Source organism: Aquimarina ulvae, assembly GCF_053613295.3.
The window spans coordinates 288,358-743,642 of the sequence record NZ_JBSIBP030000002.1 but is presented as its reverse complement, the minus strand read 5'-3'; the positions used below and the strand labels follow the sequence as shown (position 1 = coordinate 743,642).

General features: G+C 33.9%; 394 protein-coding genes, 4 tRNA genes and 1 riboswitch (1 of these 399 running past the window's edge). Of the genes, 194 read left to right on the top strand and 204 right to left on the bottom strand.

Going from position 1 to position 455,285, the window contains the following annotated elements; genetic code table 11:
* The 8 genes from ACWGOQ_RS06830 to ACWGOQ_RS06795 form a co-directional block, all read right to left on the bottom strand.
* Positions 1–1,967: PorP/SprF family type IX secretion system membrane protein (locus ACWGOQ_RS06830; protein ID WP_458202505.1), on the bottom strand; the 1,967-nt coding region annotated here is incomplete at its 3' end.
* A 3-nt stretch (positions 1,968–1,970) separates the two neighbouring features.
* Complete coding sequence (locus ACWGOQ_RS06825; RefSeq protein WP_452055878.1) at positions 1,971–4,013, bottom strand: T9SS type B sorting domain-containing protein; 2,043 nt, start codon at positions 4,011–4,013, stop codon at positions 1,971–1,973.
* A gap of 713 nt (positions 4,014–4,726) precedes the next feature.
* Positions 4,727–5,254 (bottom strand): OmpH/Skp family outer membrane protein, encoded by a 528-nt coding sequence (locus ACWGOQ_RS06820; RefSeq protein WP_452055879.1) that lies wholly within the window; start codon positions 5,252–5,254, stop codon positions 4,727–4,729.
* Positions 5,255–5,485: 231 nt separating this feature from the next.
* Entirely contained in the window at positions 5,486–6,334 is an 849-nt protein-coding gene (locus ACWGOQ_RS06815) for a class I SAM-dependent methyltransferase (protein WP_452055880.1), read from the bottom strand.
* A gap of 433 nt (positions 6,335–6,767) precedes the next feature.
* Positions 6,768–7,178 carry a hypothetical protein gene (locus tag ACWGOQ_RS06810; protein WP_452055881.1) on the bottom strand — a complete coding sequence of 137 codons (411 nt, stop codon included), beginning with the start codon at positions 7,176–7,178 and terminating at the stop codon, positions 6,768–6,770.
* Positions 7,179–7,246: 68 nt separating this feature from the next.
* Complete coding sequence (gene mnmG / locus ACWGOQ_RS06805) at positions 7,247–9,118, bottom strand: tRNA uridine-5-carboxymethylaminomethyl(34) synthesis enzyme MnmG (protein ID WP_452055882.1); 1,872 nt, start codon at positions 9,116–9,118, stop codon at positions 7,247–7,249.
* Between the two features lie 78 nt (positions 9,119–9,196).
* Positions 9,197–9,619 (bottom strand): rRNA maturation RNase YbeY, encoded by a 423-nt coding sequence (gene ybeY / locus ACWGOQ_RS06800; protein ID WP_452055883.1) that lies wholly within the window; start codon positions 9,617–9,619, stop codon positions 9,197–9,199.
* Positions 9,612–12,986, bottom strand: coding sequence for a DUF4175 family protein (locus tag ACWGOQ_RS06795; protein WP_452055884.1), 3,375 nt, complete (start codon positions 12,984–12,986; stop codon positions 9,612–9,614). The genes ybeY and ACWGOQ_RS06795 overlap by 8 nt, the downstream gene beginning before the upstream one ends.
* 101 nt (positions 12,987–13,087) lie before the next feature.
* Between ACWGOQ_RS06795 and ACWGOQ_RS06790 the strand changes: the two genes are divergently transcribed.
* The 5 genes from ACWGOQ_RS06790 to ACWGOQ_RS06770 all read left to right on the top strand — a co-directional run bounded on the left by ACWGOQ_RS06790 (position 13,088) and on the right by ACWGOQ_RS06770 (position 17,861).
* A complete protein-coding gene (locus ACWGOQ_RS06790) occupies positions 13,088–14,128 on the top strand; it encodes an alkane 1-monooxygenase (RefSeq protein WP_452055885.1) in 1,041 nt (346 codons plus the stop codon).
* 109 nt (positions 14,129–14,237) lie between these two features.
* On the top strand, positions 14,238–15,749 hold the full coding sequence (gene gltX, locus ACWGOQ_RS06785; protein WP_452055886.1) for a glutamate--tRNA ligase: 1,512 nt from the start codon (positions 14,238–14,240) through the stop codon (positions 15,747–15,749).
* A gap of 126 nt (positions 15,750–15,875) precedes the next feature.
* Entirely contained in the window at positions 15,876–16,010 is a 135-nt protein-coding gene (locus ACWGOQ_RS06780; protein WP_452055887.1) for a hypothetical protein, read from the top strand.
* Positions 16,011–16,119: 109 nt separating this feature from the next.
* A complete protein-coding gene (locus ACWGOQ_RS06775; RefSeq protein WP_452055888.1) occupies positions 16,120–17,064 on the top strand; it encodes an SPFH domain-containing protein in 945 nt (314 codons plus the stop codon).
* A 287-nt stretch (positions 17,065–17,351) separates the two neighbouring features.
* Complete coding sequence (locus ACWGOQ_RS06770; protein ID WP_452055889.1) at positions 17,352–17,861, top strand: hypothetical protein; 510 nt, start codon at positions 17,352–17,354, stop codon at positions 17,859–17,861.
* Positions 17,862–17,913: 52 nt separating this feature from the next.
* On the opposite strand, the gene ACWGOQ_RS06765 is transcribed toward ACWGOQ_RS06770, so the two are convergent.
* Positions 17,914–19,959, bottom strand: coding sequence for a glutamine--tRNA ligase/YqeY domain fusion protein (locus ACWGOQ_RS06765; RefSeq protein ID WP_452055890.1), 2,046 nt, complete (start codon positions 19,957–19,959; stop codon positions 17,914–17,916).
* A gap of 152 nt (positions 19,960–20,111) precedes the next feature.
* Between ACWGOQ_RS06765 and folB the strand changes: the two genes are divergently transcribed.
* Positions 20,112–20,468: a dihydroneopterin aldolase gene (folB, locus tag ACWGOQ_RS06760; protein ID WP_452055891.1), complete on the top strand. Its 357-nt coding sequence runs from the start codon at positions 20,112–20,114 to the stop codon at positions 20,466–20,468.
* A gap of 54 nt (positions 20,469–20,522) precedes the next feature.
* A tRNA-Cys gene (locus ACWGOQ_RS06755) sits at positions 20,523–20,593 on the top strand.
* A gap of 32 nt (positions 20,594–20,625) precedes the next feature.
* On the opposite strand, the gene ACWGOQ_RS06750 is transcribed toward ACWGOQ_RS06755, so the two are convergent.
* The 3 genes from ACWGOQ_RS06750 to rnr all read right to left on the bottom strand — a co-directional run bounded on the left by ACWGOQ_RS06750 (position 20,626) and on the right by rnr (position 24,300).
* A complete protein-coding gene (locus tag ACWGOQ_RS06750; protein ID WP_452055892.1) occupies positions 20,626–21,321 on the bottom strand; it encodes a LysE family translocator in 696 nt (231 codons plus the stop codon).
* Positions 21,322–21,361: 40 nt separating this feature from the next.
* Positions 21,362–22,036, bottom strand: coding sequence for a head GIN domain-containing protein (locus ACWGOQ_RS06745; RefSeq protein WP_452055893.1), 675 nt, complete (start codon positions 22,034–22,036; stop codon positions 21,362–21,364).
* 65 nt (positions 22,037–22,101) lie between these two features.
* The gene (gene rnr, locus ACWGOQ_RS06740) at positions 22,102–24,300 is read right to left on the bottom strand and encodes a ribonuclease R (protein ID WP_452055894.1); all 2,199 of its coding nucleotides are present in this window, start codon (positions 24,298–24,300) and stop codon (positions 22,102–22,104) included.
* Between the two features lie 476 nt (positions 24,301–24,776).
* On the opposite strand from rnr, the gene ACWGOQ_RS06735 reads away from it, so the two are divergent.
* The 4 genes from ACWGOQ_RS06735 (at position 24,777) to ACWGOQ_RS06720 (ending at position 27,397) form a co-directional block, all read left to right on the top strand.
* The gene (locus ACWGOQ_RS06735; RefSeq protein WP_452055895.1) at positions 24,777–25,016 is read left to right on the top strand and encodes a DUF2007 domain-containing protein; all 240 of its coding nucleotides are present in this window, start codon (positions 24,777–24,779) and stop codon (positions 25,014–25,016) included.
* Positions 25,017–25,579: 563 nt separating this feature from the next.
* Entirely contained in the window at positions 25,580–26,011 is a 432-nt protein-coding gene (gene rpiB, locus ACWGOQ_RS06730; RefSeq protein WP_452055896.1) for a ribose 5-phosphate isomerase B, read from the top strand.
* A gap of 12 nt (positions 26,012–26,023) precedes the next feature.
* Positions 26,024–26,947 carry a cation diffusion facilitator family transporter gene (locus ACWGOQ_RS06725; protein WP_452055897.1) on the top strand — a complete coding sequence of 308 codons (924 nt, stop codon included), beginning with the start codon at positions 26,024–26,026 and terminating at the stop codon, positions 26,945–26,947.
* 3 nt (positions 26,948–26,950) lie between these two features.
* Positions 26,951–27,397 (top strand): GNAT family N-acetyltransferase, encoded by a 447-nt coding sequence (locus tag ACWGOQ_RS06720; protein WP_452055898.1) that lies wholly within the window; start codon positions 26,951–26,953, stop codon positions 27,395–27,397.
* A gap of 45 nt (positions 27,398–27,442) precedes the next feature.
* On the opposite strand, the gene ACWGOQ_RS06715 is transcribed toward ACWGOQ_RS06720, so the two are convergent.
* From ACWGOQ_RS06715 to ACWGOQ_RS06680, 8 genes are all read right to left on the bottom strand, one after another.
* Positions 27,443–29,065 (bottom strand): S41 family peptidase, encoded by a 1,623-nt coding sequence (locus ACWGOQ_RS06715; RefSeq protein WP_452055899.1) that lies wholly within the window; start codon positions 29,063–29,065, stop codon positions 27,443–27,445.
* Between the two features lie 44 nt (positions 29,066–29,109).
* The gene (gene rnpA / locus ACWGOQ_RS06710) at positions 29,110–29,490 is read right to left on the bottom strand and encodes a ribonuclease P protein component (RefSeq protein ID WP_452055900.1); all 381 of its coding nucleotides are present in this window, start codon (positions 29,488–29,490) and stop codon (positions 29,110–29,112) included.
* Positions 29,491–29,595: 105 nt separating this feature from the next.
* Positions 29,596–32,286: a T9SS type A sorting domain-containing protein gene (locus ACWGOQ_RS06705; protein ID WP_452055901.1), complete on the bottom strand. Its 2,691-nt coding sequence runs from the start codon at positions 32,284–32,286 to the stop codon at positions 29,596–29,598.
* Positions 32,287–32,566: 280 nt separating this feature from the next.
* Positions 32,567–34,396 carry a M1 family metallopeptidase gene (locus tag ACWGOQ_RS06700; RefSeq protein ID WP_452056475.1) on the bottom strand — a complete coding sequence of 610 codons (1,830 nt, stop codon included), beginning with the start codon at positions 34,394–34,396 and terminating at the stop codon, positions 32,567–32,569.
* Positions 34,397–34,410: 14 nt separating this feature from the next.
* A complete protein-coding gene (locus ACWGOQ_RS06695; protein WP_452055902.1) occupies positions 34,411–36,114 on the bottom strand; it encodes a S8 family peptidase in 1,704 nt (567 codons plus the stop codon).
* Positions 36,098–36,958, bottom strand: a complete 861-nt coding sequence (locus ACWGOQ_RS06690) for an MBL fold metallo-hydrolase (protein ID WP_452055903.1) — start codon at positions 36,956–36,958, stop codon at positions 36,098–36,100. Before ACWGOQ_RS06690 ends, ACWGOQ_RS06695 begins: the two co-directional genes overlap by 17 nt.
* 134 nt (positions 36,959–37,092) lie before the next feature.
* On the bottom strand, positions 37,093–39,351 hold the full coding sequence (locus ACWGOQ_RS06685; protein ID WP_452055904.1) for a SulP family inorganic anion transporter: 2,259 nt from the start codon (positions 39,349–39,351) through the stop codon (positions 37,093–37,095).
* Positions 39,352–40,209 (bottom strand): universal stress protein, encoded by an 858-nt coding sequence (locus ACWGOQ_RS06680; protein WP_452055905.1) that lies wholly within the window; start codon positions 40,207–40,209, stop codon positions 39,352–39,354.
* A gap of 130 nt (positions 40,210–40,339) precedes the next feature.
* On the opposite strand from ACWGOQ_RS06680, the gene ACWGOQ_RS06675 reads away from it, so the two are divergent.
* Together ACWGOQ_RS06675 and ACWGOQ_RS06670 are read left to right on the top strand one after the other, a co-directional pair.
* Positions 40,340–42,175 carry a cation:proton antiporter gene (locus tag ACWGOQ_RS06675; RefSeq protein WP_452056476.1) on the top strand — a complete coding sequence of 612 codons (1,836 nt, stop codon included), beginning with the start codon at positions 40,340–40,342 and terminating at the stop codon, positions 42,173–42,175.
* 118 nt (positions 42,176–42,293) lie between these two features.
* The gene (locus ACWGOQ_RS06670; RefSeq protein WP_452055906.1) at positions 42,294–42,563 is read left to right on the top strand and encodes a hypothetical protein; all 270 of its coding nucleotides are present in this window, start codon (positions 42,294–42,296) and stop codon (positions 42,561–42,563) included.
* Between the two features lie 60 nt (positions 42,564–42,623).
* On the opposite strand, the gene ACWGOQ_RS06665 is transcribed toward ACWGOQ_RS06670, so the two are convergent.
* Positions 42,624–43,679, bottom strand: coding sequence for an endonuclease/exonuclease/phosphatase family protein (locus ACWGOQ_RS06665; RefSeq protein WP_452055907.1), 1,056 nt, complete (start codon positions 43,677–43,679; stop codon positions 42,624–42,626).
* A gap of 125 nt (positions 43,680–43,804) precedes the next feature.
* Between ACWGOQ_RS06665 and ACWGOQ_RS06660 the strand changes: the two genes are divergently transcribed.
* Both ACWGOQ_RS06660 and ACWGOQ_RS06655 read left to right on the top strand, forming a co-directional pair.
* Positions 43,805–46,756 carry a carboxypeptidase-like regulatory domain-containing protein gene (locus ACWGOQ_RS06660; RefSeq protein WP_452055908.1) on the top strand — a complete coding sequence of 984 codons (2,952 nt, stop codon included), beginning with the start codon at positions 43,805–43,807 and terminating at the stop codon, positions 46,754–46,756.
* 29 nt (positions 46,757–46,785) lie between these two features.
* Positions 46,786–48,192 (top strand): DUF5689 domain-containing protein, encoded by a 1,407-nt coding sequence (locus tag ACWGOQ_RS06655; RefSeq protein WP_452055909.1) that lies wholly within the window; start codon positions 46,786–46,788, stop codon positions 48,190–48,192.
* A gap of 78 nt (positions 48,193–48,270) precedes the next feature.
* Here ACWGOQ_RS06655 and ACWGOQ_RS06650 read toward each other — a convergent pair whose 3' ends face one another.
* From ACWGOQ_RS06650 to ACWGOQ_RS06625, 6 genes are all read right to left on the bottom strand, one after another.
* Positions 48,271–48,657, bottom strand: coding sequence for a hypothetical protein (locus tag ACWGOQ_RS06650; RefSeq protein ID WP_452055910.1), 387 nt, complete (start codon positions 48,655–48,657; stop codon positions 48,271–48,273).
* A gap of 9 nt (positions 48,658–48,666) precedes the next feature.
* A complete protein-coding gene (locus ACWGOQ_RS06645) occupies positions 48,667–53,718 on the bottom strand; it encodes a DUF6443 domain-containing protein (protein ID WP_452055911.1) in 5,052 nt (1,683 codons plus the stop codon).
* Positions 53,719–53,728: 10 nt separating this feature from the next.
* Positions 53,729–56,938 (bottom strand): hypothetical protein, encoded by a 3,210-nt coding sequence (locus tag ACWGOQ_RS06640; protein WP_452055912.1) that lies wholly within the window; start codon positions 56,936–56,938, stop codon positions 53,729–53,731.
* Positions 56,939–57,363: 425 nt separating this feature from the next.
* Positions 57,364–58,083, bottom strand: coding sequence for a hypothetical protein (locus tag ACWGOQ_RS06635; RefSeq protein ID WP_452055913.1), 720 nt, complete (start codon positions 58,081–58,083; stop codon positions 57,364–57,366).
* 621 nt (positions 58,084–58,704) lie between these two features.
* A complete protein-coding gene (locus tag ACWGOQ_RS06630) occupies positions 58,705–59,199 on the bottom strand; it encodes a hypothetical protein (protein WP_452055914.1) in 495 nt (164 codons plus the stop codon).
* Between the two features lie 487 nt (positions 59,200–59,686).
* Entirely contained in the window at positions 59,687–60,670 is a 984-nt protein-coding gene (locus tag ACWGOQ_RS06625) for an endonuclease/exonuclease/phosphatase family protein (RefSeq protein WP_452055915.1), read from the bottom strand.
* A 222-nt stretch (positions 60,671–60,892) separates the two neighbouring features.
* On the opposite strand from ACWGOQ_RS06625, the gene hflX reads away from it, so the two are divergent.
* From hflX to ACWGOQ_RS06605, 4 genes are all read left to right on the top strand, one after another.
* The gene (hflX, locus tag ACWGOQ_RS06620; RefSeq protein ID WP_452055916.1) at positions 60,893–62,101 is read left to right on the top strand and encodes a GTPase HflX; all 1,209 of its coding nucleotides are present in this window, start codon (positions 60,893–60,895) and stop codon (positions 62,099–62,101) included.
* A 217-nt stretch (positions 62,102–62,318) separates the two neighbouring features.
* A complete protein-coding gene (locus ACWGOQ_RS06615; RefSeq protein ID WP_452055917.1) occupies positions 62,319–63,926 on the top strand; it encodes a vitamin K epoxide reductase family protein in 1,608 nt (535 codons plus the stop codon).
* A 36-nt stretch (positions 63,927–63,962) separates the two neighbouring features.
* Complete coding sequence (locus ACWGOQ_RS06610; protein WP_452055918.1) at positions 63,963–64,196, top strand: hypothetical protein; 234 nt, start codon at positions 63,963–63,965, stop codon at positions 64,194–64,196.
* 93 nt (positions 64,197–64,289) lie between these two features.
* Positions 64,290–65,648, top strand: coding sequence for a TlpA family protein disulfide reductase (locus tag ACWGOQ_RS06605; protein WP_452055919.1), 1,359 nt, complete (start codon positions 64,290–64,292; stop codon positions 65,646–65,648).
* 62 nt (positions 65,649–65,710) lie between these two features.
* Here ACWGOQ_RS06605 and ACWGOQ_RS06600 read toward each other — a convergent pair whose 3' ends face one another.
* Positions 65,711–66,736: a DUF3078 domain-containing protein gene (locus ACWGOQ_RS06600; RefSeq protein ID WP_452055920.1), complete on the bottom strand. Its 1,026-nt coding sequence runs from the start codon at positions 66,734–66,736 to the stop codon at positions 65,711–65,713.
* Between the two features lie 166 nt (positions 66,737–66,902).
* On the opposite strand from ACWGOQ_RS06600, the gene ACWGOQ_RS06595 reads away from it, so the two are divergent.
* Positions 66,903–67,334, top strand: a complete 432-nt coding sequence (locus ACWGOQ_RS06595; RefSeq protein ID WP_452055921.1) for a GNAT family N-acetyltransferase — start codon at positions 66,903–66,905, stop codon at positions 67,332–67,334.
* A gap of 62 nt (positions 67,335–67,396) precedes the next feature.
* Here the strand turns inward: ACWGOQ_RS06595 and ACWGOQ_RS06590 are convergent, their stop codons facing one another.
* The 5 genes from ACWGOQ_RS06590 to ACWGOQ_RS06570 form a co-directional block, all read right to left on the bottom strand.
* Positions 67,397–68,344, bottom strand: coding sequence for a DUF3078 domain-containing protein (locus ACWGOQ_RS06590; protein WP_452055922.1), 948 nt, complete (start codon positions 68,342–68,344; stop codon positions 67,397–67,399).
* A 174-nt stretch (positions 68,345–68,518) separates the two neighbouring features.
* The gene (locus ACWGOQ_RS06585) at positions 68,519–69,028 is read right to left on the bottom strand and encodes a DUF2480 family protein (protein WP_452055923.1); all 510 of its coding nucleotides are present in this window, start codon (positions 69,026–69,028) and stop codon (positions 68,519–68,521) included.
* Positions 69,029–69,095: 67 nt separating this feature from the next.
* Entirely contained in the window at positions 69,096–69,422 is a 327-nt protein-coding gene (locus tag ACWGOQ_RS06580) for a DUF59 domain-containing protein (protein ID WP_452055924.1), read from the bottom strand.
* 46 nt (positions 69,423–69,468) lie between these two features.
* Positions 69,469–69,891, bottom strand: a complete 423-nt coding sequence (locus ACWGOQ_RS06575; RefSeq protein ID WP_452055925.1) for a SufE family protein — start codon at positions 69,889–69,891, stop codon at positions 69,469–69,471.
* A gap of 94 nt (positions 69,892–69,985) precedes the next feature.
* Positions 69,986–71,200, bottom strand: a complete 1,215-nt coding sequence (locus ACWGOQ_RS06570; protein ID WP_452055926.1) for an aminotransferase class V-fold PLP-dependent enzyme — start codon at positions 71,198–71,200, stop codon at positions 69,986–69,988.
* Between the two features lie 79 nt (positions 71,201–71,279).
* Here ACWGOQ_RS06570 and ACWGOQ_RS06565 point away from each other — a divergent pair, with 79 nt between their 5' ends.
* The gene (locus tag ACWGOQ_RS06565; RefSeq protein ID WP_452055927.1) at positions 71,280–72,632 is read left to right on the top strand and encodes a serine hydrolase domain-containing protein; all 1,353 of its coding nucleotides are present in this window, start codon (positions 71,280–71,282) and stop codon (positions 72,630–72,632) included.
* Positions 72,633–72,681: 49 nt separating this feature from the next.
* On the opposite strand, the gene sufD is transcribed toward ACWGOQ_RS06565, so the two are convergent.
* The 11 genes from sufD to ACWGOQ_RS06510 form a co-directional block, all read right to left on the bottom strand.
* Complete coding sequence (sufD, locus tag ACWGOQ_RS06560) at positions 72,682–73,995, bottom strand: Fe-S cluster assembly protein SufD (protein ID WP_452055928.1); 1,314 nt, start codon at positions 73,993–73,995, stop codon at positions 72,682–72,684.
* A 2-nt stretch (positions 73,996–73,997) separates the two neighbouring features.
* Positions 73,998–74,750, bottom strand: a complete 753-nt coding sequence (sufC, locus tag ACWGOQ_RS06555; protein ID WP_452055929.1) for a Fe-S cluster assembly ATPase SufC — start codon at positions 74,748–74,750, stop codon at positions 73,998–74,000.
* A 31-nt stretch (positions 74,751–74,781) separates the two neighbouring features.
* Positions 74,782–75,192: a hypothetical protein gene (locus ACWGOQ_RS06550; protein ID WP_452055930.1), complete on the bottom strand. Its 411-nt coding sequence runs from the start codon at positions 75,190–75,192 to the stop codon at positions 74,782–74,784.
* A gap of 1 nt (position 75,193) precedes the next feature.
* Positions 75,194–76,072: an N-acyl homoserine lactonase family protein gene (locus ACWGOQ_RS06545; RefSeq protein WP_452055931.1), complete on the bottom strand. Its 879-nt coding sequence runs from the start codon at positions 76,070–76,072 to the stop codon at positions 75,194–75,196.
* Between the two features lie 39 nt (positions 76,073–76,111).
* Complete coding sequence (gene sufB / locus ACWGOQ_RS06540; protein WP_452055932.1) at positions 76,112–77,557, bottom strand: Fe-S cluster assembly protein SufB; 1,446 nt, start codon at positions 77,555–77,557, stop codon at positions 76,112–76,114.
* A 44-nt stretch (positions 77,558–77,601) separates the two neighbouring features.
* On the bottom strand, positions 77,602–77,931 hold the full coding sequence (locus ACWGOQ_RS06535; RefSeq protein WP_452055933.1) for a HesB/IscA family protein: 330 nt from the start codon (positions 77,929–77,931) through the stop codon (positions 77,602–77,604).
* Between the two features lie 133 nt (positions 77,932–78,064).
* Positions 78,065–79,117 (bottom strand): cytochrome-c peroxidase, encoded by a 1,053-nt coding sequence (locus ACWGOQ_RS06530; RefSeq protein ID WP_452055934.1) that lies wholly within the window; start codon positions 79,115–79,117, stop codon positions 78,065–78,067.
* Positions 79,118–79,873, bottom strand: a complete 756-nt coding sequence (locus tag ACWGOQ_RS06525) for an MbnP family protein (RefSeq protein ID WP_452055935.1) — start codon at positions 79,871–79,873, stop codon at positions 79,118–79,120.
* Position 79,874: 1 nt separating this feature from the next.
* A complete protein-coding gene (locus ACWGOQ_RS06520; protein WP_452055936.1) occupies positions 79,875–81,242 on the bottom strand; it encodes a hypothetical protein in 1,368 nt (455 codons plus the stop codon).
* A gap of 3 nt (positions 81,243–81,245) precedes the next feature.
* The gene (locus tag ACWGOQ_RS06515; protein WP_452055937.1) at positions 81,246–82,670 is read right to left on the bottom strand and encodes a choice-of-anchor B family protein; all 1,425 of its coding nucleotides are present in this window, start codon (positions 82,668–82,670) and stop codon (positions 81,246–81,248) included.
* Between the two features lie 67 nt (positions 82,671–82,737).
* Positions 82,738–83,958 (bottom strand): choice-of-anchor B family protein, encoded by a 1,221-nt coding sequence (locus ACWGOQ_RS06510; protein WP_452055938.1) that lies wholly within the window; start codon positions 83,956–83,958, stop codon positions 82,738–82,740.
* A 530-nt stretch (positions 83,959–84,488) separates the two neighbouring features.
* Between ACWGOQ_RS06510 and thiL the strand changes: the two genes are divergently transcribed.
* Positions 84,489–85,535 (top strand): thiamine-phosphate kinase, encoded by a 1,047-nt coding sequence (gene thiL, locus ACWGOQ_RS06505; protein WP_452055939.1) that lies wholly within the window; start codon positions 84,489–84,491, stop codon positions 85,533–85,535.
* 1 nt (position 85,536) lies between these two features.
* On the opposite strand, the gene ACWGOQ_RS06500 is transcribed toward thiL, so the two are convergent.
* Both ACWGOQ_RS06500 and ACWGOQ_RS06495 read right to left on the bottom strand, forming a co-directional pair.
* On the bottom strand, positions 85,537–85,806 hold the full coding sequence (locus ACWGOQ_RS06500) for a DUF1660 family phage protein (protein ID WP_452055940.1): 270 nt from the start codon (positions 85,804–85,806) through the stop codon (positions 85,537–85,539).
* Between the two features lie 214 nt (positions 85,807–86,020).
* The gene (locus tag ACWGOQ_RS06495) at positions 86,021–86,800 is read right to left on the bottom strand and encodes an alpha/beta fold hydrolase (protein ID WP_452055941.1); all 780 of its coding nucleotides are present in this window, start codon (positions 86,798–86,800) and stop codon (positions 86,021–86,023) included.
* 62 nt (positions 86,801–86,862) lie between these two features.
* On the opposite strand from ACWGOQ_RS06495, the gene brnQ reads away from it, so the two are divergent.
* Positions 86,863–88,140 (top strand): branched-chain amino acid transport system II carrier protein, encoded by a 1,278-nt coding sequence (brnQ, locus tag ACWGOQ_RS06490; RefSeq protein WP_452055942.1) that lies wholly within the window; start codon positions 86,863–86,865, stop codon positions 88,138–88,140.
* 124 nt (positions 88,141–88,264) lie between these two features.
* Positions 88,265–89,605: a cytochrome-c peroxidase gene (locus tag ACWGOQ_RS06485; protein WP_452055943.1), complete on the top strand. Its 1,341-nt coding sequence runs from the start codon at positions 88,265–88,267 to the stop codon at positions 89,603–89,605.
* On the opposite strand, the gene ACWGOQ_RS06480 is transcribed toward ACWGOQ_RS06485, so the two are convergent.
* Complete coding sequence (locus ACWGOQ_RS06480; RefSeq protein ID WP_452055944.1) at positions 89,602–89,985, bottom strand: VOC family protein; 384 nt, start codon at positions 89,983–89,985, stop codon at positions 89,602–89,604. The two genes, ACWGOQ_RS06485 and ACWGOQ_RS06480, sit on opposite strands and share 4 nt — an antisense overlap.
* 52 nt (positions 89,986–90,037) lie before the next feature.
* Positions 90,038–91,357 carry an aminopeptidase P N-terminal domain-containing protein gene (locus ACWGOQ_RS06475; RefSeq protein ID WP_452055945.1) on the bottom strand — a complete coding sequence of 440 codons (1,320 nt, stop codon included), beginning with the start codon at positions 91,355–91,357 and terminating at the stop codon, positions 90,038–90,040.
* A gap of 135 nt (positions 91,358–91,492) precedes the next feature.
* Between ACWGOQ_RS06475 and ACWGOQ_RS06470 the strand changes: the two genes are divergently transcribed.
* The 5 genes from ACWGOQ_RS06470 to ACWGOQ_RS06450 all read left to right on the top strand — a co-directional run bounded on the left by ACWGOQ_RS06470 (position 91,493) and on the right by ACWGOQ_RS06450 (position 98,851).
* Positions 91,493–94,345: a WD40/YVTN/BNR-like repeat-containing protein gene (locus tag ACWGOQ_RS06470; RefSeq protein ID WP_452055946.1), complete on the top strand. Its 2,853-nt coding sequence runs from the start codon at positions 91,493–91,495 to the stop codon at positions 94,343–94,345.
* A gap of 103 nt (positions 94,346–94,448) precedes the next feature.
* Positions 94,449–96,128, top strand: coding sequence for a helix-turn-helix domain-containing protein (locus tag ACWGOQ_RS06465; RefSeq protein WP_452055947.1), 1,680 nt, complete (start codon positions 94,449–94,451; stop codon positions 96,126–96,128).
* A 104-nt stretch (positions 96,129–96,232) separates the two neighbouring features.
* Complete coding sequence (locus ACWGOQ_RS06460; RefSeq protein ID WP_452055948.1) at positions 96,233–96,778, top strand: hypothetical protein; 546 nt, start codon at positions 96,233–96,235, stop codon at positions 96,776–96,778.
* Positions 96,779–96,960: 182 nt separating this feature from the next.
* Positions 96,961–97,356: a DUF2721 domain-containing protein gene (locus ACWGOQ_RS06455; RefSeq protein ID WP_452055949.1), complete on the top strand. Its 396-nt coding sequence runs from the start codon at positions 96,961–96,963 to the stop codon at positions 97,354–97,356.
* Between the two features lie 43 nt (positions 97,357–97,399).
* On the top strand, positions 97,400–98,851 hold the full coding sequence (locus ACWGOQ_RS06450) for an ATP-binding protein (RefSeq protein WP_452055950.1): 1,452 nt from the start codon (positions 97,400–97,402) through the stop codon (positions 98,849–98,851).
* 395 nt (positions 98,852–99,246) lie between these two features.
* Here ACWGOQ_RS06450 and pyk read toward each other — a convergent pair whose 3' ends face one another.
* The 5 genes from pyk to ACWGOQ_RS06425 all read right to left on the bottom strand — a co-directional run bounded on the left by pyk (position 99,247) and on the right by ACWGOQ_RS06425 (position 103,605).
* Positions 99,247–100,674 (bottom strand): pyruvate kinase, encoded by a 1,428-nt coding sequence (gene pyk / locus ACWGOQ_RS06445; protein WP_452055951.1) that lies wholly within the window; start codon positions 100,672–100,674, stop codon positions 99,247–99,249.
* The gene (locus ACWGOQ_RS06440) at positions 100,674–101,162 is read right to left on the bottom strand and encodes an IPExxxVDY family protein (RefSeq protein ID WP_452055952.1); all 489 of its coding nucleotides are present in this window, start codon (positions 101,160–101,162) and stop codon (positions 100,674–100,676) included. The genes pyk and ACWGOQ_RS06440 overlap by 1 nt, the downstream gene beginning before the upstream one ends.
* A gap of 198 nt (positions 101,163–101,360) precedes the next feature.
* Positions 101,361–102,098, bottom strand: a complete 738-nt coding sequence (gene rnc / locus ACWGOQ_RS06435) for a ribonuclease III (protein ID WP_452055953.1) — start codon at positions 102,096–102,098, stop codon at positions 101,361–101,363.
* 2 nt (positions 102,099–102,100) lie between these two features.
* Positions 102,101–103,354 carry a beta-ketoacyl-ACP synthase II gene (gene fabF / locus ACWGOQ_RS06430; RefSeq protein ID WP_452055954.1) on the bottom strand — a complete coding sequence of 418 codons (1,254 nt, stop codon included), beginning with the start codon at positions 103,352–103,354 and terminating at the stop codon, positions 102,101–102,103.
* Positions 103,355–103,371: 17 nt separating this feature from the next.
* Positions 103,372–103,605: an acyl carrier protein gene (locus tag ACWGOQ_RS06425; protein ID WP_027394586.1), complete on the bottom strand. Its 234-nt coding sequence runs from the start codon at positions 103,603–103,605 to the stop codon at positions 103,372–103,374.
* Between the two features lie 178 nt (positions 103,606–103,783).
* Between ACWGOQ_RS06425 and purN the strand changes: the two genes are divergently transcribed.
* The 4 genes from purN to ACWGOQ_RS06405 all read left to right on the top strand — a co-directional run bounded on the left by purN (position 103,784) and on the right by ACWGOQ_RS06405 (position 108,265).
* Positions 103,784–104,362, top strand: coding sequence for a phosphoribosylglycinamide formyltransferase (gene purN, locus ACWGOQ_RS06420; protein WP_452055955.1), 579 nt, complete (start codon positions 103,784–103,786; stop codon positions 104,360–104,362).
* 269 nt (positions 104,363–104,631) lie between these two features.
* Entirely contained in the window at positions 104,632–105,267 is a 636-nt protein-coding gene (locus tag ACWGOQ_RS06415) for a ribonuclease H1 domain-containing protein (RefSeq protein ID WP_452055956.1), read from the top strand.
* 69 nt (positions 105,268–105,336) lie between these two features.
* The gene (locus tag ACWGOQ_RS06410; protein WP_452055957.1) at positions 105,337–106,266 is read left to right on the top strand and encodes a PfkB family carbohydrate kinase; all 930 of its coding nucleotides are present in this window, start codon (positions 105,337–105,339) and stop codon (positions 106,264–106,266) included.
* Between the two features lie 100 nt (positions 106,267–106,366).
* Positions 106,367–108,265: an amidophosphoribosyltransferase gene (locus ACWGOQ_RS06405; RefSeq protein WP_452055958.1), complete on the top strand. Its 1,899-nt coding sequence runs from the start codon at positions 106,367–106,369 to the stop codon at positions 108,263–108,265.
* A gap of 267 nt (positions 108,266–108,532) precedes the next feature.
* On the opposite strand, the gene ACWGOQ_RS06400 is transcribed toward ACWGOQ_RS06405, so the two are convergent.
* Entirely contained in the window at positions 108,533–109,141 is a 609-nt protein-coding gene (locus ACWGOQ_RS06400) for a superoxide dismutase (protein WP_452055959.1), read from the bottom strand.
* A 200-nt stretch (positions 109,142–109,341) separates the two neighbouring features.
* On the opposite strand from ACWGOQ_RS06400, the gene ACWGOQ_RS06395 reads away from it, so the two are divergent.
* The 10 genes from ACWGOQ_RS06395 to ACWGOQ_RS06350 all read left to right on the top strand — a co-directional run bounded on the left by ACWGOQ_RS06395 (position 109,342) and on the right by ACWGOQ_RS06350 (position 126,070).
* Positions 109,342–112,494 carry a UvrD-helicase domain-containing protein gene (locus ACWGOQ_RS06395; RefSeq protein ID WP_452055960.1) on the top strand — a complete coding sequence of 1,051 codons (3,153 nt, stop codon included), beginning with the start codon at positions 109,342–109,344 and terminating at the stop codon, positions 112,492–112,494.
* 285 nt (positions 112,495–112,779) lie between these two features.
* On the top strand, positions 112,780–114,174 hold the full coding sequence (locus ACWGOQ_RS06390; protein WP_452055961.1) for an OmpA family protein: 1,395 nt from the start codon (positions 112,780–112,782) through the stop codon (positions 114,172–114,174).
* Positions 114,175–114,244: 70 nt separating this feature from the next.
* Positions 114,245–116,980 carry a PD-(D/E)XK nuclease family protein gene (locus tag ACWGOQ_RS06385; RefSeq protein ID WP_452055962.1) on the top strand — a complete coding sequence of 912 codons (2,736 nt, stop codon included), beginning with the start codon at positions 114,245–114,247 and terminating at the stop codon, positions 116,978–116,980.
* Between the two features lies 1 nt (position 116,981).
* Entirely contained in the window at positions 116,982–117,830 is an 849-nt protein-coding gene (locus ACWGOQ_RS06380) for an alpha/beta hydrolase family protein (RefSeq protein ID WP_452055963.1), read from the top strand.
* A 57-nt stretch (positions 117,831–117,887) separates the two neighbouring features.
* Positions 117,888–118,172, top strand: a complete 285-nt coding sequence (locus ACWGOQ_RS06375) for a hypothetical protein (RefSeq protein ID WP_452055964.1) — start codon at positions 117,888–117,890, stop codon at positions 118,170–118,172.
* 75 nt (positions 118,173–118,247) lie between these two features.
* Positions 118,248–120,647: a TonB-dependent receptor gene (locus tag ACWGOQ_RS06370; protein ID WP_452055965.1), complete on the top strand. Its 2,400-nt coding sequence runs from the start codon at positions 118,248–118,250 to the stop codon at positions 120,645–120,647.
* A 4-nt stretch (positions 120,648–120,651) separates the two neighbouring features.
* On the top strand, positions 120,652–121,194 hold the full coding sequence (locus ACWGOQ_RS06365; protein ID WP_452055966.1) for a type 1 periplasmic binding fold superfamily protein: 543 nt from the start codon (positions 120,652–120,654) through the stop codon (positions 121,192–121,194).
* 964 nt (positions 121,195–122,158) lie between these two features.
* Positions 122,159–123,652, top strand: coding sequence for a xylulokinase (locus ACWGOQ_RS06360; RefSeq protein ID WP_452055967.1), 1,494 nt, complete (start codon positions 122,159–122,161; stop codon positions 123,650–123,652).
* Positions 123,649–124,974: a xylose isomerase gene (gene xylA, locus ACWGOQ_RS06355; RefSeq protein WP_452055968.1), complete on the top strand. Its 1,326-nt coding sequence runs from the start codon at positions 123,649–123,651 to the stop codon at positions 124,972–124,974. Before ACWGOQ_RS06360 ends, xylA begins: the two co-directional genes overlap by 4 nt.
* Before the next feature lie 76 nt (positions 124,975–125,050).
* Positions 125,051–126,070 carry an aldose epimerase family protein gene (locus tag ACWGOQ_RS06350; RefSeq protein WP_452055969.1) on the top strand — a complete coding sequence of 340 codons (1,020 nt, stop codon included), beginning with the start codon at positions 125,051–125,053 and terminating at the stop codon, positions 126,068–126,070.
* Between the two features lie 37 nt (positions 126,071–126,107).
* Here the strand turns inward: ACWGOQ_RS06350 and ACWGOQ_RS06345 are convergent, their stop codons facing one another.
* Positions 126,108–127,139 (bottom strand): LacI family DNA-binding transcriptional regulator, encoded by a 1,032-nt coding sequence (locus ACWGOQ_RS06345; RefSeq protein WP_452055970.1) that lies wholly within the window; start codon positions 127,137–127,139, stop codon positions 126,108–126,110.
* A 534-nt stretch (positions 127,140–127,673) separates the two neighbouring features.
* On the opposite strand from ACWGOQ_RS06345, the gene ACWGOQ_RS06340 reads away from it, so the two are divergent.
* The 9 genes from ACWGOQ_RS06340 to ACWGOQ_RS06300 all read left to right on the top strand — a co-directional run bounded on the left by ACWGOQ_RS06340 (position 127,674) and on the right by ACWGOQ_RS06300 (position 146,386).
* Positions 127,674–128,396, top strand: a complete 723-nt coding sequence (locus tag ACWGOQ_RS06340) for a glycoside hydrolase family 11 protein (protein WP_452055971.1) — start codon at positions 127,674–127,676, stop codon at positions 128,394–128,396.
* Positions 128,397–128,447: 51 nt separating this feature from the next.
* A complete protein-coding gene (locus tag ACWGOQ_RS06335) occupies positions 128,448–129,365 on the top strand; it encodes a formylglycine-generating enzyme family protein (RefSeq protein WP_452055972.1) in 918 nt (305 codons plus the stop codon).
* A 375-nt stretch (positions 129,366–129,740) separates the two neighbouring features.
* On the top strand, positions 129,741–131,357 hold the full coding sequence (locus ACWGOQ_RS06330; protein WP_452055973.1) for a sodium:solute symporter: 1,617 nt from the start codon (positions 129,741–129,743) through the stop codon (positions 131,355–131,357).
* 108 nt (positions 131,358–131,465) lie between these two features.
* Positions 131,466–135,626 (top strand): hybrid sensor histidine kinase/response regulator transcription factor, encoded by a 4,161-nt coding sequence (locus ACWGOQ_RS06325; protein ID WP_452055974.1) that lies wholly within the window; start codon positions 131,466–131,468, stop codon positions 135,624–135,626.
* 552 nt (positions 135,627–136,178) lie between these two features.
* On the top strand, positions 136,179–138,848 hold the full coding sequence (locus tag ACWGOQ_RS06320; RefSeq protein ID WP_452055975.1) for a glycoside hydrolase family 3 protein: 2,670 nt from the start codon (positions 136,179–136,181) through the stop codon (positions 138,846–138,848).
* 145 nt (positions 138,849–138,993) lie between these two features.
* Positions 138,994–142,131, top strand: a complete 3,138-nt coding sequence (locus ACWGOQ_RS06315; RefSeq protein ID WP_452055976.1) for a SusC/RagA family TonB-linked outer membrane protein — start codon at positions 138,994–138,996, stop codon at positions 142,129–142,131.
* A 29-nt stretch (positions 142,132–142,160) separates the two neighbouring features.
* Entirely contained in the window at positions 142,161–143,714 is a 1,554-nt protein-coding gene (locus ACWGOQ_RS06310) for a RagB/SusD family nutrient uptake outer membrane protein (RefSeq protein WP_452055977.1), read from the top strand.
* 11 nt (positions 143,715–143,725) lie between these two features.
* On the top strand, positions 143,726–144,904 hold the full coding sequence (locus ACWGOQ_RS06305; protein WP_452055978.1) for a hypothetical protein: 1,179 nt from the start codon (positions 143,726–143,728) through the stop codon (positions 144,902–144,904).
* 96 nt (positions 144,905–145,000) lie between these two features.
* Positions 145,001–146,386, top strand: a complete 1,386-nt coding sequence (locus ACWGOQ_RS06300) for an endo-1,4-beta-xylanase (RefSeq protein WP_452055979.1) — start codon at positions 145,001–145,003, stop codon at positions 146,384–146,386.
* Positions 146,387–146,528: 142 nt separating this feature from the next.
* Here the strand turns inward: ACWGOQ_RS06300 and ACWGOQ_RS06295 are convergent.
* A tRNA-OTHER gene (locus ACWGOQ_RS06295) sits at positions 146,529–146,590 on the bottom strand.
* A gap of 122 nt (positions 146,591–146,712) precedes the next feature.
* On the opposite strand from ACWGOQ_RS06295, the gene ACWGOQ_RS06290 reads away from it, so the two are divergent.
* Positions 146,713–147,984, top strand: coding sequence for a tyrosine-type recombinase/integrase (locus ACWGOQ_RS06290; protein ID WP_452055980.1), 1,272 nt, complete (start codon positions 146,713–146,715; stop codon positions 147,982–147,984).
* Between the two features lie 275 nt (positions 147,985–148,259).
* On the opposite strand, the gene ACWGOQ_RS06285 is transcribed toward ACWGOQ_RS06290, so the two are convergent.
* The gene (locus ACWGOQ_RS06285; protein ID WP_452055981.1) at positions 148,260–149,024 is read right to left on the bottom strand and encodes a peroxiredoxin family protein; all 765 of its coding nucleotides are present in this window, start codon (positions 149,022–149,024) and stop codon (positions 148,260–148,262) included.
* A gap of 208 nt (positions 149,025–149,232) precedes the next feature.
* Here ACWGOQ_RS06285 and ACWGOQ_RS06280 point away from each other — a divergent pair, with 208 nt between their 5' ends.
* A complete protein-coding gene (locus tag ACWGOQ_RS06280) occupies positions 149,233–150,372 on the top strand; it encodes a TlpA family protein disulfide reductase (RefSeq protein ID WP_452055982.1) in 1,140 nt (379 codons plus the stop codon).
* Positions 150,373–150,434: 62 nt separating this feature from the next.
* Here the strand turns inward: ACWGOQ_RS06280 and ACWGOQ_RS06275 are convergent, their stop codons facing one another.
* From ACWGOQ_RS06275 to ACWGOQ_RS06215, 13 genes are all read right to left on the bottom strand, one after another.
* Positions 150,435–150,674, bottom strand: a complete 240-nt coding sequence (locus ACWGOQ_RS06275; protein WP_452055983.1) for a hypothetical protein — start codon at positions 150,672–150,674, stop codon at positions 150,435–150,437.
* A 117-nt stretch (positions 150,675–150,791) separates the two neighbouring features.
* Positions 150,792–151,028, bottom strand: coding sequence for a hypothetical protein (locus tag ACWGOQ_RS06270; protein ID WP_452055984.1), 237 nt, complete (start codon positions 151,026–151,028; stop codon positions 150,792–150,794).
* 37 nt (positions 151,029–151,065) lie between these two features.
* Positions 151,066–152,541 carry a TolC family protein gene (locus tag ACWGOQ_RS06265; protein ID WP_452055985.1) on the bottom strand — a complete coding sequence of 492 codons (1,476 nt, stop codon included), beginning with the start codon at positions 152,539–152,541 and terminating at the stop codon, positions 151,066–151,068.
* Positions 152,535–155,555, bottom strand: a complete 3,021-nt coding sequence (locus ACWGOQ_RS06260) for an efflux RND transporter permease subunit (RefSeq protein WP_452055986.1) — start codon at positions 155,553–155,555, stop codon at positions 152,535–152,537. The genes ACWGOQ_RS06265 and ACWGOQ_RS06260 overlap by 7 nt, the downstream gene beginning before the upstream one ends.
* A complete protein-coding gene (locus tag ACWGOQ_RS06255) occupies positions 155,536–158,619 on the bottom strand; it encodes an efflux RND transporter permease subunit (protein ID WP_452055987.1) in 3,084 nt (1,027 codons plus the stop codon). Before ACWGOQ_RS06255 ends, ACWGOQ_RS06260 begins: the two co-directional genes overlap by 20 nt.
* Entirely contained in the window at positions 158,612–159,679 is a 1,068-nt protein-coding gene (locus ACWGOQ_RS06250; RefSeq protein ID WP_452055988.1) for an efflux RND transporter periplasmic adaptor subunit, read from the bottom strand. The genes ACWGOQ_RS06255 and ACWGOQ_RS06250 overlap by 8 nt, the downstream gene beginning before the upstream one ends.
* A 6-nt stretch (positions 159,680–159,685) precedes the next feature.
* A complete protein-coding gene (locus tag ACWGOQ_RS06245) occupies positions 159,686–160,171 on the bottom strand; it encodes a hypothetical protein (protein WP_452055989.1) in 486 nt (161 codons plus the stop codon).
* A 5-nt stretch (positions 160,172–160,176) separates the two neighbouring features.
* Positions 160,177–161,244 (bottom strand): BF3164 family lipoprotein, encoded by a 1,068-nt coding sequence (locus ACWGOQ_RS06240; RefSeq protein ID WP_452055990.1) that lies wholly within the window; start codon positions 161,242–161,244, stop codon positions 160,177–160,179.
* A gap of 48 nt (positions 161,245–161,292) precedes the next feature.
* On the bottom strand, positions 161,293–161,502 hold the full coding sequence (locus ACWGOQ_RS06235) for a hypothetical protein (RefSeq protein WP_452055991.1): 210 nt from the start codon (positions 161,500–161,502) through the stop codon (positions 161,293–161,295).
* A gap of 37 nt (positions 161,503–161,539) precedes the next feature.
* Complete coding sequence (locus ACWGOQ_RS06230; RefSeq protein WP_452055992.1) at positions 161,540–161,758, bottom strand: hypothetical protein; 219 nt, start codon at positions 161,756–161,758, stop codon at positions 161,540–161,542.
* A 47-nt stretch (positions 161,759–161,805) separates the two neighbouring features.
* On the bottom strand, positions 161,806–162,633 hold the full coding sequence (lepB, locus tag ACWGOQ_RS06225; RefSeq protein ID WP_452055993.1) for a signal peptidase I: 828 nt from the start codon (positions 162,631–162,633) through the stop codon (positions 161,806–161,808).
* 82 nt (positions 162,634–162,715) lie between these two features.
* Positions 162,716–163,201: a hypothetical protein gene (locus tag ACWGOQ_RS06220; RefSeq protein ID WP_452055994.1), complete on the bottom strand. Its 486-nt coding sequence runs from the start codon at positions 163,199–163,201 to the stop codon at positions 162,716–162,718.
* Between the two features lie 130 nt (positions 163,202–163,331).
* Entirely contained in the window at positions 163,332–163,898 is a 567-nt protein-coding gene (locus ACWGOQ_RS06215) for an RNA polymerase sigma factor (RefSeq protein ID WP_452055995.1), read from the bottom strand.
* 450 nt (positions 163,899–164,348) lie between these two features.
* On the opposite strand from ACWGOQ_RS06215, the gene ACWGOQ_RS06210 reads away from it, so the two are divergent.
* From ACWGOQ_RS06210 to ACWGOQ_RS06200, 3 genes are all read left to right on the top strand, one after another.
* A complete protein-coding gene (locus tag ACWGOQ_RS06210; protein ID WP_452055996.1) occupies positions 164,349–166,058 on the top strand; it encodes a helix-turn-helix domain-containing protein in 1,710 nt (569 codons plus the stop codon).
* Positions 166,059–166,171: 113 nt separating this feature from the next.
* A complete protein-coding gene (locus tag ACWGOQ_RS06205; protein WP_452055997.1) occupies positions 166,172–166,357 on the top strand; it encodes a class I lanthipeptide in 186 nt (61 codons plus the stop codon).
* A gap of 46 nt (positions 166,358–166,403) precedes the next feature.
* The gene (locus ACWGOQ_RS06200; RefSeq protein ID WP_452055998.1) at positions 166,404–168,590 is read left to right on the top strand and encodes a prolyl oligopeptidase family serine peptidase; all 2,187 of its coding nucleotides are present in this window, start codon (positions 166,404–166,406) and stop codon (positions 168,588–168,590) included.
* Between the two features lie 20 nt (positions 168,591–168,610).
* Here the strand turns inward: ACWGOQ_RS06200 and ACWGOQ_RS06195 are convergent, their stop codons facing one another.
* A complete protein-coding gene (locus ACWGOQ_RS06195; RefSeq protein WP_452055999.1) occupies positions 168,611–169,822 on the bottom strand; it encodes a lanthionine synthetase C family protein in 1,212 nt (403 codons plus the stop codon).
* A gap of 689 nt (positions 169,823–170,511) precedes the next feature.
* On the opposite strand from ACWGOQ_RS06195, the gene ACWGOQ_RS06190 reads away from it, so the two are divergent.
* The gene (locus tag ACWGOQ_RS06190; protein ID WP_452056000.1) at positions 170,512–171,672 is read left to right on the top strand and encodes a redoxin domain-containing protein; all 1,161 of its coding nucleotides are present in this window, start codon (positions 170,512–170,514) and stop codon (positions 171,670–171,672) included.
* A gap of 223 nt (positions 171,673–171,895) precedes the next feature.
* Positions 171,896–172,528: an outer membrane beta-barrel protein gene (locus ACWGOQ_RS06185; RefSeq protein ID WP_452056001.1), complete on the top strand. Its 633-nt coding sequence runs from the start codon at positions 171,896–171,898 to the stop codon at positions 172,526–172,528.
* Between the two features lie 247 nt (positions 172,529–172,775).
* On the opposite strand, the gene ACWGOQ_RS06180 is transcribed toward ACWGOQ_RS06185, so the two are convergent.
* From ACWGOQ_RS06180 to ACWGOQ_RS06150, 7 genes are all read right to left on the bottom strand, one after another.
* Positions 172,776–173,021, bottom strand: coding sequence for a hypothetical protein (locus ACWGOQ_RS06180; RefSeq protein WP_452056002.1), 246 nt, complete (start codon positions 173,019–173,021; stop codon positions 172,776–172,778).
* Between the two features lie 200 nt (positions 173,022–173,221).
* Positions 173,222–173,578, bottom strand: a complete 357-nt coding sequence (locus ACWGOQ_RS06175) for a hypothetical protein (protein WP_452056003.1) — start codon at positions 173,576–173,578, stop codon at positions 173,222–173,224.
* Positions 173,579–173,874: 296 nt separating this feature from the next.
* Positions 173,875–175,989, bottom strand: a complete 2,115-nt coding sequence (locus ACWGOQ_RS06170) for a toprim domain-containing protein (protein ID WP_452056004.1) — start codon at positions 175,987–175,989, stop codon at positions 173,875–173,877.
* Between the two features lie 214 nt (positions 175,990–176,203).
* Positions 176,204–176,329, bottom strand: a complete 126-nt coding sequence (locus ACWGOQ_RS06165) for a hypothetical protein (RefSeq protein WP_452056005.1) — start codon at positions 176,327–176,329, stop codon at positions 176,204–176,206.
* Positions 176,330–176,339: 10 nt separating this feature from the next.
* Positions 176,340–176,585 carry a helix-turn-helix transcriptional regulator gene (locus ACWGOQ_RS06160; RefSeq protein WP_452056006.1) on the bottom strand — a complete coding sequence of 82 codons (246 nt, stop codon included), beginning with the start codon at positions 176,583–176,585 and terminating at the stop codon, positions 176,340–176,342.
* Complete coding sequence (locus ACWGOQ_RS06155) at positions 176,582–176,926, bottom strand: helix-turn-helix domain-containing protein (RefSeq protein ID WP_452056007.1); 345 nt, start codon at positions 176,924–176,926, stop codon at positions 176,582–176,584. The genes ACWGOQ_RS06160 and ACWGOQ_RS06155 overlap by 4 nt, the downstream gene beginning before the upstream one ends.
* A 243-nt stretch (positions 176,927–177,169) precedes the next feature.
* The gene (locus ACWGOQ_RS06150; protein ID WP_452056008.1) at positions 177,170–178,162 is read right to left on the bottom strand and encodes a hypothetical protein; all 993 of its coding nucleotides are present in this window, start codon (positions 178,160–178,162) and stop codon (positions 177,170–177,172) included.
* Between the two features lie 248 nt (positions 178,163–178,410).
* Between ACWGOQ_RS06150 and ACWGOQ_RS06145 the strand changes: the two genes are divergently transcribed.
* The 4 genes from ACWGOQ_RS06145 (at position 178,411) to ACWGOQ_RS06130 (ending at position 180,363) form a co-directional block, all read left to right on the top strand.
* Complete coding sequence (locus ACWGOQ_RS06145; RefSeq protein WP_452056009.1) at positions 178,411–178,755, top strand: 3'-5' exonuclease; 345 nt, start codon at positions 178,411–178,413, stop codon at positions 178,753–178,755.
* Between the two features lie 27 nt (positions 178,756–178,782).
* Positions 178,783–178,980: a hypothetical protein gene (locus ACWGOQ_RS06140; protein WP_452056010.1), complete on the top strand. Its 198-nt coding sequence runs from the start codon at positions 178,783–178,785 to the stop codon at positions 178,978–178,980.
* 19 nt (positions 178,981–178,999) lie between these two features.
* Positions 179,000–179,335, top strand: a complete 336-nt coding sequence (locus ACWGOQ_RS06135) for a DUF3024 domain-containing protein (protein ID WP_452056011.1) — start codon at positions 179,000–179,002, stop codon at positions 179,333–179,335.
* Between the two features lie 218 nt (positions 179,336–179,553).
* A complete protein-coding gene (locus ACWGOQ_RS06130) occupies positions 179,554–180,363 on the top strand; it encodes an endonuclease/exonuclease/phosphatase family protein (RefSeq protein ID WP_452056012.1) in 810 nt (269 codons plus the stop codon).
* Here ACWGOQ_RS06130 and ACWGOQ_RS06125 read toward each other — a convergent pair whose 3' ends face one another.
* The 16 genes from ACWGOQ_RS06125 to ACWGOQ_RS06050 form a co-directional block, all read right to left on the bottom strand.
* Entirely contained in the window at positions 180,364–181,182 is an 819-nt protein-coding gene (locus ACWGOQ_RS06125) for a hypothetical protein (protein WP_452056013.1), read from the bottom strand. It lies immediately after the preceding gene.
* A 6-nt stretch (positions 181,183–181,188) separates the two neighbouring features.
* On the bottom strand, positions 181,189–182,733 hold the full coding sequence (locus ACWGOQ_RS06120) for a hypothetical protein (protein WP_452056014.1): 1,545 nt from the start codon (positions 182,731–182,733) through the stop codon (positions 181,189–181,191).
* 2 nt (positions 182,734–182,735) lie between these two features.
* Complete coding sequence (locus tag ACWGOQ_RS06115) at positions 182,736–186,299, bottom strand: hypothetical protein (protein ID WP_452056015.1); 3,564 nt, start codon at positions 186,297–186,299, stop codon at positions 182,736–182,738.
* A 14-nt stretch (positions 186,300–186,313) separates the two neighbouring features.
* The gene (locus tag ACWGOQ_RS06110; protein WP_452056016.1) at positions 186,314–187,849 is read right to left on the bottom strand and encodes a hypothetical protein; all 1,536 of its coding nucleotides are present in this window, start codon (positions 187,847–187,849) and stop codon (positions 186,314–186,316) included.
* Positions 187,850–187,853: 4 nt separating this feature from the next.
* On the bottom strand, positions 187,854–188,243 hold the full coding sequence (locus ACWGOQ_RS06105) for a hypothetical protein (protein ID WP_452056017.1): 390 nt from the start codon (positions 188,241–188,243) through the stop codon (positions 187,854–187,856).
* 5 nt (positions 188,244–188,248) lie between these two features.
* Entirely contained in the window at positions 188,249–189,556 is a 1,308-nt protein-coding gene (locus tag ACWGOQ_RS06100) for a hypothetical protein (RefSeq protein ID WP_452056018.1), read from the bottom strand.
* Positions 189,549–189,842, bottom strand: coding sequence for a membrane protein insertion efficiency factor YidD (yidD, locus tag ACWGOQ_RS06095; RefSeq protein WP_452056019.1), 294 nt, complete (start codon positions 189,840–189,842; stop codon positions 189,549–189,551). Before yidD ends, ACWGOQ_RS06100 begins: the two co-directional genes overlap by 8 nt.
* The gene (locus ACWGOQ_RS06090; protein ID WP_452056020.1) at positions 189,842–190,078 is read right to left on the bottom strand and encodes a hypothetical protein; all 237 of its coding nucleotides are present in this window, start codon (positions 190,076–190,078) and stop codon (positions 189,842–189,844) included. Before ACWGOQ_RS06090 ends, yidD begins: the two co-directional genes overlap by 1 nt.
* A gap of 122 nt (positions 190,079–190,200) precedes the next feature.
* Positions 190,201–190,419 (bottom strand): hypothetical protein, encoded by a 219-nt coding sequence (locus ACWGOQ_RS06085; protein ID WP_452056021.1) that lies wholly within the window; start codon positions 190,417–190,419, stop codon positions 190,201–190,203.
* A gap of 7 nt (positions 190,420–190,426) precedes the next feature.
* On the bottom strand, positions 190,427–191,557 hold the full coding sequence (locus ACWGOQ_RS06080) for a hypothetical protein (RefSeq protein ID WP_452056022.1): 1,131 nt from the start codon (positions 191,555–191,557) through the stop codon (positions 190,427–190,429).
* 13 nt (positions 191,558–191,570) lie between these two features.
* Complete coding sequence (locus ACWGOQ_RS06075; RefSeq protein ID WP_452056023.1) at positions 191,571–192,623, bottom strand: tetratricopeptide repeat protein; 1,053 nt, start codon at positions 192,621–192,623, stop codon at positions 191,571–191,573.
* 3 nt (positions 192,624–192,626) lie between these two features.
* Positions 192,627–193,184, bottom strand: a complete 558-nt coding sequence (locus tag ACWGOQ_RS06070) for a hypothetical protein (RefSeq protein ID WP_452056024.1) — start codon at positions 193,182–193,184, stop codon at positions 192,627–192,629.
* Between the two features lie 66 nt (positions 193,185–193,250).
* Positions 193,251–193,406: a YegP family protein gene (locus ACWGOQ_RS06065; protein WP_452056025.1), complete on the bottom strand. Its 156-nt coding sequence runs from the start codon at positions 193,404–193,406 to the stop codon at positions 193,251–193,253.
* Between the two features lie 243 nt (positions 193,407–193,649).
* Positions 193,650–194,318: a DNA-binding response regulator gene (locus ACWGOQ_RS06060; protein WP_452056026.1), complete on the bottom strand. Its 669-nt coding sequence runs from the start codon at positions 194,316–194,318 to the stop codon at positions 193,650–193,652.
* A 14-nt stretch (positions 194,319–194,332) separates the two neighbouring features.
* A complete protein-coding gene (locus tag ACWGOQ_RS06055; RefSeq protein WP_452056027.1) occupies positions 194,333–196,222 on the bottom strand; it encodes a tetratricopeptide repeat-containing sensor histidine kinase in 1,890 nt (629 codons plus the stop codon).
* Positions 196,223–196,344: 122 nt separating this feature from the next.
* Complete coding sequence (locus ACWGOQ_RS06050) at positions 196,345–196,500, bottom strand: hypothetical protein (protein WP_452056028.1); 156 nt, start codon at positions 196,498–196,500, stop codon at positions 196,345–196,347.
* Between the two features lie 372 nt (positions 196,501–196,872).
* On the opposite strand from ACWGOQ_RS06050, the gene ACWGOQ_RS06045 reads away from it, so the two are divergent.
* The gene (locus tag ACWGOQ_RS06045; protein WP_452056029.1) at positions 196,873–197,655 is read left to right on the top strand and encodes a hypothetical protein; all 783 of its coding nucleotides are present in this window, start codon (positions 196,873–196,875) and stop codon (positions 197,653–197,655) included.
* A 103-nt stretch (positions 197,656–197,758) separates the two neighbouring features.
* Here the strand turns inward: ACWGOQ_RS06045 and ACWGOQ_RS06040 are convergent.
* Positions 197,759–197,832, bottom strand: a tRNA-Ala gene (locus ACWGOQ_RS06040).
* Between the two features lie 11 nt (positions 197,833–197,843).
* Complete coding sequence (locus ACWGOQ_RS06035; protein ID WP_452056030.1) at positions 197,844–198,644, bottom strand: universal stress protein; 801 nt, start codon at positions 198,642–198,644, stop codon at positions 197,844–197,846.
* A 189-nt stretch (positions 198,645–198,833) separates the two neighbouring features.
* On the opposite strand from ACWGOQ_RS06035, the gene ACWGOQ_RS06030 reads away from it, so the two are divergent.
* The 5 genes from ACWGOQ_RS06030 to ACWGOQ_RS06010 all read left to right on the top strand — a co-directional run bounded on the left by ACWGOQ_RS06030 (position 198,834) and on the right by ACWGOQ_RS06010 (position 203,040).
* Entirely contained in the window at positions 198,834–199,334 is a 501-nt protein-coding gene (locus ACWGOQ_RS06030) for a GNAT family N-acetyltransferase (protein WP_452056031.1), read from the top strand.
* Complete coding sequence (locus ACWGOQ_RS06025) at positions 199,331–200,662, top strand: MATE family efflux transporter (RefSeq protein WP_452056032.1); 1,332 nt, start codon at positions 199,331–199,333, stop codon at positions 200,660–200,662. The genes ACWGOQ_RS06030 and ACWGOQ_RS06025 overlap by 4 nt, the downstream gene beginning before the upstream one ends.
* 213 nt (positions 200,663–200,875) lie before the next feature.
* Positions 200,876–201,643 (top strand): enoyl-CoA hydratase/isomerase family protein, encoded by a 768-nt coding sequence (locus tag ACWGOQ_RS06020; RefSeq protein WP_452056033.1) that lies wholly within the window; start codon positions 200,876–200,878, stop codon positions 201,641–201,643.
* A gap of 138 nt (positions 201,644–201,781) precedes the next feature.
* The gene (locus ACWGOQ_RS06015) at positions 201,782–202,234 is read left to right on the top strand and encodes a 6-pyruvoyl trahydropterin synthase family protein (protein ID WP_452056034.1); all 453 of its coding nucleotides are present in this window, start codon (positions 201,782–201,784) and stop codon (positions 202,232–202,234) included.
* Positions 202,235–202,278: 44 nt separating this feature from the next.
* Positions 202,279–203,040: a UDP-2,3-diacylglucosamine diphosphatase gene (locus tag ACWGOQ_RS06010; protein WP_452056477.1), complete on the top strand. Its 762-nt coding sequence runs from the start codon at positions 202,279–202,281 to the stop codon at positions 203,038–203,040.
* A 54-nt stretch (positions 203,041–203,094) separates the two neighbouring features.
* Here the strand turns inward: ACWGOQ_RS06010 and ACWGOQ_RS06005 are convergent, their stop codons facing one another.
* The 4 genes from ACWGOQ_RS06005 to ACWGOQ_RS05990 form a co-directional block, all read right to left on the bottom strand.
* Positions 203,095–204,633, bottom strand: coding sequence for an Ig-like domain-containing protein (locus ACWGOQ_RS06005; protein ID WP_452056035.1), 1,539 nt, complete (start codon positions 204,631–204,633; stop codon positions 203,095–203,097).
* Between the two features lie 207 nt (positions 204,634–204,840).
* Complete coding sequence (locus ACWGOQ_RS06000; protein ID WP_452056036.1) at positions 204,841–205,818, bottom strand: ABC transporter ATP-binding protein; 978 nt, start codon at positions 205,816–205,818, stop codon at positions 204,841–204,843.
* An 81-nt stretch (positions 205,819–205,899) separates the two neighbouring features.
* A complete protein-coding gene (locus tag ACWGOQ_RS05995) occupies positions 205,900–208,068 on the bottom strand; it encodes a prolyl oligopeptidase family serine peptidase (RefSeq protein ID WP_452056037.1) in 2,169 nt (722 codons plus the stop codon).
* A gap of 468 nt (positions 208,069–208,536) precedes the next feature.
* Positions 208,537–208,692 carry a hypothetical protein gene (locus ACWGOQ_RS05990; protein WP_452056038.1) on the bottom strand — a complete coding sequence of 52 codons (156 nt, stop codon included), beginning with the start codon at positions 208,690–208,692 and terminating at the stop codon, positions 208,537–208,539.
* 140 nt (positions 208,693–208,832) lie between these two features.
* Here ACWGOQ_RS05990 and ACWGOQ_RS05985 point away from each other — a divergent pair, with 140 nt between their 5' ends.
* Positions 208,833–211,379, top strand: a complete 2,547-nt coding sequence (locus ACWGOQ_RS05985) for a M14 family zinc carboxypeptidase (RefSeq protein WP_452056039.1) — start codon at positions 208,833–208,835, stop codon at positions 211,377–211,379.
* 76 nt (positions 211,380–211,455) lie between these two features.
* Here ACWGOQ_RS05985 and ACWGOQ_RS05980 read toward each other — a convergent pair whose 3' ends face one another.
* From ACWGOQ_RS05980 to ACWGOQ_RS05965, 4 genes are all read right to left on the bottom strand, one after another.
* Positions 211,456–212,448, bottom strand: a complete 993-nt coding sequence (locus ACWGOQ_RS05980; RefSeq protein WP_452056040.1) for an aspartate-semialdehyde dehydrogenase — start codon at positions 212,446–212,448, stop codon at positions 211,456–211,458.
* Between the two features lie 223 nt (positions 212,449–212,671).
* Entirely contained in the window at positions 212,672–213,091 is a 420-nt protein-coding gene (gene mscL / locus ACWGOQ_RS05975) for a large-conductance mechanosensitive channel protein MscL (RefSeq protein ID WP_452056041.1), read from the bottom strand.
* A gap of 100 nt (positions 213,092–213,191) precedes the next feature.
* A complete protein-coding gene (gene alr, locus ACWGOQ_RS05970) occupies positions 213,192–214,304 on the bottom strand; it encodes an alanine racemase (RefSeq protein ID WP_452056042.1) in 1,113 nt (370 codons plus the stop codon).
* The gene (locus ACWGOQ_RS05965; protein ID WP_452056043.1) at positions 214,297–214,944 is read right to left on the bottom strand and encodes a thymidine kinase; all 648 of its coding nucleotides are present in this window, start codon (positions 214,942–214,944) and stop codon (positions 214,297–214,299) included. The genes alr and ACWGOQ_RS05965 overlap by 8 nt, the downstream gene beginning before the upstream one ends.
* Positions 214,945–215,113: 169 nt before the next feature.
* Between ACWGOQ_RS05965 and ACWGOQ_RS05960 the strand changes: the two genes are divergently transcribed.
* The 4 genes from ACWGOQ_RS05960 to ACWGOQ_RS05945 are packed head-to-tail and all read left to right on the top strand — an operon-like array spanning position 215,114 to position 217,581.
* Positions 215,114–215,914, top strand: coding sequence for a DUF8457 domain-containing protein (locus ACWGOQ_RS05960; RefSeq protein ID WP_452056044.1), 801 nt, complete (start codon positions 215,114–215,116; stop codon positions 215,912–215,914).
* Between the two features lie 59 nt (positions 215,915–215,973).
* Entirely contained in the window at positions 215,974–216,321 is a 348-nt protein-coding gene (locus ACWGOQ_RS05955; RefSeq protein ID WP_452056045.1) for a DoxX family protein, read from the top strand.
* A 3-nt stretch (positions 216,322–216,324) separates the two neighbouring features.
* Entirely contained in the window at positions 216,325–216,996 is a 672-nt protein-coding gene (gene rsmI, locus ACWGOQ_RS05950) for a 16S rRNA (cytidine(1402)-2'-O)-methyltransferase (protein WP_452056046.1), read from the top strand.
* 6 nt (positions 216,997–217,002) lie between these two features.
* Positions 217,003–217,581, top strand: coding sequence for a uracil-DNA glycosylase family protein (locus tag ACWGOQ_RS05945; RefSeq protein ID WP_452056047.1), 579 nt, complete (start codon positions 217,003–217,005; stop codon positions 217,579–217,581).
* Here the strand turns inward: ACWGOQ_RS05945 and ACWGOQ_RS05940 are convergent.
* A complete protein-coding gene (locus ACWGOQ_RS05940) occupies positions 217,543–217,929 on the bottom strand; it encodes a hypothetical protein (RefSeq protein WP_452056048.1) in 387 nt (128 codons plus the stop codon). The two genes, ACWGOQ_RS05945 and ACWGOQ_RS05940, sit on opposite strands and share 39 nt — an antisense overlap.
* A gap of 36 nt (positions 217,930–217,965) precedes the next feature.
* On the opposite strand from ACWGOQ_RS05940, the gene ACWGOQ_RS05935 reads away from it, so the two are divergent.
* From ACWGOQ_RS05935 to ACWGOQ_RS05915, 5 genes are all read left to right on the top strand, one after another.
* Entirely contained in the window at positions 217,966–218,700 is a 735-nt protein-coding gene (locus ACWGOQ_RS05935) for a M50 family metallopeptidase (RefSeq protein WP_458202511.1), read from the top strand.
* A 287-nt stretch (positions 218,701–218,987) separates the two neighbouring features.
* The gene (locus tag ACWGOQ_RS05930; protein ID WP_452056049.1) at positions 218,988–219,770 is read left to right on the top strand and encodes a hypothetical protein; all 783 of its coding nucleotides are present in this window, start codon (positions 218,988–218,990) and stop codon (positions 219,768–219,770) included.
* 19 nt (positions 219,771–219,789) lie between these two features.
* Positions 219,790–220,440 carry a hypothetical protein gene (locus ACWGOQ_RS05925; RefSeq protein WP_452056050.1) on the top strand — a complete coding sequence of 217 codons (651 nt, stop codon included), beginning with the start codon at positions 219,790–219,792 and terminating at the stop codon, positions 220,438–220,440.
* The gene (locus ACWGOQ_RS05920; RefSeq protein ID WP_452056051.1) at positions 220,416–221,198 is read left to right on the top strand and encodes a sensor histidine kinase; all 783 of its coding nucleotides are present in this window, start codon (positions 220,416–220,418) and stop codon (positions 221,196–221,198) included. Before ACWGOQ_RS05925 ends, ACWGOQ_RS05920 begins: the two co-directional genes overlap by 25 nt.
* Positions 221,199–221,225: 27 nt before the next feature.
* Positions 221,226–221,879, top strand: coding sequence for a response regulator (locus tag ACWGOQ_RS05915; RefSeq protein ID WP_452056052.1), 654 nt, complete (start codon positions 221,226–221,228; stop codon positions 221,877–221,879).
* A gap of 111 nt (positions 221,880–221,990) precedes the next feature.
* Here ACWGOQ_RS05915 and ACWGOQ_RS05910 read toward each other — a convergent pair whose 3' ends face one another.
* A complete protein-coding gene (locus tag ACWGOQ_RS05910) occupies positions 221,991–222,581 on the bottom strand; it encodes a carboxymuconolactone decarboxylase family protein (protein ID WP_452056053.1) in 591 nt (196 codons plus the stop codon).
* 131 nt (positions 222,582–222,712) lie between these two features.
* On the opposite strand from ACWGOQ_RS05910, the gene recJ reads away from it, so the two are divergent.
* Together recJ and ACWGOQ_RS05900 are read left to right on the top strand one after the other, a co-directional pair.
* Positions 222,713–224,398 carry a single-stranded-DNA-specific exonuclease RecJ gene (recJ, locus tag ACWGOQ_RS05905; protein ID WP_452056054.1) on the top strand — a complete coding sequence of 562 codons (1,686 nt, stop codon included), beginning with the start codon at positions 222,713–222,715 and terminating at the stop codon, positions 224,396–224,398.
* Between the two features lie 60 nt (positions 224,399–224,458).
* Positions 224,459–224,812, top strand: a complete 354-nt coding sequence (locus tag ACWGOQ_RS05900; RefSeq protein WP_452056055.1) for a hypothetical protein — start codon at positions 224,459–224,461, stop codon at positions 224,810–224,812.
* Positions 224,813–224,816: 4 nt separating this feature from the next.
* Here the strand turns inward: ACWGOQ_RS05900 and ACWGOQ_RS05895 are convergent, their stop codons facing one another.
* The 10 genes from ACWGOQ_RS05895 to pdxA all read right to left on the bottom strand — a co-directional run bounded on the left by ACWGOQ_RS05895 (position 224,817) and on the right by pdxA (position 233,608).
* Entirely contained in the window at positions 224,817–225,749 is a 933-nt protein-coding gene (locus ACWGOQ_RS05895; protein WP_452056056.1) for an alpha/beta fold hydrolase, read from the bottom strand.
* 174 nt (positions 225,750–225,923) lie between these two features.
* Entirely contained in the window at positions 225,924–226,376 is a 453-nt protein-coding gene (locus tag ACWGOQ_RS05890; protein WP_452056057.1) for a GreA/GreB family elongation factor, read from the bottom strand.
* Positions 226,377–226,460: 84 nt separating this feature from the next.
* The gene (gene mtgA / locus ACWGOQ_RS05885) at positions 226,461–227,135 is read right to left on the bottom strand and encodes a monofunctional biosynthetic peptidoglycan transglycosylase (protein ID WP_452056058.1); all 675 of its coding nucleotides are present in this window, start codon (positions 227,133–227,135) and stop codon (positions 226,461–226,463) included.
* Positions 227,136–227,151: 16 nt separating this feature from the next.
* Positions 227,152–228,264, bottom strand: coding sequence for an NAD(P)/FAD-dependent oxidoreductase (locus tag ACWGOQ_RS05880; protein ID WP_452056479.1), 1,113 nt, complete (start codon positions 228,262–228,264; stop codon positions 227,152–227,154).
* A 52-nt stretch (positions 228,265–228,316) separates the two neighbouring features.
* A complete protein-coding gene (gene accC, locus ACWGOQ_RS05875) occupies positions 228,317–229,669 on the bottom strand; it encodes an acetyl-CoA carboxylase biotin carboxylase subunit (RefSeq protein WP_452056059.1) in 1,353 nt (450 codons plus the stop codon).
* A 90-nt stretch (positions 229,670–229,759) separates the two neighbouring features.
* Positions 229,760–230,248, bottom strand: coding sequence for an acetyl-CoA carboxylase biotin carboxyl carrier protein (accB, locus tag ACWGOQ_RS05870; protein ID WP_452056060.1), 489 nt, complete (start codon positions 230,246–230,248; stop codon positions 229,760–229,762).
* A gap of 28 nt (positions 230,249–230,276) precedes the next feature.
* Entirely contained in the window at positions 230,277–231,272 is a 996-nt protein-coding gene (locus ACWGOQ_RS05865; RefSeq protein ID WP_452056061.1) for a beta-ketoacyl-ACP synthase III, read from the bottom strand.
* Between the two features lie 260 nt (positions 231,273–231,532).
* The gene (rpmF, locus tag ACWGOQ_RS05860; protein WP_027394691.1) at positions 231,533–231,730 is read right to left on the bottom strand and encodes a 50S ribosomal protein L32; all 198 of its coding nucleotides are present in this window, start codon (positions 231,728–231,730) and stop codon (positions 231,533–231,535) included.
* 10 nt (positions 231,731–231,740) lie between these two features.
* Positions 231,741–232,280, bottom strand: coding sequence for a YceD family protein (locus ACWGOQ_RS05855; RefSeq protein ID WP_452056062.1), 540 nt, complete (start codon positions 232,278–232,280; stop codon positions 231,741–231,743).
* A 254-nt stretch (positions 232,281–232,534) separates the two neighbouring features.
* A complete protein-coding gene (pdxA, locus tag ACWGOQ_RS05850; protein ID WP_452056063.1) occupies positions 232,535–233,608 on the bottom strand; it encodes a 4-hydroxythreonine-4-phosphate dehydrogenase PdxA in 1,074 nt (357 codons plus the stop codon).
* Between the two features lie 85 nt (positions 233,609–233,693).
* On the opposite strand from pdxA, the gene ACWGOQ_RS05845 reads away from it, so the two are divergent.
* Entirely contained in the window at positions 233,694–234,281 is a 588-nt protein-coding gene (locus ACWGOQ_RS05845) for a riboflavin synthase (RefSeq protein ID WP_452056064.1), read from the top strand.
* Between the two features lie 16 nt (positions 234,282–234,297).
* Here the strand turns inward: ACWGOQ_RS05845 and ACWGOQ_RS05840 are convergent, their stop codons facing one another.
* Positions 234,298–234,471 carry a hypothetical protein gene (locus tag ACWGOQ_RS05840; protein WP_452056065.1) on the bottom strand — a complete coding sequence of 58 codons (174 nt, stop codon included), beginning with the start codon at positions 234,469–234,471 and terminating at the stop codon, positions 234,298–234,300.
* 508 nt (positions 234,472–234,979) lie between these two features.
* On the opposite strand from ACWGOQ_RS05840, the gene ACWGOQ_RS05835 reads away from it, so the two are divergent.
* The gene (locus ACWGOQ_RS05835) at positions 234,980–236,014 is read left to right on the top strand and encodes a zinc-binding metallopeptidase family protein (RefSeq protein ID WP_452056066.1); all 1,035 of its coding nucleotides are present in this window, start codon (positions 234,980–234,982) and stop codon (positions 236,012–236,014) included.
* Between the two features lie 237 nt (positions 236,015–236,251).
* Here the strand turns inward: ACWGOQ_RS05835 and ACWGOQ_RS05830 are convergent, their stop codons facing one another.
* A complete protein-coding gene (locus ACWGOQ_RS05830) occupies positions 236,252–236,377 on the bottom strand; it encodes a T9SS type A sorting domain-containing protein (protein WP_452056480.1) in 126 nt (41 codons plus the stop codon).
* A gap of 221 nt (positions 236,378–236,598) precedes the next feature.
* Between ACWGOQ_RS05830 and ACWGOQ_RS05825 the strand changes: the two genes are divergently transcribed.
* A complete protein-coding gene (locus ACWGOQ_RS05825) occupies positions 236,599–237,114 on the top strand; it encodes a LytR/AlgR family response regulator transcription factor (protein ID WP_452056067.1) in 516 nt (171 codons plus the stop codon).
* Between the two features lie 60 nt (positions 237,115–237,174).
* Here the strand turns inward: ACWGOQ_RS05825 and ACWGOQ_RS05820 are convergent.
* Both ACWGOQ_RS05820 and mce read right to left on the bottom strand, forming a co-directional pair.
* Positions 237,175–237,248 (bottom strand) — tRNA-Ile (locus ACWGOQ_RS05820).
* 56 nt (positions 237,249–237,304) lie between these two features.
* Positions 237,305–237,706 carry a methylmalonyl-CoA epimerase gene (gene mce / locus ACWGOQ_RS05815; RefSeq protein WP_452056481.1) on the bottom strand — a complete coding sequence of 134 codons (402 nt, stop codon included), beginning with the start codon at positions 237,704–237,706 and terminating at the stop codon, positions 237,305–237,307.
* 202 nt (positions 237,707–237,908) lie between these two features.
* Between mce and rbfA the strand changes: the two genes are divergently transcribed.
* Both rbfA and ACWGOQ_RS05805 read left to right on the top strand, forming a co-directional pair.
* The gene (gene rbfA, locus ACWGOQ_RS05810) at positions 237,909–238,301 is read left to right on the top strand and encodes a 30S ribosome-binding factor RbfA (RefSeq protein ID WP_452056068.1); all 393 of its coding nucleotides are present in this window, start codon (positions 237,909–237,911) and stop codon (positions 238,299–238,301) included.
* Between the two features lie 99 nt (positions 238,302–238,400).
* Positions 238,401–239,609 (top strand): ABC transporter permease, encoded by a 1,209-nt coding sequence (locus tag ACWGOQ_RS05805; RefSeq protein WP_452056069.1) that lies wholly within the window; start codon positions 238,401–238,403, stop codon positions 239,607–239,609.
* 11 nt (positions 239,610–239,620) lie between these two features.
* Here ACWGOQ_RS05805 and dusB read toward each other — a convergent pair whose 3' ends face one another.
* The gene (dusB, locus tag ACWGOQ_RS05800; protein ID WP_452056070.1) at positions 239,621–240,613 is read right to left on the bottom strand and encodes a tRNA dihydrouridine synthase DusB; all 993 of its coding nucleotides are present in this window, start codon (positions 240,611–240,613) and stop codon (positions 239,621–239,623) included.
* Between the two features lie 296 nt (positions 240,614–240,909).
* On the opposite strand from dusB, the gene lepA reads away from it, so the two are divergent.
* Positions 240,910–242,706: a translation elongation factor 4 gene (lepA, locus tag ACWGOQ_RS05795; protein ID WP_452056071.1), complete on the top strand. Its 1,797-nt coding sequence runs from the start codon at positions 240,910–240,912 to the stop codon at positions 242,704–242,706.
* 320 nt (positions 242,707–243,026) lie between these two features.
* Here the strand turns inward: lepA and ACWGOQ_RS05790 are convergent, their stop codons facing one another.
* On the bottom strand, positions 243,027–243,845 hold the full coding sequence (locus ACWGOQ_RS05790; RefSeq protein ID WP_452056072.1) for an HAD family hydrolase: 819 nt from the start codon (positions 243,843–243,845) through the stop codon (positions 243,027–243,029).
* Between the two features lie 185 nt (positions 243,846–244,030).
* Here ACWGOQ_RS05790 and ACWGOQ_RS05785 point away from each other — a divergent pair, with 185 nt between their 5' ends.
* Entirely contained in the window at positions 244,031–244,453 is a 423-nt protein-coding gene (locus ACWGOQ_RS05785) for a secondary thiamine-phosphate synthase enzyme YjbQ (protein ID WP_452056073.1), read from the top strand.
* Here the strand turns inward: ACWGOQ_RS05785 and ACWGOQ_RS05780 are convergent.
* From ACWGOQ_RS05780 to uvrC, 10 genes are all read right to left on the bottom strand, one after another.
* Positions 244,450–244,890 (bottom strand): hypothetical protein, encoded by a 441-nt coding sequence (locus ACWGOQ_RS05780; protein WP_452056074.1) that lies wholly within the window; start codon positions 244,888–244,890, stop codon positions 244,450–244,452. The two genes, ACWGOQ_RS05785 and ACWGOQ_RS05780, sit on opposite strands and share 4 nt — an antisense overlap.
* A gap of 198 nt (positions 244,891–245,088) precedes the next feature.
* Positions 245,089–248,340 (bottom strand): TonB-dependent receptor, encoded by a 3,252-nt coding sequence (locus tag ACWGOQ_RS05775; RefSeq protein WP_452056075.1) that lies wholly within the window; start codon positions 248,338–248,340, stop codon positions 245,089–245,091.
* Positions 248,341–248,515: 175 nt separating this feature from the next.
* Entirely contained in the window at positions 248,516–250,153 is a 1,638-nt protein-coding gene (gene pgi / locus ACWGOQ_RS05770) for a glucose-6-phosphate isomerase (RefSeq protein ID WP_452056076.1), read from the bottom strand.
* Between the two features lie 4 nt (positions 250,154–250,157).
* Positions 250,158–251,414 (bottom strand): M23 family metallopeptidase, encoded by a 1,257-nt coding sequence (locus tag ACWGOQ_RS05765; RefSeq protein ID WP_452056077.1) that lies wholly within the window; start codon positions 251,412–251,414, stop codon positions 250,158–250,160.
* A 6-nt stretch (positions 251,415–251,420) separates the two neighbouring features.
* Positions 251,421–252,386, bottom strand: a complete 966-nt coding sequence (locus tag ACWGOQ_RS05760; RefSeq protein ID WP_452056078.1) for a tryptophan 2,3-dioxygenase family protein — start codon at positions 252,384–252,386, stop codon at positions 251,421–251,423.
* Positions 252,386–253,162 carry a DUF3108 domain-containing protein gene (locus ACWGOQ_RS05755; RefSeq protein ID WP_452056079.1) on the bottom strand — a complete coding sequence of 259 codons (777 nt, stop codon included), beginning with the start codon at positions 253,160–253,162 and terminating at the stop codon, positions 252,386–252,388. The genes ACWGOQ_RS05760 and ACWGOQ_RS05755 overlap by 1 nt, the downstream gene beginning before the upstream one ends.
* Positions 253,163–253,561: 399 nt before the next feature.
* Entirely contained in the window at positions 253,562–254,701 is a 1,140-nt protein-coding gene (gene hppD / locus ACWGOQ_RS05750) for a 4-hydroxyphenylpyruvate dioxygenase (protein ID WP_452056080.1), read from the bottom strand.
* A gap of 179 nt (positions 254,702–254,880) precedes the next feature.
* Positions 254,881–256,038 (bottom strand): homogentisate 1,2-dioxygenase, encoded by a 1,158-nt coding sequence (locus ACWGOQ_RS05745; protein ID WP_452056081.1) that lies wholly within the window; start codon positions 256,036–256,038, stop codon positions 254,881–254,883.
* Positions 256,039–256,217: 179 nt separating this feature from the next.
* A complete protein-coding gene (locus ACWGOQ_RS05740) occupies positions 256,218–258,503 on the bottom strand; it encodes a patatin-like phospholipase family protein (RefSeq protein WP_452056082.1) in 2,286 nt (761 codons plus the stop codon).
* A 7-nt stretch (positions 258,504–258,510) separates the two neighbouring features.
* Positions 258,511–260,310 carry an excinuclease ABC subunit UvrC gene (gene uvrC, locus ACWGOQ_RS05735; RefSeq protein WP_452056083.1) on the bottom strand — a complete coding sequence of 600 codons (1,800 nt, stop codon included), beginning with the start codon at positions 260,308–260,310 and terminating at the stop codon, positions 258,511–258,513.
* Positions 260,311–260,473: 163 nt separating this feature from the next.
* On the opposite strand from uvrC, the gene ACWGOQ_RS05730 reads away from it, so the two are divergent.
* The 5 genes from ACWGOQ_RS05730 to ACWGOQ_RS05710 all read left to right on the top strand — a co-directional run bounded on the left by ACWGOQ_RS05730 (position 260,474) and on the right by ACWGOQ_RS05710 (position 263,795).
* On the top strand, positions 260,474–260,902 hold the full coding sequence (locus ACWGOQ_RS05730) for an ATP-dependent zinc protease family protein (protein ID WP_452056084.1): 429 nt from the start codon (positions 260,474–260,476) through the stop codon (positions 260,900–260,902).
* Positions 260,902–261,774, top strand: coding sequence for a 30S ribosomal protein S6--L-glutamate ligase (gene rimK / locus ACWGOQ_RS05725; RefSeq protein ID WP_452056085.1), 873 nt, complete (start codon positions 260,902–260,904; stop codon positions 261,772–261,774). The genes ACWGOQ_RS05730 and rimK overlap by 1 nt, the downstream gene beginning before the upstream one ends.
* A 5-nt stretch (positions 261,775–261,779) precedes the next feature.
* Positions 261,780–262,766, top strand: a complete 987-nt coding sequence (locus ACWGOQ_RS05720) for a succinylglutamate desuccinylase/aspartoacylase family protein (RefSeq protein ID WP_452056086.1) — start codon at positions 261,780–261,782, stop codon at positions 262,764–262,766.
* A complete protein-coding gene (locus tag ACWGOQ_RS05715) occupies positions 262,753–263,328 on the top strand; it encodes a 5-formyltetrahydrofolate cyclo-ligase (protein ID WP_452056087.1) in 576 nt (191 codons plus the stop codon). The genes ACWGOQ_RS05720 and ACWGOQ_RS05715 overlap by 14 nt, the downstream gene beginning before the upstream one ends.
* Positions 263,329–263,393: 65 nt before the next feature.
* Positions 263,394–263,795 carry a response regulator gene (locus ACWGOQ_RS05710; RefSeq protein ID WP_452056088.1) on the top strand — a complete coding sequence of 134 codons (402 nt, stop codon included), beginning with the start codon at positions 263,394–263,396 and terminating at the stop codon, positions 263,793–263,795.
* Between the two features lie 5 nt (positions 263,796–263,800).
* Here the strand turns inward: ACWGOQ_RS05710 and ACWGOQ_RS05705 are convergent, their stop codons facing one another.
* The 8 genes from ACWGOQ_RS05705 to ileS form a co-directional block, all read right to left on the bottom strand.
* Positions 263,801–264,409: a lipoprotein signal peptidase gene (locus tag ACWGOQ_RS05705; RefSeq protein ID WP_452056089.1), complete on the bottom strand. Its 609-nt coding sequence runs from the start codon at positions 264,407–264,409 to the stop codon at positions 263,801–263,803.
* 42 nt (positions 264,410–264,451) lie between these two features.
* Positions 264,452–265,072 (bottom strand): DUF4097 family beta strand repeat-containing protein, encoded by a 621-nt coding sequence (locus ACWGOQ_RS05700; RefSeq protein ID WP_452056090.1) that lies wholly within the window; start codon positions 265,070–265,072, stop codon positions 264,452–264,454.
* A 69-nt stretch (positions 265,073–265,141) separates the two neighbouring features.
* Entirely contained in the window at positions 265,142–265,855 is a 714-nt protein-coding gene (locus ACWGOQ_RS05695) for a DUF4097 family beta strand repeat-containing protein (protein WP_452056091.1), read from the bottom strand.
* A 32-nt stretch (positions 265,856–265,887) separates the two neighbouring features.
* Positions 265,888–266,646, bottom strand: a complete 759-nt coding sequence (locus ACWGOQ_RS05690) for a DUF4097 family beta strand repeat-containing protein (protein WP_452056092.1) — start codon at positions 266,644–266,646, stop codon at positions 265,888–265,890.
* A 29-nt stretch (positions 266,647–266,675) separates the two neighbouring features.
* On the bottom strand, positions 266,676–267,467 hold the full coding sequence (locus tag ACWGOQ_RS05685) for a HEAT repeat domain-containing protein (protein WP_452056093.1): 792 nt from the start codon (positions 267,465–267,467) through the stop codon (positions 266,676–266,678).
* 4 nt (positions 267,468–267,471) lie between these two features.
* Positions 267,472–268,005, bottom strand: a complete 534-nt coding sequence (locus ACWGOQ_RS05680) for an RNA polymerase sigma factor (RefSeq protein WP_452056094.1) — start codon at positions 268,003–268,005, stop codon at positions 267,472–267,474.
* A 254-nt stretch (positions 268,006–268,259) separates the two neighbouring features.
* A complete protein-coding gene (locus ACWGOQ_RS05675) occupies positions 268,260–268,643 on the bottom strand; it encodes a TraR/DksA family transcriptional regulator (protein WP_452056095.1) in 384 nt (127 codons plus the stop codon).
* Between the two features lie 6 nt (positions 268,644–268,649).
* Positions 268,650–272,054, bottom strand: a complete 3,405-nt coding sequence (gene ileS / locus ACWGOQ_RS05670; protein WP_452056096.1) for an isoleucine--tRNA ligase — start codon at positions 272,052–272,054, stop codon at positions 268,650–268,652.
* Positions 272,055–272,203: 149 nt separating this feature from the next.
* Here ileS and ACWGOQ_RS05665 point away from each other — a divergent pair, with 149 nt between their 5' ends.
* Entirely contained in the window at positions 272,204–272,992 is a 789-nt protein-coding gene (locus tag ACWGOQ_RS05665) for a nitrilase family protein (protein ID WP_452056097.1), read from the top strand.
* Here the strand turns inward: ACWGOQ_RS05665 and ACWGOQ_RS05660 are convergent.
* Both ACWGOQ_RS05660 and ACWGOQ_RS05655 read right to left on the bottom strand, forming a co-directional pair.
* The gene (locus ACWGOQ_RS05660) at positions 272,979–274,592 is read right to left on the bottom strand and encodes an Ig-like domain-containing protein (RefSeq protein WP_452056098.1); all 1,614 of its coding nucleotides are present in this window, start codon (positions 274,590–274,592) and stop codon (positions 272,979–272,981) included. The two genes, ACWGOQ_RS05665 and ACWGOQ_RS05660, sit on opposite strands and share 14 nt — an antisense overlap.
* Positions 274,593–274,650: 58 nt before the next feature.
* Entirely contained in the window at positions 274,651–275,331 is a 681-nt protein-coding gene (locus tag ACWGOQ_RS05655; protein ID WP_452056099.1) for a ComF family protein, read from the bottom strand.
* A gap of 78 nt (positions 275,332–275,409) precedes the next feature.
* Between ACWGOQ_RS05655 and ACWGOQ_RS05650 the strand changes: the two genes are divergently transcribed.
* Together ACWGOQ_RS05650 and ACWGOQ_RS05645 are read left to right on the top strand one after the other, a co-directional pair.
* Positions 275,410–276,291: a DUF8428 domain-containing protein gene (locus ACWGOQ_RS05650; RefSeq protein WP_452056100.1), complete on the top strand. Its 882-nt coding sequence runs from the start codon at positions 275,410–275,412 to the stop codon at positions 276,289–276,291.
* 141 nt (positions 276,292–276,432) lie between these two features.
* Complete coding sequence (locus ACWGOQ_RS05645) at positions 276,433–277,968, top strand: glycine--tRNA ligase (protein WP_452056101.1); 1,536 nt, start codon at positions 276,433–276,435, stop codon at positions 277,966–277,968.
* 73 nt (positions 277,969–278,041) lie between these two features.
* Here the strand turns inward: ACWGOQ_RS05645 and ACWGOQ_RS05640 are convergent, their stop codons facing one another.
* A complete protein-coding gene (locus ACWGOQ_RS05640) occupies positions 278,042–280,966 on the bottom strand; it encodes a proprotein convertase P-domain-containing protein (RefSeq protein WP_452056102.1) in 2,925 nt (974 codons plus the stop codon).
* Between the two features lie 284 nt (positions 280,967–281,250).
* Between ACWGOQ_RS05640 and ACWGOQ_RS05635 the strand changes: the two genes are divergently transcribed.
* Positions 281,251–284,241, top strand: a complete 2,991-nt coding sequence (locus tag ACWGOQ_RS05635) for a GEVED domain-containing protein (protein ID WP_452056103.1) — start codon at positions 281,251–281,253, stop codon at positions 284,239–284,241.
* Here ACWGOQ_RS05635 and ACWGOQ_RS05630 read toward each other — a convergent pair.
* Both ACWGOQ_RS05630 and ACWGOQ_RS05625 read right to left on the bottom strand, forming a co-directional pair.
* Positions 284,238–284,606, bottom strand: a complete 369-nt coding sequence (locus tag ACWGOQ_RS05630; RefSeq protein ID WP_452056104.1) for a hypothetical protein — start codon at positions 284,604–284,606, stop codon at positions 284,238–284,240. The two genes, ACWGOQ_RS05635 and ACWGOQ_RS05630, sit on opposite strands and share 4 nt — an antisense overlap.
* Before the next feature lie 48 nt (positions 284,607–284,654).
* Positions 284,655–288,071: a DUF8818 domain-containing protein gene (locus ACWGOQ_RS05625; RefSeq protein ID WP_452056105.1), complete on the bottom strand. Its 3,417-nt coding sequence runs from the start codon at positions 288,069–288,071 to the stop codon at positions 284,655–284,657.
* 323 nt (positions 288,072–288,394) lie between these two features.
* Here ACWGOQ_RS05625 and ACWGOQ_RS05620 point away from each other — a divergent pair, with 323 nt between their 5' ends.
* The 4 genes from ACWGOQ_RS05620 (at position 288,395) to ACWGOQ_RS05605 (ending at position 294,082) form a co-directional block, all read left to right on the top strand.
* Positions 288,395–288,820, top strand: coding sequence for a cytochrome c oxidase assembly factor Coa1 family protein (locus ACWGOQ_RS05620; protein WP_452056106.1), 426 nt, complete (start codon positions 288,395–288,397; stop codon positions 288,818–288,820).
* Between the two features lie 141 nt (positions 288,821–288,961).
* Positions 288,962–292,135, top strand: coding sequence for a CHAT domain-containing protein (locus ACWGOQ_RS05615; RefSeq protein WP_452056107.1), 3,174 nt, complete (start codon positions 288,962–288,964; stop codon positions 292,133–292,135).
* A gap of 103 nt (positions 292,136–292,238) precedes the next feature.
* Positions 292,239–293,003, top strand: a complete 765-nt coding sequence (locus ACWGOQ_RS05610; protein WP_452056108.1) for an exodeoxyribonuclease III — start codon at positions 292,239–292,241, stop codon at positions 293,001–293,003.
* 119 nt (positions 293,004–293,122) lie between these two features.
* Entirely contained in the window at positions 293,123–294,082 is a 960-nt protein-coding gene (locus ACWGOQ_RS05605; RefSeq protein WP_452056109.1) for an OmpA/MotB family protein, read from the top strand.
* 72 nt (positions 294,083–294,154) lie between these two features.
* Here ACWGOQ_RS05605 and ACWGOQ_RS05600 read toward each other — a convergent pair whose 3' ends face one another.
* Entirely contained in the window at positions 294,155–294,559 is a 405-nt protein-coding gene (locus tag ACWGOQ_RS05600; RefSeq protein WP_452056110.1) for a hypothetical protein, read from the bottom strand.
* A gap of 282 nt (positions 294,560–294,841) precedes the next feature.
* Here ACWGOQ_RS05600 and ACWGOQ_RS05595 point away from each other — a divergent pair, with 282 nt between their 5' ends.
* Positions 294,842–295,363: a hypothetical protein gene (locus tag ACWGOQ_RS05595; protein ID WP_452056111.1), complete on the top strand. Its 522-nt coding sequence runs from the start codon at positions 294,842–294,844 to the stop codon at positions 295,361–295,363.
* Between the two features lie 153 nt (positions 295,364–295,516).
* Positions 295,517–295,813 carry a hypothetical protein gene (locus ACWGOQ_RS05590; RefSeq protein ID WP_452056112.1) on the top strand — a complete coding sequence of 99 codons (297 nt, stop codon included), beginning with the start codon at positions 295,517–295,519 and terminating at the stop codon, positions 295,811–295,813.
* A 544-nt stretch (positions 295,814–296,357) separates the two neighbouring features.
* Here ACWGOQ_RS05590 and ACWGOQ_RS05585 read toward each other — a convergent pair.
* Positions 296,358–296,576 (bottom strand): hypothetical protein, encoded by a 219-nt coding sequence (locus tag ACWGOQ_RS05585; protein ID WP_452056113.1) that lies wholly within the window; start codon positions 296,574–296,576, stop codon positions 296,358–296,360.
* A 558-nt stretch (positions 296,577–297,134) separates the two neighbouring features.
* Between ACWGOQ_RS05585 and ACWGOQ_RS05580 the strand changes: the two genes are divergently transcribed.
* Positions 297,135–298,166: an aldo/keto reductase gene (locus tag ACWGOQ_RS05580; RefSeq protein ID WP_452056114.1), complete on the top strand. Its 1,032-nt coding sequence runs from the start codon at positions 297,135–297,137 to the stop codon at positions 298,164–298,166.
* Positions 298,167–298,169: 3 nt separating this feature from the next.
* Here the strand turns inward: ACWGOQ_RS05580 and radA are convergent, their stop codons facing one another.
* The 5 genes from radA to panC all read right to left on the bottom strand — a co-directional run bounded on the left by radA (position 298,170) and on the right by panC (position 303,116).
* Positions 298,170–299,537 carry a DNA repair protein RadA gene (gene radA / locus ACWGOQ_RS05575; protein WP_452056115.1) on the bottom strand — a complete coding sequence of 456 codons (1,368 nt, stop codon included), beginning with the start codon at positions 299,535–299,537 and terminating at the stop codon, positions 298,170–298,172.
* A gap of 120 nt (positions 299,538–299,657) precedes the next feature.
* Positions 299,658–300,806: an alpha/beta hydrolase gene (locus tag ACWGOQ_RS05570; protein WP_452056116.1), complete on the bottom strand. Its 1,149-nt coding sequence runs from the start codon at positions 300,804–300,806 to the stop codon at positions 299,658–299,660.
* 109 nt (positions 300,807–300,915) lie between these two features.
* Positions 300,916–301,893 carry a lysylphosphatidylglycerol synthase transmembrane domain-containing protein gene (locus ACWGOQ_RS05565; protein WP_452056117.1) on the bottom strand — a complete coding sequence of 326 codons (978 nt, stop codon included), beginning with the start codon at positions 301,891–301,893 and terminating at the stop codon, positions 300,916–300,918.
* Between the two features lie 4 nt (positions 301,894–301,897).
* Complete coding sequence (gene panD / locus ACWGOQ_RS05560) at positions 301,898–302,248, bottom strand: aspartate 1-decarboxylase (RefSeq protein ID WP_378179547.1); 351 nt, start codon at positions 302,246–302,248, stop codon at positions 301,898–301,900.
* A 19-nt stretch (positions 302,249–302,267) separates the two neighbouring features.
* Positions 302,268–303,116 carry a pantoate--beta-alanine ligase gene (panC, locus tag ACWGOQ_RS05555; RefSeq protein ID WP_452056118.1) on the bottom strand — a complete coding sequence of 283 codons (849 nt, stop codon included), beginning with the start codon at positions 303,114–303,116 and terminating at the stop codon, positions 302,268–302,270.
* Positions 303,117–303,224: 108 nt separating this feature from the next.
* Here panC and ACWGOQ_RS05550 point away from each other — a divergent pair, with 108 nt between their 5' ends.
* The 6 genes from ACWGOQ_RS05550 (at position 303,225) to ACWGOQ_RS05525 (ending at position 315,630) form a co-directional block, all read left to right on the top strand.
* Positions 303,225–304,034, top strand: coding sequence for a glycogen/starch synthase (locus tag ACWGOQ_RS05550; protein WP_452056119.1), 810 nt, complete (start codon positions 303,225–303,227; stop codon positions 304,032–304,034).
* 14 nt (positions 304,035–304,048) lie between these two features.
* Entirely contained in the window at positions 304,049–305,788 is a 1,740-nt protein-coding gene (gene bamH / locus ACWGOQ_RS05545) for a BamH family beta-barrel-assembly machinery protein (RefSeq protein ID WP_452056120.1), read from the top strand.
* Between the two features lie 18 nt (positions 305,789–305,806).
* Positions 305,807–307,654, top strand: coding sequence for a glutamine--fructose-6-phosphate transaminase (isomerizing) (gene glmS, locus ACWGOQ_RS05540; protein ID WP_452056121.1), 1,848 nt, complete (start codon positions 305,807–305,809; stop codon positions 307,652–307,654).
* Positions 307,655–308,192: 538 nt separating this feature from the next.
* Positions 308,193–310,868 (top strand): TonB-dependent receptor, encoded by a 2,676-nt coding sequence (locus ACWGOQ_RS05535; RefSeq protein WP_452056122.1) that lies wholly within the window; start codon positions 308,193–308,195, stop codon positions 310,866–310,868.
* Positions 310,869–311,188: 320 nt separating this feature from the next.
* Positions 311,189–313,969 (top strand): TonB-dependent receptor, encoded by a 2,781-nt coding sequence (locus tag ACWGOQ_RS05530; RefSeq protein ID WP_452056123.1) that lies wholly within the window; start codon positions 311,189–311,191, stop codon positions 313,967–313,969.
* Between the two features lie 20 nt (positions 313,970–313,989).
* A complete protein-coding gene (locus ACWGOQ_RS05525) occupies positions 313,990–315,630 on the top strand; it encodes an SGNH/GDSL hydrolase family protein (RefSeq protein WP_452056124.1) in 1,641 nt (546 codons plus the stop codon).
* A 355-nt stretch (positions 315,631–315,985) separates the two neighbouring features.
* Here the strand turns inward: ACWGOQ_RS05525 and ACWGOQ_RS05520 are convergent, their stop codons facing one another.
* On the bottom strand, positions 315,986–316,357 hold the full coding sequence (locus ACWGOQ_RS05520) for a sterol desaturase family protein (protein WP_452056125.1): 372 nt from the start codon (positions 316,355–316,357) through the stop codon (positions 315,986–315,988).
* Positions 316,358–316,510: 153 nt separating this feature from the next.
* Complete coding sequence (locus ACWGOQ_RS05515; protein WP_452056126.1) at positions 316,511–316,831, bottom strand: sterol desaturase family protein; 321 nt, start codon at positions 316,829–316,831, stop codon at positions 316,511–316,513.
* On the opposite strand from ACWGOQ_RS05515, the gene ACWGOQ_RS05510 reads away from it, so the two are divergent.
* The 3 genes from ACWGOQ_RS05510 to ACWGOQ_RS05500 all read left to right on the top strand — a co-directional run bounded on the left by ACWGOQ_RS05510 (position 316,812) and on the right by ACWGOQ_RS05500 (position 319,074).
* Positions 316,812–317,171: a hypothetical protein gene (locus ACWGOQ_RS05510; protein ID WP_452056127.1), complete on the top strand. Its 360-nt coding sequence runs from the start codon at positions 316,812–316,814 to the stop codon at positions 317,169–317,171. The two genes, ACWGOQ_RS05515 and ACWGOQ_RS05510, sit on opposite strands and share 20 nt — an antisense overlap.
* Positions 317,172–317,196: 25 nt before the next feature.
* Positions 317,197–318,705: a F0F1 ATP synthase subunit beta gene (gene atpD / locus ACWGOQ_RS05505; RefSeq protein ID WP_452056128.1), complete on the top strand. Its 1,509-nt coding sequence runs from the start codon at positions 317,197–317,199 to the stop codon at positions 318,703–318,705.
* Positions 318,706–318,798: 93 nt separating this feature from the next.
* Positions 318,799–319,074, top strand: a complete 276-nt coding sequence (locus ACWGOQ_RS05500) for a F0F1 ATP synthase subunit delta/epsilon (RefSeq protein ID WP_452056129.1) — start codon at positions 318,799–318,801, stop codon at positions 319,072–319,074.
* Positions 319,075–319,279: 205 nt separating this feature from the next.
* Here ACWGOQ_RS05500 and ACWGOQ_RS05495 read toward each other — a convergent pair whose 3' ends face one another.
* Positions 319,280–319,828 carry a GNAT family N-acetyltransferase gene (locus ACWGOQ_RS05495; protein ID WP_452056130.1) on the bottom strand — a complete coding sequence of 183 codons (549 nt, stop codon included), beginning with the start codon at positions 319,826–319,828 and terminating at the stop codon, positions 319,280–319,282.
* Positions 319,829–319,894: 66 nt separating this feature from the next.
* Between ACWGOQ_RS05495 and ACWGOQ_RS05490 the strand changes: the two genes are divergently transcribed.
* Both ACWGOQ_RS05490 and ACWGOQ_RS05485 read left to right on the top strand, forming a co-directional pair.
* The gene (locus ACWGOQ_RS05490) at positions 319,895–321,235 is read left to right on the top strand and encodes a DEAD/DEAH box helicase (protein WP_452056131.1); all 1,341 of its coding nucleotides are present in this window, start codon (positions 319,895–319,897) and stop codon (positions 321,233–321,235) included.
* Positions 321,236–321,353: 118 nt separating this feature from the next.
* Complete coding sequence (locus ACWGOQ_RS05485) at positions 321,354–321,803, top strand: KTSC domain-containing protein (RefSeq protein ID WP_452056132.1); 450 nt, start codon at positions 321,354–321,356, stop codon at positions 321,801–321,803.
* A gap of 84 nt (positions 321,804–321,887) precedes the next feature.
* Here ACWGOQ_RS05485 and ACWGOQ_RS05480 read toward each other — a convergent pair whose 3' ends face one another.
* The 4 genes from ACWGOQ_RS05480 to ACWGOQ_RS05465 all read right to left on the bottom strand — a co-directional run bounded on the left by ACWGOQ_RS05480 (position 321,888) and on the right by ACWGOQ_RS05465 (position 324,547).
* Entirely contained in the window at positions 321,888–323,201 is a 1,314-nt protein-coding gene (locus tag ACWGOQ_RS05480) for a metallophosphoesterase (protein ID WP_452056133.1), read from the bottom strand.
* A 105-nt stretch (positions 323,202–323,306) separates the two neighbouring features.
* Entirely contained in the window at positions 323,307–323,513 is a 207-nt protein-coding gene (locus ACWGOQ_RS05475; RefSeq protein ID WP_452056134.1) for a helix-turn-helix domain-containing protein, read from the bottom strand.
* Between the two features lie 2 nt (positions 323,514–323,515).
* A complete protein-coding gene (locus tag ACWGOQ_RS05470; protein ID WP_452056135.1) occupies positions 323,516–324,034 on the bottom strand; it encodes a DUF2975 domain-containing protein in 519 nt (172 codons plus the stop codon).
* A 3-nt stretch (positions 324,035–324,037) separates the two neighbouring features.
* Positions 324,038–324,547, bottom strand: coding sequence for a hypothetical protein (locus tag ACWGOQ_RS05465; RefSeq protein ID WP_452056136.1), 510 nt, complete (start codon positions 324,545–324,547; stop codon positions 324,038–324,040).
* Positions 324,548–324,694: 147 nt separating this feature from the next.
* Between ACWGOQ_RS05465 and ACWGOQ_RS05460 the strand changes: the two genes are divergently transcribed.
* From ACWGOQ_RS05460 to bioA, 5 genes are all read left to right on the top strand, one after another.
* Positions 324,695–325,858, top strand: coding sequence for an aminotransferase class I/II-fold pyridoxal phosphate-dependent enzyme (locus tag ACWGOQ_RS05460; protein WP_452056482.1), 1,164 nt, complete (start codon positions 324,695–324,697; stop codon positions 325,856–325,858).
* A 280-nt stretch (positions 325,859–326,138) separates the two neighbouring features.
* Positions 326,139–326,678 carry a LytTR family DNA-binding domain-containing protein gene (locus tag ACWGOQ_RS05455; protein ID WP_458202434.1) on the top strand — a complete coding sequence of 180 codons (540 nt, stop codon included), beginning with the start codon at positions 326,139–326,141 and terminating at the stop codon, positions 326,676–326,678.
* 104 nt (positions 326,679–326,782) lie between these two features.
* Positions 326,783–327,760, top strand: a complete 978-nt coding sequence (locus ACWGOQ_RS05450) for a S41 family peptidase (protein ID WP_452056138.1) — start codon at positions 326,783–326,785, stop codon at positions 327,758–327,760.
* 66 nt (positions 327,761–327,826) lie between these two features.
* Positions 327,827–328,435, top strand: coding sequence for a dethiobiotin synthase (gene bioD, locus ACWGOQ_RS05445; protein WP_452056139.1), 609 nt, complete (start codon positions 327,827–327,829; stop codon positions 328,433–328,435).
* Positions 328,436–328,440: 5 nt separating this feature from the next.
* Positions 328,441–329,706: an adenosylmethionine--8-amino-7-oxononanoate transaminase gene (gene bioA / locus ACWGOQ_RS05440; RefSeq protein WP_452056140.1), complete on the top strand. Its 1,266-nt coding sequence runs from the start codon at positions 328,441–328,443 to the stop codon at positions 329,704–329,706.
* Between the two features lie 8 nt (positions 329,707–329,714).
* Here the strand turns inward: bioA and ACWGOQ_RS05435 are convergent, their stop codons facing one another.
* Complete coding sequence (locus tag ACWGOQ_RS05435; protein ID WP_452056141.1) at positions 329,715–330,152, bottom strand: cytochrome c oxidase assembly factor Coa1 family protein; 438 nt, start codon at positions 330,150–330,152, stop codon at positions 329,715–329,717.
* 143 nt (positions 330,153–330,295) lie between these two features.
* Here ACWGOQ_RS05435 and ACWGOQ_RS05430 point away from each other — a divergent pair, with 143 nt between their 5' ends.
* From ACWGOQ_RS05430 to ACWGOQ_RS05420, 3 genes are all read left to right on the top strand, one after another.
* On the top strand, positions 330,296–331,462 hold the full coding sequence (locus ACWGOQ_RS05430) for a beta-ketoacyl synthase N-terminal-like domain-containing protein (RefSeq protein WP_452056142.1): 1,167 nt from the start codon (positions 330,296–330,298) through the stop codon (positions 331,460–331,462).
* 107 nt (positions 331,463–331,569) lie between these two features.
* A complete protein-coding gene (bioB, locus tag ACWGOQ_RS05425) occupies positions 331,570–332,673 on the top strand; it encodes a biotin synthase BioB (RefSeq protein ID WP_452056143.1) in 1,104 nt (367 codons plus the stop codon).
* 38 nt (positions 332,674–332,711) lie between these two features.
* On the top strand, positions 332,712–333,578 hold the full coding sequence (locus ACWGOQ_RS05420) for a cupin-like domain-containing protein (RefSeq protein ID WP_452056144.1): 867 nt from the start codon (positions 332,712–332,714) through the stop codon (positions 333,576–333,578).
* A gap of 481 nt (positions 333,579–334,059) precedes the next feature.
* On the opposite strand, the gene ACWGOQ_RS05415 is transcribed toward ACWGOQ_RS05420, so the two are convergent.
* From ACWGOQ_RS05415 to ACWGOQ_RS05405, 3 genes are all read right to left on the bottom strand, one after another.
* Positions 334,060–334,536, bottom strand: coding sequence for a regulatory protein RecX (locus ACWGOQ_RS05415; RefSeq protein ID WP_452056146.1), 477 nt, complete (start codon positions 334,534–334,536; stop codon positions 334,060–334,062).
* A 57-nt stretch (positions 334,537–334,593) separates the two neighbouring features.
* On the bottom strand, positions 334,594–336,132 hold the full coding sequence (locus ACWGOQ_RS05410; protein ID WP_452056147.1) for an Rne/Rng family ribonuclease: 1,539 nt from the start codon (positions 336,130–336,132) through the stop codon (positions 334,594–334,596).
* A gap of 287 nt (positions 336,133–336,419) precedes the next feature.
* The gene (locus tag ACWGOQ_RS05405; RefSeq protein WP_024768281.1) at positions 336,420–336,710 is read right to left on the bottom strand and encodes an HU family DNA-binding protein; all 291 of its coding nucleotides are present in this window, start codon (positions 336,708–336,710) and stop codon (positions 336,420–336,422) included.
* A 131-nt stretch (positions 336,711–336,841) separates the two neighbouring features.
* On the opposite strand from ACWGOQ_RS05405, the gene mutY reads away from it, so the two are divergent.
* The 5 genes from mutY (at position 336,842) to ACWGOQ_RS05380 (ending at position 341,279) form a co-directional block, all read left to right on the top strand.
* A complete protein-coding gene (gene mutY, locus ACWGOQ_RS05400; RefSeq protein ID WP_452056148.1) occupies positions 336,842–337,894 on the top strand; it encodes an A/G-specific adenine glycosylase in 1,053 nt (350 codons plus the stop codon).
* 43 nt (positions 337,895–337,937) lie between these two features.
* Complete coding sequence (locus ACWGOQ_RS05395; RefSeq protein WP_452056149.1) at positions 337,938–338,399, top strand: single-stranded DNA-binding protein; 462 nt, start codon at positions 337,938–337,940, stop codon at positions 338,397–338,399.
* A 24-nt stretch (positions 338,400–338,423) separates the two neighbouring features.
* Complete coding sequence (locus ACWGOQ_RS05390; RefSeq protein WP_452056150.1) at positions 338,424–339,764, top strand: gliding motility-associated protein GldE; 1,341 nt, start codon at positions 338,424–338,426, stop codon at positions 339,762–339,764.
* Positions 339,745–340,320 carry a gliding motility lipoprotein GldD gene (gene gldD, locus ACWGOQ_RS05385; RefSeq protein ID WP_452056151.1) on the top strand — a complete coding sequence of 192 codons (576 nt, stop codon included), beginning with the start codon at positions 339,745–339,747 and terminating at the stop codon, positions 340,318–340,320. Before ACWGOQ_RS05390 ends, gldD begins: the two co-directional genes overlap by 20 nt.
* Before the next feature lie 83 nt (positions 340,321–340,403).
* A complete protein-coding gene (locus ACWGOQ_RS05380) occupies positions 340,404–341,279 on the top strand; it encodes a DMT family transporter (protein WP_452056152.1) in 876 nt (291 codons plus the stop codon).
* A 49-nt stretch (positions 341,280–341,328) separates the two neighbouring features.
* On the opposite strand, the gene ACWGOQ_RS05375 is transcribed toward ACWGOQ_RS05380, so the two are convergent.
* Positions 341,329–343,395, bottom strand: coding sequence for a M16 family metallopeptidase (locus ACWGOQ_RS05375; RefSeq protein ID WP_452056153.1), 2,067 nt, complete (start codon positions 343,393–343,395; stop codon positions 341,329–341,331).
* Positions 343,396–343,412: 17 nt separating this feature from the next.
* Complete coding sequence (locus ACWGOQ_RS05370; RefSeq protein ID WP_452056154.1) at positions 343,413–344,738, bottom strand: M16 family metallopeptidase; 1,326 nt, start codon at positions 344,736–344,738, stop codon at positions 343,413–343,415.
* A 170-nt stretch (positions 344,739–344,908) separates the two neighbouring features.
* On the opposite strand from ACWGOQ_RS05370, the gene ACWGOQ_RS05365 reads away from it, so the two are divergent.
* From ACWGOQ_RS05365 to ACWGOQ_RS05335, 7 genes are all read left to right on the top strand, one after another.
* Positions 344,909–345,382, top strand: coding sequence for a DUF4199 domain-containing protein (locus tag ACWGOQ_RS05365; RefSeq protein WP_452056155.1), 474 nt, complete (start codon positions 344,909–344,911; stop codon positions 345,380–345,382).
* A gap of 96 nt (positions 345,383–345,478) precedes the next feature.
* Positions 345,479–346,216, top strand: coding sequence for a 50S ribosomal protein L21 (gene rplU / locus ACWGOQ_RS05360; protein WP_452056156.1), 738 nt, complete (start codon positions 345,479–345,481; stop codon positions 346,214–346,216).
* A gap of 35 nt (positions 346,217–346,251) precedes the next feature.
* Entirely contained in the window at positions 346,252–346,512 is a 261-nt protein-coding gene (gene rpmA, locus ACWGOQ_RS05355) for a 50S ribosomal protein L27 (protein ID WP_452056157.1), read from the top strand.
* A 96-nt stretch (positions 346,513–346,608) separates the two neighbouring features.
* Positions 346,609–346,944, top strand: a complete 336-nt coding sequence (locus ACWGOQ_RS05350; RefSeq protein WP_452056158.1) for a hypothetical protein — start codon at positions 346,609–346,611, stop codon at positions 346,942–346,944.
* A 108-nt stretch (positions 346,945–347,052) separates the two neighbouring features.
* Positions 347,053–348,642, top strand: coding sequence for a tetratricopeptide repeat protein (locus ACWGOQ_RS05345; protein WP_452056159.1), 1,590 nt, complete (start codon positions 347,053–347,055; stop codon positions 348,640–348,642).
* A gap of 176 nt (positions 348,643–348,818) precedes the next feature.
* Complete coding sequence (locus ACWGOQ_RS05340; protein ID WP_452056160.1) at positions 348,819–351,686, top strand: TonB-dependent receptor; 2,868 nt, start codon at positions 348,819–348,821, stop codon at positions 351,684–351,686.
* 17 nt (positions 351,687–351,703) lie between these two features.
* Positions 351,704–352,714 carry a phytase gene (locus ACWGOQ_RS05335; protein ID WP_452056161.1) on the top strand — a complete coding sequence of 337 codons (1,011 nt, stop codon included), beginning with the start codon at positions 351,704–351,706 and terminating at the stop codon, positions 352,712–352,714.
* Positions 352,715–352,832: 118 nt separating this feature from the next.
* Here the strand turns inward: ACWGOQ_RS05335 and ahcY are convergent, their stop codons facing one another.
* A complete protein-coding gene (ahcY, locus tag ACWGOQ_RS05330; RefSeq protein WP_452056162.1) occupies positions 352,833–354,149 on the bottom strand; it encodes an adenosylhomocysteinase in 1,317 nt (438 codons plus the stop codon).
* A gap of 138 nt (positions 354,150–354,287) precedes the next feature.
* On the opposite strand from ahcY, the gene ACWGOQ_RS05325 reads away from it, so the two are divergent.
* From ACWGOQ_RS05325 to ACWGOQ_RS05290, 8 genes are all read left to right on the top strand, one after another.
* Entirely contained in the window at positions 354,288–354,920 is a 633-nt protein-coding gene (locus ACWGOQ_RS05325) for a 4'-phosphopantetheinyl transferase family protein (RefSeq protein ID WP_452056163.1), read from the top strand.
* 33 nt (positions 354,921–354,953) lie between these two features.
* Complete coding sequence (locus tag ACWGOQ_RS05320) at positions 354,954–355,214, top strand: thiamine-binding protein (RefSeq protein WP_452056164.1); 261 nt, start codon at positions 354,954–354,956, stop codon at positions 355,212–355,214.
* Positions 355,198–355,830 (top strand): nicotinamide riboside transporter PnuC, encoded by a 633-nt coding sequence (gene pnuC / locus ACWGOQ_RS05315; protein WP_452056165.1) that lies wholly within the window; start codon positions 355,198–355,200, stop codon positions 355,828–355,830. Before ACWGOQ_RS05320 ends, pnuC begins: the two co-directional genes overlap by 17 nt.
* Positions 355,791–356,354, top strand: coding sequence for an ATP/GTP-binding protein (locus ACWGOQ_RS05310; RefSeq protein WP_452056166.1), 564 nt, complete (start codon positions 355,791–355,793; stop codon positions 356,352–356,354). Before pnuC ends, ACWGOQ_RS05310 begins: the two co-directional genes overlap by 40 nt.
* Position 356,355: 1 nt before the next feature.
* Positions 356,356–357,921 (top strand): DUF4301 family protein, encoded by a 1,566-nt coding sequence (locus ACWGOQ_RS05305; protein WP_452056167.1) that lies wholly within the window; start codon positions 356,356–356,358, stop codon positions 357,919–357,921.
* A complete protein-coding gene (arfB, locus tag ACWGOQ_RS05300; protein WP_452056168.1) occupies positions 357,918–358,319 on the top strand; it encodes an alternative ribosome rescue aminoacyl-tRNA hydrolase ArfB in 402 nt (133 codons plus the stop codon). The genes ACWGOQ_RS05305 and arfB overlap by 4 nt, the downstream gene beginning before the upstream one ends.
* Positions 358,320–358,566: 247 nt before the next feature.
* Entirely contained in the window at positions 358,567–358,896 is a 330-nt protein-coding gene (locus ACWGOQ_RS05295) for a hypothetical protein (protein ID WP_452056169.1), read from the top strand.
* A gap of 184 nt (positions 358,897–359,080) precedes the next feature.
* Positions 359,081–360,433: a sigma-54-dependent transcriptional regulator gene (locus ACWGOQ_RS05290; RefSeq protein WP_452056170.1), complete on the top strand. Its 1,353-nt coding sequence runs from the start codon at positions 359,081–359,083 to the stop codon at positions 360,431–360,433.
* Here the strand turns inward: ACWGOQ_RS05290 and ACWGOQ_RS05285 are convergent.
* Positions 360,430–362,862, bottom strand: coding sequence for a hybrid sensor histidine kinase/response regulator (locus ACWGOQ_RS05285; RefSeq protein ID WP_452056171.1), 2,433 nt, complete (start codon positions 362,860–362,862; stop codon positions 360,430–360,432). The genes ACWGOQ_RS05290 and ACWGOQ_RS05285 overlap by 4 nt on opposite strands.
* A 325-nt stretch (positions 362,863–363,187) precedes the next feature.
* Between ACWGOQ_RS05285 and ACWGOQ_RS05280 the strand changes: the two genes are divergently transcribed.
* The 10 genes from ACWGOQ_RS05280 to moeB all read left to right on the top strand — a co-directional run bounded on the left by ACWGOQ_RS05280 (position 363,188) and on the right by moeB (position 374,229).
* On the top strand, positions 363,188–365,377 hold the full coding sequence (locus tag ACWGOQ_RS05280) for a TonB-dependent receptor (protein ID WP_452056172.1): 2,190 nt from the start codon (positions 363,188–363,190) through the stop codon (positions 365,375–365,377).
* Between the two features lie 179 nt (positions 365,378–365,556).
* A complete protein-coding gene (locus ACWGOQ_RS05275) occupies positions 365,557–366,807 on the top strand; it encodes a C10 family peptidase (protein WP_452056173.1) in 1,251 nt (416 codons plus the stop codon).
* Positions 366,808–366,877: 70 nt separating this feature from the next.
* Positions 366,878–366,975, top strand: a riboswitch (TPP riboswitch).
* A gap of 79 nt (positions 366,976–367,054) precedes the next feature.
* Positions 367,055–367,255 (top strand): sulfur carrier protein ThiS, encoded by a 201-nt coding sequence (gene thiS, locus ACWGOQ_RS05270; protein ID WP_108804857.1) that lies wholly within the window; start codon positions 367,055–367,057, stop codon positions 367,253–367,255.
* 45 nt (positions 367,256–367,300) lie between these two features.
* Positions 367,301–369,160 carry a phosphomethylpyrimidine synthase ThiC gene (thiC, locus tag ACWGOQ_RS05265; RefSeq protein WP_452056174.1) on the top strand — a complete coding sequence of 620 codons (1,860 nt, stop codon included), beginning with the start codon at positions 367,301–367,303 and terminating at the stop codon, positions 369,158–369,160.
* A 76-nt stretch (positions 369,161–369,236) separates the two neighbouring features.
* Complete coding sequence (locus tag ACWGOQ_RS05260; protein ID WP_452056175.1) at positions 369,237–369,845, top strand: thiamine phosphate synthase; 609 nt, start codon at positions 369,237–369,239, stop codon at positions 369,843–369,845.
* 7 nt (positions 369,846–369,852) lie between these two features.
* A complete protein-coding gene (locus ACWGOQ_RS05255; protein ID WP_452056176.1) occupies positions 369,853–370,608 on the top strand; it encodes a hydroxymethylpyrimidine/phosphomethylpyrimidine kinase in 756 nt (251 codons plus the stop codon).
* A gap of 11 nt (positions 370,609–370,619) precedes the next feature.
* Entirely contained in the window at positions 370,620–371,252 is a 633-nt protein-coding gene (locus tag ACWGOQ_RS05250; protein ID WP_452056177.1) for a thiamine phosphate synthase, read from the top strand.
* Positions 371,253–371,259: 7 nt separating this feature from the next.
* Positions 371,260–372,030: a thiazole synthase gene (locus ACWGOQ_RS05245; RefSeq protein ID WP_452056178.1), complete on the top strand. Its 771-nt coding sequence runs from the start codon at positions 371,260–371,262 to the stop codon at positions 372,028–372,030.
* Positions 372,023–373,135, top strand: a complete 1,113-nt coding sequence (thiH, locus tag ACWGOQ_RS05240) for a 2-iminoacetate synthase ThiH (RefSeq protein ID WP_452056179.1) — start codon at positions 372,023–372,025, stop codon at positions 373,133–373,135. The genes ACWGOQ_RS05245 and thiH overlap by 8 nt, the downstream gene beginning before the upstream one ends.
* Positions 373,136–373,167: 32 nt before the next feature.
* Positions 373,168–374,229: a molybdopterin-synthase adenylyltransferase MoeB gene (gene moeB / locus ACWGOQ_RS05235; protein WP_452056180.1), complete on the top strand. Its 1,062-nt coding sequence runs from the start codon at positions 373,168–373,170 to the stop codon at positions 374,227–374,229.
* Here moeB and ACWGOQ_RS05230 read toward each other — a convergent pair.
* Positions 374,226–374,660, bottom strand: a complete 435-nt coding sequence (locus tag ACWGOQ_RS05230; protein ID WP_452056181.1) for a hypothetical protein — start codon at positions 374,658–374,660, stop codon at positions 374,226–374,228. The two genes, moeB and ACWGOQ_RS05230, sit on opposite strands and share 4 nt — an antisense overlap.
* A 168-nt stretch (positions 374,661–374,828) precedes the next feature.
* On the opposite strand from ACWGOQ_RS05230, the gene greA reads away from it, so the two are divergent.
* From greA to ACWGOQ_RS05215, 3 genes are all read left to right on the top strand, one after another.
* Positions 374,829–375,305, top strand: a complete 477-nt coding sequence (greA, locus tag ACWGOQ_RS05225) for a transcription elongation factor GreA (RefSeq protein ID WP_452056182.1) — start codon at positions 374,829–374,831, stop codon at positions 375,303–375,305.
* A 118-nt stretch (positions 375,306–375,423) separates the two neighbouring features.
* Positions 375,424–375,813 carry an HIT family protein gene (locus ACWGOQ_RS05220; RefSeq protein WP_452056183.1) on the top strand — a complete coding sequence of 130 codons (390 nt, stop codon included), beginning with the start codon at positions 375,424–375,426 and terminating at the stop codon, positions 375,811–375,813.
* A gap of 2 nt (positions 375,814–375,815) precedes the next feature.
* Complete coding sequence (locus ACWGOQ_RS05215; protein WP_452056184.1) at positions 375,816–376,232, top strand: acyl-CoA thioesterase; 417 nt, start codon at positions 375,816–375,818, stop codon at positions 376,230–376,232.
* Positions 376,233–376,239: 7 nt separating this feature from the next.
* Here the strand turns inward: ACWGOQ_RS05215 and ACWGOQ_RS05210 are convergent, their stop codons facing one another.
* Complete coding sequence (locus ACWGOQ_RS05210) at positions 376,240–376,599, bottom strand: hypothetical protein (RefSeq protein ID WP_452056185.1); 360 nt, start codon at positions 376,597–376,599, stop codon at positions 376,240–376,242.
* A 37-nt stretch (positions 376,600–376,636) separates the two neighbouring features.
* Positions 376,637–377,851 (bottom strand): sensor histidine kinase, encoded by a 1,215-nt coding sequence (locus ACWGOQ_RS05205; protein WP_452056186.1) that lies wholly within the window; start codon positions 377,849–377,851, stop codon positions 376,637–376,639.
* A 138-nt stretch (positions 377,852–377,989) separates the two neighbouring features.
* On the opposite strand from ACWGOQ_RS05205, the gene ACWGOQ_RS05200 reads away from it, so the two are divergent.
* The 4 genes from ACWGOQ_RS05200 (at position 377,990) to upp (ending at position 380,823) form a co-directional block, all read left to right on the top strand.
* Entirely contained in the window at positions 377,990–378,865 is an 876-nt protein-coding gene (locus ACWGOQ_RS05200) for a flavin reductase family protein (RefSeq protein ID WP_452056187.1), read from the top strand.
* 8 nt (positions 378,866–378,873) lie between these two features.
* Positions 378,874–379,248, top strand: coding sequence for a DUF3127 domain-containing protein (locus ACWGOQ_RS05195; protein WP_452056188.1), 375 nt, complete (start codon positions 378,874–378,876; stop codon positions 379,246–379,248).
* Between the two features lie 256 nt (positions 379,249–379,504).
* A complete protein-coding gene (gene aat, locus ACWGOQ_RS05190; protein WP_452056483.1) occupies positions 379,505–380,143 on the top strand; it encodes a leucyl/phenylalanyl-tRNA--protein transferase in 639 nt (212 codons plus the stop codon).
* Between the two features lie 26 nt (positions 380,144–380,169).
* The gene (gene upp, locus ACWGOQ_RS05185) at positions 380,170–380,823 is read left to right on the top strand and encodes a uracil phosphoribosyltransferase (RefSeq protein WP_452056189.1); all 654 of its coding nucleotides are present in this window, start codon (positions 380,170–380,172) and stop codon (positions 380,821–380,823) included.
* 10 nt (positions 380,824–380,833) lie between these two features.
* On the opposite strand, the gene ACWGOQ_RS05180 is transcribed toward upp, so the two are convergent.
* From ACWGOQ_RS05180 to ACWGOQ_RS05170, 3 genes are read right to left on the bottom strand one after another with little or no spacing between them, the layout of a single operon-like run.
* Entirely contained in the window at positions 380,834–381,052 is a 219-nt protein-coding gene (locus tag ACWGOQ_RS05180) for an ACT domain-containing protein (RefSeq protein ID WP_452056190.1), read from the bottom strand.
* 15 nt (positions 381,053–381,067) lie between these two features.
* Entirely contained in the window at positions 381,068–381,238 is a 171-nt protein-coding gene (locus tag ACWGOQ_RS05175; RefSeq protein ID WP_452056191.1) for an ACT domain-containing protein, read from the bottom strand.
* 2 nt (positions 381,239–381,240) lie between these two features.
* Positions 381,241–381,804, bottom strand: a complete 564-nt coding sequence (locus tag ACWGOQ_RS05170; RefSeq protein WP_452056192.1) for a DNA-3-methyladenine glycosylase I — start codon at positions 381,802–381,804, stop codon at positions 381,241–381,243.
* 63 nt (positions 381,805–381,867) lie between these two features.
* Between ACWGOQ_RS05170 and ACWGOQ_RS05165 the strand changes: the two genes are divergently transcribed.
* Positions 381,868–382,533: a thioredoxin family protein gene (locus tag ACWGOQ_RS05165; protein ID WP_458202417.1), complete on the top strand. Its 666-nt coding sequence runs from the start codon at positions 381,868–381,870 to the stop codon at positions 382,531–382,533.
* Here ACWGOQ_RS05165 and ACWGOQ_RS05160 read toward each other — a convergent pair.
* From ACWGOQ_RS05160 to ACWGOQ_RS05135, 6 genes are all read right to left on the bottom strand, one after another.
* On the bottom strand, positions 382,517–383,224 hold the full coding sequence (locus tag ACWGOQ_RS05160) for a hypothetical protein (protein WP_452056194.1): 708 nt from the start codon (positions 383,222–383,224) through the stop codon (positions 382,517–382,519). The genes ACWGOQ_RS05165 and ACWGOQ_RS05160 overlap by 17 nt on opposite strands.
* Positions 383,225–383,257: 33 nt before the next feature.
* A complete protein-coding gene (truB, locus tag ACWGOQ_RS05155; RefSeq protein ID WP_452056195.1) occupies positions 383,258–383,965 on the bottom strand; it encodes a tRNA pseudouridine(55) synthase TruB in 708 nt (235 codons plus the stop codon).
* Between the two features lie 9 nt (positions 383,966–383,974).
* Entirely contained in the window at positions 383,975–384,769 is a 795-nt protein-coding gene (locus tag ACWGOQ_RS05150; RefSeq protein ID WP_452056196.1) for an undecaprenyl-diphosphate phosphatase, read from the bottom strand.
* Between the two features lie 59 nt (positions 384,770–384,828).
* Positions 384,829–385,095 (bottom strand): DUF3098 domain-containing protein, encoded by a 267-nt coding sequence (locus tag ACWGOQ_RS05145; RefSeq protein ID WP_452056197.1) that lies wholly within the window; start codon positions 385,093–385,095, stop codon positions 384,829–384,831.
* 85 nt (positions 385,096–385,180) lie between these two features.
* Positions 385,181–385,576: a hypothetical protein gene (locus ACWGOQ_RS05140; RefSeq protein WP_452056198.1), complete on the bottom strand. Its 396-nt coding sequence runs from the start codon at positions 385,574–385,576 to the stop codon at positions 385,181–385,183.
* A 9-nt stretch (positions 385,577–385,585) separates the two neighbouring features.
* On the bottom strand, positions 385,586–386,464 hold the full coding sequence (locus ACWGOQ_RS05135; RefSeq protein ID WP_452056199.1) for a cell division protein FtsX: 879 nt from the start codon (positions 386,462–386,464) through the stop codon (positions 385,586–385,588).
* Positions 386,465–387,110: 646 nt separating this feature from the next.
* Here ACWGOQ_RS05135 and ACWGOQ_RS05130 point away from each other — a divergent pair.
* The 6 genes from ACWGOQ_RS05130 to ACWGOQ_RS05105 all read left to right on the top strand — a co-directional run bounded on the left by ACWGOQ_RS05130 (position 387,111) and on the right by ACWGOQ_RS05105 (position 394,888).
* Positions 387,111–388,043 (top strand): ketopantoate reductase family protein, encoded by a 933-nt coding sequence (locus tag ACWGOQ_RS05130; protein WP_452056200.1) that lies wholly within the window; start codon positions 387,111–387,113, stop codon positions 388,041–388,043.
* A 58-nt stretch (positions 388,044–388,101) separates the two neighbouring features.
* Complete coding sequence (gene leuS / locus ACWGOQ_RS05125; RefSeq protein ID WP_452056201.1) at positions 388,102–390,915, top strand: leucine--tRNA ligase; 2,814 nt, start codon at positions 388,102–388,104, stop codon at positions 390,913–390,915.
* 168 nt (positions 390,916–391,083) lie between these two features.
* Positions 391,084–391,344 carry an SWEET family sugar transporter gene (locus ACWGOQ_RS05120; RefSeq protein ID WP_452056202.1) on the top strand — a complete coding sequence of 87 codons (261 nt, stop codon included), beginning with the start codon at positions 391,084–391,086 and terminating at the stop codon, positions 391,342–391,344.
* A 133-nt stretch (positions 391,345–391,477) separates the two neighbouring features.
* Positions 391,478–392,593 carry an alanine dehydrogenase gene (gene ald / locus ACWGOQ_RS05115; protein ID WP_452056203.1) on the top strand — a complete coding sequence of 372 codons (1,116 nt, stop codon included), beginning with the start codon at positions 391,478–391,480 and terminating at the stop codon, positions 392,591–392,593.
* A gap of 106 nt (positions 392,594–392,699) precedes the next feature.
* Complete coding sequence (locus tag ACWGOQ_RS05110) at positions 392,700–393,392, top strand: zinc metallopeptidase (RefSeq protein ID WP_452056204.1); 693 nt, start codon at positions 392,700–392,702, stop codon at positions 393,390–393,392.
* Positions 393,393–393,469: 77 nt separating this feature from the next.
* Complete coding sequence (locus ACWGOQ_RS05105) at positions 393,470–394,888, top strand: FAD-dependent oxidoreductase (protein WP_452056205.1); 1,419 nt, start codon at positions 393,470–393,472, stop codon at positions 394,886–394,888.
* A gap of 95 nt (positions 394,889–394,983) precedes the next feature.
* Here ACWGOQ_RS05105 and ACWGOQ_RS05100 read toward each other — a convergent pair whose 3' ends face one another.
* Positions 394,984–395,454 (bottom strand): Lrp/AsnC ligand binding domain-containing protein, encoded by a 471-nt coding sequence (locus tag ACWGOQ_RS05100; protein ID WP_452056206.1) that lies wholly within the window; start codon positions 395,452–395,454, stop codon positions 394,984–394,986.
* Positions 395,455–395,523: 69 nt separating this feature from the next.
* Positions 395,524–396,894, bottom strand: coding sequence for a saccharopine dehydrogenase family protein (locus ACWGOQ_RS05095; protein WP_452056207.1), 1,371 nt, complete (start codon positions 396,892–396,894; stop codon positions 395,524–395,526).
* Positions 396,895–397,047: 153 nt separating this feature from the next.
* On the opposite strand from ACWGOQ_RS05095, the gene ACWGOQ_RS05090 reads away from it, so the two are divergent.
* Both ACWGOQ_RS05090 and pckA read left to right on the top strand, forming a co-directional pair.
* The gene (locus ACWGOQ_RS05090) at positions 397,048–397,431 is read left to right on the top strand and encodes a DUF423 domain-containing protein (protein WP_452056208.1); all 384 of its coding nucleotides are present in this window, start codon (positions 397,048–397,050) and stop codon (positions 397,429–397,431) included.
* A gap of 68 nt (positions 397,432–397,499) precedes the next feature.
* A complete protein-coding gene (gene pckA / locus ACWGOQ_RS05085; protein WP_452056209.1) occupies positions 397,500–399,116 on the top strand; it encodes a phosphoenolpyruvate carboxykinase (ATP) in 1,617 nt (538 codons plus the stop codon).
* Positions 399,117–399,216: 100 nt separating this feature from the next.
* On the opposite strand, the gene ACWGOQ_RS05080 is transcribed toward pckA, so the two are convergent.
* Both ACWGOQ_RS05080 and ACWGOQ_RS05075 read right to left on the bottom strand, forming a co-directional pair.
* Complete coding sequence (locus ACWGOQ_RS05080) at positions 399,217–399,963, bottom strand: uroporphyrinogen-III synthase (protein ID WP_452056210.1); 747 nt, start codon at positions 399,961–399,963, stop codon at positions 399,217–399,219.
* A gap of 32 nt (positions 399,964–399,995) precedes the next feature.
* Complete coding sequence (locus ACWGOQ_RS05075; RefSeq protein WP_452056211.1) at positions 399,996–400,649, bottom strand: DUF4271 domain-containing protein; 654 nt, start codon at positions 400,647–400,649, stop codon at positions 399,996–399,998.
* A gap of 174 nt (positions 400,650–400,823) precedes the next feature.
* On the opposite strand from ACWGOQ_RS05075, the gene ACWGOQ_RS05070 reads away from it, so the two are divergent.
* From ACWGOQ_RS05070 to ACWGOQ_RS05060, 3 genes are read left to right on the top strand one after another with little or no spacing between them, the layout of a single operon-like run.
* Entirely contained in the window at positions 400,824–401,555 is a 732-nt protein-coding gene (locus ACWGOQ_RS05070; protein ID WP_452056212.1) for a polyprenol monophosphomannose synthase, read from the top strand.
* Entirely contained in the window at positions 401,552–402,898 is a 1,347-nt protein-coding gene (locus ACWGOQ_RS05065) for a dihydroorotase (RefSeq protein WP_452056213.1), read from the top strand. Before ACWGOQ_RS05070 ends, ACWGOQ_RS05065 begins: the two co-directional genes overlap by 4 nt.
* Positions 402,895–403,437: a DUF4296 domain-containing protein gene (locus tag ACWGOQ_RS05060; protein WP_452056214.1), complete on the top strand. Its 543-nt coding sequence runs from the start codon at positions 402,895–402,897 to the stop codon at positions 403,435–403,437. Before ACWGOQ_RS05065 ends, ACWGOQ_RS05060 begins: the two co-directional genes overlap by 4 nt.
* Here the strand turns inward: ACWGOQ_RS05060 and ACWGOQ_RS05055 are convergent.
* Entirely contained in the window at positions 403,406–404,416 is a 1,011-nt protein-coding gene (locus tag ACWGOQ_RS05055; protein ID WP_452056215.1) for an NAD-dependent epimerase/dehydratase family protein, read from the bottom strand. The two genes, ACWGOQ_RS05060 and ACWGOQ_RS05055, sit on opposite strands and share 32 nt — an antisense overlap.
* A gap of 260 nt (positions 404,417–404,676) precedes the next feature.
* On the opposite strand from ACWGOQ_RS05055, the gene tyrS reads away from it, so the two are divergent.
* Positions 404,677–405,972, top strand: coding sequence for a tyrosine--tRNA ligase (tyrS, locus tag ACWGOQ_RS05050; RefSeq protein WP_452056216.1), 1,296 nt, complete (start codon positions 404,677–404,679; stop codon positions 405,970–405,972).
* 86 nt (positions 405,973–406,058) lie between these two features.
* Here tyrS and ACWGOQ_RS05045 read toward each other — a convergent pair whose 3' ends face one another.
* The 4 genes from ACWGOQ_RS05045 to ACWGOQ_RS05030 form a co-directional block, all read right to left on the bottom strand.
* Positions 406,059–406,910 carry a M12 family metallopeptidase gene (locus ACWGOQ_RS05045; RefSeq protein ID WP_452056217.1) on the bottom strand — a complete coding sequence of 284 codons (852 nt, stop codon included), beginning with the start codon at positions 406,908–406,910 and terminating at the stop codon, positions 406,059–406,061.
* Between the two features lie 213 nt (positions 406,911–407,123).
* Positions 407,124–407,573 (bottom strand): YHS domain-containing (seleno)protein, encoded by a 450-nt coding sequence (locus tag ACWGOQ_RS05040; protein ID WP_452056218.1) that lies wholly within the window; start codon positions 407,571–407,573, stop codon positions 407,124–407,126.
* Between the two features lie 166 nt (positions 407,574–407,739).
* Positions 407,740–408,720, bottom strand: a complete 981-nt coding sequence (locus tag ACWGOQ_RS05035) for a LuxE/PaaK family acyltransferase (protein WP_452056219.1) — start codon at positions 408,718–408,720, stop codon at positions 407,740–407,742.
* Between the two features lie 163 nt (positions 408,721–408,883).
* Entirely contained in the window at positions 408,884–409,216 is a 333-nt protein-coding gene (locus tag ACWGOQ_RS05030; RefSeq protein ID WP_452056220.1) for a T9SS type A sorting domain-containing protein, read from the bottom strand.
* Between the two features lie 308 nt (positions 409,217–409,524).
* On the opposite strand from ACWGOQ_RS05030, the gene ACWGOQ_RS05025 reads away from it, so the two are divergent.
* Entirely contained in the window at positions 409,525–410,931 is a 1,407-nt protein-coding gene (locus tag ACWGOQ_RS05025; RefSeq protein WP_452056221.1) for an MATE family efflux transporter, read from the top strand.
* Between the two features lie 59 nt (positions 410,932–410,990).
* On the opposite strand, the gene ACWGOQ_RS05020 is transcribed toward ACWGOQ_RS05025, so the two are convergent.
* The 6 genes from ACWGOQ_RS05020 to ACWGOQ_RS04995 all read right to left on the bottom strand — a co-directional run bounded on the left by ACWGOQ_RS05020 (position 410,991) and on the right by ACWGOQ_RS04995 (position 423,392).
* The gene (locus tag ACWGOQ_RS05020; RefSeq protein WP_452056222.1) at positions 410,991–412,595 is read right to left on the bottom strand and encodes a thrombospondin type 3 repeat-containing protein; all 1,605 of its coding nucleotides are present in this window, start codon (positions 412,593–412,595) and stop codon (positions 410,991–410,993) included.
* A gap of 188 nt (positions 412,596–412,783) precedes the next feature.
* The gene (locus ACWGOQ_RS05015; protein WP_458202407.1) at positions 412,784–414,703 is read right to left on the bottom strand and encodes a beta strand repeat-containing protein; all 1,920 of its coding nucleotides are present in this window, start codon (positions 414,701–414,703) and stop codon (positions 412,784–412,786) included.
* Between the two features lie 23 nt (positions 414,704–414,726).
* Positions 414,727–417,576 (bottom strand): TonB-dependent receptor, encoded by a 2,850-nt coding sequence (locus ACWGOQ_RS05010; RefSeq protein ID WP_452056224.1) that lies wholly within the window; start codon positions 417,574–417,576, stop codon positions 414,727–414,729.
* A 1,014-nt stretch (positions 417,577–418,590) separates the two neighbouring features.
* Positions 418,591–419,754, bottom strand: a complete 1,164-nt coding sequence (locus ACWGOQ_RS05005; protein WP_452056225.1) for a beta-helix domain-containing protein — start codon at positions 419,752–419,754, stop codon at positions 418,591–418,593.
* Between the two features lie 44 nt (positions 419,755–419,798).
* A complete protein-coding gene (locus ACWGOQ_RS05000; protein ID WP_452056226.1) occupies positions 419,799–422,654 on the bottom strand; it encodes a TonB-dependent receptor in 2,856 nt (951 codons plus the stop codon).
* 375 nt (positions 422,655–423,029) lie between these two features.
* On the bottom strand, positions 423,030–423,392 hold the full coding sequence (locus tag ACWGOQ_RS04995) for a toxin-antitoxin system YwqK family antitoxin (protein WP_452056227.1): 363 nt from the start codon (positions 423,390–423,392) through the stop codon (positions 423,030–423,032).
* Positions 423,393–423,918: 526 nt separating this feature from the next.
* Between ACWGOQ_RS04995 and ACWGOQ_RS04990 the strand changes: the two genes are divergently transcribed.
* From ACWGOQ_RS04990 to ACWGOQ_RS04980, 3 genes are all read left to right on the top strand, one after another.
* Positions 423,919–426,306 (top strand): inorganic phosphate transporter, encoded by a 2,388-nt coding sequence (locus tag ACWGOQ_RS04990; RefSeq protein WP_452056228.1) that lies wholly within the window; start codon positions 423,919–423,921, stop codon positions 426,304–426,306.
* Between the two features lie 140 nt (positions 426,307–426,446).
* Complete coding sequence (locus tag ACWGOQ_RS04985) at positions 426,447–427,130, top strand: response regulator transcription factor (protein ID WP_452056229.1); 684 nt, start codon at positions 426,447–426,449, stop codon at positions 427,128–427,130.
* Positions 427,130–428,209, top strand: coding sequence for a sensor histidine kinase (locus ACWGOQ_RS04980; RefSeq protein WP_452056230.1), 1,080 nt, complete (start codon positions 427,130–427,132; stop codon positions 428,207–428,209). The genes ACWGOQ_RS04985 and ACWGOQ_RS04980 overlap by 1 nt, the downstream gene beginning before the upstream one ends.
* On the opposite strand, the gene ACWGOQ_RS04975 is transcribed toward ACWGOQ_RS04980, so the two are convergent.
* Positions 428,147–429,202: a glycosyltransferase gene (locus ACWGOQ_RS04975; protein ID WP_452056231.1), complete on the bottom strand. Its 1,056-nt coding sequence runs from the start codon at positions 429,200–429,202 to the stop codon at positions 428,147–428,149. The two genes, ACWGOQ_RS04980 and ACWGOQ_RS04975, sit on opposite strands and share 63 nt — an antisense overlap.
* A gap of 336 nt (positions 429,203–429,538) precedes the next feature.
* Between ACWGOQ_RS04975 and trmB the strand changes: the two genes are divergently transcribed.
* The 6 genes from trmB (at position 429,539) to ACWGOQ_RS04945 (ending at position 433,415) form a co-directional block, all read left to right on the top strand.
* Positions 429,539–430,213, top strand: coding sequence for a tRNA (guanosine(46)-N7)-methyltransferase TrmB (gene trmB, locus ACWGOQ_RS04970; protein WP_452056232.1), 675 nt, complete (start codon positions 429,539–429,541; stop codon positions 430,211–430,213).
* A 13-nt stretch (positions 430,214–430,226) separates the two neighbouring features.
* Positions 430,227–430,862, top strand: coding sequence for a LysE family translocator (locus tag ACWGOQ_RS04965; protein ID WP_452056233.1), 636 nt, complete (start codon positions 430,227–430,229; stop codon positions 430,860–430,862).
* Positions 430,852–431,208: an MGMT family protein gene (locus tag ACWGOQ_RS04960; RefSeq protein ID WP_452056234.1), complete on the top strand. Its 357-nt coding sequence runs from the start codon at positions 430,852–430,854 to the stop codon at positions 431,206–431,208. The genes ACWGOQ_RS04965 and ACWGOQ_RS04960 overlap by 11 nt, the downstream gene beginning before the upstream one ends.
* 171 nt (positions 431,209–431,379) lie before the next feature.
* Positions 431,380–432,522 (top strand): Mrp/NBP35 family ATP-binding protein, encoded by a 1,143-nt coding sequence (locus ACWGOQ_RS04955; RefSeq protein WP_452056235.1) that lies wholly within the window; start codon positions 431,380–431,382, stop codon positions 432,520–432,522.
* A gap of 3 nt (positions 432,523–432,525) precedes the next feature.
* Positions 432,526–432,765, top strand: coding sequence for a NifU family protein (locus tag ACWGOQ_RS04950; protein WP_452056236.1), 240 nt, complete (start codon positions 432,526–432,528; stop codon positions 432,763–432,765).
* A 92-nt stretch (positions 432,766–432,857) separates the two neighbouring features.
* Complete coding sequence (locus ACWGOQ_RS04945) at positions 432,858–433,415, top strand: hypothetical protein (RefSeq protein ID WP_452056237.1); 558 nt, start codon at positions 432,858–432,860, stop codon at positions 433,413–433,415.
* On the opposite strand, the gene ACWGOQ_RS04940 is transcribed toward ACWGOQ_RS04945, so the two are convergent.
* The 9 genes from ACWGOQ_RS04940 to ACWGOQ_RS04900 all read right to left on the bottom strand — a co-directional run bounded on the left by ACWGOQ_RS04940 (position 433,416) and on the right by ACWGOQ_RS04900 (position 445,037).
* Complete coding sequence (locus ACWGOQ_RS04940) at positions 433,416–434,540, bottom strand: acyltransferase family protein (protein WP_452056238.1); 1,125 nt, start codon at positions 434,538–434,540, stop codon at positions 433,416–433,418.
* Between the two features lie 110 nt (positions 434,541–434,650).
* Positions 434,651–435,829 carry a helix-turn-helix domain-containing protein gene (locus ACWGOQ_RS04935; RefSeq protein ID WP_452056239.1) on the bottom strand — a complete coding sequence of 393 codons (1,179 nt, stop codon included), beginning with the start codon at positions 435,827–435,829 and terminating at the stop codon, positions 434,651–434,653.
* Between the two features lie 12 nt (positions 435,830–435,841).
* Positions 435,842–436,738: a metallophosphoesterase family protein gene (locus tag ACWGOQ_RS04930; protein WP_452056240.1), complete on the bottom strand. Its 897-nt coding sequence runs from the start codon at positions 436,736–436,738 to the stop codon at positions 435,842–435,844.
* A 66-nt stretch (positions 436,739–436,804) separates the two neighbouring features.
* Complete coding sequence (locus tag ACWGOQ_RS04925) at positions 436,805–437,239, bottom strand: hypothetical protein (RefSeq protein WP_452056241.1); 435 nt, start codon at positions 437,237–437,239, stop codon at positions 436,805–436,807.
* A gap of 92 nt (positions 437,240–437,331) precedes the next feature.
* Entirely contained in the window at positions 437,332–438,948 is a 1,617-nt protein-coding gene (locus tag ACWGOQ_RS04920; protein WP_452056242.1) for a hypothetical protein, read from the bottom strand.
* 17 nt (positions 438,949–438,965) lie between these two features.
* The gene (locus ACWGOQ_RS04915; RefSeq protein WP_452056243.1) at positions 438,966–440,117 is read right to left on the bottom strand and encodes an NAD(P)/FAD-dependent oxidoreductase; all 1,152 of its coding nucleotides are present in this window, start codon (positions 440,115–440,117) and stop codon (positions 438,966–438,968) included.
* Positions 440,114–440,560, bottom strand: a complete 447-nt coding sequence (locus ACWGOQ_RS04910) for a hypothetical protein (RefSeq protein WP_452056244.1) — start codon at positions 440,558–440,560, stop codon at positions 440,114–440,116. The genes ACWGOQ_RS04915 and ACWGOQ_RS04910 overlap by 4 nt, the downstream gene beginning before the upstream one ends.
* Positions 440,557–442,770 (bottom strand): LodA/GoxA family CTQ-dependent oxidase, encoded by a 2,214-nt coding sequence (locus ACWGOQ_RS04905; RefSeq protein ID WP_452056245.1) that lies wholly within the window; start codon positions 442,768–442,770, stop codon positions 440,557–440,559. Before ACWGOQ_RS04905 ends, ACWGOQ_RS04910 begins: the two co-directional genes overlap by 4 nt.
* Before the next feature lie 14 nt (positions 442,771–442,784).
* A complete protein-coding gene (locus ACWGOQ_RS04900; RefSeq protein WP_452056246.1) occupies positions 442,785–445,037 on the bottom strand; it encodes a tyrosinase family protein in 2,253 nt (750 codons plus the stop codon).
* A gap of 255 nt (positions 445,038–445,292) precedes the next feature.
* Here ACWGOQ_RS04900 and ACWGOQ_RS04895 point away from each other — a divergent pair, with 255 nt between their 5' ends.
* The 11 genes from ACWGOQ_RS04895 to vgrG form a co-directional block, all read left to right on the top strand.
* Positions 445,293–447,131, top strand: coding sequence for an FAD-dependent oxidoreductase (locus tag ACWGOQ_RS04895; protein WP_452056247.1), 1,839 nt, complete (start codon positions 445,293–445,295; stop codon positions 447,129–447,131).
* A gap of 49 nt (positions 447,132–447,180) precedes the next feature.
* On the top strand, positions 447,181–448,194 hold the full coding sequence (locus ACWGOQ_RS04890) for a heme-binding protein (protein WP_452056248.1): 1,014 nt from the start codon (positions 447,181–447,183) through the stop codon (positions 448,192–448,194).
* Between the two features lie 445 nt (positions 448,195–448,639).
* Positions 448,640–449,218 (top strand): contractile injection system cap protein, encoded by a 579-nt coding sequence (locus ACWGOQ_RS04885; protein WP_518515939.1) that lies wholly within the window; start codon positions 448,640–448,642, stop codon positions 449,216–449,218.
* Positions 449,219–449,307: 89 nt separating this feature from the next.
* Positions 449,308–450,084: a hypothetical protein gene (locus ACWGOQ_RS04880; protein ID WP_452056250.1), complete on the top strand. Its 777-nt coding sequence runs from the start codon at positions 449,308–449,310 to the stop codon at positions 450,082–450,084.
* Positions 450,085–450,159: 75 nt separating this feature from the next.
* Positions 450,160–451,806 carry a contractile injection system sheath protein gene (locus tag ACWGOQ_RS04875; RefSeq protein WP_452056251.1) on the top strand — a complete coding sequence of 549 codons (1,647 nt, stop codon included), beginning with the start codon at positions 450,160–450,162 and terminating at the stop codon, positions 451,804–451,806.
* Between the two features lie 97 nt (positions 451,807–451,903).
* Positions 451,904–452,377: a phage tail protein gene (locus ACWGOQ_RS04870; RefSeq protein WP_452056252.1), complete on the top strand. Its 474-nt coding sequence runs from the start codon at positions 451,904–451,906 to the stop codon at positions 452,375–452,377.
* 68 nt (positions 452,378–452,445) lie between these two features.
* Positions 452,446–452,895 carry a phage tail protein gene (locus ACWGOQ_RS04865; protein WP_452056253.1) on the top strand — a complete coding sequence of 150 codons (450 nt, stop codon included), beginning with the start codon at positions 452,446–452,448 and terminating at the stop codon, positions 452,893–452,895.
* Between the two features lie 9 nt (positions 452,896–452,904).
* On the top strand, positions 452,905–453,402 hold the full coding sequence (locus tag ACWGOQ_RS04860; RefSeq protein WP_452056254.1) for a phage tail protein: 498 nt from the start codon (positions 452,905–452,907) through the stop codon (positions 453,400–453,402).
* A 2-nt stretch (positions 453,403–453,404) separates the two neighbouring features.
* Positions 453,405–453,554, top strand: coding sequence for a DUF5908 family protein (locus ACWGOQ_RS04855; RefSeq protein WP_452056255.1), 150 nt, complete (start codon positions 453,405–453,407; stop codon positions 453,552–453,554).
* 2 nt (positions 453,555–453,556) lie between these two features.
* Positions 453,557–454,258, top strand: coding sequence for a CIS tube protein (locus ACWGOQ_RS04850; RefSeq protein WP_452056256.1), 702 nt, complete (start codon positions 453,557–453,559; stop codon positions 454,256–454,258).
* Between the two features lie 4 nt (positions 454,259–454,262).
* Positions 454,263–455,285, top strand: partial view of a type VI secretion system tip protein VgrG gene (vgrG, locus tag ACWGOQ_RS04845; protein ID WP_452056257.1) — the 5' portion only. Its footprint extends 627 nt past the window's final position; the window shows 1,023 of its 1,650 coding nt (coding positions 1–1,023); its start codon is at positions 454,263–454,265; its stop codon lies beyond the right edge, outside the window.

Genomic DNA, 455,285 nt, shown 5'->3' with positions numbered 1-455,285 from the left:
TCCGCTTCCTGACGTAATCTTTCTTCTTCTGCTAATCTTGCCGCCTCGGCTTCCTCAGCTAATCTGGCTGCTTCCGCTTCCTGACGTAATCTTTCTTCTTCTGCTAATCTTGCCGCCTCGGCTTCCTCAGCTAATCTGGCTGCTTCCGCCTCCTGACGTAATCTTTCTTCTTCTGCCAATCTTGCCGCCTCTGCTTCTTCTGCTAATCTGGCTGCTTCGGCTTCCTGACGTAATCTCTCTTCTTCTGCTAATCTGGCTGCCTCTGCTTCTTCGTCTTTTTGTACTGCAACCTCTCTTTCCAGCGTTTTCTGAGACTCTTCTATTCTCCTTTGCTCAGCCATTTCTAGCTCTAATTTCTTCTGAGCTGCTAATCGCTCTTCTTCCTCTTTTTGCTGTGCTATTTCCAGCTCCAGTTTCTTTTGGGCAGCTAATCTTTCTTCTTCTTCTCTAGCAGCTTCGGCTTGTTCCTTAGCTTCTTCTGCAGCAGCTATTTGTTGTCTCTCTGTTTCAGCTTCTGCTTCCGCTAGTCTAATCGCTTCTTCGGCTTGTCTTTTTTCTTCTGCCTCTGCCTCTGCTGCAGCTTCCTGCCTTTCAGCTTCTGCTTCTCTAGCGGCTTCTTCTGCAGCTATTCTAGCTTCTTCAGCTTGAGTTCCAGCGGCTTCTTCTGCATTTTTCTGTTCTTGCATTTCTAATGCCAGCCTTTTCTCTGCAGCCAAACGTTCTTCTTCTGCCTTTTGTTCTGACATTTCCAGCTCCAATTTCTTCTGAGCTGCAAGTTCTTCTCTTTGCTTATTAAGAAGTTTTACTTCTTCTTCACGCTGCAAAGCTAGTTGTCTTGCTTTTCTTGCCTCTTCTTCCTTCGCTTCCTGAATAGATCTTTCGAGTTTATTCATGGATCTTTGAGCTTCAGTTAATGAATCTCCTCTAGAATTTTGTAACTCTCTAATCAGTTTATTTTGATCTAAAATCTCTTTCTTTAATCTTCTTATTTCAGAATCTCTTTGTAATGAGCTTTTAGATGAGAAATTTCTTCTTTTTCTTCTCTCTTCTTTAGCGAAATTAAAAGCCAAACCAAATTCGTGCGTTGCACCAAACTCTGCGATGTTAGCATTTCCACCAATGCCGGGTTCTACAGTATAACCTATAGAAACCATTTTTGTAATATTTGCTCCAATACCTATAGAACCACCATAAAAACTATTATAGCCCAATTGTGCCCATCCGTATTTTGGAATTTCGAATAAAACATTTCCTCCGTATCTAAGGTCTTGCTCTCCTGGTTTAGAGGCATATACCATTCCACGTAATTCATTTTCTACTCTTCTCCAATCCAGTTCGGTTGTATACATTACATGTCCCGAATACTCAAAATTATCTGTTAGCAACTCGCTTGCTGTAAGATTATAGGTCACCAAATTCCCTACAGAGACACCAACGTCAAAATTCCCATAATTAAAATTTACACCAGGGCGAAGTAAAAAAACAGAACTGTTCTCATAATTATTGATAACATCATCATTTACTTGTGCTTCGTCCAGGTTACTTTTTAAAGCACTTTGCGAATAACTTAAATTCACTCCAAAAGTGAAATTCATGTCTCTATCCAGTTCTAGGTTGTACGCATAATTAGCTGTGGCACCAAAGAACCTGAAAATACCAACGTTTTGCTGAAATAGTCCGACACCAATTCCCGTTTTCTCTTCGAACCTCGCTGAATAACTAAGAAAATATGTCTGCGAATTATCACTAAAACTAGCTCTTGGATTTCTATTATATATATTTAAGGAGTTTTTATTTTCCCGAACTAAAGAAAAAGTAGGATTAAACAAAAACCGGTTGTATTTAAGAGAATTATGTAATGGAATGTCTGATGGTAATATCCCTGATGTATTAGATGATCCATCTTGCCCACTAACAAAGTGCAGGCAAAAAATGAATGTGGATATAGAAAGTACTTTTTTGATCATAAATTATCTCATTACTGTAATTGTCCCTTTTTTTACAACGGTATCATTTCTGGATATTATATAATAATAAACCAGCTCATTTGCTTGTGTTGCCGAATTTGAGGGCCAATCTGCATTGTAGCCTCCATTTTTCTGGAAATCCAATTTTCCATTTGAAGAATAAATACTAACCGCTACATCATTTTCACTAAATGAACTTGGTAACACCCAAGCATCATTGGCTTGGTTTCCGCCTGGGGTAATAACGTTTGGTATTAATTCTGATTGTGCATCAGGTCCTCCCACCCGAGCTATCAATGTATCTGTTGTACATAAAGAAGTGCTTATTCTTGCAAAATAATCCCCTTCTTCAGTAACGGTTAACATATTGGTAGTTTCTCCATCTATAAGAACTTCTTCTCCATTCTGAATCACATACCATTCGTAAGTGAAATTACTATTTTGCGGTGCCGTTAGTACTACCGATGCTCCAGCTTCTAAAACGGGTGGTGTAATATCTAATACGATATCCCCCGATAAGAAATCTATTGGTAAGTTATTGGAAACTGTATCGGGTAATCCTCCGGGTCTAAAAACAGCTCTTAGCTCGAAGCTACCTCCACTGTCTGAACGACTCACATCAAACGACAAAGAAGTCTCACCTGTGGAGACTCCATCTTGAAACCATTCAAAATCGAAAAAATCAAACTGTTCGGTTGTCAACGGAACCCTTTCCCCGGTCGACGTTATACCAACCATTTCTGTCAATGCTATGGTAATTGGATCCTGTTCACAATCGACGACATCTTGTGCCGCTATGATGATATCAAATCTTTCTGCTGCCGAAATATTGGTTTCTGTAACTAAAAATGAACTACAAGGGTCATTAGCCTCAATCTCTACACTATAAACTCCTACTCCGTTCGCGGGTACTGGAAACGTTAAGGTAGAACTTGTGGTCACTCCCTGAGTTAGCACACTTGTATCACGTATAAATCTAAATATACTTCCTATTGGGGCATCTGTTTCTACTACCAACGTTAATACCTGTGTGGGTAATAATATTAAACTTTCTGGAAGTGGAAGTGTAATACTAGAACCTTCATTGGTAACGGTTACCGGATCAGTTAGTAACGTACAATCATCACTAAGTTCTATTTGTAAAGTATATTCTCCACCGAAATCGTTATCAGGTAAAATTATGGTTGGCGAAATCTCTCCAGCTAATTCTTCTCCGTCTTTGAACCATTGGTAATCATAAGAAAAATCAATAGTACTTGCTCTCAATTCTTTAAACTCATCTGGACAAAAAGAAAAATCGGGGGCGTCTGTAACAATTGAAAAATTGTCAACATTTTCCAATATAGCATCCACGGCATTGGATCTATTACTTGGGTTAAAAAAGTTATTACATAAACCCAGTGGTACTCTTGCGATATATCTTCCTTCTTCTGTTACTAAAAGCGTCGGACTCGTTTCTCCTGGAATAATCGCTCCATCCTTTAACCACTGCCATCTAAAATTATTAACATCTAAAAAATTATCGTTTTCGTCTCTAACCTGTACAGCAATTTCTCTAGCAAACGAGACCACATTACAAAATATTAAATCATCTCTACCGTTAAGAATTATTTCTAAATTATCATCGTAAAAGTGAAAAGGAATGGGTTCCGAAATATCGCTAATAATAGAAGCTTCAGAAGCCCGTACCCGCACTCTATAATCGTCGCTGTTAGCATCCATAGGAACCGAAATACCGGTAAAATTGATATTTGATGTTGCAGCAGTACCATTATTGGGTCCTAATACCCTTCCTAATTCTGTTATATCTGCTTGGTTCGCAAAGCTTCCAGTAGGATCTGATAATTCTAAAATAAATTCGTTGCTTGTGGGTAGTGCGTTACCAGGAGACAACTCTGCTGTAAAATCGAAACTATTTGTCAATGTTCCGCAAGCTTGTGGTGCCGAAATAAGAGAAGGTGAACCAATATTACGTTGCGCCTGGGCAGCTTGAAATCCAAGTACCAGAACTATCGTGACGATTGCGAGGTTAAGTCTTTTCTTCATGGTTATCACATCAGTTAAATTTGTGTGAAAATATGCACCATCAATCAAGCGATTTGGGGCGCTTGTTAATAATGTTGTTAATATAAATATTGTAAAGTGATAAAATTATGAATTAAAAATTTATAACAAACCAAATTTTCGATTTTTTTTGTAATAATATTCTTACCTAATATTGAAGAGTATGATTACGCCTACACAAACAGCTGCTTAGGGAGGCTCAATACCTCGTTAAGCACCTATAAATCATAAACTTATAAGTCCATTTCATGTATATAAAAACGCTGAAAAGAAGGTAATTTTTTGCTCAAATTTTTATACTAAACCTAATAAAATTTATCAAAAACCAAAAAAAAACATAATTTTATAGTATTTTGCTCGTAAAATTAAGATGAGAAAAAGGCAGCTTTTGCCGATTAAGTGTACTTTTTTTATTTATATTTTTCCGTTTTTATCTTCCTTTTCTATACTACTATGAACCATCAAATTAGGTGTGGTAATTTTCACTATTATTTAAAAATTTAGTCGACTACTTTTTTAACTGTTTACTGTTTACAAAATCTATTTATTATACTCAAAATAGCAAGCTACTATTTGCTATTGCAAACTGCTGATTATCAGAGTTATTTAGGGAAAATTCCCTTTACGTATTAATTAAAAAATCCATCAACTTTTTGTCGATGGATCTTTTATCATCAATTATATCAAAAAGACATTTATTTTTTATCTTCAGATGTCTTTTCTCCATTCAATTCGGTAATTATTTTATCTGTTAAATCGAGTTCTTCTTTAGCATAAAATATATTTTTCACTTCAGTTTGCCCGTAGATATAAGTATATCCATTTTCTTTACCATAATCCTTTATAAAATCTTCTACTTTGGCAACAATAGAATCAATTTCTTCCTGACTTCCTTGCTGAATTTCTTGCATTCTGGATTGTTGTTCCCTTTGCAATGTCTGTTGCTTTACTAATAATTCTTGCTCTTTCTTTTCTCTATTGGTTTTAGACATGGACTTCATGATGTTCTGGTATCCCTGAACTTCAATTTGAAATTGCTTTGCCTTTTCTTCCAATTCTGCTCTAACTTCGTTATTCTTTTTTGTCCATTTTTCTTTGGCTGTTTTCATTTCGTTAAAATCAGATACTACTTTCGTGTTATTTACATAACCCGTTTTTTCAACCTGTTGGTTACAAGAAGTCAATCCAATTAAAGCAATTGCAATCCAAATATATTTTCTCATTATTCTAAAATTTAGTTCTGCGCAAAAATATCAAAGTTCATTTGATGTTATACACTTAAGCTTATCAAATTCTTACATCATAAGAAAAAACGATCGTTTTATAAAATTATATTACTAAAAGCTATTAAAAATAGCTTTAATTAAGCTCTTTTAAAAGATTTTTATACAAAAGCTATGGAGCAATATGCCTAAACCTTTTAAAAGCTATGAAAACAGTCTCAAAACAAGAATTTATTCATTTTTTAATATATATATGTGAGAAGAATACTGTTTTGATCTTTTTGCTTTTATATTTGAAATTAAACCTATCCAAAACGCTTTAACAAAATTCATCTTTCCACTTTTATATTTTTCGGACAAAAGCGAAACATAAAACGAATCAAATAATAACGGGACGGTCTTTTGTAATTGTATTTTTTCTTTCTCAAAAAGTGTTTTTATAGCATTCTGAGAAAAATGCCATAAATGTCTAGGCACATCATAAGCAGCCCAACAGGATTTATAATAATTAGCATCGTACGATTTGAAATTAGGAACTGCAACGATCAAATAGCCTGTAGGTTTAAGCAGTCGCTTAATTTCCTTAATCTGTTCTTTTAAGTCTGGGACATGCTCTAATACGTGCCACATTGTAATTATATCAAAATTATTGCTAACTAAATTGGTCGTATGGGTACGCAACTCGATTCCTTTATTTTCGGCTAATGATCTAGCTTGTTTGTTAGGTTCAACACCAGAAACCTCCCAATTTTTTTTTACTGCTTCTACCAAAAAATCACCTGTTCCTGCTCCAATATCCAACAAGTTACCTGTTCCGCCATGTAGCTCTGATATAAGTTTTACTTTTTTGTTTAATGAATATCTTTTTACTTTATGATACAATTTCTCGAAAAGACTTCGTTTACCATCAGTATGAGAGATATAATCTTCACTTTCGTAGTACCTTTCTAAACTTTTATCATCGGGTTTAGGTGTTGTTATCAAGAAATCCAGATCATTATCCTTGTACAATACAAATTTTTCACCCGATACGGAATGATCCTTACACTCTAAGTAAAAATCTAATTGTTCTTTATTCATTGTTGTTTTTAAAAAACATTAATAAATCATTATCCTTTCGTTTCATTAGTCTCACCAAACAGCAGTGTCTTATTTGTAATGAAGAATAAAGGTTTTCTATCATAGTCATTTTCTTCTTCAGGATTAAAGCACTTTTCGAAAAGACACTCAATGTCAATCCTCTATTTCAGGAATTGCTCTTTTTACGTTCATTAATACTGAATCTATATACTAATTTTAATAGTTGCTTATTTCTATAAAAAAATAACAACTACCTCATTAAACCACCATACATCAAAATCTGATATTCTCTATCATAAGTAAACTAATCGCTATATTTACAAAGATTACTATTTGTTTAAAGAATTGACTGAACTAAAAAAAACATTTACTTATACTTCATTTCAAAACACGCCGCTTTCACAATATCCAAACATAATTGTTCCACGTGGAACTATGGTTTTGTTGCGTCATAAACTTCCAAACCCAAAAGATCACTTAGTGCTTTAGCTTTTTTCCTTGCCATATTATCACTATTGGTTTTATACAAAGTTACTTTTCTATTATTTGTAAAAAACCGAACCACTACCTTGTCGTGTCTTTCTTTAGTTCCCAAAGCACTAACAGTACTCCAATCGTTATTCAAACTAAAAGAACTTGAAAAAATCGAAATATAATCTGGAAATTCTAAATTTAGCTCAGTCTTATATACAACCAAACCAAAAATTGAATACAATTTTTCATTATTAAAATCTTGTTTAATTTTATAAGACACCGAAAAACCAAACACCAGCAAAGAGCCTAGCAAAAAGAGTATTCGGGTGTATATCGGTTCTGGTCCAAAAAACAACATAACAACTGACAAACACAATATTATAGTTGTTATTATTTTAGCTTTAAGCGCTCTTTCCTGTTTACAAATTACACACTTCATTATCTACCCATATACACCAATAAAACCGAAATATCGCTCGGTGTAACGCCACTGATCCTTGATGCCTGAGAAATGGTTGCCGGTTTAATTTTTGTCATTTTTTCACAAGCTTCATAAGAAAGAGATTTAAGTTTCGTGTAATCAAAATCTTTTGGAATTTTAACATTCTCTAATCGATTCAATTTGTCCGCATTATTTTTTTCTTTTTCGATATACCCCGCATACTTTACTTGTATTTCTGTTTGCTCTAAAACTTCTTTATCTAATTCATTCTGGTTTATATAAGCAGAAACCTTTTCGAATTGCTTCATGTCCTCTAACGTAATTTGAGGTCGAGCGAACAATTTAAACATTTTACCACTTTGATTTATTGGAGCGGACTTCTTATCTTCTAAAACAGGATTTGCCTCGCGAGGAGTAACACTCGTTTCTCTAAAAAAGTCCACAAATGCATTTGATTTCTTTTTCTTGTTTTCCATTCTTTTCATCCTGTCATCGGATGCCAATCCAATCTTATGTGCCATAGGTGTTAATCTAAAATCAGCGTTATCTTGTCTCAACAATGTTCTATATTCTGCTCTGGATGTAAACATGCGATACGGTTCTTCGGTTCCTTTTGTAATTAAGTCATCTATCAAAACACCTATATATCCTTCACTCCTTTTAATTGTAAATGATTCTTTTTCTTTAACTTTTAACGCTGCATTGATACCCGCCATTAATCCTTGCGATGCTGCTTCTTCATAACCTGTGGTGCCATTAATTTGTCCGGCAAAAAACAGACCTGAAACTAGTTTTGTTTCTAGTGTATGTATTAATTGTGTTGGTGGAAAATAATCATATTCTATTGCATAACCCGGTCTAAAAAACTTTACATTTTCGAAGCCTATCACTGATCTCAATGCTTTAAACTGAACATCTTCAGGTAGTGAAGTTGAGAATCCATTAACATACACCTCTACAGTATTCCAGCCTTCTGGTTCTATAAACATTTGGTGTCTTTCTTTATCTGCAAACCTATTTATCTTATCCTCTATAGAAGGGCAATACCTCGGTCCAACACTTTTAATTCTTCCATTAAACATTGGGGAACGATCAAAACCTTCTCGCAATAACTCGTGTACTTCTGAAGAAGTATAGGTCATATGACATGACCTTTGTTTAGTTAATGGTTTAGACAAATTAGTATAGCTAAATTTTTCTGGAATTTCATCACCGGGCTGCTCTATCATTTTTGTATAATCCAAAGACCTACCATCAACCCTTGGAGGGGTTCCTGTTTTCATTCTTCCCGAATCAAAACCCAAATCAACCAATTGTTCCGTAATTCCGGTAGCAGCTCTTTCTCCTGCTCTTCCGCCTCCAAATTGCTTTTCCCCTATATGAATTAAACCATTCAGAAACGTTCCGTTTGTGAGCACAACCGTCTTTGCTTTTACTTCAATTCCTAACGAAGTTCGAACTCCTCTTATTTTATCATTTTCTACAATCAAACCACTTACCATCTCCTGATAAAAATCCAAGTTTGGTGTTTGTTCTAACAATAACCTCCACTCTTCTGCAAAACGCATTCGATCACTCTGAACTCTGGGACTCCACATTGCAGGTCCTTTTGATTTATTAAGCATCTTAAACTGTATAGCAGTTCTATCACTTACAATTCCGCTATAACCTCCTAGCGCATCTATTTCTCGAACTATTTGTCCTTTTGCTATACCTCCCATTGCAGGATTACAACTCATTTGCGCTATATTCTGCAAATTCATTGTTATTAATAATGTGCTGCAGCCTAAATTAGCGGCTGACGCCGCTGCTTCGCTACCAGCGTGACCAGCGCCCACTACTATAACATCATACTCTTTATCAAACATATTCTATTTTCATTTGTTCCACGTGGAACATAAGTATTCCTAAATAATTTGTTCCACGTGGAACAAATGATAGAAAAACTAGCGATGTTCCACGTGGAACATCGCTAGTTTTTCTTCTTCCTTTTGTCTCATTACTAAAATCTCGTGCTCTGTTTTATCCTTATACCCACAAAGATGTAGAACTCCATGAACTACCACCCGTCTTAATTCTTGCTCTGTAGAAACTTTATACTTTACCGAGTTTTCAATAACTCTGTCTATAGAAATAAAAATATCACCGTGCAACTCATTCCCTAGACTATTATCAAAACTAATAATATCTGTGTATGTGTCGTGATTCAAAAAATTTCTGTTGATCTTTAGCAAATAGTCATCGTTACAAAATATAAAATTCAGCGTGCCCTCTTTCTTTTCTTCAGACAATATCACCTTTGTAATCCAGCCAGAAATTGTACTTTCTATAATATCAGTATCGACATTTTCATAAAAAAAATTAATCATAACCCTTCTTAAAATATTCCTGAACCTTGCGTTTGTAATTTTGCCGCAAAGGTAATACTTGTCTGTTTAATATTTCAGTAGTATTAAAATATTGTTTTGCATTCTTTAACTGTATACTATTATTATTATAAAGCATATTGTTGCTTTTGCTTTCTCTTTTTTCCTCTTCTCCTTGTTCGATAGATGCATCCTCTATTTTTAAGAGTTCATGCTTTAAATTAAGCATCTTACTTAAGGTTCTTTCATTAAATCCTTTTTCCAATAATTCCTGCTCCACCTGCTCCATTCTTCTCAATAAGTCACTGCCAATTTTATTGCCTTTTCCTTGTTCTTTTAATCTTTCTTGCAATGCATTTCTCAACTGTTGCTGTTGCTTATAAATTTCATACAACTCACCATTAGTATTCTCCTCCTGTGTACTAGATTCTTCTTTACCGTCCTTGGTGCCTTTTCCATCCTTTCCATTCCTATTACCACTTTGTCCTTTACCTTCCTTTTCGTCCTTGCCACTCTCACCACCTTTTTCTCCTTTACCTTCTTCACCTTTCTCGCCACTTTTCTCGCCTTTTCCTTTTTCTGTTCCTTCTTTCATCTTTTCATTCAGTTCTCCTTGTTTCTTAATAATATCTGGCAACTGAAAACCACGCGATTTACCACTACCTTTTCCTTTTCCAGACGCCATGCTGTTCTGCATCTGATCAAGTTCCTTGCTTAAAAAGTAGGCCAAATCATTCGATCCTGTTACTACATATTGTTGATTTGCGATACCCTGAATTGACTGATTTTGGGCTAACCTATCTAATGATTTATCAATATTAAATTCGATATCCGTAAGCTTCCCTGTAACCACATCTGATATTTTGGGTGTTCGTAAAGCTAATGCATACAAACTATCATCAATATGAATAAAATTTTCTCTTAATACACTTTGCTTTTTTAATTTACTTGAATAGGTTGGGTTGTCTATACCTATTCCCTTAAAGCCTTTCATCAAGTCCTCTTGTGAGATCGAAAAATCAACAAGATTATCCAAAATCTGTCGTAGCATCTCCATATCTTCCTGCTGTTGTTCGCCTCCGCCCATTTGCATTTGCATTTGCATTTCATCACTCATTTTTTTCATTTTTTGAGCTGCACTTTTTTGATTTTTCTTTGCACCAGCTTTATCATTCTTTTCTAATTTATCGCTAGCTTCCTGCTGTTCTTTTTCTATGTCAGCTTCGTCCTTTTTGCTTTGATCTAGATTCATAGGTTTTTTCAAATCCTCATTATCTTTTCTAAGTTCTTCCATTTCTTTTTGAAAACTCTCAAACTTTTCATTGAGCTTATCTTGTTCTTCTTTTGTGTTTTCAGGTTCTTCCTTCTCAGATATTTGATCCTGTTGTTTCGACAATTCTTCCAATTTACTAGCTAACTTCTCGTGCTTTTCTATAACATAATATCTTTTAGTAAGCTCCAATAATTGCTCTAAATTTCGTTTGGAGTTCTTGTTTTCTTTAGCTAATTCCTCAAGTTTCTCAGTTAATTCTTCCTTCTGGATTCTTTCTGATAACTTTTCAATCTCCTCTAACAGCTTCTCGTTCTTCTTTAGCCTTTCCTCATTTCTTTCTAACATTTCCTTCAGAGCATCCTTAAATGGTTCTTCCTCCTTTTTCTTATCAGACTTCTTTAAACTTTCTTTTAATTGTTTAGAGAAATTCTGCATTATCTTTTCCTGCTCCTTCTGCCTCTTTAGATAATCCTCTAACTTCTTTTTATCATTATAGTCCAACTGCCTTTTTTCTTTTTGCAACTTACTCAATGATTTTAAATCCTTTTCTTGCGCCTTAAATTTTTCTAACGATTTATTTAAACCAGAAATTGTTTCACTTTGTTCCTGTAACCTTTTCTCCTCTTGCTCTTTTGATGTTAATTTTCTAAAACTGAAAACCTGACTCTTCGTACTTTTATTTCCATGAATAGCGTCATTATCGAAAACTTCAAAATAAAAATCATAATTTACGCCTTCCTCCAATAACAGATCACCCGGAAAAACATGCACAAACTCATCGAAAACGGTTGGACTTACTTGTAGATTGTTGAAATTTTTTGCCTCTTCAGATTCTTTATTATAATATACCAATCGTAATTTACTTAAACCATAATCGTCACTAACTCTTCCATAAAAATACAGTGTGCTATTGTCTATACTATCTTTTTGAGAACTTAAATTGAGTTCTGGATATTGATCCTTCATCACATTAATATTAAATGATAAATTATCATAGTCACGAACATTATCATTGGATGTTTTGATCTCATAATCCAAATCAGTATACAAACTATTCTCATAAGAAAAACTGGAAGAAATTTTTTCAAAAGTTGCTATAGAGTCTTTCATCACCATTGTAACTTTTTCTGTGTTTCTAGTCTTCACATTCCAGGTTACTTTAGTCCCTTCCGGAATTATGGCATTGCCAGAACTTTTTAACACTTCATCCTTTTTATTAGTATATGCAGGATAATCCAACGCCATAACAAAATTTAATAATACCGGAACAGATACAACATCTAATGTATATTCAGCAGAACTTACTTCATTAGAAGATAATATAAAATCCAAAGATTCTTTAGGCTGTACGAATACATGTTCAAACTCTCCTACTCCAACATTCTTTAGAAAATAAGTTTCGTTATCATAATTAACGGTAACATTTTCGGGAATCACTTTACCAACAGTTTTAACCTGTAATACATAATCATTACCTTCCAAAGCCTTAAGACTTTCGTTAATTACAAAGAACTGAAATGGTGCAGGCGGTTCATATGCTGTTTCATAATTAACAACTCGATCATAACTCTCTGAAAACCAGTTGCTTTTACCAAATAAACTTATTAACAAAAAAACAATAGGAATTATTGCATATGTAAGATACTTGCTGTTTTTTTTAAAGTCAACTGCTAGCTTAAAAGGAATTGGCTTCAACTGCGCTGACTTCTGTTCAATACCCGCTAATAACAATGACGAGGATCGATCGCCATTGCTAAGTTGTAATAGATTCAATAACTTATCGTTCACGTCAGGGAAGTGATTTCCTATAATTTTTGAAGCGCCTACATAATCAATTCCCTTCGTTAACTTGAATAACTTTGAGATAGGAAACGCAATAAACTTTATAAATAAAGCTATTTCAACAAACACAAACATCCAGAACAACAAGGTTCTCCATGTGCTATTTAACCACAAGAAATACTCTATTAATAATGTAATTAAAAAATAAAAAACTCCAATAGACAGAAAAAGGATAGTTCCTTTTATCAACTCATTAATATAGTATTTTCTAATAAATTGTTCTAACTTATTCTTTATGAACTCAAAATTATCCATTTTCTCACACTTTCTTTTTCGGTAATTTATAAAACTACAACTTTATTTCTTATAGAATTGTTATATTTATTATAATTCAAACCCCTAGCTATTAACTTATTATGAAAGATTTAAAATATATCTCCGCATATTCTATTCCTATTGTCGCCTTTTTAAGTATTTGGTTGCAAGATATATATACGTATTTGACTCCTGTTTATGTGTTTGGCCTTATACCAATTATCGAGGTGTTCACTCCTTCTTCCGAAGAAAATCTAGATGATAGCATCAGATTATCTAAATCCAGGAAAAAATTATTCGATTGGCTTCTATACGCTAATCTCCCTATTATCTATTGTATTCTTTTCTATGCTCTGCATACTGTAACTACTGTTTCTTTAGAAACCTACGAACTAGTTGGTATTATCATATCTACAGGGATTGTTCTTGGTGCAAATGGTATCAATGTTGGTCACGAACTAGGTCATCGTTTTTCTAAAGAACGATTCATCGCAAAAGCTTTGTTGCTTCCCTCACTATATATGCATTTCTATGTGGAACACAATTTTGGCCACCACCTTAAAGCTGCTACCAAAGAGGATCCTGCAACTGCAACATACAACCAGCCACTTTATTTTTTTTGGTTCACCTCAGTTATTGGACAATATACTAGTGCTTGGAAAATTCAAATTCGATTGTTAAAACAAAACAAACAATCTTTTTTCTCTATAAAGAATGACATGTTCTGGTATCTTATCATTACTGCTATGTATCTAATAATTATCTTTTCTATCTTTAGTTTTATAGGATTACTAGTTGCTGTATGTTGTGGTATCATTGGTTTCTTATTATTAGAAACGATCAACTACATAGAACACTATGGTTTGCGAAGAAAAACAAATAATTCTGGCCGATATGAAAGAGTTCGAGAAATACATTCCTGGAATTCTAATCATTTATTAGGACGTATTTTACTTTTTGAATTAACAAGACATAGTGATCATCATTATAAAGCTTCAAAAAAATATCAGCTTCTTGATCATCATAATCAAAGTCCCCAACTTCCTTTTGGGTATCCAACTTCTATGGTTTTATCCTTACTTCCTCCTCTTTGGTTTATCTTAATGAATAAAAGAGTTCCAAACGAGATGAAGCCAAACTAATCCTTTTCAATTGTTTTAATAAATAAAAACAATTGTTTTATATCACTTATTTTAGATTGTATCTTTGTTGTTGCTTTTGTACACCTTTTTTAGGTTAAAAAATAACATCATGACAAAAAACACAAGGGTACGCTTTGCCCCCAGTCCTACGGGACCTCTTCATATAGGTGGTGTCAGAACCGCTTTATTTAATTATCTATTTACTAAAAAAAATCAAGGGTCCTTTGTTCTTAGAATAGAAGATACCGATGAGAAAAGGTTTGTACCAGGTGCTGAAGATTATATTATAGAAGCACTAAATTGGTGCCATATTCCATATGATGAAGGCCCCGGAAAGGATGGTGGTTTTGGGCCCTATCGACAGAGTGAACGAAAACATCTTTATAAACAATATGCTGATATATTACTAGAAAATGGTCATGCTTACTACGCTTTTGATACGTCTGAAGAACTTGATACACATAGAAAAGACCATGAGGCTCAAGGAAAAACATTCATCTATAATTGGCATAATAGAAATAAACTTGTTAATTCGTTATCGCTAACAACAGAAGAAGTACAGCAAAAAATTAACTCTGGTGAGCCGTATGTTATTCGGTTTAAATCTCCTACAGACGAAACTTTACATCTTACTGATGAAATTCGTGGGAATATTAAAATAGATACCAATATATTAGACGATAAAATCCTATTTAAAAGTGATGGGATGCCAACATATCATTTAGCTAATATTGTTGATGACCATTTAATGGAAATTACACACGTTATTCGTGGAGAAGAATGGTTACCGTCACTTGCATTGCATATTTTACTTTATCGAAGTTTTGGTTGGGATGCACCAAGTTTTTCACATTTACCTTTAATTTTAAAACCTAATGGAAAGGGAAAGTTAGGAAAAAGGGATGGTGTAGACGGAGGTTTTCCAGTATTCCCTTTGGCGTGGACAGATCCTAAAACTCAAGAAATTGCGTCAGGATATCGTGAAGATGGATATCTTCCTGAAGCAGTTATCAATATGCTTGCTTTTCTGGGTTGGAACCCTGGAACTGAACAGGAACTATTTACATTAAAAGAATTAATAAAAGAATTTGACCTTAGCGGAGTTCATAAGGCCGGCGCCAAGTTTGACCCTAATAAATCGAAATGGTTTCAGCAGCAATACTTCCAAAAAACAAATGATTCCGTACACGTGGAACAACTGAAAACGATACTTTCTGATAAGAATATTGTTACAACATTTGACCTTATTGACATTGTTCATTTAATTAAAGAAAGAGCCATATTTTCAAAAGACTTATGGAATCTTAGTTCTTTTTTGTTTATAGCTCCTTCACAATACGACGAAAAAGCAACCAAGAAAGCCTGGAAAGAAAATACGCCAAACTTAATGCACGAATTGACTAGAATTATTAATGATATTACTGACTTCTCTTCAGACAATGTTTCTTCCATTATAAAAAGTTGGATCACATCTAAAGAAATTGGGTTTGGTAAAATCATGATGCCTCTTCGTATTGCACTAGTAGGATCGCTACAAGGCCCTGATCTTTTTAAAATAGCATCTATAATAGGTAAACAAGAAACTATTAAAAGGATTGAATCTGCTATAGAGAAATTATAATAACATTTGTTATATTTTAATAAAACCCATTATCTAAAGTAGGATAATGGGTTTTTGGTTTTTGCAAGATGTAACATTTTGATATACTTATATACTTTTATGGTAACTCTATAACATATATCAACTATGGGAAAACAATATAAAGTGCTTAAACGATCCAATTTATGGTCTACTGAAAAACTAAGAAAAGAAGTAGAAGAAACTTTAAATAAAGCCTCTCAGGATGGATGGGAAATTATTTCTGTTGCATTTGGAACCTAGAGTAGTTCAGGCACCTCTACTGCCGTGATAACTATTGCTAAATAAAGTGATTGAATCACATTTTATATTTACTTTTAATACAGAACTATAAACCTTTTAATTTACTGTCATGAATTATTACATCATACCATTGGTCATCCTAGGATTCTTCCTATTTATAAAATTTTTCTTTGTTGTTAAACAACAAACATCCGCAATTATTGAAAGATTCGGAAAATTTCATAGTATTCGTAACTCAGGATTACAAATGAAAATTCCTATAATTGATAATATAGCAGGTCGTATCAACCTTAAAATTCAACAGCTTGATGTTCTTGTGGAAACCAAAACAAAAGATGATGTTTTTGTCCGTCTTAAAATTTCTGTACAATTTCAGGTTATTAAAGAAAAGGTATACGATGCCTTTTATAAACTAGAAAACCCACACGATCAGATTACTTCGTATGTATTTGATGTAGTTCGTGCAGAAGTTCCTAAAATGAAACTTGATGATGTTTTCGAAAGAAAAGATGATATTGCTATTGCTGTAAAACAAGAATTAAACGAAGCAATGATCAATTATGGATATGATATTATCAAAACATTAGTTACTGATATTGATCCAGATCTACAGGTTAAAGAAGCCATGAACAGAATTAATGCAGCCGAACGAGAAAAAGTTGCTGCTGAATATGAAGCTGAAGCTGAACGTATTAAAATTGTTGCTAAAGCTCGTGCAGAAGCAGAAAGCAAACGGTTACAAGGACAAGGTATAGCGGATCAAAGAAGAGAAATTGCAAGAGGACTCGAAGAGAGTGTTGATGTATTAAATAATGTGGGTATCAATTCTCAGGAAGCTTCTGCCCTTATTGTAGTTACCCAACATTATGATACGTTACAATCTATAGGTGAAGAAACCAATAGCAATTTGATATTATTACCTAATTCGCCACAGGCGGGTAGCGATATGTTAAATAATATGATTGCTTCCTTTACTGCTTCTAACCAGATTGGAGAGGAAATGAAACGGCAAAATGCTAAAAAAGGCTTGGGTAAGAAAAAACCTGAAGCATAAGAATATCTTATAAAAAACATCAACCCGATCATATATTCTGATCGGGTTATTTTTTTACTCATTTTTAGAAAACCTATCTCTACAATTTATTAATTTTGCTTCATATTTAAAATAATACGTTTTAAGGGCTTTTGTGTAATTGACACATAAAATGATATTATGCAACTTTTATCATCTCTTAGCGTCTTTAATATGAACCTAATTATAATAAACAAAAACAATACTAATAATAAAATTATAGTTATTCTTTATTGATTAAAAAAAGAGTAACTTTGACGAAAATGAAAATGAAAAATTACCTACTTATATTCTTACTTGTTTCCGGAAGTGTTTTTTCACAAAACATCAATAAGTTAGAAAAACAAGCGTTAAGAGATGCAAAAATAGTTTCAGAAGCTTCACTTGAGAAAGATGTAACTACGCTTTTAGAATATACACACCCAAAAATTACCAAAAAATATGGCGAACAACAACTAAGAAATGATATTGATCAGGTTTTCAAAACTATGACAGCTCAGAAAATAAAAATTGTGAGTTCAGAAATAGATGAATTAACCGATATAAAAAAAGAAAAAAGAGAATATCGTTGTTTGGTAAAAAATACTATAAAAATGGATTTTAATGGACGTTATGTAACATTAAAAAGCTCGTTATTTGGATTTTATGACAAAAAGGAAGAAAAATGGTATTTTGTTGAATCCAATAAACTACTATCGGATGAGGAAACCATGAAAATATTTAAAAATTTCGAAACCGAAATTGAAATTCCTCAGGATAAGCAAATAGCTAATAATTAATAAAAAAGGGAGATAAAATAATTATCTCCCTTTTTTATATCATTAGTTACCTTTACAAGTTGTATTTAGTAGCAATTATTTCTGATTCCTTACTCAATAATTCATTCGTATCTTCTTTTCCTTTTAGAATAAAATCTTTTGCCAATTGATCAGGTTTACTATTTTTAGTTTCTAAAACTGTCGCTAGTGCAATAGTAGTAACAATGCGCGTTCCTATTTTTTTTGCTGCTGTTCCATATAGCGGAACTAACTCCTCGATCTCTATCTTTTTTGCAGCTTCTATAAGCCTCTTTTTAAGAACTTCTCTCTTATCTTCTGGTAGATTAGTATATTTTTTTCCTGCCCTCTTAATTTCTTCAATTGGTGCTATCTCTCCTTGTTTATTATTCTGTGGTTTATTGACTGTTTGTTTATTCGTTGAAGGTTTAACTTTAGCCCAAGTATCACGAAGACCAACAGTTCTATTAAATACCAACGCTTGTGGGGTACTATCGGGATCCACATTAAAATATCCTAGTCTTTGAAATTGAAATTGATCCAATGGATTTGCCTTTTTAAGTCCAGGTTCTACATATCCGGTAATCACTTTTAAAGAATCGGGATTTAGAAATTCCATAAAATCCTTTTCCTTATGACTATCCGGAGCTTCATCACTAAATAGACGATCATACAATCTTATTTCTGCTGGGATTGCATGAGGTATAGAAACCCAATGCAAAGTACCCTTTACATTACGTTTAGATTCTTCGGTCCCACTTCCAGATTTACTCTTAGGATCATAGGTACAATGTATCTCTGTGATGTTTCCTTTATCATCTTTTACAACACTTTCTCCTTTGATGATGTATGCATTTTTGAGACGAACTTCTTTCCCTAATGTGAGCCTAAAATACTTACGGCTTGCTTCTTCTTTAAAATCTTCTTGTTCTATATATAATTCTCTAGAAAAAGGTAGTTCTCTGGAGCCTGCTTTTTCATCTTCCGGATTATTTTCTGATTCTAACCATTCTTCTTTTTTATCAGGATAGTTAGTAATCACCAGTTTTACAGGGTTTATTACCGCCATTACTCTAGGAGCTGTTTTATTAAGATCTTCTCGAACACAAAACTCTAGTAATGAAACGTCAATAACATTTTCTCTTTTTGCTACACCTACCGTTTCTACGAACTTTCTTATCGAAGCTGGAGTATATCCTCTTCTTCGTAACCCAGAGATAGTAGGCATTCTTGGATCATCCCAACCATTCACTACTCCTTCATTCACCAATCTGAGTAACTTACGCTTACTCATTATGGTATAACTTAGATTGAGGCGTGCAAATTCTCTTTGTTTAGGTCGAATGTGATTACTACTACAAATTTGATCTAAAAACCAATCATATAGCTTTCTGTGCGGTTTAAATTCTAACGAACATAAAGAATGTGAAATATTCTCAATATAATCACTTTCTCCATGTGTCCAATCATACATAGGGTATATACACCATTCATCACCCGTTCTATGGTGCGACTTCTTTAATATTCTGTACATTAACGGATCACGCATCAACATATTTGGATCAGTCATATCTATTTTCGCTCTTACTACGTGTTCACCCTCATCAAATTCGCCAGTTTTCATGCGTTGAAACAGCTTTAAATTTTCTTCTACCGATCTATCCCTATAAGGGCTATTCATTCCTGGCTCTGTAGTTGTTCCTTTTTGTGCTGCAATCTCTTCAGAAGATTGGCTATCTACATATGCTTTTCCCTCTTTTATCAGCGCTACAGTCCAATCATATAATTGCTGGAAATAATCAGAAGAGTAGCACTCTTGATCCCATTGATATCCTAACCACGAAATATCTTTTTTAATAGCATCCACATACTCTTGCTCTTCTTTTGCAGGGTTTGTATCATCAAAACGCAAATTAACCGGAGCATCATACGTGAGTCCAAGCCCAAAACTGATTCCAATTGCTTTGGTATGCCCAATATGCAAATACCCATTAGGTTCTGGAGGAAACCGAAAACGTAAATCCTTAGGATCCATTCCATCTGCAAGGTCTTCTTCTACAATATGCTCTAAAAAGTTGAGTGATTTTTTTTCTTCTGTCATCGATTAAAAATAAAACACAAAATTACCTAATATTTCCAATGATACACAACAATTATATGATTACTGTTTGATTACCCAGATACCTCTTTATAAAACGGTCGTTTTCATTTGCTATCCTATCGAAGATTCTAGTACCTTTGTAAAAAAATTCAGTGGGATTAATTACGCTTAAAAACATCAAGGTATATGCTTATCATGGATGTCTTATAGAAGAAAAAAAAATAGGTTCTGATTACCGTATAGATTTAAAAATAAAAGCAGATCTTAACACGTCTGCTCAAACGGATCGTCTTTCGGATACTGTTGATTATGTACATCTAAACCATATTGTTAAAGAAGAGATGGCTATTCCTTCAAAATTATTGGAACATGCTGCAGAACGAATTTTAACTCGTATATTAGAGGAGTTGCCTTTGGTAGCAAAAGCAACGGTAGATGTTTCTAAAATTAATCCTCCTATAGGAGGAAATGTACAAATGGTTACTATTACCAGGAGTAAAAAAAGATAAATAAATCTGAAGTAATCATAAATTTTTTTACATTTGCCCTCAAAGACAAAAAAGGGTGTCGTGGCCGAGTGGCTAGGCAGTGGTCTGCAACACCATCTACAGCGGTTCGAATCCGCTCGACACCTCAAAAAAATCCTGTAATTTTTTACAGGATTTTTTATTTAAAACCAGTATCAGGTGTTATTTTTTCAATTTTATCCTGAATTTTCTTTTCCATAGTATCAGGAAGAACGCCTTTCAAAATTAAAAATATCCCAAAAACTATCATAATCATACTAATAGTCCTTTTAATTATATAGGTACGTTTGGGGGTAAGTTTTCTTTTCAACCGTTTAGCCAAAAGCATCTTTAGAACATCTACAAACAGATATGTACCAAGAACCATGGCGAAAAACAAAATAATTCTATTGGTATCCATATCCATTTGCGGTCCTGCGACCACAATTATTCCAATCCAGAAAGCCAAGACACCAATATTTATGAAGTTTAATATAAAGCCTTTAAAAAAAAGTACAAAATAGTTATGCTTATTAATAATTTCTACAGAAGTGTCTCTAAGTTTATTGTAATTTTTTCTTTCCTTGATAAAGGAAATAGTACCATACGTAGCTAATAACATCCCACCAAAAATAAATAAGGCAGGGTCATCTTTTATTTTTTCTAAAATTTTATTGGTACTAAAATATGCAATTAGGATAAATACAACATCTGCGAAAATGACTCCAAGATCTACCGCTAGCGCTGCCCTAAATCCTTTTATAGCAGCAGTTTCTAACAGAACAAAAAATACGGGTCCTATTAAAAAGGCTAATATAAATCCTAAAAATATAGCAGCTTGTGCGTCTTGAAACATAAAGTATAAGCGTATTTCTTACAAAGTTAGAAAATACTACTTAGTTTACCTCTATAATTTTACCACCAAAAACTTTTTTTCCATCGACTTCTTTTGGATTTCCAAAAATTCGTATGGTACCACCAGCTGCTGTATTTGCTTTGACGTAATCACTCGCATACACATTTGCTCGTCCTCCAGCACTAATTTTAACCTCAGTTCGTTTCGTCTTTAAGTCTTCAGAAATATACTGTCCTCCAGCTTTGACTGTTACTTCTTGCTCATCTGCTATCCCTTCGAGATGCAACTCGCCTCCAGTTACTGCTCTTGCTAATAATTTATCTGTTTCGATTTCTGCATAAATGTCTCCACCTTCTTGTGCTCTTATATCCAAATCAGTTGCTTTTATAACTCCTTTTACCATAATCTTAGCTCCTTCATTAACGTCTAACTTAGAAATATCAGTATAATATACCGTTACCTTGGTGTCATTATCTTCCCAGGTATTACTTAAAGACATTTTGATTTTAAGAACATTGTCTTTCGTAACCACATCCACTTCCTTTCTACTAATACCCGAAATTTCTACTTTGTTTTCCGATCCTTCAATAAGTTTTACTTCTATTTTATCAAAAACTTTAAGCTCATCAAAATCTCCAACATCCTTTGTAATAACTTTTTGTGCGTTTAATACAGCTACAACAAAAAATAACGAGAGAACTATTACTTTTTTCATTGCTTTTACATTTAAAATTAATTTGTATTCGATTTACTTTTTAAAGTAACGATATAGTTTATCGTTTATTCTACGGCTTCTTTACTTCCCAATAAGGTAAAATCTAAATGTCTTTTTATTAGATCTGCATTCTTTACTTTTACATATACTTCATCTCCTAACTGATATACTTTTTTAGAACGCTGTCCTATAACTGCATATTCGTCCTGATCAAAAATGTAATGATCATCACTTATATCTTTAAGACGTATCATTCCTTCACATTTATTACTAATAATTTCTACGTATAATCCCCATTCAGTTACGCTAGAAATTACTCCTAAGAATTCTTCGTCTTTATGATCTTTCATGAATTTTATCTGCATATATTTTATAGAATCCCTCTCAGCACTTGCGGCAAGGTTTTCCATAGAACTACTATGATTACATCGTTCTTCATATTCTTCTTCAGAAGCAGACTTACCATTATCTATGTAATGTTGCAACAAACGATGTGCCATAACATCCGGATAACGTCTTATTGGTGATGTAAAATGAGAATAATAATCAAATGCTAGTCCATAATGGCCAATGTTATGTGTCGTATACTCAGCTTTACTCATACTTCGTATTGCCAGTGTATCTACCAGATTCTGTTCTTTTTTTCCTTGAACATCTTTTAATAATCCATTGAGTGAATTGGTTGTAGTTTTACGATCCCGTAAATCCAATTTATAACCAAACCGACCAATTACATTTTGCAAAGCAGCAAGTTTTTCATCGTTAGGTTCATCATGAACCCTATACACAAATGTTTTCTTTGGATTTTGCTTTCCTATAAATTCTGCTACCTTTTTATTGGCAAGTAACATAAATTCCTCAATAAGCTTATTCGCGTCCTTAGAAGTCTTAAAAAACACTCCTACAGGATTACTTTCTTCATTTAAATTAAATTTTACTTCTACTTTATCAAAAGAAATTGCTCCATGTTTCATTCGTTTAGCTCTCATTATCTTAGCTAACTCGTTTAATTTGAGTACTGCATCAGCTATTTTCTGATCCACCTTATACTGTTTTCCAGTCAGAGAAATATCTTTTGGAATTACATTCTCGTTAGTTTCAATAATGTGTTGTGCTTCTTCATATGCAAAACGAGCGTCAGAATAGGTGACCGTTCTACCAAACCATTGTTTCTTTATTTCGGCTTTGTTGTTTAATTCAAAAACAGTAGAAAAAGTATATTTTTCTTCATTAGGTCTTAATGAACAAGCATTATTTGATAACACTTCTGGAAGCATTGGTACTACTCTATCCACCAGATAAACAGAGGTAGCTCTTTCATAAGCTTCATCGTCTAAAACAGTTCCAGGCTCAACATAATGGGATACATCGGCAATATGTATTCCTATTTCGTAGTTTCCATTCTCTAAAACTTTAAATGATAAGGCATCATCAAAATCCTTAGCATCTTTTGGATCAATTGTAAAGGTCAACGTTTTGCGCATATCTCTTCGTTTTTTGATCTCGGATTCCTGTATAGAAGTATCCAATTCATTAGCAAAAGTCTCTACCTCACTAGGAAACTCATAAGGTAGACCATACTGCGCCAATATCGAATGAATTTCTGTATTGTGTTCTCCTGGTTTACCAAGTACTTTTACCACTTTACCAAATGGGGAATCCGCTTTTTCCGGCCAATCCTCTAACTTAACCAATACTTTATCTCCATCTTCAGCATTGTTTATTTTATTCTTCGGAACAAAAATATCAGTGTACATTTTACCATCTTGCATGGCAACAAATGCATAATTTTTTTGTATTTCAATAATCCCTACAAACTCATCTTTTTTTCTAGCGATAATTCTAGAGATTTCTCCTTCGCTCTTTCCTCTGCGTTTTCTTTTATACACATACACCTCTACTTCATCCCCATTTAAAGCTTTGTTCAAATTGTTATTTGGTATAAAAATATCATCTTCCAGATCCTTAACTATAACATATCCGGTTCCTTTAGATGTAATATCCAAGATCCCCGAATATGTATTCAAATTTGGTACAATTTTAAACTTCCCTCTATCAATCTCTTCTATTTGCTTTTTTGCAGCAAGTTGTGCTAATTTCTTTATAATCTGATTTCTACTGCTTGCATCGTCTACTCCAAACTTTGCAGCAATTTGTCTATAATTAAAAGTGTTATTAGGTTCTGATTTAAGTATTTTAAGTATTCCTTGGGTTATATTTTCTATTTTAGGGGACTTTTTTCCTCTTCTTCTTTTTCTTTTCATTAATGTTTTTTAAGTAATACAATATAAAATTACGGCTTATCTTTTAACATCAGTGGTTTTCTATATAAACTTTTATTAAATATTGAATTTTATTCTTATTTATAGTTAAAAAAATATGTCATCTGTAAATCAGATACTTACAAATAACTATTATTAACAAATCTTCTTTTTTTTCTTAAAATTTACTTAATTTTAAAATACGAAGATCGTCTTTCGTTCGTTTGGTATTAAGTATATGAATTACAAAATCAAAAAAATCCATAAGATTATATTCCTATTTATACTAATATTTTTAGTAGGTATATATTACTCTACACTTTTTATAGGAAATACAATGGATCAGAAAACAGACACTAATAGGAAATCAGAAATAAATGGAACTATTAATTCTGATAAGGAAGCTACTCAAATTAATTAATTCAATTTTTTAGATAATTTGTATATTTAGATAATCATCTATTATCTGGATTATTTCTATGAAAGATTTTATTACAATCGCAACCTTTACCTATCCAAACGATTATGCAATATTACGACTTCTTTTGGAAAGAGAAGGTATTTCTTATTTTTTTGAGAATGAGACTATGATTGGGGTCTTTCCTTTTTACTCAAATGCTCTGGGAGGAATCAACCTGAAAGTTCACCGAAAGGATCTTATAAGAGCCCAACAAATCATAGATGATCTAAATGCTAATTCACATCTAAGAATTATATAATCGCACGCTAATAGTTTTCAACATTTATTATAAATATCATTTTTCTTTTTCTAAATTTTAAAAATAAAATGATGATTATGATGTAGTGTTGATAGCGGTATAACTTAAGTAAATTTTATTTGTTTATTAACTTAGGTTGACTTTTTAGATATATATGAACAAGATATTAATAGTGTAAATACTTGAAAATCTTATATAAGATAAATTTAGTTAACAGTTGTTCATAGTTTATAAACACATATTTTTATTAATAGTTTTACGGTAAAACCATAGTTGATAACAAGTGTTAAATTTTTTAAAACTTATCTAAAGAAACTCATTAAAAAATTTTGATTTTTAAGTAATAGTTGAGTATGGAAATTATAATTAATAACTCCAAAAAAAGTTACTCAATTTTAAGAACTATTTATCGACATCCAATGTTAACAGAAGGTAAGGTGTTATTAACATTAAATTTACTTTAGTTAATTTATAATTTTTTTGAAGTCTACCTTTTCTTATTAAAGTATCTTTGTGATTAGCAAATAAATAGAATATTTAACTAATACAAAAATTAGAAAGTTGTGAAAATAGCTATTGGAAATGATCACGCAGGAACCGAATACAAATTTGGAATAATAAGTTACTTAAAATCTGAAGGTATATCGGTAGTAAATTATGGTACTGATGAAAATAGTAGTGTAGATTATCCAGACTTTGTTCATCCGGTAGCAAATGAGGTAGATACCCAAGTTGTTGATTTTGGAATTTTGATTTGCGGTAGTGGAAATGGTGTTTCTATGACCGCAAATAAATATAAAAACGTAAGAGCTGGATTATGTTGGACAAAAGAAATAACTGAATTGACAAGACAACATAATAACGCAAACATCATTTGTATTCCCGCAAGGTTTACTTCTTTACCTCAAGCTATTGAGATGGTTAAAATTTTTATAAATACAAAATTTGAGGGTGGAAGACATCAAAACAGGGTAAATAAGATTTCTATGTGTTAAGCAAAAAGAGAGATGGTAAAAAGTCACGCTCATAACCACCACCCTTCACATTCGCATCCAAAATTAAGAGGACGTAATTTATTAATTTCTATTCTATTAAATATTGTAATTACCGTTGCACAGGTTATAGGTGGATTGGTTTCAGGAAGCCTTTCGTTATTATCTGACGCTCTTCATAATTTTAGCGATGTGCTTTCATTAATAGTTAGTTTTTTTGCAAACAGACTTGCAAAAAAAGAAGCGTCTATTCAAAGAACTTTTGGATTTAAGCGGGCAGAAATAATGGCTGCTTTTGTAAATTCGGCTACTTTGATTGTCGTTGCAGTTTTTTTAATTATTGAAGCAATAGAACGTTTACAAAATCCACAAGAAATTACAACTCAGACAGTAATAATATTATCTTCTGTAGCTATTGTAGGTAATGGTATAAGTGTTTTACTACTAAAAAAAGATAGTAAAGTAAACATGAATATGAGGTCTGCATATTTGCATCTTATTACCGATATGATGGCGTCTATTGCAGTTTTATTGGGCGGTATATTAATGAAGTTTTATAAAATGTTTTGGATAGATAGTGTACTGACATTTATCATTGCTTTTTATTTGGTTTTTGTTGGATATGATTTATTAAAATCATCATTTAAAATATTAATGTTATTCACTCCTGAAAATATTGCTGTAAAAGAGATTGTAAGCGTTGTAAATAATTTGCAAGAAGTCAAGAGTATCCATCACATTCATGTATGGCAACTTAATGAAGAGGAAACCCATTTAGAAGCACATATTGATTTTAATGATGATATCCCAGTGTCTAGATTTGGAGAAATACTTCAGGTTGTCGAAGAGATATTATATGAAAGGTTTGGTATAAATCATGTTACTTTGCAACCGGAGTATAACAAAAATGATAGTAAAGATATTATTGTGCAAGACTAATATATGGATATTGAATTTAAGATTAAGTGTTTTAATGAATTAGAGTTAATAGAGCTATATAAAATTTTACGCCTACGAGCAGAAGTGTTTGTAGTAGAACAGGATTGTATTTTTCAGGATATAGACGATAAGGATCAAAAAGCATTACATGTAATAGGACATAAAAATAACGAAATCGTAGCGTATACAAGAATATTTAATACGGGTGATTATTTTAAAAAAGCAAGCATTGGCAGGGTAGTAGTATCAAAAGATCAAAGAAAATATGGTTATGGACACGATTTGATAACAAAAAGTGTTGAAGCAATAAAAGATCATTTTGGAACAGATCAGATCAAAATATCAGCTCAATGTTATTTAAAAAGATTCTACGAAAAACATAATTTTAAGCAAACAGGAGATGAATATTTAGAAGATGGTATTCCACATATTTCAATGATTAGAATATAAAAAAACCAGCACTTAGCTGGTTTTAATACTATATCAAGTTTTACGTTATTTTAAAATCTTTTCGTACTTAGTTTTATTTCCTAAGACTTCTTTACTCTTCGCTATTTCTGGATTATGTTCTATATAATAATCATAAAGCCCTTCTCTATAAGCATAACGTTTTACGATTTCATCTGTAAGCAAATTTGCTATTTCTGTTTTATATGTATCCAATCCCTTTTCTTTTGATGTTTTGATAGATGCTAGTAATGCATTGTAACTTTCAGAAATATCTTTATCCAGTTTATCTCTTTTGGCTACTTCTAATGATTTTTTAAGAGATTTTTCAGTTGCAGTTTCGTAATCAAAACCACTTTGTCTTACGAAGTTTTTAAAATCCTCATAATCGTTATTCGTTAACTTAAAATTAGAAATATCATCAATTTCGTGCGAATAATAATATTTTGTTCCGTAATCAAATATTGCATCTGACTGAAGAAGTGAGGTTGTAATATTACTAAATTTTGATGTTTCTAGTTCTATATCGGGCTGAATACCACCACCATCATACACAGTTCTTCCATTTTTTGTTTTAAAAGCTTTAAAATCTCTTTCGTTTATACGAACTGCCTTATTATTTTCGTCACGATTCCAATAATCCAAAGCCTGAATACATCGTCCACTAGGTGTGTAATAGCGCGATATGGTTATTTTTAATTGTGTCCCGTAAGTTAACTTCTTTGGTCTTTGCACTAATCCTTTGCCAAAACTTCTAGCACCGATAACGACACCGCGATCCAAATCCTGAATACTTCCGGCAACGATCTCGCTAGCCGAAGCGCTTCGGCCGTTTACCAATACGACTAATGGTATTTCTATATCAATAGGAGTTTTTTTCGTCGAGTATTCTTTATTATATTTTTTTACCACGGATTTTGTGGTGGTAATTAACTCTCCCTTCGGAACAAATATGTTGGTTACGTTTATGGCTTCACTTAGTAAACCTCCTGGATTTCCCCTAAGATCTAAAATAATTTTATCTGCGCCTTTGGTTTTTAGGTCTTTTAAGGCAACAATGGTTTCTGAAGATGCTTTATTATTAAATTTTGATAGTACAATATATCCTGTGTTATCATCTAATAAAGTAAAAAATGGAACAGCTTTTACTTCTATTTCTTCTCTAGTCAACGTAGTGGTTTTTGTTTGGTTTTGCCTTTTGTAAGTGATTTCTACTTCGGTTCCACTAGCCCCTTTAAGAAGTTCTCCTGCGTCTTCTTCAAAATCTGATACTACTACATTTCCAATCTGAATAATTTCGTCTCCAGCTTTCAAACCAGCCTTATCTGCTGGATAATCTTTATAAGGTTCTATAATAATAATTTTGTCTTTAACTGTCTTAACAGAAGCTCCAATACCTGTGTATTCTCCTGCATTTCTAATTTTAGAAGCTTCTACATCTTGTTCGTTCCAATATTTTGTATAAGGATCTAAATCATCTAACATGGCCTTGATTGCAGTGTCCATAAGTTCTGCAGGATTTGTCTCATCCACATAGTTCATGTTTAACTCTTTAAACATGGTCGTAAAAATTTCAATTTGTTTGGCAATTTCGAAAAAATCTGATTTAAAACTTACTGTTGATAACAGTACAATAACTGCAAAGGCAGGATAAAGGATTTTCTTTTTCATACGTTTTATCTTTTTCATATTCATCAACAACTAGCACCCTAAGATTAAGGTCTTTTAATTTCTTTGGTTATAAACTTTTGTATTATTTCTTTTATTTTTGCTTCGCTTAATTTATAATCAGGCATTTCTTTTCCTGTGAATAAAAACATAAAATCAAAGTGATAAGTAGTGTTGTTAACCACAAGATACTTATTTTTTCTATAACATTCACGCAACAAACGTTTTATACGATTTCTATCTACGGCTTTTTTAAAGTTACGTTTACTTACTGATACTGCTACGCGAATTGAACCATCTTTTTCTAATGTTGATTTTCGGTAGATTAGGCGTATTGGATGTTTGGCAATAGACTTTCCTTCAGAAAAAAGAAGCTCGATTTCCTTTTTCTTTTTTAATTTTTCTTCTTTACCAAAAGTAGCGCTCATATTTGCATAAAAGTAGTGATAAGATTTGAAAAGAATATTTCTAAAAGATAAAAACCGTTATTAGAATTTCCAATAACGGTTTTAAATCATAAACTTGAAGGTTCACTATTTTTTGTTAAAAATAATTGCTTTTTTGGTTGAAGCAGAACTTAACTCTAAAATATAATTTCCTTGTGATAAGTTACTTACATTAACTTGTTTGTTGCCATTAAGAACACCTTGTTTTAATTGTTTTCCATCTATACTATAGATATTATAATCAAGATCACCCACTACAAAAGAGTCTTCAACAACAACGTTAATAATATCAATTGCAGGAATCGGCCAAGCCACAAAACTAGATTCTATAGTGTTAAATTCTTCTACGGAAAGGGTAGCTTCTATAGTGGCTTCGTACATTCCATTACCGTGAGTCCCTACTAAAAGTTTAGTATTAGAAGGTTTATATACTAAATCACTTACTACAGCAAAACCAATCTGATTGGGAGCTTCTATTTCCCAATTTTCATTAACTGGATTTAGAGAGCTATATAATCCTCTAGCTGTACCTACAAAATATCTTGTTTCATTATCTACTTCTGTAATAGCAGCAGATCGTATAGAGAATGCATCTAAGTTTCTTTCCGCTATAGTCCAAGTAGGAGAATTAGAAGTAGCATTTGTAGTTATATAAATATTTGTAATACCATAGTTGGAATAGGTTACCATAACGATATCTCTATTTGTTGGGTGAATCGCGATTCCGGATACAGTTCCGTCAATCCTACCCGGAGGAGTTATTTCTATGGCAGAAGATACTGCTGTAGCATTTTGTGGATCATCCAACCTAAATAAAGAACCTTGGTTTCCACCAATTAGTAAGTAGCTCGTTGAGGTTTCATAAGCACCCCAAGATGCACTCATATGCCTAATTTCTTCTCCAAATAATAAGCTACCTAGATTTGTCCAGGTAGAAGAGGTAACAGCACTGGATTCATTGGTTCTATATAATATATTTCTTCCAGCGTAATATAATGCATTATTATTGCTTTCGTCTAAGTAAAAATAGGTAACAAATCTACTATTAGATCCATCAGGAGTAATTTCTCCACCGTTAGGACAATCTCTAAAAATCGGTCCATTTTGAAAACCTAAAAAGAAAGGCACACAAGAATCGTCTCTGGATATAGCTACTGCAACACCATCTCCTCCTGCTTGTGTAGACATCGTGGTAAGGTCAGGACTAGTTGCAAACCCACCAGCTGTTGTTCCGTTATCTTGTGCTCCACCAATTACAATGTTAGAACTAGCTTCAGGATCCGTTGCTACATGATAATATTGATATGTTTGATAATTATTATTTAAGCTGGTCCACGCAATCACTGATGTAGTAGGATCTGTTTTATGGATACCTCCATCAGTTCCACTAAACAATATATTAGGATTATTTGGATCAAATTCTAGCGAATGAATATCTGGGTGATGCTGATCTCCGTCGATACCTAAGTCATATAAAGCATAACTTTGATTATTTCTGTAGCCACCGATTCTAGTAAAAGTTGGATCCGTTGTAATATCTTCTATTTTGTAAGCATTAGTTCCCCCAATTAACACGAAGTTTTCATTATCTGGTTTTACGCTTACTACAAGATCGTAACCTCCTTGTACTGCGATAGGGTCATTACCAGATAAGTCTCCTCCAGGCTCATCAGGCATTTTTATTGTTCTGTTTATCCAAGCATCGGAGCTATCATTCCATTGCCATAATCCCGCTTCAAAAACCCCTGTATTAGTAGTAAAAAAAGCATATAAAATATTTTCGTTTGAGGGCGCTACAGCGATTACCATTCTTCCACTGGCTTCAAAACCAGGAGAAGTGTTAGAGCCAATTCTTGTGTACGCGTCAGTTCCGTTATCCGATCGCCATACACCTCCAGTAGCAGAAGAAGCGCCGGAAAATGCAGCATATACAATACCTGTACTTGTAATTGCTAAATCAGAAAAGAAGTTTCCACCAGAATCCAGCTCAACAGTCCAAGTATTGCCATCAAATCTTCTAATGGCACCTCCTGCTCCTGCGTAAAGGTCTCCAGTAATAGGGTGGACAGCTATTTTGTACATGAAATCAAATGGAGAATCATTTTGCTCCTGCGTAGAGGCTGTACTCGGTAACTGACTCCAAGTTAAACCACTATCTGTAGATTGCCATATTCCTTGACCTAAAAAAGTAGCCCCAGCAGCAGAGGCCGAGTTACCTTGACTTTCACCGGTTCCATAATACCAAACATTTTCAAAACCAGTCCTTGGGTCTTGAGCTATGGTAGTTACATTATGAATTTCATCATTAGCAGAAACTTTGGTCCAACTTGCTCCACCATCCGTAGTTCTAAACACTCCACTACTTACACCTCCTGCAATTATAGTATTGCTGGTAGCGTCACTTCTATCAATTACTAAAGAACGTGTTCTACCACCTAAATTCGAAGGTCCTCTGGAGATATAAGTTGCGTTGCTAGCGGACTTAGAATTTTTTTTCTGAATCATTAGATCAGTAGACTGAATTATTTCTTTTTGTTTTTCTTCTACTGGAATTTTTCCTGTTTTCGGATTTACCTGAAGATTGAATTCGTGTTTCCATCTTTCTTCAGCAAAGCGACGACGATCCTCAAGTGTCTTTCCCTTCTTCTTTTCTTCCTTTTTTAAAGGAACAAATTCTTTCTTAGATTGATTTTTGTTAGTTTCTTTATTATCAACACAAGAAACAAAAACAAAAATAACAACCAAAGAAATGGATACTAGTAATTTTATCTTTTTCATATATAAAGGTTTAATTAAGCTTACTTTTTTTTAGATTCTGAATAATTCTTTTAGTAAGAATATATCATAATATTATATGTATTAATATAAGGATATAACAAATTACTCGTTGAAAACCCTAAAAAATTTGTAATAATATATTTTTGTTGCGAAAATAAACACTTTTTTCTCAAAGTAGAAAAGATCTTGTAAATTAACAATTAAGAAGTTAGCTTGGTATCAAAAAAAACCAGAAAAAATTTTTTCTGGTTTTTGGATTGTTATATAAGAGAACAAGATATTATTGAGAGAAACTATTATTAGCACTATTTACGTCTGCCATTTTGTTATATTTATCAATCTGGATAGATTTTATTTTTGATTTTGGGTTAGAGATATCCAAGGTATATGTAGGATGAGTCCAAGGCCAATCGGATAAAATCGTTCTATTAATCTCAGGAAAAGGATTTTCTTTTTCTTTTCTCATCATTCGTAGCGGAATGTAAAAAGATTCTTGAGTACCATCAGTATATTCAATATATAAGTCTATGGGCATAGGCATCAACCCTATACGCTCTATTAAGATTGACGTTTTCTTTCCGTTTTCTTTCACTTCTTTAATACTATAATCAATTGTGTTGGTGGTTTGAGTCCAATCTGTCAAATACCAGTCGAGTTGCATTCCGGATACTTTTTCTGCTACACGTTTGAAGTCATTAGGAGTAGGGTGCTTAAATTTCCATTCATCAAAATACTTTTGAATAGTTTTTGACAAGTTATCTTCTCCTATAATATATCCAAGTTGCGCCATAAAAACAGCTCCTTTAGCATATGCAGAGGCTCCATAAGCTCCATTTCTGCTATATCGATCCGCGTGAGTAGATTGAGGTTGTTCGATTCCAGAAGTTGCCAATTGAAGATATCCCTGATACATTCCTGCTAAAGGGTTGGATTTGTTTTGTTCCATCACTTCATCCATGGCCAATGTCGAAATATAACTGGTAAAACCTTCATCCATCCACTCGTGTTTAGCCTCATTAGTAGCCAATATATGTTGAAACCAAGCATGTGCCATTTCGTGTGCTGTTACTCCTACAAGGCTTCCAAAATTTCTTCCGCCAGTAATTAACGTACACATGGCATACTCCATTCCACCATCTCCTCCTTGTATAATAGAGTACTGGTCATATGGGTATTTTCCGATAGCAGAACTAAAATACTTCATTAGTTCGACAGACTTAGGCTGTAGCTTTTTCCAATTTTCTATGTATTCTTCTTTATTTTTATATAAAAAATGAAGCGTTGGTCCATCAGGAACCCGAACGACATCGTGCAAATATTCGGGGTCAGCAGCCCAGGTAAAATCGTGTACATTAGGTGCTATAAAATGCCACGAAAGTTTTTTACCTTTTTGATTAACTTTTGTACCGGGCTTTTCATATCCATATCCTATTTCCTGTGGATTTTGAAGGTATCCTGATCCACCAAGAATATATGTTTTATCAATGTTTATTGTTACATCAAAATTACCCCAGACACCGTGAAATTCGCGAGCAATATATGGATCAGCATGCCAACCTTCAAAATCATATTCGGCTATTTTTGGATACCATTGGGTCATAGACAAGGCTACATCTTCTTTACTATTGCGTCCAGAACGACGAATTTGATTAGGGACTTGTCCTTCAAAATCCATGGAAAACGTAACTTTTTCACCTGGTGCAATTGGGGTGTTCAATGTCACCTCTAAAACAGTACCAGCTACTTCATACTGCACGATTTCTCCATTTTTTTTAAAAGAAGAAACCTTTAAGTATCCTATTTCTTCAGGAGTAAGTTTACTTATTCGATCCATTACTCTTGGATCAGGATCAGCGATATTTCTAGAACGAACATCCATTTCACTACCTGGTTGAAATGCGTTAAAATATAAATGATAAAAAACCTGAAATAACGAATCGGGAGAATTGTTTGTGTATACTAATTCTTGTTTTCCTGTGTATTGAAAATTTTTAACATTCATATCCACGCTCATTTTATAATCAACGTGTTGTTGCCAGTAATTTGTATTATTTTGTGCCGAAACACCTAGAACGGATAGTAAGAACCCAAAAGAGATTATTTTAAACATCATATTCATTTCTTTTATTTAGATAATTTATCGGCTAAAATGAAGGCGTTATATAGATTTACCATTTTACCAGATTTAGATAATTCAGTAAATTTATTAGATATAGTGCCGTCTCCACCAACCACAACTGAAGTACTAGTACGTAAACCACTATCCATTAACAACTGTTTTACTTGTGAGGCTTTTAATTTAGGGTAATAAGATCGAATAATAGCAGCAACACCAGCAACTGCAGGAGCAGCCATAGATGTTCCCTGAAGATACTCATAGGAATTTGAAGGGGTAGTAGCCCATATTTTTACACCAGGAGCAAAAACATCTACATTTCTTTTTCCATAATTAGAAAAATTGGCAACAAGATTTGCGCCGTATTCATAGTTTAAAGCACCAATAGTAATGAAATTGTCAGAAATTTCAGAAGAATTATCTGTTTGATCATTAGGGTATACTGCTTTTTGATCTAAATCAATTCCTTCATTTCCTGCAGCATTTACAATTAACACATCTTTTTCTCCGGCATATTTTATGGCTTCTTGTACCCATTCTGGATGTGTAGAATAATATTTACCAAAACTAGTATTGATCACTTTAGCTCCATTATCTACTGCATATCGAATAGCCAATGCAATGTCTTTATCATATTCATCACCATTAGGAACAGCTCTAATTGCCATTATTTCTACATTTTTAGCAACACCATTAACTCCTTTTCCATTATTTCGCTCCGCCGCAATAATTCCTGCTACGTGAGTTCCGTGTTTAATTCCTTCTTTTTCGGGATTAGGTCCCATTACATTATTGTTTCCATAATTGGTATCCGTAAGATCGTCTACATTATCTCCAACTTTTGATCTTCCATCAAAATCAAGATTAAGATGATAGTTTAATTGTTCTGTATAATGATTAACACCTTCTTTTACATTTTTTAGTAAATCTGGGATAGTTTCGTCTTTTTCTAAAAACCCAAACATTTGAGAAAGAACAGCCACATACTGCTGCATTTCAGGCGTTTCCGCTTTTACAGAAAGTAATTCTTGTTGAGAATAATCTTCTTTTCCTACTGCATCGGAAACCTTTTTGTGTGAGATTTGAACTTGTTGCAATATTTGTTCATATCTGTTTTTATTACCTAAAGCTTCTTGATATTCTTTTTCATATTCTGCCTTTGCTTCAATATATGTTTGATATTCATTTTTATCAGTAGGATCTATTGAAGCAATATTTTTACCTTCATATTTTGCCTTTAGTTTTTTTACAATTCTGGTGTATTCCAGGTTTTCATTTTCAGAATCACCTAGAAAATTCCATCCATGGATATCATCGACATATCCATTTTGATCATCGTCTTTTCCATTGTTCTTGATTTCTTTAGTATTGGTCCAAATAACTTCATCCAGATCTTCGTGTTCTATATCCACACCGCTATCAATAACACCAACAATAACAGTCTGTCCTTTTTTTGTTTTGATTAAATCAGTATAGGCTCGATTAACACTCATTCCTGGAATTGTATCCGTTGTTAAATCAGCAGCATTCCAATTTTTTAGTTGAGCTTCAGTTAGTAAAACATTTTTAAGTGGAATTGTATCAATATTTTCTATTGGAGTAGAAACTATCGTGGGCGCTCCACAACTACTCAACAGAATTGATGAGGTAATTGAAGCGATAAGTAATTTATTAGACTTGGGAATCATAGCATTCTTAATTAAATATTTCATTGCAAGTAAAAGTTTCTTTGTATCGTACACCTTTCTCAGTTTGTTGTACCGTTATAATTTCATTATGTGCATCGTGTTCCATAAACAAATACCAATTATTTATAGCAGCATTTTCTAAAAACAATTTTTTTTCTGGTAAAGTTAAAAGAGGTCTCGTGTCATACCCCATGACATAAGGTAAGGGAATATGGCCAGCAGTAGGCAATAGATCTGCCATAAACACGATCGTTTTTTCTTTATATTTTATATGAGGGATCATTTGTTTTTCTGTGTGACCGTCCACAAAAAGTACGCCAAACCCTAATTCGGAACTTTTTAGGTAAGGTTCTCCAGCTCTTGTAATAAAGTTAAGATGACCACTTTCCTGAATGGGTAGAATATTTTCTTTTAAGAAAGATGCTTTTTCTCTTGGATTTGGTTCAGTAGCCCATTTCCAATGGTTTTCATTACTCCAAACCTTTGCTTCTTTGAATGCAAGTTCATATCCAGTTTTGTTTTGATTCCATTGGACAACACCGCCACAATGATCAAAATGTAAATGGGTAACAAAAACATCAGTAATATCATCTTTATGAAAGCCTTTTTCTTTTAGAGATTTATCTAAATTATCATCTCCCCAAAGGGAGTAATACCCAAAGAACTTATCTGATTGTTTGTTTCCCATTCCTGTATCAATAAGAATTAATCTGTCTCCATCCTCTATCAACAGGCATCGAGCTGCAATATCAATCAGGTTATTAGCATCTGCAGGATTTGTTTTATTCCATAATACTTTTGGAACGACACCAAACATGGCCCCACCATCAAGTTTAAAGTTTCCTGCTTTTACCGCGTGTAATTTCATGTGTTAATAATATTATTTTAGATGTCACATGGAACTCTCCAAGTAATTATTTTTGACGCATATCAAAAGTTTTCTATTGGTTCGTTTCATAAATAGGTATAAAAATCTTTGCAAAATAGAAAAAATGAGAAGGATCAGGATTTCTTTTGTAGACTTTTTAACAATATTTCATCATATTTGATTTGAGAGATCATTTTCTCTAATCGTATTCCATAATCCAGTAATGCCTTAATTTCTTTAACACTGGCAACACGTTCTTTTCTCATTAACAATAATGTTTGACCATTAGATTCTATATGATAATAAGGATTGCTTTCAAAAAACAATACCAATTTATCAGTAAAAAATAATTTAATTTGTTCAACGTCTTCTCCTAACAGAAAAAAACGTTTAGAAAAATCAGGATGTTCTTCAATCCAAATATCTTTAAATCCAGCAATTTTATATATAAATTCGACAAAACCTTCACGGTCCAAGGTAAATACGGGAATTTTATTTTTAAGATGGATGGTTAAAATAGTAGTTCGAATATCTTTTCTGGCGATAAATTCACCTTCAGAAAATTCGACATCCAAAATTTCAACAGAAGAATCATTGTTAAATATGTTATTATAAACATGCCTTACTTTTTTAATTTTGAAAAACAGAAAATCATTTAAAAAAGTAACATCTGGTTGTTTTTTTGGACTATAACTCCAAGAGAAATCATCTGCTATTTTTTGTAAGTCTTCTTGTCTTTTGGTAAGATTAACTCCAATTTTAAATTTTTTGGAAAAAGAGACAAGACTTCTTACTGCTAGCGGATGTTGTGAAGCTGTACCGTGCTTATCAAGACCTGTAATTTCAAAAGACCCTCCTTTTCTCAGAAAGGTTTCCTGATAAACAAAAAGACTTTCTTGAACCGTATAATCAACAAAGTCGCAATAAGAAAAATCTACTACTACATTGTTATCTTCAGGAATTGAATCTAAGTTTCTTTTTAGTTTATAATAGTTAAGAAAATTAGAAAAATTCTTTACACTTACAAAATAAGTTCCGTTAACCTCTTCTTTAAACATTAGGACATTGGGCTTAAACAGGTTTCTGGCAAAAAGCATCACGCTTTTATTAAGGATGAAATGAATAATCAAAGTAGTTAGAATTCCAATAAAAATACCGCTAATTAAATTTGTAGTAATTGTACCCAAAATAGTGGCAGAAAAAATGATAAACTGTTCTTTACCAATTTTTGCTGCATCTTTTAGGTTTCTTGGTGCAGCAAGCTTATATCCTGTAAACACTAAAATTGCTGCCAATGCGGTAAGCGGAATTCTACTTAACTGATCCTGAAACAATACAACAAATAATATTAAGAATATAGAATGAAAAAAGTTGGCAGATTTATTGCTTCCCCCGTTATTTACATTTACAGAACTTCTGGCAATCACTGTTACAACATTTAAGCCGCCCAAAAATCCGCTTACAATAGAAGCAATACCTAATGCGGTGAGATCTTTGTTTGCATTAGACCTTCTTTTCTCTGGATCAAGTTTGTCTACAGCTTTAATACTTAATAGAGATTCAATACTGGAAATTAACGTAATGGCTATGACAACCCCAATAAATTTAAGTTGAAATACAGCTGAAAAATCTGGTGAAGGAAAACTAGAAAATACTTTATCTGGAATTTGGACAAGAAGTGAATCGTGAATAGGATATGTTTCGGAGGAAAAAAACTCATAGTAATAACTTAAACCAATTACTAACAAAACAATCCACATAGGTGCGGGAATTAACTGAAGGTATTTGTTGCGAATTTTTCCATAAAAAATCATAATCAGCAAACTAATTATACCGACAGAAGCGGCAATGACGAGATGATAATATGCTGGAGAAAACAACTGAACAATACTGTTTGGAATATCTAAAAGAAGAGAAATGGTATCCCCTTTTACACCCGTATTTGCCAGCATTACGTGAAATTGTTTTGCAAAAATACTAATACCAATGGCTGCTAACATTCCTTGAATCGCGGAAGAAGGAAAAAAATCGCTCAATATTCCTAAGCGAAACAATCCAATAAGGATCATTAAAACACCAGCGCAAATGATTGCCGCAAGTGTACAAAGATACCCTTGATACACATCTCCATTGGCTAGCGTGGTTATAGCTCCTAATAATACCACCACCAATCCATTACCAGGACCAGCTATAGTAACATTAGAACCACCAAAAACAGATACAATAATCCCTCCTACAATTGCTGCAATTACTCCAGATATCGGGGGTGCTTCTGACGCTAACGCTAGCCCAAGTCCAAGAGGTAGTGCAATTAACGAAACCACAAAACCAGAAAAAATATTTTTTGGTAAGCTGGATAAAAACCCAGATGCACCAGTTTTAATGCTTTTCATTTATCTAATAATTAACACATCAGTTGGCAGTTCTGCTAAAATATGTTCCAAGTCGTGAGGAAAAATTCGATCTAAGAATGTTGTTTTTTCAGGAGCATTCATGATGAGTAAGTCGGCGGCTTTAACACGAGCATAGTGACCAATAGAATATCCTCTTTTTCCAAATATAGGTTGGGTTTTTATATGGATGCCATATTTAAAACCTTGAGGAACTTCATCAAGAATATCCCGAACCCTAAGTTGCTCTTTTTTTGTAATTTGTTCTTTTCTTTTGGTTGCTTTTAGCAGTGATTTATCATCTTCTACTACTACTTGTACTTCTTGCTCAGAAATTTCTTCCACAATAGTAAGTTGCTGAGCTCCAAGATTTTGAGCAACTTCAAAGGCCGCTAAAATAGTTTGTTTTGTTTTTTCGTCCTTTAATCCATTGACGACTATATGATGACAAGGTCTAAGGTCTTCTGTGGGTTTTACAAGAAGTAAAACAGAACAATGGGCGTTTCGCGTAATTTTTCTAGCGATGGAGCCTATGTAAAACCTTAAAAAGCCTTCTCTAGGTGTTGCTCCGAGCATAAGTAAATCTGCATTGTTTTCTTTGGCTGTTTTTATAATAACATTTACTGGATTTCCTTCTCGCCAGATGATTTTTACTTTTTCTGTATCCTCAGAAAAGCCTGATATTAACTCGTCAATAACCCTTTTTTTTTCTTTTGTTTGTGCCCCAACGTGTACAAGAATCAAATTAGAATCAAAGAAGTCTACCACTCTCATGGCTTCATATACATTGTTCTTCAGATTGGGAGAAAAAGCTACTCCAATGAGTATGGTTTTAAATTTATGATCTAAAGGTCCGTTCAATATAATTTGGTCTAAAATAAATAGGAGCAGAATATAATGTTAATTATTGAAAGTATAAAATGGACAAATAGATATATATTAATAAAAAAATTCCGATATTTTGCTGCTCTTAGACAATTACATAAATAATATGGTAGAATTAGCAGGTATTATAATTTTAGGAATTTTAGCTCAATGGGTAGCCTGGAAGTTTAAGATCCCAGCAATTTTGCCTCTTATTCTAATAGGACTCTTAGTGGGGCCTATAGCCACTTTATATACAGTAGACGGGACCAAATTAATTCAACCGATATATAATGGAGAAGAAGGGTTGTTTCCAGGAGAGAGTCTGTTTTATTTTGTTTCTCTGGCGATCAGTGTTATTTTGTTTGAAGGAGGTTTGACATTAAGAAAGGAAGAAATTCTTAATGTGGGTCCGGTAATTCTAAAGTTAATCACGGTGGCAGTGTTGGTTACATTTTTTGGAGCTGGCTTTGCTGCGCATTTTATTTTTGGTCTTAGTTGGCCGATTTCATTTTTATTCTCTTCACTCATTATTGTGACGGGACCCACAGTGATTACACCAATTCTAAGAAATATACCATTAAAAAAAGACATTTCTGCAGTACTAAAATGGGAAGGAATTCTTATTGACCCAATAGGCGCTTTAGTAGCTGTTTTAGTTTTTGAATTTATTAGTGTTGGAGAGGAACAGGCTTTTACCAAAACAGCTTTTATAGAATTTGGTAAAATAGTTTTATTTGGTTTTACTTTTGGTTTTGCTTTTGCTCATGCGTTGGCTTTTGCTATTAAGAAAAAAATAATCCCTCATTATTTACTCAACGTTTTTACATTAGCAACCGTCTTAGGCGTATTTGTACTTTCAGATGTTTTTGCACATGAATCAGGCTTACTATCGGTGGTAGTAATGGGAATGGTATTAGGCAACACTAAACTACCCAATATTGATGAGTTATTGTATTTTAAAGAGTCGCTAAGTGTCCTTTTAATATCCATATTATTTATTCTCTTAGCTGCTAATATCAATATTTCAGAATTAGAGTTGATTTACAATTGGAATTCATTGTTATTATTTGCGGCAGTAGTATTTCTTATTAGACCTTTAGGAGTATTTATTAGCTCGTACAAGTCCGGGTTAACGTTGGCAGAAAAATCATTCATTAGTTGGGTTGGTCCAAGAGGTATTGTAGCGGCGGGAATTGCATCCTTATTTGGTTTAAAACTTGCTAAGAACGGAGAACCGGGTGCAGAATATATTACTCCACTTGTATTTATGATTGTTTTGGGGACTGTACTCCTTAATGCTACTACCGCTAGGTTTTTTGCTAAGACGGTAGGAGTTTTTTTAACGAGATCAGAAGGAATATTAATTGTTGGTGCTTCAAAAATTTCTAGATTAATTGCTACTTACTTAAAAGAAAACAATCGCCATGTTGTTCTTATTGATAGTAATAAAAATAATATAAAGATCGCCAAAAATCTAGGATTAGAAGGGTTAGTAGGAAACATTTATAATGAAAAAATAAAAGATAATATAGAATTAAATGATGTTGGTTTTTTAATGGCACTTACAGGTAATAGTGATATTAACAAGTACGCAATTAATAAATTTAGAGATCAGTTTGGAGAAAATGGTTCTTTTAGATTAGTGAGCATAGAAGAAATGAATGATCCAAAAAACAATCCACACGAAGGATTATTTTCTCATACAGATGGATTTAATAAATTGATTGATCTTGCAGAGAAATATCCAGTGATCAATGAAATTAAAGTAAATAATAAAGAGCATTACATATCATTGATTAAGATCACCAAAAAGGATCAGGAAATAGTGCCACTATTTATCAAAGACCCCGAAAAAGGAATCAGAATAATATCCGCTTTTAGTGAAAAAGTTGAGAATATTAAAGAGGATAGTGTGCTGGCTTATTTGGGCAAACCAATTGATGTGGAAGAAGTAAGTTAAATACGACAAAAACACCCTTTTGCTCGTTAAACAACACAAAATTAACAAAACTTTTTGTTAATCATAAACTAATCGTCTATATTGGTCTTCTGAAAAATTTTAATTTAAAACCCAAATTATGAAAAAACTTATCTTTGTTGCCGTCTTCGCTATGACTTTTGGATTTACTTCTTGTGGAGAGGACGATGTTATTGATTTTGCGTGTGATACTGTTAGAGATGAATTAAGAGAAAGTGTACAAGTTTTTATTGATGATTATAATGCAGACGCTACTGTTTCAAATTGTGAAGCAGCTAGAGATGCCATAGAATCGTACAAAAGCAATGAGTGTGGAGACAGTGCTTTTGATTCTATATTAGCGGATCTTGATTGTTCTTCTGCAGGATAATAACTTGTCCTACTTAAAATAAATACAATTAAAAAGTGATCAATTCGATCACTTTTTTTGTTAATTTGCTTCTTTAATAAGATAAACATATACTGGAAAATGGTCACTATATCCTCCGGTATAAGCACCATTAGCAAAGCTCCGGTAAGGATACCCCTTATACCGGCCACGCGGATTAGCCAGATAGTTTTTATTATAAACACCAGCTTTATAATATTTGTATGAACTATAATCTTTATTAAGTAAAGCCTTAGAGACTATTATTTGATCAAAAAGATTCCAGCTATCTCTCCAGGCAAGAGAACCAATTCCTTTTTTGGACATATTATACATGGGATTATACAACCCTTTCAACTTAACATCTTTTTTCTCTGGTTTTGCTCCTAAGACTTTTTTTACACTATCATTATCGGGATCATCATTAAGGTCTCCCATTGTAATTATCTTGGCGTAGGGATCAATAGCAAACAGAGAATCTATGATTTTCTTATTTAAAGCCGCCGCCTTTTCTCGTTTATGACGACTGCGAGCTTCGCCACCACTTCTTGATGGCCAGTGATTTACGATTACATGAATCAAATCACCATCAAGGTAACCACTAACTAATAATTGATCTCTAGTGTAGACGCGTTTTTCGGTATCACCATTATTATATATTAATAACTCGTGAACACTTGTATTTACAGGTCTAAACAATGATTTTTGATATAATAGGGCAACATCGATACCTCTACGGTCAGGAGAATCAAATTGCACAATACCGTAATCTTTTGGTAAGAGAGCAGGTTCATTAGCAAGATCCTCTAGCACTTTTCTGTTTTCTATCTCTGCAACCCCAAGAAGTGCAGGGGCATTTTTTGTCACATCAGCGCCGATTTCAGCAATAACCTTCGCCATATTTTTTAATTTGTCCTTATATATTTCTTCTGTCCAATGGTCTTTTCCGTTTGGTGTGCGATCATCATCATAGGTAACAGGGTCATTCTCAGTATCAAAAAGATTTTCGAGGTTGTAGAATGCGACCGTATTGACTTTATATGTTTTCTTTTCTTGCGAAAAAACAATAAGAATAGGGCTTAACATAAAAGCTATAGCAAGTAAATATTTTGAGTTCATTATATAATTGATTATTAACTTATTGTAAATTGTATTCCAAACTTTGGGCCAAAATTAGCTTTTCTATTTAAAACATGTACTTTTGCGCCGCAGAAATGTTAATTATTTAACTAAAACAACAATTAATGAAAGTGTCACAACTCAAAAAGAATCTATTCTTTTTAATGATTTTTTTAAGTTCTGTTGCTACGTCTTATGCTCAGCAAACAGGATTAAAGGGTAAAATTGTTGACGCATCTACCAATGAAAATTTACCACAAGTATTAATTACGATCGAGGGAACCAGAGTTTCTGCGACAACAAATGCTTTGGGAGAATTTGATTTTGGAGGTGTACAACTACCATTAGGAGAACAAATTGCAGTAATGTCTAAAGAAGGATACATTACCAAACGTTTTCCTGTTATTATTAATGAAGGAAGTATTTTAGATCTAAAAACAATAGATCTAGATTATGACGTAAATCAGGAGCAGATCCAGATAGGAACGATCAGCCTTACAGACAATGAGCTTGATGATGGCGATGATGATGCCTCAGCGAATGTATCTGGTCTATTACAAGCATCAAGAGACGTATTTCTTAGTGCAGCAGCATTTGATTTTAGTGCTACATTTTTTCGACCAAGAGGTCTTGGAAATGAGAATGCAAAAGTTTTGATTAACGGAATTGAAATGAACAAACTCAATGATGGAAGACCTCAATGGGGTAATTGGGGAGGCTTGAATGATGTACAACGCAACCAAGAGTTTTCTATCGGAATTTCGGCAAACGATTATACTTTTGGAGACCTAGCGGGATCAACTAACATTATTATGAGAGCTTCTCAATATCGTCAAGGAGGACGATTATCATATGCCGCTTCAAACAGAAGTTATACTGGCAGGATAATGGGTAGTTATAGCTCTGGTTTAATGAGTAATGGATGGGCCTATACGGTTTCATTAGCCCGTAGAATGGGTGAAGAAGGATATATTGATGGAACTTTATACGATGCTAATTCAATTTTTGCAGCTGTAGAAAAGAAAATCAATGATAAGCATAGTGTAAATATTACTAGTTTTTATACACCAAACAGAAGAGGAAGATCTACCGCTATCACAGAGGAAGCCTTTAACCTAAAAGGAAGACAATATAATCCTAACTGGGGATATTTTGACGGAGAAAAGAAAAACTCCAGAATCCGTAAGATTGAAGAGCCAGTTTTTATGCTAAATCACTACTGGAACATCACAGATAAAACTACGTTAAATACGAATGTAGGATATCAAACAGGTAAAATAGGAAACAGTCGTATAGATAATGGTGGTACTGAATTAGTTAATTTTAACGGACAAGAATCATATCAAGGTGGTGGAGCCAGTAGAGATACAAATCCAATACACCCAAGTTATTTACCTAGTTCTTTTTTGGACAACCCTAATCCTACACCTCTGGATTATCAAAATGCATTTTTAGCGCAACAAGAGTTTATAAGAGATGGTCAATTAAATTGGGATCAATTAATTCAAACCAACCAACTAAATGCTCAACAAGGTATTAATGCTACGTATATTTTGTATGAAGATAGGATTGATGATACACAATGGAGCTTTAATTCAATTCTAAACAGTCAGGTATCAGATAATATTACAATAAATGGTGTCGTTAATTACAGAACCTTAAAAAGTGAAAACTTTGCTGAGGTAACAGATTTATTAGGAGGTAGCGGTTTTTTAGATGTGGATCTATTTGGAGCACAACAAGATAATGACGTTCCAGAAGGAGAAAGGCTAACGGCAGAGCAGTTGGCAGACAGAGCACAAAGTGATTTGCGTAACCGAAACAGAGTTGTAGGTGTTGGTGATCGTTATGATTACAATTATGAAATTGATGCGGATGTAATAAGTGGATTTGCTCAGGCACAGTTCAAATATAACAGGGTAGATTTCTTTGTAGGAGCGAATGTTTCGCAAACAACCTACCAAAGAACAGGTTTGTTCGAAAACGGATATTTTCCTGGAGAAGGGCGTCTAGGTTCGTTTGGCAAAAGTGACAAATTAGAATTTACCAATTATGGAGCTAAAGGTGGATTTACTTATAAAATAAACGGGCGTAACTTAATTGATGTTCACGGTACATACTTTACCAAAGCTCCGACAATCCGTAATTCTTTTGCAAATTCTAGGCAAAATAACAGAACGATTGCTCAGTTAATAGAGGCAGAACCAACAATCGCTGGATCTCAAGAAAGCGAAAAAGTTCAATCCGTTGATGCTAGCTATATTATAAGGTCTCCAAAATTAAAAGCAAGACTAACCGGATACTATACCAAAATTGAAGATGCTACAGAATTATCGTTCTTTTTTACACAAGCAATTTCGGGATCTGATGTTGGGTTTGTTCAGGAAATTCTAACAGGAGTAGATAAACAACACTTAGGAGCAGAATTAGGTATTGAATATCAGATTACGCCTACTATCAAACTAAAAGGTGCTGCTGCTATCGGTCAATTTACCTACGCTAATAATCCCGATTTGTTTGTAGCAAGTACAAGTAGTGACTTTTTAGAAGAGGCTACCGGAGATTTAGATCGGGTTAAATACTTTGGCAAATCTTCCTTGAAAGATTATCGTATTGCAGGAGGGCCACAAAATACTGCACAATTAGGATTTGAGTATAGAGACCCAAATTTCTGGTGGTTTGGTACTACAGCGAATTACTTCTCTAATGCGTATATTGATGTAAGTCCTTTTGCAAGATCATCAAACTTTGGTGAGGACGCAGATGGATTGCCATTTAATGATTATGATGAAAATATTGCCAGAGAATTATTAAGACAAGAACAGTTTGATGATTATATATTAGTAAATGCAGTAGGAGGTAAGTCCTGGAGAGTTAAAGATTATTACATTGGATTCTTTGCTACAATAAACAACATTTTTGACAAGCAATATAGAACCGGTGGATTTGAACAAGCCAGAAACGCAAATTACCGATTAGCGCTAGAAGAATCACAAAGAGAAACCCCTGTTTTTGGTCCAAGGTATTTTTATGGATTTGGTACTTCATACTACCTTAATGTATACGTAAGATTTTAATGATGAACACAACAAAAAAAAAGTATAAAATGAATTCAATTAATTTAAAAAAACTAATAAACGTTTTGGTTTTGGCAGTAACGGTTACTGCATGTGTACAAGACGATGATTTTAAAACTCCGGCACTGGTTATTGAAGAGCCTACTTTTTCTCAGGATAGCCAATTTTTACAAGTTGGAAATGTCCTTGATAATTTGGCTCAGGCACAAAATGGCGATGACGAAGTAACGGTAACTTTTGAAGTAGAAAATCAGTTTTTAGAAGGTTATGTGGTATCCACTGATAAAGCGGGTAACTTTTTTGAAGAATTAGTGATACAGGACAAACCAGAAAATCCAACAGCAGGAATTAGGATTCTTATTGATGTAAACCCATTATTTACCACTTACGAGTTTGGAAGAAAAGTATATATAAAATTAGAAGGATTATCTGTAGGTACAGAAAACGGAGTTCCTACTTTAGGAGTGCTTGCTACAGATGAAGTAGATCAGATCCCTTCATTTTCTCAGGAAGATATCATTATACGATCGTCTGAAGTTGCTACCATCACTCCGTTAGAAATTACTTTCGAGGATTTTTCTGATGAGTTAACCAATTTATTTGTTAAGATTAACAATGTACAGTTTAATAGAAATGATGTACTTAGTCAAAACCCATTAACTTTTGCCGGAGAGCCAAGTGATGATTTTGATGGAGAAAGAAATTTAGAAAGTTGTGATAGTGGTGCAACAGCTATTTTAAGCACCAGTACCTTTGCTGATTTTAAATCATTATTATTACCCACACAGCAAGGAAGTTTTGAAGGTGTGTTAACCAAAAACTTTTTTGGAGATACTTTTAATTTAGTATTGAATGATGTAACCGGTTTGGCATTTGACAATGAAAACCGTTGTGATCCTAATGTATTCGAATGTGACGGAACTAGTGGAGGAGCAAATGTATTATTCGAACAAGATTTTACAGGATTAAGTATCAGTGACCTAGAAAACGCCGGATGGTTAAATGTAAACACTACTGGCGGAAGCCTAGAATATGTTATTGGAAGTTTTAGCGGAGATCAGTATGCGCAGATTTCTGGATTTAATTCTGGAGAAAACCCGTTCGAGGTTTGGTTAGTAACTCCAGAGATTGATTTAACAGCTTCTACAGCAGAAGAATTATCTTTTGATATTCAGGCCAACTTTGATAATGGTAATATTTTAACACCTTTTATTACAGATAATTTTACAGGTGATATAACCACTACAGAGTGGACACAGTTGGATATCACCATTCCAACTGGACCAGATGACACATTTGGAAGTTTTGAAGCTGTGGGACCGGTAAATATTTCTTGTATTGAGGGTAATGTACGTATTGCATTCCGTTATGCAGGAGCTGATCCAGGACCAACTACACGATATCACATAGATAATATAGAGATTTCAGGAAATTAAAGATTTTTGTACACTATGTTAAAAAATGCCTCCAAATAGATTTAGAGGCATTTTTTCTGTTGTAATTGTTAAAATCTACTACATTGTTAAAATAATATTATCATAGTTGAGTAAAGGGTTATGTAATCTACTTTCATCCGCATCCCATATAGATTGACCTATTATACAACCAGCAGCAATTATATGGTATTTTTCATTTATTTTAAATAATTTAGAGTCCTTTTTGAAAAAATCAGGAAACTTTACTGGAAAATTATCTACTATTTTATGTATTTCCATATATTTAAAATCTATCGGAAGATTTATATAATCCACACCCCAAAATTCAATATCTAATGTAACATTAGGGTTATATTTTTCATCATAAAACACATCGGAATATTGTTTTTCTGATCTAATTAACAAAGAACTATGACTAACAGAATATTCCCAAAGTCTAAATGATCTACGATTTTGATATTTCATATAGGTGTTTTAAAAAGGTCTAGGTATACCAGTTATTTCTCCAAATCGATAAAAAGTTGTTCTACTAAGTATTTCGGAATTGTTTAAAACTGTATGTAATTCCCAGTTTGTTATGTTTCTATAACCAATAGGTCCGCCAGGTTTGAATTTAGAGAATTGTAACATTGACATACCATCTAGATTAAAGTGTATATTGTTTGCCGGATTGTGAAGAGCAGCACTAATCTTATCAACTTGAAACCCTGTACTAAAGTCTCTATAAGTAAGGAACCCTTTACTCTCTGCAAAACTAAACAAATTTTTTCCTAATCCGAAAGCAATGTTATTTGAGGGAACAGTGTTAGCTGCTTGAACTGTAGTATTTGCACCTAGTATAGATTTATATATAGAATAGGCGCTAGTTCCTAGTTTTGAAAGATTTACAGAAGTACCCGCTCCAGGACCAGCGACAGCGGCGAAAGGCATTGTTAATGATCCACCAACACCGTAAGCTGTTGTGTTCATCCAAAAGTTAGCCGTACCATTTTCATCAAAGGTAGTCCAACCTCCTGAGAAATTTTCATTAAACCCTGTTGCATCTATCGTATTTAGATCGTTCTTTAAAGCGACTGGAACGTACGAATTTCCCCATCGCTGAGTATACTGAGAAAACACCTGGTCATAGTCTCCATAAAAATCAAAATCCTCTTTATACGTTGTAAGATCACCATAATAATCTGATGCCATTCCATACTGAACGTTTCTCTTACTATTTATAATAAGCCACCCCAAGTCCTCTACCTGATCATCTGGAACATTAAAATAATCACCACAACACCTTTCACTATCAGCCCCTCTTGGGTCTGCATAAAAGATGGGGTTACCATCAAAGGCATTGTATGGCGACATAGTATAATGGGTAACAGGATCAACACCCGTCCATCTTGCAATAAGCGGATCATATTGACGAAAATCCATTTCGTAAAGATTCAATCCCAGATTTTCGTTTAATTCTGTACCATTAAACCTATAATTTAAAGCAGGGTTCGTACTCGTGATTAAGTTATTATATCCTTTGTGTTTGGTGCCGTATGGGTAGTAATTATTTTCCTCAAGAATTTCGTTTGCATAATCACCATCACCATCAATATCAACATTGTTTCTTAAAAGATCAATTTTACCATCCCTGTCTTTATCAGAATATGAAATTCTTAAATTACCAAGATGATCTTTTAATTGGTATATATAATCAAATCTAATATCTCCATTTGGAAGAAATGTAGGTTCAATATATCCTTCAGGATGCTTAAGAAATTTTAATTGATCTGAAGATCCAGTCTTTTCATAAATATAGTTGCCTGCATAGTCAGTGTAAGTGGTAATATCCATATATGGTGGCGAGTCTGTTTCATGGATTGTAAACTCTTTTCTGATCTTTTCACCTATGGCGGAATATGTATAAACTATCTCTCCTTCTTCTGTTTCTATAACCATTGGAAGGTTTAGATGATTGTATGTAATATTTACGATTCCTTTGTTTTTGTCCAAGGTTAAATTACCATTGTCGTCATAAGAATAATCATTGCCAATCTTATTTCCATCAACAAAGTTTTCTAAACCTATGGTTCCTGATCTCTCGTCTGTGACAGATTGTAATTGATTACCACTGTATTTATATAAAAGCACATCTATGCTGGTAATATAATTCGTGTTCGTCGGATTTAGCCCGTTTCTATATAGTTTCTCTATATTTCCATTGCGATCATATTTAGAGTACGTATAATATTTGTTATTGAAACTACCGTTTTCTGCATAGAATGCTCTTTCTAATCTATTTAGAGCATCATATCGATAGGTGTACTCTCTTTGAACATTTGATTCGTTGTTTGTTTTCCAATATACATGACTAATATTACCATTATATAATGGTGTATTGTAAAGTGTAGAGGAAGTAGGCCCTTGAGGATTTTCATAATTGAGACCAAGTGTAAAAAGATCATTTCCTATATCGTTCGGATTATTAATACCTTTTAGCCAACCTCTTACATTAAAACTATAGTCAATTTTTTGTAATGGATTTGTTGCCGAATTCCCAACATCTTTACCTATTAATTGCCCAAGATCATTGTATCTATTATTTACAATCATCTCTTCAGAACCGTTATTTATTTTTTGTTTTAGTGTTAATAATCTGCCTTGATCATCATAACTAAAAGTATCTAAAGTTATTATGGTAACACCATCCTTTATATGTTGAGATTGAGATTTTAAGACCTTACCTGTAAAATCCAATTTATTGAGAACCCAATCTTCTGTGCCTAGATAATCATTTTTAGAATATGTTTCCCAAGGCCTTCCTTTATCATCATAATAAATAGCATTTGTAATCCATTTATTAGTGTTTAATACTTTTACCTGAGAAACTGTTGGTAGATCATTAACCTGTGACGAGGCTGTCATACCTTCCCATGTACCGGATACGTTTGCCGGGTTGAAAGATATTATATTTCCTACCTCGTAGTCTTCATAATAATTAATGGTGAGAACTTCTAGATTTTCAATTGGAAAAACACGATTAGAGTAATACAGGGACTTTAGATCTATTTGCTGTGGGGATTGTGTTCTGCGTTCGTAAAGATAAGAAGAGCTATCTACCTCATTTTGTTTTTCCTTTCTTGTTCCCAATGAATTGTATATACCGGTATAAGAAACCCTCCCAAAAGTATCATATTTTGTAAACAACCATTGGTTTAGGGATCGTTGATTTGCATCTTGTGTGAGAACAGGTCTATCTAATTTATCATACACAATATACTCCCAGCCTTTACCAGGAGTCTTTTTTTCTATTAATCTATTTCTGTAATCATACTTGTATTGATATGCTAGTTTATCTAAACTTTCTTGACTAATAATAGAAAGACTTGATAAATAGTCAGATAAGTCAAAATCTAATTGAGCCTCAATTTCTTCAAAAGGCTCATCATTTAAAGGTTCAATATACAATGCGTTACTATCTGTATATAATTCGGCAAGAACATCACCAGAATCTGGATGATAAATAAAACCTAAATCTATATCAGGAAGAGGAGGATCAAAATCTAACTTTGTGACTAATCCAGCTTTTATTGTAACTGGTTGATTAAGATATGCCATAATTTCAACAGAAAGTGTTGGCGCATTTGACACATATGTATTAATGTTTATTTCAGTTTCTCCTTCGTAATTTCCATAAAATAGAGAATTTATATTCTCATAATAATAATTTTGATTCATCCAGGTTTGCTGGCCTAAAGGTTCATATGTGTTTAGTTTAGGGGGAATAACAAAAATAAGGTTGCCAATATTATTGTAAACGTAGTAAGTGTCAAGCCATTTTCCGTAATAAAATTTCCTTTGTAGAATTAGTTTCCCATCGTGATCTTTAAACTCTTCGGTAGTATTGTCTTTTGGATATCTTTGATCAGGTTTCCAATTTTCATTTTTAATAACTGTTTTATATAAAGTGTTTTCGGCGTGTAATCCTTTATCTAGTAATTTTGGTTGCCCTTCACTATTTAAAGTTGCAGAAAAATGTCTTACATAATCCCCGGTATGATTGAATTTGTACTCAGATTTAACAGTGTGGTCGGTATCTGTTTCTGGATTAACCTTCCAAATATCTCCAGGAGATCCTCTATCAAGAACTCTGTTAAGTGGAGAAGATTCTGTAATGACTTCAGAATATGGATTGGTAGTATTTTCATATACAGGTATATTGTAATAATTTAATGTGTTGGCTTGACTATTACTATCAAACTGACCATTTGTGTTTACATTTGTATAAGGCAAATAGGACTTGGTCTTTTCTCCATTACCATCATATTCAAAATGTCTTATGATGTCTTTTCCATTAGGAGATGCATTAATAATAGAAGCTTGTTTTGTTCTACCTATACCATCGGCATAGGTGATTTGTTCAATAACATCATTTGGTTGAGACATAGTCAAATGATTAATTTTTGATGGCTTTTGATATATTCTTTGGTAGCTGTAATTTTGATTATCATTGTTAAAATCATATGTAATTACAGGACAACCGTTATCTCTGGTACCAGCTTCTGTGGGACAATCATCAAAGTAACAGTTTGTTACATAACCCGTTGGCTCATAACACGATTCAATTATGGTGTCAGGATCACCAAAACCATCATTATCTTGATCAGCATACCAGGTAATTGGGATTAAGTTAACCATAGGATTACCGTCATTACAATCATTCGGGTTTAACACATATCCTGATTGGCGCTCACAAGATTCAATATAATCGTTTGGATCCCCATAATCATCACCATCTAGGTCTCTATACCATCTTACTTCGGAAGTAGTAACTTCTGCGTGGAAATCATTACAATCTTCATTGTTATTTACATTTACACCTGCAGAATGAGGAGAAACGTAAACTGGAGGACAACCCGTTAGATGTACTTGAGAGCGAAAATAATCTGTGCTACCAAAACCATCTCCATCCCAGTCAGCATAATAAATCTCTGTGCCGGATGGAGTATTAGCATCGGTATCATCACAATCAAAACCAAAGTTATTAGTTACCCATTTAACTCCTCCATATTCATAACTTCTTTTATAGTTCTTTTTTTCATGAATGGTTCCGTAGACATCCGATACGTTTACAAACTGATCGTTGCTGACTATGCCTGTTTCATAACGAGTATTGATAAGGCCAAAGGAAGTGTAAGTACGGTATAGATAAATATAATTTTCCTTATTACCATATCCATCATTATCTTTATCCTCATAATACTTATCAAAATAGTAAGTAATAGTAGCAGTACCAGGAACAGTCCATTGTCGTGTAATTTTCCAACTACCACTGCCAGCTTTTTTCCATTTAAAATAATCTCGTCTGTTTTCTTGAATACCTAACTGATTTAAATACCAAGAAGCATCGCCACTTTCCATATCATATATAGCCTCAACTACATCAAAGAATTCAGCACGTTCTTTAGGGTTTCCGGTATAATGTCCTTGGGATAATGCATTTACCCCCCATAGGAGTAATATCCCAACTATAATTTTTTTTAGCATTTTGTTTTTTTTAGTTGGTTGTATTTACTTTTGCAAGATTGTTTCTGTTTTCTATAAGAACGTTGCGATCTTTATCTAAAAGGAATGTGGCCCTTCCGAAAATGTCGTATTCGATTCTTTCCCCATCATACCTGTTGTTTAAATTAGAAGTTTGCCCAATTAAAGGTTTTAGTGTGAGGGTTTGTATAGAAGAGTTAACAGGCTGAACTCTTATTTCATCAATATATAATGCTTCTTGAGGCTTTGTTATTAAGATATTCCCTCCTGGATGGACGTAGCTATTAAAGCTCCATTTGTCATCTATATAAGTCCAATAAGAAACTTTATAATTCGCATCAAAATCTCCTAAGGAAATATTAGTGCCATCAAAAACATAATCACCAGAAAAAGCATCATCAAAATAAACGACATTGGTTTCTGAGGGGTTTTCAAAACTTTTCTTAACGAAAAAGTTAGTAGATTCTCCTTCAAAAACAAGATTGGTATTTAAAATGGCATCTATATATAATCCATTATATTCTTCTCCTCTTTGATAAATTTGTTGTAGTCCACTTCTGGAGTTCTTTTTTGATAGCAGTTTTCCATTGTCGTCATAAAGAAATTCAACAAAATCTTGAGCCAATGAAATAAGATTTCCATCTATATCGTAAGATGATGATATAAAGTTTTGTTCACTATAAGGCAAATCGGTTTGTTGATTATTCAATACTTTACCAATTCTATATGGTTTACCATCTAGTAAATATTCCATGTTAGTAGATGATCTTAAAATCCAACTGTAATTATTATATAACCAATCATTAGTTTCAATTTTTGGGTTCTTTCTCACCACTAGAAACTGTTTATCGACAGAGATATTAGGATACTCGGATAAATATTTATATTCAACCTTGTTTTTTACTTCTCCGTTAAAGTAATGTGTTAGTGCTTTAATTTTCCCATAATCAACAGGTTGGTTATTCGAATTGTTTTCATTTAAATAGGCAATAGAAGTTTTGTTTGTTGAAATAGAATTATTATTAAAATATTCTTTTATTTCGGTGTTTCTCAATACACTTTCAATTTTATAGACAGGAGCTTCTTCAAGGTTATACCTGAAAACGGCATCGTCATCAATATCTACGTAATGAAAATTGTCAAATTGAAATAGGGAAATTTGGTCTGTTAGAATTGTTTCATATTCATATGTGACTTCTTTTTTCTTATTATTATCCTTATCTAGATATTCTGTTTTTTGAAGACGTTTCCCAATATTTGAAAACTCTAATGAAGGTTTATAATATCTAATCATGGAACCTTTTTCATATTGATTATTCAACACATTTTTTCTTCTGGTTGTTATTTTGCTGTAGAACATTCCTTTTTCAAGTTGATCTAAATTTTGCAATTGAAAGTTAAGAATATAATCTTCAGCTAAAGAAGTATTAGATTTAAGGCCATAAGGAATATTTGATACTGTGTAGGCTGTTAAATATGGGTAATTCTGTTCGTCCATTGCAGGGTCTCTTTTCGTAAAATAAGTCTGCCAAGGATTCATCTGAAGATTATGTTCATAATAACCTTCTTTATAGGTGTCATTTGGGATTTCTCCCGAAGCTATTGGAGTTTCATCGTAGACAGGTAAGCCAAATCCTATTGGCTCTTCATAGACAAAGTCTGTAACTCCTAATAGATCACCAGTTTTATCATAAGTACTTATTTCTTTGATGATTAATCCACCATAGTACATAGTGTTGTAGGAGTTCTCTTGATAGGTGTATTCTTTTTTTCCACCAGAAGGAGTTGTTATGGTTTTTAACATGCCTTTAATCATTCGGTTTTCATTCGGAAGTTTTTCGGCAATTGCGGGATTAATGTAAATTGGGGTTATATTAATTTCAGAATTGTTAGTGGCTTCGTTCGGATAACCAAAAACATCTTGAGCCATACTTACTGCGTTTACTATTCCTGTTGGGTTATAATAGTAATCAAACTTTCGGTATACCTCGAAATTTTTATGGTTTTTAGCGTATTTTAATATAGACTTAATTTTTAACTGTCCTTCATACAAATTTTGATCTTGAGTTTGTTCGGTATAATTAAATTTATAACCAGAGATATAATTTCCCCTATGATCAAAAATTTTTATTTCATCAATCAGATTTATTTTTTGATACATGTATTCATTCAGGTTAATTCCTTGAATTGGAGATTGAATAATATCGTGAAAAGAATTGTTGTAGTATTTTTCTAGGAATGAAAACTCAATAGTTTCGTAAGGGGTGATTATTTTTTTTATATCCTTTCCTGAAACATCTTGAACAGATATTTGGGATTCGTATCTTGAAGTAACTATTGGATCATTAGTAGTTGGATATGTTCTAGGGTCTTCGTTGGTTTGTACTCGTGTTGCTTTTCCGTGGAGAACATATTTATTTAATGGGGTTTCTAAATATTCATAATTAATGAAATCGGTATTGAAATCAGTTTCAATTCTATGGATATAATAATTTTGGATTCCAAATGAATCTATATAGGTTGCTCTTTTTCGTTCCAGATCCCAAGCAGATCTTCGTTTAATTCCCTTTCTAAATAAGTAGTTAATTCCTTTATTGTCATTAATGGAGATATCAAAATCGTCTGTAGATGTATAACCTCCTTGCTCGTACTGACCAAAACCAACCTGTTTTAATTTTTCAAAATTAGTTGAAATATTAATGTTGCTATTACTCTGGTTTAGAATAAAGGGTTCTTGATAACCATTAACTAGAGTACGATTGTATAAATACTCAAGATTAAATCCATTATTAATTCTTACCGAAAAAATATCTGGAGTAGCATCAATAGATTCATAAAGAACTTTGCCAATATGACTAGGATATAGATTTGGAACCAACTCGTCATAACGATCGTGGAAAAACCAGCCATTTGGAGATTCGTCTGGGATATGATTAACAGTCTTTTGTACTTCTCCTCCAAAATTAAGTTTCCATCCGTAACCAACGTTTGAGGGAACATCCGACACCAACATTCCTTTGCTATTATAGGATAAGGTAATTGGGATAGAAACACCTTCAATATTAACTCTATGCAGCGGTATTGAAATGCTTTCATTAGCCCCTAATTCTAGACCATAGGATACGCCACGGTCAACATCGGGATTTTCATTTTGTTGGGCAAAATTAATACTCCAGCAGAATAGAGAAACTAATAGTAAATGTTTAACTGATTTGTTTTTCATAAATAAGAATTAATTGGTTATCTAAAAGTTATAAATTTCAAGATGTATATTATTAAGTGTCATAATATGCCAAGTTGTTACCTCGAATTTTATGTTTTTTTAGTTTCTAATTGATTGTCTATTGATATTGCGATCAATTCCAAGGCAAAAATAAATAGAGTAAATAGAGAAAACTATTAGGATAAGGCTTTATTCCCATAGTTGCAGTAGTTTTGAAGTTTCGAAACCGTAGGACCGGTTAATATTTCTTGTATTGAGGGTAATGTACGTATTGCATTCCGTTATGCAGGATCTGATCCAGGACCAACTACACGATATCACATAGATAATATAGAGATTTCAGGAAATTAAGAGTTACTGACATATTAAAGAGTAAAACTCCCTGAATAATTTTCTTCAGGGAGTTTTTTTATGAATAGCTTCTGTTAGTTACTGAAATTCACAGTATATGCTGAGCTTCTTTTTGATTTTACTCTAAAACGGAATTGGTAGTTGGTATTTGCTGTAAGAGAATAGCTATTACCATTTGCTAGAAACCTCCATTCAGAAACATGAATTGCCCATCCGCTTGTACTGTATGCTTTACGCTTTAATCCAAAATACACTCTTCTTAAAGAAGAATGTCTATCTATAGTAGCAATCGTTTGACCAATTCCACTATAATGTGTCCAGTATGACCAGCTTTTTGCAATATTTTCTGGGTGATAAAAACTTACACTATAGTTTACATTAGGATTGGTTTTAGTTACTGATACCATTTTAAAAGCGATACCCGCTCCAGCATCGTCTTTTGCGTCAAAATCAGTCATTTCTTCTTTTTGTTCTAAAGAAACATCACTATCATCTTTAATGTTTTGACGAATTAAGCCTTCACTTAAGGTTTCACCTTTAAGAGTTTCTACTAGTTTAAAATGTTCGCTTGTATAGCTAGCTACTGCAGCTTCAGAGTTAGAATAAACACGCATAATAGCTTCACTTCCTCCATCAGAAGTTATCTTAACATCTTTATGAAAATCATATAAATTTTTTTCTAAATCTACTGATTCTATAACAGCTTCTTCTGCGATCTCATTAGATTCATCCTTATCACAGGATGCAAAGAATAATAAACTGAGAATTGGTAATACATAAAATGACTTTTTCATTTGTTTGGTTTTTAAGAATAATTAAATTGATATGTTTAGTTTTTGGATATTAATGTATCCTGATTTTCACTGTGTAGTATAGTTAGATTATACACGAAGAAACTATTTTTGGCGCCAGTTTTGTTTCTAATCCAATAGATGGTTGATCTTTATAATCAGTCTTATCATACGAGTGAAGTTAGAACTATAAGAGCATCCTTATAAATTCTGAATCAAAAGTAGGATAGGGCTTACAATTTACAAAAGAGGAAAATTTTTTTGCGGAAATTTCCGCAAAACAAAAGTCTGAAAAACAGAAGGTTAACGTTTTATTAAGGGTTTATTGTCAAGGTAAAACGGGTTATAACCCCCATGTTTCTGTAGTGGAATCCCTATATAAGAAAAAGGGATTTAGTGGGGCTTTTTCTATGGTAAGCACGTATTTACTTTAAAAGTGAAGTGTCTAATTATGTTTTAGATAAACATATAGCGGAAAGTGGTCATTATATCCTCCTTTATATTTTCTTCAGGTCTAAGTGCTAAACGAGTTTCTTTAGACACTAACTTAGGTTGGCATACTAAAAAAACATCTTATATAAGCAAAAAGAGACCGCCAATTAAGACAGTCTCTTTTTATCTAATTTATCCTGGAATAACAAAATTCACATTCACTACTTTTAGTCTAGAGTAGCTAGTAAATGTATTTTTATTATATATTTCGTAACGAACTCTCCATCTAGTTGTACTAGCGTTGTATTTCGCAGGAAATTTTACGGTTACTGAATTCGAAGTAATATCAAAACTTGCTTCATGTTGCCAAGCAGTGCCAGCTATGAATGGATTGTCAACTTCAAAATGGATTCGATACCCTCTCAATGAAGCTGGTATAGCATTCAACTGTGCCTGAGTTGGGTGATACGTATATTTCACATTTGTTAGTGGTGCTGTATTGATAGATCCATACAATCCAGGAGGAATCGCCCAAACAAGATTTTTACCTTCGGTGATTTCTATTATTTCGATTTGGCTTTCATCTAATTCTTGATAATCACCAAGAATTTCATCAGATTCATCGTTATTACAAGACGCGAATAGTAAGAGTCCAATAATCGGTAATACATAAAATAATCTTTTCATTTTAATTTAGTTTTAAGAATAATTCATCCTATTCATTTTTATACAGACCATAGGTAATAATCTGTTTTTTTAGATACCTATATGCGCATGTAATCAAGTAGCATAGAAACCTATATTGTTGGCGCCGTTTTGTTTCTAGCCAAATAGATGACTGATTTTTTACGTGCATTGTGAGGTTCTAAATTTTTACAGTACAAAACTAAATTGTGAAAGAAAAAGCAATGTCCGAAAAGTTTGAATTTCAATATTTCTGGACAATATTTGGGTGATTTACCTTTATTTGTTGAGTTAAATACCTGTGTTTAGAATAGGAAATAGTTATTATAGAGTTCCTACAATAGGGTTCGGTTGAGTTTTTGTATGGACTGCATTCTTTTTTTGGCAAGATGTATGAAGGTTTTGCCAAAGACACTTCAGTTTCCGCGTGACATAGAAGATGTATTTTTTCTTAATGTAACGATATTCTCCCTCTTAGGGAACAAAATATCTAAGCTTTTTGCACATTACGTTTTAGTAGTACATACACAGGAAAGTGGTCACTATATCCCCCTTTATATTTTCTTCCTGCATAGGTTCTAAAAGGAGTTCCTTTGTATCTGCCTTTGTAGATTTTTAAAAAACTATCATCAAAAATACTTGCCTCAGAAAAACTATGAGCTCCTTTTTCGTATTTATGAAAGTTATTGCTAAAAATTATCTGATCAAATAAATTCCATTGACTTTTATAGGTAAGTGTTCCCTGATAGCGTGTATGTAATCTTTCCATTGGATTATAAAAATCATGTAATATCAGGTGTTGTTTTACACTCTCGCTATTTGGATCATCATTAAAATCACCCATAACAATGATTTTTGCATTAGGATCTTTTTCGGTAATCCGGTTTATGATTTCTCGATTTTTGTCAGCTGCAGCGACACGTTTGTACGATGTTAGTGCTGCACCATCTCTACGAGAAGGCCAATGGTTTACTAATATGTGGATTTCCTCTGTATGCAGGTTTCCGGTCACCCACAAAATATCACGAGTAAAGTCTCTTTCACCGTATTCATTATGAACCAAAACCTGGACACTTTCAGAGCTTGTTACTACAAAACTATCTTTTTGATATAACAGGCCAACATCTATTCCACGTTCATCAGGAGATTCGTGGTGTACGACTCCATAGTTTTTATTTATTAAATGTTTGGTACGCACCAAATCTTCTAAAACTGCTTTATTTTCTACTTCAGCAACGCCTAAAATCACAGGAGCCTTTCCTGTTTTAGCAAAACCTATATTAGAAATTGCCGTTCCTAATTTGAATATCTTTTTTGCATATCGTTTTTTATTCCATCGCTTTTCTGAATCTGGTAAAAAATCATTATCCAATGTGTTGGGATCGTCCGTGGTGTCAAATAGATTTTCTAGGTTGTAAAAAGCAATCGTATGTAGATTAGTATGTTTCTTTTTAAAATAAAACTTTGACGACATCCAATAAAAATTTAGTGTAAATAGCTAATGTACAAATTCAAATGCATACAATATTGTACCTTTGTAGACTAATAAGTGAAACAATATTTTGAGAAGCCTAATTGGGTCATTAAAATGTATTTTTAAGTTTATTTCGCTTTGTGGAGGAGGTTAATTTTTGTTAAAATTATTTTGATAGAAATAGTGTAGTTTTATAATTCAAGTTTGAAGAAGGAATAGCATATGTTAGAAAAGGAAGAAACAATATACGAAAAAGCAATTTTAATAGGGATTATTACCAAAAATCAGGATGAAGATAAATTGACTGAGTTTTTGGACGAACTAGAATTTCTTACCTATACCGCAGGAGGTGAAGTAGTGAAGCGTTTTAGTCAGAAGATGGAGGTCCCTAATTCTAAAACGTTTATAGGATCTGGTAAGATGGAAGAGGTCTTGGCATATGTAGAACAACACGACATAGGAACGGTTGTTTTTGATGATGAACTTACACCAGCTCAGCAACGTAATATCGAACGAATCTTAAAGGCAAAAATTGTTGATAGAACGAATTTAATTCTCGATATTTTTGCACAGCGGGCTCAGACCAGTTATGCAAGAACACAGGTAGAATTGGCTCAATATCAATATTTATTGCCACGATTAACAGGATTATGGACGCATTTAGAGCGCCAGCGAGGTGGTATAGGTATGCGTGGTCCTGGTGAAACAGAGATAGAAACTGACCGTCGTATCGTTAGAGATCGCATTTCTTTGTTGAAGAAAAAACTACTTACTATTGATAAACAAATGGCAACACAGCGAGGTAATCGAGGAAAACTGGTACGAGTTGCGTTGGTTGGATACACGAATGTAGGTAAATCTACATTGATGAATGTCATTGCTAAAAGTGATGTCTTTGCAGAGAATAAACTTTTTGCAACCTTAGATACTACTGTGAGAAAAGTTGTCATCGGCAATCTCCCTTTTTTGTTAAGTGATACTGTTGGATTTATAAGAAAATTACCTACGCAGTTGGTAGAAAGTTTTAAAAGTACGCTGGATGAGGTACGAGAAGCGGACTTATTACTTCACGTAGTAGACATTTCTCACCCCCAGTTTGAAGATCATATTGATTCTGTAAGCAAAATTCTTAATGAAATAGACAGTGCAGATAAACCTACTATTATGGTTTTTAATAAAATTGATGCATATGCGCACGAAACCATTGATGAAGATGATCTAACTACCGAAAAAACAAAGGCACATTATACACTTGATGAGTGGAAAAAAACCTGGATGAGCAAAATAGGGAATAATGCGTTGTTTATATCTGCGATTAATAAAGAAAATATGGATACGTTTAGAAAAAGAGTATATCAGGAAGTAAGAGATATCCATGTTACCCGGTTTCCGTATAATAACTTTTTATATCCTGAATTTATAGAAGAATAACGTAAGTTATGCGTTCTAGGTTTCCTTCATAAACTTTTGTTAAACAGGTTGGAAAATTAACCTCCCACAAAAATTTTTTCTCTTATTAATATTCTTAAAAAAGATTACTTATTCCCTGTTAAATCTTAAATAAGAATAAAAAAAAGTAGTGTATTGAGGGTAATATATGGTATTTCTATGACACTATTAAATACCAACGAGGGAAAATCACATTTTTATGTCACCGTTTTTTGTACCATCACCTCAGGATAATTGCGCTGCTGCGACAACAAAGTTTTTAAAGCTATTAAAAGTTAAGGTTTCTAATAATACCGTAAAACGTGTGATATTGGAACACCCTAATCATCCATCTTTATTATCTATATCAGATGCTTTGGAGCGTTGGCATATGAATGTCTTAGCAGCTACAATTACGTATGACCAATTGATAAAAGCCAAAACAGCTTGCATAGCCCAAATAAAAAAGGATAACGAAGATTATTTTATAACTATTAAAAGTTGTAGTCCAACTGAAATACAGTATTATAATGAGCTACAAGAGTTTGTAAAACAATCTAAAGATGATTTTATAAAAATCTGGACAGGAGTTACCCTATTTGCTGAAACTACAGAGGCTTCAGGAGAGGAAACATATCAACAAAAAGCAAGAATTAGAAATAGCAACATAGTACTAGCGATACTATCCAGTATAGCAATTCTTGTATGGATTGTTACATCAATTATAACCATACCGGATATCCAACATAGTATTACAGCTTTTTCGTTTGTAGTAATAAGTATGCTCGGCCTTTTTGTTAGCATATTTTTACTTTGGTATGAAGTAGATGCGTACAATCCAATACTACAACAATTATGTACGACAGGAAAGAAAGTAAATTGTGGCGCTGTATTAAATGCTAAGGAGTCAAAAGTACTATTTGGTCTTTTTAATTGGAGTGAAATAGGTTTTGCTTATTTTGTTACGTCTCTTTTTTTATCACTTATTTTGGGTAAAGAGGGAGACACTATAATTTTTTTAGGGAACCTTAGCCTACTATCGATTCCAATAATTTTAGCTTCGTTTTATTATCAAGTTGTAAAGATTAAACAATTTTGTTTGATGTGCCTTATTGTGCAAATACTTTTAATTACTAATGTTAGTATTACATTGGTAACAGGGTATCATGGTTATGGTATTTCAGTAGAACCCTTAGCTGTGTTTATAGGCTTTTTTTGCATTTCCTTATGGTTCTGGAGGATGGCACGCCCTATACTTCTCAATGCTAAGCAAAAAATAAATACACAAAGAAATTTTAATAAACTAAAAAACAATCCTAATGTATTCTTAGGACTATTACAGGGGTCAAAAAAAATGACTTACAATTCTGGAGGTCTTGGTATAACTGTGGGAGATGATAAGGCTCCTTACAAAGTGACCAAGGTTTGTAACCCTTATTGTCCGCCTTGTGCGGCAGCACATCCGATTTTAGAAGGGTTGGTACATAGAGGTTTGGTACAGTTACAGGTAATTTTTACATCTAGTCCTGATATCGATAATAAAAGAGCATTGCCTACCAGGCATTTAATGGCACTAGCAGCAAAAAATGATAAAATCTTAATCCATAAAGCATTGGATGATTGGTACCTGGCAAAAGAAAAAAATTATAAATCATATGCACAGCAGTATCCATTAAATGGAGGGATTGCAGCGCAAACTGATGCGATCAAAGCCATGCGCGATTGGTGCGATCAAGAACATGTTACACATACCCCAACCATTTACATCAATAATCATATATTACCAAAAGAGTATACAGTAGATGATTTAATTGATGTATTGGTGTAACAAGTAAATTAATGTTTAACTTTAAATTTTTTAACAATGAATGTAAATTTTTTTAATGCCCTAAAAGAAGGGAATGTGGAATTGACAAAAGATCAATTAAAACAGATTCACGGAGGTGATGGAATTGTTCCGGTTGCTGGAGTAGCTATTACTTGTGGTGATGGTAATGTCTATACTTGTACCGGTACTGACTGTACAGGGACAGATAATGTAGGTTGTTCTTGTGATAATGGAACTGACAGTGTTTCTTGTAAAGATCATCAAAATTAAAATACAGGAATTGTTTTCTGTTTAAACTAAACCTTTACAACGCTACTATGTTATAAAGGTTTAGTAAATTTTTAAGCCTCTAAAAATTAGTTTATGAATTTAAAATTATGTTTTTGTATTTCTTTTATTCTGATTATGTTGTTATCCTGCAATAAAGAAAGCAAAGTAGATTTAAGGCAGATAGAAGTTGATTTGGTTAAACAATCAAGCCAAGGGCCTTTTCCAACTATGACATCGGGGTTCGAAATGGTGGATACGATTCCTTCTAATATGAAAGGTATTCCAAAGTTAGACAGTTTATCTATTCAAAGCATAAGGAGAACAAGTGAAAAAAAGTTGAAAAAATTGTTGAATGATGGTAAAATCGATACTTTAACTTTTAAAGAGATTAATATAGAGTGGTATGCATTGTCGGCGATCAAAGAAGATAAGCAGATTATAATATTGGATGAAAACAGGAATCTTGATTTTAGTGATGACAAGAAGTATATTATAAATAAAAAAATAAGGGAGACTCTAAGTAAAGATGAAAAGCTCAAGGATTCCTTTCCTTTAATTATCTTGCCTTATAAACGATATCTAAATGGAAAAATTTTGGATGCAGATCTTAGAACAAAAATTTTACCACACAAAAATTTTTTTTATCTAAGTAAAACTAATCCAAGTACAAAGGAATTGACTTACCTTGATTTATTATTAGTGTCTAATAGGAGGGAACATTGGTTGGGCAACTTTCAGTTAGATAATATAAAATACAAAACAGCCATTTCTGACCATTGGAATGATTTTCAGGTTGTCTTTAGAGAACAAGGCAAACCGTTTTACTCCCGTAGAAATCAAGATGAGCAGTATGAAGAGTTTAAAGAAGGAGATACAGTACAATTAGGCACACATTTTATTAAAATAGACAGTGTAGGAGCAGACTTAGAGAAGCTATATTTACAAAAATTAAACATTACTTCTTTACCACATGGGTATAAAGAAGGTCATACGTTACGAGACTATGCATTTACAGATATAGAGGGTAATACCAAACGCATTTCTCATTTATTAAGGAATAAAGATCTTTTACTGATAGATTTTTGGGGCACTTGGTGCGCTCCTTGTTTAAAATTAACCCCTGATTTAAAACAACTTCATAAAGACTATCCAGATGTGGCGATTCTGGGTGTAGATTTTGATTTTGAAAAAGAGCCTGGTGTGGAATACATCAAAGAAAAAGAGCTGGATTGGACCCATATGTACGTAGAGCGTGTAAGAAATGATAGTTTATTGCATAGCAAGATTGTAAGCAAACTAAGAGTAGATAACTACCCTACCTTTATGCTGATTGATAAAGATCTAAAGATTGTATATCGTGGTATTGGTAAAAAAGGATTAACAAGGGTAAAAGAGTTTATAGATACTATCAATGCGTTGAAAGCGCAAAAAAGAAAAAAGCTCAATCCATAATATGAAATTGTGATGCTTACGCAGATTGGTAAGTGTAGCAATTGAGGAGGGGGAGTTTTATCCTAAAACTCATAATTAAGTCCTAATCCAAGAACTTCTCGGATCTGAAAACCACTGGTGGCATTATCATCATAAATTGCTTGAAAGACAAAATTTCCAGAGATGTACTTGTTTACAATTAGATTTAAGTTTAGGGTATAATCAATATCTACATTATAAGGGTCTTCGATATAGTTAGAGTAGAGGTTAAGGATGTTTTCCATCGTAATGTTTTTAATAATCTCAAACTTTGCATAGGCTGCTATAGATCCACCAAATTCGAATCGAGAACTTTCACCGGCATCCAGACCAAAATAATCCCCGTCTACATACTCCGGACCAGATGTAAATTTATCATTTACAAAAATCATTCGGGAGGTAACAGGCGCGATATTGACATTAAAGTCATCACTTTTTTTCCAAAGTAATCCGGGTCCTATTTGTATAAAAGCCGGAGAGAAGAAACGAGTTTCTTCGGTACGGATCGTTTCTTCAGTGTCCGGATCATTACTAAAACGGTACCCCTTAGCAAACTGAGACCGAAAATTTATAAATAAAGAATAATTCCATCGGCTTTCTCTGATCCTTTGTCCCAATCTTGAGTTAATTTCTATTCTATCATTGGTTTTTCGAGCAAAATCTTCTCCTTTCAAAAATGTGACCCCATAATCTGCTAAAACCCTGTTATCCCAAGTAAGACTATTCTTTTTATAATTGAATTCATAATTTAGTGATGTATTACTGGCAACATTAGAAGTACCACCACCTTGCCAGTCATTATTAAAAGCAGATTGATTGAAGTAAAACGCAAATTTTCCAACAGACCTCCATCCAACATGTGGTTTTTTTACTGGTTTTGGATTTAGTTTTTTTAATAAACCTTTTAAAACAATTACATTTAATTCTTTAGGAGTAAATTGTAGTAAACTATCTAAAGATCTTGTTAGACGAACTTGTATAGAATCTAATTGTTTTACTTTTTTCTTTTCCTGACCGATAATCTCGGACATAGAAATGAGTAAAAAAAGAAATAAAACAATCTTTCGCATGGGGTATAGTATTGATTTGGGCACAAATATACTTTATGAATATATTTTATTCAAAATGATTCGAACTTGAACTAAAAATTATGTCGTAGTGAGTAATTTTGGTACTAAAAGAACTTTTGTTTGTTTAAAATAGTATATCAAAAGATGAAATAATACCAAAAATAAGATGGATATAGCATTGGTCAAAGCAAAATATGAGGATATAGCATTTTTAGTAAAACTAAGAAAACTAACAATGGTTGAACATCTTGAAAAAGCAGGATTGCATTTTTCTGATGACCAACACATGTCTAGAGTAAAGATTCATTTTGATAATTCATATATAATACAACACAAAAAAAAGCAAGTAGGGGTATTGAAATATATCGAAACCAGTGGTGTAATTGACATACTTCAACTTCAGATATTACCGAAGTATCAGGGAAAAGGAATGGGTAAACATGTCCTTAATCACATGATAAAATTATCTGAAGATTTCAATAAAAAACTGACACTCAAAGTACTAAAAGAAAATCCCGCCAGATATTTATATAAAAGAAATGGTTTTACAGTTGTTGATGAGGATGAGCACGAGTTTTATATGGAATTTGAAAAATGATAGAATAAAAAAGATCAGCCGGAATTTATCCGGCTGATCTTTTTTATAAAAATAGTTTCTCTTTAGAATGAATAGCTCAATCCAAGATTCCAGAAACACTGTAGTTCATTGTCCGTATTTTCTAACGTTGGTGTTACCGTTGGAGGAGGAACTGCAATAGCAGCTTGGCCTAAAGCATAGTTAAATGCTTCTTGCTTATTACTTCTAAGACCAAAATCAAATCCTACACCAATAGCTTTCCATAAGGTATAAGAAAAAGAATTGGTCCAAGTCCAGTTAGAGTAATCTGCATCTTCATAACTATAGAAAGCAGATAAGTTTGTTTTGAAATTGATAGCTCCAATTTTACGGGTATAATCTGCCACAATTTTTGCACCTAAAGAGGATTCATATTCTGCAGCACCTTTACTAAATACAAAATTATAGTTAAGGGGGTGCACAACAACAATAAGATTTTTGATAGGGGTCCAGGTAACACCTACACCCAGATCTAAGTATCCTGGATCATTGAAATTGTTTAATATCGTTGTTCTATATTCCCCTAAGGTAGAAACGGCTAATGTTTTTGTTAGTTTATAACCAAATAAGGAAGAAACATTAAAGACATCTGTAGCCTCTCTAAAACCGTCATCATCTGTTGGATCATCTCTATCATCTAATTTTACCCAAGCAAGATTGATGTTTGCACTGTTTCTCCAGAAATATTTGTCTTGTAGCAGGTTGGCATACCCATTAATAGTAATACCAATGGTTCCGGCATCATTATTAGGGATGCCTTGGGCAAACCAATTGTTGAATCCAGAGATGCTTCCTCCAATGGTACCAAAAGCACCGATTTTCCATCCTGGTAACGCATCTATTTGAGATTGAATAGCATTAGCTCTTCCTTGTATTGCTGCAATAGAGTCTTTTTTTTCAGATAGTTTTGCTTTTAATTCTTCTTCAGTTTGTGCAATACTAAATTGAAAGCAAGCTAATAGAAGAGCACATGTGAATACGATTTTTTTCATAATTAGTAGTTTAAGTAGTTTTTTGTTTTGTACAACTACATTTACAAAAACAAGTTCATGATTTATGTAAAATTTTGCGTTGGCAAATATACTTGAAGTAACGTTTTTCAGCGTAAAACGATGTAATTGCAAAGAAGATTTTCGATAAAAAACAGCTTTAAGGGATGAAATGAGCTATTTTCGTTTAAATAGAGGTACTGAAGAGCAGGCTTCTCCATACATGATACTTTTAGCAACAGGTTGTAATTTTTGAATCAGTTCAATATATGCATTTTCAGGAACCGGTTTTTTAGTACAACCTTTGATGATTAAAAGCTTATCCTGATATTCAGAAACATCTAATTTGTTGATAATCTTTGTGTATAGGATGGTTTCTAACTCTTTTAAAGAACCAACAACTACTTTCTTGGCAAAAGGTATTAACGTACTGGTCAGTAATAAATATGCCCATCCCGGAATGATGGCATCGGTCGAGCAATGTAATGCAACATATTTATCTTGATATTGACTCCAATTGTGGTTAGATACACTTTTTCTAAAATCTTTTTCGCGCAGCATGAAACCCTCATAAAGCCAGTCTTTTATATCAAATAGCACACGCTCTCCTACAGGATAATGATCTTCTAGATCGAATGTGATCAGCTTTGTGTTATTTGTGACTCTATTGATAATTTCTTCTTCCATGGATGAGATAAAATTTAATTAAATTTCTGTGTTTTTCTGGCTCCGATCCGGGATACAGCACCACCATTTATAGCATGCCTAATTCCAGTTTAGCTTCTTCGCTCATAAGATCCTGTGTCCAGGTAGGTTCAAAGGTTAGTTCGAGTTCTACATCGTTTACTTCATCCAAGGATTTCACTTTTTCTTTCACTTCTTCAGGTAATGATTCTGCAACCGGACAATTAGGCGAGGTAAGGGTCATCAGGATTTTTACATCATAATCCTCATTAACAAATACATCATATATTAATCCTAGTTCGTAAATATCAACCGGAATTTCGGGGTCATAAATTGTTTTAAGTACTCTTACGATTTTTTCACCAAGTTCTGTAGTGTCTATATCAATCTCGTTCATAGTATATTTTTGGTTATCTATCAATTCTAAAAAAATGAAAGATAAATTAATTTAGTTGTGTTTGGTATGCGATTGCATACATTTTTAATTGTTTGATCATACTCACCAATCCATTAGCTCTGGTTGGAGATAAATGTTCTTTTAAACCTATTTCATCAATAAAACCAGTATTAGCCTCCATAATATCTTTTGGGTGTTGACCAGAAAAGACTCTGATAAGAATTGCGATAATACCTTTGGTAATAATAGCATCACTATCTGCAGTAAATTCAATCTTATCATCTTTCATCTCTGCATGTACCCATACTTTACTCTGACAGCCTTTGATGATGTTTTCATCAATTTTGTATTTCTCCTCAATTAACGGAAGTGATTTTCCAAGATCTATCATATACTCATAGCGCTGCATCCAGTCTTCAAACATGCTAAACTCATCAACAATCTCTTCCTGAATTTCTTGTATCGACATATACTAATAATTTTTGACAAAAGTACGACATGAATCTTTGCTATTCAATACTTTCTGTCAATGATAAGATAGTATTAACTAATGACTTGGAGTTTTAACTCAACATCATTTTTGCCTTTTTCACTGCTTCTACTAAAATATCAATCTCTTCTTTCGTATTGTAAAAAGAAAAAGAGGCACGAATCGTTCCTGGTATTTTATAAAAATCCATGATTGGTTGTGCACAATGATGGCCTGTGCGAACTGCTACTCCCAATTTATCTACGATAGAACCAACATCATATGGATGAATATCGGCGATGTTAAAGGATATCACAGACGTTTTATTTTTAGAAGTTCCATAGATTCTTAAACCTTCTATTTCTAAAAGCTTTTTAGTTCCATAGTCCAACAATTCATTTTCATATTCGGCGATGTTATCAAAGCCAATACTATTCATATAGTCCAGAGCAACTCCAAAGGCGATACCACCACAAATATTAGGTGTTCCGGCTTCAAATTTATGAGGAAGGCCTGCATAAGTAGTTTTTTCGAAAGTTACCTGATCAATCATTTCTCCGCCACCTTGATAGGGAGGTAGTTTGTTTAACCATTCCTCTTTTCCATACAATAAACCTACACCTGTAGGTCCACAAAGTTTATGCGCAGAAGCAACATAAAAATCCACATCGAGATCCTGTACATCGGGCTTGATGTGGGGACACGATTGTGCACCATCAATGAGCACAGCAGCTCCTACCTTATGTGCTTTTTGTATTATTTCGTCGATAGGATTAATAGTCCCTAAAGCATTAGAGATATGATTGGTAAAAACCAGTTTTGTTTTGTTAGAAAGTAATTGATCATAGACATCCATTAAGAGTTCTCCTTCTTCATTCATTGGAATGACTTTAAGAATAGCTTCTGTTCTTTCACAGAGCATTTGCCAGGGAACAATGTTAGAGTGATGTTCTAAAGCAGAAACGATGATTTCATCTCCTTTGGCAAGTAAATTAGTAAAACCAGTTGCTACAATATTGATGCTGTGTGTTGTTCCGGAGGTTAATATGATTTCATGCGTGTGTTTGGCATGAAAATGTTGTTGTACTTTTTTACGGGCAATTTCATACGCATCTGTAGCTTCTTGTGATAATGTATGTACACCACGGTGGATATTAGCGTTATAATTGCTATAATAATCTACGATCGCATCAATAACTACCTGAGGCGTTTGGGAGGTGGCTGCATTATCAAAATATACTAAAGGTTTTCCGTTTACTTCTCTCTTCAAAATTGGAAAATCTTCTCGTATCTTTTGTACATCTATCATATCAATTTCTTTCTGCAAAAATAGGAACAATTTCTAAGCGATATTGGTTATTTTTAAAAAGGATTTAACAGTTTGTGTTATGAGGCGATTAAAAAAGATTTTAGGATATGGATTTATAGGAATAGTTGGACTTGTTCTGATTACTGCTTTTTGGAATTATCCAAAACTGACAATACTCTCTGGGTATTCGGCCAAGAATATGGCTTCATCTGTTTTTATAGGAAAGCGTAGTGTAGAATTTACGGACAGATATGATAATAATTTTGCTCCGGTTCATTTGGCGGACGATGAGGTAAACATGAGCGAAAAATCAGTAGTGACTTCAGTTTTCGGATTGAATGAAAGAAAAGCGATCTATAGAGAAGGGCTGGGTAGTGTATTGATCAATGATGAGTTTGATCAAGAAGCAACGTACCTGAAACCAAACAGGAAAAAAATCAAATCAAAACTACCTTTTCCTTATGGAGATTTACCTCAAAAAGACACCGTGTTTACTACTATTGATTATGATCAAATAAATAATACGGTTACTGCTGTTTTTGACAAAGAAGGAGAAAACATTAAAAAAACAAGAGCAGTGCTAGTGATTCATAAGGATAAAATTATCGCAGAAAAATACTCAGAAGGTTTGGATGAAAACTCAGTTTTATTAGGATGGTCCATGACTAAAAGTATTTTGGCAACAAACTATGGAGTATTACAAAAACAAGGTAAGATCAATATTAATGATAAAGCACCAATTAAGGAATGGCAAAGTGATGAAAGAAAGGAAATAACTATTCACAATTTATTACAGATGAATTGTGGCTTGGCCTGGGATGAGGATTATGGATCTATTTCGGATGCTACAAAGATGCTTTACATAGATGAAGATATGACCAAGCCCCAGATTGATAAAGAAGCCATTCATAAACCAAATGAATATTGGTATTATTCTTCAGGTGTTTCTAATTTGCTATCTGGAATTTTAAGACAGCAATTTGAGAGCTATCAGGAGTATCTTGATTTTCCGTATCGTGAGTTTATTGACAAAATAGGGATGCATTCTATGCTGATCGAGACGGACATGGCCGGTAATTATGTAGGGTCTTCTTATGCCTGGGCAACAACAAGGGATTGGGCTAAGTTCGGATTGTTATATTTACATCAAGGCGCTTGGAATGGAGAACAGATTTTTCAAGAAGAATGGGTAGATTATGTTACGACCCCAAGTCCAACCTCGGAAGGGGACTATGGAGGTCACTTTTGGCTTAATGCAGGAGGGTTTTATCCAGATGCTCCCAGAGATATGTATTCTGCCAATGGTTTTCAGGGACAACGGGTATTTATAATTCCTTCTAAAGATCTGGTGATTGTACGTTTTGGACTAATCGGAGATGCTGGTGTGGATTTTAATGCTTTTCTCAGAGATATTACTGAAGCTATAGAATAAATTAACAGTCCTATCAGGTTTTCAAAACCTGATAGGACTAATATTTTAATTATAAATCAAATCCAATACTTACGTTCAACTTGTTGGCAATCAACTTATTAATTCGTTGTTTTAGTTGAGGTAACTTCACACTTTCTAACACATTATTAGCAAAAGCATACATTAATAACGCTCTTGCTTCTTTTTCTCCAATTCCTCTGGATTTCATATAAAATAAAGCTTGCTCATCCAGTTGACCTATCGTACAACCATGAGAACATTTTACATCGTCTGCAAAAATCTCTAATTGGGGTTTAGAATTAATGGTGGCTTTATCACTTAATAAAATATTATTATTGGATTGAAAAGCATTGGTTTTCTGCGCTTCTTTGTTTACAATAATTTTACCATTAAATACACCTGTTGCTCTTTCATCAAAAATACCTTTGTAGTCCTGATGGCTTTCACAGTTAGGTTCGGTATGGTGTACCAACGTATTATGATCTACATGTTGTTTACCTTCTATAATAGTAACTCCGTTAAGGATAGAGTCAATACCTTCACCTTTTTGATAGAAATTTAAGTTATTTCTGGTCAGGTTTCCTCCAAAAGCAAATGTATGTACAGATGCTACACTTTGTGCCTGTTGTTGAATATAGGTATTATCTATTAACGATGCATTTTCATTGTCATTCTGAATTTTATAATAATCAACAAATGCTCTTTTATCTACAAAAATTTCGGTAACTGAATTTGTTAAAACCGGGTTCTCTGTTAAACTTTGGTGACGCTCTATGATTTGTACATGAGAATTCTCTTCTACTACAATAAGATTACGAGGCTGTAACATTTGCGTTAATTCTTTTCCAGTAGAAAAATGAATGATTTGTATTGGCTTATCGGCCATTTTATTCTTAGGAATATAGATGTAGGCTCCTTCTCTAGAAAAAGCAGTGTTTAATGAAGTTAAACCGTCCTGTGGAGCAACTTTATTAAAATAATTATCGATAATAGGTTTGTACTTATCATAATTCAGTGCTGATGACATCAGACAAACGTCGATTTTGTCATGCGTGGTTTGTGATAAATGAGAGGAGTATACGCCGTCTATGAATACAATTTTATAAGTATCCAGATCATGAAGAAAATACTTTTTCACGTCTTTAAATTCAAGTGCATTTTCTTCTTTAGAAAAAACACTGTAATCCTGCTTTAGTATTGCATTCAGCGAAGTATATTTCCAGGCTTCTTCTTTTTTGGTTGGAAACCCCTTTTCTTCAAAGACTTTTATAGCCTGACTTCTGATATCGTGCACAGAAGTATCTACATCTACGGTATCTTCAAAAGCCAGAAAAGAAGACACTAATTTTTCTTTCAGCTCCATAACTATGCGTTTATCTCTTCTTTAATCCAATCGTATCCTTTTTCCTCTAATTCCTGAGCTAGTTCTTTAGTTCCAGATTTCACAATTTTACCATCATACAAAACGTGTACAAAATCCGGTACGATATAATCCAGTAATCTTTGATAGTGAGTGATTACAATAATAGCATTATTTGCACCTTTCAGTTTATTTACTCCATTAGCCACGATACGTAATGCATCGATATCTAAGCCAGAATCTGTTTCATCCAGGATAGCCAGTTTCGGTTCCATCATTGCCATCTGAAATATTTCATTACGTTTTTTCTCACCACCAGAAAATCCTTGATTGAGCGAACGGGATAAAAACTTACGATCTATATCCAATAACTCAGATTTTTCACGGATTTTCTTTAACATATCCTTTGCTGGCATTTCTTCTAACCCTTGTGCTTTCCTAGTTTCATTAATTGCCGTTTTCATGAAATTTGTGACGGATACGCCAGGAATTTCTACCGGATATTGAAATGAAAGAAAAACCCCTTTGTGGGCACGTTCTTCTGCTGCTAGTTCCTCTATATCTTCTCCATTTAAAAGAATAGTACCTTTTGTAACTTCATATTCTTCTTTTCCCGCTACAATATTGGCTAATGTACTTTTTCCTGCACCATTAGGACCCATTATCGCGTGAACTTCTCCTGCTTTTACATTTAAGGTAAGACCTTTTAAAATTTCCTTATTGTCAACGCTAGCGTGTAAATCCTTAATTTCTAACATCTTATGTTTTTATATCTTTTTTAAATAAACTTTAGTGATTGTGACCTTCGTGTCCAGACTCACTTGATTGTTGTTCTGTATCCGAAGATTTTATTTTCGTTGGCAACTCTGAAGTTGGTTTACTCACACCAACAATTTCTTTTATTTCTACAATTTCAGGCCAACCTTCTTCTGTATTAGGTTTTACGACACCGTTAACTACTACGGGCACCATATCGTATTCCTCTCGTTGCAACGGTTTTATTTTTTTTGCTAATTCTTGAGCCATATCATCTACAACGACACCATAAATAAAATCTTTACCTTTTAGTACACCAGCGTTATCAATTAGTATATATTCCCCACGAATTAGAGTAGATTCGATATCAGATGATTTTTTCGAATCATTTTTACAGGAATTTATAAATAGGCTAAGTGTAAGTATTATAAAAAAATTCTTCATGTTAATTTAAAAATTTAGGTGATTTGGGCATATTAGAAAAATCAGATAATTCATGTTGTATATAAACCTTTGCATTCATTTCTTTAGCAAATTGTTCAAATGCTTTCATGCTTTGTTCTGACATCGGGATATCGTGATTAAATTGCGGGACAATTTGATCTTTTCTGTTTTTAGAGAAATGATACATATCACCGGATAATAATGTTGGACCATTATTGATAAGGTCCAAAAATAGAACTTGATGACCTGGTGTATGACCAGGAAGCGATTTAATAACTACAGAACCATCACCAAACACATCGTGATCTCCAGTTAATTTTTTAACATTTGTAAGTTTATTAAATGAATCTGGTGCATAAAAGCTATTTGTTTTAATCTCTTCTCCTTGCGCGTAATCGTATTCTGGAGTTTGAACTAACCAAAGAGCATCAGAAAAGTTGTTGGCTGCTCCAGTGTGATCAAAATGAATATGCGAAAAAGCAATATAATCTACATCTTTTTTAGACAGACCAATAGAGTTTAATTGGCTGGCAATTGAATCTTTTCTAGCTATTGTGAATGCTCCATCTGGTGTTGTATAGTTGGGATTACCGACTAGACCTTCTGGCAATCCAGTATCCCACAATAAAGTCCCTTTTGGGTGTTGTACCACATAAAAAGCATTTGCTAATTGTAAAGAATCGCCTTTGTAAGTGTCGCCTTGTGCAAAAAGATTAAGATTATTTGCACCAATAGTACCGCCATCAAAAGTATATAACTTAACTTCAGGTTTGATTACAGCTTCAATTTCTGGCGACTCTTCAGTAACCTCTTGCTTTTTTGTTTCTTTGCAAGCGACAAATAGCGTAGCAACAGTTATGCAGAAAATTAATTTTTTCATTAAATTTTAATGTTTTGAGTGTTTGTATTTATCACAAATTTATCCTACAGAACCTTCTAAAGAAATTTCCAAAAGCTTTTGTGCTTCAACTGCAAATTCCATGGGAAGTTTATTCAATACTTCTTTACTGAAACCGTTTACAATTAGGGCGATCGCTTTTTCAGTATCAATTCCTCTTTGGTTACAGTAAAAAATTTGATCCTCACCAATTTTGCTGGTAGTAGCTTCGTGCTCTATTTGAGCTGTTTTATTTTTTGCTTCAATATATGGAAATGTATGTGCCCCACATTCATTGCCCATAAGTAGCGAATCACATTGAGAAAAATTACGGGCATTGGCGGCTCTACTATTAATCTGTACTAAACCACGGTAACTATTTTGAGATTTTCCGGCAGAAATACCTTTGGATATAATGGTACTTTTTGTGTTTTTTCCTAGATGGATCATTTTTGTTCCAGTATCTGCTTGCTGAAAGTTATTAGTAACTGCTATGGAGTAAAACTCACCTACAGAATTGTCTCCTTTAAGCACGCAAGAAGGATATTTCCAAGTAACTGCAGATCCTGTTTCTACCTGAGTCCAAGAAATTTTTGCATTTGTTTCACAAATACCCCGTTTGGTTACAAAATTATAAACGCCTCCTTTTCCTTCGGCATTACCAGGGTACCAATTCTGTACAGTAGAATATTTTATTTCTGCATTGTCTAACGCTATTAGCTCTACAACTGCAGCGTGTAATTGATTTTCATCTCTTGAAGGAGCAGTACACCCTTCTAAATAACTGACATAGCTTCCTTCTTCAGCGACTACCAAAGTTCGTTCGAACTGACCTGTTCCTGCTTGATTAATCCTAAAATAAGTAGATAATTCCATAGGACATCTCACTCCCTTAGGGATATAGCAAAAGGAACCATCACTAAATACGGCAGAATTTAATGCCGCATAGAAATTGTCTTTTTGCGGAACAACGGATCCAATATGTTTTTTTACCAGTTCGGGATGCTTTTGTATAGCCTCAGAAATAGAACAGAATATGATTCCTTTTTCTGCAAGTGTATCTTTAAAAGTAGTTGCTACAGAAACAGAGTCCATAACAATATCTACTGCAACACCTGCTAATTTCTTTTGCTCATCTATAGAGATACCTAATCTTTTGAAGGTGTCCAGCAATTCTGGGTCTACCTCATCAAGGCTGTCATATTTTGGCTTTTTGTTAGGAGCAGAGTAATAAGAAATATCTTGGAAATTAGGTTTTTCGTAATGAACGTTAGCCCATTCTGGCTCTACCATCCGTTCCCAAGCTCTGAATGCCTCAAGTCTCCAATCTGTCATCCATTCTGGCTCATTTTTTTTATTAGAAATCGCGCGAACTATATTTTCATTTAAACCAACAGGAAACGTATCAGATTCTATATCAGTATAAAATCCATATTCATATTCTTTGGTTTCTAATTCTTTTTTTAAGTCGTCTTCAGTATATGCCATCTTGTTAAATCCTAAATTAAATTTGAGGATCTTGTTTTAAATTTTTATAGGGAAAAACTTTCTCCGCATCCGCATGTTCTATTTGCGTTGGGGTTATTAAAAACGAAACCTGTTCCGTTTAATCCTCCAGAATATTCTAGAGTAGTGCCGATAAGGTATAAAAAGCTTTTTTTATCAACAATTATTTTTACACCATTATCTTCAAAAACTTTATCTCCTTCTTCTTGATTTTTATCAAATTTTAAGTCATATGACAAACCGGAACAACCGCCACTTTTTACTCCAACACGAACGTAGTCTGAAGAAGTGTCATAACCATCATCACTCATTAATTCTATGACTTTCTTTTTAGCCGTATCTGATACTTTAATCATACTATTATAAAATAGATTAATTCTAAATTGAATGCAAATATACTACATATGTAGGTTTTATTTACATAACCTAACATTTATCTAACATATATTGTAATAGACTTTGTCTATAACAAATAGAGTAAAAGAATTTTTAAAACTCAGCAAAACGAGTGTCATTTACAAAGTCGTCATCTGTAAGTGTTTTTAAAAAGGAGATTATCTGTTGTTTTTCTTCCTCGGTCATAGGAACTCCAACTACGGTTCCATCAGAATTTTTAAAAATAGGATCTAAAGTTTCAGAATCAACAATGCCATCACTGTAATGATCCAAGACATCTTGTAAGGTTTTTAATCTTCCGTCATGCATATACGGAAAGGTAAGCTCAATATTCCTAAGGTTAGGTACCTTAAATTTGTAGAGGTCAGCAGCCAAACCAGTTACCCGGTTGCGACCAATATCGTTATATTGAGGGTCTATTGGCAATCCATTATTGCGGTAGGATTGGTCAGTAAACAACGTTCCCGAATGACACGAAGCACACCTGGACTTAAATAGTTCAAATCCTGCCGCTTCATCCGGGGTAAAAACGGACCCCTCATTTCTTTCTATTTTATCATATTTAGAGTTTGATGAGATCATCATTATCGTAAATTGTGCTAATGCTTTGAGGATATTTTCTGAGTTGATTTTTTGATCCTCAAACGCTTCGGCAAAAAGCGTTACGTATGCAGGTTGTTCTTCAAGTTTTTTAATAATGTTTCCAAAAGACTCATTCATCTCTACTTCTGCGGTGATCGGTATGATCGGTTGTAAATCTAGATGTATCGCGGCACCATCCCAGGTAAACTCATTCATAAATGCCAGATTGTGCAAGGGCTGGGCGTTTCTTGTGCCTAGTGCACCGTTTACTCCATGGCTTACAATATGTGTATGATGCGTAAAAGCAAAATCCTGAATATGGCAGAATCCGCATGAAATAACACCATCAGAAGACAAGCGACCATCATAAAACAGTTTTTTGCCGAGCTCAAACCCTTTTTCTGTAGGTGGATTAAGAGTTACATTATAAGTTGGTTCTGGAAAATTAGATGGAATTGTAAATTCTAATGCTGGATTTTGATCAATAGGTATATAGTCTTCTTTATCAGAATCACAAGAAACTCCGAAAAGAATTAATACTATGCAGCAAAGATTTCTTATCATTTAGTCTGAAGTTGTTATAGTAAACATGGTTTGTACGTTATTTGCAATTTTTTCAGAATCCGGATCCACTTGTATATCACTTTTATCCTCTAAAGAATGTGTATAAGTACTGCTGTCAAATATTTTAGCGACATCAGCTTCGATTGATAAATCAGATGTAGTTCCATTACCAATTGCAACCATATCAGTCAGGTTTAATGTAATTTCTTTATAATTATCTAAAACTGTTCCGTGACTTCCAATATGTAAAATAAAATCGCCCATTGTCCCTCCTTGAGGACTAAAAGAGCCTTCGAACTTAAGAAACTTATATCCTGCAGACCAAGACCAAAGCATGTTATTTTCTTCGGCAGTAGGAATGAAGTTGGCAATCCCATTTAGCGGGTAGTTTGATTGATCCACACCAAACCCAAATTTAATTTTGGTGTATACACCTGCTTCAATATCATTTAAGATGATTAGTTTACTGGAGGAAACCTCTTCATTAATTAAAAAATAACTATCCTCAACCGGGTATTTGAATTCTTCTCCATTTTCTTTTACTAAAACAATATTACTAATGATGTACTTTAATTCGGAAATTATATAATTTTCATTACTTAAATTAGTGTAAGACTCAGTATTTAAACTAATAAGTTCAGTACCGACTTTATTCGTGAAATCGATATTTAAGGTTCCGAATTGAGGAGTTGGATCATCATCTTTACATGATAGAATAGCTATTGAAACAAATAGTATTAGTGTTAGTTTCTTCATTTTATTTATATTTTATAAGTATCGCGTCTTTACCGCCTTGATTATTAGAAACATCGAAATCACTACTTTCAGCACTTCCTGCAATTATGATCTTTTTGTCTAGAGTTTCTATACAACCTACGGCAAACTCTTCTGCACTTCCTCCTATTGTTGATTTCCAAGTCACATCTCCAGTACTGTCAATTATAATATTCCAGATATCACTTTGACCTTGATTTTCATTTATATCACCATTGTTACTTCTGGAGTTACCCGTAATAATAAAACCGCCTTCTTGTCTCTTTTGAATTCCCCGACCGGTATCGAACTCAGTTCCACCAATTGATTTTTCCCAAATCAGATTACCATTTCCATCGATTTGTATCATCCAGAGATCGGCATTGCCTTTGGACTCTGAGATATCACCATCACTACTTCTGGAATCCCCGACAATAACGTATGTGCCATCTCCCGATTTGGCAATAGCATATGCAACATCAATTTCAGAACCTCCATAAGTTTTTTCCCAGACTTTGGTTCCTTCTGCGTTCACTTTAACTACCCAAAAATCATAACTTCCGTTGTTATTAGAGACATCAAAATCATCACTTTCTGAGGATCCAATCATTAAAAAGCCGTGGTCATTGGTTTGTATTGCATCATAACTTCTATCATTATTGCTTCCGCCAAAATAGCGCCTCCATTCGTTATCCCCCGTTGCGTCTAATTTGATACCCCAGAATTCTCCAACTCCATGTTTTTGAAAAGTTGTTTTATTATCATTGCCCTCTCCATTACTGGCTGAGACATCCAGGAAACCTGTAATAAAATATCCGTTATCATGGGTTTGAACTATTGAAAAAGCGCGATCAATCCCTGGAAACCCAAATGATTTTTCCCATTGGATATCACCCATACTATTGATTTTTAGAATCCAATAATCTTGAAGACCTTCATTGGTGGTAACATCTCCATCGTTACTTCTACTATATCCTACCAAAGCATAACCACCATCATTGGTTTTGATTATTTTTTGACCTCTATCATCTCCAGTACCACCGTATGTATTACTCCAGATAACATTTCCTTCTTTAGATATTTTTAGAGCCCAATAATCACTATCGGTTGCGGTTTTATCAGTGATATCACCATCAGTGCTCTGGGTGTAACCAAAAACAACATAACTACCATCTTCAGACTCGATAACAGATAATGCTTCATCTTCACCACTTCCACCAAAGGTTTTAACCCATTCTATCTCACCAAGAAAACCCTGAGTTGGAGTTGGATTGACTAGTTCGACAGAAGGATCATCACTAGAACATGCTACCAAAGAAAGTAGCATCAAATTAGTAATGAAAACCAGAAAGGGATTGTGTCTATTATTCATATATTAATTAATAATTAGCTTTTTAGTTGAATCATTTATTCTCACTAAGTATATTCCTGGAGCATAATTAAGAGAAAGTTCGATATTTTGCGAATTGTTAAATTCTGTAATTTCCTGCATCTTTTTCCCTAGAACATTAAATATTTCTATTTTTTCCAAATTAGATGCATTCGCACCGTCAATTGTAATTATAGATTTTGTTGGGTTTGGATACATAGTAAACTCTGATTTTTGTGTAAAATCATTTATGCTCAAAGTATTACTTCTCCTAACGAGCAAAAACCCTCTTTCGATATCACTGATTACAATGTTCCCGCTATTAAAATAGGGATACACGTTCCAGGAACCATTAAATCCAGCGTTGTCATTAGAAGGATAGCTATCAAACGAACCAATCTCAGTTATATTTTTATTTGCAATATCAGAAATGTCAATGACACGTAAACCAGCTCTGTAGTTAGCAAGATAAAATTTATTTCCTTTTACATATCCATTATGATCTATTGCTGGTGTGGGGCCGTTATAAGACATGTGAATTTTTGGGTCATCTAAATCTTCAAAATCAAAAATGATCGTTCTGGTATTAAACCCAACATTGCTCTCATCAAACTCGTCACCTAATAAAAAATAACGGTGATCTTCTGTAAACCACCCTTGATGAGTGTATCCGATATTAGAATATCCAATGGTTGATAAAGTAACTGGATTGTCTTTATTTGTAATGTCAGCAATAACGACTTCTAGTTGATTGCTTCCTATAAGAATTTCTTTTCCCACGTGTTCTGTGTCAGGACCATTGTATGTAATAACTTGTGCATCGTGAGAATAAGGGTCTCCACCAGAGGATACAAAGCCACCAGCGGCTACAGGGTTTTTAGGGTCTTGTATGTTTATAAAATGAGGTCCCCCACTAAAAGTGGATGTTCCAACCGCATAGGCAAAGCCAGTATCTTCATTAATGACAATATTATGTGCATTACCAAAACCAGTATAACGTTCATCTGCAGTAAATGTTTCCGGAGTGTTAGTTACATTTCTTAATCTGGTTAAGTCAAACACTTGCATTCCGTGACTAGATGCCTCACTTACAATAAAGGCATGGTTTTGATATGTTTTTATGTCTCTCCACGAACTATTGGATGTAGCTGTTGGTAGTTTTCCTAAATATATAGGGTTTAAGGGGTCAGAAACATCAATAAAAGCGGTTCCGTTATTTAGCCCAATAATTGCATACTCTTTTCCATCAGAAGGATCAGTCCAACCCCAACTATCATTGCCCGAATTGCCTGCCATGGTAGATAATGAAATCTGAGCCATCAGATCGTAATCATTACAAGGAAAGGATCCGGCCATTCCATTTTCACATATAGTTTGAGAATGAACCCCATAGGATAGCAGCATTAGGTTTAATAAAAATAGTTTTTTCATGTTGTATTTAGGTTTTAATAGTAAAATGACGTTAAATTATGTTTAGTTGTTGTATTTTTAGTATGAACTAGTTTTGTTCGGAGGTCTCTTTAACTAATATAAACCCCGAGTTCATATCACTTATAACAATGTTACCACTTTCAAAATAAGGATAGACATTCCAGGCACCATTAAAACCTACTCCATTACTAGATGGAAAAGTGTCAAAAAAACCAATTTCGTTCATAGATTGTGATTCAATATCTGAAATATCAATGATTCTGATTCCAGCTCTATAATTAGCTAAATAAAATTTATTACCTCTTACATAACCATTGTGGTCAATCGCCGCAGTAGGGCCAATATAGTCCATATGAAATGTAGGGTTGTCAAGGTCTTCAAAATCAAACACAATCGTTCTTGTATTGAAGCCGACTCTTTGTTCATCAAGTTCATCGCCTAATAAGAAAAATCGCTGATCTTCCGTAAACCAGCCTTGGTGGGTATACCCTACATTGGCATAACTAATTGTAGAGATCGTCTTGGGATCATTCTTATCAGTTATATCCGCAATAACAATTTCTATTTGGTTACTGCCTATTAAAATCTCTTTTCCTATGTAATCAGCATCTGGACCACTATACGTTATAACTTGAGCATCGTGACTATACGCGTCTCCACCATTAGAAACAAAACCTCCAGCCGCTATTGGATTCGTTGGGTCCAGTATATTTATAAAATGTGGACCACCGCCAAAAGTAGATGTACCCACAGCATATGCAAAACCGGTATTTTTATTAATGACAATATTGTGTGCATTTCCAAAACCAGTATATGTAGTATTTGCTGTAAAATTTTGTGGCGGATTGGTTACACTTCTTAATGTTGTTAAATCAAAAACCTGCATTCCGTGACCTGGTGCTTCACTAACAATAAAAGCATGATTTTGATATACTTTGGCATCACGCCAGGAACTGCTCTCTGTGGCAGTAGGCAATTTTCCTAAGTATATTGGAACTTCAGGATTAGAAATATCTATAAAAGCAGTACCATTATTAAGGCACATAATGGCATATTCTTTACCATCAATGGGATCTGTCCATCCCCAGCTATCACTCCCTCTAGAAGCTTCCATTACAGAAAGAGATATTGACGAGATAAAATTAACTCCACAATTAGGATAAATTCCCCCTGAAATTTGGGCAGAGCAACTTATAGGGTTGTCGTTGTTATTTTCATTATCACTGCTACAATTAAGAAATAACAAAATGTACAAAACATATATTATACTGCTTAGGTACCTATTCATATTTTAAAATACTAGTTTCTATTAACTGGTTGCAGGATGCATATATATAACAAGTAAGTACAAAAATACCCTACAAATCTTAGGAATGGAAGGTAGTAAAAAAAAGTATGTTCAACTTGTAATGAGGTCACAAAAACTTCTTAGGTTTTATAAACATTGAAGAAGTTAGAGGAAATTTTAATATGACATTAGGCGTATATACGGAATTTGATGAAAACGGAGATCTTAACCTATTTATAAATTGAGTAATCATACATCGTGTATATAAGGCAGAAAGAAGAACCCCGTTGGGTAAATATATTGTTCCCGGAAAACATAATTAATAATCGCAATGGCTATATATTGGTTACTGTGGCAGAAAGGAGTCATAAGTTAACGAAAATTTCAGGCATTTTATTTTTAGAGGAAGCAGTTATAAATGATTCGACTGCGGTAAATTATCACCGAAAATGTGTTTAAAATAAACAAATTACTCTTGGATTTTTGGGATTTTTATGGAATGGATTCAGCATGTTCGCTACCTTTGCAATATGATTGAAGATAAAAATACATCAAAGACATCCTTATCAGAATTAGGAGAGTTTGGTTTGATAGAGCACTTAAGTAAAAATTTTGAAATCAAACAAGAATCTACCATTCGTGGTATTGGAGACGATGCGGCAGTTTTGGGTTTTAAAAATAAAAAATGTGTATTGACTACAGATTTGCTAATTGAAGGAGTACATTTTGATTTATCTTATGTACCGCTGAAGCATTTGGGTTATAAAGCAGTAATAGTAAACCTTTCTGATGTGTATGCAATGAATGCCACTGCTTCGCAGATCACAGTCTCTATTGCTGTATCCAACAGGTTTCCTTTAGAAGCATTGGAAGAATTATATGCCGGAATTCAAACAGCAACTAAAATATATAACATAGACCTAGTTGGAGGTGATACCACTTCTTCTACAACCGGATTAATGATTAGCATAACAGCTGTGGGTTTTGCAGACGAAGAAAGTTTAGTATATCGTGATGGTGCTAGAGAAAATGATCTGTTGGTAGTTACTGGCGATGTGGGAGCCGCTTATTTAGGGCTTCAGATATTAGAAAGAGAAAAACAAGTATATAAAGCAAATCCTAATTTGCAACCAGATCTAGATCAATATTCATATTTGATAGAAAGACAACTAAAACCTGAAGCCAGAAGAGATATTCCTCAACTACTTAAAGCGTTGGGGGTAAAACCAACCAGTATGATAGATATTAGTGATGGGTTATCTTCTGAAGTTATTCATTTATGTAAAAAATCTAAAGTTGGAGTAAACTTGTATGAAGAAAAGATACCTTTGGATCCTTCAGTTATTTCTACTTGTGAGGAATTTAAATTAAATAGCACTACTGTGGCTCTTAGCGGAGGAGAAGATTACGAATTATTGTTTACGATTAAACAGGAAGATTTCCCAAAGATCAAAGCAAATCCAAATCTTACGGTAATTGGTCATATGACCGATGAGAAAAGTGGAATTGGATTAGTAACTAGGGCAAACGAAAAAATAGAACTTATTGCACAAGGTTGGAATCCAATTAAAGAATAATTTACGAGGCAGCCTGAAAATTAATTTCTCTTTTCTTTCTAGCAATTTTCTTGGCGTGTACAGAAGCTAATGCATCATTAATTTCTTTAAGTTTTGGCGTCATCACTTCTAATCTGCCTCTACTATTGGTTGTGGCTTGTTCTCTACAATGTGAGCACGTGTATTCTTTAATATGGTGTGTCACTTGTTTAGAGATAACATAATCATGACCAAATAAAGAGCAGTAAATTCTAGAAATGGAAAATGACGAATGTGGGGTATATTTCTTCATTCTTGAGGGGTTAAAAGTTCATTATCAATACAATAATAAGATTTTTTTAGTTAGTAACACTAGTTTGTAAGAAAAAATTTTAAAAAAACTTCAATAATCGCTTGCAAATGTTATTTCACACTATTTTTGACTATAAAAAAAGCACTTAATCGATTAAATTAATTGTAGATAATGGTTTCGTATATCTGCCTAGATTGTTATAAAGTAGAAAAAATTACGCAGATGCAAGAAAACGATCTAGCAACTTTAGAAGCTCGTTAAAATTTTCTATATAAGACATATGACCCCCATTAAATGAGATTAAATCTGTTCTACATTTTTTAGATTCATCAATGCTCTGTTGGTATGGTAGTACCGGGTCCTTTTCTCCAGCAAAAATTATTTTTGGGTTTTTAAATTGTAATAAAACCGAAGCGCGATTCTTTCTGATTTTCATACCTTCCAGAGCAGCAATGATTCCTTGCAGCGGAGTTTTGGAAGCTTGAATTTTTATGGACTTGATTTGATCACAAAATTTTGAACGGTTTTCTTCAGCAAACAGATTAGCAATAGCCATACTAGTGTAAGCGTTGGGGTTTTTCTTAACAATATCGATTGCTCTGCTTCTATTTCTCTTTCTTTCTTGACTATCTGCAAACGAACTGGAATTGAGCAACACGAGTCCAGAAACTCCTTCAGGAAACAAGTCTAGATATGCTAAAGAAACGTACCCACCCATAGAATGACCAATAAATACAGCGTCATCAATTTTGATGTTCTCCAAAACGGCTTTAACTGCGGCTGCCATATCTTCCATTCTATGGATATAACCAATACAATCTGTTTTTCCGTGTCCTAGCAAATCAATAGTAATACAGGTGTACATCTTAGAAAAATGAGAAACGATCTCATCCCACATTCTTGAGTTTTCGAGAAAACCGTGTAAAAAAATCAAAGGTGTACCTTTTCCGAAGGTGTTGTAATGAATTTGAATGCCTTTGTATGCTAATGTCATTTTGAAATTTTATATTTCAGCTTTTTTATCAATAATCGTTTAAGCGATATAAACCTAACCAAATGCGATTTAATAAAGAAACTTTTGTCACAGGATTTGCTTTGTTCTCAATGTTTTTTGGTGCAGGTAATTTGATCTTACCCCCTAACCTTGGCTTCAAAGCTGGCGAGATGTGGTTCTGGGTTGCTGTTGGTTTTGTTATCTCCGCTGTCGTGCTTCCGTTGCTTGGGATTTTTGCACACGCTCGATTGCAAGGAACTATGATGGATTTCGGAAAGAAAGTGTCTCCTTCATTTAGCCTCGTTTATTGTCTGATCGTATATGCAATTTCAATTGCACTGCCATCACCAAGAACAGCTTCAGTAACCCATGAGATAGCGATCCAACCTTTTTTTGGGACTGGTTCTCTATTGACAAGCGGAGTATACTTTAGTTTCGTATTGTTTTTTGTGCTGAACAGGTCAAAAATCTTGAATATTATAGGAAAGTTTCTTACACCGATAATCATTATGGTAATTCTTAGCATTATATGTATAGGAATTTTTTCTACTCATTTTCCAATGAAAGCCTCGGATTTTGAAATACCTATGATAGCAGGTCTTTTGGAAGGGTATCAAACATTTGATGCTATCGGCGCGGTGGTTGTAGGAGGAGTGATAATTATTTCTCTTCGATTAAAAGACAAGAAAACCTTCATAGAAAATCGAGAGTTAATTCGTAATTCTGGTATTATTGCAGGAATAGGACTATTTATCGTGTATACAGGATTGATATATAATGGAGCCTTGTTTAATGGTGATTTTGAAAGTGACATAAGCAGAACAGCATTATTATCAGGCATAAGTTTAAGAACCTTAGGAAACATTGGAAACGTTTTTTTAAGTGTTTTAGTTTCTTTAGCGTGCTTTACCACCGCTGTTGGAATTGTAACAGGAACTTCAGATTTTATAAAAGGTTTATTCAGAGAGTCTCAGAAAGCATATATCCTTACAGCGATTGTAGGGTGTATCCTTGGCGTTGTCATGGGTCAATTGGATGTACATGATATTATTGTGGTAGCCGTTCCTGCTTTAATGTTTATTTACCCAATTACTATTATATTGATACTATTAAATGTACTACCAGAAAAGTTCATTTCTTCTTCCGTGTTCAGAACTGTTGTAATCGTAACAGTTCTATTTAGTTTTCCAGATTTCATGACATCTATCGGTTTTCGGGACGAAGTACAGCCGTTGCTGGAATTTATTCCTCTTGGCCAATATAGTTTAGCTTGGTTGTTACCCGCTTTTTTTAGTTTTGTTATTAGTAACATTTTTATCAAATTAACAATTAGAAAGTAATGATGTGTTATTTTTAAAAAGTAAATAACATACGGCATTGCCTTTTTTGTTAAATTCGCATGCTTTAACGTTTTATTATGAATGTTAGCATAAGAATTTTTAATAAAGGGGAAAACATATATCGATGAAAAAACTTACCATTATAGCAGCTACTGCTTTATTAATACTTTCGTGTACAAAGGATGATTACATTCCAATTACGTCCAATTTGGATTTTGAATTGCTGAGTGCACTAGATGATGCATCTAACGGAGAAGGGGCAGCATTCTTCATATTACCTGAGAGTGACGACTATGCAAGTATTCCACAAGATCCATTAAACCCTATAACAACGGAAAAAGTTGCTCTAGGAAAACTATTATTACATGAGACCGCTACAGGAGGAAGCCCAAAAATTTCAGAAATGAAAGAAACTTATTCCTGTGCATCTTGTCATCAAGCTGCGGCTGGTTTTGGTGCTGGATTACGACAAGGAGTCGGTGAGTGTGGAGTTGGTTTCGGAATAAGAGGAGAAGAAAGGGTTGTTAACTCTGAAGTTCCTAGAGACTCTGTAGACGTACAACCTGTAAAATCACCGACGTTATTAAACGTAGCTTATCAGGATGTGATGCTTTGGAATGGACAATTTGGAGGAACAGGTACGAATGCAGGAACGGAAGCTAGTTGGACAAATATTCAGGAAAACTTTTTAGGGTTTCAAGGGATCGAAGTACAAGCTATCAAGGGTCAGAAAGTACATAGATTACTAATAGATGCTGAGTTTGTAAATACTTTTGGGTACAAAACTCTTTTTGATGCAGCGTTTCCTGATGTAGCAGAAAACGAAAGATATACAAAAGATAATGCAGCTTTAGCTATTGCGGCTTATGAGAGAACGTTGTTAGCTAATAGATCTCCTTGGCAAGACTGGTTAAAAGGTAATAATAGCGCATTAAGCGACTCAGAGAAAAAAGGGGCGATTGCTTTTTTTGGAAAAGGAAAATGTTATGAGTGTCATACAGGACCTGCTTTAAACGATAAAGAATTCCATTCTTTTGGAATGGGAGATTTTGATGATACTAATGAGGCTATGCTTTTGTCAGATGTTAACATGCAAAACGTAAAAAGAGGAAGAGGTGGTTTTACCAATAATCCTGATGATGATTTTAAATTTAAGACACCAACATTATATAACGTAGTAGACAATGGATTTTATGGTCACGGAGGAACTTTTACTTCGGTAAAAGATGTAATATCCTATAAAAATCAGGGAGTTCCACAAAATACTGAAGCAACTGCAGCAAACTTAGCGCCTCAATTTGGAACGATAAATCTTACAGAAGAAGAAATTGATAATATGACTTCTTTTATAGAGAATAGCTTACGAGATCCTGAATTGAACAGGTACGTACCTGGATCTATTAATTCAGGAAATTGTTTTCCTAACAATGATAACATATCCAGAGAAGACTTGGGATGCGATTAATTTAAGGTAGCTATCCACCAGGTATTGCCGTAAGGATCTTTAAAACCAGCTCCGCGAGCACCGTAATCCTCTTCCATGGGTTGCATTAGGGATGTAGCCCCTGCATCAATTGCATTATAGTAGGTTTGGTCTGTATCTTTTACATATACGTACATCGATGTATGTTGAGCTGGATACGTTATAGAAGCTTCTGTGATCATAATAGTAGTGTCTCCTATTACCACTTCAGAATGTTCGATTTTATAAGCAGTATCTACTTTACGGATCATTTCCTGAGCATTGAATATTTTCCTGATGAATTCAATAAAATCATCAGCATTTTTAATAACCAGATAAGGCATTGCCTGCTGATGACCTGCTGTAATTTTCATTCGTTGCATAGATATTCTTTAACGGTTTGACATGCAACGAGAAAACCGTTATAAATATTCTCTAATTTTTCAAAAAAAGATCATAAAATGACCTGTTCATCAATTCTTCAATTTCTTCAACTTCAATAGGAATACTAGCCATTAAGTTAAAAGGCTCTCCTTTTTCTTGTATCACTACATCATCTTCCAATCTTATTCCAAATCCTTCATCAGGAATATAGATCCCAGGTTCTACAGTGAAAACCATATTTGCCTGCATCGGTTCTGTAAGTATTCCATAATCGTGCGTATCCAACCCTATATGATGAGAAGTACCATGCATAAAATATTTTTTATAAGCCGGCCAATCCGGATCCTCTTTCTGCACATCAGCTTTGTCAATTAGTCCAAGCCCTAATAATTCTGAAGTCATCATTTTGCCAACTTCTACGTGATAATCAGCCCATATAGTCCCTGGTACTAACATTTTAGTAGCTTCATTTTTCACTCGCAACACAGCATTATAAACAGCTCTTTGACGATCAGTAAATTTACCAGATACAGGAATAGTACGGCTTAAATCACTAGAATAATTGGCATACTCTGCCGCAACATCCATAAGTATCAATTCCCCTTTTTTACACTGTTGGTTGTTTTCTACATAATGCAATACATTGGCATTATTACCACTTGCGATAATTGGCGTATAGGCAAAACCTTTGGATCGGTTATTGATAAATTCATGCAATAGCTCGGCTTCAATATTATACTCCCAAACACCTGGTTTTACAAAACCAAGAAGTCTTCTGAATCCTTTTTCAGTAATATTGCAAGCAGTTTGCATCAGGTCTAATTCTATTGGATCTTTTATAGAGCGTAATCGTTGTAGAATAGGGTTGCTCTTAGCTACTGTGTGAGCAGGGTATTTAGCTTTCCACCATTTTGTAAAGCGGTCTTCTCTGGTCTCTGTTTCGTTATTTGCTCTGTAATGTTCATTGGTATTTACATATACTGTATCACATTGTGTCATAATCTCGAAGAAAACTTTTTCAAAATCTTGTAACCAATATACTGTTTTTATTCCTGCGGTTTCAAAAGCTTTTTCTTTGGTAAGTTTCTCGCCTTCCCAAACTGCAATATGTTCGTTAGTTTCTTTCAAAAATAAAATTTCACGATGTTTTTCTTTTGGTGCGTCTGGAAACAAGACCAAAACACTCTCTTCTTGATCAACACCACTTAGATAAAAAATGTCCCTGTGTTGTTCAAAAGGCATGGAACTGTCAGCACTAATAGGATAGATATCATTACTATTAAAAACGGCAATACTTCTTGGCTTCATCATAGCCATAAAATTTTTTCTGTTTTTTATGAAGAGATTTTTATCTATTTCGTGATATTTCATGTGTTTTAATGTTTTAGGTGTGTATTTTGGATTTCAAAAATACTAAAGCAAAAAGGATGTATTGTTAAACAATAACTAAAAATTTTGACACTATTTTAGCATTATATACTTTCAGCCAACTAAATTACCATCGTTATGAAAACATACCTATCAACTTTTTTATTAACACTCATTAGTATTTCTATTTTTTCGCAACGCCCGGCAACATCGGCTGAAGAAATTCAGAAAGGATTATTACAGAAAACACAACTCGAAAAATCATCTTTGGTAAAAAACGTTCCTTTTGAGAATATTGGCCCTTCTGTAATGAGTGGAAGGGTTGTAGATGTGGATGTAAATCCTGAAAATACAACAGAATTTTATGTTGCCTATGCTTCTGGTGGACTATGGTATACTGTAAATAACGGAACAACATTTGATCCGGTTCTGGATAATGCTGAAACGATTAATGTAGGAGATATCGCCGTAGATTGGAAAAATGGTACGATCTGGGTTGGTACAGGAGAAAATAATTCATCCAGATCGTCGTATGCAGGTATTGGAATTCTAAAATCCAGTGATAAAGGTAAAACCTGGAAGAATGTAGGGTTGGTCGACTCCCATCATATTGGCAGAATTATCATAAACCCCAATAATCCAAAAGAGGTAGTGGTAGGTGTCACCGGCCATTTGTATTCTAATAATCAAGAAAGAGGAGTATATAAAACAACGGATGGAGGAACTACCTGGGACAAAACACTATTTATTAATAATGAGACAGGCGTTATCGATGTAGCGTATGCACCAGATAATTTTGATATAATGTATGCTGCAGCGTGGGATAAAGACCGCAAGGCTTGGAATTTTGAAGGGAACGGAGATGGCTCAGGAATTTATAAAAGTATTGATGCAGGTAACACGTGGAATAAAATTTCATTAGAAGGGAGCGGTTTTCCTATAGGAAATGGAGTAGGACGAATTGGACTGGCGGTTTTTGATGAAAATACTATTTATGCTGTTCATGATAGTCAATATAGAAGAGATGAAAGCAAAAAAACAGAAAAAAGATCAGGGCTCTCCAAGGAGGATTTTAAAACAATGTCTGTGGATGCATTTCTAAATCTCGAAGACAAAAAATTGAATCGTTATTTAAAAACTAATGGGTTCCAAGAAAAATATCGCGCAGAAAATGTCAAGCAAATGGTTCGTAGCGGTTCAGTAAAACCAATTGATCTGGCAAAATATTTAGAAGATGCAAACGCTGCCCTTTTTGACACTCCCGTCGTTGGAGCTGAGGTATACCGAAGTGATGATGGCGGGGTCACTTGGAAAAAAACACACAAAGAATATCTGGATGACATCTTTTACAGCTATGGATATTATTTTGCTCAGATACAGGTGAACCCTACTAATAAAGATCATATTTATATCTCTGGGGTGCCTATTCTTAAATCAAAAGATGGAGGAAAAACCTTTAAGAGTATTAGTGCAGAAAATGTACATGCAGATCATCATGCACTTTGGATCAACCCTAAAAATCCAAACCACTTAATAAATGGAAATGATGGCGGGGTGAATATTTCGTATGACGATGGAGAACATTGGATCAAAGCCAACCAACCTAGTGTCGGTCAATTTTATGCAATCAATGTAGATTATGAGAAACCGTATAATGTTTATGGGGGATTGCAAGATAATGGTGTATGGGTTGGAGCTGTAAACGCAAAAGAAAATGCTTCTTGGCACCAAAGCGGTCATTATCCTTGGAAGAGTATTATGGGAGGAGATGGCATGCAAGTACAGATCGATAATCGGGATCATAATATCGTGTATACTGGATTCCAATTTGGTAATTATTATAGATTAAATCGGGCTACCGATGAACAGACGTATATTCAACCAAAACATGAATTGGGTGAATCTCCATACAGGTTCAATTGGCAGACCCCGATCTTATTGTCACCTCACAATCAGGATATTTTGTATTTAGGAGGCAATAAATTAATGCGATCTATGGATCAAGGAGTCCAATGGACTGCAATTTCAGGTGATTTAACTAATGGAGGAAAAAAAGGGAATGTAGCATATGGAACATTGTCGTCTATTTCTGAATCCGTATTTCAGTTTGGTCTACTATACACTGGTAGTGATGATGGTCTGGTATATGTTTCTAAAAATGCAGGAGGAAATTGGATAAAAATTTCGGATGATTTACCAAAAGATTTATGGGTGTCTAGAGTCATAGCTTCTACGCATAAAAAAGAGAGAGTTTATGTGAGTTTGAATGGATATCGATGGGATGATTTTACCCCATACATTTATAGGAGTGAGGATTATGGGCAAACCTGGAAAAATATAGGAAAAAATTTACCGATATCACCGGTCAATGTAATTAAAGAAGATCCTGAAAATGAAAATGTACTGTATGTAGGGTCAGATAATGGTGCCTATGTTTCATTGGATGGAGGAAGTACCTGGCAAGTATTTTCTAAAGGAATACCAAATGTTGCTGTTCATGATATCGTAGTGCATCCAGAAGCCAATGATCTCTTACTGGGAACTCATGGAAGGAGTATTTACAAAACGAATATCGAACCACTACAAAAATTAGACAGCGAGATAATTGCCTCTGGTTTATATGTATATCCAATGAAAGCCAGAAAAGCCTCTCCACGTTGGGGAAGTTCTTGGAGTAAATGGTTAGACCCGTACGAGCCCTCTACTACTATTAAATTTTATGCGAACAACGCGGGAGCGGTAACTGTAAAGATTACAACAGAAAGCGGGAAAACACTTCAGGAGTTTTCTGTTAATTCTGATAAAGGATTGAATTATACTACATATGACCTGACGATTTCTGACAAAGGAAGAAAAGCATTGTTAAAAGAGTTTCCAGATGAAGACGTTTCAAAAAAGAAAAATGATAAATATTACCTTCCTGTTGGAACCTACGAAGTGACCATTTCTGATGGAAAACAAATCGAAAAAATTCCTTTTGAAGTAAAATAAAACATAAATCCAACTTTATTGCGTTTAGGATATATTTACATAATTATATAAAGACAATCAATCTTTTTATGTTACTTTATATAAAAGTTTATTAACCAACGTAATGAAAGTTAACCCCTATAACACGGTGATCTTTTTAGGATGCCTGACGCTTGTTGTCGTTGCATTATGGAAGCTCATTGTATACTGGAAAAAAGATAGCACCTATCGTTTTCTATATGGATTCTTAATTTCTTCTAATCTTGTTATTATACAGGTATTATTAATGGATTTTGGTTTCCACAAACAGCATTCCTGGATACTTGCTTTCTTTATTCCGTTTCAATATCTATCTCCCGTATATTTTACCGCATTTATTTGTTACTATTTAAAAAAAGAAGAACTGTATGTACAGAATCGAAACTATTTGTTTATTCCATTTATTGGTTTTTTTGTGCTGTATACCCTACTTAAAATCAATGTTTTTTTTGATTATGCTTGGATTTCGAAAGAAGTTTTTACAATATTCCATACAGAAGTCGACGAGAATTCTGCGTTGACATTTAATATTATTATAAGTGTTTGGAATCTTATGATTATTCATAAGTATGAAAATACAATTGGTCGATTATCTTATAATCAGGTGAAGAAAAAAACACAATGGATTAAGACTATCGTTGTTGTTTTTGTTGCGTTTAACGTAGTTTGGTTATTGACCATTGTTTTATTCTTTATAAGAAAAGATATTAACGGTCATTTCCCATATTATCCATATTGGATTTTATATTTACTTTTTTATTATTCATTTTTATACTTAGGTTCAAAACACCTTAATGAGGTTTCTGAACGAAAAGAATCCGAAGAAGCAGCGGTTCAAAAAGCTATAGAGAATTTCAGAATGTCCGGACTGAATCATATGTTTTCTGAAGAAGAGTTAGAATTAATTCATTATGATAAGCCATCACAGATTACAGGCATACTTAGCTATTTTTCAACCTCCCTATTCGATAAAAATAAGCTTGAAGATGTATTGTGGGATATTGTAGAGAATTGTATAGCCTATTTACAATTAGAAGACTGTATAATTTATATTATTGATGAATCAAAAAAGACACTTGTTCAAAAAGCTGCATTTGGCAATAAAAACCAGGGTGAACGAAGTATACTTAGTCCTATAGAAATTTCTATTGGGGAAGGAATAGTAGGACAAGTTGCTCAATCTGGAGAATACGAGTGTGTATACAATGTTACATATGACCAACGGTATGTAGTAGATGATATTAGTAGAAAATCTGAATTGGCAGTCCCAATTATAGTAGAAGGTAAGGTTGTAGGAGTTTTGGATTCTGAACATTCTCAAGAAGGGTTTTTTGATGAACACCATATTTTATTATTTCAACTTATTGCAAAACTTACAGCAAAGAAACTAGCCCAGATTAATATTAAAAACACTACGAATATTACCAATGATAATTTATATTTTAAGGAGCTTCATTTTTTGATGAAAGAAGCTAAAATTTACAGAGATTCAAGTTTGGGATTGGAGAGTATATCCAAAATGCTAAAAATTAGTAGTAACTATTTATCACAGATGGTAAATAAATCAAGCGGAACTAATTTCTCGGATTATGTAAATAACTTTCGAGTAGAAGATGCTAAATCCAAACTCAAAAACCCAGAGTTTGCAAACTACACTGTGTTGGCTATTGGTTTAGAATCTGGTTTTAATTCTAAGTCTACTTTTTACAGCGCTTTTAAAAAACACACCGGTATTTCACCAAAAGAATATAGGGAAACACCTTAAAAAAAGTCCGAATTCTTTGAAATTCAAGTTTTTCGGACATTCTTACTGTTCCTTGTTATTAGGTTTGTTGCATTAATTTTTTAAATCGCAAAAAAATGAACGCAATGACAAATTTAGCAAGGCTTATTACAGTAGTAGTATTATCTACATTCATATTTTCCTGTGAAGGAGAAGATGGTGCGGTAGGACCGCAAGGAGAACAGGGCGAACAAGGACCTCAAGGAGATCCGGGAACAGCCAATGTAATATATTCTGATTGGTTTGCTAATGAATTCAGTAATGATATTATACCAACATCTAGTTCTTTCACGATCCCAGCACCCGAACTAACCAACAATATTATTAATGAAGGAGTAATACTTGTTTATGGTAGAAGAGTTGAGGCAGATTTAAGTAACCGTACATATCAACTGCCAATTGTTTTTGGAGCTTCCAGACAACAATCCTATTATTATAGTGTTTTGAATGATAGTGAAGAAATTAGAATAACCGTAGTAGCAAATGAACAAGGAGAAAGTGTTGGAAATGGTACGTTTTTTAACCAATATAAATACGTAATCATTCCAGGAGGACAAGCTGCGGGAATAACGGCATTGGATTTAAAGCACATGACATATGAAGAAATAGCAGAATTATTCAACATAAAATAAATTTTTCTGTAAACAGTTAATTAGAAAAGAACTAAAATAATTTAGAGACAAATCAAATGATGTAAGAGATATAGAATAGGTTCTCCAAAGTCAATTTACTTATAAAGTCTTTGTACACGTTTTGCTTGTACAAAGACTTTTTTAATTTTTTAAGTTACCTTACGTGCATTAAAATTGCTGTTATGACACTTACTATGAGTATTCCCGCATTGCTTTTTCCGGCAATATCATTGACAATGTTGGCCTATAACGCGAGATATTTAGCGATAGCAGCTCTAATACGGCAGCTATATAAAGAGTATTTGAATATACCATCAAAAAGTACCGTTTTGCAGATCAAAAACCTAAGAAAGCGATTATGGTTAATAAGAAACATGCAAGCTATAGCTATAGTAAGCTTTCTTACCAGTGTAATCACGATGTTTTTGTTATATGTTGAAAAAAATAATCTGGCAAACCTGATATTCGGTATAAGCTTATTTGCCCTAATGATTTCGCTTCTTTTATCATTTATTGAGGTTCAGATCTCTACCAAAGCACTTTCTATAAGATTAGACACAATAGAAGAAAATAATTAGAAATTCTTATATTGGTAGAATCATGTATTTCAACCAACGTTAAATGCTTAAAAATGAACTTTTTAATAATGTTCTGCAAGACTTCAATACGGGGTATTGGCAGTTACATAATGATCCCTACAAAGAGTATTGGTCAGATAAGTTCTATGAAATGCTAGGATATGTAAAAGGAGATGTTTCATCTAATTTTGACTATTTTATATCGCAACTTCTTCATAAAGAAGATCTAGCTGTTTTTAGTGATAATTTTCTTAATTATCGAATCAACAATATAAACTTTAAACAACACATTAAGATACTAAATAAAAATGGAAAGTATCAATTATATAGATGTGCAACGAATGATGAATTACCAGTAAATATTAAGGCAGGAATACGTTTTCTGTTTTTCTTTAAAATAAAACGGAGACCAGATCAGACAATAAGGAAAGATAATTTCTATTACAAAGAGACAGCTCAGATGACTTCAACTGGCAGCTGGTATGTAGATTTTCAAAAAAAAGAAAGTTATTGGGATTTTGAAACATATAGAATACTAGAATACCCAGAAGATTATAAACCGTCACTAAAAGACTCCGCAAATTATTATACGGAAGACAGCAGACAGTTAGCAGCGGATTGTTTTTTTAATTGCGCTATGATGGGAACGCCTTTTAATACAGAAATAAAAATGGTAACTGCCAACCATAGAAAATTCTGGGCAAGAGCTATAGGAAAGCCAGTATTTAATGAGAATAATGATATTATAGGGATTCGTGGTGTTTTTCAGGATATCGATGATATAAAAAGTAAAGAAATCAGATTACAAAAATCGGTAGATATCATTGCCGCTCAGAATTCAAGGCTTTTTAATTTCGCGCACATTGTATCTCATAATCTTAGATCACATACCAGTAACCTATCTTTATTAGTTCAACTTATAGAAGATGTTAATGACCCAAAGGAAAAAGAAGAGTTGATCAAAGAAGTGAAGACAATTTCTGTAAACCTAAACACCACCATAGAACACCTTAATGAAGTTGTGACCATACAGACCAATAATAAGCAAGAAAAAACACCAGTAAAATTTAAAGATGCTTTAAATCTGGTAATTAATGGAATTAGTCATATGGTCAGTAATAGTAATTGCCAAATACGTTCTGATTTTAAAGAGGTCGAAGAGATCCATTACATACCTGCTTATTTGGAGAGTATTATGCTTAATTTAATTACCAATGCAATTAAGTATAAACATCCAGACAGAGATCCTATTATTACTCTACAAACGTATGTAGAAAAAGGGAATATATTTTTAAAAGTTTCAGACAACGGAAGAGGAATAGATTTGACCCTTTTTAAAGATAAAGTGTTCGGAATGTATAAGACCTTTCATTATAATAAAGATGCAGTAGGTATTGGGTTATTTTTAACAAAAAATCAGGTTGAATCTTTGAGCGGCAGTATTTCTGTAGCGAGTAAAGTAGGTGTAGGAACTACGTTTACTATTGAATTCTAAACAGTATTCAAACTTATAACAACATTCTTAAAAAAGAAAAAAAACACCTAATTGAGGATGATAATTGCACGTTTAATTTTTGGTTTAGCAAATCATTGAGGCTAAAAAAATGTTATATGGACTTATAAGTTTTTTAAATAATTAAACCCGCATTCTACATTAGAAAATCTATTAGATCTGTGAGCCACTTCAAATACAGATGTCTCACTTCTTTTTTATTTCACCTTAGCGGTGCTACGCTAAAATCAAGAAAAAGCCACTATTTATTGGGTCTCAAAACTTCATTACGAAGTTCCAAAGCATAATCCGCGTTTAATGAATGAGTATAAATTAAATAGACCATACATGAAAGTGCGGTCTATTTAGTTTATAATTGATAAGATAGGTAAGTGCGATTACGTTTGTGATACTCTTAGCGTGTTTACCATTCCTTTTTCTGTTACAGGCATAGCGGCAAGATTTATTAGCATATCACCTTTTTCAACAAAACCACGTTCTAAAGCTAAATTATTAACATCTTCTACAGTTTGATCCGTACTTACATATTTGTCATAATAAAACGCCTTAACTCCCCAAAGAAGACTAAGTTGAGATAATATACGTTTATTACCCGTAAAAACTAAAATATGTGCTCCTGGCCTCCAGGCAGATATCTGAAAAGCCGTATACCCACTATTCGTTAGTGTACAGATAGCTTTAGCATTGATGTCGTTGGCCATATGGGCTGCGTGATAACAAATTGATTTTGTAATAAATCGATTGGTTCTAATATGAGGAGGATTTTGAGGAACTTGTATCAGATCAGAACTCTCTACACTATTAATAATTTTAGTCATAGTTTCAATAACCTGTACAGGGTATTTACCTACCGAGGTTTCTCCTGATAGCATAACAGCATCAGCACCATCCATTACAGAATTGGCTACATCATTAACTTCAGCACGGGTAGGAGTTAAACTGTCGATCATTGTTTCCATCATTTGTGTAGCTATGATGACAGGTATTCTGGCCGTTTTTGCTTTTAAAACCAGTTTCTTTTGGATCAGCGGAACTTCCTGAGCTGGAATTTCAACGCCTAGATCTCCTCTGGCAACCATTAAACCATCACAATAAGCTACAATCTTATCGATGTTTTCTACACCTTCAGGTTTTTCTATTTTTGCAACAATAGGGATTTTATATTCACTATGCTCCTTAATCAAATCCTGTAATTTTATGAGGTCTTGTGCGTGACGAACAAAAGACAATGCAATCCAATCTACCTCTAGGCTACAAGCAAAAATTGCATCTTTTATATCTTTTTCTGTAAGTGCAGGTAAGGAAATATTAGTATTTGGAAGGTTGACCCCTTTTTTTGACCTTAACGGACCCCCTTGGATAACCTTAGCCTTAACAGTATCTTTATTATTAGTTGAAACTACTTCAAAAATTAATTTACCATCATCCAGTAAAATTCGTTCTCCAGACGTTACATCTTTAGGAAAACTAGCGTAGTTCATATAAACGCTTTCTGCAGTACCTTCAAAAGGCTTACCGGTAACAAAATTAATAAAATCACCATCATTAACGATAATATCACCTTTCATTACACCAACTCTTAGTTTAGGACCTTGCAAATCCGCTAAAATAGAAGCATTGTAACTATATGTGTCGCTTAAATCACGTATCATTTTTACACGCTCCTTTACATCTTCATAATCAGCATGAGAAAAGTTTATTCTAAAGACATTCACACCTGCATCTAGCATTTTTTTCAACACTTCTTTTGTACTGGTAGCAGGACCAAGCGTTGCCACTATTTTAGTTTTTTTAGTTTTGGGCATTATTCAAATATTAAATTATTTTTTGATTTTAGTTGCGTATAATCCACAACATAAGCTGTTATGATTTGCGGAATAGTAAGCAACTTAGCTGTTAGTGATTTACTGGAGAACTGAGAAGTTTCGGCTTCTATTTTCAAAAAGTAATCCACATTTCTTAATTCTGGAATTAGATGTTTTGTAACATAATTATCTTCTGACTCCGATGCAAATAAATCTGCGACAGCCGCTGTTTGGATTTTTGTCCTATACTTATTTCCCAGAAGACTATAGGTGTTATATTCGAAATGATCCTGATACTGAAACAGCGGAAAATTTGCCGAATATGAATCATATTCAAATTTTACATCGTTCTTTTTTCTAAAAAGTCTAAGATTAATATATTTATTTAATGCAAAAGCTAATCGATAGGAAGCTAACGAACAATGAATGGCAATTAGATCATAATCATCATCCATAATAGTATCTAAAACTAACCTTTGGATCGCCATTAGAAATTATATTTTTCCAGAATTATTGAGAAATATACAAATAAAATCTCCGTGGGACTTTAATTAAACACAAAGATATTATACGAAAACGATTGAGTTAGTATCTTTTAGTTTAACCAGCGTAAAACTGAAGGTAGAATGATAATTTTACAGTCTATTAACACCTTTTAAGGGCAGAATTAAAATAATTATGCAGATTTATGGGAAATTAATTTTTGACTGGAATGCGAAATAAGCTCTTTTCGATGCTTTTTCTTCGGCTTTTTTCTTTGATGTAGCCCTAGCTTTTGCCACTACTTTTTCATCAATCCAAAGTTTTACAGCAAAATGTTTCATTTCATCTTTTCCAGTATCTTCATAGATTTCGTAGTTAAAGTCTTTTTTTACTTTTTGACACCATTCTATCAATAAACTTTTGTAACTAATAATCTGCCCTTCTAGACTGTCTATGTCTACGTATGGATTGATAACCGCTTCATGGATAAAACGTTCACAGTAGACAAATCCTCTATCGAGATAAATGGCACCGATTAAAGCCTCAAAAAGATTTCCGTGAATATTTATTCCAAACTGAGATTTTGGGATGTTGGTACGAACCAGATCAATTAACTTTAGATCTTTCCCTAGCTCATTCAAGTGCTTTCTACTAACTACTTTAGCTCGCATTTTTGTTAAATACCCTTCATTACCTTCAGGCACTTCTTTAAATAGGTGAGCAGCAATAACACTACTTAACATAGCATCCCCAAGAAACTCCAGTCTTTCGTAATTAACTGCGTTCCCTTTTTTATCTTTTAAGTTTAGCGATCGGTGTGTAAAGGCTTTTTCGTAAGGAGTAATGCTTTTGGGTTTAAACCCTAGAATATTTTGAATTTTGGAAAAAAAATTCCCGTTCTTTTCAGAGCGGGAATTTAATATGTTGCGAATAACACTCATTATTATTCGTCTAGTTTCTTAAATAACACACAAGCATTATGACCTCCGAAGCCAAATGTATTACTCATTGCGTAAGTAATCTCACGCTTTTGAGCTTTGTTTAAAGTTAAATTTAACGAAGAATCTATGTTTTCATCCACAGTAGTGTGGTTGATTGTTGGAGGAACTAAACTATTTTGCATCGCTAATATAGAAGCTATCGCTTCAATAGCTCCTGCAGCGCCTAGCAAGTGTCCTGTCATAGATTTTGTTGAATTTATGTTGATGTTAGGTGCGTGGTCGCCAAAAACCTTAGTAATTGCTTTCAGTTCTGCAACATCTCCTAATGGAGTGGATGTTCCATGAGTGTTTATAGCGTCTACTTGTTCTGGTTGTACACCTGCATCTTTTAAACAGTTAAGCATTACACGTTCTACTCCAATCCCATCTGGATGAGGTGCTGTCATATGATAAGCATCACTAGACATTCCTCCACCTACAACCTCTGCGTAGATTTTAGCACCACGTGCCTTAGCATGTTCATATTCTTCGAGAATAAGTGCTCCGCCACCTTCTCCTAATACAAATCCATCTCTGGTTGCATCAAAAGGTCTGGAAGCAGATTCTGGACTTTCATTTCTTGTAGACAGCGCATGCATAGCATTAAACCCACCCATACCCGCAATAGTAACAGCTGCTTCACTCCCTCCAGTAACTATGATATCACAATGACCTAAACGAATATAGTTTAGAGCATCAATCATAGAATTGGCAGAAGAAGCACATGCTGAAACTGTGGTATAATTAGGTCCCATAAAACCGTTTCTTATAGAAATATGTCCGGGCGCAATATCGGCGATCATTTTCGGGATAAAGAAAGGATTGAAACGCGGTGTTCCATTTCCATTGGCATAACCAATTACTTCCTCCTGAAAAGTTTCTAAACCACCAATACCGGCACCCCAGATCACACCAACTCTAAATTTATCTACCTTCTCAAGGTCGAATCCAGCATCCTTAATTGCTTCTTCTGAAGAAACAATAGCATACTGCGCAAATTTATCAAGTTTACGCGCTTCTTTTCTATCAAAAAAGTCTTCTGGGTTATAATTTTTGACTTCGCAAGCAAATTTAGTCTTGAAATGTTCGGTATCAAAATAAGTAATGGGAGCACAACCGCTCTTTCCATTGGCTAATCCATCCCAATATTCAGAAATATTGCTACCGATGGGCGTCAATGCCCCTAGTCCTGTGACTACAACTCGCTTAAGATTCATATTGTGTTGTGAAGTTATTACTTTGCGTCTTCAATATAAGATATTGCTTGACCAACTGTTGCAATGTTTTCAGCTTGATCATCTGGAATCTGAATATCGAATTCTTTTTCGAATTCCATAATCAATTCTACAGTGTCTAACGAATCAGCGCCAAGGTCATTTGTGAAGCTAGCTTCAGTTACAACCTCATTTTCGTCTACTCCTAATTTGTCAACGATTATCGCTTTTACTCTTGATGCAATGTCTGACATAATGTTTAATTTTAATTTTTTAATTAGGTCGCAAAAATAAAAAACTTTATTTTAAAACCCCACAATCCTCTAAAAATGTATTCGTATTTTATCAAATATATGGAAGTATTGGCTTTTTGCGACCTAAAAATGGATAATTATTATTTTTTTTGTGCTCTCTAAATTAACAACTCTATCTATGAAACGTATCATAATTTTTGCTTCCGGTTCCGGTACCAACGCCGAAAACATAATAAAGTACTTTCAAGAACGAAAAAATGCAGAGGTGACACATGTGTTCTCTAATAACCTGCGTGCCAAAGTTTTAAAACGGGCGCACGATCTGAAGGTAAAGGCTTTACACTTTGATAAAGAATCTTTTTATGGTTCTAATGAGGTATTGAATATTCTCAAAGATGCACAACCAGATATTATTGTATTGGCTGGATTCTTGTGGATTTTCCCCAAAAAGATCATTGATGTTTTTCCTAATAAAGTAATTAATATCCATCCTGCATTACTTCCAAAATATGGAGGAAAAGGTATGTATGGAAGCCATGTTCACGAAGCAATAATAAGGAATAAGGAAAAAGAAAGCGGTATTACCATCCATTATGTGAATGAACATTATGATGAAGGTGCGATTATATTTCAGGCAAAGACACCAGTTGGTAGTGATGATTCTGCAGAAGACGTAGCAAAAGCCATCCATGTGTTAGAATATAAGCACTTTCCTGCCGTTATTGAAAAGGCTTTAGGACTGAAGAATGAAGTTTGAGGTAGTGTTTTAATAAGTGAGCGATGCCTTAAAAGGATTTTTTAGGGTGTTCGAGCGGGCTATTTGCTATATCTTTTTTAATGCCCTTTGAGAACCATTTGACCAGCTCATTATAACATCTAAAGGCACTAAATAAAAAGGATGCCGCTTCATGCTGTGCATTCACGACTTCTTAAAACAACTGAAATCAATGAGTAATCCCTAACGCAAAAAAGCATAGGATGATCCGTATTTTTAACAAAAAAACTAAAAAGATCAACTAAAAAGGCATGGCAAAAAAAGAAAAATTTTATGTTGTCTGGGATGGTCACAGACCAGGAATTTATACCAAATGGGAGGATTGTAAAGCAGCTGTAAAAGGATATCCAAATGCAAAATACAAATCATTCGGGTCTTTTGATGTAGCGAAAAAGGCGTACAACGGAGATTATGAAGATTATAAAGGGAGGAGTAAACCAAAATCTTCTCTTACTGCTAAACAATTAGAAAAAATAGGCGAACCTAACCTGTACTCAATTGCAGTAGATGCTGCTTCTAGCGGAAACCCAGGCAAGATGGAATATAGAGGAGTAGATACCCAAACAGAAAAACAACTTTTTCATCAAGGCCCTTTCCTGCAAGGGACAAATAATATTGGTGAGTTTTTGGCTTTAGTTCACGGATTGGCATATTTAAAAAAGAAGGGTAGCGATCGAATTTTATATACGGATTCTAGGATTGCTATGGGTTGGGTACAAAAGAAAACATGTAAGACAAAATTACCACGTAATTCAAAGAATAAGGAAATGTTTGATCTTGTAGATAGGGCAATCATTTGGCTAGAGGAAAACAAATACACTACCAAAATAGTCAAATGGGAAACCAAAGCCTGGGGTGAAATTCCAGCAGATTTTGGTAGAAAGTAAGGTTTAAATTAATCTACTCACTACTCAAAAGTAAAACGTATATTTGCAAAAAAATTTATAAGCTATTTTATGAGCAAACTATTGATTGTAGGTTCCGTTGCTTTTGATGCTATCGAGACACCTTTTGGCAAAACAGATAAGATTTTAGGCGGGGCGGCTCCGTATATTGCACTATCTGCTTCAAACTTCAATATTTCGTCTGCAATTGTTTCCGTGGTTGGAGAAGATTTTCCTAAAGATTATTTTAAAACATTAGAAGAAAAAGATATTGATACCTCTGCAATAAAAATTGTAAAAGGAGGAAAAACTTTTTTCTGGAAGGGCAAATACCATAATGATTTAAATTCTAGAGACACGTTAGAAACACAGCTTAATGTACTTGCGGATTTTCAACCTGTAGTTCCTGATAATTATAAGGATGCCGAAATTGTGGTGTTAGGTAACTTAAACCCTTTAGTACAACTTAGCGTTCTTGAACAGTTCAATGTAAAGCCAAAATTAGCAATACTGGATACAATGAACTTTTGGATGGAAGATGCTTTTATAGATGATTTGCACAAGGTCATTGCCAAAGTAGATGTTATTACGATAAATGATGAAGAGGCAAGACAATTAAGTGGAGAATATTCACTGGTAAAAGCTGCTAGAGCTATTGAGAAAATGGGTCCAAAATACGTGGTCATTAAAAAAGGAGAACACGGCGCGTTATTATTTCATAACGGTCAAATTTTCTTTGCCCCGGCATTGCCACTAGAAGAGGTATTTGATCCTACTGGAGCTGGAGACACCTTTGCAGGAGGTTTTGCCGGATATTTAACAAAGAGCGGAGACCTTTCTTTTGAAAACATGAAAATAGCGATCATTCACGCTTCTAATTTAGCTTCTTTTTGTGTAGAGAAATTTGGAACAGAAAGAATGGAAAATCTAAATCGGGATGAAGTTCAGAAACGACTTCAGCAGTTTAAAGAGCTAACACAATTCGAAATAGAATTAACTTAATATAAATATTTAGCCCTGCTCATTTTGTGTTAGGGCTTTTTTAATTAGTTATTAAATATTAGACCTACTATACAACACAACAATAGAATTTTGGAATACAATGAGTGATGCCTTAAAACATGAATGCGGAATAGCATTTATAAGACTACTAAAACCATTAGAGTATTATAAAGAGAAATACGGAAGTGCATTTTATGGAGTAAATAAGATGTATTTAATGATGGAAAAGCAGCATAATCGTGGACAAGACGGAGCTGGGTTTGCCAGTATTAAACTAGACACACCACCGGGAGAAAGATATATCAGCAGAGTCCGGTCCAGCGAATCTCAGCCTATTCAGCATATTTTTTCTCAAATTAATGATAGGATTAATAAAGAGCTCATAGAACATCCGGAGTATGCATATGATGTTGATTTACAGAAAGAAAAAATCCCTTACATAGGAGAAGTCCTTTTGGGACATGTTCGTTATGGTACTTTTGGTAAAAATAGCGTAGAAAGTGTACATCCGTTTTTAAGACAAAATAATTGGATGCATCGTAATTTGATAGTAGCAGGTAATTTTAACATGACCAATAACGATGTGCTTTTTGACAACTTAGTGCGTCTGGGACAGCACCCCAAGGATCACGTGGATACAGTTACTGTAATGGAAAAAATAGGTCATTTTTTAGATTCTGAAGTGGCTAAGTTGTATAAAAAGCTTAAGAAAGAAGGGTATAGTAAAGTAGATGCATCTCCTCAAATTGTAGAAAGACTAAATGTGGCCAAAATTCTTAGGAAATCTTCAAAAGATTGGGACGGTGGATATGCAATGGCAGGCATGCTGGGACATGGAGACGCTTTTGTTCTTAGAGATCCTGCAGGAATAAGACCAGCATATTATTATCAGGATGACGAAGTAGTTGTCGTAGCTTCAGAAAGACCAGTAATACAAACAGTGTTTAATGTTCCTTTTGATCAAGTAATCGAATTGGAGCCAGGAAAAGCTATTATAGTCAAAAAGGATGGAAACACGTCGATCAATAGGATTATAGAACCATTAGAGAGAAAAGCCTGCTCTTTTGAACGTATTTATTTTTCTAGGGGGAGCGATGCAGAAATCTACGAAGAGAGAAAAAATCTTGGTAAATTACTCATGCCACAGGTACTAAAAGAAATTGACCACGATACGGTAAATACTGTTTTTTCTTTTATACCAAATACTGCTGAAACTTCTTTTTACGGAATGGTGGAGGCAGCACAGGATGAACTAAACAAACAAAAAAATGAAACCATACTTTCTGAGAAAGACTCATTAACTGATGAGCGATTAACAGAAATACTTTCCGTTAGATTAAGAACCGAAAAATTAGCTATTAAAGATGCAAAATTGCGCACCTTTATAACTGAGGATAGTAGCAGGGATGACTTGGTAGCACACGTATATGATGTTACTTATGGAGTGGTAAAGTCCAAAGATAATTTGGTTATTATAGACGATAGTATAGTAAGAGGTACTACTTTGAAGAAAAGTATTATAAAAATGCTTGATAGATTAAAACCAAAAAAGATCATTGTTGTTTCTTCGGCACCTCAAATCAGATATCCTGATTGTTATGGGATTGACATGGCAAGACTAGAAGGGCTTATTGCTTTTAAGGCATCCCTAGAACTGCTAAAAGAAAATGGAAACTACGATTTAGTAGAGCAGGTGTATGAGAAGTGCAAAGCACAAGAGGACCTGGCGGATGAGGAGGTTCAGAATTTTGTTAAAGAAATATATAAAGGTTTCACGGATCAGGAAATAAGCGATAAAATAGCAGAGTTGTTAAGTGATAATACAGTGAATGCCGAAATAAAAATCATTTACCAAACTGTTGATAATCTACACGTTGCTTGCCCTAAAAATTTAGGAGATTGGTATTTTACTGGAGATTATCCTACTGCAGGTGGAAACAGAGTCGTAAACAAGGCTTTTATAAATTTTTTCGAAGGAAAAGATGAGCGTGCATACTAAAAGATAAAACATTGTGCTGTTAAAATCGGTTAATTTGTGTATTTCAACAATTATTTTAGCTTTTCATCTAAAACATTTTTTCACAATGAAATAACGCTTTATATTAGCAGAGCCATAGCATAAGTAGGTTAAGTTCATGGTAGATTTGGGGCAAAAAAAGGTGGACTTTCCACCTTTTTTTATTTTTAGGACATTTTGTGAATATATATAAAAAAAGAAGATTGTCTCTCGAGAGACAATCTTCTTTTTTATAAGTTATATAAAATATTATTTTCCTTGTGCATATCTTTTGGAAACCTCATTCCAGTCAATTACATTAAAAAATGCAGTAATATAATCAGGACGACGGTTTTGATAATTAAGGTAATATGCATGTTCCCATACATCTAAACCTAAGATAGGCGTTCCACCACAACCAACACCTGGCATCAGCGGGTTATCTTGATTTGGTGTAGCGCATACTTCAACCTTACCTCCTTCATGAACACATAACCAAGCCCATCCCGAACCAAATTGTGTTGCTGCAGCTTTAGAAAAAGCCTCCTTAAATGCATCATATGAACCAAAAGTATCATTGATCGCACTTGCAAGGTCACCAGAAGGAGCACCGCCTCCATCAGGAGACATAACTTCCCAGAACAAACCATGGTTATAATATCCTCCTCCATTATTTCTAACAGCACTATTGGACTTATCTAGATTAATAAGTATATTTTCTATAGTTTTGCCTTCTAGATCAGTTCCAGAAATAGCCGCATTTAATTTACTTGTATATCCAGCATGATGTTTATCATGATGAATTTCCATGGTACGTGCGTCTATATTAGGTTCTAATGCATCAAAGGCATAGTTTAATTTTGGTAATTCAAATGACATAATCTTTTTTTTTTAGTTAATAAGAAAAAAATGAAACCAAATTTAGGAATAAGAGCGATGAATAAAAATTAATATTTGTTATAAATTAATTAAATTAAAATTTTCGAAACTCTTTTGGCGTTACTGTGCATTCAATTTATTTTTAGTAGTTATTCTTACCAGAAAACTGCTTTTTTTGATACTTTAGTAAAAAAACAGACTTGAATTCTCAATCCCCATTTACCATTTATAATGCAGCAGCAGGAGCAGGAAAGACCTATACGCTTGTTAAGACGTATTTAATAGCTCTTCTAACCGGAGAGTACAGGGATGCTTATAAGAATATTTTAGCTATTACCTTCACTAACAAAGCAGTTGCAGAGATGAAGACGAGAGTTTTAGAAAACCTCGTTGGGATAAGTAATAAAGAACCCTCAGCAAAACATACCCTTTTGCTAAATGATATTGTTCAGGAAACTGAACTAGAAGAGCATATCATACAACAGAAGGCTGATAACATTCTTAAAAATATTCTTCATAATTATGCGGCTTTTGATATAGTTACCATAGATACTTTTACACATAGAATCATCCGAACGTTTGCGCGCGATTTAGGAATTCCGATGAACTTCGAAATTGAAATGGATACCGAATCCTTAATTGAAGAATCTGTAGACGCGGTAATAGCTAAGGTCGGAGAAGACGATGAACTCACCAGAACAATTATTGATTTTGCTCTAAGCAAATTAGAAGATGACAAGAGTTGGGATATCACAGTAGAACTAAACAAAATAGCTAGGCTTCTATTTAGTGAAAATGATCGGGTACATTTGGATAATCTTTCGAATAAAACAGCATTGAATTTTAAAGCTTTTAAAAATGAATTACAATCTAAAATAAAGAATAATAAAGAAAACATTCAGAAGCTTGCAAATGATTTTTTTGAATTGATTAAAAGTAATGGAATTGCAAACAATGAATTTAAAGGAAGTTACATACCCAAATATTTCATGAAGCTTCAATCAGGGGATTTGAAAGTTAATTTCGAAAAAACCCAATGGATGCAGAATATTAAGCAGACTGATTTCTACAATAAGACTTTAGCAGAGAGTAAAAAAGGCATCATCGATACTATTCGACCATCAATAGAACAAATGTTTTTGGAAACTAAACAGCAAATACTAGATTCGAAATTATTTGAAAACATCATCAAAAATCTTATTCCTCTTTCTGTTCTGAATGTTATAAATAAGGAACTTCAGTCTATCAAAAAAGAAAGAAGTATTCTTTTGATTTCGGAATTCAATAAAATTATCAGCGATGCAATTCAGGATCAACCGGCCCCTTTTATATATGAGCGATTAGGAGAACGATATAGAGATTATTTTATTGATGAGTTTCAGGATACTTCAGAATTGCAATGGAAGAATATTATTCCTCTGATCGAAAATGCACTTACTTCAGAGACTTTGTCAGGTAAACAGGGACAATTAACTATTGTAGGAGATGCCAAACAAGCAATTTATCGATGGCGGGGAGGAAAGGCAGAACAATTTATGAATCTTTGTTTAAACCAGAACCCCTTTCCGGTGGAAAAACAGGTACTTAATTTACCTAAGAATTATAGAAGTCATCACGAGATCGTTAAGTTTAATAATGACCTGTTTACTTTCTTATCGAATGACTTTAGTAACGACACGCATAAGAAATTATATTTATTAGGTAATAACCAGGAATACAATGATAAGAAAAACGGGTATGTAAACATCTCTTTTATAACTTCTAAAAACGTAGCTGAAGAAAATGAAATATACCCCGAAAAAGTATATGAATATATCTTAGAACTTAAAGAAAAGGGATATCTCCTAAATGAGATATGTGTCCTTACCAGAAAACGAAAAGAGGGGACAGTAATAGCAGATTTCTTAACAGAAAAGGGTCTGCCTATAATTTCTTCGGAGACCTTATTACTTAAAAACGACCCTAAAGTTCGTTTTATAGTAAATATGCTTACTTGGTTTGTATATCCAGATGAACTTTTAGCCAAAACGAATGTTCTACATTTTATAACAGAACAATTTTCTATACCAGACACACACGATTTCCTGAACAAGCTTGTATTTGCAGACAAGAAGTTATTTTGTGAAGCAGTTCAATCGTTAGGGATCGATTTTAGTTTTAGTAGATTAGAAGTAAAACCACTTTATGAAGGAGTAGAGTATATTATTAATAGTTTTAACTTAGCAGCAACAGGGCCAGCATATATACAATTTCTTTTGGATGTTGTATTTGGGTATACACAGAAGCATGCAGAAGGTATGATTGGTTTTTTGTCCTATTGGAAGCATAAACAAGATAAGCTAAGTATTATTGCCCCTGAAGGAGAAGAGGCAATTCAGATCATGACGATACACAAGTCCAAAGGTTTAGAATTTCCATGCGTAATTTATCCATACGCAAACATGGACATATACAGAGAAATAGAACCAAAAACTTGGTTGCCTGTATCCAAAGAAGATTTTAGTGGTTTTGGTGAAGTGTTTGTTAATTACAATAAGGAGCTTTCGAATTATGGAGTGCGAGCAGAAAATATTGTACTAGACCGGCAATCACAATTAGAGTTGGATGCTTTTAATCTTTTGTATGTGGCCTTAACCAGAGCTGAAGAACAGCTTTATATTATTTCTAAAGCAGAATTAAATAGTAAAGGAGAGAGCAATTCAAATAAATTTTCAGGTAAGCTTATTAATTATCTAAAACATACAGGAGCTTGGGGTAGTCAACAGTTGACCTATGATTTTGGTAAGCCCGAAAAACCATATAAAGAAATTGAAAAGACTGATTCTGAAATAAAAAACTTTATACTTAAAAAATTTGAAGGGACTCGAGAGCAATGTAAAGTGCAGATTGTTACAAACTCAGGAAAACTGTGGGATACATCCCAGGCAGCCGCAATAGAAAAAGGTAATCTCATACATGAATTGATGTCCACTATCTATACACATAAGGATCTGCCCAAAGTTATAGAAAATGCCTTCGAAACGGGTAAGATTAGTCTTTTGGGCAAAAAATTACTGAATGCTGAACTAGAAAAAATAGTTAATCACCCAGAACTCTCAAGATATTTTTCTGAAGATAATGAAGTGCTAAACGAAAGAGATATTATGTCAAATGGAAGACTATATAGACCAGATCGGGTGGTTATTGACTCCAAAAGATTAGCAACCATAATCGACTATAAAACAGGGGAGCACAACGCCTCACATGTTAATCAAATAGAGGAATATAGTGAACTTCTTAAGATGATAGGATACAAGGTTCATAATAAAATATTAGTATACCTTAACGAAGAACTCACTTTAAAATACATATAAATAAGAACTATTTTCGTAATTACTAGTAGAAATTTACTGATAAAAAATATTTTTATCTTATAATTGTACCGTAATTAAAGAAATTACATTTGTAGATTTCTTTTTAGTACGTCATTTTTTTTCGCATTTGAGGGGGGCTTAAAGACTTAAAATAGGGTTTTAAAAACTTCGCAAAGGTCGATATACACTGGCCTATTAAGAAAAATTTATTAGTTTTGTCTTTGACAGTAATTTTTAACATATTACATTTGCTCTAATTAACACTTAAAAATTAAATTATTGAATATGAAACATCTTAGCAGATTTTTAGTGGCTTCGTTATTAGTACTTGGGTTTAGTACTGCGAATGCACAGGATGAAAATAACCCTTGGGCAGTATCGATTGGCGTTAATGCTGTTGATATTTTTCCTACCGGAGGAGATTTACCCATTCAAGGAGAAATCTTTGACGAATTTTTTAACGCTAGTGACCACTGGAACATTCTTCCATCTGTATCTAAATTATCAGTTGGTAGATATATAGGAGACGGCTTTACGTTTACTGTTGCAGGTACAGTAAATAAAATAGACAAGTTAGGAGAGACTCCTGATGGAACTCAAGTTACAGCTGACGACCTTTCTTACTATGCAGCAGATGCAAGAGTTAGCTATAGTCTTAAGAATGTTTTAAAAACTAAATGGTTTGACCCTTACTTAGGAATAGGTGGTGGATACACTTGGGTTGATGAGATTGGTGCTGGTACATTAAATGGATCTTTAGGGTTTAACTTCTGGTTAACTGAAAATTTAGCATTGAACGTACAATCTACGTATAAGCACGTATTTGAAGACTACGAAGCAAGTAACTACCCTCCAACTCATTTCCAACATTCTGCTGGAATTACTTTTGCTTTCGGAGGTAAAGATACAGACGGAGACGGAGTATTTGACAAAGACGATGAGTGTATCGACGTTCCTGGCTTAGCCGAATTTAATGGATGTCCTGATACAGACGGTGATGGAATAACAGATGCTAAAGATGACTGTCCTGATACTCCAGGTACTGCTGAGTTTAATGGATGTGCTGATACAGACGGTGACGGAATCCCAGATCCTAAAGATGAGTGTCCTACGGTTGCTGGTTTAGCAAATTTAAATGGATGTCCTGATGCTGATGGTGATGGAATCACTGATGCTAAAGACGGTTGTCCAAATGAGGCTGGTCCTGCTGCTAACAATGGATGTCCTTACCAAGATAAAGATGGTGACGGAGTATTAGATAAAGATGATAACTGTCCTGATGTTGCTGGTACTGTTGCTAACAACGGTTGTCCTGAAGTAACTGAAGAAATCCAAAAAACTTTAAATGAGTATGCTGCTCAAGTATTGTTTGATTCAGGTAAATCAACAATTAAAGCACAGTCTTCTAAAGTATTGAGTGATATTATTGCTATACTAAAAGAATATCCTACTGCTAAATTTACAGTAGAAGGGCATACTGATAGTCAAGGTTCTGCTAAATTGAACCAGAGACTTTCTGATTCTAGAGCTAATGCAGTTAAAAATTACTTAACTGAAAATGGGATAGATCAGTTTAGATTATCTGCAGTTGGTTACGGAGAAGATAGACCAATCGCTTCTAACAAAACTAGAGCTGGTAGAGCACAAAACAGACGTGTAGAAATTAACTTAGTGAAGTAATAAGTAGTCACTAAATTATAAACATAAATAAAACGTCCCGATTATTCGGGACGTTTTTTATTTTTAATGAGTGGATAGTTTTTTAAAAGAAGTTATATCAGAAGTAGAGAAGAAGGATCACCATATTAGTGAGCTTATCTTTATACTTCCTAGTAAAAGAGCGGGACTTTTTCTTAAAAGGGAGTTATTACTTAGGTATGCTAACCAAACCTTACTGGCGCCTATCATTCTAAGTATTGAAGAGTTTATTACACAATTGTCTGGATTACGGCAAATTGATACGGTGCAAACGCTATTTGAATTTTATGAGACTTATCTAAATACACATACCAACCTAGAAAAAGAAAACCTGGAAACATTTAGTAGTTGGGCACAGACACTCATCTATGACTTTAATGAAATTGATCGATATTGCATCGATAACGAAAGCTTTTTTTCATATCTGTCTGGGATACAAGATATAAATCATTGGTACCTCCAAAAGGAAAAGACAGCGTTAATACAAAGGTATATCAGCTTTTGGAACAACCTTGCCGATTACTATAAGAATTTTAAAAATAAGCTTTTAGAGAAGGAGATAGGTTATCAAGGATTATTATATAGAAAAGCTTCAGAAAATGTTTCTGACTATGTCGAAAAAAATACCAAGAAGCATATATTTGTCGGTTTCAATGCGCTTAATAACGCAGAACAAGTTATTTTTCAGTCATTGCTAGATGCAAATATGGCCGAAGTATACTGGGATGCAGATATATTTTTCTTAGAAAATAAATATCACGAAGCTTCTTTGTTTTTAAGAAGTTATAAAACGCAATGGAACTACTATAAAAAACATCAATTCGAATGGATAAAAGATAATTTTTCTTCTCCTAAGGGTATAAAACTAATAGGTGTTCCTAAAAACATTGGACAGGCAAAACTAGCAGGTCAAATACTTAAATCTATTCCTTCAGAGAATATAGAGAACACTGCATTGGTGCTGGCAGACGAATCGTTATTGTTACCAGTTTTAAATTCATTGCCAGAGTCTGTTGGTTCGTTAAATATTACCATGGGATTACCACTTAAGGATGTTCCTGTAACATCTTTTTTCGAACTGCTGTTTTCATTACAAAAAATCAAACACCCCAAAGGACTGTACTATAAGTCAGTTCTAGAGATATTAAACAGTCAACCAGCGCATTGGCTGTTAGGTTCTTTGGCGAATAAATTAATTGCAAAAATTTCGAGAGAAAACCTGATTTTTATTTCTTTAGAAAAATTGTGGAGTGAAATAAACCACCCAAAGAAGGACGTATTGAAAATTTTATTTTCACCTTGGACTAAAGCTTCTAATGCCATTGAACAATGCAAGAAAATTGTACAGCTATTAAAAGAGAGTTTAGATACCAAAAAAAACTCTTTAGAATTAGAATATGTATATCATTTTCATTTGATTTTTAATAAATTATCGACACTTAGTAATGCGTATCAACACCTCACTACAATCGCTTCTTTATATCACCTTTATAAAGATATGATAGGTACAGAAACATTAGATTTTATAGGAGAACCTTTTAGAGGACTGCAATTGATGGGTATGTTAGAATCGCGATGTTTAGATTTTGAAACTGTTATTATTACTTCAGTTAATGAAGGTATATTACCAGCAGGAAAAAGCATGAATTCATTTATACCATATGATCTTAAGAGAGCCTACAATCTCCCTACATACAAGGAAAAAGACGCGATTTACACATATCATTTTTATCGTTTAATTCAGAGAGCAAAGAATGTATATTTACTATATAACTCCGAAGATGATGGAGTAGGTGGTGGTGAGAAAAGTAGATTTTTACATCAGCTAGAAATTGACAAAGTACCCACACATCAGTTGTCTAAATATATAATGTCTTCTGAAATACCAAGGTTAGAAAGTTTACCGCTAGTCATTAAAAAAGATGAGACTATACTCAAAAAAATTAGAGAATTAGCCAGTCATGGTCTATCCCCTTCTGCATTAACTTCCTATATCAGAAATCCGGTGGACTTTTATTACAAATATATCCTGGGGATCAGAGAAACTGATCAGGTAGAAGAAACTATTGCTGCCAACACCTTAGGCACTGTAATTCATAATACACTTGAGAATTTATATAAACCTTTAGAAAATAAATTCGTGTCGATAGCGGATATTGATAAAATGAGTTCCCAAATCAATATGGAAATCAAATACCATTTCCAGAAAGAGTATTCGAAATTAGATATTACTCAAGGTAAAAATCTGCTTATTTTTGAGGTAGCCAAACGATATATCTATAATTTTTTAAAAGCCGAAAAGAAGTTGCTTGCGTCCGGATCAAAATTAAAAATTATAGCTATAGAGAGTAACCTAACAACCGAATTAAAGATTCCCGCACTTGGTTTCCCTGTTTATATAAAAGGAAAAGTAGATCGAATTGATGAACTGGATGGACAGCTTCGGATTATAGATTACAAAACAGGTAAAGTAAATAAAAATGATGTGATACTAACAGATTGGGATGTAATCACAGAAGATTATAAATATAGTAAAGCCATTCAGGTGTTAGCGTATGCATATATGCACTATAATGAAGAGCCAGTAGGTAGCTCTTTTCAGGCAGGAATCATCTCCTTTAAAAATCTTAGAGAGGGATTTCTGAAATTTGGAACTAAAGCTTCTATAAGAGGGAAAGTTGATTACGAAATAACTCCGGAAGTATTTGACGAATATTTAATCCAACTTAAGAAACTAATTACCGAAATTTATACCTTAGAGATTCCTTTTACAGAAAAAGAAGTGTAGTATGATTATAAAGAAAAAAAATGAAGTATTAAAAGGAAAACACGGGAGACCAATTTTAACAGACCTTTTTTATGATGATCAACAGAAGCAGCAACCGGTAGCTATCTTTTGCCACGGTTATAAAGGGTTTAAAGATTGGGGAGCATGGGATTTGGTTGCAAAAGCATTTGCAGAAGCTGGGTTTTTCTTTGTGAAGTTTAATTTTTCTCATAATGGAGGAACCATAGAACAACCTATAGATTTCCCGAATTTAGAAGCCTTTGGTCGTAATAATTACATGATAGAATTAGATGATCTGGAATCTGTTTTAGATTGGATTACGGCTGCTGATTTCGAAGATAAACAAGTGATAAATCAAGATAATCTAACACTCATAGGACATTCTCGTGCAGGAGGAATTACCACCATAAAAACGTCAGAAGATAGTAGAATCAAAAAGTTAATTACTTGGGCAGGAGTTTCAGATTATGAAAGTAGATTTCCAAAAGGAACGGCGTTGCAAACTTGGAAAGATAAAGGAATATATTATGTAGAAAATGGTAGAACTAAACAACAAATGCCGCACGAGTTTCAGTTTTATACATCATTTATAGAGAACAAAGAAAGACTAACCATTTCTAAAGCTGTAAAGAAAATTGAAGTTCCTCATTTAATTATTCACGGAGCAGACGATCCTACAGTTGATGCTAAAGAGGCTGAAAATCTTCATAAATGGAATCCAAAAAGTAAGCTGTACTTAGTAAAGGGTGCGAATCACGTGTTTGGAGCAAAACATCCCTGGAAACAAAAAGAAATGCCCAAAGATTTAGCAACAATCACTGAAAAATCCATAGCGTTTGCAATACTTTAACACACTTTAGTTGTTTAATTATTAAGGATTTTGATTTTTTTTTGTTTATTTGTTATCATGAAGTTTAATAAACATATCGTTGCTTCTATATTTCTGATACTATTCAGCTTTATACAATTAGCAGATCTACATGTGGTAGGTCATGATGCTAACGATATAGATTGTAAGATATGTAAGCTAGCTTCAGAAAACCTGGATGATGATTTTGTTTCCGTAGATTCTATAGAAATACCAAAAGAGATTATTATTCCTGTCGATCTTGTTCGGATCAATACTTTCGATACTTATTTTGATAAGCATGAACGTTATTCTTTTCTCAATAAAGCACCACCTGTAGTTTAAACGATTATCTAATCAGATATTTTTACCAGTTTTATTATTGCTAATCAGCAATAACGACCCTTTTTTATTTTTAGAATGAAACGAAACACATTATGTATTGTGTTTCTTCTAGCAGTTAGTTATTTACTGGCTCAGGATTGTGATAAAACACTTTCTGGTCGTGTCATTGATTTTCACGATGGAGTGCCTCTAGAAGGAGCAACAATTACTTTTAATAGTACGACGATTAAATCAAATAGCAACGGAATGTATAAAATCACGGGGCTTTGTGCTACTTCTTATGCCTTTACGATATCACATGAGGATTGTAACTCTCAGGTGGTTACTATCAATGTGGGTGAGGTTTTGAAGAAAGACTTTTATTTAGAACATCACTTTACCAATTTGGAAGAAGTAGATATAGCTACTTCTCCAGAAAAGAAAACTACAAATAGCCAAACTGAAGATAGACTGAGTAGAAAACAATTGGATCAGTATAGTAGTTTGTCGATTGGTGATGCATTACAAGAAATATCAGGTGTCAACAGTTTAAGCTCTGGTAATACTATCGTAAAACCGGTCATACAAGGGCTTCATAGCAGCCGGATTATTATGATTAATAATGGAGTTCGTCAGGAAGATCAGGAATGGGGAGAAGAACACTCGCCAAATCTGGATATTAATGCATTCAATACGCTTAATGTTATAAAAGGTGCAGGCGCATTACAATATGGTGGAAATGCAATAGGAGGTGTTATCATTGCAGAAAATAAATTGACGACGCTACGAGATACAATCTTTGGAAAAGCACAAGTCGCTCTAAGTAGTAATGGAAGAGGAGGTGGAATGAATTCTACACTTAATCTGGGTTTTGAAGATGGATGGGGAGCCAAATTTCAGGGTACGCTCAAACACTTTGGCGATAGTGAAGCTCCAGATTATGTATTAAGCAATACTGGACATAGAGAGCAAAGTTTTTCTACTGGATTTGGTTATACAAGCTTTACGTATGGTTTTGAAGGATATTATAGTTTTTATAATGCTACACAAGGTATTCTAAGATCATCACATATTGGAAACGTTGGAGATTTGGTAAGAGCTACTAATAGTTCTGAACCATTAATTATAAACGATTTTACTTATGATATTAATGCTCCAAAACAAGAGACGCAACATCATTTAGCGAAATTGAAAGGATATAATAGATTTAAACATCTAGGTAAATTGAATGTTCAATATTCTTTTCAATATAATAATAGGAAAGAATTTGATATAAGAAGAGGTGACGATCGAGACAAGGCGAGCTTAGACTTAGAGTTAGTAACACACAGTTTAGAAAGTAATTTTTTATTTGACTCTAATGATAATTTTACAAAGAATATTGGGTTTCAGTATACGCACCAGATTAATACACCTAATCCCGAAACAGGTATCCGAAGATTGATACCAGACTACAATAAAACTTCAGCAGGATTTTTTGCCATTACCAAATTTAAAATTTTAGAAAATCTGACTGCAGATGCAGGAGTACGATATGATTTTGTAAATATTGACGCTAAGAAATTTTATAGAAAAGATTTTTGGGATGAACGTGGATATAATACTGAGTTTGCAGGTCTTATTATTGAAGACGAAGGTGATCAATGGTTAACTAACCCTAATTTTGATTATCATAGTGTTTCTGCATCAGCAGGAATTAATTATTCTTATAATGATGGAAATGCTCTTCTAGCGAATGTTTCTTTTGCTAATAGGGCTCCAAATCCTGTGGAGTTATTTAGTGATGGATTGCACCATAGTGCCGCTATCATAGAATTAGGGGATTTACGTTTTGATCAGGAAAAAGCTTTAAAATTTTCTGTGAGTAGTACACACCAAGACTTATTTGGAATAGGTAGCGTAATCATATCTCCTTACCTAAGTAAAATACAAGATTTTATACTATTAGAACCCACAGGTTTAGAATTTACAATAAGAGGATCTTTCCCTGTTTGGGAATACAAACAAACGAACGCTTTACTCTATGGAGTAGATATAGATTATCAGATAGACATTACAGATAATTTTAGATTCAATACGGCATTCTCCTATATATATGGCCAGGATACTGTAGCGGATGAACCACTAATCAATATGCCAGCTCCTAATTTTAGATCAGAATTAATGTACGAAAAGGAGTATTGGAATATTAAACTAAGAAATACATCGGTTTTGGAACAAACCAGATTCCCTGATAACAATTTTGATACAGACTTTATTGAAAATGGAGTAGAACAAACTGCTTTGGTGGATGTTTCTACGCCACCTTCTGGATATAGTATTTTTGATATATCAGGAGCATATATGTTTGACATATGGAATCCAAAAGATCTAACAGTCGGCTTGAGCATTACTAATATGTTAAATACAAATTATAGAGATTACTTAAATAGACAACGGTACTATGCAGATAATGTTGGTAGGAACTTTACACTTAACTTAAATTTTAAATTTTAAAACAATGAGAACAGCAATTAGCAAATTAACAGTATTATTTTTATTCGCTATCGGATTATCGGCTTGCAGTAGTGATGACGATAATCCAACGGTGATTAATGAAGAAGAAACCATTACAACGGTAAGGTTAACGGTTTTAGAGTCAGGTGCTACAACTCCAGAAGTATATACCTGGACAGAAAGTGATCAGGAGGCAATTATGCTATCCGCAAATACCTCTTACAATTTTAAAATACAGTTTCTTGACGAATCAGATCCTAATGATATAGAAGACATTACTGCAGAAGTAATTGCAGAAAGAGATGAGCATTTTGTTTTTTACGAAACGACAGTTAGCGGTTTAACATTTACCAATGCATCTGATGATACCATAGATTCTGATAATATCGGAATTAATATTTCCACAGACTGGTCATCTTCAGGCACTACGGCAGGAATCTTAACAGCCTTTTTAATTCACGAACCTACAAGCAAAACAGGAGATTCTAGAGATGATTTCGGTGGAGAAACTGATATTGAAGTAACTTTCAGTGTGACTGTACAGTAAAACACCGTAACTAAAAATATAACAGTAAGTTGGGTTTGTTTATATAAACAAACATTTTTTTCAGGACAAGGCTCTTGAGAAGTAGTTACCTCAGGAGTCTTGTTTTTTAATTGTAAAAAATTAAAATCAGTAAAATTGAAACAATTTAAATTATAGTATAATAATAAGTTGAGTTTGTGTATTTTATTATTAGTACCGATTTGTTTCAATCAAACCCTTGAGGTATTTACCTTGAGGGTTGTTTTTTACTATTAGATTTTAACCATAATATTAATAATTAGGCACGAACTTTGATTAATTCTTATTAGATAATTATGCTCTTATTTATTTTTTGGATAAAAACAACTAATAATATGGTAACAAATTACTGAGAAAAGACACTAATATATAGTAAACACTGATTTCTAGTGATTTAATCTCAACAATTTTAATGAGATATTATGGCATCGTTAAATGTATATTACCACTCAAAATTGATAATGAAATTTGAAGATTAGACCTTATATTCGCGGCGTAAAAACCTAATCAAAAAAAACAGCAAAATTGAAACAATCATAATTATGTATAAGTTGAGTTTGTGTTAAATATTATAATTTAGTTTCAATTCAGACCCTCAGGAGTAGTTAACCTGAGGGTTGTTTTTTTTAGCCTGTTTCTTCATTACGTCATAAATCCTTTTTCGAATTTAATATATCCGTTAAAAAGATGTCTTAACATAGACTATGACTAACTTTTCGTTTTTAAATGGTAAATTTAAATCAGAAATGATACAATATTCGTTTAATTGCCAAATACCCTATCTACTTCATAATACTATTTTTAAAACTATGGTATAGTAGATTGGATTTTTATCATAGCAACTTTTACGAAAACTTATCATATAGTTTTCGTTCATATACAATGCAAATTGATTGTAACCACAATAGTTTTTATGATTTTTATGGCCGAATAACTAAAGTACTACATGTATTATATAGGTTTTGACATAGGAAGTTCATCTGTGAAAGCAGCATTAATCAATGCTGAAAGTGGTAAAAGTATTGCTTCAATACATGAACCAAAAAAAGAGATGGAAATTATCTCGGTAAATAAAGATTGGGCAGAACAGAACCCGGATTTCTGGTGGGATAATGTTTGTATAGCCAGTAAACGATTGTTAAGAGAAAATGCTGTTTCTCCAGACTCAATTCTGGGGATAGGAATATCATATCAAATGCATGGTCTTGTTTTGGTAGATATCAATGGAAATATATTAAGAAATGCAATTATTTGGTGCGATAGCAGAGCAGTCAGTATCGGAAACAAGGCCTTTAAAGAATTAGGAGAAGAAAAGTGTAAGAACCATCTTCTTAACTCTCCTGCAAATTTTACAGCCTCCAAATTAAAGTGGGTAAGGGATAATGAACCAGATATCTACAGTAAGATTCATAAATTTATGTTGCCAGGGGATTATATTGCTTATAAGTTTTCTGGTAGTATCAATACAACGAAATCAGGATTGTCTGAAGGGATTTTATGGGATTATAAAAAACAAGAACCTGCCACATGGGTATTAGAACATTATGATATCGATACAAGCCTTATTCCAAATATCGTTGACACCTTTTCTAACCAAGGAGAACTTCATGGGAAAGGAGCTGAAGAAAGTGGTTTAAAAATAGGAACTCCTATTTTTTATCGGTCAGGAGATCAGCCGAATAATGCACTCTCATTAAATGTCTTTAATCCTGGAGAAGTCGCACTAACAGGCGGTACTTCTGGTGTAATTTATGCAGTAACGGATAATCTATCCGGAAAAGAACCAGTGAAGTATAATAACTTTGTTCACGTTAATTATAGCAAAGAAAAACCAATAATCGGCAAACTATTATGTATTAATGGATCTGGTATTCAGTATCGATGGTTAAAAGACAACCTTACTTCAGAAATGAATTCGTATGAAGCAATGAATACCCTTGCTTCAAAAGTTCCGGTAGGGGCGAACGACCTACAAGTAATACCGTTTGGTAATGGCGCCGAGAGAATGTTTGAAAATAAAACAATCGGAACTCAAATATGTAATATCAACTTAAACAAACATACCCAATCTCACATATATAGAGCAGCCCTAGAGGGAATCGCATTTTCCTTTGTATACGGTATGGAGATATTAAAAAAAAACGGCGCAAACATACAAGTGTTAAGAGCTGGGAACGACAATTTATTCCGATCCGAACTATTTTCTAGTACTATATCTACACTAATTGATCAGGAAATTGAAATCTATAATACCACCGGTGCGGTTGGGGCGGCAAGAGCTGCAGGATGGACACAAGGTAGGTTTAAGGATATTGGACGAATGATAATGGAAAATGATAAAGTGATGACATATAATCCACTACCAAATAAGGATGACTACAAGAAGGCATATCAAAAGTGGAAAAACGAACTTAATAGAATTTTAATAGATAAAAAATGATGGTACTAGGAAACCAAGAATACTTTAAAGGAATAGGTAAAATTAAATTTGAAGGTAAAAAGTCGGACAACCCGTTAGCTTTTAAATATTATGATCCAGAAAAGCTTGTTGCCGGAAAAACGTTAAGAGAGCATTTTAAATTTGCTATTGCATATTGGCATACCTTCTGCGGTCAAGGTGCTGATCCGTTTGGTTGGGGAACCCAAAACTTTGCCTGGGACAAATCTTCAGATCCAATTCAGGCAGCCAAAGATAAAGCAGACGCAGCATTCGAGTTTATTAGCAAAATGGGGTTTGATTACTTCTGTTTTCATGATTTTGACCTAGTACAAGAAGGACCAACACTATTAGAGTCAGAGAAAAGGTTAGCAACAATTGTCGATTATGTAAAAGACAAAAAAAAGGAATCTGGAATTAAGTTGTTATGGGGGACCTCAAATTGCTTCTCTAATCCAAGATATATGAATGGTGCTGCTACCAACCCTGATTTTAATGTGTTAGCCAGAGCAGGGGCACAAGTTAAATTAGCACTAGATGCTACGATGGCACTAGATGGAGAAAATTACGTGTTTTGGGGCGGTCGAGAAGGGTATATGTCATTGCTTAACACGGATATGAAGAGAGAATTAAATCATTTGGCTCAGTTTTTAACAATGGCTAGAGATTATGCAAGAACACAAGGGTTTAAAGGAACATTTTTTATAGAACCGAAACCAATGGAACCCACAAAGCATCAGTATGATTTTGATACGGCTACTGCTATAGGATTTTTACGAGAATATGGTTTGGAAAAAGATTTTAAAATCAATATTGAAGTAAATCACGCAACACTAGCACAGCATACATTTCAGCATGAATTAGAGGTGGCTGCAGGCGCCGGAATGTTAGGAAGTATAGATGCAAATAGAGGAGATTATCAAAATGGATGGGATACAGATCAATTTCCTAATAATATTTTAGAAGTCACAGAAGCCATGTTAGTTTTTCTTAACGCAGGAGGGCTTCAGGGAGGAGGCGTTAATTTTGATGCAAAAATAAGAAGAAATTCTACCGACATAGAAGATGTGTTTTTAGCTCATATCGGAGGTGCAGATGTTTTTGCAAGGGCTTTAATAACAGCGGATAAAATTATTACATCATCTCCATATAAGATGTTGAGAAAAGATAGATATAGCTCATTTGATAAAGGAAAAGGGAAAGAATTTGAAAATGGAGCATTACAATTAAAAGACTTATACGAAATAGCATCAGAAAACGGTGAGCTTTCCTTGCAAAGTGGAAAACAGGAGTTATTTGAGAATATTGTTAACCAATATATTTAATCGCCTTACAGATCATTCTAGCACGATCAAATAACACGGTTTTCAAAAATACTATTTGTGATAAAAAACACCCAAAATGATTGATAAATATGAACATACCGATTGTGTTGCTGTTGTGCTTAGAAATTATAAGGGGACTACATTAACAGTAACCAATTTTGGAGCATCTGTCGTAAGCTTGGAGATGCTTGATAAAAGAGGAGCATTTGTTAATGTTATAGTTGGTTTGGATACTATTGAAACATATAGAGAAATCGCATATCATCCAAGTGCCAAATTCTTGGGTGCTTCGATAGGAAGATACGCAGGTAGGATTAGTAAAGGAAGCTTTGATCTCAATGATCAAAATTATCCGGTGTATCAAAAAAACGGAGTTCATTTACACGGGGGATTAGAAGGATTTGATAAAAAAATTTGGAGAGTTGACTCTATTAATGAAGACACAAATACTGTTGTTTTTTCGTATAACAGCAAGCATAAGGAAGAAGGGTATCCAGGAAATTTAGAAGTAAAAGCGATTTATGAGTTGTCGGAAGACAATGCCCTAACAATTACCTACAAAGCTATTTCAGATCAAAACACCTTTGTTAATCTTACCAATCACAGTTATTTCAACCTTAATGGTTCTGGCAGTATTTTGGATCATAAATTATTCTTGGATTGCTCAGGATATTTAGAAGTTGATACGAAAAAATTACCGACAGGAAAGATAAATTCAGTGACAGCAACCGCATATGATTTCTTAAACTCTAAAAGTTTACAATCTTTATCAAGCTTTGGTCTTATAGACGATACGCTAATTTATAATACTAAAAATGGAAAGGCCGTGGATAGTATCAGAGCTAAACTAGTGGCGCCAACTAGTGGTTTACAGATGGAAATAAAAACAAATCAACCTGCAGTAGTCATATATACTCCAGAATATTTCCCAAACTGGGGTTTTAAAAATCAGGTTAGATATGATCGTTTTCCTGGTATTTGTTTTGAAAACCAGAATTACCCCGACGCGCCTCATCATAATCATTTTCCGCCTTCTTTACTAAAAGCAGGAGGAGCATATGAGAATAAAAGTGTTTTTCAGTTTTCAACTATTTAAAAATTGGTAAAATTATAACCCCCTTTCTCCTGCCCTACTATTGAAGACGCCTTGTAGATTCTCTTTCAATCAGGTTCGTTTTTATTACTTTAGTCGTATAAGAGGTTTCTATGTTTTCATGTTCAATCTTATCAATTAGAATTTTTGCTGCAGCTTCTCCCATATATATACTATGTTGACTTACTGTAGTAATAGAAGGTGTTACATGACGAGGAAGGACACCATTAGTGAAGCCTATTATAGAAACATCCTGTGGTACCCGATACCCTTTAGATAAAACCAATTTTAAGGTGCTGATAGCAGAATCTTCTTCAAGACATAATATAGCATCAACTTTTTTTGTATCGAGCACTATTTTTAGCAAAGTATTGATGTCATTAAATTCATCTACCTTCAGTATCAAGTCTTCGTCAATTAATATACCCGCTTCTGTTAGGGCTTTTTTATAACCTTTTAGCCTTAATTTGCCTACACTAAGTTGATGTATGTTAGAAACAATAGCAATATTTTTACAACCTGTTTTAATGAAATAATTGATGGCATTAAATGCACCTTCCTCGTCATTTACAATAACTTTATCACATTCTATCTCATCAGTAATCCTGTCAATCATAATGATTGGAATACCTTGACTGATAGCGTTCTGAAAATGACTAAAATCTTTTTTAATTTGTGTCTCTTCAGCAATTGATAAAATGAATCCATCTAAATCAGCATTTTTTAGCAGTTCCATGGCAGTTACTTCTTTTTCACGAGATTCATTAGATATACACGTTATAATGTTATATCCTTTTTCTGTTGCTATCTTTTCGATACCAACAAAAACCTTGGTAAAGAAATGATTAAGCATATTGGGAATAATAACTCCTATCGTTTTGGTGTTTTTATGTTTTTGGTTCGAATAAACACTATGATGAGACTTATATTGGAGTTCTTTAGCATATTCCTGAATCATAGATTTGGTGCTTTTGCTAATTTCATAACTATCATTAAGCGCTTTCGAAACAGTCGCAATGGAAACATTGAATTTTTTTGCAATGTCTTTTAATGTTATTTTCTTTTTTTTCATACCAAGTAGTAAAGACAGTTTTGATTAAATAAAAATTAATCTCGCCGTATTTTGAGAAATAAAAATTTTGTATGCGGTTTTAATGAGTTATTTGTAAAAAACAAGTAAATATATCTTCCTTGTAAAGTAATCTTAATATTTTAATCTGCAAGGCCATAAAATTCTAATTGCAACAAAATTTGTAAAGATTGCTTCAAATATTTTAGCACTGATTTTTTTTGAGATAGCAAGGAATAGATGTGTACCTCATTTTCCTAAGATTATTCTAAAAGAATAAGATTCTTAAAAAGAAGAACATTTAAAAACTGCATAACATCACAAATACTTTGCTGATTTTTAGTCAGTTATATACCTACGAAACTTTTCGTAGAATCTTACTTAAAAAGCTTAAAATTAACGACTGTTTTGTTTTAGAGTTATAATTTTGAGCTTAACACAAATTTTTAACATAATTTATTGAGTATTCATAATCAAATATTATTGTTAATAATTGACAATGAATTTTGGAATTATTCTAACTAAACACACGTAATTATGAGAACATTAGTAAGCATTTCAGTATTTTGTTTATTTTTATTTACAAGCTGCTCCGATGATCTGAATTCTGACAATCTTCCACAAACGTTAGAGCTCGAACAAAAATCAATAGATAGTAACGGTTATATTAGTGACAACCGAACCGATGGAACGAACAAGAGTTATTTTTGGACCATTTATAAAGAAGGAGGATGGGGTAAATTGACATTTCCTTATGCTAACCAATATGGCGGTAACTTCGAGATCGAATACAAAAACAACAAAGATATTGTTGGCGGTAAGGGATGGTCAACGGGAAATGGAAGAAGAATAAACTACAACATCGGATTGCTTCAGGGGTCTTATAATTTTGTGGGTGTATATGGTTGGACAAGAACGCCTCTTATAGAATATTATGTGGTAGAAAGAGGGAGTATTACTGGTCAAAATCAAAATAATGATTATAGGGTTAACGGAAAGAATTACAAATTTAAAAAACAATTGAGATCTAACGCCCCTTCTATTTTAGGTACTAGAACATTTTACCAGTACATCAGTGAACATGGCAATGCTTCAACCGGTTCTAATCAACAAATTTATATGCAGGCACATATTAATCATTGGAATAAGTATGGAGGACATAGACCTGAATGGAATAATCTAAGAAATTTTGATTATCAGGTTTTCGGTATTGAATCCTATACCGGTAATTGGGGAAAAATGAATGCAACTGTATGGTAAATGATATAGACAGAACAAATACTTATAAGGCCGAATTAATGTATCGGCCTTATGTTTTTACTGAATTTATTGAGCATTGCAGATCGTGGATCGAAAGGAGCATTAAATTTTGATTTAGTAATGAAAAGAATGTTGTTTTATATTTTTTCTGGATTCTTAATTATTTGTTACTCCTGTGCTAAAGAAGAAACGAAAAAAGTTATCAATGATAATCTAGTACTCATCAAAGGAGGAACTTTTGTAAATAAGCAATCCAAACTATATGGGAAAAATGCTTATGTAAAGGATTTTTATATAGCTAAAAATGAAGTTACGCAGAAACAATGGGTACGGATTATGGGAAGTAATCCATCCAGATTTAAAGGGGATAATTTACCCGTTGAGATGGTAAGCTGGTATGATTGCGTAGAGTTTTGTATCAAAAAAAGCATCAAAGATGGTTTGATACCGTATTATAAAATGTATAAAGATTCTATCGATGAGTTTAATAATGCTGAGTTTGATAGTATCAAATGGCTAGTTATGAGAAATCCCAAAGCAAATGGCTATCGTTTACCCACAGAGATCGAATGGGAGTATGTGGCAGGAGGTGGTCAGTCAAGCAATAGTCATTCTTATAGCGGAAGTAATACTATTGATGAAATAGCTTGGTACTGGAGAAATAGTGGAGATACTATTTTAAAGGAGCGATGGGATTATAGTCTCTTAGAAAAAAATAAATGTAGAACAAACTCCGTATGTACTAAAAAACCCAATGAACTTGGTATATATGATCTCACAGGAAATGTTAGAGAGTGGTGTGATGATTGGTATGAAGATGAAGGGATACCTCGTGGACATTTTCGTTCACAAAGAGGTGGTGGATGGATAGGTCTCGAAATATATTGTAAAAATAATGATAGAGCTTATTTTGAAGCTAGCGGTGTTGGTCCTGATCAAGGGTTTCGTATTTGCCGAAACAAAAGTTAATTTCCTAATTGCTAGTCAGTAGTAAATAAAGATAAAATAATAAGTTCTATGCGACTGCTTTACCACTATATAACTAAGTTATACAACACAAAGAAAATACTTTTGTTATTAAAGAGCTAGCCTTCATTATGCATCAAAATTTATAGGATTCGCTTCAAATTTTCCATTTAATTGAGGCACCAGGTAATAGTTTTGATTTTAATAAAATTTTAAGTAAAAATAAAGCAATTTGTTAAACTGTATTTAAGAAAATTATTGATCATACAACGGGCAATTCGAATGGTCTAATACAAGTTGATAAAAAAGTAGTCATTTAGCATCAGATAATCGGAAGTAAAGAATTAACGCGAATCATATAAATAACCAAAGCAATTTATGGAATCAGTCTTAGAACAATTAGATTGGGTAGTACTAGGTGTTTACTTTTTAGCACTTATTGGAGTAGCAGTATGGGTAATTTTACAAAAAAATAAAGATACAGCAGATTATTTTTTAGCAGGGCGTAATGTAGGCTGGTTTGTTATAGGAGCATCTATATTTGCATCTAATATAGGATCCGAGCATGTAGTAGGATTGGCAGGTACCGGAGCAGAATCAGGAATGCCCATGGCTCATTATGAATTACACGCTTGGATTGTATTGTTGTTAGGGTGGTTGTTTTTGCCATTTTATATGAGAAGTAAGGTGTTTACGATGCCAGAGTTTTTAGAAAAAAGATTTGACAGCAAATCACGATGGTTTTTATCTGTTTTCTCATTGGCGGGATATGTTATCACAAAGGTTTCTGTAACGATATACGCAGGAGGGATTGTTGTTTCAGAATTATTGGGCATACCTTTTTGGTATGGGGCTATAGGGATTGTTATTTTTACTGGGGCATATACCATTGTAGGTGGTATGAAGGCCGTGATCTATACAGAAACTTTGCAGACGGTTGTATTGATTTTGGGGTCTATCATTATTACGTATCTAGGTTTGCAAGAAGTAGGTGGTTGGGAAAACTTAAAGGCTACGGCAGGATCTGATCATTTTAATATGTGGAGACCAATGTCTGACCCAGAGTTTCCTTGGACAGGTTTACTGTTTGGCGGAACTATCGTTGGTGTCTGGTATTGGTGTACGGATCAGTATATTGTTCAGCGCACATTAGCAGCAAACAATATAAAAATAGGAAGACGTGGAGCTATTTTTGGAGCATACCTTAAGATATTACCAATTTTTATTTTTTTGATCCCAGGGATTATAGCTTTTGCTTTAGCAAAACAAGGAGTTTTGTCTTATGAGAAAGCAGATGAGGTATTTCCTGTTTTAGTAAAGACGTTATTGCCAACAGGGCTTAAAGGATTAGTCGCGGGTGGTCTAATGGCTGCATTAATGAGCTCCTTGGCATCCGTGTTTAATTCTTGTTCAACCATATTTACGATAGATATATATAAAAAATTAAAACCAAACACACCAGAAAAAAAATTGTTAAATATTGGTAGAGTAGCAACAGCACTAGTGGTTGTTTTAGGAATCATATGGATTCCTATAATGGATAAAATAGGAGGAGGAGTTTTATATAAATATTTGCAAAGTGTGCAATCATACATAGCACCCCCAATTACAGCTGTGTTTATTTTAGGAATCATTTGGAAAAGAGTAAACTCAAAAGCAGCAATCGTCACATTGTTTTCTGGTCTCTTGGTAGCGGCATTAAGAATAACCTCAGAAATCACAAAAGATAGTTTAACAGGTTTTGCTTATGAGTTTGCAACCATCAACTTTGCCCATATGGCTATCTTTATGTTTGTATTTTCTGTGATTGTTTGTGTGGTTACTAGTTTGGTTACCACAGCACCAGATTATGCCACAATCAAAGGTCTCGCATTTGGAACATTATCATTAGAACAAAAACAAGAAACGAAGAACAGTTATACACTAATTGACATTGTTTTATCAGTATTATTAGTGATCGTTGTGGTTATTGTCTTAACATATTTTACAGGGTGATAGTGTGCTAGTGTAAATCTTGCTTCTTATATTTATAGGGTTAATGAGGGTCAGTGGACCGTAACTAAAGATACTGCCTTTTATTATTAAGTAAAGGAATAAAAGCTTATGAATATAAAAAAAGTTATAGCATGCATGCTGTTCTGCTGCTATTATTTAAGCCATCTTTGGACACAAGAGATGACTAATGATTTCAATTTTGTAAATATAGAAGATGGTATTTCTAAAATAGCTGTTCCAGTAATTATTCAGGATCACGATGGTTTTATTTGGATAGGAACTAATGGAGCAGGTTTACATAGGTACGACGGAATTGAATATAAATCGTATAAGCATATATTAAGAGACACTACTTCATTAAGCAGTAGCTCTGTTTTCTGCTCATTTCTTGATAAAAAGAATAGACTTTGGGTTGGTACAGAAAATGGACTCGACCTTTATGATCGAGAATTGGATCGATTTAAAAGAATTGATATTGTTTCTCAACTAAAACACTATGATCAACCAGATATTACCGTAAATAGTATCATCGAGGATGGCACTGGAGATATTTTTATCGGCACATACGGAATAGGTCTTCTTAAGGTAGATTCAGAAACCTACAGTATAGAAGAGATCACTAATGTCGATACTAATGGTAACCGAACTTCGATAGATGTCCTCGATCTAAAATTAAACTCTGAAGGAAGAATATATGCAGCAACCAACTATGGGTTGAAAATATATGACCCTAATACAAATATATTAAGTCCTGCAGTTTTTGCAACAGAAAAAGGCCTGCAATCAGTACATACGCCAATTATAACTTTATTGATTGATAATAATAATAGTTTGTGGTTAGGAAGTACATCCAATGGAATATATAAAATTGACAAAGAAGTTAATGAAACCTTCAGTATTCAAAACTTTCCATTCACAACCAAGAGAATCTTTTCAATGATTTCTAATGCAGATGGATCTATACTCTTCGGTACAGAAAATGATGGTTTGTTTCATATTAAAGCAAATGGCGAACTTATAAAAAATTATCTTTTTGATAAAAACAATAAAAAAAGTATTCGATCAAATTCCATATGGTCTCTGTTTATGGATGATAATGAAAGGATATGGATAGGGTATTATAATAAAGGTATAGCGGTTTACGATAAGTTATATGATAAATTTAAAAATATTGAAAGTCTGGCCAGTAACCCCAATTCTTTAGAAGCAGGTTCTGTTACCGGCATTGTCCAAGATAAATCAGGCTTATTGTGGATTAGTACTGACGGAGGCGGAATAGATGTCTATGATCCGAACAATCATAAATTTATTCATATTAATAAAAAGAATACTAAAGATTTTTCAAATCTTACAGCATACGATATTCAAACGATTTTTATAGACAGCAAGGAAAACATTTGGGCCGGAAGCTGGAATGGTGGTGTTTTTTTGCTGAAAAAGGGAACAAAAAGATTCATTAATTATACGATAGAAAATACTGATGGTGAATTAGCTTCAAATAGTATATCAAGTTTTGCAGAGGATGCTGATGGTACTATTTGGATAGGGACATTTTTTAGCGGAGTCGTATCATATAATCCGTCAAAAGATAAATTTACTCACCATAAGTCCGAAGAGTTTTCTAGATTCAGCATTCATAACAGCGATGTCAGAAAGATTTTAATAGATTCTGAGAATAACCTATGGATAGGTTCTGCCAATGGATTGTATAAAGTAAGTAAGAAGAATAATGGTCAATTCTCTGTCATATTATTGAGAGAGAAAATGAACAGTATATATCAGAACCAAACCAATACAAATCATATACTTTCGATCTACGAAAGTGCAGATAAATCTATCTGGATTGGTACAAAAGGCGGAGGCTTATGTAGATACAATCCAGATACCTATAGCTTTGTTTGGTTCAATGAACTATATGAATTAGAAGATGTAAATGTATCAGCAATTATTGAAGACGAATCTCATAATATTTGGACAAGTGGGAATGCGGGGATTCATAAATTGGATCTTAAAAAAGGAATGGTCAAGGACTATAATATGAATGACGGCTTATTGTCAAATGACTTTAATTTTAATGCGGTATTTCGAGATAAAAAAGGAACGATATATTTCGGCAACTATGAAGGGATAGATTATTTTAACCCAAAAAATATAAAGACAAATAATAGCGCTACTAACTTATATCTGAGTGACTTTAAGTTGTTTAACAAAAAGGTATACCCCAATGAAGAAGGATCTCCTTTAAATAAAGTTATCTCAGAAACGGATAGTATTTCTTTGAATAATGAACAAACGGTCTTTACAATTGAATATACAGGTATCAATTATACCCGTCCAGAAAAAAATCAGTATGCCTATTATTTAGAAGGGTTAGAAGACTCTTGGAATTACGTAGAAAATACAAGAAGCGCCACTTACACCAATCTGGATCCCGGAAACTATACGTTTAAATTAAAAGTAGCCAATAATGATAGTAAATGGAACGAGACACCACTACATCTGCATATAAAAATTTTACCGCCCTGGTGGAAAACTAATTGGGCAATACTATCCTATGTTTTATTGTTTCTACTCGGTATTTATCTTCTAAACAAAATAACACAAAGTAGAATTAAAGAAAAACAACTAATAAAGTACGAAAGAGAACAAAGAACTCAAGAAGAAGCACTTCATAATAAAAAACTCCAGTTTTTTACCAACATATCTCATGAATTTAGAACTCCACTAACACTGATTATTAATCCTCTTGAAGACATACTGAAGAATGAGGGGTTAAACTTGCCAAAGGAAGTACACGAAAAACATTTAGTAATTCATAAAAATACCGATAGACTCTACAGGTTAATTAATGAGTTAATGGATTATAGAAAGCTTGAACTTAATAAATTAAATGTAAAAGTCAGAGAACTTGATATTGTCACCTTTGTTCGGGATGTAGTCAGCCATTTTATTCTGGAGGCTTCCAATAAAAAAATAGACCTTACAATAAACCATGATATTCCCGAACTAAAGGTATGGGTGGATATCGGGATGTTGGAGAAAATTATTTTTAATTTATTGTCCAATGCATTTAAAGTTACCCCCGAAGGAGGAAAAATTACCATTTCAATAAAAAAAGCCAAACAATCTCTTATCGAAGGTAAAAATGCTTTGTCTGAATCCTTTGAGATTAGTGTTTCTGATACAGGTCCTGGTCTTATGAAAGAACAATTGGATAAGATTTTTGAGCGATTTTATCAAGTAGACAATCTGAATAAGTGGTACTATGGCGGAACAGGAATCGGTTTGGAAGTTGTGAGAAGTTTTGTAGAACTACACCAAGGAAAAGTAAAAGTTGATAGCGTAGTTGATAAAGGCACAACATTTTCAGTGATATTACCATTGGGGAACGAACATTTTACCGAAAATGAGATTATGGTAAACAATAAAGACTCAGACATCCTTTTGAAAACAAAGTTTATAGGAAATGTTCACAATCAAAGTCTGGAAGATCAAATTGAAGAGGAACATAAAACCAATAGGTTATTAATTGTTGAAGACAATACAGAGTTACGAAACTATTTAAAAAAGGAATTAAGTAATAATTACAAAGTTTTTGAAGCCAAAAATGGTAGCGAAGGTCTTGAATTTGCCAAAAAAGAAGTGCCGGATATCATTATTACTGATGTAATGATGCCGGAAATGGATGGTTTTGAATTCTGCTCCAAGATTAAAAACGATATAAAAACTAGTCACATTCCAATTTTAATGCTTACTGCAAAAACGATGGCAGACGATCGAATAAAGGGAATCGAATCTGGAGCAGATGTGTATCTAAATAAGCCTTTTGATATGAGAGTGTTAAAATCCTATTTAACACAGATGCTTACCATAAGACAAATAGTATTCAATAAATATTTCAGTGATATTAGCGATGCGCGAATCAATGAGAATAATACATCGCTGGATAAAGAATTTATCCAAAAAGTACTGAATCATATTTATGAGAATTTGAGCGATCCAGATTTAAGTGTCGAATCATTATCCTCAGAACTACATCTTAGCAGAAGTCAATTTTATAGAAAAATAAAGACACTTACAGGACAAACAGCCAATCAATTCTTGAGGAACATAAGGTTGCAAAAAGCGAAAGAAATTTTAGAAACCGGAGCTACCAATATTAGTGAAGTCTGTTATAAGGTTGGGTTTTCTTCTCCATCCTATTTTACAAAGTGTTTTAAAACAAATTTTGGGATATTACCCACAGAGGTAACTACCAATGACTTTTAAGGTTTTTCATAAGCGAATTTTGAAGTGAGTTGAGTTTCCATAGTAGAATGAATTTTTACGCATTAATTTAACTTTCTAATGGCAAGTTGAAGATTACTTTATACCGCCAACAAATCTTTGTAACAACCGAAATACAATCAAGTAGTGAATAAGGTTGTGTATGTTTACTAAATTAAGACATTTTCAATTTACCATAGCAATAATTGCAGAAGTACTTGTAAAAGAAATCATTATATGCAAATATCATAATTGTATCATTTAATAGTCAAATTCGACTACCATTATTGTCGCTTCGACTGCCTAATATGTTGCAAAACCCCCGTATTTAGAGCCTATGCAACAAATATTCTATTATCTGCTTCATTCGTTGCATTCTTTTTTTAACCCTTCACATAAATTGTTAAAAAATTGTGAATTATCAATACGATATGAAAAAGCAATATTCAAAAATAAAGATTTTGGGAGAGCTATTTTTAATTATAATAGTACTTGGATTATTTGTTTTTATAATCGATTTGATATCATAAAAAGAACCTGCCTTAACTTATAATAATGATAAGAAAAGAATATATAAAATCAATAAAAAAACTTTTTAGAGTTAACCATTTCATAATCATTTCAATTATTCTACAATTAAATATTGGATGTACAAAAAAAAATGAAACTCCATATAAATTTAAGAATCCAGAACTGACCATTAGTGAGAGAACAAAGGATTTGATAAGTCATATGACACTTTCCGAAAAGGTATCACAAATGCGATATGATGCACCGGCAATTGAACGTTTAGGAATTCCAGCTTACAATTGGTGGAATGAATGCCTACATGGTGTAGCAAGAGCAGGAGAAGCTACTGTATTTCCGCAGGCTATTGGAATGGGTGCCACTTGGAATGCGCCATTATTATTTGATGTGGGGACAGTAATCTCTGATGAAGCAAGAGCAAAGCATCATCGTTTTATTAAGGAAAATAAAAGAGGAATATACCAGGGGCTCACTTTTTGGACTCCTAATATCAATATTTTTAGAGATCCCAGATGGGGAAGAGGTCAGGAAACGTACGGCGAAGATCCATATCTAACAGGAAGAATGGGAGTCAATTTTATAAAAGGATTACAAGGAGATGACCCTAAATATCTGAAAGTGGTTGCTACGGCGAAGCATTTTGCAGTACATAGCGGACCAGAAAAATCAAGACACGAAGACAATTATCACACATCAGATAAAGACTTAAGAGAGACATATTTACCAGCGTTTGAAGCTGCCATTAAAGAAGCTAATGTGCAATCTGTGATGTGTGCATACAATCGATATAGAGATGAAGCTTGTTGTGGAAGTAATTTATTGCTAAATAATATACTTCGAAAAGAGTGGGGGTTTGATGGTTATGTGGTTTCGGATTGTTGGGCAATCAACGATTTTTGGGAACCAAATAAGCATGAATTAGTCGAAACCCCTGCTGAGGCTTCAGCTTTGGCAGTCGATAGAGGTACTGATCTAAATTGTGGAGATGTTTTTGATCCAAATCTTAGTGATGCTGTTCTTAAAGGATTAGTAGATGAAGCCAAAGTTGATCAGGCATTATCCAGATTGATGGAAGCTAGATTTAAACTGGGTATGTTTGATCCTGAAGAAATGGTATCCTGGTCTAAAATACCATATGATGTCGTATGTAGCGACAAACATTATAAGTTATCTGAGAAAACAGCCAGAGAATCTATGGTTTTGTTAAAGAATGAAGGCAAGTTACTTCCTTTAAAAAAAGACTTGAAATCTATTGCAGTGATAGGGCCTAATGCAAATGCAAAACAGGTTTTATTAGGAAATTATCATGGAACTCCGCTTAATAATAGTACACCGCTAAAAGCAATCAAAGAAAAATTACCAAATACCAAAATACATTATGCTAAAGGGAGTCATATAGCAAAAGGATGGCCCTTATTACAGCCAATACCCGCTTCTGTATTGCGAAATGGGGATCAGATAGGTTTAAAAGGGGAATATTTTGATAATAAAGAGTGGAAAGGGGCACCAAAAGTAACCAGAATTGATAGTGTGGTTGATTTTATATGGGTTTCTAAAATGCCATTCAAAAATGCTACTTCAGATAATTTTTCCGTTAAGTGGATCGGAAAAATCGTTCCAGAAGAAAGTGGAGCTTATCGTATTGGTTTACGAGCTAGCAGTGCAGGTAAACTTTATGTAAATGATTCTCTAAGAGTAGATTTTAAGGATGATCATGAACCAAAAATGAAATACCTGGATATGGCGCTGGAAGCAGGAAAACCATATGACATCAAAATAAAGTATTACAACTATCACACGGATCCACAGGCACAGCTGCTATGGTCAAAACTAGATGAAGATCTTTTATCACCCGCAATAGAAGCTGCTAAAAATTCAGAAATAGTAGTCCTTTGTTTAGGATTATCACCTGATATCGAAGGAGAAGAAATGCCAGTGGTTTTAGAAGGTTTTGATAAAGGTGATCGATCAGAAATCTCTTTACCGCAATCTCAGCTTACCTTACTAAAAGAAATACACGCTACAGGGAAACCAATAGTGTTGGTATTAATGAACGGAAGTGCCCTTGCTATTAATTGGGCAGATGATAACGTTCCTGCAATTCTTGAAGCCTGGTATCCTGGAGAGTTTGGAGGAAGAGCAATTGCCGATGTCCTGTTTGGAGATTATAATCCGGCTGGTAGATTGCCTGTTACATTTTATAAGTCTGTCGAAGATCTTCCAGAATTTAAATCCTATGATATGACGAATCGAACGTATAAATATTTTAAAGGAGAGCCGTTGTATCAATTTGGACACGGATTATCATATACCAGCTTTACCTATTCGGATCTCGAAATACCAGCATCTACAAAAATAAATGAAAATATTCCCATCTCAGTGCAAATTACTAATACCGGAGATGTTAAAGGAGATGAGGTTGTTCAACTTTATCTGGCCCATAATAAAAAACAAAATGAAGATAACCCCAGACACTCCTTAATTGGGTTTAAAAGAATCAATCTGGAAGTTGGAGAAACAAAAATAGTAAGCTTTACAGTGACGCCAAAGCAATATGCTGTAATTAATTCAGATGGAGAAGAACAAACCAGACCAGGAGAAGTCCAACTGTATGTAGGAGGGAAACAACCCAATCAAAAAGAAGGAATACATACTGGTGTTGAACAAATTTTAACTAAAACGATTACACTTAATTAATTGAATAAAATGATAAAAAAAAAGAAGCTTTAACTAATCAATATATCTAAATAGTTGTTGTAAGGGACAAACAAGGGATACTAACAAAAGGAAAACAAAGTTGCTATAGGCACTTTTTAACTAAACTACATAAAAACAATGTCATATGATAAGACTTAAACTCGCAATTATTGCATTTATTTTAATTGGGACACAGCATGTTTTTTCGCAAGAAAATAACGTAATTGGAACAGTCACAGACAATACTGGTTTACCGCTGCCTGGTGTAACAGTATTAGTAAAAGGCACAACAAATGGTGCTTTAACAGATTTTGATGGAAACTACATATTAGAAGGAGTAACGAAAGGAAACATTTTGGTATTTTCTTATGTTGGAATGCAAACTGTAGAAAAAATTGTTGATGGATCAGAGCGGATAGACGTTACGCTGATTCAGGAAGCGACAGATTTAGAACAGGTTGTGGTTATTGGATATGGACAAAGCAGAAAAAAAGATCTTACATCCGCTATATCAACAATCAGTGCGGATGTTTTAGAAAAACAAACCGTTACTAATATTGATCAGGGAATTCAGGGATTAGTATCAGGGGTTACCGTAACCAGAAGTTCTGGTAGACCAGGTGGGGCAGTATCGGTAAGGATACGTGGAACTACTTCGGTTACAGGGTCTAATGAACCATTGTATATCATAGATGGAGTAAATGTTCAAAATTCAGAAAGTGATTCTTTTAATTTTTCACGGTTCGGAGGAACCGGTGGACAAACTGCAATAAGCCCTCTTTCTGCGCTAAATCCTAATGACATAGAATCTATAACAATTCTAAAAGACGCCTCTGCAGCTGCTATTTATGGTGCACAATCGTCTAATGGAGTGGTATTGATTACCACAAAAAGAGGAAAAGCCGGGAAGGCCCAAATAAGCTATGAAACGTATGGAGGGATACAAACGGCACCTAAACACTTGGATATGATGAATCTCAGGGAGTTTGCGGCATATTCTAATGAAGTTAGGCAAAGTCCATCAACTAATTTACCTCCGGCTCCTCAGTTTGAAAATCCAAGCATTTTAGGGGAAGGTACAGATTGGCAAAGAGCTATTTTTAGAGCTGCACCTATCCAAAATCATCAATTATCAATTTCTGGAGGAAAAGAAAGCACTAAATTTTATGCTTCAGCCAATTATTTTGAACAGGAAGGGATTGTCATTAATTCTGGTCTAAGAAGATATGGGTTACGACTAAATCTCGATCATCAATACAATGATTGGATTAAATTTGGGCATAATATCAATATGAGTAGTTCGCTAGAAGAAATAGGTTTAAACGATTCTCGTAATGGAACTATTACAACTGCATTAAGGCAAACCCCAGATGTACCTGTTCGAAACCCGGATGGAACTTTTGGGTCTCCTCAAAATAATTTGGGAAATACAGGAGCACTTAATCCGGTGGCCGCTTCAGAAATAAGAAACAGCACGTTAGAACGGTTTAAAGTAAATGGGAATGTTTATCTAGATATAAAATTAGCAAACAACCTTAAGTTTAGATCGGATCTTGGGTATGATTATAATACCGCTAAGACAGAAAGTTTTTTTCCAACATTTGATTTTGGATCAATTTCGAATAATCTAAATTCTGCTTTTAAAGGTGCGAATGAGGGTTTATATTACCTATTCAAAAATTATTTGACATATAACCCACAGTTCGGAAATCATGGACTCGATATTTTATTAGGTAGTGAAGCACAAAGAGTAAAATTTCAGGGATTATCAGGACAGCGATCTAATTTTCCAAGTAATGATATTCCCGGTTTAAATACGGGTGATGCAGAAACATCGCTATCAGAATCTTTTGAAGGAGCACAGTCACTTCTCTCATATTTTGGTAGAATTAATTATAACTATGATTCTAAATATTTGTTTTCTGCTTCCCTAAGATATGATGGTTCTTCTAAGTTTGGACCTAACAATAGATGGGGACTATTTCCTTCGGTCTCTGCTGCTTGGGTAGTTAGTGACGAACCATTTATGGAAGGAATTTCAAGTGCTTGGAGTTATTTTAAGATTCGAGCAGGGTACGGTACCAGTGGAAACCAAGACATTAATAATTTTTTGTATTTGAGTTTTCTTAGAAATCAAAATACAGCGCTGGGGAGCGGATTTAGTTTAGCCAATTTTAATAACCCCAATGTTGCTTGGGAATCACTAATCTCTCCTAACTTAGGAGTTGAACTAGGTTTCATCGACAACAGTATTAGACTGGACGTTGATGTTTATAGAAAAACATCCAAAGATTTCTTAGCAACCAGACCTGTACCAGGGTTTTTAGGAAGCTTAAATACATTATCCTTTATTGGAGTAAATGCTCCTGTAGAAAACTTTGGTGAAATGATCAATGATGGTATTGATGTTACCTTAAATACCAAAAATATAACCAATCAAAAGTTTAGCTGGGATACGAATATTGTATTTAGTTTGTATCGCAATGAAATCACTGAATTATCTGGTGAAAATGATGCTATTATCGGTACCTTAAGAGATGAGGAAGTTATTGCAGATTTAACAAGGTCAGAAGTGGGTCAACCAATAGGGATGTTCTATGGTTTTGTAACAGATGATTTATTTAGAACTCAAGAAGAACTAGATAACGGTGTGATCCCTTCAGAAAGTTCGCGTGATGAAGCCACCGGTACTTGGATTGGTGATGTTCGATTCAGAGATCTTAACGGTGATGGAACCATAGATGATAACGATAGAACGTTTATCGGAAATCCCCATCCAGACTTTACCTATAGTATAACTAACAATTTCCGATACGGAATGTTTGATTTGTCTATATTTCTTCAGGGATCTTACGGTAACGACATTTATAACTACACTAGAACGTATATTGAAGGTGTAAATCGTTTCAATTCTAATCAGGCAACCTCTGTAATCGATCGATTCAGCGCTTCAAATACTGATGGAAGTTTACCAAGATATTCTGACGGTGACAAAAATGGGAACAACAGAGTGTCTGATAGATTTATAGAAGATGGATCATACCTAAGAATACAGAGTATTACTTTTGGATGTACATTGCCCAAAGATACATTTGGTAAAACAAAAATCTTTGATCAGATTAGAGTGTACACTACTATTCAAAATTTATACACCTTTACGAATTACTCCGGTTATGATCCTGAAGTAGGATCATTGAATCAAAGTGCTATCTTTAAAGGAATAGATTTTGGTAGATATCCCGTTCCGAGAACAATGAGTCTTGGACTAAATGTTCAGTTTTAATAAATGAAAAAGAAAATATTATGTTTGGTATGAAAAATAAAAAGAAATTTTTTACGTATGTTGTTATATTGATCTTTCTCTCATCTTGTGGTGATGATTTTTTAGAAATTGATGTTGTAGATTCTATTACAGAAGATAATTTTTATCAAACCGACGATCAATTATTAGCAGGAGCAAATTCCTTATACGGACAATCCTTTTTTACAACGAATGATAAGTTTATGTACTCTTTGGATATGCTGGCGGGTAATTCGATAGGTTTCGAAGGAGATGCTCCCTATAGATTATTCTCGGTAGGAGTTAATAATGGCGCACTTTTGGAAGGATGGGAAGGTTTTTATAAAGGGATAGCTGATGCTAATCAATTACTAAAGGTCTTGAGAGGGGAGTTAAACCCAGAAATCTCTGAGGAAGTCAAAAATCAGGTAGAAGGTGAAGCGCGATTTGTACGGGCTTTTTCGTATTACTATTTGGTAAGATTATGGGGCGAAGTTCCGGTGATTGATGAGATAACTTCGGATACTTCTACATCATATCCTCTCAACACGGTTTCCAGCATCTATGCTTTTATAGAAGATGATTTACTTAAAGCAGCAGAATTATTGCCAGTAGGAACTTCAGGGGGAATAAGAATAGGTAAAACAGCAGCTTGGTCGTATTTGGCAGAAATGTACTTAACTCTTAGGGATTATGAGAAATCCATAGAGTATGCAGAAATGGTGATCAATAGTGGATTACATAATTTACAACCTAATTATCAGGATCAGTTTATTAATCCATCGGCAAGTGTAAACAGCGAAGGTATTTATAGATGGGTTTGGACCGCTATTAATGGATTATGGGGTATACAAAACACCAATCAAGCCTATTTGATTGCTAATGATGATGTGATTGGTAATGACGGTTCATTTGGCTCCGTGGCACCAAGTATTGATTTATATCAGGCATTTGATAAAATTACACAGCCTGGAGAAGAAGATTTACGTAGAAAATGGATTATCTGTGAACCTGGAAGAGAATATCCTGAATTGTTAACTGCTGAAGGTGGATGGACATTCCCAGAGAATGGCGATCAATCTTCAACACTGTTACGATATAGAAAATATGTCGTAGGATCCTTGAATGAATATCCGAATGTGTTTTTTATGAGAACTGAGATGAGCACACAATTGATGCGTTATGCAGATGTACTGATGATTTATGCAGAAGCTATTTTGGGTGATGCGGATAATACAGGTGATGTAAGAGCTCTGGATGCTTTTAATCAAATTCGAAGAAGAGCAGGACTTTCTGATAAAACATTATTAACCAGAGAGGCCCTGATGGACGAAAGAAGAATCGAGTTTGCATTTGAAGCAGGAAAATATTGGCTTGACTTAGTGAGAATGGAGGACAGAGAGATGGCAAAAGCAATTATCAGAAGTCAGGATAGAGGTACTGTAAACACCTTAGTGCCATTTAATGTTACATCATTTTTTATAGAAAATGTTGATGATAATGGTTTTACCTTACCAATTCCATCAGCCGAATTATCATTTATAGATACTACAAATCCTGCGGTGGATTATGTAATTAATAATTAAAATATTTAAAGATGAAAAATGAATTAGTTAATATGAACAAGAAGTTCTTTCTACTGTTCTTGATGATGGGGCTGTTCTTATGTTTATCTTCTTGTGAAGAAAATGAAAATGAAGGAGGAACTTTTGGCACTCCAACTATTGTAAATATCCTTTCTTTAGGGGATGAATCTACAATCAATTCGGGACTTCCGGATGAATTGGTGAGAGTAGAAGGAACTGGTCTCGGAGATATGAAAGAAATTGTTTTTGATGGAACAGTAAATACCTTTTTCAACTCTGCATTAAACTCTAACGTAGCATTATTTTTTAATGTTCCTTTTGACGCAGATCAAGGAAGTCGGTTTGGAAATCAGACGGTAACATTTACCAACTTGTATGGAGAAACAGTATCCACAGAATTCGAAATCGTACAACCTGAGCCAACATTAACGGTTGAAGGTACTTTTTCTCCTCCAAAAGGAGAGGCAGGAATTGAGATTAGAGCATTTGGAAACTGGTTTTTTAATGTAGAAGATGTGTTGATTGATGGAGAATCCGTTGGTGATTTTAGAGTGGTTTCTCCGCAAGAATTGATTTTTACATTTCCAGAAGGTAGAACAGAGACGACAGAATTTACCGTAGTTACTTCTGCCGGAATGGTGTCTAAAGACTTGCCTATTGAAGGTGGTTTTGTTGAATATCTACTTACAGATTTTGATGGTAACGGCGCTATTCCGGGTAATTGGACTAATTATGGGGATAGTAAATTTCGAATTGCCAATGGACTTGGTACAGATGGAACGTTGGGAGCAGAAATCATTTGGGATGACACAGGCACAGACAATTTTACAGGATGTACTAGTGAGCAGGATTTTGCTCCGGTGACAACAGGTACGGATGCAGAAAACGCCTTTTTATTAATTGACATTAATGCTGATGATTTTCCAGGAACTGTATTAGAATTTGTAATAACTGATGCTACATCGAATACTTGGCTTGTGAAACCACCTTTATCAGGAACAGGATGGCAAACGGTTGAAATCAAAATCTCGGATTTTGGATTCGGTTTCGATCCAAATAATCAGGGTAATGGAGATCCTAACCCTTCGACAATAACAAAAGTAAACGTTCAAATTAGCCAAGAAGGAGGAAACGCTCCTATACCATCTGGTTACAGATTTGATAATTTAAGGCTAAGAGTCTTAGAATAATATAAATATAACATTTATATAAAAAACTAAGGAGGAACTGATTCAAGTAAATGTTTGGGTAGATCCTCCTTGTTTTATCTTGATTAAAAAAAAATTATGAAAAGGAAAAAAAATTATAAATCGGTATTATATACCATATTTTGTCTTGCTATAGCGGTAGTTATATCCTCCTGCTCCAGCGATGATGGTGGAAATGATAATTCACGACTAATAGCTCCGGTAGCTCAAGAAGCCACTGATATTTCGCTGACAAGCTTTAAAGCAAACTGGAATAACGTATTCCTTTCTGAAGGGTATCAGTTAGATGTTTCTACTGATGCGGGATTTACTTCTTTTGTAGATGGTTATGAAGATTTAGCCATCAATCAATTATCTCAGGTGGTATCTGGATTGGTACAAAACACTAATTATTATTACAGAGTGCGGGCTGTTGTAAACGGTGCGGTCTCAGAAAATTCTAATACCATTTCTGTAGAAACCAGTACAGAGTTCCCTGATGATACAACGCTTAAAAGCGCCACTGAAAATAATTTTTTCGTTGGCGTAGCAGTATCCGCAACACGAACGGGATTACCTTCTTACGATGAAATATATACCAGAGAGTTCAGCAGTATCACTGCAGAAAACGATATGAAAATGGCCTCTATTTTTACAGGTATAGATAATACGGGTGCAATTATATATGATTGGAGTAAAGTAGATGAATTGGTTGCATATGCAGAATCAAATAATCTTAATGTACACGGGCACACGCTTATTTGGCACCGAAGTCTTCCACAAGCATTAGAAAATTTTAGTGGCACAGATCAAGAATTCGAAGATTTAATAGAACAATATATTACAGATGTATTGACAAGATATCAAGGTAAAATTAATTCTTGGGATGTTGTTAATGAAGCTATTGATGATGACCCAAATATTCAATGGAGGAATACCATTTTCTTGCAGCGAATGGGAGACGACTATGTAGAAAAATGTTTTGCTTTTGCAAGAGCCATTGATCCCGATGTAAAGTTGTTTTATAATGATTACAATATGACATTTGATGCTACAAAGAGAGGAAAAGTTTTGACCATGGTAGACGATTTGCTTTCCAAAAATCTTATTGATGGTGTGGGTTATCAAATGCATATAGATTATAACTTTCCTACGATACAACAGATACAGGATGCAACTGATGAATTGGTGGAAAAAGATGTGTTGGTACATTTTGCTGAGTTGGATGTAAAGGTAAATGCAGCAAATGATTTAACTGAATTTACCGAAGAAAGAGCAATAGCTCAAGCACAGAGAGTAAGAGAAGTAGTTGAAATCTTTAATGCAATTCCACAAAGTAAAAAGTATGCCATAACAATTTGGGGATTAAAAGATAATGATACCTGGTTAATTCCTGAAAATAATGGTAGACCAGAGTGGCCTCTATTATTTGATGCTTCTTTTAACAAAAAACCTGCTTATCAAGGGTTTTTACAGGGGTTGTAGTTAGAGAGTTGTACTCCATAAAGACAATCTCTATTACAATTAATTATGTGAAGAAATAGTGACATAAAAAGCAGCGATTTAAAACTATAATCGTTAAATCAAAAAAAGTTATGGATGTATTTCCATAACTTTTTTTAATGAGTGGAGAAGATGGGACTCGAACCCACGACCTCTTGACTGCCAGTCAAATTTTTACATTTTTACATAATAGGTTAAAGTTATGTAAAACCTTGTTAATAGAGAGTTTCTTGATAAAATAGTTAGTTTTAATTTTTTATCCTGTATTCATATTTTGTAGTTTTGTATGCAAATCGTATGCACATTGTATGCACAAGAATGAGATTATGACAATGGAATATTCTATATCAATATACTTAGATAAAAGAAGAGCTAAAACTAATGGGAAATATCCAGTAAGATTAAGAGTCTTTACACCCAATCCAAGAAAGCAAAAGCTATATCCTACTGTTTTTGATTTTACCGAAAAGGAATTTGAAAGTATATGGGTAGACAAAAGCTCGAAAAAAGGGTATGGAGAAACGAGATTACAAATTCAGACTGTTGAAAATAAAGCAAATAAGGTAGCAAGTGAAATTACCCCTTTTACCTTTTCACAATTCGAGAAGAAGCTTTTTAGAAAGAAAAATGAAGGAATCAAGGTAGGTTACCATTATAAACAAATAATATCTGAATATACTAAACAGAATAGAATTTCTACTGCCAATTCATACGCATATAGTGAAAAAGCGATACAAGCATTTGTAAATGAGCAAACGAATAAGAGCTATAGCAACCTTACGCTTATAGATATCGATAAAAATTGGTTGCAAGATTTTGAAACATATATGCGTGACAAGGGTCGTTCTATTACGACGGTAGGAATTTATCTAAGACCATTGCGTGCTATTTTTAATAAAGCAATAGAAGAAGATGAAATAGAAAGAGAATATTACCCATTTGGAAAAAGGAAATATCAGATTCCATCGTCTAAGAAAGTGAAAAAAGCTCTAAGTCTACAACAGATGAAAAAGTTATTTGATACGGTTCCTGAAAATAAGGAGCAGGAAAAAGCAAAAGACTTTTGGTTTTTTTCCTACAATTGTAATGGTATGAATATTAAAGATATTTGTCAATTGCAGTATCAAGATGTTACGGATAACAAAATCATTTTTTATAGAGCTAAAACGCTTTTTACTTCTAAAACGGATCTGAAACCAATAACTGTTTACATAAACAATTATGTGAAATACATTATAGAAAAATACGGAAATTCTAAAGGACCTAAGGAAAATTATGTTTTTCCGATTTTAAATCCAGATTTCACGATACAACAGAAGCAGAGGGCAATTAAAAACTTTACAAAATTTATTAATCAGCATCTCAAAAAATTATGTAAAGCGAATGAACTTCCCGAAGAAATTTCTACCTATTGGGCACGACATAGTTTTGCTACCTTATCAGTTAGAAAAGGAGCAAGTATGGAATTTATACAAGAAAGTTTAGGGCATAAAGATATGGCGACCACCCAAGCTTATTTTGCCGGATTTGATGATGATACTAAGAAAGAGTTTTCAGAAGGATTAATGGATTTCGATTGATCCCCTAAAATGCAGAAAAAACAAATCAGTCTTCAGGTTTTATAAAAAAAAAAGTGTACTCGATTTTTTGTAAAAATAACTTCAAACCTAGAAGGATTCTTACTTCTTATTTCTTCATATGTTAGTTTTGGTTTAGGTGCTTGTTCCACTATTAACACGGGAGAATTAATGATAACAGCCCATAAGAATACCCATACGAAGAATTGAAACTTCTCTTTGTATTTAATTATTATCTTAATCATCCTATTAATTGTTGTGAAGCAATAAAGATTATACTATAATAATTCCTCAATTTTTGTTTTCATAAGCTCGTAAATGTCGTCACGACCTCCAATTTTATTAAGTGATATTTTACCTTTTTTGTCAATAATTATATTGGTAGGAAATCCTTTGACTCCAAAATCATTTACTAATTTATTTACGGATATATGGTGGTAGGAGAATTGATTCTTTTTCAAGAATTTTTGAAGTTTTTCTTCAGAATCAGTGGCAAACCCTAGAAATATAACTTCATCATCTTTAAAAGTATCTACTAGCTTATTTAAGTCAGGTATTTCCTTTCTGCAAGGTGGACAGTTGATAAACCAAAAATTAATCACTATCACTTTTCCAAGGAGATCTTTAGAATTATAGGAATTTCCATTAATATCGGTTACTTCAAATTCTGGAGCTAGTTCTCCAATATCAATAGGTTGTTTTGATATTCTCTGGTTTAGTTTACGGTTTTGATCACCTTGGGATTCTAGTACCACCGCTTTAACCTGATCCTTTGCATTCGCAAAAAATACTTGGTGATAAGTACTGGTTTGTACCTTTTCATTAAACTGCGCTGTGGTTAATTTTGTTCCATCTTTAAGAAAAAATAAAGGAGTTGTTTCTTTTTCCCATTTGATAGGGCTTAATCGTACCATATCTTCAGTAGATAACTTGGTTAATCCTTTTAATTCTTTATTTAAAACTTCATCATATTCATTTGAATGCTCTTTACAAGAAATAAAGAGTACTATGGATAAAGATAAGAGTATATATAGTCGTTTCATGAACACATTTTTAGGTTGAATAAATTCAGTTTTTTATGGTAAAAGTATGTATTTGGACAATTGTTCTATAGACTAGTGTTGCTATGGAGCATATTGTTACCTCTTTGATTATTTTTTCTTGTATACTTTCTATTATAATTAAAAGAAATCTAAACCTAATCATAGAATAATCAATAAAAAAAATATATTTACAATAAAAACTCTTAAAATGAATACTAGTCATAAAAAAAGTCTTTTACCTGGATGCTTTTTTTTCATTATTGTCTTTATTTTCTACTCTTGTAAAGAAGACAAGAATGATGATCTCAATTATATCTTGAGTCAATATAAAGAAGCCTCGGATAACATATCAAAAATATCCTATACTATAAAAAGATTAGATTCTTTTGCACAAGGAGGAGTCTGGGATCTTGAAGGATATACATTGATAGAGCGGAAACAAAATGATCCTGTCCTGGGGTACCATTTTTATGGACATAACCAAACCTTTAAATTTAAGAATCTTTATGATGGAAAAGATGCATATAGGATAGATGATAATGAGAATACTTTATTATCCATATTTACTAATTCTAGTATTCTTAGTGAGCCAGGAGGACAAATGGTTTCTAAGTATTTATTTTCTTTAGATACGGTTTACAAATCTATTAGGTTACTTAAGGATAAGGATCATTATAAGGTACGGTATGATTATGAAATTGATCCGGAAGAAAATCAAGAAAATGCATATCACTACAATATTATTTATTTGGATAAACAAACTTTTTTACCTAAAAAAGTGACCAGACATTATACTCAACTAGGAAACAAAGCAAATCATAGAATTGAGTTATCTGGTATTAAAATAAATGAGGAAGTAACAGACAATATTATCGAACGTAAGAGAGAATTAACTAATTATAAATATATTGGAAGAGAGGAAGGAACAAAAACTTTTAAATATTTAAATAAACAATTGCCGAAAATTACACTTACTGAATTGTTTGATATGGAAACTTCTTATACTGTTGAAGTAGGGAATAAATTGATTTTATTAGATTTTTGGGAAATCTGGTGTAGTGCCTGTATAAAATCTTTTCCTACTATGGAAGAATTGAATCAAAAATATAAGAATCAGGTAGAAATTATCGGTATCCTATCTGAAGATAAGGAAAAAGCAAAACAGATTATTAAAAAGAAACAGGTTACTTATTTAAACTTATTAGGAGAAGATATTCTTGATACATTTGAAATTACTGCATTGCCTACCTACTTATTAATTGATAAAAAAGGAGTAGTAAGACACAACTATTTTGGGATGGATAAAGAAAAATTAGTAAACGATATTGAAACTTTGTTAAAAGAGTAAATGGGCATACAAACAACTATTAGTTTTTATATACCCATTCACAAATTTGCATTCGATAGATTCTATATATTATGATCATTATTTGGTGTGTCCGAATCGTCAGGAGTATCATCGCTGGAAACTTTAACCATTTTCATATTTGGAAAGTCTCCACTTCCATGATTACAGATATGACCTAGTGCTTTTATGCAGTAATAGGTCCCTCCTGCCTTGACAGTATTAATAGAGTTACTAGTAAAAGTGGTGATTGATGCGATTCCTAAAGACAGGAGCAGAATTCTGGTAATTAACTTATTTTTCATGATGTATAAAATTTATTTGAATTACTATTGTTGTTGTAAACCATTATTTAGACAATCAAATTTCAATGTTATGTTTTGAATCTGATTGATTGAAGGATTAGCTTGTAAATGATTTTATCAGATTTGATTTCCGCCTTCATTAGGTTTATCAATCGGAGTATCATCATCGGAAACCATTATAAGCTTCATATTCGGATAAGAACTACCTTTATAATGACAGATAGAATTAGCTGCCGGTACACAGGCATATGTGCCACCTGCAGAAACAGTATTTAAGGAAATACTAGAAAGGTTAATAATAGAAATGACTCCTAAAGATAGGAACAGAACTTTGATAATTAACTTGTTTTTCATAATTACATTAGTTTAAAGATTAATACTTAATTTTCATTTATAATTCTACATTTCTCCCTCTGGAGAAATCGTATAAGGTCAACTTTCTTATTTCGTAAAATAATTCCCAATATTCACGCAATGCCCTATAATAATTTGAGTTTGCACTATCTTTTTCCTTTTGAGCTATATTGAGGTCAGTGATAGAAACTTTTCCAATAGCAAATCTTCTTTTGGAAACACTATATCTTCTTTTAGAAATCTCTAGTGCTTTTTTAGAAACTCTAAGGGATATTTCTAATTGCTGCCAGGCCATATACTTTACGCTTAACTCTCTTTTTGCTGCATTTAGCTCTTGAGCATTCGTGCTTTTTATAAGTTCTAGATTTGCTAGTGCTATTTTCTTTTGTGAGTTCCGCTTACCCCAGGAAAATATAGGAGCAGAAAAATTTAGTGTGAATGTTTGTTGATCTAACAGATTGGTATAAGCGGTGCCTAAACGATTATTTTGATTTGTAAGCCCAAAATTTCCATTCAGACCAATTTTAATACCATCTCTTTTAGTTTTAGCTACTTCATTTTTAGCCTCCAGTACTTTTCTTTTATTTCGTATAATCAAGACCGTATTCTCTAGCGCTTTGTCAAACAATTTGCTAGAGTCTATTGCTATAAAATGTACCTCTTTGGGAATGATAAGCTTGATATTAGTAGTTTTATCACCTATTAATTCTAAAAAAGATTCTTTTGTTAGTTTTAGTTGATTTTTAGCATTGATTACTTCTTTTTCTGCATTGAGTAAACCCAATTCTGATTGTAATAAGTCATTTTCATACAATTTTCCGATTTTAAACCTACCCTTTGATATTTTATAAATTGTATCTTGACTTTTAGCATTTTGTAATGCATTCTGGTATTTTTTTTCTGCTTCTAGAAAGTCAAAAAATCTGCTGGTTGTATTCAGCGCAATCCCTTCTATGTTCTCTATTAAATCTCGTTTACTTTCTTCATAAACTAATGGCTGAATTTTCTTTTCCCATTTTAACGGATTATAGAATATGGATTCTTGAAAATAACTTATGGAAAATGGATTGGTAGAATATGTAGTCAGGTTTTCATCAGAAAAAATATCTATTCTATTTACAGATGATGAAATACTAAAAGTTCCTCCGGTCAAATAAACCCGTTGGGAAATATCAACAGATAAAGATGAAAATGCCTGATTCTGACTTACGAATAAATCAGTCCCGTCATCGCTGGTAATTCTGCTAATCGTTTTGTTGTAACTAGGTAGAATACCGCTTACGTTAATTTCTGGATAAAAGTTAGATTGAAATGATTTGTAAGTCCATAATCCAACATCAGAACTGTTTTTAGCAGTTTTATATTCTAATGAATTAGATTTAGATAATTCAATAGCCTCTTCTAAAGAAAGATATTTGTATATGTTTTCCTGAGCTGTAACAGAATTACTAAAATATACCAATAGAATCAAGAATATGGATACGACATTTATATAAGATTTTAGAGTCAGCATTTTATTTTTTTTCTTTTTGTAATTAGTACGTTATCTTGTTTGAACAGGGAGAGACTGTTTATTTTCCAATATAATAGAGGTATTAAAAATAGACTGACCAATGTTCCAATAAACAAACTACCTATTAATGAGATAGCTAATGGTTTTTGGATACTTGATCCTAAGTCCGTATTGAATAACAGAGGAATAGTAGCTAGCATGGTGGTTAAACTTGTCATGATTATAGCGTTTAATCTTTTCTCGCCAGAAATTCTAATAACATTTAATATATCTATGGTTGGATTCTTTTTTATCTTATTCATAGTATCAATTTTGATAATAGAATCATTAATGACAATCCCTAAAGAGACAATAATGCCAATACCTGACATCACATTTAAGGAATATCCAAAAATGAATAGCGCTAATACGGAGCCAGCCATACTTATAGGTAGTTCGATCAAAATAATTAGAGGTAGCAGCAAAGAGTTAAATTGAACCGATAGCATAAAATAGAGTAGTATTAATTCTATAATGATGATGTAGGTAAAATCATTAATAAATTTTCTGTCCTCAAAATACTTCCCCTCGATACTGTTTGTTTGATCAGAAAGTTTATTGTTATAATATTCGATTACAGTATCTTCCTTTTTGGACTCAATATCCAATGGGATATAATCACCTTGCATGTCAGTATAAAGAAGTTTGTCCCGATCGGTTTTAAATACTGATACTAGAGAACTAAGAGGAATCTTTTCTTTATTCTCTGTGTAAATGGAAGTTCGGTTCAGAATATCATAGAGATTGTTATGTTGTTGTTTTAGATAAATAGGAAATATGTCTCCCTCATTCTTGAGATTATCGATTTTGGTTTTTCCAAACAGGAAGCTTAATTGATTACATAAGGATTCTTTGGTCAGTCCATAATTTATCAATTTGGTATGATGTATCGTTAATTGATATACTTGTTCTTTAACCGGGGGAGATACCTTGATTTCGGAAAATTGTTTTTTTATTGTATCAATAATGGGATCCACTTTTTTGTATTCATATACTTTGATAAAGAGGTTGGATAATCTTGACTGAAAAACTTTATCAAAAAGGTTTTCTAAGGGCTTTATGGTATAGTCAAAGTTTGAATAGCTTTCCTGAAACAAGGTTGCTATTTCACGTTCAATAACCTTTATTGCTATTTCACTGGTTGATTCAATAATGTATCTGGTTTTTCCTTTTTCAAATTGATGACTCAATGATGATGAAAATCCTTGGTTTTCGATGTAATAATTGATTGAGTTTAGGTTGTTGATTTTTTTTAATTCGGAATATAATTCACTGCTGTTGACAACCAACTGATCTTTTGTAAGATACTGACCCCAATCCACTTCTAAATCCAATTCGTTATAAGATATATCAGGAAACTTTTCAATCTTTAGGAAATTAATCAATAAAAAAGAAGCTAAAGTAAATAAGGTTATAGAGAAGAATACGACTCTTTTTTTTGTCAATAAAAAATCAAATATATTGTGGTACAATACGTATAACGGACCTTGTACGTAGTTGGCTTTTGTAATGTTTACTACTTTATACAATGTAGGGAGGATAATGATTGTAATTAAGTAGGAGACAGAGAGTCCTATGATTAAGGCCATAGCTTGATCATAAAAAAGTACGCCAGCGATCCCCTTAATAAAGATTAAAGGGATAAAAATAATACAAGTTGTTAATAGAGATGTTAATAAAGGTTTTATAATATCATTGGTACCTTTAACGCAAGATTGGATTAATGTAGATCCTTCTTCCCTATATTGAGAGATATTATCAATCAGAATTATGGAATTATCAATCATTAATCCAACTCCAATAATTAAGCCTGATAATGAAATGATGTTTATGGAAATCCCTAAAATTTTAATAAACAAAAAGCTTATTACTACAGAAGAAGGAATTACGATACTAATAATAAGCGATAACTTTAGATTCTTAATAAAAAGATATACTAAAACCCCTGCTAACAATAGCCCCAATAAAAGACTTTCAAAGAGATTTCTAATGGAACTTTCTAAAATCCCAGTTTGATCCTGACTTATCTGAAAACTAAATTCTGGATACTCGTCTTGGATAGCAGATAAAGTGTTATATACATCTTCTTTTAAATCTTTTATCTTTGATTTTTCATTTTTGATGATAGCCATAGAAATCCCTTGGATTCCATCCTGAACAAACCAACCATTATCTGTACGTATCTCTTCCTGAACGTTAGCAATGTCTTTCAATTTAATATAGTTCCCTTCTAGGTTTATGGGAAGGTTTTTTATCTGCTCAGTAGTAGATAAACTTTCATTTAAGTGTACTTTATATAGATATGATTTATCGCGTACCTCTAGGCTTTTACCAATAATATTATTATTTCTGATCAAGTCTTTTATGGATGCATAAGAGATATTGTAAGATTTTAATTTAGAGTCTTCTATTGCAATAACAACTCTTTTAGACAGATATCCTGTTACATCAACATAAGAAACTCCCTCTAAGCTTTCTAGCCTCTTTTTACAAATAGATTTGATGAAATTAGTATACGTTATATTTTGAGAATCCTTAGTATAAGGGTATGGTGAATTGATAAAAAACACAGGAATTTCAGATGGGCTAAATTTTAAGATTTTAGGCCTTTGGATGTTTCGGGGTAATCTGGAGAGCAATTTTTCAATCCGTTCTGTAATCTCTAAATATGCTATGTTTACATCGGTTCCCTCAATAAGTTCGATATATATAGTGCTTTCTCCATTTTTTGTTTCGGCATAAATATCTTTGATATTATTGATCAGTCCAAGTTCTCTAATACCAGGTTTAATGACGGTATTTTTTAGTTGTTCTGATTCTAAATTAGGTTGTTCAAACTTTATTTCTATTCTGGGGATATCAATGTGTGGTAATAGCGATACCGGAATTTCATTAAGACTAATCAACCCCAAACCTATACATGCCACAAAAGACATGATAACGGCTATTTTTCTTTTAATTAGAAATGCTATCATAGTTGTGCTTTAATTTAAGGGTTAGTGGGAAAAAGAATAGTAGTGTAATCAGAGAAAATAACATTCCTCCAATAGTACCATAAGCAAAAGATGTCCAAAAAAAGCGTTCACTGTCAAATAGAATAAAGGGTATGAGCCCAACTACAGTAGAGATGATGGTTAAGACTATAGCATCAATTTTAGAAACAAATGCTTTTAAATAGTTGTTAAGTAATCGTTGCCCATTATCAATTTTTTTGTATTCACTGTATACGTAGATCATAGCATTGGCTGATAGTCCACTGATCAAAAAGAAAGAGGCTACTCCACCAATATCAAAGGGCACATCTAGTAGAGGGTAGGTAATAAATATTCCTATAAATGATATGGGTATTGTAGCTACTATTTTAAAGGCAGCACTAAGTGATTCGAATAGGATTGAGCAGATGAAAAAATTTACCAACAATACCACGAAAAGAAAAAGAAAAAGATGATTAGTTTTTATATAATTTCTTGACCTGTCGAAGCTTGATGAAATTTTGAAACCTATAGGAAGGTTTTTTTTGACTTCATTAACGACATTGCCAATAAATTTTTTACTTTGGATTGAATTCCCTTTATAAGAAAAATTGAGGTATAATTGGTATAGTTTGTTTTTCCTCACAATGGTTTTATCTAGATATCGCTCTTTGATATCGAAATAACCTTGAAAACTTGTCCCTAAAGAATCAATAGTAAAGTATCTGGAATGAATACTACTAATATCTGCTAGTTTAGATGTTGTTTTGGCAGAAAGTTGGGCATCTAAAGAATTGATTATAGCATACTCTTTGCCGACAAATCTTTCAAGACTTTTGAAGTAATTATTTAGTGATATGTCGTTACGATATGTTGCTTTTCGCTTTATTTCATATTCCTTGAGTTTTTTAAACTCAATTTGCGGGTTACTACTAGCTTCAACATAACTTACTCTTTTATTTTTATATAAGTGTTTTTCAGTAATATTATCGGCTAGTTTATAGAGAGAATTTATATTGTACCCTTTCAATTTGACATACCCATCCGATGTTTCAGATGCGGAATTTCCGAAGGCATTTCCAATGCCATAAACAGAAATTTTCATGCCATCAATGTGTAGTGATAATGCTTCAATATTTCTTTTAATATGATCTAACAGATGAAAGTCTTGATTCTTTTTGAAAAAGACTTCAATCAAAATATCTAAATCATTATTTCTATTGACCTTATAATAATTGATGGCTTCTTGAGTGTCAAGAAATTTAGTAAAACGCTTCACAGACGCAGTGAGTCCGTCAATATTGCTCTTTAAGTCTTGGTGAAGTTTGATATTAAGGTGCGAATCATTACTGTTATACTCAAAATTGAGTAGCTGTTTTTTGTTTTCAATAAAGTATGTCAGTGAACCTCCTAAAACTGGTTTTATATAATTATTGAACGTTTTATTCTGATAAAATGAGGAATCGTTTTCATTGCTTTTTTTATCGGTATGATTATCCATTTTTATTAAAAACATTGGAAAACCAAATAGTAAAATAAATAGTGTTAGTATACCATATTTGTTTTTTAAAGATTTAAATAGAACTTTTTTGTATACATTAAAAAGAATGGATTTAACTTTAGGAAAGTAGCTCTTATTATTAGGTGTAATTTTAAATTGGAGGATCAAGCTAGGAACTAATAGAAATGATACTGCTATGGAAATCAATAAATTAATAATTAAAACCCCTGAAAAATCTTTTAATGTTGTAGAAAGGTCTTTTCTAATCAATAATATTGCAGCTAATACACCTATTGTGGTCATGGTAGCTGCTAAGACTGGTACTATAATTTCCTTATCAACTTTTCCTTTAGACCAGAAGTGACTCATTATAATGATAATGTTATCGGTAATAAGCCCAAAGCAAATAGCTATAGAAGCAATGGAATATAGATTTAGGTTAATATCGAATAGAAAATAAAATAATTGGGCGATCACTATATTGGTTAAAATACAGCATATGATCATTATAAGAAGTTTCCAACTTCTTTTTGAACAGAAAATCACAATTATCAATACCAAAAATGATAAGAGAGCTCTAACAATAACATTATTTATCTCATTTCTAATATTCTTTACAGTGTTTTTGGTTATTAAGTATGCTAGTTCTGAGGGTGGTTCTATTGCTTTCAAGGTTTTAAAAATGTTTTTCTCAACAGTAATTTGATTAGCATTGTTCTTTAATACGATATCAAGAACCGTAGTTGGAAAGTCATTAATTTTAAAAGAATGTGTAGTAACCTTCTCTTCGTTTAGTACCGCAATATCTTTTAAGAAGATTTTTTGTTTATTATGGTGTATATAGTAGGTATTGAAAAATTGCGGAATACTATCTTTTGAGAAAGTAGATATATTAATTATCTTTTGGATAGGCTCATTTTTTAGGTCTATTGCGATGGATTCATTATTAAGATCATTACGCATGTAATGGTTTAGTTTTTCAGGGTCTATACCAATTTTTTGTAATGTTTCGGAATTATAAAACATCACATATTTTTTCTTGTTACTCTCCTTTTTATGTATTTTTTGAATCTCTGGAATCCTTGAAAGCTCTGGAAGAATGGTGTTTTCTATATATTTGGTGGTATTAAATTTTTTATTTTGGTTATAAAATCCAATTTGTATCAGGTTATTTTGTTCTTGGAAATCAGAAAAGGATATTTCGGGATATGGAATTTCTTTAGGTAGTTTGTCATAAATTGCACGAAGTCTTGAAAACACCTCTATTTTTAATTGTTTAAAATCAATGTTGTTATCAAATACTAAGGTTACATTTCCTTTTCCAGTTGATGAATGAGAGGTTATGTGCTCTATGTTTTTGATAGTGGATAAACTATTTTCAATTTTGCTGGTTACTTCATTTTCTAAGATCTGACTACCATAATTGGGATAGATAAAATCTATCGTACAATTCTTTGAGGAAGCATCGGTTTTAAATTGGATACTTAATTTTGGAGTCAAAAACAGCCCAAGAAGCACAAAAAATGCAAAAGCTATTATTATAGAAAAATGGTGCTTCTTAATCATTTTCAGAAAGGTATACTTTGCTATGATGTGCTAAATTATGATTGCCCATATAGATAATTCTTTGATCTATAGTTAGCCCTTGATTAATTATAATTTCATTCCTGTTCTCTTCTCCTACAATAACATCATTCCAGACTGCGCTTCCATTCTCATAGGTAAAAACTACTTTTTTACCATCTCGATAGACTAGAGCGGATTTTGGAATACTGATCTTATTAGTGAGCGGTTTCTTTATTACAACTTGTACATTCATACCATCTAATAGAGTACTTGACGGGTTTTCTACAATTCCTTTTACTTTTATAAAACCGTCTTTATTTATTTGGGCATTTATTTCTACTATTTTTCCATCAAATATTTTGTTGAAAGTACCTCCTATTGAAATGGCTATGAGCTGGTTTTTTTCGATAAAAGAATACTGTTCTTCTAGCACAGAAAATTGAATTTCCATCATGGAATCATCAATTATCGTACAGAATACTTTTGTATTGTCAGAAACATTCATGACTTTATGATCTAGGTTTACAACTACACCTTTAATAGGAGATTTGAGTATGGTTTCATCCAAATTCATTTTTGCATCCTTAAGATTAGCTGTGGCGGTAAAATACCCACTACGATCCTTTGCCATTTTTAGAATGTCCTTTGGAATTTTAGATTCATTATCTAGAGAATATCCAAAACCAAGAAGAATATCTTCTGTATCTATTAAGGAACGACTTAATGCTTCCCGGTTTCTCTGTATTGTATTGTGATTAGCATTGTTTTTCTGAGAAGCTATGATATTTCCGTTTAGAACTTTATCGCCATTAGAAACATTGATTTTATTGACAACGCTATTAAACTTAAAGACTAGATTGACTTTCTTCTGAGCTTGTAATTTACCCGTTGTGATAATCTCTTTTGTAAACATTCCTTTTGTAGGATAGGTTGTTTTGACCAATACAGAGTCGATATGTATTTGATTATTTTGAAAAGAATCTTTCTGAGAAGAAAAGTCAACCTCATTTTTACAAGAAACTATTACACTAAAAAACAATATCAGATACAGTATTCTCATATGTATTTATAGTTTTAGTGATTTAATCATACTTTCCATTTCATTAACATCATCTGGATTTCCATATTTCAAAATGTTATGACTGTTGTCTGTGATAAAAAGGTAATAGCTTGAGAACTCATTGTTTAGCTTGTAAAACATCTCTTTTTTATCATAAAAGATGCTGAATTTCTTCTCTCCGAATGCTTCTTCAACAGCAAAATCAATATACCCTTTGTTGAATGCAGATAGGATAAAGGTTATTCTATATTCTTTTTTCAGGTTAGAACTAAATTCGCTTACTTTTTTGAGCTTATCTATACAAGATCCACAATTGGCGTCAAGACTTACATATATATTATGTTGAGCATTTTTCTGCTTTGTAGAGGCGTGGTATATTTCTAGATTTTCAGGAATGTGCAACAATCGCTTTTTAGATGGTTCCTCCTGCTTACTACAGGATAAGAAAAGTAGAGTACAGATTACGAAGACTATGTTGAATGGCTTTCTCATACTTTTTATATAGTAAACTTTACAAGATCTGAGTCACCATTTTCATCTACTGAAATTGCATAAAATTTATCATCAATTATAGAGTAATGAATTAAAGCAATCTCTGTATCAAAAATTACTTTTTTGATAGGGTTTCCATCTAGATCAAATACATACATATATTTAGAAGAATAACTTTCCCATTTATCTATTTTTCCAGAAAAGATTGCACACAGGTATTTATCTGATGCAGCGATGTCCAAAAATGTTCGTTCATTATTTCCCGTATCTATATACATCGGAAATCCATCAGAGGTTTCAATATCAAAGTTCGGCAGTTTAAAGTCTCCAAATTTTATAAACTTTAGGATGTTTCCATCTATGTCATAAATTTCAATTAATCTTATGTTCGTATTGGCAACAAAAATTTTGGTTTTATTAGCATCAAAAGTTGCATTAGCGTCAAAGATTTGTGTCATTGCTTCCGAAGGGTAATTTTCTTCAAATCGTATAGGGTAGAGGGTGGTTTTAGTTGTTTGGATACTATTTTTATAGGTATTGAAAAACATTCTACTATCTTTACTTCTATTTGATAATCCTACAAAAGTTTCATTGTTTAAAAATTCTAATTCATATACAGAATTCACTCTTTCTTTAAGAAAATACTCTTTTGGTACTGCTTTTCTTCCTAAAGTTTTAATACTATCAATATCGTATTCTAGCATTTTTTGTAGAGTCAAGCCTAAGGCATATGCTTTACCATTATTAATACCTGTTTGCCATGCATTTAATATCTGCCCTTTTCCTTTACCCGGCGTTCCTATTTCTCCAATTAGGTTCAAAGAAGGAAGCTCAAAGAGATAAAAAAGGGTAGAATCTTTTCTTGCTTCATTAGCAATAAGATATTTACCTTGGATTTGAAGATCTAGTGGTACCCTAAATAGTGTATCTAAATTTGATTTTTCAACCTTGATTTCTTCTGTGGTTGTAAAATCTTTGTCCTGAACAATTGACATATTTTTGGTGATAAAATCTTGCTCTTTTTTACAAGATGCACATAGTATAATTGCTGATAATATGAATAGTTTTTTCATTGGTGTTTTATTTTAAAAAGGAATGGAAATATTTACGATTGTTAATAATTAGATTTGTTGCCCGCCGTCAGGTGTGTCATCTGGTGTGTCATCTGGCGCTGGCACCCATTTTTTATGATGTATATACGTAGAATTTAATTGGCATCTCCACATAAATAATTGTTGGCAATATGCTCCAGTCTGAGCTTTTACCTCTTTAATTTTAATTTCCTCACTTGAAGCAACTGACAATACTCCGAAAACCATGGCAATTGCCATTAGTATTAATTTATTTTTCATGATTTGTTTTTTTAAATTATTCAATATTTCCATCCGGAACATCTCCTACTACATCAGAGTTTCCACTTCCATCTCTAACTGTTTTGTATCCGGGGAGATCTTTATCTCCTTTTTGACAAATACAAGTGCTACATTTTGTATTACAAGGTTTCGTTTTTGCACTTACATCTGAAATTCCGTAAATCGAAACAGCTACTAGCATACCTAAAGCTGCTGTAAAAATTCTTTTTTTCATGTTTTTAAAAGTTTAATTTGTAAATATTCCATTCCTAGTTTTTATTTTTATAAGATTAAGATTGTTTTGCCTATGATGTTGAATTCGGGAATAAAGCCTTTTGCCCTTGAATCTGCAGAATTGTTAATGTTGTCACCTAAGACGTAGTAATAGTTTTCTTTGAAGGTATATCGGTTAACCCTTTTTCCTTTTTCAAAAACTTCTCCGTCAACATTTATAAAGTTTCTCTTTTCATAATCGTTAATGATCCTTTTGTAGAGATTAAAATTGGCAGTTGTAAGCTCTATGGTAACTCCTCTTTTTGGGATAAATATGTTTTGCTCAGATAGCTTCGTGTTTAAGAAGGAAATATCTTCAGGATATATGGAAACCACTTTACTATCTTTAGCATCAGTTGTCAACAACTGTATTAACTGTTCATCTTTTGAAAAAGCTTTTGATACGTAGTTTTTGTTTCTTAAATGAGATGGAGCATATACTATGTTATTAACACTAATGTTAGAATCAGTGATTTTTAAGGAATCTCCAGGTACAGCAATAATACGTTTGATCATTAGCTCTGGTAAGTAGAGTGGATTATTAAAAACCACTATTTCATTTCTTTTGAATCCTTTATTGACAGCTAATAATCTTTTAAAAGAATCAAAACTATTACTGTAATTTCTATCAAATAATTTTGAAAGAAATGGGTTTAAAGATTTGTTAGATTTAGTATAGAATAAGGTTCCTTTTGATAGTTTGTCTATTACAACAATATCTCCAACTTCTAAAGTCTCATTCATGGAGTTTGATGAAACCCGATATACATCTATTACAAAAATTTTCAATAGAAAGACTAGCGTTACTGGAATGAGTAAGTACCAAATTGATCTCACAGAAATATTTTTTAAACTTTTCATAATCTATAGTAATCTTTGTTTCTTATATGTCTTGTCGATTAATTAGAGGTTTTGTCTTTTAAAAATCGAGTATCAATAGTTTTCTGGTAACAGGATCTTTTTTTAAAGCAGAATTTTTTTGAAGAAATATTTTTATATCTTCTTCCTTTAGCGTGTTTTCAAGTTGCTGTAAAAGATTTTTCTTGTTAAGCCTAAGAAGTTCTAATGGCGCATGTTTTGTTTTGAAATAATGACTATTAACGAGGTTCCATTTTCCAACTCCGGATTTTATCTCCTTATATATGTGAATCCAATCATTATAGCCAATACATTCGCAAAAATTACCGTTAGGCAAAATGGTAAAATGCCAGGGGTCTATATCTTTGTTGGTGTGAAAATCAGCATTAATAATGGAAGTAATCTCTTCTTTAGTAATGGGGCTTTTTGCATAAAATAGTAAGACCTCTATTTTATGTAGTAGATCAAGAATATCAATCTTGTTCATTCCTTCAAATTGACACATCACTTTATGAAGTAGTTTGTGTTCTTTTTTTATAATATTCATTTTTTATCTTATTGTTTGCAACGTAAAGCCTATCCTGGTTTTATGATTTAATATGATTTTGCCTACCTATTCAACCAACCAATCCCCAAGAATAGGCTACGTTGCTATCAACACCAACTCACACATTATATCAAATAGCATATTCCTTGTATTCAGGATCTTGCAGGATCATCTGTATTAGTTTGTTTTTGGAAATGCATTTCTTTTTTCTAGTGTAACCTTCGCTATATCCAGTAATTGTGGAAATTTCTCGCATACTTTTTCCTTCAAAGAATAATTGAAGTATATTTCTGTTTTTATTGTTAAGATTATGCAAGTGCTTGTAAAATAATGCTGCTTGATCTTCTTCTGTTATAGTATCTATTACAGATTGGGTATCATCCTCTTTTTTCACGATTAAACTATCGTCGTATAAAACTTTATACTGTCTACGTTGTTGATTACGCCATTTGTTTTTACAGACTCCTATAAAATAACTATGTATGGATAGGTCAATTTGCAATGAACCACTACGCAATTTATTATAGACTAGTATTAATGAGTCTTGAAATATATCTTCGATATCTTCTCCAGCCCCTCCATTTTGTACTATATACTTTCGTACAAATGGTAGATTCCTTTTGTAAAATGCTTTAAGTATAGCATAGTCCCCTGTAATAATTCCATCAATGACTTCTTGATTCTTTTTAGTTTTCATGTGTTTGTTGTATTTCCCCTTTACTTTTAGAATTGAGTAGTTATTACTTTGCGTATCGAATTTCTCACCTACTCAAAAAATTTCCTGTTATTTAGTTTGATAATCCCATTACGGAATTCTGTAAACCTTGTATTGGTTTTTACTGTAGTTTTGTTACTGATCAGATTTTGGAACTACGTTTTTGATTGAGGCAAATATATAGGGGAGAAATGCGTTAGTGCAAGGGGGGGTAGTCGTAATTCTAGAATATCGAGGTCTTAATTCAAGAATTAAGACAAGGGTAAAATCGTCTTAAAAAATTGATTACTAGATAATTGAAACCATAAGTAATACAAAGAAAATATTAAAAGTATATTTGCTTTGTTTGAATAACAAAACATTGTTGTCTCTTTTAAAACTAATAATGAAATAACTATTATTATAATCTTTTATTAAGAAAAAGAATAATATATGAATTTACGAAAGCGATGTTATATTATGGTATTTTCATTTATTGTAGCGCAATTGGTATATGGTCAAGAACAAATATTAATAAATAAAGATTCATTAGCTCAACAAAATATCGATGAACTTTATAGTGGTTTCGATAGCAATTTTCATTCCGATAAGAAAACAGCAAAAATTTATGCTGAATTTCTTTTGCAAAAACTAAAAGAAACCAAAAGTGTTACCAAAATAGCCAGTGGATATCGAATAATGTCTAGTCTATATCTTGATGATTTTGAAATGCAAATCGCTTATCTTGATAGTGCAATATCATACGGTAAAAAATCAAAATATAAATATTATCCAACTAAGTTTTATCTTCGTAAAGGAGCACTTTGTGCCGATAAAGGTTTCTTTAACAAAGCCATGAATAGTTATTTGAAAGGGTTAGAGTTTGCTCAAAAGAAAAACGATCAAGAAAATGAATTTGCTTTTACTCATAATATAGCTCTATTAAAAAGGAAACTTGGCAAGTATAAAGAAGCTAAATACCTCTTTAAAAAGTGCCTAAAATTTGAAGAATTAAAGGTAGAAAAATCAAAAAAAGATTCATTAAGTTATTTAGTTACCCTTGCCGATTTGATAACGACTTATTTAAGGAATAAGGAGATCGATTCAGCATATATTTATAATGCTGAAGGAATGAAAATTTCCAAAAACATCTACATAGAAAATCTTTTTAAATTAAACGAAGGTATTATTAAGTATCATCAAAAAAAATACACCAATTCTATCTCTGAGATTGAAAAAGTTTTGTCAAAAAATAATAAATATTATTTTTCGAATTACAATGTAATAGACGCTTATTATGCATTAGGAAAATCATATGAAGCGACCAAAAAAGAAGAAAAAGCTATTTTTTATTTTAAAAGGATAGACTCTCTGGTTCTGGAAACAAATTATCTGATTCCAGAAATTAGACCTGCATATAATGCGTTAATTAAACATTATAAGTCCATAGAGAATAAAAATAATCAACTACATTATATTAATAGGCTTTTATACAACGATAGTATTCTCAATCATAACTATAGGGAACTCAATGACAAGATGATCAAAGGTTTTGATACTCCAATTTTGCTATCAGAAAAAGAAAAACTGATTGGAGAGCTAGAAATTAAAAATAGTCGTTCAAATTATAGTCTCATTATTGCCCTCTTAGTTATTTTTCTCATCACAATATCGTTAATCTTTAATTATAAAAGGCACAAAAGATATAAGTTCAGATTTGAAGAATTGATGAAAAACACCCAAGAAAAGACAGCTCCCGTTAATTCACCAACAATTCAGGCTACCTCTATTGGAATTGCAGATAATATCGTAGAAAAAATTCTAAATGGCCTACAAGATTTTGAGAAAAATAATGGTTTTACCAATTCAGTCATTACTTCTGCTGTTTTAGCAAAAAAACTCAATACGAATACCAAATATTTAACTCAAGTAATTAAACATCATAAGCAGAAAAAATTTTCACCATATATCAATGATTTAAGAGTAAACTATATTATTGATCAATTAAAGAAAGATCAAAAACTACAACAATATACAATTAAAGCTTTGGCAGAAGAGGCTGGGTTTAATTCCGCAGAAGTTTTTTCTAAGTACTTTTTTAAAAAAACGGGAATTTATCCTTCGTATTTTGTAAAAAAAATTCAATCATCTGATTTTCAATAATTTATTGTATTTTTTTGTTGTCTTAATTCTAGAATTAAGAGTTATTTAGCAATTAATTATAGTTTAGTTTAACATATATTTGTAGAAAAGAAGATTAACTTAACATTTTAAAAATGAAGAAAACAAAAAAATTATCGCTAAGTAAAATTACTGTTAGTAGGTTAACAAGAAATGAAAAAAGTTCTATTTATGGAGGTACAATAGATAAAGGCTGTGGTACCAAGAGTATACCCGGAAAGCCAATTTGTCCAGACTCGGATGGTTGTGCTGAAACTATTGAAGGACCACAATGTAATTAACTATTATAATTTAATATTCATTTATTAATTTAACATCATTTTTATTTTGAAAAATTCAGTTTCTATAATTAAGACGGGAATGGTTATCATTATGTTTATTTCATGTAAAGCAAAAAAATATGAATATGAAGTAGATTTAATAAATTCAGTTTCAGTTGTTGATTCTTATCACGGTCAGAAAATTGAAGATTCATATAGAAACATTGAGGATCTGGAGGATTCTACTGTGGTTGATTGGCTACGAAAGCAAGGGGATTTTGCATATAACATTTTAAAAAAAATACCGGCAAGACAGTCATTAATAGATAAACAATCATCCTATGAATGGGAAGATGAATTCTCTTATAGGTCTGTAGTTTATTCAGAGAACGGTAAGTTTTTTTTTAAAAGAAAAAAAATAGGTGAAGAAAATTATAAACTATACTACAAAAGTAGTTTGGAAGCTGAAGAGATTTCGCTATATGATCCAAAGGCTTTTAAAGATGGTTCTTATAGAATTAGTTTTCTTAAACCAGATTCCAGAGGTAATAATATTGCAATAGGTTTGTCTAAGAGAGGAGAGCAAACTTCAAGTATAATAACACTGAATGTTGAAACAAAAGAAGTATCTCCAAGAACTCTTACAAATTGTGTGATTGATTTTGCAGGTATTTATTGGTTGTCCGATAATTCCGGTTTTATTTACTTATATAGTAGTAATAATGATGTTAAAAGTGATAAATTCTCTATGGAAATGCAATCTGTTTTATATAAGTTAGGGAGTGATCCAAATAAACAAGTAGATATATTTTCCAAAAAAAACAATCCAGAACTTAACTTACAATCGGAAGACTTCCCAATTGTTTATAATTGGGGGACTCATGATGGCTATTTATTCGCAGTAGTAGGTGGAGCAGATTCTTTTTACGATGTTTATTATAAAAAAGAATCTGATATACTTTTAAAAAATAGCCCTTGGCTTCCTCTTTACAAGAAAAGTGATAAAATAAAAAGTTTTCGTGTAGACAATAAAGATAACCTAATCTATTTATCTGCCAAGAATTCATCTTACCATCAAATACTGAAAACTCCAATGTCTAAACTTGATTTTGACAACCCAGAAATTCTAGTTCCTGAAAATAGCGGTTATGTTATAACGAAGTTTCATATTACTAAGGATGGTATATATTATACAACTAAAAAAAATGGTGTTGAAGCAAAATTATACCATCTCGAAAAAGATAAACAAAAGGAAATAAAACTTCCAAAATCGATGGGACAAATGAACATTCAATCGCAAAGTATTGAACAGGATTTTTTAAAAATTAGTGCTAGAGGTTATCTCACTCCAATTACACATTATTTATATGATTTAGCAACTCACGAATTTGCTGTAGAACCTATTAAACCAATAAAGGAATATCCAGAGTTTAATGAATTAGTAGTGGAACATATGGAAATACCTTCCCATGATGGGGAATTAGTTCCTATTTCAATAATACGAAATAAGAATAATATTATTAATGGTGAAGTTCCAACATTATTAATGGGTTATGGTGCTTATGGAGGAGCTGGAAGTACTTCTTTCAGTCCTAGCTTACTAACCTGGGTTACCGAAGGAGGAATTCTTGTTTTTTCTCACGTGCGTGGCGGAGGGGAAAAAGGTGAGGCTTGGCATCAAGCTGGTTTTAAGACTACCAAGCCCAATACCTGGAGGGATATGATTGCTACAACAGAATATATGATCAACAAAGGGTATACCAATCCAAAGAAAACTGCAATTTGGGGAACCAGTGCAGGAGGAATATGTGCAGGCAGAGCGATGACAGAAAGACCGGATTTGTACCAAGCTGTGATTTTAACATCCCCTGCTCTAAATATGTTACGCAGCGAAGTACAACCAAACGGAAAGAATAGTATTAAGGAATTTGGAACCGTAGCTATTAAAGAAGAGTTTGAGGCATTATTAGAAATGGACTCTTATCATCATCTCGAAAAAGGAGTGGGATATCCAGCAACTTTTGTAACTGGAGGCATGAAAGATGGAAGAGTGGCTATATGGGATCCTGCTAAATTTGTTGCAAAACTACAGGCTTATAACAAAAATGACGTTCCAACTCTATTTGGAGTAAAATTTAACGAAGGACACGCAGCAACTGGAGCAACTAAAATGGAAATTTATGAGTTATACTCAAATGCCTTTTCCTTCGCTTTATGGCAAATGGGATTTGAAAAGTATCAACCAAATTTTTAGAAGTTATAAATTTAGGTTATTCAACTAATCAATAATGCTTCATTCCATTTAGAGTAATGATTTTCTATATAATTAATGATTGCTAGCCCAATACCAGAAATACCTCCCAAAAACTTTTGATTAGATTTCCACGAGTAGTCATCAAGTTCCTTGTATCCGGCATAACCGTCTTTATGTGTGGCTAAATCCAATGAGACATTAGCCCAATATTCAATGCTATTTTTAAATATGAGGTTTTTGGTTTGATTGTAAATTTGGTTATAGAGATTTAAAACACCATAAGCACCATGGCAAAGTCCTGCATCCAATATACGGGTTTCTTCAATGTCTTTTCTTAGAGTAGTTTTAATTAACACTTCAATCGCCTCATTGATCAAAAAAATGTCTTTAAGAGATTGCCCAGATTTTAGTATAGAAAGACCGATACCTAAATCACCATAACACCAAGCCAACCGGGAGTTAGATGAATCAAATCTTCCTTCAATAACCCAATTAGGAAATGATGAGGTTAATTCTGTATTCTTATGCTTGCAATTCAAGATATAGTTGCAAGCAGGCTTTAATAGGTTTTTGATTTTATCAGAAAAACTAGGATTTATTACCAATCTTGAGAGGAAATTGATAATACTTGGTATCCCATGAGCTAATCCAAGGTTGTAACCTTCTGCGATATATTCACCTGATACAATTTTAGATTTCCATCTTACTGTATCATCTTCAACTATTACTGTTTCAGAAATGGCATTAATTAAAACCATAAGATACATTTCATATCTGTTTTTTAAATCACTAGATGTAACATTTTGAAACCTTTTAAAGTAGTATAAACCTATTCCAATAGCTCCGTGCATAAAATCAAAATTATTATCCATAATAAAAGCTTTCATCTTGCCGAACAGATATTTATCTACATCTTCTGTAATAATATCTTCTTCAAGCTCTATGAATTTTTCTTCTTTTAATAATTCTAATACCCAACAAGCGCCTGCAATACCATTACAAAATGTGGGATATGTATATCCTTTCTCAATACGATTAAATGCCTCAGAGATTATCTCAGCTCCTTTTTCTCTATGTCTATCATCATCTTTATAGTTTGCATAATAAAAATGAAACATTGCATTACCAGAGATCCCGCTTAAAGCTCCAATTTCTTTATTATCATCTTTGTGATATAATAAGAAATCGGCTATTTCTTCCAGCTTATTTTCTAAGCGCTTTTTTTGATCCATGTACCTTTTTTATCAAGATTTTAAGCAATATAATAAACAGGTGTTATATTTAGCTCTTAATTTTTGAATTAAGAATGAGATTGTAAAAAATATTTTTTACACATAGTAATTATGGTGATAAAGATGATTAATCGATGTGATATGTTCATCTAATTTTTTGGCTAATTACTCAAGCTTAAAAGGAAAAAGATACGTTTGTTTTTTTTTAGAGATTAAGTTTGTTTACACAAAGGTGTTAATTAAGGTAATCTGAAAAATTAGGGCTTTATAAATTTTAGATAAAGCATCTGCTTCCATGCTGATAGAGACAAAAAAATAATTTGAATTATTAATATTACCAAGTATTATAAAAAAACACCCATAAATAAGGTAACATTTTGAATAATAGCAACACTTATCTATAGGAAGGATATTAATTGTAGTACTAAAACTAAAAAAAGATGAGCGAATATTGGAAAAAAAGAGTAAGGATAGGAAGCATTTGGGGAGCAAGTGTTGCAGTGCTATCATCCATATTCGAACTTTTCGGGCATAAGAGTTTTAGTGATATATTTTTGACTTACAGTTTTTTAATTAAGCTTTTAATTTTTATCACTTTTGGGGTGACACTTTTCGCATATGGCTTCACCATTAATAAAAAGAAATGATTCAGGGTTTTTACAATCCTTGATAGTATACTCACAACATCTATGAAACAATTCAAAAATATTTTAGTAGTACTATTCTTAAGTTCTTTTTTGTTTTCCTGTAATCAGGAAGATGAAAAGGCTATAATAGCAAAGGTAGATACAGCTTTAAACGAGCTAGATAGTATCGAATATGATATAACGATTCAAGCTTTTGCGAATCAAAAGGAAAAGTTTAAGGATAGATCTAGTTGGCATTTTGATTTTACTAAAGGTGATGATGTGCAGGATATTAAATTCTATGCATTTTCTAAAGAAGGTGAATATATTTTTAATGGTGATAGCACTTTTATTGCTCAACCTAAGATAGAAACAATTATGTTAAGAGGTGCAGAAGAAACATGTGTCCCATTACAATTATCTTTATATCCTTACAAGAAATTACTAAGTAAAATAATTGATGACCCTGATATTTCTATTTATAAAGAAGAGGATACAGTTATCAATAGTATTGATTATTATACGATACAATTAAATTTTAAAGAAAAAGAAATTGGAGATGATTGTCAAATTAATAAAGTGGAGGGTAAACAGGCTTTTTACAAGTTAATCATCGATAAAAAAACATATGTACCCAAGCAAATTATCTTGCCAAAGTTTAAGGAAGAAACCACATATCTGACATTTGATAATTTTAGGAAGGTGGATCAAAAAAGTGAAGCTTTTTGGGATGGAAAAGAACTTCCAAAAGAGTATATAAGAATGGATTCAAAAACCTTTGGAGAAAGACGTTTAAAACAATTAAATTCTTATGTAGGGAAAAAGATGGCTTCCTGGGAGTTACCCGAACTAAAAACCCAAAATAAAGTGAATCCTGCCCAGTTAAAAGGAGAAATTGTACTGTTGGATTTTTGGTTCCCTAATTGTCCACCTTGTGTAGAAAGTCAACCAGTACTAAATGAAATCTACGCGAAATATAAGAACAAAGGTTTGAAATTATATGCTGCTGAATTCACCAATGAAAAAAGAGAAGACCTGATCAACTATGTGGAGAAACAAAAAATAACATATCCTATTTTATATAATGCTAAAGTGATTGCTTCTACCTATAAAATTACTGCTGCTCCAACTGTGATAATCATTAATAAAAATGGGATCGTTATCTATGCCAAACCAGGTTTTAATAAAGAAGAAATTACAAAATTAATAGAAGAAAATCTATAGTTATAGATTAAGATATAGCCAATTTTAGAAGAATTACCATACTATAAAACAATAATTCTCGGAATTAACAGAAAATTAATTAGACAGATTTAATATGATCAATTATTTCCTAGAGTGAATTTGCTTAGCGTATTTGTAAATCCATCATATTTATGATAAATTAATTCACAGAATTTCTATTTCAGAAAAAAAAGAAAATTAAGAGGTAACATTTTTCCTATTTATGACACTTACCTATACCAGTAATTTTTATAAAGTACGAATCAAAAAAAATACACCAATACAAACTTTATTAAGGTATATTATCATATTTGTTATTTTTACACTTACATTTTTAAATACTACATTAGCGCAATCCAAAAAAGGGACTTATATCAATGCTTCCATTGGTTTGGGAATAACTGCTCCCACTGAAAATGTCGATGTATTTGGTAGTGGAATTTTTATACAGGGAGAATATGTTTGGGCTCCTAAAACATGGTTCAGTCTTAGACCGTATGCTGGTTACATCAATACATCTACTGATGAGGATAATCTTACGAATGAACTTTCAGGAGCAAGGGCATCTACAAGAGCTTTTTTTGTTGGAGGAAAAACCAAATTATCTATTCCTATTCCATGGGTTGCCCCTTATATAGAAATTGGTTTAGGAGCCTCTATAGGATCTTTTGAAACGGTAACTCCTTTTGTCAATCAAAAAAAGAGTGGTGTGTCAGTCCATATTCCATTTTCTTTTGGATTAGCAGTAGGACGACATAACAATGTTGATGTAGGATTCGCTTACTATTTTTATCCCTCATTAGAACAATATCATGGAGCTTTAGCTGTAGGGGTTTCATTTCCACTGAATAAATAAAAAAACAATAATATCCCTATGAAAAGGTTTGTAGTCAGATATGCAATACTATTGCTTATGTAAGTTGTTCCTTTTCTCTATGTGTTCCGCTATTTCAAAACAAGTTTTGACAGTTCTGGACAAGAAATAAAGAACCGCGACTCCTTTAGCAATAGTATATATAGCGTTTACAGAAGATTCCTTTGGTATTTTATATAATAGATTTGGATTCATAGTGGTATTAATATGTCATTTGTATGATCAATAGTTACTCTTTACAAGCATCTCTTACTTCTTTAAAAGACCGTATCATTTTTGCGGTAGCGCTAAAGAAGTATTTAGAGAGATATAGCATTCCGAAAACAGTTCCGCCAATTACTATGGTATTCGTTACTGTTTTTAAAATTGGTTTTTTGAAAAAGGGTTCACTTTCTTTTGTAATTTTTCTAATGGTATGAATGTTCTCCTTGATTTTCTTTTTGGAGAGATCTTTCTTGATTCTTCTTGTTTGCATAATGGATTATCGTTTTATAGGTTATGTAAAGGCATACAGTAGTAACTGTCCCTATCAGTATTTTTTTGTACCAGTGATTTTGATGGGCAAGGGTTTCACATCGATTTTTATAAAAAGTAAGTTCTTGTGGAATATCTCTTGCTACTTCTAATGCAGCACAGTCCAATATGTTTTCTGGTAATTGCATACGCTTTTAGTATTTATGATGTTTTACGGATGATATAATTTTCATGTTCCAGTTTGGTAATTCCATATTCATATACACAATGCCAAAGGGATTCGTCCATCATCATATGATGCGTAAATACTCCAAACGCATATCCGGCTCCTAGCATAAAATCTTTACTTCGTTTTACACGTTCGTTGTCACCTAAGATGGAGTGCAACACCTTTCTGTTGTTTTCTAAGGCTTTGTTGATTGCTGCCATTGCCATTCTTTTTTTTCTAGCTTTTTCATTGTTAAACTTGATCTGATTTTCTCTGCTCTTGTATTTTTGATTGCTACGATTTTTCGTAAATTCTTGGTTCGTAAAAGGGTCGAATGCTTTATTTTCCATACGTGTTGTTTTTGGTAAATGTAGTTGGAAAAAGTCATTAATTTGAGGGTTTTGAACAGCTCAAACGGTATATAACGTAATACAACCCAATCTAACATAAAGTGTTATAGATTAGCATAAGTTTAGATGATTGGAATTTATATTTCCATAACAAAATCTAATAAAATCCAAATTCATCTAAATTAATTTGGATTTATGCAGGTTTCTTTGGCATTTTTTAGCATTCCACCCTGGTAAAGTAATATATATTACTTTACCAGGGTGGAATGTGATATGCCTTGAAGAAGAATTTTCCATCAATTTCGCAGCATTGAAGTTGGATTTTCGATAGCTTGCAAATGGTAAAAAATTTCTCTTCCTTTTTGAGTTTTTGCCAATTGACAAGGAACATCGTTGGCATCCAGAATTTCATAGTAATTACCAGATAATTCCTTAAGTCGTTCCCGAATGGTTCGATCTCCACAGGAAAATGTTTGACATAAATCGGTAATTAATTCCTTTCCTGATACTTTTCCAGTCATATAGGAAGACAGAAATTCTTTGACTTCCGTAAGATTTCCTTTTTTGCTTTGATTACCTATTGTGGAAATACTGGAAATAACTGCATTTGCCAGTTTCAAACGTTTAGTTGTTTCACAGAATTCCATTACGGCAGTATCTGGTTTTCTACCGTTTCTATTTTTAGGAAATTGGATTAAAATCAAATCCGATGCTTCGGGTTGCTTTTCGTTTTCAAAAGCCGTTCGAAAGGTAAATGTAGCCTTGTTGGTAATTTCTGTTCCTAAATGCCCTCTGGGTTTTGCATCCATTTGACTTGGATTTTCGTGTATTACTGCAATAAAGGAAATTTGTTTTTTTCTATTGTTGATTTCATCATTGAGCTTATCATTCAGTAACAAACTATCTTGTGTACTATTAAAATCCATCACACAATCAGAAACCACATCCAGGACTACTACCAGATGTTCATCTTTTAATTGTTGTTGTACATCATCCATGTATTCGCATAGTGCTGCAAAGCGATCTGCCCTTGGTGTATTTACTAAAGAGGTATAATGGAAATTCTTTGGTTTTTCCATAATTCCATAACCAGCATCCAATTGGATTTCCTGTAATGCTTTTGGTAATTGATACGCAAGGTTACGCTCCGTATCGACATAGCATACGTGAGAAGGCATATCAGGATTAGAAACAAACCCGAGTAAGGGGTTGGTACAGTCTTTCTTTTTAAGTAAAGCACTGCATAGGGTTTGTGCTAGCCTGCTTTTGTGCGTGCCTGATTTACCCTGTATCAAATGGATGCTTTGTGCGAATACGATTCCCTTTCCAAGATGGGTTAATAATGATGGAATTTCCTGTATTTCTGATGCTACCGCCTTTGTAAGTTCTTGCGAGATGTCGCTTAGCTTAGTAAAGTATTTTCCAGTAACTTTTGCCTTCAAGATTGGAGGGTCAAATACAGTCATCGTATCATCAGAAAGCACATTTCCATTTTTAAAAAAGTCAGAAATATCTTTGCCATCTTTCGGATCTAGTTGCGGTAAGATTGCTCTATACAACTGAAATTTTTCCGCCAGTTTTTGGGATTGCTGTATGCCGGTAGAATCCATATCGTATAATACAACTACTTTGATAAAACGTGCTTTCAATTCTTTGATTAGATCAAGAGGTGGTAATGAGGTTTCGCTATTAAAACAAATAGCATGATATCCCTTTGCATATAAGCTGAGTACATCTTTTTCGCCTCCAGTTATAAATATCAAATCACCAGATTCTGGAAGTTTAGATATGCCAAAGGCATAATCTTTATGTTTTTTGCCAATCCAGGAAAATTTAAATGTTGAAGACAAGGGACTGTATAGCTTATAACAATTTTTAGAAACTTGATACGCAAATATTGGATTGTATAAAGTGGAATCAATATGAAATGGTTCTCCGTTTTCTTTAAATCGAATGACTTTATTAACAGGGAGAACCCCAAAATTCTCTAGATGTATAGGAAGAATTCCATAGGCTTTCCAATACCTTGCATTTTCTTCATTCCAAGCGGAGTGAAAATGAATCTCTGGTTGTTTTTTGGCAACTGATGTTCCTAAACCTAAACTAAAATCCTGATTGATTTGTTGTAAGGCTTCGGGAAAACTGCAGCCCTTCAATTTCATAATCAAATCAAAAACAGTTCCATCACAATCTGGAATTGCAAAATCCTTGTAGCACCAAGTACCGGAATGCGTTTTGAAAATATTAAAGGAAGGTGTTTTTTGTTTTTGAGAAAGAAAAGGATTGGAAATAAGACTACCATGTTTTAATAAACCTTTATTATGATATGGTTTTAGGTAAAAGTTTAAGAGCGTATAAGAGTCGGTTAAACTCAAGATGTTTTTTTTATTTAAAATTTTATATGATTCCATAATTTTTATTTTTTATTGTCATTCTGAGCGTCTGATGTATTTTATTCGTTGTATACAATTGTGTATTCTATCACGTATGTCACGCTGAGCTTCCTCCATAGGCGGACAAGTGTCAAAGAGTTTTTTCTACAATAATTTGCTTCGACAAGCTCAGCATGACAATACTTCTGAGGTTCAACGATAGTCTATACTCAAAGACAGGCTTGGTCTGACATTATTTTCTTATTAATGTTTTGTAATACCCCAAAGCACTATCATATCGATAAAAGGTTCCGAGAATGCAGTATCCATTATTAGGAAATTGTAGTTGCTCTGCCGATTGCTCAATATGATATGCCATTTGGTCTGGATTATAAAGAAGCATCCAGGTCATAGCGATCATCTTTTTCTGCAAGTTGCAAGATCAATGTAATAGTATGCTCCTTGTGATAACAGAACCGTTTTCCTATTTTTAAAGGAATTAAAGGTAATTCTCCAGAAGCTATCAGTCTTGCAATTTTCTGTCTTGATATCGGTGGACTAAAGAGCTTTCCTACTTCACTGATACTTAAAAAAACTGCATGAGGACTTATTAATTCATTTGGATTTTTCATCATTTAGAAGTTTTTAAGTAGTTATGAGCTTCTATAGTTTCGATTACGGAGGGTTTTCCGCTATGAATCCAATCAATCAGTACTTTTTTAGAAAAGGTAAGTGGTTTTCCACGTGATAATACTGGGATTTCATAGCGACTAATCTTAGAATACATCGTAGGTTTGCTATAGCCTGTAAGTTCACAGGCTTCATCAATAAAGATGATATCCCTATCTGCTCTATGCAGCGTTGATTCTTTTTCATTAGATAACACTTCTTGTAACTGCTGTCTAATGATTCTTCTGTTTAATTGTATATACTCCTCTACTGTAAGCGTATATAGTGGTTTTAATAGATCACTCATTATTTTGTGATTTTTAATAATTAATAATGAGCATTGCGCAATGCTTTGTTTTATTAGAATTCTGATGCTAAATAACAAAGGATATCGAGGCAAAAACTATGAAGAAAAGGCATTGCATGGTGTGCATGGTACACAGTTACTCCGAACACTTATTGGTATTGGTTTGTGATTGTAGGATTACATCAAAAAAACTAGTGCCATGCATTGAAGAATGTAGAAAAAACAATCAAAGTATTGCTTTGATTATGGGAATTGTGCCACTATTTTTCTGAAGATACGTTTTGTGTTTTCCGATGGAATACTGTTTCCTAAATTTCTAGGGTTAAAATCTTCTTTGTTTTTATCGATAAAACATGTAGAGGTAAGTACCCATATTCCAGTGTTAGGTTTTACTATTTTGTTTTGGCTGCAAAGGATACTAATAAAAGCATTTAAGTCTACTGAATTAGCTGTCCAATGAATCTTTTTTAAAGGTATTGATTCTTCAGAAAACAAAGATTTAAATTGAGTATAGGAAGTTTCATTATGAACGTATTTATTATCCAATAATCCATGAAATATATCTAAAAACTTTTGATTGTTCTTTTGAAAGAAATTTGGGGTGGACATAGAGCCTATTAGAGTATAGGAACTTGAAGTAGGTTTTTGTTTGTTAGATTTTTTATGGATTTTTTGTTTGGGTAATTTTTTAATATCTAGGATGTATCTGGTGATCTTTTCATAAATTTTATCATCTATGAAATCATGCTGAATTATTAAATTATCTAGAAAGACCATAAATTCTAAAAGATCATTATTAAAATTAGCTCGCAATTGGTACTCAAAAAAATCATCTAAAAGAAATATATTTTCTACATATTGATCTACTTTCAGCGCGAAGAAATAATGAAAATCTTGATCTACTCTGGGAATAGTAATAAGTTGTGGCAAGTAATACAAAGCTCCTTTAAAATCAAACCAACCAAGACGGATTCTTTCTTTAAATGACTTCTTTTCTTTGTAGATCTTTTGGAACGCTACATATGTTTCGCCAGAGTTTTCTTTTGTTAAATAACTTTTGCCATAATGAATACATATATCAATTGCATTACGATAAAGTTCTAAGAAATGTTTTCTGTTGTAAGTATTGCTTTTTGCTTTCTTCTCGTATTTTAGCTCTTCTTCAAAAAGATATTTTTCATAGTTCCAGATATCCGATAGTTCTATATTGAAATTATTAAGATGATTTGTGTTCATAATGGTATTCTTAATACTTGTGCAGTTGTAGTTTTATTTCTTTTCCCTATATATGAGTGTCGGATTAAGGTAGTATGTTACCTAATGACTGTGTTAAATTTATAAGGAAAATAAAGGTACTTAGAGGATTAAATTGACATAAGATACCTAGTATACTTTGCTAGATATAGCTAATCAGTTGCTATTAGCGATATCTTTATTTATTTTTATAAACTGTCAATGCGCTGTTCTAATTATACTCTTATTATATGTACCTATTTTTTGACACAGAAACCACAGGATTACCTAAAAACTGGAAAGCTCCGGTTACTAACTTGAACAATTGGCCCAGGATGGTTCAGATTGCTTGGATCCTATGTGATGAGCAAGGTAATCGTATAGAATCAGACGATTTTATTATTAAACCAGAAAATTATATAATTCCTATAGCCGCTTCTAGAGTACACGGAATTTCTACAGAAAAAGCAATTGCTGAAGGTGTAGATCTCAAAACGGTATTAATGAGATTTGATGATTTGGTAAAAAAGGCTGATTACATTGTTGCTCACAATATCAATTTTGATGAAAAGATTATGGGTGCAGAGTTATTATGAAAAAAAGTAAAAAGTGATTTTCTGAAAATGAAGAAACTGTGTACAATGCTTACTTCTACTAATTATTGCAAAATCTCAGGTAATTATGGTTATAAATGGCCAACATTGTCAGAATTACATATCAAATTATTCGGAGAAGACTTTGAAGGTGCTCATGATGCTTCAGCAGATATCATGGCAACGGAGAAATGCTTTTGGGAAATGAAACGATTGGAATGGATTTAAAATTTAAACAAATAGTAAAATGAGTGTTATTGACTTTACCGAACAACAAATAAAAACATTTGTAGAAAGCAAACGACCAATAGAAGAAATTAGAGATCAATTAGATATAGGATATAGCTATGATGGCAGATCTGCAGAAATATTAGAAATCCGTCCGCAATGGGATGATCCCTCAATTATCCATAAATACCCTATTGCTAAAGCAACTTATACCAAGTCCCAAAAAATATGGAAAATATATTGGAAACGTGCCAGTGGAAAATGGCAATCTTATGAGCCACAATCTGAAGTCACAACAATTCAGGATTTTCTATCGATAATTGAGGAGGATACTCATGGCTGTTTTTGGGGATAGGTACTATTTTAAAGTGTTTTCCAAAAATCAACTGATTTCTAGATAATCAGATTGTGTTCATGTTTTTCACATTAATGATTATAATATGATAAATTAATAAGGATAGCTTTAGTGTTTTTATGTGCCTGCATTTATACGAACAGATAATTACGGAAATCCTTACTAACTATTGTTTTCTGTTTTATACTTTTGATAATTAGCCTTTTAAATCATTCATTATGTATAAAAAACTACTTTTTATAATTGTCCTTTTCATTCAGAGTTTTTTGTTTTCTCAAAGCAGTTCAATTACATTAATATCCTGGAATATTCGTGATTTAGGAAAAACAAAAGATACTAAAGAATTAGAGCAAATTGCTACTATCATAAAAGATGCAGATATTGTGGCCATACAAGAGATTGTTGCGGGTTTTGGTGGAGCACAAGCTGTAGCAAAACTAAGTGATATCCTTAATAGAAAAGGAGCAACCTGGGATTATGTAATTAGTAACCCTACACATAGCCCTCCTTATATGACAGAAAGATATGCCTATATCTGGAAAACAAAACATATTAAAATTAAAACAAGAGGAAGATTACTTAAAGAAGTAGATGCTGAAATTGATAGAGAACCTTTTTTGATTGATTTTTATATAAACAGAAGAAAATTCACAATTCTAAACTTTCACTCACGTCCTTATAGTAAAAACCCCAAACCAGAAATAGAAGCGCTGACAAAGTTCGTAGCAGATTCTCTTAAAACACCGCTAATTTTGGCAGGCGATTTTAATACGAATGAAAATGATGCGGTATTCTCTTCATTTAAAAAAAGCGGCTACAGTGTAGCTACCACCAATAAGAAAACTACTTTAAAACGCTCTTGTGTAAGTGGTTCCTATCTTAATTATATTATAGATAATATTTTTTATTCTAAAAATATTACAAAAGTTAAAGGAGGTGTTATAGATTTTGTAAAGGCCTGTGATGAACTTACTAAAGCAAGAAAATTGTCTGATCATCTACCTGTTTATTTGAAGTTTACGTTCTAACTAAAATCCAAAAAACCCTTTTTTATCTTTGTTTTCTTCATTGTATGTTTTCAACTTTGTGATCAATACTTCATCCAGTTCAAGGATAGAAGTATTGATGTCTGATAGATTGGTTTTTAAGGACTCTTCAATTGCCAAAACTTGATCCGTTAATATTTTTATTTGATTCTCCTGAAGTAGTATTTTTAGTTTTGCATTGGTCTCATCTGTCATTGTATGGATGGTGTTTTTACTGATTTCTAAGGATTGTATTATTGTCTTTTCTCCTTTAGTAGTGATGTGTTTCACTTTCGTATCTAAAGTGTTTTCAATAGTTATCATAGTATCTTCCATTTCATTTTGAATGTTTTTTAGACTTTTTTCATAGCCTGAAATCAACAGTTTACTTTTACTATATATTTTTTCTAATGCTTCGTGACTATTTACCAATAGCGGTTTTAACTCTTGATTTTTAGAAATGTTTTCTTCAGTTCGTTGTAGTAAGTTTTGTAACAATGTATTGGTCTCTTTTACCAATACAGCTAGGGATTGATAATCTGATTTTATAAAACTGGTTAAGTCATGAAAATTCTTTCTATAATTTTTAGTAAATGTTGTAGTAGTATCTCCAATACCTTTTAGTGTATTTTCCGTGTTTTGAGAAAAAGCAGTGACATTTTGATTGATGTTATTAACACTTTGATAAAATGATTGGTTGATTTTTTGAAGTTCACTAGTGATATAATTATGATTATTCTTTTTATAAGCGTTCAGATATTTTCTTAATTGATACAGTACTATGATATGAGTAATTGTAAGTAAAATGATTAGATATATCATAAGACATTAGATTATTTTAATGGTTAACTTTTTTATAACTTTCCATTGGTTTCCTTCTAGTTGCATTTCTCCATCTTCTCCAATTTGCTCGATTGTAGTACCAGTTCTATTAAAGTTTTCGCTGCTAAGGTTACAAATAGGTAATAGGAAAACATCATAACTCTGGATACCTGCCTGCATCATATCAGGATAGTCATATAGTAGGCTGAAAGTTCCTCTAGAAGTATCATTAGGATCTATTATCAATTGTATTGCACTATCGCGCTCCTTTATTTTTGATTTTTTATCATCAGATAATGTTCCTTGATCATCTGCAAATGGAAAATATACTCGTAGGTTATCTCGAATTCTTTTTGCTATTTCTAGTTCAATATGTTGTTTAATTTCACTAATACTGTTTAATAGCTCATCATCATTTATTGTTATAGGTAATTCGTTAATTAAATTTCTTTTAGACCTATCAGTGATTATATGTATTTCTTCTGTAGAAATAGCTTCACTATCAAGGATAGGTATAAAAGATTGAGATTGTATTTCTTGTTCAACTTTTTCTTTTGCTTGTTGTCTATCATTGCATTTTTTTAATTGCGTTTCAAATGTTATAGTGTCATTTTTTAGTCTTTGTTCAATGAATATTTGTAATTCATCTTTTGCAAAAAACTGATTGGATGCAGCATCCAGTAGTAATTTTGATTTAAATATGTCTAATTTGTTGCGTATACTTGATACACAATCATTAGTATATGTAGAAGAAAGTGTGTTAATCCATTTAGTATATTGTTCTTTTGTGATCCTCTCAATTTCCCGAATGGATATAGTATTTGTTGTAGTTTCTGATATATCCGAAATAGTGGTATCCGTAACGGTTGACCTCTTTTTTATTCTAAAAAATAAGATTCCTAAAAGAATGTTTAAAACCAGACTTATGATTAAAATTATCAATAGTATGGCGCTATAATCTTTTATAATAGTTCCAAAACCTTGTGTTGATTCTGGTTGTTTTTTTTCTTCAGGAATTAGTGTTGGTAGCGTGTCTAATCTATCTGGATTAATCTCTAGTACTTTGAAATTATTAGTAGCAAGTTCAATATCTTGTTGAATTTCTGATTTTAGCTTTAGATACCGCTTATCATTTTCTTTTTTCAAAGTTATAATACTGTCTTTGAAGAAATTTGAAGCTGTAAAAGAGTTTATCTCTTTTTTGAATTCCTGTTCAGAAGTGTATTCATAATCAAGATAATTTTGTTTTATCTTAATAAACTCTTCTACAAATGATTTTACTCTTTTTTCTCCATCCCACCTAAGTTCAGAAGAAAAATCATCAAGCTTTAGTCCTTTAATCTTATCGGCTTCGGTTGTGTCTGATTCATAGACACGATCTTTTAGGACTAAATAGATACTTCTATAACCAATGCTATCAAATAGTTTTTCAATTAGTTCTTTATTTACTTCAGTCACCTCATTAGTTGTAGATTGACCAATGAGTGTATAGCAATTTAGTAACAGAAGGATTAGTAATGAAAATTGTTTTATTTGTATATTCTTTTTCATTATTATATTCCTTTAAATTGGTTTATTTTGTCTGATACAATGATCTTAGAGAATGCATATAGGTATGCTTTTATAGCTTCGAAAAATAAAGAGTCACTTAGTATAGATTCTTGCTCCACCGTTATTTTATGATTGATGACTTCTCTAATGGTATCACTTATTTTAGAAGAGTCAGAAAAGAATTGTTGTAATTTCTTTGGGTTGTAAGATTTCTCTAGCCCAAAGTTTTTGATCAAGTCAGCATCAAACCACAATTGATCAAAGAAGTAGTTAAAAAAATCGATTACATTTTCGGTTACTTCTTGTATTGTGGGATCGGATTTTTGTATAAAATTTGAATATTGAACGGTCTTCTTCTTATCGGTATCTGTAGCAAGAATCAAGTCTTTTGCATTTCCTACTGAGATATAAAAATTATTGGTGTCTGCTTCTGGATTTGCTTTTATCTGTTCTAAACCTTTAATACCACCAATAGCCGTAGATTCTTTTGGGTTTTGTAAGATTTGGAGCTCTATTGATGGAATTTCTTCTTTATTAAAAACTTGCTTCAGGATATGATGTGTAAGATTGGCGATACCTTTAGAACGATTTAAGTCATTGGATCCGTTAGTAATCTCTAATAACTTGGCTCCATTTCCACTTACTCCAATATAGGATGGAAATTTATGAATACCACTCATTTGGAGAATCTGAAAGGAGTGATAAAAGATGGCACTGTTATGAATTAGAAATAGTAATTTGAATTCACTATCCAACATCAGTTTTTTATTAAATCCTTTATAGTTAAAAAAGTAACTGATCAAATCAGTAGATAGTAACCCTTTAGAACTTTTGATATAATCAATAATATCTGTTTTAGAAAAATCGGGACCAAAAGTCTTCCGCATAATGGCTTCATATTTGGATACAAAACCATTATCAAAAGGATCATGCCCACTATGAGACTCAAAAAGACTGTTTCCTGCAAATCTAAAAGAGGTAGTTAAAGCAGGTTTATTATTTTCAAACACAATCATATCTGTGGTTCCGCCACCAATATCGAGATTCATATAGATTTCTCCAGCGCCAAAAGTTCTGTCATAACTATAATAAGGAGCCCAGGATTCTGTAATACTTGTTAGCTTTTCTGTGTTTGATGATTTACTGTAATAACTGCTGTATAATTCATTCCAGATATCATTGAAAACTGTCATTTGATTACTCCCCATACTTAGTGGCTTAAACCATAATAAATTAGATGTACCGGGATTGACCCCTTCACTTAATAGTTTGTTTCTACCCATCCAGATGAGTTGTTCTATAAATGCTTTTAGTTTGTTTTGTGCTGCAATATTAGTTCCATCTGTTACTCCCCATTTGATATTAGAATGCACAAAATCAAAATCCCGACGTAATACCCGTTGTCCAAAACCAAAAGGAATATTAGTGCTAGATAGTACATTTATAGTATTTGTTTGTTCAGGGTTGGTGTCGTTGTCAATATTAATAATAGATCGGATAGGAAACCTGAAAAGCGTTTCATTTCCTATTAACGTAGGCAAAAACTCTGCGATCTGCGCTGCACCGTAGATAGGATTGACAGGATCTAATTCATATTTTTTGGATAACTCTAATTCTTGATTTGGTTTATGTAACATCACCATATCTGGATCTGTCATTTGTTCTGTTCCTTTGTAAGAAGATAGATTTTCTATCGTATTCCCTGTTTTAATAGCTACAAAACTATTACTGGTTCCAATATCAAAAGCAATAGCTGCATCTTCATTAGCTAATGGAATAGGTTCTCCCATTAAAGGAATTAGAATACCTTCTGAAGTTACATTTTTATCAGTGTTATTAATACGAACATGAATAGCTTCAAAAGTAGCGTCAGTCTTTGTATCCAATTGTATTTCTCCTTGCTCATTTTTGTGAATGGTGGTTACGTCTAGATAATTGGTTACGCAAGGATATTTCTCATTACTTCGTGTTCTGGAATGTGTTTTTGAAGGTATTCGGATTACTTTAGGTTTTGTGAACTCTTCTTTGATAAATTGGTATGCTATTTCTTCTCCTTTAAGATGATAAGATAATATCTTGTATTTATCATTATACTTTGTGTCAGACACTTTAAAGAATGGATAGACCCCAAATGCCATCGATGTTTTTATCAATGCTCCGAATTCGTCATTGTCAATAGTTTCTGGGTTAACAGTATCATAAGTTCTTTCAAAGCGAATAGTTCCTTTTCCTTTATCAGCCTTTACTGGAATTTCTAAAGTAACTACAATTGCACCCATTTTTAGCTTTTCAATAGAAATTTGTTTTTGTAGATCGGCTAAGGTGAAATAGTTAAAGTAAGTTTCTTTAATCGGGAGTATCACATTATCCACTTTACCAGTAGGTAACCAGAATTTATCAGTATTAGTTGGATAATCTAATTGTATCAAATGTTTAGAAAGAAGATCATCTCTAGTAATCCAAGGATATTCAATAACGGATTGAGGTAACTTTCTTTTTTGGATAGGTACGTTCGTATATAACTTAATATCTTCTGTAAATTTATTATCACCATAATAATTCCAACGCTTTTTATATATGCCTTCTAATAGTACTAAAGGAGGGTTTTTTAAGGTCTTGGATGTTTGTATAATGTAGTCACTATCTTTAATAGATCGGGTTTCTTCGAGGCTATTGAATGTATCGCAAATGAAAGGAATAGCGCCTCCTAAAAAGCTTATTTCTTGATTGTTAATTTCTAGAATTTGATATTCATTTGTATATTCTTCTACTTGATTTCTATTTAGACCATTAATAGTTTTTAAAACTTGTTGGTCTTCGATATGATTCCTGTTATGTTCAATATAGTTATATACTTCTTTAAAAGATTGCGTAATGGTAGGATTAGATGCAAAGAAGACATTCATAAATTCCTGGAAATTCGGATTTCGTTTGTACAGAGGTTCATTATTAGAGAAGAAATGACGGTTCTTATAATTGCTTTTTAAGGTTTTTGGGATTGCATCTCCAACTGTAAAAAATCCTGTATATGGAGAAGTTCCTGCAATAATGTGGTGATCTAAAAAAATCAATGTGAACTCACTAAAAGCATTGGTAATACCTCTATTACTAAATCTGGAATCTTTATTGTAATTATCGATAAAGATTCTGAGGGTTTCTGCAAAGGTTCTGATACCAGGATTATGATCTTGCTTTAAACGCTCCAACTCCTCTTTTTTCCATACTTCTATTTCAATTTTTCCTTTTAGTTTTAAGGTATCGTAGCAAAAAAGTATTTCGAATACATCCAGACAATGCGAAATGTATTTATGATATGTTGTTTTCCCCGATAGCGCAGCTACATTTTTGCCAGAATTCATATATGCCTTATTCACAAAAGAAAACGAAGTTTCGAATAAATGCATTTGTGCAAAAGGAGAGGGGATAGAAGTAACCGGTACTTCTGATGCTCCTATGTTATCCGTAATGTCTCCTATTTTTCCTTCATCGTATGGATTGTTGGGATATTGGTTCCAACCTGTAGATGGAATAACTTGTTCTTTGATTAGACTTAATTTATGTGGCATGGTTTTGTAGCTTTTTAAAATGAAAATCGTTCCTCAACTATGTTAGATATTCCTTGATTGATAAGGGTACTTAGAGCTCGTTCTTTATTGCCTAGAGGTTGGGCGGCAATATCTTTTGCTATTTTAGAAAATTCTTCATCATATTTAATGGTATCTTTTTTAAAGAAATTACTGTTGTTATTAGCAGGAATTCCGGTAACTAGTGTAAATAGTTTTTTATCATCTACTGTGATTTTAGCAGGTTCTATTCCTGAAATATCCTTGATAAGTGTTCCTTTATTACTTACAATAGATAAGTCAAAAGGCAGGAATTTACGATCATGTTTTTCTAAGGAAAGCTCTATAAGCCATCGATAATAGTATTGATTCGTAAAAGAGGATAATTGCTTAACAAAAGGTTGTTTGTCGTAGTTGTTAGAAAGCTTTAATTCATTTTTCCAAGCAAGCTTGTCATTAGTTAATGCATCATTCATATAGGCAGATACATAGATGTTGTAATAATGAAAATGTAATAATTGTTTAATATGATCATCTTGCTTGAGATGTGTTAGATGCAAGCTTCCAGAATCTTGATTCACTCCATACTCAAAAAATCGAGAGGCTTGCGAAAGATCTTCTTTGGTACTTGCGCTGGGTTCGTAATCCAGAAATTCCAGAATAGAAGAAGCGGCAGTTAACTCAATAAAGTTAGCAGGGTTCTTTTGTTCAATACCACCATCAAAATTTTCATAACTACTCTGTCTGGTATCCCCGACATAAAACATGGTATTTACGAGTTGTTTTAAGTTTCTATTATAATAGGATAAAGCAGCTTTGGTTTTGGTGATGAATGTGCTGGAGTTAATTGCACTGTCTCCACTATTAAATTTTTCTACATCTACCTGAAAATATGGGAGTACGGATACGCCTCCAATGATTGCATTATTGATATAAGTTTTATTATTTAAACCACTGTTTTCATCCCTAAAGACGTTCATAAGTAGCGGAAATCCTGCTGCTCCAGTTCCTCCGAAAATGGAACTGATGATAAAAATGCGGTCATTTTGCTTAAAATCTTGTGTAAATTCTTTGAATTCAGAGGATTCTACTACGTTTTTAAGAACTACACTTCCTACATTAGGATTACCTAGAAAACCTTTTTCCAGTGGCATATCTTTATTAGCATTACTATATAATAGATCAAATAAAGCTCTGGTAGTGTTCATGTTTTTTGATGAAAGAGCGTTATAATCTACCATATCCTTTAGTGTTCCGTAATCTGTACCGCTAATATTCATTTCTTTAGGAGGCATAATCTTGGTTCTAAAGAAATGTCCTTGATCTTCTTCTTCGGGTACTCCGGTATATATGGTATTATGAATCTGATTATAGTTCTGGATCAGTTTCCTGCATTTTTCGACATCTCCGTTATTGATGTCTGTATCAATAATCATTGGAATGATTTTTTCGGTGTTAGCTTTGAATCCACTGGCAAGTAACATGGTCAAGGATTTTAGTACTCTTGAACCAGTACCGCCAATAGCAAAGAGATATAATTTTGGTTTAGACATGATATTAGAATTTTACTGGAATGAATTTAGAATAGATAGAAAAACGTTTAAAAGCTAATGATAATAGGAAGTATAGTACAAAAGCGTAGCAAGCGTTAATCATAGCGAATAACCAGATTTCATAATAGAATTCACCCAAAGTTGCTAATTCAAATACGGAGAATCCCTCTATAGCAATGGATATGATAAAAACGGTTAAGACATTATACATTCCGAACAGAAACCAACGACTTATTGTAGAAAATCGCATACCTTTTCTACCGAATACTATATAAAATAGAAGGTTGTAGAGTATCGATGAAAATAGGAGTATCATGAATCCTACAGTGTACCCTCGATTATCCCAGGTTTCCCAGTAATAAGTGCTTTCAAATAAAAAGTAAAAATTTTCCATGATCGTTATTGTTGTTTTTTGGTGAATTTAAAATTTGCTAAGGTGTCGTTTTTGCTTTTAAAAGCTCTTTCAAAAGCCTTTGTGATAGTTTTGAAAGCAAAGGTTTTGTAGGCCAATGAATCTGCAGTTATTTCTAGGTCATCGGCTAGATTTGTTTGCTGGATCCATTGAGGTGTTTTATTGTAAAGAGTAATTGAAATCTTTTCTGTAATGCGATCCAGGTCATGAAAAGTAGGTTGTAGAAAGTGCGTGAGCTTCTTCTCTTGAATGGTATTCTTTGAAACACCTTTTTTAGAAAGCATGCTTTTGTCAATTACCTTAATGGAGGTTGTTTCTTTTAGGTACTCTGGTTCGATCGTATAATTATTTGGATTCATAAACTGTTTACGAATTCCTGTGGCTTGATGATGTAAATTGATTCCGATGGTAAATTGTACAGGTCGTTTTTCTGTTACTTCTTTAATTCGTACTACATTATTTTCTGTGTTGATGGATATTTTTCCTTTTTTAGGGGCATCTAATAATTCATATGTTATATCCTGCATTGGAATATTATAGAAATGCGACTGATGATAGTTGTCAAAAATATCTTTGGTCACCAATTCTTTAACAGCTTGCTTATTGCCAAAAATCCAGATGTAAAAAGGGCGATTTTTTAGAACCGTATCGTAATAAGGTCTATTTCTTTGATTCCTACTTCCGGTATTGAGTCGATCATAATAGTAGGTGCCGTTAAAATCACTGAGATATTGAAAAACAGCAACGCCTATATTTTCTTTTTTGATGAGGTGTTGATATATTTTTGTAGTGATTTTAGAGCTATTCGCTTTGGTATCATCACTTCCTAAATCTGGAATACAATCTGAAACGAGTATACTTACAGAGTTTTCCGTAACAGCATCTATCACATGGCTGAATACATGTTGTAACTTAGAAGATCTTCCACCTAGAATGGTTCCGCTACCAAGTTGATTTTCGAATTTTTGTATGCTTCCTTTATATCGATTAGGCCTGTTGGTAACCGTATATAGTTGTAAACTATCAGAGTACATTTTATTCAGATCTGTAATCAAAAAAGGAACTACTTCTTTTAAAGGATAATTTCCAGCAGTTTGTGAATTGACATACCCTTTCATACTGGCAGAAGTTTCCATAAAGAAATCAACTCTTTCTACAGTTCTTTTTCCCTTAGTTGTTTTTTGATAAGGAGAGAATTCGTATTGTATTAATGGGGAACAGCCTTTACTCGTAAATGCGAGATTACTTAAGAGTATTAATTTGATTAGAATACTATTTGTGACTATTTTATTCATTGTTGATCTCTTTATGGAAAATCCTGGTATGAATTTCTTTTTGGTTAAATACTTTGTGATTTGCAGATACAAATACTTTTGTTTTCTCTATTTCGAGAATATGATATCCGGATCTACAATGCTGAAACCGAAATTTTAATGCTTTGATGCCTGTAAAAAGCCCTTTTTGTTTTGTGATATCATATACATAATGAGAGCAACTTTTTTTAAAAACACATCTTTTTCGTTTCGATTTGGGAATCAATACCCAATAGGATCTAATAATTAATAAAAGAAGGATCTTCATTAGGAAGCTTTAGAAAAAACAACCATTTGTCGAGAAGTTGTATATCCAGGAGTTCCTCCCAATCCAAAACAACCGCTTTCTGGTTGTACAAATGTGGTTACACTCTCTAATCGAATATATTTCCATCCAGAATTAGCATGATGTTTGATGATTTCTTCTAATTGTTCTGCAACTTGTTTTGATGCAGTTTTGTTTTGACTAACAGAAGCGACAAAAGGGATTACTTTATATTCCATAATTTGATTTTTTAGTGATACATCAAAGCTATGGATGCGGGGAATTTATTCTTTACGGAAAACCATAATCACAAAAAAGAACGGTTTTTATGCCGTTCTTTTTCTAACTAACCTCAGTACAATTAGTCTTCCCAACCACACAAATCTCTCCCCAGTTTCTTTGCTTCTGATAGCGTTACTTTATATATCTTAGTAGAACATCGAGATAAACCTCTACAATCTTCCGTGTAATGATATCGCTTGCTTTGTTTTCCTTTGCAGATATATACTTTTGTGTCGTTTTGATGGCTTACCAATGCAAATACAGAAAGCAGTATTGCGAATTTTATATAATCTTTCATTAAGGAATCATTGTTCAACCGGAATTCGTATTCTGGTTTCTTTAATATCCATCCTAATTTTATCCAATGTAACATACGTAGGTTCTTGTATTTCTTCTTCATATTCTATGTCCTTCCATATTTTATGAATTTGAGCTACTACAAGTTTAACTTGTACGTTAATACCCTGCATGAAATTATCATTGTATAATTCTATCGAAAAACCTCCCTGTAATAAAGATGTATTTCTACCAAAACCTGAAGCTCCGTTACCACTTTCTAATATGCGTTGCGTGCCATCATTTAGTTGTGTGATGAATTTATAGTGTACATTATCACCTATATCGGTATCCGAAAACATAGAAATTCCGGTAGCGGCAAAAGTAGCCAATGCAGTATACCCAGTTAATGATCCTATAACTTTGAAACCATCAGAAATTTTCTTGTTGGCAGCTTCATAATCTTCCTTAGCTTTTTGACCAACACCTATCCAATAGGACCAAGCTATTGTTTCTGTAGATTCATAGGGATTATGATAATTAGGGAAGTATTTATTTTTAGGAAGATGTACAGGAATATATGAGTACTGAGAATTGTTTATGGCGGACTCGGAATGAACTCGTTCGTTTCTGGTAAATAATTCTATAAAGGTAGTATCTGTTCTTATTAGTCGTTTTTTTATTTTTTTTATTTTTCGGGTTTCATATCCTGTCAGACTATCTTCTTTATATCGAGTATATATTGTATCTCGAATAGTTTTCCACCTCCAACTGGTATTGAAGTTTTTGGTTGTAGCATCTAAAGGAACTCTTTTTATCGAATATTTAAAGATCCTATTGGTTAATGAACTACTATAAAATCGAAATTTATAAACTCCTTTATTTCGTATAAGAATACGCTTATTATGGAGTTCAGGAACTTTATAATCTGAGAACAGCGTATTATTTGGTAATTCTGCTATTTCTATTTCTTTAAGATGTTTTCCTTTGACCATATCAAAATCAAAAATGATTTCATCGTCTTTAGCAAAACTATAATATACTTCTTTTGTTTGATCAAAAGAAAGCTTAGTTGTTGCGTTCAAAACGGTGATTGGTATTTCTTGAGCAAATGAAGTAATGAATTTTAACAATGTAAGTGTGAGTACAATTTTTTTCATATATATGTTTTAGTTAGTTACAATGAATAGCATATTCTTTATAAGGGATATATTCGGTTCCACAAACACCTCTATGATGAGAACAGGTTCCTCTTCCTGTACTACTTGAAGTGGTTCCATCACAACATTTGGTTCTGGTATGATACCTGGTTTTTGCAGTGAGTTCCCTAAGTTTGTTACAAGCTTCTATGTCTCCTTTTTCTGTAGCAATTCTAAGGTACTTTTTGGCACTTTTCTTTTTTCTTAAATTTAAATAACTCTGTCCAATTTTTCTATAGATTGAAACATCAGAAGTATCTAAAGCAATATGTTTTTTAAAATATTGAATTGCTTTTTCATTTGATTTTTTAGTAAAATACGTATCGCCCAAATTTTTATAAGCTAATGCCGTATTGGGATATTCTTGTATCAGTTTTTTTAAGACTGTAATACTTTGGATGGTATCCTTAAGAGTAAGAAGTACTTCACTTACTTGATAATGTGCACGCTTAAAATTAATTGTATCATTTTTTAATTTCTGAATAGAATCAATAAAAGAGACAAGAACCGTACTTGCTTGTTTAGGTTTCCCAAGAATAGCCATTGTATTCGATACATAATAATAAGAATCAGCATGACTTTTAAAATTACGATCTTCTATTGGTTTTAAAAAATACTGTAATAGTTTCTCTGCTTTAGCTGTATCATTCTTTTGAATTCTCCAGTCAACAATTTCTTTAAACACTATTTGCCTTAGTGAATCAGTATCAGAAAGTGTTTGAGCTATGGCAATCTCTTTTTCTGATGAGATCGTATCTAGTAATTCAGATAAAATCATTTCTTTTAAAAGATGATACTTGGGATTCATAGAATCTCTTTTTATAGTTTTATCAACTAATTTTAGTGCTTGATGATAATTTTCTTCCTCATAAAAGCGATTAGCCTTTTTATAATTAGTACTATTAGAATCGGGAACTAAAATCACGGCTAATACGCATAAAAGGATAAAAGCTCCTATTACTATTAAGAAACTTATTAAACATCCTTTAAGGCAACCTTTACTTTTGTTTTTAGGAATTTGGGTCATTTATTAATTTCTTCTACGCTTTCTTGTATGTGATCTTACATAGATTCTTTTTCCTGACTTTGTAGTTCTGTAATGACCTCTTACTTTGACAGGTTTGGAATAATTTAGACTCTTCTTTTTCGTTGATGTGCTATACTTATTATACCAGTTAGAAAGACCTGATCTTCTTTTTTGCTTAGGAATAGACGTTAAATATTTTAATGCAATAACTTCCTTAATCTGTAGTTTTGATTTTTTTACGAAACCAATCTTATTATTAGATTTTATTTTGTAAAATCTTTTAGTTTCATCAAAAATTAAGATATTTCCGTTGTTAGGAATAGTGTCTATTACATTACCATTAGTTTTATCTAATAGTTTTATTATTGATCGTGAAGATTTACTTTTTGTTTTAATTAGATAGCCACTATTCTTGATTTCTGTTTGAATATCTGATTTAATAATATCTATCTCTTCCTCAAGTGTTTTAATTTTATTTATTAGACTATCTATTTTTTGATTTTCTTGTGAGTAAGTTATTGCCGAAACTAACAACAGTAGTATATATAAATATGTTCTCATTTTTATTGAATTTAGATTTTAGAATAAGATAGATTCACTTTCGAAAGTGAATCTATCTGCTAGTGATTATCCTTGATAACCATTACGCCTAGCATTCTCTATACAGTCTGATTTGTTTTTATATCCTTCAGCGGATGCTCCAACAATTTTTCCATTAGAAGCCGTTCTTCTCCATCTCCATTCTTTTGCTTTATCCTTGTAAAATTCCCATGTGTCATTCATAATTTTAATTTTTAAAGATTAATACTATTCAAACTTAAAACTACTAGGAACTAGTTCTTTATGGTTATCCGTAAAGGGAGAGGATTTTATAGAAAAATGATTGTAAGAGATGACAAAAAGGTTTTATTTACACTGAAATTTGTAGCATTATGATATAAAGAAAGAAAAGACCTCACAGGTTTCCAAAACCTGTGAGGTCTGACAAAGAGATATCATATATTTTATTTGTTAACTGGTGCTTTATTATAAATGCCCTTTTTTAATAAGCTTCGCAATAAGATTAGTGGTGTTTTTTGCTTCGAAATGCTCAGATAGTCTATTTATTCGTTTTTCGATCGTACTTTCGCTATTAGGAGAGATTTTATTGCTTTTTAATTTTTCGACGATTTCTTTTTTATTGAGACCATCTGCAAGTTCTTTTAGAATTAAGAGATCAAAATTATCTAACTCAAAGGTATTATTATGTAATGCTTGATCAACATTTGGAGAGATGTATTTTTCATTATCATATGTGCATTGTACGGCTTTTACCAATTCTTTCAGCCCATAACGTCCCTTGCAAACATATCCATTGATTTTTTGTCTTTTAAAAAGAGACTTAATTTTTGTTGGATTATCATCCATAGAATATACAATGATCTTAATATTGGGTTGTATAGGTTGTATGGCATCAATAAGTTCGATTCCAGAGGTGTACTTTCGATCTATCAAAGGGGTTTCCTTAAAAGAAATATCCGTAATTAATAATTCAAATGGAATATTATTTTCCTGTGCAATTTTAATCCTGTTAAAAGCTTTATCACAATACTGTTCTTTTGCAATAGTTGGAATTTTTAGTTTCTCATCTAATGTTTGAACAATACCTTGATTTGTACTTCCAAAATCTTCTGCAACGATAACTTTTTTAAACATGATATTAGGTGCTTTTAATTTGGGATTTGTATTTGGGCGGTAAAGCCTGCTCCTTTTTCTGAATCAAATATAACAGTCCCTTTAATAGCTTTAATACGGCTTTCCGTATTCTTAAGCCCATTTTTATTTGCTATATCTTCTTTAGAAGCTCCTACGCCATCATCATAGTAATCTACCTTTAGGTAGTGCTTATCTTTTGTAAAAGCAATTTTCACGAATGTTGCCTGACTATGTTTTTTCATATTGATCATCAGCTCTTGTAAAGAGGTATATAATGCGATTTTATCTAATGACGGAATTATAGACCAATCGATATCGGGAAGACCTGTAATATAAGATTGCGAAGTTGATGGAGGATAGAAACGTAACATTTGGGATAGTTCATTTGGATAATTTTCTCCTGTATCAATTTCACTATTATCTCTGGAGAAATCTCTACTCTGATGATATGCGATATCTAACTGATCTAATATTTGGGATTTATCGGTATCGTTTTCTACCAATACCATGGTATTGTAGAGGTTTGCAGCAAAGCTATCATGTATTTTTTTTGAAAATTTTACACGTTCATTATATGAAGCTTCTAGTTTGTCGATCTTGTTTTGTTGTTTTAATTTTACCGCTTTTTGTTTTAGGTCTTTATTGCGGCGATTAAATAAATAAGTTATGAATCCAGCCAATAATAGTAAAAAGATAGATATGGAAACATAGATAATATTTTGGTTTTTAGTTTTTAAAACTTGTTTTTCTTTTTCTGCATTTTCCTTTTCTAATTTTTCGTTCTCATATTTAGTATCGGCATATAAATTCCGATTGTTTTGATTGATACTTTTTATTTCTTCGTTTACTGAATGATACATTTTAGCTTCCTCAGCAGTATTTTCCTTCAAATCAAAAACAAACCCTAATGCTTCTAGGATTGCAGTTCTACCATTACGTTTTTTTGCATTGAGATATGCAGCTTCTGCATATTGCAAAGCTTTTTCTTTATCTGTATTAAGATAATATTTGGTTAATTGAATGTTACTGGCAATTAACCCCTGGGTATCTTTTTGGTTTTTCCGTATCGTTAATGCTTTTTGTAATAAGGAATCTGATGAGACATTATTTGGATTTTCTAACCATTTAGTGTACCCTAGATTGCTGATTACTCTGGCATATTCTTTTTGATCGTTTATTACGATAGAATCTAATAGTAACTTAGATAGAATATCAATAGATTCATTGTATTTTCCTTGAAGAGCCAGAATATTAGCTTTTGCGCTTTTTAATTTTAAAAAAGTACTTTTTCCAATTTTTTCTATAAGTAAAGATTCTTTTTCCAGAGACAGTGCTTTGGTGTTATATTCTAATGCTTTATCAAAGTTTTTTTGTTCTTTATAAGCTACTGAAATATTGAGCAATAATCCGCTGATTCTTTTTGTTTCCGAAGTGTTTTCTATGTGTCGTAAGCCATCCGTGGCAGTTATTTTACTACCAATGTGATCTCCAAGGCTTTTCTGTATATTGGCCATAAAGAGTAAGCTTTTACTGGCGTTTATACTATCGTAAGAAGTTTTCGAAATTTTGAAAGCTTTATTATGATGAGCAAAAGCTTGACCTAATTGATTTTTGTTTTTATGGTAAATTCCTAGCTTTGTTAATGCTTTTTCCTGAAAAATTAGGTTTTTGTTTTCTTTTGCATAGTCATATAACATTTTAGAGTAGTAGATCGCACTATCACTCTTTTTTAGCTTATTCAATATTTTTGTTTTTCGCATTAAGCCTTTATAGACTAGAGAATCGTTTTTATATAAGAATGCCTCTTTTAAATATTGATTAATATGTTCTAATTTTTTAATTTCAGGAATAGTGTCTGATTCAGTTAAATTGAAATATGCAGAAATACTATCTATACTTTTCAATGTCGTTTTTTGAGCAAATAACGAAGTGCTCTGGAAGGGAAATAATAGAATAAATATAAAAACAAAAAAGAGAGAATGTTTCATCCCTCTAATTTACTAATTAATTTGTTTTAGGGTATGTTTTACCCTTCATCTTCATCCTCTATTTCCGGGTCTTCACCTTCTGTGGCTAATACATCTGTATGTAGTTCTTCGGTTTCTTCCAGGTTGTCAATAGAACAAGAAGTAAAGTTCGCGCCCATAAATAAGGCTATCAGTATATAAAAAATTGTTTTCATTTTCTTAAAAATTTTCACTTTAGACAAAGTGGATGCCGTCCAGGCATTTGCCTGGATATTTGCTTTGCAGCATCCGTTAAAAAAGGGAGTACTCCTTTGTTTTTGGAAAGTGAAAATCCGAAGCGGCCGCATTTAGCTACTTTCCAATTGGCTGAACACCAACCGCATTACGGAAATCCGTAGCAACTAGTTTTGTACATTTGTTATGTTAGCATTTCATAACAAGAACTTGTTGTTGATACAAATCTAGAATATACTTTCGAGGTAGTTATAGACAGGGATTCGACTTGTTTTAGCCAGCTTTTAGACACCATAGTTTTTATAGTAATTGTCTAAGATTTGTCTAATTATTAATTTATTACTGTAAGAAGAATGAGTAGTCAAGAAATAGTGGGTAGAATAGTTCAGGAGATGTTTAATAAAGCCAAAAATGAAACAACTTCGCGCTCACGGTATGGGCTTTCAAAACATATTGCAGATGAAATTGAAAAAATAAATTATCGTACGCTAGAAAGAGCTTATGATAGATATATAAAAGGAAATTTAAAAGAAGTTGAAGCACAAGATGAGAGTGTATTATTATTTTGTAACTATTTAGGATATGAAAATTATGGAGAATATGTAGAAAAGAATAAGATCCCAATTAATAAAGGCAGAAGTACAACAGGTGATCCTCCTCCTATAACAAAATCACCAAAGAAATACTATCTTGAAATAACTATTGGAATAATAATATCAATTTTTCTAGCAATTTTTATTATTTATAAGGTTAATAACGTGGGAAACATGCAGAATATGTCAAGTAAATGTATGGCTTGGGTAGAAACAAGTTATAAAGAAATCTCTTGCGATATAGAATTCCATCCTGATTCAGGCACAAAAACAGAGCTTTATGATCCCAAACGTTTTAAAGGTTTTAGGAAAGTTGAAGTGACGATACTGACAAAGTTCTTTTCTGAAGACACTAAGAAACCTTTAATATGGTATTATAAAAACCGAAATGATGAAATTGAATATTTCACCTCGTCGGGGATACATCCTACCAATGGAGAAACGCTAAAGAAAATTACCCCGTATATTATTAATACATATGTTCCTAAGCATACTTTAAAACCAAATTCTTTTATTGATAATGATACTGAAAACAAACAATAATCACCAAAATTCTTTGTAAAAACTTATTATTTCGTATGCAAATCATATGCACATGAAAAAAGGCTTTGCGAGATAAAACTCTGCAAAGCCTTGGAATTACTAGTGGAGAAGATGGGACTCGAACCCACGACCTCTTGACTGCCAGTCAAGCGCTCTAGCCAGCTGAGCTACATCCCCGTATTTCGTTGTTAATTAGCACCTTTGAGTATTAATAATGGAACTCTACTTTCAAAATCTTTTTTCAGAATCGTATTTTCTTCCCAAAGTTTTCCAAAAAATCCTCTTTTACGTCTGAATACACATAAAAGATCAGGATTATTTTCATTAAGATGTTCCAGAACCCCCTGAAATAAAGTAGCATTTTCGGAAGACTTATAAGATGTAATAAGTTCCGCTAAGTCTTTTTTAAACGCTAGATCCTCTGGAAAAAAGTCTGCTGTTTTTACCTGAAGAAGCTTCATTTCTGCGTTAAATGTAGTCAAAATTTCTTTGATAGGAGCTAATGCATCTTGCTTTTTGATAACACCAGATTTGATGGCCATCAAAACTTTGGATATTGGTTTGAAGGCATAATTTTCTGGGACTACTAATATTGGTATTTCTGTCTTTTTTACCAAACTACCAGAAGTTTCTCCCAGATAATAAGGATCTTTTATGTCTTCACTTTCAGCCCCTAAAACAATTAAGTCGATAGAATGTTTTAAATTAAATTCGGGGATCGCTTCCAATAAGTCGCCTTCTAAAGGAAGCGCAATAAGACGTACTCCTTTTTGATCAACTTCAGCAAATTTTTCTTCCATCGTAGAAGCCGAAATATCTTTGAGTGTTTCATTGACCAAAGGAAGACTTCCTGATCTGGGCAACTCCTTAAATGCTTGCACGGCATATACTGTTCCTCCAAGTTCTTTTGCAAAATCAATCGCATACTGAAGTCGACTGATACTGATCGAATTTTGTGAAAACCCTAAAGGGACAAGAATATTTTTCATTGCTAAGCTTGATTTGTGTTTCAGGACACAAAATTACAATTTTTGAACAGGAAACAAGACTTTTTGAAAGCCCATAATTGACTAGAAAAGGTTTCTTTTCTTAAATTTTATATAAAATGATGTCTTGTGGGACTTAGAACATCGAGGCACAAAAGAATAGTTAGTATTTTTGCCATTTGCAAAAAATGTATGATTCGTAAAGCCGTACTTTCTGATTTAGATGCTATTCATCAACTAACACAAGCTTGTGCTAGAGCAATGATAGCAAAAGAGATTTTTCAATGGAACGAACACTACCCGACTAGATCTCGTTTTCAAAAAGATATTGAATTAGAAGAATTATATATCCTGGAAGAGGAAAATCAGACGAAAGGAATTATTGTGATAACAGAATTAATGGATGAAGAATACATTCCAATTCAATGGCTATCAGATAGTCAAAACAATCTATATGTTCATCGATTAGCAGTACATCCTGATTTTTGGGGTAAGGGTCTGGCACAGCAATTAATGAGCTGGGCAGAAAAAAATGCAAAAAAGAAAGGGTACCACTCGATTCGACTGGATACCTTTAGTCAGAACCAGAGAAACCAAAAGTTTTATGAAACCAGAGGGTATAAAAGATTAGGAAATATTTTTTTTCCAAAACAAAGCGAGTATCCTTTTTATTGTTATGAACTAGTATTGTGAGCAATGTTATAAGTTTTAAAAATATTAACCGATTAGCAATTCCTGCGATCATAGCAGGTATTGCAGAGCCCGTTTTATCTGCAACAGATACCGCTATTGTAGGTAATATACCAGTAAACGGGACAGAATCCTTGGCAGCAGTAGGGATTGTGGGATCATTTCTGTCTATGTTAATATGGGTTCTGGCACAAACTCGTTCAGCGATCTCAGCAATTATTTCACAATATCTAGGAGCAGGAAAACTGGAAGAAGTAAAGACCTTACCAGCACAGGCAATAGTGTTCAATATAGGACTGAGCGTTACGATTCTTCTTATAACCGTTCCGTTTATAAAAGAAATTTTTGTGCTTCTAAAAGCAGAAGGTCAGGTGTTGGAATACTGTATTTCTTATTATAGCATCCGTGTATGGGGATTTCCACTATCGTTATTTGTATTTGCTGTTTTTGGAATTTTCAGAGGATTACAAAATACATTTTGGCCGATGATTATTGCGCTTATCGGAGTAGTAGCGAATATTATATTAGATGTCGTTTTAGTGTATGGTATAGAAGGTGTTGTAGAACCGATGTATCTGGAAGGTGCCGCCTGGGCAAGTCTCTTTTCGCAAATTCTGATGGCGGTTTTATCGTTTATATTACTGCTAAAAAAAACGGATGTTTCATTGCGATTAGAAAAACTGTGGCATCCCGAAATGAAACGGTTTTTAATCATGAGTGGAAATCTTTTTATTCGTTCATTGGCATTAAATACTACATTGCTTTTAGCGGTTCGAGAAGCAACAAGTCTGGGCACAAACTATATTGCCGCACATAGTATTGCCATACAGCTATGGTTGTTCTTTGCTTTTTTTATTGATGGATACGGGGCTGCAGGTAATATATTGGGAGGAAGATTATTAGGAGCTAAAGACTACAAAAACCTGGTCGCTATGTCTAAGAAAGTAAATATATACGGAATCATAGTAGCATGTGTTTTAGGAGGGTTTTCTCTGGTAGTTATGGAACAATTAGGCTTGATTTTCACTAAAGACCCAGAAGTGCTTACTATATTTACCGGATTTTTTTATTTAGTAATACTAGCCTTGCCAGTAAATGCATTGGCATTTGTAGGTGACGGAATATTCAAAGGACTTGGTGAGACAGGCTTTTTACGTAACGTACTATTAGGATCTACTTTTCTTGGCTTTATTCCAGCTTTGTTCGTCGCAAGGTATCTCGATTGGAGACTTCACGGAATATGGATTGCAATTACTGTTTGGATGTTGATTAGAGGATTGGCATTGGTACTAAAATTCAGAAACAAATATTATACCCTTGCAATTTCCTAAAATACAAGGGTAATAATTGCCATCGTAATAATTACATATAAACAAACCAATACTGCCACTAACCTGAATTTTTCCACATATTTTTTTTCCATAGATCAAACATAATAGATAAATTAAAAACTATAAATACGTGTAAACCCCCATTTATCCGAAACGAGTACAGATCATCTTTGAATCTAAAATATTGCCTACTTTTATCAAAAATATAATAGAATGACATCAACACGTATAAACGGAAGTTTATATACGCATACCGAAAATCATATTGCAACCATCGAGTTTGGACACCCTTCCAGTAATTCTTTCCCGTCGGAGTTGTTGGAACGATTAGCGCACGCTTTTAGTATTTTATCTGATGATTCTTCTGTATATGTAATTATTTTAAAATCTGAAGGTGAAAAAGCATTTTGTGCAGGAGCTTTTTTTGATGAATTAGTATCTATCACGAATCTGGATGAAGGAAAAAAATTCTTTTCTGGATTTGCAAATGTGATTAACGCAATGCGGAAATGTAAAAAACCAATTATTGGCAGAATACAAGGAAAAACAGTGGGAGGAGGCATTGGCTTAGCGTCTGCTTGTGATTATTGTATGGCAACAGAAGCTGCTTCTATCAAACTAAGTGAATTAACCATTGGGATTGGACCATTTGTTATTGAACCAGCCGTATCCAGAAAAATAGGATTAGCAGCGTTTGAAGCATTAGCCTGGGATGCCTCGCAATGGAAAAATGCCTATTGGGCAAAAGAAAAAGGGTTATTTAACAGAGTTTTTGAAACTATTGTCGAATTAGATAAGGAGGTACAGTTATTTGCAGATAAATTAGCCAATTATAATCCCAAAGCAACACAGGCAATGAAAGAAGTAAATTGGAAAGGAACTGATCACTGGGATGGATTATTAGCAGAAAGAGCGGCCGTTTCTGGAGAATTGGTGCTTTCGACATTTACGAAAGAAGCATTAAATAAGTTTAAAAAATAAGATATGGAAATACTCAATTTTTTAGGAGGGAATGGATTATTCTTGATCCTCGGAATCCTATTGGTAATAGTTTACTTTTATAATAAAAGAAAGAGAAGATAATGTTCATTAACTTTGTAAAAAGTTATATAGCAAGAAATGAGCAAGATCAGAATCACCAAACAATTTTCTTTTGAAACCGGTCACGCATTATATGGTTATGATGGAAAGTGTAAAAATGTTCACGGACATAGTTATAAATTAAGTGTTACTGTTATCGGAAGCCCGATTACGGATACTACTCATGTAAAATTAGGAATGGTGATTGATTTTGGAGATCTCAAAAAGATCGTAAAAGAAGATATAGAAGATGTTTTTGATCACGCTACTGTTTTTAATAAAAACACACCACATATCGAGTTGGCCAAAGAACTGGAACAAAGAGGGCATAATGTGATTTTGGTGGATTATCAACCTACCAGTGAAAATATGGTGATTGATTTTGCAAAAAAGATTAAAGCCAGGCTTCCAGAAAATATACGATTACATTCTTTAAAACTTCAGGAAACCGAGACCTCGTTTGCAGAGTGGTATGCATCTGATAATGATTAAAATAAGTTTTGACTTTTTAGTATCCAACAATATACATGAAACTAATAAATCTTCCAGAAGGTAAAAAGATATATTTTGCATCCGACAATCACTTGGGGGCTCCAACAGCAGAGAAGAGCTTTCCCAGAGAACAAAAATTTGTAAGATGGTTAGATAAGGTTAAAGAAGATGCAGCGGCTATTTTTTTATTAGGAGATCTATTTGACTTTTGGTTTGAATATAAAACAGTAGTACCCAAAGGGTTTACCAGAACTTTAGGGAAACTTGCAGAAATCACAGATGCAGGGATTCCTATATACTACTTCGTAGGAAACCATGATCTTTGGATGAATGGGTATTTTGAAGAAGAACTAAATATTCCTGTATTTCATAAACCTCAGGAATTTACTTTTAATGACACTACATTTATTATCGGTCACGGAGATGGCTTAGGACCAGGAGACAAAGGATATAAGCGCATGAAAAAAGTGTTTACCAATCCCTTGGCAAAATGGTTTTTTAGATGGTTACATCCAGATTTGGGGGTAAAATTGGCACAGTATTTATCTGTTAAAAACAAACTAATCTCTGGTGATGAAGATGTTACTTTTTTAGGAGAAGATAATGAATGGCTGGTGCAATATTGTAAACGAAAACTAGAGACACAACATACCGATTATTTTATTTTTGGTCATAGGCATTTACCCATGGAAATTGAGCTTACTGAAAACTCAAAATATACCAATCTTGGTGATTGGATTATCCATTATACCTATGCTGTTTTTGATGGGAAAGATATGAAACTGAAGAAATACAAAGAAAAGTAAAAAAGCGGATAATCTTGTTGATCATCCGCTTTGAATAGTAATTCAACGAATGAATTACTGTTTTGCTATTTTTTTAGTAATTACAGTCTCATCCAGTCGTACTTTAATGATGTAAAGTCCACTGGAGAGCGTACCTTGTTTTATTTCGTTTAAAGAAATCAATTTAGTACCCGATTCCATAGCGCCTATATTTTTCTTGGCGATACTGTTTCCTTTTAGATCTACAATTTCTATAGAAGCATGTGATACTTTTTTAGACATTGATATGGAGATACTCACATTATCATTTGTGATAGGGACAGGATATATACCAATCGAATAAGAAGGCGCTGAGGTTATTTTTACTAGTTCATTCAATCTGTTGATGTCTAAGCCTTGGATTATAAACCTTTCCCAAGTGCCAACAGCGTTTCTGTTACAATTTATAGCCTTATTTCCGTTTTCGTGACTAACATACTTACCATTATTTCCTTTTATGGCATAAAGGTTACCACCAAGAGATTCTAGTATAAATCTTTCCCAGGATCCAACAGCATTTCGATTACAATTCATAGCCTTATTTCCATTTTCAGAACTAACATATTTGCCATTGCTACCTTTAAGGCTTACGGCTCCATTACCTGCAGATTCAACGATAAATTGTTCGTTTGTGCCTGCAGAGTTGCGATTGGCTTGCATGGTTCTTGTACCACCTTCAGAGCTTACATACTTATCGATACTCTGTCCCAAAATTGTCACAAAATCATCAATATCACCTCCATTATTAACAATAAACGAAATAGTTTTTGTTGTTTTGGCTCCTTTATTATCAGTGGCTTCTGCTCGTAATGTATAATTCCCTTCTGGCAAATTTTTAAGAGCATCGTCTTGATTGTTCTGATTCCACGTATATGGACTTACATTTTCTTGTCTTATAAAAGTATCATTAAGGTAGAGACGTACATTGCTAACTCCATCGTTGTCGGATGCAGTAACTATTACTTCTAGAGTTGCTGGTGCAGAGAATGTAGTATTATCTAGAGGCACTGTAAATGAGGTTACAGGTCCAGTATTATTTCCGTTTCCACTGCCACCAAATCGAGGTCTGGAACTTAACCAGTTCATATCGAATTTAGGTCCTTTACATTGGCACCCTTTACTCCCTTGGTCTACACGACCAGGACAAACCTTCTCATCTTTAATTCTCTTGCCTTGTATAGTAATGGCGTCTTCATGTCCAGGCTCGTTACCACATTGTATCGTATTATATCTTGGATCTCCGTTTGCCAAATCTCTGTAACTAGGATGTTTTTTAAGCTCATCACAGATATCTTTAATATTTACCTCTTGTCCGTTAATATCGATTTTGAAACTACCAACACCGTGGTCAAAAGAAGATTTACAGAAACAAAAGCCATTTGCTTGATAACTATCCTTCCACGAATTTGCATTAGGAACAATTCTTACACCTTGGTCAAAAGTATCCTGACCTGTACAACCTGTATCTGGGATGTTAGCCTTAGAATTATCTGTGGAGCCCGGTTGTTGCGCAATTGCGACATGGACAATAAATAAAAATGTTAAGGTTTGTAGAATTAATAATTTACGTTTCATAGTTGTTGGTTTTAAGAGTAAATATTTTATAAGATAGTGATTTGGTTTAAAAGACTTATAAAGTATACCAACTATAAAAATATCGTAATATGGAGAACTCTAAGATAACTAAATAGAATCCGTAGAGGATTAATTAGCCTACGTCAGATTTGGTTGACCAGAAGATGTGAGTTTATAATTTATCTTAAAAAATTGATGATCTTAGAATTAATTATTTTTGGCTCTAGAGGTAATTATTTTTTGAGAAACTTGTATTGCGATTTCTTCTGAATCTTTTATGGAGTACGGATGTTCAATAAAAATAACTTTATTATTAAAAATAGCTTCAATTAGATAATAATTTCCATTAAAATAGGATTTCTTAATTCTAGCCTTTAGATCAGAATGCTTAACAATTTGTAGCTCATGAGGATATAATAAAATAGTTTGGTCACTATCGAGATCAGGCAACAAAGAGGAAATAGATATTTCATTTATCTCACCGAAAAGTGATGCGATGTAATAGTTGTCTGGATTTTGATATATGCTATGTGTATTTCCTTTAATAACAATCTCACCCTTATGGATCACAATGGTTTCTTCAGCAAATGATAGGATGTCTGTTTTATCGTGTGTTGCTGTAATACTGGTAATCTTATTTCTTTTTAAATAAGCAAACAGGTTTCTGCGTAAAGAACTACGTCTGAAATTGTCAATATTTCCAAAAGGTTCATCCAATAGCAGGAGCTCTGGTCTTTTGGCCAACACTTTGGCCAAGGCAACTCTTTGTTTTTGCCCCCCACTTAAGTTTTCAACTTTAGCGCTAGCAAATGGGGTCATCTCTACTATTTCCAAAAGTTCATTGACACGACCAATTTTTAGATCTGGTTCAAAATTAGATAAGTATTGACCTATGTTTTCGGCAACGGTTCGATAAGACTGTAGTTCAAAACCCTGAGAAAGGTATTTCATGTTTTCCTGGCCAGGAACCAAATTATAAGCTGGACCTAATATTTTTTGATCTTCCCAAAATAATGTCCCTTGATCCGTATCCAAAAGACCATAAATGATTTTAAGTAATGTACTTTTTCCGCACCCACTGGCTCCAATGAGTGCAATATGTTGTCCCTTTTCAATAGTGAAATTGATATTTTTTAATACCGGATCGGTGTCATAAGCGAAAGAAACATTTTGGACTGTAAGCATATCTCAAATATAAATAACTTCCATAAAAAAATCCGTCTCTTTTCAGAAAACGGATTCTTTTAATTTTAAGTATAAAAAAAATTACCCTTTTACTTCTTCATTGACCTGTTCGGGTAAGACTTCATAACCCATATTGAACAGTGTAAAACTAAAAATATCAGCGTATTGTTCAATGGTTTTGGCGACTGGCGTACCTGCACCGTGTCCTGCATTGGTCTCAATTCTAATCAATATCGGATTGGTACCACTTTGTTTTGCCTGCAATTCTGCCGCAAATTTAAAAGAATGTGCTGGTACTACACGATCATCGTGATCTCCTGTTGTGATTAGTGTAGCAGGATATTGAACACCTTCTTTCACATTATGAACAGGAGAATATCCTTTCAGATATTCAAACATTTGTTTGTCATCTTCAGCGGTTCCATAATCGTACGCCCAACCGGCACCGGCTGTAAATGTATGATAACGTAACATATCTAGTACACCAACAGCAGGCAATGCTACTTTCATAAGATCAGGGCGTTGCGTCATCGTAGCTCCTACCAATAATCCTCCATTCGAACCGCCTCTAATGGCGAGATATTCACCAGAAGTGTATTTGTTTTTTATAAGGTATTCTGCGGCAGCGATAAAGTCATCAAAAACATTTTGTTTTTGCATTTTGGTACCGGCATCATGCCACTTTTTACCATATTCACCACCACCTCTTAAATTGGGTACAGCATAAATTCCTCCTTGTTCCATCCATACAGCGTTGGCAATGCTAAAAGAGGGAGTCAGACTAATATCAAAACCTCCATATCCATATAATATAGTTGGGTTTTTACCCGTAAGTTCTACTCCTTTTTTATGAGTAATAATCATTGGGATTTTAGTTCCATCTTTAGAGGTATAGAAAACCTGTTTGCTTTCATAATCCTCGGAATTAAAATCAATTTTTGGCTTGCGGTATAATTCTGAAGTACCATTGGCAATATTATACTTATAAATACTTCCTGGGGTTTTATAGTTGGTAAATGAATAGTATAATTCTGTTTCTTCTTTTTTGGTTCCAAAACCTCCCACGCTACCAAATCCTGGTAATTCTACATCACGTACCAGCTTTCCATCGTAATCATATTGCAACACTTTGGATACCGCATCTACCATATATTCTGCAAAGAAATAACCACCACCAGTATTTGGACTTAGTACATTTTCAGTTTCCGGAATAAAATCTTTCCAGTTTTCTGGAGTAGGATTAGCCGCATCTACGGTAACAATCTTTTGATTTGGTGCATTTAAATTGGTCACTAGATAAAGCTTAGAATCTACATTTTCAATTACATACGTATCACTTTCTGTAGTATCTAAAATGGTAACCAGCTTGTTATTTGGATTCGCTAAATCTTTAATGAATAACTTATTTCCTGAAGTAGAAGTACTTGCAGAAATGATTAAATACTTGTCGTCTTCTGTAACACGTCCACCAATATACCTATGCTTTTCTTCTGGAGTACCTCCAAAAACTAATACATCATCTTTCTGTGGGGTTCCCAGTTTGTGATAGTATACTTTATGTTGGTCAGTTTTTGCAGAGAGCTCACTTCCTTTAGGTTTATCATAACTAGAATAGTAAAAGCCTTCATTTCCTTTCCATGACATTCCTGAAAACTTAATGTCTACTAGTGTATCTTCTATAATTTCTTTGGTTTCTGCATTTTTTACAATGACTTTTCTCCAGTCACTTCCTCCTTCAGAAATGGAATACGCTAAGAGTTTTCCGTTTTTAGAAAAACTTACGCCTCCCAAAGAAGTTGTACCGTCTTCACTAAAGGTATTAGGATCTAGAAATATTTCTGGTTCATCCCCTTCATTTTTAAACCTATAAATAACATACTGATTTTGCAAACCATTATTTTTATAGAAATACGTGTAATCTCCTTCTTTAAAAGGAGATCCGACCTTTTCATAATTCCAGAGGTCAGACAGCCGTTTTTTCAGTTGATCTCTAAAAGGGATGCTGTCTAAATATCCAAAAGTAACTTTGTTTTGTTGAGTAACCCAGTTTTCGGTTTCTTTACTACGGTCATCTTCTAACCAACGATACGGGTCTTTAACTTCAGTATCAAAATAAGTATCTATTGTATCTACTTTTTTAGTTTCAGGGTAGTTCAATGGAATTACAGTTTTAGCAGTTTCTACTTTTGTTTCTTTTTTGCATCCTATGATACAAGAGATCAAAAATAGCATTAAAAGTGTTTTTTTCATGGTGAGTTAAATTTTGTAGGCACATTGTTTTTAGTTATGTTCCCTATACTAACTCACAAAGCTATTAAAAGTAGTAAATGCAATATGCTAAATAAAATATAAAAAAAGACTGCTCTAAAAATGATCATATAGTTATTACACATTTAAGCGTTGCTTTGGGGTTTAGCAACTCTGTTGATCATTTTAGTAGAGCAGTCGGAATTTTACGTCCTCTAAGAAACGAAAAATTTTACTTTTATACCAGTAAAATAAAACAAGTAACCTGTTAAAATATACTTTAAAAAGTATTCCAATCAGCATAAATCAAGAATGCATTTGCTAGAAAAGAAATGCTCTGGGAACAATATTTGTGGTATACCGTGTTGTCTGAACAGTATGACGTTTACAGAAATAGGAGCTAGTAGCAGTAAAGCAAAAGGTACAGATTTATTACTCACGAATAATACCCCAACGACACCTTCTATCAATCTAGCCGTTTTCAAGAATATAGCTGTTTGCCAATGCTCCAAAAAGAGCCCCAGTATCTGGATTGGAAAATTCGAAATCAGGTAAAAAACCTATAAATTTACTGCTTCCAAAAACGAATAATAGAATTCTTACTATTAGTGTCAATTTGGAATTCATTGTTTTATTTTTATGATTAAGTAAACTATTAGAAGGGCAAATGTTAAAAACCTTACAAATGTTACTGAAAACCGGAGTTAAAAAAATATATTACACCTGCTGAAAACGAACTAATTAACGTAACTTCTTAATATTACAATATGAAGCCCACACAACTTCTGATATGTACCACTTTTATCTATTTACTTGCTACACTACCTATTGTTGGACAAGATTACTTTTTGGGGGATAAGACTCCTTTTATTGCCGAAATTCCAACACCCGAAGCGTTTCTTGGGTATCCGATTGGAGAACAACATACACGGCACGATCAAATTGTAGCATACCTTACCAAGCTTGCGGATGTATCTGAAAGAGCATCTATTGAGAGCTATGGTAACACTCACGAGAATAGAAAATTAGTAATACTTACAATTTCTACACCCGAAAATCGAAAGAACCTACCAAAACTTAAAGAACAGCACCTGGCGTTTACAAACGTTTCAATAACCCCAACCAATTATAATGAAGTACCAGTTTTTATTCAATTGGGGTATAATGTTCATGGCAATGAACCTTCAAGTTCTGAAGCTGCAATGCTAATCGCATACACTTTGGTTGCATCAAACAGTCCCGAAATTAAAACGTATCTGGAGAACGCTGTTGTATTTGTTGACCCTACTATAAACCCAGATGGTCGAGACAGGCATACGCAATGGGCTAATCAGTTTAAAGGGAGTCCACTAGTAAGTGATAATTTTGATGCTGAGCATAATGAAGGATGGCCTCGCGGCCGGACCAATCACTATTGGTTTGATCTAAATAGAGATTGGTTATTAGGCATTCATCCTGAAAGTCGTGGAAAACTAACTTGGTATCACAAATGGTATCCCAATGTGGTTACTGATTTTCACGAAATGGGAACCAATAGCACATACTTTTTTGAACCGATGAAACCTATTGGTTCAGAAGACCCAATTATGCCCAAAGAAAATTATGAAGATTTAAATAATCTATTTGCTCCCTATTTTTCCAATGCGTTGGATACTATAGGGTCGTTTTATTTCACAAAAGAAGCCTTTGACGGAACGTATCCCGGTTATGGATCATCCTATCCTGATTTACAAGGCGCTTTGGCGTTGTTATTTGAACAAGCTAGTTCCAGAGGACATCTACAAAACACAGACTATGGAACAATCTCTTTCCCTTTTACAATCAGAAATCAATATGTTTCTAGTATGGCTACCATAAAAGCTGCGGTAGAGAATAAAGTAACATTACGAAAGTATCAACAGAATTTTTTTAAATCTGCAGTATCTAATATAGCAAAGAATACCGTTGCAGGTTATGAGTTTGGAGAAGTGTATGATCAGAATAGAAATAAAGCTTTCATAGATAAGCTATTACTTCATAAAATAAAGGTGTATAAAAAAGAAGATCAATATGTTGTTCCGGTAAAACAACCTCAAAAACGAATGGTACAAACTTTCTTTGAAACCTATAATAAATACCGGGATAGTGTTTTTTATGATGCTTCAGCCTGGAGTGTTGCTAATTTTTATAATATTAAATATAAGGGGCTGAAATCTATAGATTTAGGAGAAGAAGTAACTTCTACAAAAAACATCATTACCATCTCGAAGGTTTCTAAATCTGAGTATGCTTATATCATGGATTGGGATGATTATAATGCGCCGGCAGCGTTATATTTTATGCAATCCAAAGGACTCTTAGTAGCTTCAGCATTTAAACCGTTTAGGATAACAACTTCCAAGGGACCCAAAAGTTTTAACTACGGAAGCGTTTTGGTTCCAGTGAGTAAACAAAAAAAGAGTATAAATGAAACATATAATATTATTAAAGAAGCACAAGAGAAGTTTAACGTACCTATTTTTAATACGAATACAGGTTTTAGTACTTCAGGAATCGATTTAGGAAGCAGTAACTTCCGGAAATTAGATACTCCAAAAGCACTACTATTGGTTGGAGAAGGAGTGAATTCATATGAAGCGGGAGAAGTATGGCATTTATTGGACACAAGAGTTCATATGCCTATCACTAAGTTAAGGATGAACATGTTTAATAGAGTTCCTTTAAAAGAATATAACACCTTAGTGATGGTTTCTGGTAGATACCAGCAATTAGATTCGCTACAGCAGAAAAAAATAAAGAATTGGGTGTCTGAAGGAAATACACTTATTGCCATTGCAGATGCTTCTAAATGGATGATTGATCAAAAAATAGTAAAAGAAGAGCTTACTATAAAGGAAAAGGACACTACAAAAAATAACGTCGTAAAACGATTGCCTTATGTGGATGCTTCTGAAAATATAGGACGAGAACGTGTAGGCGGTGCAATTTTTGAAATAGATCTGGATATTACCCACCCTTTAGGTTTTGGATACAGGCGTAATTTGTTGCCAGTTTATAAAAATAATGAAGTATTTATTGCTCCTAGTAAGAACCCATACGCAACTGTTGCTAAATACACAGAAAAAGCACATATTGATGGATATGTTTCTAGAGATAATTACGAAAATTATGTAAAACCATCTGCCTCTCTGCTGGCAAGCAAAGTGGGAGGTGGCAGAGTTATTCTTTTTGCTGATAACCCAAATTTTCGCGGTTCATGGTATGGGACCAATCGGCTCTTTTTAAATGCCTTATTTTTAGGAAGTCATATATATGTTCCTGAAATGAAAGAATAATCTTGACAGGAAGATATTAAAGAAAAACCCCTTGGTATACAAAACGTGCCAAGGGATTTTAATAAATGTTGGTTATTTAGCCAATTAAATTATGTTCTACTAAGTATTCGGCAATCTGAACAGCATTCGTAGCAGCACCTTTACGTAGGTTGTCGGCCACAATCCACAGGTTCAATGCATTTTCTCTAGAATGATCTCGCCTGATTCTACCTACAAAGACATCATTTTTTCCTTCTGCATAAATTGGCATTGGATAGGTGTTTGTATCAGGGTTATCCTGTACAGTAACACCAGGCGTATTATTTAATAGCTGGCGAATATCGTTTTCCTGAAATTCATTTTCGAATTCGAGATTTACACTTTCGCTATGTCCTCCAACTACAGGAATTCGTATCGCTGTAGCCGTAACAGCTATGGTGCGGTCATCAAGAATCTTTTGAGTTTCATTTACCAGTTTCATTTCTTCCTTAGTATAGCCGTTTTCCTGAAATACATCACAGTGTGGAATAGCATTGCGATGGATTGGATAAGGATATGCCATTTCACCTTTCTTACCAGCATATTCATTCTCTAACTGTTGTACCGCTTTAACACCAGTACCGGTAATCGATTGGTATGTAGAAATGATAGCACGCTTGATCTTATAGGAAGCGTGCAAAGGTCCTAATGCCATTACCAATTGTATTGTTGAGCAGTTAGGATTTGCAATAATCTTATCTTCTTTAGTTAATTCTTTTGCATTAATTTCTGGAACCACCAACTTTTTAGTAGGATCCATTCTCCAGGCAGAAGAATTATCTATTACTGTGATTCCTGCATTTGCAAATTTAGGAGCCCATTCCTGAGAAGTACTTCCTCCCGCAGAGAATAATGCCACATCAGGTTTCATCTCTATAGCGGTGGCTAAACTGACTACTGTAAATTCTTTATTTTTATAGGATAGCTTTTTGCCTACAGATCTTTCTGAGGCTACAGGAATTAATTCCGTTATCGGAAAATTACGCTCTTCTAATACTTTTAACATAACAGTGCCCACTAAGCCAGTGGCACCTACAACAGCTACTTTCATCTGCTTTAATTATTAATGACTTTTAATGACACAAAATTCGGTCTTTGTTTTTTTAAACTCCAGCAAATGTGCTGATTATTTATATAAGGATAAAGGTTTTATTAAAATAAAATAAATTTAAACAATTTGTTATTTATATAACATATTGTAAAAAAGAACCGCTCTTTTATAAAGCGGTTTAGTTAGTATAATATAAGTAGTATAGCGGTGACGCTATGTTGTATTATTTATTTTGTTTTTTTAATTCGTCTCTAATTTCGATAAGTAATTCTTCTTGAGTAGGACCAGCAGGTGCTGCAGGAGCTTCTTCTTCTTTTTTCTGAGTTCTTTCATAAGCTTTTAGCACCATAAAGATACAGAAACCAATAATAATAAAATCAATAACCGTTTGTACAAAACTTCCATAATTAATGGAAACGGCTTCCTTAACGACTTCACCATTTTCAGTTACTGCTTCTGACAATTTTACTTTAAGTTCTGTAAAATCTACTCCTCCAAGTGCCAGCCCAATAGGAGGCATTAGTATGTCATTTGTGAATGATGTCACAATTTTTCCAAAAGCCCCGCCTACTATTACCGCAGTAGCTAGATTTACGATATCACCTTTCAGTAAGAAAGATTTAAAATCTTTTAAAAATCCCATTTTAATAAATTTAGATAATTAGTATGCTACTAATTTAACAAAAATTAAATCACAAACTAATAATTGTTCACGGTGTAGAGCCCCCTTTTTTCGATAAAAATCAATTTGTATCGATAATCACACGTTTTACTCGTGGAGAGATGGCTGTAAGAAGTTCGTAAGAAATAGTACCGGCGCTTTCTGCTAAAACGGCTGCAGAAGAAAGGTTATTGAATACAATTACTTCGTCACCTTCATTACAATCAATATGCGTAATATCTACCATAATCATATCCATGCAGACATTACCAATTATATAAGCTTTTTTACTTTGGATGGTTACAAATCCTTTTTCATTTCCGTATCGCCTTCCAATACCATCTGCGTGACCAATTGGGATGGTAGCAGTTTTTGTAAAATCTGTAGCGATAAAGGCTCTGTTATATCCCAGGCTTTCTCCAGGTTCTAACATATGAATTTGTGAAATAACTGATTTTAAAGATGCAACAGGTCTTAATTGTTGATCGTACATTGCTTCATTTCCATATCCATATAGGCCTATTCCTGTACGAACCATATCAAAATGCACTTCGGGATAATTTAGTATTCCTGACGTATTGCTCTGGTGAAGCATAGGCTTGTACCCTAATTTATCAATCATTTCCAAAGCAGTTTTTTTAAAAGAATCGATCTGACCTATCGTAAACTCTTTTTCATTATGATCCTCACTTGCCGCGAGATGAGAGAATATCGATTTTATTTTGACGGAGTCTGTTGTGTTTAGGCAATTCTTAATATAATCCACATCATTTTTCCAAAAACCTATACGGTTTAATCCGCTATTGAATTTGATATGTACTGGATATTGTTGTTGCTTTTTGGTCTCAGCGACTGCTATAAACTCTCTCAAAATCCTTGAGCTATATAAACTAGGCTCTAGTTGGTACGTTATTAATGCCGAAAAGTTTACAGGCTGGGGATGTAGCACCAGGATTGGTATTTGTATTCCTGCTTTTCGCAATGTGATTCCTTCTGCAACGTAGGCAACCGCAAAATAGTCTGCTCCTATTTTTTCCAAATGTTTTGCCATTATAACAGCGTCACTACCATAACCTGCAGCCTTGACTACTGCTAAAAGCTTAACATCTGGTTGTACTTTACTTCTAATATATTTATAATTATGAGTAAGGTGAGCCAAATTAATTTCAAGAACCGTTTCTTTTACACTATTCATTAGAATTTTCAGAATTTTTGGATAATTCTTTAGCATCAGTGACTTCTATTTCTTTTACTTTTTCTTTAAGTGATGCTTTGTAATACGCTGCACGACTTAGCGGCTCATATTGGTCGGTTTCACCTAATAAGACTAAATCATCTTTTTTAGATTTTCTAAAACTAAATTGGGCAAGATTACCTGTTCGTGTGCATACTGCATGAACTTTGGTTACATACTCTGCAGTCGCCATCAGGGCAGGCATCGGGCCAAAAGGATTTCCTTTAAAATCCATATCTAAACCTGCAACAATAACCCGAATTCCTTTATTAGCTAGATCGTTGCAAACGCTTACGATTTCGTCGTCAAAAAATTGTGCTTCGTCAATGCCTACTACATCACAGGTATCTGCCAGAATTCTAATATTAGCTGCAGCTGGTACCGGAGTGGAACGAATTTCATTGGCGTCGTGAGAAACTACCATTTCATCATCATAACGCACGTCAATGGCCGGTTTAAAAATTTCGACTTTTTGTTTAGCAAACTGTGCACGTTTCAGTCTGCGGATCAATTCTTCGGTCTTACCCGAAAACATCGAACCACAGATCACCTCGATCCAGCCAAATTGCTCTTTATGATTTACCGTATTTTCGAGAAACATTTCGTATTTTTCAGCGTCAATTAAAAGAAACTCTACTGCTTATATACCAAAAGAATTTCGAAATGATAATGAAACCAACTTTCATTTCGTTTTATTATTTGGTATTGCTCTAAAGATGAGGTAAATTTATTAAAAAACAAAAAGCATAGCCCAAACGAACAAGAAAGTTATGAAGAAGAAATTGGAAGCAGAACTCGTAAGCCTTGCACATAAAATATTGCAAGGTAAAGATAAATCCACCATATCGCAGTTGCAGGACGAGGCGAGACAACTATATGAAAAATTAAGTGTTTTAAACTTTGCTGAATCTCATTTTTCTGATATCCAACCGACTATTGGACAAATAAGAAGTTCATTAGAAGAAGAAAATATATCACAGATCCAGGAAGAACCTATACAGAAGGTAAAGTCATCTCCGATTATTAGTCTTGATGAAGAACCAGAAGTAGAAGAAACTTCAGAAACAATGTTTAACCTTGGTAACAAAACAATCGAACCAACGATAGAAGAATTAGCAGAGCAAAAACCTGAAATTTTTATCGAAAAAATCAATGAGAAAGTAGCAGAAGATCTTTTTGTACCAGTGCCTAAATTTACAGAAGAAAATGTGTCGTTATCAGAACCTGTATTTGAAAAAAATGATAAAGAAGATATTGGGGAAGCACCCCAGAGTATGCCAATTTTAGACAAAACGAATCATCTTGGTGAAAAACCAAAATCGTTAAATGATCAATTAAAAAAAGGAATTAATATTGGGTTAAATGATCGATTGGCGTTTATAAAACATTTATTCGACGGAAGCTCTACTGATTATAATCGTGTACTTTCTCAACTCAATACATTAAATAGTAAAAGTGGAGCAAGACAGTTTATTAAAAACATGGTTAAGCCCGATTATAATAATTGGGAAGGAAAAGCCGAATATGAAGAGCGTTTTATGCAATTAGTTACCAATAAATACGAATTCTAGTAAAGTATTAATTAGTTTTTTAACTAAAATCCTTCAGAAATAAAATAATAAAAAGAGGTATGAAGATTGTTTATTGGGTGGCTACTTTAGGGATGTGCGGGATCATGTTATTTTCGGCACAAATGTATTTTAGAAATACCGATATGGTAAGAGATTTTTTTGAAAATCTGGATTATCCAACGTATTTAGTCATTCCGCTTGCAATTGCCAAAATTCTAGGTGTACTAGCAATTCTCTCTAATAAAATAAAGTGGTTAAAAGAATGGGCGTATGCAGGATTCTTTTTTGATATGATGCTAGCCTTTGCAGCACATCACATTAAAGATGACGGGCAAGGGTTATTTGCCACTTTGGGATTGATATTCCTGATCATATCATATGCATCAGGTAAAAAAGTAAGACCCTAATATATGTCAAAATTATACTTAGTTCCTACCCCGATAGGCAATCTGGAAGATATGACTTTTAGAGCAATCAAAGTACTAAAAGAAGCCGATCTAATTTTAGCTGAAGACACTCGCACAAGTGGTAAATTGTTGAAACATTATGAAATTATGACGCATATGCAAAGCCATCATATGCACAATGAACATAAAACGGTAGAAAGTATTGTTAGGAGATTACAAAGTGGTGAAACTATAGCCTTAATAAGCGATGCAGGAACACCAGCCATTAGTGACCCTGGCTTTTTATTAACCAGAGCCTGTGTAGAAAATAAAATAGCGGTAGAATGTTTGCCCGGTGCAACGGCATTTGTTCCAGCTTTAGTCAATAGTGGATTACCTAATGATAAATTTGTTTTTGAAGGATTTCTTCCAGTCAAAAAAGGAAGACAAACCCGGTTACAGCTATTAGCAGAAGAGACCAGAACTATGATTTTTTATGAGTCTCCTCATAAACTCGTAAAAACATTAAAGAATTTTGTTGAATATTTTGGAGCGGATAGATTGGTTTCTGTATCCAGAGAATTAAGTAAACTGCACGAAGAAACAGTTCGTGGCACTACAGAAGAAGTATGGTCTCATTATGAAAACAAACCTCCTAAAGGAGAGATTGTCGTAGTAGTTAGCGGTAAAAAGTAAGGATACGTGCAGTCTTTATTAACTAAAATCAGTGTTTGCAAAGTTTGCGAGTCTCATCTAACAAATGGAGCGAATCCAATAGTTACGGCAACCAAAACTTCAAAAATTGCTTTGGTTAGTCAAGCTCCTGGCAGTATCGCTCATAAATCTGGAGTTCCTTGGGATGATCCTGGAGGAAAACGGTTGAAGAATTGGTTAGGAGTATCGGATCAAGAGTTTTACAATAAGGATAATTTTGCAATTATTCCTATGGGGTTTTGTTATCCCGGACGAGGAGTGACAGGAGATTTACCACCAAGACCTGAATGTGCTCCCTTATGGCATAATTCTATTTTTAATCAAATGAACAATTTGCAACTAACAATTTTAATTGGTCAATATGCTCAAAAATATTATTTGAAAAATAATTTCAATCGCAATCTTGCAGAAACGGTAAAGTTATATCAGGAATATTTACCAAGATTTTTTCCAATACCTCATCCATCCCCTCGAAATAGATTTTGGTGCTCTAAAAATCCTTGGTACAAAGAAGAAGTTATCCCTCAATTACAACAAATAATACATACTACAATCAGCCAAAATTGATTTGTTAGTTAAAAGAACTGTTTTCATTTTTGCCTTCCTGTGTGATCTCTTCGATAGTATGGTAGCTACAGAAGAAGATGTTTTGTCTAATGAAAGATATGGTTTGTAAATCGATATTATTACAGGCTCTGTATCATTGATAAGTGTATATTTTATTTGTTTGTCCAATTCAAAATTCGGATCATGAACCGCCATTTTTGATGTTGGTAAGGAATTTGTTACAACAACATCACTAAAAGATTTTTTATCCGAAAAAGTGGATTGTCCTGTAACTTTTTCCTGACCATATATACTGATAGTTAGAAAGCAAGTCAGAATAAACGGATAAATAGTGTGCAAAGAATTCATAAAGATGGATTTTGTGAGATATGAAGAAATCTATTTATTTTAAAGATTTTAAGTCATTTAAAAACTACAACCATCTCAAAACGTTTTGATTATACTATAATTGTTGTTGCGATAGTCATTATTGTATTATGGCAGTTACCTTATTTTGGATGGGTTCAATACCCTTTTATATTACTAGGAACTTGGTTTCATGAAATGGGTCACGGACTTACGGCATTATTGGTGGGAGGGAGTTTTAAGTATTTGGAGATTTACGAAAACGGAGGTGGTGTTGCCTTTTATCATCTTGGAGGAACATACGTGTCACCATTTATTGGTAATGCGCTTGTGGCGGCAGGTGGCTTATTGGGTCCTGCAATAGTAGGAGCATTATTGATAATGTCAGCAAAATCGCATAGAAGTTCTATGATCGCACTTAGGATGTTAATAGGTGTGATGGTATTATCGTTGCTTTTATGGATCAGGTCTTTTTGGGGAGTTGCCGTTATGAGTAGTTTTGCAGTGTTCTTATTCGTTATTACGCTATTCAAAAGTAGAAAGTTAGAAGTAGTAGTGATTTTGTTTTTAGGCTTGCAGTCTGTATTAAGTACCTATCTTCAGTTAGATTATTTGTTTACGAAACAGTTCGAGCGAGATGGTGTTATTCAGATTTCTGATACGCAGGCTATTGCTCAAAATACTATTGGAACTTATTGGATATGGGCCATTCTTATAATTATAATAAGCATCTATTTACTTTGGAAGAGTTTTCGATATTATTTTAAGAAGTAACAACCTAAATTCTTGAAAGAGAATATTCCCAACATAACTTATTTATTAGTTTTTATTGTTTTTTGAGTATGTCTAAAATATTCATGTATGCAGAAGATATTGACTCTTCAGTATTGGTATAACTATACATAGAATAAGAAGTGCGAATGGCGGGAATTTTGAACCCGTGGTTAATACGTGTTTTTTAATGGTTATTACCTGTTAAATGATTCATTAGTAGTTACACATAGGTTTTTTGCTTAGCTTTAAGGGAACAAACCAATTTAACGTACTAAATTTTCATACAAATGGAACAGACAATAACTCCAAAGCAATTACTTTCTAAAGAGCAATCAGATAGTATAACCCGATGGCAGGAAGAAGAAGTACTCTTATTAGCCAGACATTTTCAACGATTAAATAGTAGTAAAAAAACATCCACGCGACACTATTCTCGTACGAATTGTTTTGAAATGAATACGGATGATATTAAGACTTTGAATACCCTTAAGGATATTAAAAGCATTAGAATTTATATGAGCCTGGAAGATGAAGACAAGCATAAATTCACTTTTCATCCCATCATAAATATAAAGTATGGTAGTGCGGATAATGAAGTCTGGTTTACATTGGAGGCTACATATCAAAAACCAAAAGTGCCAATACACCCTACAAACGGAAATGTCAACGATGGAGGAGGAACTATTGTTCCAGGTATCTTTAAGGATATGATTTTAGCAAATTGGAATAGCATAGAAGATAACGTGATAGATGATCTTTTTGTAGCAAAAGATGAGGTAACAAGAGCATTGACTAGAGTTAATTTTTTTAATGTTAGTAGTGATAGGGTGTTGGAGCTTTTTAATACCACCTTACAGGATAATATTTCGAGATTTATTATGTACCCAGGTGTAGATATGAACAAGTTTCAACATCGAAATATGATTTCATTTACTCCGGTAATAGGCATCGTTCCAGAAAAACAGGTGCTAACTGAAGTAATATCAAGACATGGAGTGGTAGAGTTTGATAATGAAGAAATTTTTGTGGAATACTTAACGCCCTGTCCACCTACGTGCCCAAAATCATAAACTGACTTATTAAAAACTGATGAGTAAAGAAGTATTTCAGAATATAACTTTAGTAGCATTTATACTACTATTTCTTCCTTTATTGGTTTCAGTTTTTAGATTTAAATATTTAAACTCTTCACAAAGGAAGCTATTTATTCTAGTACTTTGTATCGTATTAGTAGAAACTACGACAAGGTTGTTATGGTATAAAAAAATTAACAATTTACCCGTGTACCATTTTTATGCGATAATAGAGTTTTTATTGATTATTAACATTTATAGAACCGTTTTGTCCAAAATATATTCAAAACTATTTTTTAGTATTATAAGTGTTGCTTTTACGGTGTTTGCAGTAATTAATATGTTGTTTTTTCAAAATTTAAATACATTTAATTCTAACGTAACCACGCTTTTGGGTATTTTGGTGATATTTCTTGCACTAAGTTATTTTTATACATTACTAAAGGAAATAGAATATAGTGCTTTAGAAAGAAATCCCATGTTTTGGATCAATTCTGGTTTTTTGATTTATTTTTCGAGTAATTTAATACTGTTTTTTATTAATAATAATATGTTCAAAGGGTCTACTGAAGCCAGTTATTTGGTTTGGGGACTTCATGCCATAGTTAATATGGTATTGACAATTTTTTATACTATTGCTTTATGGGTGAATCCGAAGAAGCTATAACACTAAAGATCATCATAATCGGTATGGTAGTGATTTTTCTGCTATCACTATCAGTGATTATGTTTTTTATTATTTACCAACGTAGGTTACTTGCTCAGCAAAAAAAACATCAAAAAGCAGAATCAGATTATCAGAAAGAGTTACTTAAAACGTCTATCCAAAGTCAGGAAGCCGAAAGAGCAAGAATAGCAAAAGAGTTACACGATGATGTAGGCGCCATGTTAACTACTACCAAATTGTATATTGGACAAATAACACCAGGATTAGCACCCGAAGAACTGACGGCTATCGCTGGTAAGATCAGTGGTTTTTTTGACGATATGATTCATAGTGTACGTAGCATTTCTCAAGATTTAAGACCCGTGGTATTAGAGAAACTAGGACTTATAGAGGCTATTGATAGTTTGGTACAAACGGTACAGGATTCTGGAAAAATAAACATTTCTTTTATAGATAATACGGCACATCGTATCGTTAAAACAAAAGAGTTAAACCTTTACAGAATTATTCAGGAATTAATTACCAACACACTTAAACACGCAGAAGCCTCTGAGATAAAAATTGAAATGAGAAATCAAGAAGAAAAATTGATGATAGTCTACCAAGATAATGGGAAAGGTCTTGATAAAAAGCAATTACATCATAGAAAAGGACTAGGACTTAAAAACATTGAGAGTAGATTGTCTGTATTATCCGGAACAATTAGCTTTCTTGATGAAAAATCCGGTATGAAAGTACAACTTGAAATACCAAAATAGCACTCTTAATAACCTAAATAGATCATTATGCAAACTATTACACTAGGATTGGTCGACGATCACAATTTGTTTCGGGAAGGCATCAAATCACTGTTGGCCAAAATGAATACTATTGAACTCGTATTGGAGGCAGTTAACGGAAAAGATCTGCTGGCAAAATTAAATAATATTGTTCCTGATGTCATATTGTTGGACCTCGAAATGGAAGAAATGAACGGAGTAGATGCAACATTGAAAATCAAGGAGCTATATCCTGATATGAAGGTGATTATACTCACGATGCATAAAGAAGAACGGATGATCACCTATTTAATGGAAGTTGGTGCGAATGGATATCTTCTTAAAGACACCAATGGACAAGAGTTAGAAGATGCGATACGATCGGTATGCGAAAAGGGATTTTATTTTAATCCTTTTGTGTCGCAGGCATTATTAAAAGGATTGAAGAATAAATCCGCCAAGCCTCCTGTGATAGGTAGAGATTACCATCTAACATCGAGAGAAATGGAGGTATTAGAATTAGTTACTAAAGAATACACCACTGCAGAAATTGCCGAGGAACTATTTTTAAGTGTACGAACCATAGAAGGGCACCGCAAAAATTTAATGACGAAACTAGAAGTAAAAAATACAGCCGGATTGATTATTAAAGCTGTGCGAGAAAAGATTATTGCTATTTAAAAATTCAAAAAAAGACCTATCAGTCTGCCAAGGCTCACTAACAGGTCTTTTCCTAGTATTTTAAGGATCTAATTATTACAATATTTTAAAAATCCAACTCTCCGGTAAATCCTAAACGTGTTTCCCTTTTTCCCAACCGTGTTTGCCCAAATACTTTTCTCCGGATTCAATAGCCCCATCTTCTACAGAGGTTCCCATAGAATCATTCCAACGGTTCAAGTATCCAAATAGAGAAATCACCCCAAGCATTTCTACGATTTCGCCCTCATTCCAATATTTATAAAGCTTTTCTTTAATTGCTTCATCGACTAAATTAGGTACCAAGGATGCAGCAAGAGAAAAATCGAGTGCAGCACGTTCAGCATCGCTAAAAGCTGCATGTGTTTTGTATTCCCAGATATTATCCAGTTGCTCTTGTTCTGCTCCATAACGCTCTGCCGCTCGAATTGCGTGAGCCTGGCAATATCTGCAGCCCGTTGCGTTGCTACTTACCCAGGCAATCATTCGTTTTAAAGCAGAGGTTACCCGTCCTTCGTTGGCCATAACTGCTTTGTTAAGATTGATAAATGCTTTAGAAATGGCAGGTCTACGCTGCATCGTCAAAACTGAATTAGGACAAAATCCTAAGGTTTCATTAAAGAATTCAGCCAACTCCTTGGTTTCTGGATCATGATCAGCGGATAAAGGTCTTACTAGTGGCATATGTATGAGTAATTTTTTTGAGTTAATTTCAATTAAAACAAACCAAAATACAAAACTAATATCAAATCAAGAGGAGTAGGGATGTTTTTTGTACTTTGGATTTTTTAAATAATTTCGGAAGGACAATACTTATGAGATGGACCTTAAAACCAAAATCTGATGCTTCAATAATCAAAAACTTAGCAAAAGCGCTACAAGTAGATGTTATCATCGCATCTTTATTAGTTCAAAGAGGAATTGAAACTTATGATCAGGCTAAAAAGTTCTTCCGGCCTGCGTTGGATGATCTACACGACCCTTTTTTAATGAAGGATATGAGAAATGCTGTTTCCAGAATAGAGAAAGCAGTGTCTAATGGAGAAAATCTGATGATATATGGAGATTATGATGTGGACGGAACCACTTCGGTAGCTTTGTTATCCTCTTACCTAGAAACTTTATCTCCACAAGTGACCACCTATATTCCGGATCGCTATAAAGAAGGATACGGTGTCTCTTATCAGGGAATTGATTATGCATCAGATAATGATATTTCTTTAATTATCGCACTGGATTGTGGAATCAAAGCTATAGAGAAGGTTGCCTATGCAAAAGAAAAAGGAGTTGATTTCATCATCTGTGATCACCATAGACCCGGAAACAGTATTCCAGATGCAGTGGCAGTTTTAGATCCCAAACGTGAGGACTGTAACTATCCTTATAAAGAATTATGTGGCTGTGGAGTTGGGTTTAAATTAGTACAAGCAATTGCTTCTAAAAAGGATCAATCTATTGGTGATTTGTTACCTTATTTGGACTTAGTTGCCACTGCGATTGCTGCTGATATTGTTCCGATGACAGGAGAGAATCGGGTACTTGCCTATTATGGTTTACAAGTAATCAATCAAAATCCCAGAACAGGTTTTAAAGCGATGCTTTCAAAAGTAAACAAGGAGACCTTAACGATTACAGATGTAGTGTTTGTTCTGGCACCAAGAATTAATGCAGCTGGTAGGATGAAGCATGGATTACATGCGGTAAACTTACTTAAAGAAGAAGATCCTGAAACTGCATTGCGATACGCTTCAGAAATTGAAACGTATAATAGTGACCGAAAAGATGCAGATAAGAGTATCACTAAAGAAGCTTTGGCACAAATAACTCAGAATGCCGAAGAAGAACGAGGTACTACAGTAGTATATAACGAGAACTGGCATAAAGGGGTAATCGGAATTGTAGCATCCCGACTTATCGAAACATATTATCGCCCTACGTTGGTTTTTACAAAAAGTGGCTCAGCACTAGCTGCTTCTGCACGATCTGTAAAAGGATTTGATGTGTATAACGCGTTAGATGCCTGCTCTGAATATATAGAACAGTTTGGAGGTCATAAATATGCTGCTGGATTAACGTTGAAAGAAGAACAGTATGAAGCATTTAAACACAAGTTCGAAGAAGTCGTCTTAGCAACTATAGATAAAAAATTATTGATCCCAGAGGTCTTAATTGATACAACACTAGAGCTCGATCAGATCACCCCAAAATTCTTTAGGATTCTAAAACAATTCGCGCCATTTGGCCCGGGAAATATGACTCCAGTATTTATGACCGAAAATGTAAAAGATACGGGATATGCAAAATGCGTGGGAGCTGATGAAAAGCATCTGAAATGTAAAATACAGAAAAACGGATTAGAGATTAATGCAATAGGTTTTAATCTGGGTTCAAAACATGATTTAATAACAGAAGGCCAACATTTCAAGATCGCCTACACAATGGATGAAAATGAATGGAATGGTAGTGTATCGCTACAATTAAAACTTAAAGACATAATTTAACCTATTTTTATTTAGATTAATTATAAATAATTAATACTTTTGAGTCAAATATGATTCAGAATGAACGCAATTGATAAAATTTATAGTAATAAAATTGGGATATCTTTTTTCTGGAAGCAACAACATTCAATTAATTTACCAAAGATTCAAATGGTATTTAGAGATATTGGTTTTTTACTTACGCTAAATGAACTAAAAGATTTTTCTGATGCTTGTAAAATTACAGAGCAGTCACAATGCTGCGATCAATGTACAAATCACCAAAGCTGTAGATCCCTATTGCTTAGAACACCATCAGATAAGATTGACCTTGCCATAAGTAAAGAAGAATTGGAACTGGTACAGGAATTAATACGTGGTACTATTTTTAGAATAGAATTACAGCACTGGGTAACAAGTTCTGGTCTTAATTAAGATACTATTTAAGAAAATCAAGGATTTTATAGGATATTTCTTCTGCTTTAGTTTCCTGAATGAAGTGTTTTTCATCTATGAAATGAATATCTGCTTCATCAATTTTAAGCGCATTTGTCACTTTGGTTTGTTGTGGGGTCCACTGTAGCATAGTATCGTGAATTCCCCAGATTACAGCAACTGGAATATCAATACTTTCAAAAACTAATGAATAGTCGGGAAAATAATTACAGGTTCTGGTAAAGAAGTAATACATTCCGTCAGTTTTTCCTTCTAATAAAGGAGTTTTATATCCTTCTACATCTATTTCATTTAATGTATTTTCTTTTAATCCCTCTTTAAATAAAGTTTTCAATAAGGTATTGGTTGTAACGCCATTACGATAGGACCACATAGCAGCTTTGGCTGCAGGACCAGGACTAAATCGTATCGGTGGATAAAATCCTTCTTCGTATAACAGTGTATTTAGCACAATTAATTCTTCAATTCTTTTAGGGGCTTGATTAAAAAGCTCCCAGGTCCAGACACCACCTGCATCGTGCATAACATGAGACCAATATTCAATACCTAATGCATCCATTAAAGCAAGAAGTCTTTTAGCATGCTCTTCTTCACTATAAATTTTATATCCTTCGGGAGAATCACTAGAACCATATCCTAACATATCAGGAACGATTACTCGATACCCTCCAGCAACTAGTGGATCAATCATTTTTCGATATAACCAACCAGAGGTAGGCACACCATGAAGCAATACGATCGCTGGCCCGTTTCCTTGGTCAATGTATTTAATAATGCCATCCTCTGTAGGAAAAGATCGTTGTGCTGCTCTAAATTCTTCATAGGTCATCTGACCTTTTCGGATTTTGGTGTTTTGATATGGTTTACACCCAAAAACGAATACTCCGATTAGAAGTAGTAAAGAAAGCTTCTTCATTTAGAATGATAATTTGTGAGCCAGCAATTTACTTAAAATGATTTTTTTAAACTATTACATTTACTAAATTTCTGATACTTCTTTTTATGATTATAGAATTTAATTTATGTACTAAGAGGCTTTTAATATTTTAATTTTTATCAAAATCTTCTTAAGGCAAGGCTCACGTTTTGATTACAGAATACGTTCTATTATAATTTCATTGCCGTTAAAACTAAAACAATCTCCAGCTTTCTTACCTAATAACAGTTTTCCTATAGGTGTATTGACTGCGATAGCAAAATATGTTTGGTGATCATTAATTATTTTTCCAACGGAAATGCACAAAAAATAATTTACAGTAGAGGTCTCCACAATACTTCCAAGTCGTACGACTTCAGAATTAGCGACGATGTCAATTTTAGATAAGATCTCTTGTAATTTTTGTACTTCGGATAATTGTGCACCTGCTTTCTCTCTTTCTAATTGAAGCATAGCCCTTCCGGTTTCATGTTTGTCACCTGCTGTACTTTTTGTTTCAGACGATAGCGACTCTTGTATACTGGCAATTCTGTTCTCTATACGATCAAAACGATTTTGTACGAATTGCTTACAATGGTTGTATAATACTACTTTAAGATTTTTCAAAAAAATATATTTACGATTTCAAGATAGGATAACATAGATGATTGTACAAATCATTGAACGAACTGTCTGCCGTGTAAGGGTTTTTTACTTTGAGAAAGAAAAAGCTCCATAATTGCGCATTTGCTGAAGAATCCATTTCTTTCTTTGTTGAACATATTTTGATGGAGGATTGGCTAGATATTTTCTTGGATTTGGTAGTATAGAGGCTATGGCGGCTGCTTCGTCAGGTTGAAGATCTTTTGATGGTTTATAAAACCAAAACTGTGCAGCAGCTTCTGCACCATAAATACCATTTCCCATTTCTATACTGTTTAGATAAACTTCCAGAATACGTTCTTTACTCCAAAAAGTTTCTATCAAAAAAGTGAAATAACTTTCTAACCCCTTACGAATCCAACTGCGTTGTGGCCATAAAAATACATTTTTTGCGGTTTGTTGTGAGATCGTACTGGCTCCTCTCAACCGTTTGCCAGACTGATATGCCGAAATAGCTTTTTCTATTGCTTTGGTGTCAAAACCGTGATGTTCTATAAATCGTTGATCCTCACTACAGATAACCGCTAGTTGTAAGTTTTTAGAAATATCGTTTAAAGGAACCCACTGATGATCCACGGTAATTTTCTTTTCAGATTGAAAATTCCTAATACTCATTAAAGGAGTTCCAGAAACATTGATCCATTTATAGGCGACTACCCACAAAATACTTAGTATTAGGAAAGTAAAAATGCTTTTACCTACAAAGCGAAAGATTTTTTTCATAATCAAAGTTAACGATCTATAAAAGATCAGCTAATTCTGTGCCAACAAGACTTCCGATGGCAACCCCCATTCCTCCCAGTCTTACGCCGCAGCATACGTTATTAGAAATTTGCTTGATAATGGATTTTTTTTGATCTCCAACACCCATAATTCCACTCCAACGATGCTCAATTTCAAAATCTACATTTGGTAAAATCACAGTTTGTAAAATCTCTTCTAGGTTTTGTTGTACTAATTTGGTTTGATGTAATATGGTAGTTTCTTCTGTTTTAAAATCCAGATTTCTTCCTCCACCAAAAAGGATTCTATTATCGATATTTCTAAAATAATAATACCCTCTATCCAAATGAAAAGTTCCTCTAATATGTAGGTTTTCGATGGGTTTGGTAATCAATACCTGTGCTCGAGCAGGTTTTACATTTTCAAGACCTAATTGCGAAGCAAATCCGTTAGTAGCAATCAGAACTTTATTCGATACCAAAGTAAAATGCTCTGTTTTTATTTCTACGGAAGTAGCGGAGTCAGTAATTTCATCTACCTTACAGTTGTTCAATATTTTGATACCAGAAGCCTGAACCTTATATAATAACGTATCCATCATTTTACCGGTATCAATTTGTCCTTCGAACTGGTTTACGATATAGTTAGATTGGATGTTTTTAAAGTTGAAAATATTTTCCTTTTTCAGAAATACATTATCTTTAAAAGTAGGTTTTAATAATGTATTGATCTCATCAATTTTAGAAAGACAGGTTTCATACAAGCTCTCATCATTTTTTGTAAAAAGCTCGTAACCGCCAAAAGGAATATAATCAATAGTAGAATCTCCTAGTTTTTTTCGTAATAATTGAAGACCAATGTTTCTTTTTTGTATTAATTGTAAAACCTCTTCTTCAGTATGTTTATTAAGGTCATCAAGAATTTCTGATAAACTCCCAAAACAAGCGAAACCTGCATTTTTAGTACTGGCGCCATTAGGAAGAATTCCTCGTTCCAGCACAAGAATTTTAGCTTTAGGAAATTTTTCTCTTAAACGAAGAGCACTGTTTAGCCCAACAATTCCGCTACCGATAATCGTGAAATCGATATTAGATAACCAGGTTTTATATTCCCAATAGCTTAAGTACATATGTATGCTAAAGTCATAAAAAAAGCCTCCATTAAAGAGGCTTATATATTGATTAGTCTTCCTTCGGTTCTTCCATTGTGAAATCCTCCATAAATTTGGTGGTATAATTTCCGGAAACATAATCCGGATGATCCATTAATTGTCTATGGAATGGAACAGTTGTTTTGATTCCTTCTACTACGAATTCATCAAGGGCTCTTTTCATTTTATTAATAGCCTCCTCTCGCGTTTGCGCTGTAGTGATTAACTTAGCAATCATAGAGTCGTAATTAGGTGGAATGATATAGCCGCTATATACATGAGTATCAATACGAACGCCGTGTCCACCAGGAAGATGTAAATTTGTTATTTTACCTGGAGAGGGACGGAAATCCTTATAAGGATCTTCGGCATTGATTCTACATTCAATAGAGTGTAGTTGTGGATAATAATTTTTACCAGAAATAGGTACTCCCGCAGCTACCAATATTTGTTCTCTGATCAAATCATAATCTACTACTTGTTCTGTAATTGGATGTTCTACCTGAATACGGGTATTCATTTCCATAAAGTAGAAATTCCTGTGCTTATCAACTAAAAATTCTACAGTTCCAGCACCTTCATATTTAATATATTCTGCTGCTTTAACCGCTGCTTCACCCATTTTATCTCTCAATTCATCAGTCATGAAAGGAGAAGGTGTCTCTTCAGTTAATTTTTGATGTCTTCGTTGTACAGAGCAATCTCTTTCTGATAAATGGCATGCCCTACCGTTACTATCTCCTACAATTTGAATTTCGATATGACGAGGTTCTTCGATAAGTTTCTCCATGTACATATCATCATTACCAAAGGCTGCTTTACTTTCTTGTCTTGCAGATTCCCAAGCATGTTGCAGGTCTTCTTGTTTCCAAACAGCACGCATACCTTTTCCACCACCACCTGCACTAGCTTTTAGCATGACTGGATATCCAGTTTCTTTAGCTACTTTAATACAAGTATCAAAGTCTGGAATTATACCTTCACTGCCTGGCACACAGGGTACGCCAGCTTCAATCATGGTAGATTTTGCTGTCGCTTTATCTCCCATTTTTTCAATCATCTCTGCACTAGCACCTATAAATTTTATTTCATGTTCTTCACAAATTTTGGAAAATTTGGCATTTTCTGATAAAAATCCGTATCCTGGGTGAATAGCATCTGCATTTGTGATTTCTGCAGCTGCAATAATATTGGACATTTTTAGATAGGATTCACTACTGGGAGCCGGTCCAATACATACTGCTTCATCCGCGAAACGCACATGTAAACTCTCAGCATCTGCAGTAGAATAAACCGCTACAGTTTTTATACCCATTTCTTTGCAGGTTCTGATTACACGCATTGCAATCTCACCTCTATTGGCAATTAGAATTTTTTTAAACATAACGTTCTAAATTTAAAAGTCTCAAATTCCATGTTCCAAATTCCAGCGTAATGGATTTTGGGATTTGTCAATTGGAATCTTAAAATTGGGTTATGATGGGTCTATTAAAAATAAAGGCTGATCAAATTCTATAGGAGAATTATCATCTGCTAATATTTTTACGATTTTACCTGAAACTTCACTTTCGATTTCGTTAAAAAGTTTCATCGCTTCGATGATACAAAGTACATCTCCTTCTTTGATGGTATCACCCACTTCTACAAAAGTTGGCTTGTCCGGTGCTGGTTTTCTATAAAGTGTTCCTATAATAGGGGATTTTATAGTAATGTATTTTGAATTGTCTTCTGCAGATGTATCTGCAGCAGGAGTGGCGGTTGTTGACTCTGTGGGTTGTACTGGTGCTACTGGTTGGGGAGTAACGGCAGTATTCATCGGAATCTGTTGTACAATAGTTGTTTCTTTGTTTTCTTCTGAAGTTGTTCTGATTGTGATTTTTACATCTTCCATCTCTAACTTCACTTCGCTGGCCCCAGATTTGGCCACGAATTTGATTAAATTCTGAATTTCTTTTAAATCCATAATGTTGGGTATTGTGTGTTTTAGTTGTTTAGGAATTATAGGCCCATTTTAAGAAAATTGACCCCCAAGTAAAGCCTCCACCGAATGAGGCAAATACTATGTTATCCCCTTTTTTGAGTTGTTTTTCGTAATCACTTAATAACAATGGTAATGTAGCTGAGGTAGTATTACCATATCTATGAATATTCATAAGAACTTTATTCTCTTCAAGATTCATTCTGTTGGCTGTAGCGTCAATAATGCGCTTATTAGCTTGATGTGCGATTAGCCAGTCAACATCTTCTCCTGTCATATTATTACGTTCCAATATTTTGGTGCTGGCGTCTGCCATATTAGAAACAGCATATTTGAAAACGGATTTCCCGTCTTGCTTAACAAAATGTTGTCTATTTGCTACTGTTTCTTCGGATGGAGGTAAGATGGATCCACCGGCTTCAATTTTCAGAAACTCTCGTCCTACACCATCGGTACGTAAATATTCATCCTGCAGTCCCAATCCTTCTTCATTAGGTTCAAAAAGAACAGCTCCACCACCATCACCAAAAATGATACATGTCGTGCGGTCCGTATAATCAATTATTGAGGACATTTTATCTGCTCCAATCAATAATATTTTTTTGTATCTACCTGCTTCTATGTAGCTTGCTGCAGTAGACATGCCGTATAAAAAACTAGAACAAGCTGCTTGTAAGTCATAGGAAAAGGCATTCACGGCTCCTATTTCTGAGGCCGCATACGCCGCGGTTGCGGCAACTGGAAGATCGGGAGTTGCTGTAGCGAAGATAACCATGTCAATCTCTGTGGGATCGAGATTTTTTTTGGCAATTAAATCTTCTGCTGCTTTTATACCTAAAAAGGAACTTCCTTTTCCTTCTTCTTTTAGTATCCTTCTCTCTTTAATACCAGTACGAGTGGTGATCCATTCATCGTTTGTATCAACCATGGTTGCTAATATCTCATTAGATAACACATAGTCTGGCACATAAGCGCCTACAGCTGTGATAGCGGCTGTGATTTTACTCATATCTTGATTTTAGTTTCATCTGAAAAACTTATTTTCATAAGTTTAAGATGGAATTTGCTAATGCTTGTACTACAGGAATTAGCATCAATAAATTGCTTACGCTATTCCCAGACTTGTTACACGAAAATGTAAAAAGTGGTGGAAATTACTAAATTACTTGCAAATATGGCGCAAAATAATTGGATTTTGACACATATTCAACTAAAAACAAAAAAACTCTCACATTTGTGAGAGTTCTCTATAGAATTTTAACAGTATGCCTACGCAACTTCTTCTTCAGTATTGTCTATAATTACTTGACCACGGTAATATAATTTACCTTCAAACCAATGTGCTCTGTGGTATAAATGTGCTTCTCCTGTTGTAGGATCTGTTGCTATTTGTGGTACAGTAGCTTTATAATGTGTTCTTCTCTTATCTCTTCTCGTTTTGGAGATTTTTCTCTTAGGATGTGCCATTGCTTAGCTATTATTTATCGTTTAATAAGTTTTTTAATTTATTCCATCGAGGATCAATTTCCTCGTTGTCATTTTCTAATGTTTTTTCTTTCGGACTTAATTCTTCTAGTTTTTCCAGTATATCTGATTCTAATGTTCCGTCTTCAACTCCTGGATGAACCCGTTTAGAAGGTACTCCCAAAACTATAAGCTCATAAATATATTGCTGAACGTTAATTTCATATTCTCCATAGGGAATAATAAGAATTTCTTCGTTTTCATTGTTGTACTCTTCTCCGAACTTAACCACTAAAAAGAATTCATTTTTAATAGGTAAATCAAAAGGCTCATTCGTAACATCGCAATTTACATTTACAGTACCATTAGCCTTAAAACGAAGTTCTAACATCGTGGTTTTCTTGTTAAACTCAAGGTCAACGTTTACTGCAGATGCATTAAAATCGTCATACTCAAAATGTTCAAAGAACGTATTGCCAATTTGATACTCAAAATTGTGTAATCCTTGCTTCAGTCCAACAAAAGGGATGGTAAACTCTTTTTGTGGTTTCATTTCATCATCAGTTTCGAGTCCTTGCCAATTTGGCAAAGGCGGGTGCAAAGATAACAAAAAATCGTTATGAATGCATTTTTGTAAATAAAATTATATCAGAAACTTAGACTTTTGTCCGATAAAGCTATATGGATTCAAACCAGAAGGCTTTATTTCTATGATTTGTAGCTTACGTTTTATTTATACATGTTTGTAAAACGAAATTTAACTCAATAGTTGTCTAGTTTACAACTTCAATTTTGATTTTCGAATATTTATTGTTTTTCTCTGTTTCCTTTAAACTGAGGTTTCCTAGGCTGTTTTTTTAGAGGGTTTTTGGTAAGCTCACTATATTCTTGTCTATTTTTAAAAATCCTCAAAGAAGCAAAAACAGCTTCTTTAAATGATCCATTATCAGCTTTGTTTTTTCCTGCAATTTCGAAGGCTGTCCCGTGATCAGGAGACGTACGTACTTTATTTAAACCTGCGGTATAATTGACGCCTTTTCCAAAAGACAATGTTTTAAAAGGGATTAGTCCCTGATCATGATAGGCCGCAACAATCGCATCAAAAGCTTTGTAACCATCTGAACCAAAAAAACTATCTGCAGCATACGGTCCATAAACTAATTTACCCGATTCATTTATCTTTGTAATCGTAGGCTTTAATACCTCTTCATCTTCCTTACCAATTACACCATTGTCACCACTATGCGGGTTGATTCCTAAAACTGCTATTTTTGGTTTACTAATTCCAAAGTCTTGTTTTAGAGCCGTATAAATTGTATCTATTTTTTCTTCAATTAGTTCTGGTGTAATTGTATCAGCAATATCTTTTACTGCGACATGATCTGTTAGCAGACCTACCTTTAGCGTTTCGGTGATCATAAACATTAAGCTATTCCCTTCTAGCTCTTGATCTAAGTAATCAGTGTGTCCGGGAAAATTAAAATCTTCGGATTGTATGCTATGTTTGTTAATCGGAGCTGTTACCAAGACATCTATTTCGTCATTTTTTAATGCGTTGGTAGCGGCTTTTAAGGATTTGATGGCATACGATCCGGCTTTTTCATCTTCTTGTCCAAAATTAATATCTACTCCTTCTTTCCATACATTTAGGACATTTACTTTACCATCCAGAATTTGAGAGGTTTTATCAATGCCGTGAAAATTCATAGTAATAGTATATTGTTTTTTAAGAAAAGAAAGAATCTTTACAGATGCAAAGATCACAGGAGTACAAAAATCCAGCATACGAGGATCCTCGAACGTTTTTAATACTACTTCACTTCCAATACCATTTAGGTCACCAATCGATATTCCTAATCTTATTTTTTCTTCTTTCTTCATTATAACTTACTTTATAAGTATTTTTGAAATCTAAAAACAGATCACAAATTATAAGGTCACAAATTTAACTAAATAATTCGCATTTATGTTTACAGGAATCATTGAAGAATTAGGAACGGTTACGAACCTAAAAATGGATCAGGAGAATTTGGATATAACGATTCACGCGAATTTTACTCCTGAGTTAAAAATTGATCAAAGTGTGGCTCATAATGGAGTATGTCTAACGGTGGTTTCAATTCAGGAAGACAGGTATGTTGTAACAGCAATTAAGGAGACTTTGGACAAGACAAATCTAAAATATCTCAAAGAAGGACAGGTCGTCAATTTAGAACGCGGTATGAAACTAGGCGCTCGGCTGGATGGCCATATCGTACAAGGTCACGTGGATCAGACTGCTATTTGTACTGCGATTAAAGAGGCAGATGGAAGTTGGTACTTTACTTTTGAATATGATCCTTCGTTAAATAATATTACCATAGAAAAAGGCTCGGTTACGGTTAATGGAGTAAGCCTTACCGTGGTGAATTCGCAAAAACACGAATTTAGGGTAGCGATAATTCCTTATACTTATAAGCACACTAATTTCAGTACTTTCAATCTGGGCACTAAGGTAAATTTAGAGTTTGATGTAATTGGTAAATATGTGAAAAGAATTACGGAATTAGAGTAGTTAAACTATAATATCTTTAACTGGCCAAAATCGTATCAATTTTTTCTACTTCATTAAATCGAAATAAAGAAAAAGACTCTTCATCTATTTTTAAAATTACACCTCCTAAATCACCAGAATTGGCGCACGATTTGAAATCCAAAACTTTGCCAAAATGTTGACTTTTGGTATCAATTACTTTATACTGCATAATCACAGGTTTTGATTTGTATTCCCTCTATCATCACTGCTGTTCTTTCCCCAAAAAACACGCCAGAATGTAAAGTGCTGATCGTGCAAATTTAAAATGAGAGTCTCTATTAAAAAAAATATTTTATCATATTTTATTAACAAAAAAATGCTACCCATCTGATTATCAGGTGTTAAAACTCGAAAAATGATACTGTTCTTTTACTAATAAGTACTGTTTTTATAACGCTAAAAACATAGAACTCTCTTCTACACGTAAAAGATCGCTTTAGAAGTGAATTCATGTAATCGTATAAGTTAATCATTTTCTGTTGAGTTTGTAATATCTGCAGAACAAAGTAGCCAAGACCATAACAAACCTCCGGAAACATGTTTTTTATAGAGCACCAACTTTCTCCGCTAAGTTCAGTTTATTACAATTATAAAGGTGAATTATATAACGTCAATCTATTTGTTTTATATTAACTTTGATAGAAGCAATTACGTACTTAAAAATCCACAAAACCTCCATGAAAATTTTCAGCTGTCCGAATTGTTCATCCTTATTATATTTTGAAAATACTATGTGTAGAAATTGTCAAAGCTCAGTAGGTTTTGATTTTAAAAGTTCTGAATTTGTGCTTATCGATGGGATAATATCACAATCAACCACTCATACCACGGGGTTTGCAAAATGCTGTAAGAACTTTCATATATCTGTATGTAATTGGGTTACCGAATATCAAAATGATACCTTTTGTAAGTCTTGTAATACTACTCAGATTATTCCTGATGTTAATGATCGTGACAACCTCGAAAAATGGAAACGATTAGAAGCCGCTAAACGTAGATTGCTTTATCAATTGTCACGTTTGGGACTAAGCTTTCATAAAGAGACAGATCTCTATCCAAAAGGACTTCTATTTAATTTCCTTTCCACAGGTAATTCAGAAGGTTTGGTTACTGGTCATAATGATGGAGTGATTACGATACTCTTAGAAGAAGCTGATTCTATAGAGCGAGAACAGATTCGTAAACAAATGTCAGAACCGTATAGAACTCTGATTGGTCATTTTAGACATGAAATAGGGCATTATTATTGGCCGATAATCATACACCAATCCAATATTGAAAAGTATAGATCAATATTCGGAGATGAGCGAAAAGATTATCAACAATCGTTAGAGGCTCATTATAAAAATGGAGCTACTTCGGATTGGAATCATTTTTTTATAAGTAAATATGCATCGTCTCATTCCTGGGAAGATTGGGCGGAAACCTGGGCACATTATCTTCATCTTCTGGATGCTTTAGAAACCGCTCATTTTTCAGGGATCGGCTTAATGAATAACGAAAAAACATCTTATGTGGTATGTCCAAATCCTTATACATTAACCAGCTTTGAAGAAATTTTAGACTGGGGTGTTAAATTGACTTGTGCAGGAAATAGTTTGAATAGATCTATGGGCTTATCCGATATCTATCCATTTATAATCCCCGAACCAGTCGTTAAAAAATTAAATTTTATTCATGAGGCTCTCAGTACATACACGTCTACAACATAGTTTAGAAATAGTGATTAGAATATTTATTTTTAAAATAACTGCAACCTAATCAGGATAAAAGTCGCCAGTGAGATTTTGTGGCGACTTTGTTGTATATAACTTATCCAGATTGTGCATATTACTGTTTTAATAAGTGTCCGCTTTTTTCAATTTCACCAATTTTTAATTGATATATAATGCATTTTTTAGTATTCCACTGTCAAAATTCACTTCATGACTACTCTTTGATTGCGCTGTTTAATTTATAATAACCGCTATTGGTTTTCCTGATATATCATAGAGAGATAATTTTACCAAGTCCGCCTTGTTCAAAGTATACTGAAATGTGACTTGATCCTGAAAAGGGTTTGGGAATACTACTATTTCTTTTCTATAGTATTTGGCGGTAGTTTTTCAGAAGTTATCAATGTTGAGGCTATCTTTGTTTGTGGGCAACTGGACACAGTGCTTGTGTGATTGTATAGACGCCCTAAAATAAGCGCCGGTAGTGGCTCTAAAACCAGGGCTAAAACGTATTCTGTTGCCTGTCTGAAATCTATACTTGCTGAATTTTAGATTTTTTAAGAACGTTAGACAATCCTCCTTTGATTATTATTACTTCAGCATATCAGGAATATGCCATGGAAGGGTATGAACTAGCTATTCAGGATTATTTACTTAAACCTTTTAGTTTTGAACGTTTTTTAAAAGCTGTTAACAAGGCAGCTCAACAAAAAAAACTATTGGAGACTTCTAAAAACAAAAGTGAATTGGAGATTACTACCAAAGCTTCATCTAACTCTGCAAGTAATCATCAAGAACGTATATTTATTAAAGGAGATAAGAAAACGCATCAAGTATCACTAGATGGTATTTTATACTTGGAGAGTATCGGTAGTTATGTGAAAATTCATTTGAAAGATAAAACCATTGTTTCGTTAGATAGATTAACAAATTTTGAAAATAAACTTCCTAATAATCTTTTTATACGAATTCATCGTTCCTATATAATCGCTGTTGGAAAAATTAATTTTATCGAAGGGAATCGTGTGAAAATTAATGACATATTTATTCCCGTCGGGAGTGTTTATAAACAAAATTTAACCAAATTTTTGAAATAAGCTTGATTGGTTTTGTCGTATTAAACAAAAAAAGCCCTAGTTTTCACTAAGGCTTTTCGGTGGTCCCACTTGGGCTCGAACCAAGGACCCTTTGATTATGAGTCAAATGCTCTAACCAGCTGAGCTATGGGACCTAAAACGGAGGGCAAATTTAAGTAATTGCTATAAACACGCCAAATATTTTTATCATTTAATTTATCTCCTGACAAAGCTCTACCAAAACACCATTGGTGGTTTTAGGATGTACGAAGGCAACAAGCTTATTATCAGCTCCTTTTTTTGGAGTTTTATTAATTAATTGAAAGCCTTCTTTTTCCAATCGTTCCAACTCTTTTTCGATATCATCCACATCAAAAGCAATATGATGGATACCTTCTCCTTTTTTGGAAATAAATTTTCCAATAGGACCATCTTCTCTAGTGCTGGCAACTAACTCTATTTTATTTTCTCCTACTTTGAAAAAAGAAGTGATGACCGCTTCGCTTTCTACAACCTCTTGTTTGTATGCAGGAACACCTAACAGATGCTCATATAATGTGTTGGCCTGATCAATATCCTTTACTGCAATTCCGATATGTTCTATTTTATTAATAGGATTCATCTGTTAATTTTATTGTTTTTATTATTCTGTAATTTGCCTTGAATCATTTTGAAAATATAAACCATAACTTTTATGACTTATTTCATGACAGATTGTTATGACTTTGGAAGTAAAAGTACAAAATAGGTCTCAGCAAAGGATTTTTATAATAAAAGAAAATCAATACATAACATATTTAGCTATTTTTGCAGTTATGGAAACAAACAGACAGAAAAAAATAGGTGGAGTATTACAGCGTGATGTTGCAGATGTAATACAACATGCGTTACGTGAAGCTGGAGTGCAAGGGATTTTAGTTTCCGTTACTAAAGTAAGTGTAACTACAGATTTATCAATTGCGAAAGTATATATGAGCGTTTTCCCTCATGGAGAAGGCGAAAGAGTATTAGATGAGGTCAATGCGGTAAAATCGCAAATAAAACATCAGGTAGCACAACGAACGAAAAATCAACTTCGTCGTATGCCAGAGTTGTCATATTTTATAGATGATTCTTTGGAGTATATAGATAATATTGACAAAGCCATAAAGGGTAAAGAAAATCCTATTCAAAATCCTGATTTACTGCCGCGTCGTAAAAAGAAGTGAAGTTTTATTGGGTTTGACACATAATAAAGATTAGATAATCTATTTAATCTTTTATCTTTATTCCAAAATTAAATTTATTGAGATTCGGTATTTAACGATTTGAAATTTTCCTATTACATCGCTAAGCGGTATTTATTTTCTCCTGGTAGCAGTAATGCAATTAACATTATAACTGGTATTGCAGCTGCTGGTGTAGTCATTGGTGCAATGTCGTTGTTTTTAGTATTGTGCGGGTTTGCTGGGCTAAAGGATTTTAGTCTTCAGTTCTCGACTTATTTTGATCCTGATCTTAAGCTTTTTCCATCTAGTGGTAAAACTTTTGCTTTTACGGATGCTCAAAAAGAAAAATTAGCTACTTTAGAAGGAGTGGTTAGTTTTTCTGAGATTATAGAAGAGCGCGTATTTCTCGAGTTTAAAGACAAACAAAAAACCGGATTTTTAAAAGGCGTTGATGCTAATTATAAAGATGTAATCCAGACTGATAGTATTATAGCTGTTGGAGAATGGTTAACTGACAATGATTCGCAGGTAGTTGCGGGGTTTGGTGTAAGTAGAGAATTGGGTATGGGAGTTGAACAGATATACACCAATTTCTTAAACATATATGTTCCTAAACCGGGTAAAGGAATTCCTAAAGACCCCTCGAAAGCATTTAGAAAAAAAACCGCTGTTAATACTGGAATTTATACCGTAAATGAAGATCTGGATAAAAAATACGTTTTTTCTACGATCGGATTGGCAAGGGAATTATTAAAAATACCTATAGGATTTGTTACCAATATAGAGCTAAAGTTGTCACCAGATGTCGACGAAGATGATGTCAAAGAGCAATTGAATAGACTTTTTCAGGATCAAGTGATTATAAAAAACCGGATACAACTCAATGATACATTATATAAAATGCTAAATACAGAGAATTTAGCATCGTATTTGGTGATAACTTTGATCGCAATCATTGCTCTTTTCAATGTGGCAGGAGCAATTATTATGATGATCATTGATAAAAAAAATAATATTAAGACACTACACAATTTGGGAGCTCCCTTGCCAAAAATTAGAGCAATTTTCTTATTTCAAGGATCATTGATGACAATTTTGGGAACACTACTCGGGCTTCTTTTAGGTTTTGTAGTAATCATATGCCAACAGCAGTTTGGATTGTTGATGATTACACCTTCGTTACCGTATCCTACCAAGATTACTGTAGTAAGCTTTATACTAGTGTTTCTCACAATTACTGTCATAGGTATTGTGGCTTCATTACTAGCATCTAGCAGAATTAATCAGAAATTGGTGAGTTTTTATTAATCCATGCAGTATTACACAAACTCAAATCCGGCAAACTTTTTCTGAATTTCATCAAAAGCAGCAAATACATCTTCAGCGTCATCACTAGTTACCATTTTCATTCTGTATTCTTTAAAATGTGGAATTCCTTTAAAGTAGTTGGTATAGTGTCTACGTGTTTCAAAAACACCAAGTTTTTCTCCTTTCCAGTCAATAGCCATTTGTAGATGCCTGCGTGCTGCAATCACTCTCTCTGTTATGGTTGGCGGAGGTAAATGTTCTCTGGTTTCAAAAAAATGTTTTACTTCTTTAAAAAACCATGGATATCCAATACTGGCACGACCGATCATAGCTCCATCTAGTCCGTATTGGTCCCGCATTTCCATAGCACGTTCAGGACTATCCACATCTCCATTACCAAAAACAGGAATATGCATTCTTACGTTATTCTTTACTGCTGCAATTGGTTTCCAATCGGCATTACCTTTGTACATCTGCGCTCTGGTACGACCGTGTATAGCTATTGCTTTTGCTCCGACATCCTGTAATCGTTCGGCTACTTCTACAATTTTTATAGAATTGTGATCCCATCCTAATCTTGTTTTAACAGTAACCGGCAGTTTTGTATGTTCTACCATAGCCTTGGTTAACGAAACCATCAAATCGATATCTTTGAGAATTCCAGCTCCGGCACCTTTACTTACTACCTTTTTTACCGGGCATCCAAAATTAATATCTATAATATCCGGACCGGATGCTTCAACAATTTCGACCGATTTGAGCATGGACTCAAGATTTGCCCCAAAAATTTGAATTCCAACCGGACGTTCTTTCTCATAAATATCCAATTTCATAACACTCTTTGCTGCATCCCGGATAAGCCCTTCGCTAGAAATGAACTCTGTATATACAACATCTGCTCCCTGTTCTTTGCATAGTGCACGAAAAGGAGGGTCGCTTACATCTTCCATAGGTGCTAACAGCAACGGGAATTCCCCTACATCTATATCTCCAATCTTTGCCACAACCTTTGTCTATTACGTTATTTTGATTTTATTATGATGCAAAAGTACGAATTATAAGAATGGTTCACTGACTCAGTGACTTTCTATTCTCATGGTGGTTTTAAAAATGCTGGTATTGATGATATAAACCTTCTAAAATCGATTATATTTGCAGACTAAATGATTTTGATTCAACAGAATCAGATTTTTCGGGCAGGGATAGAAGTGGCATCCTTTTTTGTTGCTGTAGGTGAGAGCGGGAGAAAACAAAAAAGATATAACGGATAGCCCGGTTTAGCCCGCCTAAAAAAATAGAGATGAAGAACATTAGAAATTTTTGCATTATTGCACATATTGATCATGGTAAAAGTACATTGGCGGATCGGCTTTTGGATTTTACGGGATCTGTTACAGCTCGCGAAGCTCAGAATCAGCTATTGGATAATATGGATCTGGAACGTGAGCGTGGGATCACGATCAAGAGTCACGCTATCCAGATGGAGTACACCCATAAAGGGGAAGAATACATCCTTAATCTGATTGATACTCCAGGACACGTAGATTTTTCTTATGAAGTTTCTCGTTCTATAGCAGCTTGCGAAGGTGCGCTGTTGATTGTGGATGCTGCTCAAAGTATACAGGCACAAACTATTTCTAATTTATATTTGGCACTGGAAAATGACTTGGAAATTATTCCGGTGTTGAATAAGGTAGATCTGCCAAGTGCCAATCCTGAAGAAGTTACAGATGATATAGTTGATTTACTGGGTTGTGACCCTGAAGAGGTGATTCCTGCCAGTGCTAAAACAGGTGTTGGAATTGAAGAAATTCTGACAGCGATTATAGAAAGAATTCCTGCTCCAGAAGGTAATCCAGATGAGCCACTACAGGCTTTAATTTTTGATTCTGTATATAATTCTTTTAGAGGAGTAGAGACCTATTTTAAGGTGGTCAATGGCGAAATAAAAAAAGGACAACAAATTAAGTTTGTTGCTACAGGAAAAAACTATTTTGCAGATGAGGTAGGTACGTTAAAGTTAAATCAAGTAACCAAACAAGTCATCAAAACTGGAGATGTGGGATACTTGATTACAGGAATCAAGGATGCCCGCGAAGTAAAAGTTGGAGATACCTTGACGGATGCAAAGACACCTACTAAAAACCCTATTGAAGGTTTTGAAGACGTAAAACCAATGGTATTTGCAGGGATTTATCCTGTAGATACAGAGGATTATGAGGAGTTAAGAGCTTCTATGGAAAAACTACAGCTTAATGATGCTTCTTTAGTTTTTGTACCAGAAAGCTCGGCCGCTTTGGGGTTTGGTTTTCGATGTGGGTTTTTAGGAATGCTACATATGGAGATCATTCAGGAACGTTTGGAGCGAGAGTTCAACATGACGGTTATTACTACAGTGCCTAACGTTTCGTACCACGCGTTTACTAACAAAAACCCGGATGAAATTATCACCGTAAATAACCCATCTGATTTACCTGATCCTTCATCAATGAACCGGGTGGAAGAACCATACATTAAGGCTTCGATTATCACAAAATCGGATTTTGTAGGATCTGTAATGTCTCTATGTATTGAAAAACGAGGTGAGATTACCAATCAGACCTATTTGACTACAGAGCGGGTAGAACTTACATTTGATATGCCACTTGCGGAAATCGTTTTTGATTTTTATGATCGACTTAAAACAGTGTCCAAAGGATATGCTTCTTTTGATTACACTCCGATAGGGATGCGTCCTTCTAAACTGGTTAAAGTAGATTTATTGCTTAATGGAAACATTGTGGATGCACTGTCTGCATTATTACATATCGATAATGCGTATGCCATTGGAAAAAAGATCTGCGAAAAATTAAAAGAGCTAATTCCTCGCCAGCAATTTGATATTCCGATTCAAGCTGCGATTGGTGCTAAGTTTATTGCTCGTGAAACTGTAAAAGCATTGCGTAAAGATGTAACTGCCAAATGTTATGGGGGTGATATCTCTCGTAAACGTAAATTGCTTGAAAAACAAAAGAAAGGTAAAAAACGTATGCGCCAGGTAGGAAATGTAGAAATTCCTCAAGAAGCGTTTATGGCAGTACTAAAACTGAATGATTAATTTCTGTGGAGTCAAAAGGTGCTAAAAAGTAGGAAAAAGATGATGGTAAATTGTTAAAAGTTAGGTTAAATACATTTTTATAAGCTAAAATGTAGTTTTATTATTTTGATTGTATATATTTGTCTTGAAATAAAAATTCCAAAATCTACTTTTTGCCTCTAGAAAAGGTTAATTTAATAAAATTAATTATGCAGAATTTTTTCACTAAGCAACCTAATTACGTTTACTTTTTTATCATTTCTATTGTATTGGCTTGTCTTTCTTAATTGAAGATGAAGGAACTTTTTAGTGAGCCTACTCTTTCAGTTATATGTAAGGGATCAACTATTTCTTGCTCGTTTTGCTTCAATCATTTTGGTAAGTATATACTCTACACCGTTTTCATCGTTACTTTTAGTACTGTAATTGGCGACCGCTTTTACATTGGGGTGCGCATTTTGCATGGCAAAGCTATATCTTGCTTGTGACATCATCTCCAGATCGTTGTTGTAATCACCAAAAACCATCGTTTCTTCAGTCGAAATATCGAGATTTTTTTGAAGATTTTGAAGTGCATATCCTTTATTAGCATTATTATGAGATAGGTCCAACCACACCTTACCGGAAACTTTGACTTTTATCCTGTTTTCTAAATGCTTTAGTGCTGGATATAGATATTTTTCTGATCCTTTTTCGTTACATATGGCAATTTTTAGATATTGATCATCGAGTACTTGCGATAAATCTTTCACTATTTCATATCTGCCATAGAATTCTTTCAACATATTTTCGAATTCCTTACCATAATCTTGGATATACGCTTTTTTGCGTCCGCACAATATAACCTGAGAACCTTGAAGATCTTTGGTTAATTGTAGTAGCTCTAAATACGTTTTACGATCAATTTCTGTCGTTTGTAATTCTTCATCTTTGTGCATCGTTAATGCACCATTTTCTGCAATCACAATCATGTCATTTTTAATAGCATCCAGCTTATGTATGATGCTATAATATTGCCTTCCACTAGCTGCAACAAACGTCACTCCTAATTCTTTTAATTCTTCAAACAGGTAAAAAAAAGATTGACTTACTTCTCCTCTGGAGTTAAGCAAAGTGCCATCCATATCAGTAGCTACTAGTTTTATTTGGGATAAATCCATGAGATCAAAAATTTACATAGCAAAGGTATTGTGGTTAAAAGTAATACAGCCTATGTTTGATATAAAATTTTTATTAATTTAGTTAAAAACAAGGCTTACTGTCATCTCGAGCGAAGTCGAGCGATTTTTTGATTCGTTTACACCTCGACTTCGCTCAGTGAGATATAAACTACTCTTTATATAAAATGAAATTTTTCCAAAAAGAAGTACAGCTCCAACCATTCCCTAGAGGTTTTCATTTAATTACTGACGAAGTGCTTGCTGACATCCCAGAAATTACTAAAATAGAAATCGGTCAATTACAGGTGTTTATTAAACATACTTCTGCAAGCTTAACAATTAATGAAAATGCTGATCCAACAGTTCGGCAGGATTTTGAAAGTCATATGAATATTATGGTACCAGAAAATGCACCGTATTATATCCATACATATGAAGGTTCTGACGATATGCCAGCGCATATAAAAGCTTCCCTCATGGGTACGTCCATTCAAATACCAATAACCAGCGGAAAACTTAACTTAGGAATTTGGCAAGGAATCTACTTATGCGAACATAGAAACAACGGTGGTTCCAGAAAATTAGTATTGACGGCTTTTGGTTCCTAAAACCAACTAGCCCAAGGAATCCTTGATAACATCAATAACCAGGCAATTGTATAAAAAATTGCTAACATCTTGAACTTTGGAGTAGAGGTCAGTTTCTTTTTATGTTTAGAATATCCAATAGTTATAAAAACAACCATAGCAATCATCATCATAGGATGTTCTAGATTGTATAACCTTAATAAAGGATCTCCCATAATATCTTTTACAGAAACTCCTTCAGTAAACCACATTATACTTGGAGAAACAAAAAATATAATAATTCCTATTAGGAGCTGTAAATGTGTAACGATGAGACCAAAAAGTGATATTCTAAAATCTTTGGGAGCGTACTCTCTTTTAGTAAAGAAACCGATTAATGCATTAATCGTGGCAAGGGTTACAACAAGAACTACAAGGTAGGCCCAATAAGAGTGAAGTATTTGAATAGCTTCGTACATAATGATGTGTTTAGTTAGTGATCCGCCACGGCGGATGAAAATTGCTTAGTAATGTATTCAACATAGTAAGTTGAACTAATCCCATTTTATAGTGGGATGTTTTTAGATTCAATACTATCGTTTTCAAAGGTAAACATAATGTATAAAAAAACCTCGTTCAAGTTGAACGAGGTTTTTGAAATATAATTAAGGAGAAGTTTAGTTAAAGATATATCTTAAACCAACTTGCATTTGCCATCTTGATGATTGTAATCCTCTGTCATCTAACTGCTCTAATCCATCTTCAAAAGAAGCAGGGTTGAATGTAAATTCTGGATCAGGACCCGCTTGTACAGTTTCTATAAGCCCAACGTTTCCAGGAATAAACTTTCGTTTTCCCCAGTCCTCGTTTAAAAGGTTAGTGAAATTGAATATGTCTAAAGACACCTGAAGTGTATTCTTATATTTTCCAGTATTGATATAAAAATCCTGTAAGAATTTTAAATCAATAGTGTTACTCCAAGGACCTCTGTCTCCATTACGCTCTGCATATTGCCCTCTTCTGCTTCTTAGGTAATCATTTCCTTCGATAAATGCATTTAAAGCTGTCCACTGTTCAGCAGGTGTAGGTGATCCAGCTACAATATTACCATCATTATCTCTAAAAGGTACAAGTGTTATATCATTTTGAGTAGCAGGAATATATATCAATGCATTATCTCTAGAGTCATCATTTAATAAATCTCTTCCTTCTCTATATACGAAAGAATAAGGAGAACCCTGATTAGCTTCAAAGAAAAGTGCTATTGTAGATTTCATGAATCCAAGATATTCTTTTTCATAACTTACGTTTGCAGTGATACGAGAACCTTGCGAGAAATCAGATCTTGCTAAAGGGATATCAGAATTTTTACCGTTCACGGTTTGTATATTTCTCCACTGAGAACTGTTTTGAGAAGAGGTTCCATCAAAAATTGATTCTGACTCCCCATAAGCATATGATACGCTACCTTGGAAACCATTAGAGAAAGGCTTTCTTAAAGTAACAGATGCATTGTATGAGAAACCTTCACCAGTATTAGTACCTAAAGTAATTCTACCATAAGTGTTGTCTAAAAGATCACCAAAACTATCGCTATAAAAAGGTCTGTTGTCAGCTCCGTTCAGGGTGCCTTCGGCTTCTGCTATGTTTAAATTTTCATAATATATATTAGTAATTACATCAGTATATAAGAAATCTGCGCTAGCAATTAATCCCCATATTGGTAATTTTTGATCTATAGCGATATTGTACTTCATAAACTGAGGTAATCTTAGATCTGGCGAAAAGATATCAATATTACCTGCAAGTCCACCAGTACCCGGCTCAACTGCTACAGGTTGTTGATTAACATCAGGGTTGAAAGTAATCGTAGATGGATCTAAGTTAAATCCACCTGTAAATCCACCTGTAATACCATTGTTATTGTAAGATCCTCCAGGCCATACTAATGGAATTCTAGAAGTAAACATTCCTAAACCACCACGAACTTGAGTGGTGTTATCGTTTTTTACATCCCAGTTAAATCCAATTCTAGGAGATAAATGTGCTTTTGGATTGATCGCCTTACCAACTCTTGCTCCTTGAAGATCTTTACCAGCGGCTTCTAAAATAGGAATTGTTCTATTATTAAAATCATCATTCACAGGGCCGTCATCAAAAATAGGTACATCAACTCTTAAACCTGCAGTGAACTTAAAGTTTTCTGAAATATTTACTTCATCCTGAACATAAACACTTGGCTGATATAGCTTAAATTCTGAAGCTCCATCAGATTCATCACCTACTGCTGTGCCACCAACTAAAGAATAACCTCTTTGGTATTCGTCAATGATTCCATTGTAGAAGTCACTTACGCTATTGAAAGTGTAATCACCATAGTTGAATGCAAAGAAAAGATTCTTTATTTTTGAAAATTCGTGTTGCGTACCAATCGTAATAGTGTGTCTACCACTGTATATTTCAAAATTATCCGCAATATTTAAGATATCCTGATCTAATAAATTTGCTGTAGAAAAAGGCTCGGCACCAAAGGTAATTGTACCACCACCATCTCTAATATCAACACTAGGGAATGGATTGCCAGATGGATCACGATCATCTCTAACAGTCTTATATCCCACTAATAAGCTATTTGATGCCCAGCTCCCAAAAGAAGAGTTAAGCTCTAAAGTTGTTTCATTTTTAGTACTTTCGAAAAGCTCAGAACCATTGATGAAACCAATGTTTCTGTTTCCGCTATTTCTAGCTTCTAAGTTATCTGCTTTTACGAAATTATGTTTTACACTTAATTGGTTGTTATCATTAATATTCCAATCCAATCTTACCGTAAACTTATCACTTTCTAAAGTTCTGGTGTTGTTATCAAAACCACCTGGATTAAATCCGTACGTAGTTTGTAAAAAGTTCGAAAGATCCTGAATTTCAGACAAACTAGAATCTCCTTGGTAATTACTAAAATTAAATGGCTGAGGAGTTTCAGTTTCTTCTCTTTCGTAATTTACAAAATAGAACAATTTATCTTTTACGATAGGGCCACCTACTCTTACACCATATATATTAGAAGAAAACTCAGCTAATTTTTCTCTTGATTCTCCATCTCCAACAAGACTAGGAGGAGTTTTTCCTGCAAGATCCTGATTTCTGAAATATGTATATACAGATCCCTCTATTTTATTAGTTCCTGATCTCGTAATAGCATTAATTGCACCTCCGGCAAATCCTGATTGTCTTACATCAAATGGAGCAATGTTTATTTGAAATGTTTCAATCGCATCAATAGAAAATGGATTTACTCCTGTTTGTCCACCATCTGTTCCAGATCCTGCTAAACCAAATACATCATTACTTACACCTCCATCTATGTATAAAGCATTGTATCGGTTATTTTGTCCAGCTAAAGAAACTGAGAACCCGTCATCTCCTTCAGTGATCTGCGCTTGTGGAGTAATTCTCACAAAATCTGCTACAGATCTAGATACCGAAGGTAAAGAATTGATCTGTCTTTCTGTTACGGTAGTTTCCGTACCCGTCTTACCAGAGTCAAAGACTCCATTACGAGTAGCTGTAATAACGACTTCTTCAAGAGCACTAGCTTCTTCTTTCATCTGAGTGCTAATGTTTTTAGAATCTCCTAATTGAAGATATATCCCATCCTGAACAAATCCTAAAAACCCTACATAAGAGATAGTTACTCTGTATGGTCCACCAGTTCTCATATTGGCGATTCTGTAGAAACCGTCAAAATCTGTAATTGCAGCATACTTAGTCCCTGAAGGAGTGTGAGTTGCAATTACATTAGCACCTGGAAGTGCTGCTCCAGTATTATCTGTTACTTTTCCGTTCATGGAAGATTTTGTAATACCTTGAGCAAACGTTTCAGAAAACGTTGCCAAAAGAATCACAACAAATAAAAATGTAATCTTTTTCATTATAATGAATTGAGTTAATTGTTTGTCGCAAAAAAACGAATCTTTGCGCAATCTAAGTTTATCTTAATGTTAAAATTTTTACATAAAATTTTAACGGTTTTAAGGTAACTTAATTTTGTACTTAATTGATTTGTAGGTGATTGAAAATATTCAAAAGTTATCAACCAAAAAAAATCTAACTCAAGTACTTTTTTAGCAGTGTTTTTGTAGACGAATCGTGGTCAGAAATCTGCGAATTATCGATTTCATTTAAAATTTTTGTGGCTAATTGCTTACCTAATTCTACACCCCATTGATCGTAACTAAAAATGTTCCAAATCACTCCTTGAACAAAAATTCGTTGTTCATACATAGCTACAAGTGACCCCAAACTTTTGGGAGTTAATTTGTTGATAAGTAGGGTAGTGGTTGGTTTATTGCCCGAAAATATTTTGAATGGGACTAATTGTTTTAGTTTATCTTCAGGAAGGTTCTTGGACTTCAATTCTTCTAGAACTTCAGCTTCTGTTTTTCCATTCATTAAAGCTTCCGTTTGTGCAAAGAAATTTGCCATTAATTTGTCCTGATGATCTTTATCTTCAAACAAAGAGTGTTTAAAACCTATAAATTCTGCAGGAATAAGTTTTGTGCCTTGATGTATGAGTTGAAAGAATGCGTGCTGTGCATTCGTTCCTGGTTCTCCCCAAATGATTGTTCCGGTTTGATAGTCGATAGGATCTCCATTACGATCTACACTCTTACCATTACTTTCCATAATACCTTGTTGTAAATATGCAGGTAATCTATGTAGATATTGAGAATAAGGGATAATTGCTTCGCTTTCGGCACCAAAAAAGTTATTGTACCAGATACTAAGCAGTCCTAAAATAACAGGGATGTTTTCTTCGAAATTAGTAGTTCTGAAATGTTCATCCATTTCATGAGCTCCTTCTAATAATGATTCAAAGTTCTTATAGCCTACAGATAGACTGATAGACAATCCAACCGCGCTCCATAGCGAAAAACGACCTCCAACCCAATCCCATAGTGGAAAAATATTATTCTCAGAAATACCAAACTTAGTTACATTAGGAATGTTACTGGATACGGCAACAAAATGTTTGCTTACTGCTTCTTGAGATGCTTGTTTTGCAAACCAACTTCTTGCCGTGGTTGCATTAGATAACGTTTCTTGTGTAGAAAAGGTTTTTGAGACGACTACAAATAAAGTTGTTTCCGGATCAAGACTTTTTAAGTTTTGATGTACATGATCTCCATCTACATTGGATATATAATGTACGTTAAGATGGTTTTTGTAATATTCTAAAGATTCAGTGATCATAGCAGGTCCAAGGTCAGAACCGCCAATACCAATATTTACGATATCAGTAAATGGTTTATTGGTATATCCTTTTAATTCACCGTGAATAACCTTATCACAGAATACCTTGATTTTATTTTTTACAGCTGATACTTCTGGCACTACATTTTTACCATCAACGTTAACGTTACTATTTGAGGGAGTTCTAAGGGCTGTGTGTAGTACAGCTCTTCCTTCGGTTTCATTTATAGTCTCTCCTTCAAAATAACTCTTGATTGCTTTATCGAGTTGCACTTCTTTAGCAAGATCGAGTAAAAGCTTTTTTGTAGTTTCATCAATTCTGTTTTTAGAATAATCTACATAAAAATCCTTCCATTCTACGGAGAATTTTTCTGCTCTATCAGGTGATTGTATAAATAGATCCTTTAAATGCGTGTTTTTTATTTGCTTATAATGGCTTTGTAGCGCTTTCCAAGCTTTTGTGGTGGTCGGGTTAATAGTTGGTAATGCCATGTGGTTATAAAATTTCCTGTTTTGGTGTAAAAATAATACTATCTAATTTCGTTTTTAACGGTTCTATATGTTCATAAAAAGCAGGCTTTAAACTATCACTTAGCGGTTTGGATGCTGGTAAATCTTCTCTAAACGGATCGACTTCTTTTCCATTTTTCCAAAAACGATAACAAACATGGGGTCCACTCGTATTTCCAGTCATTCCAATATAACCGATTATCGCTCCTTGTCTCACATATTCTCCAACTTTTACAGCTCTTCTGCTCATATGCAAATATTGTGTGTCGTAGGTGGCGTTATGTCTAATTTTCACATATTTTCCATTTCCTCCTCTACGTTCTGACTTCGTAACCGTACCATCCGCAGTAGCCAGAATAGGGGTTCCAACTGGTGCGGCAAAATCTGTTCCACGATGTGGTCTTATTTTATTACCGTAATAACGTATTCTTCGCTTGAGATTATACCTTGAAGAAATTCTGCTAAACTGAACTGGTGCTCTTAGGAAGGCTCTGCGCAAATTGTTTGCTTCCTGATCAAAATAATCTGATGTCCCTTTAATCGTATCGTCTTCGAATTTAAAAGCGTATAAAGGTTTACTTTTATGTTCGAAATAAGAGGCTTTGATTTCACCAATCCCTGCTGGTATGGTATCGTTTATATATTTTTCTGTATATATAACTTTAAATTGATCACCTGCCTGAAGTCTTGTGAAATCTATAGTCCAAGCATAAATATCAGCCATTTTGTAGGCAACAAGAAAGCTAAGGTCCATCTCATCAAAAGTTTGAGACAGATTATTTTCTATAGTTCCCGAGGCTATTCTCTCAACTATTTTTACGGGTTTTGCACTTTTTCTGGCAACAATACTGTCTCTAAAATCTACTACGGTATAGTCTATCAGTCCATTTTGGTATACAAAAACCTGTGCTTTTTCGGTTGTATCTTTTGATTTGAGAAGGGTATATGCTTTGCCAGCTGTGATTCGGGCAACATTAAAGGTGTCTTTGATTTTATTTGAAATTTCGAAAACTTTAGCTCTGGAGATACCGTGACTATCTAAAATAGCTCCAAAACTATCTCCGGGCCTAATAGTATCTCTAATAACCTTGAAGTTGTCAAGATTGTACCCAAATTCTTTAACAATTGGGGGCTTTTTTATTTCTTCAACTATTTCGGGAGCAACAACTGCCGGTTCTTTTTTTTCTTGCTGACATGAAATCAATACTACTGCCATGAGTAGTAGACAACTTAAATTCTTCAACTGACTTTATTTTGTGGTATTAAATTGATGGGTAACCCATTGTTGTCCCCAATTTTCTTTCTCTTCTGCACTCCAAAGATTAGGAAAAAAAATAATCCTTTGAAAACTTGGAGGTAAAAACTTTTTCCAGTTGGTTCCTCCTGTGGCCAACACTTCGCCTTTATCTCTATTAAGATACCTGTAGGCGGCACCCATATGCATTAATAACCAATTAATATTCACATTGGTGTCAAAAGTACGCAATGCATTAATAAGCTGCACATTATTTTGTTCTTTTTCCGGAAGTTCCAGGTATCTGTGATAAATAGTGCTCTGTTTTACCTGATGTGCAATACGCATCATCCTAGGAGTATATCTATACTCAAATTGTTTTAATGTGAGCGTCTTTTCACCGGTTTTAATATCGGTAGCTCCAGATTTCCAGTACAAGTGTTCATAAACTTCTTCAAGAGGATCTTCTTCAGAAAATTGATCTCTTTCTTTACTGTTTACCAAATTAGCTAAGGGAGTGGCATAAATCTCGATCATCCTGAATTGTACTGATTGAAACCCACTAGCAGGAAGTAAAGACATTCTGTACTTTAAGAATTGATCTCTATCCATTCCTTTGATCATTACATCAAACGAGTCGATCAAAACTCTAAAGTATCTATTGATCCGGTCTAGTTTTTTTGTAAAAAATTCTGCCGTCTGTAATTTATCATCAATAATTTGCTTAAGCTCATGGATTATCAGTTTGAAATAAAGCTCAGTAATTTGATGATACATTATAAATATTTCCTCATCAGGAAAATGTGTTCTTGGAATTTGTAAACTAAGCAAAGTATCCAGATGTATATAATCCCAATATGTCAGGTATCGGTCGTGTAGTAAACCATCTAAATAAGATCCCAGATCCTGTCCGGAGTTTTTAAACTTTTTTTCGAGTAGCCTTATTTTTTCGGCAATCTCTGGCTGTATGGATTCGTCCATTAATCTATTACAATTTTGAGAGGATGTTTAAGTCCTTTATAAGCTATTAAATCTGCATTTATTGATCCTACAAGAATATCTGCTTTTATTCGAATAGGCATTCGATTATCATCATCACTTACCCAAACAGTCAAACTTTCTTCTTCTTTAAAGACTCTTTCTGCCTGTACTATTGGGCGAAATTTTAAACAACGTATTTTATTGCCATTCATTTTAACAGTCTCTCTTCCTAAAAAACGTAGTTTAAACAGATAATTTTCGTTGTCAAAAAACATATTGACTAGTTGCTCATCTCCTTTCTTTAGCGAAGATACATCAATATTATTTCTCAAATAATAAAAGGAAGACATCATATCTTGGATATTGTCCTTGATGCTAAATGTTTCTTTTTTATCATATTTTTTATTAAATACTAATGCTTTTTTGTTTTCATGATCAAAGTTAATCTCGATATCTTTGGTATGCCCACCTTCATTGATTTTACGAATAAAGCGATAGGGTTTTACCTTATTTTTATCTACATATGTTTCATAATAGTCTTCTACTTTGAAAAACACACTAAGGAGCCCAGACGATTTTCCGGTTCCTATGATATGATGTACTGGCTTTCCATTGAGTGTTTCATCCTTTACTTCTAGGGTAGCATAGCTAGCAGTAAAAACACCATAACGAATTTTGAATTTGAACCATTCTCCACTTTCAAAAGAACTGTGGTTATCTTGAGCAATAGAAGTAGTTCTAACAAGGATTAATAATAAAAGAATGTATCTTTTCATATATATTTGGGTGTTGTTTCATTAAATGCAAACACTAATGCTAAGAGTATTTGCAATATCCATTCCAAAAGTACTATATTATATAAACAGATAAAAACAGGGAGTATTACTAAATTTTAAAAAAGTAATAAAAAAAGAGAGCCACCACAGCTCTCTTTTTACTTTTATTAACCAACTAAAAACTTAAATTATGAGAATAATTATTGTTTTTGGTATAAGCAGTAACCACTCCGCTTATAATACAAACATCCGCTTTTTTTGCATAATTATCAAACGAAAACGTTTTTTTATTATCATATTTAACAAAAATTTAGGTAGAAACGAATTATTTTTCAATAATCTCAATTTATTAACACAGGCTGCTTAAATTTTTCAAAAAATTTTAAGCAAATATTAAATTTACAAGGTCCCGCGTTGTTCCTGCTCTCTTTCAATAGCTTCAAAAAGTGCTTTAAAATTACCTTTTCCGAAAGATTGCGCCCCTTTTCTTTGAATTATTTCAAAAAACATTGTGGGGCGGTCCAAAATAGGTTTAGTAAAAATCTGTAACAAATACCCTTCATCGTCACGATCGATCAGAATCCCAAGTTCTTTCAAAGGTTCGAGATCCTCATCAATTTCACCAACTCTATCCAGCACAGTTTCATAATAACTGGCGGGTACGGTAAGGAATTCTACTCCGCGGTTTCGAAGTGCGGTGACCGTTTCTATAATATTATCTGTGGCCAATGCCATATGTTGTACTCCTGCACCATTATAAAAATCGATATACTCTTCAATCTGTGATTTTTTTCTTCCTTCAGCTGGTTCGTTAATGGGAAATTTAATTCTACCATTACCGTTGCTCATTACCTTACTCATTAAAGCAGTATATTCTGTAGAAATATCTTTATCATCGAAAGATACAAGTTGCGCAAATCCCATAACTTTTGCATAGAACTCGCACCATTTGTTCATTTCATTCCAGCCTACGTTTCCAACCATATGATCTATGTACTTAAGCCCTGTAGATGCTGTTTTGTAGGGCTTATCCCAAGCAATATAACCAGGCAAGAACGCTCCTTCATAATTTTTTCTTTCTACAAAGACATGAACAGTTTCTCCATACGTACGTATCCCAGAGAAAACTACGGTACCATTTTTATCTTCTTTGGTTATTGGTTTCATATAGGATTTCGCACCCCGTTTAATAGTCTCCTCATAACTTTTTGCGGCATCATCGACCCAGAGAGCAACCACTTTTACACCATCACCGTGTGCATTAATGTGTTCGTTTATATCACCATCTGGTTGTAAAGGAGAAGTAAGAATCAAGGTTATTTTGTCCTGACGTAATACATAAGAAACCCGATCTTTAAGACCAGTTTCTAATCCTGCATATGCAATCGGTTGAAATCCCCAAGCGGTCTGATAATAATATGCCGCTTGTTTTGCATTACCTACATATAACTCTACGTGATCTGTACCTAGGAGCGGCAGAAAATCTTCAGCTTGTGGAACTACTTTTTCTAAATCTTGTGGTTTTATATTTGTTGACATGATATTTTTTTTAATTAGATAATTAGTGAATGTGAAAATCAGATACTGATCATTATCTTGTTTTCGAAAATCTTCAGGTTTTTATTAATTAAACTACCACATTGCTCTTAAGTGTGGAGTAATATCTTTTCTATAACTTAGCATTTCTTAACTTTTTCAATAGGTTGCATAATCATTGACTATTCTAACCAAGATTTATAATAATCCCCATCTGCTATTTTGATGGCTTCTTTGGTTACCATAAGAGGTTTAAATGTGTCTACCATTACAGCGAGTTCGTCTGTTTTGGTTTTGCCAATACTTCTTTCTACAGCGCCAGGATGTGGGCCATGCGGAATTCCAGCTGGGTGCAGGGAAATATGACCTGCAGCAATATCATTTCTACTCATAAAATCGCCATCTACGTAATAAAGTACCTCATCGCTGTCAATATTACTATGGTTATAGGGTGCAGGAATACTCTCAGGATGATAATCATATAATCTAGGGACAAATGAGCAGACCACAAATGCATCTGTTTCAAAAGTTTGATGTACTGGTGGCGGTTGATGTATCCTTCCTGTAATAGGTTCAAAATCGTGAATAGAAAATGTATATGGGAAATTAAACCCATCATAGCCTATCACATCAAAAGGGTGCGTGGCGTAAATCATATCGAATATTTCGTCTTGCTTTTTTACTTTGATCAGAAAATCTCCTTTTTCATCATTGCTTTCTAATTCATAAGGAGCTCTTAAGTCCCGTTCGCAAAAAGGCGAATGTTCTAATAACTGACCAAACCAATTGCGGTACCGTTTTGGTGTGTAAATTGGTCTTCTTGATTCTACGATGAATAATCGATTATCTTTTGTATCAAAATCAAGTTTATAAATTGTACCTCTCGGAATTAAAATATAATCTCCATATTTAAAATCCAGATTACCCAGGTGACTTCTAAATTTACCACTTCCTTTATGAATAAAAATAAGTTCGTCTGCGTCAGTATTTTTATAAAAGTAATCTGATGTAGATCCTTGAGGAGCAGATAAAATAATACTTACATCACTATTGGTGAGTACATTTTTTCTGCTTTGCAAATAATCTTTTTCGGGTTTTGTATTAAATCCGTGCAATCGATAGGATTGAATATTATTTTTTATTGCTATTTCTGGAGCTACGCTGTAGCTCCCTTTTATTTCTTTTACTTGCGTGGGTCGCTGATGGTGATATAAATTGGTTGACATACCATCAAAACCGACAGTTCCAAATAATTGTTCGTAATATAAGGTGCCATCTGGCTTTCTAAAGATCGTATGTCGCTTAGGCGGTATGTTGCCTAAAGAGTGATAAAAAGGCATGAGTGTTAAAGATTATGGTGTTAATTACTAGATTCTTAAAAAGTAAACAATAGCAATCTCTACCTTATTCCGGGTTACGTTTAATAAAGTAGTGTAGTAGTAATAATAAGTCCTGCCAATAAAAGCTCATAATGTTACAAATATCGGAAATATTTCAATCTTTTTGATCGTAAAACGTACTAAAACCAAAAACCAATGCTAAAAAACCATTCTCCTTCCTTTTGTTCTGGAGAATATGAATATTTTACTTGCAAAGGTCCGGCAAATGTTTCTAGTCCATAACCCAGTGCATATCCTGAGTATTCGGGTGACTCCAACCACCCTCCGTTTTCAAACAACCTATTACCAATATTAGCGTAGTTAGCAGCAATGTTGATGTGGTTTTTCGAAAATATTTCATAATTTAAAGTAATGGTCGTTTTAAAATAACTGTTCCCAACAATGCTTAGAAAATCATATCCATAAAACGGAATATTATTATTAATCATTTTTGCTCCAAAACCACCCATGAAAAAATTAAGACTTCTAATATTTTGTTCTTCCCATCTGTTGCCCGCACTTACTTCAAGATTAGCCGAGGTTTTTCTAGAAAGTCTGAACGCATAACCAAAATCAGCTTTCGCAATAACAAAATTACTATCTTCACTATTGGGGTTGTTGTCAAAAAGGTAATAATTAAGGTTTCCATTAAAGAAAAAGCCAGAAGCTGGAAAGTACTTGTTATCGTAGCTATCAAATTTTAAATTTGAGAAGGCGCTCCAGTAATTACTATTATCAAATACGACCCTTGGCAATTGATCTTCATCTTCTCCTATCGTCTCAGAAATAAGCCGAAATCTTCTATATTCTGCTCCAAGCCGTAGAGAAAAGGTTTGATTCAATAAAGTTTCTGCATAGAATTGAGTTTTAAAATCCATATAATCCAAGTTTATCTTATTAACTTCGATATCAGGTAGACTAAAATCTTCTCTTACCAGTTCATATTCTACATTTCTGTTAAAACGATTCAGACTGTTCTTTAAACCAATACTCCAATAGAATCCTTTGTCGATATAATAGTCAAAATTATATCTGATATTGTCCCCTAATGCTATATCGAATGATAGAACGTCATTATTAAATAATAAACTTTTCTTAGTGTAATTAACGAGCGCTGCTGTTTTATATAAATCATCATAATGAATTGCAAAACGTAAAAGCGCCGTGTTTTTTGATTCCTTTACATTAAGCATAAGTTCTTTACCGTCTTCTTTCTCTATAAGTCGATGACTAACTCTATCAAAATTTCCTGTCGCAGAGAGGTTATTAATTCCTTCGTATAACTTTTTGTAGGTGGTAATTTTAGGATTTTTTAGTTTTAGTTTTAATTTCCCTTTTATATAAGATCTTGTATATCGTTGGTTTCCTGAAATAACCAGACTGTTGATAAGAAGCGTATCAGAATTTTTGATAGTTTTGGGTCTAGACTCAGAAGGTTTTTGAAGTCGTTTAATCGCTCTTAATTTTTCATAATTAGCAAAAGCTGCTTTTTCTCCATTGGCAATAATTTTATCTGCCTGGTCAAAAGAAATTAATGAAAAGCCCAATATAGATGGTTTAATATATACATCAGTTTCCGGAATTTTGGACTTCATATCGTTTATCGTTCTGAAATTGCTTATTTGTAGCATAATATTTGTCACAGAGTTTAATTGATTTCGCGCCATTAAACTATCCTGAACATCTACTCCTATTACAATATCAGCTCCTTTTTTACGTATTTCTTCGATAGGATAATTGTTGGCGACTCCTCCATCAGTCATCAAAACACCATCCAATTCTACCGGACTAAAAATAGAAGGCAATGCGCCGCTAGCCGATACAGCTTCGGGCAAATATCCCTTGTCTAGCAAAATTTGTTCACCTGTGGCTATATTTGTAGCCATGCAAAAGAATGGAATAGGAAGTTTACTAAAGTCATCAACTTCGTGCACATGAGAGGTTAATCTAGCAAATTCATTAAAAAAATTCTGCCCTTTGGATAACCCTTGCGGTAACCCTATTTTATAATTATCAAAAGGAAGGGTTAATGCATATTTTTCAGAGTCCTCTCGTTCATAAAAGGTTTTAGCTTTTCTTGGTAAATCATCCTGAATTAAAACATTAAAATCCACTGTCCTGAAGATAGAATCTAACTCTTTTGCTGTATACCCCGAAGCATACAGAGAACCTATAATTGCGCCCATACTAGTTCCTCCTATATAGTCTATTCTGATGTCAGCTTCTTCGATAATTTTGAGGGCACCAATATGAGCTAAACCCTTGGCACCACCGCCACTTAGAACTAACCCAACCTTAATATCCTGATTTTTAGGGTTATCGTAGGGTTCAAGTATATCCTTCTCCTGAGAAAACATAGTTCCAGATACAAACAGCATTATACCAAGTACTGCTGTATTCAGGATGTTTTGTAAGCTTATTAGCATAAGGATCTTATTCTTTTTTAGAAAGATAGTAATTATACACTTTGGTTGCGCGTGATTTTCCTACTACTTCGCTAAGCTCATTTTTGGTGGCTTGGCTAATTCTTTTTACAGATCTAAAATGCTTTAGTAATTCTATAACAGTTTTTTCTCCTATTCCAGGAATAGAATCCAGCTCTGTGTCCAAAGCCGCTTTACTTCTTTTTTGTCGATGAAAAGTTATCCCAAAACGATGAGCTTCATTTCTGAGGTGTTGTATGATTTTTAAAGTTTCTGACTTTTTATCAAGATACAACGGTATAGAATCACCTGGGTAGTATATTTCCTCTAACCGTTTTGCAATTCCAATAATGGTTATTTTTCCGCGAAGGTTGAGATCCTCTAAAGCTTTCAGTCCAGAAGAAAGTTGTCCTTTCCCTCCATCAACAATTACTAGTTGTGGTAGTGGCTGTTCTTCATCCAGTAGACGTTTATATCTCCGATATACAACCTCTTCCATAGAGGCAAAATCGTTTGGTCCCTCTACGGTTTTAATATTGAATTTTCTGTATTCTTTTTTGCTGGGCTTCCCGTTTTTGAATACGACACAAGCTGCTACTGGATTAGTTCCTTGAATGTTAGAATTGTCAAAACATTCTATATGTCTTGGTTCTTCAGGCAGTCTCAGATCCTTTTTCATCTGAGCCATTAATCGCTTCACATGTCTGTCAGGGTCAATAATTTTAATTTGCTTAAAACGTTCCTGGCGGTAATATTTTGCATTTCTTATGGATAAATCTACGATCTTTTTTTTGTCACCAAGTTGCGGGATAGTGATCTTTAAATCTTCGCCAACATCAACCTTTATGGGAACATATATTTCTTGAGATCTGGATCCAAATCGTTGTCGTAATTCTATAATGGCCAGCTCCAATAATTCCTTATCAGTTTCTTCTAACTTCTTCTTAATTTCTGTAGTATGCGATCGTATAATTGCCCCATATGAAAGTTGCAAAAAGTTGACATACCCGTAGGACTCATCAGAGATTATTGAGAAAACATCTACGTTACTGATTTTTGGATTAACTACCGTAGATTTGGCCTGATACTTTTCTAAAACTTCGATTTTTTCTTTTATTCGTTGCGCATCTTCAAACTCCATCCTTTTGGCATGATCAGTCATTTGTTTCCGGAATCTGCTTAAGGAATCTTTAAAATTACCTTTTACAATTTCACGAATTGCATCTATATTTTGATGATATTCTTTTTCTTCTTGCAATCCTTCACAAGGACCTTTACAGTTACCTAAGTGGTACTCGAGACACACTTTATATTTTCCACTATCTATTTTTTGTTTCGATAAATCATAATTACAAGTCCTTAATTGATATAAACCTTTGATGAGGTCTAAAAGCGTGTTTACTGTTTTAAAATTAGTATAAGGCCCAAAATATTCTGAACCATCTTTAATAAGGTTGCGGGTTGGAAAAACTCTGGGAAACCGCTCTTTTTTGATACAAATCCAGGGATAGGTCTTGTCATCCTTAAGCATTACGTTAAAGCGAGGCTGGTGTTTCTTGATTAAATTATTCTCTAATAACAACGCATCTGTTTCGGTTTCAACAACGATGTGCTTTACCGACTTGATTTTTTTAACCAGTACTTTGGTTTTATAATTGTCGTGACTCTTTGTAAAATACGAAGCAACTCTTTTTTTAAGATTTTTGGCTTTACCAACATACAGTAATTTGTCATCTTTATCATAGTATTGATAGACTCCGGGTCCTTTTGGTAATGTTTTGAGTTGTATATCTAACGAGGCTTTTTGCATAATCTAAGTGTAAATTTAGTGCTTTACTTGAATTATTAAATACACTTCGTTTGAATATTATGTTAAAAACAAATAATGAAATTAGTTATTAAAAGGTGTTATACTATAGAATGCATCTGGTTTTTTCTTACTTTAGTAATTATATTGTTTTAAAGATATTTTTTTGAAAGATCAGAAAAAAATAATTGGTAGGACTGATAAGGTAGATTTTCCACTTTTAGAGCTACAAGATATTGATGTAAAAGTCGATACTGGAGCGTATACTTCTTCTGTTCATTGTAAAGAAATTAAAGAGGTAGGACAGATTTTGGAATGTCGATTTCTAGACCCCACTCATCCTGAATATAATGGTAAAAAATTTACTTTTACGAATTATGACATTACTGCGGTAAAGAGTAGTAATGGAAAAGTAGAAGTTAGATATGCCATTAGAACAAAAGTTACCGTATTCAATAAGACTCATTCTATAACTCTTACGTTATCTTCTCGTGATGACATGCGTTTTCCGGTATTAATTGGGCGTAAATTTCTTAGTGGGAAATTTTTGGTAGATCCACAGCTAGAAGATCAGTCGTACAACTTAAAATCCTAATGAATATAAAAATATTATCTCGCAATGCGAGTTTGTACTCTACTGATGTTTTAGTGCAAGCAGCCGTAAAGCGTAAACATAATGTGCAAGTAATAGATCCGCTGAATTGCGATATCATTATGGAAAAAAAGAAACCTAAAATCTATTATCGAGGTAAAAAACTTGATCATGTAGATGCCGTTATTCCCAGAATAGGATCCTCGATTACATTTTATGGTACTGCAGTGGTTCGGCAGTTTGAGATGATGGGTATTTTTACTACAGTTCGATCTCAGGCTTTAGTAGACTCCAGAGATAAACTTAGAAGTCTTCAAATTTTGTCCAAGGCGGGGTTGGGGTTGCCAAAAACAGTATTCACGAATTACTCTAAGGATGTTTCTGAAGTTATTTCTCACGTTAATGGTGCTCCGCTCATTATAAAACTGCTAGAAGGAACACAAGGTTTGGGTGTGGTTTTGGCAGAGACCAAAACAGCAGCAGAGTCTGTTTTAGAAGCGTTTAATGGATTACAAGCCAGAGTAATTGTACAAGAATATATAAAGGAGGCAAAAGGAGCAGACATCAGGGTGTTGGTGGTAGATGGTCAGGTAGTTGGCGCTATGAAAAGACAGGGGAAAGAAGGTGAGTTTCGCTCTAATTTGCATAGAGGAGGTAGTGCGCAAATTATTGAACTATCTGAAGAAGAAGAAAATGCTGCCATAAAAGCTACGAAGGTCTTAAAAATGGGAGTTGCAGGAGTAGATATGCTGCAAAGCGAAAGAGGACCACTTATCCTTGAGGTAAATTCTTCACCTGGTTTAGAAGGAATACAAATCGCGACTGGAAAGGACATTGCAAAATCAATTATTCGTTTCATAGAACAAAGTGTGTAAAACATATGGGAAGTATGAGTAAAAATAATGTCTTAAGCATTTTAGGAGCGCATATTCCGCTTGGAGCAAGTAAAACAATCAATTTTAATATTGCCAATCTTTATACGTCTACAAAAATAGAGATCCCGGTTATCATCGAAAGATCCAAAAAAGTAGGGCCTACTGTATTAATTACTGCCGGGATTCATGGAGATGAGATTAATGGAGTAGAAATTGTTCGTCAGATTATTTCTAAAAAAATCAATAAACCTTCGAAGGGAAGTATTATATGTATCCCAGTTTTAAACGTATTTGGATTTTTAGGAATGCAACGTTCTTTTCCTGATGGAAGAGACCTGAATAGGGTTTTCCCAGGAACAAAGAGTGGTTCGCTAGCGAGTCGTTTTGCATATCAATTTGTCAACGAAATTTTGCCTGTAGCAAACTTTTGTTTGGACTTTCATACCGGAGGTGCGAGCAGGTTTAATGCCCCACATATTCGAGTCGATGCTCAAAATAAAAAACTTGTGGAGTTTGCGAAGATTTTTAATGCGCCATTTACCATGTTTTCTAAAAACATAGACGGTTCTTATCGTGCCACTTGTACCAAAAAAGGAATTAATATTTTACTGTTTGAAGGAGGGAAATCGCAAAACAGTAATAAAAATATAGCCAGAGAAGGTGTACATGGTACCATGAGAATATTACATCATTTGGATATGTTGCACTCTTCATTTGATAGACCAGAAACTAAAGCAGAAACTATATTTATAGAAAAGAGCTCGTGGATAAGAGCAAAATATAGCGGTTTATTACACGTCAAAATTCCATATGGGAAACATGTAGAAATAGGTGAACATTTAGCAACAATAACGGATCCGTACGGAAAAATGCGGCATGTAGTAAAAGCAAGTAATGAAGGTTATATTATCAATGTAAATGAAGCTCCGATTGTCTATAAAGGCGATGCGATTTTTCATATCACAAAAACCCTGAATGATGGCAAGCCTTAATAAACAAGAGTTAAGAAAAAAATATAAAAAATTACGTGCTGATCTTTTGGATGAGGAGGTCCAAGATTTGAGCTTAACTATTGCAAACAATCTACTGAAGTTACCCATCTGGGGACATTCTTTTTACCATGTTTTTTTATCTATTGAAAAACACAAAGAAGTTCATACAGATTTTATACTTCATATTCTTCAGGGCAAGGATAAAAATATTGTAGTGTCAAAAAGTAATTTTAAAAACAATACATTAACACATTTGCTATTAACAGATAATACTACACTAAAAACAAACACTCGGGGCATTCCAGAGCCTGTAGATGGGATTCCAGTCCCGGAAGATAAAATCGAAATAGTTTTTGTACCATTATTGGCTTTTGATCAAAGAGGAAACCGAGTGGGTTATGGCAAAGGTTTTTATGATAAGTTTTTGTCTTTTTGTAACCCTAATGTAATTAAAATAGGACTTTCTTTTTTTAAACCTGAAGAAACCATCAAAGGGATTTTATCTACTGATATTCGTCTGGATTATTGTGTAACTCCATCAAAAATTTATACTTTTAACTAACGAGAAACAATTTTGTTGCCAAGTATAGTTCTCAACAGTATTAAATTTTTAATTTATACCCCAAAATGCTCCAAAATACTAAGAGTGTTTGCATCATAGATGATGACAACATGTATGTAAATTTAGTTAGCAAAGTTATCGAGTTAAAGAAATTATCAGACAAAATAATCGTATTTAATAACGGCAAGGAAGCGCTAAACTATTTTATAAAATCTGCACACCACGCAGAAGAACACCCTATTCCTCAAGTTATATTTCTGGACTTAAATATGCCTATTATGGATGGATGGCAGTTTCTTCAGGAATTTGATAAAATTAAAAATAAAATCAGTAAAAAAATTGATTTATATGTGGTTAGCTCCTCTATTGATATCAGGGATATTAATAGAGCTAAATCTATCGAAGTAGTTTCTGATTACCTTACCAAACCAATTGACTTTAAAGAATTTGAAAAAATTTTAAATTAATTTGGTTAGGAATCTTTTTTAGGGAAAGCTCTTTTATTAAATATCAAAAGCAAGAAAACTCCAATACTTATAGCAGAATCTGCAATATTAAATACAGGATCAAAAAAAGAAAAATGCTTCCCACCCCAGAAAGGAATCCATTCTGGTAATATATCATCATAGAAAGTAAACTGAATCATATCGACTACTTTACCATAAAAAATACTTTCATATCCACCACTTTCTGGCAAAAATTGTGCTATTTGAGTAGTAGAACTTTCGTTAAAAATAATACCGTAGAGTATAGAATCAATAATATTCCCAAAAGCACCTGCAAAAATCAAAGCGATACAGAATGTTAGAATTCTAGAACTGTTTTTTCGAACAGAGTCATATAACCAATATCCAATCCCTGTAATAGCAACTAACCTAAAGAGTGTAAGGATCAATTTTCCATAATTTCCAGGAAGCTCAAATCCCCAAGCCATCCCTTTATTTTCAACAAATACAATTCGAAACCAACTAAATACCGGTACTTCTTCGTGCAGCGTAAAATTAGTTTTGATATATATTTTGGAAATCTGATCTATTAGCAGAACTACGATTATAACTAAAATAGACTTCTTCAGGGACATAAATTTCTCTTATTTCATAAAGTGACGGACAAAAATAGTGTTTTATTTTGTTTTGTAGACGTTTATGTTTCCACTTATGGATTTTAGGGCAATTTGATGTAGACCATAGATTTCCTCTTTGTAGAGAATTCCTGATTTTGTCGATGCATTTACAATGGCGTTTTGGGTGTTTACCAAAATATTGCCGCCCAAAGTGTTTACGGTTGCATTTCCAACAAAATGATGAAGCGAACAATCCCCCGAATTTAGTTCCACAAATAATGATTTGATCTCTCCGGACAGTTTCAGAGAAGCAATCCTAGACTGTACAGTAACCTTGAGGTGATGAGGGACTTGAATTTTTATTTTTAATACAATAACCTTGTGCGCGCTGAGCTTATCATTATGGTTTTCTGAAAAAGGCTGAATACCATCCCTAATCGTAAGTGTGTTTTCTTTTCGTTTAGCATAAATTAATATGTCATTTTGATACTCTCCCTCAGAGCGTGCTTGTACGATGACTTTATTTTTTGTAGTATTTATAATTTCAATCTGAAATGTATTATCAACAAAAATATATACTTCTGAGAGATTAGTAGCATCAATACTTTTATCAAAGGTGGATTGACCAGATAAACGAATTGAGACGAAACAAACGATACAAAAGAAAAAAAGCTTCCTCATAAATTTCAAGGTAGCTTTTTTTCTGGTTTTTATAAAAATGTATGTATTGTATTTTGATGTATGATACCATTACTGTTTTCTCAAAAAGATATCACCGCTGATCGTTTTAAGGTGTAAATTGCTTTTTACACTGCCAAAAGCACCTGTCACCTTACTACCGACAATTCTGTTTTTTCCTTGATCAAATTCCATTTCTTTATCAGAATAGATAAGTCCGGAAAGAGTTTCTGCCAATAATTTGGATTGAGCAATATTGATATCAATGTCTCCGCTAATTGTTTTTAGTGTAAGCTTTCCATGATACTTTTTAATATCAATATCGCCACTGATAATATCAATTTCAAGATCACCCTGATAGTTTTCTGAAGCCACATTACCGGATATACTTTTTATACGTAGATTCGCGTTTTTTGGAAGATACAGTGTATAGTTCGCATCTATATCCATATTATTGCAGGGCTCCCAATTATTTTTGCTGTTAGACCCCTTCTCCTTTTTCCAAGTGTCAAATAAGTCTCCATAACTTGATTCTATATCCAAAACAGAAGAAGTATTGTCTATGTTAAGGTCATAATACGAGTCATATTCTCCGTTATTTATACTTACTTCTGCTTTAAGGAATACGGTGTTTTTATTCCAGGTTTTGATCGTTATATCCTCGGCAAATTTAAACTCCACAGTAATACGATCCGCAGATGTGTTGATTTCTTTTTCGATTACTTTTTGTGCATTTAGCTGAAATATGATGCAACTGAATGCGAGAAGGTTTATTAAAATTTTCATGATTTGATTGTTTTGATTGATGTATGACCTCTTTATTGTTTTCTTAGGTAGATATTTCCAGTTGCGGATTTTAGGCTTATTTCTACGCCACCATTATTTAATTCAGTATTAATAGTTTTTTTACCTCCAACTACTTTCAGACCATTTTCTGGAACGGGTAGTTTAATGTCGAAATCTGTAAAAATCTCACCCATTGTCGATTTCATCTCTAAATTTGCAGCGGTATTGGATGGAAGACTCACATCAATAGCACCTGTTGCTGAAACCAATGAAATTGGAGAATTTTGATTTACCTTTTTAAAAACCACATTAATCTCTCCTGTGGCTGTTTTGGCGACAATAGGTCCTGTAACATCTTTTAATGTGATATGACCAACATTGGTAGAAACTTCTATTTCTGATGAGAATCCTTCTGCATCCACTTTTCCGAGGTTGCTTCGCTCTATTTTGATGTTTACACTTTTTGGTAGAAAAATCTCTAAGGTTTTGGTATAAGCACTTTTTAGGTTTCGAATGATTAGTGTTCCCCCTTCTTTTAGTACATATATACCAAATCCAGTGTTGTCACTTCCCCCGGCATATACAGCTTTTAATCCTTTTGCTTTTTCAGGCATTTTGCGACCTTCTCCAGTGATGAATAGTTCATTTTTGTCGTGAGCCGTTAGTTTTACTCCTGATTCTGAACTAATCATTACATTTTTAACTCCCTGAAGAGATTGTCTGTAATCTTCCTGTGCTTTTACATGCCCAATAGTAATCAGAAATACTATGGCGATTGCTATATTTTTCATCTGTTCTTTTTTGATTTTTGATTGAAATTTTAAATTAAACTTGGTAGACCAATCGTTACTTGATCTTTTACATAATTTGGTGTTTCTTCATTTTTAAGTAGCTTTTCCATAGAAGGAACTGCGCGTTTTTCCTGTATAGAAACTAATATTTGAATTAATTCAATTTGCATGCCTGGATCTTGCTCTATTTCCAAGACACTAATGAATGCTTTACGTACCATTTCTGAGTCCGAAAACTTAGTAAGTGCTTCTGCTGCAGCTAGTCGCACATTGATATGGTCATCGTAAAACATTTTGTTTATCAACGCTTTTAGTATTTCATTTCCTGGTTTTTCTAACTTTTCCGCATAGTTTACCGCTTGTAAACGTTTACTGGCAGATTCATTTTCTATTAAAGAAATAGTTACCTCTTCCTTTAACTGTGTTTTTTCTTCTTCTAACACTGCCATTTCTTGTGAAAAAGACATTTTGTTTTGTTGTCTCCCATAGAAATAAGCAGAAACAATCAATGCAACGGTGGCAGCAATTTGTAGCGCAGTTTTCCAATGTTTTTTCGATGGATTATTAAATGAAACTCGTTTAGATTCTTGCAATACATCTTTTTCCTGCTGAAGCATTTTTTCGAAATTACTTTTGAGGATTTTGTCCGGCAATTCGGTTACGTTTTGATCGATTCCATCAAAAATTAATTGAAGTTCTTGAAATGATTCCTGACAACTATTACAAGTTAAAAGGTGCGCTGCAATCAACTGATGTTCTTTCTGATCTAAATTGTCATCCAGATAATCAATAAGTAGTTCGTTTATTTTTTTGCAGTTCATAGCGTTATATATTTTGTAGATAATGATCTTTTAATTTATGAATTGCCCGATGTACTTTGGTTTTAACAGCGCCGGCTGTTGATCCTGTAATTTCTGCAATCTCTTGGTATTTGATCCTTTGATACCGATTCATTATGATCAATTCTCTATCACATTGGGGTAATCGTCTTAGAGCTTTATCTAGTTGTTCTTTAATTTCTTGTTTTTCTAAACTGTCGGTTTCTTCGTGTTCGATTTTATACTCAATTTCATCTAATCGTTGCTCTTTATTTTTTTGACTCTGGTAGTGGTCGGAAAATATGTTTCTGGCAATGGTATAAATCCATGATGAAAACTTACCCTTTTTATACGATGCTCTATATTTTATAGCCTTATAGAAAACTTCCTGAGTAATATCCTGACTGACATTTCTATCTCTAGTCATTTTCAGCAAAAAATTAAATATTCTGATATGATATCTGTCAAAAAGGATACTCATCATATCTAAATCTCCATTAGATACCAGAATCATTAATTCTTCGTCAGTTACATTTTTCAAGATGCTACTCTTTTGGGTTAGTTTCTATTTGTAATACCTGAGATTTTTGAAAAGGTTACAAATCAGGTAGTATTATTTTTTAATTTTTATTTAGTAGTAAAAAAAACGAATGATTCTAATAACAAAGAGGTTGGTCTAACTATTTGTTTTAGAATACATTGTGCAAATTAATACGTTTAAAAAAGAGTTTCGTTCATAAAAAAAGTGCTTTCCAATCTGGAAAGCACTTTAAATTTACAATATTTTGCGTTTTGTTAGCTCTGCATGTTCTTAGCTTCGATACTAAGTGTTGCATGAGGAACTAGTTTTAATCGCTCCGGATTAATAAGTTTTCCTGTTACACGGCAAATACCATATGTTTTATTTTCTATCCGTAACAATGCATTTTTTAAATCACGAACAAATTTCTCTTGTCTAATGGCTAATTGTGTATTTGCTTCTTTAGACATTGTTTCACTACCTTCCTCAAAAGCTTTGAATGTAGGTGAGGTATCATCTGTACCATTATTACCATCATTTTTGTAAGCACTCTGAAGCAATTCTAAATCTTTCTGGGCTTTTCCCATTTTTTCAACGATGATTTCCTTAAACATCGCTAAATCGGCATCACTATACCTTGCTTTTACATCTGCTGCCATACTCTCTTATTGTTTTTTAATTACCAATTGGGTTGCAATGTCGTCAAACGCAATTTCTATACCATTTATTACATCTGTTGCAAATTCAATTGTTTCGGTTAAGGTTTCATTCTTGATGTATGTTTCATTAGTAGCAACCGCTTCCTGAATAGATTTGTTTTCCTGTATTACAATTCTTATGCGATCAGTTACTTCTAATCCACTGTCCTTTCGGATATTTTGGATTCGGTTTACAAGCTCTCTTGCGATCCCTTCTTTTTTAAGCTCTGGAGTTATGGTTATATCCAGTGCTACTGTTAGTGAGCCTGAGTTTGCAACCAACCAACCCGCTATATCCTGAGAACTGATCTCTACATCATCGGTACCTAATGTAATAATTTTATCATTAATTTCTATATCAAAACTTCCAGTTTGTTCAAGAATTTTGATCGTTTCTTGATCGAAAGATTGTATCTTGTTGGCTATCAGTTTCATGTCTTTTCCAAAACGAGGGCCTAAATTTTTGAAATTAGGTTTTATTTGTTTTACTAATATCCCTGATGCATCGTCAATAAGTTCAATTTTTTTAACATTTACTTCGCTTTTTATCAAACCAGCAATGTCATTTATTTCCGCTTTATCAGCTTCATTTAGTACAGGAATCATTATTCTCTGTAGTGGTTGACGCACTTTAATTTTTTCTTTCTGACGTAAAGACAGTACTAAGGAGCACACAGATTGTGCCTTTTGCATTTTGTGCTCTAAAGCCTTATCTACGAATGAGCTTTCATATTTAGGAAAATGTGCCAAATGAACACTTTCAAAAGATTCTTTTCTGGTATTAGAAACAAGATCTTTGTATAAACGATCCATAAAAAATGGTGCTACTGGTGCTCCCAACTTTGCTACTGTAAGCATACAGGTATACAACGTCTGATAGGCAGAGATTTTATCTTTCTGGTAATCACCTTTCCAATACCTTCTTCTACTTAGGCGAACAAACCAATTACTTAGATTTTCTTGAACAAAATCAGAAATGGCTCTTGTGGCTTTTGTCGGCTCATATTCGTTATAATATTGGTCTACATTTTTGATCAAGGTATGCAGTTCACTTAAAATCCAGCGATCAATCTCTGGACGATCTGCTAACGGGATATCAGCTTCAGTATAGTTGAAGTTATCGATGTTTGCATATAATGTAAAAAACGAATAGGTGTTGTATAATGTTCCAAAAAACTTACGACGTACTTCTGCAATTCCTTCAGAATCAAATTTTAGATTATCCCAAGGATTTGCATTGCTGATCATATACCATCTGGTCGCATCTGGTCCATATGCTTTTAGGGTATCAAAAGGATCAACAGCATTGCCTAATCGTTTGGACATTTTTTGACCATTTTTATCCAATACGAGACCATTAGATACAACATTTTTATAGGCAACGTCATCAAAGATCATGGTTCCGATTGCGTGTAAGGTGTAAAACCAGCCACGAGTTTGATCCACACCTTCAGCAATAAAGTCTGCTTTTCTCTCACCAGATGCTACTTTTTCTCTATTCTCAAAGGGATAATGCCATTGAGCATATGGCATGGATCCAGAATCAAACCATACATCAATTAAATCACTTTCGCGTTTCATGGGCTTACCTAATCGAGAAACCAAGATAATTTTATCTACTACATTTTTGTGTAGGTCTACCTTATCATAGTTTTCTTCGCTCATATCTCCCACTATAAAATCAGCAAAAATATCGGCTTCCAGAACACCGGCATCTACGGCTATTTGCATTTCAGCCTTTAATTCTTCTACAGAGCCAATAATTTTTTCTTCCTTACCATCATCTGTACGCCAGATTGGCAATGGAATTCCCCAAAAACGGGATCTGGATAAGTTCCAGTCGTTGGCGTTTGCCAGCCAATTTCCAAACCGCCCTTCTCCTGTGGCTTTTGGTTTCCAGTTGATACCTAGATTCAATTCGTGCATACGATCTTTAAAATCGGTCACTTTTATAAACCAGGAATCTAATGGATAATATAAGATAGGTTTATCCGTACGCCAGCAGTTAGGATAACTGTGTACATACTTTTCAACCTTAAATGCTTTATTTTCTATTTTTAATTTGATAGCAATCTCGACATCTATAGATTTCTCTGGAGCTTCACCATCATTGTAATATTCATTTTTAACATATTTACCGCCAAATTCACCAACGTGTTTTGTGAATTTACCCTGTAAATCAACTAATGGAACTAAATTGTCGTTATCATCTTTTACGAGTAGTGGAGGAATTTCTGGCGTTGCTTGTTTAGCCACTAAAGCATCATCTGCACCAAAAGTAGGAGCGGTATGTACAATACCAGTACCATCTTCAGTAGTTACAAAATCACCTGAAATTACCCTAAACGCGTTTTCAGGATTATCATATGGTTGTGCGTAGTCTAGTAGTTGTTCATAACGAATCTCTACAAGATCAGCTCCTTTAAATTCTTTAAGAATTAGGTAAGGGACTTTTTTATCTCCTTCTTTAAAAGAATTTAGTGTTTCCTCATTTTCTGCCAGTATAAATTTTCCGCTAAACTGTTTACCAATTAAATTCTTCGCCAGAATTACGTTAATAGGTTCGAAAGTGTATTGATTGAAAGTTTTTACTAAAACATAATCAATTTTCGGTCCTACCGTTAATGCTGTATTTGAGGGCAATGTCCAGGGAGTTGTTGTCCAGGCCAAGAAATAAATATCACCTACTACATCTGCTAGAAATGATGGTAATGTTTCTTTTGTAGCTTTGAACTGAGCAACAATCGTAGTGTCAGTAACATCCTGATAGGTTCCTGGTTGGTTAAGCTCGTGCGAACTTAATCCGGTTCCGGCTTTGGGAGAATACGGTTGTATGGTATACCCTTTATACAGCAACCCTTTTTTATATATTTCAGAAAGTAACCACCATACAGTTTCCATATATTTGGACTTGTAGGTGATGTATGGATCTTCCATGTCTACCCAATACCCAATCTTTTCTGTAAGATCATTCCAGATATCGGTATAACGCATTACTGCTTTTTTACAAGCTTCGTTATATTCTTCAACTGTGATTTTTTTACCAATATCTTCTTTGGTGATGCCTAATTCTTTCTCAACCCCCAATTCTACAGGAAGCCCGTGTGTATCCCAACCGGCCTTGCGTTTTACTTGGTATCCTTTTTGTGTTTTGTAACGGCAAAAAATATCCTTAATAGCACGAGCCATGACATGATGAATTCCCGGTAATCCATTGGCGGATGGAGGTCCTTCAAAAAAGATGAAAGGAGGTGCGTCTTTGCGCTCAGAAATACTCTTTTCGAAAATAGTATGCTGTTGCCAGAATTCTAATATATCATCTGCCACTTTTGGCAAGTCAAGTCCTTTATACTCAGGAAACTTCGTGCTCATTTGATCGTTCTTTCTATTAAGTCTGCGAAAATAAGGATTTTATTGAAAATGACGGGTGTAAATGACTCAAATGTTGATGATTGTTCTTATGAAAAACTTTAACATTCCGATGTTCTTAATTGTGTAATAGAATTTAGTAATTTTAAACCATGGATACTTCCTTAAACATTGTATTGGTTCAATCTGACTTGGCTTGGGAAAACCCAATTGAGAATAGGTTTGTCTTAGAACAAAAAATCAAATCAATACGTAGTGAAACAGACCTGATCATTTTACCAGAGATGTTCTCTACTGGTTTTACAATGAATGCCCTAGAGGTTGCAGAAACTATGGATGGTGAAACGATACGTTGGTTACGAAAATTAGCTAAAGAGAAATGTTGTGCTATAGCAGGAAGTATTATTGTAAAAGATGCTGAAGCTTATTTTAACCGCTTTCTTTTTGTAAAACCGGATGGTATTATTGAGAAATATGATAAACACCAATTATTCACACTAGCAAAAGAACAAGAAGTTTTTACAGCAGGTAGTGAAGAAACAATTATAACTTATAAAGGTTGGAAAATCAAACCGCAAATCTGCTACGATCTTAGATTTCCTGTATGGGCCAGGAATACATCGGAATATGATGTGCTGATCTATGTTGCTAGTTGGCCAAAACTACGGGTAAATGCCTGGGATACTTTATTAAAGGCAAGAGCTATAGAAAACATGTCCTACTGTATCGGGGTAAATCGAGTAGGTTTGGATGGTAAAGGCTATGAATACAATGGTCATTCTGCCGTGTATGATGTGTTAGGAAATTCTGTTTTAAAAGAAAACCCTGTCGAAAAGGAAATTATTTTATACGCAACGTTAGATAAATTTCATATAGAAAAGACACGTAAAAAATTACCTTTTCTGGAGGATGCTGATCGCTTTCAGATTATTCCAAAATAAAGGTTTGTTTTAGTTCCCAATTTGCTCTCACTTCGATAGCTTCAGGGTAATAGACTACTTTTTCCGGTTGAATTCCTTTTAGAAAACTCCCAGTGTCCCAAATACCATTTTTATTAGTATCAAAAATTACTCTGATATTATATTTTCCGGGGTCTAAGTTATCAAAAACGGTAGTTTCTTCTTTTGTAACTATTTTTTCGTCAATAAACTTTCCCTGTTCATCAGTTACCTGAATCAGCAGCGGATATTCTTTTGCATTTTGTAGTGTAAAAAATATGGTACCATAATCTGCCAATTTCTTTGTTCTAAAATTTATGGTGATAGTGTCATTTTTATTTCCGATGAAATCAATAACAGCTTCAGGCAGTAATTGCATTTTATAGGCATTATCTTCCGTTCTTTCGAAAGTAAAAACAGCTTCGTTTTTTAATTTATCTAGTTGCACAGAAAAAGGTACTTGTGTGGTGTCTTTATCGGTCAATGAAATTAGTTTTTCGTTAACAGATGCTATTGGAGTGTTTGAGGAAAGTGTGAAATCCTTATTAAAAGCTAAACTTCCTTTTACGTTATTACTAAGTTTTATAGAGTCCTTATATTGATCTTTAAATCTTGCCACGAGTGTGTCTCGGAAGTTTTTTGAATTAGTTACCTCGAAAATAAGCGAATCAGCTTCAAAAAAAGGTTTGAACCAATAATGGAGGGTATCTTTTACTTTATCCGGAAAAATCCTGGTTTCTAATTTTTCAGGGGTTTTACTAAGTAAATTGATATTCATAGAATCGGCTACGCCTTCATATCCAAAAACAAAAGAGTTTTTAGAAACTTGTTTTGGCTTTAAAGCCTTGAAGTCCAAAATTTCTTTGAATAAATTTATATTGAAAATTTTTGCGGTATCTGCAGGAAGCGTTACAATTTCATCATAAAAACCAATCTTATCTTGCTTAGGCTGATAGGTATAGTTAGAAGCAGCATCTTTTAACGCTACTAGTTTATAGGTTCCTTCTTTTAGGTTGTCTAAGTCAAAATAAGTGCTGTCTAAAGTACTTGTGATGTACCTTGGAACTTCTTTAAAGACCAAAGAATCAGAGTACGCCTCCTCAATCTGGTATAGTGCCACACTGATAAAAGGGTCTGCCTTTTTTTCTAATGCATCGCCGACAGAACCTTGTATCCTAAGCGAATCAAGAGAAGCTCCTGTGGAAAAAACATATCTAAAAAATGGATTAGGATTTCCTTCATTATTATCTACTATGCTCTGACCAAAATTGATGCTGTAAGTAGTGTTTTTTAACAGTGTGTCTAAAAATTTAACTTTTATATATTTACTTGCACTACCCAAAGGGGTTATTTCTGGCTTAGGATCCATCGGAGGAGAAATGATAATTTGTTTCTGAGGGTCATTTAGCTTTACGTACTCATCAAAATATATCCTAATTTCCTTTTTGTTAAAATTTGTAGAAAAATTAGGAGGGGTTGCCTTCACAAATTTTGGAGGAATTTCATCTTTTTCTCCACCTGTTATTGTACCTTTTTTGGCACAACTGAATATGAAGAACAGCAAAAAAGTACTTAATAATAGCGCATAGGATCTTTTATACATAGCTCCGTTACAATTTTTAAAGACACAAAGAAACGACTATTTATAACAAACAAAAAATCTATACCGTGATAGCCATAGTAGCAATACTTATTTTAATGCCGGGAATTGATTTAAGAACTTCAATACAAGCTTCTAAAGTGGCACCTGTGGTCACAATATCATCAACAATTAATACATGTTTGTTTATTAATAAGGACTCATTGTGTACACCGAATGTTTCAGATGTGTTTATCCAACGTGTTAGACTGCTGTTTTTTGATTGTTTTTTATTGTAGGAATTTTTTTTCAAAACAAAATCAACGTATTTTGCCTGAAGTCTTTCTGCAATTTCCTTTCCAAATTTCTCTACTTGATTATAACCTCGTTCTCTTAATCTTCTAGGATGAAGAGGTACCGGTATTATTACATCAATACATTGGTATTCAGTTAATTGGCATATTTCGTTCCCAAGCCATTTCCCAAGCTCTTTTCCTATCTCTTCTCTGCCTCTATACTTTAGATTGTGGATCAAATTTTGTACCAATCCACCCTTCTCAAACACCAATAAAGAGGTTATATTTTCTATTTTGGCCCGCCCATAAAATACTTTTTCGATCTTTTTAGCGTTTACCTTATGGAAATTACCTAGCGGGAGCTTGTGTCGGCAAGAAGTACACAGGATCCTTTCATTTTTATATAATGGGTTGTCACAGGCAGCACAATATATAGGATAGAATAAATAAGCTAAGTCGCTTAACATAGTAGGTCAATTAACATTAATTATTATATTTAACTAAATTTACCATTTAACATAACCATCAAAAATTAGAAATTTATTATGACAACTCAAAACAATAACTTGACCCTTAAGATACTAATTGGTGTTCTGGGAGCTCTTTTATTAATTCTGGGGATCTTCACGTATAAGTTCTACAACGAAGAAAAGAGAGAAAAAGCAATTTTGCAACAAGAAAAGGATTTAATTGAAAGTGAATTAGGAGAATTAATAACAAAATATGACAATGCCATTGCTCTAAATGAAGTAATGGATGATCATTTGTTAAAGGAAAAACAACGTGTTGTTGTTTTGTTGGATAGTTTAAAGGACTATGATGCTAATGTAGCGTTGATTGCTCGATATAGGAGAGAAGTCAGTAAGCTAAAGAAAGAGCGCGAAAGGTTGTTTAAACTAGCGGATAGTTTAACCACAGCAAATGCTCAATTAGCTACAGATTTGGATAGTACTTCTACAGCATTATCAGAAAGAATTGTATTCTCTGATTCTTTGGCAACGCAGAACAATAAGTTAGCAGAAATTGTAGAAAGAGGTTCAGCTTTACAGGCCTCTGGTATCAAGGCAGAAGGTGTTAGAGTACGTAATAGTGGTAAAATTACTACGACATCGAGATCCAGCAGAGCCGAAAAAGTAAGAGTTTGTTTTACACTTTCGCCAAATAAATTAACCGAGAAAGGAGATAAAGATCTATTCGTTCAGGTTATAAACCCTGAAAATAACCTGATCGGAGACAAAGTTTCTGTGAATTTTGACGATGCCGTACTAACGTATAGTGGTCGTAATAAAGTATTTTATGAGAATGATGCTCTAGACGTTTGTGTTTTAGTAGATGCCGCAGAAGGAGAATTGACAGAAGGAAATTATGTGGTAAATTTATTTTCTGGACCGAGAATGATTTCGAATACTCAATTTGAATTGAAATAAACAGTTTTTCTAGATATACACAAACCATCATATTGTATTTAATATGGTGGTTTTTTTATGTTTTTGTCAGAAATTACTTGATCCGAGCATTAAATAAATAAATTCGTTTTCAATTCTTGTAAATTCAATTATTTTTGCGCCATGGCAAATCAAGAAGATAAATTTAAGAAGGTTATTGCCCATGCTAAAGAGTACGGGTATATATTTGGTTCTAGTGAGATCTATGACGGATTGAGTGCGGTATATGATTACGGACAAAATGGGGCTGAACTCAAAAAGAATATCAGGGAATATTGGTGGAAAAGTATGGTGTATATGCACCAGAATATTGTAGGTCTCGACGCAGCAATATTGATGCATCCTACTACGTGGAAAGCATCGGGACATGTAGATGCGTTTAATGATCCGCTTATTGATAACAAAGATTCTAAAAAAAGATATAGAGCTGATGTTTTAGTAGAAGACTTTAGGGAAAAAATAAATCTGAAAATTAAAAAAGATATTGCTAAAGCTAAAAAACGCTTTGGTGATGCTTTCAATGAAGAAGAGTTTAGATCCACAAATCCTAATGTTGTGCGTCGACAAAAAGAGATCGATAGAATTACGTTAGAATTAACCAGAGTTCAAGAAGAAGAGGATTTGGCTGGGTTTAAGAAATTGATAGAAGAGCTTGGTATAGCAGATCCAGAAACAGGGTCTAAAAACTGGACAGATGTACGACAGTTTAATCTTATGTTCGGCACAAAACTTGGCGCTTCTGCAGAATCAGCAACCGATTTGTTTTTAAGGCCTGAAACTGCACAAGGAATATTTGTTAATTTTCTAAATGTTCAAAAAACCGGAAGAATGAAAATTCCTTTTGGTATTGCTCAAACTGGTAAAGCTTTTAGAAATGAGATCGTAGCTCGCCAGTTTATTTTCAGGATGCGTGAGTTTGAACAGATGGAAATGCAATTTTTTGTACGTCCGGGAGAAGAGATGAAGTGGTATGAATACTGGAAAGAAACTCGTCTCAATTGGCATTTATCTTTAGGATTAGGAAAAGAGAACTATCGTTTCCACGATCACGACAAATTAGCACATTACGCCAATGCAGCAGCGGATATAGAGTTTAATTTTCCATTCGGATTTAAAGAATTAGAAGGGATTCACTCCAGAACTGATTTTGACCTGAAAGCTCACGAAGAATATTCGGGCAAAAAACTACAGTTCTTTGATCCTGAATTAAAAGAAAGTTACGTTCCTTATGTTGTGGAGACATCTATAGGGTTAGACAGAATGTTCCTTGCTATATTCTCCACCGCATTACAGGATGAGCAACTAGCAGATGGATCTAGTAGAGTCGTATTAAAATTACCTGCGGTTGTAGCGCCGGTAAAAGCAGCCATTTTGCCACTGGTTAAGAAAGACGGTTTACCTGAAGTTGCAGAAAAGATAGTAGAAGACCTTAAATGGAAATTTAATGTAGCATATGATGAGAAAGATGCTATCGGGCGTCGCTACAGAAGACAAGATGCTGTGGGAACCCCTATATGTATTACGGTGGATCATGACACATTACACGATCAAACGGTTACCATAAGAGATAGAGATACTATGGAGCAGAAACGCGTTGCTATATCAGAACTTACATCTATCATCTCAGAAAAAGTAGATCCTGAATTTTGGCTTAAATAAGAGTTTTATAATCAAAAGTGATCAAAAAAATACCGGCAATTTGCCGGTATTTTTTTATAAGAATGTTAGGATATTATCTCTTGATAATTTTTCCTGTTGAAGATCTGGAACCATTATTAATTGAAATAATATATATACCTTTTGGTGCATATGACATATCCAAATTATAATTATAACGACCTTCTATGTTCCGTAATTTATAATCCAATAGTTTTTGTCCTAAGAGGTTATAAACGTTTAATGTCAATGTTTCTGTAATTTCGGTAGTAATTAGGCTAATATCAAATTGGCTATCACCTCTATCTAAAATAAGTAACTCTGCAACTTCATCAAAATTTTCTCCAATTCCTAACGGAGCAGTGTTTTCACAAAACTGAAGACTCCAATCTAATAACTGACCACCGTTTCCAAATGAATTATCCTGAACAGTCAATGTCCAATCCCCAGCGGTAGTTAAACCATCGAAATCAGATAAATTACCTTCCGGTCTAAATGCACCTATATAAGGAGCAGTACCATCAACAATTGAGGTTTCTGCTTCATCATCAAACACAGTACTCGTAAAGTTATCGTCAAAATCTCCGTTATCGGATGTCAATTCAACCGTAGTAGTTCCATCTGGAGCAGTAAGTAAAATTGTAAGGTCACCAACACCTGTATGATCAATATTAACGGTAACATTTACATCGTCGATAGTTACATTTTCCGCGAAATTAATTACCGAGGTAATCTCAGTAAGTGTTATAGGAATAGTTTGAGGTGTTGTATTCGTATCTGACTGACAGGATAAGTTATCGACAGTTTTGGAAGTGTTATCATTGGCAGAAACAGCGTCATTATTTAAAAGAGTTCTTGCAACAATTTCATAACTACCTATTGTGGAAAGATCAGCAACTGTTGTAAATGTGTAAGACATTGTAGCACCAGGACCTAATGTTGATGTAATTGTTTCAATAATAGGACTATCGCCATTAATAGTATAAGATACATCAAAACTAGACTTAGCTTCTCCACCGTAATTTTCGATACTTACAGTAATAGCTTCAGAGCCTAATCCTTCTCCACTTGAAGGGGATGTGATAGCAGTTACTCCAACGTCGTTTCTAAATAAACTGTTTATGTTAATAGTTTTACTATCGTTTGTTGTACTTTCATCTCCAGCTAGCAAGGTGGTAGCAACAATACTATATATTTGATTTTCTCCAGAAAGATCCGCAGTTTGGGAAAATGTAAAATCTGCACTTGAAGAAGAAGCAATTGTGCCTGTAAAAGTTTCCGTTAAGATAGCACCGCTATCTATTTGATACGAAACGTTAAAATTTGTTGCCGCATTCGCTCCAAAATTAAAAATAGTAACAGTAATGTCTTCATTTACAGTGTATACTCCTGAAGTAGGTAAATCAATGTTTACAATACCAATATCATCCGATTTGTCAGGAGCGATTTGAAACACACCAACTACGTTTGCTCTGCTTGTATTCATATATTCGGTGATAAACCAGAATTTACGATCATTAAAAGGATCAATATCCATTTTACCGTAATCTCCATATCTCGTGCCAGGAATATTAGCATTCCCTGCAGCTATCAACGTTTCTGAAATGGACAAAGTATTCAGATCATCATTTTGAAACCTTCCAGAATAGTACGAACTTACGAATGTGTCAGTAGTTCCACCCATTCCAGTATATCCCAGAGCAATATTTCCGGCATCATCCATCATCATACTTCCATTCCAGGCATGTTTACCATCAGGAGAAGTATAGGTTCCTTCTTGAAAAATACTCCAAGGTTGCCCATCTCCATCTTGTCGCAATTCATACCAACGTATACCTGCAAGTTTATCTGCAGAACCATCTGTATCTACAGTAAATGTAAATACTGCAGAGTTGTGGGTGTCAAATTTTCTAAACTGTGCTTGATTCATCACAGTTGCTTGTAGTGCATCTATTAAAGTTCCACCATTGGGTTGCTCCAGGTTGCTGAAAGACCCTCCGTCAAATACACTTACAAAATCCGTAGTGTTTAATTCTAAAGGTTGAGAGATCGTTGAATTAGCAGGAGTACTAAAATCAACATTGATAGTCCATATTTTTAAATGGTCTTGAGTAATTCCGGCAAAAGCATCATCTTGAAGATACACTATTGGAGCATTACCGGCTGCAGGTAAATTGGAATTACTTACATTAAATGCTTGAGGGCTATAGAAACCAGCTGTTGCAATACCCGGTAAAGGAAAAGCAACAATTTCTGCGGTAGCTTCTCCTGCTAACATCGCAGTTCTATCCATTACAAAAACCGCGTCGTTAGTTCCAGCGCTTCCAGAGTTAACATTAGCAGTCATATAATACCCATCAGACCAAACAGAAAGCTTTTGATAATCATTTATATTCGCAAACGAATATACTGCCCAGTTATCGTTAATAGGATCTGGTCCTTGTGAAACAGCAACTTCTACGTGACCATCACTTGAATATAGAATAGAAAGAACCCATCTATCTGCTGCATTATCATAAGAAACGGTAAGGTCACAACAACTGCCAGAAGAAAACAAATTGTCTGGAGATAATGCCGCAGTTAATGCGACACCACTTTTATCAAAAATACGATAACCTGTATTAAAAACAGCTATTACGTGGTTTGGTCCTGTTCCTATTGATGGATCGGTAGGTTGGGAACTTGAAGTCACACTGTCAAAAACTAACTCAGGTGTTCTACCTGGTACTTTTTGCTCAATTTTATTTTTGTTTTTTGAAAGAATATCATCTCCGGTAGATCCTTTACCTATAATTGGGTTTATTTTAGACATTCTACCATCTTTCATTTCTTCATTTTTATCAACTGCAGGTATCAGGTTAGATTTTGCAGCTAGAGGAGTAACAACTCTCATTGATGAAGATTGCCAATGGGCTCTTGCCTTTACTGGATTACTGGTTTGCGCATAACTATTTATAGATATCGAAAGCCCTATAAGTAGTACAAAATAGAAGTTTTTCATTGTAGCGTTTTGGATTAATTTATAAAGTCATTACGTATAAAACATTTTGAAAGGGCTAAACCCTACTATACAAAAATGGTTTCTACATAAATTTTGATTATGAAAATATCAAATCGCACAAAAATCGCTGATTTTTATTTATTACTCATAATAATTTATTAAAAATATGGTTTCATTTTATATAAAATGTCTGTATTAAGTGTTTCCTTTTTACCATATTTTGAAGTTTAATTGTATTTTAGACCAAAAATCAAGATAATTCTCATCTTATAAAATTCTCTAGTATGTCATTGAAAAGGATATCTTTCTTTTCTTTTTTGTTTTTCTGTACAGTTGGTTTTTCTCAAAATAAAAAGGCCATGACTGCTACTTTGGTTACGACTTCTAGTTATATGAAGGAAATTGAGCCCTTGATTGGTAAAAAATTAATTTCCGAAGAACCCCGAGAAGGTGAAGTAAATCCTAAGAGAACAGGAGCGAATAAAATTGTTCCAAATAAAGGATTACCCAAAGGGCAGGATCCCTTATTGTTTAAACAAAAAAATGCAAGTAACAGCAGAATTAGTAGAGTCCCTTCGTTGGTTTTTGAAACTAATTCAAGTGCGGTCTCTCCGACAGACCCAACCGGAGCGATAGGTCCTAATCATTACATTAGCGCAAAAAATTCTGCATTTGCAATATACGATAGAAATGGAAATGTTTTGGTGCCTTCAACTTCGCTAACTAATATTTTTCCAGGGGAATCTTTAGGAGACCCCATAGTATTTTATGATAATTTTGCCGATCGTTTTGTGGTTACGCAATTTAGCCAAACACCTAATGGTTTTTTAGTAGCTGTATCCAGAGGGCCAGATCCGGTAAATGATGGATGGTTTACCTATCGTTTTAATACAGGTAGTTTTCCGGATTATACTAAATTTTCAATTTGGTCTGATGGGTATTATGTAACCGCTAACAAAGATCAGGGACAGCAAATGACCAGTGAGGTGGTATATGTTCTTGATCGGGAACAAATGCTAGCAGGAGCTAGTACCGCACAAATGATAGGGTTTCCATTACCAGGAGCAAGAATAGGCGGTTTTTATAGTCCGGCTTCTTTTCATGCTACCGGAAGTATACTTCCACCAGAAGGAGATGCTAAGATTATTTATTTTCAAGATGATGATTGGGAAGGAGTTAGCCAAGATGCATTAAAATTATGGACCATTGATGTTAATTGGATTAATCCCGAAGAATCTACAATTGCAGAAGCTGAAGAGCTGACAGTGAGTAATGGAAATATAACCCCTTTTGACTCTACATTTGATGGCGGGTCATTTGCAAACCTTCCTCAACCAGGGATAGATGGACAGGATATTGATGTGTTACAAGGAGCGGTTATGTACGCAACGAACTACAGAAGATTTTGTAGTTATAATACTGTGGTACTCAACTTTCCTGTGGATATTGATAATAGACAAGACTCTGATGATATTGCAGCTATTCGATGGTATGAACTTCGCCAAAATGGAGACGATCAGCCCTGGTCGGTTTATCAAGAAGGAACATACACTTCTCCGGGTGGAAAAAGTGCTTGGTGCGGCAGTATGGCGATGGATATTTTTGGTAATATCGGGATGGGATACACAACTATGGGTACTATAAGTGATGGAGCAAATCAGGATAGTTTTGCCTCCATAAGATATACCGGACGGTTAGCAGAGGATCCGCTGGGGACGATGACTTTTACAGAACAGACAATCGCAGTAGGTACAGATGTAGATAGAACTACCAGAAATCGATATGGGGATTATGCTCAAGTTACTGTAGACCCTATTGATGATCAAACATTTTGGCATATTGCTGAGTATTTTGAGAATTCGGGAAACAATGCAAGAAATATTGTAGGAGTATTTAAAATTGCAGAAAACGTATCAAATGATGTAGGAGTAATTAGTATTGATGCTCCAAATGATGCAACCTTTACAACTTCAGAGATAATTACGGTTACCATTAAGAATTTTGGAATTACTACACAAAGTAATATTCCTATAAGTTATGTTATTAACGAAGGTGCTGCTGTTAACGAAATTTTTACAGGGTCGATTGCTCCTGGACAAACTGCCTCATTTACATTTAATACAACTGCAGATCTAACTGGCGGAGTGACTTCACTTATTACATCAGAAACTAATCTGGCGGGCGATGTTACTCCCGAGAACGATTGTACATCCAAAAAAGTTACAAATTTATTGCCAAATGATGTGGGTGTAATTAGTTTGGTGTCTCCTGTTTCAGGAGGCGGTCTTACTGCTACAGAATCTATTACAATAACAATTAGAAATTATGGGGGATCTCCAAAATCCAACATACCTGTTTTCTATTCTTTGGACGGAGGAGCTCGTGTAAATGAGACCTTCACAGGAACGATAGCGGTAGGAGAGTCAGCTCCATACACATTTGCAACCACAGCAGATTTATCAGAATTTGCAAGTTATGTTTTTGAGATTGGGACGTTAATGATAATGGATGAAGACACAGATAATGATGCTATTACTAGGGTGATTGAACATCGATTGTGTGCTCCAACATCAGACTGTGTACGATTTGGTGATGGACTTTCATTTTTTGAATTGGCCAATATATCAAACCCAAATATCGAATGTAGCGATGGGTATACTGATTTTACAGATTTGGTAATCAATTTGGATAGATCCATAGGGGTGTACACATTAACAGTCCAGGCAGGTTTTGCAGAAGGTGATGCAGAGCGCTTATCCCTATGGATAGATTATGACGACGATACCATTTTTGAAGATGAAGAGTTGATTATTGATAATCAAGTCATAGCAGAAGAAAATGTGAATCAAACGTTTCTTTTTTCATTAGGAGATGAGGCTCCTTTGGGTACTCATCTGCTTAGAGTAAGAGCAGGCGATACGAATACCAATAACGGTGCAGATCTAAACGACCCGTGTGGATCGATGCAATTCGGGACTACTCACGATTATACTGTAGAAATTGGAGAGAATACGAATCCAAATACTGATCTTACTGTAATTAGTCAGCCAAATGATCAGTTTTTGATTACGATGAGTGATGCTAATGCAGATGCTATACTTAGACTAAGTGTGTTTACAATCACTGGAAAAACAATAGCTTCCAATTTAGTAGCAAAAGATGCCAATAGCAGATTTACATATTTGCTAGATATGTCTTACGCGAGCACTGGAATTTATTTTGTCAGATTAGGAAGCAATAAAACAGGGAAATCAGCTAAATTTTCGGTAAATTAATCAGCACGTTTGCTAATTTCTTTTATAGAAACAGGTCTCGCTTCTCTACATCGGCTATTCATTCTTAAATCACTATATTTTACCCAGACTTTCTCCGGAATATCACCTTTAAAAAAATCCTGAATATTTATAGGGTCTAATCTATCACTATACTTTTCTACAGTAAGAATATAGGTACAACCTTCAGATTTATTACTTGTTAGTGTTCCTTTGATAAATCCTTTTTCCAACATTTTTTCTGAATTAACGGATTGAGAATCGTTTGTAGTATTGTTGTTCGTGTTACCTTCTACTTTTTTGGTAGTATTACAGCTATACATACAAAAAGTAATAATTAAACACGAAATTTTTAGTAGCCCACTCATAATTTTTGATTTGTTGCATAAATATAAGAATAAGTCTTAAAGCCAGTATTAAAAATATGCTCTAAGTTGAATACTCCCGGTATGAATTGTATTAGCAGTTTCACTTTTTCTGCCTAAATAGGACACATTGAGATCAAGGTATTTAGTCAGTTTTTTTTGTGCTAAAAGAGACCAAGTGTAATTATCACCTGGTTGTAAACCATTTAATAATTGATATCCAACTGGCGAAAAAGCATTTCCCGTAAAATCGTTGTTAAAATAATTAAACTCACCTGTTACAGATACCTGTTGCTTATTAGCATACGTAAATGAAACTCCTAATTTTTGTTGTGCAAGGGCTTCTTCTCCAGAAATATTTTCTTGATCATTCAAGAGATAGAAGATACTGAATTGTGTCTGTGGAGAAAGCAGGTATGATAGCTTTGGTTCAACTTTATAACCTTCCAGCAAATAGTTTCTATTACTAAAATTTTCAGAAATACTTTCGGTTTCTATAAACTCATTCTTCAGATCAAAAAGCCAAGTTTTAGCCATTTTATGAGCAAATATAACTTGATGACTATTAATAATATTTTCCTGAATACCAGTAACCTGTAAGCTGGTGTTTTTTGATGATAGAAAAGTATACGACGTAGTGTAGCGCTGTTTTCCCCGGTTAAAAAACAAGGTGTTTCTAAAACTGAGATTTAGTGCCAATTCATTTTCGTCCTTTCTAAAGGGGTTAAGGTCAAAAGAATTATCATCACGCAGATTTTTTCTGTCGACAATATACGAGGTTTGATTATAAAAATGCGACAGTATTTTTTTCGTTTTACTTTTTGATCCCGACCATGAAATGGGATTTAATGTAACGATCTGGCTTAATCTGTTTTGATGTGTTTTCACAAACAGCTGGTTAGGTAACAAGACTCTCAAATAAACAGCTTCATCAGTAAACTGAGCAATTTCAAATTCTTCCAATTCCTGAATACCATTATTGTTATAATCATTCCAGGTATAGGTTCCTTGACCCGGATCTACTTGTAAATAGGTAAACTCTTGTTGAGGTAACGTACCGCTATTGGTTTCAAAAACAGTATTCCAGTTTATTTTGCTATTAAAAAATTTCTGATTGTATAACAATCTAGAGTTTAAGGATTGTTCATCTTCTCTGTTTTGATCTTTATTATTTAGTGTTCTATAATTTACAAATAAAGATAACTGGGTATTTGCTGTATTGAGTAAATTGGATTTTAAAAAATATGTGTTAGAGGTACTTACTTTGTCTAAAAGATTATTTCTTACACTGTCGTTGATGCGATGTCTATACCCGATTTCTGCATAAATTTTTGTGCTGTCACCGACTCCGCTATAGATTTCATAAGATTTAAAACGCTGTGTATTGAAGGTAAAAGTCTGATCAGTGACGTTTATCTCTTTATTTTCTTCTGTGGCTATTTTGCTACCAATCCAATTTTTTGGAAAGCTATACATAAGGGCACTATACAGTCTAAAGAATCTAGCATCTAACACATCATTTTTGTTGTTCAACAGGCTTGAATATATAGAAACACCAAATTTATTAAGTCGCAGTTCAGTGCTTAACAGATGTCGGGTACCAGCATAGTTATCCGAGAAACTAAGATGTTCAAAAGAATATCGTGTCACTCCTTTTTGAGGATGAAGAAGTTCCAGCCCGGATGTAAAAAAAAGTTGATCTCCAAGTGGGTTGTTTAGATTCCAGTCTCTGTTAAATTCTACATTGTAAATTCGTTCAATACTTTTAAATTCGTTCTGAATATAATCTGCGTTGGCAAATGCATTCACGGTCCAACTACTATCTCTAGAAAAAATACGCTGCTTCAGCTGTAGTCTTCCTGCTACCCCGTCATTATCGTTGTCATCGAGGTCAGAAAAAAGGTTCAGATCATTTTTACTTCCTGAAATTTCGAATCCTACGAATGTTTTTTCATTCGGGATATAAGAACCTTGAACTACCGCTGTCTGCAATTTAGTAGGAGCTACTAGTTGAACTATCGGCGCATAATTACCTTGTGGTATTCCGTTAACAGGTGCCACATACTCAAAAATACGACTAATGGTAGAGACATCTCCTATAATATAATCACCTTGGTTATCACCTACTAAAGAGAAACGAACATTAAACAATTCGTCTTCAGGATTATTCGAAAACACAAAAACTTCCTGACCAGCTAGAATATCTCTTCGATACAGAATCTTGTTTTCACTAAATACATCGGGAACGGCAGAGGGTGAAATCATTTGGCTTGTGTCATCGCCGGCATCTGCTAGGATCTCTTTTTGTGGATCACTGAGGTTCTGTTGCAGTGGTTGGTTTTTTGCATCATTTTCTGAGTACACAAAAGCGCCAATTTTTAGTTTATCACTGGTGTGCTCGCCACCTCCGTATACGATAATTCTCGAGTAATTACGTTCTGTGGTTTGATATTCTATGGATATCCTCATGTCCGAAGTAATCGGATAGGTTGGATTAAAGCGCACTTCTCCCGCATTATAATCAATAATATAATCCTTGTTTTCACCTCTTTCCAAAAGCAATCCGTTAACATATACCCGTTCGCTACCAGATACAATTAGAATAAACAACTCTCCATTAGGACCTGTTAATTTATACGGTCCCTGATTTCCTTCTTGTCCGGTAAACTGGCTTCGGGTAAAAACACCTCTAACCAAAGCTCCCGAAGCAAATAAACCGGTCTTAGATGCTGGATGATGCAAGGTTCCGTTGATAGAGATTCCTTGTACATTTTTGGTAAATCTATTAAAATAACTTGTGGTGTTTTGTAGCTGTACATCACCAGCTCTTACATTCCATTTTTTACTATACAACTCGATAAAAACCTGATCAAATTCATCTAGATTTTGGGAATATCCGCTCTGTTGTACCGGAACATTTGCATCCTGTATAGATGCCCGCAAGGATACATTATCACTTATCTTTCCAGAAATTTGCAGATCCAGTTCAGAATTTAATACAGTGCTTTGATTACTTCCTACAGTCACTCCTCTAGAGATGCTACCATTGGTGGTGAGTCCGTCAAAAGGTGTAAACTCTTTTTTGTTATTGGCTTCAGACAGACTATATAGCTTTTGTAGATCACCACTTTCTTCAACAATAATGGATGGGTCAAATTCAAAATATTTTTTAGTCAAAAAATCAGGATAACGATAGTAGTGAATGATGATGGAGTCGTTTTGGGTTTGTATCTGTGGCGATACGGTAACGGATGCTTTTTCAAAATTTACCTGATACAGTGTACTATCGATAGCAACCCCTTGTTTTGAAAATAATTTAAAATCAAAAGGATTGATACTTACCGAATCAATACGAATGGTATCAGTAACACGGACTTTTTTACTTCTAAAATTGACCGAAATATCCTGCCCAAGTATTGTACTGGTACAGAAGAAGAACAAAAAACCTAAAACCGTAAAAATGCGCATCGATACAAAACTAAAGTTTTTCACTTACTGAGGTAATGTAAACCCCTTAAATTACTATGATTTGTGCAACAACTATTGATTGGAAAGGTTATTATACTACTCAAACACCTAAATTATTCCTATCTGCTAGTTCATTTTTAACTTTACTGCCGTAATCAATATTTCCATAGCTATTACTATGCAAATAAATCATAGTGTTGTAAAATATAAAAAGTAACAACGCATTCGAATGCACAATTTAGGTGTTCGAAAAGTATATTTTTAGAATAACGCTAAAAGTAGTATTAAGTTTTGTGAGTTTTTAATTATTTAAATAAAAATCTATGACTGATTATATTGATAAAAAAAGTTGGTGGCGCAAGAATCGAGGCTGGATCTTTGGGACTTTGATACTCATAGTCGGTTTTGTCATTACCATATTGACAATTTTAGGAAAACCAATAGGTGATTTTACCAAAGCCGTTGTTGACCCATCAGTGTACAATTCTGCTTATGATATGGTACAAGATGATGAGCGGGTCATTACATTGTTGGGAGAAGTACAGCCCATTAGTATTTTTGAAGTTTTGGAAGGTGAAGTACGATATACTGAAGAAGGTAAAGCGATGATAACCGTCGGAATCAAAGGTGTTAAACAAAAAGGGAAAATGGATATTGTCGCTTTTAAAAATAATAATAGCTGGCAATACCAAACAATAAGAATCCGAACTAAAAAACCAAAGAAAGTAATTGATGTTTTGGATATGTAACTGCCTTGAATCAGTTTTTGTCATCCAAGCCTTTGGACCAACCTCAGTATATACTTTGGCCGGAATCCATATTTATGGAGGGATGATTACTATAAAAAGTAATTTTAAAATATCTTAGCAACAACTTTTAATCATAACCATATGAACCTACTAAAAACCATTATCTTTTTCCTGTTAGCAACCAGCTTTGCTTTTTCTCAAACCGAAACAGTAAACGATACCATCGTTGCCTCGCAGTATTTTAAAAAAGCAGATTCTTTGTTAACTGAAAGAAAATTAGATAGTGCTATTGTTTATTATAAAAAAGCATTACCTATTTACGAAAAAGCGAAAGCTTGGGAGCGAGTGGCTGGGTGTTATAATGGGATGTCGAAACAGTTCTATAATCGTCAGGATTACGAAAAATCTATTCAGTTTGCAGAAAAAACTCTTGAAGTTTTTAAAACAACAATAAAACAAGAGAGCATATTAGAAGCAACATCATATCACATTTTAGGGAATTGCTATCGAAAAAAAAGCGTATTTGACAAATCTTTATTTTACTATCAAAAAGCGTTAGATATAAGATTAAGGTTAATTCCAGATAATCATGATGAACTTTCTGAAAGCTATTTTGCTATCGGTTTAAATCATAGAGACAATGGAATTTATGATATGGCGATAAAAAGCTTTGAGAAGGGATTAAAGATTTGGAAATCGAAAGAGGGAAGCAAAAACAAGAAAGCAGGTAACTTTTATTTTAATCTTGGCACATCATTATATGACAAAGGAGACTATAGTAACGCAATTATTTATTATAAAAAAGCTTTAGATATTCATAAAAAAGTCTTGGATGATAACCACGTTTATATTGGATATGGATTAGCAAGTATAGGTAACTCCTATTCAGCAATTTTTCAAAATCAAAAGGCTCTGGAGTATTATACTTACGCACTAAACTTTTTTAGTTCTGATATATCATATAATAAAGCTTTAATTCTAAATAATATCGGTACGGTTTTTTTGGATAATGAAGATTTTGATCAAGCTTTAGAAAACTTCGAAAAAACTTTGGATATTTTAGAGAAACTGAATATTGAAGAAAATGATATAATTTCAATTGCTAATCATAATGTTGGATTGGTCTATGATAGGACTAAAGAATATGAAAGAGCAATTCATTTTCATAGGAAAGGGTTAATACATAGGGAAAAATCGATTCGCTCCAATCATCCACTTATTGGAGATTCTTATATGTATTTTGGGAATAGTTATATGGAAGCTGGAGAATACGATTTAGCATTGAAGTTTTATTTTAAAGCCTTAAATACCCGTTTAGAGAATTTTGGAACGTTTAGTAAACAAGTTTCAGAAACCAATGTGAGTATAGCTATAGGGTTTGATAAGATAGGTAATTATAATAACGCTTTGAGCTATTATGATAAGGCCTTAGAAGCTTACGGAATTATAATTCCGAAACAGGGAGAAATTAATTTTAAAAATTTAATTGATTCTAAAAATTTGAATACAGCCAATAGTGTTGTTTATACTTCCATCGCTGGTAAGGCTAATGTAAACAAAGAAATTTATAAAAAGGAAGGTAATCCGGAATACTTAGAAAGATCCAAGATTATGTTTGGGTATTTCGATAATTTTATTGGTGGTTTGAGGCTTACTTATGATATGGTTAGTGATAAGAACTATTTTTCGCTTCAGACAAAAGATATTTATAAAAATGCTATTGAAACACAATTGATTACAAAACATAAGGAAGCAAACTTTATCAACCTAGAAAGTGCATTTCATTATTTGGAGAAAAGCAAAGCAAATACGTTAACAGAATTACTAAATTTGGGAAACGCCAAAACCTTTTCAGGCCTATCCTCCAATTTGATCGACTTAGAAAAAGACCTTAGAATTGACAAAGCTTTTTACCAATCAAAAATCAATGAAGAACTTTCTCAAAAGGAAATCGACTCCTCTAAAATTTCTGGCTTCGAGAGCAAACTTTTTGATATCGCCAGAAGACAAGACTCATTAACAGAGGTCTTAGAAAAAAATTATCCAAAATACCATCAACTTAAATATAATAACGAAGTGATTACAGTAGCAGAGGTTCAGGAAAGGTTAGATGAGAACACCACCGTATTAGAGTTTTTTACAGCCGATAGCACTACTTATGCATTTACCATTTCCAAAAATAAGATGAATGTCAAAGAACTTCCTACCCCAAAACTTGGCGAGCAGGTGGAAACATTTCGGGCTGCTATGACCAAGGACTACGAGCAATATCAACAAGCTTCTTATGGACTATATCAAACATTGATCGCTCCTATGAAAGAAGAGCTATCTGGTAATCAGCTAATCATAGTTCCAGACGGGCCTCTTTGGCATCTTAATTTTGATTTGTTGTTTACACAAGCAGATGCATCAAATAATCCCAGGAACTGGCCCTATCTTTTAAAAGACTATGCCATCTCTTATGCCAATTCGGCAACGCTTTTATTTAGAGATGAATTACAAGAGCAATCGAATGCTAAAGAATCACAAGAATGTTTGGCTTTTTCGTTTTCAAGTGGTGATGATACTGCAGAAACCCGAAACCTAAGCCTGAAAGCTTTCAGAAGTTCGAGTATGGATTTACCGGGTACTCGAGAAGAGATTAAATCCATCTCTAATATAGTTGATGGACAATATTTTTACGGATCTGAAGCTACCGAACAAAATTTTAAAAAACACGCGGGGTCTTACAATATTTTACATCTGGCATTACACGGAGATGTAGATAATGAACGACCCGAGAACTCAAAATTATATTTTACCAAAAGTAAAGACACCCTAGAAGATAATTATTTATACAGTCATGAATTGTTTGCGTTAGACATCCCTGCAGAATTAACGGTACTGAGTGCCTGTAACACAGGAACCGGTAAAATAGCCAAGGGAGAAGGGATTATGAGTTTAGGTAATGCATTTCAATATGCCGGAACCAAAAGTTTATTGCTAACTAATTGGGAAGTTTCTGATGATACCACTCCCAAAATTATGGAGTATTTCTATACCAACCTTAAGGATGGTAAGAATAAAGCAGAAGCGTTGCAACAAGCAAAATTACAATTTCTAGCCACTACAAATCAAGAAACAGATCATCCTTATTATTGGGGAGGCTTTTATTTGCTAGGTGATACGACTGCAATTCAGTTGCAAGATAGCAATCAACTATATTGGTGGATTGGATTTGGTATTTTGGCATTGATCTTAGTAAGTTTGTTTTGGTATAGAAGAAGACATTCTGTTCTTAAGACAAATGTGGATGGCTATCGAAGTAAGGGCTAGAGGTATGTCATTCCAGCGAAGGCCGGAATCCATATTTATGGAGGTATGATTACTATAAAAAGTAATTTTAAAATATCTTAGCAACTGTTTTTTAAAATAAAATATGAAAATAATATCATACAACGTAAACGGAATTCGGGCTGCACTAAAAAAAGGTTTTTTGGATTGGTTACAACAGGCGGATCCAGATGTCATCTGTTTACAGGAAATCAAAGCGAATAAAGAACAATTAGAACTGGATCTTTTTAAAGATGCTGGATACACCTATAACTATTGGTATAGTGCTCAAAAGAAAGGATATAGCGGTGTCGCAATTGTATCCAAAACAGCACCCAATCATATAGAATACGGTACCGGTATCGATTATATGGATCACGAAGGACGTAATCTTAGAGCAGATTTTGATGGAGTTTCTATTATGAGCTTATACCTGCCAAGTGGTACTAATTTAGACCGGTTGGACCATAAACTTCAATATATGGCAGATTTTCAGAAGTATATTAATGAACTAAAACAAGTATATCCTAATTTAGTAATTCTTGGTGATTACAATATCTGTCACCAGGCAATTGATATTCATGATCCCGTTCGTAACAAAAATGTGTCCGGGTTTTTGCCGGTAGAGCGCGAATGGATTGGTAATTTTATCGATAGCGGTTTTATAGACTCTTTTAGACATTTTAACTCAGAACCCCATAATTATTCTTGGTGGAGTTATAGAGCCAATGCCAGAGCAAATAACAAAGGATGGCGATTGGATTATGGCATGGTAGCACAACCATTACAAGATAAACTAGAAAGAGCCGTTATTTTATCAGAGGCAAAACACAGTGATCATTGCCCGATTATGGTGGAATTAAATTTATAAGAAATAATATACAGAATTATCATGCTAGATTATCACACTGAGCTTGTCGAAGTATTATATTAGTAAAGTGGGATATATTTAGTCTTGGATAATCTAAGACCTATATAAAAACGAAAAACATGATAAAAAGAATCGTACTAATAATATTCATTGCAACTTTTACGACATCCTGTGTTTCTTCTAAAGTACATAAAGAACTAGAAGGAAAGTATGCGAAACTAAAACGAGACAACCGGAAGCTTGAAGACAAGTTTAGAGCATTGCAAAAAACCAGTGAAGCAGATAAACTTGCGATGGATCAACTCAATGATGCCTACGAAAAAACCAGGGCAGAAAGAGATGAATTACAGACTAAATACGATGCACTTTCTGCGAACTATGAAAACCTGAAGAATTCATATGACGCTTTAGGTAAAAATAGTGCTGCGGCATTAAATGCTAATAATAAAAGAAACAGAGAGCTTTTGTCTCAATTAGAAGAAAAAGAGAGGGCTTTGGCTGAAGAACGAAATCGACTGGAAAAACTACAACGGGATTTAGAAAGTCGCTCCAAACGAGTGAATGAACTAGAAGGTTTGATCGCGGCAAAAGATGCTAAAATGCAAGCCTTGAAAACAGCTATTTCTAATGCGCTACGCAATTTTGAAGGTAAAGGATTAACAGTCGAAGAAAGAAATGGTAAAGTGTATATTTCTATGGAGAATAAGTTGTTATTTGCCTCCGGTAGTTGGGCAGTAGGTACGCAGGGACGACAAGCTGTCAAGCAATTGGCCGCTGTACTGGCAGAAAATAATGATATCGCCGTGTTAATAGAAGGGCATACCGATAATGTGCCTTATACGGGTAATGGACAGTTAAAAGGAAACTGGGATTTATCAACCAAAAGAGCTACGGCAATCGTAAACCTGTTGTTAGAAAATCCACAAATAGATGCGCAAAACCTGACCGCTGCAGGAAGAGGAGAGCATTCGCCAGTGGCATCAAACGAAACCAGTGAAGGGAAAGCCAAAAACCGACGAATCGAAGTAATTCTAACACCTAAGTTAGATGAAATTACAAAGCTGTTAAATGATATATAACACTCGCTGATAATGAGGTATAAAAAAAGCGGTCAACTAAATTGACCGCTTTTTTTATTATTCGAGATTCTCTTAATTAAATAAATCTCCAAGAATTTTTTCAACATCTGCATCTTGATTGACTCTCAATTCTTCTTTAAGTTTTAGAAGTTTAGATTGAAAAGTTTCAATAACACGTTCAGCATTCATTTTATCTAATAAAATAGATTTTCCACTAGAAGTTAAGAGCGTATATTGATAATGTTTTAATTCTTTTGCTTTTTTTGGATCTAATTTCTGTTCTACAGAAATAGTACCTTTACCAGTTGCTATAGAGATTACACTGCCCTGTGCGGTTACTTTCTCAGTTTGTGCATTAAGATCTGTAGCAAGGCTATATACTTGCTCAAAAATTACAGGAAGTTTCTTCCAATCTTCTTGTGCTTGAGTGGTTAATCCTGCGCCTACCATAAGTAAAAGTAGAAATAATTTTTTCATAATATTTGGGTGTTATAACAATTTAGTATCAAAACTACGTATTTGATTTCACGTATTCCAAAACGGAATAATTATAAATTTATTATTAAAGTTATCTTAAAAACTTGGTTTAAAATAACCAATTTAATTTCAAGTTTCCAAAAAGTGTGCCATGAATTTAGTAAACAAAATTAAAATCCTTAATTATGCATATAGTAAAAAGCATAAAAATAAGGGAGACAGATAACAAAAGAACATTACGAGACGTTTATAAACCCCAATTAATTTAAAACTATAAAGCAAATGAAGAGGTTATCCATTGTTGTAATCGTGCTACTATCTGTATGCAGAGGAGTAAGTCAGGAAAGTGAAGAAGAATACCAAGATGAAGAAGAGTACCAAGACGAAGAGGTACAGGAGGATGACGAAAGTCAAAGTAATTACTTTGATTACTATCAGTATTTTGAGTTTACTAATGATGAGTATGCCAATTTATTGGATAAAGTGAATGATATGAATCCGGATCAGGAGGCTATGTTAAATACATTTGTCGTTGAGGTGCAGCAGGATAGAGTCTTAAAAAGACGTCTGTTCAACGAAATGGTTACCAAACCTAAGAAAAAAAGTCGTTATAAAGGTAAGGACAGTCCTGGTTTTGTTTGCATTGTAAAAGGACTTATAGAACATAAATCAGTATATGATGCGATTATTAAAGACGGTCGGTCTGAGGAACAAGCAAGAAATGCCGCCACCCTTTCTGAAAGAATCACACGTAGAAAATGTGGCATTACTAAAAAAGTAAATGAAGTAGAAGATGATCAATAAGATGCTGTACTAGATCATTTCATTTCCTTATCCTATTAGTATTGTAAAGATTATTAAAAAAAATATATCTTTGTAATGTACTTTGGTACACGTTCTTTGTAAAACCCTACTCCATAGTTCTTGAATTAACTATTAATTTTTAAAACTATGATGATGAATTGGAAAATTCAAAAACTATTGAATGGCGAGACTATTGTCTCCAAAGAACCAGGTAATTCTATGTTACCTATTTTACAATCAAAACAACCTGTAGTACTGAAACCCGTAAATTGGGAAGATTGCAAAGCAGGAGATATTGTTTTCTGTAAAGTAAGAGGAAACTGTTTTACACATGTAGTCAAAGGCAAAAATGTAAAACGAGGATTACTAATCGGTAACAATCGAGGTCGTATCAATGGATGGACCAAAAATGTTTATGGCAAAGTAATAGAGATATTACCAATGTCATAATAGTAGCGCGATAAGCGCTTTTTTTGTTTATAAAACTGATCGAGAAAAAAAAATCGTCTCCTAGCGTATTTGCTTTTTAGTTTTCAAGACACTTCCTTTTTTGGAATATGAATGGAAGCTAGATGTTTTGCATAAACAAGCAAGTAAGTCTTTTCTCAAACTAAGAAACCTCTATGAAGTATTAGAGGACTAATAGCTTTTTGTTTTTTTAGAAATAGTAGTCGGATTATAAAACATCATCTCTACATCAACAGTATATATTACTGCATAAAAAAATCGACTGTTTCCCTCAACAAAAGCCTTATTTCCCTCATTATTGATTTTATCAATCATAGAAATACGATACTTTTATTTCAATCTAAAGGATAATAACGGTTGGATGGGTGAGGAATTAAATTTTAGGTTGGTTAGTTGTGAGACGGATGTAGTAATGGGGTAACTGCATCCGTTTTTTTAGTAATCCTCAACGGCAGATGAAAAGTTATAAATAGATAAATTCAATAGTGGATAGGCAAATGCCAAGCTTTTTTTCTCACCGAGATACTTATTTAGACAGCATCTTCTCTTTTTGTATTTCGCGAACCAACTTATGATACGAATTACGATTGATTACAATTCTATTCTCCTGTATTTCCATTAACGGATTGTAACGTTGTAATACTTTTTCAACTATTTTTTCATCAAAATTAGTTCTAGAAGATATTCTACGTATCACGAATTCCTTATTTTCTTTAGTAAAGTCTTTATAATAAGTATTTAGCATAAATTCATTTCAGTAATTTAAACCTAAAGATATAAAAATATATACAAAAACAACTTTTTGTATATAATAATATATAAAACTATTTTCTAACAAAGGTAAGATGCTTTGCTATTATCAAAACTTTTTCATAAAAAAGAGCCCCATTTTGGAAGCTCTTTTCCTGGTTAAAAAAGTAAAGGGGTCTATTTCTTAAACCCTTTTCATTGGAGGATACTATAACACCATTTTTTGGTTGGTAAAACTTTTTAAGCTTTTGTTCATCGCTATAAACAATCGTTGCGCTTTTTATATCTAGTATACAGAAATAATTGTTCCAGAAACACTAGGTTATTTAAATTACTGAAAAACAAGACTTTGTACTCAAAAAAACATTTATTGTGTTGTTGAATGTGTAGATTACAGGTCAAAATTGTAGATAAATTTCGCACTTTTAAGAAAATCCAAAACCTTGTATGAAGCAAAAATCAACATCCGATTTATTATGATAATTTTTAGAATAACTAATAAGAGAGTTTTTACTTTTGAGTTTTGTGTGTCTAAAAAATAACAACGTAAACGATGAAGTATACTATAGTGCCGAATACAGATATTAAGGTTAGTAAAATATGTTTGGGTTCCATGACCTGGGGAGAGCAAAATACAGAAGAAGAAGGTCATGAACAAATAGAGTATGCTATTAGTCAAGGCGTTAATTTTATAGACACGGCAGAATTGTATTCGGTGCCTGCTAAAAAAGAAACACAAGGAAGCACAGAACAAATAATTGGGAGTTGGATAAAAAAGTCTGGAAAGAGAGATAAAGTGGTAATTGCTTCCAAGATTGTTGGTCCCGCAGAATTTTCTGGACACATAAGAAAAGGAGAGTTTACCAAAAAAGAGATCGCAGATGCTATCCATAAAAGTTTACAAAGGCTACAAACTGATTACATAGATTTGTATCAATTACATTGGCCTGAAAGACAGACAAATTATTTTGGGAAGTTGGGCTATACCCACGATGAAAATGAAAGCTGGAAAGATAATTTCTCGGAAGTTTTGGAGAATCTTCAGGGTTTTGTTAAAGAAGGTAAGATACGGCAAATAGGCGTTTCTAATGAAACCGCGTATGGTTTGATGCGATATGCTGAAGAAGCCAGAAAGGGAGCTCCTAAAATGATTACGGTACAAAACCCGTATAATTTATTAAACCGAAAAGATGAAGTAGGTCTTGTGGAGGTTTTACATCGGGAAAATATAGGTCATTTACCCTATTCTCCTCTTGGCTTTGGTATGCTTACTGGCAAGTATCTAGAGGAAACCCCAAAGAACTCGAGAGTAGATCTTTTTCCCAATTACAATCGGTATATGAAGCAAAATAGCTATAAAGCAACAAGATTGTATAACGAAATTGCTAAAAAGCATAATATTAGTCTTACGCAGCTATCACTAGCATTCATAAATCAGCAACCTTTTGTAACTAGTACTATTATTGGAGCTACTTCTATTGACCAACTTACAGAAAATATTGATAGTATTCACATAACTTTATCCGATGAAATATTAAACGAAATCAATGAAGTTCATGAACAAATACCTAATCCGGCACCATAATTATTAACCAAACAAATGCTCGACCACATCTTCAATTTTAGCGACTAGCTGGATATTGATCTGCGTATCTTTTTGAGAAATTTTATTGTATTTGGAAACAAATATAGTAGAGAAACCTAGTTTTTCAGCTTCCTGAATTCTTTGCTCCACCTTATTAACAGGTCTGATCTCCCCTGCAAGTCCGACTTCTGCCGCAAAACAAAAATCTTTTGGGATAGGGATATCTTCATTAGATGACAATATAGCAGATACTACCGCGAGATCGATAGCAGGATCGTCTACAGAAATTCCACCAGTAATATTCAGGAAGACATCTTTTGCTCCTAACCTAAAACCAGCACGTTTTTCTAACACAGCAAGAATCATATTGAGTCTTTTTAGATGGTATCCGGTAGCACTTCGCTGAGGTGTTCCATAGACCGCTGTGCTAACCAATGCCTGTATCTCTATCATGAGCGGTCTCATTCCTTCTACAGTTGCAGCAATCGCTGTACCGCTTAACTCTTCTTCTTTTTTAGAAATAAGAATTTCACTGGGATTGCTAACCTCTCTAAGGCCACTGCCCAGCATTTCATAAATACCTAACTCTGCCGTCGAACCAAAACGGTTTTTTAATGCTCTTAATATTCTATATACATGGTTGCGATCTCCTTCGAATTGAAGAACCGTGTCTACCATATGTTCCAGGATTTTAGGTCCTGCAATATTTCCGTCTTTTGTAATATGACCGATAAGAATAACCGGGGTTGAGGTTTCTTTAGCAAATTTTATCAGTTCTGTCGTGCATTCTCTAATTTGCGAAATGCTTCCTGCACTACTTTCTATATAATCACTATGTAGGGTTTGTATAGAATCAATAATCACAATATCAGGTTCAGTAGCTTCTATTTGCCTAAAGATATTTTGAGTTTTGGTCTCGGTAAGAATGAGACAATTATCTGTTTTAGATTGTATGCGCTCTGCCCGCATTTTAATTTGCTTTTGACTTTCTTCCCCAGAAACATACAGCGTTTTGTAAGGGAGTTTTAAGCTTATCTGTAATAATAATGTACTTTTTCCTATACCTGGCTCTCCTCCTAACAGAGTAAGAGATCCAGGCACTAGTCCTCCGCCAAGAACTCGATTTAGCTCTGCGTCGTCTGTGTTATATCTTGCCTCCTTGCCAGTGTCAATTTCAGAAATCCTTAAAGGTTTTGAAACCCGTTGCATTTTTGACTCTGTGGCAGCATCTTTCCAATCGCTTTTTGAGGCCTTCTGGATTACTTCTTCTGCAATAGTATTCCATTCTTTACAAGAAGTACATTGCCCTTGCCATTTAGAATATTGTGCACCGCAATTTTGGCAGAAAAAAACAGTTTTGGTTTTGGCCATAGCTTATTATTTAAACGTAAAAATACTATTATTTAACTTGTTTTGTAAAAGCCTAAAAGCAAAAAGACTCCAAAAAATGAAGTCTTTCTAAAAATGTAATAATTTGGGTAGTTTTGGTTATTAATAGCCAAAATCCTCTTTTATTTTATTAACTTTTTCTAGCATATAATCTTTGGTAAGAAAAGCTACTTCATTAAGAAGAAATCCATTTTCATAAGCTCTCATTGCTTTTTTAGGTTCTCCAAGTTGCTCGTATCCCAAACCAAGATAATAGTAGCCAAGCATGGTTTCTGGGTGCTCTTTAATAGCTAGTTTACCAAGCGGTTCTAATTCTTCCCATAACTCTTTTTTTTCGATGGCAGTAGAAATCGCAATAAAATCATTAATTCTGATCTGTCGTTTTATTCCATATAGCTTTTCAGTGGTGTCATAGATGTCTACCAGATAATTGTATAAGGATGTTTCGAGAGTGAGAATATCTTCTTTATATGTTTTTTTGCTGATAGGGCGATACATTTCAAAAATAGCCTCTAATGCTTTAGGAATTGCTCTTCCTACCAAAGTGTAATGAGAAGATTCATCAAAGTTGTCGAAGTAGTAATTAACTTCTGGGTTTTCGATAGTAGATAATTTTTCGTCTATGGTAATTAAATTTTTCTTGATGTTTTCTGCATCATTAGTAGCTGTTGCCAGATAGTACCATACATCTGACCGTGCACCATTTAATACGTTAAAAACACGCTCTTCCATAGGAGGAGCTAACTCAGGACTTAGGTTCAGATATGCCTGAAAAATTGGATTGTCTTTAAACAAAAAATAATTTATAAAATTTGCGGTAAGATCATGTCCAACTATCATTTTTAACGGAGCTGTTCTATACGTTTCATTGATATATGGCAATAATTCCTGACCTATAAATTCAAAAAACTCTGCTCCTTTACCTTCTGGCAGATAACTTGCTAAATCGTATCTAGAATCTTCTTCTCTGGTTTTTCTCTGTAAAACACCTACCACAATTGATTCTGGCATGTCTTCCCAATAAGAGAAATAATCTACATTACCGGCTACAGGCTCAAATAAATGATCTCCGTCCAATACGATAATTACCGGATACGTTTTATCTTCATTTTTTTCATAATTACGTGGTAACTGGATTTTTAAATCTCTGTTTTGATCTAATTTAATGGACCTAAACGTTTCGTATTTTACTTGCCCATAGGAGATAGCGGTAACGATAGCTGCAAGAATTAAAAATATACTTTTCTTCATAAGTAGTAGGATTAAGGTTAAGCAAGTGGCAATATATAAATTATTTTAAAGGTTTAAAATTTAATAATTAATCACTAAAGTAATCAATCTATTGTTTACAAGGGTTTTGCTATGCTTTCTTTCCTCTATTTAAGATAGGTAGAAATAAAAACGATAACGCACCAACTACAATGTTTATTGCAGTTTGAGAACCCCAAAGGATCCAGCCAAAAGCCTCACCATCACTTTTTTCGAAACCAAAAAATACGAATACTGCACCTACCACAATAGGAAATGGTAAGATGCCAATACCCCCGTTAGTTGTGGACATAGAAAAAGAACCAACTACAAAAGCAACTAAAATGACTCCCAAAGAAGCATTACTTAGCGTAGGGACAGCAAATTTTATGACATAAAACATGGACACATACAAAAACCATATGAGTAAGGTGTGAAAAAGAAAAGCCCATTTCTGTTTCATTAAAAAAATGCTTTTCATTCCGTCTAACAGACCCATTCCAAAATCTCTAATTTTCACAATCCATTTATTAGCGGATTTTTTGAGAATTTGAAGGCCTAAAAACCCGCAAAAAATAAGGAAGAGAATTACTCCAAGGGTTAGTAGGGGATTGATATTTTTTTCTTCCAAAAAGGTAAGTAAATATTCCGTTTGGAGAATACCTGCAAATGAGGTCACCAAAATAAGCATAATAAGGTCGGTTATTCTTTCTGATACAATAGTGCCAAACGCTTTCTCAAAAGGGATTTTTTCATAGGTGGATACGGTAAACCCTCTTAATATTTCACCGGATCTGGGAATCCCAAGGTTTGCCAAATAACCTGCCATAATAGCCATAAAACCATTATAAAATTTAGGATTGTAGCCAAGCGGTTTTAATAAAAATTTCCAGCGATATGCCCTAGAAAGATGCGATATGAGGCCTAGTATAAGTGAGAGCACAACCCAGATCGGATTAGCATTCTTAATATTTAGCAACAACTCTTGTCTATAGTCTGGCGTAGCAGTACTCAAAAAGTACCAAATTAAAAAAACTCCCAATAAGAATGGGAGTGTGATTTTTAAGATTTTTAAGATTTTAGGATTCACCCTTTTACTTTAGTAAATTATTTTCTTCGTTAGGAAATAATAGTGCAGGTTTAAACTTTTTGGCAGCTTCGATATCCATCATAGCGTAGGTAATAAGAATTAATACATCTCCTTTGGCTACTTTTCTGGCCGCTGCACCATTTAATGTGATTTCACCACTATTTCTGGGTCCGGGAATCGCATAAGTTTCTAAACGCTCACCATTATTATTATTAACGATCTGTACTTTTTCTCCTTCAATTATATTGGCAGCATCCATTAAATCTTCGTCAATAGTGATGCTTCCTATATAATTTAGATCTGCGCCGGTTACTTTAACGCGGTGAATTTTTGATTTTACAACGTGTACAAACATGTTACAAATTTAGTTATTTTTAATTTAGGGCAATGTTATCAATAAGTCTAACTTCTCCTGCAAAAACTGCAATAAAAGCTCGATACTTTGTGTTCTTTCTTTTTCTTTTGATCGATTTCAGATCCGAAACTTTAGCGATTTCAAAATATTCTAGCGTTAAGGTGTCATTGTTTTTAAATTGATCTGAAACCCAATCAGTCAATTCTAGTGCACTTTTTGTGCCAAAATTATTTTTGACTTGTTTTAGTGTTTTATAGATCAAAGGAGATTCTTGAAGTTGTTTTTTATTGAGCCTTTTGTTTCGAGAACTTAACGCTAATCCACTTGGTTCTCTAAAGATCGGACAACCAATAATTTCTATTGACATATTTTCAATCTCAACCAGTTTCTTTACAATCTGAAGTTGTTGAAAATCTTTTTCACCAAAATAAGCTCTGGTTGGGGAGACAATGGTAAATAGAAGTTTTAGAACTGTTCCTACACCATCAAAATGATCTGGACGAAACTTGCCTTCCATCTCGTGTTCTAATCCATTAAAGTCATAATCAAAAGAACGTGTATTTAACCCATATATTTCTTCGGGCTGTGGAGCAAAGACAATAATATTACTCGATACCGTAGACAAAAGAGCTAGATCTGATTCCAAATTTCGTGGGTATTTGATCAAATCTTCTGAGTTGTTAAACTGCGTTGGATTTACAAATATACTCACGATTACTGATTGATTTTGGTCAATTGCTTTTTGCACCAAAGCTAAATGTCCTTTATGCAAAGCTCCCATCGTAGGAACAAAACCAATGCTTTTATTTTCTTTATGTAAGTCTGCAACATCCTTTTCAACGTCCAGTCTTTTCTCGTATACCCGCATTAATCTAAAAGTTAAAGGCGAGCAAAAATAAGATATTACTAGCAGACTACATAAATTTTCGTAATTTTGCAAAAATTTATTCCTAAGGAGACGAGAAAAGTAGACTATATGAAAGACAAGAGGATATTGTACGTATCATCAGAAGTAATACCTTACCTTCCAGAGACAGAGATTTCATCAATGTCTTTTGAAGCACCAAGAATGGTAAACAGTAAAGGCGGGCAAATTAGAATTTTTATGCCCAGATATGGAAACATTAATGAACGCAGACATCAATTGCACGAAGTGATTCGTCTATCAGGAATGAATCTGGTTATTAATGATTTGGATATGCCACTGATTATCAAAGTAGCTTCTATACCCAAAGAGAGGATGCAGGTATATTTTATTGACAATGAAGATTATTTTAAACGAAAGGCTACGCTCACCGATGAAGATGGGAATTTATTTCCTGATAACGACGAGAGGGCAATATTTTTTGCAAAAGGAGTCATTGAGACTGTTAAGAAATTAAATTGGTCCCCTGATGTAATCCACGTTCATGGATGGTTGGCTTCAATGTTGCCTTTGTATTTAAGGAATTACTATGCTAACGAGCCATTATTTAATGACAGCAAAATTGTAACTTCGGTATACGATCATGGCTATCAGGGAACATTGGATAAAAACATGTTAGAGAAGGTTAAGTTTGATGGAATTGATGAGGAAAAGATTGCAGATCTGGCAAAACCAACATATAATAATGTAATGAAAGTTGCAATTGATAATTCAGATGCAATTATTGTTGGGTCAGAAGAAATTCCGGCAGAGCTTTCTAAGCACTTAAAAACAATAAACCAACCCGTACTAGAATATAAAAAACCAGATGAATTTGCAGATGCCTATGAAGCCTTCTATCAGACAGAAGTATTGGTATAGCAAAAGAAACAATTATGAATTTAAAAAATGTTTTGATCAAAATAACAGCTATAGTAGCTGTTGTTTTTACTGTTGTATCTTGTGATGATGACTTTAATTCAGTTGGAAGTGAGGTAATTGGAGATGTAAATTTTGAAGACAGTGAGTACAACGCAGTTCCGGTGGCATACAGTAGGAGGTTTGAAAGGGTACAAACCAGTGGATTGCCCAATAATTTGATAGGAGTTTATAATGATCCAGTATATGGTCAATCTACCTACAACTTGGTATCACAGATATTACCTGAACGTTTTAATCCTACGTTTGGTGAAAATGCACTTCTCGATAGTGTCGTGTTAAGCTTACCTTATTTTAGCGAGCTTACAGAGACAAATACAAACGACCAAGGTGAGACTATCAATACTTATGAATTAGACTCAATATATGGTTCAGGTGCTGTAAACTTATCAGTATATAAATCTGATTATTTTCTAAGGGATTTTGATGTAGATCAAGGAGCAGAAGCAAGACAAATCTATTATTCTAATGATATCGTTGATAATTTTGGTCCTAGTTTAGAAGGTAGACTACTTTTTACTGAGAGTGATTTTAGACCTTCAGCGAAGGAGATCCGTTTGATAAGTGAAGATGATGAATCTGATGTAGATACGAATGCGCAGGTTATACGGCTAAGTCCTGGTTTAAGATTAGCTTTTATCTCTGATCAGGCAGCAGAAGCTGCTACAGCATTAAATCCCGATCCGGATAATGATCCAAATACGGACAATACAAGAGTGGGTAATCAGGACCTCATAGATTTTTTCACAGGACTTTTTTTAGATAAAGAAGGAAGTATAGAATTAAGCAATGCCAATAATTTTCGTAATTACTTTAGAGGGTTTTATTTTAAAACGGAATCGACATCTTCTGATGGAAGCCTTGTCTTTTTTAACATAGTCAATGCTGATATCACATTACATTATTCTTTTGACACAGAAGTTGTAGATACTGAAGATGAAGACAATGATGAGGATACAACTGAATTAATAACCGTTAGGGATGAAGGAAGTCTTGAACTTAACTTTTCAAATAATATCGTAAACGGTATCGACACCACTTTCAATGCTTCAATCGAAGATGAACTGGCTAATCAGGATGATGTGAATGGTGAGGAAAACTTATATCTAAAAGGAGGAGAAGGATCGTATGCCATTATAGAATTGTTTAATAATGATGTGACTAATGAAAATGGTGAGTTAGAAAATGAATTAGATTTTCTGAAACGGCAGAACTGGTTGATTAATGAGGCTAGTATGAAAATATATATAAATCAAGAGGCTATAGCTTCTGGAGAGACAGAACCAGAAAGAGTTTTTCTATTTAATTTAGAAACGGGAGAGGTGCTTTTTGATTATTTAACTGATCCAACCTCTAATGCAACTAATCCAGTGAGCTCGATTACGCAACATTTAGGTCGCATTACAAGGGATAATGATGAAAATGGTGAGTTTTACAAAATTAGATTAACACGACATATTATTAATATTTTAAATGAAGATACAGATAATGTAAAGCTAGGGTTGTCTGTCTCACAGAATGTTAATGTTGTAGAAAATGCTCAAGGATTTACCCCCACAAATACCGAAGATGAAATCATCCCCTTTTCATCAATCATATCTCATGAAGGAACAATCCTTTATGGAAATGGAGCCAATGTTCCTGAAGAAAAGCGTTTAAAGCTTGATATTTTTTATACGGAATCAAAAAGTAATTAACCGAGAAACAATCAAAACATGTGTGGAATTGTAGGGTATATAGGTCATAGGGAGGCTTATCCAATTGTATTAAAAGGATTAAAAAGATTAGAGTACAGAGGGTACGATTCTGCTGGAATTGCGCTTTATGATGGTCAGGATATTAAATTATCAAAAACCAAGGGTAAAGTGGCAGATCTTGAGGAAAGATTAGTGAATGAAATTTCAACTAATGGTACCGTTGGTATTGGACATACTCGATGGGCTACACACGGAGTGCCAAATGATATAAATTCTCATCCTCATTATTCCAATTCGGGTAATCTTGTGATTATTCATAATGGAATCATAGAAAATTATGAATCGCTTAGAAAAGAATTACTTAACAGAGGATATACATTTACTTCCGAAACGGATACTGAAGTTTTGGTGAATCTAATAGAAGATGTAAAGACAAAAGAAAATGTAAAACTAGGGAAAGCAGTTCAGATAGCATTAAATCAAACCGTGGGTGCATATGCAATAGCTGTCTTTGACAAACAAAAGCCTGATGAAATTGTTGTAGCAAGATTAGGAAGTCCATTGGCGATAGGTGTAGGAGAAGATGAGTTTTTTATAGCCTCAGATGCATCCCCTTTTATTGAATTCACTAATAATGCAATATACCTGGAAGATGGTGAGATGGCAATTGTTCGAAGAAAAAAAGATATAAAAGTAAGAAAGATTAAAGATGATAGTTTGGTAGACCCTTATGTTCAGGAGTTACAGATTAATCTTGAACAAATTGAAAAAGGTGGTTATGACCACTTTATGCTTAAAGAAATTTATGAGCAACCAAATGCTATTAGTGATACCTATAGAGGTAGAATGAGGGTGGCTGATGGAATCATAAAAATGGCTGGTATTGATGATAATTTGGCAAAGTTATTAAACGCAAAACGCATCCTTATCATTGCTTGTGGTACATCTTGGCACGCAGGTCTGGTTGCAGAATATGTTTTTGAGGAATTAGTAAGGATTCCGGTAGAAGTAGAGTATGCATCAGAATTCAGGTACAGAAACCCTGTAATTCACCAAGATGATGTAGTTATTGCTATTTCACAAAGTGGAGAAACAGCAGACACAATGGCTGCAATAAAATTAGCCAAAGAGCGTGGAGCCTTTGTTTTTGGAGTTTGTAATGTGGTTGGGTCTTCAATTTCACGAGAAACGCACGCAGGTGCTTATACACACGCAGGACCCGAAATAGGTGTAGCTTCTACAAAAGCGTTTACAACGCAAATTACACTACTTTCTTTAATAGCGTTAAAGTTAGCTGAAAGAAAAGGTACAATTTCTAATAGTGATTTCTACTATTATCTTCAGGAATTAGAACGTATTCCCGAAAAGGTAAAGGTCGCTTTAGAATCAAATGAGCATATTAAACTAATTGCTGATACCTACAAAGACGCTAAAAACTTTCTGTACCTTGGAAGAGGGTATAACTTCCCAGTCGCTTTAGAAGGTGCGTTAAAATTAAAAGAAATTTCATATATCCACGCAGAAGGATATCCTGCTGCAGAGATGAAACACGGTCCTATTGCCTTAATAGATGAGCATATGCCAGTGGTAGTAATTGCTACTAAAAAAGGGCACTATGATAAAGTAGTAAGTAATATTCAAGAAATTAAATCCAGAAAAGGCAAAATTATTGGAATTGTTACAGAAGGGGATAAAACAGTGAAAGCACTGGCCGATCACGTGATCGAGATACCAGAAACTATTGAATTTCTTACACCACTGTTAACAACAATTCCGCTACAGCTATTATCGTACCATATCGCGGTAATGTTAGGTAAGAATGTTGATCAACCAAGAAACCTAGCAAAATCAGTTACTGTCGAGTAAACATCAAAAAGATAATAAATAGTACTAAAATGTAAAAGCAAATTTTTGGTATGACTATTTTTCAGAAGGATGTATAATAGGTTTGATAATCCTCTTTTACTGTAGACTGTTTTTATCAGTTACCTTTTTTGATGTACGGTTTGATTACATAATATCTTCGTTGAAAACTACACTTATAGTTGGAAGAAAAATATTAATAGAAAGTGTCCTTTACTGTTTTAAGAATAGCTCTAATAGGTGCATTATATTATTTTGGATTAACGAAAAACAATTTTTGCATATAAGGAAGGAGGATACGCTAATTAAGTATTTTGTTGCCTTTGGTATAGTCCCTGTTTATAAAACTAAGCAGGATTTTTTATACTTAAAAAGTAAATATTTTACGTTATTTCCATATTTTTTTGATTAAAAAAATATTATTTATCGGACTTTTTAACACTTTCGCCGATGTTTTGTGGTTTAAAGTCGAATTCAGGCATTTTCCATACTTCATTTAAGTGTCCCAAGCACTGTAACTTGAACTTAAAAAAACCTATTTATGAAAAAAATTACTTTTTTAGTAACGCTATTAATATGTGTTATTAGTAATGCGCAAACTACTATTGATGGTAGGGTGGTTGATGACTTTAATCAACCAATTCCAGGAGCAAATATCTCCTTAAAAGGTGAAGCCATAGGAACAGTTTCTGATTTCGATGGTCTTTTTTCTTTGTCAGTGACGAAAAATCCACCTTTCATGATTACAGCAAGTAGTATTGGATATGAATCTAGCTCTGTGGAGGTAACTTCCACATTAGAAGAAGTAACTATAGTTCTTACTGAAGGTAATATTCTGGATTTGATCGTAATATCAGCCTCTAGAGCGCCAGAACGTTTATTTGAATCACCAGTGAGTATTGAGCGATTTGGTGTTAAAGACATTATAAATACACCCTCTGTAGATTTCTATGGTGGTTTAGAAAATTTAAAAGGTGTTGATGTTAACACTAATAGTCTAACATTTAAGTCAATTAATACGAGAGGATTTGCATCGTTTACCAATACTCGTTTTGTTCAGCTGATAGATGGAATGGATAATACCTCACCGTCGTTGAATTTTGCTTTAGGTAATCTTATAGGAATGAACGAACTTGATGTGGATAATGTCGAATTACTTCCAGGAGCCTCTTCTGCATTATATGGTGCTAACGCCTTTAACGGGATATTATTTATGACTAGTAAAAACCCATTCGAGAAACAAGGCATTAGTGCATACGCCAAAGCAGGTCTTACTTCTCAAGAAGCTGCCGGGAACAACGGATTTTATGATGTTGGAGTGCGAGTAGCTCATAAATTTGCAGATTTTTTTGCTGCCAAGGCTAACTTTTCTTATATGAATGGTACCGATTGGTTTGCTACTAATACAGATAATATTGAAAATCCAGGACAAAGTCGCGAACTAGATCCTGCTTATAATGGACTAAATGTTTATGGAGATGAAGTAAGAGCACTTCTGCCTGGGGCTGGAGTGGTAACTAGAACTGGTTATAATGAATCTGACTTAACAGATTATGATGCAGAAAGTATCAAGTTTGATGCAGCGTTACATTTTAAGCCTTTTAATGATGATTTTGAAATTATTTATGCAGGAAAGCTAGGAAAAGGTCAAACAATCTTTCAGGATTCAAATCGATTTTCTTTAAAAAACTTCTTCTTTCAGCAACATAAGCTAGAAGTAAAGAATGACAATTTCTTTGTGAGAGGTTACATTTCTGCAGAAGATGCTGGGGATACTTATGACATGCGATTTACAGGAATTAATATTAACAGAAGATGGAAAAGTGATGAAGATTGGTTTAATGAATACGCAACGACATTTGCTAATGCCGCAGGAACAGATCAGCAAAGACACCAAGCTGCTAGAGATTTTGCAGATACCGGCAGATTAGAGCCAGGTACTATTGGTTTTGAAAATGCTTTTAATGAAGTAACAAATACTCCTGATTTTCAAACTGGATCAAGATTTATCTCTAAAACAGCGTTAAGACATGTGGATGCAAATTATAATTTAGGTCATATCACAAATAATTTTGCGGATATTCAGGTAGGAGGATCTTTTAGAGAATATTCATTAAATTCTGAAGGTACTTTCTATACTGATTTTGATGGTGCTATTAATTATTCTGAATTAGGTATTTACTCACAGATTCAGAAAAAGTTATTAGATGATAGATTAAAACTTACAGGATCTGTTCGATATGATAAATCACAATTGTTTGACGGTAATTTTTCTCCAAGATTTTCTGTAGGTTATACACTTGGACAAAATAGGAACCGTAATCTTCGTGCTTCTATCCAAACTGGTTTTAGAAACCCTACCACCCAGGATTTATATTTAGGTTTGGATATCGGAGAAGGAGCTGTCGTGGGATCTGCACCTGATAATTTAGATCGTTATTCAAGAATTATAAATGGTACTACAATTACAGGTCGTGCAGCTTATGAGAATTCGTATACGGCAGAATCTGTAGAAGCTTTTTTAAGATCAGGAGGAACAGATGCATTAGAAATTGCAAATCCAGACATAGTACAGCCAGAAAGAGTAACAGCTATCGAGATTGGGTATAGAGCAGATTTTGGTAAATTACTACTTGACTTAAGTGGATATTATAATATGTATCAAGACTTTATTTCTACAGTTGATGTGGTAAGTCCACTAAGCGGAACCGCAGGAACTCCAGAAGGTCAAGCTGCAATCGGTACAGGTAATTTTGCAGGTTTTCAGGCGACTACAAACTCTGAAGCAGATATCAATTCGTACGGAGCTGTATTAGGAATTACTGCTAAGGTGTTTGGTGATTTTGATCTTAATACTAGTTATACATATGCTAAACAGGATTTTGATCAGAGTGAGGACCCTGGATTTAGAACTAGTTTTAATACTCCGGAACACAAAGTGAAAGCGAGTTTTGGACATGATAATTTATTCAAAAATTTTGGTTTTAATACTGCTGCTAAATGGAGTGGAGATTATGTTTGGGAATCTGCTTTTGCTGAAGGGGATGTACCATCATTCACTGTTTTTGATGCACAGATTAACTATAGAATACCGTCATTAAAAACAACGCTTAAACTTGGTGGAACTAATATAGGAGGTAATGAATATTTCACAGCAGTGGGAACAGCTCCAATTGGTTCGCTATATTACTTTGGGCTTACAATTAATAATTTTTAATATAAAAATAGATGAGAAGTTAGTTAATTAACTTGACGTTCTGATATATAATCCCTGTTTAGTTTTCTAAACGGGGATTGCTTTATTTTGTAAGAAGTGAATACTCGTTAAAACTGTATTTTCCAAAAATTAATTATAAAATTTTACCGTTTTTGATACCGAATTGATAGGAACATAATACGGTATAATTTTATTAATAAACAATCAAATTTTTAATATATAATCACTATGACTGATGAAAAAACAGTTTTTTAACTTTTTTTTAAAGAATTAGTAAAAAAACGTATATTGTTGTCATAATATAAAAACTAATTTAGGATATGAGGACAATTACGTTAGTATTAATGCTTTTTCTGGGTATTATTGCTACTGCACAAACAACAATTAGTGGAAGAGTGGTTGATGACAATAATCAACCAATTCCTGGGGCTAATATTGCATTACAAGGGGCTTCGGTAGGAACAGTTACCGATTTTGATGGGTTATTTACATTAACATTGGAGGAAGCACCTCCTTTTACTATTAGAGTTAGTAGTGTTGGTTTTGAGTCTACATCGGTAAATATAACATCGAGCTCAAGTGATCTGACCATTACTTTAAAAGAAGGAACAGAACTTGATGAAGTGATTATTTCTGCATCCAGAACACCAGAAAGAGTGTTTGAATCTCCGGTAACGGTAGAACGTTTTGGAATAAAACAAGTGAAAAACACGCCATCTGCAGATTTTTATAGTGGTTTGGAAAACCTTAAAGGAGTTGATATAAATACCAACAGTTTAACATTTAAGTCCATCAACACTAGAGGTTTTGCGAGCTTTGCAAACACAAGATTTATGCAACTTGTTGACGGAATGGATAATTCCGCTCCGGCGCTTAACTTTCCATTGGGTAACCTTTCAGGTATGATTGAAACAGATGTACAAAGTGTGGAAATTCTTCCAGGAGCTGCTTCTGCCCTTTATGGAGCTAATGCCTTTAATGGTATTCTATTTATGCGCAGTAAAAGCCCTTACGACCATCAAGGCATAAGTGCTTATATAAAAGGAGGTGTAACCTCTCAAGAAGCTGCTGGTGATAATGACTATAGAGATTTTGGAATTCGTATTGCACACAAATTCAGTGACAAATTCGCAGCCAAAGTCAATTTCGGTTATTTAAAAGGTACGGATTGGTTTGCAACAAATCAAGAAGATAGATTTAATCGAGGTTTAACAAGAGCCGATACAGATTATGATGGTATAAATGTTTATGGAGATGAAGTTTCTACCAATATTAGAGAAGCCTCTGGTTTAGGTATTATACCAGATGTAGAGGTGAGTAGAACAGGATATGATGAGGTAAATTTAACCAACTACAATGCAGAGAGTGTTAAAGCAGATTGGGGGCTATATTTCCGCCCCTGGGCGACAGATTTCGAAATTCAGTATGTAGGTAAAGTAGGTTCGGGTAATACCATTTATCAAGGTGCTAACCGATACAATATTAAAAACTTCTTCTTACAGCAACATAAATTAGAAATTAAAAACAACAACTTTTTTATACGAGGGTATGTAACTGAGGATAAGTCTGGTGACTCTTATGACATGGTTTTTACAGGTATTAACATTAACCGTTCTTGGAAAAGTGATCAAGATTGGTTCGGAGATTATATAGCAACTTATGCAGGTATAGAGTTGTCTGGAAACCCACAAGGTTTAACCACACAACAAAAACACGATGCTGCACGAGCTGCTGCTGACACAGGTCGCTTGCTTCCTGGTACTCCAGAGTTTGAAGCGGCATTTGATAGAATAACCAATGACTCTGATCTTTCTACTGGTTCCCGTTTTGCAGACAACTCTAAAATTTATCATGGAGATGCTAATTATAACTTTAACCATCTTTGGGATGCTGTAGAGATTCAAGTCGGTGGTTCTTTTAGAACTTATGAACTCAATTCCTTTGGTACAATTTATACCGATACAGATGGGCCCATATACTATTCAGAGTTTGGTATTTATACACAAGCTCAAAAGCAATTAGAATTAAGTAGTAGTTTAGAATTAAAGTTAACAGGATCCATACGATATGATAAGTCTGAGTTGTTTGATGGATTTTTCTCTCCTAGACTTTCTGCAGGTTTTACCTTAAATGACAATCATAACTTTAGAGCCTCTTTTCAAACAGGTTTTAGAAATCCTACAACTCAGGATCTATACATTGGTTTAGATGTGGGTCGAGCTGTACTAGTAGGAAGTGCTTTTGACAACCCTGCAAGATATTCTAGAAATTACGGAGTAAGTAGTGATGGACAAAGTTTAGGGCAACCATCACAGATAACCCAAACTGGAGCGGCCGCATATTTTAATTCCTATTTAGCAAATTCTGTTCAAGCATTTGCTGAATCTGGTAACCCTGATGATTTAGAAGTAGGAAACTCTTCTTTAGCGCAACCAGAACAGGTTACATCTGTAGAGGTAGGTTATCGAGGAAAAGTAAAAAGCTTTATAATTGATGCTTCTGCTTATTATAATAAATATCAGGACTTTTTGGCTAACGAAACCGTTATTGCACCGTTTTATGGTAATGTTGATGCTAACGGAGATGGTATAGTTGATACAGATCCAGAGGCTTTTAATGCCCTAGCCAACAGTGATTTTCAAGCCTATCAAACCTACACTAATTCAGATTTAGATATTAATTCATACGGTGCAGCTATTTCGGTATCTACCAAAATATTAAATGGTTTTGATCTAGATGCTAACTATACCTGGGCCAGATTAGATTTTGACGTTACTGAGAATCCGGACTTTAGAACTCAGTTTAACACACCAGAACATAAAGTCAAGGTTTCATTTGGTAAAAATGATTTGTTCAAAAACTTTGGATTTAACACATCTTGGAGATGGAGTGATAACTTCTTCTGGGAAGCTTCTTTTGGAGATGGTGAGGTTCCGGCTTATCATGTAGTTGATGCACAAATTAACTATACTATTCCTAGCTTGAAGTCTACATTTAAGTTAGGTGCTACCAACATACTGCAAGACGAATACTTTACAGCATTTGGAACTGGATTTATTGGTTCTCAGTATTTCTTATCGTGGACGATTAATAACTTGTAAAATCGAAATTAAAAATTATTATGAAACAACTTAAATATATAACATTGTCTCTTCTCGCTATAGGATTTATATCCTGTGAGAACGATACTTTGGAAGACTTAAGATCCAGAGGACAAGAAGAGCCTGTAGAACTGGAAGCTTTTACGCAAGGAAGCGCAGATTTTTCTACGTATGTATCGTTAGGAAACTCATTAACCGCTGGTTTTGCAGATGGTGCGCTTTATAAAATTTCTCAAGAAAATTCTACGCCTGCAATATTAGCACAGCAATTTGCCGCTTTAGCAAACGGAGGTGCCTTTACACAACCTTTGATGAATGACAATATTGGTGGGCTATTAGCAGGGGGAAATCAAATTCCAGGTTTTGGTCCAAGATTGGTTCTAAATCTTGATCCAGATCTACCAAGACCAACACCTGTTCCATTGCAAGCATTAGTTCCTTCTGCAGTACCTACAACGGACATAGTGTCAAACAATCCTGCAGGACCATTTAACAACCTTAGTGTGCCTGGTGCCAAAAGTTTTCATTTATTAGCTCCCGGATACGGAAATTTAAATGGTATTTTTACTAACCCACCAACTGCTAACCCTTATTTTGTAAGAATGACTGGCAGTACCCCTAATGCTAGTGTTTTAGAATTAGCAATTGCACAGCAGCCATCGTTTATTTCTCTATGGATAGGTAACAATGACGTTTTGGGTTATGCGCTCTCTGGCGGTGATGGAACTAATCCCATTACCCCAATAGATGGGGCTCCAGGTGCTGGTTTCGAAGCTAGTTACCAGGCGATTATAGGGTCTTTAACAAGCAATATTTCAGGGCTTCAGGGTATATTAGCAAATATCCCAAATGTTACGGCCATACCTCATTTTACTACGGTACCTTTTGCACCACTAGATCCAACTAATCCAAGTTTTGGACCACTTATTCCAACATTAAATAGTCAATTTGCTGGACTTAATCAAGTGTTTACTGCGCTAGGTGTTCCTGAAAGAGTATTTACTTTTAATACAGATGCCGCGAGCGCTGTAGTTATTAAGGATGAATCTTTGCCAGATTTGTCAGCACAAATATCTGGAGCATTACAGGCTGGAGGTTTAGATCCTGGGACCGCTGCAGTATTTGGCTTTTTATATGGACAGGCTAGACAAGCTAATGAAAATGACTTATTAGTACTACCAAGTTCTTCAATTATAGGGCAAGTGAACACTGATGCTGTCGCTACACTTGTAGGTCTTGGCTTACCACAAGAGACTGCAGGTCAATTAGCAGTAAATGGTGTAACTTTCCCGCTGGAAGATAAATGGGTTCTTTTACCTTCAGAACAAAATGAAATTGCTGGTGCAACAGCTGATTTTAATCAAATAATTTCTGATGTAGCAATGGAAAATGGCTTTGCACTATTAGATGCCAACGCTTTACTAGATCAATTAGCAACTACTGGTATCGATGCGGGTGGATCAATACTGACTTCTAGCTTGGTAACGGGTGGAGCTTTTTCGTTAGATGGGGTTCATCCAACATCTAGAGGTTATGCATTAATAGCCAATGAAATGCTTAAAGCTATTGATGCAACTTATGGTTCAAACTTTAAAGCTTCAGGTAATTTAGTAGATGTTTCAGCATATAATACAAACTACTCGCCTACTTTGCTTGACTAATTAAATTAATAATAAAATAAAAACTCCTTTTCATTGATTTGAAAAGGAGTTTTTTTATACCTGAACCTTAGTAACACCCTGTGATTTTGTTGAAACTACAAGTTGAAAATAAATAGTTACTATAGCTGATAATAACAAATACACAATCATTGCTGTATTTACCCATTCAAACAAAGACTCTATTCCAAACCAGCCCATGTCCAAAATAATAAATTGTCCTAATACCAACTTAATCGCTTCTGCATAGATGGAAACTATGTGCCCATCCAGGCAGAAATATATGCCGCTAAAAAAAGCGTATAGCTGATAAGATCAACAAAGTCTAAATCAGCAATACTAATTAACAAATGATACATCAGCAACACGGTAATTGCAATTGTATCCAACTCCAAACCTTCAATAAATAAGAGTCGTTACCGCTGTACTTAACTCTAGAGTATGGATCTTCAATTATTTCTATTGGGTATTTTGCAGTAACATCATTTGGTCGCCAACCTGTGGGCATAACCCAAATTTTTAGCTTATCCTTCCAGTTTTTAGTATGCCAAGCGTCTTTTGCTATTCCCCATAGGTACATAAAATTGATTAGAAAAGGATTCCAAGTATTCACTGGTTTTTTTACACCATATACTGGAGGTGTATTTTTGAGTTCTTCCCGGAAGGAACCAAAAAGTTTGTCCCAAATAATAAAAATTTCTGAGTAATTTTTTATCCAGATATTGGTCATTTATAGCGTGATGCACTCTATGATGTGATGGGGTTACAATAATATATTCAAGCACTCCCATTTTATCGATTAATCGGGTGTAATACAAGAATTGAGCAAAAAAGTGGATCGGAGCTATGAATGCAACTATTTCTGAAGGAATACCAAGTATAGCTAACAGAATGTATAGAAATAAATAGAAAATATTGCAGAAACATTTTGCCGCAATGCACTAGCCAGATTAAATTCTTCACTACTATGGCGTATTATATGCCTGTTCCAAAATACATTTACTGTATGATTAAATCGATGAGACCAATAACCAGCAAAGTCTAGCCCGATAAAGGTAAGTAAATAAACAAGGATAGATGATCTGATTTCTAACAATGAAACATGATCTACCATCCATTCGTAACTTAGAATGATTACGGTTAGACCCATCAAACTTTTTAATGTATTGGTAATTCCCGAACTAATGCTAGAAATTGTATCCATAGCTTCGTTAACCGAATTTTTTTTCCATCAGCTTATTACATATTCTAAAAGGATAAGCACAATAAATCCTGGAATAGCAAAGCTTAATGCAATAGCATATGTTTCCATAGGCACTCTTTTTAAAAAAACAAATTTGTATGGAAAATACGATTTAATGGTTTTAAAATCAAATAAAAGCTATATAAAATCGATACTTTTAGGAAGGCAAATAAGCTTTAGACTTTCTCACAAAAAAAACAAAATAAAAGACACTATTTTTTTCATTTTAAAAGCCTATATTTGCAGCCTGAAAAAAGGTCGTATTTGGTATAGTCCAAAAAACACCCTTTTAAATAGTTAAATACTAAACATTAAATAGTTATATAATGTCTCAAGTTACGGGTAAAGTATCACAAATTGTAGGTCCGGTTATAGACGTAGCATTCGCTGCCGGTACTGAATTACCAAAAATTTACGATTCGTTAGAAATTAATAAAGTAGACGGTACCAAGTTGGTGTTAGAGATTCAATCTCACATTGGTGAAGATACTGTGCGTACGATCGCGATGGATTCCAGTGATGGATTAAGCAGAGGAATGGAAGCTGTTGCAACAGGTTCTGCGATACAGATGCCGATCGGTGGAGACGTGTATGGACGTCTATTTAATGTAATCGGTGACGCAATTGATGGTCTTGGAGATCTTCCTAAAGCTGGAGATAACGGTCTTCCTATTCACCGTCAGGCACCTAAATTTGAAGACTTATCAACTTCTACAGAAGTTTTATTTACAGGTATTAAAGTAATTGATCTTATCGAACCTTATGCAAAAGGAGGTAAGATTGGATTGTTTGGAGGAGCTGGTGTAGGTAAAACGGTATTGATTCAGGAGTTGATTAACAATATAGCAAAAGGTCACGGTGGTCTTTCTGTATTCGCAGGAGTAGGAGAAAGAACTCGTGAAGGAAATGATTTACTTCGTGAGATGTTAGAGTCAGGAATTATCAAGTATGGTGATGACTTTATGCACTCTATGGAAGAAGGAGGATGGGATCTTTCTAAGGTTGATAAAGAAGTAATGAAAGAATCTAAAGCAACTTTCGTATTTGGACAGATGAACGAACCACCAGGAGCACGTGCTCGTGTTGCGCTTTCTGGACTTACGATTGCAGAATATTTCCGTGATGGAGCTGGAGATGGACAAGGAAAAGATGTACTTTTCTTCGTAGATAATATTTTCCGTTTTACACAGGCGGGTTCTGAGGTATCAGCACTTCTAGGACGGATGCCATCAGCGGTAGGATATCAGCCAACACTGGCAACAGAGATGGGTGTAATGCAGGAACGTATTACTTCTACTAAAAAAGGATCTATTACCTCTGTACAAGCGGTATATGTACCTGCAGATGATTTAACGGATCCAGCACCAGCAACTACGTTTGCTCACTTAGATGCAACAACGGTATTATCTCGTAAGATTGCTGAGCTTGGTATTTATCCAGCAGTGGATCCATTAGATTCTACATCAAGAATTCTTACAGCAGATATTTTAGGAGATGAACACTATAACTGTGCACAACGAGTAAAAGAGTTATTACAGCGTTATAAAGAATTACAAGATATTATTGCAATTCTTGGTATGGAAGAATTATCTGAAGAAGATAAATTAGCGGTAGGGCGTGCACGTCGTGTACAACGTTTCTTATCTCAGCCATTCCACGTAGCAGAACAGTTTACTGGTATCCCAGGATGTTTAGTGGATATTAAAGATACTATTAAGGCATTTACAATGATTATGGATGGTGAGTTAGATCACTTGCCAGAAGCAGCGTTTAACCTTAAAGGTACAATCGAAGAAGCTATTGAAGCTGGTGAGAAAATGTTAGCTGAAGCGTAAATTGTAATGAGATGTTAGTAGTGAGTAGTGAGAATGATTGTTTCTCATTATTTTCTAAATACTAATGTGCTCAATACTCAATATTTATAAACTATGTATTTAGAAATAGTAACTCCAGAAGCAGTTTTATTCAGTGGCGAAGTAACTTCGGTTGCGGTGCCAGGTGTAAACGGAGAGTTTCAGATGTTAGATAATCACGCACCTATTGTTTCTTTGCTTGCTAAAGGAAATGTAAAAGTGTACGGCGACATGAATTTAGAAGAAGAAGTTGCTGATAAATTCACGAAAGAGAGTGGGGTAACTCTGCTTGCTATAAACTCTGGAACTATCGAGATGAAGGATAATAAAGTTATTGTATTAGCAGACTAATCAAATAATTTTAATAACGACACAAACCCAAATTCTAATCAAGGAGTTTGGGTTTTTTTGTTTAAAGTACATACATATAATTGATATAAGATTTAAGCAATTGGAGGCTTTGCTAGCAGGAGGAATCAATTATTACTTATCATATTTAGTGGATGAAGTATTTTAACGGGCTAGTAAATTTTAGTAAAGTGTATACCTAAAATCCTCATTTCCAATCCCAACAAATAAGATGCCATTTTATTTGATCTACTTCATAAATGACCAGCTTTTTGAAGCCTATAGCATAGTGCGCATTTAAGGATCTTAAGTTGTTTGCAGCTACTTCTGTGATCAGGAGATCAAATTTTTCTTGTAATTCGAGTTTCATTTTTTGATATAACTTCCTGAATATTCCTTGACGACGATACTCCTTGTCAATACAAACTTGACCCATAACAATGTAGGTAGTATTTTCACTAAGGTGTTCTTGAATTTTTTTAAACATAGGTATAAGAACTTCCACATCATTTCCAAAATCTTTTGTCATACATAACGTATAGCCAATAACTTCATCATTGTCTTTAGTAATAATATGAGGTTGTTGATCATTCATCTTTTTTAGAATATTTAGATCATGTACTACCGTCACAAAACCTTCTTTTTTCTTCTCGACTTTAGAAATTGAACTAATTAGATTTTTTTGTTGAAGTTGAAGGATTTGTTCTAGTTCTTTATGAGATGTGACAGCGGTATATTTTAGATCTTGAATAGCCATCTTTATAACTTTAGAATTAAGATATAAAGATAGGATTATACACCTATCTTTGCGAAAAAATTATTTATGCCAAATCAGTTTCTTAATTTAGGAGTTGCAGCTCCTTTGCAAAAGAGTTTAGCGGATCTGAATTTTTCTATTCCTACAGATATTCAAGAGAAATCCATTCCAATTTTATTAAATGAGAAAGATGATTTTGTTGGGTTAGCAAAGACTGGAACAGGAAAAACTGCAGCCTTTGGCTTACCTTTGCTACAATTGATTGATTTGGATAGACCAACAATTCAGGCTGTAATCCTTGCTCCAACAAGAGAATTAGGACAACAGATTTATGATAATTTAATATCTTTTTCTACATATTTACCAACGATATCAATAGCTTCAATATGTGGTGGAGTTCCGATTAAACCACAAATAGAACGTGTAAAAAATACTACTCATATTGTGGTAGCAACTCCAGGACGTTTAATTGATTTAATAAAGCGGGATAAAATTGATATAAAAAGTGCTGATTATTTGATTCTTGATGAAGCTGATGAAATGATTAGCTCTTTAAAAGAAGGATTAGATGAAATCGTAGCAGCATTGCCAAAAAAAAGAAGGACAATTTTGTTCACTGCAACAATGCCGGGAACGATAAAGCAGTTGATCCAGAACTATATGTCTAAACATGTGATTCATGTGACTGCGGATATGGAGACGATTGGACACCAGGGTATCGATCATCAGTATGTTGTTGTAGAGCCTATAGAGAAATTAGAAGTTCTCATGCATTTTCTTAGTGCTAGAGAAGGGGAACGAGGTATTATTTTTTGTAAAACGAAAGCAGCAGTTAATAAACTAGCAAAAAATCTGGCAATTAATAAATTCTCTTCTGGGGCACTTCATGGAAGTTTATCACAACCCATCCGAGATAGGATAATGGGTCAATTTAGAGAAGGTCATATACATATCCTTGTTGCTACAGACTTAGCTGCCAGAGGAATTGATGTAAAAGAAATATCGTATGTGGTGAATTATCATTTACCTGATGTATACGACACTTATGTACATCGTAGCGGAAGAACCGCGAGAGCAGGAGCTAAAGGGTTTTCATTAACAGTATTGCAAAAAGAAGAAGTTGAAGATTTAGAAGAGTTTACAGAAGAATTAGGAATCATATTTAACGAATTCAAAAAGGCAGATCCGCAAAGTATAGAAGAGAATAATACGCTCTTGTGGGCTAAGAAAATATTTAAAACCAAGCCTAATCATAATGTATCAGTAGATTTTAAAGAAAAAATTAAAACTGTTTTTCATCATCTTACAAAAGAAGAATTGATCGAGAAAGTACTAGCGAATCATCTGGTAGAAACAACAAATAGTACCTCTCCGAAATTAGAAATCTTTAAAAAGAAAAAGAAGTAACCCCTTTTTCCAGATATCTCATTGAGGCTTATAAGAATATAAACGTCTTTATAAGCAAAAAAGGCTATTTTAAATTTAAAACACGTAGTTTCGCGCCTGATTTAGAAAAATCCTGTTTATGAAGCGTATTAACGAATATAAGAAGTTGTTTTCTGTTGAAAAAGAAATAGATCTTAAAACACTAAAAACTAAATATAGAAATTTAGTAAAAGAGTGGCATCCAGATAAATTTATGGAGGGAGATTCGATGCGTGAAGAGGCAGAAGAAAAAAGTCGAAAAATCATTGATGGCTATCATTTCTTGGTAAGTATAGCGCCAGAAACAAAAGCAGCCAATCAAGAAGCATATAACCGAACTATATCTGAATCAGGTATAGCTGATTTTCAACATAAAGGAATGCTATTAGAAATTTCCTTTTTAGATGGTACTACCTATGAATACTTTGGTGTTCCTAAAAATATCTATGTAAAACTGATTAATTCTGAAAGACAATTTAGATTTGCAAAAAGAAGTATTTTTAACTCTTACTTATATAGAAAATCAAAGAAGGCTTTAGAAAAGGCCTAACGAATAAGAATACAACAAAAACTGTTTTTTGAATATCAATACCAGTTTCATTGTATAATTTATAGGTTTCTTAATTCTTAATTCTTAATAAGGATGAGAGATTCCAGATAGTTTGGTAATATTTTTTAAGGTTAAGAATATCATTTTCCAATCATTTGATTTTAAAAAAGAAAAATCTCGTTGAAACATCTTATGTGTATTCTCCCTTTTTATAACTCCTGTTTCTACAATTTTAGGAATACCATTTTCAAATAATAGTGCTTGTGGAGTTGTTTCTATAGCATTAATATCATATACTTTTCCGTTATACAGTGGTTGTATAGTTGGCACATTCGTATGCCCCACTATGATGTGAGCTGCATTGTAAAATTTAAGAATGTCGTCTAATTCTTTATCTGTTATTTTTTTAACGGTATCATTTTCTCTTATATATCCTCTATATTGGGTTACTCCAGTTTTTCCCAGTATCACTTCTTTAAGATCCTTGTCAACAGATTTGTTAGCCCAATAGTTCCACATTCCTTGATTTAATTGTTTGATAGAATATTTTTTTTCAACAGTACTTGGACTGATGCCTCCATGGGTAACGATTGTATTTCCTATTTTTAGTAATACTGGACGAGTTCTCAACCATTTTCCTAAATAGGTTTTGTCAGAAAAAGCATCCTCAAAAGACATCATTTCTTGTATAGCAAATAAGTTTGTAGGATCTACTCTACTAAAATTTCCTCTTACTATATACTGCTCGTGATTTCCGAGTATATAATGAACCATTCCTCCAGCGCGTTCTGCTTGTTCAGATAGTTTAATAATTTTCCAAAGAACTGTATGTACTTCGGTTCCTCGATCTACCATATCTCCTGCGATAACCAAGTGGTTATTATCAAAATTCCAATTGCCAAGAGAATCAATAATCGTAAGGTTTTTTAATAATGTATCCATATATTGATGATCTCCGTGAATATCACTAATAAAACATGCTTTATCAGGCATTGTGGTTATTTCAGTAATGGGTTTATTGATTTCTGGAAGAATAAAATTTTTCTTTTGATTTTGAAAGGGAATATTGAAACTTTTGATATTAGAAGAATGTGTTTCGTGATGCACTGTTCCTTTATAATACCAATTTACTGAGATTGTTTTATCCGCTTCATAGGTAACAATTGGGCCTTCTATAAAATTGTCATCAAATGTTGGGGTATCTGCTGCTCCTGCCAAGTTTATATTAAAGTCAATGTATTTTGATTTTATAGGTACTTTTAGTGTATTATATATTCCATTCTCGGTTAAAAGTACCTCACTTTGATTTAGTTTATAGAATATGACACTAAGAATTATTAGTAGTATAGATAGAACTGGGTAAAGTAAGAACAGTTTCCATTTTTTTATTTTCTTCATTTTCACTTTTGATTTAAGATTAGACAATGGTATCTCTAAGCAATGATTTTTGATCATTACAGACAGGATGCAATTCAGAAAGTTTTATTTAAATAGTAGTAAGAATTATTCTTTAATATATTCTAAAATATCCGATGGCTGGCACTCTAATGCCTCGCAGATTGCTTCTAAAGTCGAAAAGCGTATGGCTTTAGCTTTTCCTGATTTTAAGATAGATAGGTTTGCTGTCGTTATACCAATTTTTTCAGCCAGATCTTTACTTTTCATCTTCCGTTTGGCTAACATAACATCAAGGTTTACAATTATTGGCATAGTTATATAGTTAATTCGTTTTCTTCTTGTAACGTGAATCCCATCTTAAATATGGTTCCAATAAATCCTGCAAATACTCCTAGTCCTACATGCAACAAGCCCGAAACAATATCATCTAGAGCAATTGTTTTATTCATTGAAATTCCAGCTGCAATATAAACAACAGGGAAAATTAAATTCAGAATAGTAAACCATCTTAAATTTTTAATTGCTATTTCTGTAAAAAGTTTTTCACCACTAAATGTTTTGAAAATTAGTGATAACAGAAAGAAAAAGACCGCATAAAAAATGAAGAAACATAACATTGCAATAAATGTAGTTACATCATATCCACCTTTTATAACAGAAGTGGTAAAGGGAACTTTTATTTGAAAATAATTTTCATCCGTAATGATAAAATTTTTAAATAATAAAGATGTTATTATAAACAACAAGAAGAATGCATATCCAAAGATTATAAGTCTAGTACAGTAAAAAAGTACCGTTGACAACGATTTTTTTCCGAACATTTTTAGTTTCATAATTTATATGGTTAAGTCGTTTTCTTCTTTTAATAATCGATTGACTTTTAGCATTTCTGAAAATAATGTAAAGAGGAAACCACAAGATAAAATAAAAAGACATCCTAAAAAGTTCATACCCAAAATAAGATGTTCTTTAGCAAAAGCAAAGTCTTCCAGTAAACCAATACCCATAAAGCTAGTAGCCATAAATCCTGTAATTAGTAATACCTTTCCAATAATTTTGAAATCTTTTATAATGAAACTCGACTCGTGTTCTTTTCTTTTAGACCATTTTTTTATAGTCTTGTTTAATTTGTAGGCAGAAAATAAAATTCCAATTACTACTAAAATGGAAATAAGCCAAAGAAATTTTACTGCTACATAGAGCCCTATAGAAATATCTACATTTAGAATCTCTCGAAAATCTTTGAAGATAGAAATAGGGCTACTATACAAGTTAAGGAAGGCTGATATAGCGATTAAATAAAATATTCCTGATAATGAGGCCGTAATAGTTTTAATTTTTTTCATGATGATAATTTTATAATGACAAATATATATAAATTATCGTAAAACAATAATTTTTTATTAAAAAAAGATATTTTATTATTGTTTTAAAGATTGTTTCTTAGGTTCTAGAAAGCATAGTATAGTGTTATTTTATTGTATTTTAGCACTATGGAAGGTTTGCCATATAAACTTCGAAAAAAACTTGAGGATAGGGAAGCGCATAATTCATTGCGAAGTCTTCCTAAACAAAATGGTTTAATAGATTTTGCAACAAATGACTATATAGGCTTTTCCTCATCCAAGCAGATTTTTGATAACACCCATAAATTATTGATAGAACGAGAAATATATCAAAATGGGGCAACAGGCTCACGTTTACTATCTGGAAACCATGAGTTGTATAGTGAAACAGAAACTAAGTTGGCGGAGTTCCATATGGCTGAAACAGCATTGATTTTCAACTCTGGTTATGATGCTAATATTGGTTTTTTTTCATCAGTGCCACAAAGAGAAGATATCATTTTATATGACGAACTGATTCATGCCTCAATCCGGGATGGAATCACCTTGAGTAATGCCAAATCCTATAAATTTGCTCATAATGATATAGAAGATCTTCAGCGTCACGTGGAGCGTAATCGAAATGTAAATAATGCAAATAGGGAAATTTATATAGTAACTGAATCGGTATTTTCTATGGATGGAGATACGCCTGATCTAGAGGTGTTAGCTGAGTTTTGTGAAGAAAATAACTGTCACCTTATCGTAGATGAAGCACACGCCACGGGTGTTTTTGGAAATCAAGGCGTTGGTCTCATTCAGGAATTAGGGTTGGAAAATCAAGTGTTTGCACGCATACATACTTTTGGAAAAGCGCTGGGTTGCCATGGATCAGTAATCTTAGGATCGACGGAATTAAAAAACTACTTGATCAATTTTGCCAGAAGCTTTATGTACACGACTGGACTGCCGCCACATTCATTGGCTACAATACAAGCTGCTTATGATGAATTGAAAATAACAACTGAAATTGAAAAACTTCGAGATAACATTCAGTTTTTTAATAAACTACTTGAAGTCAAAAACCTAAAAAATTTATTTATTAAAAGTAACTCCGCGATTCACTGTTGTGTTATTTCTGGAAATGAAAAAGTAAAGAAGACTGCATCACTACTACAGGAGAAAGGATTTGATGTAAAACCAATATTATCACCAACAGTTCCTGAAGGAAAAGAAAGATTACGTTTTTGTTTACACTCTTATAATCCCCACGAACAAATCAAAAAGTTAGTATCTTTAATGGATGACTCATTACGTGGTAAATTTTGTTAAAAGAAACATTGCTTATTCCAAAACTTGGAAGAGTACTTTCTTAATAGGCATTATTGTTGGTTTTATTGTCGCTGCGATTATTATTTTCTTGAAACCTTTCGATAGTGCTCAATTTAATTCAACTTTTAAATATTTACGCTTATCAGGATACAGTTTAACAATATTGATACCGATACTGTTATTTCATCCTATTGAGAACAGCTGGTATATTAAACAACAGTGTAGATGGTATGTCTACAACGAGATTGCTTACATTTCAGTTGTTCTCCTGATAATCATAATGTCTTCTGCTTCTTATGCATTTTATATTGTAAACGAATCAACAGAAATAACTTTTACATATTATAAAACTTTTCTAATTAGTTTTGGTCTACCATTTATTCCGATTGTATTGCCATTATGGATATATCTTCGGTATTATTTTGGAAGTATCGAAATACCGGTAGGTTCTAAAAAATTGGAACACGACATCACCATATTAGGAGATAACAAAGAAGATAGATTGGATTTAAAATATGAAAACTTTGTTTATGCCCAATCACAGCAAAATTATGTTCTGATTTATTTAGTGGATAATAATCAACTGATACAAAAAATCATCCGTTGCACACTTTCTAATTTAAAGATACAAATTCCACACGCTTGGCAGGTTCACCGATCTTTTCTTGTAAATCTTCACTATTTATCTTCTGTGAAAGGAAATACCCGAAAAAGATATATGACCCTCACGATGGATAGTGACACTATTCCTATTTCTCAAAAATACTATGAAGCGCTGAAAAAACATATTTCAATTTCGTCCCAGAAAATACAAAAATAGCCCTCTAAATTCAATTTCAGCACAATATATTCAATACCGTCACTAAATTTTTAAGGAGTCTTTTTTTTCATTTCTATTTGTGAAAACATTTAAAAATTGAAATTATGACACGTATAGTTATTGTAATATTATTCTCAGTATTTAGCTATCAGATAGATACCAAAACAGATCCTTTTTCGAAAAGAAAGAATTTAATTTCTACTATAGTTAAACTGACAAATGAACAGATTTGTAACCCCTCATTTTTGGAAACTGAACAATGGAGTGAATTTCTTACATACATCAAATCCGAAGATGTCCTTGCATTGGATAATAATGCATTTGCAAAGGCCTTTAATAAAGCTTCGAAAGAATTGACCTTTAGTCATTTTTATCTAAAGACTAATAGAAATAGTAATACAAAAACAAAGGTTGATCTAGCCTTTGAAACAGAAGAAATAGATAACAAGACTGTAGTGCTTCGTATCCGTAGGTTTGAGCCGCAAGCAAGTGAAATGACAAAAATCGTACAACGGATTAATGAAAAACAGTATAAGAATCTTATTATTGATTTAAGAGATAATGCAGGGGGTACATTAGATGCAGCCATAGTTTTGGGAAGGTTTCTGACCAATGAAATGATTGACGCAGGAACTTATATTAATAGATCCTGGTTTATCGAAGAAAATAGATACCCCACTACAGAAGAAATCAAAACCTTTCCATTTATTAAAAGCTTAAATCATAAAGGCTTCTTGGAGGCTTCTGGAAACCCTGTATTTAGAATGGTGTTACCACCTCATCAAAATACAATTTATAAAGGCAGTGTTATTGTGCTAACAAATAGTAGAACAGCCAGCACCTGTGAACCTTTTGTACATATATTAAAAGAAAAGAATATAGCAAAAATCATTGGAGAACCAACGGCAGGAGCTATGTTGAGTAGTCAGACTTTTAAACTTGATAATGATTTCTCTTTACTTCTTCCGGTTCAGGATTATGTGACAGCTGAAGGGCTTAGATTAGACCAGCACGGAGTAATGCCAACTATTAGGACGACCTCAGATAAGGCGCTCGAGGAAGCATTAAATCAAATTGAGTAAAAAGAATATAAATCTTTTATGCTAATAAGCACAGGAAATTATTCTGTGCTTGGTTACTTTTGTGTTATGAAAAAGGTTTTTATAACAGGTATCGGAACAGATGTAGGTAAAACGATAGCTTCAGCGATTGTAGTTGAAGCACTGCAAGCGGATTATTTTAAACCGATTCAGGCAGGAGATTTATCATATTCGGATACTGATAAAGTAAAGGAGTTGGTATCAAATACGAAATCCATATTTCACCCAAACAGCTACGCTTTGCAGACTCCTATGAGTCCTCATGCGGCGGCAGAAATTGATGACGTGACAATTGATTTAAAAGTAATTAAATTACCAAAAACAAAGAATACTATTGTAATAGAAGGTGCTGGCGGATTATTGGTTCCTCTAAATGATCAGGAAACTATTTTAGATATTATTGAGAAGGATTACAAGGTAATTGTAGTTTCTAGACATTATTTAGGGAGTATTAATCATACACTTCTAACAATTCAATTATTGAAAGAAAAAGGTTTTGACCCTGTAATTATTTTTAGTGGAGATGAGCATACGACTACAGAAGATATTATCAAAAAGATGACAGGTGTACATATAATTGGCAGGATTGATAATGAGCCCTATTTTGATAAAAATGTAATTGCAGAATATGCAGATTTGTTTAGAGATAGATTATAAGCCTTATGAATCTGAAAGAGAGAGATAAAAAGCACCTTTGGCATCCCCTTACGCAGCATAAAATGCATCCGGATGCATTACCCATAATAAAAGCAGAAAAAGCATTATTATATGATGACAAGGGAAACGAATATATAGATGGTATCGCTTCTTGGTACACAGCGATGTATGGTCATTGTAACCCATATATTATAAAAAAGGTACAGAAACAAATGCGGACGTTGGACCAGATTGTTTTTGCAGGTTTTACGCACGAGCCCGCAATTCACCTTTCTGAAGAATTGATTAAGATATTACCTGATAATCAAGAAAAGATATTCTTCTCAGATAATGGTTCTACTGCAAATGAAGTAGGAATTAAAATGGCATTGCAATATCATTTTAATAAAGGAGAAAAGAGAAATACCATTATTGCTTTTAATGATGGGTTTCATGGGGATACTTTTGGAGCGATGTCAGCATCAGGATTATCTGTTTATAATGGTCCTTTTGAAGACTTTTTTATAGATGTACAACGAATCCCAACTCCTAATAAAGAGAATTTTCAAGAGGTAATAGAAGAATTGTTTAATATTCTTGCTATCTATGATGTAGCTGCATTTATTTATGAGCCATTAGTTCAGGGAGCTAATGCAATGCATATGTTTGAGGCGCAATATCTAAATGAGATTCTTCAGATTTGTACTGCTAATAATGTTATTACAATTGCAGATGAAGTAATGACTGGTTTTGGTAAGACCGGAAAAAACTTTGCTTCTGAGTATGTGAAGACCAAACCGGATATTATCTCTATGTCCAAAGCACTAACCGCTGGTTTCGTACCAATGGCTGTAACTAGTTGCACACAGGATATTTATAATGCATTTCTAGATGATTCCGTGGGCAAAGCATTTTTTCATGCACATACCTATTCTGCTAATCCAATAGCGTGTTCTGTAGCAATAGCAGGCATAGAGCTTTTACGTTCAGAAGAAATTCAGGAAAATATTGAAACTATTATAAAATCTCATCACGATTTTGATAGTCGTATAAAAAATCATTCTAAGGTAAAAACTACTCGTCAACAAGGAGTTATATATGCACTGGATCTAAATATAGAGATGGATCGTTATGGTAAAAAAAGGTATGAAATTTTTGATCATTTTATGCAAAACGGTGTTTGCCTTAGACCATTAGGAAAAACAATCTATATTTTACCTCCATATGTTATTACCAAAGATCAATTGGATAAAATATATGACACTATCGAAGAATTACTGGATATCGTTTGATAAATAAATTATTCATTATTTTCGCCTTTTCCCCAAAGTAAATCAACAGTTTCGTTGTTTTCTTCTAGTATAACATACAATTCGGAATATGTCCAAGTATCATTTTGTTTGGTCCCTACAATATATATTCTGGCCTCTCCATCAGGACCTTTAATCGGTATAGAAATATCTACAGAACCTTCATCATTTTTGAAATTTAAGCTGCCATTCATAATACCATTCGTTTCTATAGGTTCCCCCAACATTTGGACAACGTATTCATCTTGTTGCGCTTTTGTGAGCCCATCCTGATACGGTGCGGAATTTGTAAAGGCTGTGGAGACACCAAATATAACGGAGCCAAGAAATGCAAAAAATACGATGATTAAGGTAAGACAGCCTCCTACTGGTATTACCCAAGGCCAATTTCTGCTAAACCAACTTTTACGAGGTATGTGTTCTTCCATAATTAAAAATATATGATAATTACATTATAGGTACAGGTTTCTTATGTTTTGTTACATTCAAAAGGATTTTTTAAACAAATAAAAAAGCATTTCACAGTTGAACAAAATGAGACAAACCCCTACATTTGCTGAAAAATTAAGTGTTGCAAAACCCAGTATCCATAACCGGAATTTCATCCATTTCTCCATTAGGAATAAGCTCCAAAGAGATATGGAATTTATATAAGAAATCATCGCATAACATTACTTTTGAAAATTTTACGGGTAGTCCAGCTCCTATTGCCAGGCTACATTCGGTAGCTAAGCAAGCAATTGAAAAGCTAAAAGAAGAGAACTCTCAGTATGCTTCTTTAGATGATTCTGTTCTGTTTGCATTATTTGCAGCAAGAAATGCTACAAAAGAAGCGAAGTGGGAAGAAGATTTTAATTTTGGAGTCAACATCGGGTCTTCCAGAGGGGCGACTGGTTTGTTTGAGAAATATCACAAAGAGTTTTTGCAAACCAATCAATCTTCTACCTTAAGTTCTCCAACCACAACTTTGGGTAATATATCCTCTTGGGTCGTACAAGATTTAAGAACCAAAGGTCCGGATATTAGTCATTCTATTACCTGCTCTACCGCTTTGCACGCAGTACTAAATGGTATTGCCTGGCTTCAGTCTGGTTTAAGCAATAAGTTTTTGGTTGGTGGAAGTGAGGCCCCACTGACTCCATTTACGATTGCACAGATGAAGGCCCTGAAAATTTATGCTTCAGATAAAAACGTAGCATATCCGTGTCAGGCAATGAACTGGAGTAAAACCAAAAATTCTATGTTTTTAGGAGAAGGAGCAGGAATTGCTTGTTTAGAGAAAGGAATTAAACAAAATGCATTGGCGCTGATCACAGGTATTGGCTATGCGACAGAGCCGTTGACACATAATATCTCCATATCTACTGATGCAGATTGTTTCCAGAGATCTATGAAAATGGCTTTAGGAACAATAGATCTACATAAAATTGATGCGATTGTACTCCACGCTCCAGGAACGATAAAAGGCGATAAGGCAGAGTACAATGCCATTAAGGCCGTGTTTGGTGAGAACATTCCTGCACTGACTACCAATAAATGGAAAATTGGACATACGTTTGGAGCTAGTGGAATTCTTAGTATGGAACTGGCAATATTAATGATGAAACATCAGAAGTTTATACAAGTTCCATTTATAGCGCACAAAAAACCCCCGATAAAGCTTAAAAAAGTTATAGTAAATGCTGTAGGTTTTGGAGGAAATGCCGTTAGTATTTTATTAGAAATCCCTGAAAAATAAAAAGTCATAAAAAGTAAATTGTTATAAAAACTATCGAAATTGATAAAGCTAATTTGTGTTTTTTGATTTTAAACAATTACTTTTGAGAATTCACATACCATTAATTTATGAGCGTTATTAGACACGATTGGACATCACAGGAAATACTTGATATCTATAATAAACCATTAATGGAACTGCTTTATGAAGCAGCAACAGTTCATAGAGAACATCACGATCCGAATACGGTACAGGTTTCTACATTGTTGTCGATTAAGACAGGAGGGTGTCCTGAAGACTGTGGGTATTGTCCGCAAGCCGCAAGATATCATACGGATATTGAAGGGAACGATTTGATGAGTGTGCAACAAGTTAAAGCACAAGCACTTCGGGCCAAGGCTTCTGGAAGTTCCAGAGTGTGTATGGGGGCTGCTTGGCGTAATGTAAAAGATGGTCAGGAGTTCGATAATGTATTAGAAATGGTGCGGACTATCAATAAATTAGAGATGGAAGTTTGTTGTACGTTAGGAATGATTACAGAAAACCAGGCGCAACGCCTTGCAGAAGCTGGATTATATGCGTACAATCATAATTTAGATACATCAGAAGAATATTATAAAGAAGTGATTTCTACTAGAGGTTACGAGGATCGTCTTCAGACAATCGATAATGTTCGCAAAACGAATGTTACAGTGTGTAGTGGAGGTATTATAGGGATGGGTGAGAAAACTGAAGATCGCGCAGGTATGCTGGTAGCTTTGGCAAAATTAAATCCACAACCCGAATCTGTGCCAATTAATGCTCTTGTAGCCGTAGACGGAACTCCAATGGAAGATGAAAAACCAGTGGCAATTTGGGATATGATAAGAATGGTAGCGACTACCAGAATTGTCATGCCAAAGACACAGGTAAGATTATCTGCAGGAAGAACAGCAATGAGCAGAGAGGGGCAAGCTATGTGCTTTTTTGCCGGAGCAAATTCAATTTTTGCCGGAGATAAATTATTAACCACTCCGAATCCCGATGTGAACGAGGATATGGAGATGTTTAAAATGTTAGGATTAAATCCTCAAAAGCCATTTGTTAAAAAGGCGCAACCAGATACCGTAGAAGCAGAGAATTCCAGATTCGAAGCGAAAGGAGAAAAGCCAAAATGGACTAGACCAGAACACGTCATTGAAAAAAATGAACTTGCTAAGCAAAAAGGGAAAGAAGCTTTACTTAATAAGTAAACTTTGAAAACAATAGTTTTTGAATTATTTCGTCATTAGTGGGATTACATCTAGAAGAAATACAGAGAGTTGAGACAATAACCAAAGAGGAATTTTTGAGAGATTATTTTATTCCTCAAAAACCGGTAGTTATTAAACGGTTAATTGAAGACTGGCCTGCTTTTCATAAATGGGATTTAGATTATATTAAAGAAATCGCAGGAGATAAAGAGGTTCCCTTATTCGATGATCGACCTATAAATTCTAAATTTAAGTTTAATGAACCTCATACCAGCATGAAAATGAATGAGTATGTGGATTTATTAAAACAAGAACCTACTAACTATAGAATTTTCTTATACAATCTATTAAAAGAAGTACCTGCGCTTCAGAAGGATTTCAAATATCCGGAAATTGGTTTAAAGTTCCTGAGAAAAGTGCCGTTCCTGTTTTTTGGAGGTGGTGGCTCTAAAGTCTTTATGCACTATGATATTGATTTAGCGAACATATTTCATTTTCATTTTCACGGAGAAAAACAATGTATATTGTTTCCCCCTTCAGAAACTAAATATTTGTACAAGGTTCCTTATGCATTAATTGCCCACCAGGATATTGATTTTACAAATCCAGATATAGAGAAATGGCCCGCGCTAAAAAAAGCCAAAGGATATGTAGTAAATCTCACCCACGGAGAAACATTATATATGCCAGAAGGTTATTGGCATCATATGACTTACCTTACTCCAGGTTTTTCTATGAGTATACGTGCAATGGCTAAACAATTCAATAATTTGGCTAAAGGCTCTTATAATGTATTTTTTATGCGTTATTTTGATAATTTTATGCGTAAAAGAAAAGGTCAAAAATGGATAGAGTACAAAAATAATTTAGCTATAAAACGTACAAATAGAAAAAATAACTTATAATTTCCTTATGTAAGAAAATCTGAAAATGGAATAAGTAAGCCTTTTATTATTGATTAGCGCTTCTCAAAGATTCATTTTTAAATTTGTAATTCTCTTTCTCTCCATTTTTTTAAAATAATATTAATACCTATTTAGGGTATTGGATATTGGTGCTTTCATTACTAATATTAACCAGTCCAATTACAGTTAGTGTAGCTGAGGTTCTTACACTATGTCTTAAGGATTACCTTATGTAACCATTGTGGGAGAAAATACAAATGAGATTTTTCTGATATTCTCACATATGTTTTGCCCAACGAAGCGGAAAATAATCTTCTTATAAAGTATATGGTAATCCCAGTTGAGTTATGTATGAAGCTGCAGGAATTGGTCCCGGATGAAAAAAATAGGATTCCGTTATTTTCTAATGTTGATTTTATTGAAGAAAAAGATGCCAGAATATATAGAGCAATTGAATTATTAAGTAACAAAATGTGTTATTTTAAGAAAGCTCTTTAGCTTTTTCAAAAACTAATTGATTTTCCCATCCTCTGTAGAGAAGATAATCAATTAGTTTTTTTCTTTTTTTATAGATGTCTTTTTCTGTAATCAAAATAAATTGCTTTTCTGCGAGTTTGTGAAAAGTTGTCAGGTATTCATTTTCAGGGATTTCTTTTAGTGCAACTTTGATACAGTATTCAGATAGTTGCCGAAACTTTAATTCTCTAATAATTCGTTGTTTTCCCCATTTTTTAATTCTGAATTTTCCACGGGCAAAACTTTTAGCAAAACGTTCTTCATTAAGAAAATCGTGCTCCAGAAGGTGTATGATTATCTTTTCTTTTGCCTCAGGAATCAGTTTCATAGTACTTAATTTATCATTGATATCCTTATGGCATCGTTCCTGATAGACACAATAATGCTCCATTTTTTTTGTGGCCTCGGTTACGGTGATTGACTCAGGTGTTTTTTGATACATCTTTGCAAAGATACAAACAAAAAAACCCAGCCTACATCAGTAAACTGGGTTTGATTTTTATTGTATCATTTCTCCATTCTTATCGTGGAAATGATATTCTAAATACGTGTAAGCGTCTCTAGGTATTATTTTTACCCATCTTTTATGGTCAAAAAACCATTTGGAACGGGTGGATGGAAATCCTTTAGTTAAAAAAGCTGCAATAAAAGGATGCGCACTAAGCGTTAGCTTTTTATGATCTTTTTTAATTAATTTTTCTAAATCGACCTTTATTTTATCTAATAAAACTATAGGCGCCTCAATTTCGCCATTTCCTCCGTTGGGGTTGTCCTCGCGGGTTTTAATATTCATTTCGGGTCGTACGCGTTGTCGCGTTATCTGAATCAGGCCAAACTTACTTGGCGGTAAAATTTTGTGCTTCGCCCTGTCGTCTTTCATCTCTTCACGTAAGTGGTTGAAGAGTGTTCTGCGGTTATCAGCATTATTCATATCGATAAAATCGACTACAATAATACCTCCCATATCCCTAAGACGCAGTTGGCGGGCTACTTCGGATGCACTGATTAGGTTGACTTCTAGTGCAGTGTCTTCTTGGTTTTTGGCTTTGTTAGATCGGTTTCCACTATTGACGTCAATGACGTGCATTGCTTCAGTGTGTTCGATAACAAGATAAGCTCCTTTACTCATGGATACCGTTTTGCCAAAACTTGTCTTGATTTGTCTTTCGATACCGTGTTTTTCAAAAACTGGTACGTTTGACGTGTGTAATTTTACGATTGATTCTTTTTTTGGTGCAATTTCTTGCAGATAATCTTTGATTTGGTTGCAGAGATCTTGTTCATCTACAACGATCGAAGTGAAGGTGTCATTAAAGACATCTCTTAATATAGAGGATGCCCTATTCATTTCACCTAAAATTTTTGATGGATGGTTTGCTTTGTATAATTTTTTACACATCGACTCCCAGCGGTCCACCAAGTTTTGCAAATCTCTGTCTAGTTCTGCTACTTTTTTGCCTTCTGCTACCGTACGAACAATAATTCCAAAACCTTTTGGCTTGATACTTTTTACCAGTCTTTTAAGACGTTCTTTTTCTTCTGATGATTCTATTTTCTGAGAAATAGATACTCTGTTAGAAAAAGGTACCAATACAATATATCTACCAGCAATCGAAAGCTCAGAGCTGATTCGAGGGCCTTTTGTAGAAATAGGTTCTTTTACTATTTGTACTAATAGCGATTGATTTGATTTTAACACATCTGTAATAACTCCGTGTTTATCAATATCTTTCTCGAAAGGAAAATCCTTTAGAGAGTAATCTCTTAATTTACCTGTGCTTACACGTTTGATGAATTTAAGTAAAGAAGATACTTGAGGACCTAGGTCATGATAGTGCAAAAATGCATCTTTCTCGTAACCGACATTAACAAATGCGGCATTAAGACCTGGGACAGCTTTGCGGATTTTGGCAATAAAAATATCGCCCACTGCAAAATTACTGTCGTCTTCTTCCTTATGTAATTCAACTAGTTTTCCATCTTTTAATAAGGCAAAATCAGTAGAGGAACCAGATCTAATGATCAATTCTTTGTTCACTCTGATTAGATTTATATCCACCTCGATAAATTCGAGACAGATGGATTAAACAAATTTTTTTCACAGGAATTTTGATAATTCCGTTGAAACAAAGTCTTATAAAGGTAGGGATATAAGATACTCTATTTCGATTTCAAAGAACATTCTTAAATAGAAAAAGTAGTTAGAAAACTACTTTTTCTTGTGGCGATTAGCTCTTCTTCTCTTTTTACGCTTATGCGTAGCTACCTTGTGTCTTTTACGTTTTTTACCACTTGGCATAGTGTGATCTATTTATTGATTATTAATTACTTAACTTCTACGTTGGTTTTTACACCTTCCACAAATACTTTTGCCGGCTTAAATGCTGGGATATTATGTGCAGGTATTTTGATTGTAGTGTTTTTAGAAATGTTACGGCCAGTTTTTTCAGCTCTAGTTTTGATGATAAAACTACCAAAACCTCTTAGGTATACGTTATCTCCGCTCTCTAAAGAACTTTTTACTTCTTCCATAAAGGTTTCAACAGTTGCCTGAACATCTCCTTTTTCAATTCCTAGTTTTTCTGAAATTTTTGCTACAATATCTGCTTTAGTCATTATATTACCTATTTAGGGGTTTTTAAATTTTCAAGGGGGCAAATATAGCAATTTAAAATCCAAAATATCAATACTTAAGATGAAATTATCATGTTTTAAAGGTTTAATATTACAAAACTTATGATTTTATTATGATTTTTTATAAAAAACTCATTACGTGGTACTTACAAAACAAAAGATCGATGCCATGGAGAGAAACAACCAATCCATACCACATCTGGTTAAGCGAAGTTATACTTCAGCAGACTAGAGTTGCACAAGGGTTACCTTATTATTTGTCATTTATTGATCAGTATCCGACTGTTTTTGATCTAGCTAAGGCAAAGGAAGAAGAAGTACTAAAATTATGGCAAGGGTTGGGTTATTATTCCAGAGCTAGAAACCTGCTTGCCACAGCAAAGCACATTGCTAATGATCTCAATGGTATTTTTCCTACTACATATAAGGAACTTTTGAAGCTAAAAGGTGTTGGTGATTATACGGCAAGTGCGATTGCTTCAATATGTTATAACGAAGTGGTTCCTGTAGTGGATGGTAATGTGTATCGTGTGTTAGCAAGATATTTTAACATAGCCACTCCTATTAATAGTACACAGGGAGTTAAAGAGTTTAAGAAAATAGCTAGGGAGATGATCGATCCAGAACAACCTGCTACTTTTAATCAGGCGATCATGGAATTTGGAGCACTACAGTGTAAACCACAAAATCCGTATTGTATCGTATGTCCACTAAACGATAGCTGCGAGTCTTTAAAAAAGGGCACTGTGAGTTCCTTGCCAGTAAAGCTTAAAAAAACGAGAATAAAAAAACGATATTTCAACTATTTGATATTTTGTGTAAACGATCAACAAACTATTATCAAACAAAGAATGGGTAAAGGAATCTGGCAGAATTTGTATGAGTTTCCATTAATAGAAAGCGAAAAAGAAATAGGACTTACCAATATTAAGGAGCATGCTATTTTTAAGCGCTTATTAAAAGGTGTAAACTATGATATCACATTGCAAGACGAAGCGTTTAAAATCCATAAGCTATCTCACCAACATTTATACACCAGATTTTATATTGTCAGAACAGAAGAAGTACCTAAAATTAACCAAGAATCAAGCTTGGTAGCCATTGATAAAATCCACGAATATCCGGTTCCTGTATTATTAGGTAATTTTATAGATAGCTTTTTTTAGGTATGATGCTTTTTTATTACATTTACTAGAAATATGAAAGAATATGTCTGGAACGTTGAATAAAGTAATGCTTATTGGCCATACGGGTGATGAAGTAAAGATGCATTATTTTGAAGGAGGAAACTGTATTGGAAGATTTCCGCTGGCAACTAATGATTCTTATGTCAATAAAACTACTGGAGAAAGAGTAACATCTACAGAATGGCATAATATCGTGGTGCGTAATAAAGCGGCCGAAATCTGCGAAAAATACCTAAAAAAAGGAGATAAAATATATATCGAAGGTCGTCTTAAAACCAGAAAATGGCAAGACGAACAAGGAAAAGACCGATATAGTACCGAGATACAGTGTACTGATTTTACCTTTTTGACTCCAAAAACTGAAGGCCAGCAAGCTGAGACTGCTGCGGATAAACAACCAGTAGCAAACAAGCCAACGGTTGATAACCCTCAGACAGTTTCATCTGCACCTGCAGAAATGGAAAACGATGATCTTCCGTTTTAATATGTTTAACTAAACAGATGTAATTTGGACCCTGATCCTGAACCGTTATTTATTTTATTTGCTTTTAATCCGTTGCAGGCATTTAATTTGTTTGTTCTTATTCTATTATTGGTTTGTTCTGCTCTGATATCCGGCAGTGAAGTCTCTTTGTTCTCACTTACTCCATCAGACCTAAAAGCAGATGGTGAGGATCCGACCATAAATCAAAAGATAATTGCGAAATTACTAAGTCGACCAAAAAAATTATTAGCTACAATATTAGTGGCTAATAACTTTATCAATATTGCTATCGTGCTGATTTTTGATACATTGGGAGAAATCTATTTTAAAGGGCTGGATGATATCGTTGTACCAGGTTTGGAGTGGTTAAATATTAGGTTTGTCACCGAAGTAGGTTTGGTGGCATTTCTTATTTTACTTTTTGGAGAGATCTTACCTAAAATATATGCCAGTCGCAATAAGGCAAAATTCGCCAATTTTATGGCAAGACCTTTGAATGTGCTCGATTGGATTATTTCTCCCATTAGTCTGCCTATGCGAAGTATAACCATTAGTATCCATAATAAGCTGGGGAAACAAAAATCAAATATCAGTGTAGACCAATTATCTCAGGCTTTAGAGTTGACATCAGATCACGATACCACTTCTGAAGAGAAAAAGATATTAGAGGGTATTGTTTCTTTTGGAAATACAGATACAAAACAGGTAATGAAGCCAAGAATTGATATTTTTGCACTCAATCGGGATCTGAAATACACTGAGGTACTTCCTGAAATTATTGAAAATGGATATTCACGTATCCCCGTATTCGAAGAAAGTATAGATAAAGTAATAGGTATACTCTACGTAAAAGATTTGTTACCGTATATAAATCATAAAGAATTTGATTGGGTACACCTGGTTCGAGAGCCATATTTTGTTCCTGAAAATAAGAAGTTGGACGATTTATTGAATGATTTTAAAGACAAAAAAAATCACCTAGCAATCGTAGTGGATGAATATGGCGGTACGAGTGGGTTAATTTCTTTAGAAGATATTATAGAGGAGATCGTTGGTGACATTAGTGATGAATTTGATGATGAAGATTTGGTGTTTTCTAAGCTAGATGATAATAATTATGTTTTTGAAGGAAGAACTTCGTTGAAGGACTTTTACAAGGTTATCAAATTAGAAGACAATACTGTTTTTGAAAGTAAAAAAGGCGATGCAGAAACCATTGCAGGCTTATTGTTAGAAATATCCGGAAGTTTTCCGGTAAAAGGAGATATCATTACACTAGAACAATACTCTTTTACGGTAGAATCTTTGGATGATAAGCGTATTAAAAGAGTAAAATTGACTATTAATGAAGCATATACTGAGTAATCTTTTTTTCGGACTAACTGTTTTATGTATGTTATTTTCGTGTGGAGGAGAGACATTGCCTAAACCTAAAGGGATGCTAAGGTTGGCTTATCCAACACCAAAATATGAAAAGGCAGCACTGGATTGTGCGTATACTTTTGAAAAAAACGATATTGCCAATTTTGAGAAAGCGAAAAACAAAAAGAAATGTTGGTATAACATAAATTACCCAAAGTTAAATGCAACCATATACATTTCTTACTATGATGTCCGTAACAACTTAGATTCTTTATTGCGGGATGCACAAAACCTTACTCAGGAGCATTTTATAAAAGCCGATGCGATTCAGCCAAAGGATTTTATCTATCCAGAGAAAAAGGTATACGGCAGGATATATGAAGTGAGTGGAAATGCAGCCTCTTCCTGCCAGTTTTATGTAACGGATAGTATCCATCATTTTGTGTCAGGTTCTGTATACTTTAAGGTGAAACCAAACTATGATTCTATCCTTCCTGCGGCAAAATATTTACGAAACGATATTATACATTTTATGGAAACGATTCAGTGGAAAGAATAACGCTAAACGTTCGTTAATTTTTCTGTATACTTCTTAGCTGCTATGATAATTTTAGTGATTTTTGCAGCTTATTTAAGAAACCAATGCAGGACACCAAACTAAAATGGATCTATTTGGCTGTGTTATCCCTTGTTTGGGGTAGTTCATTTATTCTGATTAAAAAATCATTAATAGGGCTCACACCAATGCAATTGGGAGCTTTAAGAACATTATTTGCAGCTGCTTTTTTGTTTCTGATCGGTTTCAGAAGTATGCGAACTATCAAGAAAAAAGAATGGAAGTGGATCATTATTTCTGGTTTTTTGGGCACTTTTATTCCAGCGTTTTTGTTTGCTTTTGCAGAAACCGAAATTGATAGCGGAATAGCTTCTGTTCTAAATTCTACTACTCCACTCGTTACCTTGATATTAGGAACACTACTTTTTTCGATTCGATTTAGTAAAAACCAATTACTGGGTGTTATTGTGGGATTAATCGGTTGTTTAGCGTTGATATGGGAAGGTGCCTCGGTCAATCCCACTCAAAATTACTCCTATGCTTATTTGGTTCTCTGCGCTTCGGTTTGTTACGCGACAAATGTAAATATCATAAAGCGATATATGCAACAAATTTCTCCTATGGCAATTGCTAATGGTAATTTTGTAGTTCTTGTAATCCCTGCACTCATTGTTTTATATTATGCCGATTTTTTTGATAAAAAAGTGATTGCAAACCCAGAGATGCACACCAGTCTATTATATATTTCAATTCTAGCCATAGTCGGAACAGGGATTGCCAAAATATTGTTTAATAAATTGGTGCAAATCAGCAGTCCTGTTTTTGCTACTTCTGTTACCTATACAATTCCAATAGTAGCTTTAATGTGGGGTTTACTGGATGGCGAAGAGTTTTCGTTTTATCAGGTTGTTGCTGCCGGAATTATAATTCTGGGAGTTTATATTGCAAACCGAAAAAAATAAAGGTCCGATCAAAAGAACGGACCTTTATGGGATCTATTTGTGAGCAATTTTATTTAAAATCTTCATCACTTACTCCTTCATTTATTTTGATTTCAGAAACATTGAAATCAAACTTCTGAGGACCAGCAGCGATCGATATGGTATGAGGGAACTTGATTCCGTTTACCTCTTTATAGTTGCTATAACTTATAGTAGAAGGTATTTTTTGACCTCCTTGTTCTTGTATAACAATATCCTTTACCTTTAATCCTGTTTCAGTATCGAAGAAGGAAGTTCTTTTTTCACTCATTGCAAGTTTATAAGCTTTACCTCCATCATATGGTTCGATTCCTTCCAGTTTAGCATCTTTGTTTTTAAGTCCGGAGAATGGGTGTGTTTCTCTTTTAGCATCGGCAATTTGTGCCTCGGTATATGTTACCTTTTGGCCTTGAACAACTACGTATCCTTGGGCACCATCAAATACATTTTTATTTACAGAATTACCTCCGAATAAGATGTTTGTAAGGGATTGGTTTTTTGAAGTAACTTTTGTAACCATCTGAAGTGTAGCACCGCCCATAGAAGCTTCTGCAGTGGTAAAAGTAGAAGAAACAGCCTCTAATTTGTCCTTGCCACCAATTGCTTTAAAATAAGTGTCTAAAACTGATTGAGCAGTTACTCCTTCTGGGGTAGCTGCATTGTAATCTGGTTTTTCTGTTTTATTTCCATATTTGTCAAAATATAAAACTGGAATTTCCTTCCCTTCAAAACTGATTTTTTCAACATTTTCCAAAACATCACTTCCTTTTCCAACTAATACAATTCTAGCTTTGTCTAGATTGAAATATTTGTTAGCCACTCTTTTAATATCAGTTTTACTAACGGCATTAATTTTGGCGATAAAAGTTTTGTAGAAATCTTTTGGAAGATTTTGTGTTAAAATATCAATACTTCTGGCTGCAACAGTTCTTTCATTTTCTGAAGCCAAAATAAAGTCGCCTAAAAATTTTGCTTTTGCATTTTTTAGCATTTCATCGTCAACTTCTTCAGTTCTAATTCTTTTGATTTCTTTCAGTGTTTCTACTACAGCACTGTCGGTCACCATATTTCTTACTTTTGCAGTGGCTCTAAACGCCGTTTTGAAGTTTTTATTTCTTGGTAGTGTAGATCTTCCTCCGTAAGTATACCCATGTTCTTCTCTTAGATTCATGTTAATATAACTACCAAAAGACCCTCCAAGAATATAATTAGCTACTAATGCTGCGTGATGATCTTCATCTGCCATTTTTAGGTCAGATATATTCATCACTGCCATTTCTGTTTGTACAGCATTCGGCATGTCAATAAAGTTGATTTGTCTGTATTGAGCGTCTTTCACTTCAGGAATACCGAAAGAAGGAGCTTTTCCTGCTGTCCAGGAAATAAAATTTTTCTCTACCAGGGCTTTTGCCTTTTCGTTGGTGATATCTCCACTAATTACCATATAAGCATTTGCAGGCACAAAGTTGTTTCTGTAATATGTTTCCACATCTGCAAGTGTAATATTATTTACTGTTTCTTCAGTAACATATTCACCAGCGGGATGGTTTTTTCCGTAAGCAAGAACACTTCTTACTCTATTGGCTACAGCTTCTGCACTATTTTCTCCAGATTTGATACTCTCTATAAGTTTTTTCTTTTCCAGATCTAGTTCTTCTTGTGTAAAGTTTGGGTTTAGAGAAGCTTTTGCGAAAAGTTCGATAATACGATCCGAGTATTTTGATAATGACTGGGCAAATCCGCCGGATACTCCTACATTTATAAAAGCTCCCAGAAAATCAACTTCTTCGTTAAACTCATCTTTACTGATATTTTTTGTTCCTTTTCCCATGATTTGAGATACGACTCCTTCTATTCCAGCTTTGTCTCCTTCAGCATTTGGTGGGTTATCTAAAGATAGACTAACAGTGATTCTTGGTAGCTTTTTATTTTCTACAACAAGCACGGTAAGTCCGTTACCCATTTTAAAAGTATATGGTTCTCCGAGATTAATCACAGGAGTGGGTCCGGATTTTGGCATTTTTGATCGATCTATTTGTGCCTGTGCACTGATAGCTACGAGTAAAAATGCTAATAGTAAGGTTATATTTTTTTTCATTGTATTATTCTTTTATATTATTTGCTTGACGCTGGTAAATAGTCAAGATTAAGACGTTGGTTTTTGTTCAGATATTTTTTGGCAACATTTTGAATATCTTCACGAGTAATCGATCTGTAGATTTCAATTTCTTTATTGATCAGACTGGTGTCATCATACAGCATATGGTATCTAGCTAATGAATTGGCAATACCTTCAATACTTGAGTTGGAATTCACAAATTGATTTTCAAATTGATTCTGAAGTTTTTGAAATTCTCTTTCGGTAATCAGCTCATTCTGTAATTTTTCGATTTCCGCATCCATTTCTACCAGCAATTTATCTAAACCTACATTTCCTAGAGGTAATGCCCCCATAATATAGGTTCCATAATCTTCCTGAGCGTCTGTAAATGCTATTACCTGCAAAGCCATTTTCTTGTCCTCAACCATATTTTTTTGCATTCTGGAACTATTTCCTCCTGTAAGGATACTAGAAATAAAGTTTAGAACATATGCGTCTTTTTCTGTTTGTTTAGGAGTTCTGTATACAAGAACTTTTGCCGGAATTTGTATGTTGGGATCTGTCTCTGTGGCTTTAATTTCTGTCGTGATTGGAGCCTCCTTAATAAGCGTTCTGGTAATTTTCTCCCTATTATTTTTAATTGGGCCAAAATAATCAGAAATCATTTTTTTTACGTCTTCAATAGTAATGTCTCCTGCCACCACTAAAGTAGCGTTATTAGGATTGTAAAACTTTTTATTGAAAGCTTTGAACTCGTCTAGTTGTGCAGCATCGAGGTCTGCCATACTTCCAATCACAGATTGGCCATAAGGATGTTTTTTGAAGAGATACTTATTGATGCCCGTTCTGTAAATAATTTTACCATATGGCGCATTGTCGATACGTTGTCTTTTTTCTTCTTTAACAACTTCGTTCTGTGTATCTACGCCAATTTTATTGATGACAGGGTGTAGCATACGCTCTGATTCCATCCATAATGCGAGTTCTACATTATTAGAAGGTAACGTTTCATAATAATAGGTTCGATCCTGAGTGGTGTTTGCATTATTTCTTCCGCCATTCGCGGAAACAATATCAAACCATTTTCCTCTTTCAATGTTTTTCGTCCCTTCAAATAAAAGGTGTTCAAAAAAGTGAGCAAAACCAGTTCTTCCTGGCTCCTCATCTTTTGCTCCTACGTGATACATAACTCCTACAGTTACTACAGGAGCTTTATTTTCTTGATGTAGAATTACATGAAGACCATTTTCCAGATCATATTCTGTAAATTCTACTTCTTGTGCACTGGTAGAAACTGTTATAAAGAGTCCACAGGCGATTGTAAAAAGTTTATTTTTCATTAGTAATAGTTTTGTTTGTCAAATTCATGTACAAAGATCGCATTTTGCTGCAATTTTCAATAAAAGAATTAAAATGTTTTAAGTTATTCAATTACAATAAATTAACAGTTTTTTAAGCCTAAAACCCGCTAATAATCCATAAATTCCTGTTAAATCCAAACAAAAGAACTATGAAAAAATCAACTATCCCCGTAAAATATGGTGTATTAATTGCAATTGGACTAATTGTGTATTTTTTACTGCTATCATTAATTGGGGTACAGACAAATCCTATTTTTAGTTTAGGTAATGGAATCATTGTAGCGTTGGGACTATATAAGGCTATGAAAGATTATAAACTTGAAAAAGCGAGTGCTTTTGAATATCAAAAAGGTTTTATGGCAGGATTGTTTACCGGATTTAATGCCACTCTTATCTTTACCATTTTTTTTGCTATATATGTTACAAACATTAATACTGACTTTTTGCCAGAAATGCTTGCTAATTGGAGTTCTCACTATCACGTAGGTGTTGGCTTAGTAGTGTTTGTAGCTGCAATAATGGGATTTGCAACTACCTTTGTTTTGACGTTATCTTTTATGCAATTATTTAAAGATAGCTGGAACACTAAAAAAAAACATAATTCGCAGCCCATAAAGGCGTAAAATATTTGTCTTTTAATTAATTAGGAGTATATTTGCAACCGCTTATTTTAGAATAAGCAATGTTCTTTATAAATAAAATTAATTAAACGTTACGCTATGTACGCAATTGTAGAGATAGCAGGGCAGCAATTTAAAGTTGCGAAAGACCAAAAAGTTTTTGTTCATCGTTTAGCAGGAGAAGAAGGAGACAAAGTTTCTTTTGATAAAGTTCTTCTTACTGCAAATGGAGATAATATTACTTTAGGCGCCCCGGCTATAGATGGAGCTCAAGTAGGAGCAAAAATCACAAGACACTTAAGAGGTGATAAAGTTATTGTTTTCAAGAAAAAGAGACGTAAAGGATACCGTGTAAAAAATGGTCACCGTCAATCTCTAACTGAAATCATAATCGAAAGTATAGTTGCCTCTGGAGCTAAGAAATCTACCCCGGCTAAAGCTAAGGCAGATAAAGATGCTCCTAAAAAGGAAACTAAAAAAGCTGCGCCAAAAGCAGAGAAGAAAGTAGAGACAAAAGCTAAGGCTGCTCCTGCTAAAAAGGCTGAAGCGCCAAAGAAAGCTGCTTCTAAGAAAACAGCCAAAGCAGATGATCTTAAAAAGATTGAAGGGGTTGGACCAAAAGCTATGGAAGCATTAGTTGCTGCCGGTGTTGATACATTTGCAAAAGTATCAAAAGCTAAACCTGAAAAGTTGAGTGAGATATTAACAGACGCAAGTTCTAGACTAGCACATTTGGTAACGGATACTTGGCCACAACAAGCTGGATTAGCAGCAGATGGTAAGTGGGAAGAACTTAAAGAATTACAGGATAAATTAGACGGCGGGATTGCAAAGTAATCACGTTATTATTAACGATATAAAACCTTAAGAAAATGGCTCATAAAAAAGGAGTTGGTAGTTCTAAGAATGGTAGGGAATCAGAATCGAAGCGTTTAGGTGTTAAGATTTTTGGAGGACAAGCTGCCATCGCTGGTAACATCATTGTAAGACAAAGAGGTACAGCGCACAAACCCGGTGAGAATGTTTACGCTGGTAAAGACCACACACTACATGCCAAAATTGATGGTGTGGTAAAATTTACTAAGAAAAAAGATAATAAATCTTATGTTTCTATAGTTCCTTTTGAAGCATAAGGATCTTTTTCCTTTGTGACATATACAAAAGCTCTTTTCAAGTTTACTTGAAAAGAGCTTTTTTTGTTTCATTATATTTACTAAAATAATTTCATTATGAAAGCAATGATTACGAGAATTATAGGTTGCCTAATTTTCCTATTAATTACAACTACGGTTACTTCACAGGATATTCCTAAGTATGATTTTCTAGAAGTTATTGTAATACAGAAAGCTAATAATAGTGGACGTGTCAAAAGAATTAAAGTTCAGGAACAAAAATCATTAGAAGGGAAACGTATAACAATTAAACAATTAGAGGATCTGGAAGGGACTTCAGATTTATTAAATTATATGAATACTGCCAATTGGGAGTTTGTTGATCGCCAATCTGTGGTATCCGAAGAAAATGATCCGGTATGGATGAGTTATATTTTTAGGAAGAAGAAATAAAGATTAAGGTGTAACATAAAAATAATATCTAAGTAACATTCTATAATAGGTATATCACTAGATTTATGAGATTTTTACTTTTTAGTAAGAGTTTTGTAATAGATTTTTATGAGACAAAAATTGTTATGGTTGCCTATATGTATATTCTTAATTATTTCTTTTTGTAAAGTTGATGCACAGGTTGATAATAGTTTAGAAAAGGATAAGAAGCAGATTGATGATGCATTGCAGATTTTAAGAGTAGAGTTAAGGACTGCACAGAAAGATGGATCACCTATTAGTATTGCTGAGAAGTATTTTTTTTTAGGAGGCTTTTATCAAAACGCAAGGGTATATGATGAGGCTTTAGAACAATATAATAAAGCTTTAGTTTTAATTGAAGAGAAAGACGCTCTTTTTGTTCTTATCAAAAATGAGATAGGTAAGATATATCTCTCTACAAAGAGTTTTCCTAAAGCTAAGCAGTATTTCAATCAGAGCCAATTAACATCTTCTAAGTTCGGATATAAAAAAGGAGTAGCTATTGCTAAAAGATTACTAGGATCTTGTTTTGAAAAAGAAGGCGATTACCTTAGTGCTTTGCAATATCAAAAAGAGAGCCTTAAAATATACTCGGAACTTAAGAATATAGAGGGTGTTGCTGTTGTAAATGAGAACTTAGGTAGTATATATGAAGATTTAGAACAGTATGATGTAGCTTATGAATATTTTAAAAAGTCAAACGAGTACTTTGAAAAAATGGACAAAGCTGGAAAAATCAGTGTTTTTAATAATCTAGGGGATATATGTAGAAAAACTGGAAATTATAGCAAAGCTATCGAATATACCAATAAAGCGCATCAATGGGCGCTGTATTTTCAGGATAAATATCAAATTAAAAGCGCTCACAAGGATCTTTCTAAAACGTATAACCTTATGGGAGATTTTAAAAAGGCTTTTGATCATCTTTCTAAAAGTGAAAAAGTTAATGAAGAGCTTATTTTGTCTGAAAATATTAATCAACTGAATACACTTCAGGTAATTTATGAAACCAAACAAAAAGAAGCTCAAATAGGTGCGTTATTACAGCAAAAAGAAATTAGTCGTGCTAATCAAAACCTGTTATTAGTTAGTTTAGCTGCAATTATGTTAATTGTAGGAGTTTTATATATTTATTATAGAAAGAAAGGGAAAGAGAGCTTGAAAATTCGAGAGTTTGAACAAAGAACTTTAAAAGCAGAATTAGAGAAAAAGGAGTTTGAAGAAAAAAACTTACAAAAAGAAATTCACTTAAAAACATCTACCTTATCCAGATATAGTCTTCATCTGTCTCAAAAAAATAAAATCCTATCTGATTTGTCTTCTACCTTATCCAATATAACTGATAGAAAAGGGATAGATGTAAATACTAATATAAAACGTATAGTAAAAGAGATTGATTTTAATTTAAAACAAGAAAAAGAATGGGATGAGTTCCATAATTTTTTTAAAGAGATTCATCCAGATTTTATTAAGAGATTATCCCAGTTGTCAGAAGACAAACTATCACCTGCAGAGTTACGTTTAGGGATGTTATTACGACTCAATTTATCTTCAAAAGAAATTGCTTCCATTCTTAGAGTTACTCCAGACAGTGTAAGAGTAGCTCGTTATCGATTACGAAAAAAATTACCTATCAATCAGAAAGAAGAGTTGGTAAATTTTATGATCGCTTTGTAGCATAAATAGAAAAATGATCTATTCATTTAGTTTATGTTATTGTAATGTAAATAAATCTTAATTGTTGCCTTGTTGTTTATCACGATCAAAGAAATTGTTTATCCTTTGTTGCTTTATGTTTTTAAAGTAAAACATTGCGTTGCAGTAGTTTTATAGTGATTTTAAAACACTAACAAATGACACCAATCAAATTACTAAAATTAGTATCTGTAACGCTTATTTTCTCTTTGAGCACACAGTTTGTACAAGCCCAAAAGGGTTCTGTTAAAGGAATTATTACTGATGAGAACGGAATCTCTATGCCAGGAGCTTCTATTATAATTAATTCGATAAATAAAGCAATCATTTCTGATTTTGATGGAAAGTTTACACTGGTTAATATCGAGGAAGGTAGTTATACGATCTTAGTGAAATACCTAGGATATGCTGATTTAGAACAAAAAGTAAATGTATCTTCTTCTCGAACTACGTTTGTCTCTTTATCATTAAAAACAGAAGGTGTTCTATTAGATGATGTTACTATTTCAGGTTATGGAAATAGCGGGCAGGCAAGAGCTTTAAATATGCAGAAGAACAATATTAATATCACTAATGTGGTATCAACTGATCAAATAGGAAAATTTCCTGATGCTAATATCGGAGATGCGGTAAAGCGTATTCCTGGAATAACGATGCAAGTAGATCAGGGAGAGGCACGAAATATTATTGTAAGAGGTCTATCGCCTCAGTTAAATTCGGTAACATTAAATGGAAGTAGAATCCCTTCTGCAGAAGGTGATAATAGAAATGTACAGATGGATTTAATACCGTCGGATATGATTCAAACCATAGAGGTTAATAAGGCAGTAACTCCCGATATGGAAGCAGATGCTTTGGGAGGATCCGTAAATCTGGTAACTAGAACAGCTCCACAAGGGTTTAGACTTTCTGCTACTTTGGGTTCAGGAATTAATTTCATTACAGATAAAAGAATATTAAATGGTTCCTTTTTAGTTGGAGATCGATCTAAAAACAAAAAGTTTGGATGGATGTTATCAGCATCAATTAACGATAATGATTTTGGGTCTGATAATATCGAGGCGCAATGGACAGATGCGTTTGAGTTTTATACTGGTGTTGATGATGCCGATGGTGAACCAATATTGGATGAGGTTTCTGTAAATCCATATACAAATGAATTTCAGATAAGAACATATCTTGTTCAGAGAATTAGAAGAAGTTTTGCAGCGAATTTTGATTACGAATTTGATAATAACAATTCGATGTATTTGAAAACAATTTATAACTGGCGTGATGATAGAGAAAATAGATTTCGTTTAGAGCATCAAATGTTAGATGCAGAGGATATCGAAGCAGGCGATTTTGAGGTGGTAAATGGAAATCTTACTCGTTTTCCTGTCGAAGTAGCACGACAAACGAAAGGTGGAATCGATAATAATAGGAGCAAAAATCGAAGGTTAGAAGATCAACGCATGCAGAATTATAGTTTGGGTGGAGATCATTTGTTTGGAAATGTTAAGATAGATTGGATGGCATCGTTTGCCAAAGCATCAGAGGAAAGACTTAATGAAAGATATGCGGAATATCAATCAGAATATAGTATAATTAATGACAATTCTGATCCAGAATTCCCGATATATACACCTGTTAATAGTGGCGACGCCAATGATGTATCCGCTTTTGAATTCGGGGAGATTACCGAAGAAAATCAATATACAGAAGAGCAAGATATTAACTTCTTTGTAAATGCAGAATTACCCTCTGATTTTTTTGGTAATGGTAATGGAACTATAAAGTTTGGAATACGAAGTAGATTGAAAAGTAAATTAAGAGATAATGACTTTTTTGATTTTGATTTAGAAGGAGGTTTTCCTACGTTGGCAGATGTTCCTACGCGTAATTATAGTGATCCTGATTTTCTTGCTGGAAGTCAATACCAAGCTGGATTATATGCAGATGAAAGATGGTTAGGAAGTCTTAGTCTTGTAGATGGAGAATCAGTTCCTGATGAGTTTTTAAGAGCTAATTATGATGTAGAAGAAGATGTGTTGGCAGGATATCTTATGGCTAATCAAAAGCTTTCGGAAAAGTTTAGCGTTTTGGCAGGTGTTAGATTAGAGCATACCAAAATTAATGCTACTGGAAATCAAATTGAAGATGAAGAGAATAGGGTTGGTGAAGTAACAGAAGAACAATCTTATATAAACGTGTTACCAGGAATACATTTGAAATATGATCTTAATTCGCAAACCGTTTTTAGATTTGCTTGGACCAATACATTGGCAAGGCCAAATTATGTGGATTTAGTACCGTCTCTTGATGTGTTGTTTGGGGATGAAGAGATTGTTACAGGTAACCCTGATCTTGACCCAACTACTTCTATGAATTTTGATGTAATGGCCGAACATTATTTTAAATCTGTTGGAATATTATCCGGAGGTCTGTTTTACAAAAAAATAGATAATTTTATTTATACGTTTAGAGGAGAAACCGAGGATGATCGATTTGGTACAGGGACAGAGGGATTTGATATTTTTCAGCCGCTTAACGGAGAAAATGCTTCTATTTTTGGAGCAGAGTTATCTATTCAGCGCCAACTAGATTTTTTACCTGGCTTTGCTAAGAATTTTAGTGTATATCTTAATTACACATTTCTTACTTCTAATGCAGATGGAATCCGAAATGAAGATGGAGAAGAAAGGTCAGATCTCGACCTTCCGAATACGTCACCAAATATGTTCAACGGATCTTTAGGATATAACAATAATAAGTTAAGTTTACGATTATCTGCTAATTTTTCTGATGCATATATAGATGAGATAGGTGGAAATTCTTTTGAAGATAGATATTATGACAAACAGTTTTTTCTGGATTTCAATGTAAGTTATGCAATTACGAAGAATTTAAGTGTTTATGCGGATTTAAATAATATTACCAATCAACCATTACGTTTCTATCAGGGAATATCACAACGAACAATGCAGGCAGAGTATTACGAAAGGCGCCTTACTTTTGGTTTGAAATATGATCTTTTTAAGAAATAATACTGATACTTTATTTTATGAAAATTTATAGACTAATTCTTTTAGTGAGTACTTCACTTATTATTTCGTGCGATAAAAAAGAACCGTTAATCAAACCAGATTTGATTACAGAAAAAGTGTTACATGATACTGATGATCCTGCTATATGGGTTCATCCAACTGATCCTTCGAAAAGTATAATTTTTGGAACCGATAAAGATACTAATGGGGCTATTTATGCTTTTAATTTAGATGGGAAAGTAATTCCAGAAAAAGTGATCAGAGATATAAAATACCCAAATAATATCGATTTGGAATATGGATTTCGGTTACATGACGCTACTACAACAGATATTATTGTTTTTACTGAAAGAGAAAAAAATCAAATCCGCTTGTTTTCGGTTCCAGATATGAAACCACTTGATGGTGGTGGTTTTCCTGTTTTTGAAGATGAAAAAAATCTAGAGTTAAGAAGACCTATGGGAATAGGTTTGTATAAAAACCCGAATAATCATAGTGTTACTGCAATCGTAAGTAGGAAATCAGGACCAGATAATGGTTATCTATACCAATATCAATTGGTAAGTGATAGTTTGGGAGTACACGCTAAGTTAGTTAGGAAATTTGGAAAGTTTAGTCAGCAAAAGGAGATAGAAGCGATAGCGGTAGACGATGAGCTTGGATTTGTATATTATTCTGATGAAGGTGTAGGTATTAGAAAATATTATGCAGATACTGAGATGGGAAATGAAGAATTGGCTTTATTTGGAGGTGAATTTTTTAAAAAAGATATTGAAGGTATTGCGATTGCTTCTAAAGAAAATGGTGAGGGTTTTTTAATTGTGTCTGACCAGCAAAAGGGACAGTTTAATGTGTTTTCTAGAAAAGATAATAGTTATATTAAAGCGATAAATCTAGGAACTACAGCAACAGATGGATGCGATGTAGTAACAATTCCCTTGGGTGCTACTTTTACAAAAGGTCTTTTTGTGGCAATGAATGAACAAAAGGACTTTTATCTCTATAACTTAGGTAGATTGGGGTTGTAAACTTATTCATAGTTTAAGCTAATAAAAAAACTCCTTGTTCTAGACAAGGAGTTTTTTATAACATATTCCTGCTAAAAACTTAAAATTAAGTTTAAGTGCAGGAATTATAATCTGAATTTTAGTATCTATAATGTTCAGGTTTATATGGACCTTCGACAGTTACTCCTATGTACTCAGCTTGCTCATTACGCAATTCTGTTAATTCAACTCCGATCTTTTCTAAGTGAAGTTTTGCCACTTTTTCGTCTAAATGTTTTGGCAACATATATACTTCATTATCGTATTGATTGCTATTTTTCCAAAGTTCGATCTGAGCTAATGTTTGGTTTGTAAAGGAATTACTCATCACAAAACTTGGATGACCTGTTGCACAACCAAGGTTTACTAAACGACCTTCGGCAAGAATGATCACATCATTTCCATTTACATTATATTTGTCAACCTGTGGCTTGATAGTATCCTTCGTGTGTCCATGATTTTTATTTAACCATGCCATGTCGATTTCGTTATCAAAATGCCCAATATTACACACGATAGCTTTATCTTTTAGTGCTTCAAAATGAGGCCCTTGAACGATGTCTTTATTTCCTGTGGTAGTAATTACGATATCAGCATTTCCGATTACGGTTTCTAATTTCTTTACCTCAAAACCATCCATAGCAGCTTGTAATGCACAAATAGGGTCTATTTCGGTTACTGTAACGATACTCCCAGCTCCTTTAAAAGAAGCAGCAGTACCCTTACCAACATCTCCATAACCACAAACGACTACTCGTTTTCCTGCTAACATAATATCAGTTGCTCTTCTGATAGCGTCTACAGCACTTTCTTTACAGCCGTATTTGTTGTCAAATTTAGATTTAGTAACAGAATCGTTGATGTTGATAGCGGGCATTGGTAAAGTTCCCTTTTTTACACGCTCATATAAGCGGTGAACACCCGTTGTAGTTTCTTCTGATAAACCTTTGATTCCTTCAGTCAATTCTGGGTATCTATCCAATACCATATTGGTTAAATCCCCACCATCATCAAGGATCATATTAAGTGGTTTACGGTCTTCTCCGAAGAACAAGGTTTGCTCGATACACCAATCAAACTCTTCTTCATTCATTCCTTTCCAAGCATATACCGGTATTCCCGCTTCAGCAATTGCTGCTGCTGCTTGATCTTGTGTAGAGAAAATATTACAGGAACTCCAAGTAACTTCGGCACCAAGAGCTTGTAGTGTTTCTATCAATACTGCGGTCTGAATAGTCATATGGAGACAACCTGCAATGCGAGCGCCTTTTAGAGGTTGCTCATCTTTATACTCTTCTCTAAGAGACATAAGACCTGGCATTTCAGCTTCAGCTAGTTCAATTTCTTTTCTTCCCCAGGCAGCCAATGAAATGTCTTTAACCTTGTAAGGAACATAAGGTACTGTTTTGGTACTCATAGTATATGTTTTATGTTTATGAAGTGCAATAATTCTAGTATTTCGCACTAAATTATTCTAAATTCGTCTTCGGAAAATCAAGCCACTGATGCCTTGAATTTCAGTTTGCAAAGGTACATAATAACTTTAATAATTCGTATGCCTCTTTACAAAACTATAACAGTAGATGAAAGTACTAATATATTGATTTGGAAGATAGAAGAGTCTTTTGAAGCGCTGTCTGAAAGAATTAAATTAACAGATCATTGCCGTAAAAGAGTAGATGGTATGAAATCTGATTTACATAAAAGAGGGTTTATGAGTGTACGGCATTTATTAGCCATTTTTGGGTATACCGATCACGATTTGTATTATGATGACTTTGGTAAACCGCACTTAAAAGATGGAAAACACATCTCCATTACCCATTCTTATGAGTACGCAGGGATTATCGTAAGTGATAAACTGGTTGGTATTGATATTGAAAAGCAACGTGATAAGATTCTTAGGATTGCCCATAAATTTGTAGCATCAGAACAAGAATATGTGGATCAGCAAGAACAGGATAAGATCCGTATGCTAACCGTAATTTGGGGAGGCAAAGAATCTTTATATAAACTATACGGAACTGCCGGATTAAGTTTTGAACAGCATATTCATATTTCAGCATTTGATTTTACAATACCATTTACTACGGGAAGTATCCATCATGAAGATAATATTAGCCATTACGATATAACTTTTTTAGAGTTTGATGGCTTTACTTGTGTCTATGCTTTGCCTTATGTCTAACTTACTATGATTAAAACCTGAAAATTTATACCCATGCAAATATCAGTAGAGTTAACACTTACACCATTACAAGATAATTTCGAACAACATATTATTCAATTTATAAAAAGGTTACGGGATTCAGAATTTAAAGTCTTGGAAAACCCATTAAGTACTCAGGTTTATGGAGAGTACGATAAGTTGATGCCATTTATTACAGAAGAAATTAAGAAAGCTTTTGGCGATATGGAGCACGTTTTGGTATATATGAAAATGGTAAAAAGCAACAGAAGTAACTATGAGCCAAATTTTTGATTTTTTCTTTGGACAGTATGCTGATTATTCGACATTAGACATCTCATTAGAAATTATAGCAGTTTTATTTGGAATCGCTAGCGTTTTTTTTGCCTGGTTTAATAAAATATGGGTGTATCCTACTGGTTTAATTAGTACGTCGATATACGTATATTTGCTTCTAAAATGGTCTCTGTTAGGCGATATGATGATCAACGCATATTATTTTGTAATGAGTATATACGGTTGGTATATATGGACCAGAAAGGTAGATGATACCCATACAACTCCAATATCCAGAACAAATGTAAAAGAAAAGATAATAGAAATAGCCATTTTTGGAGCTACCCTAGTTTTTGTGTATTTTGTGTACCAAGTTTTTGATAAATGGAATGATTGGACAGCTTATGTAGATACATTGACTACTGCTATATTTTTTGTTGGCATGTGGTTAATGGCAAAAAGAAAAATTGAAAACTGGATTTTTTGGATCATTGGAGATATTATTTCTGTGCCGTTATACTTTTATAAAGGGTTTACCTTTTCTAGTTTTCAATATTTGATTTTTACAATTTTAGCTATTCAAGGGTACTTAGCATGGAAGAAAAGCTTAGACAAAACGTTAGTGACTGTATAAAGGTAGTGTTATTTGGTCCAGAATCTACGGGTAAAACTACTTTATCCAAACAATTAGCACAATATTACAAAGCTTCTTGGGTACCCGAATATATGCGAGAATATCTTCAGAAAAAATGGGATGCTACAAAAGAAGTATGCGCATACGAAGATTTGATTCCAATTGCCGAAGGACAAATGAAATTAGAAAAAGAGATTACCAATAGCGCAGATAGCATGGTGTTTTGTGACACGAATCTTCTTGAGATTAAGGTGTATTCTGAAGCTTATTATGATGGATCTGTTCCTGAAGCGATACGTAAATTTTCATTAGAAAATACGTATGATTTGTATCTTTTAACTTATATTGACACACCATGGATACCAGATGATCTAAGAGACAAACCAGATCAAAGAGAGGAAATGTTTTTACGTTTCAAAGAATCTTTGGAAAAAAATAATTGTAATTATTATATTTTGAAAGGAGATGTTACATTTCGATTTGAAAAAGCAAAAGAAATTATCGACCAACTAATAAACGATTAAAGTGAATATTACTGATAAAGATATTAAACTAATAACGTCCAAAGGTTTAACCGTAGAAAAAGTATTAGCTCAAATTGAGACATTTAAAAATGAAATTCCTTTTGTAGCCCTAAGAAGTGCCGCTACTTTAGATAATGGAGTTTTAAAATTCTCTGAACATTATCAAACCGAGTTGACTAAGTTATATGTATCAAGATCCTCGGATCTTGATACAGTCAAATTTGTGCCAGCTTCAGGGGCAGCAACAAGAATGTTTAAAGAGTTATTCAAATTCTTGGATAATTATGAATATGAAAAAGAAAGTCTAAATTCGTATACCAACCATGAAAAGGCAACCGCGATACGCCTTTTTTTAATTGGTTTGGAAAAATTCCCTTTTTACGATATCGTTCTGCAAAAGATAAAGAGTGCTTATCCCAATTTTGAATCGCTATCAGAAGGAAGACAGCTTTACATATTTATAGAAATGATGCTAAAGGAAAAAGGATTAAATTTTGGTTCGTACCCAAAAGGGTTGCTTCCTTTTCACAAATATTCAAATAGTATATCCACTTCTTTTGAAGAACACCTGTTTGAAGCTGCCGGTTATAATAAAAATGTTAAAGGGGATTCTAAATTGCATTTTACTATTTCCAAAGAGCATCTCGATGCATTTAAAGGTGAATTCGAAAGGATAAAGAAAAAAGTAGAAGAGAAAACAGATACTAATTTTATCATTACATATTCTTTTCAGAAACAAGAAACAGATACAATTGCCGTAGATAAAAATAACGAACCCTTTAGAACAGAAGATGGGTCGATATTGTTTAGACCAGGAGGTCACGGAGCATTGATAGAAAATCTAAATGATTTGGATTCAGATATTGTATATATTAAAAACATTGATAATGTAGTAGTCCGCAAATATCAAGATGAGGTGTCTGGATATAAGAAAGTATTAGCCGGAAAACTAATTGAGATTCAGGATGAAGTTTTTAGAATATTAAATGCGATAGATAAAAAGATTCCTACCGAAGCTGAATTGAAGGATATAAAGAAGTTTTTGGTACAGCAGCTCAATGTACGATTGCCATTGGATTTTGATAAGTTTTCTGAAAAATATAAACTACAATTTCTTAAAGAATCACTCAACAGACCTATTAGAGTTTGTGGTATGGTAATTAATGAAGGAGAACCGGGAGGTGGACCTTTCTGGATTAAAAAAGAGAATGGAAGGTTGGTTTTGCAAATTATAGAAGCGCCACAGATAAATGTAAAGGACCATAGACAACACGAAATTCTAAAAAGTGCCACTCATTTTAATCCGGTGGATCTGGTATGCGGAGTTCGTGATTATAAAGGAAATAAGTTTAACTTACTTGATTTTGTTGATCCCGATGCAGGCTTTATAACAACAAAATCCCTGAATGGTCAGCTATTAAAGGCATTGGAATTACCTGGATTGTGGAATGGTGCAATGGCAAATTGGATCAGTGTTTTTGTAGAGGTGCCATTAACAACGTTTAACCCTGTGAAAACGGTTAACGATTTGTTGAAGTCCGCACATCAGGTAAAACTTTTTTCGTGACGGTTTCGATTATCATAAAAGAGTTAAGATTTAAAGGTATAAGAAGCTCTGGTGCTGGAGGTCAACACGTTAACAAAGTATCTTCTAAGGTAGAACTGAGTTTTAATGTGTTGAATTCTGAAGGGATTACAAATGAGGAAAAATCGCGAATTATAAGCAGGTTAGCTTCTAGAATTAACAAATCAGGAAATTTGATCCTACAGTGTGGAGATACAAGAAGTCAGCACAGAAACAAAGAACTTATAACATGTAGATTTTTTGATATTATAAAGGCAAATCTACATAAAGCAAAACCTAGAAAATCTTCTCGACCCTCTAAAGCCTCCAGAAGAAAAAGATTGGAAAATAAAAAAATGCAAGCTTTAAAAAAAGCCAATCGAAAAAAACCACTGCTTTAGTAGCTTTACCTAAGTAGCGATTTAACCATAAACTTTATTTCTTCCTCCTCAGTTCAATCCACAAAAGCGTGTAAAATTTCTACGCTTTTATGTAGATTCTACAGATTTCTACAGATCCCTAATACAGATCATAAAGCACAACATAAAGAAAATCAATGTGTTATGCTGTATTTTGATTAAACTAAATTTTTGGAACAATTATTCCTTTATATATAAATGTAAAACAAGAGTTTACAATTATAATCAAATGAAAAATTTACAAATGATCATCGCTATAGTAGTTAGTATTATATCAGCACAAGGAGTGATAGCACAAGACGAGTTAGCTGAGAATGATGGATGGGAATTTATGGATTATGAATACGAATTGCAGGAGTATACTGAAATTGAGATCGTAGAGTTACCTATGGCGATTCAGGATGCAGCTGCGAAAGATTTTGAAAATTTACGAATATATCAAGCTTATATTTCTAAGGATAACACATATAAAGTTATTCTAAAAGGTAAAGATAACTATACAAAAGTTGTATTTGCAAGCGCTAATGGCGAATGGATAAAGCCGGACGACAAATCTTAAATCTAGGGGTAGAAAAGGATATCGTTTTGCAACCAAAAGACGATATAAAGTTGTTTAGTGCTAAAAAGAGACCCAATCCCAAGGGTCTCTTTTTTATTTTTTACTTTTCTTTATTGTTATAGAAAAATTAAATGTTTTTAATGTTTAATTTTATATAATACCTTTCGAACTAAATGATATCCATATGTCCAAATTACTGATAGTTGAAGACGATGTAGCTTTTTGTACAATGCTTAAAACTTTTTTGCAAAAAAAAGGATATGAGGTATCAACTTCATTTTCGGGTAATGAAGCTATCTTACAAATTCAAGAACATACATTTGATATTGTACTTACTGATGTAAGATTGCCGGATAGAGATGGTATTACCTTATTAGAAGATATTAGAGCAAAGAATCCAAATACCCAGGTGGTTATAATGACTGGATATGCAGAGATCGATATGGCTGTTAATGCTATTAAGCAAGGAGCATTCGATTACCTTTCTAAACCTTTTAATCCTGATAAGATACTACAGATTATCGAAAAGGCTTTACATACAGAAACCAAAGATCAGGAGTTTGTCAACAAGAAACCAATAGAAAAAGATAATATAACAACTCCTATAAATAGTTCTTTTGTAAAAGGGATCAGTGATGCTTCGAAAAAGCTAAATGAGTATGTTGCACTAGTTGCTCCTACACGTATGTCTGTTTTGGTTATAGGGGATAGTGGCACAGGAAAAGAATATGTAGCGAGCAGTATTCATAAGGCAAGCAAAAGAGCAGATAAACCTTTTGTTCCAGTAGATTGTGGGGCAATTCCCAAAGAAATAGCATCCAGTGAGTTTTTCGGTCATATTAAAGGGTCTTTTACCGGAGCGGTAAATGATAAAGTAGGTCATTTCGAAGCTGCAAATGGTGGCACACTCTTTTTAGATGAAATAGGAAATCTAAGCTATGAGTTGCAAGTACAACTCCTTAGAGCATTGCAAGAGCGTAAAATTAAGCCTGTAGGGAGTAATAAAGAAATTGATGTCGATATTCGTGTTATTGCAGCTACCAATGAAGATTTAAGCAATGCTGTAAAAGAAGGAGAATTTAGAGAAGATTTATATCATAGGTTAAATGAGTTTTCTATCAAAGTACCACCATTGAAGGATAGAATAGAGGATTTGATGTTGTTCGCCAATTATTTTCTAGAAGAATCTAATGCAGAACTTGACAAACATGTAGTTGGTTTTGCGGATGAGGTATTGGATACTTTTAAAAAATATGATTGGCCCGGAAACTTAAGAGAACTGAAGAATATTGTAAGAAGATCTGTATTACTTTCTCAAAATGATATGATTACTTTAGAGGTTTTACCTAACGATGTTGCATATGCTTCGCATCACGCTAAACAAACATATGGATTGTTTAAGAATCAAAATGAGCAGGAATTAATATTGGATGCTTTAGAAAAAGCAAACGGTAATAAAGCGAAAGCAGCACGAATGCTCGACATAGACAGGAAAACACTTTATAATAAACTAAAACAGTACGATATAAGCCTTTAGCTTCTGACTTTTAGTTTATCAATCAAGTCTTCTATTTTACATATTCCATCGGCTGTAAGTAAAAGGATTTCCTCTGTACTGAGATCATAAGCATTCTGGTGTTCCAGAGTGTCTAAAACGGGTATGATTTCTTTGGCCTTTAGTTGTTTAAACATCGGTAACATTTTATGAGCTAATCTCTTAATCTGTGTTACATCTTGTTTATCTATAGCATGTTTTAGTTCTTTGATATGATCTGTTGTACTATTGCAAAAAGTTTCTAAAATAGCATATAGAGAGTCAGAATCTCCCTGCGCAAAAAGCATCAGATCCCCCAACGAATAGTTGGCGTTTTTCTCCTGTTCAGGAATTGAATTTTCGTAGTCAATACTAGCTTCATCAATTTCTAAAGTTCGTACAATTAAATCTATTAAGGCTTGTGGAGCATAAGGTTTACGCAGACTTCCTGAAAAACCAGCTTCTTCATATTCTGATACCGTAGTGTCTGTTCTACCGGATAAAGCAATTACTGGTATATCTTTATAAACTGTATTTTCTCTAATGGCTTTTATAAGTTCAAAACCATCCATTTTTGGCATTTGAATATCTGTGAGAATCAGATCATATTGATTTTTCTTTAGAAGAGCCAAGGCATCCAGACCATTTTCGCATATATCATATGATAAACTAATTAACGACACCACTTCACTGGTTAGGTCCAATTGGCTAAGATCATCATCCACAATAAGAACTTTTTTATTAATAAAATGCTGTATTTCTAAAGGTTCATTTTCCTCCTCATAAATTTGAGTTTTAGCAAGCTTAATAGGAATGTAAAATGTAAAATTACTACCCCGGTCTGGATGACTCTCCAGTATGATGTTACCGTTGAGAAGTTGGATAATTTTTTTAGTAATAGCTAACCCTAATCCAAAACCTCCGTATTTTTTTTCTGTGTTATCATCTCCCTGAGAAAATTCTTCGAAAATGTATTTTTGCTGCTCTTTGGATATTCCAATACCAGTATCCTTTACAGAAATAACAAGCTCTTTTTCTGCAAGGCCATTTTGCTTAATTTTACTATCAATAGATATACATCCTTTGTCTGTAAATTTATAAGCATTATTGAGTAAATTGGTAAGTATTTGTTTAATTCTAAAAGGGTCTCCTAAGTATCTTTTATGAAGTTCTATGTCTGAATTTATTAAGACTTTTAAGTTCTTGTTATCATTTATAGGAATAACACTACTGATGGTGTTTTCTATCAATTTCTTTGGAGAAAAAGGTAATTCTTCTATTACCATTCTACCAGCTTCCAGTTTTGATAAATCCAGAAGATCGTTTACCAAATGAAGAATATAATCAGATGATTTTTTTAGGTGATCCAAGTAGTGTTTTTGCTTATTGTTTAATCCAGTTTTTTCTAATAAATCAGAATAACCAATAACGGTATTTAATGGAGAACGAAGATCGTGTGTTACAGTATTGATTAAGGATTCTCGGGTTTTTAACAGAGATTCTTTGTAAATTTTTTCTGCTTCTAATTCGTTTCGATATTTTTGACTCTTAGATACATCTTTTGTGATTAAGAAGAGAAATAAGATGGCAATTAATAAACTAATAGCTGTTATAATAATGATGAAATTAGCAGTTTTATCAAGAATATTATTCGACCTATCTAGTTTTGCAACATATTCTCTTCTCTCATTGGCTTCTATCGCAGCCATCAAATCACGAAGCTGTTTTGTGATAATTTGATCATTTTTTAAGAGCTTGTTTTCTCTAGCAGTAATTTGACGCTCGTATCTCCTATCCTTTTCTTCTACTTCGATTAATACTTTGTAAAAATGATTGGCGACAGAATCTAACGTCTGACTTGTTAAACGCTCTTCGTTATCTTTTTTTGACCAACTTAGCAGATTTTTTATTAATTTTTTTGTAGCAGGATTATAGTCCTCGATACGCTTATCCAAATCAAGATAATTACCGTATTCTTTACTTGATTTTTTAAGTTGATCAATTACATTTTCCTTTAGACCTTTTTCTTTTCGTTGTTCATATATAGCAATAAGTTTTTCGAAATTTTTGTTTTTGCTATCAATAAGCGTTTTAATACTATCAATTTTACTAGATTGAAACTTATCAAAAGACATTCCTGCAACCTGATCAATAGTGGTAATGATCGAATCAATTTTTATTTTGTAAGCCTCAAATTTTTCAGTGTCCGAAGTCTGAATTATGTTTCTGGTTAAACTTTCTGCCTCGTATAGTCCAGTTATTGCTTCTCCGACAAGGACTAACTTTTCATTATTATCATTTTTAATTTTTGTAATTTCAGAGTAGTTACTAAACTGTCTGTAAATCACCCAGAAAGCAATAATTGCCAAGACAATTGCTAATGTATACCCTGCAATTATTTTTAACGTAATAGAACGTTTTGTGTTTTTCATACTATCCTAACTTCAAAAAAACCGAAGCATTGTTTTTTATGTTTAATAAAGTTACGATAAATCAATTAAACGTAGTATTTTTGCGGCAAAATCTCAAAGGGGTGCCGAAATCCTGAAAAGTCATTTTCTGGAAGAAGCTGAGATCATACCCGATGAACCTGGGCAGGTAATGCTGCCAAGGGACAACCAAAAGCTAATGGATTCTTAATCGTGTCTTTTAGTTTTATAGGGAACATCAATAGTATTGTTTAGTCAGTACTTTTTTAATCAATTTAGTTTTAACCTTAGAATAATTACCCCTTTTATTCGTAATAATTTTTTACGAATGAAAAATGTATTATTTTATCTTACCATTTTATGCTTGAGTACTCAGGTAATGGCACAAGAGAAACAAAAGGATTCCATACCAGATGAGATCGAAAAATTAGATGAAGTCTTAGTAAAATCCGTTCGGGTTGATGCAGATTCACCTATTACACATTCTAATGTATCAAAAGAAGAACTAGCTACTCGTAACTTGGGTCAGGATATTCCTGTTTTGTTAAACTATTTACCCGGTGTGGTGACTACTACCGATGCAGGTGCAGGAGTAGGATACACATATATTCGTGTAAGAGGTAGTGATGCATCCAGAGTCAATGTAACCTTAAACGGAATTCCATTTAATGATGCAGAAAGTCAGGGAACGTTCTGGGTAAACCTACCAGATTTTGCTTCCTCGATAGAAAACTTACAATTACAACGAGGAGTAGGAACCTCTACAAATGGTTCTGGAGCGTTTGGAGCAAGTCTTAATTTACTAACGGATGCCATTTCCGAAAAGGCAAACGGAGAAATCGCTAATTCATTTGGATCTTTTGGCACAAGAAGGCACAACGTAAAGTTTAGTACAGGATTGCTAAATGATTATATCGAAATTGCGGGACGTTTATCTGCAGTCGCTTCAGACGGATACATCGACAGAGCATCTTCTGATCTAAAATCTTATTTCTTGCAGGGTTCGTATGTTGATGATAATACCTTGATCAAGGCAGTGACCTTTGGAGGGCACGAAATCACCTATCAATCCTGGTTTGGTATTGATGAAGCAACCTTAGAAACGGATCGAACTTTTAACCCTGCTGGTCAGTATACAGATGATGACGGAAATATTCGTTTTTATGATAACGAAGTAGATAACTACAAACAAGATCATTATCAATTACATTGGAACCAGAAATATAATAATTATTGGTCTACTAATGTGGGACTTAATTATACGTATGGTAGAGGGTTTTTTGAGCAGTATAAAGAAGATGAAGATTTTGCAGATTATGACTTTACTCCAATTACTATTGGAGGAGAAACTATTAATACTACAGATTTAGTTCGCCGTCGTTGGTTAGACAATGATTTTTATGTAATTAATGCCACTGCTAATTATAAGAATAATAATTTGGATGTTGATTTTGGCGCATTTTATAGTTTCTATGATGGAGATCATTTTGGAGAAGTAATTTGGGCGCAAAATGCAGGAGGATCAGAAATTAGGGATAACTATTATTTCGGTAATGGAAAGAAAAACGAATTTACCATTTTTGGAAAGACTACCTATAGAGTTAACAATAAATGGAGCGCATTTGTAGATTTACAAGGGCGTTTTGTAGGGTATAAAACAACTGGTTTAACATCCGATCGAGTTCCATTAGAAGTAGATGAAGACTATGATTTCTTCAATCCAAAATTGGGAACTACTTACCAAATCAATGCTTCTAATCAATTATATGCATCTTATGCAAGAGCGAATCGAGAGCCAAGAAGAAGCGATTTTGAAAATGGAATTAATACCGCAGAAAAACTTAATGATATCGAATTAGGGTGGAGATTTAATAAAAAAAGAACCGTTGTAAATGCTAATGTATACTACATGTGGTATAAGGACCAGTTAGTACTTACTGGAGCATTGGATGATGTAGGGGCACCTATAAGAGCTACAAGTGGAGAAAGCTTTCGTCTTGGAATTGAAATTGATGCAGATATTACGATAACAGATAAATTTATTGTTAGGCCCAATGTGGCAATTAGTGCTAATAAAAACAAAGACTTTTTTGCTACTGTAGATGGGGCTTTAACTAATCTTGGGTCAACTAATATTTCATATTCTCCAAATATTGTTGCGGGAAATATATTTGTATATCAGCCTCAAAAAAACCTTCAATTGTCTTTTCTTTCAAAATTTGTGGGAGAACAACATCTTAGTAATTTAGATAATGATAACCTTAAGCTAGATAGTTTTTTTGTAAATGACTTAAATATAGTTTATGAAATAAAAGGTATTTCGGTTTTTAAGTCTATTGTATTTACGGGGTTAATAAACAACATATTCGATATTGATTATGAATCTAATGGATATTCTTTTTCCCTCGGTGATGTGGCTGATAATCAAAGCCCAACAGGGCTAAGAACAGAATATTTTACCGGATTTTACCCTCAAGCAGGAATTAATTTTTTGATAGGAGCAACCTTGAAATTTTAAAAATTATCAGTAGATTTTATTTTAAGAGAACTTAATAATTATATGATATGATGAGTGTTACAGAAAAATAGTTTTTCTAGTCCTAAAAATTGATGTTTTTTGAAAATGTTCTAGTTGTAATTTTATATTTTAGATACTCTTTAAAATCATAAATTATTAACCAACATTCACAGAAAATTATGAAGAACATCAACACTTATCTCGTTTTGTTTGTCATCCTTTTAGCCTCTTGTCAAAAGGATGATGAAAACTTTGATTTACTTTTAAATGATCAGTTAAATCAAGAAGATACTAATTTTTTAAATCAGTCAGAAGCGGTTTCAATCGCTAATGAAATTTTTTCGAGTAAAACCAAATCATACAGTAGAAGAATTTTCAGTACGAATGGAAAAAAAAGGGGGATTTTCAACGTTGTACCAATAGGGCTTGATGAATCGAAAACTTCTTATTACATAATTAATTATAGTAATGGAGGTTTTATAATAATTTCTGCAGATAAAAGAGCTTTCCCTGTATTGGCTTTTTCTGAAGAAAATAATTTTGATACTGAGGTAGAAGCATATCCGAGTTTGCTGGTTGATTGGCTCGAATCACAAAACGAGTATATTGAAGATGTAAGAAATAATAATCAAGCGGATTCTTTAATATTTGCTTCCAAGGATTCTTGGAATATTGATGATATAGAAATATATATATCATCAAAATTAGATAACAGCGAAAGCTTTTCATTATCAAAATCACAAAATCCTGCTACCGGAACTTTGTCTTTTCAATATGGTCCTTTGTTATTAACTAATTGGGGTCAGGGAGTTGGTTATAATAATTCAGCTCCGTTTTTGGGGTGTAGTAATTATTCAAATGGAAGAGCACCTACTGGATGTGTGGCTACCGCAATGTCTCAAATAATGAAGCATTATCAATATCCCTCCACTTATAATTGGGGAGAAATGGCTAATAACACTGGGTCTGATGAAACATCAAGATTGATGAAAGATGCCGGAAATTCTGTCGGCATGGATTGGGGATGTAATGGCTCTGGAGCAGAAACAGAGGATGCAGCAAGTGCTTTGAAAAATACATTTGGTTATCTTTCGGCTAATTATAAGGATTTTAGTATATCCACTGCTTTAAGTGAACTTGGGGATGATTATCCGGTGATTTTGCGAGGTGGGGAAAGAGATACGGTTTGGCTTATTTTTAATGTTTATGAAAATGGCCATGCTTGGGTATGCGATGGAATAAGAGAATACAATGTGACTGTACAAATCCCTGGTCCTCGTGGACCTATAACAGTCTCTAGTAAAGCTTGGACCTATCATATGAATTGGGGATGGAGTGGAACGTTTAATGGATGGTACTCTGGTGATTGGAGAGTAAATAATGATTCTTTTAGTTATGAAGCAGGTATGATATATAATATTCGGAAATAATTTTAATTGAGAATAGGTTAAAAAAAACTTTTTTAACCTATTCTATTATATAAGTTCACTACTTTTATAAAATAAACTTTAGGGGTGTCTTCTAGTATTGAAGTCTGAGAAATACCCTTTGAACCTGATGCAGTTAGTACTGGCGAAGGGAAAAGTTAATCTCATTTCTTATAAATATATAAGAATTTGATTTTTCTTCTTAAAATAGGTTTTACCTAAAGTTTATGGATGTAACTCTAAAGAAAAGATGACCATAAACGTTAATAATCAAAAACAAATTATTTCAGAAAATAGTTCGATAGATTTTCTATTAGAAGAGTTATCACTTTCTAAAAACGGAATTGCTATTGCAATTAATAATCAAATCATAACCAAAGATACATGGAGTGATACCATCGTTAAGGTAAATGATGATGTTACAATCATTCGTGCTACACAAGGAGGATAAATAAAATACTAACTAGGCTTATTAAAAAGTTAAAACTACTTACTTATGAAGAAAAAAGATACTGCACCACAGGAGGGGAAAATAACAACAACTCCTTTTCCAAGTTCTAAGAAGATCTACGTAAATGGAAATATCCATCCAAAGATTAAAGTGGCTATGCGAGAAATAGAGTTAAGCGATGCCGTAGATTCGATGACTCGTAAGAAAATACCCAATGAATCAGTAGTAGTATATGATACCAGTGGGCCATATACTGATCCGAACAAAGAAATTAATGTACATGAAGGGATTGAGCGTATTAGAGAACAATGGATTGTGGATCGTGGTGATGTAGAGGAATTGGATAATTTTTCTTCAGAATATTGTAATAAACGTTTAAATGATACTAGTTTAGATCACCTTAGGTTCAATCATGTGAGAAAACCTAAGAGAGCAAAAGTGGGGAAAAATGTTTCCCAGATGCATTACGCTAAGCAAGGAATTATAACTCCCGAAATGGAATATGTCGCTATCCGAGAGAATCAGAAAATTGAAGAAGCAACAAGAATAGCTGCCCAACACCCGGGTCAAGATTTTGGAGCAAGTATTCCTAAAAAAATCACTGCAGAGTTTGTAAGAGAAGAAGTAGCGATAGGAAGAGCAGTAATCCCTTCTAATATAAATCATCCAGAAGCAGAACCAATGATCTTAGGCCGCAACTTTTTGGTAAAGATAAATGCCAATATTGGTAATTCTGCTACGACATCTAGCATAGAAGAAGAAGTAGAAAAAGCAGTTTGGGCTTGCCGCTGGGGAGCTGACAATATTATGGATCTTTCTACAGGTCAGAACATTCACGAAACACGAGAATGGATCGTACGTAATTCTCCAGTACCAATAGGTACGGTTCCTATTTATCAAGCTTTAGAGAAGGTAAATGGAAAGGCAGAAGATCTTACTTGGGAAATTTTTAGAGATACTTTGATAGAGCAAGCAGAACAAGGAGTAGATTATTTTACGATACACGCCGGTGTACGTTTAGCATATGTTCCTATGACGGCAAAAAGAGTTACAGGAATTGTTTCTAGAGGAGGCTCAATTATGGCAAAATGGTGTTTGGCGCATCATAAAGAAAGTTTCTTGTATACACATTTTGAAGAAATATGTGAGATTATGAAATCCTACGATGTAGCTTTCTCTTTAGGAGATGGTTTACGTCCAGGGAGTATAGCTGATGCTAATGACGAAGCACAATTTGCAGAATTAGAAACGCTAGGTGAATTAACAAAAATTGCTTGGAAACACGATGTACAAACTTTTATAGAAGGACCAGGGCACGTTCCTATGCATATGATTAAACAAAATATGGATAAGCAATTAGAGGCTTGTGGAGAAGCACCTTTTTATACATTAGGTCCTTTAACAACCGACATTGCACCAGGATATGATCATATAACATCAGGAATTGGTGCAGCAATGATTGGTTGGTATGGGACAGCAATGTTATGCTATGTGACACCAAAAGAACATTTAGGGTTGCCTAATAAAGAAGATGTACGTGTTGGTGTGATAACTTATAAATTGGCAGCTCACGCTGCTGATTTAGCAAAAGGACATCCAGGAGCCCAGCATAGAGATGATGCATTGAGCAAAGCTCGATTTGAATTCCGATGGGAGGATCAATTCAATTTGGCTTTAGATCCAGAAAGAGCAAGAGAATATCACGATGAGACATTACCGGCAGAAGGAGCAAAAATTGCACATTTTTGTAGTATGTGTGGTCCAAAATTCTGTTCTATGAAAATCTCACAGGAAGTACGTGATTACGCCGCTCAAAAAGAAATTGATAATCAGAAAGCGCTAGAAGAAGGAATGCAGGAGAAAGCGGAGGAGTTTAAAGAAAAAGGAAGCGAAGTATACCTATAAATATAAGTTATCGGATATTGGGTTTCAGTAATTCTGATACGCAATGCCGGATACCTAATTACCAGATACCAAAAAGATGATTATAGTATTAACATCAGAAAAACCAATTACCAACGAAGCCAATCAAATTAATCAATTATTTAAAACTGGTTTAGAAATATTACATCTTCGTAAACCGACTTTTACGATTGATGGATATCGATCTTTGTTAGATTTAATAGAAGTTAAATATCATAATAGAATAATGACGCATCAGTTTCCCGAGCTTACTCAAGAATATAAATTACGAGGTATTCATTTGCAAGAGCAAGCACGTATTGATCTAGAAGATGCATTAGAAGTAACCGTTCAGATATACCAAAACAAGGGGTTTTTTGTGACAAGTTCTTTTCATTCTAAAGAGGATATTGAAGCATGTAAAGCAGATTTCGAATATGTTTTGTTAAGTCCAGTTTTTGGATCAATTTCTAAAGCAGGTTATGAAGGGAAAGGTTTTGATGTAAATGATTTGAATCATACCATTATAGGAATGGGAGGAATTAATGAAACTACTTTACAAAAAACCTATGATTTAGGGTTTAAAGGAGTTGGTGTTTTGGGTGGTATTTGGAATACTGAAGATCCTATAAATAGTTTTTCTAAAATACAGAAAGCAACTAATATAGTGTTAAAAAACACGATTTAGATTCTATATGCGAAACCGTCCTAATGTACTTACAATTGCAGGTTTTGACCCTTCTTCGGGAGCAGGATTAACGGCTGATATTAAAACTTTTGAAGCTTTAAAGTGTTATGGAGTAGCGGTTTGTACGGCAAATACAATTCAGAATGACACAGATTTTGAAGAATGTTATTGGATTGAAGAACAGGTTATAAAGAATCAGATAAAGGTGTTATTTAATAAGTTTGAGATTGATTATGTGAAAATTGGGATTATCCAAAATTGGAAAGCACTTCTTGATATAATTGATTTTCTTTTAGAAAAGAATACTAATGTAAAAATTATTCTAGATCCAGTTTTAAAATCCAGTTCAGCCTATGATTTTCATGAACTTTCAATTGTAGCGCCTGAATTCGAAGAGATATTAGATAAAATATATCTTTTGACTCCAAATTATAGTGAAATTAAGGCTTTTTATCCTGATAAGACTATTGAAGAAACGATACAACATATTTCTAATAAAACAAATGTATTGCTAAAAGGAGGTCATCGAAATGAAATGCTTGGAAAAGACGAATTGTTTACCAAACAAGGAAGTTGCTTTGTGTTAAATCCTAAAAACAAAAATGTTACTGAAAAACATGGAAGTGGTTGTGTATTATCATCTGCAATAACAGCATATTTGTCTCAAGGTTTTCCGTTATTAAAATCCTGTTATCGAGGAAAGCGATACATAGAAAAAGTACTAAGTTCTAACACCTCTATGTTGGGGTATCATAAATTTTAGGAGTTAAAAATATGAAAGAAGAAAATTTACAATATATCTCTCAAGGTGAATCTCCACAAGAGCATTTACAACATATTGGTGCAGCATGTGAAGCTGGTGTTCGATGGGTTCAATTACGTTTAAAAGATGTTGATGTTGCTACCGGACTAAATACGGCTTTAAAATGTAGGGAAATCTGTGATCAATACGGCGCTGTTATGATTGTTAATGATAGTGTAAGTATTGCAAAAGCCTCTCAAGCTGATGGTGTACATTTGGGATTAAAAGATATGAATCCCAAAGAAGCAAGAGTTATTTTAGGAGATAATTATATTATCGGAGGTACAGCTAATACATTACAAGATTGTATAAAACATAAAGATGATGGAGTTGATTATATAGGATTAGGCCCTTTTAGATACACCAATACCAAAATAAAGTTAAGTCCAGTATTGGGGTTAGATGGGTATCAAAAAATTATTTCAGAATTAGATGATCACAATACTCCAATAATTGCAATTGGAGGTATTGAAGAGCGTGACATAGGTCAAATTTTAGATACTGGAGTACATGGGATTGCTGTCTCAGGAATGCTTACAAAGCAAGATGATTTAGAAGAAAGAATAGAATATATAAAAAAGCTAATAGCTATAACCGAAAGGTAAAAATACAATGGATACATTAAAAATTGCAGACAAAGAGTTTTCGTCTAGGTTGTTTACCGGAACAGGGAAATTTAGTTCATCGGATCAGATGAGAGAAGCATTAGTAATTTCTGAGAGTGAGTTGATAACGGTGGCACTTAAGAGAGTTGATGTTACAAATGAAGATGATGATATACTTACTCATTTAGATCATCCAAGAATTAATTTATTACCAAATACTTCTGGAGTTCGAGATGCTAAGGAAGCTGTTTTTGCTGCTCAATTGGCTAGAGAAGCGCTAGAGACTAATTGGATTAAACTAGAGATTCATCCAGATCCAAAGTATTTATTGCCAGACGCTATCGAAACATTAAAAGCAGCAGAGGAGCTCGTAAGACTTGGTTTTGTTGTGATGCCTTATATACATGCAGATCCTGTTTTATGTAAACGCTTAGAAGAAGTAGGTACACAATGTGTAATGCCTTTAGGAGCGCCAATAGGAAGTAATAAAGGATTAAAGACATTGGATTTTTTAGAAATAATTATGGATCAAAGTAATGTTCCGGTTATAGTAGATGCAGGTATTGGTAGTCCGTCTCACGCTGCTCATGCAATGGAAATTGGTGCTGATGCAGTTCTCGTAAATACGGCTATTGCTGTTTCAAAAGATCCAGTAGCGATGGCTAAAGCTTTTAAAATGTCGATTGAAGCAGGTAGGTTGGCATATAAAGCTACATTAGCTCCTATAAGAAAGCACGCAGAAGCAAGTAGCCCTTTAACAAGTTTTTTGAATGACTAGTTTCAAACACATATTTGACCAATATGATTGGGATACTACATTGTCTGATATCTTAGATAAAACTCATCTTGATGTACAAAGGGCATTGAATACTTCTAAAAGAGATATAGAGGACTTTAAAGCTTTAATTTCTCCAGCGGCTAAACCATATTTGGAGCAAATGGCACAATTGAGTTATCAGGTTACAAAGAAACGATTTGGAAATACGATACAGATGTATACGCCAATGTATCTTAGTAATGAATGTCAGAATATTTGCACATATTGTGGATTTAGTATGACTAATAAAATTCCTCGAAGAACTTTAACCAATGAGGAAATACTTAAAGAGGTAGCTTTTTTGAAATCCAAAGGATATGACCACATTCTTTTGGTTACTGGAGAAGCCAATAAAACTGTTGGAGTAAATTATATTAATACTGCAATAAAATTAATACATTCTCAGTTTGCTAATATTACTATCGAAGTACAACCATTAGATCAAGAAGATTATGAATTTTTGATTGATAGTGGTTTATATGCGGTTTTAGTATATCAGGAAACATATCATAAGGAAGAGTATAAAAAACACCATCCAAAAGGTAGAAAATCAAATTTTAATTATCGGTTAGAAACTCCAGATAGATTGGGACGCACAGGAATTCATAAAATAGGTTTGGGTGCGTTGTTTGGTTTAGAAGATTGGAGAGCAGATAGTTTTTTTACAGCTTTACATCTGCAGTATTTACAGAAGACCTATTGGAAGACTAAGTATTCTATATCATTTCCTAGGTTAAGACCTCATAGTGGTGGGTTAGAACCAAAAGTTGAAATGAAGGATTCTGATTTAGTACAATTAATCTGCGCATTCCGTTTATTGGATGAGGATGTAGAATTATCTATGTCCACTAGAGAAAGTGAAATTTTTAGAGAAAATATCGTGAATTTAGGAATCACTTCTATTAGTGCAGAGTCTAAGACAAATCCTGGAGGCTATGCTGTAGAACCAGAGTCATTAGAGCAGTTTGAAATTTCTGACCAACGTTCTACAGAAGAAGTCGTAAGCATGTTAAAATCTAAAGGGTTAGAAGTGGTTTGGAAAGATTGGGCTCATAATTGGAAATAAATAGTAATATCTTTATAGCTAGTTCGTGAAAGATGCTAAATAAAGAAGAAAAAATACAATATAGCCGTCATATTTTATTAAATGAGATAGGTATGGAAGGTCAAGAAAAACTAAAGTCAGCCAAGATCTTAGTGATTGGCGCAGGAGGATTAGGATGTCCTGTTTTACAATACATTACAGCTGCTGGAGTGGGTACTATCGGAATTATAGATAATGATATAGTAGGTCAGACTAATCTTCAAAGGCAGGTATTATATACTATCGATGACATCGGTAAATCAAAAGCCAAAGTCGCTTCAGAAAAATTGTCAAGGTTGAACCCTTATGTATTCTTTAAAGTTTATGAGGAAAAATTAGATAAAGATAATGCGGTAGCGCTATTTTCTGAGTACGATATTATCGTAGATGGAAGTGATAATTTTCCGACTAGATATTTGGTCAATGATGCGTGTATTTTGACTGATAGGCCGTTGGTTTTTGGTTCTATCTTTAAATTCCAAGGGCAGGTTTCGGTGTTAAACTATGAAAATGGCCCAACATATCGGTGCTTATTTCCAAATCCACCAGAACAGGGTACTGTTCCTAATTGTTCTGACATAGGAGTATTGGGAGTATTACCCGGAATTATAGGAAGCTTACAAGCAAATGAGGTTATTAAAATGATTACTGGGATTGGAGAGGTTTTAAAAGGGAAATTGCTCTATTTCGATGCGCTCACTTTACAACAGCAAGTACTAAAATTCAAAAAAGATGATAGTATTGAAGTCAATGAATTGGATGATGATTACGCTGTTTTCTGTGGGATTAAACCAAGTACTTTAGAGGAAATTTCCGCCACCGAACTAAAACAAAATATAGAAAATTATCAAATTCTAGATATAAGATCTTCAGAAGAAATTGAGAAGTTTAATATCGGAGGTATTCAGATCCCATTAAATACAATTTCTTCTAGTATTTCCAAACTAAATAATAAAAGACCAATTGTAGTTTGTTGTCAGTCCGGTGTACGAAGTAAAAAGGCAATCGAAATTATCAGTGAACTAAGAGATGATCTTCGTCTAATAAACTTAAAAGATGGGTTATCTACCTATTAATTAGAAACGACTAAAATATTTCCTTCTCGTCTAATTTGATATCTTAAAAGAGAGAATCCACCCTCTCCTTCTAATTGTTGACCGCTAATGATCTCATAAGCATTGTCATTTCCGCAATTTGATTCTGCACGGATTCCAGTTACAACCAATGCAGAGCAACTACTAGGAGGAATGTTAGGGTCACTTAATTCAAAAGCAGAATACAAGGTGTTATCCACATTGTAGATAATTACTCCTTTAATACCAATACCTTCAATTCCTATTATTTCAGAATTTCCAGGAAATTTAAGACTATTAAACTGCGGGAGATCTAGATTTACAGTATGATTGAAACTTATAGATGGTAAGTTAGGATTATTAGAACGATTATCATCGCTACTACAAGAAAGCAATAGTAGTGAAAAGTAAACTAAGGAGATTATTTTTTTCATCTTTTTGTTATTATTAAATACAAAGATAATCTGTAAGAACCGAAGATTAATTTTTTTAAAAAGCCAAATTAGGTAAAAATGTGATTCGGTGTTATTTTTTATTATATTTGTTTTTAGTTAAAGTCCCATAGCCATGGGATTTTTTGTATTTATATAAACGATGAAGTTATGAGCAAAGTATCTTATTACACTGCAGAAGGGCTAAAAAAATTAAGAGACGAACTAAATACCCTGAAGGATATAGAACGACCAAAGGCGTCACAAGCAATTGCAGAAGCACGTGATAAAGGAGATTTGAGTGAAAATGCTGAATATGATGCTGCAAAAGAAGCACAAGGGTTGTTGGAAATGAGAATTTCTAAACTAGAAGAAACCTTATCAGGAGCCCGTCTTATCGATGAATCCCAATTGGATACGTCAAAAGTACTAATACATTCGACGGTTAAGATTAAAAACCAAACCAATGGCGCGCAGATGACCTATAAATTGGTTGCACAGAGTGAAGCTGACCTTAAAACAGGTAAGATATCGGTAGATTCTCCTATTGGCAAAGGTCTCTTGGGTAAAACTGTGGGTGAAGCGGCAGAAATTCAGGTTCCAAATGGAATTATGAAATTTGATATTGTAGAAATTACACGAGAGTAACATAAAATATATACTATGGTAAAACCTTTCTTTTTTTGAAGAAAGGTTTTTTTATACCCTTTTTTTTGATAGAAATACCCTATATTTCGTATCGAAAAATTAACCAAAATTTTAACGAATGTCTACCCTATTCACTAAGATTATTAATGGCGAAATTCCCTCTTTTAAAGTCGCCGAAGATGAAAATTTTTATGCTTTTTTAGATATTAACCCAAATGCCGATGGGCATACCTTATGCATACCCAAAAAGGAAGAAGACAAAATATTTGATCTCGATGAAGAAACGTATACCGGGCTCATGCGTTTTTCTAGAAAAGTAGCTATAGCGTTAGAAAAATCAGTGACCTGTAAACGTGTAGGTGTAGCGGTAGTGGGGTTAGAAGTTCCACATGTTCATGTACACCTCATACCACTTAATGATATGAAAGAAATGACATTTCAATATAAGGTATCTATGTCTCAAGATGAGTTTGAGGAGTTAGCCGCCACTATTCATTCGAATTTGTAGCAATGAGTACATCATCTGATTTTAAATTATCACTAAAGTTAAGAATTGATTGGAGTGAAATGGATACGTATCAGCACATAAATAATGTCAACTTCATGAAATATATGCAAAGTGCGCGAGTTCAGTTCTGGGAGGTTTCGGGATTATCAAAATTGTATGCAGAAACTAAGAAAGGACCAATGCTCGTTTCTACAAAATGTGATTTTAAGAACCCGCTGTTTTTTCCTGGAAATGTGTTGATCAAAACCAAAGTAGCATTTATTAAAAACTCTAGTTTTGGATTGTATCACGAGCTGTATAATGATGATAGTACATTATGTGCTATTGGTCATGATGTTGCAGTCTGTTTTGATTTTAATATTGACCAAACCTTTAAGATTTCTGATCAGTTACGCGAAGTAATGAATCAATATATTTAGAAACTAATTATAAACGAAAAAGGTCTGGGTAATACAAAAATGCATATGAAATGCCAATTACGAATACTGTTAAAACAAACAAAACATAAAACAGGTTAGTAAACCGAATTACAGATTTTTTAGGATGTATTGTTTTTTTATGATAACGATGCACTCTTTCGATATCATCTGTCCAGCGACCTGGAAAAATAGTAGTTCCGCATTTTTTGCAGTCCATGCTTTCTATAATCTCTCCTTTCGTTTTAATAAAGAGTTTGGAAAACAGTCTTTTTTGTTTGAATGATATTAATAAACTTTCTGTAGCATAACATTCTGGACAATTATTGTTAAGCACAGCTTCTTTTAGAACAATATACTCGGTTTTCACTTTACTAAGTTTATAAGATATAACGTTTATAACGGATTTATGTTATAACAGGAGATTCAGATTTGCTTAATGTGATCTGAAAAGTAGTGCCCTTACTAATCTCTGACCTGAGCACTCTAATTTTTCCAGAATGGTACTCTTCAATGATTCTTTTTGCCAATGAAAGTCCAAGACCCCAACCTCTTGTTTTAGAAGTGTATCCGGGCTCAAAAATCTTGGAGAACTTGCTTTTCGGAATTCCTTTTCCAGAATCAGTGATTCTGATAAAGACGCGTTTTGAGTCCTGGGACAACTCAATATTTAGATCTCCCTTACCTCTCATCGCATCAATAGCATTTTTTACAAGATTCTCTATAGTCCAGCTGTAAAGTTGAGAATTTAGATGCACAAGAATAGATTCTTCCGGTAAATGAAGCGAAAAATTAATAAGTTTTGAACTTCTGGATTGTAAATACGTATATGCTTCTCTGGTTTCGGTTACAATATCGACCTCTTCTAATTTAGGAATGGATCCTATTTTAGAGAAACGTTCTGTAATTACCTTTAATCTCGAAATATCTTTTTCTATTTCTACAATATATTCTGGGTTTACATTTTCTACTTTCAGAATTTCATTCCAGCCTACTAGGGATGATAGTGGTGTTCCGATTTGATGCGCAGTTTCTTTAGCCATCCCTGCCCATAACTTGTTTTGTTCGCTAGCTTTTGAAGTAGTAAAAAAGAAGTATATTACTCCAATCAACAAAAAGATGATTAATGCTATTGCAATCGGATAGTATTTTAGTTTTTGCAAAATGGAGGAGTTTCCGTAGTAAACATATTGAACTGTGCCTTGTAGATCTAATGCAATAGGTTCATTCTCTGATTTCATCTGTTCCAGATAATCTTTCAATTCTTCTTCTGTAATGTCATCTGGTAAATTGAGTGTAGAACCTGAAATATCAATTTTACCAGAAGAATCTTTTCTAAGTTTGCCTTCAGAGTTCGTTATGATAGTAGGGATTGTTGTATTAGAGCTATTAATTAAGTTTGATAACTCCAGATATTCATCCAGATTTATATTCGTTGATCCATCTAAACCAGAACTACTTAATGCCTTAAATGATTGCGCCCAAACTTGTACTTTTATGGTTTCATCTTTTTTTAGACGTTGTAAAAAAAGAGAAGTGTTCCAAAGTACAAGACCGGTAATCACAAGAACTGCAAAAATTATAAAATAACTAGCTAAATTACGCTCATCAGAAAAATTCATACAAAAAGGGTGTGTTACCAGATCCTAAATATAAACGTTTTTAAACTATTTTATTGTTTCTAAACAAACACCGTAAAACCAAATAGGTTTGTGTTATGAGCTACAAACTTTAAGTATCTTTGTACAATAAATTTATATATGTTACGTATAGACCCACTAGAAGTTTCCACCGGAAAGTTACACGGAATGATGCTAGGGGCTGTTGGTCCGAGACCTATCGCCTTTGCAAGTACAATAGATAAAGAAGGAAACGCAAATCTTTCTCCTTTCAGTTTTTTTAATGTTTTTAGCGCGAATCCTCCAATTCTTATTTTTTCTCCCGCCAGAAGAGTTAGAGATAATACTACAAAGCATACGTTAGAAAATGCATTTGCGACTAATGAAGTAGTCATCAATGTTGTAAATTATGATATAGTGCAGCAAATGTCTTTATCTAGTACAGAATATCCTAAAGATGTAAATGAGTTTGATAAAGCTGGGCTAACTATGGTTGCTTCAGAAAAAATAAAAGCTTTTAGAGTTGGTGAAGCACCTGTACAATTTGAGTGTAAGGTAAATGATATATTACCCATGGGTAAAGAAGGTGGAGCAGGAAATCTTATTATTTGTGAGGTATTGTTGATGCATGTAAAAAAGGAAATTTTGGATCAAGATGGTAGAATAGATCAATATAAGATTGATCAGGTAGCACGTATGGGAGGGAACTGGTATTCCAGAGCAAATATGGGAATGTTTGAAGTTGCAAAACCTCTTAGTAGTATAGGTATTGGTATTGATGCTTTACCCGATCGTATAAAAAACAGTATAATATTTACAGGGAACGATCTGGGTAAATTAGCCAATATAGAAAGAATGCCTAAGAATACGGATGCAAATGAATTTGTTAATAACAATAGTGATATAAAGGGTAAAATTCGGGATGTTAACCTCATAGAAATTCATAAATTTGCAAAGCAGTATTTAGATAAGGATGATATAGATACTGCCTGGAATATTTTAGCAGCAATACAATAATTAAAAAGATGGAAGTACAAGGTAAAGTAAAAATGGTCGGAGAGACACAAACTTTTGGAAACAATGGTTTCAGAAAACGTGAGATAGTGGTTACTACAGAAGAGCAATACCCACAGCACATTATGGTAGAGTTTGTGCAGGATAAATGTGATTTATTAAATAACTTTCAGGTAGGACAGGATGTAAAAATAAGCATTAACTTACGTGGTCGTGAATGGGTGAACCCTCAGGGCGAAACTAAATATTTTAATTCTATCCAAGGTTGGAGAATAGAAAATTTACAGGCGGCAGCTCCTTCTGCTTCAGCACCTATGCCACCAGCAGATGCATTTGAACCAGCATCTGATATTAAGGAAGAAGATCACGACGATTTACCATTTTAAGTAAATCAATAATTATACACTAAGCTCTTCGATAGATGAAAGATCATTTCTGCGGAAGCGTATAAGTAAAAAGTCCGATACATCAGTATCGGACTTTTCATATTGTGGTTTTAGGTTAACCTTTTAATAAAAACTCAAAAAAAGCAATGATGAACAAAATTTATCTTAAAAGGCCTTAACAAATATTATGAATTTTTTGGTCAATTCAAACAACTAATTGATATTTAACGTTGTAGAAACTTTAGACGATTTTGATTTGTATATACTTAATGATTCAATAAACTTTCCAACAGTCGAAGCAGCAGATGAAGATGGATTACTAGCGATTGGAGGAGATCTTTCCATATCCAGGCTCTTACGTGCGTATCATAGTGGAATTTTTCCTTGGTATAATGAGGGACAGCCCATATTATGGTTTAGTCCTGACCCCAGAATGGTACTTTTTCCTGATGATCTCAAAATTAGTAAAAGTATGCGTCAGATATTACGTAAAAATTCTTTCGAAGTTACTTTTAATCAAGACTTCGAACAAGTAATTGGTCATTGTGCTACTATAAGCCGCCCTGATCAATATGGTACTTGGATCACTTCAGAAATGCAAGATGCTTACATAAAGCTTCATAAAATTGGATATGCTATTTCTACAGAAGTATGGAAGGGTTCGACGTTGGTTGGAGGACTATACGGAATTTGGTTGGATGAACAAAAAGTATTCTGTGGAGAGAGTATGTTTAGTAAAGTTAGTAATGCTTCAAAATATGGTTTTATTAAATTAATAGAATTTTTACAAGAAAAGGGAATAAAATTAATAGATTGTCAGATGCATACGGATCATTTGGCAAGTTTTGGGGCAAAAGAAATTGCCAGGGATGCTTTTATGGAATTTTTAAAGTAGTTTTATGGATCTTAATTTTTGTATCTATGATTATTCACAACCTTGAAACCGAAAACTCTGTTTTAAATCAATTCATCAGCGAAATTAGGGATAATGACATACAGAAAGATACTATGCGTTTTAGAAAAAATATAGAACGTACTGGTGAGGTTTTAGGGTACGAATTAAGTAAAACATTAGCATACACTTCGAAAACTGTCAAAACACCTTTAGGGACAAAAGTAGTCTCAGTACCGGAGAAAGGTTTAGTGCTTTGTTCTATTTTACGAGCGGGTTTACCATTACATCAGGGGCTTCTTAATTATTTTGACGCTGCAGAAAATGCTTTTGTTTCAGCATATAGAGATCATCCTGAAGGTCAAGAAGATTTTGAAATCGTAGTCAATTATTTGGCATCACCTTCTTTAGAGAATAAAACATTGTTGTTAGCTGATCCAATGCTTGCTACCGGAAAAACTCTGGAAAATACTTGGCAAGCTATGAAAAATTATGGTGAGCCAAAGCAGGTTCATATCGTATCAGTGATCGGCTCTGAAGAAGGAGTAGGATATATAAAAGATATTTTTCCTGAAAATACACATCTTTGGATTGCTGCTATTGATCCAGAGCTAAGTAGTAGAGGGTATATAATTCCTGGTTTAGGTGATTCAGGGGATTTGTCTTTTGGAATAAAATTATAAAAATAATACCCTATTTGGGATATTTTTGGGACAATTTATTAAGAACTTCAATCGCTTTTATACCATCTTCTTTATTAACAAAGATGTGATCGTGATGACACCTAGCAATTACATTACAACTTATATTATTTGCTGCTAATTCTGTAGAAAATATAGCTGTGGGACCCACAACATTGAGTGAAGAATAAATTTTTAACGTTATCCAGGAGGCAATATATTCATATTTCAAATTAAGATCATCAGCTTATTCGCGTCTCAAAATAAACGTAACACCTTCTTGTTCTTTGAATTCACAGATAATATCTTTCCTTTCAATTGTATCTGCCACTTTTACTGTAGTAAAGACGTACGCTCCGGACTGTAATTCTGGAGTTATTTTTTGAATGAGTGTAGTTAAATTGTTTTCTCCACTCAATTCTAAACTTCATTATACCTAAAACAATCAATAATATGATCATTAACCATACCGATAGCCTGCATAAATGCATAGACCACTGTGGATCCTACAAACTTAAAACCTCTTTTCTTTAAATCTTTACTGATCCTATCAGAAAGAGGCGTATTTGCTGGACATTCTTTATGATGTTTCCAGGAGTTTTTGATAGGTTTTCCATCAATAAACCCCCAAATATAGGTGTCAAAACTACCAAACTCTTCTTGGATCTTGATGAAATTTTGAGCATTCGTAATGGCAGAATTGACCTTCAGTTTGTTTCTGATAATACCAGCGTTTTGGAGTAATTCTTCTTTCTTCATGTCATTGTACTGAGCAATAATTCTATAATCAAAATTATCAAAAGCAATTCTAAAATTTTCTCGTTTTCTCAGAATAGTGATCCAGCTTAACCCTGCCTGAAAAGTCTCTAGAACCAAGAATTCAAACAAAAGTTTTTCGTCGTGTAGTGGTACTCCCCATTCTTGATCGTGATATGATTCATATAAAGAATCACCCACACTCCAACTACATCTGTGTTTAGTCATAATATTGGTTTTAATCAATAAAGATATTAGATTAGTCGTGAATTTAAGGTGTAAGCTTTAGATATGTATATCGTCTTATACAATAATACGTTTGATATGATGGAAACTACAGCAATGACAATACAGGAATTAATAGAAGAAGGAATCGATAACTCCTATTCATATAAAGAATATAGAGATATAATCAGCAATCTACTCCATGAAGGTAAGTCTACAGGAAATGAACAATCAGAAGCACTTACCAATTATAGCCTGTTAAATGATCGAAGAATGAAACGCTTGGATAAGACTATAAAAATCAATGAGACAATTGCAAAGGCTTTCTCTAATACCGCTGCTACTATCACATGGTTAGTATTGACAGAAGGCTGGTGTGGTGATGCCGCTCAGTCGTTACCGGTAATTCATAAACTTTCTGAAATGAATGAAGGAATAGATCTAAGAATTATATCCAGAGATGAACACGATGCATTGATGAATCATTTTCTGACTAACGGAAGCAAGTCAATTCCAAAACTTATAGCGTATGATAAAGAAAAACAAGAAGTTGTAGATACTTGGGGACCTAGACCATCAATTGCTGCCAAGATGGTAGTTGACTATAAAGCAAAACACGGAAGTTTAGATCCCAAATTCAAGCAGGACCTGCAAGTTTGGTATAATACAGATAAAGGTAATAATATCGCCGAGGATTTGGTGAAACTCATAAGGCTTAACCTCCATAATTAAAATAGTAGGTAATAAAACCTTTTTGCTCTTTTAATTCTGAGGAAGAGAATAATGCATCTTGTGCATAGTCCAATGCATTATCAAAAAGACACTCATTTCTGGTAGTAGATCTTCTTTTGTCAATCTTAGCATCTGTAACATAGCCATTTTGATTTACCTCAATTTTGACTACCACTTTTCCGCTTCCATTGCACGTATATATGGGATTTGGGATGTCTTTCTTTTCTCTGCCTTTTAATGTAAATGTAACAGAGCTGTTTCTATTATTTACTTCCTCTGTTATCGGTTTTTCTGCCTTTTCTGCTTCAGGAACTTCTTCAGTGGCGATGTCTTCATTGATAGCTTCCTGACCTTCTGCCAGTTGATCGCTAGTAGTAGTTTCCTCTGTTGCCTCAGCAGTTTCTGTTAGAGATTTTATTCTTTGTTCAAACTCTTCAGAATCTTCAAAATCTTCGTTAAAAGCATCATGAGTTCTTTTAGAAGCTATTAATTCTCTTTGTTCTTCAGGAATAGGAGGCTCAATTTCTTCTTCTTTCGTCAATTCTTCCATCAGCTCTTCCGGAATTTCCATAAGAATTTCGGACTGTTCTCTTTTCTTGTTGACCATATTGATATTATAGAGTGTCAATACAAAAATACCCATCAACATAGATGTAATTATTAAAGCCTTATGTTTTTCTATAAATTCCATAGGTAAATATAACTCGGTTTCTTTTACAATATTTTATGTAGTTTCAATTTCTGTTCGCAACTGATTTTCAAATATTTCCGGGCTTATAGCTTCTGCCACAGAGAATTCTCCGATTTTTGTTCTTCTTAGTGCACTTAGGTGACCACCACTTTGTAATGCTTTGCCAAAATCATGCGCTAATGATCTGATATACGTTCCTTTTCCACAAACGACTCTAAAATCGACTTCGGGCAGCGCAACTCTGGTAATTTCGAATGCTGAAATGGTGATTTTTCTTGCAGCTATTACTACCTCTTTTCCTTCTCTTGCATAGTCATACAAGCGTTTTCCATCTTTTTTTAAAGCCGAAAAAACCGGAGGATATTGTTCAATTTCGCCAATAAACTGTTTTGTGGTTGATATGATGATTTCTTCCGAAATATGATCTATAGGAAAAGTTTCATTCACTTCGGTTTCCAAATCATACGAAGGCGTAGTTGCACCCAAAGTAATCGTTCCTGTATATTCTTTGGTTTGCCCCATAAACTCTTGTATTCGTTTAGTGAACTTGCCAGTACAAATAATAAGCAACCCTGAAGCAAGCGGGTCTAACGTTCCTGCATGCCCTACCTTTATTTTTTTAATCCCAAAATTTTTACGAATTAACCAACGAAGTTTGTTAACAACCTGAAAGGATGTCCAATGTAGCGGTTTATCGATCAAAAGAATTTGACCGTCTTTGTAATCTTGTTCGGTTAGCATTATTGGGGGCTATTTAATAAAACCAAAGGTGATGGCTGTTATACCAACTACAATACAATATAAGGCAAAATATGATAACTTACTCCTTTTTACTACGGAAATCATCCAAGTACAGGCAAAAAGACCTGAGGTAAAAGCGGCTAAAAATCCCAAAAATAACGGTATACTACTTTCCGTAGTAAGGTTTAAATCACCACTTAGCAAATCTTTTCCAATCTTTCCAAAAATTAATGGGATCACCATTAAAAATGAAAAACGCGCAGCTTTGGTCTTGTCATTACCCAGTAATACCGATGTAGAAATAGTAGCACCACTCCTAGAAATTCCTGGTAGCATAGCAATCGCCTGAGCGATCCCTATCATAAATGCGTTTGGAGTAGTTACTATTTTTGAAGTATCTCTTGCTTTATCTGCAAACCATAGGAGAATAGCTGTTATGATAAGCATAAAACCGACAAATGCTATATTGCCACTAAAAAGGCGTTCTAATTGTTCTTCAAAAAACAATCCGACTAGAACTGCGGGAATCATCGAAACAAGTATTCTTAGAGAAAACATTGTTTCGTTATTCTTTTTAAATTGTAAAAGTCCTTTGATGATTTGCCAAATGTCTTTTCTAAAAACTACAATGGTACTTAACGCCGTAGCAAAATGTAAAACCACTGTAAAGAGCAATGATTCTTCAGGAACACTTTCATCGCCAAGAATAGCTTTTCCTAGTTCTAAATGACCACTGGAAGAAACTGGGAGAAATTCTGTAAGTCCCTGAATAACACCTAAAATAATTGCATCGATAATTTCCATTAGGAACGTTTTCTAAAATTTGATGCAAATATATAATTACCAGAAGAGAAATCGTTTGATTAGTTGTTTTTCTTCTTGTCTGGGTTTAATAAAATAGCATATACTTCGATCCCAAAACCAATCAATACAACAGTAGGTGCTAATCGAATTCTCCTAAAACTGTAGATATCCGGATTAAAGACATTTGGATCGTCGCTTCCACCACCTGCCATTAGGATAAATCCCAATGCAATTACAGCTATACCAATTGCCATTACTACATAGTTTTTCTTTCCAAAAATGAAATCTGGTTTGTGTGGTATATTATTACTGACTTGTTTGCTCATAAATGCGGTTTTTATTGTTATCTGATGGTTCTGTTTTAAACATTAACAGATAGAATTTACTGATTATCCTTTAGGTTTATTTATACTATTCTTTTTGCTGAATTTCATTAAAAATAACGCGATCGCCGATCGTTAATTTTGAGATATGTCCCATTATTTTGTCACGTGTAAATATAGTCCATCTATATATAGGATACAAAGTCACCTTTTTATTTAATAATTCTTTTTGTAATTCTTTTATAGATAACCCTTGTTCTAGACCACGGTTGATATAATAATAATGATCGTCATTTTGTAAAGTAATGGCAATATCAAAACCGCTCCCTTCTTCTATTTTTGTAACGATGCCTTTTATTTCTATAACATCATCTGGCTGCACATTTCGTATAGGCTTAAATGTCTGAATCGTAACCCACATAAAGATTAGAAAAAGGACAAATGATATTGAAAAGAATAGTTTACCTGTTTTTTGTAAGCTCATAGACTAAAATTAATAATACAATTCGTCAGTTCTAAGATTCAGAAAACGTTGGGTAGCAAAAAAAGTACTAATCCAGGTTATTAAAATACCAACTCCAAAAACGCCTGCAAATAATCCAATCAATAATATTTTGTCGCTAAGCAACGCTAATTCTGGAAATGCTTTGTCCAAATAAAATAATACGATGGCAACACCTATTAGCGCTACAATAGCACCGATCATTCCTAAGCGTACGCTCTTCCAGACAAAAGGCTTACGGATAAATCTTTTTGTAGCGCCAACCATTTGCATCGTCTTGATAATAAAACGTTTAGAATAGACAGATAATCGAATGGAACTGTTGATAAGAAGCACTGCTATAAAGGTAAAAATACCACTAATCAATAATACCCAGAAACTTATTTTTTTGATGTTATCATTAAGCAATGAGATCAAAGGTTTGTCATAGGTAACTTCGTCTACAAAGTCTTTTTTAGTAATTGTTTTAGTGATTTCATCAATCTTTACCTGATCTACAAAATCAGCTTTGAGATATACATCTATCGAGTTCTGCAGTGGATTATACCCAAGAAAATCCATGAAATTTTCACCAATATCTTTACTGTGCTCTTCTGCGGCTTCATCTTTGGAAATATACGTCGTTGACTTCGTGTATTCTGCGAGCGCCAAACTTTTTTCCATTTGCTTGATTTCAACTTCTTTAGCAGTATCTTTAAGATAAACAGTAAGCGCGATCTTTTCTTTAAAATGATCCGCAACTTTTTTAGTATTCAAAACCAAGAGTCCTAATAAACCCAATAAAAAAAGTACCAGAGAAATACTAATCACCACCGAGAAATAAGAGGATATTAGTCTGCGTTTCTGATATTTTTCGAAAGAGGAGCTCATAGAGATTTGTTTTTGCAGGTAAAAATAATAAAGTTCACGAGACTTTTAATTCTAAAGTCTCTCTCTTTTAGAATTAATTAACCAAATTAATCAAGCTGTAGAGCGGGATCTGTATATTATGTTGTTTTGATTAACTTTAATCTATATGGACAACGAAAAATAAGTGTTAAAATTTTTCAGACTACATTTAATATGTTCCGTCTTTAAGACAGCTATTTGGTTTGTGAATTTAATGCAGTACGGATGAAAACTTCCATTATGTTAATTGGATTTATCGCATACATCCACGATTTTAAGCTGAACGTCAATATAAGATAGACTAAAACACACCGATGTTAATATTTGATGGAGATGAATATTAAATTTAATACTCATTTAAAATTAAAACCATTACAAAAAAGACATCAAGACATTAAAGCTGAAAAAACAACGATGTCTCTACTTAATTTAAATACAATTAAAGGAGGAGGAAATCATCTGGAAATCAGTCTTGCGAGTCGCAGGGATTTATGTCCCACTAGTACTGCATCACACTTGTGCTAAAATATTGCTTTTGATTATCTTGTTAAATGGCGATATTTGTTATATCGCCCTTTTTATTTTGAGAGTATATGAAACGATATGATGGATTTAATTAACTTATAGTATGCATACAGTTATCATTGGTATTGGGGGAGTTGGAGGATATTTTGGAGGAAAAATCGCTAATTCTGATCAAAAGGTCTCCATGATTGCCAGAGGAGAGCACTTAGATGCTATACGCCAAAAGGGATTACAGGTGCAAAGTATTGAAGGAGATTTTCTCACAACACCTTTTTTAATAACTGATACTATCCACGAAGTTGACAAAGCAGATTTGATTTTAATTTGTACGAAGTCTTGGCAGGTCAAAGAGGCAGCAGATGCAATGAAACCTATTCTAAAAGAAAATACTATAGTGATCCCTTTACAAAATGGTGCGGATAATGCTGAGAAAGTAATATCCGTTATTGGTCATAAAAATGTGCTTGGCGGATTGTGTAAAATCTACAGTAAAATCAAATCTCCCGGTGTTATTTCGCATTTTGGCCATCCACCAGAGGTGGTTTATGGAGAACTCGATGCCAGTAAAACAGATCGTTTACACAGGATTAAAACCATTTTTGATAAGGCAGGATTTAACAACAAAATTTCTGAAGATATTCAGGTAGATATCTGGAGTAAATTTATGTTTATCGCTACGGTAAGTGGTTTAGGAGCGGTAACCAGAGCAACAATAGGAGAAATGTATAAGCATCCTCAGCTCAATAAAATACTTAGATCGACAGCTTCTGAGATATATCAAATAGCATTAGCAAAAGAAGTTGCTATGCCGCAAAATAGTGTAGACAGCGTGATGGGTTTTATAGAAAAGCAACCTTTTGAAGCAACAGCATCTACTCAAAGGGATATTATGGAAGGTAGACCCTCAGAGTTAGATAACTTTAATGGCTTTATTGTAAAAGAGGGCAAAAAGTTCAGAATTCCTACTCCAACGAATGCGTTTATCTATAGTTGTTTACAACCTATGGAAGCAAAAGCCAGAGCGGCTAAAAACTAAGATGAAAAGTACACTAAACTCACATAAAATCGTAAATTTGCGGTCTTAATTTCAGATCATGAGTTACGATTTCAATACAATTGAAGCCAGATGGCAAGCCTATTGGGCAGAGAATGGAACGTTTAAAGCTGAAAATAACAGCGATAAGCCAAAATACTATGTGCTGGACATGTTTCCTTATCCTTCTGGTGCAGGACTGCACGTTGGGCATCCATTAGGATATATTGCCAGTGATATTTATGCCAGGTATAAGCGTCACAAAGGGTTTAATGTATTACATCCACAAGGATATGATTCATTTGGATTACCAGCAGAACAATATGCGATCCAAACAGGTCAGCATCCGGCAATTACTACCAAAGAAAATATCGCCAGATATCGCCAGCAATTAGATAAAATTGGATTTTCTTTTGATTGGAGTCGTGAGGTAAAAACAAGTGATCCCAAATTTTATAAATGGACACAGTGGATCTTTACAGAGCTTTTCAATTCGTGGTATGATACTAATGAAGACAAAGCAAGATCTATAGGTGAATTAGAAGAACTATTTGCCAATGAAGGAAACCTACAAGTAAATGCGGTATGTGATGAGGATGTCAAAGAGTTTACTGCTGAAGACTGGAAGGGCTTTTCTTCAAAAGAAAAACAAGAAACAATACTAAAATATAGATTAACGTATTTAGCAGAAACTGAAGTCAACTGGTGTCCGCAACTGGGAACAGTATTAGCCAATGATGAAATTGTAAACGGAGTTTCGGAGCGTGGTGGTTACCCGGTGATTCGTAAAAAGATGACGCAGTGGAGCATGCGTATTTCTGCCTATGCACAGCGTTTATTGGTTGGATTAAATACAATTGACTGGCCGCAGCCACTAAAAGATTCACAAACCAATTGGATTGGTCGCTCTGAAGGAGCAAGTGTGACTTTTAATATAAAAGATCATGAGGAGGTGATCGATGTGTTTACTACACGTCCTGATACTATTTTTGGAGTAAGTTTTATGACATTGGCCCCAGAACATGAATTAGTAGCTAAAATTACCACGCCAGAACAAAAGACTGCAATAGATACATATATAGACGCAACAGCAAAACGTAGTGAACGGGATCGTATGGCAGACGTAAAAACCATTAGTGGTGTATTTACCGGAGCGTATGCAGAGCATCCATTTACCAAAGAACCTGTTCCTATCTGGATTGGAGATTATGTATTGGCTGGATATGGTACAGGAGCAGTGATGGCAGTGCCTTGTGGAGATCAAAGAGATTATGATTTTGCAAAGCATTTTGGGATTGATATCCCTAATATTTTTAGAGGAATAGATATTTCTGAGGAAGCCTTTACGGATAAAGACAATACGATTATAGCCAATTCAGACTTTTTGAATGGCTTGAAATATAAAAAAGCAGTAAAAACTGCGATTTACGAGTTAGAAAAATTAGGCCAAGGAAAAGGGAAAATTAATTATAGATTACGTGATGCCGTGTTTAGTCGTCAGCGATATTGGGGAGAACCATTTCCGGTGTACTATAAAGACGGAATGCCACAGATGATTGACCTGAAGCATTTACCCATCGAATTGCCAGAAGTAGAAAAATATTTACCAACCGAAACCGGTGAGCCACCATTAGGCCGTGCAGATGTTTGGGCTTGGGACGCAGAAAAGAATGAGGTGGTGTCCAATGATTTGATAGATCACACTACTGTTTTTCCTCTGGAGTTAAACACCATGCCAGGTTGGGCAGGAAGTTCATACTACTTTAATAGATATATGGATCCGTACAATGAACAGGAAGTGTTCTCACAAGATGCTGTGAATTATTGGAAAGACGTTGATCTTTATATAGGAGGTAGCGAACACGCAACTGGGCATTTATTATATGCACGTTTTTGGCAAAAGTTTTTATTTGACAGAGGTGTCGTGCCTGTAGATGAATTTGCTAAAAAATTGATCAATCAGGGAATGATTTTGGGAACAAGTGCTATTGTTTATAGGATAAGTGGTACAAATAAATATGTTTCTAAAGGATTGAAGGATCAATATGTAGTTGAAGAACTTCGTATAGATGTTAATATGATAAATGCATCGGATGAATTACTTCCTGAAGATTTGAAAGAATGGCAACCACAATTTAAAGATGCCGAATTTGAACTTGAAGAAGGGAAGTATATCGTAGGTAGAGAAGTTGAAAAAATGTCAAAACGTTGGTTTAACGTGGTAAACCCAGACGGGATCTGCGATCAATACGGAGCAGATAGCTTACGCTTATATGAGATGTTCCTTGGGCCATTAGAACAAGCAAAGCCTTGGAACACAGCTGGTATTACTGGGGTTCATAACTTTTTAAAGAGATTATGGAAATTATATCATGATGGAGAAGATTTTGTAGTTACGGACATAGAACCTACCAAAGACAATTTAAAGACATTACATAAAACCATCAAAAAGGTAGAAGAAGATATAGAAAACTTCTCATTTAATACGTCTGTAAGTACCTTTATGATTGCAGTAAACGAATTGACTGCTCAGAAATGTAGTGCAAAAACTGTTTTAGAACCACTATTGGTATTGGTTTCACCGTATGCCCCGCATATTGCAGAAGAATTGTGGTCTAAACTTGGGCATAACGAATCTATAGCTACTGTAGCATTTCCTGTTTTTGAGGAGAAGCATTTGGTAGAAAGCACCAAACAATATCCAATTTCTTTTAATGGTAAAATGCGTTTTACTATGGAGCTGCCATTGGATCTAAGCAAAGATGCTATCGAAGCTGCAGTCATGGCTCACGAAAAAACGCAGCAACAACTAGAAGGCAGAACGCCTAAAAAAGTAATCGTAGTTCCCGGAAAGATTGTAAATATAGTTGGATAAACCAAGCTGTTTTTGACCCAAAGCTTTCAAAATGGTTGTCCCGATTTTTATTAAGATTGCATCGAGATTAGGTTTTTAGTTCATAATAATTAGTTTGCTATGTATCCGCTCACGCAAGCACGGTAATAGTGTTTTTGAATTGGGTGTTTTTCTCTTAATGTTGAAAGTATGATGGACTCTATCGAAATTTTGGGATTTATGGCGGCAACCTTAACTACCGCCGCTTTTTTGCCACAAGTATATAAAACCTGGAAAACTAAATCTGCAGAAAGTTTATCGCTATCCATGTTGTTGATTTTTGTCAGTGGGGTAATATGTTGGTTATTTTACGGTTTTTTCATAGATAGTTTACCTGTGATTCTGGCAAATTTTATTACCGCTATCTCTGGATTTTTATTGCTTTATTTTAAAATTCGCTATAAAAACTGAAATAAATTGAATATTCTTATTATTTTTTAACAACTTTTAGTTGTTTTTATCAGATTACGGATAAGATATTTTTTAGATCTATTTTATTGTTTTATTTCAAGAAAACATCTATTTTCGACGAAAAAATAAGAATATGATAATTGGTGTTCCAAAGGAGATCAAGAATAACGAGAATCGAGTAGGTGTTACGCCTGCAGGAACGATGGCGCTCGTTAGACATGGTCACACTGTTTTTATTCAGCAAAATGCCGGTCTTCAGAGTGGTTTTAGCGATGAAGAATATATAGGTGCAGGAGCAAAGATTCTTCCTACTATAGAAGAGGTTTACGCTACTGCCGAAATGATCATAAAGGTTAAGGAACCTATTGAACCAGAATATAAGTTGATTAGAAAAGATCAATTATTATTTACTTATTTCCATTTTGCATCAAGTGAACCGTTAACTAACGCAATGATTGCAAGTGGTTCGGTTTGTATTTCTTATGAAACTGTAGAAGATCCTGATCGTAGTTTGCCGCTACTCACACCTATGAGTGAAGTGGCCGGACGCATGTCTATACAACAGGGAGCTAAGTATTTAGAAAAACCACTAAAAGGTAGAGGAATTCTCCTTGGTGGTGTTCCTGGAGTAGCTCCGGCAAAAGTATTGATACTAGGAGGAGGTGTTGTAGGAACGCAAGCTGCAAAAATGGCAGCCGGAATGGGAGCAGATGTAACTATTCTTGATATTAGTATGAAAAGGTTACGTTATTTGGATGATGTCATGCCAGCAAATGTAAATACTGAATTTTCAAACGAATATACAATTCGTGAACGTATAAAAACTTCTGATTTAATCATTGGAGGAGTACTGATACCGGGAGCAAAAGCTCCAAAACTTATTACTCGTGATATGCTAAAGGATATGCGAATTGGAACAGTATTAGTAGATGTTGCGGTAGATCAAGGTGGTTGTTTTGAGACTACAAAACCGACCACCCATCAGGATCCTACGTATATAATAGATGATGTAGTACACTATTCTGTGGCAAATATGCCAGGAGCAGTGCCATATACTTCAACCTTGGCACTAACGAATGTTACTTTGTCATATGCATTGCAATTGGCTAACAAAGGTTGGAAAACCGCCTGTGCAGAAAATGAACCTCTCAAAAAAGGATTGAATGTGATTAATGGAGATGTAGTGTATCCGGCTATTTCCGAAGCATTTGACCTTCCTTTGAAAGATGTAAATAACTATTTAAGTTAAACTCGACTTATTGGCTAACTCAAGTTTATTTAACCGAAAACCTCGTCTTTATGGCGAGGTTTTTGCTTTATTATTGTAAATTTAATAATAAATAAAGTTTACAACTATGATGGGATATTATGTCTTAGCGGGAATTATCTTTTTAGTAAGCTCCTATGTGAGTAGCAAACTAAAAAGCAAATTCAAACATTATTCTAATGTTCGCTTACAGAATGGAATGAGTGGAGCAGAGATCGCAGCAAAGATGTTATTGGATAATGGAATAGGAGATGTAAAAGTTATTTCTACTCCAGGAATGTTAACAGATCACTATAATCCAAGAAATAAAACAGTGAACCTAAGTGAAGGAGTATATAATCAAAGAAATGCTGCCGCTGCTGCTGTAGCAGCGCACGAAGTCGGGCATGCAGTTCAACATGCTACAGCGTATAGTTGGCTTACGATGAGGTCAAAGATTGTTCCAGCTGTTGGGATTGCCAGTAAACTTTCTAATATCGTTATTATGGGAGGCTTGATCTTATCTGCCACAGGTTCTTTAATAGGAGATACAATTTTTCTAATTGGTATTATATTATTTGCAGTCACAACTTTATTCGCTTTTATCACGCTTCCGGTAGAATATGATGCAAGCAATAGAGCTTTGGCTTGGCTAGAGAGTAATCGGATGTTGACAGTAGAGGAACACGATGGTGCAAAAGATGCGTTAAAATGGGCTGCAAGAACTTATGTAGTAGCAGCTTTAGGTTCTCTGGCGACCTTATTATATTTTATTTCTATTTTTATGGGTAGAAGGGATTAGGTAATATGGTAAAATATTAGGCTTTGTCTTGTTTTTATTTCTTTATCTTTTGGGACTAATTTTATAGAAAAGGTAAATTGATAAAGAAAGTTATTATCATCGGAGCTGGACCAGCAGGTTTGAGCGCTGCTTATACTCTTAGCAAAAATGATATTGCTATTGAGGTTTTTGAAGCATCTCGGTACGTAGGAGGAATGTCCAGAAGTTTTGACCTTTGGGGTCAAAGAGTTGACTTAGGGCCTCATAGATTCTTTTCGAAAGATTCAAGAATTAATAATTTTTTTAATGAAATAATTAAGGATGATTATACATTGGTAAATCGCCGTACCCGGATATATTACAAGGAAAATTTTTTCGATTATCCTCTTAAATTATTAAACGTATTAGGGAATCTATCAATTGTAACTATTTTCAGTATTTTATTTTATTATGGGAAACGACGTATATTTCCAATAAATAACCCTGAAACTTTTGAGGAATGGATTACGAATCGCTTTGGAGAAAGACTATATATTATTTTTTTTAAATATTATACTGAAAAATTATGGGGAATACCTTGCTATAAAATTGATGCCGATTGGGCAGCTCAACGTATAAAAAGGCTCTCTTTGTTTGAAGCCGTATGGAGTGCTTTTAAAAGGAATAAAAGGAATAAACATAAAACTTTAGTAGACGAATTTTCATATCCAAAAAATGGGACCGGTACTTTATATGAACGTTCGGCAAGCAGTATTGAAAAAAATGGAGGGGTTATACATAAAAATACACTTATTCAAAGTGTATTTGTAAAAGATAATGTATGTAAAGGAGTAATAACAAGCGATGGCGAAAAACACGAAGCCGACTATGTCATATCCTCAATGCCTATTACCTCTTTAATTAAAGGAATGAAATTTGTTCCAAAAGAGGTGCTAAATGCTACGAACAAATTGCAGTTTAGAAATACCATTTTAGTGTATTTAGAGATTGATAGAGATGACTTATTTGAGGATAATTGGATATATGTGCATTCTCCTGAGGTTAAGCACGGTAGAATTACAAATTTTAGGAATTGGTGCCCAAGTCTGAATAAAGGAAAAAAGAGTACTATTTTGTGTTTAGAATTTTGGGCTTTTGATACAGATGCGATATGGAAAAAAGATGATCGATTTTTGAGTGAATTAGCAACCAGCGAGTTGAAGGTTTTAAAACTAATTAGCGATTCAGAAATTATTTGCAACGCAAAGGTTGTGAGAGTTCCAAAGTGCTATCCGGTATATCAAATAGGGTATAAGGGTCACTTAAATAGTATTAAAAAATATTTAGATTCTATAGATAACCTTATCCCAATAGGTCGCTACGGGGCTTTCAAATATAACAATCAGGATCATTCTATTTTGATGGGAATTTTATCGGCAGAAAATATTATCTACAATACTGGTATTGATTTGTGGGAGATTAACACAGATACCGAGTATCAGGAAGATGGCGAAGTGAAGGATGTTTTAATTCAATAAATTTATTTTTAAAAGACTTGATCTTCTTTAGAAAAAATAAAATTACCAAAGCCTAATTCAGAAAAGGCGATGTAAAAAAGCCTCGATCTTAGTTATTATATTTTGATCTGTCTATTAATTTGCTGATCTAACGAAATAAATGTTTCTGTTCTGGATACACCTTCAATGGCCTGAATTTCTTTATTTAGTACATTCATTAGGTGCTCATTGTCCTTGCAAAGAATCTTAATGAAGATTGACCAGTTTCCTGTAGTGTAGTGACACTCAATTACTTCAGGGATGTCCTTTAATTGTCTGACAGCTTTTGGGTTGCTTACAGCCTTGTCAAGATATACTCCAACAAACGCCATGGTTTTATATCCTAATACTTTTGGATCAATAATAAATTTAGAACCCGCAATCAAACCGGAAGCTTCTAGTTTTCTTAATCTTTGGTGAATAGCAGCTCCAGAAATTCCGATCTTTCTTGCAATTTCTAATATCGGTCTTCGTGCATCCTCCATAAGGTTGCGAAGGATTTCTTTATCGATACCATCTATTTTTAAACTACCATATTGTCCTTTCATAATCAGAAGGTATTACAATTAATAACCAAAAATAGAAATAATGATTTTAAACTGAAACTATTATCGGGCTTATCCTGTAGCACCATCAGGGTTGTACCCTAAATATTCACGCTCTTTTTCCTTAAATTCAATACCATATTCCTTTAGTTCCTTAAGAATAGGTGTGTATGTTTCTTCTTGTATTGGTATTTGTACACCAGTGGATGCAATTTCTTTGTTAAGAATTTTCAAGGTAGCCATCCCAACAGGGAGTCCTACGGTTTTTGCCATTGCAGTGTATTTTTGATCTTCACCAATACTTACCATGGTAGCATCGATCTGTTTATGTTCTCCATTAATTTCATATCCAAACTTATGGTACATCACAATCATATCCTTATCTCCATCATCCAGGCTCCACTTATCCATCAATATTTTCTGTAATGCTTGGGCTGGTGTGGCATTCGGTATCCCGATTTTTTTATCAATATTAAAGATGTCAAGTTCCAGAAGTTTGTCCCAAATAATATCGTCCTGATCAATTTTTAAATAATGTCGAAGCTTCAATTCTACAGAATCAGTAGGCGAATAAGCAAGAAATGAGTTAGTAAAATCGCGATAACTCATAGACTCTGAATTTGTCAACGTATAGTCATCAGCAGTCATTCCTAGCTGTACAAAAATATTCCAGGCTTTAGAAAACCCTACCCTTCTTATCGTTCCTCTGTATAATGTTAGAATATTATTTAGACCATAGATACTTTGGTATTTTAGGGAGTTTCTATTCGCATAGGCTTCAAAACGACCGTATCCTTCCACTTCTAAAAACTCCGTTCTTCGAAATAATTTGTGGTAAGGAATGTATTTATAGGCTCCTTCCTGCAGAAATTCCGCAGCACTACCTTGACCCGCTACTACTACGTTTCTGGGATTCCAAGTATATTTATAGTTCCAAAGATTAGTGTCACTTTCTGGTGCTACAAGTCCTCCGGTAAAGGATTCAAATAAGATGATTCTGCCTCCTTGATTACGAATTCGGTCAATAACTTGCATAGCACTCATATGATCAATACCGGGATCTACACCAATCTCGTTCATAAAAACAAGTCCCTTTTTCTTTACATTTTCATGAAGTTCTTGCATTTCTTTGCTTACGTAAGAAGCTGTGACCATTGATTTTTCAAATTTAAGGCAGTCTTTAGCCGCTTCTATATGAAATCTTGCAGGAAGCATCGATACCACAATATCTGCATTTTTAATTGCATTTTGCCTAGAACTTTTATCAAAAACATCTAATTTGATAGCCGTCGTATTTAAATGACCCGCAGCAAGTTTTCTAGCAGTATCAATCGAAATGTCTCCAATAGTAATGTGTAAGTTTTCAGTCTTTGATTTGTCCTGAAAATATTTGATTAAAACCGCAGTCGATTTACCCGCACCTATGACCAGTATCTTTCGCATACCTAATATTTATTTTGATAACTTTGATACGAATGTAATAAATAGATCAAAAAGTAAGTTCGCAATTTTAAAGGATTCGTTATGTTTAACGGTAAAATATGTTTAAAATTTATTTTTTGTTTAATAAAATAGTCAAATATTACTAAAAAAAGAATGAATAAAACAATTTTGATCACAGCAGCAGTAACCGCCTTATTAGCGGTTTTATTAGGTGCATTTGGAGCACATGGATTAGAGAAACTAGTAGATGAAAGTAGTATTGACTCCTTCCAAACAGGTGTTCGATATCAGATGTACCACGCAATCGTTTGCCTATTAATAGGGAATATGACATTGTTAGAAGATGCCGCTAAAAAAAGAATTTTTTATTTCTTCCTTAGTGGTATCGTTCTTTTTTCGGGCTCAATTTATCTTTTGGTAATTGATGAGGTTTTAGGTATTTCGCTATCGGCTATAGCTTTTGTTACGCCTTTCGGAGGTTTTGTGTTAATTTTAGGATGGATTTTCTTTATAATTTCACTTGGTAAGATTAAGTGAAATTTTTATCGATTGATCTAGTTTTTATTTATAATTTTGTCAGACATAACATAACACAACATATTTTTATGGAACCACTGTATCCAATTACGAAAACGATTTCGTTAAAGCATTACGGTATTAAAGATGCTACAATACACTACCAATTATCTCCTGATGAGCTTCAGGAAGAAACGGTGCAAAAAGGTCAAGGAAAAATAACAAAATCTGGAACACTAGCAGTAAATACTGGTGAGTTTACCGGTCGATCTCCAATGGATCGCTTTATTGTGAAAGATGAAATAACCACTGATAAGGTTTGGTGGGGCACTATTAACATCCCCTTTACACCTGATGCTTTTGATGCATTGTACGATAAGGTGACAGCTTATCTTTCGGGTATGGAAATATTCGTAAGAGATAGTTGTGCTTGTGCTGATCCTGATTATAAACTGAATATAAGAGTGATCAATGAATATCCTTGGTCGAATATGTTTGCTTATAATATGTTTTTAAGACCGACAGAAGAGGAATTAAAACATTTTGATCCTGAATGGACGGTAATTAACGCTCCAGGTTTTATGGCAGATGCTGCCGTTGATGGAACACGCCAGCATAATTTTGCGATCTTAAATTTCACAAAAAAAATAGCACTAATTGGTGGAACGGGATATACCGGTGAAATCAAAAAGGGTATTTTTTCAGCATTGAATTTTATATTACCTGTATATAAGGATACGCTGCCGATGCATTGCTCTGCCAATGTTGGAGAAAAAGGCGATACCGCTATATTTTTTGGACTATCAGGTACCGGAAAAACCACGCTGTCTACAGATCCTAATCGCAAATTAATTGGAGACGATGAGCATGGTTGGACTAAAGAAAATACTATTTTCAATTTTGAAGGCGGTTGCTATGCAAAAGTGATAGATCTTTCAGCAGAAAAAGAACCTGAGATTTACGGTGCTATCAAAAAAGGAGCAATTCTTGAAAATGTGATCATCAATGATGAAGGAGAGGTTGATTATACAGATACTTCGATCACTCAAAACACGCGGGTAAGTTATCCTATTCACCATATTGATAATATTCAGAAGCCTTCTATTGGTAAAAATCCTAAGAATATCTTTTTTTTAACTGCAGATGCTTTTGGTGTGATACCACCAATTTCTAAGTTAACTCCGAGTCAGGCTGCATATCACTTTATTTCTGGATATACAGCAAAAGTTGCAGGGACAGAAGCTGGTGTTGTAGAGCCTACTCCGTCATTTTCAGCTTGTTTTGGAGCGCCTTTTATGCCGTTACATCCAGCAAAATATGCCGAAATGCTGATTAAAAAGATGAAGGATACTGGTGTGAATGTTTGGCTGGTAAATACTGGATGGACTGGCGGACCTTATGGTATTGGAAGCAGGATCAAGTTAAAATATACACGTGCAATGATTCAAGCTGTGCTTAATGGAGATTTAGGATTGTATTCTTATGATACATACCATATTCATTCAGTATTTGGGGTAGCACAACCAAGAGAATGTCCTGGTGTTCCGACAAGTGTGTTGAGTCCTAGAGCTACTTGGAATAACGATGAAGAGTACTATAAAACTGCATTTAAATTGACAAATGCTTTTAGAGAGAACTTCAAAAAATTTGAGTCTTATGCTAATGAAGAAATTCGTAGAGGAGGACCACAACGGTATGCTTTATGATAAAGTAGTAGAGTAAAAACTATGATAAAAAAATAACAAAGCCTGAATGTACATTCAGGCTTTGTTATTTTATTTATATTCTTAAATAAAAAGTATTATTTTACTTTTTATTTGCTTCTTTGATATATTTTTGAAGTGCCATGGTCATTGATGGAGTTTCAGGAGTTGGTGCTTGGATGTTTACTACCAAGTCATGCTCCTCTGCTGCTTTTACCGTAGAATTTCCAAAAACGGCAATGCGAGTATCATTTTGCTTAAAGTCTGGAAAATTTTCAAACAATGAGATGATTCCAGAAGGGCTAAAGAACACTAAAATGTCGTAAAAGACATCTCTCAAATTAGAAAGATCACTAACAACCGTTTTATAGAAAATAGCTTGCTTCCATTCAACTTTTAAGCTATCTAATATTTCAGGAATTTCTGGCTTTAGCTTATCCGAGGAAGGTAATAAAAACTTTTCATTTTTATATTTTTTAATCAAAGGAGTAAGCTCTTGAAAAGTACGTTTACCTACATAAATTTTTCTCTTTCGGTATACTACATATTTTTGTAGGTAATAAGCAACAGCTTCACTTTGACAAAAATATTTTAGCGTATCTGGTACCTTGAAACGCATTTCTTCAGCAATTCTAAAAAAATGGTCAACAGAGTTTCTGCTGGTAAGAATAATTGCAGTGTATTGCGATAAATCTACTTTTTGTTGCCTTACTTCTTTAGCGTCTACGCTTTCTACATGAATAAACGGTATAAAGTCAATTTTTACCTTTTCTTTCTCCTCAAGCTCGAAATAAGGTGAATTTTCTACTTTAGGCTCTGGTTGAGAAACCAAAATCGTTTTCACTTTCATATATAGTCTTTATTTGTAAATAGCTACCCATATCATACAATTAACTTGTATAGCATAAAATAGGGTGCGATTTCAAGTGCGCAAAGATACAAAATAAAATAAAACAAGTTGTTTAAAATAATGTTTTCATTCTTTTTGTACACAGAAAGAAGCACGATCAGGTTTAGGATCAATAGCAATATAATTAAGATAATAATCACAATTTTTGAAGGTTTTGCAGTATAAATGAATATTAAATTAAGAGGTAGTAAAATTAACCCCAAAAAATTGCGATATGATATTTTATAAAATAAATAATCCTCGATCAAAATTTCTATAGAAAAAATAGTAGAGATTATTTTTTCTACTAAGATTTTACAGATGATAACAAACAAATATAACGATGCTATTTTGAAATAGAGGTTCATATTAACGATCTGTGATTTCCACTCCAATATGTCAATACACACATACATAAATAACGATACAGATAAAATCTGCATCAAAATTAGAATACCGTTAAAGATGGTTGAAAGTTTATTTCCTTTTTGATTAAGGACGACATATTTATTTGTATTAAAAAGCGTTACGAATTCAGAAAACCTTACACTATTTATTAGCTTTGCTGTTGCTAGAAGTGCAAAACATACCATAATCACTATGGTAACCCAGTCGGTCGATATGATTTCTCTCGTAATAGTTTCCATACTTAGAATGGGATAAAATTACGCCATACTTATTACATAATAAAATAAAGTATCCGAAATAAGGATGCAACACCAATTTAAATATATCGTCATATATCTAAAACCTGTTATAAGCACAGAAAACTAAAAATAATCTAGTAATTATTTAGTTATATTTGCCTGAAAACACTTAAAATGGTAGATGCCTTAGTTATCATACCTACCTATAACGAGAAAGAAAATGTAGAACGCATTATTAAAAATGTGTTCTCCCTTCAGCGTGATTTTCACATTTTGATTGTAGATGATAATTCACCTGATGGTACTGCTTCAAAGGTTAAAGAATTACAATTAGAATACCCGGAAAGTCTTTTTTTATTAGAGCGTAAAGGAAAATTAGGATTAGGTACGGCGTATATTGCTGGGTTTATATGGGCGTTAGAGAGACAGTATGCGTATGTTTTTGAAATGGACGCCGATTTTTCACATAATCCTAATGACTTAATAAGATTGTACAACGCGTGTGCAAAGGGCACATCTCAAGTAGCTATCGGATCAAGGTATGTGACCGGTGTAAATGTAGTAAATTGGCCAATGAGCAGGGTGCTGTTATCTTGGTTAGCATCAAGATATGTGCGGTTTATTACCGGAATGGATATTCACGACACAACTGCAGGTTTTATGTGTTATAAAAGAGAGGTTTTAGAAAAAATCAATCTGGATAAGATTAAATTTGTAGGATATGCATTTCAGATTGAGATGAAATTTAAGGCATACCTTTTAAAATTTAAAATAATAGAAGTACCCGTAGTATTTACTGATAGAACCCGAGGTACTTCAAAAATGAGTAAAGGAATTATCTCTGAAGCCGTATTTGGAGTTTTAAGAATGAAATTAAAGAGTTTGTTTAATAGTTACGAGATATGATCAAGAATACTGTATTGATTAAAAATACGAATATTGTCAATGAAGGAAAAATTTTTAATGGGGATGTGTATATAGAGAATGGTTTTTTCAAAGAAATCGCCCCCCAGATTAGTGCTAAATCTTCTGATGTACAAGTTTTTGACGCAGAAGGAAAATATCTTTTACCTGGTGTTATAGATGACCAGGTTCATTTTAGAGAACCAGGACTCACTCATAAGGCAACGATAGAGACTGAATCAAAAGCGGCTATAGCTGGTGGTATTACTTCGTTTATAGAGATGCCTAACACAAACCCCCAGACAACTACAATAGAAAAATTGGAAGAAAAGTTTGAAATAGCGTCTAAAACCAGTTATGCTAATTATTCTTTTATGTTTGGAGGAACCAACGATAACCTAGAAGAGATACTAAAGGTGGATGTGAAGAAGGTTGCCGGGCTTAAACTATTTTTGGGTTCTTCTACAGGTAATATGTTAGTGGATAATCCAGAGGTTTTAGAGAGGATATTTTCATCAACTGATTTACTGATATCTGTACATTGCGAAGATGAAGAAACGATCAGAAAGAATACTGCAAAATATATAGAACAATATGGTGATGACATACCGATAGAATTGCACCCAATTATCAGAAGTGAAGAAGCTTGTTATATATCGTCATCTAATGCGGTAGCGTTAGCAAAAAAAACAGGTGCCAGGTTACACGTTTTTCATCTGTCTACAGCAAAAGAACTGAAATTGTTCACGAATAAAATTCCGTTAAAGGATAAAAAGATAACGGCAGAAGTGTGTATTCACCATCTTTGGTTTTCTGATGAGGATTATAAAGAAAAAGGAACTTTGATTAAATGGAATCCTGCGGTAAAAACATCAAAAGATAGAGATGCTTTATTTGAAGCGTTACTTAATGACAAACTAGATGTAATTGCTACGGATCACGCTCCTCATACAAAAGAAGAAAAAGACAATTTGTATACAAAAGCACCTTCTGGTGGTCCACTAGTACAACACGCGTTGCCTGCAATGCTTGAGTTTTATCATAGGGGTAAAATCTCACTAGAGAAAATAGTAGAAAAAATGTGTCATAACCCAGCTATTTTATTTCAAGTGGAGAAAAGAGGTTACATTAAAGAAGGATATTATGCGGATGCTGTATTAGTAGACCTTAATGCACCTTGGACTGTTAACTCAGATAATATAGCATATAAGTGTGGCTGGTCTCCTTTCGAAGGAACGACTTTTACCGCAAGAATTACGCATACTTTTGTAAATGGAAGCTTAGTATATAAGAATTTTAAATTCTATGATGTTAAGAATGCACAACGATTAACTTTTGACCGATGAAAAATAGAATAATACACTACTTTTTTCTTTCGGGGCTTCTTGTTCTTTCTTGCCAGAACCTAGATAAGCCTTCTAAGCCTGATAACCTTCTAGCAGAAGATAAAATGGTTGAAATACTTACGGATATTGCCTTTGTCAAAGCTGCAAAAGGAAGCTATAAAAAGGTTTTTGATATAGAGAAAATCAATCCGGAGGAATATATTTTGAGTAAACATGGAATTGATAGTTTAGTGTTTGCAGAAAACAATAGTTGGTATACAGATCAGATCGATGACTATGAAAAGATTTTTGAAAAAGTAAAAAAAAATATAGAGCAATCGAAAATTAAATATGAAAAACTAAAAAAAGAAGAAGACTCTATCAAAAAGATCGAGGATTCTATAAGGAAACTAGAGAAAGGAGATAAATTCGAAAAATTAATTCCTTTAAGGCGAGGTGAGTTAGAATCAATTGATGAGGAGTCAATTGAAGATAAGATAGAAAATGCAATCAAGAAGAGAAGTGAGTCTAATGCTGCTTCAGGAAAAAAGAAGCAGTAACTTCGATGGCTTTCTGAGCAGTAATAAAGCTATAAGTAAGCTCTTTTTTTATTTTTTCGTTTTCATAGAAAGAATTAGAAAAAGCACTTTTTATAGAGGATTTAAAAATAACTCTTTTAGTTCTAAAAAGGAAGTGACTACACTGTTGCGCATAATATGCGATCTTCATTAAAAAAGGAGAAACTTCCTTTGTAGGTGCAGGTTTATTGAGTGCTTTTGCGATAAGCGTAAATGCATTTTTAAAACTTAGGTTTTCACCTACAACGATATATCGTTCATTCTTTATTTCACTATTCATGAGATGGTGCATAATATTGATAACATCGTCCACGGCAACATATCCAGTAGTTCCTGTAGTATAGTATTTCATCCCTTTGTAGATTTTCTTGAAAAGATATCCACTTCCTGAATTATAAAAACCTCGACCAATGATAATGCCTGGGTTTATTATCACGGCGTTGAGTCCCTCCTGCATTCCTCGCCAAACCTCCATCTCTGCACCATATTTTGTAATAGCATATACAGAATCAGAGATTTCAGGATTCCATTCTGCGGATTCTTTAATAGGGTTCTGTAATGCGTTTTCACTCAAAGTAGCAATTGAACTTATATAACATAATTTTTCTACTTTATTTATGAGCGATAAATTAACAATGTTAGCAGTACCTTCGATATTTATTTTACGAAGTTTTCTGTAGTGTGAAGGGTTAAAAGAAATCATGGCAGCACAGTGATATACACAAGTAACACCTTTGAATATTGAGGATAGTGTTGGAATATCATTCAGGTCACCCTGAACCCAATCAATAGTATCAAAAGCGCGTCGGTTTTCAGGATTGCAACATTGGATAAATACACTTTTTGCATATTCTTTTTTATCGTTGGTTCTATACAATGCTCGTATTGGATGTTTTTCTTCTACCAGCCTGATTAATAAATGAGTACCTACCAAACCTGTTGCTCCGGTAACTAAGATCATAATTCTTGTTCTATGATACTAATGTACATAATTCATTAATACTAAATAAAAATAGTTTTGTTAAGTTGTGTTAGCGTCTTTTTTTAGTTTTAAAATAGGTTTCGTGTTATCAGTATGCAAAAGTTTTTAAATTTAATTTATAGGATGTTTTTTTAATCTAGACATAGATTATTCTTTTTGACAAACGATTTCTGTCGTATTCATGGCGCTATATAATCCATATTTTTATCTTTGCCGCATCTAAATTGAATTATAAAAAAATGGCTGTAAACTTTATAGAAGAACTGCGCTGGAGAGGAATGTTACATGATGCTATGCCTGGTACAGAGGAATACCTAATGGAACAAATGAGGGCTGCCTATGTTGGGTTTGATCCTACTGCAGATTCATTACACATAGGAAACTTAGTACCAATTATGCTACTAGCGCATTATCAACGTGCAGGACATAAACCTTTTGCCTTAGTGGGTGGTGCGACAGGAATGATTGGCGACCCTTCTGGTAAATCAGCTGAGCGTAGTCTATTGGACGAAGAAACATTACGACATAATCAGAAAGCCATAAAATCTCAATTAGGGCAGTTTTTAGATTTTGAAAGTGATGCAGCAAACGCAGCAGTTTTAGTTAATAATTATGATTGGATGAAAGACGTTTCATTTCTAGATTTTATTAGAGATGTGGGTAAACATATAACTGTCAATTATATGATGGCCAAAGATTCCGTAAAAAACAGAATTTCTGCTGAGTCTTCTGATGGGATGTCTTTTACAGAATTTACATATCAATTAGTACAAGGATATGATTTCTTGCATTTGTATAGAGAACACGAATGTACGCTACAAATGGGAGGGAGTGATCAATGGGGAAACATCACTACAGGAACAGAGTTGATCAGACGTATTGGAGGTGGAAAAGGATATGCGTTAACCTGCCCATTATTAACTAAAGCAGATGGATCTAAATTTGGTAAATCAGAAGGTGGAAATGTATGGTTAGACGCCAGACGTACATCTCCATACGAGTTTTATAAGTTTTGGTTGAATACCAGAGATGATGATGCGGAAAATTTTATTAAGATTTTTACTTTTTTATCGAAAGAAGAGATTGATAAATTGATAGAATCGCATAAGAAAGATGAAGGTCGAAGATTACTTCAAAAAAGATTAGCAGAAGAAATAACGGTTATGGTTCATTCTCAGGAAGATTTGGATAACGCAATTAAGGCGTCCAACATATTATTTGGAAAATCGACTTCTGAAGACTTAAAGGGACTAGATAAAGCAACATTCTTAGATGTTTTTGAGGGAGTCCCGCAAACCGAAGTTTCCAAAGATCTTATTGATGGTGGATTGGATATTATTGGGGCATTAGCAGAACAAACCGGATTCCTGAAATCTAATGGAGAGGCAAGAAGGGCTCTTAAAGAGAATTCAATATCCGTAAATAAAGAAAAGGTAAAAGAAGGATATGCTATAACAACAGATGATTTGATCAATGATCAATTCGTTTTATTACAAAGAGGAAAGAAAAACTATTTTGTAATCAGAGCTGTATAGGATTTCTTATGTAGAATAATACTAAAAAAGGCGTATTCTTAATCAAAAAGAATACGCCTTTTACTATATTTTGAAGCGAAATTAACTTATTGATATATTTTATTTACGACTCTTACATCTCTTGTGCTTAGACCATTTCTTTGTACATTAAAAGTACTTCCGTTTTTTCTGGTAATGGTAGGTTGCCCATTTTTAGAGAAAAAGAAAGAGCCGTACATCATAACGGATCCCAGATCAAAATTTGTGGTCCTTACATTAGAAAAAGATTCTTTTCTAAAATTACCTTCTCTCCCCGGCATAATATTTTGGAAATTAACCGTCACATTTCGATCGCGTCTTGGATGTGATTGCTCGTGAAATAAACCTACAGCGTGCCCAATTTCATGAATTGTATTTCCTGTAGAACAACCACTAGCAATAGATATAAACTGGCGACCTCCAATTCTACCAATGTAAGAATAACAACCTCCATCATCCGTAAAATACACATAATTTTGTTGGTTCGTTCTCTGTACAAAACGGACTTTGGTTTTGTTTTTCCAGTGGTTCATAGCATTGGTTATTCGGCTTTTATTAGGAAGGCGACTGTCTATTACATAGGGGACAACATAGGTATTTCCGGATTTTGGCCATCTTCTGGAAGGATTATTAAGAATCGTACCTTTTGCAATAGTATTGGTTTCTTCTACTTGTTCGGGAGTAAGAATCATATCTCCCAAAACTAATTTACCATCCACTTTGCTAAACTCAGTTTCTGTTCCAAAAAAAGGTTTGATAACGGTTTCTCCACTTGAAGTTAGAGGATAGGCTTCTAATGCGGTATTAGACTTTGACAACTCCTGTGTTACTTCTTCGGTTATAGGGTCATTTTGACAATTGATCATTAACATTGCAGATACTCCTAAAGCGGTTACGCTCAAAAACTTGTTGATTTTCATTGTGTTAAAATTTAAGTTGGATGTTGATAACGAAAAGTTAGATTTAATATTTTATATAGGTGCATTGAATTATAATGCTATTTTATCAGATTACAATACTATAGTAACCCAAAAACAAAGCCTGCAAGAATCTCTTCTTAGCAGGCTTTGTCAACTAACCAATCAATTATTGAAAAAAACTTAGCGTTCTATATGTGCATCGATGCTATCGATTTATTTCTTTATTTTTATTTTTTGCCAATTCTTATCAGCTTTTTCTTGTAAAGCCGCCGCTCCTTCATTATTCCATTTTGTTAAGGTATTAACTCCCCACGAATTATAGAATAAATACAATCTTCCATCTCTTATTTCAAACGTTTCTGGATCAATATCTACTTTTTCGGCACTTGCTCCTATAGCATAGGCACAGTAACCGCCATATTGTGGTATGAATCTTTCTGGATCCATTTTGAACTTTTCAAGATTTGCCTTACTAGCAAATTTGTACTTTGCGTTGTCGACAGTCATTACAAATTTGCTATCTCCTTTTACCGATTTATTATTAAAGTATTCAGTAACGTCATATCCTTTAGCCACAAACCCTTTTTTCACATTATAATCAATTTGCTGTGCACTTACATTTACTGTTAATCCTATAAAAAGTAAAACAAAGAACTTTTTCATGTTGTGTACTTTTTTTGTTACAACCATTCAGTCGTTAGAAAAACAAGAACATTACATTTTTAACATGTTTTTATATTTTCTAAACATAAGTACATTTCTAAATACGAAGTTTGAAACTAAAAGTTGCAAAAAGGAATTGTTGGATGTTTTAAAAGGAGTAAGCTTTTTACAATGACATTAGATTGCACCCTCTAATATCACTATGGTCAAATCGACCCAGTATTTCGAAGCTACCGTTGGTATAGGTTTTTCCTAAATCTTGGGTTGCGATAAACGAACAAGAGTTTATATTAGCCAGATCAATAATATTAATGCCTCCGGTTTTACCAGCGGGCATTTTGGTTAATGCATCCTCAGTGTCACGGGTTGAGATTTTCATCCAGGGCGGACAATAAAAAAGTCCATCACCTTTAGAATAGGCTTGGGATAATAATTCGGTCATTCCGTATTCACTATGAATTTTGGATACATCAAACCCTTTTGTTAGGTTCTGGTGTAATTCTTCTCGTATCATTTCTTTTCTTCTGCCTTTCATTCCTCCGGTTTCCATAATAATGGTGTTATCCTGGAGTTCAATTCGACGGTTTTCTACAAGATCTAATAATGCAAAAGAGACACCCATAAGAAGTGTCTTTTGACCAGTTGTGGATAATTGTTTTAGAGTGGTGATCAGTTTTTCAGTTTCGTCCAGATAAAATCCACTTTCGGGATGCTGACTTTCTTTTATTAATGTATTGGCCATATATACCAAAGAAGAGCCTTCCCGCTCCAGATACGAAGGTAGCAATGCCAGAACCGTATATTCCTTTATGTCTCCATAAAAAAACTGAAAGCCTTTTTGAAAGCTAGTTTCGTAAATGTTAACATCAGTAACATAATGCTTACTGGTAATACTGTCTGTTGTACCACTGCTAGTAAAAATTTGCTGAATATCAGCTGAGGCACTCACTATCTTTTTCTGTTTAAAAAATTCAATGGGTAAGAATGGAATTTCTTCGGTTGTTTTAACTGAAGTTTTAGTAATCCCTAAAAGATTACAGAATCTTTGATATATTCTGCAGTTAATATACTGGTGTTGAAAAATTCTCAATGCGACTTTTTCAAAATCCTGATCATTTTGAATTGTAAAAATAGTATCAGCCAGCATACAAGTTGGAAAAGTTATTTTGTTTAAAACAAAGGTATAAAAAACACGCTGTACAAAAGCGGGTGTTCTCTATATTATTAATGCCGAACAGAATTTGCTGTAGAAAAATTATGGCGATACTAGCATAGCCAGATTAGATCGATAATAAAAAAAGTGTTCTTAATTATTTTCTAATTAACTTTTTGGTAAATGCTTTTTCACCTACTTTGATTCTAAGGACATATACACCAGGAGGTAAAGCTGCAATATCGAGTTGTTCCTGAGTGGTAATAACCTTAAACAACACCGTTTTTCCTAAAACGCTAAATACTCTGCAAGTCATTGATTTGCCAGATTTAGCTCTAATATTGAGAATATCACCAGAAACAGGATTAGGAAATACCTGAACTTCTTCTTCTTGATCGATAGTGTTAAAAGATGACTGTGCCTGAACTCCAGTGGGAAAAGAGAGGCAAAAAACACCAATAAATATGAGTAATAAGTAGATTTTTTTCATATAGACTTTACTTTGGGAGTATAAAAGTACAATATTTTATTAAAAATTGAGTTAGGAACTCTTTTTTTTAATGTTAAATGTCTAAAAATTATCAATCTGTTATAAAAGCTACAGGTTTATTGTTTCAAAAATAGAGTTCATTATTTTTTTTGTGTTTTCCCTAAAAAAAGTAGATATTTGTCTCACTATGAAGTTGTAAGAATTATGTACGTCTTTTTGGAAATACCAAATCTGGTACCATTTGGTTAAGAAAATCTTTCTTAGCTCTTTCCGATTATTACTTTTTTCTAATCATAATTCTTTCACTTATGACACCAAATAAACTTACACTTTCCAGACTATTTTCATATTTTAAACTAGCTATCACAGGCAAAGAGCAACAATTTACATCAGGTAGTATCCGTAAAGCAGTATTTATGTTAGCCATCCCTATGATTTTAGAAATGATCATGGAATCTATTTTTGCATTAGTAGATATCTATTGGGTTTCCGGTCTTGGTGAAAATGCCATTGCAACGGTAGGCTTAACAGAATCGGTTATCACTTTAATTTATGCTGTTGCAATTGGTCTCAGTATGGGAGTTACTGCTATCGTAGCTCGTAGAGTTGGAGAAAAAGACATGATAGGAGCTTCTCAGGCAGCTGTGCAGTCTATATTGTTAGGGGTTTCTGTTGCACTAATGATTAGTGTCGTTGGAATACTTTTTCCGAAAGAAATTTTAACCCTTATGGGAGCCGAACCCGATTTAATAGCCGAAGGGTATGGATATACGCAGATATTACTGGGAGGAAACATAACGATTATGTTATTGTTTTTAATCAATGCTGTTTTCCGAGGAGCAGGTGACGCTTCTGTAGCTATGAAAGTGTTGATTTTTTCTAACCTCTTAAATATTATTCTTGATCCACTTTTTATTTTCGGTTTTGGACCAATTCCTAGTTTTGGAGTACAGGGAGCTGCTATAGCAACTACTATAGGAAGAGGTAGTGCAGTGCTATTACAATTAGTAATTCTTTTTTTTGGCTGGAGTAAAATTAAGGTAACTCTTAAGGATATTGTTTTGCGTTCTAAAGTCATGATTAATTTGATCAAAGTATCGCTTGGAGGTATTGGTCAGTTTATTATAGGAACATCCAGCTGGGTGTTTTTAATGAGAATCATGGCAGAGTTTGGTAGTGAAGTTTTGGCGGGATATACTATTGCAATTAGAGTATTAATGTTTACGCTCATGCCTTCTTGGGGGATGAGTAACGCCGCTGCAACTCTTGTTGGTCAAAACCTGGGAGCGGGTAAACCTGAGAGAGCAGAACAGTCTGTTTGGAAAACAGGAAAGTACAATGCTTATTTTATGATATTTGTATCTGTATTTTACCTAATATTTGCTGAGGTTATTGTCAGAATCTTTAGTGTAGAACCTGAAGTTATAACGTACGGTGCATTAAGTTTGCGTGTAATTGCGGCTGGTTACGTATTCTATGCATATGGTATGGTGGTGATTCAATCATTTAATGGCGCCGGAGATACGAAGACGCCAACTATTATTAACTTTTTCTGCTTCTGGGTATTTCAACTTCCGTTTGCTTATTTGGCCGCAATTGTTCTTGATTGGGGAGCAATGGGAGTATTTTTAGCAATTACTTTTGCCGAAATTTTAATAGCCGTAGTTGGAATTATATGGTTTAGAAAAGGTACTTGGAAATCAGTGAAAGTGTAGAGCTATTATAAAAGACACCCTCAAGCGAGGGTGTCTTTTACATTTTTGCTATTCTAATACTAATTACTGACTTTATATGTTTCTGATCCAGTTTTAATGATATATAAACCTTTGGGTAAACTGTGTATAAAGGCAGTTTCTTCTTGCTTAGAAGCGACCGATTTTTGTTCTACGAATAATCCGAAAATATTATATACAGAAATTTCAGAAGAGGTGCCTGTTGGGAAAATAATAGAAGAAGTATTTTGAGTAGTGTAGGTTATTGGGAGTACTAAAAGATTATCTGCCTCACCAGGTGTACCTTCGTTATTAGAGTTATCTGTGTCAATATCAACTAAGATAAAATAATTTCCGTTTGCTAGATCTCCATTATTATTAATATCCCATCCATCAATGGTTGTTTGAATACCATAAGAACTATTTACATTACGACTTGGAATAGTAATCGTTTTAATGAGCTTATCACTGCTACCAATACTATTATTTATGGAAAAATAGAATTTTACCTTGGCACTATTAGAAGTAGTATTTCCAATATTTCTGATCGCTAACCTGTCAAATGAAATACTCCCTACTCCACCATTGGTAATTAAATGTTTTTTTCCACTATTAAAAAACGTATCTAGAGGAGGAGGGCAACTTAAACATTGAGAAAATACAGCGGAAGCATTTAAATCTACAGTTAAGTTTGGTATTTGTGGACAGCCATTATTTGATGCAGGACCTTGCTCATTTGGACAATTATCAGTATAATCAGGAACTCCATCATTATCGCTGTCGCATTGTGCATTAAATGGTGATCCAATAGGATTTCCGGGCATCAGATAATCTCCATCAGAGCTACTTTGAGAAGCGATAAGCACCTTATAATACTTTAGACCTCTTCCAAAGTTCATTTTATAGACTTTCCCAAGAATAAGAGGATTAGCGATAGTAATGTTTAGTTTCCAACTTATACTTTCTGCAGTATTTCCAGCACAAATATTTTGTTTTGCCTCGGTTGCTGTATCTCCAACACTTATCACTTTATGATATTTTTTAGATCCTAAAATAGGACAACCTCTATTGGAAAGGGAACCTGATTCATTGATGCATAGGTCACTAAAATTTTGAACTCCATCTCCATCAGTGTCTCGATTATCTAAATTGTCACAAGCATCACCTATTCCATCTCCATCGATATCCGCAGTTTGATCAGGGTTTGATACATTTGGACAATTATCAACTTGATCAGGGATACCATCATTATCGCTGTCACAGATTGGCTCTATCGGTGCTCCGGCAGTAGCTTCATCAATTTCATAATCAGCATCTCCTGTATAGGTTGCTGCAATCAATACTTTATAATAATGTAATCCTCTTCCGAAATTCATTTGATAAATCTTTGTTTTATCAAGAGGCTGGTCTATTAGTATATTAAGCTTCCAGCTTGTGTTTTCGGTAGTTTGTCCGTTACAAAAATTCGAAGACGCTTCATCTAAATTACTTCCTACTTTAATAACTTTATGGTATTTCCTAGATAATTGATAACTTGTATTATCTTCTTTAACCTTTTCAGTTATACTGATAGGTTCCAAGTAAGTGGATTTAGATAGGTTTTTCCCAGAAAAAGAGAGGAAGGTTAGAGCTGTAAATAGTAATAAATAGTAAATCTTGTTTTTCATAATAAAAGTTTTAAAATTAGATATGTGTTTTTACAATCGTTAATCCGTTTTATGAAAAGAATGTGACCGCTAAAAAGGGAATTTTTTGAAAAATTATGATTTAGTTTCGTTGTAGAATAAAAAAACCGCTTCAATTTTTGAAGCGGTTTTTGTTGTATTGATGAGATTTTTATCTCAAATCTATTTTTTTACAAAGAAGTTGCCCAAGCAAAATCAGCTGCTACAGTTGTAGAAGTACTATATGTTGTAGCTTCTGCAGCATCAGTACCATCAGCTTGTAAGTTAGAAGCTGGTGCGCTGTCTCTAAAATCAAATTGAGTATCAAATCCAGTTAATGAAAGACCAGTAATAGTTGCTCCAGAATTGTTTTTGATTTGGATTCCTGTTCCTCCCATTGTAGAAACTGCAGTAAAGTTAACAAGTGTTGGGTTGTTATTTACACCATCAGCTTCGATTGCAGTAGAGAAATCTGCTATTGTGATGTTAACGAATGTGTTTGTAAGTGTACCGTTCCATCCTTCAGTCCAGTCTACAGCATCATCTTCAAGGTTTTCTGCATAGAAATTAGTCATATTTACAGTTCCTCCGAAGAATTCAACTCCGTCATCAGAACCACCGATAACAGCAACATTAGTAATTGTAGTTCCATTACCTACTGCATAAAGAGTTAAACCATTGAACTGAGAATCAGCATTGATCTGAGCTCCAGTGTCTTTAAGTACAAGATAGTTGATTGTACCAGAGTTATCAGCATCATTGTTTCCTCCATAAACAAGACCACCTACTTCAGCAATAGCGTTTACTCCTTCAGTAGTAGTAGCGTCACCACATATAAGTAATCCACCCCAAGCTTCACCATCGTTAGATTCCATTACTACTGGATCAGCCATAGTTCCTTGGATATCGATAGAAGCATCTTTTAATACAGCTAAGTAGTTTGCAGTTCCAGACTCGGAAGTAATTGTAGTTCCTGCTGGAATTGTTAAAGTAGCACCATTACTCACTAAAACTGGTCCGCTTATTTCATATGCAACTGAAGCATCAAGTGTAAGATCACTAGAAATAGTAGCTGGAAGTACGTTACCAGAACCAGTTCCTGCATCTATAACCCAAGCAAATAAACTAGCGTTGGTAGAAGAAGTACTAAATACTGCGTCGTCAGCGGTATCTGCATCTGAACCATCAACTTGTAAGTTAGAAGCAGGAGCGCTATCTCTAAAGTCGAAAGACGTATCAAAACCAGTTAGGGTTAATCCATTGATAGTTGCACCAGAATCATTTTTGATTTGGATTGCTGTACCTCCAGTAGAAGAAATCGCTGTAAAGTTTACAAGTGTTGGGTTGTTATTTACACCATCTGCTTCGATCGCAGTAGAGAAATCTGTAATTGTGTTTAAAACATATCCGTTAGTAAGTGTTCCACTCCAACCCTCAGTCCAGTCTACAGAATCATCTTCGTTGTTTTGTAAGTACATGTTCGTTACAGATACTGTTCCTCCAAAAAATTCAACACCATCATCAGTACCATTAATGATCGCTACATTATCGATAGTAGTTCCAGAACCAACGGCATATAATGTAAGACCATTAAACTGAGAATCCGCATTGATCTGAGCACCAGCATCTCTTATGATTAAGTAATCGATGTTACCTGAGCGATCAGTATTGTTAGTACCACCATAAATAAGGCCACCAACTTCTGCAGTAGCGTCTGTTCCTTCGGTAGTTGTAGCATCTCCACAAATAACTAAACCACCCCAAGCTCCTGCTTGGCCATTAGAACGCATAATTACTGGATTAGCTGCTGTTCCCTGAATGTTGATGTCAGCGCCTTTTAATACGGCAAGGTAATTTTCGACACCGACTTGGGATACGATTTCAGTACCTGCAGGTATTGTAAGTGTAACTCCTGATGCAACAGTTACAGTTCCTGTAATTGTGTATTGAATATTAGCATCCAAAGTACGGTCATCATTAATAACCCCATTTAGAATAGAATCATCTGTTGGTGGAGTAATTATCACCCCATCATCGTCATCACCACAAGACACAAAAAGTAATCCTGTGATTATTGCAAAGCTTAATAATTTACTAAAAGTTTTCATCATTGTTTATATTTAATTAATAGTTTTTAAAATTTATAACTAAGACTCAGGGAAGTTTCTATTCCTGTAGAATAGGATAAAATGGTACTTTCAAATTGATCACCACTAACAACTTCTTGAATGAATTGCGTTCTTTTTATCGTTGGGTTTAATAAGTTTTTGGCAGTTAGGCCTAAACTCCAGTGTTCATTAATTTCTTTATTAGCTATAAAGTCTAATGTCACAAAACCTTGTTCTATAATTTCCCCATTAAAAAACACATCTGGTTGCTGCTGATTTCTAGGAGCTCCCAAGGCGAAGATCTTATCTGATGTATAATTCCCGGTAAGGGTAAGTTCGTATGGAAATTCTTCTCCAGAATTAAAGGTTAATGATACGTTAGAGATCCAATCGGATGCTCCTTCTAATCCTATCTCAGTTCTATCACCATATTTGAAAGTTTGCTCTAATGTTCCATCTTCTCTTATTACATCCTTTAGATCTTGTATGTGATCTAGATAAGAAATATTACCACTAAGTCTTAAATTAGGATTTGATGCTCGTTTCTTGATGATATATACTCTTCCCTCAAGTTCGAATCCTAAAATACGAGCACGATCTCCAGTGTTGAAGTAAGAGAAAATATCTTCTCCTCCTCTTTGTAAACCACGGTTTATAGGATCTTCAATTCTTTTATAGAATGTACTAAAGGATAATAATTCGTCACTTTCTGGAAAAAATTCTACTTTGAAATCTACATTGTAGTTTGTAGATCTTTCTACGTTAGGGTTTCCTTGAAATACCTGTCCAACCTGAGACACATACTGGAAAGGTGCAATTTCTTTAAACTCTGGTAACGTCTGACCTAAACTTCCTGAAAGACGTAATGCTAATTTTTCGTTTACTGAATATTTTAAGTTCAAGTATGGATAGAAATTATCATATTCTTTATTAGAAGATCCAATTCTTGCTTGTCCTGTAAGAGGATTTACAAAGTTTCCTACATCAAAGTTTACATCAATTTCATCCTTTTGATAACGAACACCAACTTGCGCTGTAAACTTGTTAAATGTTCCTGTAAAGTTTGCGTTTCCAGAGTACGAAAGAAGTTCTGCGTCATAGCTGTCTATTGGCTGTGTATTAAGTTGTAACGCTCCAGTGTCAAAATTTTGTTGAGTGAAGATGTCACCTATAGCATCTATCGATGTAGGATTAATTTCTACATTACCTTCTTCAACTCCGAAAAATTGAGATAAGAAGTCTCTGGTTTTATTTCTAAAATCTCCACCAATATTTAATACAAAAATATCTTCTTCATCTTCATTTTGCTTAAGAACCCATTCATCAGAGATTCGAGCATTAATTTCTTGATCGGTAATTTCCTGAACAGATTTTCTTTGCTGAAACCCTCCGGTAAATCCAAGCTCTATTACTCCATCTTCATTCTCAGGAGTGTTGGGATTGTCGTTAAGAATATTTACCTCATTACGAATTCTATTCGGTTCATTAGCTGCTAAATAATTAAATCCCGCTGCCCATTCTAAAGTATTCTTTTCAGAAAGTGCATGTTCTCCAATAAGTTGTGTTGCTGATAGAAAAGTACTCTTTATATTTTGGTCTCTAAGAAATTGAGATCCTTCTTCAATATTATCTAGTTCTTCGAAAAACTCTGTAGTACGTTCACGCCCAGCTTCTAACGTCTCTTCAAAAACTTTGTTAATAGCGAACGTGTTTAACGATAATTTATGGTCATCACTAATTTTATACTGACTGTGTAACATTGCTGTGGAGTTAACAGTACGTAACCAGCGTCTTAAATCATCTTCTGGTACGATATCTCTTAGGTTCCCCTGATCATATTCTCTGAATAACCCTTCTCTATATTCATAATCGACAGATTGACCACCACTAAAATAAAGTTTAAAATTTCTTGCCTCACCTACTATTCCTCCTACATTAAAACCAAATCCATAATTGATAGGAGTTGAAATTTCTGTTGTATTCCAAGATTGTTGGGTTAATGCATTTACAAGGTTGCTTGCTTCAAACTCGCGACTATATATCCCTAAAGAAATATCATTATTGTTAGCAGTAGCTTTAAAGGAGTTAAAAATATCGCCATCTGCAACATTAGAATTTACTCCAACATTAACACTTGCGCCAATATCTTTTGTTTTTGTAACCTGTTTAGAAACAATATCTATATTTCCAGAAGCAAGATCTGCTGAATTGGAAGGAGCAAACGTTTTGCTTATAGAAACGTTTCCTATAAATCTTGTTGGAAACAGTTCTAAGTCTATATTTTTTTTGTCAATATTGTCTGATGGTATGGGTAATCCATTAAGCGTAGTACTTAGATAGCGATCCCCTAAACCACGTACATAAATATCTCCGGATCCTTCTGCTTTGGATACACCCGATATTTTTGTAGTCGCAGCAGAAGCATTCGAAACTCCAAGTCTTGTAAGTTGTTCTGCTCCGATACTTTCTTTTATCTGAACAGCATTCTTTTGTTCTAATAACAGCGCTTCTTCCCTTTCTCTATTAGTCTGTACTTTAATAACAACTTCTTCAAGTGCGGCGGCGGTGGCGCCTAAAGCAGTATCAATTACGGTTACTTTATTAGGTTCTACAACCACGTCTGGTATACGCAGGGTTTCATATCCTGTAAAACTAAATTCTAAGGTATAGGTGCCCGGTGGGATATTGGTAACTTCATACTTTCCATCAAAATCAGATGACGTTCCCATAGTAGTGCCAGCAATTACAATATTAGCAAAAGGTAGCGGTTGATTGTTTACTTCTTTGTCTAGAAGTGTTCCGGCGATGGAACCGGTTTCTTGTGCAAAATTTAATCCAAGATAAAACAGTGCGATAACTGTGAAAAATTTTCTCATTTCGTGTCCTTAAAAAATCTGATACAAATAAATACGGTTTTCCAGTAAGAAATCTTATGCTACTATTATCCTTAGTTTAAGGGATTGTAATTTCAGAATAAAGAGGTTTTTAGCAAATTTTTAAAGTTTTCTGTTTTTTTTGACTTGTGATTTAGAGGAAATGAATGATTTTAAAACACTGTTTATCAATTATTTGTATTGTTTTATTTATTTTAAGGGTGGTCGATTTTTGATTTTTAAAGTGAAGCCTATTTCGGGATATGAATTAAGAGAGAATATTACAAAAACATTACGATAAAGTTAATAATTGTATAATACGGTTAGTTGCCTTAACAATGAGATAAACTCAGTTCGTCAATGCGTGAGCTATTTTTCTGTCTTTATGGTATTTTCTCAGTTTTTTAAGGATGTAGATCTCATTTAACGCTTTAAAAAATTTATCTCTATGTTTTTACAATAAAGAGAAGGCTGAAGAGAAACATTATTGTTGTTGGATAATAATGATCTTCCAGCCTTCTACGAACACGTATCTTTATATCAATCGAATATCTTCTGATTCTTAAAAGAAACTGAACTGATAATTTTGTATTTATGTAACTATTTTTTTTGGGATAAAATCTGAAACCAAATTACAGGAGTTTAGCTGTGATTTGTTTTAACTTATTATTATTCTTGAATTAAAGAACTGTAACTTTTACTGAAAAGTAAAAGATAGGTTTGATTTAGGTTTTTAGCACTGTTATTTGATTTTTTTTAAGTAGTATCGGGGATTAATCGTTTGTTATTCAGTACATTTTGTTGGCTTTACTAGTTTTGAGAGCGTTTATTATGATATTTTAATAATAGACTTTTTTACATTTAATCATTAAAAAAGTATTATCTCAATGTTAAATGGCATTAAACTTTCAGAAGTGCTTTACAGTTATTTAAAATAAGACTTCGTAAAAAAAGCATCTTGAAAATCTTCAAGATGCTTTTTTAATAGCTTATAATTAACTGAACTCTTATTTCGAATTAGTTACGAGTCCATCCAGAATTCCATGAGTTGTAATCTGCACCGGTTCCATTACCAACACCAGTGATTACATCTGCTTCTCCAAAAGTAGCTCCAGTATCATTTTTAAGTGTAAGAGTAATATCATCAAAAGTGATATCTGTAACAGAAGTTTCATCACTTAATACACCGTTTCCAGTTTCAGTATCATCAAGGTCAAAACCTTCTGCAAAACCTTCTAACATCACATTGGTAAATACAGCTCTTGTTCCGGCACGTAATCTGATAGCTTCATTCTCATTAGAAGAACCAAGTCCATTAATGGTCAGGTTTGTAACTGTAGGAGCAGACCAAAATACTGGATTAGAATTATTTCCGATATCTGTATTAAAACCATCACCTTCTATTCCTTTGTCATGAGATTGTCTATGTTCGATATACACATTTGTTAAAGTTCCTGTAAATCCTTCAGTCCAGTCTACAGAATCATCTTGTGCACCTACAACAGATATAAATGAAGCGTTAACCGTTCCTCCAAAAAATTCTACTCCATCATCCGCTCCTTCAAAAGCTTGTATGTACTCTATTGTAGTTCCGTTTCCTACTGCATAGAATGAAAATCCATTATTTTCTGAAGCTGCATCCGCTGCACCACCAGAATATTCGATACGAACGTATCTAAGGATCCCTGAGTTATCGTTTACTGCACTACCACCATATGGTAATCCTCCAATTTCGGAAGTAGAAGTTGCATCTCCCCCGACAACAGAGTTTATTGGTGCTTTACCTAATAATATTAGACCTCCCCAGTCTCCAGGATTAGGAGTTGAGGTAGCAGAGGTAAATACAATTGGGTTAGAAGAAGTTCCTTCTGCGTTAATTATTCCTCCTTGTAATACAGCGATGTATACATCAGATCCGGTTGCTGCACGTACAACTACACCAGGCTCTACAGTTAACGTAAAACCTTCAGGAACGATAAGTGCACTCGTAAGCGAGTATTCAGTATTTGACTCAAGAGTAAGGTCCTCTGTAAGAGTGCCTCCTATAACTTCGCTAGTAGGATCAACTGGAGAACCGTCACCATTAATATTAATAGTTATGTCTGATGTATCGTCACTTGCACATGCTGTGAAAAGCATTGCAATGACAGCGGTTTTTAAAAGAAATATAGTTGCTTTCATGGGTTTTGTTTTAATTAATTTTATTCGTGTTCGTTTTAATTGGGTTAAAATGTATATTTAAATTGTAATCCGATATTCACTCCTCTTTTATAACTAGACAATGCAAATTCATCTATTGGATTTATTTCATTAGTTGCATTTCTACTAAATGGAATGCCTAAAGTGGTAAGTACATCTTCTGATATTGTAGCATTTTCTCGAACTCGTTCGATTGTTGGGTTCAATAAGTTTTTTACACTAAGGTTAATTTCAAAGTTGTCACGTACTTTATTTTTCCAAACGAAATCTAATGTCGGTACTCCTTTTTCAACTATATTTCCTAATTGCCCTGCTCCTAATGCATCGATACGATCAGAAAAATAGGAGAATACGAGGTTTGCTACAGGCTTATAATCTCCAAAAGTTGGCGTATAACTTACATCAGCATTGATCAAAAATGGGGATGCACCTTGTAGTTGATCAGAATCTCTATTAAAATTAGTGTTGAAGGTTCCTGAAACAGTTTTTAAATCTTGTTTTGTAGCCGTGTATGTAACGTTTAGACCTGCAGAAAGAAGGCTTTCCTCTTCAGTGTTTACTAACAATGCTTTACGCGCTTCTAGTTCAATACCAAAAACTTCTGCTTTATCTCCTGTTCTAAAGAAACGTTGTGTTCCAGTAGCATCATTCGCAGATACTAAGTTTACAGGATCGTTAATTTGTTTTGCAAAAGCTGCAATAGAAAATATCTGACCTCTATTAAAGAACCATTCGTATTTTAAATCTAGATTGATAATAGAAGAGAATGCAGGATCATTTAATAGGTCTGGATTACCACCTATACGATCAGTTACATTTTCATATACAAATGGAGCAACCTCTTTAAATTCTGGATTTGAAACGGTTCTACTCACAGAAAAACGTAAATTTTGATCCTCGTTTAATGCATATTTTACATTTAAACTAGGTAATAAAAAGGTTTCTGTCGCCTCGTTACGCCCAGGATTATTAAATGCAAGGTTGATTACATCGTATTCAATGCTTTGTTTGAATGATTCTACACGCAATCCAGGAACAAATGTCCATTTCTCTCCGTATTTGTAGACTGCATTAGCGTATAAGGCGTGTATGTCTAAATTTCCAGTATAGGTGTTTTCTGGAAGTCCCGGAAGGTTTGTGTTTCCTAATCCGGATGAAGCATCTAAAGCATTTATCACTACTGTATTGTAGGTAACACCCAGATTATCAATATTAAAAATTGAATTGAAATCATTAACATCAGTAACTTCTGTTCTTGGTTCAAGAATACTTAATCCAAAACGTTGATTGTCAAAATCACGTTGTTTTATGCGTCCATTGTACCCAAAATTAAATGACAGATTTTCTGATTGCTCGTATGCTACGTTTATACGACCGTTCCATTCTTGGTCTTCAATATTTTGGAAATAACGTTGGTTATCGAAATCTACATTACGGAAAAGAACAGGGTTTGTAGTTGGATCATTATCTAATGCCAGGTCAAACTGTTCTATAGCGATTCGTTTTCTGTCTGGTTGACGAGCAAGAACACTGTTAAAACCAATTCCGTAATCTACTTTTATTTTTTCATGAATGTTGCTAACTCCAGATAGTTGGTTAACATAAATCATGTCTTGTTCGAATTGTACATTCTGTGTAAAAAACCCAAAATCATCAATGTCTGCAATAGTATTTCGGTTAAACCCATTACCATCGATTCCAAAACGACCTACTTCATCTGTTGCGTCATTAATAAATAAGGAAGTAAACTTTATTCTATGATCTGGATTAACTCTATATACAATATTCGCCATTGCAGTAGTAGTTCGGCTATATTCGAAAATTTCAGTATCTCTAAATATTTGATTTTCTGCAGCAGTTACATTTGCTGCTTCCCCTCTTTTGTATTCATAGTTACTACCAAAAGAGGCGGTTCCGAATATACTTAGTTTTGATTGCTCACCAATTTCCCAGGATTTTCCTGCAGTTATGGATCCAGAAAGTCCAACCGGTCCTTCTGATGAAACGGGGTCAATACCGTGAGATAATACAACAGCAAATGGATCGTTTCTATATCTATTATAAAACCCAAAGAATCCTGTTCCTTCGCTCTTTACGAAATTTTCTCCGATTGCAGCAGTGTTTATTGTATTACCTAAATCTACATCAATATATGATTTTCCGACATGTTCTTTTGCTATAATATCTACATTACCTGCGGCAAAATCACCATAAAAATTGGCAGCATATGTTTTGCTTACGCCGATGTTCTGAATAACATCAGATGAGAAAAGACCAAGATCGATATTTTTCTTATCTACATTATTTGCTGGTAATGATAAACCATTAAATGTAGTGTTCAGGTATCTATCTCCAAGACCTCTGACATAAACGTTACCTCCACCTTCTTGTTTTGAGATTCCAGAAATTTTAGTAACCGCTCCCGCAGCATTACTGACACCTTTGTTCGAAAGTTCCTGAGCTCCAATACTCTGTTTCTGAACTACAGCACCTTTTTGATCTAAAAGAAGTGCTTGCACACTTTCTTTTTTTCTACTAGTTGTTTTAATAACAACTTCATCTAATGCTGCTGCACTCGCACCAATTGATGCGTCTAGAGTAGTAGTTTCATTGGCTTTTATGATAACTTCTTTTTCAAGTGTTTCGTATCCAACAAAACTAAATTCTACAACGTATGGTCCGGGTTCTAAATTTTCAATAGTATATAAACCATCAAAATCTGTAGTAGTACCTTTGCTAGTTCCTTTGATTAAAACATTAGCAAAGGGTAGGGGTTGACTGTTTGCTTCTTTATCAAGCAAAGTACCAGCTATAGAGCCAGTTTCCTGTGCACTAACTATTCCAACAACGAATAGTGCACAGAGAATTACAATTTTTCTCATAACGTGTTCTAAATTCGGTGCAAATAACGTTAGCTATTGTTACCTGTGCGTTACTGAAAAATTAAATAAGAGTAATTATAACGTTACGTAATTGTTATCTGTTTTTTTATAAATAGATAATTTCTTTTTAAAAGGAGAAGGCATTGTAGTGTAAAATGCTATGCAGCGAGAGTTTTAAAAGCTTTTTTGATGATTACCTAATTGTTAAGGATATAGTTAATTGAAGAATTATATAGATATACATTTAATTAGGAGACACAGATACGAGCTTGCTTTGTCTCATAAAGGATGGCGTTTTTGTAGTGTTTCGAATTTTGTATAATAAAAAAAGCGTTCTGAAATTTCAAAACGCCTTTATATTATTTTTTTGTAAATTTAGTTATTATCATAATTCACAACTACGTCACTTTTATTAGACCAAGTTGTAACTGATGCAATTGTATTATCAGTGTAATTTACTTCAGATAATTTTTCATTTTCCCAAAAAAACCACTTCCCAGTTTTTACACCGTTCTGGTATTGTCCCATTGCGATTTTTTTACCAGTAACATCATATGACTTCCATTCTCCATGAAGCTTTCCTTCTTTATTGTAAAATCCTTGTTGTCGAATTTCACCATTTTCATAGAAATAGGTTCCTTTAATTATATCTCCTTGTTTTTCAAAAGTAGGTTTAACATCTTGAGCCGTCATTACTCCTGAAAAAAGAATTGCTAATACTAACAGTAAATTTTTCATAATATATCTTTTTTATTGGGGTGTTCTTAATGATTACATTACAAATATAACTTTAATTTTACTTTAAAGCAACATTTACATAACATTAAATTAACACAAGAGCCATAAAATACTGATAAACAAATACTTAAAATATCATTAAAACTAAATTATGTTATTGTTAAGCATCTTTAATCCGAAATTATAGCTGGTGATATTAAGACTTTTAACAGAATTAGTATAGTACTACCTCGCAAATTTAAATATCCTTTACGCTTTTGAAGCACGATGTTTAGGTAGTAACTTTCAGAAAACACGATGGTTTTGGACGCAAAACAACATTATGAGTTTTTTATCTCTCGTAGTTTTTAAAAATTGTAAAAATATAGTTGGTCTTACATAAATTTTTGTAGTTGAAAAAAAATTAAGATTTTCGAGGATGTCGTGAGCCCAAATCATTTGAAAATAGATAAAAAAGATAACATTTCAATAACATACGCCTAGAATTTTAATAACATTTTTGTGTTTGATAAGATTGTGAGAAAACATGAATGACATTTATATTTTGATGATTGGTGCATTGGCACTTTTAGCCATTGCGGATCTGGTAGTCGGGGTTAGTAATGATGCTGTAAATTTTTTGAATTCTGCAATAGGGTCTAAGGCTATTTCTTTTAGAACCATAATGATCGTGGCAAGTATTGGAATTGCGGCAGGCGCAATTTTTTCCAGTGGATTAATGGAGGTAGCCCGAAAAGGTATTTTTGTTCCTGGAGAATTTTATTTTAATGAGATCATGATCATTTTCATGGCAGTAATGATTACGGATATCCTTCTGTTGGACTTTTTCAATACGTTGGGTATGCCAACATCAACCACGGTTTCTATAGTGTTTGAACTACTTGGAGCTGCAGTTTGTGTAGCGTTGATCAAAATAGTTGCAGACTCATCCCTTTCTGTAGCAGATTTAGGAAACTTTATTAATACTAAGAAGGCAGGTGAAATTATTGTGGGGATATTACTTTCTGTGGTAGTAGCATTTTCTATTGGAGCCATTGTTCAATATATATCACGTTTATTACTATCGTTTAATTTTGAAAAAAAAGCGAAATGGGTAGGAGCTTTATTTGGGGGAGTTGCACTAACGGCAATACTTTATTTCATCTTTATTAAAGGTATCAAAGGAACAAATTATGCTGAGCTGGTAGTAGATACATTATCTAATGATACGCAGTTGGGATTTTTAGAATGGGCAAACTTGCAATTTGAAAGTTCTTATGGAACGATAAAAGATTTGATTGATGCAAAAAAGAGCCAATATAATATTGATATTGAGGCTGGTACTATTTCAAGGACATTAAGAGGTTTTCTAGAAACAAATGTTTTACCCATTGTACTAGTCGGTTTCTCATTTTTATCTCTCTTATCTTATACAATAATGAAGCTGTTTAAATTAAATATTTATAAACTGATCATTATTGTAGGAACTTTTGCTCTGGCACTGGCTTTTGCAGGAAATGATTTAGTAAATTTTATTGGTGTTCCGATTGCAGCGTATAAGTCGTATCTTGATTGGAGTGCCTCTGGAGTAGCTGCTAATGAGTTTTTGATGTCTTCTCTTAGTGAAAAAGCAGAAACTCCCACACTGATTCTTTTATTTGCTGGGCTTATTATGGTCTTGACACTTTGGTTTTCATCCAAAGCCAGAAACGTAGTTAAAACATCTATAGACCTATCACGTCAGGGAGACGGAGATGAGAAATTTCGACCTAATTTTTTGTCAAGAGGAGTTGTGAGAGGGACGTTACTTCTCTCTGAAGCGATGTCTTCAATTACTCCTACCTCTTTTAAGAAGTTTTCCGAAAAACAGTTTGAAGAAGTTCCTGTGCCGGCTACCACAAGAAAAGAGGATCGTCCGGCATTTGATATGGTTAGGGCTGCCGTTAATTTGATGGTAGCTGGCGTATTGATTTCCATAGCAACATCAATGAAACTGCCACTGTCTACTACCTATGTAACGTTTATGGTGGCTATGGGTACCTCATTAGCAGATAGGGCATGGGGAACAGAAAGTGCTGTGTATCGTGTGGCGGGGGTGTTAAATGTCATTGGAGGATGGTTTTTTACCGCGATCAGCGCATTTTTAGCAGCGGCATTAGTAGCATTTCTTATTAATTTCAATCAACCTGTTATGACAGGTATATTGTTACTTTTAGCAGTAATCCTATTGGTGAGAAATACCATTAAATATCGCAACAAGACCCGAGCAGAAAAGGTAGAAGATAGTCTTAAGAAATCCGAAAGCAGCTCTATACAAGGGGTGATTGAAGAAAGTGCAGACAACATTAAGTCGTTCGTAAACAGAGGGAATAAAATTTATGGCAATACTATTGATAGTTTAGCAAAATATGACCTAACATCCCTTAAAAAGAGCAGAAAAGGGATTGCTAAGTTAGAAAAAGAAGTAGAAGAGTTGAGAGATAGTATTTTCTATTTTATTAAAAACCTTGATGAATCAAGTGTAGGGGCAAGTAGTTTTTATATTTCTATTTTAGGATATTTGGAAGATATAACCCAGTCACTGGAATATATTTCTAAAACAAGCCATAAGCATGTAAACAATAACCATAAAAGACTGCGGTTTAATCAAATAAAAGACCTTAAAGAAATTGAAGATCAATTGAATGAATTCTTTAGTAATATCAAGGATGTTTTTGACAAAAGAGAATTTGTCAGTCTTAATGCTATTATAGAAGAAAAACAAGAATTGTTTATCTTAGTAAATGATAAAATTAAAAAACAAATAGAGCGAACAAGGACAGAAGAAAGTAGCCCAAAAAACACAACACTTTATTTTGGGTTATTAACAGAAACCAAAGATCTTATAACAGCTACTATGAACTTATTAACTACTTATAGGGATCATAAGGATTAGCTATAATATCAGTTTTATAACGTTAACTTAATGTTACGTATATGAAATCTTTATGTTAGTTTATTGTTTCCAAGTTGAATGTTTATAGATACTTCATTTTAACCTAGTATATTTACGGATAGTGATGTAATTAAAAAAAAATGAACAAAAAGGATATTACAATTTTACTAGTGGACGATGAACCGGATATTTTGGAAATTGTTGGCTATAACCTAACTGCAGAAGGGTATAATGTTTTAACAGCGGAGAACGGTAATGAAGCCGTTAAAATCGCAAAGAAGAAAAAACCAAATCTTATTATTTTGGACGTAATGATGCCAGAGATGGACGGTATTGAGGCATGTGAGCAAATCCGAAAAATACCGGATTTACAAAATACAATTATTACTTTTCTTACCGCCAGAGGAGAAGATTATTCTCAAGTAGCAGGATTTGATGCCGGAGCAGATGATTATATTACAAAACCAATTAGACCTAAGGTGCTGGTTAGTAAAGTAAAAGCGTTACTTCGTAGATTAAAAGAGGACGATGCTTCTAGTAACATAGTTAAGATAGGAGACCTTATTATTAATCGGGATGAATATAAAATTATAAAAGATAAAAAAGAGATTATATTACCAAGGAAAGAATTTGAATTATTATCTTTATTAGCGTCAAAACCGGGCAAAGTTTTTAAAAGAGAAGATATTTTGGATAAAGTCTGGGGTAATGAGGTAATCGTTGGTGGCCGAACTATTGATGTACATATCCGTAAACTAAGAGAAAAATTAGGAGACAGTAGTTTTAAAACCATAAAAGGGGTTGGCTATAAGTTTGTTGTATAATGGCAGAAAATTTTAAAAGATCGTACAGGTTTGCATATCTGTCGTCTTTATATATAACGTTAGTACTAACGCTCCTGGTGAGCGTTTTTTTGTATGCCCAAAATCAATTTAATGTTTTACTTTTAGCAAGTTTCATTATTACCTGTTACGCGGCTTGTTTTCTTATCATTCAATATAGGGTACAGCGATTTATCTATCGAAGAGTTAGAAAGATTTATGATGATATCGAAATGTTAGATGTTGATACTATAGGAGAAAGTCCCGTTACAACCGATATGAAAACTTTAATAAAGGAGGTAGAAAAATTTGCCCAGAAACGAAAAAAAGAAATAGAAACATTAAAAATTAGAGAGGATTATCGTAAAGAATTTATGGGTAATGTTTCTCACGAATTAAAAACCCCATTATTTACAGTACAAGGATATTTACTAACCTTAATTGATGGAGCTATGGATGATCCTAAAATTTTGGAGAAGTACCTAAATCGCGCCAATAAAGGAGTAGAACGACTGATATATATTGTTAAGGATCTCGATATGATTACCAAATTAGAAGTTGGAGATCTTAATCTTAATTATACAAATTTTGATATTGTAGAAGTTGTGCAAAGTGTTTTTGATCTATTCGAGATGAAAGCATCAAAAAAGAATATAGCCCTGATTTTTGATATGAATTATCAAGAGCCTATTATGGTACATGCAGATAAAGAGAGAATTCAGCAAGTATTGTCTAACCTGATATTTAACTCTATCAAATATGGCAAAGAGGATGGAACGACAGAAGTAAGTATAGAAAATTTAATTAAAAATAAAGTCATAGTCAGAGTGACAGATAATGGCGAAGGAATTGCACAGGCACATATCCCTAGATTATTTGAGCGTTTTTATAGAGTTGATAAAAGTGGATCCCGTAAAGAAGGAGGCTCAGGTCTTGGATTGGCTATTGTTAAGCATATAATAGAAGCGCATCACGAACGCATATATGTAGAAAGCGATTATCGAATAGGGAGCGAATTTTCATTTACTATGGAAAAAGTGAAAAAGTTCCCCGTAGTCGATGTCAGTACTAAAACTACTTAACCCCTTATAAGCATTTAGACCATATAGTTTTTTTAGCGTAAACTCATGCTGTTTGCAACTCGGAACTAACTTATTGAATGTGAGTCGCTCTGCGAGATATTCCTGTTCGAATTGCCCGGGAGTTGGAATAAAAAAAGCCTTTTTCTTTAATTTTGCCAAGTCCATTACAGTAGTGTATCCTGATCTCGAAATGATAATTGTGCTACTATTGATTATATTTTGTAATGCAATACCGGTCAAATAGTTATGTACGGTTATGTTGTTTTTCACGAAGGTTTTTTGTTTTTCCTCGATCACACCTCTTACAAAAGCTATTTTTTTATCACTACGTTCGAATTCCTGTAAGAGTTTTTTTTCTAATAGTGAGCGTTGGGGTTCTGGACCAGATAATAATACTAGGATGTCAAATTTTTTTGGTAAGTTTTGATAATTAAACCTGCTTATAGGACCAAGATATGTCACAGGAATATTACCCCGTTTAGGGTGCCCAAGTTCACCGCTTAAATTAGGGTCATCGGCCATATCAGGGACCCAGCATACATCAAATTTTTTAATATATTTGTTATGAACCTTAGTGCTGATGGATGTTGTTTTTCCGCTCAGAACGGTAAGCTGATGGGTTATAAATACAGAAGGAATAGCCTTGTGTCGCACACCCATTCGATTATCTGATATGATTCCATAAAAATCACCTGATTCTGCGATGCGTTTTACAGCTTTTTTTTCAGCAGTTATTGCGTGTGCTATCCTAGGGCTATTCAATAACATTTTTAATTTAAAATTACTTCCTTTTTTCGCATATTCAATATGGTAGGCAGGCAGTATTTCTGTTTTCAGATCAGGAAACTCTTTCTTCAATAGAGCCAATGCAGCTCCATCTGATGCGATAACTGGTTCAAACCCCTCAAGAATTAAGGCGTTTATGATAGGTATACATCGAGTCGCGTGACCCAATCCCCAATTAAGTGGTGCTACTAGTACTTTTTTACTCAAAATCAGTTGTTTTGGTATGTCAATTGTTTAATTAACATATTGTCTTATTTTAAAATTAATAGTATTCTTCTAAGTATATATTTCCTTAATTTTACCAAAAAATCATGTTTAGGTTAGTGAAGCTTCATATTCAAAAATGAATTGTTTAGAATGTATCAACCGAATCTTCCTGATCGCAGATAAGTTAATCTCGTTAAAAAATAGAATCGATAAAGTTTTTATATTTTTGAAAGCGTGATTGTTTTGAATTTTTTTTAGTTACACCAAGAATTCTAGAGCAAGGATGTAACATATAACGAGTAAGAGAGTCAAATACATATAGAGTTAGATAAAGACGTGGGAAGCAAGAATAAATTAAAACGTTTTAACGAGAACAAAACCTTTCAGAATGTAATTGAGCCTACACGGGATGAAGTGTTGAACAATTCATTAGGTTTTAAAGGGAAATGGAGAGAAAAATTTTTTCAAAATCAAAATCCCGTAGTATTAGAGTTGGGGTGCGGTAAAGGAGAATATACCGTAGGTTTGGCAGAAAAATATCCCGATAAAAATTTTATTGGAATAGATATTAAAGGAGCTCGTTTCTGGCGTGGAGCCAAAACTGCCATCGAGAAAGAAATGAATAATGTAGCTTTTATTCGAACTCAGATAGAGTTAGTAGATCAGGTGTTCGATGTCAACGAAATTGATGAAATTTGGATTACATTTCCGGATCCACAGATTAAATACAAAAGAACTAAGCATAGAATGACCAATCATGAATTCTTGCAACGCTATAAAAAAATTCTAAAACCAGACGGTATTATGCATCTTAAAACAGATAGTGAGTTTATGCACGGATATACGTTAGGGCTGTTGCACGGAGAAGGTCATCAAGTAGTATATGCAAACCATAATGTGTATCATCAGGAAGGCTCACCAGAAGAGGTGACATCGATTCAAACTTTCTATGAAAAGCAATATCTGGAAGAGAATAAACCGATAACATATATTCAGTTTAAAATTACCTAATTGCGTCATCGATTTGGAAACGACTAAACTTCTTCTTGTTACCTTTTTTGCAGCCCTAGTTGGAGTAATCCCTCCGGGCTTGATCAATATGACAGTGGCAAAAACATGTCTTGAAAGGGGTAAGAGAAATGGAATTTTAGTAGCTACAGGAGCATCCATTGTTGTTTGTATCCAAGCGCTATTTGCTATTTTACTAGCTAAGTACATCTTTTTTAATCCATACGTAAAGAATATGTTGCTCAGAACCGGAGCAGTGATATTTTTTTTAATGGCTATTTATTTTTTTGTAAAAGCAAAACAAAGAAAAACCAAAATAAAAGTGTACAAACATGCTAAATCACGTAGTTTGTTTAAGGGAGTTATGATGTCTACTATTAATGTATTACCGATACCTTACTTCTGCACGATAGCAGCTGCTATGAGTGTGAGTGGTAAAATTGAGTATGATGCATTGAGGATTGTTTTGTTTGGTATTGCTGCTGGCACCGGAACTTTTGTAACCTTATATTTTTACGTACTGTCTTTTCTTAAAATTGAAAAGAAGACCGCATCTATTACAAAATACTCCAATTATTTTATGGGGATATTGATGTTGATTTTGGTAATGTTAACGCTAGCAAGAATAATATACACCTGGGATGAAGGATGATAGTAAAGATAACGGATCAAAATCTGATAAAAGTTTCTATAATCGAGTGTACGAAGTGGCAAGATGTATTCCGTACGGTAGAATTACTTCGTATGGAGCCATTGCAAAATACCTTGGAGCCGCACGGAGCGCCCGAATGGTTGGTTGGGCTATGAACGCTTCTGGTAAACAAGAAGAAGTTCCTGCACATCGTGTTGTAAATAGAAAAGGAATTCTTACCGGAAAGCATCATTTTCAAGGGACGAATTTAATGCAACAACTACTAGAAAATGAAGGCGTTGAAGTTATCCAGAATCAAATACAGGATTTTGAAAAGTTATTTTGGGACCCGATGAAAGAGTTGTAGTTTTCTAATATTTCCTAATTTTTTAAAAATTTACAAATAACAGCGCATTAGACATACCGATACCAGTATAAATCATTTCAATTCATAGGTTTTATAATCTTAACTATTCAACCTATCTTTGCATTTAGAATCATTCTAGATTGATTAGTTTTAGAAAAGTAAATAATACACATGAAGTTAGAAAAGTCAGAGATATTAAAAGCATTAGAGACGATCACAGTTGCTGGAGAAGGCAAAAATATGGTAGAGAGTGGTGCAGTAAAAAATGTAATCACATTTGGGGATGAAGTAATTGTTGATTTGGAGTTATCTACACCTGCATTGCATATCAAAAAGAGAGCAGAGGTTGATGTAATGAAGGCTATTCATGAGAAAGTATATAAAAAAGCTAAAATAAAAGTAAATATAAAAGTAGAAGCACCAGATGCAAAACAACCAGAAAAAAATGTAATTAAAGGAAAACCCATTCCTGGAATTAAAAATATTATTGCTGTCGCTTCTGGTAAAGGAGGTGTAGGAAAATCTACGATAACTTCTAACTTAGCAGTAACTTTGGCCAAAATGGGCTTTAGTGTAGGGTTGCTAGATGCAGATATTTATGGTCCTTCTGCGCCAATTATGTTTGATGTAGAGCGAGAACGACCTTTATCTGTTAAGGTTGGCGACAAATCCAAAATGAAACCTATAGAAAATTATGGGGTAAAGATATTATCAATAGGATTTTTTACACAACCTAATCAGGCAGTAGTTTGGAGAGGTCCGATGGCTGCAAAAGCACTAAATCAGATGATTTTTGATGCTGCCTGGGGAGAATTAGATTTCCTGTTGTTAGATTTACCGCCAGGCACCGGAGATATTCACCTATCAATCATGCAGTCATTACCAATCACAGGAGCAGTTGTAGTTAGTACACCTCAAAACGTAGCGTTGGCAGATGCACGAAAAGGAGTTGCAATGTTTCAGCAAGAAAGTATCAGTGTTCCAGTTTTGGGAATCGTAGAAAATATGGCATATTTTACTCCAGAAGAGCTTCCTAACAATAAATATTATATCTTTGGAAAAGAGGGTGCTAAACATCTTGCTGAAGATATCGATGTTCCGTTTTTAGGAGAAATACCCTTAGTGCAGAGTATTCGCGAAGCTGGTGATGTAGGTCGCCCTGCGGCCTTACAAACAGCAACTCCGATAGAAAAAGCTTTTGAAGAGTTAACCAGAAATGTGGTGCAGGAAGTAGTTGATAGAAATAAAAATTTACCTCCTACTGAAGCGATTAAAATAACAACAATGGCAGGATGTTCTGCTGTAAAAAAATAGAAAATGACTTCGGAAGAATTAAGAATTAATGTAGAAAAAGCACTGGATGAAATTCGCCCTTTTTTGGAAAGTGACGGAGGCAATATTTCACTGGTAGGTATTGAGAATGATAAAAGAGTCAAAGTACAACTAGAAGGTGCTTGTGTAGGTTGTAGCGTGAATCAGATGACGCTTAAGTCAGGAGTAGAGATGACTATTAAAAAATACGCACCGCAAATTGAAGAAGTAGTAAATATTGAATAATATCATTTACTGATTGTATTTTAAAGCATATGCTCAAGAAGATTTTTTTCTTGAGCATATGCTTTTTAGATCCAATTTTAGAATAGATTACTATGAAAAAATTTATGTATACACTGACTTTTGGCTTTGTAGCAATTGTTTTATCTGTAGGCTGTACTTCAAAAACTAAAGAAAGTGTAGATGTTACCAATACCTTATTAGGAAATGATAACTATTTAGAAGTTCAAAAAACAAATAAAAACACTACCTATACAGGTCTTTTAACAAACGCCAATTATGGAACAAGTCATCGCTATAGTTATAAACTTACGGTCAACAATGGAGATATAAATTGGAGTGGAGGTTCAGGAGAACCTAAACATATTCTTTTTTGTAAGGATTCGGTTTATATTCACTATCTCAAAGAAAAATACATTCCTTTAAAAGCCAAAGATTCCGTTGGAACTATAGTTGAAAAAGCGGGCCATAATGAAGTTCAGGATGTATTTGCAGTCCATCTGGATAAACGTTATTTTTTTAAATTCTTTGGAGATGAATATTGGATAAAGGTCTCATCAGAAAGATATAATCTTCAAAAAAAATCAGGTACTGAATATAGCGTTCCAAACGACAATGAGTTGTCAACGCCTAATACGGCGATCGATCAATAACTAGATACTTTTTTTTAGACCAAATAGTGGATGCAATATTGGAATTTTTAAAATAATCCAGTCATAGATCATCCAACTAATCCCAAAAGTACCGACTGTTAATAACATAAATTTTGAAAAAAAACTCCAATTTAGATTCATGATGTAATACCCGATTCCTACTGTGATGGTTTGATGCAAAATGTAAAAGGGGTAGACAGCTCTGTTACAATAAGCCACAATTGCAGTCTTTGTGTTTAAAAATTTAGCTCCGTATCCTAAAATAACCAAAATCCATGACCAGAGATTGGTTACCTTGATCAATCCTTCAGAAAAATGTATAAAATAGCTGTCTTTTCCTTGTATCCATATAAAAAGCTGTAAGGAAAAAGCAACTAATCCGATTATTAATGCTTTAGATTTAATGCATTCTAGGCTTTTCCAGAATTCTTTTCCTGAAGAAATGAGAGTAAAACCAATAAGAAAAAATACCAAAGAATTAAAGAAATTAAACCAATCATCTATTAAAGCATGTGTTGTAGGAAAAAAAGGTTCGACCAAAACTTCGAGAACGTATAACGGTATTATAAATATATACAACCCATAGGATTTTTGAACCTGTCGCTGCATCCAACTCGTAAATCCAGGAGCGTTTCTTTTAATTTTTATAAATATTGGAGAAAGAATTATAGAAAAGATTAACAAATAGGGAAGAAACCAGAGGTGATGCCAACTTATGTTTCCCTCGGGATATATACCAATAAAGGCTTCAGTAGTTAAAAAAGAAAAATAAGATCCGCTAAATTGATCGGTTGCTAGTCTTTCAAAATAAATTTGAGGAGGCACGATAACTAACATACCAAATAGTAATGGGATCAGCAGTCTTTTAACTCGCTCGATATTAAATTGCCATAGATTTCTATATGACAATGCATAAAAGGTTCCCATACCCGAGATGACAAATAGAATTGGTAGACGCCATTGGTTTAAAAAGAGCATAGGCCATTGAATCCAATTATAAATGATATTGTTCTTAATATGCCACCCCCAAGGAACAAAAAACATTCCTACGTGATAAAAAATAAGTAATCCAAATACGATAACCCGTAACCAATCTAAGTCGTAACGACGGTTTTTTTGCTTCATAACTTTCGAAAAATTTGTTACTTCAAAAGTGTAATAATTCTCGTTTTTTGAACCAGAAAATGAATCCAAATATGTCCTGAATTGTAATTTTGGACGATTTTAAGTTATTTTCAAGAATCGTTTTGTGATGCTACAAATGCCTTAGGGGACATCGCTACGTGTTTTTTAAAAGCATTGTAAAATGTAGATTTTGATTTGAAACCAACTGAATTACCAATAGCCTCTATAGTAAGATGGCGGTATGTGGGATCGGTCAGTCGTTTTTTAGATGCTTCAATTCGATATTGATTGATAAAGTCATTAAAATTAAGCTTGGATTGTTCATTTATTACTTGTGAAATGTAATTGGGGCTAGATTTTAAATTTTCTGATAGGTCTTTTAGGGATACATTTTTAGAAATAAAGTAGTTTTCTTTTTCAATATAATTCTGAATGTATTGAAAAGTTATTTTTTGATTTTTAGTTTTGGAAGTTTCATACTTATCAGCAATCCAGGAGTTTTCAAAGAATCTGGATTCAGTTAGCAAAACAATACTCGTGACGATTACTATAATGGTATTGCAGATAAATATGTAATGATCTCCACCATCATCTTCGAAGTTTAGATATACAATGAATATAAGCAAAAATACAGCAAGGAGCCCAAGAGAAGTGTTTTTAGAGAAATCGAATTTGTTAACAGTTGTATGCTCAGCACTAGCAACTTTCTTTTTTGCTTTGTTTTTTATGATAAGTCGAATCGATAAGATACTGTAAAAGATAAAACTTGCTAAAACCATCCATCTAAACTCATCTTTAACCCAGTGATAACTATAATCAATATCTTCTGGAACTTGTAACTTTGGTAGGTCATTATAATAAGCCCCTAAATACGCGTTGATTTTAACAGAAACAGGTTGAGCGTAAAATTGTAGTTGTGAGACAAAATATAAGATAGAAGGTGCTAAATGAATCCAGTGTTTTTTAAAGGTGATAGGCTTTCGTGTTAGTAGGGTGAATACAAAAAAGTATACTAATGGTGCAAGTAACAATACTAAAGCTTCTGTACTATCATTGAGATGGGGGATATATTTTATTAAACCCGTATAACACAAAAAAATATCAGTTGCGATAATGGATTGTATCAATATTGCCCATGCATAGATCCTAAACGGGTTACTTTTATTGGATGTTCGGAGCAATATGACTAAACTCACCAAAACCCCTATAGCAATACCCAGACTAATAAAATAGGATACAAAATCATGCCGTATTGGAATTCGATCTATTACTTGATGAATATTGTTCATGTGAGTATATTATTATTCTGTAATAAAATCTGTTAATTTTTGAGGACCTTCAAGAGGTACTCTAATAATTTTCAGAGTTCCGTCTTCTGTAGTGGCGATTTGCCACTTTATCAAAGTGATGCTTCCATTCTCTATTTCAATTCCGGTAATTGATCTGGGATGTACACAGCTCCCGTCATTAAACAATGCTAATTCTCCCGCTTCAGGAAAGCGAGGGCGATGCGTGTGACCTATGATGGTAAATTGATTTTTATGATTAGCAATCCATTTTTTCATACGTCTCTCTACCTTAATCATTTCGGTATAATTTTTTGCAGGGCTTGTTGGATCAGAGATTCCTATAACTTGTAAGGGCCTCCATAAGAAACGAACCAAAAATCTATTAAATCGCCATCCGATATAATTCATAAAATCTACCTGATGTCCGTGCAATAAGAAAATTTCCTGTTGTGTGTTTTTGTGTTTAAGAATAATTGCTTCTTGATATTCAATACCCGGAAATAGCGGGACATCCTTTCCTAATTTAGGATCAAAATAAAAAGACAACTGTTTTTTTACGTATTTTGGATCACGATATACCATATCGTGGTTTCCCCAGATCATCTCTAGTCTATCTTCAGCATGTAATTTCTGAAGTAATCCGTAAACGTTTTTATGTGCTTTGAGAATCGTTTCAAAATGTAGATTCTCCCACAGCTCATCACCATCTCCTAATTCACAATACGTAAAACCTTCATTGTAGTAATATTTTAATGCGTGGAAGTAGATATTTCGATTGTTTGCAAAATCATCTGCAAAACTATTATCGCCTCTATGACAATCGCTAAACAAAATAAACTTAGAACTGTCATCAAAAGAAATGATTTTTGCATTCTTATAAGCGCGATCCAGTCGAAATTGGGATGACATATACAGTACTTTTTGTATAAATATACAATACTATATGTTTTTTTGGGAGATGCTATTTAATAAATATTATGAACGGCCAAATATCTGCTTTTTTTGTAAATGAAAGTTGCTCAAAATCATCAAAAAGGCTACAAGATATAACCACCAGGTTTGATTATAATTAAGATAATACGCGATGAGTAAAATAGATAACCCTGAAGTATATAGCAGGATATTAATCCAGGATTTGTTTTTGTAATGTTTCCACATCAAAACAAGACTACCTAATAGAAAAGTACCCAAAACAACATATTTCCATGTAGTGTTGTATTCCAGTTTTCCAAGTCCTACATAACTAAAAAAAGAAGCATAAGCTGCCCAGCAAAAAGCACATTTTGGAAATAAAAAAAACACAACAGCAGATAGTATGTTCAAAACGCTCATTTTTTTTGTGGTGTTACCAACTTGTTTTTTGGAATCATTGATAACACAAGAACAAGATATTTTTTTATTAGAGTACATGTGCTGTTGTGTTTTATTAGTAGCCCTGATATTAGGTACAAAAAAAGGAGTTATACCAGAGTATAAAGCCTCACCTCATTTAAAACTATTTATTAATTCGATGGGCTTTTAGGTTTTCCTTCTTCCCATTGTGCTTTCCCAAGTAACCAACTAAAATCTCCACTTAGTTGATCTCCTGATGTTACTTTTCCATTTTTATATATATAAATTCCAGCGCTAGAATGACATCCCATACAGCTTTCTGTACCAAAAATGGTGATATCACTTGCAGGATTTCCTTCCATAAGACTAGCGGCCGATTGATTTCCTATCTGGAAAAAAGTTTCCATGGTGATATTGGTTAGTAATGCTAGATTAGGGTTTCCACCAGGTTTGTTCACTACAGACTCTGGTACTTTGTATCCTTCTTCCGTATGATTTCCGGGAGGTACATTTTGATCTAAAGGATATTGAGTATCGATTAACTGATAGTATTGCCAAACACTTTTTTGTTGTTTGAAATATGTTTGCATTTTTTCATTTATACGTTGAACTCTCACTGGGATATCTACCATACGTTTGGCTTGAGTTTTCATAACATCACTATTAGCAAAGTACTTATCTTTTTTATTACCCGAAATGGTCCAAAAATTGCCATGTACTCCTTTATGATGTGTATAAGTAGTTCCGCCATTGGTAACATCAACATTTACAGGACATATTTCACAATTCGGGTCTGTTAGTGAAGGAGGAATAACAGTGGTTTCACCATTTTTTTCGATTACATTTTGATCTAAATTGTCTATATGCTCAAAAGTAGACCAAACCCATTGTTTTCCTGTTGGAGTTTTTTGACTGATATGAAAACCAATCATTCCTAATTCTTTTTTAACTAAGGTTGAATCAGGACCAATGATATATCCTTTTTCTCTGTAATACCGATCTTTACGGTCAGAATCTTCCAGAATTTTCCATGCAAATTTGATCTCCATAGCTCCAAGCTTATTTTTTTTATAATCCCCTTTTGGAAAGTCGGCGATACTGCTTTCAGAAAATTTTGTTTGCCCATTCTTGTTATAGAGTTTATTGGAAACGATATAATCATACTCTTCTTCGTTCATTAATACTTCGTAGACCACTACATTTCCGTTTTGATCAAACAATTTGCCGGCAAATGCCTGATCTACTTCATCCGCAATGTCAAAGTTTTTGGGATGCGTAGGAGTTACAGAAGAAAGTACTATTCTAGCATCTTCGGAGATCTTATCTTCGTACAATCCTAATCCAGATGCTGTTCTTGGGCTTCCCCAAGGAGCAGGAGTTTTTCCATCTTTACGATATACCTGAAAGGCTTCTTTCCACTCTAACCAGGTTGGCTCTCCCTTATCTGTAAATTTTTCGGTTGGGTTCCCTTTCTCGTCTCTTGGCCACATGATAGCAACAAAAGCCTGCCAACTATATTCGTTAAACTTTTCATTAAGTTTAAATATATTTTTCTTGTCCTTCAGCTTTTGTTGCAAAACCGGGTCTACATCTACAGGGATATCAGGAGAAAATTTCACCGGTGCTGGGATTTTTTTGTAGTCATCAGTATTAATATTTACTTCTGCTTTATCGTTATTCCCCTTAATCGTTACTTTATCATCGCAAGAAAATAGCATACATGTAATACATAAAATTAGCGCGAGCTGATATTTATTTGAGCAGAAAAGTTGTAATGTGCGTTTCATAGTATAAAATTTTAAGGTTAATTAGTTATCGTTTTATTAGGGTGTCTTCTCTTCCAAAAAGGAGAGGTAGTGTATCGATTTTCTCGAGCATAATATTCTTGCCTTTTTTTTAGATATCCTTGGTAATCTTGGGTAATGATTCGTTGATATTTTTGTAATCCAAGATCGTTTCCTTTTAAATCATCTAACGTGGCATATGCCGCAAATTGGCTCATCATTAACGATTTAAAAATCCCTAAAGATGAAATAGGATCATAGCTGGAAGCAGCATCTCCAACGGCAAGCCAGGAATCACCTATTACAGAACTTAAAAGTTGTGTATGCGCTGCAATAACCATAGGTTGTGTGAGACTTGTAATGCCTTTGGTTCTATTATTAGTATGCTTGGTCTTCTTCAAATGATTATCAAAAAATTCTTTCTTGCGAAGCTGTATTTGATTGGCAATATCGGCATCTGTCATATATCCAACTACTATGGTTTCATTAGGAAGTGTAGCGCTATACCACCACCCTGATAGGTCTGTCTCTACACAGCTTCCATTACCTATTTTGGAATAATCCTTAGGACGATCTTGTGTATTGTAAAAACAGTAAATACCAACCATCTGATCTTCTTTAATTTTGTTTGATTCCTGTAGATTAGCGAATGCCGCTTTTTTGCCAGAGGCGTCTACAATAAAATCCGATTGCATAGATAAGGTGTCTTGCTTTGAATTTACTTTTAAAAACCAAGAGCCAGACGTCTTTTCTGAGGAGATAATACTACTTTCAAAATATAAAAAAACATTCCTTTTCTGCGCTTCTTTAATCATAAACTGATCAAAAGTAATTCGGTTTAGATGCCAACCATATCCAAAAGGAGAATAGATATATTCGTTATGATATAATTCTGAAGATCCCCAAGCCGCGCAGGTTCCATATGCATTAATAAAATTATACTTCAAAAAAGAATCCCATATTCCCAACCTTTTTAATTGTTGAGAAGCTTGTGGAGGTAGTGTTTCTCCTATTCTAAATACCGAAGTGTCATTAGGATCTACTGAAGCGCTACGTTCCAAAATTGCGATATGTAGAAGGGGATTCTCATTTTTTAACGCGATTGCAGTAGCGCATCCGGCTACACCTGCACCTATAATAACAACATCATATGTGATAGGTTTATGATTCATGAACTTGCGTCTTGTTTTACAGCAATCCATTGAGCAACTACTCCGGCTGGAGCAGTTGATTTTCCATTAGGTCCTGTCGGGTGAGGAATTGCTCTTACAATAGACCCTACTATAGCTGGACGCTGATCAGTACCATTCATCCAATTTGGCACATAGTATCCCAAATAAATATAGATCCATTCGGCACCCCCAACAATTCCTTTTCCTTGAAATTGTATGGTAAACGGGTTTCCATATCCAATAGAACCCTTTAATTTCAACTCCCAACCTGGGCCATAAATCAAACCATCCAGTATTTGCATTGGAGCTTGGTTTATTTTAATGTTTCCCCTTCCAAATTCTAATGAATCAAAATCCGCATCTAAGTTGGGATTACTAAGAAAACTTCTATAAGTCCATATTCCCGTCAGAACTTCAGGAACTGAATTAGTTGATGTATTCATAATTTATTATTTTTTTTGGTAGATTTTCCAATACTTTGTCCTAATACGCGTTCTCCTGGTTTTACCGGATCACCTAATGCATCATTGTTACGCTCTACTTGATAGAACTGTCTTGTAATACCAGTACCATCTGAAACGAGAAACCCTAGATCTTTCCATGCTTGAACCATTTGCAAATCACCAGCTTTATTATTTGGTATTCCCGAAGCCCAGTATACCTGTGATCCTCCTTTGGATTCTGGAACGACAATGGGTCTATGTGCTGGCCACCATGGAATGTTGTATGCTATTTGTTGTTCTACCGGGTCGCCAGTTGATTCTGGATAAATATTGTTCCAGTTGTCATAAGTTATATTGATATCCTGAAAGGTACATTCATGAAAATCTGCCTGCCAGGGAATACCTATGTATTTAGTAAGATCCCCTGGTTCTAAACCTTCAGAAAGATTAGGAGCTGTACTACCATCTTTCTCTGCAATGGGTTGAGGAATACTAAGGCCACCAGCTAGGTAGCCTGCATGTTTGATTCTGTAAGGTTCACTATAGATAGCAGGATTATCAACAATCCATGAGAGTTCACCTCCAGGACAAAAAGCACCACCTAATACGTTACTTAATACACCTCTGTCAATTCCAATGCCACTTTTAGGAGGACTATTCCAAGGATTGGTGCATTTTTTGTTGCTCTCACCCCATTCAATACATTCATTCACAAATTTTCCATTAGCCCATTGTTTTAAAAAGAATAACTGGGTTTCTGTCATGGATAAAAACTTTTGGGGGGCTGTATTGCTAAGTGGATTATCACCACAAAGCATCGGCATCAGACGAGGTTTGTTTGAAGTAGTGTTATAGTTTCCTTCTACTTCGTAGTCGTTAAGTTGATCTGTCTGTCTCATGATGTCAAAAACAAACTGTCTCAACCTGTAATACGGGTCTTTTTCATTTTCAGGAGGGATGGAAAGTATTTCATAATTTAGGTTACCTCCGGTTCCTCTATTGTGGGGGTCTCCACCTCCAAAAAAGTCAAAAACAAATGTGTATTTAAAATCATCTGGTCTTCGTAATTGGGGCCATAATTCTTTGTAAAACTTAGGATAATAATCAGGGTTGTATCGTGCTTCATTTCTCCATATGTCAAACTCCTCCTGAGTTTTAGGGTTATTGTTTTCTTTGGTAAAGGGAGGAACACCAAACACTTGAGGGTTGTATGCCATTTTACGAACGAAAAGATCGTACATTTTCTCATCCATAGTGATCATATCTTCCATTTCTGGAACGTATCTTGGATACCCTACTACGACCCAAGCAGGAACTTGTACATCCATAGTTCCTTTTGTCTTGGTTTTTATTTCTTTATCGCCGTCATAAGTAATATCCGTAAATATATACTCGACTTTAGCGGTCACCGGGCCATCAGAGATATCATCGAACCAGCCATCATTGTTCACAAAACTTTCTATAACAGGAGTTTTAGTAGATCCCGAATTACCATTGCCTCCTAATACAATCAATCGAATATTTTTATCCTGTTCATTTACAAACAAGCTTCCTAAAGTTTCTATAGCGTTTGGTTGTATGTTCAAAGGAGGAAAAGTCTGTGGATATGATACTTTCTCATATTTACTGGTATCGATTTTCTTACTTTCTGAACCAAATTTGGCAAAAGCTCCTTTATTATTTTGAAGGTTTACCGTAAGTGGACCTGGATCAATAATTAGTTGCCTTCTTAGATCAGGTTGTGTAACTTCCGGGTTACGAAGAGGATGATCTGGAGCATATCCTTGTTGTCCGTTTGTTTCCTGAAATTCATACCAAGAAGCTTTTTTGTTGGCTAAATGTACAGTCCAATCGATATCTGTTACTTTTCCCTCAACAATTCTAGGAGCTGTGACAGCGGTCTGATAAACAAAATTATACGTACCTCCAACTTTTATTTCTTCTCCACTGGTTTCTTCTTCATTTTTATAGGCAAACACCCTGAATCTTGCCGCTTGTTTTTTGATTTTAGATAGATCATTACTGTCTTTAAACGAGCTTATTCGAACTGGATTCCCCTTTGCATCTTTTTGCTCTCTTCCCATTTCATCACACGCAATTGGTAATGTCCCCGGTTGCTCTGGAGTAAGGTAAAAATCATCATCAGTATTACCCAGTCTTGCAATTCCGATGCTTGGGTGAATTTTAAAAGTAGTATATGTATTGTCCATTATGTGTTGCTTTATTAGTCCATGAAGTTTAAGGATACACCATCGATGTAGACAGCGTTGTCAATTTGTTTTCCATCAATACCCAAAATCACTAACTGTATTGTGATATCTTTTGCTCCATTATTCAGTAGGTTTTGTATTGTGTCAGTAGCATTAATTTTATAATTTCTGGGCTCATGGTGATGTAATGGTCTAAAGTCGAACTGTCTTGTTTTGTCTAGAGGTAAATTACAATGTCCTGGTCCTCCATAACAACTTCCATGGAATGTTGAAATTTCTTCAACAAAATGCTCATTACCTTTTGTAGGAGTATCGATTGTGGCATCGGGAGAATTTAAGAATATCCTGATATGCGCATTTTGTAGGTTTCCTCGTTGTACTCTATGGATTTTTATTTCAGCTTTACGGTGTGTATCCAAAGTATTTGTAGAAACTGTAGCAGGTGCACTGTTAAATTTCAATAGTCCTACTTTGCTGGAGACATCATAAAACACGGAATCTCTCATATAGGTATATCCCAGTTTCTGAACGCTCATGGCATCCTGAACGCTCATAGACCAAGGAGCCAAAACTGCATTCATCTCTTGGGGAGTTCCAGAGTGTACTTCCTGCCACCTTGCCCATAATCTATCTACATTAGAATGATGCGCCCAAAACAATGGATCAAAAGCCGTTATTCTATTATCAGTCATCCATCCATAAATGGGGTTTTCCTGACTTTGGGGATTTGGAGTAAGCTTTAGCTTTTGGTATATCTTTTTCCATTCATTGCTATTATCTGGGTAATTAGGGTTGGTTCCGCCAGAGAAATTGTGCATCCCGTTATGTACTTTCTCTAAAGCTCCATAATGATGATCATAAGAGGGGCCTCCTCCAAAATCTCCAAAATTATCCATAGAAAGTAGAACATCTATGTCATCTTTGGTTGGATATTGGGATAAGGGACCCATCGATCCCGGCCATCGATTCGGAAACCATAACGGATTTGTTTCTTTTAGAACATCATAGATAGCTCTTATTTTATCAGACCATAGAGCTACATTATTGACATTAATAATTTCATACGAAATTCCAGCAGCTTTTAGGAAACGCAGCCCAGAATTATATATCGTACCTTTTTTGACAATTTTTTCTAATGCAGAAATTTCTTTCTTGTTGAGGATCGATTTTCCTTCAGATGTCTTTTTGTCTTTAAGTTTGTCCAACCCTTTTTGGGTTAGATAACATCCATAAGCTTCTGGCAGCACACCTAAGTCATAGTCTTTATTGTTGAAAGTGTTTTTGTTTTGATTGGCGTAATCACTCCACGACCAATATGGCAAAGCTATATCTTGATTATAGTCCTTTAATTTTTGTTCGAAAAAATATAGGTATAGCCTATGCCACGTAGTAAATTGTTCCCATCCGTGTTGACAAGAGTCTGTGTGAATTCTTGCCCAATAGTCAAAACTTCTTTCATCCTGCCAATAGTCTGTATACTGAAACATACAGTTCAATGCTTCTCTAAATGTGTTTAATTCTTCAGATGTAAGAGAGCTTACTTCTTTTCTAATAGTAAGTCCTTTATTATCCCGATGATCCTGATTGGTTGTATTGGTAGAAACTGGATGTAGTAACTCTCCGTTGGCCAAGGCAAGATGCCTGTTTCTGATAGAAACCTGTGTTAACTTGGATATGTTTTTTTGCTCTTCTTCTAAAGTCAACGGGCAATCAGCATCAATCCAACTAGCAATGATTTGTATCTGATCTGCTGAAGCAGCAGTGGCGGCATCCCATAATAGCTTAGGAAAGATACTACCATCAAACGGATACGCTCCTTTGAGCCCAATGATAATTGCAGATTGATCACTTCGATTTGAACCAGGACTACTTCCACCACCAGAACCTCCCGAAGGCCAGCAATCACCGATGGATGTTTTAATAGGTGGTTGTTGTACGGCAGAAACGGCTGATTCTGATGAAATAACATTAGAAGAGTTCTCTTCTGATCCACAACATCTTTCACTACTTTCAGTGGTTTTTCTGACAACAACCGATGCTGATGAGGAATTCATAGATCCACAACAACCTTCAGGTTTTTCCTTAGTGTCTAAATTGTCTTTTGGAGCAATCAGTCGTTGTCCATATAAAGAAGCGGTCATAAAAGTTTCAGGATCTAACCAAAAAGCGTGTAGTCCCTGATAACTGGGAACGGTTTTTCCTTGTAATGTATTAAGGATCTCTTTTACCTGTTCGTATTGAGATTTTTTTTGCTTTTTACCGGACATAATAATGTGTTATGATTTTATAGAAGCTGTGCCTATCAAAACTACGGATAGAAGGGAATTTTTAGTACACGTATAAACCCCTGTTTTTATATGAACTTTAATCTTTATAGTATGATTCACGTTTTTTAAAAAAAAAGTTAAGTGCTAATTTATGGTCTAAAAAACAGGGGTTTATACGCTGTTTTTGTTTTAAATTATAATAGAACTTTGAGAATTCACATATTTTAAATTCACAACTTTTAAATACTAAACAACATGGCTATTTTAACATTTAATGAAGTTTCAGACGATGAAGATGTCGATATTGCAATCATTGGAGCCGGAATATCTGGTCTCTATTGTGCATATAGGTTGATCAACCATCCTGACTATACGGCAAAAAAAATCGCTATATATGAGCGGCTTAACCGAACAGGAGGGCGACTACAATCAGATTTGATTCCGATTCGAGGGGATCATAAAGTTTCTGATGAAAATGGAATCCGGAACTTTTACGATCAGGTTAAAATTGATTTGGTAAAAGAAGAGCAAGGCGGAATGCGCTTCAACTATATGATGGAAGAATTAATGACGCTTAACAGTGCATTAGGTATATGCGATGAGATTGTTCCTTTTCCTATGTCAAGCACAAATGATACCAATAGATTTTGTATCAGAGGCCATAGTTTTTCATTAGCAGAGGCTAATGCAAGTGGAAACATGATATGGAGTCAGTTGTATGATTTGTATCCAGAAGAGATCGGATTGAGTCCGGTACAGATTGTAACAAATGCCTACAATAGAATCCTGGAAGCCAATGATATTATTTTGGATGAGGATCAAACACCAGCATATTGGCAAAAATTCAGATTACATTTTAAATGGAAAGGGATTCCTATGAATGAGTGGCAATTATGGGGCTTATTGCGGGATATGGGCTATTCTGAAGAATGTATAGAAATGCTGACCAATACGATTGGATTTGTTGGTCCTTTTAAGTCATTACCCAATGCAGGAGATGCCTGGCAGATCCTTGCTGATTTTCCAAAAGATCCAACATATTATACCTTTAAGTATGGTTTTAGCACGTTGCCTGATGCTATTAAAAAAGAACTCGAAGGAAAAGTAAACATTTATTTGAGCACCAATATCGAGAGTATACACGGAGAAGAGAGCGATTTTACAATACATCTCACCAAAGCTCCTGAAGGGCAGAATTCCAGGCCTAATATTCCATGTGGCAAACATAAAAAGATAAAAGCAAAACAAATTATTTCTGCGATAGCAGCAACTGGATTCAAATCACTTTACACGAAATCCCCCGCACTTTATATAACAAATAAGAAGCATAACGGGATGAAATTGTGGGAATGTATTAATGGAGTTTTAGGAATGGATTTAATGAAAATAAACTTTTATTTCAAAGAGGCTTGGTGGTACACAGAATCTACAGGAAGATCAAAAATAGAATTCGGACCTAATTTTACAGATTTACCTATCAATTCCATATATCCTTTCTATTCTGTAGAAGATTTAGAAATTGATCATAAAAAAGGAACGGTTTCTATAATTACGGGGGAAGAACCAGCTGCTTTGACGTTGTATTGTGATTTTAATCATACTAATTTCTGGAAAGGATTACAAAATGTTGGATCGAAATTTACATCGCCATTACAGGAAAAATATAATGAGATGGAATCGCAAACTGTTTATGCAGCCTCGAAAGCGGTAGTTGCTGAAGCAAGAAAGCAGATAGGTCTGTTACTGGGAGTTACTAATATTCCTGAGCCAATTTTTACAAGTTATCGTTTGTGGAATGGAGAAGATGATTTCGAACATGCATACCATCAGTGGCAGCTCAATGTAAATGACAAAGAAACTATAGAGTATTTAGCGAATCCGTTACCTGGATTTTATTTGTGTAACGAAGCTATCTCTGATATGCAGGGTTGGGTTAATGGTTCATTGAGATCTAGCAATCTGGCGTTGGATAAACTATCTGACGGAGCAATTAATCCAATGGATAATACACCTTGTAAAAGTCTTGTTGAAACAGCACAAAAAGAGATGATAGAAAAGACATCTTTACGGGTGTCCAAAGGGCATTGGGGATAATTCTAAAACAAGGAAGAAATTAAAAATAATAAAATTAAATCGTATTATTATGTCAGAAAAAGATACTACGTATATAGGAAAAAATTCAGGAATAATACCACCTGTTTTTCCTGAATCATTAATTAATGAACCCGTACAAGCCAATCCAGCACCAAATATTGAAAATTTGGGTCCCCTGAAGCATCTCATTGGTACATGGACAAACCAAAATTTGGGTTCAACAAGTAGTGGAGGCACTGCATCCCCATATTCGTATAATATTATGCCTTTGCCAACAGTATCAGAATCATCAGGATATATACTTAAGAATTTTAAATACTATGAAGAAATCACGTTTTCTCCTATAAATGGTACGGCTCCAAATAGAGGAGGAGATTACATTCAAAATGCAAATGTACTTTTTTATGAACAACGTATTTATTTTGCCGATGGCCCTGCAAAGGACAAACTGGTTCATGCAGAAAATGGTTCCTGGCTTTTTTTGGTGACGGGCCCACAGTCTGAAGAACCTTACGCGAGTACTCCAGTTGTGCCTTATCAGGGTCCCATACCTGATCAATCAGTTACAACCAATGTTGCAAAACAAATTTCTGTACCTCACGGGAATTCAATTTTAGCACAAGGTGGTATTGCAGGGTATCCTAATAAGTACCTTCAGAGTGGTCCAGCTTCGATAAGTGCGTATGCAGAAACTATCATTCCTTCTGGAATTGATAAAACCCAGTATACTACAAAAAGCGTTGGAAACCCTTTTCCTTCTTTAAATAATAATCCTAATCAACCATTACAAGATGGTGTAGCAGTAAATCCAGGTGCTCAATATATACGGTGGGCTGTTGATACAGAAAATCCATCGGCTAAGGGTTCAGTTACTAACATTCCGTTCGAAAAACAAAAGGCAAATGTGGTAGATTATAGTGCGAACTATTGGTTACAGGCATTTGCACAAGGAGGAGAATTTACACAGCTGTCATATAATCAAACGATTCTTATGAACATACCAATAAACGGAACTATAGTTAAGTTCCCACACATTACTTGTAATACATTGACTAAAAAGTAGTATGTATAACTCATAGATCTTGCAAAGAAATTCAACAACCTCTTTTTACAAAAGGAGCATATTAATTTATTACTATAAATAATAGTTTTATGCACTCGAATAAAACCCTTTTTAAATCAGAAGGTTTTTTTTTAGTGCAGATTGAAAGAATAGAATCTACCGTGTAGTCTTTAAATAAGCTAATAAAGCTAATAAACAAATAAAGTAGATTGGTCTAATAAAGCTTTCCTTTTTTATTGTTTTCAAAGTTATTTCTACCCTTCTCAATATGTAGTACTAAAACAAAAGGTAGAAATCCACTTATGTCGGAAATATTATAGTCGACGTATTTTTCCCCAACAAAATGTCGGAAATCTCCACAGATTTGACGGACTTGTTCTACAAAATAGGCCCTATTGCAAATTACCTTTGATACAACAAAAAATTAATAAATCCTGAGCGTATTATGGTTGATGTTGTATTAAGCGTTTTGAAAGATAAACTCAATGAATATTTTAAGAATGTTGTAGGTACTTCAGAGTCTGATATTATAGAGTTTATAAATTCAAACGGAAATGACCCGATTTCTTTTACGAATGACAAAATCACCCCTTTTCTTATCAATATTTCAGAGGATCGAAAATTTAGAAATCCAGATCAATATTCGGGTATTGTAAGAAACGGAATCAGAACACAAATGAATCCAGAAATTCGAATTGAGCTTTTGATTCTTTTTGTATCTAAGTTCAGTAAATATGATCAGGCGCTTAAATTTCTGTCCCATGTAATTAAGTTTTTTCAGGGACATAGGGTTTTTGACCCACTTAACTCACCCCAACTTTCTGATGAAAGTATAGAGAAATTGGTTGTAGAACTAATTTCAATCCCCTTAGAAGAACAGAATCAGGTATGGCATTCTTTAAACACATCCTATTTACCATCAGTGTTGTATAGAGTTCGCCTACTATCATTTATCGATGAACAAAGTATAGAATTTGTTGGAGATCAGATATCGGATATAGCTCTCAAAGCACAAGAAAAATAGTAGTTAGAATCTTCGTGTGTGTTACAGCGAACAGTTAAAGAAAATGTACTAATAATTAAGTCAAATATTGAATTAAATAAAAAGGAAAGATGAAATATCACGAACTCTTTCGTATAGAAATTAAACACCCTTATTTTTCGGATATACCTGAAGATCTAGTACTTGTTGCAGAATATGAAACGAAAAAACGTCTAAATAATCTGGGTTACATACTAAAAAAAATAGCTAGCGGGGTGAAAGTTTTTGCACCTGTTCTTGAAGAGAATAATCACACTGTTAATTTAGGAGGAGATGATGTGTTTATGTTTTATATATACCCAATATCTACTCGTATTCAGGAGGTTACTGACTTGTCTGAAATAGAAAGCGGAAAAATGCTTTCTTTCTCTAATCAGGAACAACGAATTGGCAGTTCAGAATTGATCACTACTCAAGTTTCCCAAAAGGGCATATTTTGTGGGTTTCCAGCATTAGCTAACGTAGTACTTGTTGGGAATAAAATTAATACAAATAGTACCGATCCATCTACTAAATACAGCGTAGTGTTTAAGGCAAAATCAGTGCAGTGGAAATACTATTTTGTTTCTAACACTAACGGTTCAATAATAACGTTAGAGTCCAGAGACGAGCAAATCAGTTTTAATGAAGTCGATATTGATGAAAATTCCTCAGATCAGATCGTAACTTCCATACGATTAAATTTCCCCAGTACTCAAATAAGGGTTTTTGAGTCTAGAGATTTGGTTCCTTACAGCAATAAACCTATAAAAAATATCAAACTTATCAAAAATGGTGATGTGCTTATGAGCCATTTACCAAACCCCAAAGAAGAGCAAAGAGGTATTCAAATAATTAAAATTAAGTAAGTAAAAAGGGTATATACAAAGACTTGTTTTCAGTTTTTGGACATGCCAAGTATAAACATTTAAAAATCAAATAATATGTCTAGTTTTTTAACACCCGATGTGTACACAGAGGAGGTGTCTGTTTTACCACAATCCGTTGCCGGTGTATCTACGTCAGTTCCTGCTTTCATTGGCTTCACAGAAAAAGCGGAGAAAGATAAAAAAAGTGTATCTGATAGGGCGGTACGGATTTCCACCATTTTAGAGTTCAAAGAAATATTTGGAGGAGCGCAAAAAGCAACATTTGAAGTTCTTATTGATGATGATGAGCAATTACAGAAACTTACAGCTACACCGCCAAAAAGTACATTGTATTATGCCTTAGATCTTTATTTTAAAAACGGTGGAGGTGATTGTTATATCATATCTGTAGGTTCTTTTGAAGAAAGTTATACGAAACAACCTTTTGAAAAAGGGTTGGAGATTCTAAGTAAAGAAGATGAACCTACACTTATTGTGTTAAGTGAGGCCACAAAATTATCAGCAAATGATTACCACGCAATTTGTCAACAAGCATTGGCGCAATGTGCAGATCTCAAGGATAGGTTTTGCATTTTTGATGTCAAAAGAGATGATGAAGATGCAAGTGAGTTTAGAAATGCAATAGGAACCAACAACCTGAAATATGGAGCGGCATATACACCATATATACATACGTCGCTTAACTATATTTATGATGATAGCGATGTAAATATCATTAACATAGCTTCTTCTTCGGATATTGCTTTTTTTGAAGAGATTGACGATAGTATTAAAATTGTCTACACAGGTAGTATTTCTGAAACGCCAAGATTTAGAATCAACGGAGGTAGTGGGGATGACGTAACATTTTCAATTTCTCCTACTAAATTACTAACGATCTCTAATGTTCCTGAAGATGGAATTACTGCCGGGGATTTAGTAGCGGCTTGGGCGGCATTTGATGATAAAGGAGATTTTGATATTCAAGTGGAAGAAGAAAATGGTTTGGTTAGTAACACCCCTGGAACCGGTGGTCAAGAACTGACCAAACAAAGTGCTAGTGAAGGAGCAGTTACTCTAGAAAGCAAAGAAGGTACTGCTTTATATAGCAAAGTAAAAAGTGAGTTGGCCAAAGAAACGATTATATTACCACCAAGTGCTTCGATTGCTGGAGTATATGCGACAACAGACCGAGAAAGAGGTGTGTGGAAAGCACCAGCCAATGTGAGTATAAATTCTGTTATTGGCCCTGTAGTAAAAATCAGTTCTGCAGATCAGGAACGTCTTAATGTAGATGCTATAGCTGGTAAATCAGTAAATGCGATCCGAAGTTTCGTAGGAAAAGGAACGATGGTATGGGGTGCCAGAACATTAGCAGGAAATGATAATGAATGGCGATATGTTTCTGTTCGTAGATTGTTTAACATGATCGAAGAATCTACTAAAAAAGCTTCACATTTTGCAGTATTCGAATCGAATGATTCCACCACTTGGTTAAAAGTAAAGGCCATGATCGAAAGTTTCTTATATGGAATCTGGCAGCAAGGGGGATTAGTAGGATCAACAGAAGAGCAGGCATATTTTGTGAATGTTGGATTAGGAAAAACAATGACACAACAAGATATTCTTGAAGGTCGTATGATAGTAGAAATAGGAATTGCTGCGGCTAGACCTGCAGAATTTATCATCTTGAAATTCTCGCACAAACTACAGGAAGTATAATCCACTATAATTTTTTTAAAAGTGGTTGGCACACGTATCATCAAATATTCATGCCAGTAACCACAAAGTATTCAATCATAATTTAATAGTAAAGAAAATGGCTTTAACTAAAGAACAAATAAAAACAGATTACCCTTTGGTAACCTATAATTATAGGGTAGATATTGATGGAGCATCCTTTAGCTTTTCTAAAGTAACAGGTCTTGACCTATCCTTTGAAACAATTACCTATAAAGAAAGCTTTGCCGCTGGTAGTAAAGTAGGACCTAATATTATGTACATGCCAGGTCAGATTCAACCGGTTAACATTACCCTTGAGAAAGGGTTCGTAAAAGGGAAGAGTATTCCTGTTTTTTACGAGTGGATCAATGATATTGAATTGAATCGAATTGACAAAAAAGATATCATAGTACATCTATTGGACGAAACAGGAAGTACTATTGTTAGTTGGAAAATTATTGATGCATTCCCTACTAAATTAACAGCTCCTTCTTTTGATGCCAGTACAAGCGAAGTAGCATTAGAATCTATGGAGCTCATGGCGTTTCGAGTAACTATGCAAGAAGCATAAAAGTAACATCTATTAGATAATCCAAGGCTTTTTGATCAGGCAAACAATTCAGCGTAAAATTAACATTCATGGCAATAGACAAGAATACAATTATTCAACAGTATCCTTTACCCGTTTACAACTATCAAGTACGTATTGATGGTATCGAAGAAGGGATGTCTTTTTCTGAAATTTCAGGTTTAGAAATGGACTATGATCACGTATTATACAGGCACGGTTTCAGTTGGATTATGGGGGATCACCTGATCCGTGCCCAACGTAAACCCATCAATGTAAGTTTAAAACGAGGTGTTGCCAAGAGCAGAAGGTTTTTATATGACTGGTTGCGCAGAGAAGATAAGAAGAATATAAGTATAGCGCTTTGTGATGAGAGCGGTAAACCCATTGTAAGTTGGGAAGTATACAGAGCATTACCTATAAAGCTACATGCACCTTCCTTTAGTGCGAGTACCAATGATATTGCCATCGAAAGCCTGGATTTAATAGCACATGATATAAAATTGACACATCACGATTAATAGAACATTATGGAAGCATTAGAAAATTTTAAGAGTATTGTGGATCCCAATCCAGCGTTGTCTCATCGATTTGGTGTTTTTTTCTTTGCAGGAGGAGTAATTCCAAACCCAATAGATTTTAGATTTCAAAAAGTTAGTGGACTTAGCGCAGAAATACAAACAGATACGGTGAATGAAGGAGGACAGAACCTGTTTGCGCATCGGCTACCTGGTAAAGTAAACTACAACAATTTAGTACTGGAACGAGGTTATAGTACAAGCTTTGTACCATCTCCATTAACTCAGGAATTTAATATTGCTTTTACTGGTTTCAAGTTTGCGCCTTCTAATGTAATTGTCACGTTGTTTAACGACTTTAACGGCACTTCAGCGCCAATAGGAGCATGGCATTTTTTTAAGGCTTATCCAGTAAAATGGTCCGTATCCGACTTAGATGGAGAATCCAATACGGTGCTCATAGATCGCATGGAATTAGCGTATACCAGATTTCAAACCATAAGATTATAGGTATGCCAGTAGAGATTAAAGAACTCGTCATAAGAGCAGTATTGGACGAACATCAGAATACATCATCAATGGATCATGCTAATAAAGATCATATGGTGCAAGAGTGTGTGACGCAAGTATTAAAAATATTAAAAAAGAAAAATCGTAGATAATTATGGCTTTTGATTCATTCACAACGCTGGAAAAGCTTACAATTGAAAGCTATAAAGGTGTTACTAGAAATAAGACAGAGAGTTTAGGTTCTTTTGAAGCCATGTTTAATCCAGAATCCTATTCGCTTTCGTATCAAAACATGTATAGCAGAAAACAAGGGATTAATACTACCGGAAGCCAAGCTAAATATGGGTTTTCAAAACCAGAGAAACTAAGTTTTAAACTTATTTTAGATGGGAATAAAGTGGATACACATTTCGGGATACGCAATGTTTTTGATCGTAATGATGTATCAAAAAAAGTACAGAAGTTTTTAGAACTTACAACAGAAATGAATGGGGATATTCATCAACCGCCTCATCTGGTTTTACATTGGGGAGATTTATATTTTAGCGGTAGATTAGAGTCTGTAAATATTAATTACACCCAGTTTTCAGGAAGCGGTATTCCTTTGCGTGCAGAGTTGGATACAACATTTTTTGGAGATTTGGAAACTTCTAAAAGGCTTAAAAAAGAAAACAAAAATTCACCTGATCTCACACATTACAGAATCGTAGGAACACACGATCAATTACCATTAATGTGTAAAACAATTTATGGATCTGCCAAGTATTATCCATGGGTAGCCAAAGCCAATAATCTAAATGATTTTAGAAATCTTAAACCTGGGCAGCGAATTTATTTTCCACCTATAGAAAAGTAGTCATATGTCAGTAGTAACAGCGATTATAAAAAGTAATGGATCTGAAATGAGTGGCGAATACGAGCTTCTCTCTATTGATATCACTCATGAATTCAATAAGATCCCAACAGCAGAGCTGAAATTTATCGATGGCGATGTCTCGAAGAAAGAATTTAGGGTTTTAGATGATGCATTCTTTGATCTTGGTAAGAACATAAATATTGCATTGAAGTATGAAGAAAAACCAAAAGAGGAAGCTAAAGTCTTTAACGGAATCGTAGTGAATAAAACTATTGAACTTAATGGAACGAACCCGACACTTACCATTGAACTTAGTGATGTAACTATAAAGATGCACAGTCATCGAAAAAATAAAATCTTCACTAAAAGTGAAGATAAGCAGATTTTTAAAAGCTTGTTAAAACAAAATGACCTGAAAGAAGGCACTATTGAACCCACATTGGTTACACATCCACAAATGATACAGTATTATGTTACTGACTGGGATTTTATGGTATCACGTGCAGAAGCCAATGCGCAGCTCGTGAGTGTATATGATGGAAAAGTTTCTGTTTTTAAGCCAAGGATAAAAGCACCGACACATATGCTAGAGCTTGGATTGAACGAAACATATGATTTTGAGCTACAGATTTGTGCCGATCAACAGTATGATACCGTACGGACGATAGCTTGGGATGTTAATAATAAAAAGGTAACAGAACCCGCACAAGGAGCAGGCTTTAAAGTATCCCAAAAAGGTCATGATATTAACAAGATCGCGAGTGCTGTAGGAAAGGAAAAAGTCACTTTAATGAATGTAGTGCCTACTACATCTGCAGAACTTAAATTATGGTCTAGTGCCCAAGTATTAAAATCCAGACTATCCTTAATTAAAGGATGGATCAAAATACCTGGAAAAGGTGAAATAAAAGTAGGTGACACTATTGATATTAAGGATTTTAGCAAAAATTTTTCTGGGAAAAATATTGTGTCGGCAGTTCGTGAAGAAGTTACCGTTGGGGGCTGGGATACTCATATTCAAATAGGA

Excerpts from the sequence above, each read along its gene's own strand:
- ACWGOQ_RS05660 (WP_452056098.1), bottom strand. The coding sequence starts at position 274,592 with ATGTATAAAAGATCCTATGCGCTATTATTAAGTACTTTTTTGCTGTTC.
- ACWGOQ_RS05570 (WP_452056116.1), bottom strand. The coding sequence starts at position 300,806 with ATGAAGAAAAGTATATTTTTAATTCTTGCAGCTATCGTTACCGCTATC.
- ACWGOQ_RS06375 (WP_452055964.1), top strand. The coding sequence starts at position 117,888 with ATGAAGTTTAATAAACATATCGTTGCTTCTATATTTCTGATACTATTC.
- upp (WP_452056189.1), top strand. The coding sequence starts at position 380,170 with ATGATTATTCACAACCTTGAAACCGAAAACTCTGTTTTAAATCAATTC.
- purN (WP_452055955.1), top strand. The coding sequence starts at position 103,784 with ATGAAACGTATCATAATTTTTGCTTCCGGTTCCGGTACCAACGCCGAA.
- ACWGOQ_RS05940 (WP_452056048.1), bottom strand. The coding sequence starts at position 217,929 with ATGAATTCTTTGCACACTATTTATCCGTTTATTCTGACTTGCTTTCTA.
- pckA (WP_452056209.1), top strand. The coding sequence starts at position 397,500 with ATGGAACCACTGTATCCAATTACGAAAACGATTTCGTTAAAGCATTAC.
- ACWGOQ_RS05590 (WP_452056112.1), top strand. The coding sequence starts at position 295,517 with ATGAATTGGAAAATTCAAAAACTATTGAATGGCGAGACTATTGTCTCC.
- ACWGOQ_RS05635 (WP_452056103.1), top strand. The coding sequence starts at position 281,251 with ATGTCATTGAAAAGGATATCTTTCTTTTCTTTTTTGTTTTTCTGTACA.
- ACWGOQ_RS05025 (WP_452056221.1), top strand. The coding sequence starts at position 409,525 with ATGACACCAAATAAACTTACACTTTCCAGACTATTTTCATATTTTAAA.
- ACWGOQ_RS05995 (WP_452056037.1), bottom strand. The coding sequence starts at position 208,068 with ATGAAAAAAACACTTTTAATGCTATTTTTGATCTCTTGTATCATAGGA.
- ACWGOQ_RS05090 (WP_452056208.1), top strand. The coding sequence starts at position 397,048 with ATGAATAAAACAATTTTGATCACAGCAGCAGTAACCGCCTTATTAGCG.
- ACWGOQ_RS05150 (WP_452056196.1), bottom strand. The coding sequence starts at position 384,769 with ATGGAAATTATCGATGCAATTATTTTAGGTGTTATTCAGGGACTTACA.
- ACWGOQ_RS06655 (WP_452055909.1), top strand. The coding sequence starts at position 46,786 with ATGAATTCAATTAATTTAAAAAAACTAATAAACGTTTTGGTTTTGGCA.
- ACWGOQ_RS04945 (WP_452056237.1), top strand. The coding sequence starts at position 432,858 with ATGAAAAAATTTATGTATACACTGACTTTTGGCTTTGTAGCAATTGTT.
- ACWGOQ_RS04990 (WP_452056228.1), top strand. The coding sequence starts at position 423,919 with ATGAATGACATTTATATTTTGATGATTGGTGCATTGGCACTTTTAGCC.
- ACWGOQ_RS06695 (WP_452055902.1), bottom strand. The coding sequence starts at position 36,114 with ATGAAATATTTAATTAAGAATGCTATGATTCCCAAGTCTAATAAATTA.
- ACWGOQ_RS06305 (WP_452055978.1), top strand. The coding sequence starts at position 143,726 with ATGAAAAATGAATTAGTTAATATGAACAAGAAGTTCTTTCTACTGTTC.
- ACWGOQ_RS05110 (WP_452056204.1), top strand. The coding sequence starts at position 392,700 with ATGATGGGATATTATGTCTTAGCGGGAATTATCTTTTTAGTAAGCTCC.
- ACWGOQ_RS06245 (WP_452055989.1), bottom strand. The coding sequence starts at position 160,171 with ATGAGAAAGCCATTCAACATAGTCTTCGTAATCTGTACTCTACTTTTC.
- ACWGOQ_RS05595 (WP_452056111.1), top strand. The coding sequence starts at position 294,842 with ATGAAGAGGTTATCCATTGTTGTAATCGTGCTACTATCTGTATGCAGA.
- ACWGOQ_RS05215 (WP_452056184.1), top strand. The coding sequence starts at position 375,816 with ATGAGTACATCATCTGATTTTAAATTATCACTAAAGTTAAGAATTGAT.
- ACWGOQ_RS05675 (WP_452056095.1), bottom strand. The coding sequence starts at position 268,643 with ATGGCAGCAGATGTAAAAGCAAGGTATAGTGATGCCGATTTAGCGATG.
- ACWGOQ_RS05040 (WP_452056218.1), bottom strand. The coding sequence starts at position 407,573 with ATGAAAAAGTTCTTTGTTTTACTTTTTATAGGATTAACAGTAAATGTA.
- ACWGOQ_RS05865 (WP_452056061.1), bottom strand. The coding sequence starts at position 231,272 with ATGAGTAAAATCACAGCCGCTATCACAGCTGTAGGCGCTTATGTGCCA.
- ACWGOQ_RS06485 (WP_452055943.1), top strand. The coding sequence starts at position 88,265 with ATGAAAAAACTTACCATTATAGCAGCTACTGCTTTATTAATACTTTCG.
- ACWGOQ_RS05285 (WP_452056171.1), bottom strand. The coding sequence starts at position 362,862 with ATGAAAAACACAAAACGTTCTATTACGTTAAAAATAATTGCAGGGTAT.
- ACWGOQ_RS05620 (WP_452056106.1), top strand. The coding sequence starts at position 288,395 with ATGACTGATTATATTGATAAAAAAAGTTGGTGGCGCAAGAATCGAGGC.
- ileS (WP_452056096.1), bottom strand. The coding sequence starts at position 272,054 with ATGAGCACGAAGTTTCCTGAGTATAAAGGACTTGACTTGCCAAAAGTG.
- ACWGOQ_RS06060 (WP_452056026.1), bottom strand. The coding sequence starts at position 194,318 with ATGTTTAAAAAAGTTATCGTTGCAGAAGATTTTGGAAGTACAAATCAA.
- hflX (WP_452055916.1), top strand. The coding sequence starts at position 60,893 with ATGTTAGAAAAGGAAGAAACAATATACGAAAAAGCAATTTTAATAGGG.
- ACWGOQ_RS04895 (WP_452056247.1), top strand. The coding sequence starts at position 445,293 with ATGGCTATTTTAACATTTAATGAAGTTTCAGACGATGAAGATGTCGAT.
- ACWGOQ_RS05775 (WP_452056075.1), bottom strand. The coding sequence starts at position 248,340 with ATGAAAAAGATTACATTTTTATTTGTTGTGATTCTTTTGGCAACGTTT.
- ACWGOQ_RS06390 (WP_452055961.1), top strand. The coding sequence starts at position 112,780 with ATGAAACATCTTAGCAGATTTTTAGTGGCTTCGTTATTAGTACTTGGG.
- ACWGOQ_RS05960 (WP_452056044.1), top strand. The coding sequence starts at position 215,114 with ATGAAGAAGAAATTGGAAGCAGAACTCGTAAGCCTTGCACATAAAATA.
- ACWGOQ_RS05695 (WP_452056091.1), bottom strand. The coding sequence starts at position 265,855 with ATGAAAATTTTAATAAACCTTCTCGCATTCAGTTGCATCATATTTCAG.
- ACWGOQ_RS06605 (WP_452055919.1), top strand. The coding sequence starts at position 64,290 with ATGAATTTAAAATTATGTTTTTGTATTTCTTTTATTCTGATTATGTTG.
- ACWGOQ_RS05260 (WP_452056175.1), top strand. The coding sequence starts at position 369,237 with ATGATTATAGTATTAACATCAGAAAAACCAATTACCAACGAAGCCAAT.
- ACWGOQ_RS06545 (WP_452055931.1), bottom strand. The coding sequence starts at position 76,072 with ATGAAAAAATTAATTTTCTGCATAACTGTTGCTACGCTATTTGTCGCT.
- ACWGOQ_RS06130 (WP_452056012.1), top strand. The coding sequence starts at position 179,554 with ATGTATAAAAAACTACTTTTTATAATTGTCCTTTTCATTCAGAGTTTT.
- panC (WP_452056118.1), bottom strand. The coding sequence starts at position 303,116 with ATGCGGGTATACGAGAAAAGACTGGACGTTGAAAAGGATGTTGCAGAC.
- recJ (WP_452056054.1), top strand. The coding sequence starts at position 222,713 with ATGAGATGGACCTTAAAACCAAAATCTGATGCTTCAATAATCAAAAAC.
- ACWGOQ_RS06315 (WP_452055976.1), top strand. The coding sequence starts at position 138,994 with ATGATAAGACTTAAACTCGCAATTATTGCATTTATTTTAATTGGGACA.
- ACWGOQ_RS05255 (WP_452056176.1), top strand. The coding sequence starts at position 369,853 with ATGCGAAACCGTCCTAATGTACTTACAATTGCAGGTTTTGACCCTTCT.
- ACWGOQ_RS05690 (WP_452056092.1), bottom strand. The coding sequence starts at position 266,646 with ATGAAAAATATAGCAATCGCCATAGTATTTCTGATTACTATTGGGCAT.
- pdxA (WP_452056063.1), bottom strand. The coding sequence starts at position 233,608 with ATGAAGAAAGAAGAAAAAATAAGATTAGGAATATCGATTGGTGACCTA.
- accC (WP_452056059.1), bottom strand. The coding sequence starts at position 229,669 with ATGTTTAAAAAAATTCTAATTGCCAATAGAGGTGAGATTGCAATGCGT.
- ACWGOQ_RS06120 (WP_452056014.1), bottom strand. The coding sequence starts at position 182,733 with ATGAAAAAGAATATACAAATAAAACAATTTTCATTACTAATCCTTCTG.
- ACWGOQ_RS06750 (WP_452055892.1), bottom strand. The coding sequence starts at position 21,321 with ATGTTTCAAGACGCACAAGCTGCTATATTTTTAGGATTTATATTAGCC.
- ACWGOQ_RS05920 (WP_452056051.1), top strand. The coding sequence starts at position 220,416 with ATGGGTGAATCCGAAGAAGCTATAACACTAAAGATCATCATAATCGGT.
- ACWGOQ_RS05295 (WP_452056169.1), top strand. The coding sequence starts at position 358,567 with ATGAAAAATTTACAAATGATCATCGCTATAGTAGTTAGTATTATATCA.
- ACWGOQ_RS06550 (WP_452055930.1), bottom strand. The coding sequence starts at position 75,192 with ATGAAGAATTTTTTTATAATACTTACACTTAGCCTATTTATAAATTCC.
- brnQ (WP_452055942.1), top strand. The coding sequence starts at position 86,863 with ATGCGATTTAATAAAGAAACTTTTGTCACAGGATTTGCTTTGTTCTCA.
- ACWGOQ_RS05415 (WP_452056146.1), bottom strand. The coding sequence starts at position 334,536 with ATGTATCAAAAAACACCTGAGTCAATCACCGTAACCGAGGCCACAAAA.
- ACWGOQ_RS06585 (WP_452055923.1), bottom strand. The coding sequence starts at position 69,028 with ATGGAAGAAGAAATTATCAATAGAGTCACAAATAACACAAAGCTGATC.
- ACWGOQ_RS06530 (WP_452055934.1), bottom strand. The coding sequence starts at position 79,117 with ATGATAAGAAATCTTTGCTGCATAGTATTAATTCTTTTCGGAGTTTCT.
- ACWGOQ_RS06150 (WP_452056008.1), bottom strand. The coding sequence starts at position 178,162 with ATGAACACAAATCATCTTAATAATTTCAATATAGAACTATCGGATATC.
- pyk (WP_452055951.1), bottom strand. The coding sequence starts at position 100,674 with ATGCCCAAAACTAAAAAAACTAAAATAGTGGCAACGCTTGGTCCTGCT.
- ACWGOQ_RS04915 (WP_452056243.1), bottom strand. The coding sequence starts at position 440,117 with ATGAATCATAAACCTATCACATATGATGTTGTTATTATAGGTGCAGGT.
- ACWGOQ_RS06705 (WP_452055901.1), bottom strand. The coding sequence starts at position 32,286 with ATGAAAAAGATAAAATTACTAGTATCCATTTCTTTGGTTGTTATTTTT.
- ACWGOQ_RS06320 (WP_452055975.1), top strand. The coding sequence starts at position 136,179 with ATGATAAGAAAAGAATATATAAAATCAATAAAAAAACTTTTTAGAGTT.
- ACWGOQ_RS06020 (WP_452056033.1), top strand. The coding sequence starts at position 200,876 with ATGACATCAACACGTATAAACGGAAGTTTATATACGCATACCGAAAAT.
- ACWGOQ_RS05325 (WP_452056163.1), top strand. The coding sequence starts at position 354,288 with ATGCCTCTTTACAAAACTATAACAGTAGATGAAAGTACTAATATATTG.
- ACWGOQ_RS05370 (WP_452056154.1), bottom strand. The coding sequence starts at position 344,738 with ATGAAAAATAAACTTTTTACAATCGCCTGTGGACTCTTTATAACAGTT.
- ACWGOQ_RS05060 (WP_452056214.1), top strand. The coding sequence starts at position 402,895 with ATGAAAAATAGAATAATACACTACTTTTTTCTTTCGGGGCTTCTTGTT.
- ACWGOQ_RS04880 (WP_452056250.1), top strand. The coding sequence starts at position 449,308 with ATGAAATATCACGAACTCTTTCGTATAGAAATTAAACACCCTTATTTT.
- rnc (WP_452055953.1), bottom strand. The coding sequence starts at position 102,098 with ATGAGTGTTATTCGCAACATATTAAATTCCCGCTCTGAAAAGAACGGG.
- ACWGOQ_RS06135 (WP_452056011.1), top strand. The coding sequence starts at position 179,000 with ATGAGTGTTATTGACTTTACCGAACAACAAATAAAAACATTTGTAGAA.
- ACWGOQ_RS05985 (WP_452056039.1), top strand. The coding sequence starts at position 208,833 with ATGAAGCCCACACAACTTCTGATATGTACCACTTTTATCTATTTACTT.
- ACWGOQ_RS05470 (WP_452056135.1), bottom strand. The coding sequence starts at position 324,034 with ATGAAACTAAAAATGTTCGGAAAAAAATCGTTGTCAACGGTACTTTTT.
- ACWGOQ_RS05010 (WP_452056224.1), bottom strand. The coding sequence starts at position 417,576 with ATGAGAAAATTTTTCACAGTTATCGCACTGTTTTATCTTGGATTAAAT.
- pgi (WP_452056076.1), bottom strand. The coding sequence starts at position 250,153 with ATGGCATTACCAACTATTAACCCGACCACCACAAAAGCTTGGAAAGCG.
- ACWGOQ_RS05915 (WP_452056052.1), top strand. The coding sequence starts at position 221,226 with ATGCAAACTATTACACTAGGATTGGTCGACGATCACAATTTGTTTCGG.
- rnr (WP_452055894.1), bottom strand. The coding sequence starts at position 24,300 with ATGAAAAGAAAAAGAAGAAGAGGAAAAAAGTCCCCTAAAATAGAAAAT.
- ACWGOQ_RS06535 (WP_452055933.1), bottom strand. The coding sequence starts at position 77,931 with ATGATTAAAGTATCAGATACGGCTAAAAAGAAAGTCATAGAATTAATG.
- ACWGOQ_RS05845 (WP_452056064.1), top strand. The coding sequence starts at position 233,694 with ATGTTTACAGGAATCATTGAAGAATTAGGAACGGTTACGAACCTAAAA.
- ACWGOQ_RS05720 (WP_452056086.1), top strand. The coding sequence starts at position 261,780 with ATGGGAAGTATGAGTAAAAATAATGTCTTAAGCATTTTAGGAGCGCAT.
- ACWGOQ_RS06650 (WP_452055910.1), bottom strand. The coding sequence starts at position 48,657 with ATGAAATATCAAAATCGTAGATCATTTAGACTTTGGGAATATTCTGTT.
- thiL (WP_452055939.1), top strand. The coding sequence starts at position 84,489 with ATGATTGAAGATAAAAATACATCAAAGACATCCTTATCAGAATTAGGA.
- ACWGOQ_RS04955 (WP_452056235.1), top strand. The coding sequence starts at position 431,380 with ATGAAGTTAGAAAAGTCAGAGATATTAAAAGCATTAGAGACGATCACA.
- ACWGOQ_RS06820 (WP_452055879.1), bottom strand. The coding sequence starts at position 5,254 with ATGAGAAAATATATTTGGATTGCAATTGCTTTAATTGGATTGACTTCT.
- ACWGOQ_RS05030 (WP_452056220.1), bottom strand. The coding sequence starts at position 409,216 with ATGAAAAAAATCTACTTATTACTCATATTTATTGGTGTTTTTTGCCTC.
- ACWGOQ_RS05965 (WP_452056043.1), bottom strand. The coding sequence starts at position 214,944 with ATGTTTCTCGAAAATACGGTAAATCATAAAGAGCAATTTGGCTGGATC.
- ACWGOQ_RS04855 (WP_452056255.1), top strand. The coding sequence starts at position 453,405 with ATGCCAGTAGAGATTAAAGAACTCGTCATAAGAGCAGTATTGGACGAA.
- ACWGOQ_RS05070 (WP_452056212.1), top strand. The coding sequence starts at position 400,824 with ATGGTAGATGCCTTAGTTATCATACCTACCTATAACGAGAAAGAAAAT.
- ACWGOQ_RS05525 (WP_452056124.1), top strand. The coding sequence starts at position 313,990 with ATGAAACAACTTAAATATATAACATTGTCTCTTCTCGCTATAGGATTT.
- ACWGOQ_RS06125 (WP_452056013.1), bottom strand. The coding sequence starts at position 181,182 with ATGATATATCTAATCATTTTACTTACAATTACTCATATCATAGTACTG.
- ACWGOQ_RS05065 (WP_452056213.1), top strand. The coding sequence starts at position 401,552 with ATGATCAAGAATACTGTATTGATTAAAAATACGAATATTGTCAATGAA.
- ACWGOQ_RS06325 (WP_452055974.1), top strand. The coding sequence starts at position 131,466 with ATGAATATAAAAAAAGTTATAGCATGCATGCTGTTCTGCTGCTATTAT.
- ACWGOQ_RS06280 (WP_452055982.1), top strand. The coding sequence starts at position 149,233 with ATGAATACTAGTCATAAAAAAAGTCTTTTACCTGGATGCTTTTTTTTC.
- ACWGOQ_RS06570 (WP_452055926.1), bottom strand. The coding sequence starts at position 71,200 with ATGATAGATGTACAAAAGATACGAGAAGATTTTCCAATTTTGAAGAGA.
- ACWGOQ_RS06070 (WP_452056024.1), bottom strand. The coding sequence starts at position 193,184 with ATGAGAACATATTTATATATACTACTGTTGTTAGTTTCGGCAATAACT.
- ACWGOQ_RS06615 (WP_452055917.1), top strand. The coding sequence starts at position 62,319 with ATGTCACCGTTTTTTGTACCATCACCTCAGGATAATTGCGCTGCTGCG.
- thiS (WP_108804857.1), top strand. The coding sequence starts at position 367,055 with ATGACCATAAACGTTAATAATCAAAAACAAATTATTTCAGAAAATAGT.
- ACWGOQ_RS05665 (WP_452056097.1), top strand. The coding sequence starts at position 272,204 with ATGGATACTTCCTTAAACATTGTATTGGTTCAATCTGACTTGGCTTGG.
- ACWGOQ_RS06005 (WP_452056035.1), bottom strand. The coding sequence starts at position 204,633 with ATGAAACGTAAATTATTAATTCTACAAACCTTAACATTTTTATTTATT.
- ACWGOQ_RS06000 (WP_452056036.1), bottom strand. The coding sequence starts at position 205,818 with ATGCTTACAGTCCAAAATGTTTCTTTCGCTTATGACACCGATCCGGTA.
- ACWGOQ_RS06795 (WP_452055884.1), bottom strand. The coding sequence starts at position 12,986 with ATGGATAATTTTGAGTTCATAAAGAATAAGTTAGAACAATTTATTAGA.
- ACWGOQ_RS06185 (WP_452056001.1), top strand. The coding sequence starts at position 171,896 with ATGACACTTACCTATACCAGTAATTTTTATAAAGTACGAATCAAAAAA.
- ACWGOQ_RS04875 (WP_452056251.1), top strand. The coding sequence starts at position 450,160 with ATGTCTAGTTTTTTAACACCCGATGTGTACACAGAGGAGGTGTCTGTT.
- ACWGOQ_RS05160 (WP_452056194.1), bottom strand. The coding sequence starts at position 383,224 with ATGGAATTTATAGAAAAACATAAGGCTTTAATAATTACATCTATGTTG.
- ACWGOQ_RS05715 (WP_452056087.1), top strand. The coding sequence starts at position 262,753 with ATGGCAAGCCTTAATAAACAAGAGTTAAGAAAAAAATATAAAAAATTA.
- lepA (WP_452056071.1), top strand. The coding sequence starts at position 240,910 with ATGAAGAACATTAGAAATTTTTGCATTATTGCACATATTGATCATGGT.
- ACWGOQ_RS05075 (WP_452056211.1), bottom strand. The coding sequence starts at position 400,649 with ATGGAAACTATTACGAGAGAAATCATATCGACCGACTGGGTTACCATA.
- ACWGOQ_RS05755 (WP_452056079.1), bottom strand. The coding sequence starts at position 253,162 with ATGAAAAGATACATTCTTTTATTATTAATCCTTGTTAGAACTACTTCT.
- uvrC (WP_452056083.1), bottom strand. The coding sequence starts at position 260,310 with ATGCAAAAAGCCTCGTTAGATATACAACTCAAAACATTACCAAAAGGA.
- ACWGOQ_RS06660 (WP_452055908.1), top strand. The coding sequence starts at position 43,805 with ATGAAAGTGTCACAACTCAAAAAGAATCTATTCTTTTTAATGATTTTT.
- ACWGOQ_RS05910 (WP_452056053.1), bottom strand. The coding sequence starts at position 222,581 with ATGCCACTAGTAAGACCTTTATCCGCTGATCATGATCCAGAAACCAAG.
- ACWGOQ_RS05395 (WP_452056149.1), top strand. The coding sequence starts at position 337,938 with ATGTCTGGAACGTTGAATAAAGTAATGCTTATTGGCCATACGGGTGAT.
- ACWGOQ_RS06255 (WP_452055987.1), bottom strand. The coding sequence starts at position 158,619 with ATGATTAAGAAGCACCATTTTTCTATAATAATAGCTTTTGCATTTTTT.
- ACWGOQ_RS05880 (WP_452056479.1), bottom strand. The coding sequence starts at position 228,264 with ATGTACTTAAGCTATTGGGAATATAAAACCTGGTTATCTAATATCGAT.
- ACWGOQ_RS06110 (WP_452056016.1), bottom strand. The coding sequence starts at position 187,849 with ATGTCTAAACCAAAATTATATCTCTTTGCTATTGGCGGTACTGGTTCA.
- ACWGOQ_RS06790 (WP_452055885.1), top strand. The coding sequence starts at position 13,088 with ATGAAAGATTTAAAATATATCTCCGCATATTCTATTCCTATTGTCGCC.
- ACWGOQ_RS05465 (WP_452056136.1), bottom strand. The coding sequence starts at position 324,547 with ATGAAAAAAATTAAAACTATTACGGCCTCATTATCAGGAATATTTTAT.
- ACWGOQ_RS05840 (WP_452056065.1), bottom strand. The coding sequence starts at position 234,471 with ATGCAGTATAAAGTAATTGATACCAAAAGTCAACATTTTGGCAAAGTT.
- ACWGOQ_RS06100 (WP_452056018.1), bottom strand. The coding sequence starts at position 189,556 with ATGAATAAAATAGTCACAAATAGTATTCTAATCAAATTAATACTCTTA.
- ACWGOQ_RS05475 (WP_452056134.1), bottom strand. The coding sequence starts at position 323,513 with ATGCCAATAATTGTAAACCTTGATGTTATGTTAGCCAAACGGAAGATG.
- ACWGOQ_RS05625 (WP_452056105.1), bottom strand. The coding sequence starts at position 288,071 with ATGCGCATTTTTACGGTTTTAGGTTTTTTGTTCTTCTTCTGTACCAGT.
- ACWGOQ_RS06630 (WP_452055914.1), bottom strand. The coding sequence starts at position 59,199 with ATGAAAAGATTATTTTATGTATTACCGATTATTGGACTCTTACTATTC.
- ACWGOQ_RS06205 (WP_452055997.1), top strand. The coding sequence starts at position 166,172 with ATGAAGAAAACAAAAAAATTATCGCTAAGTAAAATTACTGTTAGTAGG.
- ACWGOQ_RS06450 (WP_452055950.1), top strand. The coding sequence starts at position 97,400 with ATGCTTAAAAATGAACTTTTTAATAATGTTCTGCAAGACTTCAATACG.
- ACWGOQ_RS06270 (WP_452055984.1), bottom strand. The coding sequence starts at position 151,028 with ATGAAAAACAAGTTAATTATCAAAGTTCTGTTCCTATCTTTAGGAGTC.
- ACWGOQ_RS06580 (WP_452055924.1), bottom strand. The coding sequence starts at position 69,422 with ATGAACGAGATTGATATAGACACTACAGAACTTGGTGAAAAAATCGTA.
- ACWGOQ_RS06500 (WP_452055940.1), bottom strand. The coding sequence starts at position 85,806 with ATGAAGAAATATACCCCACATTCGTCATTTTCCATTTCTAGAATTTAC.
- ACWGOQ_RS05130 (WP_452056200.1), top strand. The coding sequence starts at position 387,111 with ATGCATACAGTTATCATTGGTATTGGGGGAGTTGGAGGATATTTTGGA.
- ACWGOQ_RS05785 (WP_452056073.1), top strand. The coding sequence starts at position 244,031 with ATGAAATTTTTCCAAAAAGAAGTACAGCTCCAACCATTCCCTAGAGGT.
- ACWGOQ_RS06670 (WP_452055906.1), top strand. The coding sequence starts at position 42,294 with ATGAAAAAACTTATCTTTGTTGCCGTCTTCGCTATGACTTTTGGATTT.
- ACWGOQ_RS06815 (WP_452055880.1), bottom strand. The coding sequence starts at position 6,334 with ATGAATAAAGAACAATTAGATTTTTACTTAGAGTGTAAGGATCATTCC.
- ACWGOQ_RS05080 (WP_452056210.1), bottom strand. The coding sequence starts at position 399,963 with ATGAAAGTGAAAACGATTTTGGTTTCTCAACCAGAGCCTAAAGTAGAA.
- mnmG (WP_452055882.1), bottom strand. The coding sequence starts at position 9,118 with ATGTTTGATAAAGAGTATGATGTTATAGTAGTGGGCGCTGGTCACGCT.
- ACWGOQ_RS06825 (WP_452055878.1), bottom strand. The coding sequence starts at position 4,013 with ATGAAGAAAAGACTTAACCTCGCAATCGTCACGATAGTTCTGGTACTT.
- bioA (WP_452056140.1), top strand. The coding sequence starts at position 328,441 with ATGAATCTGAAAGAGAGAGATAAAAAGCACCTTTGGCATCCCCTTACG.
- ACWGOQ_RS06165 (WP_452056005.1), bottom strand. The coding sequence starts at position 176,329 with ATGGCATATCATATTGAGCAATCGGCAGAGCAACTACAATTTCCTAAT.
- ACWGOQ_RS04890 (WP_452056248.1), top strand. The coding sequence starts at position 447,181 with ATGTCAGAAAAAGATACTACGTATATAGGAAAAAATTCAGGAATAATA.
- ACWGOQ_RS06335 (WP_452055972.1), top strand. The coding sequence starts at position 128,448 with ATGTTTTTACTGAATTTATTGAGCATTGCAGATCGTGGATCGAAAGGA.
- rnpA (WP_452055900.1), bottom strand. The coding sequence starts at position 29,490 with ATGAGCGCTACTTTTGGTAAAGAAGAAAAATTAAAAAAGAAAAAGGAA.
- ACWGOQ_RS05855 (WP_452056062.1), bottom strand. The coding sequence starts at position 232,280 with ATGAAACCACAAAAAGAGTTTACCATCCCTTTTGTTGGACTGAAGCAA.
- ACWGOQ_RS05165 (WP_458202417.1), top strand. The coding sequence starts at position 381,868 with ATGTATATCGTCTTATACAATAATACGTTTGATATGATGGAAACTACA.
- ACWGOQ_RS05100 (WP_452056206.1), bottom strand. The coding sequence starts at position 395,454 with ATGAAAGGACAATATGGTAGTTTAAAAATAGATGGTATCGATAAAGAA.
- ACWGOQ_RS06510 (WP_452055938.1), bottom strand. The coding sequence starts at position 83,958 with ATGAATAGGTACCTAAGCAGTATAATATATGTTTTGTACATTTTGTTA.
- ACWGOQ_RS06625 (WP_452055915.1), bottom strand. The coding sequence starts at position 60,670 with ATGTCGTCAAAGTTTTATTTTAAAAAGAAACATACTAATCTACATACG.
- rpmF (WP_027394691.1), bottom strand. The coding sequence starts at position 231,730 with ATGGCACATCCTAAGAGAAAAATCTCCAAAACGAGAAGAGATAAGAGA.
- ACWGOQ_RS06515 (WP_452055937.1), bottom strand. The coding sequence starts at position 82,670 with ATGAAAAAACTATTTTTATTAAACCTAATGCTGCTATCCTATGGGGTT.
- ACWGOQ_RS05745 (WP_452056081.1), bottom strand. The coding sequence starts at position 256,038 with ATGCCTTTTTATCACTCTTTAGGCAACATACCGCCTAAGCGACATACG.
- ACWGOQ_RS05500 (WP_452056129.1), top strand. The coding sequence starts at position 318,799 with ATGTATTTAGAAATAGTAACTCCAGAAGCAGTTTTATTCAGTGGCGAA.
- xylA (WP_452055968.1), top strand. The coding sequence starts at position 123,649 with ATGATGGTACTAGGAAACCAAGAATACTTTAAAGGAATAGGTAAAATT.
- ACWGOQ_RS05120 (WP_452056202.1), top strand. The coding sequence starts at position 391,084 with ATGATGGACTCTATCGAAATTTTGGGATTTATGGCGGCAACCTTAACT.
- ACWGOQ_RS05640 (WP_452056102.1), bottom strand. The coding sequence starts at position 280,966 with ATGAAAAACTTCTATTTTGTACTACTTATAGGGCTTTCGATATCTATA.
- ACWGOQ_RS06590 (WP_452055922.1), bottom strand. The coding sequence starts at position 68,344 with ATGAAAAAAATCGTATTCACATGTGCTCTTCTATTAGCTTGCTTTCAA.
- ACWGOQ_RS06460 (WP_452055948.1), top strand. The coding sequence starts at position 96,233 with ATGACAAATTTAGCAAGGCTTATTACAGTAGTAGTATTATCTACATTC.
- gltX (WP_452055886.1), top strand. The coding sequence starts at position 14,238 with ATGACAAAAAACACAAGGGTACGCTTTGCCCCCAGTCCTACGGGACCT.
- ACWGOQ_RS06140 (WP_452056010.1), top strand. The coding sequence starts at position 178,783 with ATGAAGAAACTGTGTACAATGCTTACTTCTACTAATTATTGCAAAATC.
- ACWGOQ_RS06360 (WP_452055967.1), top strand. The coding sequence starts at position 122,159 with ATGTATTATATAGGTTTTGACATAGGAAGTTCATCTGTGAAAGCAGCA.
- ACWGOQ_RS06610 (WP_452055918.1), top strand. The coding sequence starts at position 63,963 with ATGAATGTAAATTTTTTTAATGCCCTAAAAGAAGGGAATGTGGAATTG.
- ACWGOQ_RS05345 (WP_452056159.1), top strand. The coding sequence starts at position 347,053 with ATGAGACAAAAATTGTTATGGTTGCCTATATGTATATTCTTAATTATT.
- sufC (WP_452055929.1), bottom strand. The coding sequence starts at position 74,750 with ATGTTAGAAATTAAGGATTTACACGCTAGCGTTGACAATAAGGAAATT.
- ACWGOQ_RS04860 (WP_452056254.1), top strand. The coding sequence starts at position 452,905 with ATGGAAGCATTAGAAAATTTTAAGAGTATTGTGGATCCCAATCCAGCG.
- ACWGOQ_RS06765 (WP_452055890.1), bottom strand. The coding sequence starts at position 19,959 with ATGACAGAAGAAAAAAAATCACTCAACTTTTTAGAGCATATTGTAGAA.
- ACWGOQ_RS06565 (WP_452055927.1), top strand. The coding sequence starts at position 71,280 with ATGAGGCGATTAAAAAAGATTTTAGGATATGGATTTATAGGAATAGTT.
- ACWGOQ_RS05015 (WP_458202407.1), bottom strand. The coding sequence starts at position 414,703 with ATGATGAAAACTTTTAGTAAATTATTAAGCTTTGCAATAATCACAGGA.
- ACWGOQ_RS05365 (WP_452056155.1), top strand. The coding sequence starts at position 344,909 with ATGAAAAAATCAACTATCCCCGTAAAATATGGTGTATTAATTGCAATT.
- bioD (WP_452056139.1), top strand. The coding sequence starts at position 327,827 with ATGAAAAAGGTTTTTATAACAGGTATCGGAACAGATGTAGGTAAAACG.
- ACWGOQ_RS05550 (WP_452056119.1), top strand. The coding sequence starts at position 303,225 with ATGAAAGACAAGAGGATATTGTACGTATCATCAGAAGTAATACCTTAC.
- ACWGOQ_RS06410 (WP_452055957.1), top strand. The coding sequence starts at position 105,337 with ATGAGCAAACTATTGATTGTAGGTTCCGTTGCTTTTGATGCTATCGAG.
- ACWGOQ_RS05925 (WP_452056050.1), top strand. The coding sequence starts at position 219,790 with ATGAGTAAAGAAGTATTTCAGAATATAACTTTAGTAGCATTTATACTA.
- ACWGOQ_RS06495 (WP_452055941.1), bottom strand. The coding sequence starts at position 86,800 with ATGACATTAGCATACAAAGGCATTCAAATTCATTACAACACCTTCGGA.
- ACWGOQ_RS05710 (WP_452056088.1), top strand. The coding sequence starts at position 263,394 with ATGCTCCAAAATACTAAGAGTGTTTGCATCATAGATGATGACAACATG.
- rbfA (WP_452056068.1), top strand. The coding sequence starts at position 237,909 with ATGGAAACAAACAGACAGAAAAAAATAGGTGGAGTATTACAGCGTGAT.
- ACWGOQ_RS04985 (WP_452056229.1), top strand. The coding sequence starts at position 426,447 with ATGAACAAAAAGGATATTACAATTTTACTAGTGGACGATGAACCGGAT.
- rsmI (WP_452056046.1), top strand. The coding sequence starts at position 216,325 with ATGTCAAAATTATACTTAGTTCCTACCCCGATAGGCAATCTGGAAGAT.
- ACWGOQ_RS05685 (WP_452056093.1), bottom strand. The coding sequence starts at position 267,467 with ATGAACTGCAAAAAAATAAACGAACTACTTATTGATTATCTGGATGAC.
- ACWGOQ_RS06735 (WP_452055895.1), top strand. The coding sequence starts at position 24,777 with ATGAAAGATTTTATTACAATCGCAACCTTTACCTATCCAAACGATTAT.
- ACWGOQ_RS05290 (WP_452056170.1), top strand. The coding sequence starts at position 359,081 with ATGTCCAAATTACTGATAGTTGAAGACGATGTAGCTTTTTGTACAATG.
- ACWGOQ_RS04920 (WP_452056242.1), bottom strand. The coding sequence starts at position 438,948 with ATGAAACGCACATTACAACTTTTCTGCTCAAATAAATATCAGCTCGCG.
- ACWGOQ_RS05035 (WP_452056219.1), bottom strand. The coding sequence starts at position 408,720 with ATGCTGGCTGATACTATTTTTACAATTCAAAATGATCAGGATTTTGAA.
- ACWGOQ_RS06155 (WP_452056007.1), bottom strand. The coding sequence starts at position 176,926 with ATGAGTGATCTATTAAAACCACTATATACGCTTACAGTAGAGGAGTAT.
- ACWGOQ_RS06635 (WP_452055913.1), bottom strand. The coding sequence starts at position 58,083 with ATGAAAAAGTCATTTTATGTATTACCAATTCTCAGTTTATTATTCTTT.
- ACWGOQ_RS06665 (WP_452055907.1), bottom strand. The coding sequence starts at position 43,679 with ATGAACTCAAAATATTTACTTGCTATAGCTTTTATGTTAAGCCCTATT.
- hppD (WP_452056080.1), bottom strand. The coding sequence starts at position 254,701 with ATGTCAACAAATATAAAACCACAAGATTTAGAAAAAGTAGTTCCACAA.
- ACWGOQ_RS06090 (WP_452056020.1), bottom strand. The coding sequence starts at position 190,078 with ATGGAATATAAAGTAATCCCTTTTGTCGCTTCTGTTAGTCAAAACAAA.
- ACWGOQ_RS05530 (WP_452056123.1), top strand. The coding sequence starts at position 311,189 with ATGAGGACAATTACGTTAGTATTAATGCTTTTTCTGGGTATTATTGCT.
- ACWGOQ_RS06525 (WP_452055935.1), bottom strand. The coding sequence starts at position 79,873 with ATGAAGAAACTAACACTAATACTATTTGTTTCAATAGCTATTCTATCA.
- ACWGOQ_RS06015 (WP_452056034.1), top strand. The coding sequence starts at position 201,782 with ATGAGCAAGATCAGAATCACCAAACAATTTTCTTTTGAAACCGGTCAC.
- ACWGOQ_RS06050 (WP_452056028.1), bottom strand. The coding sequence starts at position 196,500 with ATGAAAACAATTTTTTATATACTGATAGCCTTATTTATGGGCGCGAAC.
- ACWGOQ_RS05220 (WP_452056183.1), top strand. The coding sequence starts at position 375,424 with ATGTCTACCCTATTCACTAAGATTATTAATGGCGAAATTCCCTCTTTT.
- ACWGOQ_RS06250 (WP_452055988.1), bottom strand. The coding sequence starts at position 159,679 with ATGAGAATACTGTATCTGATATTGTTTTTTAGTGTAATAGTTTCTTGT.
- ACWGOQ_RS06350 (WP_452055969.1), top strand. The coding sequence starts at position 125,051 with ATGATTGATAAATATGAACATACCGATTGTGTTGCTGTTGTGCTTAGA.
- mtgA (WP_452056058.1), bottom strand. The coding sequence starts at position 227,135 with ATGAAAAAAATCTTTCGCTTTGTAGGTAAAAGCATTTTTACTTTCCTA.
- ACWGOQ_RS06745 (WP_452055893.1), bottom strand. The coding sequence starts at position 22,036 with ATGAAAAAAGTAATAGTTCTCTCGTTATTTTTTGTTGTAGCTGTATTA.
- sufD (WP_452055928.1), bottom strand. The coding sequence starts at position 73,995 with ATGGAGCTGAAAGAAAAATTAGTGTCTTCTTTTCTGGCTTTTGAAGAT.
- rplU (WP_452056156.1), top strand. The coding sequence starts at position 345,479 with ATGTACGCAATTGTAGAGATAGCAGGGCAGCAATTTAAAGTTGCGAAA.
- ACWGOQ_RS06170 (WP_452056004.1), bottom strand. The coding sequence starts at position 175,989 with ATGGAATCATATAAAATTTTAAATAAAAAAAACATCTTGAGTTTAACC.
- sufB (WP_452055932.1), bottom strand. The coding sequence starts at position 77,557 with ATGGCATATACTGAAGACGACTTAAAAAAAGAATTAGAAACCAAAGAA.
- ACWGOQ_RS05650 (WP_452056100.1), top strand. The coding sequence starts at position 275,410 with ATGACAACTCAAAACAATAACTTGACCCTTAAGATACTAATTGGTGTT.
- ACWGOQ_RS04870 (WP_452056252.1), top strand. The coding sequence starts at position 451,904 with ATGGCTTTAACTAAAGAACAAATAAAAACAGATTACCCTTTGGTAACC.
- ACWGOQ_RS06720 (WP_452055898.1), top strand. The coding sequence starts at position 26,951 with ATGGATATTGAATTTAAGATTAAGTGTTTTAATGAATTAGAGTTAATA.
- ACWGOQ_RS05655 (WP_452056099.1), bottom strand. The coding sequence starts at position 275,331 with ATGTTAAGCGACTTAGCTTATTTATTCTATCCTATATATTGTGCTGCC.
- ACWGOQ_RS04980 (WP_452056230.1), top strand. The coding sequence starts at position 427,130 with ATGGCAGAAAATTTTAAAAGATCGTACAGGTTTGCATATCTGTCGTCT.
- yidD (WP_452056019.1), bottom strand. The coding sequence starts at position 189,842 with ATGAAGATCCTTCTTTTATTAATTATTAGATCCTATTGGGTATTGATT.
- ACWGOQ_RS05510 (WP_452056127.1), top strand. The coding sequence starts at position 316,812 with ATGCTAGAAATTGTATCCATAGCTTCGTTAACCGAATTTTTTTTCCAT.
- ACWGOQ_RS05585 (WP_452056113.1), bottom strand. The coding sequence starts at position 296,576 with ATGCTAAATACTTATTATAAAGACTTTACTAAAGAAAATAAGGAATTC.
- ACWGOQ_RS05275 (WP_452056173.1), top strand. The coding sequence starts at position 365,557 with ATGAAGAACATCAACACTTATCTCGTTTTGTTTGTCATCCTTTTAGCC.
- ACWGOQ_RS04850 (WP_452056256.1), top strand. The coding sequence starts at position 453,557 with ATGGCTTTTGATTCATTCACAACGCTGGAAAAGCTTACAATTGAAAGC.
- ACWGOQ_RS06220 (WP_452055994.1), bottom strand. The coding sequence starts at position 163,201 with ATGAATATTATAAAAAAAGAACACAAACTACTTCATAAAGTGATGTGT.
- ACWGOQ_RS06645 (WP_452055911.1), bottom strand. The coding sequence starts at position 53,718 with ATGCTAAAAAAAATTATAGTTGGGATATTACTCCTATGGGGGGTAAAT.
- ACWGOQ_RS06715 (WP_452055899.1), bottom strand. The coding sequence starts at position 29,065 with ATGAAAAAGAAAATCCTTTATCCTGCCTTTGCAGTTATTGTACTGTTA.
- ACWGOQ_RS06080 (WP_452056022.1), bottom strand. The coding sequence starts at position 191,557 with ATGAAAAAAATTGTACTCACACTTACATTGTTAAAATTCATTACTTCA.
- ACWGOQ_RS06370 (WP_452055965.1), top strand. The coding sequence starts at position 118,248 with ATGAAACGAAACACATTATGTATTGTGTTTCTTCTAGCAGTTAGTTAT.
- ACWGOQ_RS05740 (WP_452056082.1), bottom strand. The coding sequence starts at position 258,503 with ATGCTAATAAGCTTACAAAACATCCTGAATACAGCAGTACTTGGTATA.
- ACWGOQ_RS06065 (WP_452056025.1), bottom strand. The coding sequence starts at position 193,406 with ATGAATGACACATGGGAATTTTACAAGGATAAAGCAAAAGAATGGAGA.
- ACWGOQ_RS06400 (WP_452055959.1), bottom strand. The coding sequence starts at position 109,141 with ATGTCATTTGAATTACCAAAATTAAACTATGCCTTTGATGCATTAGAA.
- ACWGOQ_RS06470 (WP_452055946.1), top strand. The coding sequence starts at position 91,493 with ATGAAAACATACCTATCAACTTTTTTATTAACACTCATTAGTATTTCT.
- ACWGOQ_RS06115 (WP_452056015.1), bottom strand. The coding sequence starts at position 186,299 with ATGCCACATAAATTAAGTCTAATCAAAGAACAAGTTATTCCATCTACA.
- ACWGOQ_RS06455 (WP_452055949.1), top strand. The coding sequence starts at position 96,961 with ATGACACTTACTATGAGTATTCCCGCATTGCTTTTTCCGGCAATATCA.
- ACWGOQ_RS06475 (WP_452055945.1), bottom strand. The coding sequence starts at position 91,357 with ATGAAATATCACGAAATAGATAAAAATCTCTTCATAAAAAACAGAAAA.
- ACWGOQ_RS06685 (WP_452055904.1), bottom strand. The coding sequence starts at position 39,351 with ATGAAAAGCATTAAAACTGGTGCATCTGGGTTTTTATCCAGCTTACCA.
- ACWGOQ_RS06145 (WP_452056009.1), top strand. The coding sequence starts at position 178,411 with ATGTACCTATTTTTTGACACAGAAACCACAGGATTACCTAAAAACTGG.
- thiH (WP_452056179.1), top strand. The coding sequence starts at position 372,023 with ATGACTAGTTTCAAACACATATTTGACCAATATGATTGGGATACTACA.
- ACWGOQ_RS05790 (WP_452056072.1), bottom strand. The coding sequence starts at position 243,845 with ATGGATTTATCCCAAATAAAACTAGTAGCTACTGATATGGATGGCACT.
- ACWGOQ_RS05005 (WP_452056225.1), bottom strand. The coding sequence starts at position 419,754 with ATGAAAGCAACTATATTTCTTTTAAAAACCGCTGTCATTGCAATGCTT.
- ACWGOQ_RS05895 (WP_452056056.1), bottom strand. The coding sequence starts at position 225,749 with ATGAAGAAGCTTTCTTTACTACTTCTAATCGGAGTATTCGTTTTTGGG.
- leuS (WP_452056201.1), top strand. The coding sequence starts at position 388,102 with ATGAGTTACGATTTCAATACAATTGAAGCCAGATGGCAAGCCTATTGG.
- ACWGOQ_RS05205 (WP_452056186.1), bottom strand. The coding sequence starts at position 377,851 with ATGAATTTTTCTGATGAGCGTAATTTAGCTAGTTATTTTATAATTTTT.
- ACWGOQ_RS06700 (WP_452056475.1), bottom strand. The coding sequence starts at position 34,396 with ATGTTTAAAATAATCTCTTTTGGGTTCTTACTATCCGTTCTAGGTGTT.
- pnuC (WP_452056165.1), top strand. The coding sequence starts at position 355,198 with ATGAGCCAAATTTTTGATTTTTTCTTTGGACAGTATGCTGATTATTCG.
- ACWGOQ_RS06215 (WP_452055995.1), bottom strand. The coding sequence starts at position 163,898 with ATGAAAACTAAAAAGAATCAAGAAGTCATTGATGGAATTATTACAGGG.
- thiC (WP_452056174.1), top strand. The coding sequence starts at position 367,301 with ATGAAGAAAAAAGATACTGCACCACAGGAGGGGAAAATAACAACAACT.
- ACWGOQ_RS05020 (WP_452056222.1), bottom strand. The coding sequence starts at position 412,595 with ATGAAAAACAAGATTTACTATTTATTACTATTTACAGCTCTAACCTTC.
- ACWGOQ_RS06160 (WP_452056006.1), bottom strand. The coding sequence starts at position 176,585 with ATGATGAAAAATCCAAATGAATTAATAAGTCCTCATGCAGTTTTTTTA.
- ACWGOQ_RS06440 (WP_452055952.1), bottom strand. The coding sequence starts at position 101,162 with ATGGCGATCCAAAGGTTAGTTTTAGATACTATTATGGATGATGATTAT.
- ACWGOQ_RS06640 (WP_452055912.1), bottom strand. The coding sequence starts at position 56,938 with ATGAAAAACAAATCAGTTAAACATTTACTATTAGTTTCTCTATTCTGC.
- ACWGOQ_RS05230 (WP_452056181.1), bottom strand. The coding sequence starts at position 374,660 with ATGAAAAAAATAATCTCCTTAGTTTACTTTTCACTACTATTGCTTTCT.
- ACWGOQ_RS06345 (WP_452055970.1), bottom strand. The coding sequence starts at position 127,139 with ATGAAAAAAAAGAAAATAACATTAAAAGACATTGCAAAAAAATTCAAT.
- ACWGOQ_RS04905 (WP_452056245.1), bottom strand. The coding sequence starts at position 442,770 with ATGGACAATACATATACTACTTTTAAAATTCACCCAAGCATCGGAATT.
- ACWGOQ_RS05280 (WP_452056172.1), top strand. The coding sequence starts at position 363,188 with ATGAAAAATGTATTATTTTATCTTACCATTTTATGCTTGAGTACTCAG.
- ACWGOQ_RS04930 (WP_452056240.1), bottom strand. The coding sequence starts at position 436,738 with ATGTCATCCCAATTTCGACTGGATCGCGCTTATAAGAATGCAAAAATC.
- ACWGOQ_RS06520 (WP_452055936.1), bottom strand. The coding sequence starts at position 81,242 with ATGAATAATAGACACAATCCCTTTCTGGTTTTCATTACTAATTTGATG.
- ybeY (WP_452055883.1), bottom strand. The coding sequence starts at position 9,619 with ATGATTAATTTTTTTTATGAAAATGTCGATACTGATATTATAGAAAGT.
- panD (WP_378179547.1), bottom strand. The coding sequence starts at position 302,248 with ATGTTTGTACACGTTGTAAAATCAAAAATTCACCGCGTTAAAGTAACC.
- ACWGOQ_RS05605 (WP_452056109.1), top strand. The coding sequence starts at position 293,123 with ATGATAAAAAGAATCGTACTAATAATATTCATTGCAACTTTTACGACA.
- mutY (WP_452056148.1), top strand. The coding sequence starts at position 336,842 with ATGATTTTTTATAAAAAACTCATTACGTGGTACTTACAAAACAAAAGA.
- ACWGOQ_RS06465 (WP_452055947.1), top strand. The coding sequence starts at position 94,449 with ATGAAAGTTAACCCCTATAACACGGTGATCTTTTTAGGATGCCTGACG.
- accB (WP_452056060.1), bottom strand. The coding sequence starts at position 230,248 with ATGGATTTAAAAGAAATTCAGAATTTAATCAAATTCGTGGCCAAATCT.
- ACWGOQ_RS06190 (WP_452056000.1), top strand. The coding sequence starts at position 170,512 with ATGAAACAATTCAAAAATATTTTAGTAGTACTATTCTTAAGTTCTTTT.
- ACWGOQ_RS05135 (WP_452056199.1), bottom strand. The coding sequence starts at position 386,464 with ATGAGCTCCTCTTTCGAAAAATATCAGAAACGCAGACTAATATCCTCT.
- ACWGOQ_RS06780 (WP_452055887.1), top strand. The coding sequence starts at position 15,876 with ATGGGAAAACAATATAAAGTGCTTAAACGATCCAATTTATGGTCTACT.
- ACWGOQ_RS06275 (WP_452055983.1), bottom strand. The coding sequence starts at position 150,674 with ATGAAAAATAAGTTAATTACCAGAATTCTGCTCCTGTCTTTAGGAATC.
- ACWGOQ_RS05375 (WP_452056153.1), bottom strand. The coding sequence starts at position 343,395 with ATGAAAAAAAATATAACCTTACTATTAGCATTTTTACTCGTAGCTATC.
- ACWGOQ_RS06575 (WP_452055925.1), bottom strand. The coding sequence starts at position 69,891 with ATGTCGATACAAGAAATTCAGGAAGAGATTGTTGATGAGTTTAGCATG.
- ACWGOQ_RS05760 (WP_452056078.1), bottom strand. The coding sequence starts at position 252,386 with ATGGACGAATCCATACAGCCAGAGATTGCCGAAAAAATAAGGCTACTC.
- ACWGOQ_RS06075 (WP_452056023.1), bottom strand. The coding sequence starts at position 192,623 with ATGACCCAAATTCCTAAAAACAAAAGTAAAGGTTGCCTTAAAGGATGT.
- ACWGOQ_RS06340 (WP_452055971.1), top strand. The coding sequence starts at position 127,674 with ATGAGAACATTAGTAAGCATTTCAGTATTTTGTTTATTTTTATTTACA.
- rpmA (WP_452056157.1), top strand. The coding sequence starts at position 346,252 with ATGGCTCATAAAAAAGGAGTTGGTAGTTCTAAGAATGGTAGGGAATCA.
- ACWGOQ_RS05250 (WP_452056177.1), top strand. The coding sequence starts at position 370,620 with ATGAAAGAAGAAAATTTACAATATATCTCTCAAGGTGAATCTCCACAA.
- ACWGOQ_RS06175 (WP_452056003.1), bottom strand. The coding sequence starts at position 173,578 with ATGGAAAATAAAGCATTCGACCCTTTTACGAACCAAGAATTTACGAAA.
- moeB (WP_452056180.1), top strand. The coding sequence starts at position 373,168 with ATGCTAAATAAAGAAGAAAAAATACAATATAGCCGTCATATTTTATTA.
- ACWGOQ_RS05535 (WP_452056122.1), top strand. The coding sequence starts at position 308,193 with ATGAAAAAAATTACTTTTTTAGTAACGCTATTAATATGTGTTATTAGT.
- ACWGOQ_RS06365 (WP_452055966.1), top strand. The coding sequence starts at position 120,652 with ATGAGAACAGCAATTAGCAAATTAACAGTATTATTTTTATTCGCTATC.
- ACWGOQ_RS05610 (WP_452056108.1), top strand. The coding sequence starts at position 292,239 with ATGAAAATAATATCATACAACGTAAACGGAATTCGGGCTGCACTAAAA.
- ACWGOQ_RS05520 (WP_452056125.1), bottom strand. The coding sequence starts at position 316,357 with ATGACCAATATCTGGATAAAAAATTACTCAGAAATTTTTATTATTTGG.
- greA (WP_452056182.1), top strand. The coding sequence starts at position 374,829 with ATGAGCAAAGTATCTTATTACACTGCAGAAGGGCTAAAAAAATTAAGA.
- ACWGOQ_RS05405 (WP_024768281.1), bottom strand. The coding sequence starts at position 336,710 with ATGACTAAAGCAGATATTGTAGCAAAAATTTCAGAAAAACTAGGAATT.
- ACWGOQ_RS06235 (WP_452055991.1), bottom strand. The coding sequence starts at position 161,502 with ATGGCAATTGCCATGGTTTTCGGAGTATTGTCAGTTGCTTCAAGTGAG.
- ACWGOQ_RS05435 (WP_452056141.1), bottom strand. The coding sequence starts at position 330,152 with ATGGAAGAACACATACCTCGTAAAAGTTGGTTTAGCAGAAATTGGCCT.
- truB (WP_452056195.1), bottom strand. The coding sequence starts at position 383,965 with ATGCTAACCGAACAAGATTACAAAGACGGTCAAATTCTTTTGATCGAT.
- ACWGOQ_RS06600 (WP_452055920.1), bottom strand. The coding sequence starts at position 66,736 with ATGCGAAAGATTGTTTTATTTCTTTTTTTACTCATTTCTATGTCCGAG.
- ACWGOQ_RS05490 (WP_452056131.1), top strand. The coding sequence starts at position 319,895 with ATGCCAAATCAGTTTCTTAATTTAGGAGTTGCAGCTCCTTTGCAAAAG.
- ACWGOQ_RS06415 (WP_452055956.1), top strand. The coding sequence starts at position 104,632 with ATGGCAAAAAAAGAAAAATTTTATGTTGTCTGGGATGGTCACAGACCA.
- ACWGOQ_RS04885 (WP_518515939.1), top strand. The coding sequence starts at position 448,640 with ATGGTTGATGTTGTATTAAGCGTTTTGAAAGATAAACTCAATGAATAT.
- ACWGOQ_RS05195 (WP_452056188.1), top strand. The coding sequence starts at position 378,874 with ATGGAAGTACAAGGTAAAGTAAAAATGGTCGGAGAGACACAAACTTTT.
- ACWGOQ_RS06595 (WP_452055921.1), top strand. The coding sequence starts at position 66,903 with ATGGATATAGCATTGGTCAAAGCAAAATATGAGGATATAGCATTTTTA.
- ACWGOQ_RS06380 (WP_452055963.1), top strand. The coding sequence starts at position 116,982 with ATGATTATAAAGAAAAAAAATGAAGTATTAAAAGGAAAACACGGGAGA.
- ACWGOQ_RS06300 (WP_452055979.1), top strand. The coding sequence starts at position 145,001 with ATGAAAAGGAAAAAAAATTATAAATCGGTATTATATACCATATTTTGT.
- ACWGOQ_RS04900 (WP_452056246.1), bottom strand. The coding sequence starts at position 445,037 with ATGTCCGGTAAAAAGCAAAAAAAATCTCAATACGAACAGGTAAAAGAG.
- ald (WP_452056203.1), top strand. The coding sequence starts at position 391,478 with ATGATAATTGGTGTTCCAAAGGAGATCAAGAATAACGAGAATCGAGTA.
- tyrS (WP_452056216.1), top strand. The coding sequence starts at position 404,677 with ATGGCTGTAAACTTTATAGAAGAACTGCGCTGGAGAGGAATGTTACAT.
- ACWGOQ_RS05485 (WP_452056132.1), top strand. The coding sequence starts at position 321,354 with ATGAAGCGTATTAACGAATATAAGAAGTTGTTTTCTGTTGAAAAAGAA.
- ACWGOQ_RS06405 (WP_452055958.1), top strand. The coding sequence starts at position 106,367 with ATGAGTGATGCCTTAAAACATGAATGCGGAATAGCATTTATAAGACTA.
- ACWGOQ_RS04865 (WP_452056253.1), top strand. The coding sequence starts at position 452,446 with ATGGCAATAGACAAGAATACAATTATTCAACAGTATCCTTTACCCGTT.
- ACWGOQ_RS05045 (WP_452056217.1), bottom strand. The coding sequence starts at position 406,910 with ATGAAAATCAACAAGTTTTTGAGCGTAACCGCTTTAGGAGTATCTGCA.
- ACWGOQ_RS06210 (WP_452055996.1), top strand. The coding sequence starts at position 164,349 with ATGAATTTACGAAAGCGATGTTATATTATGGTATTTTCATTTATTGTA.
- ACWGOQ_RS06085 (WP_452056021.1), bottom strand. The coding sequence starts at position 190,419 with ATGAAAGATTATATAAAATTCGCAATACTGCTTTCTGTATTTGCATTG.
- ACWGOQ_RS05140 (WP_452056198.1), bottom strand. The coding sequence starts at position 385,576 with ATGAGCTTACAAAAAACAGGTAAACTATTCTTTTCAATATCATTTGTC.
- ACWGOQ_RS05350 (WP_452056158.1), top strand. The coding sequence starts at position 346,609 with ATGAAAGCAATGATTACGAGAATTATAGGTTGCCTAATTTTCCTATTA.
- ACWGOQ_RS06180 (WP_452056002.1), bottom strand. The coding sequence starts at position 173,021 with ATGCAAACAAGAAGAATCAAGAAAGATCTCTCCAAAAAGAAAATCAAG.
- ACWGOQ_RS06775 (WP_452055888.1), top strand. The coding sequence starts at position 16,120 with ATGAATTATTACATCATACCATTGGTCATCCTAGGATTCTTCCTATTT.
- ACWGOQ_RS04950 (WP_452056236.1), top strand. The coding sequence starts at position 432,526 with ATGACTTCGGAAGAATTAAGAATTAATGTAGAAAAAGCACTGGATGAA.
- ACWGOQ_RS05700 (WP_452056090.1), bottom strand. The coding sequence starts at position 265,072 with ATGAGGAAGCTTTTTTTCTTTTGTATCGTTTGTTTCGTCTCAATTCGT.
- ACWGOQ_RS05930 (WP_452056049.1), top strand. The coding sequence starts at position 218,988 with ATGGAACAGACAATAACTCCAAAGCAATTACTTTCTAAAGAGCAATCA.
- ACWGOQ_RS05835 (WP_452056066.1), top strand. The coding sequence starts at position 234,980 with ATGAAAATTTTCAGCTGTCCGAATTGTTCATCCTTATTATATTTTGAA.
- ACWGOQ_RS06285 (WP_452055981.1), bottom strand. The coding sequence starts at position 149,024 with ATGAAACGACTATATATACTCTTATCTTTATCCATAGTACTCTTTATT.
- alr (WP_452056042.1), bottom strand. The coding sequence starts at position 214,304 with ATGAATAGTGTAAAAGAAACGGTTCTTGAAATTAATTTGGCTCACCTT.
- ACWGOQ_RS05170 (WP_452056192.1), bottom strand. The coding sequence starts at position 381,804 with ATGACTAAACACAGATGTAGTTGGAGTGTGGGTGATTCTTTATATGAA.
- ACWGOQ_RS06105 (WP_452056017.1), bottom strand. The coding sequence starts at position 188,243 with ATGGAAAATTTTTACTTTTTATTTGAAAGCACTTATTACTGGGAAACC.
- ACWGOQ_RS06770 (WP_452055889.1), top strand. The coding sequence starts at position 17,352 with ATGAAAAATTACCTACTTATATTCTTACTTGTTTCCGGAAGTGTTTTT.
- ACWGOQ_RS05645 (WP_452056101.1), top strand. The coding sequence starts at position 276,433 with ATGGCAAATCAAGAAGATAAATTTAAGAAGGTTATTGCCCATGCTAAA.
- ACWGOQ_RS04925 (WP_452056241.1), bottom strand. The coding sequence starts at position 437,239 with ATGTACTCTAATAAAAAAATATCTTGTTCTTGTGTTATCAATGATTCC.
- ACWGOQ_RS05780 (WP_452056074.1), bottom strand. The coding sequence starts at position 244,890 with ATGTACGAAGCTATTCAAATACTTCACTCTTATTGGGCCTACCTTGTA.
- ACWGOQ_RS05600 (WP_452056110.1), bottom strand. The coding sequence starts at position 294,559 with ATGAAAAAATTATTTCTACTTTTACTTATGGTAGGCGCAGGATTAACC.
- ACWGOQ_RS05145 (WP_452056197.1), bottom strand. The coding sequence starts at position 385,095 with ATGAGCAAACAAGTCAGTAATAATATACCACACAAACCAGATTTCATT.
- ahcY (WP_452056162.1), bottom strand. The coding sequence starts at position 354,149 with ATGAGTACCAAAACAGTACCTTATGTTCCTTACAAGGTTAAAGACATT.
- ACWGOQ_RS05515 (WP_452056126.1), bottom strand. The coding sequence starts at position 316,831 with ATGGATACAATTTCTAGCATTAGTTCGGGAATTACCAATACATTAAAA.
- ACWGOQ_RS06195 (WP_452055999.1), bottom strand. The coding sequence starts at position 169,822 with ATGGATCAAAAAAAGCGCTTAGAAAATAAGCTGGAAGAAATAGCCGAT.
- gldD (WP_452056151.1), top strand. The coding sequence starts at position 339,745 with ATGAAGCATATACTGAGTAATCTTTTTTTCGGACTAACTGTTTTATGT.
- ACWGOQ_RS06290 (WP_452055980.1), top strand. The coding sequence starts at position 146,713 with ATGCACAAGAATGAGATTATGACAATGGAATATTCTATATCAATATAC.
- ACWGOQ_RS06230 (WP_452055992.1), bottom strand. The coding sequence starts at position 161,758 with ATGAAAAAAAGAATTTTTACAGCAGCTTTAGGTATGCTAGTAGCTGTT.
- ACWGOQ_RS05055 (WP_452056215.1), bottom strand. The coding sequence starts at position 404,416 with ATGATCTTAGTTACCGGAGCAACAGGTTTGGTAGGTACTCATTTATTA.
- ACWGOQ_RS06330 (WP_452055973.1), top strand. The coding sequence starts at position 129,741 with ATGGAATCAGTCTTAGAACAATTAGATTGGGTAGTACTAGGTGTTTAC.
- ACWGOQ_RS05340 (WP_452056160.1), top strand. The coding sequence starts at position 348,819 with ATGACACCAATCAAATTACTAAAATTAGTATCTGTAACGCTTATTTTC.
- radA (WP_452056115.1), bottom strand. The coding sequence starts at position 299,537 with ATGGCCAAAACCAAAACTGTTTTTTTCTGCCAAAATTGCGGTGCACAA.
- rimK (WP_452056085.1), top strand. The coding sequence starts at position 260,902 with ATGAATATAAAAATATTATCTCGCAATGCGAGTTTGTACTCTACTGAT.
- ACWGOQ_RS05495 (WP_452056130.1), bottom strand. The coding sequence starts at position 319,828 with ATGGCTATTCAAGATCTAAAATATACCGCTGTCACATCTCATAAAGAA.
- ACWGOQ_RS05200 (WP_452056187.1), top strand. The coding sequence starts at position 377,990 with ATGTTACGTATAGACCCACTAGAAGTTTCCACCGGAAAGTTACACGGA.
- ACWGOQ_RS04995 (WP_452056227.1), bottom strand. The coding sequence starts at position 423,392 with ATGAAAAATTTACTGTTAGTATTAGCAATTCTTTTTTCAGGAGTAATG.
- ACWGOQ_RS05705 (WP_452056089.1), bottom strand. The coding sequence starts at position 264,409 with ATGTCCCTGAAGAAGTCTATTTTAGTTATAATCGTAGTTCTGCTAATA.
- fabF (WP_452055954.1), bottom strand. The coding sequence starts at position 103,354 with ATGAATCTTAAGCGAGTTGTAGTCACAGGACTAGGGGCATTGACGCCC.
- ACWGOQ_RS05320 (WP_452056164.1), top strand. The coding sequence starts at position 354,954 with ATGCAAATATCAGTAGAGTTAACACTTACACCATTACAAGATAATTTC.
- ACWGOQ_RS05580 (WP_452056114.1), top strand. The coding sequence starts at position 297,135 with ATGAAGTATACTATAGTGCCGAATACAGATATTAAGGTTAGTAAAATA.
- ACWGOQ_RS06260 (WP_452055986.1), bottom strand. The coding sequence starts at position 155,555 with ATGATAGCATTTCTAATTAAAAGAAAAATAGCCGTTATCATGTCTTTT.
- ACWGOQ_RS05455 (WP_458202434.1), top strand. The coding sequence starts at position 326,139 with ATGTCTTCTGCTTCTTATGCATTTTATATTGTAAACGAATCAACAGAA.
- bioB (WP_452056143.1), top strand. The coding sequence starts at position 331,570 with ATGAGCGTTATTAGACACGATTGGACATCACAGGAAATACTTGATATC.
- ACWGOQ_RS05450 (WP_452056138.1), top strand. The coding sequence starts at position 326,783 with ATGACACGTATAGTTATTGTAATATTATTCTCAGTATTTAGCTATCAG.
- ACWGOQ_RS05000 (WP_452056226.1), bottom strand. The coding sequence starts at position 422,654 with ATGAGAAAAATTGTAATTCTCTGTGCACTATTCGTTGTTGGAATAGTT.
- ACWGOQ_RS04910 (WP_452056244.1), bottom strand. The coding sequence starts at position 440,560 with ATGAATACATCAACTAATTCAGTTCCTGAAGTTCTGACGGGAATATGG.
- ACWGOQ_RS04960 (WP_452056234.1), top strand. The coding sequence starts at position 430,852 with ATGAAGGATGATAGTAAAGATAACGGATCAAAATCTGATAAAAGTTTC.
- ACWGOQ_RS06265 (WP_452055985.1), bottom strand. The coding sequence starts at position 152,541 with ATGCTGACTCTAAAATCTTATATAAATGTCGTATCCATATTCTTGATT.
- ACWGOQ_RS06310 (WP_452055977.1), top strand. The coding sequence starts at position 142,161 with ATGAAAAATAAAAAGAAATTTTTTACGTATGTTGTTATATTGATCTTT.
- ACWGOQ_RS06030 (WP_452056031.1), top strand. The coding sequence starts at position 198,834 with ATGATTCGTAAAGCCGTACTTTCTGATTTAGATGCTATTCATCAACTA.
- ACWGOQ_RS05460 (WP_452056482.1), top strand. The coding sequence starts at position 324,695 with ATGGAAGGTTTGCCATATAAACTTCGAAAAAAACTTGAGGATAGGGAA.
- ACWGOQ_RS05955 (WP_452056045.1), top strand. The coding sequence starts at position 215,974 with ATGAAGATTGTTTATTGGGTGGCTACTTTAGGGATGTGCGGGATCATG.
- ACWGOQ_RS06035 (WP_452056030.1), bottom strand. The coding sequence starts at position 198,644 with ATGAAAAATATTCTTGTCCCTTTAGGGTTTTCACAAAATTCGATCAGT.
- atpD (WP_452056128.1), top strand. The coding sequence starts at position 317,197 with ATGTCTCAAGTTACGGGTAAAGTATCACAAATTGTAGGTCCGGTTATA.
- glmS (WP_452056121.1), top strand. The coding sequence starts at position 305,807 with ATGTGTGGAATTGTAGGGTATATAGGTCATAGGGAGGCTTATCCAATT.
- ACWGOQ_RS05335 (WP_452056161.1), top strand. The coding sequence starts at position 351,704 with ATGAAAATTTATAGACTAATTCTTTTAGTGAGTACTTCACTTATTATT.
- bamH (WP_452056120.1), top strand. The coding sequence starts at position 304,049 with ATGAATTTAAAAAATGTTTTGATCAAAATAACAGCTATAGTAGCTGTT.
- mscL (WP_452056041.1), bottom strand. The coding sequence starts at position 213,091 with ATGGGATTTTTAAAAGATTTTAAATCTTTCTTACTGAAAGGTGATATC.
- ACWGOQ_RS06045 (WP_452056029.1), top strand. The coding sequence starts at position 196,873 with ATGAGTAGTCAAGAAATAGTGGGTAGAATAGTTCAGGAGATGTTTAAT.
- ACWGOQ_RS06480 (WP_452055944.1), bottom strand. The coding sequence starts at position 89,985 with ATGCAACGAATGAAAATTACAGCAGGTCATCAGCAGGCAATGCCTTAT.
- ACWGOQ_RS05095 (WP_452056207.1), bottom strand. The coding sequence starts at position 396,894 with ATGCGAAAGATACTGGTCATAGGTGCGGGTAAATCGACTGCGGTTTTA.
- ACWGOQ_RS06690 (WP_452055903.1), bottom strand. The coding sequence starts at position 36,958 with ATGAAATTACACGCGGTAAAAGCAGGAAACTTTAAACTTGATGGTGGG.
- ACWGOQ_RS06725 (WP_452055897.1), top strand. The coding sequence starts at position 26,024 with ATGGTAAAAAGTCACGCTCATAACCACCACCCTTCACATTCGCATCCA.
- ACWGOQ_RS05480 (WP_452056133.1), bottom strand. The coding sequence starts at position 323,201 with ATGAAGAAAATAAAAAAATGGAAACTGTTCTTACTTTACCCAGTTCTA.
- ACWGOQ_RS05990 (WP_452056038.1), bottom strand. The coding sequence starts at position 208,692 with ATGAATTCCAAATTGACACTAATAGTAAGAATTCTATTATTCGTTTTT.
- ACWGOQ_RS06240 (WP_452055990.1), bottom strand. The coding sequence starts at position 161,244 with ATGAAAAAACTATTCATATTATCAGCAATTATACTATGTGCATCTTGT.
- ACWGOQ_RS05900 (WP_452056055.1), top strand. The coding sequence starts at position 224,459 with ATGAACGCAATTGATAAAATTTATAGTAATAAAATTGGGATATCTTTT.
- ACWGOQ_RS04940 (WP_452056238.1), bottom strand. The coding sequence starts at position 434,540 with ATGAAGCAAAAAAACCGTCGTTACGACTTAGATTGGTTACGGGTTATC.
- ACWGOQ_RS06675 (WP_452056476.1), top strand. The coding sequence starts at position 40,340 with ATGGTAGAATTAGCAGGTATTATAATTTTAGGAATTTTAGCTCAATGG.
- ACWGOQ_RS04935 (WP_452056239.1), bottom strand. The coding sequence starts at position 435,829 with ATGAACAATATTCATCAAGTAATAGATCGAATTCCAATACGGCATGAT.
- ACWGOQ_RS05245 (WP_452056178.1), top strand. The coding sequence starts at position 371,260 with ATGGATACATTAAAAATTGCAGACAAAGAGTTTTCGTCTAGGTTGTTT.
- ACWGOQ_RS05630 (WP_452056104.1), bottom strand. The coding sequence starts at position 284,606 with ATGAGTGGGCTACTAAAAATTTCGTGTTTAATTATTACTTTTTGTATG.
- ACWGOQ_RS05615 (WP_452056107.1), top strand. The coding sequence starts at position 288,962 with ATGAACCTACTAAAAACCATTATCTTTTTCCTGTTAGCAACCAGCTTT.
- ACWGOQ_RS06425 (WP_027394586.1), bottom strand. The coding sequence starts at position 103,605 with ATGTCAGACATTGCATCAAGAGTAAAAGCGATAATCGTTGACAAATTA.
- ACWGOQ_RS05980 (WP_452056040.1), bottom strand. The coding sequence starts at position 212,448 with ATGAAAGTAGCTGTTGTAGGTGCCACTGGCTTAGTGGGCACTGTTATG.
- ACWGOQ_RS05310 (WP_452056166.1), top strand. The coding sequence starts at position 355,791 with ATGGAAGAAAAGCTTAGACAAAACGTTAGTGACTGTATAAAGGTAGTG.
- ACWGOQ_RS05380 (WP_452056152.1), top strand. The coding sequence starts at position 340,404 with ATGCAGGACACCAAACTAAAATGGATCTATTTGGCTGTGTTATCCCTT.